Origin of the sequence: Adhaeribacter terrigena, from assembly GCF_016623615.1 — a bacterium.
Lineage (GTDB): Bacteria > Bacteroidota > Bacteroidia > Cytophagales > Hymenobacteraceae > Adhaeribacter_A > Adhaeribacter_A terrigena.
The window spans coordinates 1-461373 of record NZ_JAEHFX010000003.1 but is presented as its reverse complement, the minus strand read 5'-3'; the positions used below and the strand labels follow the sequence as shown (position 1 = coordinate 461373).

At 46.0% G+C, this 461373-nt stretch carries 375 protein-coding genes, 1 tRNA gene and 1 pseudogene (1 of these 377 only partly in view); 190 read left to right on the top strand and 187 right to left on the bottom strand.

The features are described 5' to 3' along the window. The 8 genes from I5M27_RS08620 to I5M27_RS08585 all read right to left on the bottom strand — a co-directional run. Positions 1 to 576 carry the start of a T6SS effector amidase Tae4 family protein gene (locus tag I5M27_RS08620; protein ID WP_200505789.1) on the bottom strand. 5163 nt of this gene lie to the left of the window's left edge, so 576 of the gene's 5739 nt are visible here — the first part of the coding sequence; the start codon lies at positions 574 to 576; the stop codon falls past the left edge of the window. 91 nt (positions 577 to 667) lie between these two features. After that, the gene (locus tag I5M27_RS08615; protein WP_200505788.1) at positions 668 to 5485 is read right to left on the bottom strand and encodes a DUF5977 domain-containing protein; all 4818 of its coding nucleotides are present in this window, start codon (positions 5483 to 5485) and stop codon (positions 668 to 670) included. A 949-nt stretch (positions 5486 to 6434) separates the two neighbouring features. After that, entirely contained in the window at positions 6435 to 6698 is a 264-nt protein-coding gene (locus I5M27_RS08610) for a type I restriction endonuclease subunit R, EcoR124 family (protein ID WP_200505899.1), read from the bottom strand. A gap of 512 nt (positions 6699 to 7210) precedes the next feature. After that, positions 7211 to 14299, bottom strand: coding sequence for a fibronectin type III domain-containing protein (locus I5M27_RS08605; RefSeq protein ID WP_200505787.1), 7089 nt, complete (start codon positions 14297 to 14299; stop codon positions 7211 to 7213). 357 nt (positions 14300 to 14656) lie between these two features. After that, positions 14657 to 15535 carry a T9SS type A sorting domain-containing protein gene (locus I5M27_RS08600; RefSeq protein WP_200505786.1) on the bottom strand — a complete coding sequence of 293 codons (879 nt, stop codon included), beginning with the start codon at positions 15533 to 15535 and terminating at the stop codon, positions 14657 to 14659. A 282-nt stretch (positions 15536 to 15817) separates the two neighbouring features. Next, positions 15818 to 17215 carry a T9SS type A sorting domain-containing protein gene (locus I5M27_RS08595; RefSeq protein ID WP_200505785.1) on the bottom strand — a complete coding sequence of 466 codons (1398 nt, stop codon included), beginning with the start codon at positions 17213 to 17215 and terminating at the stop codon, positions 15818 to 15820. Between the two features lie 608 nt (positions 17216 to 17823). Then, positions 17824 to 18546 carry a spheroidene monooxygenase gene (locus I5M27_RS08590; RefSeq protein ID WP_200505784.1) on the bottom strand — a complete coding sequence of 241 codons (723 nt, stop codon included), beginning with the start codon at positions 18544 to 18546 and terminating at the stop codon, positions 17824 to 17826. Positions 18547 to 18635: 89 nt separating this feature from the next. Then, positions 18636 to 19142, bottom strand: coding sequence for a pyridoxamine 5'-phosphate oxidase family protein (locus I5M27_RS08585; protein ID WP_200505783.1), 507 nt, complete (start codon positions 19140 to 19142; stop codon positions 18636 to 18638). Between the two features lie 272 nt (positions 19143 to 19414). Here I5M27_RS08585 and I5M27_RS18570 point away from each other — a divergent pair, with 272 nt between their 5' ends. The 3 genes from I5M27_RS18570 (at position 19415) to I5M27_RS08570 (ending at position 21567) form a co-directional block, all read left to right on the top strand. Next, the gene (locus I5M27_RS18570; protein ID WP_234462449.1) at positions 19415 to 19990 is read left to right on the top strand and encodes a YqaE/Pmp3 family membrane protein; all 576 of its coding nucleotides are present in this window, start codon (positions 19415 to 19417) and stop codon (positions 19988 to 19990) included. A 160-nt stretch (positions 19991 to 20150) separates the two neighbouring features. Then, positions 20151 to 20756, top strand: a complete 606-nt coding sequence (locus tag I5M27_RS08575) for an acyl carrier protein phosphodiesterase (RefSeq protein ID WP_200505782.1) — start codon at positions 20151 to 20153, stop codon at positions 20754 to 20756. A gap of 64 nt (positions 20757 to 20820) precedes the next feature. Next, entirely contained in the window at positions 20821 to 21567 is a 747-nt protein-coding gene (locus tag I5M27_RS08570; RefSeq protein ID WP_200505781.1) for a metallophosphoesterase, read from the top strand. A gap of 21 nt (positions 21568 to 21588) precedes the next feature. Here the strand turns inward: I5M27_RS08570 and I5M27_RS08565 are convergent, their stop codons facing one another. Then, positions 21589 to 21852: a hypothetical protein gene (locus I5M27_RS08565; RefSeq protein WP_200505780.1), complete on the bottom strand. Its 264-nt coding sequence runs from the start codon at positions 21850 to 21852 to the stop codon at positions 21589 to 21591. A gap of 178 nt (positions 21853 to 22030) precedes the next feature. Between I5M27_RS08565 and I5M27_RS08560 the strand changes: the two genes are divergently transcribed. The 5 genes from I5M27_RS08560 to I5M27_RS08540 all read left to right on the top strand — a co-directional run bounded on the left by I5M27_RS08560 (position 22031) and on the right by I5M27_RS08540 (position 27942). Next, the gene (locus I5M27_RS08560) at positions 22031 to 23044 is read left to right on the top strand and encodes an SRPBCC family protein (RefSeq protein WP_200505779.1); all 1014 of its coding nucleotides are present in this window, start codon (positions 22031 to 22033) and stop codon (positions 23042 to 23044) included. A gap of 155 nt (positions 23045 to 23199) precedes the next feature. After that, on the top strand, positions 23200 to 23877 hold the full coding sequence (gene msrA, locus I5M27_RS08555; protein ID WP_200505778.1) for a peptide-methionine (S)-S-oxide reductase MsrA: 678 nt from the start codon (positions 23200 to 23202) through the stop codon (positions 23875 to 23877). Between the two features lie 69 nt (positions 23878 to 23946). Further along, positions 23947 to 24321 (top strand): phage holin family protein, encoded by a 375-nt coding sequence (locus tag I5M27_RS08550; protein WP_234462448.1) that lies wholly within the window; start codon positions 23947 to 23949, stop codon positions 24319 to 24321. 466 nt (positions 24322 to 24787) lie between these two features. Continuing rightward, positions 24788 to 27133, top strand: a complete 2346-nt coding sequence (locus I5M27_RS08545; RefSeq protein WP_200505777.1) for a TonB-dependent receptor — start codon at positions 24788 to 24790, stop codon at positions 27131 to 27133. Positions 27134 to 27174: 41 nt separating this feature from the next. After that, the gene (locus I5M27_RS08540; protein WP_200505776.1) at positions 27175 to 27942 is read left to right on the top strand and encodes a DUF4249 domain-containing protein; all 768 of its coding nucleotides are present in this window, start codon (positions 27175 to 27177) and stop codon (positions 27940 to 27942) included. Between the two features lie 67 nt (positions 27943 to 28009). On the opposite strand, the gene I5M27_RS08535 is transcribed toward I5M27_RS08540, so the two are convergent. Together I5M27_RS08535 and I5M27_RS08530 are read right to left on the bottom strand one after the other, a co-directional pair. After that, the gene (locus I5M27_RS08535) at positions 28010 to 28432 is read right to left on the bottom strand and encodes a hypothetical protein (RefSeq protein ID WP_200505775.1); all 423 of its coding nucleotides are present in this window, start codon (positions 28430 to 28432) and stop codon (positions 28010 to 28012) included. Positions 28433 to 28726: 294 nt separating this feature from the next. Next, a complete protein-coding gene (locus I5M27_RS08530; protein ID WP_200505774.1) occupies positions 28727 to 31240 on the bottom strand; it encodes a PAS domain S-box protein in 2514 nt (837 codons plus the stop codon). 476 nt (positions 31241 to 31716) lie between these two features. Between I5M27_RS08530 and I5M27_RS08525 the strand changes: the two genes are divergently transcribed. Genes I5M27_RS08525 through I5M27_RS08510 form a run of 4 tightly spaced genes read left to right on the top strand, consistent with a single transcriptional unit; the run spans position 31717 to position 34577 of the window. Continuing rightward, positions 31717 to 32148, top strand: coding sequence for a thioredoxin family protein (locus I5M27_RS08525; RefSeq protein WP_200505773.1), 432 nt, complete (start codon positions 31717 to 31719; stop codon positions 32146 to 32148). A 4-nt stretch (positions 32149 to 32152) separates the two neighbouring features. Beyond that, a complete protein-coding gene (locus I5M27_RS08520) occupies positions 32153 to 33127 on the top strand; it encodes an FAD:protein FMN transferase (RefSeq protein WP_200505772.1) in 975 nt (324 codons plus the stop codon). Then, positions 33124 to 33342: a DUF4266 domain-containing protein gene (locus tag I5M27_RS08515; RefSeq protein WP_200505771.1), complete on the top strand. Its 219-nt coding sequence runs from the start codon at positions 33124 to 33126 to the stop codon at positions 33340 to 33342. Before I5M27_RS08520 ends, I5M27_RS08515 begins: the two co-directional genes overlap by 4 nt. Positions 33343 to 33365: 23 nt before the next feature. Beyond that, positions 33366 to 34577, top strand: coding sequence for a DUF3570 domain-containing protein (locus I5M27_RS08510; protein WP_200505770.1), 1212 nt, complete (start codon positions 33366 to 33368; stop codon positions 34575 to 34577). 180 nt (positions 34578 to 34757) lie between these two features. On the opposite strand, the gene I5M27_RS08505 is transcribed toward I5M27_RS08510, so the two are convergent. The 9 genes from I5M27_RS08505 to I5M27_RS08465 all read right to left on the bottom strand — a co-directional run bounded on the left by I5M27_RS08505 (position 34758) and on the right by I5M27_RS08465 (position 48319). Then, a complete protein-coding gene (locus tag I5M27_RS08505) occupies positions 34758 to 35909 on the bottom strand; it encodes a tetratricopeptide repeat protein (RefSeq protein ID WP_200505769.1) in 1152 nt (383 codons plus the stop codon). A 53-nt stretch (positions 35910 to 35962) separates the two neighbouring features. Next, the gene (gyrA, locus tag I5M27_RS08500) at positions 35963 to 38527 is read right to left on the bottom strand and encodes a DNA gyrase subunit A (protein ID WP_200505768.1); all 2565 of its coding nucleotides are present in this window, start codon (positions 38525 to 38527) and stop codon (positions 35963 to 35965) included. An 81-nt stretch (positions 38528 to 38608) separates the two neighbouring features. Then, positions 38609 to 38866 carry a hypothetical protein gene (locus I5M27_RS08495; protein WP_200505767.1) on the bottom strand — a complete coding sequence of 86 codons (258 nt, stop codon included), beginning with the start codon at positions 38864 to 38866 and terminating at the stop codon, positions 38609 to 38611. A 156-nt stretch (positions 38867 to 39022) separates the two neighbouring features. Then, a complete protein-coding gene (locus I5M27_RS08490) occupies positions 39023 to 41158 on the bottom strand; it encodes an ABC transporter substrate-binding protein (protein WP_200505766.1) in 2136 nt (711 codons plus the stop codon). Between the two features lie 64 nt (positions 41159 to 41222). Then, complete coding sequence (locus I5M27_RS08485; protein WP_200505765.1) at positions 41223 to 43361, bottom strand: ABC transporter substrate-binding protein; 2139 nt, start codon at positions 43359 to 43361, stop codon at positions 41223 to 41225. 297 nt (positions 43362 to 43658) lie between these two features. Then, positions 43659 to 45191 (bottom strand): MBOAT family O-acyltransferase, encoded by a 1533-nt coding sequence (locus tag I5M27_RS08480; protein WP_200505764.1) that lies wholly within the window; start codon positions 45189 to 45191, stop codon positions 43659 to 43661. Positions 45192 to 45230: 39 nt separating this feature from the next. After that, a complete protein-coding gene (locus tag I5M27_RS08475; protein ID WP_200505763.1) occupies positions 45231 to 45566 on the bottom strand; it encodes a hypothetical protein in 336 nt (111 codons plus the stop codon). A 19-nt stretch (positions 45567 to 45585) separates the two neighbouring features. Further along, positions 45586 to 46848, bottom strand: coding sequence for a GDSL-type esterase/lipase family protein (locus I5M27_RS08470; protein WP_200505762.1), 1263 nt, complete (start codon positions 46846 to 46848; stop codon positions 45586 to 45588). Then, positions 46826 to 48319, bottom strand: a complete 1494-nt coding sequence (locus I5M27_RS08465; RefSeq protein ID WP_200505761.1) for a GDSL-type esterase/lipase family protein — start codon at positions 48317 to 48319, stop codon at positions 46826 to 46828. Before I5M27_RS08465 ends, I5M27_RS08470 begins: the two co-directional genes overlap by 23 nt. A 289-nt stretch (positions 48320 to 48608) precedes the next feature. On the opposite strand from I5M27_RS08465, the gene I5M27_RS08460 reads away from it, so the two are divergent. The 9 genes from I5M27_RS08460 (at position 48609) to I5M27_RS08420 (ending at position 58332) form a co-directional block, all read left to right on the top strand. Continuing rightward, positions 48609 to 50840 carry a M3 family metallopeptidase gene (locus I5M27_RS08460; protein ID WP_200505760.1) on the top strand — a complete coding sequence of 744 codons (2232 nt, stop codon included), beginning with the start codon at positions 48609 to 48611 and terminating at the stop codon, positions 50838 to 50840. Positions 50841 to 51432: 592 nt separating this feature from the next. Next, a complete protein-coding gene (locus tag I5M27_RS08455) occupies positions 51433 to 52254 on the top strand; it encodes a LuxR C-terminal-related transcriptional regulator (RefSeq protein ID WP_200505759.1) in 822 nt (273 codons plus the stop codon). 84 nt (positions 52255 to 52338) lie between these two features. Next, the gene (locus I5M27_RS08450) at positions 52339 to 53052 is read left to right on the top strand and encodes a peptidoglycan-binding domain-containing protein (protein WP_200505758.1); all 714 of its coding nucleotides are present in this window, start codon (positions 52339 to 52341) and stop codon (positions 53050 to 53052) included. 45 nt (positions 53053 to 53097) lie between these two features. Beyond that, positions 53098 to 54618: a hypothetical protein gene (locus tag I5M27_RS08445; protein ID WP_200505757.1), complete on the top strand. Its 1521-nt coding sequence runs from the start codon at positions 53098 to 53100 to the stop codon at positions 54616 to 54618. 321 nt (positions 54619 to 54939) lie between these two features. Then, positions 54940 to 55668 (top strand): hypothetical protein, encoded by a 729-nt coding sequence (locus I5M27_RS08440; RefSeq protein WP_200505756.1) that lies wholly within the window; start codon positions 54940 to 54942, stop codon positions 55666 to 55668. Between the two features lie 12 nt (positions 55669 to 55680). Then, the gene (locus I5M27_RS08435; protein WP_200505755.1) at positions 55681 to 56166 is read left to right on the top strand and encodes a hypothetical protein; all 486 of its coding nucleotides are present in this window, start codon (positions 55681 to 55683) and stop codon (positions 56164 to 56166) included. Positions 56167 to 56225: 59 nt separating this feature from the next. Next, positions 56226 to 56795, top strand: coding sequence for a hypothetical protein (locus I5M27_RS08430; RefSeq protein ID WP_200505754.1), 570 nt, complete (start codon positions 56226 to 56228; stop codon positions 56793 to 56795). A gap of 12 nt (positions 56796 to 56807) precedes the next feature. Continuing rightward, positions 56808 to 57212, top strand: coding sequence for a pYEATS domain-containing protein (locus I5M27_RS08425; protein WP_200505753.1), 405 nt, complete (start codon positions 56808 to 56810; stop codon positions 57210 to 57212). A gap of 421 nt (positions 57213 to 57633) precedes the next feature. Then, entirely contained in the window at positions 57634 to 58332 is a 699-nt protein-coding gene (locus I5M27_RS08420; RefSeq protein ID WP_200505752.1) for a DNA-binding domain-containing protein, read from the top strand. Between the two features lie 241 nt (positions 58333 to 58573). On the opposite strand, the gene I5M27_RS18565 is transcribed toward I5M27_RS08420, so the two are convergent. The 3 genes from I5M27_RS18565 to I5M27_RS08400 form a co-directional block, all read right to left on the bottom strand. Then, the gene (locus I5M27_RS18565) at positions 58574 to 61939 is read right to left on the bottom strand and encodes a type I restriction endonuclease subunit R (protein WP_234462447.1); all 3366 of its coding nucleotides are present in this window, start codon (positions 61937 to 61939) and stop codon (positions 58574 to 58576) included. Next, on the bottom strand, positions 61920 to 63107 hold the full coding sequence (locus I5M27_RS08405; RefSeq protein WP_200505751.1) for a restriction endonuclease subunit S: 1188 nt from the start codon (positions 63105 to 63107) through the stop codon (positions 61920 to 61922). The genes I5M27_RS18565 and I5M27_RS08405 overlap by 20 nt, the downstream gene beginning before the upstream one ends. Before the next feature lie 166 nt (positions 63108 to 63273). Continuing rightward, positions 63274 to 63489, bottom strand: a complete 216-nt coding sequence (locus I5M27_RS08400; protein WP_200505750.1) for a hypothetical protein — start codon at positions 63487 to 63489, stop codon at positions 63274 to 63276. Positions 63490 to 63728: 239 nt separating this feature from the next. Here I5M27_RS08400 and I5M27_RS08395 point away from each other — a divergent pair, with 239 nt between their 5' ends. Next, the gene (locus tag I5M27_RS08395; protein ID WP_200505749.1) at positions 63729 to 65357 is read left to right on the top strand and encodes a reverse transcriptase domain-containing protein; all 1629 of its coding nucleotides are present in this window, start codon (positions 63729 to 63731) and stop codon (positions 65355 to 65357) included. 148 nt (positions 65358 to 65505) lie between these two features. Here the strand turns inward: I5M27_RS08395 and I5M27_RS08390 are convergent, their stop codons facing one another. From I5M27_RS08390 to I5M27_RS08380, 3 genes are all read right to left on the bottom strand, one after another. After that, a complete protein-coding gene (locus tag I5M27_RS08390; RefSeq protein ID WP_200505748.1) occupies positions 65506 to 66261 on the bottom strand; it encodes a hypothetical protein in 756 nt (251 codons plus the stop codon). A gap of 23 nt (positions 66262 to 66284) precedes the next feature. Continuing rightward, positions 66285 to 67904 (bottom strand): type I restriction-modification system subunit M, encoded by a 1620-nt coding sequence (locus I5M27_RS08385; protein WP_200505747.1) that lies wholly within the window; start codon positions 67902 to 67904, stop codon positions 66285 to 66287. A gap of 138 nt (positions 67905 to 68042) precedes the next feature. Next, positions 68043 to 68420: a GxxExxY protein gene (locus I5M27_RS08380; RefSeq protein ID WP_200505746.1), complete on the bottom strand. Its 378-nt coding sequence runs from the start codon at positions 68418 to 68420 to the stop codon at positions 68043 to 68045. Positions 68421 to 68776: 356 nt separating this feature from the next. On the opposite strand from I5M27_RS08380, the gene leuS reads away from it, so the two are divergent. Beyond that, positions 68777 to 71545 carry a leucine--tRNA ligase gene (gene leuS, locus I5M27_RS08375; protein WP_200505745.1) on the top strand — a complete coding sequence of 923 codons (2769 nt, stop codon included), beginning with the start codon at positions 68777 to 68779 and terminating at the stop codon, positions 71543 to 71545. Positions 71546 to 71777: 232 nt separating this feature from the next. Here leuS and I5M27_RS08370 read toward each other — a convergent pair whose 3' ends face one another. After that, complete coding sequence (locus I5M27_RS08370; protein ID WP_200505744.1) at positions 71778 to 72005, bottom strand: hypothetical protein; 228 nt, start codon at positions 72003 to 72005, stop codon at positions 71778 to 71780. A 148-nt stretch (positions 72006 to 72153) separates the two neighbouring features. Between I5M27_RS08370 and I5M27_RS08365 the strand changes: the two genes are divergently transcribed. After that, positions 72154 to 72672, top strand: coding sequence for a dihydrofolate reductase family protein (locus I5M27_RS08365; protein WP_200505743.1), 519 nt, complete (start codon positions 72154 to 72156; stop codon positions 72670 to 72672). 353 nt (positions 72673 to 73025) lie between these two features. Further along, on the top strand, positions 73026 to 74306 hold the full coding sequence (locus I5M27_RS08360) for a serine hydrolase domain-containing protein (RefSeq protein WP_200505742.1): 1281 nt from the start codon (positions 73026 to 73028) through the stop codon (positions 74304 to 74306). A gap of 105 nt (positions 74307 to 74411) precedes the next feature. Here the strand turns inward: I5M27_RS08360 and I5M27_RS08355 are convergent, their stop codons facing one another. From I5M27_RS08355 to I5M27_RS08330, 6 genes are all read right to left on the bottom strand, one after another. Continuing rightward, complete coding sequence (locus I5M27_RS08355; protein ID WP_200505741.1) at positions 74412 to 74798, bottom strand: MmcQ/YjbR family DNA-binding protein; 387 nt, start codon at positions 74796 to 74798, stop codon at positions 74412 to 74414. Position 74799: 1 nt separating this feature from the next. Continuing rightward, entirely contained in the window at positions 74800 to 74970 is a 171-nt protein-coding gene (locus tag I5M27_RS08350) for a DUF6728 family protein (protein WP_200505740.1), read from the bottom strand. Positions 74971 to 75194: 224 nt separating this feature from the next. Then, entirely contained in the window at positions 75195 to 77405 is a 2211-nt protein-coding gene (locus tag I5M27_RS08345; RefSeq protein WP_200505739.1) for a bifunctional alpha,alpha-trehalose-phosphate synthase (UDP-forming)/trehalose-phosphatase, read from the bottom strand. A gap of 287 nt (positions 77406 to 77692) precedes the next feature. Further along, positions 77693 to 79726, bottom strand: a complete 2034-nt coding sequence (gene glgB, locus I5M27_RS08340; RefSeq protein WP_234462446.1) for a 1,4-alpha-glucan branching protein GlgB — start codon at positions 79724 to 79726, stop codon at positions 77693 to 77695. Then, on the bottom strand, positions 79726 to 83052 hold the full coding sequence (treS, locus tag I5M27_RS08335; RefSeq protein ID WP_200505738.1) for a maltose alpha-D-glucosyltransferase: 3327 nt from the start codon (positions 83050 to 83052) through the stop codon (positions 79726 to 79728). The genes glgB and treS overlap by 1 nt, the downstream gene beginning before the upstream one ends. A 309-nt stretch (positions 83053 to 83361) precedes the next feature. Beyond that, entirely contained in the window at positions 83362 to 85365 is a 2004-nt protein-coding gene (locus I5M27_RS08330; protein WP_200505737.1) for an alpha-1,4-glucan--maltose-1-phosphate maltosyltransferase, read from the bottom strand. A gap of 311 nt (positions 85366 to 85676) precedes the next feature. Between I5M27_RS08330 and treZ the strand changes: the two genes are divergently transcribed. The 3 genes from treZ (at position 85677) to malQ (ending at position 91825) form a co-directional block, all read left to right on the top strand. Beyond that, on the top strand, positions 85677 to 87491 hold the full coding sequence (treZ, locus tag I5M27_RS08325) for a malto-oligosyltrehalose trehalohydrolase (RefSeq protein ID WP_200505736.1): 1815 nt from the start codon (positions 85677 to 85679) through the stop codon (positions 87489 to 87491). Between the two features lie 84 nt (positions 87492 to 87575). Then, positions 87576 to 90317: a malto-oligosyltrehalose synthase gene (treY, locus tag I5M27_RS08320; protein ID WP_200505735.1), complete on the top strand. Its 2742-nt coding sequence runs from the start codon at positions 87576 to 87578 to the stop codon at positions 90315 to 90317. Then, the gene (malQ, locus tag I5M27_RS08315) at positions 90314 to 91825 is read left to right on the top strand and encodes a 4-alpha-glucanotransferase (protein WP_200505734.1); all 1512 of its coding nucleotides are present in this window, start codon (positions 90314 to 90316) and stop codon (positions 91823 to 91825) included. Before treY ends, malQ begins: the two co-directional genes overlap by 4 nt. 251 nt (positions 91826 to 92076) lie before the next feature. Here malQ and ispG read toward each other — a convergent pair whose 3' ends face one another. After that, positions 92077 to 94056, bottom strand: a complete 1980-nt coding sequence (gene ispG / locus I5M27_RS08310; RefSeq protein ID WP_200505733.1) for a (E)-4-hydroxy-3-methylbut-2-enyl-diphosphate synthase — start codon at positions 94054 to 94056, stop codon at positions 92077 to 92079. Positions 94057 to 94255: 199 nt separating this feature from the next. Between ispG and I5M27_RS08305 the strand changes: the two genes are divergently transcribed. Then, complete coding sequence (locus I5M27_RS08305) at positions 94256 to 94744, top strand: hypothetical protein (protein WP_200505732.1); 489 nt, start codon at positions 94256 to 94258, stop codon at positions 94742 to 94744. 229 nt (positions 94745 to 94973) lie between these two features. Here I5M27_RS08305 and I5M27_RS08300 read toward each other — a convergent pair whose 3' ends face one another. Next, positions 94974 to 97163, bottom strand: coding sequence for a glutamine synthetase III family protein (locus I5M27_RS08300; protein ID WP_200505731.1), 2190 nt, complete (start codon positions 97161 to 97163; stop codon positions 94974 to 94976). 246 nt (positions 97164 to 97409) lie between these two features. Here I5M27_RS08300 and I5M27_RS18795 point away from each other — a divergent pair, with 246 nt between their 5' ends. The 9 genes from I5M27_RS18795 (at position 97410) to I5M27_RS08255 (ending at position 110139) form a co-directional block, all read left to right on the top strand. Then, a complete protein-coding gene (locus I5M27_RS18795; RefSeq protein ID WP_200505730.1) occupies positions 97410 to 99242 on the top strand; it encodes an LTA synthase family protein in 1833 nt (610 codons plus the stop codon). Positions 99243 to 99931: 689 nt separating this feature from the next. Next, positions 99932 to 101260: a tRNA (N(6)-L-threonylcarbamoyladenosine(37)-C(2))-methylthiotransferase MtaB gene (mtaB, locus tag I5M27_RS08290; RefSeq protein WP_200505729.1), complete on the top strand. Its 1329-nt coding sequence runs from the start codon at positions 99932 to 99934 to the stop codon at positions 101258 to 101260. A gap of 189 nt (positions 101261 to 101449) precedes the next feature. Further along, positions 101450 to 102304: a formimidoylglutamase gene (locus I5M27_RS08285; protein ID WP_200505728.1), complete on the top strand. Its 855-nt coding sequence runs from the start codon at positions 101450 to 101452 to the stop codon at positions 102302 to 102304. Positions 102305 to 102408: 104 nt separating this feature from the next. Beyond that, positions 102409 to 102684 (top strand): hypothetical protein, encoded by a 276-nt coding sequence (locus I5M27_RS08280; RefSeq protein WP_200505727.1) that lies wholly within the window; start codon positions 102409 to 102411, stop codon positions 102682 to 102684. 87 nt (positions 102685 to 102771) lie between these two features. Next, positions 102772 to 103017: a hypothetical protein gene (locus tag I5M27_RS08275; protein ID WP_200505726.1), complete on the top strand. Its 246-nt coding sequence runs from the start codon at positions 102772 to 102774 to the stop codon at positions 103015 to 103017. A gap of 227 nt (positions 103018 to 103244) precedes the next feature. Beyond that, positions 103245 to 103622, top strand: coding sequence for a hypothetical protein (locus I5M27_RS08270; RefSeq protein WP_200505725.1), 378 nt, complete (start codon positions 103245 to 103247; stop codon positions 103620 to 103622). Positions 103623 to 103721: 99 nt separating this feature from the next. Next, the gene (locus tag I5M27_RS08265) at positions 103722 to 108071 is read left to right on the top strand and encodes a CusA/CzcA family heavy metal efflux RND transporter (RefSeq protein WP_200505724.1); all 4350 of its coding nucleotides are present in this window, start codon (positions 103722 to 103724) and stop codon (positions 108069 to 108071) included. Positions 108072 to 108080: 9 nt separating this feature from the next. Beyond that, complete coding sequence (locus tag I5M27_RS08260) at positions 108081 to 109208, top strand: efflux RND transporter periplasmic adaptor subunit (protein ID WP_200505723.1); 1128 nt, start codon at positions 108081 to 108083, stop codon at positions 109206 to 109208. A 196-nt stretch (positions 109209 to 109404) separates the two neighbouring features. Beyond that, positions 109405 to 110139 carry an SIMPL domain-containing protein gene (locus I5M27_RS08255; RefSeq protein ID WP_200505722.1) on the top strand — a complete coding sequence of 245 codons (735 nt, stop codon included), beginning with the start codon at positions 109405 to 109407 and terminating at the stop codon, positions 110137 to 110139. Positions 110140 to 110269: 130 nt separating this feature from the next. Here I5M27_RS08255 and I5M27_RS08250 read toward each other — a convergent pair whose 3' ends face one another. After that, a complete protein-coding gene (locus tag I5M27_RS08250) occupies positions 110270 to 111262 on the bottom strand; it encodes a hypothetical protein (protein WP_200505721.1) in 993 nt (330 codons plus the stop codon). A gap of 124 nt (positions 111263 to 111386) precedes the next feature. On the opposite strand from I5M27_RS08250, the gene I5M27_RS08245 reads away from it, so the two are divergent. From I5M27_RS08245 to I5M27_RS08230, 4 genes are all read left to right on the top strand, one after another. Then, positions 111387 to 112853, top strand: coding sequence for a sensor histidine kinase (locus I5M27_RS08245; protein WP_200505720.1), 1467 nt, complete (start codon positions 111387 to 111389; stop codon positions 112851 to 112853). 62 nt (positions 112854 to 112915) lie between these two features. Beyond that, positions 112916 to 113608, top strand: coding sequence for a sensor histidine kinase (locus tag I5M27_RS08240; protein WP_200505719.1), 693 nt, complete (start codon positions 112916 to 112918; stop codon positions 113606 to 113608). Positions 113609 to 113658: 50 nt separating this feature from the next. Continuing rightward, complete coding sequence (locus I5M27_RS08235; protein WP_200505718.1) at positions 113659 to 114072, top strand: response regulator; 414 nt, start codon at positions 113659 to 113661, stop codon at positions 114070 to 114072. Positions 114073 to 114176: 104 nt separating this feature from the next. After that, positions 114177 to 116498 carry a hybrid sensor histidine kinase/response regulator gene (locus I5M27_RS08230; protein ID WP_200505717.1) on the top strand — a complete coding sequence of 774 codons (2322 nt, stop codon included), beginning with the start codon at positions 114177 to 114179 and terminating at the stop codon, positions 116496 to 116498. Between the two features lie 75 nt (positions 116499 to 116573). On the opposite strand, the gene I5M27_RS08225 is transcribed toward I5M27_RS08230, so the two are convergent. Further along, on the bottom strand, positions 116574 to 116891 hold the full coding sequence (locus tag I5M27_RS08225) for a hypothetical protein (protein WP_200505716.1): 318 nt from the start codon (positions 116889 to 116891) through the stop codon (positions 116574 to 116576). Between the two features lie 74 nt (positions 116892 to 116965). Next, the gene (locus I5M27_RS08220) at positions 116966 to 118204 is read right to left on the bottom strand and encodes an ABC transporter permease (RefSeq protein WP_200505715.1); all 1239 of its coding nucleotides are present in this window, start codon (positions 118202 to 118204) and stop codon (positions 116966 to 116968) included. Positions 118205 to 118346: 142 nt separating this feature from the next. Here I5M27_RS08220 and I5M27_RS08215 point away from each other — a divergent pair, with 142 nt between their 5' ends. Both I5M27_RS08215 and I5M27_RS08210 read left to right on the top strand, forming a co-directional pair. Next, positions 118347 to 119612, top strand: a complete 1266-nt coding sequence (locus tag I5M27_RS08215; RefSeq protein WP_200505714.1) for an asparagine synthetase B — start codon at positions 118347 to 118349, stop codon at positions 119610 to 119612. 101 nt (positions 119613 to 119713) lie between these two features. Then, positions 119714 to 120010: a hypothetical protein gene (locus I5M27_RS08210; protein WP_200505713.1), complete on the top strand. Its 297-nt coding sequence runs from the start codon at positions 119714 to 119716 to the stop codon at positions 120008 to 120010. Here the strand turns inward: I5M27_RS08210 and I5M27_RS18710 are convergent. Continuing rightward, positions 120007 to 120135 (bottom strand): hypothetical protein, encoded by a 129-nt coding sequence (locus tag I5M27_RS18710; protein WP_262896445.1) that lies wholly within the window; start codon positions 120133 to 120135, stop codon positions 120007 to 120009. The genes I5M27_RS08210 and I5M27_RS18710 overlap by 4 nt on opposite strands. 150 nt (positions 120136 to 120285) lie before the next feature. Here I5M27_RS18710 and I5M27_RS08205 point away from each other — a divergent pair, with 150 nt between their 5' ends. Continuing rightward, on the top strand, positions 120286 to 120501 hold the full coding sequence (locus I5M27_RS08205) for a hypothetical protein (protein WP_200505712.1): 216 nt from the start codon (positions 120286 to 120288) through the stop codon (positions 120499 to 120501). Here the strand turns inward: I5M27_RS08205 and miaE are convergent. The 4 genes from miaE to lpxK form a co-directional block, all read right to left on the bottom strand. Beyond that, positions 120498 to 121091 (bottom strand): tRNA-(ms[2]io[6]A)-hydroxylase, encoded by a 594-nt coding sequence (gene miaE, locus I5M27_RS08200; RefSeq protein WP_200505711.1) that lies wholly within the window; start codon positions 121089 to 121091, stop codon positions 120498 to 120500. The genes I5M27_RS08205 and miaE overlap by 4 nt on opposite strands. Positions 121092 to 121209: 118 nt before the next feature. Continuing rightward, on the bottom strand, positions 121210 to 121671 hold the full coding sequence (locus I5M27_RS08195) for a hypothetical protein (RefSeq protein WP_200505710.1): 462 nt from the start codon (positions 121669 to 121671) through the stop codon (positions 121210 to 121212). 202 nt (positions 121672 to 121873) lie between these two features. Continuing rightward, positions 121874 to 123751: a putative porin gene (locus I5M27_RS08190; RefSeq protein WP_200505709.1), complete on the bottom strand. Its 1878-nt coding sequence runs from the start codon at positions 123749 to 123751 to the stop codon at positions 121874 to 121876. 27 nt (positions 123752 to 123778) lie between these two features. Further along, positions 123779 to 124876: a tetraacyldisaccharide 4'-kinase gene (lpxK, locus tag I5M27_RS08185; RefSeq protein ID WP_234462444.1), complete on the bottom strand. Its 1098-nt coding sequence runs from the start codon at positions 124874 to 124876 to the stop codon at positions 123779 to 123781. A 50-nt stretch (positions 124877 to 124926) separates the two neighbouring features. Here lpxK and I5M27_RS08180 point away from each other — a divergent pair, with 50 nt between their 5' ends. From I5M27_RS08180 to I5M27_RS08165, 4 genes are all read left to right on the top strand, one after another. Next, positions 124927 to 125379: a DUF1569 domain-containing protein gene (locus I5M27_RS08180; RefSeq protein WP_200505708.1), complete on the top strand. Its 453-nt coding sequence runs from the start codon at positions 124927 to 124929 to the stop codon at positions 125377 to 125379. Between the two features lie 51 nt (positions 125380 to 125430). Continuing rightward, positions 125431 to 126528: a Nif3-like dinuclear metal center hexameric protein gene (locus I5M27_RS08175; RefSeq protein WP_200505707.1), complete on the top strand. Its 1098-nt coding sequence runs from the start codon at positions 125431 to 125433 to the stop codon at positions 126526 to 126528. 6 nt (positions 126529 to 126534) lie between these two features. Then, on the top strand, positions 126535 to 127266 hold the full coding sequence (locus I5M27_RS08170; RefSeq protein ID WP_200505706.1) for a zinc ribbon domain-containing protein: 732 nt from the start codon (positions 126535 to 126537) through the stop codon (positions 127264 to 127266). Between the two features lie 243 nt (positions 127267 to 127509). Next, a complete protein-coding gene (locus I5M27_RS08165) occupies positions 127510 to 127953 on the top strand; it encodes a hypothetical protein (RefSeq protein WP_200505705.1) in 444 nt (147 codons plus the stop codon). Between the two features lie 25 nt (positions 127954 to 127978). Here the strand turns inward: I5M27_RS08165 and I5M27_RS08160 are convergent, their stop codons facing one another. Further along, complete coding sequence (locus tag I5M27_RS08160) at positions 127979 to 128521, bottom strand: heme NO-binding domain-containing protein (RefSeq protein ID WP_200505704.1); 543 nt, start codon at positions 128519 to 128521, stop codon at positions 127979 to 127981. Positions 128522 to 128789: 268 nt separating this feature from the next. Here I5M27_RS08160 and I5M27_RS08155 point away from each other — a divergent pair, with 268 nt between their 5' ends. From I5M27_RS08155 to I5M27_RS08110, 10 genes are all read left to right on the top strand, one after another. Then, positions 128790 to 130223 carry a tetratricopeptide repeat protein gene (locus I5M27_RS08155; protein ID WP_200505703.1) on the top strand — a complete coding sequence of 478 codons (1434 nt, stop codon included), beginning with the start codon at positions 128790 to 128792 and terminating at the stop codon, positions 130221 to 130223. Positions 130224 to 130420: 197 nt separating this feature from the next. Then, positions 130421 to 131692, top strand: a complete 1272-nt coding sequence (locus I5M27_RS08150; RefSeq protein WP_200505702.1) for an anthranilate synthase component I family protein — start codon at positions 130421 to 130423, stop codon at positions 131690 to 131692. A gap of 249 nt (positions 131693 to 131941) precedes the next feature. After that, positions 131942 to 133375 (top strand): tRNA (N6-isopentenyl adenosine(37)-C2)-methylthiotransferase MiaB, encoded by a 1434-nt coding sequence (gene miaB / locus I5M27_RS08145; protein ID WP_200505701.1) that lies wholly within the window; start codon positions 131942 to 131944, stop codon positions 133373 to 133375. A gap of 123 nt (positions 133376 to 133498) precedes the next feature. Beyond that, positions 133499 to 134767, top strand: a complete 1269-nt coding sequence (locus I5M27_RS08140) for a sigma-54 interaction domain-containing protein (protein WP_200505700.1) — start codon at positions 133499 to 133501, stop codon at positions 134765 to 134767. Beyond that, positions 134748 to 135272, top strand: coding sequence for an LptE family protein (locus I5M27_RS08135; protein ID WP_200505699.1), 525 nt, complete (start codon positions 134748 to 134750; stop codon positions 135270 to 135272). Before I5M27_RS08140 ends, I5M27_RS08135 begins: the two co-directional genes overlap by 20 nt. Positions 135273 to 135313: 41 nt before the next feature. Further along, entirely contained in the window at positions 135314 to 137077 is a 1764-nt protein-coding gene (locus I5M27_RS08130) for a hypothetical protein (RefSeq protein ID WP_200505698.1), read from the top strand. A gap of 84 nt (positions 137078 to 137161) precedes the next feature. Then, a complete protein-coding gene (gene secG / locus I5M27_RS08125; protein ID WP_200505697.1) occupies positions 137162 to 137593 on the top strand; it encodes a preprotein translocase subunit SecG in 432 nt (143 codons plus the stop codon). A gap of 237 nt (positions 137594 to 137830) precedes the next feature. After that, positions 137831 to 138106, top strand: a complete 276-nt coding sequence (locus I5M27_RS08120; RefSeq protein ID WP_200505696.1) for a co-chaperone GroES — start codon at positions 137831 to 137833, stop codon at positions 138104 to 138106. A gap of 75 nt (positions 138107 to 138181) precedes the next feature. After that, on the top strand, positions 138182 to 139819 hold the full coding sequence (groL, locus tag I5M27_RS08115) for a chaperonin GroEL (RefSeq protein ID WP_200505695.1): 1638 nt from the start codon (positions 138182 to 138184) through the stop codon (positions 139817 to 139819). A gap of 337 nt (positions 139820 to 140156) precedes the next feature. Continuing rightward, entirely contained in the window at positions 140157 to 140414 is a 258-nt protein-coding gene (locus I5M27_RS08110; RefSeq protein WP_200505694.1) for a hypothetical protein, read from the top strand. 72 nt (positions 140415 to 140486) lie between these two features. Here I5M27_RS08110 and I5M27_RS08105 read toward each other — a convergent pair whose 3' ends face one another. Both I5M27_RS08105 and I5M27_RS08100 read right to left on the bottom strand, forming a co-directional pair. Next, positions 140487 to 141098 carry a hypothetical protein gene (locus tag I5M27_RS08105; RefSeq protein ID WP_200505693.1) on the bottom strand — a complete coding sequence of 204 codons (612 nt, stop codon included), beginning with the start codon at positions 141096 to 141098 and terminating at the stop codon, positions 140487 to 140489. 162 nt (positions 141099 to 141260) lie between these two features. Continuing rightward, positions 141261 to 142604 (bottom strand): peptide MFS transporter, encoded by a 1344-nt coding sequence (locus I5M27_RS08100; RefSeq protein ID WP_200505692.1) that lies wholly within the window; start codon positions 142602 to 142604, stop codon positions 141261 to 141263. A gap of 308 nt (positions 142605 to 142912) precedes the next feature. Between I5M27_RS08100 and pckA the strand changes: the two genes are divergently transcribed. From pckA to I5M27_RS08050, 10 genes are all read left to right on the top strand, one after another. Next, positions 142913 to 144526, top strand: a complete 1614-nt coding sequence (pckA, locus tag I5M27_RS08095; RefSeq protein ID WP_200505691.1) for a phosphoenolpyruvate carboxykinase (ATP) — start codon at positions 142913 to 142915, stop codon at positions 144524 to 144526. Between the two features lie 383 nt (positions 144527 to 144909). Beyond that, complete coding sequence (locus tag I5M27_RS08090; RefSeq protein WP_200505690.1) at positions 144910 to 145614, top strand: 16S rRNA (uracil(1498)-N(3))-methyltransferase; 705 nt, start codon at positions 144910 to 144912, stop codon at positions 145612 to 145614. A gap of 168 nt (positions 145615 to 145782) precedes the next feature. Then, positions 145783 to 146445, top strand: a complete 663-nt coding sequence (locus I5M27_RS08085) for a DUF4159 domain-containing protein (protein WP_200505689.1) — start codon at positions 145783 to 145785, stop codon at positions 146443 to 146445. Positions 146446 to 146569: 124 nt separating this feature from the next. Next, positions 146570 to 148141, top strand: a complete 1572-nt coding sequence (locus I5M27_RS08080) for an NAD(P)/FAD-dependent oxidoreductase (protein ID WP_200505688.1) — start codon at positions 146570 to 146572, stop codon at positions 148139 to 148141. A 168-nt stretch (positions 148142 to 148309) separates the two neighbouring features. Next, positions 148310 to 148675, top strand: coding sequence for a CoA-binding protein (locus I5M27_RS08075; protein WP_200505687.1), 366 nt, complete (start codon positions 148310 to 148312; stop codon positions 148673 to 148675). Between the two features lie 522 nt (positions 148676 to 149197). Beyond that, positions 149198 to 154963 carry an Ig-like domain-containing protein gene (locus tag I5M27_RS08070; RefSeq protein ID WP_200505686.1) on the top strand — a complete coding sequence of 1922 codons (5766 nt, stop codon included), beginning with the start codon at positions 149198 to 149200 and terminating at the stop codon, positions 154961 to 154963. Positions 154964 to 154968: 5 nt separating this feature from the next. Then, positions 154969 to 155997: a PorP/SprF family type IX secretion system membrane protein gene (locus I5M27_RS08065; RefSeq protein ID WP_200505685.1), complete on the top strand. Its 1029-nt coding sequence runs from the start codon at positions 154969 to 154971 to the stop codon at positions 155995 to 155997. A gap of 332 nt (positions 155998 to 156329) precedes the next feature. Continuing rightward, a complete protein-coding gene (locus I5M27_RS08060) occupies positions 156330 to 156953 on the top strand; it encodes an RNA polymerase sigma factor (protein ID WP_234462443.1) in 624 nt (207 codons plus the stop codon). Beyond that, the gene (locus I5M27_RS08055; protein ID WP_200505684.1) at positions 156922 to 157830 is read left to right on the top strand and encodes an anti-sigma factor; all 909 of its coding nucleotides are present in this window, start codon (positions 156922 to 156924) and stop codon (positions 157828 to 157830) included. Before I5M27_RS08060 ends, I5M27_RS08055 begins: the two co-directional genes overlap by 32 nt. Before the next feature lie 26 nt (positions 157831 to 157856). Then, positions 157857 to 158966 (top strand): outer membrane beta-barrel protein, encoded by a 1110-nt coding sequence (locus I5M27_RS08050; protein ID WP_200505683.1) that lies wholly within the window; start codon positions 157857 to 157859, stop codon positions 158964 to 158966. A gap of 666 nt (positions 158967 to 159632) precedes the next feature. Here I5M27_RS08050 and I5M27_RS08045 read toward each other — a convergent pair. Continuing rightward, entirely contained in the window at positions 159633 to 160379 is a 747-nt protein-coding gene (locus I5M27_RS08045; protein ID WP_200505682.1) for a TrmH family RNA methyltransferase, read from the bottom strand. A gap of 12 nt (positions 160380 to 160391) precedes the next feature. Here I5M27_RS08045 and tamL point away from each other — a divergent pair, with 12 nt between their 5' ends. Then, entirely contained in the window at positions 160392 to 162923 is a 2532-nt protein-coding gene (gene tamL / locus I5M27_RS08040; protein ID WP_200505681.1) for a translocation and assembly module lipoprotein TamL, read from the top strand. A 141-nt stretch (positions 162924 to 163064) separates the two neighbouring features. On the opposite strand, the gene I5M27_RS08035 is transcribed toward tamL, so the two are convergent. Then, entirely contained in the window at positions 163065 to 165143 is a 2079-nt protein-coding gene (locus I5M27_RS08035) for an alpha-ketoacid dehydrogenase subunit alpha/beta (RefSeq protein ID WP_200505680.1), read from the bottom strand. A 97-nt stretch (positions 165144 to 165240) separates the two neighbouring features. Here I5M27_RS08035 and I5M27_RS08030 point away from each other — a divergent pair, with 97 nt between their 5' ends. From I5M27_RS08030 to I5M27_RS08010, 5 genes are all read left to right on the top strand, one after another. Beyond that, entirely contained in the window at positions 165241 to 165492 is a 252-nt protein-coding gene (locus I5M27_RS08030; RefSeq protein WP_200505679.1) for a hypothetical protein, read from the top strand. A gap of 100 nt (positions 165493 to 165592) precedes the next feature. Continuing rightward, entirely contained in the window at positions 165593 to 166489 is an 897-nt protein-coding gene (gene hemF, locus I5M27_RS08025) for an oxygen-dependent coproporphyrinogen oxidase (RefSeq protein ID WP_200505678.1), read from the top strand. A 147-nt stretch (positions 166490 to 166636) separates the two neighbouring features. Then, complete coding sequence (locus I5M27_RS08020; protein ID WP_200505677.1) at positions 166637 to 167212, top strand: phosphatase PAP2 family protein; 576 nt, start codon at positions 166637 to 166639, stop codon at positions 167210 to 167212. Further along, complete coding sequence (locus I5M27_RS08015) at positions 167160 to 169628, top strand: TonB-dependent receptor (protein WP_234462442.1); 2469 nt, start codon at positions 167160 to 167162, stop codon at positions 169626 to 169628. The genes I5M27_RS08020 and I5M27_RS08015 overlap by 53 nt, the downstream gene beginning before the upstream one ends. A 115-nt stretch (positions 169629 to 169743) precedes the next feature. After that, positions 169744 to 170634 carry a DUF4249 domain-containing protein gene (locus I5M27_RS08010; RefSeq protein WP_317193570.1) on the top strand — a complete coding sequence of 297 codons (891 nt, stop codon included), beginning with the start codon at positions 169744 to 169746 and terminating at the stop codon, positions 170632 to 170634. A 109-nt stretch (positions 170635 to 170743) separates the two neighbouring features. On the opposite strand, the gene I5M27_RS08005 is transcribed toward I5M27_RS08010, so the two are convergent. The 3 genes from I5M27_RS08005 to I5M27_RS07995 form a co-directional block, all read right to left on the bottom strand. Further along, a complete protein-coding gene (locus I5M27_RS08005) occupies positions 170744 to 171337 on the bottom strand; it encodes a riboflavin synthase (protein WP_200505675.1) in 594 nt (197 codons plus the stop codon). A 161-nt stretch (positions 171338 to 171498) separates the two neighbouring features. Next, positions 171499 to 172899 (bottom strand): sugar transferase, encoded by a 1401-nt coding sequence (locus I5M27_RS08000; protein ID WP_234462441.1) that lies wholly within the window; start codon positions 172897 to 172899, stop codon positions 171499 to 171501. 3 nt (positions 172900 to 172902) lie between these two features. After that, positions 172903 to 173805, bottom strand: coding sequence for a hypothetical protein (locus I5M27_RS07995; protein ID WP_200505674.1), 903 nt, complete (start codon positions 173803 to 173805; stop codon positions 172903 to 172905). A gap of 93 nt (positions 173806 to 173898) precedes the next feature. On the opposite strand from I5M27_RS07995, the gene I5M27_RS07990 reads away from it, so the two are divergent. The 5 genes from I5M27_RS07990 (at position 173899) to I5M27_RS07970 (ending at position 180330) form a co-directional block, all read left to right on the top strand. After that, a complete protein-coding gene (locus I5M27_RS07990; RefSeq protein ID WP_200505673.1) occupies positions 173899 to 174549 on the top strand; it encodes a protein-L-isoaspartate(D-aspartate) O-methyltransferase in 651 nt (216 codons plus the stop codon). 116 nt (positions 174550 to 174665) lie between these two features. After that, positions 174666 to 176909, top strand: a complete 2244-nt coding sequence (locus I5M27_RS07985) for a T9SS type A sorting domain-containing protein (protein WP_200505672.1) — start codon at positions 174666 to 174668, stop codon at positions 176907 to 176909. Between the two features lie 102 nt (positions 176910 to 177011). Next, the gene (locus tag I5M27_RS07980) at positions 177012 to 179189 is read left to right on the top strand and encodes a M43 family zinc metalloprotease (RefSeq protein ID WP_200505671.1); all 2178 of its coding nucleotides are present in this window, start codon (positions 177012 to 177014) and stop codon (positions 179187 to 179189) included. An 83-nt stretch (positions 179190 to 179272) separates the two neighbouring features. Continuing rightward, positions 179273 to 179794: an acyl-CoA thioesterase gene (locus I5M27_RS07975; RefSeq protein ID WP_200505670.1), complete on the top strand. Its 522-nt coding sequence runs from the start codon at positions 179273 to 179275 to the stop codon at positions 179792 to 179794. 38 nt (positions 179795 to 179832) lie between these two features. Continuing rightward, the gene (locus I5M27_RS07970) at positions 179833 to 180330 is read left to right on the top strand and encodes a hypothetical protein (RefSeq protein WP_200505669.1); all 498 of its coding nucleotides are present in this window, start codon (positions 179833 to 179835) and stop codon (positions 180328 to 180330) included. 91 nt (positions 180331 to 180421) lie between these two features. On the opposite strand, the gene I5M27_RS07965 is transcribed toward I5M27_RS07970, so the two are convergent. From I5M27_RS07965 to alaS, 5 genes are all read right to left on the bottom strand, one after another. Beyond that, a complete protein-coding gene (locus tag I5M27_RS07965; protein ID WP_200505668.1) occupies positions 180422 to 180664 on the bottom strand; it encodes a hypothetical protein in 243 nt (80 codons plus the stop codon). 146 nt (positions 180665 to 180810) lie between these two features. Further along, complete coding sequence (locus I5M27_RS07960) at positions 180811 to 181938, bottom strand: TlpA disulfide reductase family protein (protein ID WP_200505667.1); 1128 nt, start codon at positions 181936 to 181938, stop codon at positions 180811 to 180813. A 214-nt stretch (positions 181939 to 182152) separates the two neighbouring features. Then, the gene (gene gatB, locus I5M27_RS07955) at positions 182153 to 183613 is read right to left on the bottom strand and encodes an Asp-tRNA(Asn)/Glu-tRNA(Gln) amidotransferase subunit GatB (RefSeq protein WP_200505666.1); all 1461 of its coding nucleotides are present in this window, start codon (positions 183611 to 183613) and stop codon (positions 182153 to 182155) included. A 67-nt stretch (positions 183614 to 183680) separates the two neighbouring features. Then, entirely contained in the window at positions 183681 to 184406 is a 726-nt protein-coding gene (locus tag I5M27_RS07950) for an energy transducer TonB (protein WP_200505665.1), read from the bottom strand. A gap of 11 nt (positions 184407 to 184417) precedes the next feature. Then, complete coding sequence (alaS, locus tag I5M27_RS07945; protein WP_200505664.1) at positions 184418 to 187051, bottom strand: alanine--tRNA ligase; 2634 nt, start codon at positions 187049 to 187051, stop codon at positions 184418 to 184420. Between the two features lie 256 nt (positions 187052 to 187307). Between alaS and I5M27_RS07940 the strand changes: the two genes are divergently transcribed. The 7 genes from I5M27_RS07940 (at position 187308) to I5M27_RS07910 (ending at position 193458) form a co-directional block, all read left to right on the top strand. Further along, on the top strand, positions 187308 to 187736 hold the full coding sequence (locus tag I5M27_RS07940; RefSeq protein ID WP_200505663.1) for a hypothetical protein: 429 nt from the start codon (positions 187308 to 187310) through the stop codon (positions 187734 to 187736). Positions 187737 to 187795: 59 nt separating this feature from the next. Beyond that, positions 187796 to 188131, top strand: a complete 336-nt coding sequence (locus I5M27_RS07935; RefSeq protein WP_200505662.1) for a MerR family transcriptional regulator — start codon at positions 187796 to 187798, stop codon at positions 188129 to 188131. A 2-nt stretch (positions 188132 to 188133) separates the two neighbouring features. Then, positions 188134 to 188658 carry a hypothetical protein gene (locus tag I5M27_RS07930; RefSeq protein ID WP_200505661.1) on the top strand — a complete coding sequence of 175 codons (525 nt, stop codon included), beginning with the start codon at positions 188134 to 188136 and terminating at the stop codon, positions 188656 to 188658. A gap of 68 nt (positions 188659 to 188726) precedes the next feature. Further along, positions 188727 to 189872: a DNA-processing protein DprA gene (gene dprA, locus I5M27_RS07925; protein WP_317193569.1), complete on the top strand. Its 1146-nt coding sequence runs from the start codon at positions 188727 to 188729 to the stop codon at positions 189870 to 189872. 182 nt (positions 189873 to 190054) lie between these two features. Next, positions 190055 to 190882 carry an aminotransferase class IV gene (locus tag I5M27_RS07920; RefSeq protein WP_200505660.1) on the top strand — a complete coding sequence of 276 codons (828 nt, stop codon included), beginning with the start codon at positions 190055 to 190057 and terminating at the stop codon, positions 190880 to 190882. 253 nt (positions 190883 to 191135) lie between these two features. Continuing rightward, on the top strand, positions 191136 to 192188 hold the full coding sequence (locus tag I5M27_RS07915) for a glycosyltransferase family 9 protein (protein ID WP_200505659.1): 1053 nt from the start codon (positions 191136 to 191138) through the stop codon (positions 192186 to 192188). After that, positions 192163 to 193458 (top strand): hypothetical protein, encoded by a 1296-nt coding sequence (locus tag I5M27_RS07910; RefSeq protein ID WP_200505658.1) that lies wholly within the window; start codon positions 192163 to 192165, stop codon positions 193456 to 193458. The genes I5M27_RS07915 and I5M27_RS07910 overlap by 26 nt, the downstream gene beginning before the upstream one ends. A gap of 99 nt (positions 193459 to 193557) precedes the next feature. On the opposite strand, the gene I5M27_RS07905 is transcribed toward I5M27_RS07910, so the two are convergent. Further along, positions 193558 to 194352, bottom strand: coding sequence for a thymidylate synthase (locus tag I5M27_RS07905; protein WP_200505657.1), 795 nt, complete (start codon positions 194350 to 194352; stop codon positions 193558 to 193560). Positions 194353 to 194559: 207 nt separating this feature from the next. Continuing rightward, positions 194560 to 194766 carry a hypothetical protein gene (locus I5M27_RS07900; RefSeq protein WP_200505656.1) on the bottom strand — a complete coding sequence of 69 codons (207 nt, stop codon included), beginning with the start codon at positions 194764 to 194766 and terminating at the stop codon, positions 194560 to 194562. A gap of 113 nt (positions 194767 to 194879) precedes the next feature. On the opposite strand from I5M27_RS07900, the gene I5M27_RS07895 reads away from it, so the two are divergent. The 3 genes from I5M27_RS07895 (at position 194880) to I5M27_RS07885 (ending at position 198170) form a co-directional block, all read left to right on the top strand. Next, positions 194880 to 197195, top strand: coding sequence for an efflux RND transporter permease subunit (locus I5M27_RS07895; RefSeq protein ID WP_200505655.1), 2316 nt, complete (start codon positions 194880 to 194882; stop codon positions 197193 to 197195). An 80-nt stretch (positions 197196 to 197275) separates the two neighbouring features. Continuing rightward, positions 197276 to 197818 (top strand): coiled-coil domain-containing protein, encoded by a 543-nt coding sequence (locus I5M27_RS07890; RefSeq protein ID WP_200505654.1) that lies wholly within the window; start codon positions 197276 to 197278, stop codon positions 197816 to 197818. Beyond that, positions 197808 to 198170, top strand: coding sequence for an IS1 family transposase (locus I5M27_RS07885; protein ID WP_200505653.1), 363 nt, complete (start codon positions 197808 to 197810; stop codon positions 198168 to 198170). Before I5M27_RS07890 ends, I5M27_RS07885 begins: the two co-directional genes overlap by 11 nt. Positions 198171 to 198238: 68 nt before the next feature. Here I5M27_RS07885 and I5M27_RS07880 read toward each other — a convergent pair whose 3' ends face one another. After that, positions 198239 to 199570: a hypothetical protein gene (locus I5M27_RS07880; protein WP_200505652.1), complete on the bottom strand. Its 1332-nt coding sequence runs from the start codon at positions 199568 to 199570 to the stop codon at positions 198239 to 198241. Positions 199571 to 199744: 174 nt separating this feature from the next. Here I5M27_RS07880 and I5M27_RS07875 point away from each other — a divergent pair, with 174 nt between their 5' ends. The 3 genes from I5M27_RS07875 to I5M27_RS07865 all read left to right on the top strand — a co-directional run bounded on the left by I5M27_RS07875 (position 199745) and on the right by I5M27_RS07865 (position 204079). Beyond that, on the top strand, positions 199745 to 201706 hold the full coding sequence (locus I5M27_RS07875; protein ID WP_200505651.1) for an AAA domain-containing protein: 1962 nt from the start codon (positions 199745 to 199747) through the stop codon (positions 201704 to 201706). Between the two features lie 339 nt (positions 201707 to 202045). Continuing rightward, positions 202046 to 202558 carry an FKBP-type peptidyl-prolyl cis-trans isomerase gene (locus I5M27_RS07870; RefSeq protein ID WP_200505650.1) on the top strand — a complete coding sequence of 171 codons (513 nt, stop codon included), beginning with the start codon at positions 202046 to 202048 and terminating at the stop codon, positions 202556 to 202558. A 150-nt stretch (positions 202559 to 202708) separates the two neighbouring features. Beyond that, positions 202709 to 204079, top strand: coding sequence for a glycosyltransferase family 39 protein (locus I5M27_RS07865; RefSeq protein ID WP_200505649.1), 1371 nt, complete (start codon positions 202709 to 202711; stop codon positions 204077 to 204079). 7 nt (positions 204080 to 204086) lie between these two features. On the opposite strand, the gene I5M27_RS07860 is transcribed toward I5M27_RS07865, so the two are convergent. The 5 genes from I5M27_RS07860 to I5M27_RS07840 all read right to left on the bottom strand — a co-directional run bounded on the left by I5M27_RS07860 (position 204087) and on the right by I5M27_RS07840 (position 209315). Next, positions 204087 to 204971: a class II glutamine amidotransferase gene (locus I5M27_RS07860; RefSeq protein WP_200505648.1), complete on the bottom strand. Its 885-nt coding sequence runs from the start codon at positions 204969 to 204971 to the stop codon at positions 204087 to 204089. Between the two features lie 68 nt (positions 204972 to 205039). Then, positions 205040 to 205735: an N-formylglutamate amidohydrolase gene (locus I5M27_RS07855; protein ID WP_200505647.1), complete on the bottom strand. Its 696-nt coding sequence runs from the start codon at positions 205733 to 205735 to the stop codon at positions 205040 to 205042. A gap of 90 nt (positions 205736 to 205825) precedes the next feature. After that, entirely contained in the window at positions 205826 to 207073 is a 1248-nt protein-coding gene (locus I5M27_RS07850; RefSeq protein ID WP_200505646.1) for a carboxylate-amine ligase, read from the bottom strand. Next, positions 207057 to 208532, bottom strand: coding sequence for a RimK family protein (locus tag I5M27_RS07845; RefSeq protein WP_200505645.1), 1476 nt, complete (start codon positions 208530 to 208532; stop codon positions 207057 to 207059). Before I5M27_RS07845 ends, I5M27_RS07850 begins: the two co-directional genes overlap by 17 nt. After that, entirely contained in the window at positions 208533 to 209315 is a 783-nt protein-coding gene (locus I5M27_RS07840; RefSeq protein WP_317193568.1) for a peptidase-C39 like family protein, read from the bottom strand. It lies immediately after the preceding gene. Between the two features lie 350 nt (positions 209316 to 209665). Here I5M27_RS07840 and I5M27_RS07835 point away from each other — a divergent pair, with 350 nt between their 5' ends. Next, complete coding sequence (locus I5M27_RS07835; RefSeq protein WP_200505644.1) at positions 209666 to 210349, top strand: YiiX/YebB-like N1pC/P60 family cysteine hydrolase; 684 nt, start codon at positions 209666 to 209668, stop codon at positions 210347 to 210349. Between the two features lie 154 nt (positions 210350 to 210503). Further along, on the top strand, positions 210504 to 211316 hold the full coding sequence (locus I5M27_RS07830; protein WP_234462440.1) for a DUF2911 domain-containing protein: 813 nt from the start codon (positions 210504 to 210506) through the stop codon (positions 211314 to 211316). A gap of 245 nt (positions 211317 to 211561) precedes the next feature. Here the strand turns inward: I5M27_RS07830 and I5M27_RS07825 are convergent, their stop codons facing one another. The 5 genes from I5M27_RS07825 to mnmA are packed head-to-tail and all read right to left on the bottom strand — an operon-like array spanning position 211562 to position 218227. Then, positions 211562 to 214012, bottom strand: coding sequence for a TonB-dependent receptor (locus tag I5M27_RS07825; RefSeq protein ID WP_200505642.1), 2451 nt, complete (start codon positions 214010 to 214012; stop codon positions 211562 to 211564). A 16-nt stretch (positions 214013 to 214028) separates the two neighbouring features. Continuing rightward, positions 214029 to 214685: a ribulose-phosphate 3-epimerase gene (gene rpe, locus I5M27_RS07820; RefSeq protein ID WP_200505641.1), complete on the bottom strand. Its 657-nt coding sequence runs from the start codon at positions 214683 to 214685 to the stop codon at positions 214029 to 214031. 57 nt (positions 214686 to 214742) lie between these two features. Continuing rightward, positions 214743 to 216398 carry a S8 family serine peptidase gene (locus tag I5M27_RS07815; RefSeq protein WP_200505640.1) on the bottom strand — a complete coding sequence of 552 codons (1656 nt, stop codon included), beginning with the start codon at positions 216396 to 216398 and terminating at the stop codon, positions 214743 to 214745. 2 nt (positions 216399 to 216400) lie between these two features. After that, on the bottom strand, positions 216401 to 217099 hold the full coding sequence (locus tag I5M27_RS07810; RefSeq protein WP_200505639.1) for a hypothetical protein: 699 nt from the start codon (positions 217097 to 217099) through the stop codon (positions 216401 to 216403). Positions 217100 to 217120: 21 nt separating this feature from the next. Beyond that, positions 217121 to 218227: a tRNA 2-thiouridine(34) synthase MnmA gene (gene mnmA, locus I5M27_RS07805; RefSeq protein ID WP_200505638.1), complete on the bottom strand. Its 1107-nt coding sequence runs from the start codon at positions 218225 to 218227 to the stop codon at positions 217121 to 217123. A gap of 250 nt (positions 218228 to 218477) precedes the next feature. Between mnmA and trpF the strand changes: the two genes are divergently transcribed. Next, positions 218478 to 219098, top strand: coding sequence for a phosphoribosylanthranilate isomerase (gene trpF / locus I5M27_RS07800; protein WP_200505637.1), 621 nt, complete (start codon positions 218478 to 218480; stop codon positions 219096 to 219098). Positions 219099 to 219287: 189 nt separating this feature from the next. Here trpF and I5M27_RS07795 read toward each other — a convergent pair whose 3' ends face one another. From I5M27_RS07795 to I5M27_RS07740, 12 genes are all read right to left on the bottom strand, one after another. Continuing rightward, positions 219288 to 220358: a bile acid:sodium symporter family protein gene (locus I5M27_RS07795; RefSeq protein ID WP_394369080.1), complete on the bottom strand. Its 1071-nt coding sequence runs from the start codon at positions 220356 to 220358 to the stop codon at positions 219288 to 219290. Between the two features lie 230 nt (positions 220359 to 220588). After that, positions 220589 to 221242 (bottom strand): tRNA (guanosine(46)-N7)-methyltransferase TrmB, encoded by a 654-nt coding sequence (gene trmB, locus I5M27_RS07790; protein ID WP_200505636.1) that lies wholly within the window; start codon positions 221240 to 221242, stop codon positions 220589 to 220591. Between the two features lies 1 nt (position 221243). Further along, positions 221244 to 222536 (bottom strand): bifunctional folylpolyglutamate synthase/dihydrofolate synthase, encoded by a 1293-nt coding sequence (locus tag I5M27_RS07785; protein ID WP_200505635.1) that lies wholly within the window; start codon positions 222534 to 222536, stop codon positions 221244 to 221246. Positions 222537 to 222874: 338 nt separating this feature from the next. After that, entirely contained in the window at positions 222875 to 223750 is an 876-nt protein-coding gene (locus I5M27_RS07780) for a hypothetical protein (RefSeq protein ID WP_200505634.1), read from the bottom strand. A gap of 3 nt (positions 223751 to 223753) precedes the next feature. Continuing rightward, entirely contained in the window at positions 223754 to 224158 is a 405-nt protein-coding gene (locus tag I5M27_RS07775; protein WP_200505633.1) for an ExbD/TolR family protein, read from the bottom strand. 196 nt (positions 224159 to 224354) lie between these two features. Then, positions 224355 to 225053 carry a MotA/TolQ/ExbB proton channel family protein gene (locus I5M27_RS07770; RefSeq protein ID WP_234462439.1) on the bottom strand — a complete coding sequence of 233 codons (699 nt, stop codon included), beginning with the start codon at positions 225051 to 225053 and terminating at the stop codon, positions 224355 to 224357. Between the two features lies 1 nt (position 225054). After that, a complete protein-coding gene (locus I5M27_RS07765) occupies positions 225055 to 226332 on the bottom strand; it encodes an HU domain-containing protein (protein ID WP_200505631.1) in 1278 nt (425 codons plus the stop codon). A gap of 8 nt (positions 226333 to 226340) precedes the next feature. Continuing rightward, on the bottom strand, positions 226341 to 228056 hold the full coding sequence (locus I5M27_RS07760) for a TonB-dependent receptor (RefSeq protein WP_200505630.1): 1716 nt from the start codon (positions 228054 to 228056) through the stop codon (positions 226341 to 226343). Beyond that, on the bottom strand, positions 228053 to 231136 hold the full coding sequence (locus tag I5M27_RS07755; protein ID WP_200505629.1) for a tetratricopeptide repeat protein: 3084 nt from the start codon (positions 231134 to 231136) through the stop codon (positions 228053 to 228055). Before I5M27_RS07755 ends, I5M27_RS07760 begins: the two co-directional genes overlap by 4 nt. A gap of 1 nt (position 231137) precedes the next feature. Beyond that, positions 231138 to 233417 carry a TonB-dependent receptor gene (locus I5M27_RS07750; RefSeq protein WP_200505628.1) on the bottom strand — a complete coding sequence of 760 codons (2280 nt, stop codon included), beginning with the start codon at positions 233415 to 233417 and terminating at the stop codon, positions 231138 to 231140. A gap of 329 nt (positions 233418 to 233746) precedes the next feature. After that, on the bottom strand, positions 233747 to 234796 hold the full coding sequence (gene holA / locus I5M27_RS07745) for a DNA polymerase III subunit delta (protein ID WP_200505627.1): 1050 nt from the start codon (positions 234794 to 234796) through the stop codon (positions 233747 to 233749). 79 nt (positions 234797 to 234875) lie between these two features. Then, the gene (locus I5M27_RS07740) at positions 234876 to 235328 is read right to left on the bottom strand and encodes a hypothetical protein (protein ID WP_200505626.1); all 453 of its coding nucleotides are present in this window, start codon (positions 235326 to 235328) and stop codon (positions 234876 to 234878) included. Between the two features lie 177 nt (positions 235329 to 235505). Between I5M27_RS07740 and tyrS the strand changes: the two genes are divergently transcribed. After that, positions 235506 to 236810 carry a tyrosine--tRNA ligase gene (gene tyrS, locus I5M27_RS07735; RefSeq protein ID WP_200505625.1) on the top strand — a complete coding sequence of 435 codons (1305 nt, stop codon included), beginning with the start codon at positions 235506 to 235508 and terminating at the stop codon, positions 236808 to 236810. Positions 236811 to 236978: 168 nt separating this feature from the next. Here tyrS and I5M27_RS07730 read toward each other — a convergent pair. Beyond that, positions 236979 to 237155 (bottom strand): annotated as a pseudogene (locus tag I5M27_RS07730) (histone H1); the annotation flags it as partial. 109 nt (positions 237156 to 237264) lie between these two features. Continuing rightward, complete coding sequence (locus tag I5M27_RS07725) at positions 237265 to 238503, bottom strand: aminotransferase class I/II-fold pyridoxal phosphate-dependent enzyme (RefSeq protein WP_200505623.1); 1239 nt, start codon at positions 238501 to 238503, stop codon at positions 237265 to 237267. 192 nt (positions 238504 to 238695) lie between these two features. Here I5M27_RS07725 and accC point away from each other — a divergent pair, with 192 nt between their 5' ends. Next, a complete protein-coding gene (gene accC, locus I5M27_RS07720; RefSeq protein WP_200505622.1) occupies positions 238696 to 240195 on the top strand; it encodes an acetyl-CoA carboxylase biotin carboxylase subunit in 1500 nt (499 codons plus the stop codon). 230 nt (positions 240196 to 240425) lie between these two features. Here the strand turns inward: accC and bshB1 are convergent, their stop codons facing one another. From bshB1 to I5M27_RS07680, 8 genes are all read right to left on the bottom strand, one after another. Beyond that, the gene (gene bshB1, locus I5M27_RS07715) at positions 240426 to 241145 is read right to left on the bottom strand and encodes a bacillithiol biosynthesis deacetylase BshB1 (protein WP_200505621.1); all 720 of its coding nucleotides are present in this window, start codon (positions 241143 to 241145) and stop codon (positions 240426 to 240428) included. A gap of 20 nt (positions 241146 to 241165) precedes the next feature. Further along, a complete protein-coding gene (locus I5M27_RS07710; protein WP_234462438.1) occupies positions 241166 to 242272 on the bottom strand; it encodes a M23 family metallopeptidase in 1107 nt (368 codons plus the stop codon). Between the two features lie 114 nt (positions 242273 to 242386). Next, positions 242387 to 243328, bottom strand: coding sequence for a thioredoxin-disulfide reductase (gene trxB, locus I5M27_RS07705; RefSeq protein WP_200505620.1), 942 nt, complete (start codon positions 243326 to 243328; stop codon positions 242387 to 242389). Positions 243329 to 243638: 310 nt separating this feature from the next. After that, positions 243639 to 244502 (bottom strand): sigma-70 family RNA polymerase sigma factor, encoded by an 864-nt coding sequence (locus I5M27_RS07700; RefSeq protein ID WP_026464485.1) that lies wholly within the window; start codon positions 244500 to 244502, stop codon positions 243639 to 243641. Positions 244503 to 244692: 190 nt separating this feature from the next. Next, positions 244693 to 246840 carry a polyribonucleotide nucleotidyltransferase gene (gene pnp / locus I5M27_RS07695; protein ID WP_200505619.1) on the bottom strand — a complete coding sequence of 716 codons (2148 nt, stop codon included), beginning with the start codon at positions 246838 to 246840 and terminating at the stop codon, positions 244693 to 244695. 136 nt (positions 246841 to 246976) lie between these two features. Beyond that, on the bottom strand, positions 246977 to 247252 hold the full coding sequence (gene rpsO, locus I5M27_RS07690; RefSeq protein WP_200505618.1) for a 30S ribosomal protein S15: 276 nt from the start codon (positions 247250 to 247252) through the stop codon (positions 246977 to 246979). A 239-nt stretch (positions 247253 to 247491) separates the two neighbouring features. Next, a complete protein-coding gene (locus I5M27_RS07685) occupies positions 247492 to 248904 on the bottom strand; it encodes an LptF/LptG family permease (RefSeq protein WP_200505617.1) in 1413 nt (470 codons plus the stop codon). 72 nt (positions 248905 to 248976) lie between these two features. Beyond that, the gene (locus I5M27_RS07680) at positions 248977 to 249384 is read right to left on the bottom strand and encodes an START-like domain-containing protein (protein WP_200505616.1); all 408 of its coding nucleotides are present in this window, start codon (positions 249382 to 249384) and stop codon (positions 248977 to 248979) included. 131 nt (positions 249385 to 249515) lie between these two features. On the opposite strand from I5M27_RS07680, the gene I5M27_RS07675 reads away from it, so the two are divergent. From I5M27_RS07675 to I5M27_RS07665, 3 genes are all read left to right on the top strand, one after another. Beyond that, a tRNA-Met gene (locus I5M27_RS07675) sits at positions 249516 to 249589 on the top strand. 136 nt (positions 249590 to 249725) lie between these two features. Next, a complete protein-coding gene (locus I5M27_RS07670) occupies positions 249726 to 250376 on the top strand; it encodes an outer membrane beta-barrel protein (RefSeq protein WP_200505615.1) in 651 nt (216 codons plus the stop codon). A 592-nt stretch (positions 250377 to 250968) separates the two neighbouring features. Further along, positions 250969 to 251181, top strand: coding sequence for a KTSC domain-containing protein (locus I5M27_RS07665; protein ID WP_200505614.1), 213 nt, complete (start codon positions 250969 to 250971; stop codon positions 251179 to 251181). Positions 251182 to 251304: 123 nt separating this feature from the next. Here the strand turns inward: I5M27_RS07665 and I5M27_RS07660 are convergent, their stop codons facing one another. The 7 genes from I5M27_RS07660 to I5M27_RS07630 form a co-directional block, all read right to left on the bottom strand. After that, on the bottom strand, positions 251305 to 251529 hold the full coding sequence (locus I5M27_RS07660; protein WP_200505613.1) for a CsbD family protein: 225 nt from the start codon (positions 251527 to 251529) through the stop codon (positions 251305 to 251307). 200 nt (positions 251530 to 251729) lie between these two features. Beyond that, positions 251730 to 252074 (bottom strand): 50S ribosomal protein L20, encoded by a 345-nt coding sequence (gene rplT / locus I5M27_RS07655; protein ID WP_150904295.1) that lies wholly within the window; start codon positions 252072 to 252074, stop codon positions 251730 to 251732. Positions 252075 to 252150: 76 nt separating this feature from the next. Then, a complete protein-coding gene (rpmI, locus tag I5M27_RS07650; RefSeq protein WP_200505612.1) occupies positions 252151 to 252348 on the bottom strand; it encodes a 50S ribosomal protein L35 in 198 nt (65 codons plus the stop codon). Between the two features lie 35 nt (positions 252349 to 252383). Continuing rightward, a complete protein-coding gene (infC, locus tag I5M27_RS07645) occupies positions 252384 to 252929 on the bottom strand; it encodes a translation initiation factor IF-3 (protein WP_200505611.1) in 546 nt (181 codons plus the stop codon). 91 nt (positions 252930 to 253020) lie between these two features. After that, a complete protein-coding gene (gene thrS, locus I5M27_RS07640) occupies positions 253021 to 254958 on the bottom strand; it encodes a threonine--tRNA ligase (protein WP_200505610.1) in 1938 nt (645 codons plus the stop codon). Positions 254959 to 254982: 24 nt separating this feature from the next. Next, the gene (locus tag I5M27_RS07635) at positions 254983 to 256053 is read right to left on the bottom strand and encodes a tetratricopeptide repeat protein (protein ID WP_200505609.1); all 1071 of its coding nucleotides are present in this window, start codon (positions 256051 to 256053) and stop codon (positions 254983 to 254985) included. A 678-nt stretch (positions 256054 to 256731) separates the two neighbouring features. Continuing rightward, on the bottom strand, positions 256732 to 259227 hold the full coding sequence (locus I5M27_RS07630; RefSeq protein ID WP_234462437.1) for a DUF5686 and carboxypeptidase-like regulatory domain-containing protein: 2496 nt from the start codon (positions 259225 to 259227) through the stop codon (positions 256732 to 256734). A gap of 152 nt (positions 259228 to 259379) precedes the next feature. Between I5M27_RS07630 and I5M27_RS07625 the strand changes: the two genes are divergently transcribed. Both I5M27_RS07625 and I5M27_RS07620 read left to right on the top strand, forming a co-directional pair. Further along, a complete protein-coding gene (locus I5M27_RS07625) occupies positions 259380 to 260048 on the top strand; it encodes a DUF4956 domain-containing protein (RefSeq protein WP_200505607.1) in 669 nt (222 codons plus the stop codon). Between the two features lie 107 nt (positions 260049 to 260155). Beyond that, positions 260156 to 260797: a VTC domain-containing protein gene (locus I5M27_RS07620; protein ID WP_200505606.1), complete on the top strand. Its 642-nt coding sequence runs from the start codon at positions 260156 to 260158 to the stop codon at positions 260795 to 260797. A 235-nt stretch (positions 260798 to 261032) separates the two neighbouring features. Here the strand turns inward: I5M27_RS07620 and I5M27_RS07615 are convergent, their stop codons facing one another. The 3 genes from I5M27_RS07615 to I5M27_RS07605 all read right to left on the bottom strand — a co-directional run bounded on the left by I5M27_RS07615 (position 261033) and on the right by I5M27_RS07605 (position 266480). Continuing rightward, positions 261033 to 261818, bottom strand: a complete 786-nt coding sequence (locus tag I5M27_RS07615; protein WP_200505605.1) for a tetratricopeptide repeat protein — start codon at positions 261816 to 261818, stop codon at positions 261033 to 261035. Positions 261819 to 261889: 71 nt separating this feature from the next. Beyond that, positions 261890 to 264616 carry a DNA gyrase/topoisomerase IV subunit A gene (locus tag I5M27_RS07610; RefSeq protein ID WP_200505604.1) on the bottom strand — a complete coding sequence of 909 codons (2727 nt, stop codon included), beginning with the start codon at positions 264614 to 264616 and terminating at the stop codon, positions 261890 to 261892. Then, a complete protein-coding gene (locus I5M27_RS07605) occupies positions 264609 to 266480 on the bottom strand; it encodes a DNA topoisomerase IV subunit B (RefSeq protein ID WP_200505603.1) in 1872 nt (623 codons plus the stop codon). The genes I5M27_RS07610 and I5M27_RS07605 overlap by 8 nt, the downstream gene beginning before the upstream one ends. A 329-nt stretch (positions 266481 to 266809) precedes the next feature. On the opposite strand from I5M27_RS07605, the gene I5M27_RS07600 reads away from it, so the two are divergent. The 3 genes from I5M27_RS07600 (at position 266810) to I5M27_RS07590 (ending at position 270328) form a co-directional block, all read left to right on the top strand. Continuing rightward, positions 266810 to 267928 (top strand): AI-2E family transporter, encoded by a 1119-nt coding sequence (locus tag I5M27_RS07600; protein WP_200505602.1) that lies wholly within the window; start codon positions 266810 to 266812, stop codon positions 267926 to 267928. A gap of 263 nt (positions 267929 to 268191) precedes the next feature. After that, complete coding sequence (locus I5M27_RS07595) at positions 268192 to 268662, top strand: ferritin-like domain-containing protein (RefSeq protein ID WP_200505601.1); 471 nt, start codon at positions 268192 to 268194, stop codon at positions 268660 to 268662. A 247-nt stretch (positions 268663 to 268909) separates the two neighbouring features. Next, positions 268910 to 270328 (top strand): exonuclease domain-containing protein, encoded by a 1419-nt coding sequence (locus I5M27_RS07590; RefSeq protein ID WP_234462436.1) that lies wholly within the window; start codon positions 268910 to 268912, stop codon positions 270326 to 270328. 324 nt (positions 270329 to 270652) lie between these two features. Here the strand turns inward: I5M27_RS07590 and I5M27_RS07585 are convergent, their stop codons facing one another. Continuing rightward, entirely contained in the window at positions 270653 to 272185 is a 1533-nt protein-coding gene (locus I5M27_RS07585) for a hypothetical protein (RefSeq protein ID WP_200505600.1), read from the bottom strand. Positions 272186 to 272490: 305 nt separating this feature from the next. On the opposite strand from I5M27_RS07585, the gene I5M27_RS07580 reads away from it, so the two are divergent. Together I5M27_RS07580 and I5M27_RS07575 are read left to right on the top strand one after the other, a co-directional pair. After that, the gene (locus I5M27_RS07580; RefSeq protein WP_200505599.1) at positions 272491 to 274161 is read left to right on the top strand and encodes a formate--tetrahydrofolate ligase; all 1671 of its coding nucleotides are present in this window, start codon (positions 272491 to 272493) and stop codon (positions 274159 to 274161) included. Positions 274162 to 274466: 305 nt separating this feature from the next. Beyond that, entirely contained in the window at positions 274467 to 276056 is a 1590-nt protein-coding gene (locus tag I5M27_RS07575; RefSeq protein WP_200505598.1) for a hypothetical protein, read from the top strand. A 294-nt stretch (positions 276057 to 276350) separates the two neighbouring features. Here I5M27_RS07575 and I5M27_RS07570 read toward each other — a convergent pair whose 3' ends face one another. Continuing rightward, entirely contained in the window at positions 276351 to 277427 is a 1077-nt protein-coding gene (locus I5M27_RS07570) for a DNA topoisomerase IB (protein WP_200505597.1), read from the bottom strand. A 107-nt stretch (positions 277428 to 277534) separates the two neighbouring features. On the opposite strand from I5M27_RS07570, the gene I5M27_RS07565 reads away from it, so the two are divergent. The 3 genes from I5M27_RS07565 to I5M27_RS07555 all read left to right on the top strand — a co-directional run bounded on the left by I5M27_RS07565 (position 277535) and on the right by I5M27_RS07555 (position 280234). Further along, positions 277535 to 277915 carry a hypothetical protein gene (locus I5M27_RS07565; RefSeq protein WP_200505596.1) on the top strand — a complete coding sequence of 127 codons (381 nt, stop codon included), beginning with the start codon at positions 277535 to 277537 and terminating at the stop codon, positions 277913 to 277915. 229 nt (positions 277916 to 278144) lie between these two features. Next, complete coding sequence (locus I5M27_RS07560) at positions 278145 to 278975, top strand: M48 family metalloprotease (RefSeq protein ID WP_200505595.1); 831 nt, start codon at positions 278145 to 278147, stop codon at positions 278973 to 278975. 86 nt (positions 278976 to 279061) lie between these two features. Further along, positions 279062 to 280234: an App1 family protein gene (locus I5M27_RS07555; protein WP_200505594.1), complete on the top strand. Its 1173-nt coding sequence runs from the start codon at positions 279062 to 279064 to the stop codon at positions 280232 to 280234. On the opposite strand, the gene I5M27_RS07550 is transcribed toward I5M27_RS07555, so the two are convergent. Both I5M27_RS07550 and mtgA read right to left on the bottom strand, forming a co-directional pair. Further along, positions 280231 to 280671, bottom strand: a complete 441-nt coding sequence (locus tag I5M27_RS07550) for a YybH family protein (RefSeq protein ID WP_200505593.1) — start codon at positions 280669 to 280671, stop codon at positions 280231 to 280233. The genes I5M27_RS07555 and I5M27_RS07550 overlap by 4 nt on opposite strands. After that, positions 280661 to 281392, bottom strand: coding sequence for a monofunctional biosynthetic peptidoglycan transglycosylase (gene mtgA, locus I5M27_RS07545; RefSeq protein WP_200505592.1), 732 nt, complete (start codon positions 281390 to 281392; stop codon positions 280661 to 280663). Before mtgA ends, I5M27_RS07550 begins: the two co-directional genes overlap by 11 nt. 211 nt (positions 281393 to 281603) lie before the next feature. On the opposite strand from mtgA, the gene I5M27_RS07540 reads away from it, so the two are divergent. Continuing rightward, the gene (locus I5M27_RS07540; protein ID WP_200505591.1) at positions 281604 to 282239 is read left to right on the top strand and encodes an LON peptidase substrate-binding domain-containing protein; all 636 of its coding nucleotides are present in this window, start codon (positions 281604 to 281606) and stop codon (positions 282237 to 282239) included. A gap of 46 nt (positions 282240 to 282285) precedes the next feature. Continuing rightward, positions 282286 to 283458 carry a metallophosphoesterase gene (locus tag I5M27_RS07535; RefSeq protein WP_200505590.1) on the top strand — a complete coding sequence of 391 codons (1173 nt, stop codon included), beginning with the start codon at positions 282286 to 282288 and terminating at the stop codon, positions 283456 to 283458. Between the two features lie 107 nt (positions 283459 to 283565). Here the strand turns inward: I5M27_RS07535 and I5M27_RS07530 are convergent, their stop codons facing one another. The 3 genes from I5M27_RS07530 to I5M27_RS07520 form a co-directional block, all read right to left on the bottom strand. Continuing rightward, positions 283566 to 284417 (bottom strand): hypothetical protein, encoded by an 852-nt coding sequence (locus tag I5M27_RS07530; protein ID WP_200505589.1) that lies wholly within the window; start codon positions 284415 to 284417, stop codon positions 283566 to 283568. Between the two features lie 320 nt (positions 284418 to 284737). Then, positions 284738 to 285649, bottom strand: coding sequence for a diacylglycerol/lipid kinase family protein (locus tag I5M27_RS07525; protein WP_200505588.1), 912 nt, complete (start codon positions 285647 to 285649; stop codon positions 284738 to 284740). A 79-nt stretch (positions 285650 to 285728) separates the two neighbouring features. Next, positions 285729 to 286538, bottom strand: a complete 810-nt coding sequence (locus I5M27_RS07520; protein WP_200505587.1) for a M48 family metalloprotease — start codon at positions 286536 to 286538, stop codon at positions 285729 to 285731. Between the two features lie 179 nt (positions 286539 to 286717). Here I5M27_RS07520 and I5M27_RS07515 point away from each other — a divergent pair, with 179 nt between their 5' ends. Then, the gene (locus tag I5M27_RS07515) at positions 286718 to 286924 is read left to right on the top strand and encodes a hypothetical protein (RefSeq protein ID WP_200505586.1); all 207 of its coding nucleotides are present in this window, start codon (positions 286718 to 286720) and stop codon (positions 286922 to 286924) included. Between the two features lie 91 nt (positions 286925 to 287015). Here I5M27_RS07515 and I5M27_RS07510 read toward each other — a convergent pair whose 3' ends face one another. After that, positions 287016 to 287801, bottom strand: coding sequence for a murein L,D-transpeptidase catalytic domain family protein (locus I5M27_RS07510; protein WP_200505585.1), 786 nt, complete (start codon positions 287799 to 287801; stop codon positions 287016 to 287018). Between the two features lie 47 nt (positions 287802 to 287848). Between I5M27_RS07510 and I5M27_RS07505 the strand changes: the two genes are divergently transcribed. Beyond that, positions 287849 to 288295, top strand: a complete 447-nt coding sequence (locus I5M27_RS07505; protein WP_200505584.1) for a hypothetical protein — start codon at positions 287849 to 287851, stop codon at positions 288293 to 288295. A gap of 69 nt (positions 288296 to 288364) precedes the next feature. On the opposite strand, the gene I5M27_RS07500 is transcribed toward I5M27_RS07505, so the two are convergent. Then, positions 288365 to 289531 (bottom strand): hypothetical protein, encoded by a 1167-nt coding sequence (locus I5M27_RS07500; RefSeq protein ID WP_200505583.1) that lies wholly within the window; start codon positions 289529 to 289531, stop codon positions 288365 to 288367. 226 nt (positions 289532 to 289757) lie between these two features. Then, positions 289758 to 290222 carry a hypothetical protein gene (locus I5M27_RS07495; protein ID WP_200505582.1) on the bottom strand — a complete coding sequence of 155 codons (465 nt, stop codon included), beginning with the start codon at positions 290220 to 290222 and terminating at the stop codon, positions 289758 to 289760. A gap of 280 nt (positions 290223 to 290502) precedes the next feature. On the opposite strand from I5M27_RS07495, the gene I5M27_RS07490 reads away from it, so the two are divergent. Then, positions 290503 to 292131, top strand: a complete 1629-nt coding sequence (locus I5M27_RS07490; RefSeq protein WP_200505581.1) for an ABC-F family ATP-binding cassette domain-containing protein — start codon at positions 290503 to 290505, stop codon at positions 292129 to 292131. 49 nt (positions 292132 to 292180) lie between these two features. Next, entirely contained in the window at positions 292181 to 292846 is a 666-nt protein-coding gene (locus I5M27_RS07485; RefSeq protein ID WP_200505580.1) for a hypothetical protein, read from the top strand. A 73-nt stretch (positions 292847 to 292919) separates the two neighbouring features. On the opposite strand, the gene I5M27_RS07480 is transcribed toward I5M27_RS07485, so the two are convergent. Together I5M27_RS07480 and I5M27_RS07475 are read right to left on the bottom strand one after the other, a co-directional pair. Beyond that, the gene (locus I5M27_RS07480) at positions 292920 to 293075 is read right to left on the bottom strand and encodes a lmo0937 family membrane protein (RefSeq protein WP_200505579.1); all 156 of its coding nucleotides are present in this window, start codon (positions 293073 to 293075) and stop codon (positions 292920 to 292922) included. A 48-nt stretch (positions 293076 to 293123) separates the two neighbouring features. Next, positions 293124 to 293276: a lmo0937 family membrane protein gene (locus I5M27_RS07475; protein WP_200505578.1), complete on the bottom strand. Its 153-nt coding sequence runs from the start codon at positions 293274 to 293276 to the stop codon at positions 293124 to 293126. Positions 293277 to 293675: 399 nt separating this feature from the next. Between I5M27_RS07475 and I5M27_RS07470 the strand changes: the two genes are divergently transcribed. The 3 genes from I5M27_RS07470 to uraH all read left to right on the top strand — a co-directional run bounded on the left by I5M27_RS07470 (position 293676) and on the right by uraH (position 296497). Beyond that, the gene (locus tag I5M27_RS07470) at positions 293676 to 294593 is read left to right on the top strand and encodes a 3-hydroxyacyl-CoA dehydrogenase family protein (RefSeq protein ID WP_200505577.1); all 918 of its coding nucleotides are present in this window, start codon (positions 293676 to 293678) and stop codon (positions 294591 to 294593) included. Between the two features lie 211 nt (positions 294594 to 294804). Then, on the top strand, positions 294805 to 295782 hold the full coding sequence (locus I5M27_RS07465; protein WP_200505576.1) for an NAD(P)-dependent alcohol dehydrogenase: 978 nt from the start codon (positions 294805 to 294807) through the stop codon (positions 295780 to 295782). A gap of 289 nt (positions 295783 to 296071) precedes the next feature. After that, a complete protein-coding gene (gene uraH / locus I5M27_RS07460; protein WP_200505575.1) occupies positions 296072 to 296497 on the top strand; it encodes a hydroxyisourate hydrolase in 426 nt (141 codons plus the stop codon). Between the two features lie 129 nt (positions 296498 to 296626). Here uraH and I5M27_RS07455 read toward each other — a convergent pair whose 3' ends face one another. Next, a complete protein-coding gene (locus tag I5M27_RS07455) occupies positions 296627 to 297439 on the bottom strand; it encodes a 2,3,4,5-tetrahydropyridine-2,6-dicarboxylate N-succinyltransferase (RefSeq protein ID WP_200505574.1) in 813 nt (270 codons plus the stop codon). Positions 297440 to 297486: 47 nt separating this feature from the next. On the opposite strand from I5M27_RS07455, the gene I5M27_RS07450 reads away from it, so the two are divergent. The 9 genes from I5M27_RS07450 (at position 297487) to mnmE (ending at position 307107) form a co-directional block, all read left to right on the top strand. Further along, positions 297487 to 298623 carry a glycosyltransferase family protein gene (locus I5M27_RS07450; protein WP_200505573.1) on the top strand — a complete coding sequence of 379 codons (1137 nt, stop codon included), beginning with the start codon at positions 297487 to 297489 and terminating at the stop codon, positions 298621 to 298623. Positions 298624 to 298715: 92 nt separating this feature from the next. Beyond that, on the top strand, positions 298716 to 299714 hold the full coding sequence (locus I5M27_RS07445; protein WP_200505885.1) for a 3-oxoacyl-ACP synthase III family protein: 999 nt from the start codon (positions 298716 to 298718) through the stop codon (positions 299712 to 299714). A gap of 207 nt (positions 299715 to 299921) precedes the next feature. Further along, on the top strand, positions 299922 to 300578 hold the full coding sequence (locus tag I5M27_RS07440) for a metal-dependent transcriptional regulator (RefSeq protein WP_200505572.1): 657 nt from the start codon (positions 299922 to 299924) through the stop codon (positions 300576 to 300578). 20 nt (positions 300579 to 300598) lie between these two features. Beyond that, complete coding sequence (locus I5M27_RS07435) at positions 300599 to 301540, top strand: metal ABC transporter solute-binding protein, Zn/Mn family (protein ID WP_200505571.1); 942 nt, start codon at positions 300599 to 300601, stop codon at positions 301538 to 301540. An 11-nt stretch (positions 301541 to 301551) separates the two neighbouring features. Then, complete coding sequence (locus tag I5M27_RS07430; protein ID WP_200505570.1) at positions 301552 to 302367, top strand: metal ABC transporter ATP-binding protein; 816 nt, start codon at positions 301552 to 301554, stop codon at positions 302365 to 302367. Continuing rightward, positions 302355 to 303641, top strand: a complete 1287-nt coding sequence (locus I5M27_RS07425; protein ID WP_200505569.1) for a metal ABC transporter permease — start codon at positions 302355 to 302357, stop codon at positions 303639 to 303641. Before I5M27_RS07430 ends, I5M27_RS07425 begins: the two co-directional genes overlap by 13 nt. Before the next feature lie 388 nt (positions 303642 to 304029). Then, positions 304030 to 304926, top strand: a complete 897-nt coding sequence (locus I5M27_RS07420) for a metal ABC transporter permease (RefSeq protein ID WP_200505568.1) — start codon at positions 304030 to 304032, stop codon at positions 304924 to 304926. 58 nt (positions 304927 to 304984) lie between these two features. Further along, a complete protein-coding gene (locus I5M27_RS07415; protein WP_234462434.1) occupies positions 304985 to 305530 on the top strand; it encodes a thioredoxin family protein in 546 nt (181 codons plus the stop codon). Positions 305531 to 305736: 206 nt separating this feature from the next. After that, entirely contained in the window at positions 305737 to 307107 is a 1371-nt protein-coding gene (mnmE, locus tag I5M27_RS07410) for a tRNA uridine-5-carboxymethylaminomethyl(34) synthesis GTPase MnmE (protein ID WP_200505567.1), read from the top strand. A gap of 137 nt (positions 307108 to 307244) precedes the next feature. Here mnmE and I5M27_RS07405 read toward each other — a convergent pair whose 3' ends face one another. From I5M27_RS07405 to I5M27_RS07390, 4 genes are all read right to left on the bottom strand, one after another. Beyond that, on the bottom strand, positions 307245 to 308225 hold the full coding sequence (locus tag I5M27_RS07405) for an NAD(P)-dependent alcohol dehydrogenase (RefSeq protein WP_200505566.1): 981 nt from the start codon (positions 308223 to 308225) through the stop codon (positions 307245 to 307247). Positions 308226 to 308277: 52 nt separating this feature from the next. Further along, complete coding sequence (locus I5M27_RS07400) at positions 308278 to 310713, bottom strand: TonB-dependent receptor (RefSeq protein ID WP_200505565.1); 2436 nt, start codon at positions 310711 to 310713, stop codon at positions 308278 to 308280. 235 nt (positions 310714 to 310948) lie between these two features. Further along, complete coding sequence (locus I5M27_RS07395; RefSeq protein WP_200505564.1) at positions 310949 to 311152, bottom strand: hypothetical protein; 204 nt, start codon at positions 311150 to 311152, stop codon at positions 310949 to 310951. Between the two features lie 771 nt (positions 311153 to 311923). Next, positions 311924 to 314608: a LuxR C-terminal-related transcriptional regulator gene (locus I5M27_RS07390; protein WP_200505563.1), complete on the bottom strand. Its 2685-nt coding sequence runs from the start codon at positions 314606 to 314608 to the stop codon at positions 311924 to 311926. A gap of 561 nt (positions 314609 to 315169) precedes the next feature. On the opposite strand from I5M27_RS07390, the gene I5M27_RS07385 reads away from it, so the two are divergent. The 9 genes from I5M27_RS07385 to I5M27_RS07345 all read left to right on the top strand — a co-directional run bounded on the left by I5M27_RS07385 (position 315170) and on the right by I5M27_RS07345 (position 324394). Continuing rightward, positions 315170 to 316054 (top strand): AraC family transcriptional regulator, encoded by an 885-nt coding sequence (locus I5M27_RS07385; RefSeq protein ID WP_200505562.1) that lies wholly within the window; start codon positions 315170 to 315172, stop codon positions 316052 to 316054. A 341-nt stretch (positions 316055 to 316395) separates the two neighbouring features. Then, on the top strand, positions 316396 to 317517 hold the full coding sequence (locus I5M27_RS07380) for a muconate/chloromuconate family cycloisomerase (RefSeq protein ID WP_200505561.1): 1122 nt from the start codon (positions 316396 to 316398) through the stop codon (positions 317515 to 317517). A gap of 4 nt (positions 317518 to 317521) precedes the next feature. Then, a complete protein-coding gene (gene catC / locus I5M27_RS07375) occupies positions 317522 to 317818 on the top strand; it encodes a muconolactone Delta-isomerase (protein WP_200505560.1) in 297 nt (98 codons plus the stop codon). Positions 317819 to 318046: 228 nt separating this feature from the next. Continuing rightward, positions 318047 to 318964, top strand: a complete 918-nt coding sequence (catA, locus tag I5M27_RS07370) for a catechol 1,2-dioxygenase (RefSeq protein WP_200505559.1) — start codon at positions 318047 to 318049, stop codon at positions 318962 to 318964. A 153-nt stretch (positions 318965 to 319117) separates the two neighbouring features. Next, positions 319118 to 319924, top strand: a complete 807-nt coding sequence (gene pcaD, locus I5M27_RS07365) for a 3-oxoadipate enol-lactonase (protein WP_200505558.1) — start codon at positions 319118 to 319120, stop codon at positions 319922 to 319924. A gap of 149 nt (positions 319925 to 320073) precedes the next feature. Continuing rightward, positions 320074 to 321420, top strand: coding sequence for a 3-oxoacid CoA-transferase (locus I5M27_RS18790; RefSeq protein ID WP_200505557.1), 1347 nt, complete (start codon positions 320074 to 320076; stop codon positions 321418 to 321420). Between the two features lie 311 nt (positions 321421 to 321731). Further along, positions 321732 to 322238 (top strand): FUSC family protein, encoded by a 507-nt coding sequence (locus tag I5M27_RS07355; protein WP_200505556.1) that lies wholly within the window; start codon positions 321732 to 321734, stop codon positions 322236 to 322238. Positions 322239 to 322256: 18 nt separating this feature from the next. Continuing rightward, positions 322257 to 323465: a 3-oxoadipyl-CoA thiolase gene (gene pcaF, locus I5M27_RS07350; RefSeq protein ID WP_200505555.1), complete on the top strand. Its 1209-nt coding sequence runs from the start codon at positions 322257 to 322259 to the stop codon at positions 323463 to 323465. Positions 323466 to 323860: 395 nt separating this feature from the next. Then, complete coding sequence (locus tag I5M27_RS07345; protein ID WP_200505554.1) at positions 323861 to 324394, top strand: TetR/AcrR family transcriptional regulator; 534 nt, start codon at positions 323861 to 323863, stop codon at positions 324392 to 324394. A 504-nt stretch (positions 324395 to 324898) separates the two neighbouring features. On the opposite strand, the gene I5M27_RS07340 is transcribed toward I5M27_RS07345, so the two are convergent. Further along, the gene (locus I5M27_RS07340; protein WP_200505553.1) at positions 324899 to 325270 is read right to left on the bottom strand and encodes a hypothetical protein; all 372 of its coding nucleotides are present in this window, start codon (positions 325268 to 325270) and stop codon (positions 324899 to 324901) included. 663 nt (positions 325271 to 325933) lie between these two features. Between I5M27_RS07340 and I5M27_RS07335 the strand changes: the two genes are divergently transcribed. After that, positions 325934 to 327010 carry a fatty acid desaturase gene (locus I5M27_RS07335; RefSeq protein ID WP_200505552.1) on the top strand — a complete coding sequence of 359 codons (1077 nt, stop codon included), beginning with the start codon at positions 325934 to 325936 and terminating at the stop codon, positions 327008 to 327010. 386 nt (positions 327011 to 327396) lie between these two features. On the opposite strand, the gene I5M27_RS07330 is transcribed toward I5M27_RS07335, so the two are convergent. From I5M27_RS07330 to I5M27_RS07320, 3 genes are read right to left on the bottom strand one after another with little or no spacing between them, the layout of a single operon-like run. Next, positions 327397 to 328074, bottom strand: a complete 678-nt coding sequence (locus tag I5M27_RS07330) for a metal-dependent hydrolase (RefSeq protein ID WP_200505551.1) — start codon at positions 328072 to 328074, stop codon at positions 327397 to 327399. Between the two features lie 46 nt (positions 328075 to 328120). Further along, a complete protein-coding gene (locus tag I5M27_RS07325) occupies positions 328121 to 328960 on the bottom strand; it encodes a DUF4249 domain-containing protein (protein ID WP_200505550.1) in 840 nt (279 codons plus the stop codon). 29 nt (positions 328961 to 328989) lie between these two features. Beyond that, positions 328990 to 331314, bottom strand: a complete 2325-nt coding sequence (locus I5M27_RS07320) for a TonB-dependent receptor (protein ID WP_200505549.1) — start codon at positions 331312 to 331314, stop codon at positions 328990 to 328992. Positions 331315 to 332040: 726 nt separating this feature from the next. Here I5M27_RS07320 and I5M27_RS07315 point away from each other — a divergent pair. Further along, a complete protein-coding gene (locus I5M27_RS07315) occupies positions 332041 to 333081 on the top strand; it encodes a sensor histidine kinase (protein WP_200505548.1) in 1041 nt (346 codons plus the stop codon). An 8-nt stretch (positions 333082 to 333089) separates the two neighbouring features. Continuing rightward, the gene (locus tag I5M27_RS07310; protein ID WP_200505547.1) at positions 333090 to 333851 is read left to right on the top strand and encodes a LytR/AlgR family response regulator transcription factor; all 762 of its coding nucleotides are present in this window, start codon (positions 333090 to 333092) and stop codon (positions 333849 to 333851) included. Between the two features lie 202 nt (positions 333852 to 334053). Here the strand turns inward: I5M27_RS07310 and I5M27_RS07305 are convergent, their stop codons facing one another. Continuing rightward, positions 334054 to 334236 (bottom strand): hypothetical protein, encoded by a 183-nt coding sequence (locus I5M27_RS07305; protein ID WP_200505546.1) that lies wholly within the window; start codon positions 334234 to 334236, stop codon positions 334054 to 334056. Between the two features lie 178 nt (positions 334237 to 334414). On the opposite strand from I5M27_RS07305, the gene I5M27_RS07300 reads away from it, so the two are divergent. Next, the gene (locus I5M27_RS07300) at positions 334415 to 335548 is read left to right on the top strand and encodes an MFS transporter (protein WP_200505545.1); all 1134 of its coding nucleotides are present in this window, start codon (positions 334415 to 334417) and stop codon (positions 335546 to 335548) included. A gap of 31 nt (positions 335549 to 335579) precedes the next feature. Here I5M27_RS07300 and I5M27_RS07295 read toward each other — a convergent pair whose 3' ends face one another. After that, positions 335580 to 335927, bottom strand: coding sequence for a hypothetical protein (locus I5M27_RS07295; protein WP_200505544.1), 348 nt, complete (start codon positions 335925 to 335927; stop codon positions 335580 to 335582). A 27-nt stretch (positions 335928 to 335954) separates the two neighbouring features. Then, positions 335955 to 336620 carry an NAD-dependent epimerase/dehydratase family protein gene (locus I5M27_RS07290; RefSeq protein WP_200505543.1) on the bottom strand — a complete coding sequence of 222 codons (666 nt, stop codon included), beginning with the start codon at positions 336618 to 336620 and terminating at the stop codon, positions 335955 to 335957. A 142-nt stretch (positions 336621 to 336762) separates the two neighbouring features. Between I5M27_RS07290 and I5M27_RS07285 the strand changes: the two genes are divergently transcribed. Continuing rightward, a complete protein-coding gene (locus I5M27_RS07285; RefSeq protein WP_200505542.1) occupies positions 336763 to 337239 on the top strand; it encodes a DinB family protein in 477 nt (158 codons plus the stop codon). A gap of 416 nt (positions 337240 to 337655) precedes the next feature. Then, on the top strand, positions 337656 to 337970 hold the full coding sequence (locus tag I5M27_RS07280) for a GIY-YIG nuclease family protein (protein ID WP_200505541.1): 315 nt from the start codon (positions 337656 to 337658) through the stop codon (positions 337968 to 337970). Positions 337971 to 338254: 284 nt separating this feature from the next. Here I5M27_RS07280 and hrpB read toward each other — a convergent pair whose 3' ends face one another. Then, on the bottom strand, positions 338255 to 340696 hold the full coding sequence (gene hrpB, locus I5M27_RS07275) for an ATP-dependent helicase HrpB (protein ID WP_200505540.1): 2442 nt from the start codon (positions 340694 to 340696) through the stop codon (positions 338255 to 338257). A gap of 104 nt (positions 340697 to 340800) precedes the next feature. Here hrpB and I5M27_RS07270 point away from each other — a divergent pair, with 104 nt between their 5' ends. Then, a complete protein-coding gene (locus tag I5M27_RS07270) occupies positions 340801 to 343566 on the top strand; it encodes an SIR2 family protein (protein WP_200505539.1) in 2766 nt (921 codons plus the stop codon). Positions 343567 to 343892: 326 nt separating this feature from the next. Here the strand turns inward: I5M27_RS07270 and I5M27_RS07265 are convergent, their stop codons facing one another. After that, positions 343893 to 344204 carry a hypothetical protein gene (locus I5M27_RS07265; RefSeq protein ID WP_200505538.1) on the bottom strand — a complete coding sequence of 104 codons (312 nt, stop codon included), beginning with the start codon at positions 344202 to 344204 and terminating at the stop codon, positions 343893 to 343895. A gap of 363 nt (positions 344205 to 344567) precedes the next feature. Between I5M27_RS07265 and I5M27_RS07260 the strand changes: the two genes are divergently transcribed. The 4 genes from I5M27_RS07260 to I5M27_RS07245 all read left to right on the top strand — a co-directional run bounded on the left by I5M27_RS07260 (position 344568) and on the right by I5M27_RS07245 (position 348379). After that, on the top strand, positions 344568 to 345161 hold the full coding sequence (locus I5M27_RS07260; RefSeq protein ID WP_200505537.1) for a DUF4142 domain-containing protein: 594 nt from the start codon (positions 344568 to 344570) through the stop codon (positions 345159 to 345161). A gap of 183 nt (positions 345162 to 345344) precedes the next feature. Beyond that, complete coding sequence (locus I5M27_RS07255; protein ID WP_200505536.1) at positions 345345 to 345992, top strand: DUF4142 domain-containing protein; 648 nt, start codon at positions 345345 to 345347, stop codon at positions 345990 to 345992. Between the two features lie 338 nt (positions 345993 to 346330). Then, a complete protein-coding gene (locus I5M27_RS07250; RefSeq protein WP_200505535.1) occupies positions 346331 to 347257 on the top strand; it encodes a DUF808 domain-containing protein in 927 nt (308 codons plus the stop codon). Positions 347258 to 347809: 552 nt separating this feature from the next. Continuing rightward, on the top strand, positions 347810 to 348379 hold the full coding sequence (locus I5M27_RS07245) for a hypothetical protein (RefSeq protein ID WP_200505534.1): 570 nt from the start codon (positions 347810 to 347812) through the stop codon (positions 348377 to 348379). A gap of 191 nt (positions 348380 to 348570) precedes the next feature. On the opposite strand, the gene I5M27_RS07240 is transcribed toward I5M27_RS07245, so the two are convergent. Next, entirely contained in the window at positions 348571 to 349092 is a 522-nt protein-coding gene (locus I5M27_RS07240; protein ID WP_200505533.1) for a hypothetical protein, read from the bottom strand. Between the two features lie 11 nt (positions 349093 to 349103). Continuing rightward, complete coding sequence (locus tag I5M27_RS07235) at positions 349104 to 350258, bottom strand: zinc-dependent alcohol dehydrogenase (protein ID WP_200505532.1); 1155 nt, start codon at positions 350256 to 350258, stop codon at positions 349104 to 349106. Positions 350259 to 350700: 442 nt separating this feature from the next. Between I5M27_RS07235 and I5M27_RS07230 the strand changes: the two genes are divergently transcribed. Next, positions 350701 to 351081, top strand: a complete 381-nt coding sequence (locus I5M27_RS07230) for a DUF1801 domain-containing protein (protein WP_200505531.1) — start codon at positions 350701 to 350703, stop codon at positions 351079 to 351081. A 135-nt stretch (positions 351082 to 351216) separates the two neighbouring features. Here I5M27_RS07230 and I5M27_RS07225 read toward each other — a convergent pair whose 3' ends face one another. Continuing rightward, positions 351217 to 351378: a hypothetical protein gene (locus I5M27_RS07225; RefSeq protein WP_200505530.1), complete on the bottom strand. Its 162-nt coding sequence runs from the start codon at positions 351376 to 351378 to the stop codon at positions 351217 to 351219. Between the two features lie 18 nt (positions 351379 to 351396). Between I5M27_RS07225 and I5M27_RS07220 the strand changes: the two genes are divergently transcribed. From I5M27_RS07220 to I5M27_RS07200, 5 genes are all read left to right on the top strand, one after another. Beyond that, positions 351397 to 351810, top strand: a complete 414-nt coding sequence (locus tag I5M27_RS07220; RefSeq protein WP_200505529.1) for a DoxX family protein — start codon at positions 351397 to 351399, stop codon at positions 351808 to 351810. A gap of 305 nt (positions 351811 to 352115) precedes the next feature. Beyond that, positions 352116 to 353672, top strand: coding sequence for a DUF3943 domain-containing protein (locus I5M27_RS07215; RefSeq protein WP_200505528.1), 1557 nt, complete (start codon positions 352116 to 352118; stop codon positions 353670 to 353672). 126 nt (positions 353673 to 353798) lie between these two features. Next, entirely contained in the window at positions 353799 to 354146 is a 348-nt protein-coding gene (locus tag I5M27_RS07210; protein WP_200505527.1) for a hypothetical protein, read from the top strand. 237 nt (positions 354147 to 354383) lie between these two features. Continuing rightward, the gene (locus tag I5M27_RS07205) at positions 354384 to 354815 is read left to right on the top strand and encodes a hypothetical protein (protein ID WP_200505526.1); all 432 of its coding nucleotides are present in this window, start codon (positions 354384 to 354386) and stop codon (positions 354813 to 354815) included. 155 nt (positions 354816 to 354970) lie between these two features. Further along, complete coding sequence (locus I5M27_RS07200; RefSeq protein WP_200505525.1) at positions 354971 to 355156, top strand: hypothetical protein; 186 nt, start codon at positions 354971 to 354973, stop codon at positions 355154 to 355156. A 250-nt stretch (positions 355157 to 355406) separates the two neighbouring features. Here I5M27_RS07200 and I5M27_RS07195 read toward each other — a convergent pair whose 3' ends face one another. Both I5M27_RS07195 and I5M27_RS07190 read right to left on the bottom strand, forming a co-directional pair. Then, positions 355407 to 355874 carry a hypothetical protein gene (locus I5M27_RS07195; protein ID WP_200505524.1) on the bottom strand — a complete coding sequence of 156 codons (468 nt, stop codon included), beginning with the start codon at positions 355872 to 355874 and terminating at the stop codon, positions 355407 to 355409. Positions 355875 to 356333: 459 nt separating this feature from the next. After that, positions 356334 to 356573: a hypothetical protein gene (locus tag I5M27_RS07190; protein WP_200505523.1), complete on the bottom strand. Its 240-nt coding sequence runs from the start codon at positions 356571 to 356573 to the stop codon at positions 356334 to 356336. A 311-nt stretch (positions 356574 to 356884) separates the two neighbouring features. On the opposite strand from I5M27_RS07190, the gene uvrA reads away from it, so the two are divergent. Together uvrA and I5M27_RS07180 are read left to right on the top strand one after the other, a co-directional pair. Next, positions 356885 to 359428 carry an excinuclease ABC subunit UvrA gene (gene uvrA, locus I5M27_RS07185; protein WP_200505522.1) on the top strand — a complete coding sequence of 848 codons (2544 nt, stop codon included), beginning with the start codon at positions 356885 to 356887 and terminating at the stop codon, positions 359426 to 359428. A 197-nt stretch (positions 359429 to 359625) separates the two neighbouring features. Next, positions 359626 to 361311: a glycerol-3-phosphate dehydrogenase/oxidase gene (locus I5M27_RS07180; protein WP_200505521.1), complete on the top strand. Its 1686-nt coding sequence runs from the start codon at positions 359626 to 359628 to the stop codon at positions 361309 to 361311. Positions 361312 to 361333: 22 nt separating this feature from the next. Here the strand turns inward: I5M27_RS07180 and I5M27_RS07175 are convergent, their stop codons facing one another. From I5M27_RS07175 to I5M27_RS07160, 4 genes are all read right to left on the bottom strand, one after another. Beyond that, the gene (locus I5M27_RS07175) at positions 361334 to 361960 is read right to left on the bottom strand and encodes an alpha/beta hydrolase (protein ID WP_200505520.1); all 627 of its coding nucleotides are present in this window, start codon (positions 361958 to 361960) and stop codon (positions 361334 to 361336) included. Between the two features lie 147 nt (positions 361961 to 362107). Next, positions 362108 to 362656 carry an NADPH-dependent FMN reductase gene (locus tag I5M27_RS07170; protein ID WP_200505519.1) on the bottom strand — a complete coding sequence of 183 codons (549 nt, stop codon included), beginning with the start codon at positions 362654 to 362656 and terminating at the stop codon, positions 362108 to 362110. Between the two features lie 104 nt (positions 362657 to 362760). Then, positions 362761 to 363696, bottom strand: coding sequence for a ring-cleaving dioxygenase (locus I5M27_RS07165; RefSeq protein ID WP_200505518.1), 936 nt, complete (start codon positions 363694 to 363696; stop codon positions 362761 to 362763). A gap of 107 nt (positions 363697 to 363803) precedes the next feature. Continuing rightward, positions 363804 to 364340 (bottom strand): YceI family protein, encoded by a 537-nt coding sequence (locus I5M27_RS07160; RefSeq protein ID WP_200505517.1) that lies wholly within the window; start codon positions 364338 to 364340, stop codon positions 363804 to 363806. Between the two features lie 407 nt (positions 364341 to 364747). Between I5M27_RS07160 and I5M27_RS07155 the strand changes: the two genes are divergently transcribed. From I5M27_RS07155 to I5M27_RS07135, 5 genes are all read left to right on the top strand, one after another. After that, positions 364748 to 365506, top strand: coding sequence for a hypothetical protein (locus tag I5M27_RS07155; RefSeq protein ID WP_200505516.1), 759 nt, complete (start codon positions 364748 to 364750; stop codon positions 365504 to 365506). 219 nt (positions 365507 to 365725) lie between these two features. Next, the gene (locus I5M27_RS07150) at positions 365726 to 366433 is read left to right on the top strand and encodes a DsbA family oxidoreductase (RefSeq protein WP_200505515.1); all 708 of its coding nucleotides are present in this window, start codon (positions 365726 to 365728) and stop codon (positions 366431 to 366433) included. 83 nt (positions 366434 to 366516) lie between these two features. Continuing rightward, a complete protein-coding gene (locus tag I5M27_RS07145; protein WP_200505514.1) occupies positions 366517 to 367287 on the top strand; it encodes a hypothetical protein in 771 nt (256 codons plus the stop codon). 201 nt (positions 367288 to 367488) lie between these two features. After that, the gene (locus tag I5M27_RS07140) at positions 367489 to 368208 is read left to right on the top strand and encodes a glycerophosphodiester phosphodiesterase (protein ID WP_200505513.1); all 720 of its coding nucleotides are present in this window, start codon (positions 367489 to 367491) and stop codon (positions 368206 to 368208) included. Positions 368209 to 368242: 34 nt separating this feature from the next. Then, positions 368243 to 368857, top strand: coding sequence for a membrane-associated protein (locus I5M27_RS07135; RefSeq protein WP_200505512.1), 615 nt, complete (start codon positions 368243 to 368245; stop codon positions 368855 to 368857). 93 nt (positions 368858 to 368950) lie between these two features. Here I5M27_RS07135 and I5M27_RS07130 read toward each other — a convergent pair whose 3' ends face one another. From I5M27_RS07130 to I5M27_RS07100, 7 genes are all read right to left on the bottom strand, one after another. Then, positions 368951 to 370213, bottom strand: a complete 1263-nt coding sequence (locus tag I5M27_RS07130) for a metallophosphoesterase (protein ID WP_200505511.1) — start codon at positions 370211 to 370213, stop codon at positions 368951 to 368953. 356 nt (positions 370214 to 370569) lie between these two features. After that, a complete protein-coding gene (locus tag I5M27_RS07125; protein ID WP_200505510.1) occupies positions 370570 to 371886 on the bottom strand; it encodes an NAD(P)/FAD-dependent oxidoreductase in 1317 nt (438 codons plus the stop codon). 390 nt (positions 371887 to 372276) lie between these two features. Then, positions 372277 to 375450 carry an efflux RND transporter permease subunit gene (locus I5M27_RS07120; protein ID WP_200505509.1) on the bottom strand — a complete coding sequence of 1058 codons (3174 nt, stop codon included), beginning with the start codon at positions 375448 to 375450 and terminating at the stop codon, positions 372277 to 372279. A 231-nt stretch (positions 375451 to 375681) separates the two neighbouring features. Beyond that, positions 375682 to 376734, bottom strand: a complete 1053-nt coding sequence (locus I5M27_RS07115; RefSeq protein ID WP_200505508.1) for an efflux RND transporter periplasmic adaptor subunit — start codon at positions 376732 to 376734, stop codon at positions 375682 to 375684. A 48-nt stretch (positions 376735 to 376782) separates the two neighbouring features. Continuing rightward, positions 376783 to 378135, bottom strand: coding sequence for a TolC family protein (locus I5M27_RS07110; protein ID WP_317193565.1), 1353 nt, complete (start codon positions 378133 to 378135; stop codon positions 376783 to 376785). A gap of 92 nt (positions 378136 to 378227) precedes the next feature. Further along, positions 378228 to 378695, bottom strand: coding sequence for a GbsR/MarR family transcriptional regulator (locus I5M27_RS07105; RefSeq protein WP_200505507.1), 468 nt, complete (start codon positions 378693 to 378695; stop codon positions 378228 to 378230). A 186-nt stretch (positions 378696 to 378881) separates the two neighbouring features. Beyond that, positions 378882 to 379130 (bottom strand): phosphopantetheine-binding protein, encoded by a 249-nt coding sequence (locus I5M27_RS07100; RefSeq protein ID WP_200505506.1) that lies wholly within the window; start codon positions 379128 to 379130, stop codon positions 378882 to 378884. Positions 379131 to 379513: 383 nt separating this feature from the next. On the opposite strand from I5M27_RS07100, the gene I5M27_RS07095 reads away from it, so the two are divergent. Genes I5M27_RS07095 through I5M27_RS07085 form a run of 3 tightly spaced genes read left to right on the top strand, consistent with a single transcriptional unit; the run spans position 379514 to position 382101 of the window. Next, positions 379514 to 380317, top strand: coding sequence for an MlaE family ABC transporter permease (locus tag I5M27_RS07095; RefSeq protein WP_200505505.1), 804 nt, complete (start codon positions 379514 to 379516; stop codon positions 380315 to 380317). A gap of 11 nt (positions 380318 to 380328) precedes the next feature. Continuing rightward, a complete protein-coding gene (locus I5M27_RS07090; RefSeq protein ID WP_200505504.1) occupies positions 380329 to 381102 on the top strand; it encodes an ABC transporter ATP-binding protein in 774 nt (257 codons plus the stop codon). Continuing rightward, positions 381103 to 382101: an MlaD family protein gene (locus tag I5M27_RS07085; RefSeq protein WP_200505503.1), complete on the top strand. Its 999-nt coding sequence runs from the start codon at positions 381103 to 381105 to the stop codon at positions 382099 to 382101. Positions 382102 to 382439: 338 nt separating this feature from the next. Here the strand turns inward: I5M27_RS07085 and I5M27_RS07080 are convergent, their stop codons facing one another. From I5M27_RS07080 to I5M27_RS07070, 3 genes are all read right to left on the bottom strand, one after another. Continuing rightward, complete coding sequence (locus I5M27_RS07080) at positions 382440 to 382832, bottom strand: hypothetical protein (RefSeq protein ID WP_200505502.1); 393 nt, start codon at positions 382830 to 382832, stop codon at positions 382440 to 382442. 347 nt (positions 382833 to 383179) lie between these two features. After that, positions 383180 to 384331, bottom strand: a complete 1152-nt coding sequence (locus I5M27_RS07075) for a DEAD/DEAH box helicase (RefSeq protein WP_200505501.1) — start codon at positions 384329 to 384331, stop codon at positions 383180 to 383182. Between the two features lie 193 nt (positions 384332 to 384524). Then, entirely contained in the window at positions 384525 to 385202 is a 678-nt protein-coding gene (locus I5M27_RS07070; protein ID WP_200505500.1) for a YceI family protein, read from the bottom strand. Between the two features lie 360 nt (positions 385203 to 385562). Here I5M27_RS07070 and I5M27_RS07065 point away from each other — a divergent pair, with 360 nt between their 5' ends. The 3 genes from I5M27_RS07065 to I5M27_RS07055 all read left to right on the top strand — a co-directional run bounded on the left by I5M27_RS07065 (position 385563) and on the right by I5M27_RS07055 (position 386552). Beyond that, entirely contained in the window at positions 385563 to 385781 is a 219-nt protein-coding gene (locus I5M27_RS07065) for a hypothetical protein (RefSeq protein ID WP_200505499.1), read from the top strand. Positions 385782 to 385953: 172 nt separating this feature from the next. Then, entirely contained in the window at positions 385954 to 386181 is a 228-nt protein-coding gene (locus I5M27_RS07060; protein WP_200505498.1) for a DUF3820 family protein, read from the top strand. Between the two features lie 47 nt (positions 386182 to 386228). Further along, complete coding sequence (locus tag I5M27_RS07055) at positions 386229 to 386552, top strand: hypothetical protein (protein ID WP_200505497.1); 324 nt, start codon at positions 386229 to 386231, stop codon at positions 386550 to 386552. Between the two features lie 30 nt (positions 386553 to 386582). Here I5M27_RS07055 and I5M27_RS07050 read toward each other — a convergent pair whose 3' ends face one another. Next, the gene (locus I5M27_RS07050; protein WP_200505496.1) at positions 386583 to 386984 is read right to left on the bottom strand and encodes a hypothetical protein; all 402 of its coding nucleotides are present in this window, start codon (positions 386982 to 386984) and stop codon (positions 386583 to 386585) included. Positions 386985 to 387111: 127 nt separating this feature from the next. Continuing rightward, on the bottom strand, positions 387112 to 387573 hold the full coding sequence (locus I5M27_RS07045) for a DUF4268 domain-containing protein (RefSeq protein ID WP_200505495.1): 462 nt from the start codon (positions 387571 to 387573) through the stop codon (positions 387112 to 387114). Positions 387574 to 387702: 129 nt separating this feature from the next. Here I5M27_RS07045 and I5M27_RS07040 point away from each other — a divergent pair, with 129 nt between their 5' ends. Further along, complete coding sequence (locus tag I5M27_RS07040; RefSeq protein WP_200505494.1) at positions 387703 to 387927, top strand: hypothetical protein; 225 nt, start codon at positions 387703 to 387705, stop codon at positions 387925 to 387927. Positions 387928 to 387999: 72 nt separating this feature from the next. Here I5M27_RS07040 and I5M27_RS07035 read toward each other — a convergent pair whose 3' ends face one another. The 10 genes from I5M27_RS07035 to ccoS all read right to left on the bottom strand — a co-directional run bounded on the left by I5M27_RS07035 (position 388000) and on the right by ccoS (position 400008). Continuing rightward, positions 388000 to 388542, bottom strand: a complete 543-nt coding sequence (locus I5M27_RS07035; RefSeq protein WP_200505493.1) for a membrane protein insertase YidC — start codon at positions 388540 to 388542, stop codon at positions 388000 to 388002. Between the two features lie 319 nt (positions 388543 to 388861). Then, positions 388862 to 391270 carry a TonB-dependent receptor gene (locus tag I5M27_RS07030; RefSeq protein ID WP_200505492.1) on the bottom strand — a complete coding sequence of 803 codons (2409 nt, stop codon included), beginning with the start codon at positions 391268 to 391270 and terminating at the stop codon, positions 388862 to 388864. Between the two features lie 300 nt (positions 391271 to 391570). Beyond that, complete coding sequence (locus I5M27_RS07025; protein WP_200505491.1) at positions 391571 to 392446, bottom strand: universal stress protein; 876 nt, start codon at positions 392444 to 392446, stop codon at positions 391571 to 391573. 61 nt (positions 392447 to 392507) lie between these two features. Further along, a complete protein-coding gene (locus I5M27_RS07020) occupies positions 392508 to 393230 on the bottom strand; it encodes a sulfite exporter TauE/SafE family protein (protein ID WP_200505490.1) in 723 nt (240 codons plus the stop codon). A gap of 76 nt (positions 393231 to 393306) precedes the next feature. Further along, on the bottom strand, positions 393307 to 393783 hold the full coding sequence (locus I5M27_RS07015) for a FixH family protein (RefSeq protein ID WP_200505489.1): 477 nt from the start codon (positions 393781 to 393783) through the stop codon (positions 393307 to 393309). Between the two features lie 323 nt (positions 393784 to 394106). Continuing rightward, on the bottom strand, positions 394107 to 395501 hold the full coding sequence (ccoG, locus tag I5M27_RS07010; RefSeq protein ID WP_200505488.1) for a cytochrome c oxidase accessory protein CcoG: 1395 nt from the start codon (positions 395499 to 395501) through the stop codon (positions 394107 to 394109). A 546-nt stretch (positions 395502 to 396047) separates the two neighbouring features. After that, on the bottom strand, positions 396048 to 397253 hold the full coding sequence (locus I5M27_RS07005) for a c-type cytochrome (RefSeq protein ID WP_200505487.1): 1206 nt from the start codon (positions 397251 to 397253) through the stop codon (positions 396048 to 396050). After that, entirely contained in the window at positions 397250 to 397444 is a 195-nt protein-coding gene (locus I5M27_RS07000) for a hypothetical protein (RefSeq protein WP_200505486.1), read from the bottom strand. Before I5M27_RS07000 ends, I5M27_RS07005 begins: the two co-directional genes overlap by 4 nt. 175 nt (positions 397445 to 397619) lie before the next feature. Continuing rightward, a complete protein-coding gene (gene ccoN / locus I5M27_RS06995; protein WP_200505485.1) occupies positions 397620 to 399812 on the bottom strand; it encodes a cytochrome-c oxidase, cbb3-type subunit I in 2193 nt (730 codons plus the stop codon). Beyond that, a complete protein-coding gene (gene ccoS, locus I5M27_RS06990) occupies positions 399802 to 400008 on the bottom strand; it encodes a cbb3-type cytochrome oxidase assembly protein CcoS (RefSeq protein WP_200505484.1) in 207 nt (68 codons plus the stop codon). The genes ccoN and ccoS overlap by 11 nt, the downstream gene beginning before the upstream one ends. A 333-nt stretch (positions 400009 to 400341) precedes the next feature. On the opposite strand from ccoS, the gene I5M27_RS06985 reads away from it, so the two are divergent. Together I5M27_RS06985 and I5M27_RS06980 are read left to right on the top strand one after the other, a co-directional pair. Then, complete coding sequence (locus I5M27_RS06985; RefSeq protein WP_200505483.1) at positions 400342 to 401544, top strand: DNA cytosine methyltransferase; 1203 nt, start codon at positions 400342 to 400344, stop codon at positions 401542 to 401544. Beyond that, positions 401528 to 402460, top strand: coding sequence for a DUF4928 family protein (locus tag I5M27_RS06980; RefSeq protein WP_200505482.1), 933 nt, complete (start codon positions 401528 to 401530; stop codon positions 402458 to 402460). The genes I5M27_RS06985 and I5M27_RS06980 overlap by 17 nt, the downstream gene beginning before the upstream one ends. A 2-nt stretch (positions 402461 to 402462) precedes the next feature. Here the strand turns inward: I5M27_RS06980 and I5M27_RS06975 are convergent, their stop codons facing one another. Together I5M27_RS06975 and I5M27_RS06970 are read right to left on the bottom strand one after the other, a co-directional pair. Then, a complete protein-coding gene (locus I5M27_RS06975; protein ID WP_200505481.1) occupies positions 402463 to 402933 on the bottom strand; it encodes a very short patch repair endonuclease in 471 nt (156 codons plus the stop codon). Between the two features lie 146 nt (positions 402934 to 403079). Further along, positions 403080 to 405878, bottom strand: a complete 2799-nt coding sequence (locus I5M27_RS06970; protein WP_200505480.1) for an ATP-binding protein — start codon at positions 405876 to 405878, stop codon at positions 403080 to 403082. A 584-nt stretch (positions 405879 to 406462) separates the two neighbouring features. On the opposite strand from I5M27_RS06970, the gene I5M27_RS06965 reads away from it, so the two are divergent. Together I5M27_RS06965 and chrA are read left to right on the top strand one after the other, a co-directional pair. Continuing rightward, positions 406463 to 406930: a hypothetical protein gene (locus I5M27_RS06965; protein WP_200505479.1), complete on the top strand. Its 468-nt coding sequence runs from the start codon at positions 406463 to 406465 to the stop codon at positions 406928 to 406930. Between the two features lie 219 nt (positions 406931 to 407149). Then, on the top strand, positions 407150 to 408286 hold the full coding sequence (gene chrA / locus I5M27_RS06960; RefSeq protein WP_200505478.1) for a chromate efflux transporter: 1137 nt from the start codon (positions 407150 to 407152) through the stop codon (positions 408284 to 408286). A gap of 11 nt (positions 408287 to 408297) precedes the next feature. Here chrA and I5M27_RS06955 read toward each other — a convergent pair whose 3' ends face one another. Both I5M27_RS06955 and I5M27_RS06950 read right to left on the bottom strand, forming a co-directional pair. Further along, the gene (locus I5M27_RS06955; RefSeq protein ID WP_200505477.1) at positions 408298 to 408702 is read right to left on the bottom strand and encodes a hypothetical protein; all 405 of its coding nucleotides are present in this window, start codon (positions 408700 to 408702) and stop codon (positions 408298 to 408300) included. A 54-nt stretch (positions 408703 to 408756) separates the two neighbouring features. Continuing rightward, entirely contained in the window at positions 408757 to 409566 is an 810-nt protein-coding gene (locus tag I5M27_RS06950; protein WP_200505476.1) for an alpha/beta fold hydrolase, read from the bottom strand. Positions 409567 to 409824: 258 nt separating this feature from the next. On the opposite strand from I5M27_RS06950, the gene I5M27_RS06945 reads away from it, so the two are divergent. The 4 genes from I5M27_RS06945 to I5M27_RS06930 all read left to right on the top strand — a co-directional run bounded on the left by I5M27_RS06945 (position 409825) and on the right by I5M27_RS06930 (position 414115). After that, positions 409825 to 410661: a phosphatase PAP2 family protein gene (locus I5M27_RS06945; protein ID WP_200505475.1), complete on the top strand. Its 837-nt coding sequence runs from the start codon at positions 409825 to 409827 to the stop codon at positions 410659 to 410661. A gap of 272 nt (positions 410662 to 410933) precedes the next feature. Then, positions 410934 to 411872: an Ig-like domain-containing protein gene (locus I5M27_RS06940; RefSeq protein ID WP_200505474.1), complete on the top strand. Its 939-nt coding sequence runs from the start codon at positions 410934 to 410936 to the stop codon at positions 411870 to 411872. Positions 411873 to 411945: 73 nt separating this feature from the next. Continuing rightward, complete coding sequence (locus I5M27_RS06935) at positions 411946 to 412491, top strand: RNA polymerase sigma factor (protein ID WP_317193564.1); 546 nt, start codon at positions 411946 to 411948, stop codon at positions 412489 to 412491. Beyond that, on the top strand, positions 412481 to 414115 hold the full coding sequence (locus I5M27_RS06930) for a hypothetical protein (RefSeq protein WP_200505473.1): 1635 nt from the start codon (positions 412481 to 412483) through the stop codon (positions 414113 to 414115). The genes I5M27_RS06935 and I5M27_RS06930 overlap by 11 nt, the downstream gene beginning before the upstream one ends. A gap of 204 nt (positions 414116 to 414319) precedes the next feature. Here I5M27_RS06930 and I5M27_RS06925 read toward each other — a convergent pair whose 3' ends face one another. After that, the gene (locus I5M27_RS06925) at positions 414320 to 416740 is read right to left on the bottom strand and encodes a heavy metal translocating P-type ATPase (RefSeq protein ID WP_200505472.1); all 2421 of its coding nucleotides are present in this window, start codon (positions 416738 to 416740) and stop codon (positions 414320 to 414322) included. A 240-nt stretch (positions 416741 to 416980) separates the two neighbouring features. Here I5M27_RS06925 and I5M27_RS06920 point away from each other — a divergent pair, with 240 nt between their 5' ends. Then, positions 416981 to 417391, top strand: a complete 411-nt coding sequence (locus I5M27_RS06920; RefSeq protein WP_200505471.1) for a group III truncated hemoglobin — start codon at positions 416981 to 416983, stop codon at positions 417389 to 417391. Between the two features lie 62 nt (positions 417392 to 417453). Here the strand turns inward: I5M27_RS06920 and I5M27_RS06915 are convergent, their stop codons facing one another. From I5M27_RS06915 to I5M27_RS06905, 3 genes are all read right to left on the bottom strand, one after another. Next, complete coding sequence (locus I5M27_RS06915) at positions 417454 to 418233, bottom strand: SDR family NAD(P)-dependent oxidoreductase (RefSeq protein ID WP_200505470.1); 780 nt, start codon at positions 418231 to 418233, stop codon at positions 417454 to 417456. Between the two features lie 154 nt (positions 418234 to 418387). Further along, complete coding sequence (locus I5M27_RS06910; protein WP_200505469.1) at positions 418388 to 418711, bottom strand: 2Fe-2S iron-sulfur cluster-binding protein; 324 nt, start codon at positions 418709 to 418711, stop codon at positions 418388 to 418390. Position 418712: 1 nt separating this feature from the next. Next, positions 418713 to 419723 (bottom strand): NAD(P)/FAD-dependent oxidoreductase, encoded by a 1011-nt coding sequence (locus I5M27_RS06905; RefSeq protein WP_200505468.1) that lies wholly within the window; start codon positions 419721 to 419723, stop codon positions 418713 to 418715. Between the two features lie 353 nt (positions 419724 to 420076). Between I5M27_RS06905 and I5M27_RS06900 the strand changes: the two genes are divergently transcribed. After that, the gene (locus I5M27_RS06900) at positions 420077 to 421366 is read left to right on the top strand and encodes a citrate synthase (protein ID WP_200505467.1); all 1290 of its coding nucleotides are present in this window, start codon (positions 420077 to 420079) and stop codon (positions 421364 to 421366) included. Between the two features lie 173 nt (positions 421367 to 421539). Here the strand turns inward: I5M27_RS06900 and I5M27_RS06895 are convergent, their stop codons facing one another. The 4 genes from I5M27_RS06895 to lepA form a co-directional block, all read right to left on the bottom strand. Beyond that, positions 421540 to 423477: an OmpA family protein gene (locus I5M27_RS06895; RefSeq protein WP_200505466.1), complete on the bottom strand. Its 1938-nt coding sequence runs from the start codon at positions 423475 to 423477 to the stop codon at positions 421540 to 421542. Positions 423478 to 423482: 5 nt separating this feature from the next. Continuing rightward, positions 423483 to 424064 carry a 7-carboxy-7-deazaguanine synthase QueE gene (locus I5M27_RS06890; RefSeq protein WP_200505881.1) on the bottom strand — a complete coding sequence of 194 codons (582 nt, stop codon included), beginning with the start codon at positions 424062 to 424064 and terminating at the stop codon, positions 423483 to 423485. Positions 424065 to 424427: 363 nt separating this feature from the next. Further along, positions 424428 to 425312: a bifunctional 5,10-methylenetetrahydrofolate dehydrogenase/5,10-methenyltetrahydrofolate cyclohydrolase gene (locus I5M27_RS06885; protein ID WP_200505465.1), complete on the bottom strand. Its 885-nt coding sequence runs from the start codon at positions 425310 to 425312 to the stop codon at positions 424428 to 424430. A 456-nt stretch (positions 425313 to 425768) separates the two neighbouring features. After that, positions 425769 to 427556 (bottom strand): translation elongation factor 4, encoded by a 1788-nt coding sequence (gene lepA / locus I5M27_RS06880; RefSeq protein ID WP_200505464.1) that lies wholly within the window; start codon positions 427554 to 427556, stop codon positions 425769 to 425771. Between the two features lie 285 nt (positions 427557 to 427841). Here lepA and I5M27_RS18785 point away from each other — a divergent pair, with 285 nt between their 5' ends. Continuing rightward, a complete protein-coding gene (locus I5M27_RS18785) occupies positions 427842 to 428492 on the top strand; it encodes a LuxR C-terminal-related transcriptional regulator (protein WP_317193563.1) in 651 nt (216 codons plus the stop codon). A gap of 176 nt (positions 428493 to 428668) precedes the next feature. Next, positions 428669 to 429241: a peptide-methionine (S)-S-oxide reductase MsrA gene (gene msrA, locus I5M27_RS06870; RefSeq protein ID WP_200505462.1), complete on the top strand. Its 573-nt coding sequence runs from the start codon at positions 428669 to 428671 to the stop codon at positions 429239 to 429241. Positions 429242 to 429418: 177 nt separating this feature from the next. Here msrA (I5M27_RS06870) and cfa read toward each other — a convergent pair whose 3' ends face one another. Next, entirely contained in the window at positions 429419 to 430540 is a 1122-nt protein-coding gene (gene cfa, locus I5M27_RS06865; RefSeq protein WP_200505461.1) for a cyclopropane fatty acyl phospholipid synthase, read from the bottom strand. 520 nt (positions 430541 to 431060) lie between these two features. Between cfa and I5M27_RS06860 the strand changes: the two genes are divergently transcribed. Beyond that, entirely contained in the window at positions 431061 to 431963 is a 903-nt protein-coding gene (locus tag I5M27_RS06860; RefSeq protein WP_200505460.1) for a manganese catalase family protein, read from the top strand. Positions 431964 to 432251: 288 nt separating this feature from the next. Here I5M27_RS06860 and I5M27_RS06855 read toward each other — a convergent pair whose 3' ends face one another. The 5 genes from I5M27_RS06855 to I5M27_RS06835 all read right to left on the bottom strand — a co-directional run bounded on the left by I5M27_RS06855 (position 432252) and on the right by I5M27_RS06835 (position 436263). Continuing rightward, entirely contained in the window at positions 432252 to 433631 is a 1380-nt protein-coding gene (locus I5M27_RS06855; RefSeq protein ID WP_200505459.1) for an alpha/beta hydrolase family protein, read from the bottom strand. 321 nt (positions 433632 to 433952) lie between these two features. After that, positions 433953 to 434492 (bottom strand): DUF488 domain-containing protein, encoded by a 540-nt coding sequence (locus I5M27_RS06850; RefSeq protein ID WP_200505458.1) that lies wholly within the window; start codon positions 434490 to 434492, stop codon positions 433953 to 433955. An 8-nt stretch (positions 434493 to 434500) separates the two neighbouring features. Continuing rightward, positions 434501 to 434737 (bottom strand): hypervirulence associated TUDOR domain-containing protein, encoded by a 237-nt coding sequence (locus I5M27_RS06845; RefSeq protein ID WP_200505457.1) that lies wholly within the window; start codon positions 434735 to 434737, stop codon positions 434501 to 434503. 63 nt (positions 434738 to 434800) lie between these two features. After that, complete coding sequence (locus tag I5M27_RS06840) at positions 434801 to 435145, bottom strand: carboxymuconolactone decarboxylase family protein (protein ID WP_200505456.1); 345 nt, start codon at positions 435143 to 435145, stop codon at positions 434801 to 434803. Positions 435146 to 435600: 455 nt separating this feature from the next. Further along, positions 435601 to 436263, bottom strand: coding sequence for an NADPH-dependent FMN reductase (locus I5M27_RS06835; RefSeq protein WP_200505455.1), 663 nt, complete (start codon positions 436261 to 436263; stop codon positions 435601 to 435603). A gap of 532 nt (positions 436264 to 436795) precedes the next feature. Here I5M27_RS06835 and I5M27_RS06830 point away from each other — a divergent pair. Both I5M27_RS06830 and I5M27_RS06825 read left to right on the top strand, forming a co-directional pair. Continuing rightward, entirely contained in the window at positions 436796 to 437821 is a 1026-nt protein-coding gene (locus I5M27_RS06830) for an adenylate/guanylate cyclase domain-containing protein (RefSeq protein WP_200505454.1), read from the top strand. Between the two features lie 47 nt (positions 437822 to 437868). Continuing rightward, positions 437869 to 439041 carry an MFS transporter gene (locus tag I5M27_RS06825; RefSeq protein ID WP_200505453.1) on the top strand — a complete coding sequence of 391 codons (1173 nt, stop codon included), beginning with the start codon at positions 437869 to 437871 and terminating at the stop codon, positions 439039 to 439041. 363 nt (positions 439042 to 439404) lie between these two features. On the opposite strand, the gene I5M27_RS06820 is transcribed toward I5M27_RS06825, so the two are convergent. From I5M27_RS06820 to I5M27_RS06805, 4 genes are all read right to left on the bottom strand, one after another. Beyond that, positions 439405 to 440649, bottom strand: coding sequence for an amidohydrolase family protein (locus tag I5M27_RS06820; RefSeq protein ID WP_200505452.1), 1245 nt, complete (start codon positions 440647 to 440649; stop codon positions 439405 to 439407). A 175-nt stretch (positions 440650 to 440824) separates the two neighbouring features. After that, complete coding sequence (locus tag I5M27_RS06815) at positions 440825 to 442600, bottom strand: SulP family inorganic anion transporter (protein ID WP_200505451.1); 1776 nt, start codon at positions 442598 to 442600, stop codon at positions 440825 to 440827. Between the two features lie 411 nt (positions 442601 to 443011). After that, positions 443012 to 443569 carry an NADPH-dependent FMN reductase gene (locus I5M27_RS06810; RefSeq protein ID WP_200505450.1) on the bottom strand — a complete coding sequence of 186 codons (558 nt, stop codon included), beginning with the start codon at positions 443567 to 443569 and terminating at the stop codon, positions 443012 to 443014. A 268-nt stretch (positions 443570 to 443837) separates the two neighbouring features. Then, on the bottom strand, positions 443838 to 444599 hold the full coding sequence (locus I5M27_RS06805) for an SDR family NAD(P)-dependent oxidoreductase (RefSeq protein ID WP_200505449.1): 762 nt from the start codon (positions 444597 to 444599) through the stop codon (positions 443838 to 443840). A 699-nt stretch (positions 444600 to 445298) separates the two neighbouring features. On the opposite strand from I5M27_RS06805, the gene I5M27_RS06800 reads away from it, so the two are divergent. Next, positions 445299 to 445712 (top strand): hypothetical protein, encoded by a 414-nt coding sequence (locus I5M27_RS06800; RefSeq protein WP_200505448.1) that lies wholly within the window; start codon positions 445299 to 445301, stop codon positions 445710 to 445712. A gap of 242 nt (positions 445713 to 445954) precedes the next feature. Here I5M27_RS06800 and I5M27_RS06795 read toward each other — a convergent pair whose 3' ends face one another. The 3 genes from I5M27_RS06795 to I5M27_RS06785 all read right to left on the bottom strand — a co-directional run bounded on the left by I5M27_RS06795 (position 445955) and on the right by I5M27_RS06785 (position 448178). Further along, positions 445955 to 447064 (bottom strand): alkene reductase, encoded by a 1110-nt coding sequence (locus I5M27_RS06795; protein WP_200505447.1) that lies wholly within the window; start codon positions 447062 to 447064, stop codon positions 445955 to 445957. 65 nt (positions 447065 to 447129) lie between these two features. Then, complete coding sequence (locus I5M27_RS06790; protein ID WP_200505446.1) at positions 447130 to 447579, bottom strand: MarR family winged helix-turn-helix transcriptional regulator; 450 nt, start codon at positions 447577 to 447579, stop codon at positions 447130 to 447132. A gap of 224 nt (positions 447580 to 447803) precedes the next feature. Continuing rightward, positions 447804 to 448178, bottom strand: a complete 375-nt coding sequence (locus I5M27_RS06785; protein ID WP_200505445.1) for an endonuclease domain-containing protein — start codon at positions 448176 to 448178, stop codon at positions 447804 to 447806. 430 nt (positions 448179 to 448608) lie between these two features. Here I5M27_RS06785 and I5M27_RS06780 point away from each other — a divergent pair, with 430 nt between their 5' ends. Both I5M27_RS06780 and I5M27_RS06775 read left to right on the top strand, forming a co-directional pair. Further along, positions 448609 to 450486: a P-loop NTPase fold protein gene (locus tag I5M27_RS06780; RefSeq protein ID WP_200505444.1), complete on the top strand. Its 1878-nt coding sequence runs from the start codon at positions 448609 to 448611 to the stop codon at positions 450484 to 450486. Positions 450487 to 450587: 101 nt separating this feature from the next. After that, a complete protein-coding gene (locus I5M27_RS06775) occupies positions 450588 to 453995 on the top strand; it encodes a methylmalonyl-CoA mutase family protein (RefSeq protein WP_200505443.1) in 3408 nt (1135 codons plus the stop codon). Positions 453996 to 454775: 780 nt separating this feature from the next. Here the strand turns inward: I5M27_RS06775 and I5M27_RS06770 are convergent. From I5M27_RS06770 to I5M27_RS06755, 4 genes are all read right to left on the bottom strand, one after another. Further along, entirely contained in the window at positions 454776 to 455273 is a 498-nt protein-coding gene (locus I5M27_RS06770; RefSeq protein ID WP_200505442.1) for a DUF421 domain-containing protein, read from the bottom strand. A gap of 274 nt (positions 455274 to 455547) precedes the next feature. Then, positions 455548 to 455958: a nucleoside diphosphate kinase regulator gene (gene rnk, locus I5M27_RS06765; protein WP_200505441.1), complete on the bottom strand. Its 411-nt coding sequence runs from the start codon at positions 455956 to 455958 to the stop codon at positions 455548 to 455550. A gap of 1 nt (position 455959) precedes the next feature. Continuing rightward, entirely contained in the window at positions 455960 to 457504 is a 1545-nt protein-coding gene (locus tag I5M27_RS06760; RefSeq protein ID WP_234462433.1) for an FMN-binding glutamate synthase family protein, read from the bottom strand. 117 nt (positions 457505 to 457621) lie between these two features. Further along, positions 457622 to 457765 (bottom strand): hypothetical protein, encoded by a 144-nt coding sequence (locus tag I5M27_RS06755; protein WP_200505440.1) that lies wholly within the window; start codon positions 457763 to 457765, stop codon positions 457622 to 457624. A gap of 425 nt (positions 457766 to 458190) precedes the next feature. Between I5M27_RS06755 and I5M27_RS18705 the strand changes: the two genes are divergently transcribed. The 3 genes from I5M27_RS18705 (at position 458191) to I5M27_RS06745 (ending at position 461301) form a co-directional block, all read left to right on the top strand. Next, a complete protein-coding gene (locus tag I5M27_RS18705) occupies positions 458191 to 458319 on the top strand; it encodes a hypothetical protein (RefSeq protein ID WP_262896444.1) in 129 nt (42 codons plus the stop codon). A 151-nt stretch (positions 458320 to 458470) separates the two neighbouring features. Further along, on the top strand, positions 458471 to 459085 hold the full coding sequence (locus tag I5M27_RS06750) for an FKBP-type peptidyl-prolyl cis-trans isomerase (RefSeq protein ID WP_200505439.1): 615 nt from the start codon (positions 458471 to 458473) through the stop codon (positions 459083 to 459085). 281 nt (positions 459086 to 459366) lie between these two features. Further along, the gene (locus I5M27_RS06745) at positions 459367 to 461301 is read left to right on the top strand and encodes a KUP/HAK/KT family potassium transporter (protein ID WP_200505438.1); all 1935 of its coding nucleotides are present in this window, start codon (positions 459367 to 459369) and stop codon (positions 461299 to 461301) included. Positions 461302 to 461373: the final 72 nt, after the last annotated feature.

The window sequence follows — 461373 nt, the reverse complement described above, 5'->3', positions numbered from 1 at the left end:
ATTTCCAATTTCTTTCGGAATTTCACCCTCTAAACTATTATCAGCTAAATTTAAAAATTCTAAAGCGCCTAAATCACCTACTTTAGATGGAATTGTACCAGTGAGTTTGTTATTCCCTAAATTAAGGTTAGTTAGATTTTCTAAATATCCAACCTGCTCCGGAATATCGCCATCAAAAGTATTGCTCGCTAAATTCAAATTCTTAAGATCTCTAAATTCTTTTATCCACTCTGGAATCTTTCCAGTGACATTATTTTCCTTTAATATTAGAAATTGTAATTTTTGGAGCTTCTGTAAACCGTCAGGTAAATAGCCATTGAGATTATTGCTTGATAAATCAATGAAAATAACATCACCATTGTCAACTGTTAACCCATGCCAACTACTAAAATCAGTATTAGATGTACCATTTAACCAATTGTTATTATTGTTCCAATTTGGCCCCTCTGTTGAATTATATAACTCCACTAGGGCATTATATTCGTCTATATCAGGAACGGTTCCTTCGTAAGCCTGACAAAAGCCGACAGTTATTGTTGAAAAAAACGATATAATTAGCACTAATAGTTTTTTCATAAAACAATACTTTAAAATATTCCAGAATAGAGAATAATAAAAATGGTATCCTTAACAACAGAAAATTTGTATTCTTTCATGTAAAAAAGTATTATTCAAGTCCGATATCACACGGTACATTGGGATCACACGGCCCTTGTGTTTGTAGAGCAGGTACTTCTTCTCGAATCGTACCACAATAGCCTGTGGTTGGATTATTGACCACTTTTATAGCATATCTTTTGCAAACACCTGAATGATGAGTTTCGCATTCATAATACAAGACTGTACCATTAGGTTTACAATTGCAGCTACCTGTATTATTCGCGTATGACTGTCCTTCTTGGGTCAATAAAGGTTGAGCTTTATCTTGAGCATCTTGCTGGGAGAATTCAGATGAAACGCGACCAGCAGGTAATGTATAAGTAGTAGAAGAAGGTGAAGGGGTTGAAGATGGAGGACATTTTTTTGAGAAAGATCCAGTTATAGGGGTATTATAGTAAACCTTATGAGGCGCATCATTATACTCAAATTCCTTTGCTTTAATCTTTCCTGAATTTGCTACTTCTTTATAAATATATCTTGGCTTATATTTGATATTGTATTCAATTTGGGTAAATAGATTATCATTGTTTAGAGTATATGTCGGCTGCCAGGTAATAGGGTCATAATTTGTAGCAACTAAGGGAGCATCTATGGGATGAAACCGGAAATCATCTATGAAGAGATAAGTAGGAGCTGAGTTTTCACATGTTACTACTAATGTTTGTCCAGCTTGGGCTGGAGTAACTTCAAACACCAGATTTAAAAGTTTCCAGCCTCCAGCTTCAATATTGTTAGTATGTCCAGAATTAATTGATTGAATTTCTGTGCAGGTAGAACCATTGCAAGCTTTGGCAACCAATCTAATTGCAGAACCAGCATTATTTAGAGTCCATACAGCAGCACGATATTTTTGTGGCCTGATTTCCGAGCCAATAGTTGCTTGGTATGTAAATCCTGGTTCTCCTTGGCCAATTCTTATGCTGTATTTCCCTGAATGGGCATTGCCATCAGTAATTAAGCCTCCGGATTTTATTTCTCCCCCAAAGACGTAATTATAAGGTGCTAATTGATTTAAGGCGCCATCTTCAGCACCTGAATACGCTGTTTCAGTATATTTTGCATTGTTTATACTAGCAATACTTAAGTTATTTGCTTGGTCATTCTTGATGGAGTGATAACTGTTATTGATATCCTTTATTTCCAAAACTTTTGAATAATTATCATAACGGGTGACCTCATTATTGATTACCCAATTAGGATTTTGGGTAATCAGATCCTGCTGGCTCCAGTTGAAATCAATAAAATTGCTAATCGTACCATCAGAATTTAACGGATTTGCATTCCAATCAAAAGTTTGATGAGATCGCCAGACTTGGGGACCGTTATTACTATCTTCATACTTCCAGGTAACTGAATTAAATTCTCTATAACTATTCCAATCTTTTTTCCAGGATTGTATTTGTGCATGAAGCGGTATCATTGAGCCAGAAGCAGATTTTTTAAATGTATAATTCGCTGCTTCTTGGACTAACATGTTTTTATAAGTACTATTTTCTCCTTTTAACCCCATTTCAGGATATTTTTTATTTTGCCCTGAACTAATTACTTCATATGCTGGATTCTTCTTATTCCAGTATATAATCCCCGTTGAACTTGTTGATGATGTTTCTAAGACTTTGGAAGTAAAGAAATCCCATACTTCGTTTGTATTAGTTGAAGTAATATTATTGTGCGTTATTGTAATTGAAGTAAGAACTGTGGGAATAAAAGTTTTAATAGTTCTAGTAAAAACATGCTCATTTTGGAAATATTCGGCTGCGATAGTACTCTCGGTAAATTTTCCTTGATCTAGATTATTATTAGTATTACGTGGTATAGTTGTTGAATAATTATAAATGCTCTTCACCTCCAGTTCGCCATGTTTATTATATTTATAAATTGCTTTGGGCTGCCCAATAAGTCCTGTGTTTACAGTTATAGTATTCAGCACATTCGTTAATTTTCCTCCTGCGCCGGTATTATCCGTTGAGGTATTTCGTAGAACAGAAAGCATTGTGCTTTCAGGAGTATAAAAGTAATACTCTGTTTTCGCATCAAAATTATTGATGTCGTTTATGAATGGGCCAGTAAGAGCTGTTACTTTGCTATAAAGAACAGGTGTAGCAGGATAATCAAATGCATTAAAATTAGGAGTGCCAGTGTTTTTATATGAACTTGGTTCCTTTGTTACTACACCTGTGCTTCTGCCATACCCAGGTCCTTCGGTATAGAAGTAACGAGTGCTATATTGAGTATTGCCATCCGATAAATCTATTCTCTTGACCCGAATACCATCACCAGGTTTATCAGAGGTCAAAAAAATTTCTGAAATACGACTATATGTGTCTCGTTCATAGTGTACTGTAATAGAAGAGCCCAATGGATTTACAATATGCTTAATGGACCACGCGGCGCCATCTTGATCTGCTTGCCAATAGGTGGATGAAGGCTTTTTCATTTCATCAGACCAGCCACCATTTGATTTATAATATCCAAATGCATCGTACTTATCTAAATTATAAATAGGATTATTGTCTCCATAGTCAAACTTATATCCAGCATTCTCTAGTATATTGCCTGCGAGGTACGTTTTTACATTTTTTAGGGTTAATTTATTACCAGCAAATTTACCACTTGCAGAGTTCGGATTCCCTGGACAGAGGGAATAGTCATAAGAAAATACAATCCGTCTAACCATATTGCTATAGATATAATTTTGAATTGCTGGCACGGCGTTAATATCTTTCATGTCATAAACGGCAGCAGCTCTGCGAGGGGATGTTGAAGTAGAATTACTAGCATTATTATTTGTATTCAAGCCAAATGATGGTGTATTACCATCTAAACCGTTAGTTAGCTTATCTAAATTTTCGTTTTTTAGCAATATGATTTCAGAGAGTTTTAAAGATAATAGGCTCGAAAAAGAGTTAGCCAATGCGTCTGATCTTTCTTCTTTTATAAAGAGTGCTGTATGGGTCCTTGTCTTTATGGCATTAAGGTAATATCCTTCTCTTGTACCTTGAGAATAAGAATAAATTGCACTATTGTCAAAATCTCGATATCCGGTTAGCATCGGAGTTGGCTCAGGGTACATGTAGGGTTTGCGCCAGTCGAAATAATCGTTGTAGCGACCATATTCCATTTTTACCCAATATCCTAAATCCTCTTTATCTATTTTGCCCAGCTGGCCTTTATCCACATAGTCCGGACCAGTAATAGCAGTTAATAGCCATGCTTGAGCAAAGCTATTTGAATTTGGAGTTTCATTATAATTAAACGTAGTAAGCTGTGCTGGGTAAGGATTATTGGAGTGCTGACGAACCGTTTTACTGCCAAAACTATAAACGGGAAGAGAGTAGTGGTAGGTAGTGCCATTTTCTGCTGTAACAGAAAAAGCTCCAATTCTTTTGGGATTATTAGCCCGCATATTCTGATTCGGCCCTGCTACTTGATTCCCATTACTTGACTCAGGGCATTCAATAAACCCGGAAGGGGGATTTTGCAGTTCTGAATTAGCATACCATTCAACATGTTTTCCTTGTATCAAGCTTCTCTTGTAACCGTTTGTTACTTGGTTTATTATTAAACCCTTTCGGCTAGTTTCAGTTCTGCTTGATTGGTTGTAAAGCTTGCTATCTGTTAAAGAAATAGTTGTGCTATTGCCGGTAGCTCCAGTTTGATTCGTATTGAAAGTATGATGTGTATAATTATTAGTTGGATAATTTTCGTAACGGAAGCCAACCTTGTAATCGCTCAAGAATGGAATGACATTATATTTATAATGGAGAGCGTAATTATTTTGGATAGGATAACGATAAGTTAAGTAACTGGGTGGACAAACCGATCCGGTTTCAAGACGATATGGTTTTATTTGGCCTGAAACACCTAGCCCCATTACTTGGTAATTATCGTAAGCAATACTTATAGGTTCTTTTGCACTATTTATAAAGGATTCTTGGCCTGCGACATCATGTTGCGAAGAGACAGGAGGGAAAACATGCCTATGTACATCTGAGGCAATCGCTTGAAACTGATCAGTTTCTAAATTGCCGGGAGTATATGTAGAAAGATTTTTAAAAACTGGTGCTTTATAAGTGCCAGAAACTGGATTATAATAATTGGGGCCATAATTATAAGGAATTCCATTATTATCTTGCCATTCATATTGAAATCCAAAATATAATGGTCCATACATCGCATCTTTTTTTTCAAAATCAAATGTTGGCTCAGATGGATTTTCATTCTGATTTAGATTACTATCAATATATTCATAAATACTAGCCACTAATAGAAGCATTGGATTAGCTAATAAGCCTAAGACAAATTGCCGAGCCACGCCATCAGCAATTTGTTGCATTGTCCCACGAAAACTTGTTTCAGCTTTAATTGCCTGGTCTTGAATGGATGGTATTTTGCCAGACCAATTAATATTGCTATCATTATTAACTGAGCGATAAGTTGAGATTTCACCCCATGCATCATCAGGATAGTTATTTACAGTTCGAACGATTGCACCTGGGTTTAAAGACCATCCCAGACCTACCCACGATGCTTCGTCTTCAAGCTTAACGCCAGCTCTATAGGTTAAAGGTAGGGAAAAGCCACCTTCAGGTCCAGGAACATGTAATAAAGGGATGTTGTACGTAAAGTCACCTGTTAAAGGGTTTATCATTTCAGGGCTGGCCTCTGATTCGTATCCTAAATACTCAGGTTGTTTAGGCCCAGAACTACCAAATGTTATTGGCGGATTAACAGATAGTTGGATAGAAAAAATCAAAAATAACGCTGTTATTTTGCGAAGAATGCTATTATGTAGCATTGAAAAGGAAGCATAAGGTTTTCTCATTGCTAATGAATTTTTTAAGATTGTAGCCAATAATATTTCTACCCATATTTAATTAGTTAATTACATATGAGCTATAAACTATTTTGTCACTTAAGTCAAGCGACATTATCTTAAAATTGCCTAGGTAGGCACAATGATTTGCAAAGAGATAATTAGAGCAGTGTGTTATTTCCTAAAAATAAAGTTTTGATTTTATAAAATGGTGTGTTTTATGTTTTTTTGAGTGAACGTAATAAAAACCATGGTGGATAGTAGTATTTTGTAAGTTAATAGGTTTAATTTATAATAATAAAGTATTAGATAACGAGCAATATAGAGCAAGACTTTGGCTGTTGTTAGCATAAAAATAGCCGTTTCTAAAGTTAAAATAATGAACCTACTTTTAACTAATGAGAATATGGCTAACTCTAAGAAATTGATCAACTAAGTAATAAAAATGGGACTTGCAAAGGGACATGGTTAACTATCTGAGAAATTGATTGTATGGTAGAGTTTTATAAATGTTGAGTTTTTATTGATTTCTGTGTTATTCAACTACCTTCAAACTATTGAAACCATTTTATTTTACTGAGTGGGACTGGGCTTAAAAAGTGGACAAAACATGAGTTAAATAGTATAAATGGAGGGAATATTTTAGTTACAAGAAAAGATGCGTTTAAGAAGAGGGGTGATTATGCTGTTCGATGCCTTTTTAGACGCCGAAAGTAAGTTCTTCGACACCGTGCATTTTCACCTTCGCTAAAAAATTATCCTTTTAAAAGGGATGGGTGTTTAGATCCTGGGGAAAATAACGGAGGAATTTGGCTTTGCCAGATTAGAAGTAGAGAAACTGGCGTAGCTGCCGTTCAAGGTATTGATTATATTATGGTAAAAGTTGCAAAACTGCTTTAATTAAAATAAAATTAGGCGTTACTTATAAATTTTAGCTTTTAATATTATTTTTACAAATTTAGTTTGTGATTCCATTGATGAATGTCTCCACAAAAGATAAGATCCTGCTCGTAATTCTTTCTGCTACTGTTCCTCTTTCCTTAAGAGTGGGCCTGTCGTTTATCATTCCTATTACCTCGTCGCGCATTGGTTTTTTTTCGGTAAAGAGATAGTTTCCGATCACCTCCTCAAGTTTTATTACATCTAGATTTTCTTCTTGGCTTAACCTAATCAAAGCGTCTTTCCTTTCGACTTCCCAATAGGTTTTAAACTTTTCCGGAATATCTTTTTAATCGAAGATTTTCTGAAGATGAGTTAGATTTGAAGCGAAAGCTTAAAGTGGGTAGGTGGAAATACCCACAGAAATGGAATTAATGGATTGGTGTCCGAATAGTGTCCGAAAGTAAATAAAAAAGGTCTTCATCTTGCGATAAAGGCCTTTTCAGTAGTCCATAGGGGAATCGAACTAAATAGTTAGCTCAAAAAAATTAGCCAAACTAATTATATCCTGATTTAAAAAGTTCGATAATTCACTGCTTAGGGGCTCAAAAAGAAAAGCACTTTCGAATATTTCGGAAGTGCTTTTTTGTTTTTCCCGATTTCGAATTTCTGAAGGAATGTTTTATTCTGCCAGGTAAACTTTGCTTTCAAAAGCAATCGAATTGAAAAAAAGGCCTCTGAAACTCAGAGGCCTTTTTAATGGATGTTCAGACTATAAATCTTTTCTTCTAACCACAGTTTCAAGATGTCTGAACATACCGTTTTACTAAGGGTAATGCAGTTTTTTTTATCAGATCAATAGCACACGTCGTGCACCAGTTTTAAGGTTTCGCTTTTTTTATTGTTTTGCAGACGAACCAGATACAGGCCGCGGGTTAATTTTGAGCCATCCAGGTCCATAGAAAGGTTTTCTCCGGCTTTAGCATACCCTTTTTGCAACACTTTTATAGGGTGGCCTGCCATGTTGTATAAAGTAACCGAATACGCTCCGCTTTCCGGAACTGTGAAATGGATGCTGGTAGCATTCATAAAAGGATTTGGACTGGCCACCAGGTTTTCTATGGTACTTTCCTGGCTTCCTGAGGCCATACGGGCCGATGAAATACTGGCCAGACTGCTGATATCGGAGCTGCTTAAAGCCACGTTGTAAATCTTCGGATTATCAATAGCACCTTTGAACAGGTTATTTCCAATGCTTTGTCCGCCAATGGCCAGTGGCAGGTTGTTGCTGGCTATAGCTGGTGGTGAACTAAGGGTTTCGGTTCTATCGAGTACGCCGTTTACATAAATTTTTATGGTAGTGCCGTCGAAAGTCGCGGCAATATGCATCCAGGTAGCGCCGTCGGTAGGGTGAAGTATTGCAGACTGGGCCTTGTAATCACTTCCGCCGGAAACCTGGTTGTACCTGAATAAGATTTTGCGGGTACTGGTAAGCGAAAGTTCATAACCATCAGCATCGCCGGTTAAACCTTTTTTCATAATTACCTGCGCCGAGCCTGTTTGCTCCGGTTTAATCCAGGCCGCTAAGGTAATCGCATTGCTTATATTAAGCGATGCGCTGGAAGGCACGGTGGCATATTGACTGGAACCGTTCAATTGCAATGCCTGCCCGGCCACGCCGGCTACCTTCGCCGGGTTTCCTACCGTGGTAGCGTTATTTGCGTTCGCCGAGGCATCGAATAAGGTGGTACCGGTCGTTTCTTCCATTTGCCAGAAACCTACCAGGGTTGTTGACTGCGATTTGGTAGTAAAGCTGCGCGGAGTTGTCCAGCTGCTTGTTCCGGCAGCATTAACGGTTCTTACGCGCCAGTAGTACACTGTATTATAAGCCAGGCCGGCAACAGCAGTAGAAAGCGTGGTGATATTAGTTTCATTCGAAACCAGGTTCAGAAAAGCTGACGTTGTGGCAACCTGTACCTGGTAGGTTGTAGCATAGGTTCCGGCAGTCCAGCTTAAAAGGGCCGGAATTGCCACTGCGGTAGCATTATTAACCGGGGCATCTAAGGTTGGAGGTCCAGGCAAAGCAACAGCTTCGGTGGTAAATGTTCGCGCAGAAGACCAGCCGCTTTCTCCCGAAGAATTAACGGCTCTGACCCGCCAGTAATACGGGGTACTGTAGTTCAGGCCGGAAACAGAAACGTTAAGCTCAGTAATGTTGCTGATATCTGCTGCGGGCGAGGCAAAATCTGGAGCTGGGGCCACTTGCACCTGATAAGATACCGCATTGGTTACCGCGCTCCAGCTTAGCGTTACCGGAAGGCTGATATTACTTACATTGTCGGCAGGGCCAACCAGCGCAGGAGTGTTTGGTACCGGTCTGAAGGTCGGCATGGTTGCCAGAGCATTGATATCGGCGGCACTTAAAGCAACATTGTACACCCTCGGCTCGTCTATGGCGCCTTTAAACCGGTTGGTTCCGGTGCTTTGAGCCCCAATGGACAACGGCAGGTTATTGCTGCCAATTGCCGGAGGCGAACTTAAAGTAAGCGTTTTGTCTAAATTTCCATCTACATAAATTTTCATAGAAACACCGTCGAAGGTGGCAGCAATATGCATCCAGGTATTGCCATTGCTTGGGTGCAGGGTGGTAGCAAGTAAACGATAAGTATCTCCCGCCGAAACCTGATTATAACGGAACATGATCTTGCTGGTACTGGTAAGCGAAAGCTCATACCCGTCGGCACTTCCTGTTACTCCTTTTTTAATAATTACCTGCGCAGAACCCGTTTGCTCCGGTTTTACCCAGGCCGCTAAGGTTACCGCATTGCTTACATTCAGCGAGGCGCTGGAAGAGACGGTTGCATATTGACTGGTACCGTTTAATTGTAATGCCTGTCCAATAACCCCGGCTACCTTCGTTGGGTTATTCACCGTGGTGCCATGGTTATTAAAGGAAGACGCATCATTCAGCGTAGCACCACTGGTTTCTTCCATTTCCCAATGCCCCACGAGCGTTGCCGGCTGAGAACCAGTAGTGAAACTCCAGGTTGCAGACCAGGCGCTAACGCCCGAAGCATTATTGGTTCTCACCCGCCAGTAATACAGGGTATTGTAAGCCAGACCAGCTACCGTAGTATTCAGAGAAGTAATGTTGTTCACATCAAAAGCCGGTGTAAGGAAATTGGCAGCCGCCGATACCTGAACATGGTAGGATTCTCCATAAGGACCCGCGTTCCAGTTAAGGCTCACCGGGGTCATTACGGCAGAAGCATTATTAGCTGGAGAAGCCAGCGTTGCCTGACCAGGTAAAGCAATTGCTTGGGTAGTAAAACTCCGTATCGTTGACCAGCTACTTGTTCCTGCAGCATTGATCGCTCTTACGCGCCAGAAGTACTGGGTACTGAAATTCAGGCCGTTAACGGTGGTATTAAGCGCAGTAATATTGCTCACATCCGCTACAATGGTTCCGAAACCCGAGCTTGTAGCTACCTGCACGCGGTAAGTAGCAGCGTTTAAAACCGCATTCCAGCTTAAAGCAACCGGCAGGGTAATAGTGGTGGCAGCGTTGGCCGGTAAGTTCTGCACTGGCGCCGCCGGAGCCGGAACTGATTCTGTTGTAAAGCTCCGTACCGATGACCAGCTGCCAATCCCGGTTGTATTGATGGCTCTCACCCGCCAGTAATATTTGGTACTGTAGGCCAAACCAGATATAGGAACAGATCGCGTGGTAATATTGCTGGTATCTTTAAAGATACTTGCGAAGCTAGAAACCGTAGAAAACTGGAGCTGATAATAATAAGCATTAGAAGCTGAATTCCAACTAAAGTTTCGGGCCACAGCCACACCAGTAGCCCCACTGGAAGGCGAAGACAGGGATGGCGTACCAGGCAATGGTGGCGGCGGCACGGTGGTAAAGCTTCGCAGGACAGACCAGCTTCCGGCTCCTGAAGTATTCAATGCTCTTACCCGCCAGAAATATTGGGTACTGTAAGCCAGGGCCGTAATTACGGTATTCAAAGTGGTTAAATTACTGATATCGTATACCGGGCTTATAAAATCTGAAGTAGTGGCTAACTGCACCTGATAGGTTTCCGCATAGGTTACCGCGTTCCAGCTCAGGGTTGGTGAATAGGCAACTCCCGTTGCGCCATTAGATGGCGAAGAAAGCGCCGGCGCTACTGGAATTGGTATAGGCATGGTGGTAAAACTACGCACCTCCGACCAGCTACTTACTCCGGAAGCATTTACCGATCTTACCCGCCAATAATATTGGGTTACCCAATTCAGGCCGGAAACTGAACTGGACAGCGTAGTAATATTGGCAATATCGGAAACCGGGGTAAGGAAGTCTGCAGCGGTAGCAACCTGTAACTGGTATGATTCTGCATAATCACCGGTATTCCAGCTTAAAGTTGGCGGATTAGAAATTCCCGTTGCAGACGAGGCAGGCGCAACTAAAACCGGAGCAACCGGCATAGGAATTGGCATGGTAGTAAAGCTTCGGGAGGAAGACCAGCTGCTGCTGCCGGAACTATTTACGGCTCTTACGCGCCAGAAATATTGCGTGCTATAATTCAGGCCTGAAACCGCGCTGTTCAGCGTAGTGATATTGCTCACATCAGAAACAATAGTTCCAAAGCCGGAGCTGGTCGCAACCTGTACGCGGTAAGTGGCCGCGTTCAAAACTGCGTTCCAGCTAAGCGCTGCAGGCAAGGCAATACCGGTGGCCGCTGTAGCCGGCAGGTTCAGAGTAGGCGCAGCCGGAATTGGAACTGGTACTGTGGTGAAACTTCTTACCGAAGACCAGTTGCTTGCCCCGGTCGTATTGATAGCTCTTACCCGCCAGTAATATTTGGTACTGTAGGCCATTCCGGAAATTGGTACGGATAGGGTGGTAATATTACTGGTATCTTTAAATAAAGCCTGAAAATCTGAGGTAGTGGCCAACTGCAACTGGTAGTAATAAGCATTTGAGGAAGCGTTCCAGGAAAAATTTCTGGCAATGGCAATGGAAGTTGCGCCACTAGATGGCGAACTCAAAGACGGGACGCCGGGAACAGGCGGGGGCGGTACCGTGGTAAAACTTCTCACGGCAGACCAGCTTCCGGCTCCGGAAGTATTGCTTGCTCTTACGCGCCAGAAATATTGGGTACTGTATGCCAGCGCAGATACCATGGTATTTAACGTAGTTAAATTGCTTACATCGGCAACCGGGCTTAAAAAGTCTGAAGTAGCCGAAAGCTGCATTTGGTAAGTTTCGGCGTAGGTTACCGCGTTCCAGCTCAGGGTTGGTGAAAAAGCAACCCCCGTTGCACCATTAGATGGCGAAGATAGGGCCGGGGCTGCAGGTATAGGTATGGGTATGGTAGTAAAGCTCCGCACTACAGACCAGGGACTGGTACCCGTAATATTGGTGGCTCTCACGCGCCAGAAGTATTGGGTGCTGAAGGCCAGGCCTGAAACAGAAGTGTTTAAAGTTGTAAGGTTGCTTACGTTAGAAACCGTTGTAAGAAAGTCCGGAGTTGTGGACAGTTGCATCTGGTAGGTAGCGGCATGGGCAGTAGCATTCCAGCTTAAGGTTGGCGCAATGGCAATTCCGGTTGCCATATCGGCCGGGGCAGCTAAAACGGGGGCTGCTGGTATGGGAGGCACCGTGGTAAAACTTCTGACCGCCGACCAGCTGCTCGCGCCGGAAGTATTGGAAGCCCTGATCCGCCAGTAGTATTGGGTGCTGTAATTTAAACCTGAAACGTTGGTATTAGTAGTGCTGATTTGACTGTTGTCCTGAACAATTGCCAGAAAATCTGGCGAAGTAGACAACTGCATCTGGTAGGATTGGGCATACGTTACAGCATTCCAGCTTAAGGTAGTGCTTATAGGAATGTTGATAGCGCTGCTTGCCGGCGAAACCAATGTTGGCGCAACTGGTACTGGAATAGCTTCAGATATGAATCGACTCGTGTCTGACCAGGCGCTGGTTCCCGAGGTATTAATGGATCTTACGCGCCAGAAATATTCAGTGCTCCAGTCTAACCCGGAAACCGTTCTGGTGAGCGCACTTATGTTATTTATGTCGGAAACAATCGTTAAGAATTCGTGGGAATTGGCTAGTTGTAATTGATAGGTTGTGGCATAATTGCCCGCATTCCAGGTGAGTACAGCCGGGAGGACTACGTTGGTAGTGCCTTTGGCCGGGCTAGCAAGTGCCGGTGGTTCTGGCAAGGGTATGGGCCGCGTAGTAAAATTTCTGACGGAAGACCAGCTTCCATTGCCCGAGGCATTTACAGCTCTGACCCGCCAGTAATACTGGGTGCTCCAGTTCAGAATGGGAGCTGTAAGTGTGAGATTTGCAATATTATTTACATCGGAAACAATGGTCTGAAAGCCGGATGAAGTGGCAATCTGCAACTGGTAAGTGGTAGCATAGTTTGCTGCATTCCAGGTAAAAACCGGCGGATTACTTACCTGAGTTGCGCTGTTAACCGGAGATACCAGTCCGGGCGTACCTGGCAAGGGAATCGGTTCGGTAGTGAAATTTCTTACCACCGACCAGGGACTTGCCCCCGATTGATTTGCAGCCCTGACCCGCCAGTAATACTGCGTGCTCCAGTTTAAACCCGGAACGGTAGTGGAAGTGTTTGTAATGTTGGTTCCATCGTAAATAAGGTTCTGGAAAGTGGAACTGGTGGCTACCTGTACCTGGTAGGTTTTTGCAAATAAGGGGGCATTCCAGCTTAAGCTTGAGGCAACCGGAAAACTGCCGGCGCCGTTTGCGGGAAGGTTCAGGGTTGGTGCTTCCGGAACGGGCGGATCATCGGTGGCGAGCACGCTTACGGCCTGTGAAGAAGTGGAAGCAATAATGGCTACTTCAAACGTGTGGTTGCCTTTTATGCTGGTTGGGTTATTGTATTTCCCGGCTATCAGGGTTCGCTGAGAGCCAAATGAGATCGAAGAAAGCGATGATTCTCTATAGAAGATATCGCCGTCGGCTTCGTCTTCGGTATAGATAACCCTTATTTTTCCTACTAATTCGTTTACCAGAACAATTCCGCGGGTGCCGATCTCAGAAACTTTATAAATATTATCCCAGGTGCCGTTAGGGCGGCGCACCAGCAGTGAAATTTTGGTGTAGCCCGCCTTGTCGTAACTGGTTTTAACCGCGCAGTAGAGTGTACCATTGGAGCCAACCTTGAAATTCATGTGATCGTCGGAAAAACCGTTGCCTACATTCAGGGCTGATTGGGAAGCGGGTACTTCATCTGCAGACCAGATCGAGTCGGGGGCGGTATCGGAGTGCATTTTAAATCCGAAACGCTGCGTATCCTGGTTCGACCAGAAAACGCCGATTTTATTGAACATCGGAAAAGCGATCACGGCCCCGATGTCGTCCGGAAGAATCCCGGAGGCAACCACTACGGGCGCGCTCCACGTGGAGTAAGGCGAATTGCTCCAGCGCACCTTAATGGAGTTATCTGTATCGTAGGCCACCCACATCCGGCCGGTAGCGTCTATATCAATTGTAGCCGTTTCAGCATCAGAATCGGTTGATATACCTACTGTAGAGGTTCTGGTAGCCCAGAGTTTGTAAGTGCTGTTGGATGCCACATATTCGATGGAAATCAGTTCTGAACTATTGCCCCGGAAAAGAAAAACGTGCACCACATTTCCTACAACTTTGCAGTCTGCATGGCTTGAAGAGTTTGATGTGAGGGTAAATGTTTTAGTCCAGATAGAGTCTCCATCCAGGCGGAAAACGTGGGTACCACTGCTGTTCGCCAATACGGAAAAATGCTTGCCATCGTGCATCCAGACCTTGGACTGAGGTTTTTCCCGGGTATTGGTGCTTAAAGAAAAAGACTTTAACGGCTTTACGGAAGAGAATTGAGCGAACGTATCCTGGGCAAAAAATAATGACAGCGCCAGTAGAAGTATAATTTTTTTCATGGAAGATAGATTTAGATTCAGAAATTAGGCTATCTGTAACAGGGCTGTTAAAGCGTAATCCGTAAACGGGAGCGCCTGTTTGTTTTTTTATTATAAAATATCAAAGGGTACAATGGTGGATTCAAGATCATAAGCTTCTAGCCCGACTTTTTTAGCTCAAAAGCTTAGCGTTTTCAGGTGAACAGTACTTGCCCCAACCTGATGCAGGAAACCTGGGGAAGCTGTGGAATGAAAAACGCTAGGGTTTCAAACCAAAAAACTAATCGGGTACTTTTTAATGATCGGAAGCGGAAGGGAAGGGCTGCTTATTGCGAAAAATATCAAGGTCAGGGTATTGCCGGTTTTTTTCAGGATTGTTTAATCGCCGACTTTAACCCTTAAATATTGCTGGCTGCTTTTACTGGCAAATAACTTTACCATATACATACCGTCGGGTAAATTATATTCTTTCAGGTCTACTGTAAGGCTCTCGCGGGAATTGGCGTAGCCTTGTTTTAGAACGCACACCGGTTTGCCGGACAAGTCGTGTAACGTAAGGGTATAATCGCCTTGCGCCGGAATAATGAAATTTATATTAGAAACTGGAGCAGGATATCTGGATGAAGCAGCATTTTTACGGCTCTTCGAAGCTGCTGCAATTGCCGGAGTTGGTTTAATGGCGTTGGCAGGCCTGGAAACCGGTAAATCGGGCTGACGGCTTGCTTCGGAAGTATTGGAAGCTGCATGATAAGCTATTGCTTCGCCGGTAGTTCCCTGAAGTCCTGTTGCAGGAGAGGACGGTGGTGAACCAATGGAGAAACTTCTGGCGGCAGACCAGTTGCTTTCTCCGGAAGCAATAAAAGCTTTCACGCGCCAGAAATATTGCGTGTTGTGAGTTAATCCGGAAACCGTATAGGAAAGCGCTGTAATATTGCTTATATCGGCCACCATGCCCTGAAAATCTGAAACCGTTGCTACCTGTAGTTGGTACGAAGTCGCATCCGGAAACGCGTGCCAGCTTAAAACTGCCGAATGTGCCTCCTGGGCCGTTTTATCTACCGTAGAAACCAACATTACCGAATCAGGAACAGATCTTTGCCCGGTGGCTGAAACCATGTCAGGAGATGTGGTACCGGGTTTATCGCCGTAAAAGTCAGAAATGGAATGTAATGCCACGGGGGATGTGGAGGCAATTTGAGCCGTAACTTTTGCCACCAACATTACGCCCAGAATTGCGCTGATTATAAACTTTCTCAAGGCCGTAAAAAATAAAATTCTTGCAGGTTCCGGATCATTTGCAGCAATTGGTAAAACCAGCCAGTACTAGAAGCTAACAGGTTTGCAGGGGAACTGATAAATACGCTGGATCGGAAGGAGATGAGAAAGGGCGGGTGGTACTTTTTAGCCTTCAAACCCTACCGTATAGTGATTATTCTAAACACGGTAGCCTGAAGGAAATAATTATAATAAAACGCTATGGTAGTAAGTTAAAAAACTCGTAAAACCGTTTAATGTTTTATGATCTATCAAGGTAATTTTTCAGTTGCGGATAATTTTTAAGCTTTTACTGCCTTTGTCGGTTTGCAGTCGGAGAATATAAAGTCCCAGAGGAATTTGTGAAGCCTCCAGATCTATGGCATGTTTTTCTTCAACAATAGAATAGCCTTCCAGTATACGCACCAGTTTTCCCCCCAGATTATACAAGGTTATGGAATATTCGCTTTTAGCCGGAACAGTGAAAACGATGGTAGAAGAACCGGAATGCATGGGGTTTGGACTAATGGCCAGTTCCGGCGTTTCTTTCTTTTCATCGGTAACTATTACGCCAAAAGCTTTTAGCAGATCGGAAAATAAAATTACAGACTCGGAATAGTTGCCGTTTTTTATGCTGCTACAGTGGTTGTATTTGCCGGAAAGAAGCGTGAAAGTTGGGCTGAACTTTATTTTAGAAGTATACGATTCCTTATACAGAATATCGCCACCGGCTTCGGCAGCAGAATAAACGATCCTTATTTTACCAATGTCTTCGTTTAGTAATACAATGGGCCTGGTACCGATTTCCGAAACTTCGTACAGATTATCCCAGGTACCGGATGGCCGGCGAATTAATAGCGCAAGTCTTGGGTACCCGGGCCGGTCATAACTGGTTTTTACGGCGCAATACAAGGTGCCATCCCTGCCCACGGACAAGTTCATGTGATCATCGGCCATGCCGGAGCCAAAATTTATGGCCGATTGCACCGCCGGCACTTCGTCTGCAGACCAGTTTTCAGGGGGAGCATTATCGGCATGTAATTTAAAGCCGAACCGTTTGGTGCGTTGGTTGGACCAAAAAATCCCGACCTTTTTTAACATCGGTAATGCAATCACCGCTCCGATATCATCCGGCAGTACTTTAGACATTATCACAACCGGCTTGCTCCAGTTGGCGTAGGGCGGATCGCTCCACATGCTTATAATGGCCGAGTCGTTATCGGAGGCCAGCCACATTCGGTGGTTGGTATCAATATCAATGGTGGCAGTTTCAGCGGTGGTATCTATTATAACCGGAACCCGCGACGTTTGGTCTGACCAAAGTTTATAAGTGCTTGTTTCCGGTTCATATTCAACCGAAATTAAATAGGAAGTTGTTTTCCGGAAAAGGAAAATATGAACAATATTACCGGCAACTTTGCAATCTGCCCGGCCAAATTCCGAAGGTGAAATTTTAAGTACATTGGTCCAGGTGGTCCCGTCTAAGCGCCAGACATGGGTTCCGTCGAAGTTAGCCAATACGGTCCAGTATTTTCCCGCGTGCATCCAGACTTTAGACTGAGGTTTTTCTTTGGTATCGCTGGAAATTCCTACCGAATTTAATTTGGTTACAGTAGAAAACTGTGCCCTTGCGCTCTGCCCGAAAAATACCGCAAGGACCAATATGTAAATTAGCTTTCTCATGTAAATAAAAATTTAAGCTCGCGTTAAGTAATGGTTCAATTTTTTTCTTTATTAGGAACCAGCTTAAGATGTTAGTATAATTTTGTGTATTGTTTTTCTTTAAAGCAGGCATTTGCTATTATAGGCTCTAACTTGTTCCATTAGCAACTGGTGCTTTTGAGCTATATTTATATATTTTTAATATTTCGTTGTAAAATGATATAGTATTAAACAGAGGAAAAGGTTGCATTTTATTTATTTAAATTAATAATAATTCAATATTGAAGTAACAACTACATTTTTTTAAAGTTTTATCATTTCTGGTTTTTATCCACGGTTTTACCATATGCAGGAAAAAATAAAGCATCACCTCCTAAATAGTGTTATCAAAATCAGGAGAGAAGCGACAGGCATCAACAGTAAGGGATTGAAATAATATCTGGTTATAGATTTACTTTATGCTTTATGAATGGAGGAAGAAACAGGGGAAGAAAGGAAACGAATTTATTGTTAAAATTAAATTCGCCGAAACCTTAGAGCCTTCGAAAAAAGGATATGGATCTGTTATTTAGAAATGAATTGTTAGCGGCAAAATCTTTAAAAAATTTAGTACTATTTCTTAAAACATTTTAAAGCTCCACGAGTTTTACCGGATTGTTCCCGTTCCACAAACCTTCTGTTTTAACCGGTACAAACCGCGCAAATAATTCCTCTTTATACCAATTCCCGTCCCGGGTGCGTTTGATCACCTCTTTGTGTCTCGCATTTTTATAGGCATAATTTTTTAAGGCTTCAGCATTTTTCCATACGCTGAAGGTTGCCTGCCGGATAAAAGGCAATTCGCCCAAGCCAGCCGAACACAGTAAACCATCTGCTTGTTTTAAGGCAAGGCTCGTTTGCGGAACGTGTTTCCAGAAGGCAGGAAGGGCTTTTAAACGGATGGTAGCGCGGGTTAGTGCAGCAATTTTTCCATCTGTTTTAATGGCCGGGTCTGTTTCGGAAAAAGGATTCAGGCCGTCCCAGAGTCCGTGCGCTTGCAGGGTCTTAAGCCAGATGGTCCAGCTTTCCGAAGTATGCTCGATGTAATTTAAAAACGCCTGGTTCTCTGCAAAAAAAATTGCGGCGGCAGCTTCATTTTCCCAGGTGCAAAGCAGGCCGTAACGGTTGAAATTGGGTTTTAAACTAAAGCCTAAGCCGTTACCACTGCCCAGCATTTTAAAGAATTTCAGACCGGGCACGGATTTCAAAATTAAAGGCATGGTACCCATTTTTGCCAGGCCCCAGCGGATGTTTCCGGGTTTCAGGCCCAGGATAGTAATGGTAGTAATAGCAGAAGAGGAATTCGGTTCCAATTTACAGGTAGTTTTCGGAAGCAAAAAGATAGCGTTTTTTAATAAAAAAGGGAGCTGTTAACCCCCTTTTTTTAAGAATTTCATAAATGCTAGGCTGTAATTTTTCCGTGTTCACCGGGGCCTGGTTTATAAGCTTCGCCGGTAACCATGGCTTTTACCATGCCAAAAAGCTGCACGGCATTGCTGCTCGGGGAATCCCAATATTCGGCGCTGGTTATGGTTACTTTTAGCAGGATAATATTCGGGTCAGATTTTCCTTCCGGAAACCAGGCTTTAAGCATGTCGTTCCAGAGTTCGTCTATTTTCGCCTGGTCTGAAACCAAAGTTGCTTTGCCACAAACGGCTACGTAGGTATTACTATCCGGATCTGCGTACCCTAAACTCACGTGCGAATCATTTTTAATTTCAGGAATTTTGCCGGAATTTTTGCCCGTAAAAAACCATAAAGCCCCGTCGTCTTTTATTTCCTGCGTTTGCATGGGGCGGGAATGGAGCGAACCATCCGGATTTACGGAAGTAAGCATGGCCACTTTAATATCCTTAATTTTTTCTTTCAGCATTTTCAGCCCTTCGGCTTTGTTTTGGGAATTTTCCATGATGATAACGCTTCGTTTTTTTTTGTTTTAAAAGTTTCGTGGAACATACAGCACGCACATGGATTTAAATTTAATTCCACCGTAGCCGTTGCCTGTTGCTAGAAAACCGTTTTCAGATTTTTTTGTTGCGTTTTTTCCCATTATTGTTCCATCAACCTAACCCCACTACCGGAAAAGCGTTAAGGAAGCATAATCCCGGTGACAGAAATCTTTTTTTCCGTTCTGATCCAATCGCTTAAAATCTTAACTCTTTAAAATAAAATCTAAAACGTATGAAAAAAAACAATCTACTTTACCTACTGGCTGTAACCATTGTCGGACAATTATTTTTTTCCTGTAATACCGCCCGCCAGTACGAGTTTTCGGGCCGCAGCCAGGGCTACCATTCCGAAAAAGCCTTAGCCAAAACTGAAAGCCAGCCGGAGCAGGTAGTCCTAAACCAGGAAATTGCAGCAGAAGAAACGCCGGAAAATCTAACGGCCAGCGCTACTCCCGAAATTGCCCCCACAGCCGTACAACCGCAGGTAAATTTTCAGGAAAAAGCCTTGGAAATAAAAGCCCCGGAAGCCGCTCCCCGGCTGAATTCCGAGCTTACCAGAACCGATAAAAAAGAATTAAAAAGTGCACTGAAAAAGCTTAAAAAACAAGCCGCTGCGGGTAACCAGGAAGCCCTGCAACCTACTATAAATATTGTGGAACTGATCTTTGCCATTATCCTGCCGCCGGTAGGCGTTTTGCTGCACGAAGGCGGATTAAACGGTCGTTTCTGGATCTCGTTGCTGCTTACGCTTCTGTTCTTTTTCCCGGGCATGATCTACGCTATACTGGTGGTAACCGATACCATTTAAAACCAAAATTCAGCAGCGCGCTGCAACCAAAAAGCGCCGGCAGTTCCGGCGCTTTTTTTATGTTTTAGCATTCGGAAAAAAAATACATTCAGGCAATGCAGGGTGTTTTTTTATCCGGGGTTATTTCCGCATTTTCACATCACAAACTTTATAAAGAATCTTGAACTACCTCGCTCATGTTTTTCTTTCCGGCCCCGATACGGAATTGATGATCGGGAATTTTATTGCCGATGCGGTGCGCGGAAAACAGATCTTACAGTTTTCGGAAGGCATTCGGCAAGGCATTTTACTGCACCGCGAAATTGATGCTTTTACCGATGTAAACGACGTTGTGGCGGCTACCAAAAACCGCCTGCGGCCGGAATACGGAAAATACGCGCCGGTTATTGCCGATATGTTTTACGACCATTTTCTGGCTGCCAATTTCGAAGCTTTTTCTCCCCAGCCCCTTAGCACTTTTACCGCAGAAAAGTATAGCGTTTTGCAGCAGCACTGGCATATTTTACCCGAGCGCGTAAAGCAATTTCTACCGCACATGATGCAGCATAACTGGCTTTTGAGTTACGCCGAACTGAAGGGCATAAACCAGGCCCTGACGGGTTTAAGCCGGCGAACCACGTTTCATTCCGGGATGGAGACCGCTGCCTTGGAACTGGAAAAGAATTACGAACTTTATGCCCAAGAATTCAGACTTTTTTTCCCGGAACTGATAGCGTTTTCCCAAAACCGGATAGCCATGATCGGTAACCCAAAGCCCCTGCCGTAAGTTTAATGACCATTCGGTTTTTTTGTAATTCAACAATCTCAATTCACGCATTTACAGATCCAAGATGCCGCAAAGCATACTTTTAGATATTATTGGCGATGTGCATGGCTGTTACCCGGAATTGCTGGCGCTGCTGGCAAAACTTGGTTATGATGTGAAACACCCGCATGGCAATACTCCCGAAATTTCCCATCCGGAAGGGAGGAAACCAGCTTTTGTGGGCGATTTTGTGGACCGGGGACCTGATTCGCCGGGCGTGCTGAAACTGGTAATGCACGCGGTGGGGCAGCACAGGGCTTTTGCCGTAATTGGTAACCACGACGATAAACTGATGCGCAAACTCATGGGGCGGAATGTACAGATCAACCACGGGCTCGACACCACGCTGGCGCAACTCGAAAAAGAACCGCCGCAGTTTTCCATCCGCGTCCGGCGTTTCCTGGAAATGCTGCCGCATTTGCTTTGGTTCGATGAGCAGAAACTGCTGATCGCGCACGCGGGTTTGCCGGAAAAATTCCACGTTCCGGGCAGCAAGCGCGCCCGGGAAATGGCTTTATTTGGGCCCACATCCGGCAAACTCGATGATTTTGGCTTACCACAAAGGATCAATTGGGCCAAAGATTATATGGGAAAACCCTTTATCGTTTTCGGGCATACGCCGGTGCGCGAACCCGTTTTATTAAACAACACCATCAACATAGATACCGGCTGCGTTTTCGGCGGAAAATTAACAGCCTTGCGCTATCCGGAAATGGAAACGGTATCGGTAACGCCGGAAAAACTCTATGCCGAACCCCGCCGGCCGTTTTAAAAGTTTTTGCAGGATTCAAACCTAAGACAATGGCCTTAGCGGAACCGGCAAAATATTCAATAACCGCAACACCAGTAAAATTATTCCCAGCACCATAAAACCAACGGCTACCAACTGCAAGGTCCGTTTATTATTGCCGGAGGCGGGCAAAGCCGGAAGCACAACAGCTAAAGCAAATAATGCCCAGATACCGGCCTCCACGTAGTCGCGGTGCTGGACAATTGCCAACGCGGCAACTCCTGTAAAGATCAGGGCCGGAAGTATCCGCAAGATCGGATTTTTCATATTCAGAAATTAAGTGGTGTTTTGTTGCTTAAAACAGTACCGTTTCCGGGTAAAAAAGTTAGCGCAATTTTTATTTAACGGAAACAATATTGCCTTAACGGAATATTGTTTGCACCGCTTCCGGATTAGTATTAGATTCGGCGTTGCAATTTAAACTTTTCAAACCCTTAATTCTTTTATGAAACTTTTGAAAAAACTCGGACTGGGTTTTCTGGGCCTGATCGCCTTGTTGATCGCGGTTAGTTTTCTGCTGCCGGGTAAAGTGCATGTGGAGCGCTCGCTTGTAATGAAAGCTAAAGCCGAAACAACCTTTAACCAGGTAAACAACCTGAAAAACTGGGAGAAATGGTCGCCGTGGCACCAAATGGACCCAAATATACAACTCACTTACGAAGGTCCGGAAGCTGGGGTAGGCGCCAAATACAGCTGGACGAGCAACGAAGTTGGCAACGGTGCCCTTACAATTGCTGAAAGCCAGGCAAACCAGACTATTAAAACGGCCATGGATTTTGGTAATATGGGAACTTCTTATGCGATGTACAAATTTGAACCCGTAGAAGATGGAACCAAGGTAACCTGGAGTATGGATTCAGATTGTGCTGATATGCCCTGGACGTGGTACGTGCCTTCTAAATACATGGGTTTATTCATGGACGATATGCTGGGTAAAGATTTCGAGAAAGGGCTGAACAACCTCAAAATCGTGGTAGAAAACATGCCAGCCGCATCAGCTGCTGCTTTTACCGTTGAAGAGAAAACGATACCTGCCCAGCAGGTTCTAAGCATGAAAGCCGTTTGCATCCAGGAGCAACTCTCTGAAAAATTAGGCGAACTTTACGGTAAAATGGCGGCAGAAATGAAAAAGAGCAAACTCGAATTTGCCGGTCACCCATCTGCTGTGTATCACAAATACGACCCAAAAGCAATTGAATTTGAAGCAATTATTCCGGTAAACAAAGCCGGTAAAACCAACGGCGATATTATAGCCAAAGAAATAAAAGGCGGCCCGGTTGCCATTACCACACATTTCGGTCCACACGAAGGCACTTATAGCGCGCACATGGCCATGGATAAATGGCTTACGGATAATAAAAAAGCGTTAAAAGGTTCGCCTTGGGAAGTTTACGTTACCGACCCGGGCAAAGAAAAAGATCCGGCCAAATGGCTCACCGAAATCTATTATCCGCTTTAATTTTATTTACCCTGATTTCCAAAGCCCGCGGCAAAAGCTGCGGGCTTTTTTTATGCAAGTTTCCCCAGGTGCGAACATTATGTTTAGCAAATAAACCATGACACAACAATTTTAGCTGGATGAGGTTAAATAGAACAAACAAAACGCTAGGATTTATGAAGCTAAAACCCGGACTCCTGCAGATACTTTTGCTCTCAATATTGCTACCGTTTTCCTGTTTTGCGCAGGTAGTACCGCCGCCCGATAAACCCAGGGAACCTGAAAACCTGGATGCAGACGTAGCTGGGAAGGTGGAGATCGCAACTTTTGCCGGCGGCTGTTTCTGGTGCACAGAAGCGTACTTCGAGCGTTTACAAGGCGTGCAGCGGGTGGTATCGGGCTATTGCGGCGGCAAAGAAAATAACCCGACTTACAATAATGTGAGCACAGGGAAAACCGGCCACGCTGAATCGGTACAAATCACCTTCGACCCGCAGCAGATTTCTTATGCCGACTTGCTGAAAGTGCACTTTGCCACCCACGACCCGACCACGCTGAACCGGCAAGGGCCAGATGTTGGCAAGCAATACCGTTCGGTGGTATTTTATCACTCGCCCCAACAAAAAAAACAAGCCGAAAATTACCTGGCGCAGCTTAGCAAAAGCGGTAAATACAAAGATAAGATCGTAACGCAACTGGTGCCTTATACCCAATTCTGGCCCGCCGAAACCTACCACCAGAATTATTACGCCAAGAATCCGAAAGACCCTTACGTAGTTTCCGTAGCCAGGCCCAAGGTGCTGAAATTTGAAAAGGAGTTTGCAAGCCGGATGAAGAAAACCGGTAAAAAATGAGGTGGAATATTACCCAAAATTTTCGGCTTCCGTATGCTGCAATCTGAATAAACCAAACCTGATAAAACTATGATCGAATTTATTGTAAACCTGCTGGTAAGTGCGGGTGTCCTGGTGCTCCTGGCTTACATGATGCCACAGATCGAAGTAAAAAGCTTCAAAACGGCTCTTTGGGTAGCATTCCTGATCGGAATTCTGAATGCCACCATTGGCTTGCTCATTCGGTTTCCACTCAACCTGGTAACCTTATTTTTTCTTGAATTTTTGGTTCGGTTAATCGTTACGGCAGTTATAATTAAGCTCGTAGATAAAATGGTAGATAATTTTAAAGTGCATGGATTCTGGCCCGCCTTAATAGTTGCAATTGCGTTGGCGGCAGCCGGAACCTTGGTAGACAGTGCCATGAACGACGATGATCGGGAAAGAATAGAACAGGAGTATTAAACAGAACTTTACTTTACTTCATTTATTACCTGATTACTAAAAATTAAAAAACCTGGCTGTTAAGCAGTTCAGGTTTTTTTTATGCAGAAGGGTAGGGTTCCGGGCAGAAAAACTGTTGTAGCAATAAAGCGGCAAAAGCTTCGGAGTTTAAGTGTGCTTTTTAGAAATTACAATGTTCATGAAGCACAAAAATAATATGAAACAAAGTAAAAATTCTGTAAATCTATTTTAGCTTCGGGGTATCGTTAATGCTATTGCTGAAATTAATCTTTACTAATTTATTTTTTATTGTTTAATTTATTTATATTTCTTTTAAACAAAAATACGTTCTTAAGGTTAAATTTAGCAACCGCTCAGGAAGCGTTTTGTTTAATGGGAAAGCAAAACGGTATATAAAATAACGCTAAAACTATTTTCTATTCATTTTTAATTGGCACCTTTGCACCTTAATTCACTTATCTTGTTCATGTTACCATCTTTTCACGTTAATGCCAGGCGAGGACTTTTGCTCTTGTTTTTTCTGATCAGTTTTTTTCCTTCTTTTGCTCAGAATAAATTTACGATCAGCGGCTACGTACGCGATTCCCGTACCGGCGAAGAACTGATCGGCGCTTCTGTAGCGGTAAAAGAACTGCCAGCAACCGGCGCTGTAACCAATTCCTACGGCTTTTATTCGCTTTCCCTTCCCGAAGGTAAATACACCCTGGTGGCCCAGTACATCGGCTACGAACCCAATCAGAAAGCCATTTTGCTGAATCAGAACCTTAAACTTGATTTTGGCATTTCGGGGCAGGAAAGAACCTTGCAGGAAGTAGAAATTACCAGCACCCGCAAAAATGAAAATGTGGTGCAAACCCAGATGGGCGTTGAAAAACTGGATATGCGCGAGATCAATACCATCCCGGTTTTAATGGGCGAACGCGACGTGATCAAAACCCTACAGCTGATTCCGGGCATTAAATCGGCAGGAGAGGGCAACGGCGGGTTTTACGTGCGCGGCGGCAGCTCCGACCAGAACCTGATCTTGCTCGATGAAGCGCCGGTTTACAACGCTTCGCATTTGCTGGGCTTTTTCTCGGTTTTTAATTCCGATGCGATCAAGAACGTAACGGTTTTTAAAGGCGGTATGCCGGCGGAATACGGCGGGCGTTTATCGTCGGTGCTCGATATTAAAATGAACGATGGCAATAACCAGAAGTTTGGCGTGAGCGGCGGCATTGGTTTAATTTCGTCGCGGCTAAGTCTGGAGGGTCCGATCGTAAAAGATAAAGGTTCGTTCATGATCTCGGCGCGCCGTTCCTATGCCGATATTTTCCTGAAACTTTCATCCGACAGCTCGATCCGCGATTCCCAGCTTTATTTCTACGACATCAATGCCAAAGCCAATTACCGGCTGAACGAAAACAACCGCCTCTATTTATCGGGTTATTTCGGCAAAGATATGCTCGGCTTTCGGAAACTATTCGGCTTTGATTGGGGAAATGCTACCGGTACGCTGCGCTGGAACCACCTGTTCAGCGAAAAAATGTTTTCGAACACCTCGCTTATTTACAGCAATTACTATTATAACGTAAACATAAATGCAGGTACTTCTAAATTCAACATCATTTCCCGCATCAACGATCTGAACCTGAAGCAGGATTTTGAATATTACCCGAATGCGCGCAGCATCGTTAAATTCGGCTTAAATGCTATTCACCACGAAATTGTACCGGGCGCAATCTCTGCCGGCGAATCGAGCAGCATCAACAGTCGGAAACTGCCAAACCGGTATTCCCTGGAAAATGCGGCGTATGTTTCGCACGACTATAAGTTTACCGAAAACCTGAACCTGGCTTACGGCCTGCGGGTTTCCAGCTTCAGCGTTTTAGGGCCGGGTACATTTTATACCAACAACGCTGAAGGCGAACCGATCGATACAACCGTGCATGGTGCCGGGAAATTTGTAAAAACCTACGTGGTGCCGGAACCACGCCTGGCACTGAGTTATATCTTAAGCGAAGTGCATTCGGTAAAAGCGTCTTACGGGCGGAACGCGCAATACCTGCATTTGCTTTCCAATACCACCGCCGGCAGCCCGACCGACCTGTGGCTGCCATCCGGTACGTTCGTAAAACCGGGCATCGCCGATCAGGTTTCCCTGGGTTATTTCCGGAATTTTAAAGATAACCACTACGAATTCTCAACCGAAGTTTATTACAAAAGCCTGAAAAACCAACTCGATTACCGCGACGGCGCCCAGCTGACCTTCAACGAAAACGTGGAAGCCGAATTGCTGATCGGGGAGGGCCGGGCCTACGGCGTAGAATTTTTCCTGAAAAAGAAATACGGTAAATTCAACGGCTGGCTGGGTTATACCTTATCCCGCTCCGAGCGCCAATTTGATGAAATAAACAGCGGAAACTATTACCCGGCCAAACAAGACCGGACGCACGATATTTCAATAGTTGGGATCTATAACCTGAACGAAAAATGGACATTTTCTTCAACTTTCGTTTATTACACGGGCAATGCCATTACGTTTCCGGGCGGTAAATACATGATAAACGGGCGCATAGAAAACCTGTATACCGAACGCAACGCATATCGCATGCCCGCTTATCACCGGCTGGATATTGGCGCAACCTGGATCCGGAAGAAAACCGAGAAATTTGAATCGAGCTGGAGTTTTTCGATTTATAACGTTTATGGCCGCGAAAATGCTTACGTCATTCAGTTCGAGCCTTCGGAAACCGACCCAAGCCGCACCGAAGCCAAACAGGTCGCCTTGTTTAAAATGGTGCCATCTTTCAGCTATAACTTTAAATTCTAATGATACCGAACCTGACTTTTTTTAAGCAAAACCATATAGTTTTGCGCTTTGTTTTATTAGCGCTTTTTCTCGGGCTATCGGCCTGCGAAAAAGTGCTGGATATTGACCTGAAGGATGCCGAACCAAGAATTATTATAGAAGCCAATCTGAGCGATCAGCCAGGGCCTCACTCGGTGATTATTTCCCGCAGCGTGGGTTTTAATGATCTGAACGATTTTCCAATGGTACGCGGTGCAAAAGTTACGCTCACCGATAACGCCGGAAATTCAGAAGATCTCTTAGAAACCAAACCAGGCATATACCAGACCAGCAATTTTATGGGTGTACCCGGCCGTACCTACGTGTTAAACGTGCTGATCGATGGGGTTACCTATAGCGCAATTTCTGTAATGCCGCAACCCGTTCCTATTCTTAAAATCTCCACCGAGCCTTTTCAGTTTGAACCAAGCCGGACAGCCGTGAAATTTGAGTTTCAGGAGCCCGGTGGGATAAAAAATTATTACCGGGCCATGTACCGGGTAAACGATACGCTATCTACCCAAATAAACGTTTTTTCAGATGAATTTAACGACGGGAAATATGTGGATGAAATCCTGATTGATATGGACCTGGAACTTGACCCCGGAGATTCTGTAAATGTTAAACTGCAGGCTATAGATGAATACGTTTTCCGGTTTCACCGGGAACAATCCCGTTTAGACAATTCTCAAAGTTCTTCGCCAGCTAACCCTAAATCTACTTTTACGAACGGCGCTCTGGGTTATTTCAGTGCACATGCTGAAACGAGTGCCGGCATTGTGGTGCCATAATAAACGCTATGGTTTTAAAACCAAAAAGTCTGGCTTTCAAAAGTCAGGCTTTTTTTATTGATTTTCTTTAGTAGTTCATAAAGGAATTACCAGCTTCCAGCCACCTTCGGGCCGAAGCCGTATCCCGAAAAAACCGCGTCTGATACTGATACCGTTGATTCATTTCCAACACCATCTGGCGGAGTATTATTTCGCGGCTCGCATTACTGGATTCTACCCGCCCCAGTTTTTCAAGCCGGCTTTTTGCCAGGCCATTGGTAAGTAAAAATACCACTTCGTTGGCTTCTTCATGACTGGCGTGCAGATCTGCTTCGCTGGCATCTATCAATAAATTGCGGATGTTGTAATTTACCACGTTTTCTACCAGAATACTTACGGAATGAAGAATTTCGGGCAGATATATTGTTTCGATGGTAGGCCAGTTTATGCTTACCAGGTCGTTTTTAACGTCGTAATGGTGTTCGAAATAACGGTCAGCGTGCAGTATCATAGGCAGTATTTTTTCTGATGCATGAATACTTGAATTTTGTTTAAAGCAAAAAAAATACCAGACCTTATTTAAATTGTTAAATATTTTTATATATGAATTACGATCAAAAATTAAAACCTGTTACTTTTTACTGCCAAGCATGCTTAATTTTTTACCCGGCAGTTGGTTAAACCTGCTAATTAAACCGCGTTGGCCACTTAATTTTCGGGAATCTTTTTCCGCCGGAGCCTATACTTTTTAACGCCCGAACCATACCGTTTTTGGCTTTAAAGTTGAGCTTGCCGGAATGGTTTATTACCTGGGAGGCTTTTGCTGGTTTAGCAATTCATAAAACTGGTCCTGAATTTCTTTCAGGTATTCTTCCAGCTTCCGTTGTTCGGTTATATCTTTCAGGTCCAGGATGGCGCCGGTTATTTTGCCGTTATTATCCCGTATCGGTTTTCCGCTTAAAAAAATATGCCGGCCTTCGGGGAATTGTTTATTGCGAATCAGCACTTCGGTTTCTTCTTCGGCAAAGCCCTGAAGCGCCCTTGCTAAAGGCAGGTTTTCAGCCGGGAAAAGGGTAGAACCGTCCGCTTCGTAAATGCCATAAAATCCGGGCCACTGTTTGAGCGGTAAATCCCAGGGACCGGTTCCTAAAAGTTCTTCGGCTTTTTTGTTAAAGAGCAGTATTTGTTCTTCCGTATTCATAATGATCACGCCTTCACCAATACTGGTTAATATCAGCTTCAGGCGTTTTTCATTTTCCTGGAAGCGTTTTTCCAGTTTTTTGCGCTGGGTAATTTCCCGGAAAACGATCACGCCCGCAATCACTTCATTATAAATATCGATTACCGGCCGGCCGGTTACTGCGATCCATTTTCCTTCTTTAAAATAGGAATTCTTCACCAGCATTTCCACGTTATCGGCCGTTTCGCCCTTCAGGGCTTTGAACAGGGGATTCTCTTCCAATGAAAAATAGGTGAGGGCCTCCGATTTATAAAAACCGTAAGTATGATGCCATTCTTCCAGCGGAACGTTTACCGCGCCGGTGCCCAGAATTTCTTCGGCCTGGCGGTTAAATATGAGCAGGTTTCCGTCTTTATCTACCACAATTACGCCTTCGCCTACGTTATCTAAAATGCTGAATAAACGCTGGTGACTTTTCCGGAGTTCTTCTTCCAGTCGTTTGCGTTCGGTAAGATCGGTCTGATATCCAACCATGCGGTAGGGTTTCTCCGCCTCATCCCAAATGGCCATTCCGCGGTCCAGCATCCAGCGGTAGGAGCCATCTTTATGCCGCATCCGGAATTCCACTTCATATACCGGGAGCTTTTTTTCAAAATAATCCTCAATTACTTTCAGCGTTTTTTCGCGGTCATCGGGGTGTATCAGGCCTTCCCAGGCTTCAATGGTATGCGGTATCTCTTCTGCGCCATAACCAAGCATTTGTTTCCACCGGGTAGATAAAAAAAGATAATTGTTGTTGAGGTCCCAGTCCCAGAGGCCGTCGTTTGTACCATGCAGGGCAAGGGCGTAGCGTTCTTCGCTGATGCGGAGTTCTTCTTCCAGTTTTTTGCGATGAGTAATGTCGGTAGAAACAGCTCCCAGCGCATAGATCTTCTGGTCCTGGGTAAAAAGAGGGAATTTCACCGTAATGTAGGTGTGAATACCGTCCTGTTGCAGGTATTTTTCTTCGAAGCTGGCGGGCTGGCCGGTTTTTATGATCTGGTGGTCGTATTGATTCAGTTCGCGGGCAATTTCTTTGGGAAAAAGATCGTAGTCGGTTTTGCCCAGGATATTGCCGGATGTGCGCCCGAAATCTTTTTCAAAATGCTTGTTTACCAACGTATACTTCCCGAGCGTTGTTTTAACGGAAATATTGGCTCCCGAATGATCCAGGATTTCCTGTAACCGGCGTTCATTTTCTTTTATTTTATCCATCGCGATCCGCTTGGTTTCCCGGATCTTATGCTGCAGAACGGATCGGCGGGCAAGCAAATACATGGCAAAAACGTAAGCCAGTACGGCAAACATAGCAGTTCCGGCTTCCTTGGAATAATAACCAGCCTCTTCGCCCTTCAGTTTCAGCCAGCCCAGAATAAGCGGCAGCACCAAAGCCAGGAACCGCATAAAAATGATCTGGCTGGAACTTTCCCCGATCACAATGGCCATGGAACCTTTATCGGGGCGGGCAAATAAAATACCAGCGCTTAAAAAAAGGAAACAGGCTGCCGTTTGCGGCGTCATGGGTAAATAGGTGGTAACCGTGTATAAAGTTGAAATTCCATAAACGTAACCATAAAGGGAAATCAGGGCAAGCAAGCTCGATAAAATGGCCAGGTACTGCGAAGGCCGACGTCCGCCGTTGGTTTCATAGTTAATAAAAATCAGCGCCGATCCAAGAAGAATAAAATTGATCGCGGTATTGGGCGGGATGCTGTTGGTAATTTTGAAACGCGATTCATAAAGTTCGTTGCTGAAAAGAATCTGGTCGAAAGGAAAATTTAGGCCGGTCACCAATACAAGTAATTTCAGCGCTCCCAGCCCGATCATGAAATAAGCCAGCATGTTGGCCTGTTTGTTGTAGCGGTTCAGATTCCGTTCCTGCCTCAGATATAAAGCTATTGCCGCTGCAATAAGCCCCAGTGCTGTAAAAGGGTTCATGGCTACGCTATCTGGCCGGCGCTTCAGGAAATCGAGATCAACCAGCCATCCGATCAGGGTCAGGCAGGCAATTAACACTACCAGTACGCATAAAATCCGGGATACCAGACGGAGCCGCCGGTAGGTTTTGGGAGTAGGAGAAGTATACTCTGTTAGTTCCATAAAAGAAATACCGGCTTTTGAAGCAGCAACGGAATATCTCTTTAATAGCTATTTTTTAATAAAAGGTTTTGTTCCCGATATTTTTAATGAATTGGCGCGTAGGTTCTAAGCTTGATTTAAATTTTAATCTGGCAAGAATATAGTTCACCGGAAATTTCTGCAAACTAAAAACGGTATCCTTTTAAGCTTCAAAAGTATGTTCAATGCGGTTGGAACTTTTATTAAGATATAGCCTTAATTGGTAAATGTTCAAGCCTTTTCAGCGGCAATGTTTTCCGAATATTTAAGTCCTATAATTTATATTATGATAAATAGAAATTTTAACTATTCTCTCCTGAACTAATTCTATCCTTTCCTGAATCTTTTTCAGAGTGAATCAGTTTTAAATATAGCCTTTCGGAATATAGCCCTTTCTCGAGAAAAGCTTTACATTCGAACCGCTGAAACACTATGGTTTTACCATCTAAAACTGCCTTATGAATTTGCTCACCATATTACTATCCGGTTTGTTGTTGCTCACCAATCCGGACTGGCTTACCAATTTTGAAAAAGCCAAAACCGAAGCCAAAGCATCCCATAAACTTATCCTGCTTAATTTTTCCGGGTCTGACTGGTGTGGCCCCTGCATTAAGCTAACGCGGGAAGTTTTTGAAAGCCAAACCTTCGATGTTTATGCCGATGCGAATTTAGTGCGGGTAAATGCCGATTTTCCGCGGCAAAAGAAGAACCAGCTCAGCAAAGAACAAACCAAACACAACGAAGCCCTCGCTGATCAATATAACAAAGCTGGCATGTTTCCGTTAACCTTGCTGCTTGACGAGTACGGCAAGGTGTTGAAAAAATGGGAAGGCAATCCGGGCTTACAGCCGCAGCAATTTGTAGAGGCGATCAAGCAAGTTAAAAAGTAAAAAAATGCCGGGTGTTCAGTTGCTTTCTCCGGTTACAGAAACCACGCTGCACAAGCGGGTACTTAAACTCATGGGCAACCGGTTCGAATTCAGCGTTGCGCACGAAGATCCCACTTTTGCCCAAACCTGCCTCGATGCGGCCGTAACCGAAGTGCAGCACCTGGAAAAACTGCTAACCACCTTTTCTGAAACCAGCCAAACCTCGCAGATCAATGCCATGGCTGGAATAAAACCAGTAAAAGTAGATCCGGAAGTTTTTGACCTGATTGCCCGCTCCATCCGCATTTCAGAACTGACTCAGGGCGCGTTCGATATCACGTATGGTTCGGTAGATAAACGGCTCTGGAATTTCGATACTTCCCTTACCGCCCTCCCCGATCCGGCAACTGCCCGCGAAATGGTGAAACTGGTGAACTACCGCAACATGATTTTAGACCCGCAAAACCATACCGTTTTTTTGAAAGAGAAAGGCATGCGCATAGGCTTTGGCGGTATTGGCAAAGGTTTTGCCGCCGAAAAAGCGAAAGCCGTTTTGGTGGCCATGGGCATAAAAAGCGGCGTGGTAAACGCAGCCGGCGACCTTTGTGTCTGGGGAAAGCAACCCAACAACCAACCTTGGACCATCGGCATTGCCGATCCGAACGCCAAGCACCTGCCCTTTTCTTCCTTTCAGCTAACCAACGCCGCTGTGGCAACTTCCGGCGATTATGAAAAATTTGTGATGATCGGTGGCAAGCGCTATTCGCACACCATCGATCCTAAAACGGGCTTGCCGGTTTCGGGATTGAAAAGTGTTACGGTTATTTGCCCCAACGCCGAACTGGCCGATGCGATGGCTACTCCCCTGCTGGTTTTGGGTTTAAAAAAAGGCCTGCACCTGGTAAACCAAATGAAACACATTGCCTGCATTTACATCGATGAACAGGACAGGGTACACACTTCGGCCATTATTACCGTAAACAACCCAAAAACACCATGAAAAACCGGATCGCTTTGCTTTTTTCGGGCGCAATTTTACTGGGGCTTTCTTCCTGCCAGTCGGTAAAGGAATATAATAAAATGTATCTCAACGATTCAGAAATGGCCCTCACAGCGCGCAAAACCCAGAAATCGGAGATGAATTTTATGCTCTACCGCGAAGGCGCTTCAGGTGCGAACGGTGGAAAAACAGGTGGTGGCTGCGGTTGTAATTAATCTATAAAACGGTATCGGAAACCATGCAAAAACTTTTCCTGGGCGCCAGCGCTTTTTACCTCTCTATTGTCTGCAGTTTCGCCCAAAGTCCTGCGCCCGATTCTGCTGCTTACCAATCCCGCAAACTGAAACTGGACGAAGTGGATTTTGTATCGAGTTATTACGTGCAGGACGGCAACCATTCGGCGGTAACGGGCGGCAAAGGCGACGAACATTTAACGGATTTTGCCAACGCGCTGCAACTTAATTTTTTAAGAACGGATTCCCGGCAGCGCCTGCATACTTTTGGCCTTGAACTGGGGATCGATCATTACACCTCGGCTTCTTCCGATAAAATCGATTCTACCACCATTTCCTCTGCTTCCAGCGCCGATACGCGTTATTATCCGTCGCTATCCTGGAGCATGCACGACGAACCGAAACATTATACCGTAGGTGTCGGGCTTTTATTTTCGACCGAATACGATTATTTTTCTTCCGGCGCGTTTGTGAGCTATTCTAAGTTTTCGGAAGATAATAACAGGGAACTGGGGTTGAAATTCAACGTTTTTCTGGATTCCTGGAAAGTGATCTATCCGGTGGAATTGCGCGGTTTTGACACGCCCACGGGAAGGATTGAAAACCCGGCCGCCCGTGGCACCAAACCCCGCAATACTTACAACGGCTCATTTTCGCTCCTTCAAGTGATCAGTAAAAGGCTGCAAGTGGCTCTGCTGGCTGATGTGGCGTACCAATCCGGGCAATTGGGGACCTTGTACCAGCGGGTTTATTTTACCGACGGGAGCCACAACGTAGAACGTTTGCCGGAAAGCCGCTTTAAATTACCAGTCGGTTTGCGGTCCAATTATTTCCTCGGCGATAAGATCGTCTTCCGAAGCTTTTACAGGTATTATACTGACGACTGGGGTATAAGTGCGCATACGCTGGAACTGGAAGTTCCCTATAAATTCTCGCCGTTCTTCTCTGTCAGCCCTTTTTACCGGTATTTCACCCAGACAGCTGCCGATTATTTTGCACCATACAGACAACACCAGGCCAGCGAGGAATTTTATACTTCCGATTTCGATCTATCGGCTTTCGACAGTCATTTTATTGGCACTAACGTGCGTTTCAATTCTGCGAACGGCATTTTAGGCATCAATCATCTGAATACACTGGAATTGCGTTATGGCCATTACAGCCGCACCAATGGTTTACAGGCGAATATAATTACGCTGGCCGCTACGGTAAAATAAACCAACGCTTTGCCGGTTTTCAAGGATTTTCGAGCAAAGCTACCAGCACTTTTAACGCTTAAAACATAGCGTTTTTGTGGGTTAACTATTTTTCAGACCAAAAAACATAGCGTTTACAAAAAGCAGGCATAAAAAAAGGAAGCCTTTTGGGCTTCCCTTTTTTTCATTTAAATTCAGAAATTATTTCTTTTTCGTTTCGTCCATTTTCTTGTTCATTTTCTCCACGTCAGCCATCCGGCCAAGTTTCATGTAGATCTGAGAAAGTGAGTTCATGGTGGCGCGGTCAGTTGGTTCAAGTTTATGCGCGGCTTCGAAATACGGAAGTGCCTGCTGGAACATGCCTTTGGCCTGCGCTTCTAATTTAGGACCCTGCTTCTGGTAAGTGGCATAATCCATTTTCGTGGTTCTGTTGTAGATCTCAGCGCCTTTGTTGAACTGGTAAACGCCTAGGTTATACTGGGCATCGAAATTGCTTGGATCGGCTTCTACGGCTTTTTTGTAGTTGGCAAGGGCATTCTCCGGGCTTTTGTTCTGATCGTGCAGCGTACCTAAAACTGCGTACAGGTTCGATTTTTTCTTCGGGTCGGTTTCAGCGGCAATGGCGGCATCTAATTTAGAAATCGCTTCTTTACCACGGCCTGAAGAAATTAAAAGGCTTGCTTCAGAAACCATCAGATCTTTATCGTTCGGGAATTTGGCGCGGGCTTCTTCTAATATCTTCAGCGTTTCGGGATTATTCTTTTCAACCTGCTGCGTGATATCGATCATGCGCTTGTAATGCGCCAGCGGCTTGTGGTTCAGGCTGATCAGTTTGCGATACGTTTCCTTGGCTTTCGGATAATCTTCTTTCGCTTCGGCCGCATAAACGGCATAAACGTAAGCCGTGGTATCGTTCGGACGCATCTGGGCAGCTGTCATGTACGTTTCCAGTGCTTTGTCGTACATTTTATCGTTATAAAAAGCTACCCCTTCGTTTACGATCACCCCGTAAAGACCATCGCGTTTGGTGGTTGCAGTTTTAGAAAACTCACCATTCGGCTCCATTTTCAGGTATTTGTCGTAAGCATCATAGGCAATTTTAGAAGCATCAGCCGGGGCGTTTTTCTTATAAACCGGGCTTTCCATCAGGCCGGTATAAATTTCACCTTTGTAGAACCAGGTTTTAGGCATGGCCGCCGATTTCTCGTTGGTGCTGGCCTGGTCGATCTCCGTTTTAGCTTTATCCAGACGACCGTTGCGGTAATCGAGAATAGCGCTGGTAAGCATAGCTTTTTGAGCGAAAGCTACCTGCATGCTTAAACCGGCAACAAGAGTCAAAACAACTTTTTTCATTTTTAGAGTTATGTTGGTTAGTTGAGTTTTATACTTAAAAATCGTACCGTTTTTTAATTTTCACTGATCGCATCCGGATTTAACAACTCCGGATCGTTCACTTCCGGGTTCAGCGACTGATCGGCCGGCAGCTCCGACTGATCCAAAACTGCTTCTTCCAGGTCCTCAGCCTTATCTTCCACGTCAATTTTAGCTACCGAAGTAATTTCGTCGCCTTCATTCAGTTTCAGTAAGCGCACGCCTTGCGTAGCCCGGCCGATCACGCGCAGATCTGCAACCCGCAAACGGATGGTAATGCCCGATTTGTTGATGATCATCAGATCGTCGGAATCTACCACGCCGTGAATTGCCACCAGTTTACCGGTTTTCTCGGTAATGTTCAGCGTTTTCACCCCTTTACCACCACGGTTCGTGATCCGGTATTCCTCAATTGGCGAACGTTTCCCGAAGCCTTTTTCCGAAACCACCAGCAGGTTCATCTGATCGTTATTGATACAAACCATGCCTACCACTTTGTCGGTTTCATCGGCTAAAGTTACCCCGCGCACACCGGCGGCGTTACGGCCCATGGAACGCACTTTGCCTTCGTTGAAACGAACTGCGCGGCCTGAACGCAATGCTAACACAATATCGTCGGAACCGCTGGTCATTTGCACGTCTAACAAACGGTCGCCTTCGTTAATCGTAATCGCATTAATGCCATTGGTTCTCGGGCGGGAATACGATTCTAAAGGAGTCTTTTTAATAACGCCCTGTTCGGTGCAGAAGATCAGGTAGTTATTCAGAATATAATCCGGGTTTTTCAGGTTGTGTACGTTCAGTACCGCCCGGATCTTATCATCTTTCGGAATGTTGATCAGGTTTTGAATGGCGCGGCCTTTGGAAGTCTTCGCTCCTTCCGGAACTTCGTAAACTTTCATCCAGAATAAACGCCCGAGCTCCGTAAATAACAATAGGTAATTATGGGTGCTGGCGATGAACAGGTGCTCGGTAAAATCGGTTTCCTTAGACGTGGAAACGCCACGGGAACCAACTCCTCCTCTACTCTGGCTCCGGTATTCAACCAGCGCCGTACGTTTAATATAGCCTTCGTGCGAAATGGTAATAACCATGTGCTCATCCGGGATCATGTCTTCCATGCTGAAATCAGCCGAAGACATTTCGATGGAAGTGCGACGGGCATCGCCGTAACGGTCCTGGATCTCTTTCAGTTCGTCTTTAATGATCTGCATCCGGAGTTCCTCGCTGCCCAGAATTTCAGTCAGGCGATCGATCAGGGTCATGATCTCGTCGAATTCTTTCTGGATCTTATCGCGTTCCAGACCTGTAAGGCGCTGCAGACGCATATCCAGAATGGCACGGGCCTGAATATCCGATAAATTGAAACGTTCGATCAGACCATTACGGGCAATCTCCGGGTCGCGCGAGCTGCGGATCAGGTTAATTACTTCGTCCAGGTTATCGAGCGCGATCAGTAAACCTTCTAAGATATGTGCGCGTTTCCGGGCTTCAGCCAGTTCAAATTCTGTACGGCGGATCACCACTTCGTGGCGGTGCTCAACAAAATATTTGATCAGCTCTTTCAGGTTCAGCGTCATCGGGCGGCCTTTTACCAGCGCCACGTTGTTTACCCCGAAAGAAGACTGTAACTGCGTGTATTTAAAGAGGTTATTCAATACCACGTTTGGCATGGCATCGCGTTTCAGATCGTACACAATGCGCAAACCGTCACGGTCCGATTCATCGCGTAAATCCGAAATACCTTCTATCTTTTTCTCGTTAATCAGGGCAGCCGTTTTCTCGATCATGGCGGCTTTGTTCACCATGAAAGGAATCTCGGTAATAATGATCTGCTCTTTACCGCTTGGCAAGGTTTCGAAAGAAGCTTTGGCCCGCAGAATTACGCGGCCGCGGCCGGTTTCAAATGCTGAGCGCACGCCTTCGTAGCCGTAAATAATGCCACCGGTCGGGAAATCAGGGGCGGTTATGTACTGCATCAGTTCACTGATCTCGATCTCAGGGTTATCGATGTAAGCATGAATGCCGTTCACTACTTCGGTTAAGTTGTGCGGCGCCATGTTGGTGGCCATACCTACTGCAATACCGGAAGTACCGTTAATTAATAAGTTCGGCAGTTTGGCCGGCATTACGCTCGGCTCTTCCAGCGAATCATCAAAGTTCGACTGAAAATCTACGGTATCTTTTTCCAGATCTGCGAGCAGTTCGTCGGCAATCCGTTTTAAGCGGGCTTCGGTATAACGCATAGCCGCCGCAGAGTCGCCGTCTATAGAACCAAAGTTACCCTGACCATCTACTAACGGGTAGCGTAATGACCAGTCCTGGGCCATGCGTACCATGGTTTCGTAAACGGAAGAGTCGCCGTGCGGGTGATACTTACCGAGCACCTCCCCTACGATACGCGCCGATTTTTTATATGCTTTGTTGTAAGATACGCCCAATTCACTCATCCCGTAAAGTACGCGGCGGTGAACCGGTTTCAGTCCGTCGCGGACATCAGGAAGGGCGCGGGAAATGATTACGGACATCGAGTAGTCGATGTAGGCGCCCCGCATTTCATCCTCAATATTGATAGGTATTATTCGTTCGCCTTCGGCCATGGAATTTGATATAGCTATTTGTTGTAAATCTTTGTTTTGTAATAGAGGGCAAGTTAGCTAAAAATATACGTTTAGCCTACTTTATTTGCGCATTTTGCTTTCATCCCGGTGCGGTGCCACGCCGTCTTTGGTTGGCTTTGGCAGCTTCTCTCCTATGCGCGGGTTCTGCTTTTTGTGCCATTTCGAACCCCGGAATTCGCCTTTGCCGTGGCGGTGTACCATCCGCACTTCGCAACTCGAAATCGGGCACATTGGCTTACAGCCTGTGAACAGAAAGCCTGAAAACGCTAGGAAAATTACCCCGAAAAGTACCGGGCGGGAATGAATGAGAAATGCCATGCAACTGCTTTAAATATGCGCGAAAGTACTAAATAATAACGAATTCCGGCTTGTTTTCTTATCTGCTGCTTTATATTATTTTGCTTCATTCCCCACCCTTTTAAAGCTCCCTTGCAGCCCCAAAACGGTAGCCTTTTGAGGCACAAAACTAAGGGATTATAAAATAAAGAAAACCGTATAAACCACCACGATCAGCGGGAAAAGCAGGCGTTCGTAAATGCCGACTGCCTGGGCTATTTCGCGGCGGCCCGTTTGCTTGCTATAAAGCCAGTATTGCAGAATAGATGAAGCAATAAGCGTGGTGATCATGATGTAAGTGAAAATGAAAATATTGTCGGAAATACTGGCAAACTGGCTGGGCGGTTTATAAGCCGAAAAATAAAGGGCAATAGCAGACAAAAGAGCCGTAACCTGAATAGCAGCCAAAGCTTCGAACTCCCGGATGGGAATAAACGCCGATAAATAAGTGATCATGAGAATAGCCAGCAACGGGGTAAGCGTTTTCAGGAAAAAATCTACCTTGGCGCGTTTCAGTACATAGGTGAAATTAAACTGGTAATTCGGAATGTACCGGTGTGTGTTTATGAATTTGTTGCTGGATACGATCAGGGCTTCTTCTGAGCCAACGTAATTACTCTGGTAAAGCCAGCCCGGCGAATCAAATACCGTATCGCGGCGAGGTCGGCTGGCCGGTTGCATCAGAAGAGGTTTGTAGGCACTGTTGGTTTGCAGTGAAATCGTAAATTGCTGCTCATCGAACGGGTACCGGCGCAGATCGGGTTTAAAATGAAAATTGCCCGAAACCTGGTAAAGGTAATTGTAGATAGTTGGTTTTCCTGATACAGAGTCCGCTTTTAGCAGTTTCAGGGCCAGAATAGGCTGATGGTTGTTCTCGTTACGAACCGTATTCGAAAAATCGAGCTGCGAAATGTTAACCGGCGAAACGGAGCTCAAGCTGAGAAAGAACCTGGCTGCGAAGGTTTTATCTACATCATTTACCTGGTTCAGCTCCACCATATCGATGTTGGTATAAAGCACCTGAGCGGGTTGGTAAGCAGAATCGGAGATCACATACTGCTGGGGCGCCAAAAGCAGGTTCATGGAGCCGGCCGGTTTCCAGCCAAGCAAAATTTCGCTTACTAAAACATGTTCTTCATTAAAATACCAATCCGAAAACCACCCGTGGTAGATCCGTTCTCCGTTAATGTAGTGCTGCAAACCCCGGGTGATCTTTTTCCGCATGTCAACCGGGTCGCCGTGATTTTCCAATTCGGCAGCTTCTTTCAGCAACCCGATCGCGTCGGCGTGCAAACCGCCCAGCCCCAGCCTGAATTCGCTTTTCCGGTCAGGCTTCATTTCCAGTTTATTCTTAGAACGGTAAAGCTGCTGCCGTAAATTCAACACGCTCGGAATACCGAACACGCTGATATCGTACAGTTCAGTTTGCTTATAAGCATCGGGTTCCATTTCAATTTCAGGAATATCTACAAAAGCGGAGAAAGCCGGAATGTAAAGCTGATGATCGGCCAGGGTTTGCAGTACTTTACTGGTATGAACCGGGTATGCCGAAATGATGACAAAATCGGTTTTAGTGGCTTTTACTGCCTCTGCCAGCGCCTGCAGCGTGTCTGGTGAGAGTTTAAAGCGCAAGGGATACCATTTTTCCTGCACTATGGTGTATCTGGTATCCGATCTATGCATTAATTTCAATTCGTCCAGCAAAGCTTCGGAATAAACATCACCAGAATTGGCAATTACCATTACCCTTCGGGCCTTTGCCTGAAGCAGGCCGTGCAGAATAAAAGCGTTTTGTTTTACCCCGGTTTCATAGCTAAACATGTTGTTATAGCCTTTAGCAACTTCCGGCACCGAATATCCCCCGATAAATGCAACGCCGGCCTTGCCCACCAGCTCTGTCAGGGCCTGCACTCGCGTAGAACTCCAGCACCCCAGATAAGCCACCAGGTTTTCGTCGTTTATGGTTTCACGTACTACTTTATAAGCAGTTTTCCGGCTGCCCCCATCGTTCAGGTATTTGATCTTTAAAGTGCCGCCGGCAAATCCGCCTTGGTCGTTAATTTCTTTTACCTGTTTATCGATCATGAATTTTACCACTTTCAGGTCTTCCGGCGAAAGGTTTATGGCATTGTAAAGCACGCCAATGGTATATGTCTGGCGGAAACGGCCTTTTAAAAACTGGTAAACACCCGTACCGGCCAACACCAAAAGCGCAATTCCCAGCAACAGGAATGCGGTAAACTGGGTAAGATGCCGGGGCGTTTTCAGATGCATTTGGGTACCGTTTTCTTTCTGAATATTCGTGGTTTATAGAGCCGGACTGAAACTGTTGGAAAAGCTATAACCAGCGAATAAAAATGGAAAATCCCAGCACAATGAGCGGGAAAAGCAAACGCTGATAAACCAACGCGAGGCGTTTGATGAAATAATTGCGCCGGTACATCACGTATTTCAGGATCGAGGTAGCCAGCAACGTGGTGATCATGACATACGTGAAAATGAAGATTTTATCGGAAGTGGTGGCATACTGCATTTCGGGTTTATAGGTAGAAAAGTAAAGGGCAATGGAAGAAAGTAAAGCCGTAACCTGAATTGCGCAGAGCGTTTCGAATTCACGCGGTGGAATAAAAGCCGAGAGGTAGGAAATAATAAGAATGGCCAGCAAAGGCACCAGGGTTTTTAAGCTGAAGTCGATGCGGGCCCGCTGCATTTCGTAAACATAACTGAATTTGTAGGATGGAATATTCCTTTGCATGCTGCCGAAATTGCGGTCTACGGTGATAATATCCTGGTCGTAGCCCACGTAATTGTACTTGTAATTCCAGCCGGAAACTTCAAAAATCGTGTCCCGGAAGGCTTTGTCTGGCGGCTGAACCAGGAAGGTTTTCAGCGCGTCGCTGGTTTGCAGGGTTATTGGAAACTTCTGTTCATCGAAGGGGTATTTTTTCAGGTCGGGGTTAAAGGTAAATTTTCCCGAAACTTTATAGAGGTAATGTTGAAAGTTGTTGCCGCCCTGGTCTTTTTTCCGCCGCACTACTTTGGCTTCTATCAGCGGCTGCTGGTTTATTTTGTTGCGTTCGGCGTTCGTAAAATCAATGTTTTTAATGTTCAGATCGCGCACCGAACTTAGTTCGAGGTAAAAAGTGGCGTAGAAGCTTCCTTGTTCGTCGTTTATCTGACTGATATCAAGCAGGTCGAGGTTGGCATAAAGTACGGGCGCTTTGCGGTAACCGCTGTCAGAATCGGTGCGCAGGTATTGCTCGGGGGCCAGCAAAGGGTAAAGAAACCGGGGCGGTTTCCAGGCCAGCAAGGGTTCTCCGCCAAAGGCCCGTTCCGAAGAAAAATACCAATCGGCAAACCAGCCCCGGTAAATCTGCTGGCCGGGCATAAAGGCTTTTAATCCCGCAACGATCTTTTCCCGAATATTGGCTTCGGGTGGCAAATCTGATTTAGAAGCCGCCTGTTGCAACAAACCGATCTCATCGGCCAGGCGTCCGCCAAACCCGAGCTGAAATTCCAGCTTAGGCCCCTCAGGGATCTTGCCTCGAAAAGCGGCATGTTGCTGCTGTAAATGCATGTTCAGCACCCCCGGAATACCCACCGGGTTGATGTCGTACAGTTCGGCTTGCCGGTAAAAAGGGCTTTGGGAATTGATCTGCGTAATATCGGTAAGACCGCAAAAAACCGGTATCCGCAAGCCTTCTTTCCACAGCGCAGGCAGCAGGCGGTTTGAACTGCGCTGCTCCAGGGAAAGCATCAGGAAATCATTTTTCTCTTTGAGTTCGCTGGCAAGTTTCCGGGTTTCGGCTGCCGTAAAACGGTAGCCTTCCGGGTACCAAAACCGGGAGGTAACCTTAAAACCGGGTTCTTTGGCAGCCAGCGCTTCCATTACTTTAAGAAGCGCTTCCGAATACAGATCGCCCTTTTTTCCGATAAATGCAGCTGATCCGGATTTTTTCTTCAGAAGCTCCTGTAAAACAAACCGCACATCCCGCATGCCCACTTCAGAACTGTAAATATTCGGATAAGCGGTAGTGAGGTTTGTGAGGGAAAAAGAACCAATGAAAGCTACCTGATGCTGCGCCAGGATCGGGGCAATTGCCAGCGTGCGCAGGGAACTTTTGCAACCAATATAAGCGATCAGTTTTTTATTCTGAATGGTTTGCCTTACCTGTTTTTTTAATAATCCGGGACTGCCTTTATCGTCTAAATAAATTGCTTCTACGGAGTGGCCGTTTATCCCACCTTCAGCATTCACACTTTTAATTTTTTCACCTACTATGTATTGGATCGCTCTTAGATCGGCCGGCTCCAGTTCAACCGAATTTACAATGATGCCAATCTGGTAAGTTGGTTTGTAAAGCGGCCGAAAATACCGGAAATAAAGAACCCCGATCAGTACCGTTGCAGCTGCGCCAACCAGAAACCAAACCTGCTTTCTGCCCGAAATAAAACCATGCGCAGACCGAATATCCATACGCCCCTCTTTTATGCGCTGCCTTCATGCTACAATCCGGAATATCCAAATGCTTTGAATTGAAAACCAGGCTTTTATTTATACGAAATGGCGCGTAAAAGAGCGTTGCGCACTACAAAAAAAGTCAGGCACCAATCAAAAGAACGGGCAGTTTTACAGGCCCAAAGGCTACCAATTTTCTTTCCGGTTTTAATTGGCTCCGATAAGGCTCCGATTGGAATTTACCAAACGGTAGGGTTGCAGCCTCAAAAAGTCTGGGAAGTAAAAAATATTCCGAAGTTTATTTTAAAGCGAACCTTAGAACTGAAAGTAAATGAAAGGCTGAATGGCGGCGGTTTTTACCTGGTAAAGCCCCAGAATAATGAGTACGATCATTGCCGCTTTGGCCAGATCGGGAAGATAACCGAACCAGTCGCCCAGGCGGGTTTTCTGCGGTACCGGAATAAAATGCACGATATAGGCGATCAGCATCAGCAGGAAAACTTCTTTATAGGCAACCAGCATTTGCGGGATCAGGTGCGGCTCGAAATGGTAGGCGATCTGGCTTAAAACCTGGTTCACAATATCGAGGTTATCGGCCCGGAAAAAGATCCAGCAAAACGCTACGAAATGGAAGGTTAAAACTCTTGCCCATAACCGGCTGAAAAACGATTTTCCTTTACCATCGCTGCCGGTAATTTCCATCCAGCCTTTATGTAAAGCCAGCGCCACGCCGTGCAAAGCGCCCCAGATAATGAATTTGATGTGGGCCCCGTGCCAAAGGCCTCCTAGCAGCATGGTAATAAACAAATTTACGTATTGCCGCACTTTGCCTTTCCGATTACCGCCCAAAGAAATATAGAGATAATCTTTGAGCCAGGTTGAAAGCGAAATGTGCCAGCGGCGCCAGAACTCAGTGATATTCTGCGAAATATACGGGGAATTAAAATTGATGGATAGCCGGAAGCCAAGCAGCAATGCTACCCCAATGGCAATATCGGTATATCCCGAAAAATCGCAGTAGATCTGGATGGTATAGCCATAAACGCTCATCAGGTTCTCGAAGCCCGTGTAGCTGACCGGCGACTCAAAAACCCGGTCTACAAAGTTGCTGGAAATATAATCGGAGATCAGGATCTTTTTGATCAGGCCGGCCAGGATCAGGAAAATGGCGCGGTTAAATTCGTCTTTCGTCAGGTCGTATGGCTTGTAGATCTGCGGCACAAATTCCGAAGCGCGCACAATGGGGCCGGCTACGAGCTGCGGGAAAAAGCTCACGAAAAAGGCAAAATCCAGGAACCGATCTACGGGTTTAATAATGCCGCGGTAAATATCGATGGAATAACTGATGCTCTGAAACGTGTAAAACGAAATACCGACCGGCAGAATGATGTGCGTAATATCCAGGTTAGAGCTGGTGAAATAGTTGGTCATGTAAGCCAGGTAATCTACCGGCTGATACGTAGTGCCGAAAAGTGCATTGAAAAACCCGGAAAGAAAATAGGAATACTTAAAATAACAAAGCAAGCCCAGGTTCATGCACAAACTGATGAAGACGAAAAACTTTTTGGAAGCTTTTGAGTTTGCCCGGAAAATCTGCCAGCCCATCACGTAATCGATCACGGTGGTAAGCAGCAAGAGCACAAAGAAATACCCGCTCGATTTGTAATAAAAAAACAAACTGAACGCGAACAAAAATAAATTCCGTGCGGTGAATTTGCGATACGTAAACTGAAAAACCACCAGCACCAGTCCGAAGAAAAACCAGAACAAGGCCGTAGTAAAGATCATCGGATGCTCGGGCTGGAATTTCAGCAGTTCCTTTAAATTTTCAAGTATATTTTCAAGCATAAAATGCTATAATTTTTGCGATAAAAAGTCGTGAAATAATTAATGGTCGAAACCTGTTAAATACCACTGATAATAGCCATAAGCTAAGTTTCCAAATAATATTATAGTACATATGGACCGAAGGATTTTCAAAACTTTGTTATCCTTTTTAAGAAAGGAATGGAGATAAATAAATATTCCTACTGTGGACAGTGCTGTTACTTTAATACCATTTTGAAGATAGTCCCATTTCCAATTCTTTTTGGTAATATCTAAGTGATAAAAATTTATATAATCTTCGGGCTTTTGTAAAAAATCATAGGCATCAGAAGTATTAATGACTAAAAGCAGTATCAAAAGAATGAAAGCGAATGTGCTTCCAAATTCTTCTAACATTGAAAAAGCGCTTTTGATTTTAATCATTTTTATATCCTTCCATCAGCGCCTCAAATAAAAGATCGCCCTGCAGGCGGTAGCCTTTGCCGGTTAAATGAACTTTGTCTTTGGCGGCCAGGCCGTTCAATTGCCATTTTACTACCGAGCGCAAACCACCCATGACGTGGTAAAAATTCCAGACGGCGCTGCCGGTTTCTTCGGCCAGTTCGTAAATTTTAGCGGCAGCTTTTACGTTGTTGTAATTCGGGTATTTGCGCTGCCGGTAATTATCGCCGGGCGTGGTGAGCAACACCGAAGCGTGCGGCGCGGCTTTCTGAATGCGCTGCAGCAAGGTGCCGTAATTTTGCTTGAATTTTTCCGGGTTGAAGATCTTGCCGTACGCATCGTTCGTTCCCAAAGAAACTATGATCAGGTCAGGTTTAATGGCCGCCAGGTTTTTTTCGAAAGCATTGCTGCTCCGCAAAAAAGAAATAACCTCTGCCCCGTTCACGCCCAGGCTCGAATAAACCAGACCCGGCCTTTCATTTTCCAGGCTGATGCCCTGCAAGGTAAAATGCTTCTGGCGTGTAAACTTTTTCAGAAGCAACACTTGTATTTCTGTAACTTCTTCGGGCAAAATGAATTCGGCAAAACCAAGCGTATCGGTCCTCACGGGTTGATAATTTACGCCCGCAGCCTGCACCATTACCGCAAACTGGGTCAGGTCTTGCACCGGATAAAAAACGCGTACCTTGCTAACCGGAACGCTATTGTTTTGAATCGTAAAAGTCGCGCTGCTGTCCACGGTTTCAGCCACGATGCCGGCCAGGCCCCAGTTGCAATTTTGCGCGTATTGCACATTTTTACAGCCGTCCCAAACACCTGTAAATGTTACCTTATAATTCCAGGGATTATTGGTTCGGGCCAGCGGATACGGAAATACAAAACCCCGGCCACCATTTCCCAAAGCTTCAGGATCCTGTAAAAGCGAACGCATTCTACCCGAAAAAATATCGGCCTGAATATGCGAATCGCCGATGTGCACCACGTTCACTTTTTGCCGTGTACCGGCTCTCAAAGAATCCAGGGCGCGGTAAAAAGTTTGCATAGCCAGCGAATCTTTTACTTCAATTTTATTCAGACCGTATTTTATAAAACCATATTGCTGCGCGAGTTTCGGTGGCTCAAACCCTACCGTTTTCCGCTTTACCGAATCGGCCGGCAAACCGAAAACCATGCCGGCCATAAGCAAACGGACAGCCAGTACAATACCAAAAACCTTACTTGCGGCTGAATTGCTCATATTCGTACATCAGGCTTTTAAACAGCATTTCGGCTACCAGTTGGGCTCCTTTCGGGGTGAAGTGGGTAAAATCTTTGTTGGCCAGGGCCGGTTTGGCAAACACCCAGCTCGGCATGGAATCTTTACCGCCCATAGCCGTATACAGGTCCCAGAACGCGCAACCAGCTTTAAAGGCAGCGTTGCGCTGCGCATCGCGGATCTTTTCTACGTTCGGATACGTGGTGTAAACTTCGCCTTCTTTCCGGGAAACGTCCGAAACGCCTACTACCAGAATGCTGGCTTCGGGCGCCAGCTCCCGCAATAGTTTCAGCTGTGTATAGAATTGTTTTTCGTAATAACCGTAATCTTTGATCACGTGCGGCACTACGTTTACGCCGTATTGCAAAATGATGAATTTCACGTTGAGCTGCTGAAATTGCACGCGCAGCGTTTCTTTGTTCATCCGCACGAATTCCGTTCCCGAACTTCCCCGGAAAGGCATGTTATCGATCACCACGCCCGAATTGCAGTCGAGCGCCGCGCCGTAAAATTCCGGACTTTGGGTGCCTTCAAAACTGAGCCTGATTTTCTTGAAATTTCCCGTGAAAGGCATTTCAAAAACGGAGGGCTCGGTGGTTACCGGCAGTTCATAGGTTTTGATGCTGTCTTTCCGGATTTGAACGTTCAGTTTAACCGGCGCCCCCGGATTGGAATATAGCAATTTGAAATTCTCGAAACGGCTGTCGCGGGCGTAGGCGCCGGGTGCTTTGGCGTATTCTACCCAGATATTCGAACGTTTTTTGGTAATATATTTCGGTTGGCGGCGCAGGCTGTCGGTGGCCGCGGTATCGCCGGGAATGGTTTGGGTGTAGCTAAAGGAAAAATTAAAGTAACTGCCCAGAATGCCGTAATGATGCGGCGCTTTTTTGCGGTAATCGGGCCCGTAGGCGCGCATTCTTTTCCAGGCATCGTCGCTGTTGATCTGGATGGAAGTGCGGTTGCCGAGGGCGTCCTGCAACGGCACCAAGCCCACGCCGCACCCGCCAAACCGGTTTTGAAACTTGTTTCGCAGGAAAGCCGTGATCCGGTCACCTTCGATCTGGGAGTCGCCGTAATGCAGTGCCCGCACCAGTTCTTCGGAGTTTCTTAGGTTTTGCAAATGGCGGAAGAAACTGAAAAGCGCGGTGTCGTTGCCGGCCGGGAACTGAATTTTAAAACGGCTTTCGAGCGTATCGGCCTGCGCAGTTTTTGGACCGGAAACCCTACCGTTTTTCGCGGTGGTTGCTTTTTCTTCGGCCGGCGTAAATTTTTTCTCAATATCCGAAATGTCCGCGTATTGTTTTCCTTTGGTATCGAGCAGGCTTTCCAGGGTGAAAAAACGCAAGGAATAACCGTTCGGCAGCGGAATACTGGCGGGCAGAAAAAACAAAGCTACGGCCAGCAGCACACCCACGTAAACCAACAAAAGCAAAGACCGGTACGGCTTGATCATAAACGCAACAGGGGAATTTCGGGCTGCAAATATACGACAAATGCCTGCGGAAGCACTGCCCGGAATGCAAATATTTCCGGCAGAAACGCTATGCTTTTCCACTGGAAAACTGACATATACTCATTATTCTTACTTGACAGCAGAATTGGATCTCAACAATTTACGGTTGCTAATGCAAGATAAATAACAGACTTCGCGTTACAACCCTGATTGTTTCCTTTGGAAATAAGCTCTAAATTAGGCAATTAAAACGCTATCCTTTTCCACTTAAAAACTCAAAGAAACCGCTATGCGTAACTCTTTTTCTTACTTCGGAGTCCTTCCGCTGGCTTCGGCTTTAACCCTTTTATCGTTAACCAACTGCGTGAATTCCAATAAAAACCAACCCGCAGCAGCTGCAACTGCCACTCCGGTAACGCCCCCGGCAGCCGCGCCTAATCCGTTGCTTCAGGCCTGGACCGGACCTTACGGCGGCATTCCTCCATTCGACAAAGTGCAGATCGCCGATTTCAAGCCAGCCATGGAAACGGCCATGAACGAAAACCTGGCTGAGATCGCTAAAATTGCCGCGCAAACCGAACCGGCTACTTTCGAAAACACAATAGCCGCCCTGGAAAAAACCGGCCAGACTTTAGACCGCGTGCTGACTATTTACGGCATCTGGAGCTCGAATAAAAACAACGCCCAGTTCCAAGAAGTGGAACGCGAAATGGCCCCGAAACTTTCGGCTTTCTCCGACCAGATCACCCAAAACGAAGCCCTGTTCAAGCGTATCGAAACGGTATACAATTCGCCGGAAAAAGTAAAACTCACGCCCGAACAGCAACGCCTGACCTGGAAAACCTATACCAATTTCGTGCGCGCGGGCGCTAAATTAAACGCCGATCAGAAAAAACGCCTTTCGGAAATCAACCAGAAACTGGCCGGGCTTTACACCAATTTCGGGCAAAACCTGCTGGCCGACGAAATGAACGAAATTGTGGTGATCGAGAAAGAAAGCGACCTGGCCGGTTTGCCGCAATCGCTGAAAGATGCTGCCGCCAACGCCGCTACCGCGAAGAAAATGCCGGGCAAATGGGTTATTTCCAACACTCGTTCTTCGGTAGATCCTTTCCTGACGTATTCCGATAACCGCGGTCTTCGCGAAAAAGCCTGGCGCATGTTCGTGAACCGCGGCGATAACGGCGGCGCGCACGACAACAACACCCTCATTACCGATATTCTGCAACTGCGGGCCGAACGCGCCAAATTATTAGGCTACCAAACGCACGCCCACTGGCGCCTGGAAAACACCATGGCGAAAACCCCGGAAAATGCCGTGCAACTCATGGAATCGGTTTGGAAACCGGCTACCGCCCGCGTAAAAGAAGAAGTAGCCGATATGCAGGCCATGGCAAAAAAAGAAGGCCAGAACATCAAGATCGAGCCATGGGATTACCGCTATTACGCCGAGAAAGTGCGTAAAGCCAAATACGACCTCGACCAGAACGAAGTGAAGCAGTATTTACAACTCGAAAACCTGCGCGAAGGCATGTTCTGGGTAGCCGGCGAGCTTTTCAATTTCAGCTTTACGCCGGTAACCAACGTGCCCGTTTTCCACGAAGATGTGCGCGTATGGGAAGTGAAAGATAAAACCAGCGGCCAGCACATCGGGCTGTGGTACTTCGATGCCTACGCCCGGGAAGGCAAACGCTCCGGCGCCTGGATGAATTCTTACCGCGACCAGCAACGCATGAACGGCGAGATCACCACCATCGTATCGAATAACTCTAACTTCGTGAAAGGCAAACCCGGCGAACCGGTGCTGATCTCCTGGGACGATGCTTCTACCCTTTTCCACGAATTCGGCCACGCGCTGCACGGGCTGTCTTCCAACGTAACCTATCCGTCATTGGCCGGAACCTCAGTGGTACGCGATTACGTGGAGTTCCCGTCGCAGTTACTGGAGCATTGGCTTTCTACCCCGGAAGTGCTGAACCGCTTTGCGCTGCATTACCAGACCGGCAAACCCATTCCGAAGAGCCTGGTAGACCGCATCGAAAAAGCCGGCACGTTTAACGAAGGCTTCGAAACCACCGAATATTTAGCCAGTGCTTTAATAGACATGAAACTGCATTTGGCCGGCGACCAGAAAATCGATCCCGATAAATTCGAACGTGAAACCTTAACCGCTTTGGGCATGCCGAACGAGATTGTGATGCGCCACCGCACCCCGCAATTCGCCCACGTGTTCTCCGGCGACGGTTACTCGGCCGGTTATTACAGCTACCTGTGGTCGGATGTACTAACCGCCGATGCCTATGGCGCATTCACCGAAGGCAGCGGCCCTTACGACAAAACGGTAGGCCATAATTTAAAGCAGCATATTTTCTCGGTTGGCAACACCCTCGACCCTGCCGAAGCCTACCGCGCCTTCCGCGGCCGCGACCCGAAAACCGAAGCCCTGATGCAGAAACGCGGCTTCAGCAAACCAACTGCTCCGGCTAAAAAAACTGCTCCGGCAAAACCGAAGAAGAAGTAAGTTTATTTCCGGACATACATGAATAAAAAAAGGCCCTGCAATTGCGGGGCTTTTTTTATGGAAAACTCCTTCTTAAATACAACTACCTTCTTAAATACATTTAGCATTATAAATACACCTGTCATCCTGAACACAATTGAGCGCGGGAGCACGAAGATTGCGAGCGTAGCTCTGAAGGAACTCGTCGGCTCCCGGAAGAAAAGCCAGATGCAACGGTAATACTATTAGCCCACGAGTTGTTTTAAAAGTACGCACTTAATTTTCACTTTAACTTATTCAATGTACCTACTGTACAAAAAATTGCTTCGGGTTAAAAAAATGGTTTTTAAAGGTGTAAATATTACCTCCAGAAATATTTAAGTTCACACGATAAAAATACACCACTCACCATATTATTACAACATAAGGCTTCTTGCAAAGTAATAGCTGTTATATTTACACATCTGCCGCATCCTAACAGCCTACGCAAATCATTCCTTTATTAAATTAAGAGTTCAAAGCGCTTTCCTGATAGCCGTTTGATAACTGTATTTTTCAGTTAATTAGAATAGGTATTGGGCTTACTTTCATGCTTTCTATTTTTTATAAAGAAATGAACTACGCTGCACCGCCCTTTCAAACGATAAAACCTGATTCCCGAAAAGCTTATGAAAAGCTATACCTGGAAATGTGCGCCCTTTGGGAAATGCAGGATTACGGCGACGTAGCAACCGATTACCTGGATTTTGCAAAGGAAAACCCGGCCCTGGTAAACGTATTGAATCTTGGCCCCTGCGTTACCTGGATCATCGATGTGCGGCGCATGCAATACTTATTCATGAGCAGCAATGTAAAAGCAGCTTTAGGGTACGATGCATGCCTTTTCACTACTAAGGGCATAGCGTTTGTAAACGAAATAACCCACCCCGATGATCTTCCCAAAACCTGGGGCCTGATCAAAAAGATTTGGGATTTCCTTTTAGCGCAACCAGCCAGTAAAAGAAAGCAATACCAATTCAACCACGATTACCGAATGGCCAAAGTGGATGGCAGTTATATCCGGGTACTGGAACAAAGCTCCATTCTGCAGCAGGACAGCAACGGCAATATTACCCACGTAATGGGCGTCTGCTCCGATATTACTCACCTGAAAAAGAACGAAACGCTTACTGCCTCTTTAATTTCTACCGGAGATAATTCCTGCATTTTTTTTACGCCGGAAACTGATGGTATTAACCCGCAGGATGTTCTAAGCAAACGCGAACTGGAAATTGTAAAGCTGATCGCGGAAGGCTACAGCAGCAAGCTCATTGCGGATAAATTATGTATAGGATTTAGTACAGTGAATACGCATCGCCAAAACATTATCCGGAAAACGAATACGCGAAATACCGGGGAGTTTGTGCAGTTCGCGATTGGGAATGGGTTGATTTGATTTTAATGAAATTTCAGTATTGTATGAGGTATGGAAAAAAGTCTCTTTTACTTTAATCTTTTAAGCATATAACCATTAATAGATATGGCAACAGGACATGACCTAATAAGAATTGCGACCACTCGTGTTGGACAAAATTATAGACTTGGAGCACTAGTTCCTAAAAACAACCCTAATTGGAATGGCCCTTGGGATTGCGCGGAATATATCTCATGGTGTGTTTATCAAACTTCTGGAATTCTCTATGGATGCGCAAATAATAATGGTAACCCAGCAACGGCCGAAGCATATACAGGATATTGGAGAAATGATGTGAATAGGTTAGGGATAAAAATAGACGTGGCACTTGCAGCAAAAACGGTTGGTGCAATTGTGTTGCGTTACCCAATCAGTAATCCACAAACTATCGGTCATATTGTTTTATCCGATGGTACAGGCGGAACAGTTGAAGCTAAATCAGCTCGGGATGGTGTTAGATTTGATACCCTGACAGGACGGAGATGGGATACCGGAATTCTAATTCCAGGAATCGATTACACTACCCGAGGAGCAACTGTAATTGTTACCCCTCCAACCTTAATATTCAAACTTTCAAATCCGCTTATGCGAGGAGAAGCTGTTTACAAGATACAGCTTGCTCTTTCAAGAGAAGGATTTGATCCGGGCAGTTTAGATGGTATTTACGGTAAAGAAACGATAGCATCAGTTCTTCGATTTCAAAGATTTGCCGGTTTGGTAGCAGATGGGGAAGTTGGGCCGCAGACTGCAGCCGCTCTTGGAATAAAGTTACCTTATTAAAAAATTTAACTTCTTGATTTCCTCACGCTATTCTATCGAATTCAAATGAAGATATTTCTGTTTTTGACGCTTTTATGTCCTTCAATTTTCGCATTTGCGCAGGATGAACCAGTCGAGATTAGTTACCAAAACGGTAACTTAAAAGCAAAATACTTGCCTTATAATAAATCTTTTGTAATTAAAGGTTCTCCAATTATGGCTAATGGTGATACGGCGGACCTAGTAGTTTTAAAAATTAAAAAGGAAGTTGAAATAATAAAGAAAATTATTAAGGACCCTTGGTATCAAAGAGGTGAAAAAACTACTAAAAGTTATACCAGAGAGGTTAAAAAAGATACTATTTATATAACTAAAATTAAAGGAGAACCCTACGATTATGAATATTTTTGGAAAAGGACGCCAAAATCTGCTGAAGATTTTTCAATAAGGGTAGATCGGGTTTTGGAATTTGATACGGATTATAACGTTAATTTATATTTTTTAGATATTAAAACGAATTCCCTTAAAGATATAAATTCAGTAATAGGCTTTTCAGTTAACCAACTAACTATTAATGGGGAATTGTCGAACGAGGAAGTAGAAGAAAAAATAAATGATGAATTAAAAAGAAAACATCAAGATAATTCAGATGTAGTAAATTTTAAATCTCTTGAGTTAAAAAATGCTTTAAAGTCAACCGTTAATATTCCTGTAGAACTGATGCCTCTGGTTAGAATTAGGGCCTCAAAAATACTCATTTTAGAAGATGATGATAAAGATTTATTTAAACAGAAAGAAGATTTAAATGGTAATGTTCCTTTAAAAGAATACTTAAATAATTGTGGTGGAAAAGAAGATTTAATTTGTAAGGATAAAATTAGGATTTTGAATTTTATAGAAAATCGAAATACTAATGTACCTGAAATTATCCGAACAGAAGGTTTAGAAGAGCCTCTTAAAGGATATGCAAATAAAATCAATTTTGCTTTAGAGCTATCGTCAAAGATTAACAAAAAGAAAGAAGATTTAACAAAAAATGAAACAGAGATTAATATTAAAGCAAAAGAGCTCTTTTCAAGAAAAGTAGTTCTCTTAGCTGATTATCAAATGTATCATTATGCCTATGATATAAAGACTAATGTCGATCAGTTAAGTATTCACACAGATTATAGTCTTGCTTTTACCCCATTAAGTCCCTTATATAATCTCGAAAGTGCAGATCCGAAGCTATTTCAATATGCAGCTTTAAGGTTCTATTTTAGTCCGCTAGACAAATCTGTTCGGCAGCCTTACAAGCATAATTTTAAAAAAAGGCTTTCTGGAATTCTAGGTTATTCTACTACTGGGCAAATCGATTATAAAGGTCAGGATCTCTTAGATACATCATCTCTTACTTTAAAACTAGTTTCAGCCGTTGGAATTGATATTAATAAATATCTTGGCGTTAATATTGGAGGAGTTTGGGTAACGCAAAAATTTACAAATTCTGAGGCAGATCCAATAAGAAAAAAACAAGTGGTCTTGCCTTTCGTGAGCGTAAGTTTCGATTTTAACTTACTTAACAGAATTAGAGCAATTAACCCTTAAACAAAAGAACTATGAGTATTTTAATTAATCCTCAGGAAATCACCTTAATAGGTTCTTCTTCCTTCATTATAAATGTAATAGCAATTGTCGAAGCAATAGGACCCTTTACCATTTGTTTCAAAATAAAGAGTTCATCTTGTGTATTTCACGATCAAAGTAAAGTTTATTGCGAAACTCATAATTGTTCTGTTACTAATCAAAGGTTCGACTTCTCATTCAACTTAGGCTTAAATTGTCCTATCAAAGGATTAACAGTTGTAGTAAATGTTGAATTAATTGACGCGTTGAGCAAACAAAGTCCGAAAAAAAGATTATTTATCCATGTATAGCAAATTATTAAAATACCGAGTTGTTTTTTTGTTTCCAGCCCTTTCATTTATGGGATGCGAATTAGAAAACCCCGTTGCTCCAGTTGATGGTTGCGACATGTTTTCCTTTAGTACCGATTCAGAAAGTATTTTAGCAGACAGCAGTTCACAAATGGCTATAACCGTCCACATAAACGAGAATGTGGGCCAGCCCAAAAAAGTGAAGTTCGGAACTAATTTCGGGTATTTAGATTCTACTTATAATTTTGGAGATACGCCGGTTAAAGAGTTAGCAATTAATGCTAAAAACCGGGTTGTAAAGGTAATTCTGAAATCCGAAACCAACTTTACCGAGAATGCTTTTATTACCGCCTTTATAGGCAATAATAGCTGTTCAATTAAAATTCCTGTGAAATGGGCATATCCCGAAGATATGATTCTTACTGCCAGGAAAGTAAAGTTTGCATCAGGCACTTCGAAGGATTCCACTATTATAAAAGTCAGCTTATTTCGGCAATCAGGAAAAGTAACCAATTCTTCAAAAGTAAATTTTTCTATCATCACAACCGATTCATCTAAAGTGCAGGCAGACATTACTCCTTTTTCATTATCTAAAAATCAGATGGCCAATGCAACTTTAAGGCGTTATAGCAATGATACAGGTGAGTTTTTTGTTAAGGCTGAAACACAAAATAATATTGGAGGCACCATAGCAAAAACAATAAAAATTACATTCGAATAAAACCTAATTATTATGGCAAAACTATCATCAATTTGGGGAGATCCTCACATAATTGACCATTCAACAGGTTTACTTGTTTCTGGTTTTTCAGGTACTGGAGCTGGGCAATACATATCGATTATTTTCGATTCGATGGAGTTTAGTATGCGTAAAAATAATTCAAGGCTTCATCAAGAATGGATGTTCACAATAAATATACCTATTAAAATAAACGACTTGAATCCTAAGATTCATTTTATAAACCACCTCAGAAGTTTTATTGTAAAAAATAAGGACTGCTCTGTAAAAATCACTTTTGATGTAGCCGGACAAAAGACTCAGTTTGAAATTGGATATGGGACAGATTACAATGACCATAAGCTTATAGATTTTCAATTAGACTTAACTTCAACTATTTCAGATTACAATTGTACCCTTTGGGTTTCCATTAGGAGGAATAGTATTGAGGATGAGGTGTTAATTCAAATCGATAGCTTAGATATAGGAGCTCAAGTTTAAGGAAAACATTTGCTATATCTAAATTTTTTCTAACAATTTACTTTAACAATGTACCTTAAATGAGTTGGCTTTCAAAAGTATTCACACCTAAGAGAGATGATACTAAAAATACACCATCTGAAATGAAAGGAGAGCAAATGGAAACCGATTCAGATGGGTCTAACAATATCCCAATTGACCATAATAATACGACTAAGCGGATAGCATATGTCCTTTTATTCGCGTTTATTATTTCAGTTGCTTTACTCTTTTATATAAATTACGATGCATTTCAATATGGAGCAAAAAAGCCCGATCCCTCATTAGTGGATATAGAAATGAGAAAAGGGTGGTTTGACTTGTTAAAAAATGCTTTAGTTTTATTAGGAACCGCTTTAACTACTGTCATTGGATACTACTTTGGTCAACGGGCAGGCGCACTAAAAGCTGAAGAAGCAGAGAAAAAGGAAAAAGATGCAGTAGACAAAATAGAAATAATCAATCAAAAAGCTGAAGATGTCGTAAAAAATCAACAGAAGCAAGTTGATCAAGTCTTGAAAGAATTTGTAAAGCCCGAAAATGAAAATCCATTTTCTAATCAATCTCCTTCTCAAGAAACGGACGATGGAATTGTTATACCTCCACAATAACTTTACTATATTATGCAATTCATCAAAAAGTATGAAGAGTTTTCTAAAAAGCAAAATGCTTTTATCATACGTGTTGAACGTGATTTTACTGTAAAACCCAAAACGTTTCCAGGTGGAAAATACTTGAACTATTATATTAGAATTTTTATTGACATTGACTCTTCTGTTTTTTCTCAAATCTCTGGTTCAACATCTAATATTCAAAATATTATTAATTTAGGTGATATTAAGAAAGTTATATATCATTTACATAAGAGTTATCATGAGCCAATAAGAGTTGCTCAAAACGCAGACAATAAATTTGAAATTAAGGTTTGGTCGTATGGTTTTTACCCTATTAAGGCTACACTTTTTTTAAAATACGGCCATAGTATAGAACTTCATGGTGAAGTTAAATTTCCTGTTGATACCAAATAATTACTAAATCACGCCGCTATCTTCTGATACCGTTCCTCCGCCTGCTCCATAATCTCATTCAAAATATCCTGTAGCTCCGCTCCTACACCCTATCGCATTAAGGTCCTTCACACAGGGAGCATGACCTGCGCCTTTACATCTGATTTCTTATGCCAATCATGTCGGGCTACGTTTTTGCGGATTACGGCGGTTCGTTCTTTTACCACTGCCTGGATCTCTTTAAAATTCAGAAGTAATAAGAATTTCATAAATGGTAACTTCCTCTTCTGCTAAACAAAATTATTAATTCCTTTTATTTATATACAACAAAACACATTATAACAAGAATCACAAATTTTCCCTTCACTAAACTCAACCAAAAATTCAGAACTTAGTATAACGTCGAATAAACGAATAATTTTCAAACTAAAACTTCTGAATCATGCCAGTTTATTATTCATTGATCGACAACAAACTTACGCCCGATCCGAACGATTTCCGGGGGCAGATCGAGCATAACCGCAGCGTTACCATCGAAGAAATTATTCAGAATATTGCCCGGCCTGGCTCTACGGTAACCGTAGCCGAAGCGTTGGCTTTCTGGGAAGAACTGAGCCAGGCGATCTTACAGGAACTGGAAAGTGGCAACCGCATTAAATCCGACCTGTTTCAACTTGGCCTGGGTATGACCGGCGTTTTTACTTCGGCCACCGATGGCTTTGACCCGGCGCGGCACCAGGTTAAGATACGAATCAGCCCCGGAACGCGGCTTCGTAAAATTGAGCCCGTTATCAGGGTTGAGCGCGTGCAGGCCAGCAAGGCGCTGCCATTTCTTGAGCGCCTCGAAGATTTTACTTCTGATACTGTAAACGATAAACTTACCCCCGGCGGCACTGCCCGCTTAACCGGCGACCGTCTTAAATTCGATCCGGCCGATACGGCAACGGGCATTTTTCTGCGCAAATCTACCGGGGCAACTACGCAAGTACAGCGCGTCATGACCAACAAACCTAAAGAATTGCTCTTTATAGTGCCTTCAGGGCTGGGATCCGGGAGTTATCAGCTTCTGGTGCGTACACGCTACAAAGATACCGCTGAACTGAAAGAAGCTTCTCTTCCTGCTACGCTAACCGTTGTCTGATTTTTTTTGAGTCCATACATAGCCTATATCGGGATCAAATACAGTGCATGTTTGATCCCGATATAGGCTATGCTTTGTTTAAAAAAGCCCGATAGCCGGTTTAGGTAAACCTGGGTACGCATTAACTTGTCTGAATTGGGATTTGTCCGATTAAAGGATTAATCAGATTAAAAATTGTGAAATCCGGAAATCCCATAATCGGACGAATCCCAATTCAGACCTATTCTGCCTGAGCTACAAGCTACGCCACCTCATAATTCCACTCCTTATACCGCTCCTCCGCCTGTTCCATAATTTCATTCAGGATCTCCTGCAGCTCCGCTCCTACGCCTTTGCGGCGCAGCATACTTTTTACCGACAGCATTATTTGAGCTTTGGTATCTGGCTTTTTGTACCAATCGGGTTGGGCGACGTTTTTCTTGATCAAAGCAGTCAGCTCTTTTACCAATTGCTTTATCAGTTCAAAATCCTGCTGGGCAGTTTGATGCTTGGCCAGGATCTCGTAGAAGGCTTCCTCCTCTTCGGTTAAGCCGAGTTGCTGGCGGCGCTGGTCTTCTTCCTGCATTTCCCTAGCCACATCGCGAAGTTTTTGAAGGGCTATTAGGCTGTCGAAAAAGTGGTTATGATAATCCTGGATGATCTTTTCTACTTCTTCTTTCAGCTTGCGGTATTTTACCAGGTTGCGGCTTACCCGGACTTTTATTTCGTCGTTCAGGATCTGGCGGATGAGTTCCAGCTTCAGTTCGTTGCCCGATTTCTTTTCTTTGGCGGTAGCCAGGAAATCGTCGTTGATGATGGAGATGTCGAAGCGTTCGATGCCGGCCATTTCAAAAACGTCTACCACATCTTCGCTTTCGATGCTGCGGTGAATAAGCTCTTTGATCTGGCCTTCCTTTTTGCGGATGTTGGTGGTCGGGAATTTTACTTTGCGGACGGCTGCGCCAACATGCTGGAAGAAGATAATTTCCAGCGCGATTTCCTTTACCCTTTCGTGGTTTTTGATCACCGGCACCAGACTGCTTAGCTTCTTTTCGTTCAGCATAAAGGTTTTGCAAACGGTATCGTCGGAAACGAAAAAGTTGGCGGTATCCCAAACCAATTTTAATTTATCGCCTTTACTCAAATAAGGCCAGTTCTGGTATTTGAAAACGGTAGGGTTTTGGCCCGAAAAAGTGCCTTGCTCATTTTCCTGTGAAGCATTCCCGGTCTGTCCCCCTTCGGAGGGGGTTGGGGGGAGGATTTTTCCATTATCCGGATTTTTAGGAATGCGTGATGTCCTCCCCCTACCCCCTCCAAAGGGGGACTTTGCCGCAGCGCCAGTTTCCTGCTTTTCGTCGTTGACCAGACTGTCCCCTTGAGGGGACCACAGGGGTGTTTGCACGTTATTGCGATTTTCCGTAGCGCCTGTTAACATCCCCCTGCCCCCTTCAAAGGGGGAGTCTGCAATATGCGTATCCGCAGTTCCAGAAACGCTATCCTTTTCGGCATAAAAACTAACCGGTAATTGCTGCTGCAGATCCGAAATTACTTCCAGCGCCAGATCAAAAGCTTCTTCTACATTTATAGCAACATCACCTTTACCGCCGGCACCTGTGTATTTTTTGGTGGCGTCGCGGAGCTTGTCGCCGATACCGATGTAATCTACGATGAGGCCGCTGGGTTTGTCTTTGAAAACGGTGGCGACGCGGTTTACGGCCTGGATCAGGTTGTGGCCGCTCATTACTTTATCTACGTAGAGCGTGTGCAGGCTGGGGTTATCAAAACCGGTAAGCCACATGTCGCGCACGATCACAATCTTCAGATCATCGGTTGGGTTTTTGAAGCGGGTTTTAACGGCTTCCATGGCTTCTTTGGTGCGGATGTGCGGGTTCCATTCCACGGGGTCTTTGGCGATGTTGCCGGTCATGATCACCGAAACTTCGGGGCAGCCTTCCAGGGCGGTGAGGGCGTCGTAGAGCTTTACGCAGTTGCGGCGGCTCATGCACACGATCATAGCCTTTCCTTCCAGGCTGGCGGTGCGGCTCTGGTAGTGCTTCAGGATGTCGCGGGCAATGGCTTCTACCCGTTCTTTGGAGCCGGCGGCATCTTCTATGGCGGCCCACATTATTTTGTTTTTGTCGCTTTCTTCCAGGCCTTCGGTTATTTCTTCGGCTTGCTCTTCCAGCTGCTCGTTGGCCAGGTGCAGTTTGGCCAGGCGGGGCTCGTAGTAGATCGGCACCACGGCGTGGTCGGCGGTGGCCTGGCGGATGTCGTAAGTGTGGATGATATCGCCGAAAACGGCTATGGTATCGGCGTCTTTGGTATCTACGGGGGTGCCGGTGAAGCCGATGAAGGAGGCGTTTGGCAAGGCGGTGCGTAGGTTGCTGGCAAAGCCCTGCACCAGGCCGTACTGGGTGCGGTGGCACTCGTCGGCAATCACGATCACGTTGTCGCGGGTGCTGAGGATGGGGTGCGCAGCTTCTTTGCCGGCGGCGGTTTCTTTCAGGTTAAATTTCTGGACGGTGCTGAACACCACGCCGCCGCCTTCGCCGCTGAGCAGTTGCCGCAGTTCATCGGTGGTGTTGGCAATGGCTACGTCGCCGACCAAGTCTTTGGCGGCTACAAAATCCTCGAAAAGCTGGCGGTTCAGGTCGAACCGGTCTACCTGTACCACGATGGTGGGGTTTTTAAGGGCCGGCAGCTGGCGCAGGATGCCGGCGTAAATGGCCATGGTTATGCTTTTGCCGGAACGGGTGGTATGCCAGATCACGCCGATGCGGCCGTCGCCGAAAGGGCGCACCGATTTGAGGGTTTGCGCCAGGGCATGCTGTACGCCGAAGAACTGGTGGTACTTGGCGCCTTTCTTTAAAAGCTGACCGTTATCGAGTTCGTGGAAAATGAAATGGCGGATGTAAAACAGCAGGCGTTCCGGTACCAGCAGGCCTTTAATGAGGGTTTCGAGGGCGAAGCCGTCGGTTACGGTGCGGCCGTCGGTGCTTTTCCAGGCGGCGAACCACTCGCGGCTGCTGCTGAACATGCCGTGCAGCGTGGTAAGTCCGTCGGAGATGATGGTGAGGGCGTTGGTTTCAAAAACCTGCGGAATATCCTGGAGGTAGTGCTGCACCTGGTTGTAGGCGGCATCTACGGTGGCTTCGGTATCGAAGAGGTTTTTGAATTCGAAGAGCACCAGCGGCAGGCCGTTTACGAAAATGAGCAGGTCGGGGCGGCGGTTGCTTTTGCCGTGGATGTTGAACTGGTTTACGACCAGGAATTCGTTTTGGGCGGGAGCATCGAAGTTGAGGGCGTAAAAGTGCTCGAAGTGGTCTTTGCCGGCGGCGTCTTTCCAGGTTTTGCTGAGGCCTTTGCTGAGCTTGAGGTGAAAATCGTGGTTTCGATGGTGCAGGTCGGCGCCCCGGTTGAAAAGGAATTCCTGCATGACCTCGGCGCGGATCTTTTCGGGTACGTGCGGATAGCGGCGGCCCAGGTAGGCTTCGAAGCGGTCTTCAAGGATGGTTTTGCTGAACGGACGCTTTAGCTCCGAACCGTGCTGATACTGGTAAAGCGGTTGCTCTAGCAGCCAGTCGATGGCGGCTTCTTCAATATCCTGTTCAGCTAAGTACTTCTTCATATTGCCCGGCCGTTTGGGTTTGCATCACGTCTATTTCTCCGGACATGAGCTTGGGGAGAAGGGTGTCGCGGAGGTTTATTAAAGATTGGTTTTCTTTTTCGTTTTGTCTGATTTTATTGAAAAGCAATTTGACTTTTTCTTCAAAATCTAATACCGTTTTTCTATCAGGAATTATTGCTTCTAAACTGTGAACATCATTTCTGTTTAATGTTGGAACAGCTGAACCAGTATTCAAGCCTTTTAAATCGGTATGCTTTAGCACATAAAAACTGTGGAGTGGCGTTGACGCTTTAAATTCCTTTATGAATAATGAAGTATTTAAAGGCCAAAAATCTTCATCTACATAATACACATTGCCAATAATTCCGCTTCGGCCAGTTGTAATTCCTGGACCTTTAACCATTACTTCATTGTGAAACCCATTTAGGCCACTTGCTGAAAATATTGGAACATTACCTCCTGCCCTTATGGTAGAAGGCAAGTCAAAACCTCTTTGTAGGGTGAACAAATCTCCAATACTACCAACCCTCCAACCTTCAGGTAAATTATCCGCATCAATTCCATCCACGAAATATTGCATGAAAAGCGTTTGCGCCATTTGCTCCAACGTTTGGTTCATGCGGCGGTTGAGTTCTATTTTATCATCCAGCGCAGATAAGATTTCGGCTATTTTCTTCTGTGCAGGAAGGTCAGGTACTTCGACTTCTAAATCTTTTATGTTTTGGGGAGAAATATTAGCTTGGTTTGCACTTCCTCCTGCATTTGTTGCAAGTTCAAATTGAATTTCAGGTCTTGAAATCAGGTAGTATAAAAAGTCATTGTCAAGTTGGTTTAGATCCTTTGAATACAGCTTTCCAACACGTTGATTTAGTAAGGCTGGTTTATCAAAACCATATCTTCCAACTTTACCAACCGCTGACGCAATTTGGCTTACGTGAGAACCAGTCATAGAAATCAGAATATCCTTCTTCTCAACTATGAACTGTTCCATTTTTAAAATTAATTCATGAGGATAATAATCAGCTTCTTTTAAAGAAATATTTGGTGGCTGGATATTTTTGATCTTAATTACAGGAGTACCAGTGTTTTGTAAATCGCCTGATTTAAACGCAAAGCCATTCTGAACGTCAATTAGTTCTCCTAATTTATATGTTTGCCAAGTAGCCATTAGATTAAGATATTATCAATTAATACCTGCCAAATTAACATATGACAAAAATTACTTGATTCTAAAATAAAGACCATGTTAAACTGTCAGTAAAATTGGCATAAAATATACAGGTTAGATTATATTCTTCTAAGATAGAATGTATTATTCGAAGAAATTATAAAAATTAACCTTTGGATATTAAACTCGGCATATATTTAGCCGTATTGTGGTTGCCTTGGTGTTGATCCAAGGGTGTAAGGTTAAAGGTACGGAACTTACTACTTAATTCCAAACCCGCGCTAATCGTTCCAAGCATGGCGGAGATACTTGAATATATATCTCCAGCGGCAAGGCTGATTACCAGGGATGTGATGTTGAGGACTAAGTTTACTGCTTTCATGATCTTATCGTTGTTAAAATTCCCCAGAGGTTTGAATCATCAGACCTCAACGCCGAAGAAATGTGCTTTTGTCTAGATAAATTTTCTTAGACAAAAGTTGAAGAGGAAAAGTGAAAGATTGGGAATCGGAAGTGTAGGACAGAGATGTTCTACCAAGGGTGGAGATAGGGCTCGTAGAGGTGAAAGTCCTCAGCGGACTGGGGAGAGTGCAAACGCATTTTCTTTAGGTCTAAATGTGCATGGATTCAGATTCTGAAGAATGTCCGTCAGCCCAAGCTCCCATTAACTTTAGAAATTACCTAATGATGTTTACTGAAGAGCTTTGGACAAAGTGGGAAAATAAAACGGAGAAAAAGTTTGAGATAAAGAAATACCGGCATTTTGATCATCCTGTCAATTTCCTTAAATCAAAAGATGAAATCAAATCAATAGTTAGTTCTCAAGCAAAAGTTGCCTCTCATCCTTTTAAACCCCTAGTAAAGATTTTATTAAAAACGCCACGCTATAAATACCAAGATGAAATAGCTGGTGGGCCATATTTGTCAGCCAAAGAAAGGAAAAAAAATTACGGGCTAGAAACAAAGGTTCGTCCTATTTCATTTGCTTCACATATGGATAGGTTTATTTATGGATTCTATTCTTTTTGCTTAACTGAAAAATACCAAAATTATATTAAGAGTAAAGGTTTTGGAGATTGCGTTTATGCTTACAGAAATGATTTAAATGAAAAGTGTAATATACAATTTGCAAAAGAGGTTTTTGATTATATAAAAAATGTTGGGCCTTGCACAGCTGTTGCCCTTGACGTTAAAGGTTACTTTGATAGTATAGATCACTTACTATTAAAAGAAAAATGGTGCAAAATTTTAGGTGTTAAAAATAATGAACTTCCTTTAGATCAATATAATATTTATAGATCCCTTACAAGATATAGCTATGTAAATAACAATACTGTTTTAAAGCATTTCAATGTTAACCTTGAACAGTATAGAAAAAGCACCAAAAAGAACCCTACTCTTACAGACTTAATTCCAGGATTAAATTTTAAAGATAAGTTTGAACAAATTCGAAGTAAAAATCTAATTGTACAAAACAATTCACATGAAGAATTAGATTATGGTTTTAAAAGATATTATGGAATACCTCAAGGCTCGCCTATAAGTGCTTTACTTTCTAATATATTTTTAATAGATTTTGATCAGGAAATTTATGAGTTAAGCCAAAATGAAAACTTCTTTTACAGGAGATATTGTGATGATTTAATTATTGTAGTTCCTGATCATAAAGTTAAATATTACCAAAAACTACTTTCCGATTTAATAGGAAAACATCACCTAAAAATCCAAACAAAAAAAACTGAAACAATTAGGTTTGCTAAGGATAGTTTAGGTAAACTGAGGGGATTTGATCAAGATAAATTAGGTAGAGTTATTGGATTTGACGAAACAATTAAAGAAGCAGATTATTTTAAAAATTTACAGTATCTAGGTTTCGAATTTAATGGTCATAAAACCTTTATCCGAAGCACGAGTTTATCTAGGTATTTTGTAAAAATGCATAAGCGGATTCTGAAAACTGTCTATATGTCTTACAGTGATAACGCTCATGGGGATAAGATTTTCAAAAAACAATTATTTGAAAGGTATAGCCATTTAGGAAAACGGAATTTTTTAACCTATGCCATTAACTCTTCAAAGAAGCATTATACGAATAATAAAGGGGATATTAAGGAAGGAATGGATTCACCTGAAATTAAAGGCCAAATTTCCAGACACTTTGATATTTTATTAAAAGAATTAAAAACTAAAACAAATCAAAGAATAAGAGTTAAGGCAAGAAAAAAGAAATTAGCTAAAGTAAGGAGGTAATAAATGGTTTACTCCTTACTTTTTTCTACATTTTAAATCCAAACCCAATCCCCAGTAGATTCTCCTTGATCTTCTTTTCCAGCAGCGTGCTTTCTTCAAACTGGCCGGCCAGTTTTGTAGTCAGGACTTTCATTTTAATGTTACCTGATTAAAAATCAAAAACAGTACTTGTCCTTTCTCTATCTGAACACATGCAGGGACTCATCTGACATGAAGAGCAATAAGGACTTTCATCATAATCATATTCCTTATCATAGGTTACTTCATCATAATCCTCTTCCTCTTCCTCCTCCTCAACTAAATAATCATCATTATAATCTTCTTCTAAATCAGAAAAATCTTCGTCCTCTAATTCTTTATCCAGCTTAATTAAACTGTTATGTAAAATAACTAGATTTAAAAGTTCATCAATAGCACTAATGGATTCTACTGTTTCCTCATGCGTGGAAGCCGGTTTATCACTAAAAATTGTATCTACATCTCTTAATAATTTATTCAGTTCATTATGCATTGTATTTTGTGCAAAGAATTCCTTTAAGTCATCTATCAGCTTTTTGTGTTTAATAAAATTAATGTCGTTTAAATTAAAGATACTCTTATTAAAAATTTCAAGCTCCTCGATTGATGAAACTAAAATATTTCCAGTTTTTAAATAAGTATTGACTGTATTTATAAAAGAAATTCTAAAGCCTAATCCTTCACGGATTTCTAAATGCTTTATTTTAAGCAAATTACCAGTGCCTTTTGTATATTTTGTAATATAGGTTCCTTCTTCTAAATTTAATTTATAATCTATAGCATTGGGGTTTTGTCTTTTAATAGCTGCAATAAGGCAATCCTGATAAATTAACTTTATAATAGAAATATCAAGTCCTGTTTTCTCACTTATATTATGTAAATCCATTTATTTCGTTAACAGTAATACATCTACAATTCAAAGCCAATCTCAGCCAGATTCTCTCGGATCTTCTTTTCCAGCAGGGCGCTTTCGGCAAACTGGTTTGCCAGTTCGGTAGTCAGGGTTTTCATTTTTTCTTCAAAGGGCACTCCATCGGTTTCTTCAGCTTCGGTGCCCACGTAGCGGCCTGGCGAGAGCACGTAATTGCTGGCGGCAACTTCGGCCAGGGTGGAGGCTTTGCAGAAGCCTTCGGCATCGGCGTAGGTACCGTTCAGGTTGCGCCACTGGTGGTAGGTGTTGGCAATGCGGGCTACGTCGGTGTCGGCAAAAACCCGCAGGCGGCGGTTAACCATGTGGCCCAGTTTGCGGGCATCTATAAACAGGATCTCGTTCAGGCGTTTGCGGTGTTCGCCGTCGCGGCCGTTGCGGTTGCGGCTTAAAATAAAAAGGCAGGCGGGTATGCCGGTGGTCAGGAACAGCTTGTCGGGCATCTGCACAATGCAGTCTACCATGCCGTTTTGGATCATGTATTCGCGCACGTTCTTTTCGCCGGCGCTGCCCGTGGTCATGGCGCCGTTGGCCATTACCACGCCGGCCGTGCCGCGTTCGGAGAGGTGATGCCACAGCGTCTGGAACCACATGTAGTTGGCGTTGCCGGCGGTGGTAAAGCTGTCTTTGGGGCCGAACAAACGCGGGTCGTTGTCGGGCAGCAGCTCGGGGTGCCAATTGCTGATGTTGAACGGCGGGTTCATGAGGGCGTAATCGGCTTTCAGGTGCGGGAAGCGGTCCTGGAGCAGCGAGTCGCCGAGCTTTACATCGAAGGAAAGGTTGCGGAGCAGCAGGTTCATTTTGCAGAGGCGCAGGGTGCCTTCGTAGCGCTCCTGCCCGTAAATGCTGATGTCGTTTTTGTCGCCGCCGTGGGCCAGCCCGAATTTAAGGCTTTGCACGAACATGCCGCCGCTGCCGCAAGCCAGGTCCATGATGCGGCCTTTGAGCGGCTCGATCATTTCCACGAGCAGGCGCACCACCGAGCCGGGCGTAAAGAACTGCCCCGCGCCGGAGCCTTCGGCCATCGCAAATTTGCCGATGTAGTATTCGTACACCCGCCCGTAAATGTCGGATTCGGGGTTGTTTATTTCGGAGAACTTGTCGTCGCTGAACAGGTTTATGAGCCCGGCCACCTGCGTAGGCGAAAGCTGGCTTTTTACGAAGATGGGTTCGAGCACGCCTTTGTAGTCGGGGTTGCGCTGCGCCAGGATCTCATCGATCAGCACAAAAGCTTTGTCTACCTTTACTTTTATGTCGTCCTGTTCGGCGTTTTCGCGGAGGTAGGTCCAGGTAGCTTCTCTGGGCAGTTTGTAAACGTTCTTTACCTGGTATTCCAGTTCGTCTTCCAGCACGTAACTCTGCTCCTCTTTATCGATGTTGTAATAATCGGAGCTTGGTTCGAAAAAGGAAAGCTGGATCTCCTGCCGCCGGATCTCATACCGTTCAGAGAGGTGCTTTAAAAATAGCAAAGACAGCACGTAATCTTTGTACTGGTTCTCGGCTACCGCGCCGCGCAGTTCGTTGGCTACATCCCAGAGCTCTTTCTCAAAATCGATGTCGCCTTTGGGTTTAGTAGTTATAGTTTTTTGTGGTTTAGGCATAGCGTTTTTGTTTTTGTCTGAATTGATTGTCTGAATTTGGATTTATTGGATTCAGGGATTAATCAGATTAAAAATTTAAAATCCTTTAATCCTAAAATCTGACGAATCCGAATTCAGACAATCAATTCAGACATTCTTCTAATTCAGCGGGTGGCGCAATCTTTTTATTTCCAGACTTCTGGCGCCGAAATTCAGGAGCAGGCCTTTGTCTAATTTATAAGCTACCAGGTAGTTTAAGCCTTGCGCCAGATGCACATCTTCCAGTTTAGTTAGGCCTTTCAATTCTACCAACACCTTGTTTTCGACCAGGAAATCTACCCTTCTGCTTCCGATTTCAATGTTATCATAAAAGATCGGCATTTCCAATTCCCGGGCAAATTTCAAACCTGCTTTCTCCATTTCTATGGCCAGGGCACGTTGGTAAATTACTTCCTGAAAACCGTTTCCCAGCGTTGCATGCACTTTCATGGCGCAACCAATAATGCGGTAGGTTAATTGATCTTCCGCTTTTTCCATATATTATTTACGCCTGATTAATTGTCGGAATTTGGATTCGTCCGATTCAGGGATTTAGGATTATTAAATTTTAATCTGATTAATCCTCTAATCAGACGAATCCCAATTCCGACAAAAAGATTGACGATTAAAATTCAAATGATCTGCCTGAACTGTTAACGAATATACTTAATCTTAACAAATAACAACACAAGCATTATTCCTCTAATTCTTAAGTCGGACGAATCCAAATTCAGATATAAACTCTAAACGGCAATCCTGCCGCATTTCCGCAAAATTCGCTTAATTTGCAGGTTGGTTCTTTTAACCACTTTTTAACCGCAAACCCTACCCTTTTTAAGAGGAAATTTACGCCCATGGCCGAATATAACTTTAAAGAAATAGAGCAAACCTGGCAGCAATACTGGAAGGCAAACAAAACTTTCCGCGCCGAAAACCAAAGCAGCAAACCGAAATATTATTCCCTGGATATGTTCCCGTATCCGTCAGGCGCCGGTTTGCACGTGGGTCACCCGCTGGGCTACATTGCTTCCGATATCGTGAGCCGTTACAAGCGCCATAAAGGCTATAACGTGCTGCACCCGATGGGCTTCGATTCTTTTGGATTGCCGGCCGAACAATACGCCATTCAAACCGGTCAGCATCCCGCTATTACTACTGAACAGAATATTACGCGCTACATTGAGCAGTTGCAGCAGATCGGGTTTTCGTTTGACTGGGACCGTGAAGTGCGCACTTCCGATCCGAACTATTACAAGTGGACCCAGTGGATCTTCAAGCAGCTTTTCAACTCGTGGTACAATTACGAAACCGACAAAGCTGAACCCATTGAAAAGCTGATCGCGATCTTCGAAAAAGAAGGCAACAGTTTCGTAAAAGCGGCCTGCGACGAAGATACCCCGCACGTAACCGCCGATGCCTGGGCCCGAATTGATGAAAAACAGAAACAGGAACTATTGCTGCAATACCGCCTGACTTTCCTTTCCGAAGCGATGGTGAACTGGTGTCCAGCTTTGGGAACCGTATTGGCGAACGACGAAGTGAAAGATGGTTTATCGGAGCGCGGCGGTTTCCCGGTAGAACGCAAAAAAATGCGGCAGTGGAGCATGCGCATCACGGCGTATGCCGAACGGTTGCTGCAAGGCCTGGACACCATCGACTGGCCGGAGCCGGTGAAGGAAATGCAACGCAACTGGATCGGGAAATCTATTGGCGCGGAACTGCATTTTCCAATCGAAAACTCCCTGCACCACATCACCGTTTTTACGACCCGGATCGATACTGTTTTTGGCGCGACTTTCGTGGTGCTGGCACCGGAGCACGACCACGTGGCTTCCTTAATTACCGAAGACCGCAAAGCTGAGGTGGAAGCCTACGTGGAAATGGCCAAAAACCGTTCCGAGCGCGACCGCATGACCGATGTGAAAACCATTTCCGGAGCGTTTACAGGTTCTTATGCTATTAATCCGATCTCGGGAGAACGCGTGCCGATCTGGGTAGCTGACTACGTATTGGCGGGCTACGGAACCGGGGCAGTAATGGCCGTTCCGGCGCACGATACCCGCGATTATGCGTTTGCCAAGCATTTTGGTTTACCCATTCTGGAAGTAGTTTCAGGCGGCGATATTTCCAAAGAAGCGTATGCGGCTAAGGACGGTACCATCATCAACTCCGGTTTCCTGAACGGCTTGAACGTGAAAGATGCGATCACGGCGGGTATCCAGAAAGCGGAAGAACTGGGTGTGGGCAAAGGAAAAGTAAATTACCGGATGCGCGACGCAGTTTTCAGCCGTCAGCGGTACTGGGGCGAACCGGTGCCGGTTTATTTCAAAGACGGCGTGCCACATTTGCTGAAAGACGAAGAATTGCCGCTGGTACTTCCGGAGATTGACGAATACAAACCAACCGAAACCGGCGAACCGCCGCTGGGCCGTGCCAAAGACTGGAAATATGAAAACCAGTACGAATATGAATTAAGCACCATGCCGGGCTGGGCGGGTTCTAGCTGGTACTGGTACCGTTACATGGATCCGAAAAACGATACCGAATTTGCCTCCAAAAGTGCCATCGATTACTGGCAGAATGTGGACTTGTATATAGGTGGTTCAGAACACGCAACCGGTCACCTGCTTTACTCCCGCTTCTGGAACCAGTTCCTGTTTGACTTGGGTTTGGTGCCGGAAAAAGAGCCGTTCAAGAAACTGATTAACCAGGGCATGATCCAGGGCCGGTCTAATTTTGTATACCGGGTAAAAGAAAGTAGCAAGTTCGTTTCTTTTGGCATTAAAGATCAATTTGAAACGACGCCTCTCCATGTTGATGTAAATATAGTAGAGAATGACGTTTTGGATATTGAAGCGTTTAAGAAATGGAGAGATGATTTTTCAAATGCCGAATTCGTTTTAGAGGATGGAAAATACATCTGCGGCTGGGAAGTTGAAAAGATGTCCAAATCGAAATACAATGTTGTTAGTCCGGATGATCTGGTTGAGAAATTCGGCGCCGACACGCTGCGGATGTACGAAATGTTCCTCGGTCCGCTGGAGCAGTTCAAGCCCTGGAATACGGCCGGCATGGATGGCGTGCATAAATTCCTGAAACGTTTCTGGCGCTTATTCCACGACGAAGCAGGCAACTTCAACGTGAGTAACGAAGAACCGACTTCCGGCGAACTAAAAACGCTACACAAAACCATCAAAAAAGTCGAGGAAGATATTGAGCGCTTTTCGTTCAACACCTCGGTAAGTACGTTCATGATCTGCGTGAACGAACTGATGGCTTTCAAAACGAACAAACGCGCCATTCTGGAGCCGTTGGTAATTACGCTGTCGCCATACGCGCCCCATATTTCGGAAGAACTCTGGAAACTGCTGGGCCACAACGAAAGCGTAGCCTATGCGCCGTTCCCGGTTTGGGAAGAGAAATTCCTGACGGAAAACGAATTCGAATACCCGGTTTCGGTGAATGGTAAAATGCGCGGCAAGATCACCTTCCCGGTAAACAAACCGAAAGAAGAGATCGAAAAAGAAGTACTGGAATCGGATATTATTCAGAAATACCTGGAAGGTAAAACGCCGAAGAAAATTATCGTAGTTCCGAATAAGATCGTGAACGTGGTGGTGTAAATCCGTTAGCTAAAGCAGACAGCACTGGATGTAAAATAAAAAAGGTAGCGTAAGGTTTAACCCCTATGCTACCTTTTTTTATTGTCATCCTGTTAGCCAGCGAAGGACATTGTTGGCGAACAGCAGTGCCATTAGCTATGAAAACAGTTTTAAGAAATCTACTTTGCAATAATCATGTCTGCAACTCGCCGACAAGTTCCTTCTCTGGCTAAAAGGATGACAGAAATGATAATTACTTTTTCGTTTTCGAGCTTTTCAGAACAGGGGTATCTACAATACCTTTTTGTTCGTCGCGCAGTTTTTTAATGGAAAAAGCCACTACCATTAAACCTACCATACACGCAGCATAGACGAGCCAATCTACCAGGTTACCGGTTTTAATGGCGTTAATAAAATTAAGGGAACCGAAAAGGATGAAAAAGAAAACCTGGATGTATTTAACGATTATTTTGCGGCGCATGAAACTGAACTGAATATTTTAGCAAAGGTACGCCAAATAGCAGGGAAATGAAAAAGCACTTTTTAACCGCAAAATCCTAGCGTTTTTTCAGCATTTATGATTATTTTTAATCAACCGTTCTGCGTTTCACTATAAAAGTCCGGATAATATGCGCCAGTTAAAACTTTACATTGCCACCAGCTTAGATGGGAAAATTGCCCGGCCCAACGATGCGATCGACTGGCTGCCGCCTCTGGAAGAATACGATTATGGCTATGCGGAATTTATGGAAAGCGTAGATGCCATCGTGATGGGTTACAAAACCTACGAAGTTTGCATCGGTCTGGGCGAATGGCCTTATAAAGATAAAGCGTCGTGCGTTTTTTCCCGCAATCCGGACCGTAAACTTATTCCGGAAGCGCAATTAATTACCCAGGATCCGGTGGAGTTTATAAAGCAATTAAAGCAAACCGATGGCAAAGCCATCTGGCTTTTGGGCGGCGGCGAAATTATTGCCTTGCTGCATGATGCCGGCCTGATCGATGCATATATCCTGGCTTATATTCCGGTAATTTTGGGTGAAGGCATTGAATTGTTTCCCGGCATTAAAAGACAGGAAAACCTGAATCTGAGCAAACATCAGGTTTATGAAAACGGGGTAACGCTGTTTTATTTCGACAAACCTTAAAAACCCGATTCCTGGCACTCTTCTTGAACCGGAATTTTTAAATAATGAAACAATTCCACTTTACCGCTTAAGCGTTATCGGGAATTAAAGTACAATATTATATGTTGGTACATCAATTAGCAGTTCATGCTTAATACCGTCTGAGATTCATTATTATCACTATTTTAAACATTTATTATATAGCTTAAACCTTTACATTACCATTATCTTATCGCATCAAAGTGCAAAACTGCTGTTTTTAAGCTTTTGCACTGAATCCGGTGGCTGAAGTTTTCCGGTTCCGATTTTCTTTGCGGCTGGAAATGGTATGTAGTTATTGTTGGGCACGCTTTGGCGTTTTAAGGGTTTGAGTTATGTTTTTTTCGTTGCTTCCGCACACTGTTTTTCAGGTTTTCTTTTCATTTTTTGCTACTTTTCTGCTTACTGCGCCGGTTTCGGCCGAAGACCCGGCGACCACACAGGTTGGTTCGACTACGGCACCCGAATTGTTGGTGATCGATCAGAAAGTGCTGGAATTTATGGCGCGCTGGAATATTCCGGGCGCAACGGTGGCTTTAGCCAAAGACGATAAACTGCTTTATGCCCGCGGTTTTGGCAAAGCCGACGAAGATCAACTGATGCAGGCCGACCACCTTTTCCGGATCGCCAGCCTTTCCAAGCCCATTACCGCTATGGCTATTATGAAACTGAACCAGGACAATGGCCTAGATCTGGAGCAAAAAGTTTTCGGTCCGGAAGGCATCCTGAATTCGGAGTTATACGCCGATCTTCGGGACCCGCGCATGCAGGAAATTACCATTAAGCACCTCCTGGAACACACCGCCGGCTGGGACCGCCATATCAGTCCCGAAGGCGACCCGATGTTCAACCCGGTAAAAATTGCGGAAGCCATGCAGGTGCCTGCTCCCGCAGATGCCGTTTCGGTTATAAGGTACGTACTGCAGCAGCCCCTCGATTTTGCACCCGGTTCCCGCGTTGCTTATTCTAATATCGGTTACAATATTCTGGGCCGGGTAATTGAGCAGATCACCGAACTACCATATGAAACGTATGTGCAGCAGGCTATTTTGCAGCCATTAGGCATTACCGGGATGGTTTTGGGCCGCAACCTCTATGAAAATAAATCTGAGCGGGAAGTAAAATATTTCGATCTGAAAGCGCGCCAGGTAAAAACGGTATCCGGCGAGAATAAAAAAGTGCCTTTCCCTTACGGTGGTTTTAACCTGGAAGCCATGGATGCCCACGGCGGCTGGATCGCATCTGCGCCCGACCTGATCAAACTATTGATGGGGCTGGACCCGACGGGAGAGAACGCCTTGCTTTCCCGGGAAACCATTGCCCGCATGACCACGCCTTCTAACCCGGATTATGGTTACGCCAAAGGCTGGTTCGTAAATAAAAAAGGCAACTGGTGGCACTCCGGCGCTTTAATTGGTTCATCTACTTTAATGGCGCATCTACAAGATGGTATGAAATGGGTTTTGCTCATGAATGCCCGCCCCGAACACCCGGACTTTTACAAAGAACTGGACCGCCTGATGTGGAACGCCACAGCCGATGTGGAAACCTGGCCCGAAATTAACCTCCTGGAACCGGCGATCACACTGCAGGAAGATCAGCGGGAACATATCTAGTAAAGCTATCCTGAAAAAAATAAAGTCCGGCTTAAGAAACCGGACTTTTCAGGTTAAAAAGTATAGCGTTTTTCGGGACAAAACTACGGAAAACGGTATCGGAATTTAATGCAAAAGTCCTGGTGGTTTTTCATTTTCGATATCTACTTCCAGTTTTTGCGAACGCGTTAAGGAATTATACACCAGCAGGTAACTTTGGTCGATCAGCTCTTTTAAAAGCATGTAAGGAACGCTGCCATTAGGTTTTACATTATTCCAGTGCTTTTTATTCATGTGGTAGGCACCAGTAATATCATCCGGGAATTGTTCGCGCAGTTGAATAGCGTGTTCCGGGTCGCATTTTAAGGCAATGCCCGCGTCAAAATCAGAAAGATTTGCGAGCGCAATCATCTTCCCTCCCACTTTAAATACCAGGGTATCGGCATCGAAAGGAAAGCCTTCGGTTACCCCTTTTTTGGCCAGGCAATATTCGCGGTATTCTTCAATGTTCATATCAGCGCGTAAACAGGCGCACGGCCATTACGATCAGACAAACCAGAAATATCAGGATAGATACTTTGTTAATGCCGTGCATTACGCGCAGGTTGAAGGTAGATTTACGGTTCGGGTCGGGTTTACGGAAAAAATACGTGAGTACTTCCGAGAAATCAAATAGATTTTTCATAATAAAAAGCTCCTGTTTTCAGGAGAACAATACAAGGTAGAAAAAGATTTGTTTAACTGCAAAATTACCGGAATGCGGTTAGCTGCAGCCTTCTTCATCAGGTATTCAAAATAAAGACCGCCCTTGGTTTTTACCCCTAAAACCCTACCGTTTTTAACCAAAACAGCACCTTCTTCCGGAAAACATATCCGGAAGAAGGTGCTGAATATTGCTTTGGAAACTGCTTAAGCGCTGATGCGCAGCTTTGAATTGGCTTTGCTATCCGTAAGAATTTCCTGCATGAGCAAACGCACATCTTTCACCGAATCTAAATAATACCGGGCTGAAGACCGCGTGTTGCCCACTTTTATGGTAAAAGCCTTATCGGGCATGGCGCGGAAGGTATCTTCGTCGGTGCGGTCGTCGCCGATGGCCATTACAAATTCGGCCGGATATTTTTCGAGCCAGCGCGATGCAGCGGCGCCTTTGTTTACTTCGGTGTTCTTAATTTCAATTACCATGTTGCCTTCCATTACCTGCAGGTTTATGTTCGAAGCCAGGTAAGATAAATGCGTATTGAGTTCGCGAGCGCGCAATTCACCCAGGCCTTTTTCAACTTTGCGGTAATGCCACACCAGCGAATAATCTTTTTCCTCAATAAACGATCCCGGGGTGCGGCTTACGTGCAATTCCATCATCGGGCGGATATCTTTTTTCCAGTCGCTGCTCAGGTTCCGGATCATTTGCCAGTCTTCGGAGCCTTCTTTGAGCCATACGCCATGTTCGGCAATTATATCCACGTCGAGTTTTCCGAGCCAGTCCTGCAGGGTTTTCCGGTCGCGGCCGCTGATAATTACCACCCGGTTTTTATGGTCGGCCGTAATTTTCTGCAGCAAACCAATTAGCTCCTGATCCGGGCGGGCTTTTTGCGGCGCATCCTGAAATCCTACCAGCGTGCCATCGTAATCCAGGAAAATGAGGCGGCTGCCGGCCTGGCTGTATTCGTTATGTAAAATTTCTGATTCATGGGTATCGAGTGGAGTGGTTGCCATAGCCATTTGCTTTATTTTAATGTAACTGAGGCGGTCCATAAACAGGTTTACCCAGTGGTTAATGTTGTAGCGTTTCACCAGTTCCTGCATCTGTTCCATATGGAATTGCTGCTGCTCATCGGGCATGGTAAGCGCTTCGTATAAGGCATTTACCAGTTGGTTCTGGTCGTTGGGGTTTATGAGAATGGCATCGGAAAGTTCGCGGCTTGCGCCGGCCATTTCGCTCAGGATCAATACACCCAGCTGATTGGTTTTGCTGGCAATGTATTCTTTGGCCACCAGGTTCATGCCGTCGCGCATGGGGGTTACCAGACCCACATCGGCCATGCGGTAAAACGCCGAAAGCGATTCGAGCGGGAAAGACCGGTAGAAATAATTGATCGGGCGCCAGTTCATGTTGCCGTAAGTACCGTTTATGCGGCCTACCAGTTCATCTACTTCCTCTTTCAGTTCTTTATACTTGCCCACCTGATCGCGCGAAGGAACCACGATCATGAGCAAAGTTACTTTCTCGTTGAATTCAGGATATTTTTGCAAAAAAGATTCGTATGCCTCGAGCCGTTGCGGTATGCCTTTGGAATAATCGAGCCGGTCTATAGACAAAATGATCTTCTGATCGTGGATGGCTTTGCGGAAAGTTTGTTCACGCTTGAGCGTTTCTTCACTTTCTGCCACTTCGGCGTATTTGTCGAAGTCAATCCCCATCGGGAAAGCATCTACCATTACGGTACGTTTGCCGGTATCTATTAAGCCCTGCTGGTTGTTAAAGCCTACAATGCGGCTCACCGAACTCAGGAAATGGCGGGCATCGTCGTAAGTATGGAAACCTAAAAGGTCGGCGCCCAGCATGCCGTTCAGCAATTCTTCGCGCCAGGGCAGTAAACGGAAAACTTCGTACGACGGAAACGGAATGTGCTGGAAAAACCCGATGCTGCTGTCCGGTAAATTTTCGCGGAGCATCTGGGGTAAAAGCAGCAACTGGTAATCGTGGATCCAGATGGTATCGCCGGGTTTGGCAATTTTCATTACTTCGTTGCAAAATTTCTGATTCACGCGCCGGTAGGTTTCCCACATCTTCTGGTCGTAGACCGTGTATTGCAGAAAGTAATGAAAGGTAGGCCACAGGGTTTCGTTGCTGAAGCCTTCGTAAAATTCCTTGATCTCGGTCTTGGTTAAAAAAACCGGATGCATGTGATCGGCCTGCAGGTCGGCGGCAACCTGTAACTGGTCGCTTTCTTCTTCCAGATAAATTCCCGGCCAGCCGATCCAGCGGTTAGCGCCTTGTTTATAAACGCTGCCCAGACCAGTGGCGAGTCCGCCTTCGCTGGTCTTGTATTCAATAGTTTGGTTCTTTTTCAGAACCGTTACCGGAAGCCTGTTTGAAACAATAATGGTTCTTGGCATAGTGTAAGAGCTTAGGTGAGTGCCTGATGATTGTGAAGTTTACACAATACTGCAAGCGGATCGATTTTGTTAAGTGGTTTTTCTTAGGTTTTCTGAATAAGAATTAGAAGTTATTAAGAATGAATGATTTGCTAAAAATTTATTGGTAAACGTGTTAAATATATGAGTAAAATACCCCTGGTTTAAAGGTTTCAAATTGCAAAAACAAATTATGAATTGCTTTTCTGAAAGTTTACCTTACACGTGCCGGATAAAAAACGCTATGAATTCTGGCTTAAAAACCGGGCTTATCTCCGGAGTTTAAGGTAGATCACCCCGAGCGGCGGCAACGCCAGACTGATCGAAAAATCGCGCCCGTGTGCGGTCAGACTTTCAGCCTCCAAACCGATACCGTTTTGCAGATCACTACCCCCGAATTCGCTGGAATCGCTGTTAAAGATCTCATCCCAGATACCATTTTCGGGTAAGCCAATGCGGTAGTTTTCGCGCGGCACCGGCGTGAAATTGCAAACTACTATGAGCTGATCTTCTTCGGAATTTCCTTTCCGCAGAAAACTGATCACGCTGTTGGCTGCATCGTGCAGATCGATCCATTCAAATCCTCCGGCCTCAAAACTTCTTTCGTAAAGCGCTTTTTCGTGTTTATAAAGGTGGTTGAGCTTCTGCAGCATTTTTTGTACCCCCGCATGGATCGGGTATTGGGTTAAATGCCACTCCAGGCTGCTTTCATGCGCCCACTCGCTGGTTTGCCCGAATTCGCCGCCCATAAAAAGCAGTTTGGTGCCCGGGTGCCCGTACATATAGCCGTAAAGCAAACGCAGATTGGCAAACTGCTGCCATTCATCGCCGGGCATTTTCCTCACCAGCGCTTTTTTGCCGTAAACCACTTCGTCGTGCGAAAGCGGCAGCATGAAATTTTCGGCAAAAGCATAAATAATGCTGAAGGTGATCTGGCCCTGGTGATATTGCCGGTAGATCGGCTCCATTTCCAGGTATTTGAGCGTGTCGTGCATCCAACCCATCATCCATTTCATATCAAAGCCCAGGCCGCCCAGATAGGTTGGTTTCGAAACGCCCGGCCAGGCAGTAGATTCTTCGGCAATGGTTACTGTATCCGGGTGGGCTTCCCTGATGGCGTCGTTGAATTCGCGGATAAAGGCAATCGCTTCCAGGTTTTCCCGGCCGCCATGTTCATTCGGGATCCATTCGCCGGCTTTGCGGGAATAATCCAGGTAAAGCATGGAAGCCACGGCATCTACCCGCAGGCCGTCGGCGTGGTATTTTTCGAGCCAGAAAAGGGCATTGCTGATCAGAAAGGCCTTTACCTCGTTGCGGCCGTAGTTAAAAATGTAGCTTTGCCAGTCCGGGTGGAAGCCTTTGCGCGGATCGGCATGTTCGTATAAATGCGTGCCGTCGAAATAAACCAGACCGTGTTCATCGGAAGGAAAATGCGAAGGCACCCAGTCCAGGATCACACCAATGCCTTCTTCGTGCAACGCGTTTACCAGGTACATAAAATCCTGCGGCGAACCGAAACGGCTGCTGGGTGCAAAATACCCGGTTACCTGGTAACCCCAAGACCCATAGAACGGATGCTCCATAACGGGCATGAATTCTACGTGGGTAAAGCCCAGTTCATTAAGGTAAGCCGGCAGTTCTTTGGCCAGCTCCAGGTAGGTTAAATGGCGGTTATTTTCTTCCGGAACCCGTTTCCAGGAACCCAGGTGCATTTCGTAAACGGAGTAAGGCTGACTTTTTCCGGCATTTTCCCTACGGTTTTCGAGCCACTTTTTATCGTTCCAGGTATAGTCAATATCCCAGACAACGGATGCGGTGCGAGGCGGTTCTTCGCATAAATACCCGAACGGATCGGCTTTGGCTACTTCAAAACCGTTATGGTGCGACCGGATGTGGTATTTGTAAAGCTCGCCATGGCCGATACCCGGAAAAAAGCCTTCCCAGATCCCGGAATGGTCAAACCGGGGGTTAAGTTTATATTCGCCCGGGCGCCAGCCGTTAAAATTCCCGATCACGGAAACGGCTTCGGCGTTGGGTGCCCAGAGGGCAAAATAAGTGCCTTTTTCCCCGTTATAGGTCATCAGGTGGGCGCCAAACTTTTCGTAGAGTTTATAATGCCGGCCTTCGCGGAATAAATGAATATCAAATTCGGAGAACCGGGTGCAGTGCGCGGGCGTTTCAGGTTCTTTTGGTACCGCTTTCCGGCGCGGTTTGCTTACTATTACGTCTAGCACTTTTTCAGCCAGCACTTCGGCCGGATCTTTTTTTTCGGGCATTTCAGCCTTTTTCGTTCTTTTAGCCATTAGTTATGCTTTTCAGAATTCATGATAGATTTAATGCCCCGGAGCGGAATTAACACCCAATCCGGACGGTTGTTCAGTTCATAACCCAGTTCATAGATCGCTTTTTCGAGCAGGAAGGTCTGGATCAGCACTTCAAAATCTTCGGTATTATCGGGCAGAATATTTTTATCCTGCATTTTCTCGAGGTAAGATTCCATGTAGAAACCGCTCACGTAATGGTACCATTGTTCGGCCCAGTATTCCATTTCCTCGCTGTTTTCTTTTACCAGGTATGCATCCTGCACCAGCGCGTTGTAAGCCGCGTAATGGAAGGAACGGATCATGCCGGCCACGTCGCGAAGCGGCGAGCGTTTCAGCCGGCGTTCGCTGTATGAGCGGGCCGGTTCGCCTTCAAAATCCAGGATCACGAAATCTTTTCCGGTAAACAGTACCTGCCCTAAATGGAAATCGCCGTGCGTTCTGATCTTGAGGGTGTCGATCTTGCGGGCAAATATGCGTTTGAACCGTTCCAGGATCGCTTCCCGCATTTGCAGTACTTCTTCGGCTTCCTGCTGCACATTTTCCGGCAGGTCTTTCATATGTTTGCGCAACAGATCGAAATTGCTGCGTACCAAAGATTTTAAGCCCGAGTACAGTGAGCGCTGGTAGTGCAAAGAGTAATCTTCCGGGCTGAATTCTTTGTCTACTGAATTAGAAGCCAGGGCCAGGTGCATTTCGGCAGTGCGGGTACCCAGCAAGTTGATCCGTTCTATGTAAGCGCCGCCGAGCAAATTCTGCAGCTCTTCCGGAATGGTTTCGAAAGCAACCGGTTGGGAAAATGTGCCCCGTGGCGCAACGCGGGAAATGCTGCGACCTTTTGCCGAAACCCGCTCAAAAAAGCGTTTTACCGATTCGCCGATGTAGGTCCAGGCATCGCCCTGATTGGTGATCATTTCCTGCATCATACCCAGCACAATGCCCGGTTTGCCCGACGTTTGCAGTTCGATGCTACCTTTATAAGCCGGTACATTTGGAAAAGCAACCTGATCGGTTAGGAAACGGGTAATTTCCAGGTCCTGGTTTATGGCGCGGTCTAGTTTGCGGTAGAATTTAAAGAAATATTCATCGTCGTAGATAATGGAAGTATTGCTTTGCTCGGCGCCCAGAATTTTGGAACTGATGTATTCCTTGCCTTCTTTCGGATTTAAAACGGTACCTCTTTCAGCGTGAAAAATCAGTTCGCTGTGATTGCCGATATCCAGTTTCTTGCGTTTGGCCATGAAATTGAAAATGGTATGGCGGAAATTCTCGCTGTAAACCGAATCGTACAGAATACCTGAAGTGCCGTCAATGCGGGCGGTAGCCACAATGCTTTGCGGACAATGCGAGCGCAGTTCTTCTTCTTTTTTACCGGCCGCAAAAGAAAGCGCGAGCTGGTAAAGTTCCGGCAAACCTTCGTTGTAGGTAACTTCCATAATCAGCAATACGGTTTCTTCGCCTTTAACCGGCACCGGAATAAAATCGGTTACTTCTATGCGCTGAATGATCCGGGCTTTGCCGCCGAACCAACGGCATTTGAGCAGGTATTCGCGCAGCACCCGGTCTTCCAGATCCTGCACAACCCGATGATCCATATTTACCAGGCTATCGAAACGGATCTCCGGCAGGTCGGCGGCTTGTTGCAGCGCCTGATCCGGTTTTAAGGTGAACCAGTAAAAGCCGTAAGGCGCCAGCGTAACCAGGTAAGGGTGCGTGGTGATCTTCGGGAAACGGTTCTGGCCAAAAACTTCTACCGGGGAATAATTTTCGTAATCTTCCAGCGGCAATTCTACTGCCTGCGGGAAGCGCGACAAATTGCAAACCACCAGGATGTTTTCTTCTTCGTAGGTTCGTAAAAAAGCCAGCACTTTGGTATTTTCCGGGCTCAGGAATTTGATCTTACCGCGGCCGAAAGCTTTGAAACGCTTGCGCATAGCAATTACCCGTTTCATCCACCAAAGCAGGGAATTCGGATTTTTCTCCTGGTTTTCTACGTTTACAGCTTCATATTTATATTCCGGATCTATGATCACAGGCAGGTATAATTGCTGCGGATTGGCCTGCGAAAAACCGGCATTTCTATCAGGGCTCCACTGCATGGGCGTGCGCACGCCGTCGCGGTCGCCGAGGTAGAAATTGTCGCCCATGCCAATTTCGTCGCCGTAGTAAATTACGGGCGTGCCGGGCATGGAAAACAGCATGATGTTCATGAGCTCGATCTTGCTGCGGTTATTGTCCAGGAGCGGTGCCAGGCGGTGCCGGATGCCGAGGTTGATGCGCGCCATCGGATCTTTGGTGTACACTTTATACATGTAGTCACGCTCTTCGTCGGTTACCATTTCCAGGGTAAGTTCGTCGTGATTCCTCAGAAACATGGCCCACTGGCAGGTTTCCGGAATTTCGGGCGTCTGGTCTAAAATATCGATGAGCGGGTAACGGTCTTCCATTTTCACGCTCATGAACATGCGAGGCATGATGGGAAAATGGTAGTTCATGTGGCATTCGTCGCCGTTGCCGAAATACGAAGCCGATTCTTCGGGCCACATATTGGCTTCGGCTAAAAATAAACGCCCCGGGTATTTTTCGTCTACGTGTCTGCGCAGTTTTTTCAGGAATTCGTGGGTTTCGGGCAGGTTTTCGCCGTTGGTTCCTTCGCGCTCGAATAAGTACGGCACAGCATCTAAACGGAAACCATCTACGCCCATATCGAGCCAGTAATCGAGCATTTTAAAAACCTCTTCCTGCACTTTCGGGTTGTCGTAGTTCAGGTCGGGCTGATGGGAGAAAAAGCGGTGCCAGTAATATTGCTTCGCTACCGGGTCCCAGGTCCAGTTACTGGTTTCGGTGTCGGTAAAAATAATGCGTACATCTTTGTATTTATTCGGATCATCAGACCACACGTAGTAATCGCGTTCCACCGAACCGGGAGCTGCGTGGCGCGCGCGCTGGAACCACGGATGCTGGTCAGATGAATGGTTGATCACCAGTTCGGTAATAACCCGCAGGCCGCGGTTATGCGCTTCTTTCAGGAATTTTTTAAACTGATTGATGTTGCCGTAAGAAGGATTGATGGAATAATAATCGGCAATATCGTAGCCGTCGTCGCGGAGCGGCGAAGGGTAAAAAGGCAGCAGCCAGATGGCCGTAACCCCTAATGATTCAACGTAGTCGAGCTTGCTTAGTAAGCCTTCAAAATCGCCGATGCCGTCTTTGTTGCTGTCGGAGAAAGCTTTGATGTGCAGTTCGTAAATAATGGCATCTTTATACCAGCGTAAATTTTCATCGGTTAAGTTTTGCTCTGTGGCCATGGGGAAGTTTCTTGCTTTTTCTTAGTTTTTCAGGGAAAATTGATAGCGTTTTTTTTAGACTTTTCCGGCTTTTAAACCCTGGAGGTCTAACTTGTTTTTATAGTTTTCAGGCTGAAAAACCTAGCGTTTACCGCCTGAAAATTTTATTTCGTACTACTTTTTAAGCTTAAAAGAATAGCGTTTTATACATTGAATAATCTGACAGATTTATGAAATCTTTAAGGTTTAGAACTTGGGATTTTTAGTGAGTTTCCGGAGCTAAAACGCTATCTTTTATGCAACGAAAACTCAGGAAGCCAGCGGTTGTATTCAGTGCACCGATTTGTTTACTGCCGCTTCTCTTTCGGGCTTGAAAACCGGCGCTTCTACCCGCAAAACGTGCACCGGCATGTGCTCCGGGTGCAGCTCTACGTAGTTCCAGGCATTGCGCCAGGTATACATGTGGCCAGTTATCAGGTCTTGTACGTGGTATGGCTCGTCTGGGTCAATAAGCAGTTCTTTTACCGGTACTTCCACCCAACCGTTGTGTTTGCTGAACGGGTCGAGGTTGATCACCATAATTAAGCGGTTCTCTCCGGTTTCATCGAGCTTGCCGTAGCAGAGTAAATTACTATTATCGGTTTTGCCGAAGTGAATGTGCCAGGTGGTTTGCAGCGCGGGGTTTTCTTTACGGATCTGGTTAAGCCTGGTAATTACGTCGCGGATCTTGGTCTGCGCGTTCCAGTCCCAATGCTTGATCTCGTATTTTTCCGAATCGAGGTATTCTTCTTTGCCCGGCGCCAGCGGCGTGTTGATGCCGAATTCGTAAACCGGACCATACAGGCCGTAATTCGAAGACATCGTGGCAGCCATTACCAACCGCGTGATGAACATCGGTTCGCCGCCTAGTTGTAAATGTTCCGGTAAAATATCGGGCGTGTTCGGCCAGAAATTCGGTCGGTAAAATTCGCGCAGGTCGGTTTTGGTCAGTTCTTCCATGTATTCGCGCAATTCTTCGGCCGTATTCCGCCAGGTGAAATAGGTGTAGCTTTGGTTGAAACCGATCTTGCCCAGCCTTTCCATGATGCGCGGCCGCGTGAATGCTTCGGCCAGAAAAATAGTGTTCGGGTAAACATTCCGTACTTCCCGGATCAGCCATTCCCAGAACACGAACGGTTTGGTATGCGGATTATCGACCCGGAAAATGGTAACGCCTTGCTTGATCCAGTACACCACAATGCTTTTAAGTTCCTGCCACAGATTTTCCCAGTCTTCCGTTTCAAAATTAACGGGTAGCACATCCTGGTATTTTTTCGGCGGATTTTCAGCGTATTGTACCGTGCCGTCGGGCCGCCATTTAAACCAGTCCGGGTGCTCTTTTACGTACGGGTGATCCGGCGAGCACTGAATGGCAAAATCGAGCGCGATTTCCATTCCCAGTTCGTTGGACGCTTTTACAAATTCCCGGAAATCCTCAAGCGTGCCCAGGTCCGGGTGAATGGCTTTGTGGCCGCCTTCTGCGCCGCCAATGGCCCAGGGTACGCCCGGCATGCCTTCTTCAGCATTAAGCGTATTATTATAGCCCTTCCGGAAACTGATCCCAATGGGATGAATGGGCGGCAGATAAATTACATCGAAGCCCATTTCAGCTATGCGCGGCAGGATCTTAAGGGCGTCCTGAAAAGTGCCGTGTTTGCCGGGTTCTTCGGCCGTAGATCTGGGGAAAAATTCGTACCAGGAACTGAAAAGCGCTTTCTGCCTTTCTACTTCTACTGCTAAGGTCAGGAAATATTGTTTGGCATTGCTGCGGTCGGCGTATAGGTACATCAGGTCGGCGAGCTCTTCACTTTCGGCCAGGGAAACGGCAGCAGCCGGGCTGTGCGGCTGGCGAAAAGCCGCTGCCCATTTCTGCAGTTTTTTGGCCGGGCCGGTTTTGGCGTGCGCAGCGGCGGCTTCGAGCATTTCCGCCCCGATCTGAAATTCGACCGAAAGCTCCTGGCCGGCTTCGAATTTCTTTTGCAGACCCAGTTTCCAGGTTAAAAAATGGTCTACCCAGCCAATGATGGAATATTCGTAGCGGCCCATGGCCGTAGGGGTAAATTCACCCTGCCAGCGGTCGTTGCCCAGAAATTCCATGGGTTTTTCCTGCCAGTTCTTTTTGCTGGCCTGTCGGAAAATGATCACGGCCCGCACCGAATCGTGGCCATCAGTAAATACATCGGCTTCAACAACTAACTTCTCCCCTACTACCCTTTTCACCGGAAAATGGCCGCCGTTTATTTCCGGTTTCACATTGTCTATCACTACGCGCTTGGTTCCTTCGAGGTGCTTCATGCAATTTAAAATTGTGGTCAGTAAGATGCAGTTTTATAATCCTTCGGACAGGATATGGTTTTTACCGAAAAATGCGTTTGGGGTTGTGTTGCAGGCGGAACAAAAGCGTATTTTTTTTTCTTTTTGGCGTCTGTGCAACGTGATTCCGTATTTATTCTGAGCCAAGGCCTAAACTTTTGCCGCCCGAAAACGGTATGCAAGGCGCCGCGGCTTTTTTTGTTCCGGAAAAACCCGGGTTCTTATTTCTACCCGAAATTCAGACAAGCCACCGGCGGCAAAATATTCAGCAACGAAACAAACAGGTTAATTTTATGAGCATACTGCGCAAGATCGGGGCCCAATTAAGTCCGAACGGCCTTTGCACGTTTACCGTCTGGGCGCCGGAACTGGAAAAAGTAGCTTTAAAACTCACCCACCCGGTAGCAAAAACGGTAGCCATGCAGAAAACCGATTTCGGTTACTGGTCGGTCATGCAGGAAAACATTACGCCCGGAACCAGATACTTTTTTGAACTGAACGGCCAGGAAGTACGCCCCGACCCGGCTTCGCATTTTCAGCCGGAAGGCGTGCATGAAAGTTCTGCGGTGGTAGATCACAACTATTTTGCCTGGACCGATAAAAACTGGCGCGGGCTGGAACTGGAAGATTACATCATCTACGAGTTGCATACCGGTACTTTTACTCCGGAACACACGTTCGAAGGCATTATTTCGAAACTCGATTATTTGCTGGAACTGGGTATTACGGCCATCGAAATTATGCCGGTGGCGCAGTTTCCCGGCGAAAGAAACTGGGGCTACGACGGCGTTTATCCGTTTGCAGTGCAAAATTCCTATGGCGGACCCGATGGCCTGAAAAAAATGGTAAATGCCTGTCACGAAAAAGGAATAGCGGTGGTACTTGATGTAGTGTATAACCACCTGGGGCCGGAAGGAAATTACCTGCGCGATTTTGGTCCTTACTTTACCGAAAAATACAAAACGCCCTGGGGCAGCGCCCTCAATTTCGACGATGCGCACGCCGACGGGGTCCGGAATTTCTTTATTCAGAACGCGCTGATGTGGTTCCGCGACTTTCACGTCGATGCGCTGCGCCTGGATGCCGTGCATGCCATCATGGATTTCAGTGCCAGGCATTTTCTGGAAGAACTGGCCGATGAAACCAAAAAACTTTCTGCCGAAACCGGACGCGAATTTTTACTCATTGCCGAAAGTGACCTCAACGATGTGCGTTTGATAAATCCCCAGGAAAAAGGCGGCTACGGCCTGCACGCACAATGGAACGACGAATTCCACCACGCCCTGCACACCGTTCTTACCAAGGAAAACGCCGGTTATTACGCCGATTTCGGAAGTTTGAAAGACCTGGAAAAAGCATTTAAGCATACTTTTGTTTTTAACGGGAATTACGCGCCGCACCGCCGGAAAAGTTACGGCAATAATGCCGACGAAAACCCGGGAAAGCAATTTGTGGTTTGCCTGCAAAACCACGACCAGGTGGGCAACCGCATGCGCGGCGACCGGCTCACGGAACCGCTATCCTTCCGGGCCCTAAAACTCGCGGCGGCAACCTATATTTTATCGCCTTACCTGCCGATGCTGTTTATGGGCGAAGAATACGGCGAGAAAAATCCTTTCCAATATTTCATCAGCCATACCGATAAAAACCTGGTGGAAGCTGTGCAAAAGGGCCGTAAAGAAGAATTCAAAGGCTTTCAATGGGCAGGCCAAGTTCCCGATCCGCAAAGCGAAGAAACGTTCCGGAATTCGAGTTTAACCTGGCAATACCAGGAAGGCGAAGGAAAGGAACTTTGGAATTTTTACCGCCATCTGATTTCCCTGCGCAAAAGCCACGAAATTTTCCGGAACCCCGATAAAACCCAGCTGCAGGTAAGTGCCGACGAAACTAAAAATCTGCTGACGGTTGAACGATGGAACAAAGATCTGGGTGTAAAGTGCTTTTACAATTTCAGTAAAGAACCAATAGAAATCGCGCTGGAGAAAAATGCCGGCTGGAAACTTTTGCTCAATAGTGCGTATCCGGAAATTCCAGAAAATGCTTTACCCGCGAAGTTGAAACTTGATCCGGAATCGGTCATAATTATTGAGCAGAAACCAATCAGCTGACCAATGACTTTTTTTAGCCAAAACGCTACCGTTTTTCCATTTAAAACTGAAGCTTCATTTAACTATCTTCTGAAATAATTTCCCATGTTTGTACCTGCTGCCACGTACCGTATTCAGTTCCATAAAGATTTCACGTTCCGGGATCTGATGCCGCAAATTCCTTATTTGAAAGCGCTGGGAATCGGTACCATTTATGCTTCACCGATCTTTAAGGCCCGCCCGGGTAGCACGCACGGCTACGACGTTACGAATGCGCAGGAGCTGAATCCGGAAATTGGCAGCCGCCAGGATTTTGAAGCTTTGCAGCAATTGCTCAAAGAAAACCAGATGTTCTGGCTGCAGGATATCGTACCGAACCACATGGCTTTTCACCAGGATAACGGGTGGCTGATGGATATTTTCGAGCACGGGCCGGCTTCGGAATTTTATAATTTCTTTGATGTGAACTGGGAACATGAAAACCCCGAATTAACCGGAAAACTCATGGCCCCTTTCCTCGGATCCACGCTGGAAGAAGCGCTGGAAAAAGGCGACGTTAAACTGGTGTTCGGGGAAGGTGGTTTTAAAATTCAATTCTACGAAAACCAGTTTCCTGCCAGCTTTACTTCCTGGCCGCTTATCCTGGAAAAATTAACGGAAAACGGTAGGGAAAACGCACCAAAAACTCTTCAGGAACCGGAAATTTCTTCGCTGCTTCAAGCTGTCGAAAGTGAGGATAATAAGGATGAATTAGCTGCAATAAAAACGCAGCTTCTAACGCATTTCCAAAATGCAGAAACCCTAAATTGGCTGCAAAACGGTATCGAAATCGTCAATAAAAGTCCGGAGCAACTGCAGCAAATCCTGGACAAACAATTCTTCCGGCTTACCCTTTGGAGTGATTCGGATCAGCAAATAAATTACCGCCGTTTTTTTACCATCAACGAACTGATCTGCCTGCGTATGGAAGACGAAACGGTATTTAAAAAGTACCACCAATTCATATTCAGCCAATATCAGCAAGGCTATTTTCAGGGCCTCCGCATCGACCACATCGACGGTCTGGCCGACCCGGTAACCTATTTGCACCGCCTGCGCGAACTGGTAGGAAACGATTGCTATATAACCGTAGAAAAGATCCTGGACCTGGGCGAAGAACTGCCGGTAAACTGGCCGGTGCAGGGCACGACGGGTTACTTTTTTCTGGCCGTTATCAATCAACTCGCTACGAGTGTGCAGGCAGAAAAAGCCTTCGATGAAATTTACTGGAAGCATGTGCCGGAAGCGCGCGAAAGCGATTACGAACAGCTCGTTTTTGAAAAGAAAATGTATATGCTGGAAAACCACATGCGAGGCGAAACCGATAACCTTTTCAACCTGTTTAAAAACCTGGAACTGCTGCCCGATACCCCCGGCTTTACGGAGAAATCATTGAAAGATGCGTTGCAGATCCTGCTGGCAGCTTTCCCGGTTTACCGGCTCTATACGAACCAATTGCCGGTGGAAGGACAGGATGCCGCCATTCTGGAAAAAGCCTTCGCCCGCGCCCGGAAATTTGCCTTGCATCTAAAAAAAGAGCTCACGTATTTTCACCAGCTTTTTGTACAAACTGATCTTGCCCAGCCGGATGCCGCAGTAAATCGTTTGCACTTCCTGATGCGCTGCCAGCAATTCACGGGCCCCCTGGCAGCCAAAGGCGTGGAAGATACTACGTTTTATAATTATAACCGCCTGATATCGCATAATGAAGTAGGCGACGATCCGGAAGTTTTCGGCATTACAGTAAGCCGGTTTCACCAGGAAATGCTGGAACGGCAACGGCACTGGCCGCTGGCCCAAAACGCCACGGCCACCCACGATACCAAACGCGGCGAAGACGCCCGGATGCGCCTGAACGTACTTACCGAAATGCCGGAAAAATGGGCCCGCATCCTGGAGCAGTGGGAAACTGAAAACGAGCCTTTCGTCCAGACCATCGACGGGCATCAGGTGCCATCGCGGAACCGCATTTTTTACCTCTACCAGGCCTTGCTGGCTGCTTTCCCGATGGATGGTCAGCCGGAGGCAGACTTCCAGGAACGGGTTAAGGAAGCGCTGACCAAAGCCATGCGGGAAGCCAAAATGTATTCGAACTGGTCGGAGCCAAACGAAAAATACGAGCAGGAAGCCCTGGATTTTCTCGGCTCCATTCTAACGGACGGTACGGCATTTAAAAGCAGTTTTCAGGCCTTCGCAAGACTGGTATCTTTTTACGGCATGCTTTACAGCCTGGGCCAGACCCTGCTAAAAATTACTTCGCCCGGCATACCCGATATTTACCAGGGCTGCGAACTCTGGGACCTGAGCATGGTGGATCCCGATAACCGCCGCCCCGTAAACTTTGAATCGCGGAAAAACTACCTACAGGAACTTCAGGAAACGACAGGAAACGGTAGGGAAAATGCCTTAAAAAGTATGATGCAAAACTGGACCGATGGCAAAATAAAAATGTATGTAACCTGGTGCGCGCTGCAATTCCGAAAAGCCCGTAAAGAACTCTTCACCCAAGGTGAATACTTACCGCTTAAGCTTGCAGATAACCCTAACGTATTGGCCTTTGGCTGGAAACTTGAAACGCAATGGTGCCTGGTGATCATTCCGTTGGAATTAGGCAAATTAACAGAACCAGAAACCTTCCCTTTGGGGGAGCAAATCTGGAAAGATGAAATGCTTGTTTTGCCGGCCAATGCTCCAAAAAAATGGAAAAATATATTTACCGACCAAACGCTTTCAGGGGAAAACAAACTGGCTCTGGCCGAAATTTTTAAATTGTTCCCCGTAGCGTGCTTAACTTCTGAAACCGTATGAAAACCAATCGAAGCAGCGGCATTATTTTGCATATAACCTCTCTCCCGGGTCCTTTCGGTATGGGTGATCTGGGTCCGGAAGCTTACCGTTTTGCCGATAAACTGCAGGAATGCGGGTTTGTGTACTGGCAGCTTTTACCCCTGAATCCGGTGGAAGCCGGCATGGGTTATTCGCCATACAGCAGCACTTCAGCCTTTGCCGGAAACACCATGCTAATCAGTCCGGAATTACTGGTGCGCGAAGGTTTACTCCCGGCCGCGGCGCTGGAAAATTTACCGGTTTTCCCGAATGAAAAGGTAAATTACGCCGCAGCTTTTAACTTGAAAGAAAAGCTGCTGCGGCAGGCGTTTGAAACATTCCGCCGGAAAAATTTACTGGAAGACGCTTACAATATTTTTTGCCGGAACCACCAGTTCTGGCTGCATGATTTTGCTTTGTTCACGGTGCTGCACGAAGCCCATGAAAAAGCCAGTTGGCTCGAATGGCCCGCCGAATTCAGGCAACGAAATCCGGAGGCATTAAAAGCGCTGGAAAAAGATTCGGAAGCTGAAATATCCTACATAAAATTCACCCAGTTCCTGTTCTATAAGCAATGGCAGGCTTTACGCGAATACGGCAATCAGCAAGGACTTTTTTTCTTCGGAGATCTACCGTTTTACGTAAGTTTCGACAGCGCGGAAGTTTGGGCAAAACCTGAAAACTTCAAGCTGGATGCTGATCAAAAACCAGTTTCCGTTTCCGGCGTGCCACCCGATTATTTCAGCGAAACCGGTCAACTCTGGGGCACGCCCATTTACAACTGGGAAAAACTGAAAGCGCAAAAATTTGACTGGTGGATCAAACGGCTGGCGCATAATTTAGAACTTTTCGATGTGGCGCGGCTCGATCATTTCCGGGCATTTTACGATTACTGGGAAGTACCGGCCACGGAGAAAACGGCGATAAACGGAAAGTGGCAGTACGGCCCGGCCGATGATTTCTTTAAAACCCTGCAACTGGAATTTCCGGACATGCCTTTTATTGCCGAAGACCTGGGCTACGTAGGCCAGGGCGTATACGATCTGCGCGACCGTTTTAACTTGCCCGGCATGGTAGTGCTGCAATACGGTTTCAGCGACGATATTGCTACCAGCGTTTTTGCCCTGCACAACCACCGCCCGAATATGATCGCTTATACCGGCACCCACGACAATAATACCACCATTGGCTGGTGGAAAGAGGAAATGAAACCGGAAGACCGGAAGCGGGCCTCGCAATACCTGAACGAAACGTTAACGGAAGAAAACATTAGTTTAGCTTTAATTAAAGCAACATTGATGTCAGTGGCAGAACTGGCAATTTTCCCGCTGCAGGATCTGCTCAACCTGGATGAAAAAGCCATCATGAACAAACCCTCCATCGCGGAAGGAAACTGGCAATGGCGGGTTACGAAAGAGCAGCTGGATTCAATAGATGAAAAATACTGGCAGGAATTACTGGCGCTTTACGGAAGGCTGCCGAAAGAGTAGTTTTTCTGTAGGGCCAGGCTTCGACCTGACCGCAGGTTTGCCGGACAAATTATTTGAACCCGATATGTTGGATTTAAAAGATGGTCAGGATTTTTTGGTCGGGAATGCGTGCAGTCAGGTTGCGCCCTGTCCACACAAATATCGTGTCAATCAATTCAATCAAATAAATCTTTTCACAAAAAAAGCTCCCAGTTTTCAGCAACCTGGGAGCTTTTTTGCAGTACTTTTTTACCTTAAAATCCTACCGTTTTCTAAACGTTTTCCGTTTCTAAAATAACCGGCTCTATCCATTTTCCGTCTTCCCGGATCAGGTTAATAAGTTCGTCTACGGCTTTTTCTTCCGGCACCGACTTCTTCATTACGGTTTGTCCGCGGTATAAAGCGATCTTGCCTTTACCTACGCCCACATAACCGTAATCAGCATCGGCCATTTCGCCGGGACCGTTCACAATACAACCCATTATACCGATCTTTACGCCTTTTAAGTGGTCGGTGCGTTTGCGGATCATGGCAGTGGTTTCCTGCAGATCGAATAATGTACGGCCGCAGCTTGGGCAGGAAATGTATTCGGTTTTGCTCATGCGCGTGCGCGCCGCCTGCAGAATACCGAAGCTCAGCTTATTCAGGTTATCGATCCTTTCGAGCCATTCGGTTTTGGTTTTAGGCGCCATCGACGATGTTCCCAGCAGGATGCCATCGCCTAAACCGTCGATGAGCAAACCGCCAACATCGGTAGAAGCGTAAAGCTGCGTAGTTTCAGAGAGCATTTCGGTATAATCGCGGCGGATAATTACCGGCACTTCGCAACCATTATTCATCAGCCGGAAAAAACCTTTTCGAAGTTCAGCCATGGCATGCGCATTGGAAGTTTGCAGTACTGCCACCGCCGTTTTATCGGTTTTCAAAGCATCTATCATTTCCGGCGTCAGGTCATGCAGATTCAGCTGCACGAAATTTACTTCTGCAGACTTTTCAGCTTCCGAAAGATACTGTTTTGCCGTTAGCAGCGGGTAGCGTTCTTCTCGGTTTTCGGCCGTTTGCCAGGCTTCATGGTCCACAATTTCCTTCAGGCCGTTTGGCAGCATAAAAGAAATCGGGTTATTGCCGGTGTAAATATAATCGGCACCCAGGTCGCTCATGTTGAATTTATCGAGCAGCATGGAATATAAATGGCCTACGCATTTCAGATCGGCATATTGCAAAGCATCCAGTTGGCTCAGGTCAGCTACCACCCTTGGCACGTTCGTTCCGCCTAAATTCAGCACTTCATGCGTATGGCGGCGTTCGTACTGGAAGGGGTTTATGGGAATGTTGCAGATCGGCTTGATAGGTTCGTGGCCTGCCCGGTTGGTATAACGATCAATTAAGGTGCGGGCCACCGGCGCTTCAAATTCAGGAGCTTCGGTTAATGAAACCCGGACCGTATCGCCTAAACCATCTTCCAGTAACGTACCAATGCCTACTGCCGATTTGATGCGGCCGTCTTCGGCTTCGCCGGCTTCGGTAACACCCAGATGCAGCGGGTAAGGCTTCAGGCCTTCTTCTTCCAGTTTTTGTACCAGCAATCGGTAAGCCTGCACCATTACCTGCGTGTTGCTGGCTTTCATACTAAGCACAATGTTGTGATAGTTCAGGTCTTCGCAGATCCGCAGAAACTCCAAAGCGCTTTCTACCATGCCCAGCGGGGTATCGCCGTAGCGGCTCAGGATCCGATCGGAAAGCGAACCATGATTCGTGCCAATGCGCATGGCCGTGCCATGTTCCTTGCAGATCTTTACAAGCGGCACGAAGCGTTCACGGATGCGGTCGAGTTCGGCCTGGTACGTTTCGTCGGTATATTCTATGATGTTGAATTTCTTTTTGTCGGCGTAGTTTCCCGGATTGATGCGGACTTTCTCTACAATTTTGGCGGCCAGCTCAGCCGCGTTCGGAGTAAAATGAATATCAGCGATCAAAGGAACGTTATAGCCGCGGTTACGGAGTTCGGCTTTGATGTGGCGCAGGTTTTCGGCTTCGGCTACGCTGGGCGCAGTAATGCGCACGTACTCGCAACCGGCTTCCACCATCCGGATCACCTGCTCTACCGAACCCATGGTATCCATGGTGTCAACCGTAGTCATAGATTGCACCCGAATTGGATTTTCCCCGCCCATGGGCAGGTCACCGATGGTTACTTCTATGGTCTGGCGGCGCTGGTATTCCGTTAAACTCGGACAATATATTTTATTCATACAAGGTAGTTTCGCTATAAATAACCCGCTAGCGTAAAATAATGTTCAGGCAGGCATTACAAAAATACAGTTATTTGCCCGGTAATAAAAGATTGCACCGTTTGAATAGCGTTTTTGGATAAATTTTATAAAACCTACGCACCCTTTTTCTGAATTTTTCGTTAAGAACCTTTAGTTACAGCTTTAAACTTCCTGCTCTATGATACATTTATTACGAAAAACTCCGACACAGCAATTTCAACCTTTTATAGAAAAAGCCGGCCTGAAAATGAACCAGGTTGGTGAAGCCATCTTTATTACCAAGGAATCCATTATGGAAATTCTGCGCAATGAACTCAAAAAAGGTAATATCGATGAGGTAGTGAGTACGATAAAAGGTAAACCGATGGCCGGCGGCCGTAAATTACTGATCGATAAAATTATAAAAAGCATTGCCACCAAAATCGTAATGCGTATGGGGTTGCGGGGCGCCATTGCTACCGGCCTGGCAGCGATCCTGGTGCCGCTTATTCTTTCTAAAATGTCGCATAAGGTTTTTCAAAGTGAATCTGTAAGCGACCTGATGGATACTTTCGGGATTACCGACCGCATGAACGACCTGACTCAACTTGGGGACACGCTGCGCGAAAAATTTATTTTTAAAAAGCCGGAAAAAGAGATTCAGGCTCCCACCGAAAACGCAGCTTAAAAAACGCTATGCTTTTAACATAAAAAAGTCGCCCTGAGGTAAATCGGGGCGACTTTATTATGTTCGAATTTTCGATTTTCGTAGGTTCGAATTTTCAATAAATGGTCTGGATCTTCGGTATTTTGTTAAATTGAGTTTTTCAGCCCAAAACCCTACCGCTTTATATGCTGATCTAAAAAATTCGAAACCAAGCTTCACTCATTATTGTCGAAAAATCGAACCTACGAACCTAGCGGCTGAAAAGCATTTCGCGGTATTTTACCAGCGGCCAGTCTTCATCGTCGATCATGAGTTCCAGTTTGTCTACGCTGTAGCGGATCGTCTGGAAAAGAGTAGAGATTTCATCGCAGTACATCACGGCGCGCTCGCGCATATCTTCCACCTTGTTGGCTTTTTTGCGGCGTTCGATCATTTCATCTACCGTAGTTTTAATGGTAGTTACGTGCTTCGAAATTTTCTTGATCATGTCGATGGTCGTGCCGGAATAATCTTCGCCCAAACCGATCTCTTTCAGACCTTTCACGTTCTGGATGAGTTTGTTCTGGTATTTCAGCGCCGTGGGAATAACGTGGTTCATGGCCAGGTCACCCATTACGCGGCTTTCGATCTGGATCTTTTTTACGTAATCCTCCAGCAGAATTTCGTGGCGGGCGTGCAGCTCTACCGTATTAAAGATTCCGTTGCGAATGAAAAGGGCTTCGGTTTCTTTTGAAAGAAATGCATCGAGCGCTTTCGGCGTGGTAGGCAGGTTCGATAAACCGCGTTTGGCCGCTTCTTCCGCCCATTCCTTGGAGTAACCGTTACCTTCAAACCGGATGGCTTTAGACTCTTTAATGTAGTCGCGCAGCACCTCGATAATGGCTACTTCTTTTTTCTTACCCTTTTCGATCTGCGCATTTACCTCATTTTTAAACTCGATCAGCTGATCGGCAACGATCGTGTTCAGCACCGTCATGGCAGAAGATGAATTAGCAGAAGAACCTACTGCCCGGAATTCAAATTTATTACCCGTGAAAGCAAACGGCGAAGTACGGTTCCGGTCAGTATTATCCAACAGAATTTCCGGGATCTTATCGATGCCCAGTTTCATGTACATGTTATCGCCTTTATCCAGGGAAATGGTGGAATTGGCTTCCAGTTCATCTAAAACTTCTGAAAGCTGCGACCCTACAAACACCGACATGATGGCTGGCGGCGCTTCGTTGGCACCCAGACGGTGATCGTTGCTGGCTGATGCAATAGAAGCGCGCAGCAGATCGGCGTAACGGTGCACCGCTTTTACAGTGGTAATGAAGAAAGTCAGGAACTGTAAATTCTCTTTCGGACGACGCCCCGGGGCAAATAAATTTACGCCGGTATTGGTAGAGAGTGCCCAGTTGTTGTGCTTGCCGCTGCCGTTTACGCCTTTAAAAGGTTTTTCGTGGAGCAACACTTTAAAATTATGACGCTGCGCCACTTTATCCATCAGATCCATTAACAACTGGTTATGGTCTACGGCCAAATTGGCTTCTTCGAAGGTTGGGGCGCACTCAAACTGGTTCGGAGCTACTTCGTTGTGACGGGTTCTTAACGGAATACCCAGTTTCAGGGATTCGATCTCGAATTCAACCATAAACGCATGCACGCGGCGCGGAATAGAACCAAAATAATGGTCTTCCAGCTGCTGACCTTTGGCCGAAGTATGGCCAAATAGCGTACGGCCGGTCATTAAAAGGTCCGGGCGGGCATCGAATAAGGCGCGGTCGATCAGGAAATACTCCTGCTCAATGCCCAGGGTGGTTTGCACTTTGGTTACATTCTTATCGAAAAACTGGCAAACTTCCAGTGCCGCATTTTCAACCAGATCCAAAGACTTCAGCAAAGGTGCTTTATAATCGAGCGCTTCGCCGGTGTACGCCACAAAAATGGTAGGTACGCAAAGCGTTTTAGAGCCGCCGTTTTCAATTAAGAAAGCCGGGGAAGTTGGGTCCCAGGCCGTATAGCCGCGCGCTTCGAAAGTATTCCGGATACCGCCGCTCGGGAAAGAAGAAGCATCGGGTTCCTGCTGTACCAGCGCACTGCCTTTCAGATGTTCAATGGCTTTCCCGTCTAACGTTAAATCGAAAAAAGAATCGTGTTTTTCGGCCGTTTGTCCGGTTAAAGGCTGGAACCAGTGCGTATAGTGCGTGGCGCCTTTACTCATGGCCCAGGTACGCATGGCGGAAGCTACTGCATCGGCAACGTTGCGTTCTACTTTGGTGCCGTTTTTAATAGCATTCTGCAATTTCTTAAAATACTCCGACGACAAGGTAGCGCGCATGGCTTCGGTGCCGAAAACGTTGATGCCAAAATATTCAGAAGCTTTCAGCGACGGAACAACCACATCCTTGCGTTGGCGTTCGCCTACAACTTCTAAGGCTTTAAATCTGAGGATTGCCATTTTCTATTTTTAAAAGAGGTTTAATGATGAGGCAAAGTTAAACAGAAAAATAACTTCTGATTTAAAACCCCTTCTTTTTTTAAGGGCTTTTTGAAAAATAATTGCTTTTTCTTCCAAAACCCCTTCAAATTTTAACCGGTATTTTTAAAAAACTACTTTTTAGGCCCAAAACCCTACCGTTTTCAAACGCCAGTCGTTTTTCAGGGGTATTTTATGCTCCCGCCGCAAAAACTGTATCTTTGCTAGGTGAAAAGTTACCGATCGAACCAGGTTTTTCTGTTTATATACTGGCTTTTGCTTTTTATTTCCGGCAAAACCCTTTTCCTGTTTTATCATGCGGCCAAAACGGCTATCCTTTCGGTTTCCGAAATTGCCAGGATTTTTTTTTATGGCCTGCGCCTTGACATGTCTATGGCAGCTTATTTAAGCATTTTTCCTTTTCTGCTTTTGTTCTTCAGCGTAATTCCTGATAAGCTTACCCGGAAACTGGTAAACGGCTATGCGGTTTTATGCACCTTTTTTATTGCGCTGCTGCAAACTGTAGACCTGCATTTATATAGCATCTGGGGTTATAAGCTCGATGCTACGCCCCTGCAGTATTTAAATACGCCCACCGAAATGATCGCCTCTTCGTCGGGAGCGCCGCTGTTTTTGCTGTTCCTGCTTTTTATTTTGCAGCTGGCAGCCGGCCTGTTTTTATACTTCCGTTTTTTTCAGCCCCGTTTTTCCGGCCATAAAATAACCCGTAAAAAAGCGCTGGTTTCGTTTTTATGGCTGATCATTTTAGTGTTACCGCTGCGCGGGGGCTGGCAGCAAATTCCAATCAATCAAAGCGACGTTTATTTTTCTGAAAATGCGTTTGCCAACCATTCGGCGATAAACGTGCCCTGGAATGTGTTCTATTCCATTATTAAGAAAGATTACGATGGCCTGAATCCTTATACTTTCATGGCGCCGGAAATAGCTCAGAAAACGGTATCGGATCTGTATCAAAAACCCAATGCCCCTTCGGCGAAGATCCTGAAAACGGCCAAATCCAATATCATCTTTATTATTCTGGAAAGTTTTACGGCTAACCTGGTTGGAAGCGTCGGCGGGGAGAAAGGCGTTACGCCGGAAATTGATAAGCTGGCTGAGGAAGGATATTTGTTCAGGAATTTCTATGCCAGCGGCGATCGCAGCGAAAAAGGTCTGGTTGCATTACTCAGCGGCTACCCGGTGCAGACCACCACTTCTATTATTAAAATTCCGCGCAAAACCGAAAAACTCCCCCACCTTGCTCATTCTTTGAAAAAAGCCGGATATCAGACCAGTTATTATTACGGCGGAGAACTGGCGTTTGCCAATATGAAATCTTACGTATTAATGGCGGGTTACGATAAAATAACCGGAAAAGCCGATTTCCCGACCCGGGATTATAATTCCAAATGGGGGGTACACGACCACGTATTGTTCCAGAGAGTGTCAAAAGATCTGAAAGAGCAAAAACAGCCTTTCTTCACTACCATTTTTACGCTGAGCAGCCACGAACCCTACGATGTTCCCATGAAAACCAGGTTCGCAGGTGATGACGAGGCAAACAAATTCCGGAACTCCATGCATTACACCGATAAAGCGGTAGGGAATTTTATTGAAGAAGCTAAAAAACAACCCTGGTGGCAGAATACGCTCATCGTTTTGGTTGCCGACCACGGCCACACGCTTCCCAACTATGTCGATTACGACTCCAAAGCGAAATTCCATATCCCGCTGATCCTGACCGGTGGCGCGTTGGCCAAAACCGGAATAACCGATACCACCATCGCTTCGCAAACCGATCTCGCATATTCGCTTTTAAACCAACTGCACTTGCCAAACCAGGAATTTAAATGGAGTAAAGATATATTCAACCCCGCCGAAAAACCCTTTGCCTTTTATATTTTCAACGATGGTTTTGGCTTCGTAACGGATAAAGGCAGCTTTGGCTTCGATAATATTTCAAAACAAGTTGTGCAGAAAAAAGGTCAATTCACCGAAAAAGATATTAATACAGGCAAAGCTTATCTGCAAACATCCTTTGAAGACTATCTGAAAAAGTAAGACTGAACACGATAATAGAAATTAATGACTTTACAGGACAATTTTTGCTCTGTGATATATTTGATTTATGTGATTTCTGTTATTGTTCAAACAGGTCTCAATCTGTCCGCACGTAATCTGATCAATATCTTTCTGAATCAAAATCAGAATTTACAGAATGAGCCCCACCTTAATCCTCCCTTAAAAACAGGCGAGGACTTTTTTACGCCTATCGCCAGCGCAACGTATCCTGAAAATCACGCTATCTAAGCGAGTAAACTAAAAAGAAGCGAGCTACAAAGGGAAACTGACACCAGTTTCTGTGAGAGCGGCCTCCAAGACTTCCGGTGCCGAGGCAGCCCGCAAGGGCAGGAAGGGTTGCAGCCGCGAACGCAGAAACGAAGCCGCCCGGCTTGAGGGAAAAAGCTTCATTGAAAGTGAAAAGTTAGAGGTTGAAGGCGAAAAGCCCATTTGAAAAAGAGAAACAAAAAAGTCCTCCCTTAAATTAACTAATTAGGTGGAGTAAAACGGTATCCTTTCAGACTAAAAAACTAAATACCAAACGAAACTACCAACCTGATGAGATCCCTCCTATCGTCGCGATGACCAAAAAAACGCTATGGCTTTCGCCCTAAAAACCCAAGAATCCAGTAAAACAACCACTTAAGCATAAAGCAATTAAACCATAATTTCCGTACCTTTGCGGCCTTATGGCTAAAAAAGTTGCTTTTTACACCCTCGGCTGCAAGCTGAATTTTTCCGAAACGTCTACTATTTCCCGTCTTTTTACCGAGCGCGGATTCGAAAAAGTGGAGTTTCAGGATGCGGCCGATATTTACATAATCAATACCTGTTCCGTTACCGACAACGCCGACAAAAAATGCCGCAAAGTGGTAAAGGAAGCGTTGAAGCATTCGCCGAATGCGTATGTAGCTATTGTGGGTTGCTATGCGCAGTTAAAGCCGCAGGAAATCTCCCAGATTCCGGGCGTGGATGCGGTTTTAGGTGCGGCAGAAAAATTCCAGTTGGTAGACCTGCTCGGCACGTTTGAAAAGAAAGACAAATCCGAAATTTACCACAGCCCGGTAACTACCGCCAATACGTTTCATAACTCCTATTCCTTCGGTGACCGCACACGTACGTTTTTAAAAGTGCAGGACGGTTGCGATTACAGCTGCACCTTCTGCACCATTCCGCAGGCGCGCGGTAAAAGCCGTTCCGGAAACATAGAAAGTGTAGTGCGCTCTGCCAATGAAATTGCGGAATCAGGCGTGAAAGAAATTGTGCTTACGGGTGTGAACCTGGGCGATTTTGGGATTCAGGAAGAAAAGGGCCGGGTAGAAACGTTTTACGAACTGGCCAAAGCGCTGGAAGAAAATGTAGCAGACATCGAGCGTTTCCGGATTTCTTCCATCGAACCGAATCTGCTAACCGACGAGATCATTACGCTGGTAGCCAGCTCGAAGAAATTTATGCCGCATTTTCACATTCCGTTGCAATCAGGCTCCGATAAAATTCTAAAACTGATGCGCCGCCGTTATTTACGGAATGTTTATACCGACCGGGTTACAAAGATCAAAACCCAAATGCCGCATTGCTGTATTGGCGTAGACGTGATCGTAGGTTTTCCCGGCGAAACCGAAGCTGATTTCCTGGAAACCTACGAATTCCTGAACCAGCTCGACATCAGTTACCTGCACGTTTTTCCGTATTCGGAACGCGACAACACCTTAGCTGAAAACATGCCGAGCGTTGTTCCTCAAAAAGAACGCAACCGCCGCGCCGACATGCTGCGAATTCTTTCGGAAAAGAAAAAACGCTTTTTCTATGAGCAACACATCGGTCTGGAAACGAACGTGCTTTTCGAAGCTGATATTACCGATGGCATCATGGAAGGTTTTACTGAAAACTACATTCGCGTGGCGGTGAAATACGACCCCATTCTGGTAAATGAAACCAAAAAAGTGCGCCTGACCGGTTTAAATGCAACAGGTTTAATGCAAGTGGAAGAAGCTGAACTGGAAATACTAAAGCATTAGTTTCGTTGTTCGTTGTTGCTTTATAATTATTGGATTTTCAGGAATAAAAAGAATAACGAAAAAACGCTATCCTTTTACCATCAAAAACTCAAAAAAGCCGTTCCGGAATTATACCGGAGCGGCTTTTTCTTTTTCGCTTTCTGCCAAAATTTTGGTAACTCGCAAAGGCTAATCTCAACCTAAGAAACGATGGAAAAACACTGGAGCTTAATTGGCCTGCCCGACGATACCGGCGTAAAAAATGTAAACGGCAGAATGGGCGCCGCCGGCGGCCCCGCTGCTTTCCGGACTTACTTTGAAAAACTGCGCGGCAATGCCGATGTAAAAAAATACCTGCGCGATTGCGGCGATGTTCAGACCCAGATTTCCATTGAAGAAACGCACCGCAGCGCTGCCAATTGCATTGCCGATGCACGTTTGCAAAGCCATTTCACAGTGGTACTTGGTGGCGGTCATGACCTGGTTTTTCCGCATTTGCAGGCGTATAAAAACGGTAGGGATCTGAACAAAAAAACCGGCTGCATCAACATTGATGTACACCTTGATCTGCGGCCCGATAAACCGGTAATAACCAGCGGTTCGCCGTTTTACATGGCATTAGAATCCGGTATTTTAGAAGGTGCCAATTTCGTGGAATTCGGGATCCAGGAATATGCCAACGCGGAAGAGCTTTTCGTGTTTGCTGGAACTCACCACGTGAACATCGTAAAGTTCGATGATCTGCGAAACGGCCACGCGGTAAGCGGTTTCAAAAAAGCCTTGCAATATTTAACCGAACGCTGCGACGAAATTGTGATCAGCCTCGATATGGATGCTTTTCAGGCGGCCTTTGCACCCGGCGTTTCGGCACCCGCGCCCGAAGGATTTACGCCTTCGGAAGTAGTGGAAATGCTGCGCTACGCAGCCGAAAACGAAAAAGTAACGTCCCTTGGCATTTACGAACTGAACCCGGAATTCGATCTGGATGACCGCACGGCCAGGCTGGCTGCGGTTTGTGCTTACCAGTTTGCCAGTCAGAAATTAGCGAATCATATAGCGTTATAAACGCTTACAATTCGATGTAAAGGCGAGCTGATTTATGGATAAAAAAACTTCCGGAAAATTCTTCCGTTAAAAACAAAAATTCTATCAAACTCAATTCAATTTTTATGGCGAACAGCGCGCAGTATTCCGGCATTTCCCCGGAAGTTTATCAGGCTTTGAAAAGCAAATTATCCGGTTTCGGCATTAACCTTCAGGGCACAAATGGCAAGGTATCCGAAAAAGGGGTAACGGCCGAATACAATTTCGATGAAGCAAACCAAACCTTAGCGATCAATAACGTAGACGTAAGTTTTCCGGCCAGCATGATGTTCAGCCCCGATAAAGTATTGGGAATGATCACCGAAGCCGTGACGAAAGCGGGCGGACAGCAAAACGCTTAAAATAAACAGAACACCCAGGTTAGACTTGCGTATACAAACTGCTGCAAATTCAGCCCAAATTCACGCCAAATATTAATCAACAAAACTATGGAAAAAGGAATGCAGAAAAGCGTAAAAATAGAGCCTGAAGATATTTCAAGAGTGTTTCAGGGCGGCATGCACGTAATTCAGGGCGACCACGATATGTTGCCGGAATTTATGAGCGACGCCGGAAACCTGCTGATGAAAGCCAGCCAGAAGTTAAGCACTACCCAACTTATTTTGATTGTTGCCGGCCTGGCGGTTGCCTCCATTTTTGTGGCTAAAAAAGTAGAAGAAGAAATGAACGATTAAGTAGTTTCACCTTCAGAAACGTAAAAAACCGGACTTGCCTGCAGGTCCGGTTTTTTGCATTAAAGCATAACGTTTTTTATTGATGCATCAATTTCTGAAACCCCGGCTACTCTGCAGAGCAGTTTTTCTGCTTATGATCTTTCCCCTATTTTATTCATCACCTGACATTTAAATCCCCAAAATGAGATTTGAAAACGGCTACCCGATTTTTTTTGTAAATTGCAGCCATGAAAAGAATGCTCGGGATCTTTTTGCTTTCCGCATACCTGTTCACTACCACGCAGTTCAACCAATTACTGAAGCTGCCGGTATTGATCGGGCATTTCTATGAGCATCAGCAGGAAGACCATGAAATGTCTTTTGCCGATTACATGGTGCACCATTACGGCGGCCACGAAAAAGATGCCGATTACGAAACCGATATGAAACTACCTTTCATGACGGAGACGGAAACCCTTTCGCTGACTTTTTTTGCCCCCCACCCTACCGTTTTTCCTATTCAGAAATTTGCTTTTCAGGAAGCTTCCAAGGCTAATTCCCGTTACCATTTGCAATTAAAATCAACTTACCTTTCTACGATCTGGCAGCCGCCAAAATTCTGTTAATTCCCTTTCCTTCTTTTTAGTTTTCGTCAGCAATTGCGCCGCGCTTTTGCCTGTACGGGTATTTATTTTTTTTCTTAAGCGGCCTTAACAGAATTTTTCATGTTGAATAAAATCATCGCGTTTTCCGTCAGGAATAAACTGCTGATCGGGCTATTTACGCTCGCGCTCATCGGGCTGGGCATTTACGAAACCACCCGCCTGCCCATCGATGCCCAGCCCGACATCACCAACAACCAGGTGCAGGTCATCACCGTCGCCCCATCTTTCGGCGCCACCGATATCGAACGTTTGGTTACGTTTCCCATTGAACAGGCTACCAGCAACATAGCCGGGCTGGAAGAAATCCGGAGTTTTTCCCGTTTTGGTTTGTCGCTGGTTACCATTGTTTTTACCGATGAAACCGATATTTACTGGGCGCGCCAGCAGGTAGCCGAACGGTTGCAACAGGTGCAAAGCCAGATCCCGGAAAGCATCGGCACGCCGGAAATGGGACCCATTTCCACTGGCTTGGGCGAAATTTATCAGTATGTGGTGAAGCCAAAAAAAGGCTACGAAGACCGTTACAACGAAACCGATCTGCGCACAATTCAGGACTGGATCGTGCGGCGGCAATTGCTCGGCGTGAAAGGCGTGGCGGAAGTCAGCAGCTTTGGCGGCAAGCTGAAGCAGTACGAAATAGCCGTAAATCCAAACAAACTGCAGGCCTTTGACCTGAGCATTAACGATGTTTTTGAAGCGCTGGAAGAGAACAACCAAAACACCGGCGGGGCTTACATCGAGAAAGCTTCTACCGTTCTGTACATCCGCAGTGAAGGCTTGATCGGTTCGGTGGAAGACATCGAAAATATTGCCGTGAAATCTACCGAAAGCGGTATTCCGGTCCTACTCAAAAATATTGCGGAAGTCAAGATCGGCCATGCTATCCGGTACGGCGCCATTGGGTATAACGACGAAGGCGAAGTGGCCGGCGCGATCGTGATGATGCTGAAAGGCGCCAACAGCAACGAGGTAATCCAGAACGTGAAAGACCGCATTGCCATCATCCAGAAAACCCTGCCCGAAGGCGTGGAGATCGAACCTTTTCTGGACCGCACCAAAATGGTAAACAACGCCATCGATACAGTTTTAATTAACCTTTCCGAAGGCGCTTTGATCGTGGTTTTCATTCTGGTTTTGTTTCTCGGGAATTTCCGGGCGGGACTTTTGGTGGCTTCCGTGATACCCTTATCCATGCTGTTTGCCATCATCATGATGAATGCTTTTGGCGTGAGCGGCAATCTTATGAGTCTGGGCGCACTGGATTTCGGACTGATCGTGGATGGCGCGGTTATCATTGTGGAAGCCGTGATGCACCAGCTATATCACAGACAAAAACTCCCCGGCCAATCTAACCTTATTTCCCAAAAAGAAATGGATGGTCAGGTTCGTTCTTCGGCCGGCAAAATGGTGAACAGCGCCGTTTTCGGTCAGATCATCATCCTCATTGTGTACCTCCCGATCTTCGCGTTGCAAGGAATTGAAGGTAAAATGTTCAAACCAATGGCGCAAACGGTAGCCTTTGCTTTGATCGGAGCCTTCATTCTTTCCCTGACCTATATTCCGATGATGAGTGCGCTGGTGCTGAGCAAAAACCGGGAACATAAGCCTAACTTTTCCGATAAAATGATGTACCGTTTGCAGAATCTGCATCAGGGTGCTTTGGTAAAAGTGCTGCGTTTCCCGAAAGTAGTGGTAGCTACCATGCTGGGTTTATTTGCCTTGGCCATTTTGGTATTTTCCCGCTTAGGCGGCGAATTTATTCCGGCGCTGGAAGAAGGTGATTTTGCGGTGGAAACCCGGATCTTAACCGGCAGCACCATTGAAGAAACGCTGAAAGCCACGCAGAAAGCTGCGCACATCCTGAAAACCGAATACCCGGAAGTGGAAAGCGTGGTAACCAAGATCGGCAGCGCGGAGGTGCCTACTGAACCCATGCCAATGGACGCCGGCGACATGATCATCACCCTGAAAGATAAAAAGCAGTGGACTTCGGCGGAAAGTTTCGATGAACTGGCGCAGAAAATGAGCAAATCGTTGGAAGCCATTCCGGGCATGAATACCAGTTTCCAGTTTCCGGTGCAGATGCGTTTCAACGAACTGATCTCCGGCGCGCGGCAGGATATTGTGGTAAAGATCTTCGGCGAAGACCTGGATACACTTGCCTATTACGCCCAGCGTTTCGGGCAACTCATCAATACCGTGGAAGGCACCCAGGATCTGTACGTGGAGCCGGTAGTGGGCATGCCACAGGTGGTGATTGAATATAACCGGCCGGCCTTGGCGCAATATAATCTCTCCATTTCCGAGATCAACCGCATCGTGAATACCGCTTTTGCGGGCCAAACCGCCGGGCTGGTTTTTGAAGGCGAAAAACGTTTTGACCTGGTGGTGCGTTCGGCGGATGAGCAACGGAAAAGCATGGAAGACATCCGGAATTTGCTCATTCCTACGCCGCAGGGCTTGCAGATCCCGTTGCGCCAGCTGGCCGATGTGGAAGTGAAAAACGGTCCGTTCCAGATCCAGCGCGAAGATGCCAAACGCCGGATCATTGTCGGGTTTAATGCCCGGGGCCGCGACGTGCAAAGCCTGGTAAACGAACTGCAAACCAAAGCCGACCAGCAACTCAACCTACCTCCCGGCTACACCATTACCTACGGCGGCACGTTCGAAAACCTGAACAAAGCCAAAGACCGGCTCATGATCGCGGTGCCGTTTTCGCTCCTGCTGATCTTCATTTTGTTGTATTTCGCTTTTAATTCCGTGAAAAATAGTTTGTTAATTTATTCCGCTATTCCCTTATCGGCCATTGGCGGGATCTTTTTGCTGGCCCTGCGCGGCCTGCCGTTCAGCATCAGCGCCGGCGTGGGTTTCATTGCCTTGTTCGGCGTGGCCGTGTTGAACGGGATTGTGCTGGTGGCCGAATTTAACCGCCTCAAAACTTCCGGCATGCGCGATCTTTCCCGCATCGTGCTGGCTGGTACCCGCGTGCGGTTGCGCCCGGTTTTAATGACAGCATTCGTGGCTTCGCTGGGTTTCCTGCCCATGGCATTAAGCAAAGGCGCGGGCGCGGAAGTGCAGCGGCCTTTGGCTACGGTGGTGATCGGCGGTTTATTGCTGGCTACTTTCCTGACCCTCTTCGTGTTGCCGGTGCTTTATATTTTGTTTGAAAAAGCAACTTTACCAAAATCCCGTTTTAAGAAAGCTTTACTCATTGCAGGGATTCTGTCATTATCCGGCACTGATGTTTTCGCGCAGCAGATGACTTTATCGGAAGTGTTAAAGAAGGCTACTGAGCAAAATTTTGAACTTAAAAATACCAAACTCCTGGCCGAATACCAGAAACTTCGGATAAGAACAGCTTATGATCTGCCGCAAACGAATGCAACAGCAGAACTCGGGCAATTTAACAGCAATTATTTCGACAGCAGGATCGGCATTTCCCAGACCCTGAATTTCCCGACGGTTTATGCCCGGCAGAAAAAAGTACTGGAGCAGGAATGGCACACCGCGGTTCTAAATTCCAAACTGGCCGAAGCCGAACTGAAGAAAAACGTAACCGGACTTTTTTACCACATCCTGGTGCTGCTGGAACAGGAAAAGATCCTGCTCAGAACCGACAGTTTGTACCAGGCCTTTCTGCAGCGCGCTGAACTCCGTTTTGCCAAAGGTGCTACCGATCAGCTGGAAAAAACTTCGGCGCGCATTCAACGGGAAAACAGCGCAAACCAACTCCGCGAACTGCAAACCGAAATCCAAATCGCGAAACTTCAGCTGCAATTATTGCTGAATGCTTCCGAACCTGTGGAGCCAATTCCAACATCTCCAAAGCTGAGTTTTTCAGCCGGAATAGATAGCGTTTTATTGCAGGAACACGCCACTTTGCAGGTTGTACAGCAACAACTTAAAACGGCCGATGCGGAATTAAAACTGGAAAGATCGAAGTTATTACCATCGCTGAGTTTGGGATATTTCAACCAGAGTTTTGTGCGGACGGAAGTCGAAAATCAGATGATGACTTCGCGTAACCGGTTTAGTTCAGTAGAAGTTGGCGTGGGAATTCCGCTTTTTTCGGGCGCACAAAGGGCTCAGATCAAGGCTTCGGAAAAACAGGTTGATATAGCGCAAAACGAACTCAAACGGCAAAAAGCGGAACTACAAACGGCCTTTCAAACCACATTGGCTAGATATAAGCAATACGCAGTGTTGGTGGCCAGTTACGAGCAAACCCAACTTCTGGACGCAACCATCATGCAAAAAACGGCGCAGCAACAATTTACCGCCGGCGAAATAAATTATCTGGAATGGGTGCTGCTTAATAACCAGGCCTTGCAGCTACAGGCGAATTATTTCAATTACCTGAGCGAGCTGAACCAGAGCGTGATCACCCTTCAATATTTGCTTTCAAAATAAGAACCTACCATGAGAAATATATTTTTATTGCTGGGAATCGGGCTGCTTGTGGCTTGCTCTTCCACTCCAACCGAAACCCGGGAAACCCCGAAAGAAACGGCGGCGAATCTCGTTACACTTACCCCGGCTCAACTAAAGAACTTCGAGCTAACCATGCAGCCGCTGCAAAAGAAAATTATTCCGTACACCATAAAATTGAATGGCACGGCAGATTTGCCGCCGCAAAATCTGGTATCGGTGAGCAATGCCTTGGGCGGTTACGTAAAAGCAACCAGCTTGATTCCGGGCAAACCCTTTAAGAAAGGCGATGTGCTGGCTTTGATGGAAGATAACCAATACATTGAACTGCAGCAGGAATACCTGACGACCAAAGCCAAGCTTAAAATGACGGAAGCGGAATTTGAGCGGCAACGGGACTTGAACCAAAGCAAAGCCACCAGCGATAAAGCTTTTCAGCAAGCCGCCGCCGAATTTCAGGCCAATAAAATTGCGTTGCAGGCTTTAAGCGAAAAACTGAAACTCATTTCCATCAATCCGCAAACCTTATCTTCAAATGCCATTACCCGCACCATAAAACTGCATGCGCCTTTCAACGGCTACGTAGCAAAAGTGAACGTGAACGTCGGGAAATACGCTTCGCCTTCGGATGTGCTTTTTGAACTGGTGAATCCGCAGAATTTGCTTTTGAATCTGAAAGTTTTTGAAAAGGACATTTCCAGGTTAGCTCCCGGCCAGTCAGTAGTGGCTTATACGAACACCAACCCGGAAAAAAAGTATGCCGGCGAAATTATCTTCACCGGGAGAACTTTTGCGGCCGATCGTTCAGTTGAAGTGCATGCGAATTTAAAAAACAGTTTGGGTTTGGTGCCGGGCGCGTACGTGAATGCCGAAATAGAGCAAGCTACAACTGAAAGCTGGGCCGTTCCGGAAGAAGCCGTGGTGAGTTTTGAAGGCAAAGATTTTTTGTTTGTAGCCAAAGGAAAAGATTCGTTTGAACTCGTTCCGGCCGAAACCGGCGTAACCGGCAACAACTGGACGGAAATTAAAAATGCAGCGGCTTTCGAAGGAAAAAACGTGGTGTTTGAAGGCGCTTATACCCTTTTAATGGCTTTGAAGAATTCCGGTGAGGAAGAATAAACTATTGTTTTAATTTATTATTCATGGTAAGTTTTTAAATCCAAGAATCAATAAAAAACGGCCCGGCAGAAATAGAAATACATTTCTGCCGGGCCGTTTTTTTGCAACAAAAGCATACCGTTTGGCATCTATTCCATTTCAGGCATTAAGTTTGTAAACTGCAACGAAAATTAACCGGAATTATCAAATCAAAATTATGAAACGCCTTACCTCCCTCCTCTCTGCTTTATTCCTTACGAGTTTAACCGCTTTTGCCCAAATTCAGCCGCCTGTTTCATCTATAGCTTTACCGCCTTTGGTTTACGTTTCCGGAACCGGTGAAATTAAAGTGCAGCCCGACGAAATTATGCTGAACCTGGCCGTGGATGTGCGCGGAAAAACCCTGGAAGAAGCCCGCAAACAAAACGACGAGAAAGTAGCATCCATTCTGAATTACCTGAAAAAATACGGCGTAGATCCGAAAAACGTGCAAACAACTTTTATGACTGTTCAACCAATTTACAACAGCGGCGAATACGGCCAGACCAACCCTGATTTCTACACCGCACAAAAAACGGTATCGGTTCTGGTGAAAAAAGTCGATAAGTTCGATGAACTGCTTTCCGGGGTTTATAAAGCCGGCGCCAACCGCGTAGATGGCATCGAATTCCGGACGTCGCAGTTGCAGAAACACCGCGACGAAGCCCGGAAGTTAGCCGTAAAAGCAGCGAAGGAGAAAGCGACCTTGCTTACTTCGCAGTTAGGCGCCAAAGTGGGCCGCGTTTATGCACTTTCCGAAAATACCGGTGGCGGTTACCCAATTCCGTATCGTGGCGTGATGATCAACAAAATGAGCGAAGCCGCTTCCATGGATGCCGGTGGGCCAACCATTGCAGGCGGCCAAATTACTGTAACCTCTACGGTTGAAGCCAGTTTTGTGATCGAGCAATAATATTGGTATCTGGTAGCAGGTATCTGGTATCAGGACTTTTTTAAAACTTAAAAAAATCAAAATTCAATCCATAAAAAAAGCTGCTTCCGAAAATGGAGGCAGCTTTTTTTTCAGTTAATGTTTTTAAAAATTAAACCGGAATTTCCCAGCTTTCCAGTTTCCGGAACGTGCCTTCTTCGGTTAGCAAAAAGCTTAACGGCAGGTCGGGGTTTTGCAGGATCTGCGGGCGTGAGACATGCCAGGGTTGCCAGAATTTTTCGAGCGCGGTCGCATAAACGTCGTTTTCCCAGGGGTTGAAAATGGAACCGGTAATATCATCTACCAAAGTATCGTAAATTAAATGCGTATCGCCGGGTTTCTGGCTTCTGACAAAATAATCGGGGATCAGATTAAACAGGTAGGCGGCATAATACACGCGCGCGCTAAATTCGGCCGCCTGGATCGGGTGAAGTTGCTCGCCTTCTATGGCGCGCAACACCGGTGTTAAAGCTTTTTTCAGGAAACCGTTATCCAGCAGATGGCTCACGATCAGCACGTCGTCGAGCTGCAAACTGAACATCATGGTGGTAATATCGTCGCGGTAATTAAATTCCGGTTCAGTTGTTTCTCGTTGCAGCGGTACAAGGAAAACCGATGCCGGCGTAAAATCATCGAACTCTACGGGTACCCGCAAGGCTTGCAACAGCATAAAAAGCGATTGCAGCTTCTGCAGCATTTTGGGATTTTCGCCAACGCTGTGCTCGGGTTTTATAAGCGGCGCACGTTCGGCTTTTAGCTCGGTAACGGTAATGCCGTAATAAATTTTGGCCAGCCAAAGGAAGATCGATTTTTCATCCAGGTTTTGCCAGCCCTGCAGGCCGTTATCGTTCGCGACTAGTACTTTTTCCTCTAATTCCCCTACCGTTTTCTGGCAGCCTGGGCAGCATGGCAATGTCATTTCGCCGAAGGCGATCTGGCTTTGGTCGAGCAGCATCAGGTTTTTGGCCGCTAAACCATAGCGTTTCTGGAGCCAGGCCGGAAAAACGGGTAAGCGTTCGGTATCGTTCACGATGGTGCCGCACAGAAAGCAGGCATGTTCGCTGAAGGTCATGTTTGCAAAAGGGTCGTAAAGCCGCAGATTCATGGCTGAAAATTTGTGTTGGAGCTGCAAAGGTAGGCCCTAATATATTAACCCGGAACTAGCAATGGCTTTTTTTTGAATTGCGCGAAAGAGTGCTTACTTTTATAACTCCGGATATTACTTTTTCATGAAACTGCTAACCAAGCTTTACCTCGGGATCGGTCTGATCTTGCTGGTTTTTTCCATTGTCACGTTTTCTTACCTTTATCAGTCTGCCAAGCTTGATCATAGGATGGATAAGGTGCAGCTTTCTTCTGAAGTTCTCCGGCAGTCTGAAAAAATGCAAAAAAGCCTGGTTGATATGGAAACCGGTTTCAGGGGATTTCTAATTGGCGAGGACGAATCTTTTTTACAGCCTTACCACAAAGGGCACGACGAAGGAAACCGGATCTATAAAGAAATTATGCCTTTGCTGGAAGATACAGCAGAAATTAGGCTCCTGGAAGAGATCGGCCGGATTGAAGAAGATTGGCGGGATAATTTCTCGCTGGTTGTGATCGATGCCAAACGGAAAGTAATAAAAAATCCTAAATACGAGGCTGATTTTGAGCTTGCCCTCGATACGTTGGTAAAAACCGGCTACGGCAAAATGAAAATGGATCTGCTGCGCCGGAAATTCGAGGAATTCGACCGCCACCACCTAGAAAATAAAAACGAGCAACTAAAGCTCTTTCACCAATCCCTGGAATACACCCGTATTATTTCCAGTATCTTAACGGTGCTGGCAATTATTACAGGAATTTTCATTGCTTATTTATTAGGTAAAACGGTTAGAAAACGCCTTACTGCCATGATAAACCTGGCCGACCAGATCGCCAAAGGTAACTTTAAAGGACACCTGACAGACAATAAAAAAGACGAAATGAGTTTGCTGTCCAGATCGTTGAACACCATGGTTGATAAATTAAATTTGTATTTTACTAACCTGACCAAAGCCAACAAAGAGCTCGACCAGTTTGCCTATGTGGTTTCACACGACCTGAAAGCGCCGCTCCGGGCCATTAACAACCTGGCCGAATGGATCTCGGAAGATATTACCGACAAGGATCCGGAGATCATGAAAAAGCTCGAGCTTATGCGGGGTCGTGTGCAACGCATGGAAAACCTGATCAACGGGATTCTGGCGTATTCCAAAGTAGGCCGGAAAGATATTGCTCCCGAAACCTTCGAAGTAAACACGTTACTGGGCAATATTATCGATATGCTGGCGCCACCGTCAAATTACCAGATCATTTTGCCAACCCAGCCGCTTACCCTCACCACCCAGAAGATCATGCTGGTACAGGTTTTAAGCAACCTGATCGGCAATAGCTTTAAGTATAACAATAAACCAGATGGGGTTACCGTAATAACCTGGCGCGAAGCCGGCAGCTTTTACGAATTTATGGTAAAAGACAACGGTCCGGGCATTCCAGAACAGTTTCACGACCGGATATTCGGGGTGTTTCAAACCATAGAAGCACGCGATACCCGCGAAAGCACCGGCATTGGACTGGCTATTGTAAAAAAGATCATCGAAGAAAAAGGCGGCCGGATCCGGATAGAATCGAAGGAAAATGAATTTACTTCCTTTATTTTTACCTGGCCGAGATAAATCCAGATAAAACGCCGTTGCCTGATAAATTAAGCTGCTTATACATTTAAAATTACAACCCTGTGGAAGATTGCGAAACCCGCTTGCTGAAACTGAATGCCGAATATGAGGAATTTGCCTACATTGTTTCCCATGACCTGAAAGCGCCGGTGCGGGCAGTAAACAACCTGGCGGCCTGGCTTGAAGAAGATTTAGCCGGCAATTTGCCCGGCGACAGCGAAGAAAATTTCCGGTTATTAAGAAACCGCGTTGCCCGGCTCGATAAAATGATCTCGGCTTTACTCGATTTTTCCCGCGTGGCCCGTCACGAACTGGAAATTTCCGAAATTGACCTTAGCCAAAAGATCGAAGTTTTAAGCACTTCCCTGACAACGGGCAAAAATATCATCATTCGTCAGTCAGGGCAGGTACCGGTCTTTAAAACGTATGCCGGCAAACTTACTTATGTGCTGCAGGAGTTGCTCCAAAACGCTATCCTTTTCAACGATAAAACCCAGACCGAAATTCTGGTAACCCTGCAGGATGAAACGGATAATATCCGGATTGTGGTAGAAGATAACGGGCCGGGCATGGCAGAAGCCAACCTGCCTAAAATTTTCACCATGTTTTATACATCAGCGCCCAAAGACACCATGGAAACAACCGGTGCCGGCCTTGCTATTGTGAATAAAATCGTAACCTTTGCAGGCGGGCAGATTTTTGCCGAAAACACTTCCGGTGGTTTCCGCGTTACGGTTATCTGGCCCAAAATTTAACGTTTATTTTAAAGGCCGGCGTTTAATAAATAACAATTTCTCTAAAAGGTATGAACGAAAAACTGGTAAATATTCTGCTTGTTGAAGACGATGAAGTAGATATTATGAATGTGCAGCGGGCATTTAAAAAGAACAGCATAACCAACCCCCTTTTTATTGCACACAACGGCCTGGAGGCACTGGAAATGCTCCGCAACCAGATCGTGCCCATTCCCCAGATCATTATCCTGGACATTAATATGCCGCAAATGAACGGCATCGAATTTTTACAGGAATTACGCAAAGATGAGAACCTGAAGCACCTGAGCGTTTTTGTAATGACCACCAGCAACGAAGACAGCGATAAATTGAATGCCTATAACCTGAACGTGGCCGGCTACATTCTAAAACCGCTTTCCTTCGAGAAATTCATTACCTCAGTTGCAACCCTGGACAGTTACTGGAAACTTTGCGAGCGCTTATAAGCTTTCAAATCCGGAATAACACTAAAAAACGCTAGGGTTTTACGCTAAAAAAGTCTGAACCACCCGGGCAGCAATGCTCCTGCTCCAAAATGCTTCCGCGCAACATGACCGAATCGCTGCACCTTCTTATCATCGACGACGACGAAGTTGATCGCATGACCATAAAACGGTCGTTAAAAGCGGCTGGAATAATTTCCCAAACCGTGCTGGCCGATACCGGGACCACAGGACTGGAGAATGTAAAATCCCAGGCTTTTGATTGTATTTTCATCGATTTCCAGCTGCCGGACATGGATGGCCTGGAATTATTGCAGAAGATCAGGAAAATGGACGCAGAAGTGCCCATTTTGCTGGTAACTTCTTACGGCGACGAGCGGGTGGCAGCCAAAGCCATTCAGCTGGGTGCTTCCGATTACATTTCCAAGAGCTTGCTTACGCCCGAAGGCATTTCGCAGAGTTTGCGCAGCGCTATCCGGTTGCGCCGGATCGAGCAGGAAAAGAAAGCCGCCCAGCAGGAATTACAAAACGCCCAATCCCAGCTGCAAACCATCATCGAGAATATTCCGGTGGTAGTTTCGCGGATCGATGAAAACGGCATTTTTACTTATTCGGCCGGGAAAGGTTTAAAACTCGTGGGGCGGGAAAACAATTCGGCCATCGGCAAATCGATCTTTGATGTTTATGCCGCTTACCCGAAAGTGATTGAAAAGCTGCAGCAAGCCATGCGCGGAGAAATACACCGGGCTACAAACGAAATTAACGATTATTGTTTCGAAACTTTGTACCAGCCCGTTTACGGCGAAGGTGGTAAATGCCGGGGCTTAATGACCTTTTCTTTCGACATCACAGACCGGGTTAAAGCCGAAGAAGCGTTGCAGAAAGCCAAGGAAATGGCCGAAGAATCGGTGAAAATGAAACAGCAATTCCTGGCCAATATCAGCCACGAGATCCGAACGCCGATGAATGGCATTATGGGACTGACGGGCGTGTTGCAGAAAACCCAGCTTTCGGAAGAGCAGCGCACGTATCTGGACGCCATTCATACTTCTTCCGAGCGCCTGCTGGTAATTCTAAACGACCTGCTCGATTTTTCTAAGATGGAAGCCGGCAAAATTCACCTGGAAGAAACCAATTTCAACCTGCGCAAACTGATCGGCGAAACCATTGACCTGCTGACGCCTAAAGCAAACGAACGCCGCAACCGCCTGAAAGTGATCATTGATCCGCAGATCCCGGATGAAGTTACCGGCGATTCGGTGCGGCTCAGCCAGATCCTGACCAACCTGATCGGTAACGCCATTAAATTTACCGAAGACGGACAAGTACGCGTGCTGGTTGACAACGTGAAAGAAAACACCGATACGCTTTTGCTCGAATTTGAAGTGCAGGACTCTGGCATTGGCATTCAGGAAGATAAACTGGATTCGGTTTTCGAAAGTTTTTCGCAGGCCAGCAACGATACTACGCGCAAATACGGCGGCACCGGCCTGGGTTTGACCATTACCAAGCAACTTATAGAATTGCAGGGCGGTAAATTGCAGGTACGCAGCCGGGTTGGTGAAGGCAGTACTTTCAGTTTCAGCCTCCTTTTCCGGAAAGCTGATAGCCAGCCGGAAACATTTACTGCCCAGGAAGATGAGATCGATCCGAAAGAACTGGGTGCAGTACGCGTGCTTTTAGCTGAAGACAACGAAATAAACCAGCTTTTAGCCCGCAAAGTGATCACCGATTGGGGTTTTGAGCTCGATATTGCGGCCAACGGACGCATTGCCGTAGATATGCTGAAAGAAAACGACTACGACGTGGTGCTCATGGATATGCAGATGCCGGAAATGGACGGTTACGAAGCTACGAAATACATCCGCAATGAAATGGGCGCCAAAAGCAATATTCCGATCATTGCTTTTACGGCGCATGCCACCAAACAGGAAATTGGAAGATGCATGCTCGCCGGAGCCAACGCCTACGTATCGAAACCGCTGAAACCAAACGAGCTGCTTTCCGAAATATATGATCTGGTGCAGGAAGAACCGGGCATCGTTTTCAAACCGGATCTTAGAGAAGAAAATCCGGCAGATTCTGAGGATATGGGGGAAGTTAATATTGACCTGACTTTCCTGAAAGAAATGGCGGCCGGAAACCAGGCTTTTATGGATGAAATAATCGGCATGTTCATCAGCGGTACGCCCGAAAGTTTGCAGAAAATGCAGGAAGCGATACATGAAAACGACTGGCCAAATGTAAAAGCCATTGCCCACCGTTTAAAATCGAGCATGTTTTTGATCGGGATAAAAGAGCTGGAAATGAACATGGCAGCCATTGAACAGAACGCGCAAAATCCGGAGGAGCAGGAAATGGTGCAGAAACTGCTGGACCGCACCCGAAAGATCTGCGAAATTGCCATTCAGAAACTCAGACAACTTTAATATCCGGCTGCAGTTTTTTACGCAAAAACGGTAGCGTTTTACAGCAAAAAAGTCCGGCTTATGCAGCCGGACTTTTTAGTTTCTCAGGTTAATTTTTTTCAGGATCTGTAAAACTGCCTGGTTAATTTCGGGTTTATCGTGATCGTTTATTTTAATTAAAGCCATTTGAGGGTACCGGAACTTCTGGGCAATCAGATTCAGGCATTCCAGGTAATTATCGATTTCAGCAAGCAGGTTCCGGGTGAACTCCGGGTTCTGACCAGTATTGCCCAGCACCAGCCGCATGCCTTCGTACTTTTCAATTTCGGCTTGCACCTGTTCGCGCACCTGGGGCAGAATTTCCGTTTCGGTGGCTAGTTTCTGAAGAAATTCCTGAATATTCAACTGCATCATGGCATAATAGAATTTACCGCCTTTATGGTAATTGGTGAGGGTTGTTTACTTTTCAGGCAGAAAACCATAGCGTTTTATTCGTAACGTAACGATTCTATCGGGTCCAGTTTCGAGGCTTTGAAAGCCGGGTACCAGCCCGAGATCAAACCAACACTTACGCAAATGATCAGGCCCACCATTACCCAAAGCCAGGGCACAATAAAGCCGCCTTCGCCAATAAAACCGGCTACCATGTTTCCCATTAAAAGACCCAGAATAATGCCCAGAATGCCGCCAAGCAAACAAATTACAATGGCTTCGATCAGAAATTGCTGGCGGATCTGCAGGGAAGTTGCACCCAGGGCTTTCCGGATGCCGATCTCGCGCGTACGCTCGGTAACCGAAACCATCATGATGTTCATTAAACCAATGGAAGCGCCCAGCAAGGTAATAAAACCCACCAGGAAACCGCCCATTTTCATGCCGCCCGAAATAGAATCGAGGGATTTTAAAACCGAATCAGATCGGGTGATCTCAAAAGAATCTTCGGTGCCGGGTTTATCCTGCCGTACTTTGCGCATTACGCCCGTAGCTTCGCCCAGCATGTAGTTCAGGGTTTCGGCGTTCGGAACGGAGGTTTTAATGTTGTAGGTAAGTTCGCGGTCGCGGGGTAAATTGTTGGCCGTTTCGAGCGGAATTAAGATCAACCGGTCGCTGCCGCGGCCTCCCATACTGGAACCGCTGCGTTCGAGCACCCCGATTACTTTAAAATGCTTGCCCAGAAAAGAAATGCGTTTGGCAAGCGGGTTGGCATTTTTGAAAAGGGTGTTCTTCAGTTCATAACCAATAATGCAGACATCGGTACCGTTTTCGAGCTCAAAAGTAGAGAACGGCCGGCCCAGTTCGAAATTATAATTCTCGTTGGCCAGGTAAAATTCATCGCCGCCTTTCACCTGGAAATTCGGGTTGGTTTTAATGTTGTTGTATTTTACAATGGCCGAACCCGTGATATTGGTAGAAATGCTGATGCGCGCTTTATCGCCGTAGTAACGCTGGTATTGCCGGGCCTGAAAGTACGAAATAGGCGGATAAACTTTTTCGGAGAGCCCGCCCTGGTGCCGCCGGTTGCTGTACCCCTTGGCCTTTATATCGAAAGAATTGGCGCCGAGTGAAGAAAAGGTCTGATCGATGGAATGCTTGATGCCGTCTACCGCTGTAAGGATACCGACCAGCGACATAATACCGATGGCCACGATCAGGGCCGTAAGCACCGTTCGCAGCAGATTGCCCTGAATGGCGCGCAAACCTTCTTTAATATTTTCTAACAGATTCATAAAACCTGGTTATATACCATGGCATATACGCCGGCAGCACTTTTGAACGTTACTAGCATAGCGTTTTCCAAAGAATAAATGTACTACCTTTTCCCGACAAAGATGGGCAAATTTCGTAGATTTGTTTAGACCATAATTTCGCATGAAGATCAGATTTTTATTCGTTTTGCTTTTGCTTTCGCTGGTTTCCCGCGCCGGGTTTGCCACGTACGTGCTGGTGCCTATGGATGAAAGCCAGAAAGACCATTTAAAAGCGTACGGGGTGGCTTTCTGGGTTTTGCAGCACCAGCTGGAAGTGGACTGGCTGCTGAATTACCGCGGCGGCAGTTTTGCGTTTAAACACGACCCTAAAATTGAAAATGAATTGGTGGTGCGCAATGTAAGTTACCAGGTTATTTCCGATGCTACTTACAGCAGCGTACTGGGTCAGATAAACGACCCGGATGCGAACATGGACGTAATGAAGCTGGAAAAAGTGCCCAAAATTGCCGTATATTCCCCTAAAACCAAACAGCCCTGGGACGATGCCGTAACCCTGGTGCTGACCTACGCCGAAATTCCCTACGATGTGGTTTTTGACGACGAAGTGATGCGCGGCGACCTGCCGAAATACGACTGGCTCCACCTGCACCACGAAGATTTTACTGGCCAGTACGGCAAATTCTACATCAGTTACCGCAATGCGCCCTGGTACATTGAGCAGGTAGAGGAAGCCGAAGAAACGGCCAAAAAACACGGATTTAAGAAAGTAAGTCAGCTGAAGCTGGCGGTGGTTAAAAAGATGAAGGAATTTACGGCAGGCGGTGGTTTCTTATTCGCCATGTGCTCTGCTACTGATACTTACGACATTGCTTTGGCAGCCGAAGGCGTGGATATTGCCGAAGTAATGTTCGATGGCGATCCTGCAGACCCGAATGCCGACAAAAAACTGGATTACAGCAAAACCTATGCTTTTAAGGATTTCAATTTGGTCCGCGACCCTTATAACGTAGAGTTTTCCAACATCGATAACCAGCCTTATGAACGCAACCTGACCGAAGATAACGACTATTTCCAGCTCTTTACTTTTTCCGCCAAATACGACCCCATCCCGACCATGCTCACGCAGGATCACGTGAAAACGATCAAAGGATTTATGGGTCAGACTACCGCGTTTAAAAAACCGCTGATAAAATCGGAAACCATTATTATGGGCGAAAATGCGGCGGCTAATGAAGTTCGTTACCTGCACGGTACTTTCGGGAAAGGCACCTGGACGTTTTATGGCGGCCACGACCCGGAAGATTACCAGCACATGGTAGGCGAAGAACCAACCGACCTGAACCTGCACCCGAATTCGCCGGGTTACCGACTGATCCTGAACAATATTCTGTTTCCGGCGGCGAAAAAGAAAAAGCTAAAAACGTGATTTAGTGTTTGTGAGCCTTTGCAGAAATAACAATTAAACATTACTAAATTAGTAGCATTTGTTCTTTTGCAAACATATCTTGCGCTGATAATACGGTTTTTATGCGCAATTTATCATTACTTTCTGCCTGCTGCAGCTTAAGCCTGCTTACTTCTTGTTCCATCATAAATCATGATGCTATTTACGATGCCAATGCCTTGAATATTCCTTTGCATAAAGAAAAGCAGGAGCTAAAAGGCAGTACGGGTTACGGCAGTATTCTGGGTTTCAACACCGATGTTTCGTATGCGGCTACAAAATATATTTCGGTGAAAGCTGCTGTTAACTACAACCACCAATATCTCATCAAGAACCGGCTTTTAGGAAAAGATCACTTCAACCTTAAAATCATTACTTAGATGGCGGTATCGGGTATTACAAATTCCTGGAAAACACTTTTCTTAATTCGCTCGAAATAAGTGCCGGTTATGGAAATGGGCTGACCAATAAGGCCGTAGCCGATCGTTTTGAAGGAAGATTTCATAAATTTTACCTGCAATTTAATGCCGGCCACATTTCTAATCAGACAGAATATGGATTTGGAATAAAGTATTCTGGTATTTTTTATCCGGAACTTTACCAAAAAACCTGGGATACAGACATGCCTGAAACCCGTGAATTTAATTATATATATATGCATTTACCGACCCTGGAATGGGCTTTAATGGGCGCTATGGGCGGTAAAAAATTAAAAGCTACGCTGCAATACGGTTTGGCCATTCCTTTAAAGAAGATCAGGGTTCCTTTGGATGAAACAAATTACCGTTTTCAAACCTTAAATAACTGGAGCGCTATCTTTCAAATTGGAGTACGTTACAATTTTCTGCTGACCAAAAAAGAAATGAATTAATGCATCCTATCCGGGCGTGGTTCCAGCCGGGCAATAATATCAGCTTCGGCTTTTAATAATTCCTGGAAACGAGCTTCTACTACGTCGTGCGGCATGTATTCTTTGGCTAGCTTCACGAAACTGGTGTAATGACCGGCTTCGGAAACCATGAGTTCGTAATAGAATTTCTGCAAACCTTCGTCGGGAATATTTTTCCAGAGCAGCTTAAACCGTTCGCAGCTGCGGGCTTCAATTAAAGCGCTTACCAATAATTTATCCATGAGCTGGCGTTCACGGGTATCGCCTTTGCGGACGTGTTTTACCAGTTCCACTACGTATTCGTCGTTGCGGTTGGGGCCGAGTTCGTAGCCGCGCTTTTTGAGTTCTTCCAGCACGCGCTCAAAATGGCCCCACTCTTCGGCCACTAAGGCGGTCATTTCTTCTACCAGCTTCGTTTTATCCGGGTACTTTACGATCAGGGAAATGCCGTTGGAAGCCGCTTTTTGTTCGCAATACGCGTGATCGATAAGAATCTCGGCAATGTTCTTTTCAGCAATGTTTACCCAACGCGGATCGGATGGTAATTTTAAACGAAGAATGGTTTTGGTCATGATGCGGCAAAAAACGGTATGGTATGGGGGCAAAAAACTAAAATGCCTTACCCCGCGGAAACCCGCCGGATAAGGCATCAAAATTAGGAATAGTTTTTCGTTTAAAACAGCTACCGTTTTATTTTTCGGTGGTTGCCTGCGGTTTGTAAGTATTGCCGGAGATCAGGCGTTTGGAAATGGTGGTCGGGTATCGTTCCATAAATTTCTGAATGCCTTCGGGGTTCAACAGGTCATTTTTCAGCACTTTATAACCGGCCAGGTCGAAAGCCAGTTTGCGCTCAAATTCCGGGTCGTTGTCCATTTCCGCTTTCTGACCGGTGGCTTTAAAGGTTACTTCGTAATAAACATAATCGTAACCGTTCGGCATAACCACGTGCATGGCTTTGGCGGTGACAATGTCTTCGTTCTTGGTGTTTTGAAACAGGTAGTCTTTACCCCAGACCGAACCGCTTTTATGCAAAAAACCGTAAGGCTGGTCGTTCAGATAAACCCGTTTACCTTTCAGATGAACCTGTTGCGCGTAAGCCGAAGAAACTCCCAGCATCAGAAGCGCGAATACAAATGCTTTAAATGTTTTCATGGTAAAAAGTTGTGAGATAGCATGAATATTAATTATGGAACCAAGCTAAGCGTTTTGATTTACAATTCCATTCTTTGGCCCTTACATAAAGATGTAGGCCTGCGTTTTTGAGGCTGAAACCCTACCCTTTTCTGAAAAAAAGATCCCCGGCTTTTCCTTAAAAACTGGGGATCTAAAACTTTAGATTAAAATAGCTGTCTGCTTAATCGAAGAACATCCATTTTACTCCAAAAATAAAGCTGCGGCGCATGCCCGGGTAATATGGCGTGGTAAAATAACCGTTACCGTTCAGGCCTTCGTTCGCGTGGGCCAGCTTCAGGAATATATTCAGCGATTTAACGTCGGCTGCCAGGAAAACATCCACAACCGGGTAGCTTTCTACTTTCGGATACAGCGGATCGTTTACTGCATCGGCCAGGTAAAACTGCTGCAGGCTTGGGCTGTAGGCATCAGCGGAATAACCGGTCCGGTAAGTGGTTTCTACGCCGATCTGCCCGAATAAGGCCCGTTTGAAAATAAAGCCCTGGTAATAGAGTTTGGTGTTGGCAATAATTTCCGGCATCCGGATCTTATCACCTTTATTGATATTGGTGTAAACGGCCAGGTTATCCCAGTGCAGTTTTCCGATCGCCAGCCGATGATTCAGGGTAACGGTTTGGAATTGCTGCGAAGCGGAAACCTGCTCGGGTTGCTGTTGCTGGTTATAAAAAACGTAGTTGCGCAGCGCGGTATTGGCCAGTTCCAGGTGCAGCCAGTTGTTCCATAATTTCCCTTCAATCCAAACAGCCGTGCGGTCTAAAGCAATGTTTTCGAAATTATTTTGCCAGTTGTGGTGATTGCCGAAATAGGTTTGCTGCATGAGCGTGGGCGCGTATTGCATGCGGGTCTGGCGGGCGCCTAAAAACAGGAAACGGAGTTCGCCCTGCGCAAAATATTCGTCGGTCAGTTTGTATTCGCCTTTAAATGCGCCTTTAATGCGTTCGGTTACTTTGCCTTCTGCCTCACCGCCAATAAAGGTCTGATTAAAACGCTGGGTTTCGCGGGTAAGGCCGGTTACTTTGGCGTTGCGGTTCTTTAAATAAGCAGTATAGTAATAATGTTTCTGGTTACCGGTAATGCCGGCCGTATTTTCAAACTCCGAAAAAATGCTGCGGTCATGCGTTTCGGAGGCACTGTAATTTATTTTGTTCGGGTGAAAGAAAACCACCTGGTTTCCGCCAACAGAATCGAATGCCAGCCCGGTATCATCGAAGCGGTTCATTTGCCGGCGCTCGTCGAAATTATAAAACAACTTCAGGTGCTCGCCAAACAAAGCGTAGGTTTGCCCAATATGAAAGGCATGCCGGATGTCGCGGCCGGTGGCCCGGGTCAGGTTTACATTCTGGCTGGGAAAATCAAAATAAACCGCTGCAGTTGTATCGGTTTCTAAAAGCCCCACGCCGCCCGTTTCTACTATCTCGTGGTTGGTGTGCAGGTAATGGGCAAACAAATGGTAGCGGTTATTAGTAGTTTGCAGATGGGTGTAAACCTTCACCCCATTATGGTCTACCTGCGAATCTTTGCGTTGCGCGGCCCCGATCTGCTTGTTAGCCGTAACGCGGTGGTACGCAATGCCGGCATTCCACCAGGGTTTAATGTTGCGGCTGAATTCGCCTTCAAAAAGACCTTCGCCTAAAGAGCCCTGTATATAGTAAAGTTTGGTGTAAGGCGAACGGGTATCGAAATAAGTTAAATTCTCGGGTTGGTAAGCGTAATAATCGAAGGCATTCCGGCCCAGCCGCACGCCAATTCTTTCGGGAAGTTGAAATAAAAGCGGTTTGGTGGCCAGCCCGAAATTACCCAAAGTCTGCTGAAACGTGGTATCGGAAAACCAGTAAAAACTGCTGTAAAAATTGGTAAGCGAAGTATCTACCGTTACAGCTTCATAACTGCCCCGGAAAAAACGGCCTTCGTGAAGTACGCGCGTCGTTTCCGGGCCGTAAAGCTGCACGGTAGAATCGTTGGTGATCTGGGCGGTTGCCGGAAAGTAAAATCCGAAAGCGGCCAGCGCCAGTAAAAATGCCTTTTTCTTAAAGTTCACGCACAAAAGTAATTAAAATACCTAAACCTAAGCTTTTACTGTTGCCAAAACCATTTGTTCAAATGCCGCCTGTTTTTCCAGGAATTTTACTTCAATGGGCACATAGAAAAACGGCAGTTGTTTTACGGTTCCGGCAAAAGCAGGCTGCATTAGTTTTACGGCATCTTTGCGGGTCGTTAAAATGCTTACGTTTTCGGGTCTGAAACGCTCTGAAACCTGCTGCATTTTCTCCACATCGGGCTGGGTATAATGATGATGGTCCGGCCAGTTCAGGTGCTCTTGTATGGCATAACCGGCTTCCAGCAGATAGGTTATTAAAGGTTGGGGGTTGGCAATTCCGGTTACGAGTATTACATTTTTAGAACAGACTTTTTCGGCTCCAAACCCTACGGTTTCGCCGTAGTGGTACGAAGTAAAAAAAACCGGGGTAGCAGTTTTGGTGTACTTTTTAATACCGTTTTCGAGCTGCTGTTTTTCCGAAGCCAGTAAGTTTTCCGGGCATTTGCTCACAATTACTGCATCCGCTCTTTTTGCTCCCCAACGTGGCTCGCGCAATAAACCGGTCGGCAACATAAAATCAGTATCGAAACGGCGGTAAAAATCGGTGATCAGTAAATTTAAATTTGGCATAACAGCGCGGTGCTGAAATGCATCATCCAAAATAATGACTTCCGTTTCTGGTTTCCGTTCCTGAATTTGTTGTATGCCTTCCGCCCTTTTCTCGCAAACCGCCACCGTGGTTTCCGGAAAATCTAAATAATACTGAAAAGGCTCGTCGCCGATGGTTGCTGCAGAAACGCTAGGGTTTGCGAGCACAAAACCGGTGGTGCTGCGTTTGTAACCCCGGCTCAGCGTTGCAGTTTTATAGTCTTTTAAAAGCCGCAGCAGAAATTCTACGTGGGGCGTTTTACCGGTACCTCCTACCGTTAAATTCCCGACGCTGATAACCGGCAGATCGAATTGCTCCGATTTGAAAATACCCTGGTCGTAGAGAAAATTCCGCAACAGCATGATTCCGCCGTAAAGTAAAGCAAATGGAAATAACAGCCATTTCAGGAATTTCATGCAGGTTTTATTGGTGTGGCGGTAAAAATACTTAATTTTCGGCGATATTGGGTGGAGCATAATTCTTAAACTGCCCGCCTTATATTCAGAACAATTAAATTAGTATAAGCATGAAAAACGTTTTTGAACCAGCCGTAAGCACCGATCTGATTTCCCGGATAAATAAATTAAGCCCGCAAACCCAGCCGCTCTGGGGTAAAATGAGCGTGGCCCAAATGCTGGCCCATTGCAACGTAACCTACGAAATGGTGTACGAAGAAAAGCATCCCAAACCGAACGCCCTGGTTAAATTCATGCTCAAACTATTTGTAAAGAATACAGTTGTAAATGAAAAGCCATTTAAACAGAACGGCCAAACGGCACCTGCTTTCCTGATAAAAGATGAAAAAAACTTCGAAGCGGAAAAGGACCGGTTGGTTAATTATATCCAGAAAACCCAGCAATTAGGCAAAACGCATTTTGAGGGAAAGGAATCACATTCTTTTGGCGTTTTAAACAGCCAGGAATGGAATAATATGTTCTACAAGCATTTAGAGCATCATTTAACCCAGTTCGGGGTTTAATTTTTTGCCTTTAAAGTTTAAACGTTTGTTCAGCGAGAAGTAAATTGCAAAATGACCAAAATTAAAGAAGTAATAACCATCCTGGAAAATCTCGCGCCCCTGGCCTGGCAGGAAAGTTACGACAATGCCGGGCTGCAAACCGGAAACCTGAACGACGAAGTAAAAGGCGTGCTGATCACGCTGGATTGTACGCCCGAAGTAATTGAGGAAGCGATTCTGCACGATTGCAACCTGATCATGGCGCATCATCCGGTCATTTTCAAACCACTCAAACGCCTGACGGGCAGCAATATGGTTGAGCAAACCATTATTAAAGCCATTCAGCATAATATTGCCATTTATGCCAGCCACACCAACCTGGATAGCGTAATAGGCGGCGTAAATTCTAAAATTGCCCATAAACTAGGCTTAGAGAACATCACCATCCTGAGTCCTAAGCAGGATGCACTGCTGAAACTGGTAACGTTTGTGCCCCAGGAAAATACCGAAGCCGTTTTACAAGCCCTGCACCAGGCCGGCGCCGGACAGATCGGCGATTATAAAAATTGCAGTTTCCAGCTTTCCGGTGAAGGACGTTTTCTGCCAACCGGCAGCGCGAATCCGACCATTGGCCAGGTTGGCAAACCGGAAAAAATAATTGAAGACCGCTTAGAAGTAATTTTGCCGGCCCATTTGCAGAACCGCGTTTTAGAAGCCTTATTTAAAACCCACCCTTACGAAGAAGTAGCCTACGATCTTTACGCCTTAAAAAATGCGAACCAGGAAGTTGGGGCCGGCATGATCGGTGAAATTCCGATTGCCCTTGCCTATCCCGATTTTCTGGAAGAATTAAAACAAAACATGGGTTTGACCACCGTAAAGCATACCGTTCACGGACCGGGCATGATCAAGCGGGTGGCCATTTGCGGCGGCGCGGGCAGCTTTTTACTCAACGATGCCCGCCGGCAATTAGCAGATGTTTTTATAACCGGCGACATGAAATATCATGAATTTTTTCAGGCGGAAGGCCACCTGCACATCTGCGATATCGGCCATTATGAGAGCGAAGTTTTCACGAAGGAAATATTTTATGATTTGATTTCCGAAAACTTTTCTAATTTTGCAGTCTTATTGTCAAAAATCAACACCAATCCTGTCAGATATAGCTAATAATACATGGAAAGTACGGTAGCCAGTAAATTAGAGTCCCTTTTGAAGCTTCAAAGCCTCGATTCCCAGTTAGACGAGATCAAGCGGGTTCGCGGCGATTTACCGGAGGAAGTTCGTGATCTGGAAGATGAAATAGCCGGCTACGAAGTGCGCGTGCAGAAATTCGACGAGGAAATTCAGAACCTGAACGACCAGATCGGCGCCCGCAAGCAAGGCATTAAAGATTCAGAAATCCTGATCCGCAAGTACGAAGAGCAGCAGCAGAACGTGCGCAACAACCGCGAGTTCGATGCCATATCCAAAGAGATCGAACTGCAGAAACTGGAAATTCAGATTAACGAGAAAAAGATCCGCGAGGCACTTTATCAGATCGATCAGAAAGGCCAGGAAATTGCCGGCACCAAACAGCGTCTGGAAGAGCGTAAAAAAGACCTTACGAACAAAAACCAGGAATTACAGGTAATTGTAGCGGAAAGCGAAGAAGACGAGCGTAGTCTGATGAACGAACGCGGTGAAGCTGAAAAGCACATTGAAGATCGTTTATTAATGGCTTATACCCGGATCCGCGGCAACGTACGCAATGGTCTGGCAGTAGTAACCGTAAAACGCGATGCCTGCGGGGGTTGCTTCAACACGGTTCCGCCGCAACGCCAGGCCGATATTGCTTCTCAAAAGAAAATTATTGTTTGCGAACACTGCGGCCGAATTTTAGCCGATGTAGAGCACCGCTCGGTATAAGCAACAGGTAAACTGAAATTATTAAAAAGCCTTTAATGAAAATTAAAGGCTTTTTTGGTTTCCTAAAGTTTTTTAAGGGTTTTTAAGCCCAGAAACATAGCGTTTTTCAGGGGCGTTTTTTAAAAAAGTTTGAACAGCCTGAATTGCCGGGTCAGGACGCCGTTCTGCTTAGCCAAAAAATCAATATCCGTTTATTTAATTCGTTTAATAATAAATTCATGTGAAAATTTAAACGGGCAGGCTATGGAAGTGGTATATCAACATGATCTGGTAATGATCTGCTATAAACGGGAAGAAAATTTGCTGCAGGTAAGCTGGAGAAACTATCTGACATCGGAAGACTTTATGCGGGGCTTTCGGGCGCTACTGAAACTGACTTCCGAGCTGGAAATAGAAAAATGGCTCATAGATGCGCGGCATTCGGAGGAACTTGTTACCAAAAACATGTGCTGGAGCCGGGAGTTTATAGGCTCGGTATTGGAAAAAAGTAACCTGAAGAAAATTGCCCGGATTGGTGCCGGAAACGAAGTGCAGGAACAGGATATCCTCAATAATGTAAATTTCCTGATCCAGAATTACCAGCTTCCGTGCGAGATCCGTTTTTATAAAAACCCGCAAAAAGCTTTGGATTGGTTGAGTGAAAAAACCCAGGATTATTCAGCGCTTAAACCCGAGTTCCAGACCTGAGTGCATTTTATAGTTTTTTTTAGGTTCAGAAAAGCTGGCGCACCATTATTTTACTGCTTCCCGCTGCTTCATTCTTGAGCAGTTCAACCGAAATGTTATCGGTTTCGTTGAAAAACCGGGCCAGGCCTTTGATAATGCCAACGCCTAATTCTATCATTTTTCTTTCCGACACATAATGGATCTCAATTTCATTGTGGCGTAACCGGAATACCTGCAGAATAGGCGGCGCTGCTCCGGCCGTACTTTTTCTTACGGAAACGTGAATCGTATTTTCAGCATGTTCCAGCAGATCGAGCGTGCGCCATTGAGGATTTATGTACGCGCGGTAAACTTTCATCAGGTCGGGTACCAAGTGCATGCCGAAAAGCTCCAGTAACTGTTCCTGCGGTAATTGCGTGCGCCTGGAAACACTGCTGAGTAAAGCCCTGATCTCGGAATCGGGATAAATAGTCACGGGGTTGTATTGCCGGTCCTGTAAATTATTTTCCGCCAGAATCTCATCCCAGGCTTTGTAGGAAAGGTGGTTTAAAGCAAATTTTTCGTACTCAATAAAGATAAATCCGTGCATATAAACTTGTGAGTAAGCAATTAAAACCAACCCCGGCAATAACAGCGGCTTTAATTATAAAGCAATATTTTTGCGCTCCGGCAATAATCGCCTAAATTAGCCGGATGCCCGCAACTTTACGGAATTTATTCGTAAATAATCATAATATTTTTTTACCTGTTTGGCACCTTTTATAGCCTGCAAACCGCAAAAAGTTTTAATCACCCGCGTGAATAGTCTTATTTTTTTATTTAAAGTACTTTTTACCCGGAAAACCATAGCGTTTTTTTTGCTCCTGCTGTCTTTTCCGGCCGCGGCCACTTCCGAATTTACCAAACCCGTTCAGCAGGCATACCAGGAAATTATTAAACTGCGGGTTGCTTCCGGGAAACAATTATTGCAGGCCGAACTCCAGAAAGACCATGATAATGCCTGTGCGTTGCTGGTTGCCAATTATGCCGATTTTCTGACGGTGCTGGTTTCGCAGAATGAAAAGGTGTATAAAAGTCTGCGCGCACAGCAGGAAAAGCGGCTCGATCTGCTGGCTGCTTTAAAAGAAAAAACGCCTTACAAACGCTACGCCCAGGCCGAAATAAGACTGCAACTGGCCATGTGCGAAGTTTTTTTTGCCGACGAAGTGCAGGCCGCCTGGCACGTACGCAGCGCATTTTTATTGCTAAAAGAAAATCAGAAACTGTATCCCGATTTTATTCCGAACCGCAAGTCCTTGGGTTTGCTGCAGGTAATAATTGGTTCCGTGCCCGATAGCTACCAGTGGGTTTTTAATATTCTGGGCATGCGCGGCGATATAAAAAGCGGTCTGGTTAACCTTAGTTCAGCGGCCCGTATGCCGAATTTATTTCAGACCGAAGCCAGTATTTACCTGCAATTTGCCCAGGACTGGATGAACCGTAAAGATAATTCCGGCCCCAGATTCATGAATAAACTGGCGGCCGAGAATCCGGATAACCTGCTGTTTACGTACCTGGCCATGAGCATGTTGAAAAAAAACAAAAACTGCGACGCCTCGCTGGCAATCTTTCAGAAACGCCCCACCGATAGCCGCTACCTGGAATTCCCGTACCTGCATCACATGGCAGCCGATATGTTTCTTTACAAAGGCGATTATGCGCGTTCTTTACGCGAAAACCAGTATTTCCTGGAGCATTACCAAGGCAAACATTACCGGAAAGATGCCAACTTTAAATTATACCTGGCCAGTCTTTTAAGCGACGACCCACTGACAGCACAATTATATTACAGCCGCATAAATAATACCGGCGCCGCCGTGGTAGAAGAAGACAAATACGCCCAGAAATTTGTAGAAAATAAGGAGGCAATAAACAAACACCTGGTAAAAGCCCGGCTGCACGCCGACGGCGGTTATTATCAGAAAGCCCTTATAGCGTTGCAGCATTTCCAGCCCGCATCCCGGCTTACACAAAAAGAAAAAACCGAACTGTTTTACCGCAAAGCGCGCATTTTTCAGGGTTTAGGCAAAGATGATTCCGCCGTTGTATATTACCAGAAAACGATAGAAACGGCCGGAAATATGGCTTCTTATTTTGCGCCGAATGCTGCCCTGCAACTAGGTTACTTAGCTGCCGAACGAAACGATAAAACCACGGCCCGCAAATACTTCAAGAAAGCGCTGGCTTACCCCAAACACGAATACAAAAACAGCATCGATTCAAAGGCCAAGATCGGGCTTTCGACGCTGTAATTATTGAATGAGTGAATGAGAGAATGTGGGAATTGGTGAATTTGGAAATGTATAAATTGAAAACTAAAGGAATTTTTAATGAATGTAGAATAAACTATTCTATAACGTGATGCAATAATGTTAGACAAGGCGGTGCCCTGTCTCTACGATTATTTCATATTCAATAATTCAATAATTCTCTCATTCAATCATTACCAATGCTCGAATTCCTTTTTTCAGACCTGAATATTAATGCGGAAGATTTCCGGCGGAAGGCTCTGCATTGGGCGGAAAAATTTGCGCAGCTGGCTTATTTTGATGGCAATAATATTCCGTATTTGTATAATGGCTTTGAAAATTTGCTGGCCATTTCGGATGCGAAAACGGTAGGGTTTTCGGGCGAAAAAGTATTTGCAGCGCTGGAACGTATTTCAACTTCCGGAAAATTCTGGTGCGGGCTCTTGAGTTATGATCTGAAAAACCAGGTCGAAAACCTAAAAAGCCAGCACGAAGATTTTATCGGTTTCCCGGAAGCGCATTTTTTTGAGCCGGAAATTCAGCTTACTTTTTCAGAAAAAACGGTAGGTATTTCTGCTTCGAAAGTCGCAACTGAAGAAATACTACACCAAATTTTAACTACTGCAATACCGGAAACGCAGCCGCATGAAATAAGCTGGCAAAGCCGCACTTCGGAAGAAAAATATTTAGAAAATGTGCGCCATATTCAGGATCATATTCTGGAAGGCGATGTGTACGAACTGAATTACACCATCGAGTTTTTCGCCGAAAACGCTACCGTTTTCCCGGTACAGTTATTCGAGGCGCTGAATAAAAAGTCCCCGACTCCTTTTGCCGGTTTTTTCAGGCTGAACGATAGCGTTTTGATGTGCGCGTCGCCGGAACGTTTCCTGAAAAAGGCAGGCAACAAACTTATTTCTCAACCCATAAAAGGCACGATCAAACGCGGTAGGAATCCCAAAGAAGATGCCTTTCTGAAAGACCAGCTTTTGAACGACGAAAAGGAGCGCGCCGAAAACCTGATGATCGTGGATCTGGTGCGCAACGATTTGAGCCGCTCCGCCGAAACCGGCAGCGTAAACGTGGAAGAATTATTCGGCATTTACGGATTTCAGCAGGTTTTCCAGATGATCTCTACCGTTACCGCCCAGGCCAGACCTGAAGAAAATTTAGCTTCCATTTTAAAACACACTTTCCCCATGGGCAGCATGACCGGCGCACCCAAGATCCGCGCCATGCAACGCATTGAGCAATACGAAGACCACCGGCGAGGGCTATATTCAGGCTCCATCGGCTACCTGCAACCTAACGGCGACTTTGATTTCAACGTCGTGATACGCAGTTTGCAATACAACGCCAAAACCAAATACCTGAGCTACAAAGTAGGCAGCGCCATCACCATCGATTCCGTGCCCGAAAAGGAATTCCAGGAATGTTTATTGAAGGCAAAAGCGATTATGGAAGTGTGTTGAATTGTTAAATTGTTGATTGCTAATTGTTGGTTGAAGAATCGTGATTCAAATTTTCTGGTATCACCTTTTTTGTTAAATTTCAAATCATAGTTTATTCTACCTAAAGCCTATAGATTTCACTTCCAACTTAAATTTAAACCAATTAACAATCAGCAATCAACAATTTAACAATTAATAAGCTGCCATTCTGTCAGAATATTCCGGTAAACTTCTTATCTTTGCAGCTGTTTTTGAAGAATAATACGGAAGATGGATACGCTGATTCAAAGCCTAGATTTTATAGATAACCGCACGCCGGAGGAGGCCATGGCCTGCGATTTTAAAGTTACCGAAGAAACCAACACCGGTAAAAACCGCAAACTCTACATTGAAAGCTACGGCTGCCAGATGAATTACTCCGATTCGGAAATTGTGAGTTCGATAATGGCGGAAGACGGTTTCGATACGACTTCTAAAATTGAAGAGGCGGACGTAATTTTCCTCAATACCTGCTCTATTCGCGAAAAAGCCGAAAAAACGGTGCGCGACCGTCTGAAGCAGATCAAGCAATACAAAAAGAAAAACCGCGACCTGCAGGTGGGTATTCTGGGCTGTATGGCCGAACGGCTGAAAAAATCTCTGCTGGAGGAAGAAAAGATCGTTGACTTAGTAGTTGGTCCGGATGCGTACCGCGATTTGCCGAATTTAATTAACCAGGTAGACGAAGGCCAACGCGCCGTAAACGTGATCCTAAGCCGCGAAGAAACCTATGCCGATATCAATCCGGTGCGTCTAAATTCCAACGGCATCAGCGCCTTTGTTTCCATCATGCGCGGCTGCGACAATATGTGTTCGTTCTGCGTGGTGCCGTTTACCCGCGGCCGCGAACGGAGCCGCGATGCCCATTCCGTGATCCGTGAAGTACAAAGCCTGATCGATGCCGGTTACAAAGAAGTTACCTTGCTGGGCCAGAACGTAGATTCCTACAAATGGGCTTCGGAAGATGGAACAGAGTTTGTGAATTTTGCGAACCTGCTGGAAATGGTAGCAAAATTAAGCCCGGAACTGCGCGTGCGTTTCTCCACTTCCCACCCGAAAGACATTACCGACGAGGTGTTGCATACCATGAAAAAGTACGACAACATCTGCAAATACATTCACCTGCCGGTGCAAAGCGGAAACACCCGCGTACTGGAACTCATGAACCGCACGTACACCCGAGAGTGGTACATGAACCGCGTAAACGCCATCCGCGAAATCCTGGGCGAAGAGTGCGGCATTTCTTCGGATATGATCGCGGGCTTCTGCACCGAAACCGAAGAAGAACACCTCGATACGCTCAGCATGATGGATTTTGTGCAGTACGATTATTCTTACATGTTCTTTTATTCTGAACGCCCGGGAACCCTGGCCGCCCGCAAACTGGAAGACGATATTCCGCTGGAAGTGAAAAAACGCCGCTTGGCCGAGATCATCGAAAAGCAACGCGAAACTTCGCTGAATCGCAACAAGCTCGACATCGGCAAAGTGCATAAAGTGCTGGTAGAAGGTTTCTCAAAGAAATCAGATGCTGAACTCATGGGCCGCAACGACCAGAACAAAGTGGTGGTTTTCCCGAAGAAAAATTTCCAGCCCGGCCAGTATGTGAACGTATTCGTGACCGATTGCTCGGTAGGCACTTTGTTCGGCGAAGCGATTGATTAATGTGCTGATTTTTTAATGTGCCAATGTGCTATTGTTCTTCATTAATATTAGAAAATAGCACATTGGCATTAATACAGTTTTCATCAGCACATTAACACATTAGCAAATTAGCACATTAACCTCATGCAAAACAGTGAGATACAAGGCGTAAAGCAGCGTTTCGGAATTATCGGGAATGCGCCGCAGCTCAACCATGCTATTCAGGTGGCGGTGCAGGTGGCTCCTACCGATATGACCGTGCTTATAACCGGCGAAAGCGGTTCCGGCAAGGAATCTTTTTCCAAGATCATACACCATCTCAGCCCGCGCAAACACGGGCAGTTCATAGCCATTAACTGCGGCGCCATTCCGGAAGGAACCATCGATTCGGAATTGTTCGGCCACGAAAAAGGCTCGTTTACCGGTGCCCAGGAAGCCCGTAAAGGCTATTTTGAAGTAACCAACGGCGGCACGATCTTTTTAGATGAAATTGGCGAAATGCCTTTGGGCACCCAGGCGCGTTTGTTGCGGGTGCTCGAAAACGGCGAATTCATCAAGGTGGGTTCATCTAAAGTTCAGAAAACTGATGTGCGGGTGGTAGCGGCTACCAACGTGAATTTATACGATGCCGTGCGGGAAGGAAAATTCCGGGAAGACCTGTATTACCGTTTGAATACCGTGCCTATTTCCGTACCGCCGCTGCGCGACCGGGGCGACGATATTTATTTGCTTTTCCGCAAATTTGCTTCCGATTATGCCGAAAAATACCGCGTAAAAGCCATTACGCTCACGCCCGATGCTGTTGCTGCGTTATTGAAATTCCGGTTCCCGGGCAATATCCGGCAGCTGAAAAATATTGTGGAACAGATCTCGGTGCTGGAATACGACCGGGAAATCAGCGCTGACAAACTGCGCAGCTATCTGCCAATAGAACAGAACACCCTGCTTCCGGTGCTTTCTTCGCAGGGTAAAACAACGGAAAGTCCGCTGGAGCGCGACCTGCTTTATAAAGTTCTTTTCGACATGAAAAAGGACATGGCCGATCTGAAAAAACTGGTGTTCAACCTGCTCGATCCGCAACATTCAGAAGATGAATTGCTGCGCCAGAACCGTCATTTGTTCGAAAATATCGGCTATCCGGATCGCGTGGCTTACACCCCGCACGAATCTAAAACGGATAATTACCTGCTGCCGGTGGAAGAGGAAACGGTAGAAGATTACGAGGAAAAAGTGGAAGACATTCCGCACGAAACAGAAGAAGAAACGCTTTCGCTGGAAATGAAGGAAAAAGAAATGATCCTGAAAGCGTTGAAAAAACACCATAACAAACGCAAATACGCCGCCCAGGACCTAGGCATTTCGGAACGAACCCTTTACCGCAAACTGAAACAGTATGACATTGAAGAACAGTAAAATAGCCCTGGCACTTTTTTGCTTCCTGAGCATAGCGTTTTTCAATGGTTGCGCGTATTCGTTTTCCGGCACCTCGCTGCCCCCGGAAGTTAAAACGTTTTCGGTTTCTACGTTTCCGAATAATTCCGGACAAGGGCCTTCTATTTTAAGCCAGAGCGTTACTAATAATTTCAGAGATTTTTTTCAGCGAAATTCCAACCTGGATCTGGTACAACGCAACGGAGATCTGATCTTCGAAGGCCAGATCATTGGCTACGAAATTTCGCCGGTGGCGCCTCAAATCCAGGATGGCGTAGACGTGGCGGCCCGAAACCGGCTAACCTTACGTTTACAGGTAAAATTCACCAATACCAAAGATCCCAAACAAAGCTTCGATCAGTCGTTTTCGGCCATCCGCGATTTTCCGCAAAGCCTGAACATTAACCAGATAGACGAAGCCCAGATCCGCCAGCTCATGGACCAGATGATGACGGAAATTTTCAACCGTTCGGTAGCAAACTGGTAAAAATTACGCATATTGCCCTTGTTTCCGCCGCTTATCACCCTATGAATAAAGCCTCTTTTCTTACGCTCGTGCGCCAGGCCTCCCGCATTTCCGACCAGGATGTGGAAGAGCTGGAAAAGCTTGTCGTAAATTTTCCTTACTGCCAGACTGCCCATTTGCTTATAGCCAAAGCCGCTTACGACAAAGGCAGCATGCTTTCGAACCAGAAACTGAAAAAAGCGGCTATTTATGCGGCTAACCGGCAGCTGCTCAAAAAACTGATCTATACTTCCGATGCAACCGTATCGCTAAATCCGCTGGAAACGGCAGAAACGGCAGCAGAAACAACAGATAAAGTAACGTCCGCAGCAGAAAAGCAACCCGCTGCTCCTGCCCTGCCCGAGCTCGAGCCTGAAATTCTGGAAGAAACCGAAACGCATGAAGTTGACCTGGATGCTGATATTACCAACGCAGAAACTCCTGCCGAATCAGCAGAAAATGAAGCTTTAACAGCGGCAAAATCCCAGGAAGTACCAAAGGCAACTCTTTCGGAAACAGAGCAGGAAGAAGCCGCCGGCGAAAGACTGGTAGCAGAAACCAATGCCATTTTAACGCAGGCAAACGAAAGTATTCCGGAATTAACGGTAGCGGAAGCACTGTACGAAGACGCCGCCATTGCCGAAGATATTCTGGAAGAAGGGCGTCTGCCGGAAACCGAAGCAGAATTTTTAGGTGCCTTAGCTAAAGAAGAAGAAACCCTACCGTTTTCGATTCCCGCGCCAATAGAACCTGATTCTGAACCGGAAACCGAAAAAACGGTAGGCTTGGAAGCCGGAAAACTGCCTGAAACTACAATCCCAATGGCAGAAAATCCGGAGGCTGAAACGCTTCCGGAACCAGTAGCAACCGTATTTGAAAATGTACTTTCTGATACCGAAACCGAAGGCCTAACCGAAGAAAAAGTAGCAGAAGAAGAAAGTCCAGCTGATGAAGTAACAGCGCTTTCAGAAAAAAATTCAACGGAAGCCCATGCTGCGCCAGAAGAAGAAACTGCGGAAACAGAAACATCTACGGAAGTAACTGCGCAGGAATTGGTAGCTGCGGCCGCGCATACCCTGGAAGACGTTCCGGATCTGCACGAATTATTCCTGGAAAATGCCCCGGAAGCCGTAGCTGAAACGCCGGTACCGGAAACGGAACAGGCTTCTGTTCTAACGGAACCGGTTACTATTCTGAACGATGACCTGCTGCACGAAACGCTGGCCAATTTTGATCAGTATTTATTTAAGCCGGAAAAAGAACAGGCAACCGAAGAAATTGCCCGGCCAGAGGAAGATCTGAAAGTTGTATACCCGAAGGACGAGATCCAGCATATTTACGACAACGATGCGCTGGGTTACTGGATGAACACGAGCCGTTTGGGCGAAAGCCTGCAGCTTAAAAACGAACTGACCACGCCGCAACCTTACGATTTTTATCCGGATCTGATCTGGGAATACAGCAAAACTCACGAGCTGCGCAAAGAAATAAAACCAACGGTTTCGAAACTAAGCAAGCAACTGGAGATTATAGACGAGTTCCTGAAACTGACGCCGCGCTTAAAATCCATGGCCCATAATAAGGTAAAACCGGAAACGCAGGAAGATCTTTCATCGAAGAGTTCGAAGATCACTAAAAACCTTGCTTCGGAAAATTTTGCCAATATTCTGGTGCAGCAGGGAAAAATTAAAAAAGCGATAAAAATTTACGAACACCTTATATTGAAAATTCCGGAAAAAAAAGCTTACTTTGTGACACAGATCGAAAAACTGCAGAATCAGGAGTAAATAACAGCTCTTTATTAACGTTATTAGCAGGTTTTCAATTCTTTAAAATCTAATTCGTAATTTCTAATTTTTAATTAAAGTAAAATGTATATCGCCCTCGTTAGCATTATTATTTTTGTATGCGTGCTGTTAGTTTTGGTTGTGTTGGCTCAGAATTCTAAAGGTGGCGGCTTAAGCGGCCAGTTTGGCGGCGCAGGTGCCAGCCAGCTTATGGGCGTAAAACGCACCGGGGACTTACTCGAAAAACTAACCTGGGGCTTTGCCATTACGTTGGTAGTTTTAACACTTGCCACGCACACCATTCTGAAGTCTTCTAACACAGGCACTGTAAACCGGAGTGTGAACCAGGAACGTGCTGCCCAGCAGGCGCCGGCCGCAGTAGCTCCGGCTACAACCGCGCCGCAAGGTGAAGGCCAGCAGGCACCGGCTCAAACCAACGAGCAGCCAGCCGTAGCAACCCCGGAAGCTGAAGTTGCCCAGCCGCAGAACGACCCATTGACCCAACCAGCGGAATAATCAATCTGGAATATATGCAGAAAACCGGTGCTCCAAAAGCGCCGGTTTTTTTTATGCCTATAGTTTTTAAGCTCCAAACCATAGCGTTTTAAAAGCAAAACTGACAGAAACTGACATATTTTTCCGCCAACGGAGCTGACAATTCGGCAAAAATGGCTTAATTTCAGGCTTGGCACAGGAAATGATAGGAGCCTTATGTCTTAAAATTTAACTTTAAATCAAACAACTCATAAAACTATGGCCATTAACATGAAACCTCTGGCTGACCGCGTGATCGTTGCGCCGGCCGCCGCAGAAGAAAAAACAAAATCAGGTATCATTATTCCGGACACTGCGAAAGAAAAACCGCAACGTGGCGAAATTGTAGCTGTAGGCAACGGCAAAAAAGACGAGCCAATGACTGTGAAAGTTGGCGATCAGGTATTATACGGCAAATATGCCGGTACTGAGATCAACATTGAAGGTGTAGACTACCTGATAATGAAAGAGTCTGATATTTTCGCGATCGTTTAATTACGCTCCGGAAATTCCCTTTCATATTTTCTAAAAGAGATTTTTAATCAAGAAATTTTAAAACCACTCAAACAGATGGCAAAAAATATTTCCTTCGATACCGAAGCCAGCAACAAAATTAAAGCTGGGGTAGATAAATTAGCGAACGCAGTTAAAGTAACGCTTGGCCCGAAAGGCCGTAACGTGGTAATCGACAAGAAGTTCGGTGCCCCATCCATCACCAAAGATGGTGTTACTGTAGCCAAAGAGATCGAGCTGAGAGACCCGGTAGAAAACATGGGCGCACAGCTGGTAAAAGAAGTAGCTTCCAAAACTGCCGATATGGCCGGTGACGGTACTACAACTGCTACGGTTCTGGCGCAGGCTATTTACACGGCCGGTATTAAAAACGTAACGGCGGGTGCCAACCCAATGGACCTGAAACGCGGCATCGATAAAGCGGTTGCCCGCGTGGTTGAAAACCTGAAATCACAATCTAAAAAGATCGAAAACTCAGCTGAAATTGCCCAGGTAGGTACGATCTCTGCCAACAACGACTTCGAAATTGGTAAAATGATTGCCGATGCGATGGACAAAGTTGGTAAAGACGGCGTGATCACGGTAGAAGAAGCAAAAGGTACGGAAACCGAAGTGAAGACCGTAGAAGGTATGCAGTTCGATCGTGGTTACCTTTCTCCTTACTTCGTAACCAATGCCGAGAAAATGGAAGCTGATCTTGATAACCCATACATCTTGATCTACGACAAAAAAGTTTCTACCATGAAAGAATTACTGCCTATTTTAGAGCAGGTAGTTCAGACTGGTAAGCCTTTGGTTATTATTTCTGAAGACGTGGACGGCGAAGCTTTAGCTACTTTAGTAGTAAACAAACTGCGTGGTTCCCTGAAAATTGCCGCGGTTAAAGCTCCGGGCTTCGGCGACCGTCGTAAAGCTATGCTGGAAGACATTGCCATTGTAACCGGTGGTACTGTAATTTCGGAAGAGCGTGGTTACAAACTGGAAAATGCTACTTTGGAGTATTTAGGCCAGGCTGAAAAAATGATCATCGACAAAGACAATACTACTATTGTTTCCGGTAAAGGTCAGAAAGAAAACATCACGGCCCGCGTAAACGAGATCAAATCTCAGATGGAAAAAACCACTTCTGATTACGATCGCGAAAAACTTCAGGAGCGTCTTGCCAAACTTTCTGGTGGTGTTGCCATCCTTTACATCGGTGCTTCTACTGAGGTTGAAATGAAAGAGAAGAAAGACCGCGTAGACGATGCGCTTCACGCAACCCGCGCTGCCGTAGAAGAAGGCGTTGTTGCTGGTGGTGGTGTTGCCCTGATCCGCGCCATTGAATCCCTGCAAGGAATCGACGTAGACAACGAAGACCAACTGACCGGTATCAACATCATCAAGACCGCCATCGAAGCGCCGCTTCGTACGATCGTGGCCAACGCCGGCGGCGAAGGTTCGGTTGTGGTTCAGAAGATCCGGGAAGGTTCTGGTGATTTCGGCTATAACGCCCGCGATGACAAATATGAATCTATGTTTGCAGCCGGTATTATCGACCCAACCAAAGTTACCCGTTTAGCTTTAGAGAACGCTGCTTCTATTGCCGGCTTATTGCTGACAACGGATTGCGTAATTTCTGACGAGCCGGAAGATGAAAAAGCGCAAATGGGCGGCATGCCAGGTGGCATGGGCGGCATGGGCGGCATGATGTAATCTGAAACCGAATTTCAAATTTGCCCAATAAAAAATCCCCGGTCAGTTCTGGCCGGGGATTTTTGTTTTTATAAGTTTTCAGGCTGAAAAGGATAGCGTTTTTTTCCTTTAAATCTAACAACAAGCAACTATTACTTTTACCTGTTTCTAACCGTTTTTAAAATGCTATGGTTTTAGTGCTTAAAACTGCTTTCTGATAATCAACTGGCAGCAGAAACATAATTTTCCCGTACAACCGAAATAGAATCAAATTCAGTTGCTAATCTTATAAAGTATGGAAAGTTTCGTGCTTAGTGATCAAAACCCGGCATTTACCATTTGGGGAAATGAAGAAACTATGAGCGCTGAAATATTAAAAGTAATTCTGAAAGAAACGCTTCCGGACCAGGTTCTTCATTTGCAGGTAACCGACGAAAACGGCTTTTTGTTGTATGCAAAACCCTTAATACCAAAACCTGCAGAACCCGATACGGTGACTTTCAACGAATATCCGGAAGTGCCGGTAAACAAACGCTTCATTTTCAGTGCGCAGCTGGAAGTACGTATTGAAGCCCAGGCGGGTAATACGTTTGAAGTAGAAGTGCAGTACGTTTAAGCGGAGCAAATTTCTACGTGCTGAAAACGGTATCCTTTTGAGGTCAAAAACTCTTTGAAGCTTTCCTCCTGCTTACAAATCTTTCACTTTCACCACAATATCGTGCGGAGCCGTTTCGTCGCCGCCAAAATACGGAAAAAGCTTATAGCCATTGCTTTGGCCGGAACAGCCGCGGGGCAATTCCGCAAACTTCTCGCCTACCCTTAATAAATACGTACTGTCGTTCATTTCAATGCTCATCTCAACCGGTTTACCGATCGGAATGGCGGTAATAAATTCAGAATTACGCATGCCGTTTTTATAACCGTAAGCGTGAATTTCGAGCTGGTTGTTTACCCAGCACCAGCCCATGCGCGCGCTATTGGAATGGTGCGCCGAATTGCAATCGGAAAGGCCGTAAAGTTTATTGATGTCGAACTGGTTAACCGGATCGATGGTCTTGTAAACGGCGGAACTGTCGAACAAAACCGAAAAGCTGAGTTTGGTGGTTTTTATTTCCCCGGTTTCGCGGTTATCGGCATAGTGGCTGCCTTTTTTAATGGTGTAGATCCGGAAACCGTTCGGGTCGGTAAGTTCCTGTTTAGCGGGAGAAATCTTTTCTTTTTCAGAAGAGGTGCAGGCACTTAAAAACAGGCCGAAGCCGGCAATAACCGGCAGGAAGTTTTTCCGGGAAAGGAATTTCATAAAAGTTTAATTCAATATTGTTTAGATGAAGGTTTTGCGCAATTGTTCCTTTAAATAAGTAAATATACCGGTAAGTAACAAATGCTTTCCCGGCAGACAAAAAAAATCCCGGAACAGTTGCCTGTACCGGGATTTTTTTGTTAAAAAAAGATAGCGTTTTGCTTAGCCGCGGCCGTGCATCATGTAAGTAAGCTTTTTAGATACTGCGAGCAGCACAAATCCTAAAACAATTACGAAAGCGCCAATGCCTCCGAAAATAGTTAAAGCACCCAGTTCTTCTACATACTTTACAATGTAACCACCCATGATATTAGCCACAAACGAGCTCAGCATCCAAACACCCATTAACATAGAAGCATAGGCTAACGGCGCTAATTTGGTAACCATAGAAAGGCCAACCGGAGAAAGGCAAAGCTCGCCCAATGTATGCAGGAAATAAGCACCTACTAACCACCAGATATTAGCTTTAATAGAAGCATCAGCTACGTCGCCGCCACGTTCCATAACCGCACCTACCATCAGGAAGAAACCAAGGCCTAAAAGCATCATACCCATTGCCATTTTAACGGTCGTGTTCGGGTTTTTGCCTTTAGAAGCCAGGCTGATCCACATAGAAGAAATAATCGGGGCTAAGGCCACAATGAATAACGGGTTAACCGACTGGAACCAGGCAGTTGGAATTTCCCAGCCAAAAACCACGCGGTCTATATAACGTTCGGTATACAAGCTTAAAGAAGAACCGGCCTGCTCGAAACCAGCCCAAAAGAAGATCACGAATAACGTTAAAACTAAAATTACGGCTACGCGGTCGGTTTCCTGTTTAGTAAGTTTGGTTTTTGGAGCAGCTTTCTGTTCAGCGGTCTTAGCCACGAATTTACCGATATTACCCAGGTAAGACTGTGCCATAGTATTGAACATAATCTGGCCCAGCATCATACCGATACCGGCAGCCAGGAAGCCATAACGGTAACCGTACGTTGCACCCAGGTAACCGCACACTAACGGCGCAATGAAGGCGCCGGTGTTAATACCCATATAAAAAATAGTGAACGCACTGTCGCGGCGCACATCGCCTTCGTCGTATAATTTTCCTACAATGGTAGAAATGTTCGCTTTAAAGAAACCGTTACCAATAATCAATAAGCCAAGACCCAAGTAAAAGGTCATGTCATTCAATTCGGAGAAAAGCGAAAACTGGCCCAGCATCATTAAAATACCACCAATGGTAATGGCTTTCCGCTGCCCGATATAGTTATCGGCTAACCAGCCGCCGATAATTGGGGTCAGGTAAACAAAACCCGTAAACCAGCCATAAAGCATCCCGGCATTGCCATCTGTCCAGCCGCGGCCGCCCAAATGGTTCGAAGTCTCGTTTACAAGGTAAAGCATTAGCAAAGCGCGCATACCATAATAGCTGAAGCGCTCCCACATTTCCGTCATAAATAACAGGTAAAGCCCCTTCGGGTGGCCTTGTTTTACCTGTGCTTGTTGGGTGGTTACTGACATTTAAAAATTAATTAAGTTTTAAAGATGAGTGATTAATTGAACAGTTTTTTCGCACAAAGCGGAAAAGTAAATCTACGCGTAGGAAAGCATTAAACCAAAATTTTTGATTTTTTTGTACGGGCTATTCGCTTTAAACCCATTTTTGCGACAAAACAAAGGCTGAAATTAGCTGTTTTGGAAAGCGTTTTTGGGTGAACGGTCATAATTAGTTAATGAAAGAATAACAGGCGTTTCAAATTATTTTTTATTTTTGTACCAAGTTTTATCATCATCAAAACATAAATACTTTAAATCCCTTACATATTCTCATGAAAGAATCTGGCAGAAAATCGAACAAAGTGGGCCTCGAGAGCATTGGTATCGTACAGGCGGAAAGCGTACTTTGGAACCTTACCCCGGCGGAGTTGGTAGAAGAAGCACTGAAAAATGGTGAAGGCGTTTTATCTGATACCGGCGCGCTGATGTGCGATACAGGTAAATTCACCGGCCGTTCTCCAAAGGACCGTTTCGTAGTAAAAGATGCTAAAACTGCCGATTCAGTATGGTGGGGTGATATCAATATCCCATTCGATGCTGATAAATTCGACAAGCTGCAGGCTAAAATGATCAAATTCCTGGAAGGGAAAAAGATTTACGTACGCGATGCCTTTGCCGGCGCCGATCCGGATTATCGTTTAGATCTGCGCATCGTAAACACGCAGGCCTGGCAGAATCTTTTCTGCAACAACATGTTCCTGCGCCCAACCGACGAGGAAATTGCTAACCACGTTCCGAACTTTACCATTATCTGTATCCCTGAATTCCAGGCCGATCCGGAAGTAGACGGCACACGCCAGGCAAACTTCGCGATCCTGAACTTCACCAAGAACATGATCCTGATCGGTGGTACAGGTTACGCAGGTGAAATGAAAAAAGGTATCTTCGGTGTGTTAAACTATATTTTACCGCACGAAAAAAATACCTTATCCATGCACTGCTCCGCAAACGTGGGCGCAGAAGGCGATACCGCTATTTTCTTCGGTCTTTCCGGTACCGGTAAAACAACTTTATCTGCAGACCCGAACCGCGGCCTGATCGGCGACGATGAGCATGGCTGGACAGAAAAAGGCGTTTTCAACTTTGAAGGTGGTTGCTACGCAAAAGTGATCGATCTTTCTCAGGAGAAAGAACCACAGATCTGGGATGCCATTAAATTCGGCTCGATCCTGGAAAACACCCGTTTCTTTGAAGGTACCCGCACGCCGGATTATTCAAACAAATCGGTAACTGAAAACACCCGTACTGCTTATCCGATCAATTTCATCAACAATGCGATTGAGCCTTCTGTAGCAGATATTCCTAAGAACATCTTCTTCTTAACCGCCGATGCATTCGGGGTATTGCCTCCGATCTCGAAACTGAACAAGAGCCAGGCCATGTACCACTTCATTTCTGGTTATACTGCAAAAGTAGCCGGTACAGAAGTTGGTGTTACTGAGCCACAAACTACCTTCTCTGCCTGCTTCGGCGCGGTGTTCCTGCCGTTGCACCCAACCAAATACGCAGAAATGTTAGGTAAGAAAATGGACGAGAACAAGGTAAACGTTTGGCTGATCAATACCGGCTGGACTGGTGGTGCTTACGGCACAGGTTCCCGTATGAAACTGCCTTATACCCGAGCTATGATCACGGCTGCCCTGAACGGCGAACTGGAGAACGTGAATTTCACGAACCATTCTGTATTTGGTGTAGCTATGCCGGAATCCTGCCCGAACGTGCCAGCAGAGATCTTAAGCCCGCGCAACACGTGGGCCGATAAAGATGCTTACGATGCCAAAGCTAATGAACTGGCGGCCGCATTCGTGAAAAATATGGGCAAATACGCCGATTTCGCAAGCGAAGATATCTTAGCCGGTGCTCCCAAAGTTGCGGTAGAAGCTTAATTTCAGCTTCTGAATTAAATATTAATAGCCCTGCTGTGAAAACGGCAGGGCTTTTTGTTTGTCTGAATGTGGATTCGCCAGATTATAGGATTATTGGATTAGGTTTTCCATGAACAAGGTTTTAAGAATTGAAACAAACAAATTAATTGAGCCAAGCAGGTAGGTTTTGCTTTTTGAACTGCTGACTTTAGCCAAATGCAATTCTCTGCAAAAGTATTTTGGCTAAAGCCGATTTAATGGTTTAATTTTAACCCTGCAGGAAGTCAGGGTTAATTCCATTTTTATATGGAGTTTCTTATTACCTAAAGATTCTTATTTAAAGTGATATTTGAATCCTAAAACCCCAAAATCTGACGAATACAAATTCAGAGAATAAAAAACACATGCACCTTTTCTATACCCCTGATATTTCCGGTAGCGAATATACCTTAAGCGAAGAAGAATCGAAGCACGCGATCCGGGTTTTGCGTCTTGTAACCGGAGAAATGGTACAGTTGGTTGATGGGAAAGGTGGGTTGTATGAAGCAAAAGTAACCGATCCGAACCCGAAACGCTGTAAGCTGGAAGTTGTAAAAACGGTATCGGAATTCGGTAAAAAACCCTTCTACATTCACATTGCTGTAGCGCCAACCAAAAACCTGGACCGCATGGAATGGTTTGTAGAAAAGGCAGTAGAAATTGGCATCGATGAGATCAGTTTCCTGAAATGTGCCCGCTCGGAACGCAAGGAACTGAAGCTGGACCGCATGGAAAAAATTGCCGTCAGCGCCATGAAGCAAAGCCTGAAAGCCTATTTGCCAAAGCTGAATGAACTCACGCCTTTCAAGACTTTTATAGCTAATTCAGATACCGTTTACAATACTTACATTGCTCATTTAGAAGAAGGTAACCGCCAGGATCTAAAGCAGATAAATACGTCCGGCAAAAGCTATTGTGTACTCATCGGTCCGGAGGGAGACTTTTCGCCGGAAGAAATTGAATTGGCGTTAAATAAAGGAATTAAACCGGTTACGTTGGGAGAAAGCAGATTGAGAACCGAAACGGCCGCTTTGGTGGCCTGCCACACACTAAACCTGTTGCTGCGTTAGTTATTACTTTGCTGTCAATCATTATTTGGTCATCCCGAGATTGCGGCGAGGGAACTATCGCAGCTTTTAAACTGAGCAAGATTGGCTGCGCCGAATTTCATTTCCTCCAAAAGTAGGAATGACTAATGAAGCGTAAGTTCGTATATTTCAATAAAACCTGAACCAAAAATGAAGAAGCTTCTTCTAACCATATTTACTTTTTGCCTCGTTTTCTATAGCGTTTTGGCGCAGAAACCGAGCTTTCAGATCGCGAAGCTGAAGTACAATGGCGGCGGTGACTGGTACGCGAATAAAACCTCTTTGCCCAACCTGATCAATTTTGCGAACAGCAACTTAAAGCTGAACATCGATAAAAATGAAAAAGTGGTGGAAGTTGGCAGTGCAGAATTGCTGGAGTATCCGTTTGTACACATGACCGGCCACGGCAACGTGGTTTTCTCGGCGGCTGAAGCAGAAAATCTGCGCAAGTATCTAACCGGTGGCGGTTTCCTGCATATTGACGATAACTATGGCATGGATAAGTTTGTACGCCGCGAAATGAAAAAAGTGTTCCCGAATCTGGATTTTGTGGAAGTGCCTTTCTCCCACCCCATTTACCACCAGAAATACGCTTTCCCCAAAGGGCTGCCAAAAATTCACGAACACGACAATAAGCCGCCGCAGGGGTTTGGCCTTTTCTACCAGGGAAGATTGGTTTGCTTTTACACCTATGAAACTGATTTAGGCAATGGCTGGGAAGATCCGGAAATCTATAACGACCCGGTAGAAAAACACGAAGCCGCCTTGAAAATGGGAGCTAATATCCTGGCTTTCGCACTTACGCAGTATTAAAAAACCTGGGTTTTCTCCCATTTCAGGAGCCGAAGAATATTCTGTAAATTTGCCGAACTAAATTCCGGATCCGGACCTTTAGATTATTACCTGACTTTTAAGGCTAAATACCTTACCGTTTTTCATGAAAAAAGAACTTGACCTAGTTTTTCCGCCGGAAATTGCCTTTGATGCCACGCAATTAGAAAAGGAACTGATCGAAGCTTCGGGTATTGACGCAGAAGAAGTAAAATTCCTGCACAAAGTTAAACGCTCGATTGATGCCCGTGGCCGCAAAGTTGGTGTGCGCATCCGGGCCGATATTTACACCGAAAACCCTCCTGCCGAAGCCCTAATTCCTGATTTCCATTACCCAAACGTCGGCCATAAAGATAAAGTGGTGATCGTGGGCGCCGGTCCGGCCGGATTGTTTGCCGCTTTGCGTTGCATCGAATTAGGTCTGAAACCGGTTATTTTAGAACGTGGAAAGGATGTACGGTCCCGCCGCCGTGATCTGGCCGCCATCAATAAAGAGCATGTTGTAAACCCCGATTCGAATTATTGTTTTGGCGAAGGCGGTGCCGGCACGTATTCCGACGGTAAGCTTTATACCCGGTCTAAAAAACGCGGCGATCTTTACCGCATCCTGCACATTTTAGTAAAGCACGGCGCCACGAAGGATATTCTTTTCGATGCGCACCCGCACATTGGCACCAACAAATTACCGGTTATCATGCAGGCCATGCGGGAAACCATTTTAAATGCCGGCGGCGAAATGCATTTCGAAACCCGCGTGACCGATCTGATCATTGAAAAAAATGAAATAAAAGGCGTGGTAACGCAAAATGGTACGGTTTACGAAGGAAAAAGTGTGATCCTGGCAACCGGCCATTCCGCCCGCGATATTTACGAATTGCTGCACGAAAAAAATGTGCTGATAGAAGCCAAACCGTTTGCCATGGGCGTGCGCGTAGAGCATCAGCAAAGTTTAATAGACGGCATTCAATACCACTGCGAAGGCGACCGCGGACCATATTTACCGGCTTCGAGTTATGCGCTGGTGCAGCAAACCTACTTAAATAACAAGCAGCGCGGCGTATTTTCATTCTGCATGTGCCCGGGTGGCTTTATTGTGCCTTCGGCTACGGCTCCCGGCGAAGTGGTGGTAAATGGCATGTCGCCGAGCCGCCGCGATTCTAAATTTGCGAACTCCGGAATAGTAGTTGCCATAGAAACCGAAGACATGGATCTGGCGCAATTTGGTCCTTTGGCCGGCCTGAGGATGCAACAGGAATTGGAACGCAAAGCCTGCGCAATGGCGGGCAGAACGCAGGTTGCGCCGGCGCAATTGCTCCAGGATTTCACGAAACATAAACTTTCAGCTATGTTGTTAGAAACTTCCTACCAGCCGGGTTTAAAATCGGTGGATATGCACGAATTATTGGGAACGAACCTGGCGCTTCGGCTGAAAGAAGGATTTCAGGCCTGGGGTAAAAAAATGCCCGGTTATTTATCGAATAATGCCCAGATCATCGGGGTGGAAAGCCGTACCTCTTCGCCGGTGCGCATTCCGCGGGATAAAGAAACCCTGGAACACGTGCAGATCAAAAACCTGTATCCGTGTGCCGAAGGTGCCGGTTATGCGGGTGGTATTGTGTCGGCGGCGATGGATGGAGAACGCTGCGCCGAGAAAATTGCAGAGAAGATCCTGAAATAGGAACACAAAGTTTTGCGTCTTTGCCGGCGCATTAGCTTTAGTGCAGATAGGGCCAAAAACGAAAATTCAGGCCCGCAGATCTCAGCGTTTTTACCTTAACCGTTCTGGTATTCCGAACCTTTGTGCCAGAAAACAGTATCTTTCAGAAGCAAAAAAACGAATAACGCTATGAAAAAAACTGTAGTAATTGGCGCTACCGATAACCCGAGCCGTTTTGCCTACAAAGCAGTCCAGAAACTTTTGAATTACGGCCATGAAGTCGTTCCCGTAGGGATCAGGCATTCCGCTATTGGTACTCTACCCATTCAGCATTTAAAAGATAACCCCAGGATAGAAGGCGTAGATACCGTTACCATGTATGTGGGGCCGCAGCACCAACCCGCCTGGTACGACTACATTTTATCGCTGAACCCCAAACGAATCATCTTTAATCCCGGCACCGAAAACCTTGAATTTGAAAGGATGGCCGAAGATCAGAAAATAGAAACCATGCACGCCTGCACGTTGGTAATGCTGGCATCCGGGAGCTACTAGTAGCTCCTTTTTTTTTGCTTATTTCATTGCATCCAGGCTTCAATTTTTCTATTCAACGGCATTATTTCATATTCATAAGTTCTAATAAAATTAAAGTTTAAACAGATTTTATTTCCCTTTTCTCATACCTTTTCACCTAACGGCCTTCTCTAAAAAATACTATTGGCCTTTTACTTAAAATTAAAACCAAACATTGAACAAACTCATTATTTGTTTTGTCTGCCAATAGATTCCGGAAAAGAATATTAAATCAGGCAACCCTGATTAACAAAGCTTCCGGATGGTAAAAGTTAGATTTTACAGGCTAAATCAACAGCAAATTAACAGGTTTACGGCAGCACTTTTTTGTATTGATTTCCTAGCGTTTTATCAGGTTTACCCCCCTTTCTTATCTGATAAATTCAATTTCAGGAATTCGAGTAAAAACCAAAGTACCGCCAGCCGAACGATGTACGGTATATGGGAAACTCCTTACGATTATTACTTTTTACATTTTCTTGCTTTTTCATTTCACAGCCACTGGTGCAGGCGCAAACTTGCCAGGCTTTAATCACAGCTTCCGGCAATACAAACCTCTGCCAGGGCGATAGTGTGCAACTTACCGCTACTACCGGGCAGGCTTATTTATGGTCGAATGGTAAAACTACTAAAAGCATTTATGCCAAAACCAATGGGAATTATGCCGTAACGGTTACCGATGCCCTGGGATGTAAAGCTACCGCTGCACCAATAACCGTTTCCGTTCTGGGTGCACCCGATGCAGCTTTGCAGGATACGGTGAATAATTTCATGAATTGTACTTATTCCCTTAGCACGGCGAATTTCAATTTAACAGTAGAAAACAGTTCCAAAACCAAAGCCACCAACACCCAATATGCTATTGATTGGGGCGATGGTTCGGCAAACGTGTACGGCAGCAATTTCACCACGGCCACGCATACGTATGTTTTACCGGGTTCATTCAATCTCACTTTAACGGTTTCCAACGCCGCTGGCTGTACTTCCACCCAAAAATACCTCGTTTTTAATGGTTCAAACCCAAGTTTCGGGGTAGCCAGCCAGGGAAACACGAATGACTGCGCTCCGGCCACGTTCACTTTCGATATTATTAATACCTTTGGAAATACACCATCTACGGTTTACTCTTTTCAGTTCGATGATGGCACCCCGGCGATGCATTTTACGCACGCGAACTTACCTAAAACCATTACCCATACCTTTACCAAATCGGCAATGGGGAAACCGGGCAACGCTTTTACCCTGACTGCTTTTGCTACCAACCCCTGCGGCACCACTCCGGCTACGGTTGGCGGAATCCGGATCTCGGCTACGCCCAAAGCAGATTTCCTGATGAACCCGGACAGCATTGCCTGCGTGAATTCGCCGGTTCAACTAACTGATTTTTCGAACGGCGGTTTTAATGCCAATGCAACGGGGACAATGGCAACCGGATTTACGCGTGCGTGGATCATTAAACCGGCAACCGGCTGGAACTTTACAAATGGCACCAATAATGCTTCGGCGCAGCCTATGCTGAACTTTACGCAGGCTGGTAATTACATTATTCAGCTGATTGTAACCCCACGCGGTTCCGGAGCCAAATGTACTGCCGATTCAATTGCCAAAACGCTAATTGTGAAAGATCTGCCCCAGGCAGCTTTTCAGGTAAAATTCCCCCCCACCAACTGCGCACCCGCGCACGTGGTTTTGCAGAATAAATTCGTTAGCCCGGACCTGACTTATAACTGGGTTATCTTTCCCAAACAAGGCTGGAGTTTTAATACCAATTCCGATAGCGTTTCTTTGAACCCGGAACTTATTTTTACCAAAGCCGGGAGCTACACGATAAAACTCACTTCCCGGAATTATTGCGGCCAGATTGCCACTTCAGATACTACCATTATAATAGGAAGCACTCCGGAAGTTTCATTACCGGCTGCGCAGGAGTATTGTATCAGCCAGACCGTTACTTTTTCGCCGGCAAATCTGGCGCATAAACCATCCTTTAAAACCAGCAGCCCGATTACTATTTACCAGTGGAATGTTCTGGGAAATCATAATTATCAGTTCGTAAACGGCACTTCGGTTTCCAGTCAGTATCCGGAAATCAAATTTGCCCAGCCGGGAGTTTACCAGGTGATACTGCAAGCGGCCAATGCCTGCGGATTTTCCAAGCCCGATACGCAAACCATTACCATCAATCCGGCGCCAAAAATTACGGTACAATCTTCGGTAGCGGCTATTTGTAGCGGTCAAGGTTCGGCTATTTTAACGGCTTCCGGGGCGAATTCTTACAAATGGTTTCCGGCAACCGGCCTGAATAAAACTACCGGCAATCTTGTTTCGGCAAATCCGACAGTAACCACTACTTATAATATTGTTGGTACGAATGCGCTTACCGGTTGCTCCGACACGGTGCAATACACTGTAGTGGTAAAACCTGCCATTCCGTTGCATATTGCTGCTACGAGAACTTCTATTTGCATCGGGCAACAAACTACCACGCTTACGGCAAGCGGTGCTGCTATTTATTCCTGGTCGCCGGCCGCTGGCTTAAACACAACTTCGGGTGCTACTGTTATTGCCAACCCAAGCGTTACTACAACTTACTCCGTTACTGCCATCGATACCGTAGCTGGATGTACGGCTACTAAAACGATTAAAATTGAAGTTTTGCCATTACCGGTTGTAAACATCGGTAATGATACTACGATCTGTGCCGCGCCGCAAGGTTTGCAATTGCAAGGTTTTCCGAAAGGCGGAAGCTGGATTGGTCAGAATATCAGCACCAGCGGTTTCTTTCTGGGTTCTGCTACGGGCATTTACAACGTTATTTATCACTACACAAACGCGAACGGCTGCTTTGCTTCGGCTTCGAAAAAAATCACGGTTGTTTCCATGCCCGTTGCGAATGCCGGGAACGACACGACTTTTTGTGCCCAAAACCCTAGCGTTTTGCTGAAAGGTTTGCCGGCCGGCGGAATCTGGAGCGGCAGCAGTCTGGTAAAAGCCAACGGAACTTTCACGGCAAATACTCCGGGCGTTTACACGCTAACGTATACTTATGGCAACGGCAACTGTCAGGTTTCTGATGTGAAAGTGATCACTGTAAATGCGCTGCCTGCTGTACCGGTTGTAGCAAATCAGACGATCTGTCCCGGCACTGCTGCTACCTTAACTGCTCAAAGCAGTAACGCGGTGCGCTATGAATGGTACGATGCTCTGACTGACGGAAACCTGCTTTATACCGGACCGACCTTTACCACGCCGGTGCTTCAGACTTCTAAAACGTATTTCGTGGCTGCTTATAATGCGCAGGGTTGCGAAACTTCCAATAGAAAAGCCGTGCAGGTAACCGTTAATCCAATTGCTCTGGCCCCAACAGTTGCGAATGCAACGATCTGCGGTTCCGGCAGCGCAACGTTAACAGCCAGCGGCTCAACGGGTACTTACCAGTGGTTTGATGCTTCACAAAACGGAAACCTGATCTTCACCGGCTCCACCTTCCAAACGCCGGTTTTATCAGCTACAACCGATTATTACGTGCAGGCAGTCAGCGCGGAAGGTTGCCCGAGTTTTACCCGCACAAAAGCTACCGTTTTGGTTTTGCCGGTATTAACCAACAACGCCCTAATTGGAAATCAGATTATTTGTGCGAATGAAATTCCAACGCAAATTAACGGTTCTGCCCCGGCAGGAGGCAACGGCACTTATACTTTTGGATGGGAAATCAGTACCGATTCTGTAAACTTTACTTCGGTTTCCGGTGCTAACAATACCGTGAATTTCACGCCCACTGCGCTTACGCAAACGACTTGGTTCCGCCGGAAAGTAACTTCCGGACCGTGCGCCGAATATTCGCAGCCGGTGAAAGTTCAGGTAATTGCCCGTCCGGTTGCTGCGATTGTTACTGCCCAGACGATTTGTGCGGGTGCAACTGCCACTTTAACTGCCAACGGAAACGGCCTGCAATATCAGTGGTTTAACGCTGCAACGGGCGGCCAGCCAATTTTCTCCGGAAATACGTTCAACACGCCGGCTTTGCAAAACACTACTGAATATTTCCTGGAAGCAATCAATGCGCAGGGCTGCCACAGTACGGTGCGCAGCAAAGTAACGATAAACGTGATGCCGGTAATTGCCAACAACTTCATCAGCATGAACCAAACCATTTGCGCCGGCGAAATCCCAACTTCCCTGACCGGTTCTTTACCGGCCGGTGGCAACGGTGCTTACACTTACATTTGGGAAAGCAGCACTGATAATGTAACCTTCGCTCCTGCGGCCGGTAATCATTTAGCGGTAAATTATGCCCCTGCAGCGCTTACCCAAACTACCTGGTTCCGCCGCGTGGTTTCTTCGGGCTCTTGCCAGCAAAATAACAGCGCGAGCGTAAAAATCACGGTCATTCCGGGAATAATATCGAATACTATTACTACCCAGCCGCAGATCATTTGCGCCGGTAATACGCCGCAGATCATCAATGCCACGCAGCCAATAGGTGGTAACGGAACCTTCACGTATCTGTGGCAGATGAGCACCAATGGCGCAAACCAAGGTTTCGTGCCAGCGCCTAATGCGAATCAGAATCTGCACTATACCGCCCCGGCTTTACAACAAACTACCTGGTTCCGCCGCGTGGTTTTCTCCGGAAACTGTTCGCAGACTTCTGCCGCCCTGAAAGTGGAAGTAAACCCTCCGCTGGCTTCGAACACCATTTCAGCTTCACAAACAGTTTATAGTGGTTCAACTCCGGCTTTATTAAATGGTTCTTTGCCAACGGGCGGTAACGGAAACTACGCGTATACCTGGGAGATCAGCATAACAGGTAATGCTTCCGGCTTTACAGGAATTTCAGCCAACAGTCGGCATTTCCAGCCGGGTGCCATTGCCCAAACTACCTGGCTGCGCCGAGTTGTTCGCTCCGGTGATTGTGAACTGGTTTCGAATGTGGTGCAGCTTACGGTAGTTCCGGCAATTGCCAATAACGTAATTCAACAGAATCAGACAATCTGCCAAAACAATGCTCCGGGCCTTTTAGCCGGAACAACGCCAATTGGAGGTATAGGCAACTATACTTATTTGTGGGAAATGAGCACTGCAGGGGCTAATGCAGGATTCAGCACGGCGGCCGGAATTGCCGGTCAGAAAGACTACCAACCGGGTATTTTAACCCAGACAACCTGGTTTAAGAGAACCGTAATTTCAGGTGCTTATACCTTGGAAAGCAACGTGGTACAGATCATTGTTAACCCCAATATTTCAAATAATACCGTCAGTGTGGCGCAAACCATTTGTGCGGGTTCGGCTCCGGCTGTGTTGCTGGGCTCTGCTCCAACGGGCGGTTCCGGCTCTTATACTTACGTTTGGGAAATGAGTTCTTCGGGCACTGTTAATAGCTTTGTTACGGCAACCGGCATAAACAATGGGGCAGACTATCAGCCGGGTACTTTACAGCAAACTACGTGGTTCCGCCGCAAAGTTAGCGCCGGTTACTGCTCTGATAATATCAGTGCTGCTATTGAAATAAAAGTAAACCAGATCCCATCGCCGCCAGCCATTGCTTCGCAGGATATCTGTTCCGGTACGGCTGCCATTCTGGTATTGCCGGTGCAAAATTACAATACCACCGAATCCGAATTTGAATGGTACGAAACAGCGAATGGCGGTCAGTTGATCGGTAAAGGCGTTTCTTTCACCACGCCGGCCTTAACCAAAAGCAAAACTTATTACGTGCAAGCCGTGCAAAATAGCTGCGCCAGTACCAGAATTGCAGTGAACGTGAACGTACGGGAAGCTACTGCTGATGCCGGAGAAGACGTGGATGTGATCAGTGGTAAAAGCACTGCCTTAAAAGGCCAGGGCGGGGTTTCCTACAAGTGGTTCCCGGCGGAAGGACTGAGCAATCCGAATATCGCCAACCCGGTTGCCACCCCAGATAAAACCTCTACTTATACCCTGGAAGTTGTTTCTGAATCCGGCTGCGTTTCTACTGATGAAGTTACGGTAACTGTGCTGCCAAAAATAAAGATCGTGAACACCTTCACGCCAAATAACGACGGCATAAACGATACCTGGGAAATTAAAGGCCTGGAAGAATACCGCAATTGCCGCATCGAAATCTTCAACCGCTGGGGCGCGAAAGTGTACGAGTCAACCGGTTATCCGCAGCCCTGGAACGGCGTTTCTCAGAACGGTGAGCAACTTCCGATCGCGACTTATTACTATATCATTTATTTAAATAAAACGGAAGCGCCGCTTTCCGGAAACATCAACATCGTTCGTTAATTTTTATGAAGAAACTTTTACCCGCAATCCTTTTTATATTATTAACAGGAATTATCGGGACTACTTTTGCGCAGCAGCGCCCTCAATACAGCCAATATTCGCTGAACAATCTTCTGGTAAACCCGGCTATCAGCGGTATTGAGAATTATACCGATGTGAAATTGGGTTTCCGGAAACAATGGGCCGGCCTGGAAGGAGCACCGAGCACTTTTTACACCAGTTTCCATACCGCTATCGGCAAGCAGGACCGCAACCGCATCAATAAAACCAGCATGATGCGTAGCGCGGTGAGAAGGCCACGATATAAAGTAAACAAAAACAACCGTTTCAAGAAAGCGAATCCGCACCACGGTTTTGGAGGTTTGGTGCAGGCCGATAAAACGGGCATCATTCAGAATACCACCATTAACCTGACTTACGCTTTCCATTTGCCGGTTACCAACCGGGTGAAAGTGGCTATGGGCACAGCTACGGGCATCAACCAGTTCAGCCTGAATCGGGCCATGGCTACTACGGTAACTGCTAACGACCCGGCTTTGTATTCCGACCGCCTGAACGACGTAAAAATGGACCTGGGTTTTGGTACCTGGATCTATTCCGATCAGTTTTTTGCAGGGCTTTCGGCCATGCAGCTTTTAGCGAATACCGAAACCGCTTCCCAGCAAACCGGTTTCCAGCGGCCTGGCTTTGCGCAACCGCACTTTTACCTGACCGGCGGCTACCGTTTCGATATAAACCGCGACCTGACCGTAGTGCCTTCTTTTATGGTGAAATCGGCGCCAACCGCTTTAACCGCGGACCTGAACGTGAAAGCGATTGTTGCGGAGCGGGTTTGGGGTGGCGTTTCTTACCGCCATAAAGATGCCGTTTCGGTTTTAGCCGGGATCAATATTTCGCCGCTTCTTGAAGTAGCTTATTCTTACGATGCGGTAACGTCCGAATTGCGCCATGCCAGCTCCGGCAGCCACGAAATTGTGCTGGGCCTGAAACTGCAGAACCGCGGGAAGGCAATTTGTCCGCAATGGATGTGGTAGGTTTGAATGGTTGAATGGTTAAATGGTCGAATGGTTAAATGGTTAAATGGTTCAATGGTTGAATGATTGAATGATTGAATATTATAAATAAAAAATATCAGAATTAATTCTAACCTTCCTTTTATTCTCTTATTCTATAATTCAATCATTCTCTCATTCTATAATTTCCTAAAACGCTATCCATTTGAAGTAAAAAAGTAAAGCCCTGAAGCAATTCGGGGCTTTTTTTGTTTATTTTCATATTTTTAAAACATTCATTATCAATACCTTATTTATATTATAAAAAATAATTAAAATTTTTCTTACCTGTAAGGCAACCGCTACCGGTACCTTTGCATCTATATAAGCAGAAACCCAAAGAAACGACTACTGAAACACTGCTACCCGTGATCACAACCGAACTCATAGCAAACCTGCAAAACGGCGACCCGAAAGCCCAGAAAGCGATCTACGATCGGTATTCGGGTCAGATGCTGGGAGTTTGCTTGCGCTACCTGAAAAACGAAATGGATGCCGAAGAAGTGATGATTACGGGAATGGTGAAAGTGTTTCAGAATGCGAAACAGTACGAAGGAAAAGGAAATTTTGAAGGCTGGCTGCGCCGGGTAATTGTAAACGAAGCGCTGATGTTTTTACGCAAAAAGGAGCCTTTGCATTTGGCCGTAGAAAAAGAACATCTGCAGCTCGCTGCCCAGGAACAAGCCGACACCGCGCTGAACGAAGCAGAACTTTTAGCGCTGCTCCACGAATTACCAGCCGGATACCGCGCCGTTTTCAACCTTTACGCCATAGAAGGGTATTCGCATAAAGAAATTGCCGACATGCTGCAGATAAACGAAGGAACTTCTAAATCGCAGTTAAGCAAGGCAAGAGCTTTATTACAAAAATGGGTTACTGCCCAGGATAAATTTAGCATAGAAAAAAATGGAACAGCACAATATAGATTCGCGCTTTAAGGAAGGGTTGCAAAACCTAAACCGCCAGCCCTCGGCCGATGCCTGGGCGCGCCTGCAAAGTCAGCTGAACACACCAATCGCTGCGCCCGAAACTGAGTTGGTGCAGCCGGAAGAAAAGAAAGAAGAGCGCCGCATTTTAATGTGGTGGCATTACGCCGCTGCAGCCGTGGTTTTGCTCTTTATTTCGGTAGGCATCTTTAAAAACGGTAGCTATTTCGGCGGAAAAACTGAAATGCCGCTGGCGGTAAACAAAACCACTGAAATTGCAGCACCAACAGTAAAAACGCCGGAAGTTTCGGCACCGGTTTCAGAAAAAATTTCTGCTCCGGAAACCATGATTGCGGCAATAAAAACGCCGGAAACTGTTATTGAAAGTAAAAATGAAATCAGCAGCAGAAACGCTGTTAAAAACGGTATCAAAACGGAAGTAAAAACTACCGTTGCTAATGCTCCGAAAACGCAAATTGCCCAGGTTACGAAAAAGGTTAAAACTGAAAAATCAATTCATAATACTCCGATTCAGGAACAACCAAATTCGGAGCAGCTAGTGCAAAAAACGGAAGAAAATCTGATCGCTTCCACGCAAAGTAATAAAGCGGAGCATGCAAAAACTTCGGAAACCAAACCGGCACTTTTAGCGGGCATGGCCATTGAAGTGATCGTGAAAAAAGACAATTCGGAAAATGCGCTTGCTATGGCAGAAACGACTGCTGAAGAAGACAAAAATTCTAAACTGAAAAGCATCTTTAAACAGGCAAAGAACCTGAAAAACGGCGAACGCGTGGACCTTCAGGCCATTGGTTTAAATTCCGATTCGAAACTGGCCATGGGCACCCGCAACATTCAAGAGAAATTCTCCAAAGTACTCGATATCTAAAAAAGACTTAAAATCCCTTTAAAATTATGAAACGCTTATTCCTGCTGGCCGTACTCGGCCTGGCAACCACTACCGCTTTGCCTGTTTCGGCCGCTGATTTCAGCCCAAAAGTAGCACCTAAAGACGATACCATTTTGGTAAAACTAGCCAACGGCGCTAAAATGAGCCTGGTGGTTAAAAATACTGAGCAGCTGAAATCTTTCCAGAACTACAGCCTCGATTCGCTGATGGTGATGCTCAACAAGTACATTTCTGAAGCTGAAAAAATGGAAAAGAAAGACGTGAACGGAAAAGATTATACCGTAAGCTTCCGTCCGGCTGAAGAAACCAAAGACAAACGCCGCCCGGAAAAGATCAGCATCACCATGAAAGGGTTGGAAAAAGATGAAAAAGGCGAAACCAAACTATCGCAGCTTAACATCGATGTAGAATATGAGGAAAAAGAAAAGGATAAAGCCACGGTTAAATCTACTTTAATTGAAGCAGATTCGCTTAAAAAAGCTAAAAATGCAAATCGCCGTCATCAAAGTGGTCTGAATTTCGATCTGGGTTTCAATACCCTGCTGAATGACGGAGGAACCGATTTGGATAAAGCCGGCCTGAAACCATGGGGTTCGCGTTATGTGAGTCTCAATCCTTATTACCAGGTGCGGATCGGGGGTAAAAGAAGCCCGCTTCATTTGCGCACCGGCGTAGATTTTGCCTTCAACAATTACATGTTCGACCATAACTACGTTCTTTTGGAAGAGGAAACAAACGGCCAATCTGAAACTGTGTTGAGAAAATCAGAACGCAACCTCGAAAAATCAAAACTCGCTACTTCCAGCGCCAACCTTCCGCTGATGGTAGTCCTGAATTTCAAAGATAAAAAAGGCCATTCTTCTTTCCGGTTTGGGGCCGGCGGGTTTGTAGGGTACCGCTTGGGCAGCCACACCAAAATTAAATACAACCTGGAAGGCGACACTAAAAAAGACAAAGACCAGGGCAATTTCAACCTCGAAGAACTTCAATACGGTCTGAAAGCCACCATCGGTTACCGCGGTTTTGATCTGTTCGCCAATTACAACCTGAACGAATTATTTAAAGACGGCCGAGGCCCAAAAGCCAACGTGCTGAGCTTCGGCATTACGATTTAATAGTAGTAGTTTTAATTTGACTGAAAAAGGAAGCTTACGGGCTTCCTTTTTATTTATTTGGTACCGTTTTGAACACGATTTTTAGGATTTAAAAGATGAACAGGATTTTTTGTCTGAATTGGGATTCATCAGATTAGGGGATTAGAGTATTCTGTGTTTTAGAAACTCCTACTCGATCTCGAGAGCGGAGCACGATAAACAAAAAGCGAAGAATTACCAGCAGAATTTTCGCTTACGGCAGCAAATTTTGTCGCTTGCAAAGCCACTAAAACTCACCATCTAGGCACTGCTCCGTTCACTACAAAGAAGCGAATGTACCACGGTGGCTTTTTGTCAAAGCGTTGTTTGAGCGGTCAGCGCTTGTCCCGCAGGCTTGCGGGAAGTTTGCGCTTGCTCCCTAAATGCTTCGGGACGTGCCGCTTGATTTTCGCTGGTTTATATTGTGTCAAGTGGAACATCCCGAACCCTTTCGGGGACAAAAAGAACACAGAAGTGAGTTAAAAGCTAATTCAGCTAATGATAAAAGGCAGAAAGCCAGCTATGGGAAATGGTATTCTTCCAAGCTAAAAAACAGCTTTCTGCTATCAAGGTTCTTCGCTGAATCCCAGAATGACAATAAAAACGCTATCCTTCCTGGCTTAAAAACTCAATTGTAAACTTAACTACTTACTCTTGCCGGAAAAAATTATCAACTAAAATAGCCGTTGCCGTCGCAACATTCAAAGATTCAGCTTTTCCGAAGGCCGGAATTTTAATGAGGCTGGTGAGATATTTCCGGGTTTCCGGGCGCAATCCGTTCGCTTCGTTGCCCATAATTAATACGCCTTCCGGTTTCAGGTTCAGTTTATGAATGTTTTCGCCTTCCATGGCCGCGCCGTAAATTTTAAACTCTGGCTGCAGCGAAGCCAGAAAATCCGGCAGGTTTACATAATAAGCAGCCACGCGCGTGAAAGAACCCATGGTTGAAGCAATCACTTTCGGGTTATAAAAATCGGCACAGGTTTCTGAACAAATTATTTTATTAATGCCATACCAATCGGCAATCCGGATTATTGTGCCTAAATTACCGGGGTCGCGAATGTCGTCTAAAGCAATTACCAGATCCGTGGGTTTTATTGCCAGTTTTGGCAGCCTTTTCATACGCGCAATGGCCAGGCCGGCGTTATTGCTTTCGTACGTGCCGGCTTGCACCAGCTGGTTTTCGGTAACCAGTTCATATTCCAAACCTTTGCGTAGCAAACCGGTATGTTTCTCCAAAAAGTCTTCGGTTATAAAAAGCTTTTCGATTTCCAGATCCGAGGCCAGCAACTCGCGCACACTTTTTGCCCCTTCTACTACAAAAGTTTGATGGAGATTCCGATATTTCTTTATTTGCAGCGAATTGATGTATTTGCTTACTGCTTTCGATAACATAGCCAGCTTTTTTTGAACTTACGATTTTACATATTCGCTTTTACAATCGCAATTTTATGCTCGTGGAGTTGCGTGCCAACCCGCTATTTAAAAGGCAAGGAAAAGCTGCTTTACGACGTGAAGCTGGAAGGCGTTAATCAGGCCGACCCGGACAAAATTCGCGCGCTATTTCGCCAGCAACCAAACCGCAAAGTGCCTATATTCGGCTCTACGCCTTATTTAACGGTGTACTATTGGGGCAAAAGCCTCTACAACCCGGCCAAAGTGCAGCAACAGATCCAGGAAACGGAAGAAAAATTTGCAAAAAAAATAAACAAAGCCGGCGCCGATTCCAGCGAAGTGGTGAAACTTACCGAAAAGAAGGAAAAAAAGCTGGCCAAACTAATCCGCAAAAAAGAGGAAGGTAACCTGCTGATGCGTTCCATCGGCGAGCCGCCTTCTATCTACGATTCTACCCTTACTGTAGAAACCGTTTCGCAGATTAACACCTATTTAAGTTCCAAGGGCTTTTTTCACAACCGCGTAAGCGCTCAAACCAAAGAGGAAGATAAAAAGATTTACCTCACGTTGAACGTTGCCGAAAACCAGCCTTTCCGGTTGAGCGAAACCGCCTACAATATTAAAGACACCACCGTGCAAAGGCTGGTGCAAAATTCGCAGGCCGAATCGCTGATTAAAACCGGCCAGATCTACGATGAAGAATTGCTTACCCAGGAACGCGACCGCCTGGAAACCCTCATGCGGAACCAGGGCTTTTACGAATTCCGGAAGCAATATATTTTCTTCGATGTAGACACCAGTTTTGGCGGCAATACCGTGCGCCTGAAAACCACCATCTCAAACCCCGCCGATAGCGCCAACCACAAACTTTATAAGATCCGTACCATTTATTTTATCGGGGAAGCCAACGTAGACCGCTTTGGGGTTAACCGCGATACCATTAATTATGGCGGCGTGAAATACATCTGGTATAAAAAGTATGTATCGCCGAAAGTGTTGGATAAAAAGATCCGGATGAGCGTAGGCCAGCCTTACAGTTTAATTCGTACCAGCCGTACCCAACGCCAGATCGGCGACCTGGATGTTTACCGGTTTTCGGCGGTGAACTACACCATTGTAAGCGATTCGTTGCAGCCCATGCTCGATGCCTACGTAAACGTTACGCCTGCTACCCGCTACCAGATCACCGACGAAATTGGGGGCAATTTCAATTTTACCAACTTTGGCTCCTCACTGCCCCTGCCCTACGGAAGCTTCCGTTTAAAAGTGCGCAATATTTTTGGCGGCGCCGAAAACCTGGAATTCGGCGTTCGGGGTGGTCTGGAAGCCCAGCCCAGTTCGGTTAACGATAAACTCGTAACCACTACCGAATTAGGCGGAAACGTAGCGTTGGTTTTTCCGCAGTTTCTCGACCCTTTTTTCAAGTTAGACAGCAACCCGAAACTGGTAATTTATAACCCGCGCACCCGGCTGAACGCCGCTTTTACTTATACCAACCGCGAAGATTATAACCGGACCAATACCGAATTTTCGCTCGATTATCTGTGGCAACGTTCGCAGCGGTTGCAGTATTTTGTATCGCTGGTAGATATTAATATTATTGATGCTACCATTAAGTCTGACAATTTCCGGAAGTATCTGGAAAGCCGTAAAGCCCTGGGGGTTACGCTGATCGAAAGCTTTAAGCCTGGTATTGTTTCCAGTATGAACGCCACCATGCTTTACAACAGCAACAACATCAACCAGACCCTGGACGCCAAATATATCAAGCTTTTTGTAGAAATCGGGAATTTACCCGGCGTAATTACCGGCAACAACACGGTTGGTTTCAGCGGCTGGTTCAGCGATTTTCTTTCCGATCCCGATCCCACAAAACAACAATACCGTTCTTACAGCTTTCTGAAATTCAACGCCGACTACCGCCGCTACTATAAAATTAAGGAGAAAATGTATTTCGTAGCGCGGGGTAATTTTGGCATTGTAAGCCCGGTGCCTGGCAGCAATAATATTCTGCCCTACGATAAATTCTTTTTTGCCGGCGGCGGTTCCAGCTTACGGGCCTGGCGACCACGCAAACTTGGGCCGGGTTCTTACACGCCGCCCTACCGTTTAAAAGATGAACTTAACCCGAACGCCGAAAACAACCTGGTAATTGTTAATGGTCAGCCGCAGCGAGATTACCGCCCGGAGCAACCCGGCGAAGTTTTAATGGAAGGAAATGCTGAATACCGTTTTAACATTTTTGGTTTCTGGAACGGCGCCTTTTTCATAGATGCCGGCAACGTCTGGAACTTAAAAGATAGCCCGGAACTACCAGGCTCCGGTTTAAAGGATTTTCACAAGGAATTTGCCGTAGATCTCGGTTTTGGTTCCCGCTTCGATTTTTCCTTTCTCGTAGTCCGTTTTGACTTTGCTACCAAAGTAATAGACCCGGCCGAACCGGAAGGCCAGCGTTTTGTTTTAGACCGCTTCAGGCTGAACCGCTTATTGAGTTCTAAAAACATGCAGAACTCCTTTAACATTGGCATTGGTTACCCGTTCTAAAAAACGCTATGGTTTAGGCCTGAAAAAGTAAAAGCCCCGCATGTTGATTTGCGGGGCTTTTACTTTTTAATTGAAAAACGCTATCGTTTAAAAGCTGAAAACTGCTATTAAAAACGATATCCTTTTGCGGTAAAAAACTGCCTAGTAATTTAAAAGTTCATCAAAGGCAGCGGCTACTTTATCGGCGTTCGGCAGCATCATTTTCTCCAGCTCTACGTTCAGGGCAATAGCCGGGAGATTGGCCGCGCCCAAGGTAAACACCGGGGCATCTAATTGCTGGAAACAAACTTTGGAAATTCTGCCGGCCAAAGATTCGGCAAATGAGTTCATGAGCGGTTCTTCAGTAAGCACCAGTACTTTTCCGTGTTTTTTAACTGAATTAACTACCGTATCAAAATCGAGCGGGTTCAGCGTTCTGAGGTCAACAATTTCGATGCTGCCTTTAAATTGCTGCGATGCCGTTTTGGCCCAGTAAACCCCCATACCATAGGTAATAACGGTTAAGGTATTGCCATTGCGTAATTCTTCTTCGCTGGCTTCCTGCACAATATTGGCTTTACCTAAAGGCAGAATGTAATCGGCATCCGGTTCAATGGTTTTGGCATCTTCCGTTCCGGCCACTTTACTCCAGTATAAACCTTTGTGCTCCAGCATTACTACCGGGTTCGGATCCAGGAAAGCGGCTTTCATCAGCCCTTTCATATCGGCAGCGTTGCTTGGGTAAACCACTTTTATACCGCGGATATTGAGCAACGTAGATTCTACCGAACCCGAATGGTATGGCCCGCCGCCGCCATACGCCCCGATCGGCACGCGGATAACGGATTGGATCGGAAATTTACCCATGCTCAAATAGCAGCTTTTCGAGAGTTCTTCCACCAGCTGGTTAATACCCGGCCAGATATAATCGGCAAACTGGATTTCTACGATCGGCTTGGCGCCAACCGCTGACATACCGGCCGTTGAACCAACAATATAAGCTTCCTGAATTGGGGTATTGAAAACACGTTCGTCGCCGTATTTTTTAGCCAGCAAAGCAGCTTCCCGAAAAACGCCGCCCAATTCACCGCCTACGTCCTGGCCGTAAAACAATGCTTCAGGGTAAGTTTTCAGAATATCGTCTACGGCATGCAAAGCGGCATCTACCATAATGGTTTTTTCGCCGCAGGCCGGGCTTCTTTCCCCTTTTTCTTCGGTTACCGGGGTAGGTGCAAATTCATGCTGATCGAAAGTAGAAGGATCCGGATTCGGGGCGGCTAAAGCTTTTTCGTACTGCTGCTGCACATAAACTTTTACTTCGGCTGCAATTACATCCAGTTGATCCTGGCTGATATCGGCGTTCAGCAAATGCTTTTCGAGTTGCGGGATCGGATCAGTTAAAGCGTGTTTGGCCAGGTCTTCGCCCCGGTACCATTCGCGGCGCACCCCGGAAGTATGGTGGCCTAATAACGGGCATTTGGCGTGTACCAGAATCGGTTTGCGTTCTTCGCGCACGTACTGAAAAGCCAGCGCCATGCCTTCGTAGGAACTTACAAAATCGGAGCCGTTCACGCGCATGCGCTGCATGCCTTTAAAGCCGGCCGCATATTCATACGCATCCATCGCGCGCATTTCCTTGCCGGTTGCCGAAATTCCCCAGTCGTTATCCTGTACCAAATATACAATGGGCAGATTTTTCAGCACCGCCATCTGGAACGCTTCAGCCACTTCGCCTTCGGTAACTGAGCCATCGCCTAAAGAGCAAAGCGTAACGGCAGGCTTATCCTTATCGCGCAAGCCCTGACTTTCAAGGTAAGAAACCGCGTGGGCCATACCCGTAGCCGGAATGGCCTGCATGCCTGTAGCGGAACTTTGGTGCGGAATTACCGGAAAGCCTTCCCGCCGCAAACTCGGGTGACCATAATACGTACGTCCTCCGGAGAAAGGATCGTCGGCTTTGGCCATGAGCTGGAGCATGAGTTCATACGGCGTAAGCCCCATGCCTAAAAGAATGGATTCGTCGCGGTAATATAGTGAGGCAAAATCGTAGGGTTTTAACTGAAAGGCGGTTGCCAGCTGAATAGCTTCGTGGCCCCGCGAGGTGCTGTGCACATACTTGCTGCAGATCGTCTTGTTATCTTCGTAAGTATCGGCCATGGTTTTGGCCGTGAGCATTAATCTATAAGCTTTCAGCATAACCGAAACTTCGGTCTTTTCGGCAGTGGCAACTTCGTTCAACATAGGCGGACTTTTAATTCGTATTACAAATTTAGCATTTTTAGGCCGGGTTTGAAAATTATGCTGAAACAGGCTTTATCTTTCAACTTGAAATAATATAATGCGTAGTGAAAATTCTGAAATAGAAATTAGTTTCCGGAATTTTATGAAAGAAAAACTCCTCAACGAGGCTACGATAGAACGATATAAATTAAACCAGATTCCGGCCCTTACGCACGAAGAATGTGTGGAAGCTTTACAACTGCTGAACTATTTGTGGCGCCGCGCCGACGAGGAATCTAAAAAGGAACTGGCAGTTTTTATCGATGCGATCAATCTCCGGGTAGCCAGCAAAAGCTGTGATCCGGAATAGTGCTGCCCGTAGTTTTGCTTTTTTTAGCGCCGCTTATGAAAAGCTCCCTGATATTAAATACTTTTGCAGGGCATTTTCATAGCGTTTTTTAAGCCCTTACATGAGAGAACAAGTTGAAAAATTCATGCGCCGGTTTCAGGATGATCTGTGCCAGGCCCTGGAAACCTGCGATGGCAAAGCTACTTTCCAGGAAGATTTGTGGCAGCACCATACCGGCGGCGGTGGCCGCACGCGCGTAATTCAGAAAGGCAACGTGTTTGAAAAAGGCGGCGTAAATTTCTCGGCCGTTACAGGTAGTTTATCTGAAAAAGCGGCGCAGTCCCTGCTCCTGCCCGACCCGAATTACTTTGCGACCGGCGTTTCGGTAGTCATTCATCCGGAAAACCCGATGGTGCCGATCACGCACATGAACGTCCGTTATTTTGAAGCGGGCAACGGCGATGCCTGGTTTGGCGGCGGCATAGACCTCACGCCTATTTACGTAAACAAAGCGCAGGGCAAATTCTTTCATGAGCAGCTCAAAAACGTGTGCGACAAGCACCACGCAAGTTATTACCCGGAATTTAAAAAGTGGGCCGACGATTATTTCTACATCACCCACCGGCAGGAAACCCGCGGCATTGGCGGCACCTTCTGCGACCGCTTAATGGCCAACGAAAACTTCAGCATTCAGGATCGTTTCAACTTTATCCAGGACCTGGCTTATACGTTTGCACCTACTTACACTAAAATTGTAAACGAGAACCGCGAACTTCCTTATACTGAGCGCGAAAAGCAGTGGCAAATGCTGCGCCGCGGCCGCTACGTAGAGTTCAATCTGGCCATTGACCGGGGCACAAAATTTGGGCTCGAAACTTCCGGCCGGATAGAAAGCATTTTAATGAGCTTGCCTAACCTGGCAGGCTGGGAATATAATTTTCAAACCGAACCCGGCAGCCCCGAAGCAGAAACTCAAAGCCTGCTCAAAAAAGAGATCGACTGGCTGAACGTTGTTTAATTTGGAAATTAGAAGATTTGGAGATTTGAAAATGGATTCAGAAGAAAATATTCTTTAAGGCACAAAATTATGATTCCTCATCTTCGAATCTTTTGATTTTATAATTTCCAAATCTTCAAATTTCCAAATCTTCTAATCGAAACCGCTTTGTTAGAAACCATCCGAAATATTGACCGGGAGATTTTTGTTTATCTCAACAGCCACCACACCGAATTCTGGGACCCGATCATGGTGCTGGTTTCGGAGCGTTTTTTCTGGGTACCAGCCTACCTGGCGCTTACTATTTACTTGATCTACACCTTTGGCCGCCGCGGTTACATGAAACTGCTCATGGCCGTTTTAGCGGTTGGGGCTGCCGACTTTATTTCCTCCCGTTTTTTTAAGCCCGGTTTTGCCCGCTTGCGGCCGTGTCATGATCCTGAGCTTTCGGAAGTGATCAATATTGTGAGTGGGTGCGGCGGGAAATTCGGGTTTATTTCTTCGCATGCTGCCACTACGTTTGCGCTCGCTACTTTCATGGTGCTTGTTTTGCCCCCGCGTTATTTGTGGTTCAAGATCATCCTGATTACCTGGGCCGCCGTTATTTCCTACAGCCGTGTTTACCTGGGCGTGCATTATCCCGGCGATATCCTGGCCGGTGCCTTACTGGGAATAACCATGGCCTGGCTTTTTGAAAAACTTTATCAGAAAATTCTGCAGCGTTACGCTTATTTCCGGCGGTAACTTTTTCCCGAATAAAATGGTTATGTCAGCGATGTTTAAGTTTTTGTTCGTTTTGCCATACCGTTTTTTACTTTTCCTGCTCTTTTTTCTACCGTTTTTCCCGGCTTCGGGGCAAAGCAGTTTTACGGTGAGCGGATATGTGCGTGATGCACAAACCCAGGAAACCTTGCCCGGCGCCACCATCATAAATAAAAACGAACCGCAAAAAGGTAGTATTACCGATGCCAACGGCTTTTACCAACTGACTTTTCCAGCCGGAAACCATACCGTTCTGGTGCAGTATATCGGCTATCAGCCCTTCGAAAAAACGATCAACATAACGGCTGCCACTTCGCTTAATTTCTTGCTTTCGGCGCAAAATAAAACCATTGGCGAAGTAGAAATTACCGGCCGCCGGACGAACGAAAACGTGCGCAGCACCCAAATGGGCGAAGTGATCCTGCCGCTTGAACAAATAAAAACCCTGCCGGTGCTTTTCGGGGAAACCGATATTATTAAAACCATTCAGCTTTTACCGGGCGTGAAAAGCGGCGGCGAAGGCAATACCGGTTTTTATGTGCGCGGCGGCGGCTCCGATCAGAACCTGGTTTTACTCAACGATGCCGTGGTTTACAATCCGGGCCACTTAATGAATTTCTTCTCGGTATTCAATTCCGATGCCATCGGGAAGGTTACTTTGCTGAAAGGCAATATGCCCGCACGCTATGGCGGACGGCTTTCTTCGGTGCTGGATATTGCAACCAGAAACGGCAATTCCGATTCCTTGAAAGCAACCGGCGGACTGGGTTTGATTGCGTCAAGGCTTACGCTGGAAGGTCCGATCGTAAAAAACAAAGCTTCTTTTCTGCTTTCCGGCCGGCGGACCTACATCGATCAACTGGCCGCGCCATTTCTTAAAAATACGGAACAAGGCGGCGTACCATATTATTTTTACGACCTGAACGGCGGCCTGACTTATGAAATAAACTTCAGGAACCGTCTGTATCTGGATGGTTATTATGGCCGCGATGTGGGCGAGTTTTCGTTGCAAAACGCCAGCTTTAAAGCGCAGTTCGACTGGGGAAATACAGCGGCCTCACTCCGCTGGAACCATATTTTTAACCCTAAATTATTTCTGAACGTTTCCGGGCTTTATACCGGGTATAAATTCAATTTCAATTCCACCTTCGATACTTATACTTCCAAACTGGTAACCGGCGTAAAAGATAAAAGCACTAAAATAGACCTCGATTGGCAACCCAATGCGCGGCACACGTTGCAATTTGGCGGCATTTACACCCACCACACCCTCACGCCCCGCGCCGGGCAAGCCCAAACCGAAGATGGCCTGGATTTTTCAACTGATCGCGTGAAAGAAAAATTTGCGCACGAAGCCGGGGTTTACCTTTCGGAAGACTGGGCGATCTCCGAAAATTTACAGGTTTCGGCAGGTTTGCGCGCCAGTTTTTTCCGGCAGGCCGGGCCTTTTACGCTGTACAATTTCGAAACGAACGGCGCCGTGGCAGATTCTGTGGTTTATGCAAAAGGCGAAAAAGTGAAGGATTTCAGCATGCTGGAGCCCCGGTTATCTTTCCGGTATGCCTTTTCAGAAAAGGCATCGGTCAAAGCCGGATTTTCACAAAATGCGCAGTACCTGCACCTGGTTTCCAATTCGTTTACCTCGCTGCCTTTGGATATCTGGGTGCCGAGCTCCGTTCTGGTTCCGCCGCAAAAAGCCACTCAGATCGCGGGCGGTTATTTCCGCAATTTCCTGGACAATAACTACGAAGCTTCGGCTGAGATCTATTATAAGAGCCTGCAAAATCAGCTCGAATACCGCGAAAGTTACGCACCCGGCCCCAGCAACCGCGACCTGGAATATGAATTTGTGAGCGGCGATGGCGATGCTTATGGCCTGGAATTATTTGTTCGGAAAAACTTTGGCGCATGGCAGGGCTGGGTGGGCTACACGCTATCGTACGCCAACCGCAAATTCCCGGAACTGAACGAAGGCAAAGCTTTTCCTGCGCGTTTCGACCGTCGGCATGATGCTTCTGTGGTGCTATCTTACACGCTGAATGACCGCTGGAAATTCGGCGGCAGCTTTGTGTACGCAACCGGCCAGCCGCTCACTATCCCGGTTCGGCGCTACGTGATTGAAGGGATTGTAACTTACCAATACGGCGACCGCAACGGCTTCCGGATGGAAAGTTTTCACCGGCTGGACCTCTCGGCTACTTACGAAAAACCGACCGTTAAAAAACTGAAGTCGAGCTGGACCTTTGCCATTTATAACGTGTATGCAAGGCAGAACCCGTTCTTTTATTACATCGATAGCAGTGGCAATCCGTACGATAATTCGATAAAACTACAGGCCAAAAAAGTGAGCATTTTCCCGTTCCCGATCCCGTCAGTTACCTGGAATTTCACTTTTTAGTGACTAGAGAAGAACGAGGTTTGTGAAGAAAGTTTAAATGAAAAAAATGAAAAATATCTCAGCATATCTCAGGCATTACTTTCGACTTTTGGGGCTGATTTTGATACCGTTTCTGGTGAGTTGCGAAAAAAATTTGCTGCTGGAAATTCCGGAAGGCGAAGCGCAACTGATCGTGGAAGGTCATATTGAGCAGGATACGCCGCCGGTAGTAGTGCTTACGCGCAGCGTACCGGTTTTCAGCAATTTTTCGCCGCAGCAGATCGAAGCCGCTTTTGTGCACGGTGCCCGGATTTTTGTTTCGGATGGCGCGCGGGAATATGCTTTGCAGGAATATAATACCAATAATTTACCGCCGGAACTCCAGAAACTGGTTGCCGAACAATTTGGCTTCAGCCCGGATAATAATGGCGGCAAACTGCCTTTCACCTTTTACTTTTATACTTCCCCGGAACTGAAAGGCCAGGTTGGTAAAAATTATAAACTGCGCATCGAAACCGATAAAGAAACGGCCACGGCCAGCACCAGTATTCCCCAATTAAACCCTATTGATTCGCTTTGGATAAAGCCGCATCCCAACCCGAAAATGGACAGCCTGGTGGCACTTTGGTACCGGTATAAAGATCCGGATACGGTTGGAAATTGCGTGCGTTATTTTACCAAACGGAATCAGGAACCCTTTTATCCCGGTTTTTTCAACTCCGTTTTTATCGATGATTTTGTAAACGGTAAGCCTTTCATTGACTTTCCGTTGCAACGCGGCGAGCCAAAAACCAAGGAACCTGATTTCGATAGTTACAGCTACTTCCGGAAAGGCGATACCATTACCATAAAATGGGCGGCGATCGACATGGCGCATTACCGTTTCTGGCAAAGCCTGGAAAGCGATTTCGGCAGCCGAGGAAACCCGTTTGGCGCCCCGGTAAAAATTGAAAGCAATATAAAAGGCGGCCTAGGAATCTGGGGCGGTTATGGGGTATTGTATTACCGGTTTATTGTGCCGAATTGATTAATTGTTGATTGTTGATTCAGAAATCTGGCGAGAGTATTAATCGTAACGTCATTTATGCCAGGAAACAGGAGATAGAATAAATCCAACTCCAATTGCCAATCAACAATTAACCAAGCTGCGGTTTTAAGATCCGGGCGATGTATTTGCCAATGATATCGAATTCCAGATTTACGGTATCGCCAACTTTTATTGTGTGCAGATTGGTATGCTCGAACGTGTAAGGAATAATGGCAACGGAAAAAACATTTTCTTTCGAATTTACCACCGTTAAGCTAATGCCATTCACGCAAACCGAGCCTTTCTCTACAGTAATATTGCCTTGCGAAACATCGTATTCAAACGTAAAAACCCAGCTGCCGTTCTGATCTTCAATGCTTTTACAAATAGCAGTCTGGTCTACGTGCCCCTGCACAATATGCCCGTCGAAACGGCCGGTAGCCGGCATGCAACGCTCTAAATTAACGGTATCGTTTTCGGCTAAAAAACTCAGGTTGGTTTTCTGAAGCGTTTCGTCAATAGCCGTTACGGTATAGGTATCGTTCTCAATGGCTACCACGGTCAGACATACGCCGTTGTGAGCCACACTCTGATCGATTTTCAGTTCCTGCACAAAGGGCGCCGTTAACGTAAAATGCTTATTTGTGCCTTCCGTACGAATATTTTTTACAGTGCCTAGCGTTTCAATTATTCCGGTGAACATGGTTTTTTAAATTTGGAAATTTGAAGATTAAGAGATTTGAAAATAAAATTTGAAAAACGAATTATTTAAAGAAATTATGACAGTTAGAGCCTTACTTTTTTGATCAAAAACCATAGCGTTTTCATCTCCAAATTTTCAAATCTCTTAATCTTCAAATTCACTTACTTCCCTCTTCCTTCTACAATAATTTTTATGGTATAAAGCATCACCCGGAAATCCATGGCGAGGCTCATGTTTTCGATGTAAAGAATATCGAATTTCAGGCGGCGCACCATTTCATCTACACTGGAAGCGTAACCGTATTTCACTTGTCCCAAAGAAGTAATTCCCGGTCGCACGCGGTGCAGGTGTTTGTAATGCGGTGCAATTTTCACGATCTGATCGATAAAGAACTGTCGTTCCGGCCGCGGCCCAACCAGGCTCATATCGCCGATGATCACGTTCCAGAATTGCGGCAATTCATCCAGGCGCACTTTCCGCATAAACCGCCCCCAGCTGGTAATCCGTGGGTCATAATCAGAAGAAAGCGACGGGCCAAGTTTCTCCGCGTCGATGAACATACTGCGGAATTTATAGATATAAAAAGGCTTTCCGTGCTTGCCGATGCGTTCCTGTTTATAGAAAACCGGCCCTGGGCTCGATAGTTTTACCATTGCGGCGATCATGGCATAAACCGGAAAAAAGATCAGTAAAAACAGCGCCGAAGCTACCACATCGATCACGCGTTTCAGCACTTCCTGCCACACCGGCATCAGGTTCTGCTTGATCTCGATGAGCGGCGTACCAAAAAGGTGGTTCACTTTTACCGAACCCAGCAAGATCTGGTAAAGATCGGGCAGAATACTGATGCGCACATTTTCCCCTTCCATCAGACCGAGTATCTCTTCAATTTTTTTGTGTTCTGAAGGCTCAATGGCAATAATTACTTCCTCAATGTTGTGCTTTTTAATAAGCTCCGGAAGTTTCTGGTAATAGCCCAGGTTTTTGAGTTCATTAACGAACAGGGTTTCGATGGCCTGGAAAACGTGCAGGTAACCCAGGATCTTTAAACCCAGGTGCCGGTTATTCTTTTCCAGTTCCAGGTAAACTTCCCTCGCATTGGCATTGGATCCTACAATCAGCGTGTTAAAAGAAATTTTACCCTGGCGGATCAGCTTTTTAATGCTGGTAATGGTAATGGTGCGGAAAATACCGGTAATCAGAAAATGCAGCAGGAAATAGGTTGAGATGGTTTTGTAATAACTGCGGTAATTTTCCACCCCTTCATCGTCGAGCAGCAGCGCAAAGAAAATGATGATAGCGCCCAGAAATGAGATCTGGGCCAGGTTGGTAATTTCCTTCACCCGGCTTTTGCGGAAAATATCGCGGTATTGCCCGATAAGGGTATATAAAAGAAGCCAGAAAGTGGCGATCATAACCGCGCTGCCCAGCAAAAAGAACGAAATGCCTTCGCTCATTTCGTGCAGAATGTATTTGCGGAGCGCGTAGAACAGGATCCAGGCCAGCAAAGCGGCCAGGTAATCTGCTACGATCAGTTTTATTTTCTGGAAGTTACGCGTCAAAACCTAAAAATGAATCAGCCTGATATTATCGATCGCGAAATAATCGCTGGGGTTACCGTTCATGCTTACCTGCCACAACATCCGGAAATTAGCATTCTGCAGGCCGGTAATATTTACTTCTTCGGTCAGGTTTACATACATTTTGGTCCATTGGCGGGTTGGGTTCAGCGTCAGGTCCAGGATCGGCACCGCGTTGCCGCCAACCGGCGTGGCAGATACACCTACTTTAAAAGAACGGGTAGAACGGTAATCAAATTCCAGAAAAACCGGAGCGTTTCCCTGCGGCAATTTACCATTGAATAACGATTCCAGCACCAGGTCGGAAGTTTGGCCGGCTACGCCATAAACTACGCCTACGGTGCCATTGGCATATTTATAATCAGTTAAAGAATCCTGATTTACGACCAGTTTGTAAGGGCTGTTCGGTACTACCCGAATAGCAGGCGTGGCGGGAAAAGCACTGAAATCCTCATACACATCGAAAGGAAGAACGGTGCGGGATTCAAACTTAACTTTCGGGGCAATATCTGTTACTTTTCCCGGTTCCATCAATACCGTTGTATCGTATTGGGTATAGAACGCAAAAGGAAAACGGGCTGCTTTCTGTCCATCGCCGTAAATTCCCGCGTATACATCTATTTCTACGTTGCCATCTGCCAGGATCGGAATTGTGGCCGGAAGCTCGAAGCAGCCGATTATTTTCTTATTGGCAAAAACCCAGGCATCTACAATATTGTTAGAAGCCGAGCCATAGCTTTCGGTAGCATTTTTACGCGGATCGAGAGGAATGCTGTTTATTTTTAAGTAAGATGGTGTATCTTCCGTAGGATTGATAATTTCGCAACCTGAAAGCACACTTAAAGCCATTACAGGTAATAGCCGGAAAACAACAGAGCGGAACCGCATGTTAAATTATTAGTTTCGGGGGTAAATTTAAAATTAAAAACGCGAAACCCGAAATAAGATTGCTTCTGGCAGCTTAAATAGATTCTAAAAACGATGATCACAGACACCTACCGGCATAAAGGCATGCGCAAAGCGCTGGTAAAAATCCTCCGCGAAAAAGGCATTCGGGACGAACGCGTATTACAGGCCATAGAAGAAATTCCGCGCCATTATTTTTTTGAAAAAGCCTTTCTTGAGCACGCGTATCAGGATAAAGCTTTCCCGATAGGCGAAGGCCAGACCATTTCACAGCCCTATACCGTAGCTTACCAAACCGAATTGCTCGAACTGAAACCAACGGATAAAGTGCTGGAGATCGGTACCGGTTCGGGGTACCAATGCTGTGTGCTACTTAAAATTACCCCGCACGTTTATACCATAGAATATAACCAGGTACTTTATAAAAAAGCTCTGAAAGCGTTTCAGGAACTGAAAGTACACCCTCAGGCTTTTTACGGCGACGGTTCCGAAGGCTTACCGGTTCATGCTCCCTACGATAAAATTATTGTGACGGCCGGGGCGCCTACTGTGCCCAGAGCCTTGCTTATGCAATTAAAACCGGGCGGCATTCTGGTAATTCCGGTTGGCAGTGCGGGAACGCAAAAAATGCTGCGGGTAAAAAAGGTATCGGAAACGGATTTCATTAAAGAAGAGCTGGAAGATTTCAAGTTTGTGCCACTGCTGGGACGCTCCGGTTGGAAATAGTTAGCTAACAACAAGTTACCAGCCGTAAAAATACTTACTACGTTAGGGAACGATATTGCCGGAGTATTGCATTTCAATTATGAAATTGTTATCTTGCCTGCAAATATTCGTCATTTATGAAATTAAAAAATTTACTCTTAGCTACTGCTTCTGGTTTTTTCCTTTTCAGCGGCGTTAGTTATGCCCAGTCGGTATCTAAATATGGTTGCTATACCGATGAACACACCCGTGAACTGGAGCGCCAGAATCCGGCCTATGCTCAATCCCGGATTGCCCTTGAGCAACAGATCCGGCAGTATATTCAGCAAAACCCATCGGCCAGAACCAACGGTACAGTGCTAAAGGTGCCTGTAGTAGTGCATGTAGTAACTGAGAAAGGCTTTAACGGCATTTCAAAAGCTCAGGTACTGAACGGTATTCAGGTTTTAAATGAAGATTTCCGCCGCACAAACGCCGATAAAGTCAATACCCGGGCAATATTCGCGCCATATGCCGCTGATCTCGAAATAGAATTTGTGTTAGCCCGTATCGACCCTCAAGGTCAACCGACTGAAGGTATCAACCGGGTAACATCCCATACAGCTAACAGCCCTTTCACCCGGAATGATGTAAAAATAGGTGCTCCGGCCTGGCCTACGGATAAATATTTTAATATCTGGCTGGTAAACAGCATTACCAGCCCTCCAAATTCGCAGATCCTGGGTTATGCCCAGTTTCCGGGAATGGGTGCCTGGAATACCTATGGCCTGGTAATGCTGCATTCGCAGTGGGGTCGTACAGGCATGGTGCCTGGTGCTACCTCCAATACCGATGGCCGTACTGCCACCCACGAAGTAGGCCACTGCTTTAACCTGTGGCACACTTTCCAGGGGCAGGGACAAGCTTCCGGTTGCCAGGGGGCGGATCATAACTTTAACGGCGACATGGTAGGCGATACGCCACCTTCTGCCTATTCAACCCAGGGTTGCAGCACTACTCAGAACACCTGCAGCCTTGATACAGGTACAGGCAGCCCATATACCACAGATGTAGTAGATCAGGTAGAAAATTACATGAGCTATGACGTGTGCCAGAATATGTTTACGGAGGGTCAGCGGGTTCGGGCGCATGCAGCGCTTTCCACGGTTCCAACGCTGCAGAACCTGACTTCAACAAATGGTGCTTCTCCAAGCAACGCCATGGTTACAGGCATCGATCCGAATGCTACCGTTGGTCCTTTAGTACCGCAACCATATTTTGCCGTTTATAACAACCGTATTTGCGCGGGTGGATCCGTTACCTTTAAAGATGAAAGCTATAATGGCAACGTAACTACCTGGAACTGGACTTTCCCGGGCGGCACGCCGGCTACTTCTACCGATCAGAACCCGACTGTAACCTATAATACGCCGGGCGTTTATGCCGTTACCTTGTCTTCTGGCAACGGTACCAGCTCCCGCTCCATAACCAAAAGCGCTTTTATTAAAGTTATACCGGTAACCAACATTCCGTCGGCTTCTAACAGCATTACTTATCAGGAAGGCTTCGAAGATGCTTCTTTCCCGAATAATTCCTTCCCAACCCACGCAAATGCTAACAGCAGCTGGGATTTGGAAAGCAATGAAGTTGAAAATCCAAACAACTGGGTACGTTACGACCAGGCTGCAGCGTCAGGAAGATATTCACTGCGCTTAAACAACCACCCGAGCGTTATTAACGAAGGCATTACCTCTACGCTGTTTACGCCTAATATTGAAACCAGCAACCTGACCACTTCGGTTTTTGCTTCGTTTAAAGTAGCGTTTGCCAAGAGAGGTACAACCAGCTCCCCTATTACTCCGGAAGAAACGCTGCGGGTATCTTATTCTACCGATTGCGGCGTAAACTGGACCGACAGATACTATAAAGCCGGGAATACGCTGGTAACCACCTCTATTGTAACCAACAATTTTAAACCAACGGCTGCTGACTGGAGAGAAGAAAGAATTAACATACCTGCTGGTAACTTAGACAATACCATCATGTTTAAATTCGAAACCTACAGTGCCGGCGGTAACTCGCTTTACATAGACGATTTCAAATTATTCAGCTTATTAGGTACCAACGAAGAGGTTGCGCTGGAAAACAACATAAAAGTTTATCCGAACCCGGTAACCATGCAAACTGGTATTAATTTCGATCTGAAAACTCCGGAAAACGTTTCGGTGAAGATCTACGATCTGATTGGAAATACGATATACAAGAAAGAGAACGAGAAATTCTCTGCCGGTTCGCATACCATTGGCCTACACGATAAAATGAAGAACTTAAGTGCAGGCATGTATCTGGTAGAAATGAACCTGGGCGATAAAGTTTACAATACGAAACTAATTGTGCAATAATTGCCTTTAGCATAACAAAGGGGCTTGTTTTAAGAACTTCTTGAGTTCCATAAAAACAAGCCCCTTTTTAATTGAATATTCATCATTTATAAATCACTTTTTATGCAAAAAAAATTACTGTTTTTAGCAAGCAGTTTAGCTTTTGGCCTGGGCTTAGGCAATGCGCAAAGCCAAAACATTCCCTTCCGTAATTATTGTGCAACCGACAGTATGACCAGCGCTGCCATGGACATGTATCCGGATTATGCACGGGGCCGGAAAGAATTTACGGACATGATAAAGGGTCTGAATAACAATCCGGAGGCTGCCCGCATAAAAAAGAACGGTGGTAAATACACCATTCCGATCGTAATCCATATCATGCATACTTATGGCTCCAATAATATTACGGATGCTCAGGTAATGGATGCGGTGCGGATCATTAATGAAGATTATTCTAAAACAAGCGCCGATACCGGCAGCGTAATAAGCGCTTATAAGCCTTTACATGCCAACGTTGAATTTGAATTCAAACTGGCTCAAAAAGATCCGCAGGGAAATTGCACAAGCGGCATTACCCGTACGTATACGCCTCTTACCAATAACGCCGATAATAACGTAAAAAACCTGATCCGCTGGGCGCCGGAAAAATACCTGAACATCTGGGTAGTAGACCGGATCTCTTTTGGTGCCGGGGGATATTCGTACCTGCCCTGCAATGTACCGCCCAACCTGGAAGGCGTAGTGATCCTGAATACCCAGTTTGGCAGCGTTGGCCTTTCTAACGGCGGCAACTTTTCGGCCCGCTCTTTAACCCACGAAATCGGCCATTACATGGGCCTTCCGCACGTATGGGGTGCCGGTAACACCCCGGGAGCCAGCACAAACTGCGGCATGGACGACGGTATTGCCGATACACCGAATACCGTTGGTTCAACGAATTTCAGCTGCAATACTGCAAGTAATAGCTGTACGGGCACGTTTCCTTTCCCTGATCCGAATGGCGCCATGCCAGACAACGTGCAGAATTTCATGGATTATTCTTCCTGCGCAAAAATGTTTACCAACGGACAGAAAACGGTAATGGTAAACGCGCTCTTCAATACCACCATTAACAGCAACTGCCGAAACACCCTTGCTGATTCTGCAAACCTGGTAGCTACCGGAACGAACCCGGGTTTTGTGCCCGGAGCATGCGCCCCGGATGTTGATTTCAGTTCGACCTCGAAACGGGTATGCGCCGGTAATATTGTTGCTTTTCAGGAACAAGCTTATAACCTGAGAGGCAGCGCGGCAACGTATCACTGGACCTTCCCTGGCGGCAGCCCTGCTACCTCTACTTCCCCTAACCCGTTTGTAACCTACAACACTCCTGGAGTTTATAACGTTACTTTAAGAGTAGTAAATGCCAATGGCCAGGATTCTCTTACCAAAACGAACGCTGTAATTGTGGGTTCGGGCAATAGCATTGCAGGGGTACCTTTTATCCGTGGTTTCGAAAAAGCGAATTTCCCTACAGATCCGAGTAATCCGGCTGAAAGCTGGGAGCGTGAAGTTTCAGGAAACAATGGCTGGGAACGCACCACTTCGGTTGCGGCAACCGGCGTAGGCAGCCTGAGAGTCCGGAATAATATTGTTACCGCCGGCCTTACAAATGCTTTGATCTCTCCGAGCATCAGTTTTTATAACGTTAAAGGCGCATCGCTGAAATTTAAATTAGCGCACGCTCAGAAAACTTCTGAAAGCAACGAAAGACTGGTTGTTTCGATCTCTGAAGATTGCGGAAATACCTGGACCGACCGTTATACCAAAACAGGCGGTACGCTTGCTACGGCACCAATTACAGCTTCAGGCAACTTCTCGCCCCAATCTGCCAGCCACTGGCGTCAGGAAACGGTGGTAATTCCAAATACCTTCTCAGGTGGTAACTTAATGTTTAAATTTGAAGTTACCAGCGATGGCGGCAACCCGGTTTACCTGGACGACATTGAAATTAACGGCATTGTGAGCGGCATGAACGAAAGTCTGGCTTCAGCAGCTAACCTGAACGTTTATCCGAATCCTAGCAACGGCGATGCTACTGTTAGCTTCGCCCTGCCTACGGCTTCCGATTACACCCTGGAAGTACTTTCCGTAACCGGCCAGCAGATCGGTAAATCTTATGTAAAACAAAGCCAGAATGGTACCCAGGAAATTAAACTGAGCAATATTACTGGTCAGCAGAATCTGAAAGCCGGCGTTTACCTGGTGAAACTGCAGGCCAATGGCTTTACAACCCTTAAAAAGGCGATCGTTTTCTAAATAAAACTGAATGCGCTTTAATTGTACCGCCGCAAGGACTATCTTTGCGGCGGTATTTTTTTATAAGCCAATAGGAAACCCAAATGCGGAAACAAAAAAAAGTAAGCGAATCGTACACCATTATGACGGAACTGGTATTGCCCAACGATACCAATACGCTGCACAATTTAATGGGCGGCCGCATGATGCACTGGATGGATATTGTATCGGCTATTGCAGCGCAAAAACACTCTAACCGCATTGTAGTTACGGCTTCAGTAGATAACGTTTCTTTTAAAGAAAGCATTAAACTGGGCAACGTGGTTACGCTGGAAGCGCAGGTTACGCGTGCCTTTAACTCGAGCATGGAAGTGCACATAAAGGTGTTTGCGGAAGATATTCCGGCCGGAAAAAAGGTTAAAACCAATGAAGCTTTCTTTACTTTTGTGGCTGTAGACCAGCTTGGCAGCCCTATAGATGTGCCGGAGGCATTGCCCGAAACGGATGGCGAAATTGAATTGTTTAACGGGGCACTTCGGCGCCGGCAATTACGTTTGATCTTAGCAGGCCGTATGAAACCGCACGATGCAGAAGAACTGAAAGCGATTTTCAATTTTCAGCAGTAGTTTTCGGGCCGGAAACCCTACCGTTTTTCTTTACCAGTATGTCGGAATTCAATTCAGCTTTTTATAAAAACTTTTACTCCGAAACGCTTTTCGTAACCCGCGATGCGAATGCCAATGTGCCTTTGCCGGAAGAAGAACTGATCGTTACGGGGCCGGAGATCACGTATAACGAAAAGGTTTTTAAAGGCCTGGTTATCCTGGTTTCGGAAAAGAATGAAACGTTCAGCCAGATTCTGCAAAATGAATTCCTGACCAAGATTCTGAAGGCGATAAAGTTTGAAATGCACGACGTGGCTTTTGTAAATATTGCCCTTGGCGGTAAGATAAATCTGGCGGTACTTGGTAAAAAATTGCCCGTTAAAAGTGTGGTTAGTTTTGGTACCGACTTGCTCGATATCGACAAAATTCCGGCACCTTACAAACATTTCCACGTTGGTCCTACCCCGGTTTTGCTTTCCGAAAGCCTAACCCAGCTGGAAGCTGATCAAAGTAAAAAACGCCTGCTTTGGAATGGATTGCAGGGGATGTTTTTGTAATAACCCGCTGACTTCCCTTAACAGAAAACATCAGAATAAAAAAAAGCCTTTCCAGTAACGGAAAGGCTTTTTTTATTTCGATTAATTCCTGTCAATCAGAAACAGATTCTTCCTGATCATACTGTACGATCCGGTTTATAATGGCGGCACTCTCTTCCGGCCCCATTCCCAGAATGTGGCTTACTTCCATTTCTTCTTCAATGTATTCCCCGTCGATGGCTAAGATCTGCACATCATTCGGGTGTTCGTTGCCGCGGGCCAGGAAACCGGGCGTAAACTGAATGTAATAAATATGGTTTTCTGTTTCTACAATACGTTTTACCGGGTGTTCCATAAGGAGTAATTTAAATCAAACTGTTACGATGCTTTTGCTTTTTTAGCCAGATACGATACCGTTTTCACAAAAAAAACCGGCGAAGCTTTAAAAACTTCACCGGTTTTTTTATCTATTTAGTTTTTAAGGCGAAAACGATACCGTTTTTACTTCAGCACTTCGGCCAGTTTGGCTTCCAGAGCAGCACCGCGCAGGTTCTTGGCAATGATCTTGCCTTCTTTATCGATCAAAACCGTGTGCGGAATAGCGGTGATATTGTAAAGTTTACCGGCAGCGCTTTCCCAGCCTTTCAGATCCGAAACGTGCGGCCAGGTAAGTTTATCTTTGGCAATGGCTTCAACCCATTTCTCTTTGCTTTGATCGAAAGAAACGCCGAAGATCTCGAAGCCTTTGTCTTTATACTTGTTGTACATTTTAACCACGTTCGGGTTTTCCCGGCGGCAAGGTCCGCACCAGGAAGCCCAGAAATCGATGAGCACATATTTACCTTTTAAGGAAGAAAGTGATTGGGTTCCTCCATCCGGCGTGGGTAGCGTAATATCCGGGGCCATGCTGCCTACCGTTACGTTCCCTAGTTTCGACAAACGTTCGTTCAGCGCTTTGGTATATTTCGACTCCGGCTGGGTTTTCTTATAGACTGCCAGCATGCTGTCGGCGAAAGCGTATTGCTCTTCCGGGTTGATCAAAGTCAGCGTGCTGTAAACCGACATGATGGAGTTGGGATTGCGGCGGATAAAATTCTTGAAGTTGTTTTCGCTGGCTCTCTGAATATTGTTGGCCGTAGCTTCAATGGCTTTTACGGAATCCTGCTGGCCGGCATTGGTAGCGGCAATGTAACGCGCCTTCAGGCCTTCCATTTGCTTTTGCGGCGCAACCATTAAACCGTTCAGTTCTTTAAGTAATTCGGAGTCTTTAGAACCTTTAACCGTATACGTTTCTGAAACATTTTTAGCATCTGCTTCAAACTCGATGGCCTTATTTTCCAGCACAAAAAGGATAGCGTTTTGCGGGTCTAAAGCCAGTTTATAGATGCCGGTTTCCGGCACCGTTCCGGTCATTTCAAAGCTGCCGTCTTTCCCAATTTCGGCGGTGTCGCGGGCTACGAATTGTTGTTCGCCCAGTTCGTCCAGATACACTTTGCTGCCTTCGGCCGCGTTTTTAAACTTCCCGGTGATCTTGTAGCCATTGCCGGAAGTTTCGGCGGTGGTGCCTTTTTTGTTGCAGGCGCTCAACATGGTTATTGCGCCGGCTAATACTAATATTGTTTTTTTCATAGGTCTATATTAATCGGGAAGGTAATTTACATCCCCCGCCCCTCCAATGAGGGATTTTACGAAATATGCGTGTTTTATAAATTATTATTAAGCAATAATTAAATCTTAAAACTATAACTAATATCAAATAACGTAATAAACTTCATTATCTGATATTTTCCCCTTTAGACAAGCAGGAAATCATGACTTTTTAAAGTTCAAACCCTAGCGCTTTCTACGCGTTTTCCAGCGTTTTGCGCAGCAGTTCGTTCGCAATTTTAGGGTCGGCTTTGCCCTGGGTTTTCTTCATAACGTCGCCCATAAACATGCCTAATAAACTTTGCTTACCAGCTTTGTATTCCGCTACTTTAGCCGGATTGCTGGCTACTACCGCCGTAATAATTTCCTGCAACGCATTTTCATCGGTGCTTTGCAGCAAGTGTAAGTCATCTGCAGCTTCCAAAGGCGATTTACCCGGATATTCCAGTAAATGCGGGAAGATCTGTTTGCTGGCGGCGTTGTAATTTACCTTGCCTTTTTCTACCATTTCAATTAACCCGGCAATTTGATTAGGCGTGAGCGGGAAATCGTCGATGTGCAGCGTCAGTTCGTTCAGGTAGGATTTTATGGGTCCCATCATCCAGTTCGAAGCGGCTTTGTATTTGTTGGTGTGTTCGCAAATTTCTTCGAAGAAAAGGGCAATTTCCTTGCTGTCCGTTAACACTTGCGCATCGTATTCCGGAAGTTCGAATTCTTCGGTGAATTTCTGGTGCAGGTATTGCGGCAAGTGCGGCATATCTTCTTTAATGCGCGCGATCCAGGCTTCGGAAACTACCAAAGGTGGCAGGTCCGGCTCCGGGAAATAACGGTAATCGTTTAGGGTTTCTTTAGAACGCATTGCCGTAGTGCTGCCGGTGTTCGCATCGAAATTACGGGTCTGCGAATCGATTTCGCCGCCGTTCTCCAGGATCTCGATCTGGCGTTCAATTTCGTGTTCGATGGCGCGCTGCACGTTCCGGAAGGAGTTCATATTCTTCACCTCCACTTTGGTACCGAACTTGGTAGCGCCTTTCAGCATCACTGAAATGTTGGCGTCGCAACGCAGCGAACCTTCTTCCATATTGCCGTCGCAGATATCGAGGTACTGCACCAGTTTTTTGATCTGGGTCAGGTAAGCGTAGGCTTCGTCTGAATCGCGGATATCGGGTTCGGAAACAATCTCGATTAGCGGTACACCGGCGCGGTTAAAATCTACCAGCGTTTCGGTTTCGCCGGCTAAGTGCATCGATTTTCCGGCATCTTCTTCCATATGAATTCGGGTGATGCCGATGCGTTTTTCTTCGCCTTCGTTGTTCTTTACTTCGATGTAGCCTTTGGTGCAGATCGGGGTTTTATCCTGGGTGATCTGGTAGCCTTTCGGAAGATCGGGGTAGAAATAGTTTTTGCGGGCGTACACGTTATTTTCCGTGATTTGGCAGTTGGTAGCAAGGCCCATTTTCACGGCCATTTCTACCACTTTTTTATTGATGCGCGGCAACGTGCCCGGGTGCCCCAACGTGATCACACTCAGGTTGGTGTTGGGCAGGGTGCCGTATTCAGTAGAATCGGAAGAATAGGCTTTGCTTTCGGTTAACAGCTGCGCGTGCACTTCCAAACCAATTACTGCCTGATATTTATCGCGAATTGCGCTTTCCATTTTTGGTAATGATTAATGATTAGTGATTAATGATTAGTTGGGTCATTAATCATCAAATTTCTAAATATTATTGAACACCAAATTTAATTGGTAATGTATATTTAACAGTAACAGGTTCACCATTAATATTACCTGGAATCCAAATTAACTGTTTCATAGGATATATTGCCCTAACTGCTTCCTCGGAACAACCACCTCCTAAAGGCTTCAAAACTAATATATCAGTCAATTTACCGCTTTCAGTAATGAGATATGAGAGAACCACCGTTCCAGAAATTCCTTGGCGCATAGCTTCCTGCGGATATTTTACATAACCTTCAATATCATTACCATCTTTATTTGGGAAAAAAAGAGGTTGCTGGTCCAGCTTTTTATTTTCAAATCCATTCTCCGTTTGTACGGAATAAATTGCATTCGAACCTTCCTCTGGTTTGAAATAAATAAGCTTATCAGCGGTATAATCGTACTCTTTGGTTAACTCACCTTTTGAATTAAAAAACTTCCAATGACCAATTCTTTTACCACCCTTGAATTTTCCCGAACTTTCAATTTTTTTGTTCCCATCAAAATAAGTAACCCAAGTGCTATCTTTAAGGTTGTTTTTATAAAATCCGGTTTGAATAGGCAAATTATTGTTTGACTTTAAATAGGCTCCTTCTTTAACATTTTTATCCTTTTTCAGGACAGTATATTCTTCCTGATATTGAGGGAATGTTTTTTTAACCTCTTTTAATTCTTGCCCAAATGTTAATAATGGGAAGCCAAGCAAAATGGGTATTATTATCTTTTCCAAATTCATTTTAATTAATTCAAACCCTTCACAAACGCCTCAGCTTTTGCCGGAACATTTGCCAGACCTGCGGCATTTTTACCGCCGGCGGTTGCGTAGAACGGCTGACCGCCTCCGCCGCCCTGGATCTCTTTGGCCAGTTCTTTTACGATCTGCGTCGCGTTCAGGCCTTTTTCGGAAACCAGGTTATCGGAAAGCATTACGGTAAGTTGCGGTTTACCGTCAATTTCGGCGGCTAAAACCAGGAACAGGTTGTCTACGGTTTGGCGCAGGTCGAAGGCAAGTTTCTTTACGTAATCGGCGGAACAGAGCTCCACATTGCGGGCAATGAAGTTGATGCCGTTGATGTTCTGCGCTTCGCCGGCCAATACGTTTTTCAGTACGGTAACCTGCTTTAGCTCGAATTGCTCCAGTTGCTTTTTCAGGGCCGAATTTTCTTCCAGCACTTTTTCTACCGTTTTCGATAGCGTTTGCGGCGAACCTAAAAGCTGTTTCACTTCTTCGAGCTGAGCCAGTTGGTTGTGCACAAATTCTTCGGCAGCATTGGCGGTAACGGCTTCTATTCGGCGTACGCCGGCGGCAACCGAACTTTCCGACACGATCTTGAAGAAACCAATTTCGCCGGTGCTGGCTACGTGCGTACCGCCGCAAAGCTCCACGCTGTATTCTTTATCGAAGGTAATTACGCGCACAAATTCGCCGTATTTTTCACCGAACAAAGCCATTGCGCCGTGCTGTTTCGCTTCGGCAATGGGCACGTTGCGTTTTTCATCAAGGGCAATGTTTTGGCGAATTTTGGAGTTCACCATCCGTTCGATTTCGTGAATTTGCTCGTCGGTAACTTTGGTGAAATGCGAAAAGTCGAAACGCAGCAGTTTGTCGTTTACCAGGGAGCCTTTCTGATGCACGTGTTCGCCTAAATGGTTACGCAACGCGGCGTGCAGCAAGTGCGTGGCCGAGTGATTTTTCTTGATCACTTTCCGGCGGTTCGCATCAATTTTCAGGTAAAGCGGCGCGGTCACGTCTTCCGGCAATTCGGTAGTTACGTGAATGATCAGGTCGTTTTCCTTGCGCGTATCAATTACCTTCACCTTGCTCAAACCACTTTCCAGGAAGCCGGTATCGCCTACCTGACCGCCGCTTTCGGCGTAGAAAGGCGTTTTTTCGAGCACAATGTGGTATTCGGTTTTGCCTTTGGTGGAAACTTTGCGGTAACGCAGCATCCGGGTTTCTGTGGTTTCGTGGTCGTAGCCGATGAATTCGGTTTCGGCTTCGTCGTTCACAATAACCCAGTCGCTTTGCTCCGAAACCGAGGCATTGCGCGAACGATTTTTCTGCTGCTCCATTTCTACGTTAAAGCCGGCTTCGTCTACGGTTAAGCCTTTTTCGCGGGCAATTAAAGCGGTTAAATCCAGCGGAAAACCAAAGGTATCGTAAAGTTCGAAAGCAGTTTTTCCGTCGATAACGTTACCGTTTTGCTTGAATTTTTCTTCCAGCGTATCGAGGCGTTTCAGACCATTTTCCAGGGTGCGCAAAAACGCAATTTCTTCTTCCTCTATCACGCGCATTACGAAACTTTGCTGTTGCTTCAGTTCCGGGAAAACGCTTGCCATCTGGTCGGCCAGGGTTGGCACGATGCTGTAGAAGAACGGTTTTTTGAAATTCAGGAAGGTGAACGCATAACGCACCGCGCGGCGCAAAATGCGACGAATTACGTAACCGGCTTTGTTGTTGGAAGGCAACTGGCCGTCGGCAATGGCGAAGGAAAGCGTGCGGATGTGGTCGGCAATTACGCGGGTAGCAATGTCGGTCTTTTCGTTTTCGCCGTATTTAATGTCGGCCGCATCGGAAATAAACTGGATCAGCGGCTGGAAAACCGAGGTATCGTAGTTCGATTGCTTGCCTTCGATGGCCATACACAAACGCTCGAAACCCATTCCGGTATCTACATGCTGCGCCGGAAGTTTCACCAGCGAGCCGTCCTGCAGGCGGTTGAATTCCATAAATACGTTGTTCCAGATCTCCACCACCTGCGGATGGTCGTTGTTTACCAGGTCTTTGCCCGGTGTTTTCGCAACTTCCTCTTCGGAACGCAGATCGATGTGAATTTCGGAGCACGGACCGCAGGGTCCGGTGTCGCCCATTTCCCAGAAATTGTCTTTTTTAGAACCAAACAAAATGCGCTCTTCGCTACCCAGAATGCCTTTCCAAAGCTCGAACGCTTCCATATCGCGCTCCAGGTTTTCAGAAGGGTCGCCGCCGAAAACGCTTACGTACAACCGGTCTTTCGGCAGTTTGTAAACTTCAGTAAGCAGTTCCCAGGCCCAGTGCAGCGCATCTTTCTTGAAATAATCGCCAAACGACCAGTTGCCCAGCATTTCGAACATCGTGTGGTGGTAGGTGTCGTAACCCACTTCTTCCAGGTCGTTGTGCTTGCCGGAAACCCGGAGACATTTCTGCGTATCGGCAATGCGTTTGTACGGCGCGGGTTTGTTGCCCAGGAAATAATCTTTGAAAGGCGCCATTCCGGAGTTGATGAACATCAGGGTCGGGTCGTCTTTTACCACAATGGGCGCGGAAGGCACAATGTGGTGGCCTTTGGAAGCAAAAAAATCGAGGAACTGTTTCCGTATTTCGTTCGAGGTCATATTTCGTAGGTTCGATTATTCGAGTTTCGAATGTTCGATTTATGTAAAGTCTTAAAAATGCTATGGTTTTGGGCCTGAAAAGTGCGTATTGCCGGATTTCAGGCTAAATACAAAAGTAGTATATTTCGGAAGATTCTGGTAGGTTTTTGCGGGATTTGATTAAATTTACCGGCTTAGGAAACCCGTGTTCATTTTTTCAAAATCCTGAACTTAAGAAAGGGAATTGTTTTAATCCTAACGAACTAAAATTTTTAAAATGTCTCAATTAGAATTAGAACAGTTTGTTCCGCAGACTGCCAGGTATTCAATTTTTTACCCAAAAACTTACGAATTGTTTGAAGATGAAGAAAGTGTAGTGACAATTTCTTCAAATGATACTGATAGTTCAATGACATTAAGTGGTTATGAAGTTGATGGAGAAGCAGACGAAAAGGTTTTAAGAGAATTTTTAAATGAAATCACATCGGGTTATGAGGTAATTTCAGAACCTGAAATTGGAAATTTTGGCGAAGGTTTAAAAATTGAAGCTAAATTCACCAAAGATGAAAATTATTGGATTTGGAAAATTTTCTCAGTTGAATCGGCAATAGTTGTTGTTTCAATTAATAGCAGTGAAGACTTAGATCCTGAGCAATTGGGCGTTTATGAATTTATGCTTCAGAATTTCGAAATTTATCCAGATTGAAAATCAGTTTATTTATAAAAATCGAACAATCGAATATCGAATAATCGAACCTACGAAAAGTGCCCTACAAAGAGAAAGAAATAGAAAAGCAGTATTACACCATCGGCGAAGTGGCGTCGATGTTTGGCGTGGCGGCCTCGCTGATCCGGTTTTGGGAAACGGAATTTGAGGAGCTGAAGCCGAAAAAAAACAAAAAAGGCAACCGGCTTTTTACTCCTTCCGATATCGAAACGCTGCGCACCATCCACCATTTGCTGAAAGACCGCGGCTATACTATTCAAGGGGCGCGCGAACTGCTGAAAAACAAAAGCGTGCAAACGAAAGATAAGGTGGAAATGATCCAGAGTTTGGAGAAGGTTCGGGCGTTTTTGGTGAAAATGAAGAAGCAGTTGTAGTTATGAAAAAGCAGACTTTCCTTTTAACTGCTGCATTAACTTTAACTATTTTTTCCTGCACCAAACAGAAAAAAGTAGATGAATTTAATCCTGCATTTCTTAGTGCCAGAGCTTATGAGAAAAGTTCTCTAGTTTTAAACCCGAAAGTCTGGGAACTTGGAATTGATTCCGGAACAGCAGTTTTTGATCACGAAATTTCATCCGGCAACTCTACGATTTTACAATTTTCTTACCATGCCAGAGAAAGAAAAGAGCTTGAAGATGATGAAGTCGTTGAGACTTTTTTGATTGAATTGGATAGCAATTTGGATAGTCTGCACATAAAAGATAAGCAGTTTAATTCATTTACTAATGTTTACCGGCAGTCCTGTTTTTCAATGGATTGCAATAAAGGGCTTCCTACAGAAACAGGATATATAAAGGGTAAAAAACTAGACAACAAAAGCTGGTGGTTTGAAGTAGAAGTGGGGATGATTTCATTTCAGGATACGGTTTTTATTAATAAAGAAACCCGAAAAGCAATTTAAGCCCCATAAGATCCCTCGGCTTCGCTCGGGATGACGCAAAAAAAACGCTACCCAAAACCACCTAAAAAGTGCCAGACCAAAACGAACAGCTTTACGAAGTAGCCATCGGCCTGATTCCCGGCATTGGCAATATGCTCACGAAGCAACTCGTAAGTTTTTGTGGTTCGCCTAAAGCGTTTTTTGATATGCCACTGGCGCGTTTAGAGCTAATGAATGGCATTGGTCCGGGCGCTTTGAAAGCTTTTAAAAACCGGAACGAAGCGTTGCGCAAAGCCGAAGTTGTTTTGCAACAAGCCGAAAAATACGAAGCGCAAATCCTTTTTTACACACATCCCGATTACCCGAAACGCCTGAAGCAAATTGCCGATGCGCCTTCCCTCCTTTTCTACAAAGGAAACGCCAGCCTGAACCACCCCAAAACCATCAGCATTGTCGGCACCCGGAAACTTACCCGCTACGGCGAAGCAGTTACAGAGAAAATTGTCCACGACCTTCAAAAGCACGACCCACTCATCATTTCCGGTTTGGCTTACGGCATCGATATTGTGGCCCATCGTTCGGCATTAAAATACGGGTTGCAAACCATCGGTACCATTGCCAGCGGACTGGATATGATCTACCCGGCAGCGCATAAAAAAACGGCGGAACAAATGCTGGAACAGGGTGGTTTGCTTTCGGAAAAAATATTTGGCATTGAACTTCATCCACAATTTTTTCCGGCCCGGAACCGCATCATTGCCGGCTTGGCCGACTGCACCATAATTGTAGAAGGCGCTTTGAAAAGTGGATCGTTAATTACCGCTGAAATTGCTTATGGCTACAACAAAGAAGTTATGGCCGTGCCGGGAAATATTACTTCAGAAGTTTCCGGTGGCACGAATTACCTGATCAAAACGCAGCAAGCGGTTCCTTATACCTGCATCGAAGATCTGGAACAATTACTTAATTGGGATAATGCTTTGCAGCCGCCTCAATTGGGTTTGTTTGCTGATTCTCCAACTAAACCAAACCAACTTACTCAATACGATCCGAACGATTTCAGCCAAGAAGAATGGGCCATTATCGAAGTACTGCAGCAAAACAACGATGAAATGATCGACAATATAAGTTGGAAAGCGCAGATTCCGATAAATCAGATCGCTTCACTCCTGCTGAATTTAGAATTTAACGGTGTGGTGAAGAGTTTACCAGGCAAGAAGTTCCGGTTGCTTTAATTACAGCATCCGTAGCGTAGGGTTAAAACTTACGCTACAAAAAAATAAAATTCACAATATTGCGTCATCTCGACGTCAGGAGAGATCTCTTCCAGTTGGTAGTACCTTTTATTCTGGCTTTCTACCAGCCCGATGAGTTCTCTCCTTGCGTCGAGATGACCGTGAAAATTTAAAATTGAAAATTGAAATACGTACTTTACAATTTCGAGCTCAAAAAAGAAACCGCCTTGCAAATTCCGATCTGCAGCCGGGCATTTCAGTACAACGACGGTGCTTTCGAAACCATGCTTTTTAGTAATGGCAAAGTTCGGTTTCTGGATAGTCATTTGAACCGGTTAGACAAAGCGGCGAAGGTATTGCACCTTGAACTTCCAGATGAACTATCTGACTTAGAAACCCTAGGTTTATGGCTTGAAAAACTAATCTGGAAAAACCAGTTGAAAGGGAGTATCCGGCTTAAATTAAAGTTTTGGCGCAGTGGCAAAGGACTTTACACGCCGGAGCAAAATGCAGCAGAAGTGTTGATCACCGCGGAGCCGCAACATGAAAATTCGAACATCATCCAAACCGCAGGTTTTGCCGAAACTGTTTGCACACATTACTCATCTTATTCCTTTTTCAAAGGTCCCAATTCAACTCAATATGTTTTATCGGGCATCGAAAAAAAACAGCGGAACTTGGATGAGATCATTCTTTTAAGTGCTGAAGGTTTCGTTTCCGAATGCCTGGCTGCCAATATTTTCTGGATCAGAAACGGTATGGTTTTCACTCCAAAAACTACCACTGGTTGCATTGCCGGTGTTATGCGCGAGAATTTATTGCGACTTTTCCAGTCCGAAAACATAGCGTTTCAGGAAGGGGCGTTTTTGCCTGAAGCTTTGTTGAAAGCCGAAGTGGTTTTTACTTCCAATGCAGCTGGTATCAGAACAATAGAAAGTATTTCTGAAACAAAATTTGCCGTTGAACATCCGATCATCATGTTAATCCGGGAAAAGCTTATAAATACCTGATTTTAAATTTCGGATGCCAGCCTAATTTTCTGTACTTTTGCCGGCTAATTTTAAGGCAGTTTCCGAAGAACCCAAACGGGAAATCAGAGATCTTTTATAACGGATACTGCTCAGCTATATGTTACTTTCTACAAAGCAATTTCTGGATAACTTCATAGGTACTGTACTGGTAGCCATAAATTTGCCAATCGCAAAATTGCTTGGGGCTATTTTAAAACGGGACCATAGTCTTAAAAACCCTCCCCAGACAATTTTGGTAATAAAAATATTAGGTTTAGGCAGCGTTATCCTGGCTTCAGATAGTTTACTGGCTATCCGGAAAAAATATCCGCAGGCCCGCATGGTGCTGCTGGCAAGTAAAGGCGTAAAAGCCGGCATAGAACCCCTTGGCTTATTCGATGAGATCTGGAGCACCAACGATAAAAATTTTTTCACTTTAGCAAAAAGCGGAATTGGGATCTTATTCCGGACCTGGAAATTAAAGAACCTATGGGTAATAGATCTGGAGGTTTATTCCCGGCTTACTACTATTTTTTCGCTCTGGACCTTGGCGCCGAACCGCTTTGGTTTTCTACTTAGCCGTGTTCATTTTCGTAACCACCTCAACACCCATAATGTCTATTTCAACCAGTTCAGTTCTGTAGAAGAAAATTACTTTTCCATTGCCAGAACTTTAGGTATTACCGAAAAGGAAACGTTTTATTTCCCGGGATTCGATCCGGCTGGCCGTAAAAATGAAGCTTCAAAACCTTACCTGGCCATCAATAACACCTGTAGTGATCTAAGCCTGGAACGTAAACTCCCCTGGGATACCCTGGCTGCGGTTTGTCGCTGGATCCTGGAAAATACAAATTACCGGATAGCCCTGACCGGCGGACCGGAAGATGCCCAGGCCAACGACCTTTTCGTGCGCCAATATCTTGCCGATAAACAAAGTGGAATTGAAAACATTGCCGGCAAAAAAAGCTTCCGCGATTATTACCAGTTCCTTTACCAGGATTGTGCGGTAATGTTAAGCATAGACAGTGCCCCGAACCACATTGCCCGGAAACTTGGCCTGCCTACTTTATCGCTCTGGGGACCAACCCGGCCGGAACACCTGGTCAGCGCCGAAGAATTAAAAAGCGGACGGCATCTGGTAGAATATCTGGCCGTGGCTTGTTCGCCCTGCATTCACCATACCGAAGTTTTGCCTTGCGGCGGTGATAACCACTGCATGAAAAATATATTACCGGCAAACATCTGCCTTTCCCTTCAAACCCTTTTAACCAATATTAAACATGCCGAATATGCGCCTGTCGCCTAAAGTAATAAAACTGATCTTATTCATTTTTTGCTTTTCGCTTATTGGCTGGCGCATCATTTTTGTTCCGCTTTACAATTCTGAAGGTGGCCGGAATTTTATTCGGGGCGACCATTTCTCCGAGATCAATACGCATTCGGCGCTGCAGTACTTTTACGACCACGGATTTAATGTAAGCAAGTGGCTGCCGGTCCATAATTACGAATCGGGCAAGGCAGATACCCAATACGATATTTACACGCACTACCCGGCCCTGCCCGATATTCTTGCTGGTTTTTACGCTAAAATCTTAGATACTACCAATCCGCAGTGGTTGCGCATTTTCCCCATGCTGATTTCGGTTGGCTGGTTCTTTCTTATTTTCCACATGCTAAGCCGCATGTTGCCCGATAAAAAAGCGGCCTTCCTTTCGGCGGCCATAATTGTGCTGAGTAATTATTTTCTGGCCTGGGCCGATAACCTGCACAAACACATGTACGAAGAAGTGCTGAAGTGGCTTTTTGTTTATGGCCTTTATTTGTATTACCAACGTAACCGGCCGGTTTGGTTGCTGGGAGTGCTTTGCCTCGTTTACATTGCCGCCGCAAATGTGTCTATGGAGCCGATCTTATTTTTGGCCGTAGTTGTAGTCGGGTTTTCTATTATTTACAGCCGCAACATTTTTACCCGCGAGACCATTGTGCTGGGTCTTGCCGCCGTGGCCGGTTTTGGTTTGCATTTCTACCAGAATATCTTGCTTTTCGGTTCTTTTCAGGCGGCGTTAAAAGATATGACCGATGCTGTGGCCTTACGTACCGTTGGTCAGGCTGCTGATACCCACAACGAACTAAAAAGAACCCTGAACTGGCAGGATTACGCCATTATTCCGCTGAAGTGGCTAAACCGGATAGAACGTTATTTTTTAATTCCGGGCTTTGCCCTGCTGCTTTTAAGTTACCTGGGTTTGAGGAAGTTAAAAGTGGAAGATAAACAAATGTTCAGAATTGTGCTGGTGCTGTTGCTGGCCGGTTTAAGCTGGAGCGTGGCGATGTCGCAGCACTTTCTGGTACACGTTTTTACTACCCGCAACATCGGACTTTTCTATGGTTTTATAGTAGGCTATGGCCTGGTAGCCTACTGGCCGTTATTGCAAAAAGCATGGCAGGAAAAGAACCGGTTACACCAGGGCTTTCATGTGCTTTTTATAGGGTACGTGGCTTTTATGGCACTTTCCCAACAGGTGTGGGACTTATACATAAAATATGGTTTCGGGTATACCTGGCTCGTAAAATAGCAGCAGTTTTTACCTTAATTTCCCTACCATTTTTAAACTAAAAAACCCGGTAAGCTTTAACAGCTTACCGGGTTTTTACTGCGTGTTTGCTGCGAAGAATTAAACTGCTACCGGGGCTTTAATGGCCGGCCAGCTTTCGTAATTTTCCAGTTTAAAGTCTTCGTATTTAAAGCCGAAAATATCTTTTACTTCCGGGTTCAGTTTCATTTGCGGCAGCGGTTTTGGCTCGCGGGTTAATTGTAGTTCGGCTTGTTCAATATGGTTGCTGTACAAATGCGTATCGCCGCCGGTCCAAATGAATTCTCCCGGTTCGAGGTCGCATACCTGGGCCATCATTAAGGTTAGTAACGCATACGAAGCAATGTTGAATGGCACGCCTAAAAACGTATCGGCGCTGCGTTGGTAGAGCTGGCAGGAAAGTTTGCCCTCGGCTACGTAGAACTGGAAAAAAGCGTGGCAAGGCGGCAGTTTCATGTTGTTGATTTCCGCTACGTTCCAGGCACTAACTATTATTCTCCGGGAATCCGGGTTGTTTTTGAGCTGGTTCACCACCTGCTGGATCTGGTCGATATGGCCGCCGTCGGGCGTAGGCCAGCTGCGCCACTGCGAACCGTACACCGGACCCAATTCGCCGTTTTCATCGGCCCATTCGTCCCAGATGCTTACACCGTTTTCCTTGAGGTACTGAATATTCGTTTCGCCTTTCAAAAACCACAGCAATTCGTGGATGATGCTTTTTAAATGCACTTTTTTGGTAGTAACCAGCGGAAAACCTTCCTGCAAATTAAACCGCATCTGGTACCCGAAAACGCTGATCGTGCCGGTGCCGGTACGGTCTTCTTTCTTGGTTCCGTTGTCCAGAATATGCTGCATGAGGTCCAGATATTGCTTCATGGGGAAATTTTAAAATTTGGGGATGTGAAAATTCGAAAATTATTCGGCAAAAGCAAGATTGTTTTTGATCAAATTTCGGGTATGGCCTTCACATCAAGCGGGAAAACGATATGCTTTTAAAGCAAAAAAGTAGCGTAAAGCTTAAGCCCTACGCTACCATTTGTACTAAATGTAAATTTTTATTGCCGTCTGTTTCAGCTGACAGAATTAAGCTTTTGCTTCTTTTTTCTTGCAGCAAGACTTTGCACCAGAACCTTCGCCCGGAGCGCAGGATTTGGCTTTTTTAGATTTCTTTTCTTTTTTCTCGGTTTTTTCGGCCTTTTCGGTTTTCTCACCTTCTTTGGTTACCGCTGCGCTTACAGACGCTGTACCAACAAATGCAAAAAGGGCGATAGCAAGTGTTAACTTTTTCATGAGCTGATGATTATTAAATGAAACAAATAGTTTTAGGCTTGGGTTGTTAACTTTGTAAAAGTAACGAAAGTTTCCGGTTTAAGAGATAGTTTTTGGCCGTTTTTTTTGATCAGATGCCCTATAAAAAGTTCTGTTTCCTGGTTATTGCCTTCGTTCTGGCCATAACCGGTTTTAACGCCTACCACGCCTCCCAGTTGCAGTTCGATTACGATTTCGACCACTTCTTTCCCGAGGGCGACCCGGATCTGGCGTATTACAACGAATACCGTGGCCAGTTTGGTAACGACAACGACTATATTCTGCTCGGAATCGATGCGCCGGGATCGGTTTTCGAGCCGACTTTTTTAGCCAGGATCGATACCCTTTCCCAATTCCTGAAAAAGCAGCGGCACATCGTAGAAGTGGTATCACCCACTACGCTTAAAAATCCGGTAATAGAAAGCTTCGGCGTTTTCGAAATTCCGTATCTGCACCCTTACGAACCGGAAAAACTGAAAACCGATTCTGCCCTGATCTTCCAGACGCCGGGTTTAGTGAACAGCTTTTTCTCGCAAGATGGCAAATCCGTTTCCATTGCTTTGAAAACGACGCCGAACCTGCTCAAACTACCCGCCGATACCCTGATGCAAAACGTGCATGCCGAAATGCAGCGCCTGAAACTTACCGAAACGCACGTGGCCGGAAAAGCGGTGGCCGAATCGATCTTCGTGGACCGGATGCAGGAAGAACTGGCTATTTTTATGTCGGCGGCCATTGTGTTGCTGGTGGTGGTTTTATGGCTTACTTTCCGCACCTGGTGGGGCGTGGCTTTGCCGCTTATCGTGGTGTTGTTTGCCATTATCTGGGCGCTGGCGATCATGAAATTTTTCGGCGCTTCCATTGATCTTATGACGGTGCTATTACCAACCATGATGTTTGTGGTGGGCATGAGCGACGTGATGCATATTTTAACGCGTTACGTAACCGAAATTGACTTCGGCACACCAAAAATGCAGGCCATAAAAATTACCTTAAAAGAATCCGGTTTTGCTTCGCTGTTAACTTCCATTACCACTTCGGTTGGCTTTTTCTCGTTGGTAACCTCGCCCATCGGGCCGATCAGTAATTTTGGTTTGTATACCGGAACTTCGGTTTTGCTTACGTTCGTGCTGGCTTACTCGCTCTTGCCGGCCATGATGATTCTGCTCGATAAACCAAAGATGCACCGCCCTTCCAAGAGCGGCCGCAGCTGGTTCGATATTTTGGGAAATCTGTTCCGGAAAGTGGTGCTGCGCCGACGGTTGATCCTGTACGTTTCGGCGGGTTTTGTGCTTATTTCAGTAGCTTTAATTTCGCGCATTACCATTAATTCCACGTTCCTGGAAGACCTTTCGGACGATGACCCGGTGAAGCAGGATTTCTTTTATTTCGAAGAAAAATTTGCGGGCGTTCGTCCGTTTGAAATGCACTTGGAAGCGGCGCCCGGAAAAACGCTTTACGACCTGGAAACGCTGCGCGAAACCGAAGAAATAGAAACGTATTTAAGCCAAACTTACGGCCTTAATTTTATGACTTCGCCGGTAACGGTGGTAAAAGCCCTGAACCGGAGTTTTAACGGCGGCGGCAACGCTTATTTTAAACTTCCGGAAACTGAAAAACAACTCCAACGCCTTACTTCCAAACTAAAATTACTGGCAAAAAAAGATGACCTGAAAGCGCTGATCGCCGAAGATGGAAAAAGCGGGCGGCTCACCGGAAAAATGCCCGACGTAGGCAGCGCCAAGGCGAAGATCATGAATGCCGAATTAAACGCATTCATGGCTAAAAATACCGACCCTGAATTGCTGCAGACCAGGCTTACCGGCACCGCTTTGCTGATGGATAAAAACGGCGAAGACCTGACTACCAATATGATGCTGGGAATGGGAACCGATATCCTGATCGTGGTGCTGATCGCGCTGGGTTTATTCCGCAGCTTCCGCATGGCCATTATTACCATTATCCCAAACCTGATCCCGATTCTGATGATCGGAGCCGTAATGGGGCTTTTCGGCATCAACATGAAAGTTTCCACTTCCATCATTTTCACCATTGCTTTCGGCATTGCCATTGATGATACCATTCACTTTGTAAGCAAATTCAAGCTGGTTACGCTCAAGGAACCATCGGTTTTCAAAGCAGTTCGCTACACGTTTAAACACGCCGGCAAAGCCATTATCATTAATTCCGGCATCCTGGTCTGCGGCTTTTTTACCTTGCTTTTTTCAAGTTTCGATGGCACGTTTTACACGGGTTTGCTTATTGGCTTAACCCTGATCTTTGGCATTGCCGCCGAAATATTTTTACTGCCGGTACTGCTCTTGTATTTCTATAAACCGGCAAAACAGAAGAAAAACGGTATGGTTTTGAAGGAAAAAACTCCCGAGTTGCAACGCGAATTGGTTCCTTAACCGTATGCGTTCATTATTTTAATTAACTTCGGAAATTAAATCCTTACCCGACTTTTTAGTCGCCAAAGCATAGCCTTTTTATGAAGAAATTTACCAGCTTTTGCTGCCTGTTTTTAGTTTGTTTTTTTGCTTTTGCGCAGAACGACGAGTACCAGCGCCTGATCATTGAACGCCAGGAATTAATAAAAGAATACAATTACCTGAATGCGCAGAACAGCAATTTCTGGGGCAAAAAATCGAAAAAGGATCTGATGAAGATCATCGATAACCTGAAGGCAATCATTCAGAAAGACACCGAAATTATTAATAACGTGCAGGCCAGCTACGTAAAACGCAACGCCGACCTGACGGTGAAAACTGAAAAATTGCAGACCGAACGCAAAGCCGATACGCGCAATATTTCGGACAATATCTTCGAACTGAAACGCCAGGTTGCCAACCTGGAAACCCGCGACCAGCAGCGTTTGAGAAAAATTGCCGAACTGGAAGACCGGGTAAAGGATGTGAAAGCCGCCAAAACCGAACACGATATGATCACGGTTTTTGCTACGCTGGTGGCCTTGTTTTTACTGCTCTACATCATCCGGCTGCGCGGAAAACTAAACCGGAAACATGGAAAGTAAACTTGTTTGTGCAGCCTCCTATTTAAGTTATGAGGAAGGCATTTTGCTTTTTAACGACCTGGAGGAAGCCGGCATTCCTGCTTTGGTTAAAAGCTGCGGCCCGCCTTCCATTCCCTTTGGCGAAGGCCAGTTCTTTCAACTTTTGGTAGCGGAAGAAAATCAGGAAACTGCCACCGGAATTGCCGAAAAATTCAGGCATGAAGTGGCGGTTGCCCGGCTGATGCTAAAATGCCCGGGGTGCCGCTCAGAAGCAGTTTTGAAAGTTAAAACCCTACCGTTCTGGCAGAAGATTTACTTTGCCGGAACCCAGGTTTTTAAATGCGAAAGCTGCGGCAAGAAGTTTGCCGGGTAAAAAGGAAAACAAAAAACTGTACGGCTGAATTTTGTCGATCCTATGGTATTCTTAAGAAAGGCTTTTGGTTAGTTTCTCAGGTATTGTTTCAATTCTTCGTGGTTTATTTCCTGCTTGCCAAAAACTCTCCAATAATATTCTTTCGTCATGGAATCCCAGTGAATAATGTTGATCGAATACTGGTAACTCTGGAATAAATTGAGCCCTACCAGCAAAACGATTAGCGTGACCAGGGAAATTTTTATAAAATAATTTCGAACCCAGAAAGCATAGCAACAAACTGCCGCAAGCGGAATTGCCACGAATGGCAGTGTTTCGATCAGGGGTCGGCAACCAAAACTTCCGCCATAAAACCACATCGACCAGCAGAATACCACGTAGATCATCAGGCTGAAAAACAAGACTAGCGCCGGAATAAACTTCGGGTACTGCTTCCATAAAAAGATCAAACCAATGAAGCTCAGAAAGGCGATCGGGGTATAAATGAACCAGCCTTTTTTGTAACTGAACAAGCCGTTTATTATTTCCGGATCGTTGAAAAGGAATCTTTCATTTTCGTAGGAGTAGTAGATCCAGTTCCCGGTTACAAATTTCCAGTAACTAAGCTGAATGCATATAACCAGGAAGAACAAAAAGCCCGCTAAGAGGATTTTCCGGCTGTTATTTAAAAGAAAAAGAAATCGGGCTTTCAGGCTTTCCAAATCATGCACCTTCCAGAAAAGCGGAATTAAAATAACCAGCAGATTTACCGGCCGGGTTATAGTGATCAGGCCAAGCGTGAGCCCTAACAAAAGCAGATGCCGTAATTTAAAGTTGTTGTAATATTTTTCGGTTAACCAAAGCACGGCCGCAAACAAAAAAAAGGAATACGGGTGACTCATGCCCTGATCATAAGCCGTGTAGTAATAAAGATTCGTTCCGAAGGCAATTGCCAGCAGCGTTAGGAATACGGCATTTTCAGGAAAATAAATGCGAAGAAAGCTTCGCAAAAAGATCAGGCCCGCAACCACCCAAAAGATATTACTGACCACTACGGCCACAATATAGGGATAAACATAACCGTCGGCTAAGTAATCTGGCGAACCCGAAGCGTAGCCATGGGCAATCAGAAAAAATGGTAATTGCATAACAGCAACGCCAACCGGATATTTATTGAGCGATTTTCCGTTCGGAAGTTTTCTTAACCCGTAGTTTTCTTCGCCGCCCGTTAAATTATTTTCCTTGCCTTTGGTGCGGTAAAACTGGTAATCTGTAAGATCCTGGTAAATAATGGTTGCTGGCAGATAAAGATAATAACCCGATTTATCCCAGCTTAACACGTCATCTGCTTTAATGCCCCGGGATAGTACCACCGCGAAGGCTACAAAAGCAAAAATAACTATAATGAGTTTCGATTTCACACCTGTAATATTAACAAAGCGTTGCAAGTTAAGCAGATATTTTAAGGTTGAAAACCCTGAAATGTCAGCCAGGCCAGAAAAATAAACCTTACTTTTATACCCGGAAACCGTATCGTTTTTTATCTTAAAACTAATAATCCATTCGCGCACCTGCGATACTTTGCATCAGATTAAATGACCGTACAAGAAGAATTAAGCCAGGTACAGGTCCTGCTCAAAATGGAGCAGCAGGAAGACCTGGAACAATATAAACTTAAAAGCGCCAAATCACCGATCGCCGAACGCAAGAAAATGGGCTTGTGCTGGTACCCCATCACGATCACCAAAACCGAAATTGGTTTCGGCGGCAAAACGGTGGTAGAAATTGAACGCCAGGGTGGCCGCGACCAGCTGCATTTATTCCAGACCGGTAAAGCCGCTTCCATTTTTACGAATTCGCACAACGATCAGGGCCACAATAATTTCCAGCTCAACGGCGTGATCATGACGCTGAAGCGCAATAAACTTACGCTGGCCACCAACAAAGAAGACCTCCCCGACTGGATCTATGAAGGCAAACTCGGCATCGACCTGACCTTCGATGAAATGAGTTACAAGGAGATGGAATTTGCGCTGAAGAAAACCATTGAAACTGAAGGCACGAAACTGGCGCATTTACGCGATGTGCTTTATGGTGCGCAGCCGGCATCTTTCAAAGCAAACCTTCCCTTCCGCCCCATTCCGCAATTGAATGATTCGCAGAACGAAGCCGTAAAAAATATTGAAGCCGCCAAAGACGTAGCCATCATTCACGGCCCGCCGGGGACCGGAAAAACCACTACGTTGGTACAGGCCGTTTTACGCACTTTAGAAACCGAAAAACGGCTGCTGGTTTGTGCGCCCAGTAATACGGCCGTAGATCTTTTAACCGAAAAAATTGCCGAGCAGGGCGTAAACGTGATCCGCATCGGCCACCCTTCGCGGGTTTCGGAAATGCTTTTGCAGCATACTTTGGATGCGCAGATCATGAACCACCGCGATTACAAGCATTTAAAATTGCTCCGCCGGAACGCCGAAGAATACAAGGGCATGGCTTTTCAGCACAAGCGCAAATTTGGCTGGGAGGAACGCGAACAGCGCCGTTTGCTGAAGGAAGAAAGCAAAATGATGCTGCAGGAAGCCGACGAAATTGAGCGTTACATTACCGACGATCTTTTAAGCCGGGTGCAGGTAATTACCTGTACCCTGGTTGGTTCGGCTAACCGCGTGATCCGGCACTTGACCTACGATACCGTTTTTATAGACGAAGCAGCGCAGGCCCTTGAACCGGGCTGCTGGATCCCGGTAACGCGCGCAAGCCGCGTGGTTTTAGCCGGCGATCATTTTCAGTTGCCTCCAACCGTAAAATCGGAAAAAGCCGAGCGGCTGGGTTTAAGCAAAACGCTGTTCGAAAAATGCATTGCGCGCCAACCCGATGTAGCCGTGATGCTGAAAACGCAGTACCGCATGCACCACCAGATCATGAATTTCTCGAACCGGCAATTCTACGGCGGGGAATTACAGGCGCATGAGTCGGTACATTTTTCGGATCTGCACCATTTTAACCCGGCTTTCACCGAAGGCTTTGCGGTAGAATATGTAGATACGGCCGGCTGCGGTTATAACGAACAGGCATTTTCCGAAACCAGCAGCGTGGCTAACCCCGAAGAAGCCGATCTGCTGATCAAACATTTGCAGATCCTGCTCGAACAATTTCCGGCAAATGAAGCTGAAAACGGTATGGAAAATCCGCTGAAAATCGGCATTATTTCCCCGTACCGCGCGCAGATCAATTACCTGAAAGATGAGATCGAACAGATCCTGCAATTACAGGAATTGGTTACAAAAAAATTGCTTTCCATTGGCACCGTAGATAGTTTTCAGGGTCAGGAACGCGACATTATTTACATAAGCATGGTGCGCAGCAACGACCGCGGCGAAATTGGTTTCCTGGCTGATATCCGCCGCATGAACGTAGGCATGACCCGCGCCCGCAAAAAACTCGTGATCATCGGCGACAGTGCGACTTTAACCTACGACCCGTTCTACAAGGAATTCGTGGAATATACCGAAGACATCGGCGCTTATAAAAGTGCGTGGGAGTTTATTAGTGAATAGTGATTAGTGATTAGTTTTTTGCGTCATTCCGAGCGAAGTCGAAGAAACTTATGGGGAATTACAGGGGAATTTATCGGTTAGTCGCTCAAATTTCTAATATTCAGATTTTTGATTTGCTTTAATGCAGAAACGGTACGCGTTAGTTTCCTCGACTTCGCTCGGAATGACCGGAAATATGAAATTATTGAGCACGTTAATAAAATCCTTCATTTCCTTTTTTTTTAATTTTCAAATCAATAAATCCAAATCCCGAAAATTCCGTTTACCAAATCTAAAATTCTTAATTATTAATTTTTAATTATTAATTAAGCCCCTACCTTTGAAAAAAACGACCTAATTATGAAGATCAGCGAGAACACCGTGGTTTCGCTCACCTACGAGCTTAAAGTACAAGACGAAACCGGCGAACACGTATTAGTGGAAACGGCCGAAAAAGAGCATCCGATGGTGTTTTTGTTTGGCGCCGGCGGCTTGCCCGATAAATTTGAAGAGTACCTGAAAGGAAAAGAACAAGGCGAAAGCTTTAAATTTAAACTCGAAGCCGAAGAAGGTTACGGCCATCCGGACGAAAATGCGATCGTTTCTATTCCGAAAGCAGTTTTTGAAGTAGATGGCAAAATTGACGACGAAATGCTGCAGGTTGGCAACTTCCTGCCCATGTCTGATGCTGAAGGAAACCAGCTGCAAGGCAAAGTAGAAGCAATTGGCGAAACCGAAGTAAAAATGAACTTCAACCACCCGTTAGCCGGTATGGCTATGTTCTTCGAAGGAACGGTAGAAGAAGTGCGCGAAGCTACTGCAGAAGAAATTTCGCATGGCCACGTACACGGTGCCGGTGGTCATCATCACTAACAGACCCAGGTATCAGGATTTAAGACTTAAGACTTTTTAAGTAAAAAACGGTAGCGTTTTGAACCTGAAAAGTAATTGCAAAACCGGAAGTTTGAATAAGCTTCCGGTTTTATTTTGCCCTTTACTTGCGGATATTGTTTATTTTCGGGCATGGAATTCCGTAATTTTCTAAAGCAACATTATCCTGTTCTGCTGGGCGCCCTGGTTTTGCAGATCCTGTTTTTTGGTTTGGCGCTGCATTACAAAAGCCTGTATCTCACCGACTCGCAGGAATATTTATACCAGGCCGAAAACATTAAAAACCACGGCAGCCTCTATTCCTGGAAATGGCAACAGCCCTTTATCCTCCAGATGTGGACGCTCCGGACGCCGGTTTACGGGTATCTCATCTATCTGATCCAGCAGGTTTCCTCTTCGCATTTTGCCATTTTGCTTTTCCAGAATGCGCTGGCTTTCATCAATTTTACCGGTTTAGTCTGGCTGATGAAAGATGTAAAACTCCCGAAAAATTACCTGCACGGAATTCTCTTTTTTGCCATGCTCCTATTCCCTACCCGTTTGGTTTATACCAACATGGTGATGAGCGAGCTGGTGTTTGAAACCGGTTTATTCTGGGCATTTTTCTGCCTGGTAAAATACCTGCAAACCCCGAACCCGCGGTGGATGCTGCTTTATAATATTTTGCTGGCTTTCTCGGTATTAACCAAACCCGTGCTGGTTTATTTCTGGCTGCCAAACCTGCTTTTTATGGCTTATCTGGTCTGGAAAAACCGCCAGAAAATACTGCTGCTGCAAAGCCTTATTATGCCGTTTACCATTGCAGCATTGTGTTTTTACAACCAGCAGGTTACAGGTTATTTCCATTATACTTCCATAAAAACCTACAACCTCTCCGATTACAACACCCAAACTTTGCTCACGCACCTGCACGGAATCGATTCGGCCAAAGCCATCGTAAAAAAAATTAACCAGACCGATGCCGATTATGCCAACCTGGAAGCACGTTTAAAGCATATTGAAAAGGAAAGTTACGCCATTATCAAAGCAAATATCGGGCTTTATGCATGGCTGCATTTCCGCGGCGCGATCAATTTCTTTCTTGATCCGGGGCGTTACGATTTGGTTAATTTTCTGCCGCCTTTGCAAACCAAAACCGAATTCGGATTCTTTAACGAAGTGCGTGAACACGGATTTTCCGGCATTTTCAATTATTTCTCCAAAATTCCGTTGGGCCTTACCATTTATATGGCTTTGATCTTTGCCGCGAATGTAATTACGGCGCTGGCATTTGCTTTCTGGGCGTTTTTCCTCCGGAAACAGAACCTCGCTCTCAGAATTTTTGCAGTACTGCTTATGGGTTACATGGCTGCCGCACCCGGCCCAATTGGTTGTGCCCGTTTTAAGGAACCGGTGTGGTTTTTACTCGTTTTTGCCACCGTTTTCTGCGCCGACTATTTCTGGCAAAAGAAAAGAAAAAAAGAAAATAAGGCAGCTGAATTTCTCCAGGTTAATAACCATTAATTATGCTTTAAAAACCGGCGGCAGTATTCAGCGTGCGTTGAATAACCGAAACGTTCACTTCCAGTTTCCGGTTAACCGTAACCATGTGATTTACCGGAATTTCGTGCCAGTCGGAACGGTAACGCGTTAATTTTTCCGACACGATCAGTACCGCTTTATCGAAATCGTTTTTACTTTTTTTCATCCGGCAGATACCGTTTTCACAGGTATAAGCCGCGCCTTCTGAATAATACAACGTAGGAGCCTCCAGGCTGAGATCAGAAACATACCTTACCGCCACAATGGTATCGCCGTCGGTTACGCAGACATTTATATAACTGGGTTCTTTTACTTTCAAACGCGCTTTAATTTCTTCCACATCTACAATGGCATCTTCCAGCGCGTTCGCAATTTTAGTGGGCAGGTCTTTGGAACGTTGTTTTTCCAGCTGGTGCAGAAATAAAGCGAACAAATGCTCCGAATCGGTAAGTCCTTCTATGTTGGCGTAAATATTTTCGGGCAGGTGCCGCACCATTTCCCGCTTTATTTTAGGAAACCCTTCAATGTCGCCATTATGCATGAACAGGTAATTTCCGTAATGAAACGGGTGACAATTCAGTTCGTTTACGGGTGAAATGGAAGCGGCGCGCACGTGCGCAAACATGCAATCGGAAACGATTTTGGGCGCGATGTATTTTAAATTCCGGTCGTTCCAGGCAGGTCGTACCGAAACAAAAAGCCCTGGCATATCATTGGCTTCCGGCGTATACCAACCTATACCAAACCCGTCGCCGTTCAAAGGTTCTTCGGCTTCGTGCGCTTTTACGCTTTGGTTTATAAGCGAGTTCTTCGGCTTGAAAAGCAGATCATACATCATGATCGGCTTCCCGATGTAGGCTACAAATCGGCACATGGCAACTTTAATTAGGACTTAAGAATTAAGAATCCTGAATTGTGATAAAGCATTCTAATTCGTAAATATTATTTTACGGCTGCATAAAAACTTTGCATGATAATTTGCTGTACTTTTTCCCAATTTTTTTTATCGCCTTGCGGAAATTTCTGATTTACTTCCAGCTCAATTCCGCCGTATTTTTCATCCGGAAACAGCTTGCGCAAATGCGTAGTAAAGCCATCGGCTGTGCCGCGGTACGGATAATTAAAGCGGACTTTTAAACCCGTATCCAACTTCTCAAATTCCTGTTTCCAGCGGGCACAAAATTCCTTTTCTGTGTTCCGTTGTGGGTCGTAAAGCAGGCCAATATCGGCGTTTCGGATCTCTCCGTTCAGCTCCGGCGTAAACGAATGCACCGACAAATGCAAAACGCTATGTTTTTGGGAAATAAAAGTCTGAATGGCGTTTTCAACCTGCTTCCGGTACGGATGATAATGCGCTTCCAGAATGGCCTCCCGCTCTACTTCGGCCGTCTGGCGGGTAATGTCCGAGAACAAATTGGGGTGATGCAGCGACCGGTTTAACTCTACCAGCAGGCGGCTGGTTTCCGAGAAAAAGGAAGCATCAGCGCCCGCGGCCACCAGTTTTTTATAAAGTTCCAGTGCTCCAATATCCCAGCCGCGGTGCGTTTCCAGCAGTGGCTGGTGCGCCTGAAAATAAGGTCCGTATTTTTCCGGAATTTCGCGTCCGCCGTGCTCGCAGGTGATCAGGATCTTTTGCATTGCAATTAATTTTTGAAGTAGAAAAACCTCACCGGCTTTGAAACACCGGTGAGGTTTAAAGATTTTCCTTTATTCAAAACGCTATCCTTTTTAAGCTAAAAACTGCTTCCCGTTTTTCAGGCAATCGGTTAATTGCGCATACACGTTTTTAATATTTTCCGCCGAGGCATTTCCCTTTAAAGCTTTTACAATTCGGGCCGAAAGGGTATCGTTTTGGAGGATAAAAGTTAAAGCGGCTTTCGTGTTTTCATCAGTAATGGTGGAAACTAAAACGGAATCGTACAGGTGTTGCCATAATTCCGAAGCCGTGCAGCTTCCGGCTTTGTCATACCCGAATAACTGCAGATAACCGGCGTTTCTTATTTCAGCTTGTTGCCCGTGCTTTACCACGTTCCAGAAAATTTCGGCCAGGTCGTTTTCGTGCCACTTTTTCTGTTCCTCCAGCGAAGTCCATTTTTCAGCAACCAGTTTTTTCAGCGTCTCTACCACGGCGTTCAGAACGGCAATATCGGCCTGCGGGCATTCCTGTATATCGATGATCCGGATCTCGATCGCACCGCGGTCGAAACGCGCGATGGCGCCGCGGGAATTGAGGAACTGGTCGCGCAGAATTTCGTCTTCGTCGTAAGGCGCAATATCGGCATAGATTCTTTTAAAGATCTTCTGTTCGTATTCTGCCTTGCTGAAAACCCGTTCCGGAATAACTTTACCGGCAATGCTCGGGATCTGTTTCTGGTTGCTCTGGTACACTTCCAGGCGCGTATCGGCAAACCCCGAAACCCGGTTATCCAGAATAGGCGAAGATGCACTCAGAGCCGGAATAAGGGGTAGTAAAACCCGGATGGCGGCGTGCAGCTTACCGAATTCGTCGTCGTTGGCAAACGGCAGGTTCAGATGCGTGCTTTGCAAATTAGCCCAGCCGTGTCCGCGGCAATCGAAGATCTTATTATAAGCTTCGTAGATCTGGTTGTAATCGTGCGGCCACAAACACATTTCCCGGAACGGATCCATGAACGGGTGCGCACCGCTGCCCAGTAAACGGGCGTTATATTTTTCTAGCAGCTGATTGATGTGTGCTACCTGCACCTGGAATTTTCCGGATAAACCTTCCAGCGATACGGCGGGGCCGTTGGTTTTTAATTCGATCACGTGAAGCACCAGTTCATTGCTCCAGGCCATATCCCCGAGCTCCACATCCGAGTCGAATTGGCCGGCTACATCGTAGATCACTTTATCGGTAATGGGCAGAATTTCCAGCGTGTCGTTTTTCACGATCATGTATTCCATTTCCACGCCGTAGGCTTCAAATAAATGCAGCGGTTTACGAGGCTTGCTCATTGGGAATATTCTTTTGAATTTCGATCCTTCTTTTAATTGATTTCATGATGCTCAGGTAAAGATCTTTTTTCAATAACAGATCTTCGTACCCATGATCGATGCTAGGGTTATCGTTCACTTCAATTACGTAAGCCTGACCGTTTATTTCCTTCAGGTCTACGCCATACAAACCGTCACCGATCAGGTTGGCCGCTTTCAGGGCCGTATGCATCACGTGGAAAGGAACCTCCCCGATCGGAAAGGTCTCGGCGTTGCCGGAAACTTCACTTTTCTTGCCCTCCCAGTTATAGATCTGCCAATGGTCTTTGGCCATGTAATATTTGCAGGCGTAAAGCGGTTGCTTATCCAGAATTCCCACGCGCCAGTCAAAATCCGTAGGCATAAAAACCTGCCCGATCACCAGGTCCGAAAGCTCGAGCATGTGGTCGAGTTCTTTTTTCAGGCCCGCCTCGTCGGTTACTTTTACCACGCCCTGCGAAAAAGAACTGTCCGGCCTTTTGAGTACCACCGGCAAGCCGAGTTCGGTTATTACCTGGTCGCGGTTTTCTTTGTGAATGATCATGGTTTTGGGAATGGGTACCCGCGCTTTGGAAAGCAGTTCAGCTAAATAAACCTTGTTCGTGCAGCGCAGGATCGAAACCGGATCATCGATCACCACCAGCCCTTCGGCGTGCGCGCGGCGGGCAAAACGGTACGTATGGTGGTTTACCGAAGTGGTTTCGCGAATGAAAAGCGCATCGAATTCCGACAGGCGTTTGTAATCGTCTTTGGTGATGAGCTCACAGGAAAAGCCCAGGCTCTGGCCCGCTTCAATAAACTGCTGAATAGCTTTGCGGTTGCTGGGCGGATCACTTTCCAGCGGATTGGTTAAAATGGCCAGGTCGTAGCATTTCGTTTTTGGTTTGGCGCCCGTAAAACGGTGGCGCGCAAAATAGGCTTTCGCAAAATCTTTCAGGTAGCGGTGGTGGCTTTCGGGCACTTCGTTCAGCGGAATAGGCGAAATATTATGCAGGATCCATTCTTTATTAAAAACGAATTCGGCCCGCAGCAAAGGCGCCTGGAAAAGATCGTGCAATTGCTTGCTCAGTTTCTCGTATTTTTTGGCCACGTTCTGCCCGAAATAAATGCTGAGCGTAAAAACCCGGCTTTTAATATCGTGCAGACTTTTCTGGATCAGTTCGTCCAGTTCGTTGGTGATGCTCCGTACAATGGTCTGGCTTTTCAGATCTTGTATGGTGGTTACGTTCGGAATGGCGCGGTGGCCGCGGGCTTCGGCCAAAAGCGATACATAATAACCGGTACTCTGGTATTTATACGAACGGCAAAGGTTGAAAATGCGGGCGTTCTTAATTTCGGTGTATATGGGCTCGGTAAGGTATGCTTGCGCAGCTACTACTTCTACTTCGTCTATGTTAAAATCCCAGTCTTTAAGATTATTAACGATTACAATTTTGCGCATTTAAGAGGAATATGATTGGGTAAACGTTTCGGGTTCTAAAACTGAGTTGTTATCATCGCCAATAACTTTCGGCTCGATAATGAGCAGATTGGCATCGTAAGTAACCATGCCCAGCATAATGGAATTGATCAGGCGCGTGGTTTTTACCTGGTAATAGTTATTCCGGAAAAACGGGTTTTCCTGATAGGGATCGGCTACAATTACTTTGTCGCGTTCGGGCGTAAAGCCGCAAAGCACCACAAAATGGCCCAACGGTTCGCCCCGAACATCGTCGTAAATGGCCTCGTCGCGTTCGTTGGTCCGTTCGCGGGCGCAGTTGTATAAATACGTAGCGCTCAATCCGGTTAAAATGGGCTGGCCTTTCGAAAAATAACTATCCAGCAATTCGGCCGTCAGGTCATCACATTTGAGCTCACCGCCCAGTTTCAGAAATTCGATGTAAGCTTTGGAAGCCATCTGCAGTTTCGGATCGGGTTTGTAAAGCAGCTGTTCTTCCAGGTTCCGGATAATTTTATCGTTCGTAACCCGAAACCAGGTCGGGTCGAAAACGTGTAGGTTATAAGAATAGATTTTAGCTTTATAACCGCGTTTCAGGGCGTGGCAGGCCAGTAATACGGCCAGGGTGCCGCCTTCTTCCAGGAAAGAAACCTCATTTATCACATCGTCCAGCGAGATCTGATCCTGGTAATATTGATAAACGGCGTGCAAGCTGGTCGGCCCGCAGGTAGAATCGTCGGGTTGTGTCAGGATCTGAAGTTTGTTCAGCAGTTTTATATCGAGCACGGCAAACAGTATTCGTGAATTCGGAAATCAGTTTTTCCCCTTATACGGCTATTTTAAGGGAAGTCTGAAATTTAAACCAAAAAATCTTGCTTCCGGCCTTCAGGTAAATGGTGCTGAGGAGTTTAGGTTTGCGAAAATTGCACCGGATTGAGTTTCAGACGCCAAAACCATAGCGTTTTTCATGGGTGCTACTTTCCGTGCTTAGGTTTTCAATTCCATTATTCCGTCGTTCTTACCTGAAAAATTTCCGGCCAAAACGCTATGGTTTGGAAAGGAAAAACCCGGGGTTTTGTTTCGGCGGTGCGTAAACTTTATCTTTGTAGCGATCTAAAATTTATCTATCCAGCAATATGCAGTTCCGCTTCTTACTTTTTACCTTGCTTTGCCTACCGTTTTTTCCGGCTTCGGCGCAGCAGGTCTTTAAACTCAAAAACGGCGATCTGCTTTTCCAGGATCTGGATTGCGGCGACATGTGCGAGGCCATTGAAAGTGTAACGACCGGCTATAAAAATGCTGATTTTTCGCACGTAGGCATTGTAAAAATTCAGCCCAACGGCGAAGTGCTAGTGCTGGAAGCCATTGGCCCGGATGTGCATTATACGCCGCTCGAAAAATTCCTGAACCGCCAGCTCGATACCGATAAAAAACCCAAAGTTGCCGTTGGCCGCCTCCGCAAACCATATCAGAAACTGGTGCCAAAAGCTTTAACCGAAGGCGAAAAACTGCTTAAAAAACCTTACGACGATGTTTTCGCCCTGAACAACGATGCTTATTATTGCTCGGAGCTGGTGTACGAAATTTTCAAAAGCGCCAATAACCAGCAGGAAATTTTTCCGCTTTTCCCGATGACTTATGCCACGCCCGGCACCAATGAAATAATGCCGCTCTGGATAGCTTATTTTGAGAAACTGAACGCGCGCGTGCCGCAAAACGACCTTGGATTAAACCCTGGAGGCATTTCCTGTTCTAAGAAACTGAAAATGTATTTCCCTTATGGCCAACCGGCAAAAAGAAAAAAAGTGCTTAAATCCTAATTTTCACGGGTTTTGGCACACTTTTTTATAGCGTTTCGCTTCCTACTGAAATCATTTTCCTGCGTAAGCTGTTTTACCCGAACATACCTGATTTTTTTAAAATATGAAACTGAAACTTCTGCTTCTACTCACCTGTTTTCACTTTTTTACTTTTATGGCTCAGGCACAGGAACTAAACCTACCGCTGGCCAGCCCCAAAGCAATGGTTAGCCAAACCATCGGCCTTACTGAAATTAAAGTTAATTACTATACCCCCGGCGTTAAAAACCGTGAGATCTGGGGCAAACTCGTGCCTTATGGCAAGGTTTGGCGGACCGGCGCAAACGAGGCTACCATGGTAACCTTTTCTGACGATGTAGTGGTGCAGGGCGAAAAACTGGCCGCCGGCACGTATTCCCTGTTTACCATTCCGGAATCGCACGATAACTGGACCATCATTTTCAATAAAAGGCTGAATCAGTGGGGTGCTTTCGATTATAAAACCGAAGATGACGTTTTACGCGTTCCGGTACAAGCCATCCAAGACGACTTTCACGAAACGCTCTTCTTTTCTTTCACCGATATTAAAGCCAATTCCGGCACCCTGAACCTGAACTGGGAAAAGATCCGCATCCCGATCCATATAGAAGTAGAAGTTGATCAGAAAGCGCTGTCCAACATTAAAGCGGCCCTGGCCGAAGCAAAACCCAACGACTGGCGTTTGTACGCGCAGGCAGTTAATTACCTGCTGCAGAAAAACAAGGAGCCGGAGCTGGCCCTGCAATGGATCAACAAATCGATCTCCATCGACGATAACTATTACAATAACTGGCTGAAAGCGCAATTACTTGCCCAGCATAACGAATATCAGGAAGCAGTGAACCTGGTAAAAAAAGCCATTAAACTGGGCGAAAAAGAAGAAACCTTCAAACAATTCGCCCCTGACCTGGAACTAGCTTTGAAAGACTGGCGGATCCGAATGAATTAAGATTAAATAGCTGAATGGCTTAATGGTTAAATTGTTGAATGGCTGAATTGTTGAATTATGAATTTTAACCTGAGTTTTCAATTGTAGCTTCTTAACTCGCATAAAAAAACGCTATACTTTTCGGTCTGAAAAGTATAGCGTTTTTTTATGGTTTTATTTTAATGGATATGAAGTTATTGCTTCATAAAACCTAATTATTCCATGGTTAAGCCATTAAACCATTCAGCAGCCATTTAACCATTAAATTAAAACCTCGCAATAAAACGCAGGTTCACGGTTCTGGCGGAAAGATAATTGGGTACGGCATAATTCACGCCGTTAATATCTTCCACGAAGCTGTAGCCTACTAAATTATTGGCCGCAACCAGGTTCAGAATTTCCAGGCTTATCCAAAGGCTTTCGAAAGGACTATTTTTAGCAGAGGCATCACGTAAGGTAATAAGCTTCGAGAAACCAACATCCGGCCGCACGTAAGCTCTGCCGCGCAATACGCCCCTGCCACCCGGATTTCCCGGATAACTGAACGCCAATCCGCTGCCGAAAAGCATATTCAGGTACATTTTAATGGTGGGGTTGTTGGGTAAATGATCCTGGAAGAAAACACCCAGCGTAATGCGCTGATCGTTGGGGCGGCGTACGTAACCAATTTCCTCCTGCCCGGTCACGTTGCCTTCAGCATCCAGGATATTCCGTTTATCGCCTTCAATGTCTTCTTTGGTAGTAAGCACCCCCAGGCTGAACCAGGATTCTGCGCCTTTTATAAACTCCCCGTTCACCCGCACATCAAAACCGGCCGCGTAGGCTTTGGCGTTGTTGAGGGCATAATACCGCAGGCGCACATTCTCTACATCGTAAGGCACCACGTTCGTTAAATGCTTGTAGTAAGCCTCGGCGGTGAGTTTAAAGGCCCGGTTCCATTTCTGAAAACGGTATTCGGTGCCGGCAATAAAGTGGGCCGAACGCTGCGCTTTCAGGTTTTTGTTTAGTTCGCCCTGCGCATTGCGCAACTCCCGGTAAAAAGGTGGCTGGTAATACAACCCGGCAGCAAGTTTATAAGAAAGGTCCGGATTCCCGGCCGGCGTAAAAGCAAACTGAACGCGCGGCGTAATGGTAAATTCTTTATTGAAATTCCAGTAGCTGGCGCGCAGACCGTAGGTAAGCGTTTTCAGCGAATCGAGCTCGATGGTATGCTGAGCGTAAGCCTGGTACCGGTAAGATTGCAATCCAATATCCGTTTTCAGCAGGCTCCGGTTCACCACATAATCGGTAGAATCTATAAAATTGAATTCCGAAAGTTTGTCGTCAATTTGTTCGCGGCTCACTTTCAGGCCCCATTGCAGGGTGTTTTGGGCATTTAATCGGTAAATATTGCGGTTTTCAAGTGAAGCAATCAGTGCCCGTAAACTGTTCCGCGAATGATCGTAACGGCTGCCTACATCGCGGGAACGCACGCATTCATTAAACCCAGGCGAAGAAGGATCGGTGTTAACGTCGCAAAAACGGTAAAAAGCTTCGGTATCGCGGAATTCGCGTTCATCGGATCTTACGCCGGATAGAATTAGTTCAGAAGTCAGCCAATCGGTGAAACGGTGGGTTAAATTCAGGCCGGCCTGGTAGGTTTCGTACTGCATCTGCTCCCGGCCTTCGTATTCTACCCGCAACCGGACTACCCGGTTTACAGTACCAAAACTGGTTTCGGAAGAAGTAGGGCTAAGTTCGTAGCGGTTGCGGGCAAAAGCCGTTAGAATTCCCAGCGTAGTGCGGGCCGGCTTTTCGGGCGTTAAAACGCTATCTTTGGTGAAGTTAAAAGTAACGTAGCTCTGAAAATCGGAGAAAACGGGCTTGTAATCCCCGTTCACTTCCAGGCTGTGAAACAAGTAGCGGGCATCTTTGTGGCGGGCTCCGAACAGGTAATTGATCTTTTTATTTTTGGAAGCTGCTTCCAGGTGCGCCGCGCCGCCGGTTAAGCCACCGGTAACAGAGCCGGCAAATTTGGTGGGCTGTTTGTAGCGGATATTCAGCACCGAGGAAAGCTTATCGCCGTATTTGGGCTGCCAGCCGCCGGAAGAAAATTCCACGTTGCCCGCCATTTCCGGATTAATGAAACTCAAGCCTTCCTGCTGCCCGCTGGTAACTAAAAACGGCCGGTAAATTTCGATCCCGTTCACGTAAACCAGGTTCTCGTCATAGTTTCCGCCCCGCACCGAATAGGTAGAAGAGAGCTCGTTATTGGAAACGACACCCGGCAAAGCCACCAGCATCTTATTAAAATCGCCGAAAGCCGAAGGCAAGGTACTGCTCAGGCGAGGATCGAGTTTCATAATGCTGACCTCTTCGCGGGTATCGGTTTCGCTGCGGCCCCGCACCACTACTTTGTTCAGCATTTTAACGTCCGGCTGCATGTTCACCACAATGTTGCGGGTTTCGCCGGGCTGCAGTTTCAGCTTCAGTTCCTGGGTTTTAAACCCCACGTACTGAATTACAACTGTAAAGCTTTCTGCACCCGGAACGGTTAATTGAAACTGGCCCTGAGCATTGGTTTGGGTACCCGAAGAAGTGCCTTTTAAAGCAATTGCGGCTAATTCGAGCGCGCCGCCTTCGGCCGTTTTAACGGTGCCGGTTAAGGTTGCCTGCTGCGCCCAGGCCACTTGATTCAATAATAAAAAAAGTAAAACGGCCAGGGTCTTTCTCAGCATGCAGCTAACGTAAATACTAATACGCGATATTTTTCAGGTCGGCAATGGTCTTTTCCGGGTCGGCGGCGGTGAATACAAATGAACCGGCTACCAATACATCGGCACCGCTTTTCATCAGTTTCGGGGCATTTTCCTGGTTTACGCCGCCGTCAATCTCGATCAGGGCCTGCGAATTGTGCTTTACGATCAGTGCTTTCAGTTTTTCGATCTTGGCATAGGTATTCTCAATGAATTTCTGCCCCCCAAAACCCGGGTTAACGCTCATTAAGCAAACCAGGTCTATATCAGCAATAATATCTTCCAGCACGCTAACAGGCGTATGCGGATTTAAAGCAACACCTGCTTTGGCGCCCGTAAGTTTAATCTGCTGAATTACGCGGTGTAAATGCGGACAAGCTTCGTAATGCACGGTAATAATATCGGCGCCGGCTTTGCGGAAATCTTCGATGTAAAGCTGCGGCTCCACGATCATTAAGTGTACATCCAGTGGTTTCTGGGCGTGTTTTTTAATAGCAGCCTGCACCGGCAAACCAAAAGAAAGGTTTGGTACAAAACGGCCGTCCATAATGTCGATGTGAAACCAGTCGGCCTGGCTGCGGTTCAGCATTTCAGCTTCTGATTGCAGGTTGGCAAAATCGGAAGCTAAAACCGAGGGAGCAATAATTGGGGGCATAATATTTTTGTTAAAAACGCTATGAATTTCAGCGGCAAAAGTAAGGATAAATTAAAATTACGGCAATTTCATGAACTTGAGGGTTTCTACCTTATCAGACCAGGCTACCTGCACAATGTATAAACCGGCTTTCATGTGGGAAGGTAAGGTAAATTCCATCCGTTTGCCAATTTCACGCTGCAAGGTGTGCTGAACCACCAAACGGCCGGTACGGTCAAATATTTTAACGTCTACAGGTCCGGCATAAGGCAGATCTTCAAAACCAAGATTTATTAAAGTCGCATTGGTTGGGTTCGGGAAAAGGGTAAGCGTATTTACCAGCCCGAAATCTTTCGAAACCAGTTCCTGCGCTTTTGCAAAATTCGGTATGCCGTACCCTAAATTATTATCCGGATTATTGGCCTGCGTAGCTGAACGCTGCAGATACTGAATAACCTGCATGTTGGTAAGGTGCGGATTAGCCTGCCAGAAAGCGGTTGCCATTCCCGCCAGGATGGGGCCGGAAAAAGAAGTTCCGTTGCTTTTCCCTACATCTCCAAAAGAATTTACGACTGCAGCCTGCACACCCATAGCAGCCAGATTAGGCTTGATCCGGCCATCGGAAGCAGGGCCAAAAGAACTGAAACCCGCCTTATTGGTCATAGCATCTACCGCGCCAACGGTTAAAACTGAATCGCCGTCGGCGGGAGCGGTAATGTAAAGCCAGGGATCATTGCCTTCGTTACCCGCCGAAGAAACGACCAGCATACCGGTGCTTGCCGCAAAATCGGCTGCACGCGTTACGATCGTCGTATTGCCATTCATATCGGCATAGGTATAATTATAGCGGGAATCATCGAAAGTGCTGTAACCTAAGGAAGAATTGATCACGTCTACCCCGGCGCTGTCGGCAAATTCGGCGGCAATGAGCCAGTTCGCTTCTTCTATCGGGTATTCGCCGTTATCGTCTTCCGTTACAAACAAATAAACGTTAGCTTTATAAGCCGTACCAATGAATTTACCCGGATGATAAGCGGCAATATTAGATAGCGTAGAGGTGCCGTGGCCGCCGCGGGAATACACGTTCCTGTTATTGGTAACAAAATTATAAACGCCTTTTACCTGATTGTTCTGATACAGATGGGCAAAAGGCATGGTACGGTCTACGCCCGGAAAACCGTTATCGAAAACCCCCACCGTCATGCCTTCGCCGTGAAAACCGGCATCGTGCATTTGCGTGGCTCCAATCATTTCGGCCTGCGTAAAAGACTCACCGTATTGGGCCGGGTCAGCCGTTTTCCGCACGTTCGAAACAGGGATCAGTTCCTCGATTGGATCAGGTTCTTCGCCGCTTTTCCCGGGAATTTCCCGGTTCAGGGTCTGGCCGCTTTTTACGAATGGTAAAGTTAAAACCTGCATCAGCTTCGCAGAATCGCAGACAATTACCGCGCCGTTCAGCCATTTGCTTTTATAACGCACTTCCACGCCCAAAGCTTTTAAACTAGTTACATAGATCGGGTTTACAGGCAGGTCGCGTTGGTTTAAGGCTATTTTCTGCTTTTGGCGGCGTTTCAGCGCGGCCTGAGAAAGAAATTGTTCCGGTTTGGAAAAACTGTAAGGCGAATTGGCTTTGTCTTTAAAATAAACAAAATGCTTATCATGGTTCTGAGCCGAAGCCGAATGCAGCGAAATAAAAAAAAACGGTAGGAAAAATGCAGTAAAAAGTCTGTTCATAATTATTCCGTTTTCCCGTAAGATTCCAGCGTTTCAGTGCGGCGGTACCCGAAGAGAATATAATCCACACCCACATCGCAGATCTGGTTATCGTTGCAATATTGCAGCACTTCGTAATCTTTGTAGATCAGGCCCACATTTTCGGCATACACTTCGGTGCGCACATCTTTGTTAATTACCGAAACAAAATCGTTCACTTGTACCGTTGCCGTATTCGGAAAATTCTGCCCGTTTACCGCGTAAGGCTGGTTCACATTCACATAACGCGCATTGCCCGGTTCCAGTGTGTTGAATACATTCGGGTTCCAGGTTTTATTTTCGCTTACCGGAAAAACCATTTTCACCAAACTCAGGTTATCGGAAGTCCGGCGCAACTGGCTGCTCGAAACAGTTATTGTGATCACCGAATCGTCGCGCCACGAGTCATCCGGTTTGGTTCTTATCGAGCGGATCAATTTAAAAGTCGGTTCGCCGGCCAGGTTCGTAAATAAAGTATCTACCCGTTCGCGTAACTGAAAGGTGGTAGAATCGGAAACAGAATCCTGCTCGAAACGCACGTGCGTAACGTTGTAGATCCGGTAATCGCCGATGCTGAGCGGGTAATAGGCTTTACCCGTAACCGAGTCGTTAATTTCTTCCGTTTCGGTGCACCCGTAAAACAACCCCGCAACCAGCACCAGCAAATACCCGACTTTTTTCATAAAATTAGATAGCGTTTTTTCTTATTGAATGTGGTAACTCGTCTCGATCCAGCCACCGCCAATTACGTCGTTGCCTTCGTAAAATACCGCAGCCTGGCCCGGTGCAATGGCGTGCACGCCGCTCAGGAAATGCACTTTCATTTTATCGCCGAACTGTTCGATAATGGCTTCCGTTCCGGGATCGTTATAGCGCACTTTGGTAACGGTGGCGGTTGGCTTATCGAGTAAGTCCGCGTATTTTACCATGTTGAGCTTGCCGATGGTCGTTCCGTTTTTCGCCAGATCGTCGTAGTTGCCCAGTATTACGCGATTTGTCTCCTTTTCGATGCGTGTAACGAAGGCCGGGAAGCCCAAAGCAATGCCCAAACCTTTCCGCTGGCCCACGGTGTAGAACGGATAGCCTTCGTGTTTGCCTACCACTTTGCCGTCTTCCATCACAAATTCGCCGCCGGCAACTTGTTCAGCAAGCTCCGGCACCCGGCGTTTCAGGAAACCACGGTAATCGTTATCGGGAATAAAGCAGATCTCGTAGCTTTCCGGTTTCTGCACCAGTTCGTGGAAACCGCGCTCGGTAGCAAACGCCCGGATCTCGGACTTATGTAATTTACCCAGCGGGAAAATGGTGCGGGCTAAACTTTCCTGCGAAATTCCCCAAAGAGCGTAACTCTGATCTTTATTTTCGTCTAAGCCTTTGGAAATTACGTAACGACCGTTTTCTTCGCGCACGTTGGCGTAATGACCGGTAGCAATAAAATCGCAGCCTAATTTATCGGCGCGGCGCAAAAGCGAATCCCATTTAATGTGCGTGTTGCACAAAACGCAAGGGTTGGGCGTGCGGCCGGCTAAATATTCGTCGGTAAAATGGTTGATCACATAATCGCCGAATTCTTCGCGGATATCGATGATATAATGCGGGAAACCGAGTTGCACGGCAATGTTGCGCGCATCGTTTATGGAATCTAAACTGCAGCAGCCGGTTTCTTTTTTGCTGCCCCCTGAAGACGCGTAGTCCCAGGTTTTCATGGTCATACCCACCACTTCGTAACCCTGCTCATGCAACATTACGGCCGCCACGGAGCTGTCTATACCGCCGCTCATGGCTACTAATACTCTTCCTTTGGTACTCATTTAATCGAAATAAGGGTTAAAAGCCCTCTTTAAAATGGTTAATTTGCAAAGATACAACAAAGCCTTTTCAATATAGCAATTTTGCTCGGCCATACCTGGTAAATAACCAAACGAATTTACGGCACTTTAATTTCCATTTCCGGCTTATTTCATGTTAATACGCTATACTTTTAAGTGGAAAAAGTAGCGGAAGCAAAAAAAAGCTGCTTACTTTGAATATTCATTCAGCAACAATTAAAACCGTATCGAAATGGCCCTGAAAACTACCGTACTTGTAAATGGCATCAACAATTTAAGCGATGCCCGCTACTGCGCCGGCATGGGCGCCGACCTGATGGGGTTTAACCTGGACGCCAGCCACGCCGACCATATAACCGAAGCTGCTTTTAAGGAGATAACCGGTTGGGTTTCCGGCATTCAGCTGGTGGGCGAATTTGATGAAGCCAGCGTAACGGAAATAAACGAAAAAGCTTTCAACCTGAACCTGGATTTTATTCAGCTGAATAAAACCTACCTGATCGACGAGATCCGTAAGATCGAAAAACCGGTGATCCAGAAAGTTTTCATCAACAAAGATACCATCGAAACCGAACTGGTAGAAATGCTGGAACTCTATCATTCTGACGTAAATGGTTTCCTGATCTATTCCACCGATTTTACCACCATCGACGACACTAATTGCCGTTTGCTACGCGATATAGCGAATCGCTACAAAGTGATCATCGGTTTCGGGGTAGAAAAAAGTAACCTGGACTACATTCTGGAAGAAATAAACCCTTTCGGCATCGGCATGCAGGGTTCTGACGAAATTCGCCCTGGCCTGAAAACCTTCGATGAGCTGGAAGAAATTTTCGAAGCCTTGGAAGAGTAATTGCTTTGAAGATTTGAAAATGAATTAAAACTCACGGACTTTTGAATTTTGTGAGTTTTTTGCTTTAAAAGGATAGCGTTTTTTAGTTATACTTTTGTTTGCAGGTACCTTTTCTGCCGTTGTTGGTGTTTTCATCAACAATTTATTTCCGCTTTCACAAGGCATCCATTACTTTTCCCCCAAAAATCCCTACCCTTTTTCAGTCCTTCCACGCTCTTCTGCATCCCTTGCCATTTTCTTGGCCAATATGCTGGCTACCACCATTTGCAGCGTGTGGTAAAGCATAACGGGCAGCAGAATAATACCGGTATTTACCGAATTTACGAAAAGCACTTTGGCCATAACCGTACCGTGCACCAGCGATTTTTTAGAGCCGCAAAACATGGCCGTAATTTTATCTTCGCGGCTGAAATGCAGGGCTTTGGAGATCAGGTTCACAATAAAAAGCACCAGCAGAAAAAAAACCATCAGCCCGAGCCCCAGGAAGATCACGTTCCAGACCTTAAAGCCGGCAAACATGTTCTGAGAAAAAGATTCGCTGAAAGATGTGTAGACGATTACCAGGATAATGGTTTGGTCGAAGTAGCGCATTTGTTTGCGGTATTTCTCTGCTATTTTGCCTAGTTTCCGGTGCAGCAGAATCCCCAGAATTACCGGGATGATCACCTGAATAATGAGCTTTATAAAAACCTGGCTCAGGTCAAAACTTTCGGAAGCGGAATTGAGGAATAAGCCCATCCAGAGCGGCGTTATGAAAACCCCGACCATGCTGCTGATACTCGCATTGAAAATAGCCGCCGGAATATTGCCGCCCGCAATCGAAACCATAACCACCGCCGAAGAAACCGTGGATGGCAGCGTTGCCTGAAAGAAAATCCCGAGCCACAGCACTTCCGAATCGGGCGTTTCGAAAAGCGTTTTGCCCAGTAAAGCCAGCAGCGGGAAAAGCAAAAACGTAGTGAAATGAATCAACAAATGCAGTTTCCAGTTACTTAGGCCAGCTTTCAGCTTTTCAGGTTCCTGGCGCAACCCGTAGAAAAAGAAAATGAACGAAACCCCGTAATTAGCCAGTTCCGCCAGGGAAAAAGGCCCTTCCTGAATGCCCGGCTCCGGCCAGAAATTCGCCAGAATAATAACGAAAGCCAGGATCAAAATAAACGGATCAAGCCCGGCAAGGCCCGCCAGTTTCAGCATTTTCTGAAAAAACGTAATTTGTTTATCAACCGGATCGGGATCAATTCTGGTATTCGGGTTTTGCATCGGAGAATATCAATAAAAAGCTTTTACCGCTTTCAGACTTTTTCGGTTCAAAACCCTACCATTCTCAGACTTTTTCAGTTGAAAACGCTACCGTTTTGAAAGCAAAAAGTCCAGCCTAAACCGGACTTAGTAGTGATCAGTTATCAGGGATTAGTAGTTAATGAGCATTAATCATTAATCATTAATCATTAATCATTAATCATTAATCATTAATCATTAATCATTAATTCCTAAACCTCAAACTGCAAATACTTGATCGGAAGGCCTTCGCCTAAAAATTTACGTTCGTAGGTAGTCTGAATGCCAAGCGTATGATGCTGGAGGTCGGAATTATACAGATCGCGGGTAAAGATCAGGTTCTTTTCTTCGTTGCGTTGCAGCAATTCCAGCGTATAATCGAACAGCTCCAGATTATCGGTTTTGAAATGGATGATGCCGCCCGGTTTTACCATTTGCTTGTACATATTCATAAAGCGCGGTGAGGTTAACCGTTTCTTTTCTTCACCCAGGCGCGGACGCGGATCCGGAAACGTTACCCAAAGTTCGCTTACTTCGTTTTCGTCAAAATGCTCAGTAATTTCTTCAATGAACGTGCGCAGGAAACCAACATTAGTCAGCCCGTTTTCTTCCGCCAGCGAACTGCCTTTCCAGAGCCTTGCTCCTTTTATATCTACGCCTAAAAAATTCTTGTTCGGGAAAAGCTGCGCCATGCCAACCGTATAATCGCCTTTGCCACAGCCGATCTCCAAAATAATTTCGTGATTATTTCCGAAAAAATCTTCGGCCCAACGGCCCTTTAATTGCTTGAATTTTTCCTTTCCCGGCTCAACTACATTCTGGCGTTCGCCAATTACCTGAAATTTCTGAAGTTTGCTTCTTCCCATCTTATAAATCGTCCACTTCGGCCACCACAAACGTGCTGCCGCCAATAAAAATTAATTCGTTTTCTTTTGCCACCGCTTTTGCTGCATTTACGGCTTCCATTACGGTATAATATTTTTGCCCCGAAAGCCCGTTATTTTTAGCCAGCGTAAATAGATCATCTGCCGGCAAAGCCCGCGGAATATTTGCCTGGCAGAAATAGTAAGTAAATTCGGTTGGTAGTAGCTGCAGAATTTTGGTGATATCCTTGTCGTTTACCGCCCCGAATACAAAATGCACTTTGGGCATATCGAGCCGCTCAATCTGGGCCAAAACGGCTCTCAGGCCGGCCTCATTATGACCGGTATCGCAGATCGTAAGCGGTTTTTCGTTCAGTACCTGCCAGCGGCCTTTAAACCCGGTTAATTCCTGCACGTTCATCAGGCCTTCCCGGATATTGTATTCCGAAATATCGTAGCCCTTTTTCCGAAGTTCTTCCACCGTCATTAAAACGCCCGGCAAATTGAATTCCTGGTAACTTCCAAGCAAACTCAATTCCAGGTTCGATAAATAAACCCGGTCGCCCTCATAAATATCAAACGTGCGGGCCTCTAACGTTACATCCGGATTAATGACCTCTAATTCCTGATCGGCAAAAACGATCGGGGCATTCACCGCTTTGGCTTTTTGATTAAAAACCGCTACCGTTTCCGATTGCGTCTGGCTGATCACGACCGGAACCTGCGGTTTAATAATGCCCGCTTTTTCGGCTGCGATCTCGGGCAAACTTTCTCCCAACAAACTCTGGTGATCGAAACTGATATTGGTGATCAGGCAAACTTCCGGCGTAATAATATTGGTAGAATCGAGCCTGCCACCCAGACCAACTTCAATCACAGCAATATCTACTTGCTCTTCCACGAAAAATTGGAAGGCAAGCGCCACGGTCATTTCGAAGAAGGAAGGCTTAATTCTGGCAAACAGTTCCTGGTGTTCTTGTACAAATTGCACCACTTTATCCTTCGGGATCTGGTGACCGTTTATGCGGATGCGCTCGGTAAAATCTTTAAGGTGAGGCGACGTGTAAAGCCCGGTTTTATAACCCGCACTCTGCAAAACAGCGGCCAGCATATTCGAGCTGCTGCCTTTGCCATTGGTGCCCGCCACATGCACGCTTTTAAATTTGCGCTGCGGATTATCCAGGGCCTGGCAAAGTGCCAGAATATTATCCAGGCTTTTATTAAAAGCAGCATTGCCGATGCGGTGAAACATCGGCAATTGGGCATACATATATTCCAGGCATTGTTCGTAGGTCATCGGGGTTGCCAGTTTAAAAGCGGTGCAAAATTACGGTTATCCGCGCAAAACGCTATCGTTTTAGGGTAAAAAAGTCAATAAGCTGATTTTCTTAATACCCTGTCATTGAAAATGCTGGTGCGAGCTTGCAGCTCATTACCTGATTTTTTAAAAGAATACAAAACGCTATGGTTGTCAGGTAAAAAAGTCTGAAGGATAATTTCTGACGAAAAATTCGTAAACCGAAAATATTTGTAGTCAGATAACAGGAAGAATCAGTCAGCAAATAAAAAAGCCCATCCCAAAAGACAGGCTTTTTTAAAATTTTCAAAAACGAACAACAATAACGAACAACGGGTTTAGCGGGCGCTGATAATAAAGGTGATCGTTCCGCTGGCTCCCGTAGTGGCAACACCACTGGCGTTGGTCGGGCTCAGGGAAGATTTAAAAACGGCGTCGCGGTAAAGCTTGGTTAAAGCCGGAGAAACGTTGCTTTCCCGGACTTCGCAGCGGGTAATAGCGCCATCTTCGTCTACTTTAATATCGAAAACAATGCGGCCGCTTTCGTTGGAATTATCGTTTGGTTTCGGTGGACGGTCGAAGGCCCAGCCTGGCATGTTTAAGCTACCGCCGTTGCCGGGGCCGCCTTTGCCGGGTTTCCCGTAAAGCGCTTTGGCATCCAGCGTTCCTTCCGGATTTCCCTGGTCGCCTACTTTGCCCGGACGGTCGCCGTTGTTGTTGCCGGTAGCTTCGTTGCTGCTGCCAGCTGTTCCGTTACCACCAGTCTGGGTAGAAGATTTTCCCGGATAAAGTGATTTCGGTTTTTCAACAGCTTTCACTTCTTCCTTCTTCTCTTCTACTTTTTTCGGCTTTTCAATTTCTTTTACGTTTACGCCGGTTTCTTCCACGCCCGTAATTACCCGATCAGGAGTGGCTTCCACCGCTTTTTGCTGCACTTGCTGCTGCACCGGTTCCGGGGTCGGTTCCGGAGTAGCTGCGGCCGGGCGGCTGTCTTCTTTGTTCGGCGAATCGTTGGCCGGCGCCGTGGTCTGCACATCACCAAAACCTTCTTCACCAATAACGCCGTAATTCAGCTCGATCCCGGAACCACCTTCCAGCGGCGGGTTCGGCCCTTTGAAAACCATCAGGAGGAAAATAGCCAGCAAAGCGCCGTGGAAAACCACGGTGCCGATGAGGCCATAATTCCGGTAATCATTTTCTTTTGAAGCTAACATAATTTATTGTCCTTTTTCAGCCTGCGTGGCCATTACCATTTTTACTTTCAGCTTATTGCCGATTTCAAGGATGTCCACCAGTTTCTGAACGTTCAGCGATGCATCCACACGTAATACAACGGTTGGCTGATCGATTCCGTTCACTGCCTGCGCCAAAGCGGATTCTAAATTTTCCGGCGAAACCGGTTGTTTATCTACAAAATATTCGCCCGCGGCATTAACCGAAACCGTAACCGGCTGCTTTACCATCTGCACATCAGATTTGGCATTCGGCAGCATCAGTTTGATCACGTTCGGGTTCACCATGGTAGAAACGATCAGAAAGAACAGCATCAGAAAGAACATGATGTCGTTCATGGAGCCCGTTTCTACGTGCGACGATATTTTGCGTCTGCGGCTAAAATCCATTTTATTTTGGTTGTTCGTTGTTCGTTGTTCGTTATTCGTTGTCCGATTTCAGCAGGAATCTTAAAACGAAACGAACGGTTTAAATTTATTTTTAAAATTGAAAGTGCCAATACCAGCATCGTCTACCAATATCAGCACTTTCTTATCCTGATTACTTAATCACGCATCGGCACCTTAAATAATCAGCCCATTAACCTTAATTATCCTGCAACAGGTCAGTAAATTCGATGGCGTAATTTTCCATCTTAAAGATCACGCGCTCTACCATCAGGCTTAAATAATGGTAACCAATGTGCGCGATCATACCCACAATAAGGCCGGCTGCAGAAGTTACCATTTTGGTGTAAAGACCACCCGAGATCTGCGCAATACCGAAATCGCCGGTGGCAGAAATGGCGTAGAAAATTTTAATTACCCCGATGATCGTACCCACGAAACCAAGCATAGGCGCAATACCGGCAATAATACCGAGCACGTTAATATTCTTTTCCAGTTTCGTGATCTCAAGCTTACCTACGTTCTCGATAGAAGTTTCGATGTCTTTTAAGGGGTTACCAATCCGGCGGATCCCTTTTTCGATCATGCGGGCAATAGGCGTGTTGGTTTTTGCACACAGCATTTTGGCGCCGTTCAGGTCGCCCTGAATTACCTGGGTTTTTACGGCCTGCATAAACGGTTCGGGATCGGGTAATGCTTTTTTAATGGCAATGTAACGTTCTACCATAATGTAAATGGCAATCACCGACATTAAAATAATCGGCAGCATCACCCAGCCACCCTGAATGATCAGATCGAAAACGGAAAGTCCGGAATCGGCCCCGGTAACAGGTGCAGCGGTTGGAACGTTGGCTGAATCGGGAGTAAGAGAAGTAATCTGTAAAAGAATCGGGTTCATGTTAATAATTAAGTATCCAGAGTGCATTTCCGTATTTTTTGCGCAGTTCGGGGAGTTTCGCAGCCGCAGTTTCCATATTATCGAATTCGGCCACCGAAACGCGGTGCAGCTTACTCATGCCGTTGGGAAGCATCACTTCCGCCTGATCGGCACCTTTGGCTGCCAGTTGTTTCTTGCTGCGCTCAGCATTTTCCAGGGTACTGAATCCGCCGGAAATGATGAAATAACGGCCGGTAGCTTTTTTAATTGTAGCAGCTTCAGCATTTACTTTCGATTCTGGTTTGGCTACTACTTTTTCTGTTGATTTTACTACCGATTTTGTTTCTGCTTTGGCAACCGTTGCTTTAATTTCGGGTTTAATAACCACCGCAGTTTTAACTTCCGCGCTTGGTTCGGCAGTTTTGGCGGCCGTTTCCATAGCGTTTTCTGCTTTTGCACCCAGGCTTACTTCGCGGGTTGGCAACGGTTTTAAAGCAACAGGTTCTGCCGCGGCAACCGCTTCGTTCTTATAAACCGTATTATCGTAATCTGCTTCCACGGCCGCCACCGATTCTTCCTCCGGCGTTACCGGCAAGGTTTCAAGCTGTTGGGAAAAGGCTTCCGCCACTTTTTCTTCCGAAAAAGCTACCGTTTCCGAAGTCTCCCCAGTTTGCTGGAATAAAGCAACCGGGTTCAGCGAACTTAAATTGTAATCAGATTGCAGGGAAACGTAATAGACCATGGCCACCGTTAAACCGCCGGTTAATACCGTGGCAGCAACAGTTCCATATTTCCGCGCAAAAGCCGATAAGCCTTTTTTGCCGGCCGGAACCGGCTTGGGCGTAACTTTCTGGCGAACAGCGCGCAAAGCGGCAGCTTCTTCGGCAATTACCGGGCGGGCCACCAGCTCTGGTAAACCAAAACTATGGGCATTATAATTCTCAGCTTCCAGGTATTCGAACTCCAGCTTATGCTCGGCGTTGTAGCGGAAAATTCCGATGCCCTGCAATTCGAAACGTTTGTTTTGCGTGAGTTCGCTTTGCATGTTGCCCACGAACTGCGCCACCATTTGCTGCGCTTCCGGCGCCGAAACCCGCAGGTGCTGCGCCAGGTTACTGATCAGCAACCCGTCGTTATGCTTCAGTTTTTCGTTGAAGGCAATTTTTTTGCTCGGCGGCGTAAACGTATGTTTTACCGGGTGAATTTTTGCCGCAGCATACTGCGCGATCAAACCACCGAAATCGGGAATGATCACGCAATCGTGGTCGTGTAGTAAATCCTGGATCTGTTTGAGAACCATAAAAAGCTTTAGAATGTGTAAGTTATGCCGCCGATCACGTTAAAACCTTTGGTCGGGTAGTACACGAAACGCTCGTATTTCTTGCCCAGAACGTTATTCAGCATTACAAATGTTGAAAATTTTTCCGAGATTCTATAATCTACTTTCAGATTCAGGTCCACAATATTATCAGATTCTAAAATTGCTGCACTGCCTAAACCGCGTTGGATCTTCCCGAAACTACTGCCAATATAGTAAAGTTCGGCGTTAAACAGAATCTTCTTATAAAGATTATAACTTCCGAAAACACTGGTCATCAGGCTCGGGCGGTAAAAAGGCTGCTCCAGCAAATTCAGGCCACCATAATTGTTATAATCCATCTTCACCCCGAAACGGGTTTTATCGGCGCGGTTGTAAATTACTTCGCCGTATAAGTTCAGCAAAGAAGTCGCTTCATCGTCGTATTGCAGCACGAACCGCGAAGAATCCATTACCGAATGGTTGAAGAAGTACAGGTTTTTCAGGTTCTGGTAAGAAGCCCGGGCCGTAAACTGCACATTGCTGGCCAGACTTCCGGTAATTCCGCCGTACACTTCAATTTGCTTATCGGTGTTGCGAACGTCTAAACCTGGTCGCTGAATCTCAGCAAGCCCATTAAAACTCGAACTTAGCCACGGATTTTCGCGGGTCAGGCTATTTACCGTTACTCGCTGCAAATCGCCGCCCAAACCACCAAATAAGATCAGCTTATTCTCAATGGCTTCAAAACCTACGCGTATGGCCGGGTAGAAATTCAGCTTGTCGCCGCTCTCCACCTTATCGTCCGCGTAAGCCAGCATTGCTCCTACCGAAATATCGAGCTTGTCCAGATCCATCTGGTAGCTCGGGCGAATGCGGAAGAATGGGCGCGAAACTTTACCGGCGTCGTTATAAGAAATGTAAGAAAAATCGGTAAACAGATTAACCCGAGAGGTTTTACCTAAATAGTAATCCAGGTTCAGGTTAGCAAAACCATCGAATTCCGAAGCGTCATAATCGTCGGAAAAGTATTTAACTCCGCCGCCTAATTTATACTGCATTTTAGAACTGGCTTCGAGCAGGTTGTTCAGGTAAGCCTCTGCGCCAATGCGGTTAAAGCTTTGTTCATCCAGACGAGTCTGCCCTTCTGGCACCAAATTGCGGTTATAGCCATAAAAATTATACCCGTCGCGCTCGTAATTGGCCCGGCCGCCAATGGTAAAGTTACCCAGGTAGCTTTCGCCGTGCGCACCAATTTCCGTGTTGCTCACATCTGAGTCCTTTACCGGGCCATTGGAAGAAACGTGGCTGATATTGCCGCCAAAAGAAGCTTTATCGTCGCGCTTATTATGGAAATAACCTTTTAAATACGGCGTGGAATAGTTACCAAAGCCAGCTTTCACGTAATTGCCATACAATTTCGGCAGATCTTCCTGGCGAATAGTTAGTACGCGCACCGAAAGGTTCACATCCTGGTCGGCCAGTTTATAATCGTTGAAGCGGTACGTTACTTTGTTGGTTTTCTTCTCCGGCGGCTCGATACGGAATTTTTCATAGTTACGGCTGGCCTCCGGCAACTCGATCACGCGGTTTTTTTCTACCACAATTTCGGTGCTTTCCAGTCTGCCGTCGTTGTTCCAGCCTTTTTGTGCAAACGCCTGAAAACCTGCAACCGGCCCGAAAGCAAGCAACATGGCTATTCCGGTAATTTTAAATGTATTTCTCATCGGATCGTATCTCCTTCCGTCGCGTTTAAATTCTTTTTGGTTTTCTTATCGTTCTTTCCCTTGGCATCGTCCGCAGGTTTGGCAGTATTATCCAGCGCACCTAAACGAGCTTTGGCCAGGTCCTGCACTTCTTTAAAAGGAGAGTTCTCGATAATGGAATTAAGCGTAGCCCGCGCCTGGAAATTTTCGCCCTGCGCGGCATAGTTATCAGCAATAATAATGAAGGCACGGCCTAACCAGTATTCGTAGTTGGCATAGTTCTCCGTCATTTTATAAGCCGCATCGGTAGATTCCTTGTAGCGTTTCTGCTTGTTCAGGATCTCGGCGATCAGGTATTGGGCTTCGGCGCCGTTCTCGTCGGTTGCCGTTAAGGCCGCTTTCAGCTCGGTTAAAGCGTTTTCCATATTACCCTGCGCATACGAAGCTTTTCCTTTATACAGCAGCGCGGTATTGGTAGCATTCAGCGTCGCGTTACCGGTATTGAGCAGGTCGTTGGCAACTTTGCGGGTGTTCTCATAATCGGTAGCCTGGTAATAACTTTTCAACATGCCAAGCATAGCGTTTGCCTGCTCGCGGCGGCTCGAAGAAATATCGCGCAGGCGGCTGTAGTACTTCAGCGATTCGCTGTAGTTCTTATTCTCGAATTCCAGGTCAGCTACTTTGGCAATGGCCTTGCTCACGTATTCGGTCCGGTTTTCGGCCACCACTTCTTTCAGTTTTTTAAGGGCAGTGGCTTTATCGCCGGTGCGCAGGTAAGAATCAGCCAGGAAATAACGGGCATCTACCGCCAGTACGCTGTTGCCATAAGATTTCAGATACGCTTCAAATTTCGGGATCGCAGACTTGTAATTTTCCTTGAAGTACAGGTTTTTAGCTGCTTCGAACTCAACGCTTTCCAGGGCTTCGCTGGCTGGGTTAGCCGACTTGAATTTAGCCAGGTAGGCATCAAATTCTTCGCTGCGGTTTTGCGAGTTCAGGGCTTCCTGCAACGAGTAAAGCGTACTGTTAGCTACCTTGGAATTCGGATAATTGTCGAGCACCTTTTTAAAATCGGCAATCGCTTCGTCGTACTTTCGAAGGTTTACATAAGCCACCCCCCGCTTCTGGATCGCATTCGGGATCAGCGAGCTTTGCGGACGGTTATCGATCAGGTTGGTGAAACCGGAAATGGCCGGCGCATAGTTTCCGTTCTCAAAATCAAGCACCGCTTTCTGATACGTTGCATCGTCGGCATAACGCGATTTCGGGAAATTATTAACCAGAGATTGCAGGTTTTTGGCAGCCTCTTCTTTCCGGCCCATTAAACCCAGCACTACGCCTTTCTGGAAATACACGTAATCCTTATCCGGAGAATTGGAAGCCAACACTTTGTCGTACAGATTCAGGGCCTGCTTATAATCTTTCTCCACGTAATAAGTATCCCCCAGGCGCATGGTAGCGTCCATCAGGTTCGGGTTATTATCCCGAACGGAATTATCGTTAATATAAGCTTTAAAATGCGTTTGCGCTTTGTCGTACTGCTTATTGTTGTAATACGCATACCCAATTCCGTAACGCGACTTCACGTAGTAATCGGTTTTGTTGGCATTACTTGTCCGGAAAACGGCCGCGTAACTATTGGCAGCATCGTCCCAGCGCTGGGCAATGGAATAAGCTTCGCCTTTCAGGAAATAGCTGGCCGCGCGGATCTCCGGGTCGTAATTATGCTCCAAAGATTTGTCGAGCAAAGCAACTGCTTCCTGGAATTTACTATCGTTGAAATAATTTACCGCCTGGTAATAGGTTACGCGCTGATACGTTTCGTTGATCCGGGGCGAACGGTTACTTAGTTTTTCAATGTGGCGGATCGCTTCCAGGTAATTGTTCGAATTCAGGTAAGATTCACTCAGAATATCATCGGCTTCATTTCCCATTTTCGAGTTCGGGAACTTCTTATTGAAATCTGAAAGCGAATTGATCACTTCCCGGAAATTACCGGTTTCGTAATTAAGCTGTGCATATTTTATAGAAGCCGCTTCCGTAACCGGTTTATCGAATTCCTGGATGCGGGCCTGGTTAAAAGCCGTCAGAGCGTATTGCTTGTTGTTATCTTTCAGGTAGCTCAAGCCCAGATGATACGCCGCATTCTGCCCCAAAGAATCTTTCTGCAAAGCCACATCCTTAAAGTTTACGATTGCCGCTTTATAATCTTCGGTTTTGTAATTGGCATAAGCGATCTTATACTGCACGCCGTTCTCAATATTTTTCCGGCCTTTGGCATAAGCGTTGAAATATTTGGCAGCGTTCTTAAAATCGTTCTTCTTAAAATAAGCATCACCTATCAAAAGCTCGATCTCATCGGCATTTTGGGGAACCGGTTTCTGGGCCAGCACTTTTTCGCCGTAAGAGATCACTTCGTCAAGGCTGCCTTCTTTGTAAAGGATCTGGGTTAGCAGGTAAGGCACCACGGCGCGGTACGCTTCGTTCTGTTCGGCGGTACGCAAGTCGGTTTTAGCGCTGGCATAATCGCCGTTGCGCAGGGCAATGTAACCGGCGTAATAGCTCGATGCATAGGCATATTTGCGCGAACCGCCTTTATTGCGGTCGAACAAAGGCTTGGCTTTATCGAATTTCTTTTCGGCAAAATACGCGTAGGCCTGCTTGAATTCCGCTTCGTGCTTTTGCTCTTCGTCCAGGTTTTCTTTCGGTACTTTTTCCAGGTACTCGATCACCTTGTTGTAGTTCTTTTTATCGAAATAAAATAAACCCAACTGGTAATAAGCCAGGCCGGCTTTAGGGTGCGTCGGGTATTTGGTGGCAAAATTCAGGATCAGTTTTTCAGCATCCGGATGAAGCAGGTACAAACCGCTAACGGCGTAATAATACTGCGCGTCAATGGTTTTGGTATCGTCGCCGATCAGGCTGATATATTTGGCGAAAGCTTCCTGAGCAGCCCCATATTTTTCACGGTCGAAGAGTTCGAGGCCTTCGTGCAGGTAACGTTCATCGTTGGTAAAAACCTGGGTGTGCTGCGCTTCGGCAAACGGGGCGGCACCACCCAGCAAAGCAGAAGAAAGGATAATTTTCTGGTATAACTTCATATTAGAATTTTAATCTTAAACCTACACTTGGCAGAATTGGCAACTGGTCCACGCGCTGCGAAGTAACGCGGTCGAAGTAAAAAATATTTTTGCGGTTGTAAACATTCACTATATCAGCATTGATCTCTAAAACGGTAGCGTTTTTAAGCTTAAAAGTGCGTTTGGCCGAAATATCGAGCCGGTGGTAATAAGGCAGCCGTTTCGAATTTATTTCGCCGTACAGAATACCAAGTTCTCCGTTTTCGGTGGTAAGATCCGTATCGATGCCGCCGTTCAGGTTGCGTTCGTAAAAGCCCTGTGTGGGCGTAAACGGGAAACCGGAACCTAAATTCCAGCGGGCGCTTACTTCAAACGCCTTTTCTTCGCCAAACATGTAAGTGCCTAAAATATTGGCATTGTGGCGGCGGTCGAAGTTAGTCGGGTACGTGGCTTTGCCAAAGGTGCGGTCTACTTTGGCTAAGGAATACGCGGCCTGTAGCATGGCGCTGCTGCCTTCGTATTTCACTGCAAAATCTATACCCTTTGCAAAACCGGTTTCTACCAGGTAAGGCGCATCTTCGGTAAAAATGCGGTTGCTGTTTATGTTTACTAACTGGTTGAAGTCTTTCACGTAAGGCTCCACGTTTACGGTTATATTTTGGGTAAGGTCGTATTCCAAGCCAAACATGGCGTGGCGCGACTTCTGCAACGGGTTCTCAACCGCATTGCCTTCAGCATCTTTCAACGATTCGGGCGACGATAAGAAACCGGCAAATAAATTCACGACGTCGCGGTCGGAACGGGTAGATAAAAAGTTCTGGCTGAAAAAGCCACCGGCAAATTTGAAACGTAATTTTTCCGAAATATTGTATTTAAAACCCAAACGCGGCTCCGGCGACATTTGCGCCAGCGAAGCGTAATAATGCAAACGGAAACTCGGTTCCAGCACAAAAAGGTCTTTCACCAGGCGATATTTTACAAAACCGGCCATTTCGGTATTGTTCTGTTCCTCGTTCAGGGCAACGCCGGTAGGCGTTTCGGCTACAAAGTCAGTTTTATTACCGATCACCGTAATTCCGTATTTCAGTTCGTTCTGGTTAATGAAATAAGTAAAATCCAGCCCCAGGTTAAAGCCATTGATCTTGCTGTTTCGCGGTTGTCCGCTTGGTTCGGTAATGGCAATGTCGTAGTTCGAATAAGCAAACAAGCCGTGGATCATCATGGAAGCCGAAGAGGGAAGTATGATAAAATCGGTACCAAAACCGTAAGAGTCCCAGGCAACGGCCGATTTCTGTGCCAGGTTTACCCGGTCGTTAAAATTAAAACCGAATACGTTCATTTTGTTGCCGTTCTTGGAATTGAAGGAAACCTTGCCGTAGAGATCGGTAAAATTATAAGGCAGCCCGCTGGAATCGGCGTAGCTATACAAAGTTTTGGAAGTTTGCTCCAGGTAAGAAGTCCGGCCGCTGAGAATGAACGAAGAATTGCTCACGCCATCTTTTGGTTTCGAGAACGGCCCTTCCAGCACCAGTTTAGAAGTGAATGGGTTGGCCGAAAATACGCCACCGAATTTTTTCCGGTTCCCGTCGCGGGTGGTCACATCCATTACAGCCGAGGTCCGGCCGCCGTATTCGGCATTGAAACCACCGGTATACACTTCCACGTTGCGCAGAATATCGGTATCGAAAACGGAAAACAAACCAATGCTATGGAACGGGTTGTAAATGATCATGCCATCCATCAGGAACAAGGTCTGGATTGGCGTACCACCCCGGATGTAAAGCTGCCCGCCCTGGTCGCCGGTAGAAACCACGCCGGGCACAGTTTGCAGGTACTGCGCCAGATCGGGTTCCCCACCAATGCTGGGCAGGGACGTAATTTCGCGCGGCGTGATCTTTTCAACGGCCACATTCACGGTCGTTTTTTTCTCGGCACGGCTGGCGCTCACCTGCACTTCTTTTAAAACCACATCAGCAGCTTTCAGGTACAGTTTCTGGGTTATGATCTCACCGGATTTTAGCGTGATCGGCATTTGCAGCGAATCGAAACCCATGGCGCGCGGCACCAGCATATAATTGCCCGGCTGAACGCGGGTGATGGAAAAATAGCCATTCACGTCGGTCTGAGCACCCTGTACGAGCTTACTGCCGCTAAAAAGCAGCACGTTGCTGTAAATAATGGGTTCCCCGTTTTTTTCATTGTAAAGAAATCCACGGACTTCGGCGGTTTGTGCCCAGGCAGCCGGGCCGCTTACTAAACAGAAAAGGAAAAGGCAACGAAACCAAATGTTTTTAAGTAGCATTACTTCAGGATTAAAAATCAAAATTAATAAAATCCCTGAAAGCAGGAAGCCTAATCCTTACCTTTTCCGCAAAATGCCCGCTTCCGAACGACCTCGTTAGGATGTTATTTTTCAGATCGCTTCGATCCGGGAAACGCTATCTTTTCAGGCCTGAAAAGTCATATAAATAAAAGTAGCGTAAGGTTTAAACTCAAGGCTGCATTTTTCTTCTGGAAACGCTATGATTTCCAGCCGAAAAATTCGCAGCAAGAAAAAAACCTTCCAGGTCTCAAAGACCTGGAAGGTTTATATCGGAAAAACGCTATGGTTCCCGGCAGGAAAAGTGGCAACTATATTTCCTGAACTTCCGGCACCGGATGCAGAATTTTAAAAACCAGCTCTTTCAGAATATCGGCATCGGTCATGTTGCCACCTTCAATGCCTTTGCTTTGCAGATCGGCTACGCGAATAAAATGAATGATCTGTTTGGTTCTCGGGTAGCCGAAGGTGCGCATCGCATTCAGGTAATCTTTGGCAAAAAAAGCATTCACGCCCAGCGCTTTGGCAATGCCGCCATCGCTTTTATCTTCGGCAAAAAAACCGGTAAGCACCTTGCTGAAAAAACCGAAAAGCAAACTCAGATTCGGAATTACCGGGTTGGCTTTGGGGTTCGCTTCGAAATAATTGATGATGCGGTTGGCTTTCAAAGCATCGCCGTTTATCAGCGCCGACTGCAGCTCGAAAATGTTAAAATCCTTGCTGATCCCGATGTTTTCCTGCACCAGTTTTTCATCGATCGTCTGCCCTTCTTTTAAATTAATGGTCAGCTTATCGATTTCATTCGCCTGCCGCGAAAGATCCGAGCCAATGTATTCGGCCAGCATCTGCACCGCTTTGGGACTGATCTGCAGCTTTTTCTCTTTGATGTAATTGTTGATCCACGCCGGGATCTGGTTGTCGTAGAGTTTTTTGGTGGTGAGCATCACCGCATGCTTGCTCATGGTTTTGCTCAGCGATTTGCGGCCATCCAGGCTTTTATGCTTGAACGCAAACACCAGCACCGTGCTCGGCAAAGGATTCTGCAGATACGCTTCCAGCGCTTTGATGCCGTTCTCCTTTTCAATATCCGGAATGCTTTGCGCTTCTTTTACAATCACCACGCTGCGTTCGGCCATCATGGGGTAGCGTTTGGCCTGGCTCAGAATGGTCAGCACATCGGTATCTTTACCGTACAGCACCACCTGGTTGAAACCCTTATCCATTTCAGAAAGCGCATTTTTCTCGATGTAATCCGAGATCAGATCGATGTAATACGGTTCTTCGCCCTGCAGGAAATAAACCGGCGCGTATTGGTTTTGCTTTAACTTCTGTAATATTTCGTCGGCGGTAAGAGCGGCCATTTTTTAAATTTGAAGATTTGGAAATTTGAAGATTTGGAAATGGTTTTTTGGGCGGAAAAGGATAGCGTTTTTAAAACGATTAAGTATTAATATGAATTCTTTTTTTCACCAAGAAATAAACTATTAAGCTATAAGTTAAAAGAGTGCCTAATATTGAAATTAAGGAAAGAACTAAAATAAAAATAAATCCACTCAATAAGTGTCCAGAATGATAATTTCTGTATAAAAATATAATCAAAAAAACTAACCAAATAATCGAATTTATTATAGTTGAATATTTCAAAGCGATATTCCATTTAGTTTTTTTATCTAAAATATCATGAACCATAATATTTCCACTAATCCAAAGCATAATCGGAAATACTAAAAATAAACCTATAATAGAATCCAAGTAAACTGCTAAAGTCCCCATTAAAGGCAATCCTCCGCCAGTAACTATAGCCAAAAAATACAGAGAAATAAAAAGTGCAGCCAATCCAAAAGGAAGCCCTACTAGTAATGAAATCAGTCCACATTTATTTCTTAAAGTCATTTAGTTTACATTCAATTTAATCTGAAGTGAACAAAATTACCGCAACTATAATGAAGGAACAAGCGAAGACTAATATCTTTGCCGGATAATTGCGTTCGAACCTTGGCCAAAACGCTATGCTTTTACGGCCAAAAAGTCGAACCTACGAACCTCGAACCTACGAACAATCGAAAAAAAATGGATTTTATAGAAGAATTGAAATGGCGCGGCATGTATTTCGACGCCATGCCCGGCACCGATGAATTACTGAAAAGCGAAATGGTAACCGGCTACATCGGCTTCGACCCGACCGCCGAATCGTTGCACATCGGAAACCTGGCTACCATTATGTTACTGGTGCATTTGCAGCGCGCCGGCCATAAACCCATGGCTTTGGTAGGCGGCGCCACCGGTATGATCGGCGACCCAAGCGGCAAAGCGGCCGAACGCAGCTTCCTGAACGAAGAAACCCTGCGCGCCAACCAGGAAGGCATCCGCAAGCAACTCGAGAAATTCCTCGATTTTGAAGCCAGTAAAAATGCCGCCGAAATGGTAAACAACTACGACTGGTTCAAGGATTTCTCTTTTTTAGGTTTCCTCCGCGACGTAGGCAAACACCTGACGGTAAACTACATGATGGCCAAAGATTCGGTTAAAAAACGCATCACGGCCAGCGAAGAAGATGGTCCGGCTTCCGGCCTCTCCTACACAGAATTTACCTACCAGCTTTTGCAGGGTTACGACTTTTACCACTTGTACAAAAACAAAAACGTAAAACTGCAAATGGGCGCCTCCGACCAGTGGGGCAATATCACCACCGGCACCGAGCTGATCCGCAGAATGGACGGCGGCAAAGCCTTTGCACTTACCGGCAACCTGGTTACGAAATCAGACGGCACCAAATTCGGTAAATCGGAAGGCGGTAACATCTGGCTGAATCCGGAAATGACTTCGCCGTACAAATTCTACCAGTTCTGGCTGAACTTAAGCGACGAAGAAGCCGAAAAACTGATCAAAGTTTACACGCTGCTTTCCAAAGAAGAAATTGAAGCCATAACCGGCGAGCACAAAGAAGCGCCGCATTTACGTGTGTTACAAAAGGCCTTAGCCAAAGACGTCACCACGCGCGTGCATTCCGCTTTAGATTATCAGAGTGCCGTAGATGCTTCGGAAGTTTTATTCGGCAAAGGCGATATCAACACGTTGAAAAGCCTGAACGAAGCCACACTGCTTTCGGTTTTTGAAGGCGTGCCGCAAATTGCAATTTCCCGTACCGATTACGAGGCTACGCCAACCGTAAGCGACCTGCTGGCAACAGCTTCAAACGGCATTATTTTCAAAAGCAAAGGCGAAGCCAAGCGCATGATCGCGGAGAACGGCGTAAGCATCAATCGTGAAAAAGTACAAAACGCAGAGGCCACTTTAGAATACGAATTGCTGCAAAATAAATATTTGGTGGTTCAGAAAGGAAAGAAAAATTATTTCCTGATATCGGTAAATTAAGCTTCACAAGGGCATTTAAAGCAAAAAAGGCGGTTTCTTTCGAGACCGCCTTTTCTGTTTAATGAGATGAGGTGATGATTACTTTTTACCGCCTTTAGCAGCTGGAGCAGCAGCCTTTTTAGGAGCAGCTTTCGCTTTTGCAGCAGGGGCAGCAGCAGTACCAGCAGCGCTGTTTTTCATATCCTGAACCTCTTTTCTGATCTCCTGAGCCATATTTTTCAGGTCTTGCATGCCTTTACGTACACGAGTACCGGCAGCAGAGTTTTGCTTATCGTAGAATTTCTCGAAATCAGCTTCCAAACCCATGATCAGGTCTCTTACTTGGCCAAAATTGTTCTTGCTCATTAGTGCGTTTGTTATTGGTTAAACATTAATATTTGATTGCTCTAATATACATATATTATGAATACAAGCAAATAAGGCACTTTTTTTTTATTAAAATGAGCAAATTATTTTAGGCGGTAACGGCAGTCTTCGAGTACAGACCCTTATCTAATTTAGCTGCAATTTTCTCGAAAGCATCAATGGTCTCTTTTACATCGTCCAGCGTGTGCGCAGCCGTTGGGATCAGGCGCAGCATGATCACGTCTTTCGGCACTACCGGGTAAACCACGATCGAGCAGAAAATATTGAAATTCTCTCTTAGATCAAGCGTTAAAGCAGTAGCGTCCGGGATCTGGCCAGCCAATAATACCGGCGTTACCGGCGAAGTAGTGGTGCCCAGGTTAAAGCCTTTTTCACGCAGGCCGCTTTGCAAGGCATTAACCACGGTCCATAACTGTTCTTTCAGTTGCGGCTGGGTTTTTAAAAGATCCAGACGTTTCTGCGCACCAATAACCAAAGGCATCGGCAAAGATTTGGCAAAGATCTGCGAACGCATGTTGTAGCGCAGGTAATCGATCACGTATTCTTCCCCGGCCACAAACGCACCGATAGAAGCCATCGATTTGGCGAATGTAGAGAAGTAAACGTCAATGCCATCCTGGCAATTTAAATGCTCACCTACCCCGGCACCGGTTTTACCCATAGTTCCAAAACCATGCGCATCGTCCACGAATAAACGGAACTGGAATTTATCTTTTAAAGCAATGATTTTATCGAGCGCGCCAATGTTACCGCTCATGCCAAACACACCTTCGGTAATAACTAAAATACCGCCGCCGGTTTCATTAGCCAGTTTTGTAGCCCGAACCAATTGTTTTTCCAGGCTATCCATGTCATTATGCTGGTACACATAACGTTTGCCCTGGTGTAAACGCAACCCATCAATAATACAGGCGTGCGATTCTGCATCGTAAACAATTACGTCGTGGCGATTGCAAAGCGCGTCAATAATAGAGAGTACGCCCTGGTAACCGAAGTTCAATAATAAGCCGGCTGGTTTGCTTACAAATTCGGCCAGGTCTTCTTCCAGCTTTTCGTGATGGTTGGTATTCCCTGACATGATGCGGGCACCCATAGGCGTAGCCATGCCGTATTCTGCCGCAGCTTCCGCGTCAACTTTACGCACTTCCGGGTGATTAGCTAAACCCAGATAGTTATTTAAGCTCCAAGTCAAAACTTCTTTTCCGCGGAATTTCATGCGAGGAGCAATTTCACCTTCCAGTTTCGGGAAAGTAAAATAACCGTGTGCATAATGTGAGTGACTGCCCAAAGGACCGCGGTTAGCCGCTAACTTTTCAAAAATATCCACTGTCTATACAGGTTAAAATGTTGGAAATTAGATAATTGCGATACAGCATCACGCATGTAGGGCAAAATGGTGCGCAAATTTAACCTTTATCTCAGCTAATTCCAACCTTAATACAAGCCTTTACTTTTTACTTTGAAAAGAATACCGTTTCTTTGAAACTTCATTCAGAACTGAGTTTTCATTAAAAATAGCATGACTAAAATCAGAAAAATTTTAGTGGCCAACCGCGGCGAAATTGCCTTGCGCGTGATGCGTTCGGCCAAAGAAATGGGCATTAAAACGGTAGCGGTTTACTCCGAAGCCGACCGTCAGGCGCTGCACGTACGCTACGCCGACGAAGCCGTTTGCCTGGGCGGCCCGAAATCTGCTGACTCTTATTTACGCGGCGATAAAATTATTGAAGTTTGCAAGCAGCTTGGTGTAGATGCCATTCACCCAGGTTACGGTTTCCTTTCCGAGAACGCTGGTTTTGCTGAGATGGTGAAAGCCTCCGGCCTGATCTTCATTGGTCCATCGCCGGAAGCCATTACCTTAATGGGTAGCAAACTGGCCGCTAAAGCTGCTGTTGCCAATTACAACATTCCCATGGTTCCCGGCACCGCCGAAGCCATTACCGATATTCCGGCCGCTAAAAGAATTGCTTCCGAAATCGGTTTCCCGATCCTGATCAAAGCCAGCGCCGGTGGTGGTGGTAAAGGCATGCGCATTGTGAACGACGAAGAAAGCTTTGAGGAGCAAATGCGCACCGCCGTTTCCGAAGCCGTTTCTGCATTTGGCGATGGCGCCGTGTTCATTGAGAAATACGTAGGTTCGCCGCGCCACATCGAGATCCAGGTTTTGGGCGATACGCACGGCAACATAGTGCATTTATTCGAGCGCGAATGTTCTATTCAGCGTCGTCACCAGAAAGTAATTGAAGAAGCACCGTCGGCAGTTTTAACTCCCGAAATTCGCGAAGCCATGGGTAAAGCCGCGGTTGACGTAGCGAAAGCTTGTAATTATTACGGTGCCGGCACGGTAGAATTCCTGATGGATGAGAACCTGAACTTCTACTTCCTGGAAATGAACACACGCCTGCAGGTAGAGCACCCGGTTACCGAACAAATTACTGGTTTAGACCTGGTAAAGGAACAGATCAAAATTGCCGAAGGCGAACCGCTTGCGTTTAACCAGGAAGACCTGAAAATCAACGGCCACTCGTTGGAATTACGTGTTTACGCCGAAGATCCGAAAAACAACTTCCTGCCCGACATCGGGAAATTAGTACAATACAAACGTCCGCAGGGCTTGGGCGTGCGCGTGGATGATGGTTTTGAAGAGGGCATGGAAATTCCGATCTACTACGACCCTATGATTGCTAAGCTGGTAACGTTTGGCAAAGACCGCAACGAAGCCATCGAAAAAATGCTCCGCGCCATCGACGAATACCAGATCACGGGCATTGAAACCACGTTATCGTTCGGGAAATACGTGCTTACCCACGAAGCCTTTGTTTCCGGCAATTTCGACACTAAATTTATTGAGCGTTATTTCACGCCCGATGTGCTGAAAGAGCACACCAAAACCAATGAAGTAGAAATTGCCGCTGCCTTAGCCGCCCTGCTCATGGACAAGAAAAAGCCGGACGTAAAAGCCAACGCCGAAGCTTCCGCCGTAGCCACATCGAACTGGAAAAAGAACCGCCTGAACTAAAAAACGCTATGGTTTTAGACTGAAAAAGTCTGGAAATAACTTTGAATTTTAACCGGTGAAGTTTTAAAAACCTCACCGGTTTTTTTATTAGCAAACGCTATGGTTTTGGCCCTAAAAAGTAAAAGCCCCGGAAATAATTTCGGGGCTTTTTATTAAAGATCTATGATTGATGAACGTAACTTTTATTTCCATCCTGCAAGTTTAGGCGCAACCGTAACTTGCGACAGACATTATACCAGATCGAACAGATCTTTCACGCCTACATTCCGTTCTACTGTATATCCTTCGCCAAACTCCACGCCTATTAAATGACCAAAATCGCGGGCGCGTGCTTCCAGGAATTTCATAAACTCGGGGCTTGAAATATAGGTATTTGGTTCATTGCTGTTCGGGTCGAAGAACTGCGAACGGAACGCTTTTATGGCTTCCGCTTTCTTTTCCCAATGCGCCGAAATATCGACTACCAGATCGGGCGTATGTCGGCGGTCCTGAATGTAATGGTACATGTTTTTCGGGCGCCAAGCCGCTTGTTTTTCGCCATTATCCCCTACCGTTTCTATCATTTTCAACCCCGAAAGAAAACAACTTTCCGAAACCAGCACTGAACCCCGGCCATGATCGGAATGGCGGTCAGAAATTGCATTCATCAGCACAATTTCCGGTTGATATTTTCTGATCGCCTGAATAACTTTCAACTGATGCTCCTGATCGTTCCGGAAAAAGCCATCGGCCATGCCCAGGTTTTCCCGCGTATGAATTCCCATGATCCTGGTAGCTGCTTCAGCTTCCTGAGCCCGGATCTCGGGGGTTCCCCTAGTGCCTAATTCGCCGCGCGTAAGATCTACAATGCCCACTTTTTTACCCATAGCAATATGCGAAAGCAAGGTGCCGCCGCAGGACATTTCAGCATCGTCGGGGTGAGCAGCAAAAGCCAGGATATCGAGTTTCATCGTTTCAGAATTAGCAATTATTAACGGATGCGTAAACTACGGCCTAATTTCAAGGTGGTTTTACCTGAAATCCCGTTCAGGCGCATGATCTGGGACTGCGACACGCCGTACTTGCGTGCAATTTCAGAGATCGTATCGCCGCTGCGCACTTTATGGTAGGCGGTGCGGCGGGCACTCGTGGCGCTGTTCCGGCTTCCGCTTTTCTTGTATTTCAGCGCCGAATTGTAATAATTGAACAGCGCTGAAGTAATGGTAAAATCTTTAGCGAACAGCTTATAATCCGGGAAATCATAAATTTTTTCCGGATCGATCGGGTTGCCTTCGTAACGCACTTCGTAATGTAAATGCGGACCGGAACTGCGACCGGTGCTGCCGCCTAAGCCAATTGCTTCGCCCGCTTTTACAAACGTACCCACGTTTACCAATGGCCGCGACATGTGTCCGTAAAGCGTTTCCAAGCCGTTGTAATGGCGCACCACAATATAATTACCGTAGCCGCCGCCATCCCATTTCGAGATCCGGATCACCCCATCGAAAGCTGCATAAATGGTATCGCCGGTATTCAGGTCTATATCCGTTCCATAATGCCAGCGGTAACCCCGGAAACCAAAATCAGAGGTGATCGGGGTTTTCTCTAAAGGCATTTTAGCGAAACGCTTTTTCTCGGGTTCTTCCAGGTGAATGTGCAGCGTATCTTTAATATTGCGACCGTCTTTGCGGTACGGGTTAATGTTGTGCGTATCCCAGATGGCATAATAGCCGGCCACTTTAATCCAGGTACTGTCTATAAGCACTTCTTCCGACATTTCCACGATCTGCTGTTCACCCAGATCGAGCGTGGAGGTATCTTCGCTTACAATGGAAAGTTGTTTGCTCGGGTTAAAAAACACCGAATTTTCCGCATCAGATGAATCTTCCGGAAATTCGTCGTATTCCACCAGAATGGCCGTATCGGGGCGCACGTATTGAATTTTCGGCGCTTTGATCTTGAACATATCTTTCCGGGATTTGGGCGTGTTTTTAGCCGGAGTGGGTTTAACAGGTGGTTTCTTTCCCTGCGCCAAAACAGAAAAACTGCATAGCATCAGTAAAAGAAGTAAGGTTAAGCGGGCAGAATAAGTTTGCATTTAATAGATTTAATAAGCCCCGGGAAAGATCCGGCGCCGTTAGCATTGTGGTTTTAAGCTTTGCATTACAACTGGTAACACAAATTTCTTAGTATGCTTTAAACCAGATTTCAATTAATGAATTCCCTGAGCAGCTAGGTAACGTTCAGCATCAAGCGCAGCCATACAACCCGAACCGGCAGCGGTTACAGCCTGGCGGTACATAAAATCCTGTACATCGCCGCAGGCAAAAACGCCGTCGATGTTGGTTTTAGAAGTTCCGGGAATTGTTCGCAGATACCCGTTTTCGTCATGCTCCAGGTATTTCTTAAATATGTCGGAATTGGGCTGGTGACCGATCGCAACAAAAAATCCCTGCACCGGGATTTCGCGCATTTCGTTGGTTACCAGATTTTTTACGCGTACGGCATTTACAACATCCGTACCTAAAATCTCGTCGGTTACGGTATTCCACAGCACCTCAATATTCGGCGTATTTTTTACGCGTTCCTGCATGATCACGGAAGCTTTCATTTCGTGACGGCGCACGATCATGTACACTTTCTTGCACAGGTTTGCCAGGTAAGTAGCTTCTTCGGCAGCGGTATCGCCGGCGCCTACAATGGCTACGTCCTGGCCGCGGTAAAAGAAACCATCGCAAACCGCACAAGCCGAAACACCGTTGCCGTTCAAGCGCGCTTCCGATTCCAGCCCCAGCCACTTAGCCGAAGCGCCGGTAGAAATAATTACCGTATCGGCCGTAATCACTTTATTGCCGTCGATGGTTACTTTATGGGGTTTGCCGCTGAAATCTACTTCTGTAGCAATACCGTAGCGCACATCAGTGCCAAAACGCTCTGCCTGCTTTTTAAAGTCTTCCATCATCTGCGGGCCGTTAATCCCATCCGGATAACCAGGGTAATTCTCAACGTCGTTGGTTATAGTAAGCTGCCCGCCGGGCTGCAGGCCCTGGTAAAGAACGGGGAATAAATTAGCGCGGGAAGCATAAATTGCTGCAGTATAACCTGCTGGTCCTGAACCTATTATTAAACATTTAACGTGTTCTGTTTCAGTCATTATCGTGTTTGGTAATTCTTTCAATTACAATATTACAAATTAATGCGAAACCTTCCGGCATTATCCGGTTTCCTTCACACTTTTTCTGGCTTTTACCCTAGCGTTTTAACCTTAACAATCCGCTAAAGTGGCCATATTCTGCATCTTTTTTTAGGTTTGCGAACATTCCTGAGAATAGCATTTTAGGTTTTCTGCCACAAAGAAAGACGCAAAACAGCGTCTCACTTCCAAAAGGCTTTCCCAAAATCAGGACATAAAAAAACCCGACATTGCGGCCGGGTTTTTCGGGTAATATTGCTACCGTTTTTGATTAACCTAAATACGGTTTCAGGGCTTTGCTGCGGGAAGTGTGGCGTAAACGGCGGATCGCTTTTTCTTTGATCTGGCGTACGCGCTCACGGGTTAAATTGAACTTCTCCCCGATCTCTTCCAGCGTTAAGGAATGCTCACCGTTCAAACCAAAGTAAAGCGTAATTACGTCGGCTTCACGTTTGGTTAAAGTAGATAAAGCACGCTGCACTTCTTTGCGCAACGAGTCGTTCATCAAACCGGTATCCGGCGATTCTTCGTCTTCGTTTTCGAGTACGTCTAATAAACGGTTTTCTTCCCCTTGCACAAAAGGTGCATCTACTGATACGTGGCGGCCGGAGATCTTCAGGGTATCAACTACTTCGGAAGTGGTTAATTCTAAAACCTCGGCAATTTCTTCCGGAGAAGGCTCGCGCTCAAATTTCTGCTCCAGTTCAGAGAAAGATTTGGAAATTTTATTCAGGGAACCTACACGGTTCAGGGGCAAACGCACAATACGGCTCTGTTCGGCCAAAGCCTGCAGAATAGATTGGCGGATCCACCAAACGGCGTAAGAAATGAATTTAAAACCACGGGTTTCGTCAAAACGTTTGGCCGCTTTGATCAGACCTAAGTTTCCTTCGTTAATTAAATCTCCCAACGATAAGCCCTGGTTTTGGTACTGTTTGGCTACCGAAACCACGAAACGTAAGTTCGCTTTGGTTAGTTTTTCCAGCGCAAACTGGTCCCCTTCTTTTATCCGCTGCGCTAACGTTACTTCTTCGTCAGGCGTAAGCAAATCCACTTTACCAATTTCCTGCAGGTATTTATCCAGCGACTGGCTTTCGCGGTTAGTAATTTGCTTACTGATCTTGAGTTGTCTCATTGGGGTATTGCTCTAAAAATATTATTTTATTTATAATGGTAAAATCGTTTCCGGTTTCATTCTTAACGCAGAAGCCCGCACCAAAAGTTCGGTACCGGCCATAAATAAAAAACGCCAGGGAAAACGGGCAAAAAACTGCTAAAGGTACAACCGCCGAAGCAGATGTACCTTTCCAGTTGTTGTTATTAAATTATTGAGAAGCTTGCTCAGACTGTTTTTCCGGCTTTGGCAATAAAGCCTTGCGCGAAAGTTTAAACTTGCCGGTCTTCTTATCAACGTCCATCAGTTTAACCTGAATTTCTTCGCCGATCTCCAGCACGCCTTCCAGGCTTTCCAGACGTTCGTGCTTCACTTCCGAGATATGCAGCAAGCCATCTTTGCCCGCCATAAATTCTACGAAAGCGCCGTACGGCTGGATCGATTTCACTTTACCGGTGTACACGTCGCCAATTTCCGGAACCGCTACAATGGCTTTGATCCGGCTAACCGCATCGTCCATGTTCTTCTGGTTCGTAGCGAAAATGTTTACGTGGCCTTTCTCATTTTTCTCTTCGATAATGATGGTAGCGCCGGTATCTTTCTGGATCTGCTGAATCACTTTACCGCCTGGTCCGATCACCGCACCAATAAATTCTTTATCGATGATGATGTTGTAAGAACGTGGCGTGTGTGGTTTGTAATCGGCAGCCGGGGCAGCAATGGTTTTCTCCATTTCGCCCAGGATATGCAAACGACCTGCTTTGGCCTGCTCTAACGCCTGCGTAAGCACTTCGTACGATAAGCCCTGCACTTTAATGTCCATCTGGCAAGCCGTGATGCCGACTTTGGTACCGGTCACTTTAAAGTCCATATCACCTAAGTGGTCTTCATCGCCCAGAATATCGGAAAGCACGGCAAATTTACCCGTTTCCATATCGGTAATTAAACCCATGGCAATACCTGAAACCGGTGCTTTGATCTTCACCCCGGCATCCATCAGCGCAAGCGAACCTGCGCAAACCGTAGCCATAGAAGATGAACCGTTCGACTCCAGGATATCAGAAACAATCCGGATAGTATATGGATTTTCTTCGGCCGAAGGCAGCACTTTTTTCAGTGCACGCATGGCTAAGTTACCATGACCAACTTCGCGGCGTCCAGGGCCACGGTTTGGCTTCACTTCACCGGTAGAATAACCCGGGAAATTGTAATGCAGCATGAATTTGTTCGTGCCCGAAACCATGGCGCTGTCGATCAGCTGCTCATCCAGTTTGGTACCTAAAGTAACGGTAGTTAATGACTGGGTTTCGCCGCGGGTAAAGACTGCAGAACCGTGGGTAGAAGGCAGGTAATTCACTTCAGACCAGATCGGACGGATTTCATCCAGTTTCCGGCCATCCAGACGCACGCGATCGTTCAGGATCATGTTGCGTACGGCTTCTTTCTCAACATCGTGGTAATACGTGCTGATCATGCCGGCATCGTAAGTATGATCGTCGCCTAAAGACTCAACGAATTCAGCTTTAGGGGCAGAGAATGCTTTTTTACGCTCGGCCTTGTTCGGGTTCGCTAATTTAGCAGCCGCGTAAGCTTTGTCGTATAGTTCACGCTTGATGCGCTCGCGTAATTCTTCGTTATGGCTTTCGTGCGAGTATTCGCGCTTGGTGGTTTTGCCAACCATTTCGGCCAGCTCCATCTGCGCTTTGCACTGAATTTTAATGGCTTCGTGGGCAACTTTAATGGCTTCCAGCATTTCAGCTTCGGAAACTTCGTTCATCTCGCCTTCTACCATCGCCACGCTGTCGTAAGAAGCACCTACGATCAGTTCAATATCCGCACGGGCAATGTCAGAGGTTTTCGGGTTTACCACGAACTGTCCATCGATGCGGGCAACGCGTACTTCAGAGATCGGGCCGTTGAAAGGAATATCGGAAACGGCCAGGGCGGCCGAAGCGGCTAAAGCAGCCAGCGCGTCCGGCAATACTTCAGAATCCGCAGAGATCAGGTTGATCATTACCTGCGTGTCAGCGTGGTAATCTTCCGGGAACATCGGGCGGAGAATCCGGTCAACCAAACGGGAGATCAGGATCTCGTAGTCAGAAAGACGCGCTTCTCTTTTCAGGAAACCGCCGGGAATTTTACCCGAGGAAGCGAATTTTTCCTGGTAATCTACCGAAAGCGGCAGAAAATCTACGCCTTCTTTGGCTGTAGGCGAAGAAACCACGGTAGCCAGCAACATAGTGTTGCCCATTCTTACTACTACCGAGCCATCGGCTTGTTTGGCAAGTTTGCCGGTTTCAATACTGATCTCACGGCCGTCGGCCATGATAATGGTTTTGTTAATTGCGTTGTACGACATCTTTATATCATTTGCATCTAAAAACAAAATTACCCCTTTGGCAATTTTGCGTTTGGCGCGTTATTTGTGGCAACGGCCGGGCACTAAAAAAGATCAGGGAATTCGTTTATGGAATTCCCTGATCTTTTCATTTATATTACTTTCTGATACCTAACTCAGCGATGATCGAGCGGTAACGGCTGATATCGTTTTTGTATAAGTAGTTCAGCAATCTTCTTCTTTTACCTACCAGTTTCAATAAGCTTAAGCGGGTAGAAAAATCTTTTTTGTTTTCCTTCAGGTGATCTGTAAGGTGGCTAATGCGATGGGTAAACAAGGCAATCTGAGATTCCGGTGAGCCAGTGTCAGTGGCTGTCTTGTTAAAACCGCTTTTCGCAAAAAGTTCTTTTTTAGTTTCAGTTGTTAATTTCATGAATTTAAAGAAATTTTATTGTGCAGCTATTTATTTATGAAAGTGCAAAGGTAAAGAGAATTTCAGGAATTCTAAAATATTTTTTCGGATATATATTAAAAAACCCGTAAATGCTCCAGACCCTGCATGTTTTCTAAAAACGCTATGTTTTCAGCCTTAAAAAGTCTGCAGAGAACTTCCTAACAAAAAAACGCTATGGTTTGAGCACAAAAAAGTCGAAGGCCGTTCCAGTTAAAGAATTACAATTTATTCCGTTTCAGTTTATTAATAATACGGCGATACATATCCACTTCCAGCAAGGCAGAATCGTTGCGGGCCTGGTAGAGGAAAAATAATCCGATCGGTAGTAAGATCAGATTCGCCATCCACATGCCCTGCCCTACCGGCAGCAAACCTTCCCGGCCCCATTTTTCGCCCAGAATAGAAAGCACGTAAAACGTAATAAAAAACAAAATGGAAATAAGCACCGGAACGCCCAGGCCGCCTTTCTTAATAATAGCCCCCAGCGGCGCCCCGATCAAAAACATGATTAAACACGCCGCCGACTGCGTGTATTTGCGGTAGATTTCGATCTCGAAATTATTGGTTTCGCGCTTGGTATTCTGCAGGCGCTCTACAAAACTCTGCGTGAAACTCCGCAGGTTACGCGCCTTATTGGTTGCCGTTTGCAGAATAGCCTGGTTTACTTCCGGAATTTCCTTTTCAATTTTAGCATCGGCCGGAAGCGGCTTATCGCCCACTACGGGCTGCGTGGAGCGGAAATAGGTATAATAAGGCGTGATATTGGTAGAAACCAGCTTGCTTTCGCGTACGTTCTGGCGCTGCAGCGAATCGGTAACGTATTTCAGCTGACCGATATTCTTCATCATCTTATTTTCGGCAAACAACTCTTCGCGGGTACGGTCCAGGTTAAAAGACGATAAATTGAACATGATGCGGTTCTCTTTAAAGCTCTGCCTTACGAACGGCGTGCCGTCGTCGCGCAAATTCTCGTTGGCTTCTTCCACAAAGGTTTTCCCCTTAAATAGCTCAATAGACAAATATTTATCATCGAATTTAGTAGTCATGATGCCGGAATCGGCCAGAATAACGGCGGTGTTGCCCCGTCCCTGGGTATGGTCGTAAATGATCACGTCGCCCAGCGTCTGCCCGTCGCCGTATTTTTTGCCTACTTTAATGCTGTAACCCGGAATACCGTTGTAAAAAGAACCTTCCCTCAGATCTAACGAAGGTTTTTTCTGCCGGATATCCCACAGTAAACTATACGCTTTCAGGTTAGCTTTCGGAACAATGTTGTTGTTAAAGAAAAACGCAAAGCCGGAAATAAAGATAGTAAATACAAAAATGGGCAGCAGCGTACGCACCAGCGAAATGCCGGAAGTTTTAATAGCCGTAAGCTCCATGTGTTCGCCCAGATTGCCGAAGGTCATGAGCGAGGAAAGCAATACTGCCAGCGGCAGCGCAACCGGCAGCATGTTCATGCTGAAATACATGAGCAACTCCACAATTACGGCAAAGCCCAGGTCCTTGCCCACCAGGTCGTCGAGGTATTTGAGCATGTATTGCGTAAGCAGAATAAACTCCGCAATGGCCAGGGTTAAAAAGAACGGCCCGAAAAAGGACGAAAGAATAAGTTTATCTAATTTCTTCATGCAGCAACGTGAGGGGGCGCAAAGCTACCGGTTGTAAAACAAAAATGGTAGGGTTTAGGCGCAAAAAAGTGCTTAGCCCCCTATTATTTCGCGTAAACTCAGAATCAGGTTGCCCCAAAGCTCTTCCATTTCTTCTTCGTCCTGCTCAGAGCTGTAATCTATTACGCGTAAAAACTGCTCGCCGGTAAGTTCGCTGGTTTCAAGGGTAAAATCTACGTAATCGGCATCGGCAACGGGTTGTTTGTTTTCACCCAGGAAAACCAGGCGCACCGAACGGTTGCTGCGCAGGTTGGTAAGTTCGGCAAAATGGTCTTCTTTATCCCAGATAATATTATAAACATTATTACCCAGCACATTTACGTTATCGGCAAACCAACGGGCTAACCCCGAAGCAGTACTCAGGTAAGGATATAAAATTTTAGGAGAAGCGTTGATTGCATATTCGCGGACAAATTTAACTTTAGAAGCAGGTTCATTCATAGTAGTAAGCATAAATCAGTAAAAATTAAGCGGAAACTATATTCTTAACGTGACCCAATAAAGGAAATTATTTTCTTGAAAAAAAATTTGCGAATGTAAATCTGTTTTTGCTACCTTTGCATCATCAAAACGGCGGGGTAGCTCAGTTGGTTAGAGCACAGGATTCATAACCCTGAGGTCGGCAGTTCGACCCTGCTCCCCGCTACTGATCTATTGCTCAAAAGCCTGTAACCTAACCAGTTACAGGCTTTTTTGTTTTTGCGGCTTTCGCTTTGTTATTGCACCAGAAATAAAATACATTCGTATGGATATTTCTCCCCACTTTAGCCAGCAAAATAATTATGAGAAAACTCATCATCCTGCTTTCTTTAGTATCTTTTACTACACATGGCTTTGCGCAAACTGAAACGCTTCAGGAAAAATCTTTTTTGACAATACGTGCTGGAATATCAATGCCGACTGGCAAATTTGGCAGTTTGGAGGGGAAAGACATAGATGCAGGCCTCGCCCTTAAAGGGTACAACATAGCCGCTGAATATGGAAGGTACTTTAGCAATTATACTGGCTTGGGCTTAACTTTTGGTATGCGTCGCAATGCAATAGATATGAGTGCTTATAACCGGTCCTACTTTACAAATTATTACGCTGAAACTCGCTGGCGCACAAATTATCTGCTTACAAATCTTTATTTAAAACTACTCGTTTCAACAAACTTCAATTTCTATGCAAAAGGAGGTGCCGGCGTTACTTTTAACACTTATCCGGTAGTTACCAATAGTATAAGTAAGGCAACTTCAGATCAAAAAATCACTGCAGATGCATTGGCCTATGGCTTTGGTGCTGGCTTTAAAGGCATTATTGATAATATTGGCCTGGGCCTCGAAGTCTATTCCCTCAATACTACGCCTTCGTTCAGACCCTTAAGTGCCGATTACAAACAGGAAATGAATGATGTCACTATTTTCGCAAATCTTAGCTTTCAGCTGAAATAGACCTTTTAACGCCAAGAAGACGCCTGAAAACATATAATCCATTTAAAGCCTGAGAAAATGAAACGAAACTTAATTGCTCTGACAGTTTGTGCTGCATCTTAAAATAATTTGGCAAAATCGAACCTAGGCAGGAAAAAAGCCCAATTACCATTCGTTCCACTTTGAATTGGATAGAAATAGAATTTATTAAAATAAAATCGAATTAATACATTAAGCTTAATAGGGTTTTAGCAAATCAGGAGTTTATCCGAATTATTAACTAAGTTAAGTTCAGCTAAACATATTTCTTTAATTAGAAATGCAGCAGAACGGTTCAAAAGAAATATCTCTTAATCAACGGATATAGTTGTCTATAACTTCTCTTGGCCGGAAACCCCTCCTAATATTGTCTAAAAACGGTATCTGAAATGGACCAAAAAGTGCTGGATTCCCACACTGAATTCCCCAACAGTTCCCTCTCTAATTTCTATAAAAAACAGACTTCGGCCGATTTGCTCCTGAAAAACCGAAGAAAGCTAAAAAAATAACCGTTTAAACAATTAACAGTTAAAAGATAAACAGCCTTTGCTTTATCTTTTAACTGTTAATGCCCATGGAACGTAAATACATCCAATCGTCGAATCTTTTAGGCGTACGATACCAGCCTTATACCAACACCCTGGAAGTAGAATTTCATAACGGCCACGTGTACCAATATTTCGAAGTCCCGCCGCAGGCTTACACCGCTTTAATGGATTCACCTTCCCACGGTCGTTTCTTTAACCATTTCATCCGGGACCGTTTCCGGTTCCGGCAGATCCGGTAACGAGGTGAATTTATGCGCCCAATAAAAACAACTACCAAAACAAGTAGCAATAACAGCGCTTTACAAACCAGATTCAGGTTAAAAAAATAAAGCCAGCAGAAGCCGGCTTTTTAATGAATATCCTTACAATCCCGAGATCCAGCTTCTGACATCCTGGGCGGTTTTGCCGATCTTATTCCCCAGCTTACCCAGCCATTCCTCCTGCTGACCCTGAGAATATTCCAGGTCATCGTCGGTTAAGTTGCCGTATTGCTTCCGGATCTTTCCTTTCATTTCCTGCCAGTTGCTTCTTGCTCTGAACTCAGCCGTATTCCGGTCGAAGTTGCTGTTTAAATTGTTAATGGCCATGGTTTCTTACGGTTAAATGAATACTTATTATACCATTTCAGAACCAGTACCGGACACTAAAGTTTTGTCAATTTGGGGCTGAAGCAGAAATAAATACAGCTCCAATTACGACTTTTCAAAAAGCCAGCCATATGCTATGCCCCGAAAACAAAAAAGGCCCCGCAAGATGCAGGGCCTTTTCCTTGAAAATTATCAATTCGTTATTTAACTTTTTCTACTATGCCTTTGAAAGCTTCCGGGTGGTTCATAGCTAAGTCAGCCAGAACTTTACGGTTTAAGTTGATATCTGCTTTTTTCAAAGCGCCCATGAACTGGGAGTAAGACATGCCGTACTCACGAACACCGGCGTTGATACGCTGGATCCACAGGCCACGAAAATCTCTTTTCTTGGCTTTACGGTCGCGGTATGCATATTGTAAACCTTTTTCAACAGCGTTTTTCGCTACTGTCCAAACGTTTTTACGACGGCCAAAGTAACCTTTGGCCAGTTTCATTATTCTTTTTCTTTTGTGTCGTGCTGCTACGACGTTAACCGATCTAGGCATTTCTGTACTTTTTTGGTGACTGGCGATACCGTTTTACGGGATATACTTGGGGCCGGGCACCGGGTTAAACATATAATTACTGTAATCCGAGCATGTGTTTTACGCGGTTCTCATCTGCTTCGTGAACTAAGCCGATGTGCGTAAGACCTCTTTTCTGCTTGGTGGTTTTCTTGGTCAGGATGTGGCTTTTGTAAGCGTGTTTACGCTTTACTTTGCCGGTACCTGTCAGGCTGAAACGCTTCTTAGCGCCTGATTTGGTTTTTACTTTAGGCATAATATATAGATTGATTGATAATTTTTCTTATTGAATTAAGCTTTCTTCGGCTTCGGCGAAAGGAACAGGAACATCCGTTTTCCTTCCAACTTTGGCAACTGATCTACTTTCGCAAAGTCTTCCAATGCTTGTGCAAATTTCAGCAGCAATACCTCGCCGCGTTCCTTAAACACGATCGAACGGCCTACAAAGTGCACGTACGCTTTCACTTTTGCGCCACCTTCCAAAAATGCTTTGGCGTGCTTCAGCTTGAACTCAAAATCGTGGTCGTCGGTGTTCGGGCTGAACCGGATCTCCTTTTGTACCACTTTCTGCGTTTTTGCTTTCAGCTCCCGCGATTTTTTCTTCAGATCGTATTTAAACTTCGAATAATCAACAATGCGGCAAACCGGCGGTTCCGCTTTCGGCGAAATCTCTACCAGATCCAGGTTTTGCTCCCGGGCCAGGCTCAGGGCCTTATCCAGCGGGTAAACACCTGGTTCTACATTCTCTCCAACCACCCGTACCTCACGGGCCGTAATGCGTTGATTAATTTTATATGGCTCTTCGACAACTGCCCGCATAGGGGTGCGTCTGTTCATAGTAGCTATAGTTGGTTCCTCCTTAGCTTAGTTTTTACAATCAGGGTGCGAATATCGGGTATTTTTCCCACAAATGAAAACAATACCCAAATTATTGGGCAAAAGTTTCCGCAATTATATTTTTAAAATGCTCCACGAACAGGTCTACGGTCATATTTCCCAGGTCCCCTTCGCCGTGCTTACGTACCGATACGATCTCGTTTTCCTGCTCCTTCTCTCCCACGATCAGCATGTAGCTTACTTTTTTCACTTCTGCGTCACGGATCTTGCGGCCTATTTTTTCGTCGCGGTTATCTACGTAACCCCGGATCTCCTCCTGCATCAAACGGTCGTAAACCTGTTGGGCATAATCCTGATATTTTTCGGAGATCGGCAATATGGCAACTTGTTCCGGGCTAAGCCACAGCGGGAAATTACCGGCGCAATGCTCAATTAGTACCGCCACGAAACGCTCCAGCGAGCCAAACGGCGCACGGTGGATCATAACCGGACGGTGTTTTTCGTTATCTGAACCGTTGTATTCCAGCTCGAAACGCTCCGGCAGGTTGTAGTCTACCTGAATGGTTCCCAGCTGCCACTTCCGGCCCAGCGCATCGCGTACCATAAAGTCCAGCTTCGGGCCGTAAAACGCAGCTTCACCGAGTTCGGTTACGGTTGGCAGGTTTTTTTCGTAAGCGGCTTCTATAATGGCCTGTTCTGCCTTTTCCCAGAGTTCATCCGAGCCAATATACTTGGCTTTGTTTTCGGGATCGCGGAGGGAGATCTGTGCCGTATAATCGTCGAAACCTAAAGTTTTGAAAGTATAGATTACGAGGTCAATTACTTTCATGAACTCTTCTTTTACCTGGTCGGGGCGGCAGAAAATGTGCGCATCGTCCTGGGTAAAGCCGCGCACGCGGGTCAGCCCGTGCAGCTCGCCGCTTTGCTCGTAACGGTAAACGGTACCGAACTCGGCTAACCGCAAGGGCAGATCGCGGTATGAACGGGGTTTGGTTTTATAGATCTCGCAGTGATGCGGGCAGTTCATCGGCTTCAGGAAGAATTCTTCATCTTCGTTCGGCGTCCGGATCGGCTGGAAAGAATCGGCCCCGTATTTATCGTAGTGGCCTGAAGTTACATACAGCTGTTTGCTGCCAATGTGCGGCGTTACCACCGGGCTGTAACCGGCTTTGATCTGGGCTTTGCGCATGAACTGCTCCAGGCGTTCGCGCAGCAAGGTGCCTTTCGGTAACCAAAGCGGCAAACCGGCGCCTACTTTTTCAGAGAAAGCGAATAATTCCAGTTCTTTACCCAGTTTGCGGTGGTCGCGTTTTTTGGCTTCCTCCAGGCGCTCCAGGTATTCGGTCAGCTCTTTTTGTTTCGGGAAGGTGATGGCGTAAACGCGGGTAAGCTGCTTGCTTTTTTCGTCGCCGCGCCAGTAAGCACCGGCCACGTTCATCAGTTTCACGGCTTTAATAAAACCGGTGTTCGGAATGTGCGGACCTTTGCAAAGATCGGTAAAATTGCCCTGATGATAGAACGTAATGGAGCCGTCCGGCAGATCTTTAAGCAGGTCTAGTTTATATTTATCGCCTTTTTTGGTAAAGAAATCAATGGCATCGGCTTTGGAAATTTCCTGGCGCTGGTAAGCACTTTTTTCTTTGGTAAGCTCCAGCATCTTTTTCTCGATGGCCGCAAATTCATCCTGGCTCAGGGTTTTATCCCCCAGGTCGATGTCGTAATAAAAGCCATTTTCAATAGCCGGGCCAATCCCGAATTGTACGCCAGGGTGCAGGGCTTCGATGGCTTCAGCCATTAAGTGCGCGGAAGAATGCCAGAACGTAGCTTTGCCTTCCTGATCGTTCCAGGTCAGCAGTTGCACGGTAGCATCTTCGTTTATCGGGCGGTTCGATTCTACCACTTCACCGTTTACTTTGGCGGCCAGCACGTTGCGGGCAAGTCCTTCAGAAATGGAGGAGGCAATTTCAAAACCGGTAACGCCTTTTGGAAACTCACGAATGCTTCCGTCGGGCAGGGTAATTTTTATCATAGCGTTGAAGAAATTTCAAATTTATTATTGACCGGACCTGTTACTTTTTGCCGTCGTATCTATAGCGTTTTTCGGCTGGCGGGTCAGGCGGCGTACCGCTTTAAGAGCAAAACTGTTTTCCGGTTGTTTCTGCAAAACTACATTATATTGCCGTAATGCGTCTTCTCTCCGCCCGGATTTTTCGTAACTGTCGGCTAAAAGCAGGTTAAGGTTGGGTAATTTATCGGCGTGGTGCAGGCCTTTTTCAAAATAAACGGCAGCATCCGCGTATTTATCTTTATTATAGGCAATCACCCCTAAATTGTAGTTAGCCAGGTACATGGCGGTATCGGCCAGCAGGGCTTGCTTAAAACTGGCAGCAGCGCTGTCAGCCAGATTTTGCCGCACTAAATTCACGCCTTCGTTATAATGCAGAAAAGCGTTGCTGCCATCGAACCGTAAACCCGACTGAATGTACTGGTGTGCTTCACCGAATTTCCGTTGGGCGGTGTGGATCTTGGCTAGTTCGTTATAAGGCTCTACAAACTCCGGCGACTGCTCGATCGCGGTCTGAAAATTTGAAATGGCACGCGTCGTATCGCCGCTCTCGGCATACACAATGCCTTTATAGAAATACGCAAACTCGTTGAAGGAAGAAAGTTTTAAAGCCTGGTTTAGGTAATCGATAGCTTGCTGGTACTGCTTTACGATGATGAAGATTTCCCCCATCAGGATGTAGAGTTCTGCTTGCCGGTAATTTTTGGTTTCGGCCGCTTTGGCAGAGCTTAGGGCCGCTTCCAGGCGGTTAAGGGCGCGCTGGGCTTTGGCTTTCAGGAAAAAAAATTCGCCGTTGGAAGCATCCAGGGAAATTGCTTTTTCAGCATCTTTCAGGGCTTCTTCGTTTTTCTTCAGATCAAGGTAAAGCCGGCTGCGTTGGGCATATAAAACCGCATTTTTCGGTTCTTTTTCAATGGCCTCGGTCAGGCGCGCAATTTTCAGATCGGGTTTGTCGGAAACAGATTTCAGGTCTACCATTTTTTCCTGGGTTTTGTCTTTGCCCGAACAAGCCCCCAATAAACCCATAATCAATAACCCGTAACAAATTTGCAGACGCATTGGCTTTTTAGAATTCTGTTTTTGTATTTATAAACAGCTGCTAAAGTATTAATATTTTCCCAGAAATACCCGCTTTGGGTTATACAAATAGCGGATGGGGAGTTTTTAAGGTTGAAAGTATAGCGTTTATTTTGTCACCTCCACGTTAGGAGAGATCTATTTAAACTAATAGGGAAGTTTGCTATTGACTTTTTGTGTCTGAAAGCATACCGTTTTCATAGCTAATTTCTGTTCTTAACTACAAGCATTTTACTTTCAATTGAGCTTTCTCCCTCCAGCCGGGCGGCTTCGTTTCTGCGTTCGCGGCTGCAACCCTTCCTGCCCTATCGGGCTGCCTCGTGCCTCGGCACCGGAAGTCTTGGAGGCCGCTCGCACAGAAACTGGTGTCTGTTTTCCTCCGTAGTCAGCTTCTTTTTAGTTTAGTTTCCTGGATAACGTGATTTTCAAGGTACGCTGCGCTGGCGATAAACGTGATATTGGAATGTAAATAATCCTGTCCATCATTTCAATCTTAAAAATCGTGTTCAGACAAACTTCATATGAATCAAAAGAATCACCGTTCAGACAATTCTTAAAATCTTAATATTCAGAACATCCTGATCCAGATAAACTTTCTCGAAATCTTTTAATCCGTTTAATCTGTGATTCCGACTTTTTCAGCCCAAAACCCTACCCTTTTTACAGGTTAAACTGGGCCGCTAGTTTTATGCCGAAATTATTGGCATCGGGGTTATTGCGGTACGTTAAGCGGTGGAATGCCTGCACGCGAAGAAACTTAAAGATATTTTCGAAACCGTAACCTACTTCTGCGTAAGGCAAACCGTTGGTGAACTGGCTGAAAGTTTCAAGGTCGCGGCCTTTATGATCCTGGGCGGGTAATAAGGCTAAATTTGCATCGCTTAAGTGGCCGTACAGCACGTTGCCTGTTAAAACCATGCGCCATTTCAATTTGCTGATCAACGGAATGCTGTTCAGACCGAAACCTTCCAGGTGCTGGTTGTAATGCAGCGAAGCGTAGCTATCGGAAGCGAATTCAAAATAATTCATCAGCGCGAAAGCATTGCGGGTATAGAATGGCGTTTCGTTGCCTAAATGCACTTCCAGCAGCGGGTATGGCACGGTTGAAAAAATGCGGCCGGCTTCCAGTTCGTACCGGCCGGTTCCTAAAATACCCATCGGGATATCCTGCTTTACATTGGCTTCCAGGCGCTGATAAGAAACATCGGAGCCCAAGGCATTTTTCAGCCCGAGCAGGTAGCGCAAATTGAAAACCGGCCAGCCTTTATTGCCTAAGCTGATGCGGCTGTTCTCCGATTGCAGGAACAATTCATTGTTGGCGAAACGGGTATCGAAAATGATTTCGGAAGTAGAAAAACTGTTTTTCAGTACTACCCCATTTTCATTACTATCGAAAACGTAGGAAAATGGAAACAGCGGATTGAAGCTGCGCTGGCGAAGCGTAATGCGTTCGGTAAAACCTTTAAACAATTCGCGTTGCGCCCAGAGCTCGGTTTCGTGCTGGCGGTAAGGACGTTTTAATTCGCCAAACCGGCTGGAAGCCAGAAACAAAGCATTATCGCCGATTTTATCGCTTTCCAGGCCAATTTGCTGCAGATCTTCCTTATCAGAAATACCTACTTCGGTCCATTTGCGGCGCGATAAAATGGCCCGGCCCGAAGCGCGGTATTTAAAGCGGCCGTCGCGGGTGCCGTACGCGCCAAAACCACTGAACTCGATCTTGCGGCTGAAATCCGGGTTGGTTTTAAAGCCTAACTGGAAACGGTGACCTTCTATATTGTTGTAAGCATAGGTGTATGGATAAGGCCCCAGATCAATTTTACCAACTGTTTTATATCCATTAATGATAATGTTTACGATCTCTACGTACGTTTTAACGGCCGGAATTTCCCGAACCGAATCGATCATGGCGTAAACGTGTTGCTCGGTGGCACTCAGGCTGTCGTGGCGGTTTTCGTTCCAGAACGCATCGTTGTGTTTCAGTGCTTTTTCGGCCAGCTCCACCGGTTCGGCATAAAACTGCAGAGCCTGCGGCTGGTTTACCTGAATGTTGCGGCTGGAGGTATAAATTTTAGCCAGCATGCCCGGGCGTTGCTTTCCCACGCTGATGATTTTTACAAGCAAACGCGTTTTTACCGGCAAATACGGGCCCGAAGCTGTAGGCTGCAATTCCTGCTGGATCTTTACTTTTTCAATAAAATTCAAATTCGCCGATTTTCCTACGCTCAGATCCACCTGCCGCAAAGCATAATTTTCTTTCGCGATCCACATATAACCGCCGAAAACCAGGTCCTGGGCGCGGCGCGGGATCACTTTTAACTTGTAGCAATACACGCCATTTATGTATAAACTATCTTCCAGATCATAATCGTAATACAATTTCCAGCCATCGGCGATCGGGCTTACAAATTCCTTGTTCAGCAAATTCATCCGGTTATCATAGAAATTATATTCCTGAAACGTAGAGCCGATCAACTGTGAGATCAGGCTGCCATCGTCCATGCCAATGCCGGTTACTTTGCTGGCTTTTATGATCTCCTTGGTTTTCTTCGGGTTTTTCAGGTAATAAAAATCAGAAAGCGATTCGGAAATAAAAACCGGTAAAACGGGTTCGCCTTCATCGCCGGCAATCAGTTTAATGCTATCCAGAATGGAGGTAACCGGCTTTATCAAACTGCGTTTCTTAAAGGCATCGGTAATATTATCTACGTCCAGCTCAATTTTGTTATAGCTTTCGTACTGGTAAGCGCTTAGTTTTTCTTTGTTGTTCAGGGCTTTATGCGCTACTACCTGACGCAGAATTTTAAACGCCGGGTTTTCAGTGGGCCTGATCAGCACTTCCGCTAAACTGGTGGAATTATCCTGCAGCTGAAAATTGATGGTTTGTACTTTTTCTTTGGTAATAGCTTTGGAGCGGGTAATATAACCTACGTAAGAAACCGTAAGCGAATCGGTTGGCGGAATGGCTTTAAAACTGTAATTACCATCGAAATTGGTGGTGGTACCAAAATCGGAGTTTTTAAAATAAACGCTCACAAACGGCAAGGGCTCACCGGTTTGGGCATCGATCACGCGGCCGTTAAATACTTTTTCCTGCGCCAGGGAAGTAATTCCGGTTACAGTAAAAAGCAGCAGTAGAAGTAGTTTTAGTTTCAAGTTAATTCCGGTTTGAGTGAACGTCAGGTTCATTTCGGCATTGGTAAATATAAGGAAATTTCCTGCGCATAACATCCATGCAGCTGTAATAAAAATAACTTAGAAACGGAATATGCGTTAGTGCAGAAAAACAGCAAAAAAGGTGCCGCTCCATGGATCTTGATTTTTTTAAAGACATTAAATACCAAAGCCACGAACAATTCCTGCTAAACCTGGTTATTACGGCAATTATTACCTACGGGATCGGACAATTTTACATTAAATACGGCACTTCCATCTCCAATCGGAAGAAATACGCCCAGAATTTCCTGCTGCTTTCGCTCACCACCATGCTCATCATATACATTGTGAAAGCATCTGTAGCGCTATCGCTGGGGTTGGTCGGCGCCTTATCTATTATCCGTTTCCGCACGGCCATTAAAGAGCCCGAAGAATTAGGGTACCTTTTCCTCAACATTGGCGTTGGCCTGGCGATGGGTGCAAATCAGGTTTTTGTAACCCTCATTGCTGTAGCAGTGATTTTATTACTGCTTTTCGGACAAGCCATACTGCACAAAAAAGAAGCTTTCAATACCTCCGAACACATGTTCATCAATATTCTTTGCCAGCGCTCGCAGGTAGACCCGATCCACGGAATTCTGAAGCACCATTTTAATCACATGCTTCTCAAGCGCATGGATAATTCAAGCAACATGATCACGCTCTCCTACCAGATCTCAACTACCAATATGGACCTGGTAATTAAAGCGCAGGACGAACTCGCCGCTTTCTCCGGCGACATAGAATTCTCTTTTATTGAACAACGGAATTTAGTATTTTAATGTGCTATTTGAAGGTAAAACCCTATGATTTTAAGCAAAAAAAGTCTTCATAATTAAAGTAAATCTGATTTCCCAATTAGCACATTAAACAATTAGCACATTAACCCATGTTGCGATTCGAACGAAAATTCAGGGCGGAAAATGTAACGTATGAGGAAGTTTTACTCATTTTGTCGCAGCACCGGTTATCGTTTCGCAAAGCTTTCCCCGACCGGTTCATCAACAGCATTTACCTCGATACGCAGGAACTGGATTATTATAACGACAACATTGCCGGGCTTTCAGATCGGGTTAAACAGCGCATCCGCTGGTATGGTCCGGACCTTGAACAGATTCAGGACCCGGTGCTGGAAATTAAGATCAAAGAAAACCAGGTTGGATATAAGCGTTATTCGGAGCTGCCATCGTTTAAACCCGGCGGCGATTTCTCTTACGAAAAATACATGAAACAGCATTTATGGCTGGCTACCAACAACATCGAGCCCACCGTAATGGTCCGTTACCTCCGCTCCTATTTCCTTTCCTTCGATAAAAAAGTGCGCATTACCTTAGACCGGGCGCAGGCCTTTTACCCGGTCGATAAAAGGCTTAATTTCAACATCCAGCCTTACCGCGACGATACCATAATTCTGGAACTCAAATATCCGGCAGATTATTCCAGAAGCTACAATCACATCAGCCAGGACCTGCCTTTCCGGATGTCGCGGAATTCAAAATACGTTCAGGCTATTATGGCTTGCTACGGTTAAAGATTTACATGAAAAGCGGTACGGTTTTCAGCCCTGAAAATCAAAACACCAAAATTTAAACGCTATAAAGGGTTACTGAAATACGAAGGTAAAATGGATTATAAACGCTGGAATTTTAAAGGTGAAAAGTTTTAAACAAAATTCCTTAACAGAAATCTTTTCGACTGAAATTTCAATTCACTTAGTTAAAAAACGGTATGGTTCAGCCCTAAAAAAGTAAAGCCCGAACGTTGGTTCAGGCTTTATTCATTTCGTTCAGCATATTTTTACACCTTCGGCTGATCTCCAGTTCTTCGGAAGTAAGTAATTGCAGATCGATGGCTTCCTGCAGGGTTACAATGCTGAGATCCTCTTTTTGCAGCTCTTTGTAAACAATTGCCAGATCGTAGTAATACGAAATATTATTCGGATTAAAATTTATTGCTTTTTGCAACGCTTCTGCAGCTTGTTCATTCGTAGCTTCTAAAGGTGCGCCGCCAAAAAACAAATTGAAAGCAGATCTTTCGGGCAAGCTTAAGTTGGCGTTTTTAAAATGCCACCGGCCCATTAATTGCCAGGCATCCGCGTGTTGAGGATTTGCACAAAGGGCTTCATCCAGATAGAACTTAATAACTTTGGTGCGCTGCATTCTTTCTTTCAGGCCGAGCACCAGCGACTTGTTGTAAACCGCCAAAGCCATTACGTAATTGGCCTCTGCATCGCCGGGATTAGCACACAAAGCAGCATCGGCAAAGCGCCAGGCGTTTTCAAAATATTGCAGTTTGCTTACCTGGTCCGAAAAACGGTTCCCGATCCGGGAATTCAGCAAGCTGGCTTTCCAAAGCGCTTCATAACAGGCGGGCTCCGCTTTTAGCACTTCTTCAAATTTTCGCAGGGCCTGCGTATCTTTCGCGTTCGCATACAAAGTATTGGCTTCCTGAAGCAATACCGATACGCTGGAAACTGCGGCGCGGGCTTGCAACCCGGCCGAAGTCCAGCAAATAAGGAGCAGTAGTAGTAGCGTAGTTAATCGTACACGCATAGCTTTTTATGTTTAAAATTTAAACAGGTCAGCTGAAAACGGTACGGATTTCACTAAAAAAACAACCGTTCTCAGAAGAGGTTCAGCTGTTTTTTCTTAGGCTTTACCTCAGGGTCTTTAGATGCTTCTACGCCATCTGTTTCAATCAGTTCTAAATCTAAATTTTCTTCAATTAATCCAGTTTTATTACTCGCTTCCGAAGGCAGTTTCACTTCTGCTGGTTTTGGCAAACGGGTTAGTTTACCGGGCTTTCCGGCTTTCGGTTCTTCTACTACCGGTTCCGGGGTTTTTACTATCACGTCCGAAACCTTGTAATAATTTAATTTATTACCAGTAGCCTTCCAGCCTTTAACATCGATGAACGCGCTGAGTAAAATACTTTCTGTTTCTTTCTCGCTTTTCTTTTCGCGCTGCATTTTGATTTCAACCTGCGGTGCCTCGTGTGTAGAAACTGCTACCATTTTCGAACCTTTGCTTTCGCTGATGAACGGGAAACGTTTACCAACCGTAGTGGTTTCGATCTTGAAGCGCTTCACGAAATAGATCTTGCTTTCGCCATCCATATGCACCACCGAAATAACCCGTTCCGGATCGAACTTCTGCAGAATTTCAATATTGGCTACATCGTAATGGTTCGTAATATCAAACGAAGTCAGTTCATAAGAACCGTCCTTGAAGATCACCAGGATCGTATCGTCGGTGTTAAATGAACCAAGGTAGCGGCCGCGGCTTTCGGTGTTTAAACGACCAATTACTTCATCGTAGTATATTTCTCTGCCACCCAAGGTGCTTTCGCCCAGGCTTTTCTGTACGATTTTCTTTACCGGATACTTCGTAACGATATTGCCCTGCGAGCCTTTTCCTTTGATCAGAAGCTCCGCAAAATCGAAATCGAAGATCTTGTTCCGGGCCGGTGCTGTTGGCGTAAGCGTTACGGTTACCACTTCCGATTCGGAGTTTGGGTTGGCCGTGAAATAATGTACTTTGGAGCCTTTGTTGCCTTTGGTCAGGTCGTATTCCTTATCGCGGGTAATGCCGGTTACGTTGAAACGCTTCGCCATTGAAAGGCCCGATTTGCCGTCTACATAGATCATATTATAGACCATGTGTTCGTCGTTCTTGTTGTAAACGCCCACGTAGATCAGGTCTTTGCCCATAAACACTTTGTCGGAGATCTTGCTTACCTGGAATTTGCCTTCTTTGGTGAACGCAATGATATCGTCCATGTCGGAACAATCACACACGAATTCGTCTTTCTTCAAACCATAACCCACGAAACCATCTTTGCGGTTCACGTACAGTTTCTGATTCGCAATGGCAACTTTCTGCGCGGTGATTACATCAAACGTCCGGATCTGGGTTTTCCGGTCGCGGCCGGCACCGTACTTCTTCAGTAAGTTCTCGAAATAGGCAATGGCATAGCGCGTCAGGTTGGCTAAATTATCTGCCACCTCAGCCATTTCATTTTCCAGGTTTCTAATAAATTCTTCGGCTTTAAATGCATCGTATTTCGAGATCCGCTTAATACGGATTTCGGTCAGGCGTACAATGTCATCCTGGGTAACTTCGCGGCGGAGTAATTTCTTGAACGGCTCCAGGCCGGAATCGATCTTCGCAATCACTTCTTCCCAGGTTGTAGCTTCTTCAATGTCGCGGTAAATACGATTCTCAATAAAGATCTTTTCCAGCGAAGACATGTGCCACTTCTCATCCAATTCAGCTTTGCGGATCTCCAGTTCCTGGCGCAGCAATTCCTGCGTTTTGAAAGTTGAAATGCGCAGCACGTCATCGACATTCATGAAATGCGGTTTGTCATCGATAATTACGCAGGTGTTCGGTGAAATAGCTACTTCGCAATCCGTGAAAGCATACAGTGCATCGATGGTCAGATCCGGGGAAACGCCCGCTGGTAAATGCACCTGGATCTCCACGTCTTTCGCCGTATTATCGACCACTTTTTTGATCTTGATCTTGTTGTTTTCGCTCGCTTTCACGATTGAATCCATCAGGGCTGTTGTGGTAGAGCCATAAGGCACATCGCGGATAATGAGCATGGTTTTATCCACCTTCTCGATCGTAGCGCGCACGCGGATTCTGGAACCGCGCAAACCACCGTTGTAGTTTGTAACGTCGATCATTCCACCCGTAGGGAAATCGGGCACAATTTGCGTCCGGCGGCCTTTCAGAATCTCAATAGAGCCTTTAATAAGTTCCTTGAAATTGTGGGGCATGATCTTCGTACTCAGACCTACCGCAATACCTTCCACGCCCTGCGCTAACAGCAAGGGAAATTTCACCGGCAAGGTAACCGGCTCGTTTTTCCGGCCATCGTAAGAAGCCTGCCAGATGGTAGTATCGTTATTGAACGCTACGTCTAAAGCAAACTTCGATAAGCGGGCTTCGATATAACGGGGTGCCGCAGCCGAGTCGCCGGTGCGCACATCACCCCAGTTTCCCTGCGTTTCAATTAACAGGTCTTTCTGGCCCAGGTTCACGATCGCATCGCCAATGGAAGCATCGCCGTGCGGGTGATACTGCATGGTCTGCCCGATCACGTTGGCAACCTTGTTAAAACGGCCATCGTCGATCACGCGCATAGCGTGCAGAATGCGGCGTTGCACCGGTTTTAAACCGTCTTCAATGGCTGGTACGGCCCGCTCCAGAATTACGTAGGAAGCATAATCCAGAAACCAGGTTTCATATAAGCCCGAAACGGGAATTACGTCGTGGATGACTTCCTCCGCTTCCAGGCTTTCAATATTGGATTCTTCGTTTTCCAGTTCGTTATCGTTAAGCATATACTTCTACTTCTTCTGCGTCCTCTACGAGGTCTTTTTCTATCTTTAAATTCTCAATAATAAACTGCTGGCGCTCCGGTGTGTTTTTACCCATGTAATAGGTCAGGATCTTCTGAATGCTCATTTCGTTTTTCAGAATTACCGGTTCCAGGCGAATGTTGTCACCAATGAACTTTCCGAACTCATCCGGCGAAATTTCCCCCAAGCCTTTAAAGCGCGTGATCTCCGGATTTTTGCCCAGTTTACGCATGGCTTGTTGTTTTTCGGTTTCGTTGTAGCAGTAAATGGTTTCCTTTTTATTTCTAACCCGGAAAAGCGGCGTTTCCAGAATAAACACGTGGCCGTTCTTTACCAGATCTGGGAAAAATTGCAGGAAAAAAGTAAGCAGCAGCAAACGAATGTGCATGCCATCTACGTCAGCATCGGTGGCAATCACCACGCGGTTGTAGCGCAGGTCTTCAATGCTTTCTTCAATATTCAAGGCGTGCTGCAGCAGGTTGAATTCTTCGTTTTCGTAAACCACCTTTTTCTTCAGCCCGAAGCAGTTCAGTGGCTTACCGCGCAAGGAAAATACCGCTTCCGTTTCCACGTTGCGGCTCTTGGTAATAGAACCTGAAGCCGAATCACCCTCGGTAATAAATAAGGTGGTCAGCAGCGCTTTTTCCGATTTATCAACGTCGAAATGCAGGCGGCAATCGCGGAGTTTTTTGTTGTGCAGGTTCGCTTTTTTCGCGCGCTGGTTAGCCAGTTTTTTAATACCGGCCATATCCTTGCGTTCGCGTTCGCTTTGCTCGATCCGGCGCTTTAAAGCATCGGCGGTCTGCGGATTTTTGTGCAGGAAATTATCGAGGTGTTCCTTCAGGAAATCAACCACAAAATTTCGCACCGTTGGCCCATCAGGACCGATATTTTGCGAACCCAGTTTGGTTTTGGTCTGGCTTTCGAAAACCGGTTCCTGCACGCGCACGGAAATAGCCCCAACAATAGAAGCCCGGATATCGGAAGCGTCGTAGTCTTTTTTATAGAATTCGCGTACCGTTTTCACAACGGCTTCGCGGAAAGCTGCCAGGTGCGTACCGCCCTGCGTGGTGTACTGGCCGTTTACGAAGGAATAATATTCTTCACCGTATTCGTTGCCGTGCGTAAGTGCCACTTCAATATCCTCGCCTTTCAGGTGAACGATCGGGTAGCGCTGGCTTTCTTCGTCAATTTTCCGGGCCAGAAGGTCTTTTAAACCATTTTCGGAATAATATTTCTGCCCGTTGAAATGGATGGTTAAACCGGCATTCAGGTAAACGTAATTCCAGATCAGGTTTTCCAGGTATTCCGGAATAAAATGGTAATTGCGGAAAATGGTATCGTCGGGCACAAACGTTACCAAAGTACCGTTGCGCTGCGAGGTTTCAATAATAGGAGAATCGATGGTCAGAACCCCTTGCTCAAATTCGGCGGTTTTCATCTGGCCTTCGCGTACCGACTGCACTTTGAAATAGCTGGAAAGTGCGTTGGCGGCTTTGGTACCCACCCCGTTCAGACCAACCGATTTCTGGAAGGCTTTGGAATCGTATTTACCGCCGGTGTTTATTTTGGAAACGCAATCGATCACTTTGCCCAGCGGAATGCCCCGGCCGTAATCGCGCACTACTACTTTATGATCGGAAACTTTAATTTCAATGGTTTTTCCGTTGCCCATCACGTATTCATCGATCGAGTTATCGATGATCTCTTTCACGAGGATGTAAATACCATCGTCGGTGGAAGAACCGTCGCCGAGCTTGCCGATGTACATACCCGGCCGGAGGCGGATGTGTTCCCGCCAGTCGAGGGAGCGTATGGAATCTTCGGTGTAATTAACTTCTGCCATTTATAGCGTATTTTTATTAAGAACTAAGATGTAAAATAACGAAATTCTGAGGACTTTCGCACGATTTAAAAACTAATATTTTTGGCAAAGGCTTGATCAAATGCCGGTTCACAAACTAAAAAACGGTAGCAAAACTGCCCGGAAAAGTGCCTGAGCTGCAAGTTTATAATTAACTAAATAAAAGCGCCCGAAGTTCAGAAAAAACCCGCAAATACCGCTTGTTTCAAAATATTTTAATCTTACTTTTGAAGCCTTAAACCCTAGCGTTTTACCCTTTATTCAGCCATTTTCTCAGAATCTGCGTTTAGGCTTCAGAACCTTATATTTTCATGGAATTAAAACTGCCCGGTTACCTTAAATACGTTTTTTTACTAATAGGATTAGCATTAACCATCTGGTTTCTGCAACTCTTTAAATCCGTGCTGGTTCCGATCCTGTTTTCGGCTTTATTATCTTTTCTGCTGTTGCCGCTTTGCCGCAGCCTCGAAAACTGGAAAGTGCCGCGCCCGCTGGCGATCCTGATCTGTATCATTACCATTATTGTGGTGCTGGGCGGCATTGTCTGGTTTTTATCGGCGCAACTTATGAGCTTTACCGATGAACTGACCAATATAACCACGAAACTAAGTGACCTGCTGATGCGCATTCAGCTTTTCCTGCAAAAGAAATTCGGAATTCAGCCGCGCAACAATGCCGATCTGATCCGCAGCAGTCTGGGCACTTTACAGGAACAAGGCACCAAAATTATTGGCAATACCATTTCGCTTACAACCGGCGCGCTTTCGGTTTTTGGCCTGATCCCGATCTATATTTTCTGTATGCTTTACTACCGTAACCACATGCGGCAGTTCATGTTCAAATTCATTTCTCCGAACAATCGTACGCACGTGATGAAAACCGTGGGCAGCATTCAGGGCGTGGTGGCCAGTTACATTACCGGGCTTATCACGGTTATTATTATCGTGTCCTTACTCAACTCGCTGGGCCTTTTGATCATGGGGGTGAAATATGCCTTTTTCTTCGGGGTTTTTGCCGCTATTCTTACCGTTATTCCTTACATCGGCATTCTGATCGGGGCTACTTTGCCGGCTTTGTTTACGCTGGTGGAAACCGGTTCGATAGTCGATGCGCTGATCGTAGTGGGGATTTTTGCTTTTGTACAGTTCCTGGAAGGTAATTTTATTACGCCTTATATTACCGGTTCCAAAGTAAGTATCAATCCCTTTGCCGCTATTGTGGCCCTGATCATTGGCGGCGAGATCTGGGGCGCGGTCGGCATGATCTTATCTATTCCGCTTATCGCGATCATTAAAGTTCTATTCGACGCTTACAACCCAACAGAGCCTTTTGGTTTTCTGCTCGGCGACATTACCAACCCGGATGACAAACCCGGTTTGTTCGATAATGTAGCCAACAAGATCAAGCAGTTTTTCACCAAAAAAGTATAGCGATTTTTTTAATGAGAGAGTTATTGAATGAGAGAATGAGAGAATGAACGAGTTAAAATTAAATGAATTAAAGGAGGAAATTGAAATGCTATACTTTTCACCGCAAAAACTCAAAAATTCTCTCATTCATCCATTCCCACATTCACTAATTCAATCATTCCTCCCGCCCCCGCAACCTCCGGATAAAGTTAAGAGTATATAATCACCTGTGATTCTGGCAGTACCAGAATGCGCAGCAATGTATCACTTAAAATTCTACAACTATGGAAAAGAGAAATGAAGCTTTAAAGATGATAAACGACCTGGTAGAAACCTGTAAAGACGGGGAAAAAGGGTATAAAACGGCTGCCGAAAATGTAGATAATCCGCAGTTAAAATCCGAATTAATGCGTTTTGCTCAGCAGCGCGCCGATTTCCGCAGCGAACTGGAAGGCCATGTACGCAGTTTTGGCGCATCTCCCGAAGATACCAGCTCCATTGGTGGCGCAGTAATGGAAGCTGCCGGCGCCGTGCACCGTGGCTGGATAAACCTGAAATCAGCCATTACCGGCCACGATAGTAAAGCTATTTTAAACGAGTGCGAAAACGGCGACGCGGCAGCCATAGAAACCTACGAAAAGGTGATGAAAAGCCCGGAAATTCCGGTAAACGTAAAAACCGTAATCCAGAAACAGCACGACGAAATTGAGGCGGCCAAAGCAGCCGTTTCTTCGCTGAAAAATACGGTAATGTAAGATTTGATTTTATAAATATTGAAAAGCAGCCTGGAAAACCGGGCTGCTTTTTTTTGGGTTCAGCCTTTCTTTGAATCAAACCTCACAATTTTTTCAATCCTGTGAGTTCTTGACTTTTTGGAGCCTAAACATACCATTTTCAAAGGGCAATCTCCTTTCTTTAGCAATAAGGCACTTTTCAAATCTTAATTCTGTTTCAAGGCAGCTATTTACCCGAAACGGGCTAAATTTTTTAGTTATCTTTGCCTTGAAACGCACCCAACTTCCTTTGTACGCCATAATTGATATTGAAACTACGGGCGGCCAGCCGGCGCAGGACCGTATTACGGAGATCGCCATTTTTATTCACGATGGCCACAAGATCACCGATAAGTTTCATACGCTCGTAAATCCGCAGCGCCCCATTCCCTATTTTATTTCCAACCTCACCGGCATTACCGACGACATGGTGAAGGATGCGCCCAAATTTCACGAAGTGGCGAAGGAAATCGTGCAGTTTACCGAAGGCAAAATTTTTGTAGCCCACAACGTGCGTTTCGATTATTCCTTCGTGAAAAAAGAATTTGCCGACCTGGGTTATACCTACCAGCGGAAAACGCTTTGCACCGTTCGTTTGAGCCGCAGCCTGATTCCCGGCTTGCCTTCTTATTCCCTGGGGAAACTTTGCAAAAGCATCGACATTCCGTTGGAATTGCGCCACCGCGCGATCGGCGACGCCGAAGCTACGGCCAAACTTTTCGATAAGCTGATCAAGCTGAACGAGAAAGCAGTTTCAGGGAGTGAAGATGTGGTTTCGGAAAGCCAGAAAGCGCTGAAGAATGAAGTAAAAACCTCGCTGCTGCCACCCAATATTAAAAAGGAACAGGTAGATGCGTTGCCAGATGCGCCGGGCGTTTATTACTTCCACGATGAAAAAGGCGAAGTGATTTATGTGGGCAAAAGCATCAATATCCGCAAGCGCATTATCCAGCATTTCAACATCGATTATAAAAGCAAGAAATCCATCGAATTCAAAAACCAGATCGCCGATATTACTTATGAATTAATGGGCAATGAACTGGTAGCGTTGCTATTCGAATCGGATGAAATAAAGCGGATGAAACCGTATTATAACCGGCAGCAACGCCGCAGCGTGTTCAATACGGGCATATTCGTGGAAACTGATAAGAACGGCTACAAACGCTTAAGCTACGGCCGCATTAACGACGAAAAAATTCCGCTCATTGCCTTGAGCAACCACTACAAAGCCAAAGGATTTTTATACCATGTAATTGGGAAATACCAGCTTTGTCAGAAACTATGCGATTTGTATAAATCCTCGGGTTCGTGTTTTGACTACCAGGTACACCAATGCAAAGGCGCTTGTATCGGCAAGGAAAGCCCGGAAAGTTATAACGAACGGGTGGATAAAGCGATCGAAGCCTTTTCGTATGAACACGAGAATTTTGTGATCATCGGGAAAGGGCGCGAAGCCGGCGAAAGATCTGTTATTGTGGTAGAGCACGGGCGTTATTTAGGCTTTGGGTTTGTAGACGAAACGTTCAGCGCCAGTAACCTTGAAGACTTCAAAAACGGCATTAAACGCTACAACGACAATAAAGACATTCAACAGATCATCCGGCAGCACATGCGCACCAAAAATGCCGATAAGGTGATTATATTTTAATGATTGAATCCGGGTATAATTGAATGAGAGCGTGGCAGAATTATTGAATTAGAAAATGTGAAATGTTCTGAATTTCGAGTTATATCTAAATAATAAAAAACGGTAGGCTTTTTCGTAAAAAAGCCTACCGTTTTTTATTTAAATGCGGACCTGAAAATATATGTGTATATAATGCGTAGAGAAAAGGCAATGCCTTGTTTCTGCGTTTTGGGTTTTTGGTTTACGTTTTTCAACAGTTTTTCATCCCGAAACCCTACCGTTTATTATTCTCACATTCTAAAAAGATTTCATTCAATCATTCTCGCATTCAATATTTCAATAATTCTAATTCAGCCGGTGCCGAAGCAGCCAGCCTTTTCCGTCGAATTCATTGGCTTTTGGCTGGTATAATTTCACTTTCAGTTTTTTGGTTTCAGAAATTTTGTTGCCGTCGCCGGAATCCAGGATATCGATGCGCTTATTTTTTTTCGATTTGTAAATAATTTCGTCTTCATCTTCCCCGTCGTAAATTTCCAGCTTTCTAAGTGGGTTGCCTTCGCCCAAAAATTCAAACGTATCTTCTTCGCCAAGGCCATAAATTTTCAGGCTCTTGGTTTCGTTCGGATAATAGGTACGGCTGTAAAGCAAAGTATCGGGCTTGCCTTTTTTACCTGGTTTCAGCATTTCTACCAGCAGGCTTTTTTTCGCGCCGGTTAACCGGAATATTTCACTTTCATCGCTGCCCGGCATTTCTACTTCTTTGGCTAAAATATGGTAATATCTTTCCGCTACTTTGGGTAACTGATCCCGCCGTTTTTTTAGGTTCTTTTCGAATTCTTTACCTGTAATTTTATAAATATTTTCCGGCCATTGGCGCACCGCGTTTTCAATAACCGCATCGGTTAAAGCTATTTTGAGGCTGTCGCCGATTTGCCTGAATTCTGCTTTGGTCAGATACAGCAACAGCGACCGGTCTAAAGGCTGCGCGGTTCTATTCAGACCTTTCAGGTTTTTAATATTAGGGCCGAAAGTCTGCATGTTGCGCGCATATAAACTAGCCAGCCAGGTAATTACCCCATCGTTAAATTTAAAAAAAGCGTGGTCGCGGTCCCGCGGAATGGGTTTGTAATAAGTACCGCCGTTGGGTAATTTATAAGTCGCCCATCGCCACTGGTCTTCGCGGCGGCTCCAATCGCCCAGGAACATATCGAAAAGCCGGGCGCGTAAAAAGGCGTGCGCATCTACCCGGTTATTGTTTTCTTTCACTAGTTGGGTAAAGGCTTTTTTAGAGCTTACCACTTCTTTCGAATTCCCGAAATCCGGGTTGTTTTCCCAGTTGCCTTCGGGTCTTTCTTCAACCATTACCAGCATATTGGCAAATTCCTGCTGAAATTCTCCTAAAACCGGATCGCTGGGCACCACGAAGAATTGCGGATTGGCATGAAAAACCCCGGCGGCGGCAGCAAGCGGCGGCACGATCATAGCTCCATATGGGTGAACAACGCTGGTCTGGTCGCGGATCACTTTGCCGATGATGGATTTTCTTTTTTCAGGCGAAAGCGTTTGGCTGGCATCTTTATCTACCGACCGGATCACGTATTCCCGGCCGTCAGGATTAAGCAGGCGCAGGTTTTTCGTTTGAAAGGAGCCGCCTTTTTCGGTTGGTTTCAGGCCTCCGGCATGGGTATTAAGATCAAGAAAAGGTACCCGAACAGGTTCTGCCCAAACCTTACGGTAGTGTGTACCCCAAAACAGCCGGTGAAAAAAACCACGATCATATTGTTTGCCGGCCACTACTACGGTATCGGGCGTGGCAGCAAAAACGGTAGGGAAAAAGCCTGCAAAAGTCAGTAAACAGGTAAAAAGGTATTTTTTCAAAAGCGTGCGGTAGGTTTACAATTAATTGTGTTTTTACGCAATTGAAATCAAAAGTTTGGCTTTAAATATTCTTTTTTTCGCATATTTTCTGGTATAAAAAGTGAAATAATGCCGAAACAGTGCCTGCTTGAGAATTTCCATGCCTCCCATTTCTTCGGGTAAACATCTGAATTATGATTTGTTATTCAGCAAGGCAGTAGTTTTTAAGCCGGAAACCCTACCGTTTTTCAGTACTTTTTATCTAAATTCACGCCGAAACGCATTTGTAAAATTCCGCATTCAACCTTTTTCTCAAACCTGAAATTATGAAATCTGATATAGAGCTGGCCCGCGAAACCAAGTTAAAACCCATTACCGAGATTGCGAAAAACCTGCAATTAAATCCCGATGATCTGATGCCGTATGGTAAGTTCAAAGCGAAAGTAAATTACGAGCTGATCTCGGAAGAAAAAATGCAGCTAAGCAACCTGATCCTGGTTACGGCCATTACGCCAACCAAAGCAGGAATCGGTAAAACTACCACCTCTATCAGCCTGGCGCAAGGGCTGGAACTTCTCGGTAAAAAAGCGGTGCTGGCTTTACGCGAACCTTCTTTAGGACCTTGTTTCGGCATGAAAGGCGGCGCAACCGGCGGCGGTTATTCGCAGGTGCTGCCCATGGATGAGATCAACCTTCATTTTACCGGCGATTTTCACGCGATAACGTCTGCCAACAACATGCTGGCTGCCCTGCTCGATAATTACATATACCACAACCGAGGCACCGATAAACCCCAACTCAAACAGGTGATCTGGAAACGGGTACTGGATGTGAACGACCGCAGCCTCCGCCAGATGGTTTCGGGTCTGGGCGGTTCAGCGAACGGCATTCCGGCGGAAACCGGATTTGATATTACCGCGGCTTCGGAAATCATGGCCATTTTGTGCTTAGCCAAAGACCTGGAAGACCTGGAAAACCGCATCAACAACATTTTGCTGGGTTACACGGTAGAGAATGCCCCCTTTTACGTGCGCGATCTGGGTGTAGGCGGTGCGATTACCGTGTTGCTGAAGGATGCTTTACACCCGAATTTAGTACAGACCATGGAAGGCGGCGCAGCTTTTGTGCATGGTGGACCGTTTGCCAATATTGCCCACGGTTGCAATTCGTTAATGGCTACGCGCATGGCGATGAGCACCGGCGATTACGTGATCACGGAAGCGGGTTTCGGAGCGGATCTGGGCGCAGAAAAATTCTTCGATATCAAGTGCCGGCTGGCTAACCTGAACCCGAAAGCGAGTGTGTTAGTTGTTACTTCGCAGGCCCTGAAAATGCACGGCGGCGTAGATGTGGCCGATATTTCCAAACCACATACCGAAGGCCTGGAAAACGGCTTGCTGAATGTGGGCGTGCACCTGAAAAACCTTCAGCAGTTCGGGCAATCGGTTGTGGTGGCGTTCAACCAATATCATTTCGATACCGAAGCGGAAATTGAGCTGGTGCGGAAATGGTGCGAAGGCCACGGTGCGGCGTTTGCTTTGAATAACGGCTTTACCCAGGGCGGAAAAGGCGCGATAGAACTGGCCGAAACGGTATTAAAAACGATCGAAAAAGTACCTTCAGCCAACGTAAAATTTGCCTACGCCCTGGAAGACAGCATTGAAGATAAGATCCGCAAAGTAGTGGTGAACGTTTATGGCGGAAAATTCATTTCCTTCAGCCCGAAAGCCAGCTTAATGCTGAAACGAATCAACCGTTTAGGTTTAAACAATCTACCCATTTGTATCGCCAAAACCCAGTATTCTTTCTCCGACAACCCAACCCACTTAGGCGTAGCCCGCGATTTCGAATTTAAAATTGCCGACTTAATTATTAATTCCGGAGCCGGATTTATTGTAGCCGTGGCCGGTGAAATGATGCGGATGCCGGGCCTGCCAAAATCACCACAAGCGGAACAGATTTTCCTGCAGAATGGCGAAATTGAAGGACTGAGTTAATGATTGAATATTTGAATGAGAGAGTAATTGAATGAGTGAGTAAATGGTTGAATTATGGAAATTTGAAATTAAGAATTCCCAAAACGGTAGTTTTTTGATCTGCAAAACTAAACCTTGCTGATTCTTCGGTCGGATACGCATTATTTTAAAATCCTTCATCTTTACATTCACTCATTCACTCATTCAATTAATCAATAAATCTCTCATTCTAATATTCAAACATGCAATCATTAAAATTTTCGCATATTATCTAAAACTTTCTGGCGGAATTCCGTTTAGGGAATGAAAACAACACCGGACTTTTAATGCCCAAATCCCTAGCGTTTTTCCTGCTTTCTCTCCTTTTTTGTTTTAGCTGCGCCCGAAAGAACTTTTATCAGCCATCTGCCCTAACGGATCCGGGGCAAAAGGCTGCCATTGCAGCCGGAAACACCCCCGACAGCGTAGTAGTTACAGTTGGCCGCCATTACAAAAAAGGATTTCTTCAGAACATATTTTTCGGCAAACATTACCGGGAGCTTTGGGCTACGCCCGTAAAATTGCCGGTTTACCATATGGCGGAAGAAAAAGGCGGCTTAAAACCGGTTTCTTTAGGCGGCGGTTTTCAGACTACCAGTTTAACGCTTAAAAATAAAGAGGACCGCATTTTTGTTCTCCGTTCGTTGGATAAGGATCCGCAGAAAACTCTGCCTAAGAGCCTGCGCGGCACATTCCTGGTAAACGTGCTCCGCGATCAGACTTCGGCAGCCAACCCTTTTGCACCGGTGGTTTTACCAGCGCTTTCGGAAGCGGCCGGCGTGTTCCATACCAATCCGCAATTGTTTTATGTGGCGGAAAATGACAGCAGCTTCGGCAAATTTGCTCCGCGCATTCTGGGCAAAGTAATGATGCTGGAGGAAAAGTTCGATGGTGAGGAAAATATTATTCCGGCTTTTGGCAACGCTACCAACCTGGTGGATAGCGAAAAATTATTGGAAAATCGTTTTAAGAAAAATAACCACCACTTCGATCAGCAGTTATTTGCCCGTTCGCGGTTATTCGATATTCTGATTGGCGACTGGGACCGGCATGAGGGTCAGTGGCAATGGGCCGTGTATGAAAATGGTGCCGAAAACCTATACAAACCTATTCCTAAAGACCGCGACCAGGCCTTTTACCGTTTCAACGATGGGATTATTACCTGGCTGGCTAGCAAAGCGCCGGTGCTGAAAAAATTCCAGACCTTTCATCACCATTACGGCAACTTATCGGGCTGGCTTTTTAATGCACAATTTATAGATGCCCGCGCCCTGAACGAAGTTACCCGCGAAGACTGGCTGCAACACGCCGAGACGATGAAAACTGCTTTGACCGATGCAGTAATTGAAGATGCGATCGCCAATTTCCCGAAGCCGGTCTACCAGAAACAAGGAGCAGAAACCATTGCCAGACTGAAAAGCCGCCGCGATAAGCTTCCGGATGCTGCCTTAAAGATCTATAAAATTCTGGCAAAAGAAGTAACCGTAGCCGGCTCCGATGAAAAAGAAAAATTTGTGGTAAAACGCCTGCCTTCCGGCGAAACATCGGTGGAAGTTTTCCGCGATGAAAAGAATTCCAACCGCCGGATCTATGCCCGGGTTTTTAAACCTTCGGAAACCAGGCGAATTATTTTACACGGCCTGGGAGGTAAAGATTCGTTCGAATTTTCCGGAGAGGCCGGCAAAGCCATAGAAGTAGCCGTTTATGGCGGCGAAGCTGAAGACGAACTTGAAGACGAATCGAAGGTGAAAGGCTGGGGAAAAACGATAAAAGTTTACGATACCAAACGCGGTATTGTAATGGAAAAAACCAGCGAAACTAAAAAACGCCTGAGCAGCGACGTAGCCGTCCACGCCTTCGACCGCGAAGGGTTATAATGTGCTGATTTATTGATGTGATAATTGTTTAATTTGATAAAGTGCTGGTTTGGAAGAATAAATAAGTTTATTAATGCATAATAAAAAGTAAAGGCCGGAAAGTTTTCCGGCCTTTACTTTTTCAGGTAAAAACAATAGCGTTTTAAATGCTATTAGGGAGTTTAATCAACCCGCATTTTTGGCCGTTTCTGGCGTAAGGGTTAAGCGCTAGCGTCAGCTGAGCCAGTAACAGCTCCACAAATAGTTTAAAAGTATCAGCTTATTCACTCATTCAATAATTCAAAAATCCGCAAATTAACTCTTCTCCATCGCTTTCAGAAGTTTTAAAACCAGTTTTTCGGTGCCACTCAGGTATTGATCGCCTTTGCCGGCATCATGCTTTTTCAGATAGGTGATTAGTTTATCTTCTTTAAAAAGATCTATTACCTGGGGATGCACGTAATACTTGCTGCACACGCTGGGCGTATTTCCCAGATCTTTGGCTACGCGCTTAAAAGCTTCTTTCACGGTTTTCTCTTTCTCCAGTTCCGGATTTTCCTGCAGCAGGTTTTCCAGGCAGGCTACCATGCGCACCGTGCCGCCCCAGGTCCGGAAATCTTTGGCCGAAAATTCGGTTTGGGTAATTTCTTTCAGGTATAAATTCAGGTCGCCGGATTCTAAGGTTTGCCGCTGGCCGTTCTCGTCGTAATACTGAAAAAGATCCTGACCCGGAATATCGCGGCATTTTTTTACAAGTTGCGCCAGCCGTTTGTCTTTTAAGGTAATGCTGTGCGTTACCCCTTTTTTGCCCACAAATTCAAACTTTATTTCCTGCCCGCTGATCTGCACATGCTTGTCGCGCAGCGTGGTAAGGCCGTAACTTTTATTCGACTTCGCATAATATTTATTCCCGATCCGGATCAGCGACTGATCCATTAAATTCAGGGCAATGGCCATAATTTTGCGGTGGTTCAAACCATGCGAACGGAGATCGGCCTCTATTTTTTTACGGATCTCGGGCAACTGGTTTCCAAACGCGATCATGCGGCCAAATTTAGTCTGGTTGCGGTATTGCTGCCATTGGGGGTGATAAATATATTGCTTACGGCCTTTGGCATCGCGGCCGGTTGCCTGCAAATGCCCGTTCGGCGAAGGGCAGATCCACACGTCGGACCAGGCGGGCGGAATTACCAGTTTTCGAATGCGTTCAAGCGCTTTTTCATCGGTTATGGGCTGACCTTTGGTATCGAGGTACATTATTTTTTTTCCTTTTTGCATCACAGTAATCCCGGCTTTGGTATCGGGCAGGAAACGCAGGCCGGCTCCGCTGGCAGAAAGCGTGGAGTCGGCGTAGAGATCATGAACATCGGTAGTTATGGTTTTCGGGGGCATGCAGAAACAGTAAGTTATTATCTCCTGAAACTCGCAGCTACCGCCAAAGGTTACCAAACTGGTTTTTGATTTATTATTTCCCGGTTTTATTTCCCAATTTTACCGCCATGAATTCCAAGAATCTTTCCCTGAGTTTTATTTTTTACGGCCTGCTTTTATTTGGTGCGGCAGCGTTTAGTTTCTGGGCCCAAAGCTGGCAAAGTGCTGCCTGGTTTTTTCTGGGCGGCATCGGCATTTTTATCTGGGCGCATTTTCTGAACCGCAAACATTACTGGGGTTTCACGGCTTTGCTGGGGCAGCTATTTGTTACCGCAACCGCTTTAGGCTGGAACGTGATTTCCTACTTCCGGAGCAAAGCTGCCGGTGCAACTTCCGTACAGATTTCCGAAACCGGTTTTATTATTTACAGTGCTTTGTTTGTGGTCACGGTCGCGTATTTACTCTTTTCCACAAGCAACGCAGCACGCATCCGTCAGGAATTAACCTAAGCTTTTTAACTTAATTTTTATCCAATATGAAGCTTGGTAAAACGCTATGGTTTAGGCTTTAAAAAGTATGTACAGCCCGTTTTATTGAAAAATCAGAAAACCTTTATTTAAAAATCCCTTATCATTGCGGCATAATTTCCGTAAACCCTCCAGTCAGAAATAAAAACGTATCCTTAAAACTGGCACGTTATTTTCTTTCTGGCAGAAATCCAGATTAATATAAACTTCTATGAAACGATTTTTTTCATCCAACTTCTATGTAGCCGCTTTTATGGCTGCAGGCTTAATGCTTAGCAGCTGCGCGAAAGACAAAAACGGCGAGCGCCTGATCTTCTCTATTGAAGATGATATTGCTTTAGGTAACCAGGTAGCTGCACAAACCGACTCTATTTATAAAAGCCAGCTGCTGGAGCCTACTGACCCGCGCCCGAACGTTCAGGCCGCCTATGCGCAGATCAACAAGATCGTAGCTAAAATCCTTGCTTCCGATCAGGTTAACTATGCGCAGGAATTTGGCTATAAAGTAAAGATCATTAACGACGACAATACCCTGAACGCTTTTGCTACGCCGGGCGGCCATATTTACGTATTTACCGGCCTCATTAAAAAGCTGGACAACGAAGACCAGTTGGCCGGGGTTTTAGGCCACGAAATTGCCCACGCCGATCGCCGGCACACTTCCAAAGCCTTGGAGCGTCAATATGGGTTAAGCGTGCTGCTTTCTATTTTGTTAGGCGAAAACCAGAACCAGTTGGTGGAGATAGGTGCCGGTTTAGCTACGTTGAAATTTGGCCGTGATGCCGAAACCGAAGCCGACTTTTATTCCGTGGAATATTTAGGCGATACGCCTTATACCTGCGATGGCGCAGCCGCTTTTTTTGAGAAAATGCAGGATGAGCAACAGGCCGGCAAGCCACCGGTTTTCCTGAGCACGCACCCCAGCGACGAAGCCCGGATCACGGCCATTACCGATAAAGCAAAAGCCGATAAATGCGTGAAACCGGTGCAGCAAACTTCTATTTCTGATTACCAGACCCTGAAGACTAACCTGACTTTTTAAGCTTCAAACCATACCGTTTTTTAAACAGCCTGAAAACCTTTCAGGCTGTTTTCGTTTAAGAGCATGTCGAAAAATAAATACGCTTAATGATCACCCAACTCAAAAACCTGCTTCTGAATAATACCGACAAAGCCGAAGATAAAATAGACGGCCTGATCTTCGACTTCCGCAACCGGTTTGGCTTGTTTGCTCCTTTGCAGATCGTGCCTTACCGCAGCTACGGCACGCCCGAAAGGCTTTATGTAACCGGCCGCGTGCTGGCCGATAAGAACGTTAGCGGCCCGGAAGAAAACCACAACGTCTGGGACAACCTCTGGAATATGTACAAACGTTTCGACAGCGACGAAGTGCCCAATGCGGAGCTCATCATCAATTTCGATAACGTGGCGCACGAAGTAGTAACCGACGAAGAAGGGTATTTTACCCTGAACCTGAAACCTGAAAAACCGCTGGAATTGCAGGACATCTGGCATCAGGTAGAAATTAAACTAAAAAATGCCCCCGTAAATTTTTCCGGCGAAATTAAAACGCAGGCCGAAGTATTAGTACCACCACCCGACGCCGAATACGGCATTATAAGCGATATAGACGACACGGTAATTATGACCGGAGCTACGAGTATGCTGGCAACGGCCCGGAACGTTTTTTTTCATAATGCGCGCACGCGTTTGCCTTTTGCAGGGGTTTCGGCTTTCTATAAATCGCTGCAGTTAGGGCGGAACGGCAAGCGCAACAATCCGTTCTTCTACGTTTCGAGCAGCCCCTGGAATACTTACGATCTGCTGCGCGATTTCCTGGACCTGAACGAAATCCCGGCCGGACCGATCCTGCTTCGCGACCTGGGCATAGACAATAATAAATTCATAAAAAGCGACCACCTTTCGCATAAAATGAAGGAGATCGAAAACATTCTAATTACCTACCCGAAACTGAGTTTTGTATTGGTTGGCGACAGCGGGCAGGAAGATGCGCGCATTTACGAAGAAGTGGTAAAAAGGCATCCGGGTCGAATCCTTGCAATTTACATCCGCGACGTAAAAGTGGCCGAACGCTCTGAAATTGTGGTAAAAATTTCCGAAGGTTTGAAAGAACAGAAAGTAGAAATGCTGCTGATAGAAAACACGGTGAACGCCGCCGAACACGCCGCCAAAACCGGGCTGATCTTTACCGAAACCATTCCCGATATTAAAACCGAAAAAGCCCAGGATAAAGGTGAATTACCGGGTAAAGAAGAACCAAGCGTTACCGATCCGGTTTAACTAGAATGGTCTGAAACGATCTTCCATTCGTTATCTATCTTACGAAGTAACAGTGTAAAATAACCTTCCAGATTTCCCATAGAGCGGGTTAGGTGCCACTTCCCGGTTACGTAAGCCGTAGTAGGGTTAATATCTTCTACGTGCAGAACTGTTAATGCAAGTTGCCCCATTGCCTCGGCATTGGGGTAGCTGCGCTGGTAATTCTGTAGCGTTTTTTCCCAGCCATAATTCACCCCTTTCCGGCCAATGAATTGCAAAGAATCCGATTTCCAGTAACCTTGCATGTAGCCGTTCATATCGCCTCTGTTCCAGGCCGCTACCTGTTGGTCCAGCACGGCCTGCGTTCCGAGTTTGGCGCTTTCGGCCTGAAACTTTGAAGAGATGCAGCCACTTAAGAAAACGATAAGCACAACGGAGTAAAACGCTTTAAATTTCATTGTCTACCAGGGGTTTAATGAACGTTTTTCCGCCCAGGTTTCGCATATTCCGGCGGATGTTTGCTCTTTTACGCACAATATAGCCGGAAGGGTTTGTAACCGAAAACCGGATCGGGTTGGGTAAAACGGCAGCAATGGCAGCGGCTTCGTAAGCATTCAGGTCTTTAGCCGGTTTGTTAAAATATTTTTGCGCAGCCTGTTCAATCCCAAATACCTTATCCCCCATTTCGGCAATATTCAGGTACATTTCCATGATGCGGTGCTTGCTCCAGAAAAGCTCGATCAGCATGGTAAAATAGGCTTCCACAATTTTGCGGATATAACTGCGGCCGTGCCACAAAAACACATTCTTGGCAACCTGCTGACTGATGGTACTGCCACCTACCACGCGGCGCCCTTTCTGGTTTTTCTGAAAAGCTTTATGAATGGCGTTGTAGTCGAAACCGTTATGGTGGGTAAAAAGCTGGTCTTCGGAGGCAATAAAAGCCAATGGCACGTGATAGGCCACGTCTTCGAGCTCCACGAAATCGTAGCGGATCTTTTCGGAACTGGCTTTAGTGGTTTTAGCCGGTTCGGCGCGGCGCTGCAACATCAGCAAAGTAGCCGGCGGCGAAAACCATTTGTAAACCAGTACCCAAAAAATACTCATCAGAAAGAGCGTAAGCACCAATTTGATAAACAATAGCCTTATAAATTTTATTTGATTGCCAAAACGCGACATATTTATTTCTTTTTCAGACCTCAAAGGTAAAATATTTCCGGCGGAAAACAGAAAGCACCTTTTCCGGTTTTAGGTTTATATAAAAGTCTGCTTCCAGCTCTCAAACATTCGTTACCCGAAAATTGTGGAGAAATGTCAAATTTGCTGCCTGATTTTGTACCCGTTTCCTGTTTTTTGGAGTAAGAACCAAAAACTTTTTTAATTGCTACCCATGTCCCGCATCCTGCCTTTGTTTCCGCTTAACATCGTAGTATTTCCCGGCGAAAAACTGAACCTTCATATTTTTGAGCCGAAGTATAAAGAACTGATTACCGAATGTGCCAAAACCAATTTGACCTTTGGCATTCCGCCATTTCTGAAAGAGGGCGTAAGCATGATTGGCACCGAAATGGAAATTCTGACCATTGACAAAGAATACGGCGGCGGCGAACTCGATATCAAAACCAAAGGCACCGGCATTTTCCGCATCGAAGAATTTTATCAGCAGTTACCCGGCAAAGAATATGCAGGCGGTAAAATCACCGGGGTGGAAAACATAGACGACGAAGATATTATCATTAAAAACCGCATTACTGAGCTGCTGCTCCAGCTTTACGAAACCCTGGGTTTAGCCAAACTTTACACCGATCTGCCGCAGGATTATAAGATTTTCGATATTGCGCACCACGTAGGTTTAACCACCGATCAGGAATTTGAAATTCTGGTGGCGGAAAGCGAAAGCACCCGCCAGGAAATTGTACTGGAACACTTACTGAAAGTAGTGCCGGTGGTGGTGGAAACCGAGAAACTGAAAGAACGCGTAAAACTCAACGGCCATTTCAAAAACCTGATCCCGCCAAATTTTTAAGGTTTTCAGGCAGCTTTTGCCCGGTATTTGCGTACGCCCGAATACCATGCTTACAGATTTACTGTTTATCTTTTTTGGCTTATTACTTTTACTATTTGCGTATGCTTTCTGGCGCGAATGGCAATACCGGCACCGCCCTTATTACCGGAAAACGGTATTGGATTGGGCCGAAAAAGTGCCTCCCGCGGCTAAACCTGTTTTCTCAGCAGTACTGATCGGTGATACCGGAAATGTGGCCACCGACGGTTCTGATGCGGTACTGCAAATGCTTCAGGACTGGCTGAAAACCGCCGGCGAAAACACCCGCGTTATTTTCCTGGGCGATAATATTTACCCCAAAGGCATCCCTCCTGCCACCGATCGCCACCGCGAATCTGCCGAAGAAAAAATGCTGGCGCAATTACAGCTCTTCAAAGATTACGCCGGCAAAGTTACGTTCCTGAGCGGCAATCATGATTGGAATAAAGGCCGGGAAAACGGATATGCTTTTGTGCTCCGGCAGGAGGAATTTGTGCGCAGTTACCTGCCCGGCGAAGAAGTGTATTTACCGCGGAATGGCTGTCCCGGTCCGGTTAGCGTTCAGATGGCGCCTGGGCTATTGCTCATTGTGCTTAATACCCAATGGTGGGTGCAAAAAGGGATAAGGCCCATTGGCGCGCCCTACGATTGTCCGCAGGAAAATTCGGAAGAAATACTGGCCGACCTGGTGAAACTTTTACGCCACAACCAGCACCAGCGCATTTTAATTGCCGCGCACCATCCGCTTTACAGCAACTCGGTGCACGGCGGAAAATTTACGGTAAAACAGCATTTGTTTCCCCTCACGGCAGCGCATAAAAAGTTTTACATACCCATGCCCGGTTTCGGTTCGCTTTACCCGGTTTACCGCAAATTTATTGGTGCAGAAGAAGATATGTCGCACCCGCGCTACAAACGTTTGCGCCGGAAACTGCTGCGCATTTTTAAAGAGTACCACAATATAATTTATGCCGCCGGCCACGACCACAACCTGCAATATTTTCAAATGCGCGGCAACCATTTTATTGTAAGCGGTGCGGGCAGCAAAACCACCTTCGTAAAAAAAGGCGGCAAGGCTACCTTTACCCACGAATCCAAAGGCTTTTTTGTGATCGATTATTATGAAAATGAAACCTGGCTCCGCATTCTGGAACCGGGTCCGGACAAAGAAACGGTAGAGATTTTCCGGGTAAAACTCTGAAATTAAAATCCAAGAAAGACACTTTTCAAGTTTAAAAATCTTGCATTGTGCTTTACTTTTCCGGCGAAAAACAATAGCATTTTTAAACCGGCAAAGCTTGAAAATTTCTAAAACACAAAATTCAGCGAAGCATTATAGGATAAGCTGCGCAGGTTGCGGTTCAGTTCGTTCAGAGGCAGAAAATAGCTTATTTTATTATCTACAAGTATATGTTTGCTTTTAAAAATCTCCACGCCCAAGCCTATGTTCAGGTTTGGATTGAAGGTGTTGTGCTTGTCGTTATTGCGATTAATAATAAAGCCCCCGATCTGATAGCAGGTATATAAATTCAGGTATTTACGTTTGCCCCGGCCAAAATGGCGCGGATAAAAATCCTGCCCGAAATTGATCAGGAATAATTCGTTGATGCGCGTGGAATCGGCGCGATTATTATCTACGGCTTTATAAACGCCCAGATCAAGATAACTTTTGCCCCGCGTGAAAAGATATTTGATCAGATAGCCCTGATAAAGATCGTTGCTGGTGCCGGCTTTTGGGTTTTCCGGAATTAATAAACTATACTCCACGCCTGGCATATTTACGAATGTAATTTTCCGGTTTCCGGTGGGGTACGTTATTTCGTCGTAAATATTAATGGCAACAAAAACCAGGGAATCGTAATCTTCATAATTCCGGAGTTCCTGTTGCAGGCGTTTTCTGTTGCTCAGGCTATTTTCTATCCGGCTTTGTAGTTGTTGTTTTTGTGCGGGCTCTAAAGCTGGCTGGCGTAATTGTTCCTGCAGCCGGTTTTGTTCTTCGGCTTCATCCTGAAGATTGATCTTAATCTGTCGGATATGTTGCTGAAAATCCTGGGAAGTAAGCGAATTATCTACCACCCAACCCAACGAAGGAATCAGTGAGTCGAGTGCCGTCAGGTAATGTTCCGGCATTACAAATTCGGCCGAAATTCGCTCTGCCATTTCTTCTTTTTTCTGAATTCGGATGGAATGCCGGCTAATAAATTTATTGATCCGGGCCTTACTTTCCGGAAAATGGGTTGTGTAAACAGAAACCCGTTTCTGGCTATTATAATTTTGCGCCAAAACCTGAATCTCACTTCCGATAAATAAAAGCCAAAAACAAAAAACTATTTTTAATACCTGCGGATATTTCTTCATAAAATTACGGGCCTGAACATGCAAAAGTCAGGCCCATGCAAATTAAATTGCTTTCCCTTACGAACCATATAAGTCGCCGTATTTTTTAGGAAATGATTTTTTGGATCATGCCGCTATCAATATTATTCTTCCGAAACGGACATTGGTTTTGGCAAAAGCAATAGCAGGCTCTTTGGCAGCAATTTAATGGTAACTTGTTCGCCTAAGTCCATTGGCTCTCCATCCACCTGCGAAACATCCTGTTCGGTATTGTTGATCACGGCCCGCCGGCAACTGATCAGGCGTGAATAATCGGAAGCTTCTATAGAATCGTTGTAAAGGCGGTAAAGAATTTGCAAGCCGGACGCTTTGGGAAATGGCTCAATAATGCAGATCTCGAATTTGCCGTCGTCTATAATGCCGGAAGGATTAATGGTAGCGTTACTTCCGAAAGCGTTGGCGTTGGTGATGGTAACCATAAAAGCCGGACCTTTAAAATTGCCGTTGTCGGTTTCTATAGTATACAATTTAGGCTCGTAAGTCAGGTATTCCTGCATGGCTATTAAAGCATAAGAAGCTGCTCCCCGTTTCTCCCCTTCGCTGAATTTTTTTACTACCAGCGCGTTAAAACCCAAATCAGTAAGGTGCACGCAGATCTCATTATTCACCGAAAGCGTATCGATTGCTTTGACCTGGTAATGCAGCAGAATACCCAGGGCATCGTCGAGCGTTTGCGGGATACCTACATCTTTGGAAAGTCCGTTGCCCGACCCCATTGGAATAATACCCATGGGCGTGGAAGAATGGATCAGGGCAGAACCTACCAGGTGCGAGGTTCCGTCGCCGCCAACGGCAAAAACCGCCTGGTAACTTTCTTTTTTCAGGATCGTTTTCAGGTTTTGCAGATCGTTTTCGCCGGTAGTTTCAAAAAATCCGAAATTGATCTGGTTCGACAGGCAGAATGCTTCTATCGTTTCGTTTACGGTTCCCTTTTCAATATCGCCCGAGACCGGATTTACTACAAATAATACGTTGGCAAGCTTGTTGGCAGCCATAATTATAAATTCATACTTTTAAACTCTGAATCGATACCGTTTTGAACGGCATTCTTTTAAACCGGTGTGGCAACTTATTTTATTTAATAAGGCCGGAAGGCACGCCGTTTGGATATTCTTTCTGAATAGCGCCCTGAATTTCGCCGATGCGGTTTTCCGGGTTTGGATGCGTCTGGAAAAAATCCATGCCGCGGCTACCGCCTGAAGCCTGGTTCAAAATTTCCATCACCTGGATCATGGCAGTCGGGTCGTAACCGGCTTCGGTGGTGAACCGAACCGCTAACCGGTCAGATTCTAATTCATCGTCGCGGCCATATTTCAAGGTCATCAGTTTCCCGATCATAGCAGAAGCTGCTGCAGCGGCGGCAGTACTAGGCCGGTCGGGATCGTAAACAGCAATGGCCGCGGCGCCCGTTAAGCCTTGCGTAAGTTTCGATTTAGCAATCTGCTCGGCAGAATGGCGGGCAACCACATGGCCGATTTCGTGGCCTAAAACCCCGGCCAGCTGGCCTTCGGTCTGCAGATTTTTAAGCAAACCGGCCGTAATAAAGATCTGTCCGCCCGGCAAGGCAAAGGCGTTCACAGTATTCTCATCGGCTAATAAATGAAAATCGAATTCATAAGGTGAATCGCCGGCTTTGGTACGCGCCACGATCTGCTGCCCGATCTCTTTTACACGGCGGCCGGCTTCCTGGTCTGGGTGCAGTCCGCCGTATTGCCGGGCCATTTCGGGCGCTGCCTGTAAACCCAAAGCAATTTCCTGTTCAGTGGTCATGTCTACGTGCTGCATTTCGCCGGTTATTTCATTTTTTTCGCGTTTGCACCAGTATGTTACAAGCGAAAAACCGGCGATCAGGATGGCAATAATATATCGGAGTGAGCCGCGCATATTGAATTAGGTTGGTGATTGATCGGATCGAATATTTTGGGGTTGGCACCGCAATTTCCGGCGGCTGTTGTGTGAACGCGGAAACCGGAATTGGGTTGCAATAAAACCTTATTACCAAAGGCTGCTTAACCGAAAATATAAATTGCCGTAAACAGCTTTTTTATAAAGAACCTACAACCATGAACTTAAAACGAACTTTCGGAGCCATACTTACTGTGCTGGGTATAATCGGCATTATTATGGGCGCTTATTCTTTTATGAGCGGCGGCAAAAACGTGGCCGGCCTGAGCATGAATACCGCTACGGCTTTGGTACCTTTTATTGTCGGGCTGATCTTTTTCTTTTCCGGCATCAGCTTGATTAAACATACCGGCGACCGGGCTTAAATTCCAGCCAAAACGGTATGCTTTCAAACAAAAAAACCACCCCGGCAACGGAGTGGTTTTTTTTCAGAAATCAGTTTTCTTCGGAAGGTTATTAAATGTTGTTCTGGGCATTTTCCAGTTCCAGGGCAAATTTAGCTACGGCAGGTTCCAGAGCCAGGTAAGGAGAATCGTATTTTGGCTCCGGGCCGGCAATAAAGATGGCGGAATTATCTTTTATGGTTTGAATAATTTCTTTGGTTTGCGCTACCGGTAAAGCCGGACAACCCTGGCTCCGGCCTAAACGGCCGTGCTGTGCTACAAAGCTTTTGCTCACGTAGCTCGCGCCGTGAATTACAATGGCGCGCTGCATGGCATTGGTGTTAAAGCCTTTATCGATGCCGTCTATCTTTAAAGAAAGACCGTGTTTGCCGAAATAGGTCTGGCGGGTTATGTAAAAACCGAGGCTGCTTTGTTCCGATTGAGGAACATTGGAAAATCGGCGGGCGAAATTTTCGCCGGAATTCTTGCCGTGGGCCACCAGGGTTTTGTACAGGAGTTTTTTCGATTTCAGGTCGATGATCCAAAGGCGGTTCTCGGAGCTGGCCTTGTTGAAATCGATGATACTTAATACAGATTTTTTTACAGTGTGCGGCTGATTGTTGCGTTTCAGATTATAATATCCGATCAGAGCCTTGCGGAAAACTTCATAATCTAAACCGGCCTGCTGCAAATGTAAGCCGGTATAAGTATTATTGATGTTCAGCTCAAAAGTGGCGATCCGGGCCGATTCCACCGTTAGATTGCGGTCTGCTACAGAAAAGGAATTGTTATTACTGTTAGCAGGTGAAGAAGAGTTAAAAAAAATGAGTCCTGCAATAATCGCCGTAAATCTGTGCATAGTGAAAGGTTTTTTTTTAATACTTTAGCCGATTCAATGTGGAATTTATGAAATTAGTTTCAAACCTGAAAGAAAAACTACAAAAAAGCCGGCAGTTTTTTTCCCATAAAAAACTGATAAACAGAAACTTTATACTTTTTCTTTTTTTAGTTACAGCGTGTACTAAAAAACTACCGGAAAACAATTTTAATTCCGCAGCATGGCAAAAAGATTCACTGGCCTGTGAAAATAATCGTCTGGAACTGTTACCGGAGTTAGAAAAAGTGCGACCAGAATTACTGGGTTTGCGTGAAACAGAGATCCAGAAGCTGCTTGGCAAACCGGAAGCAACCTCACTGACGGATCAAAGTGAGCGGATCTATTTTTATTACATAGAACCCGGACCGCAATGCACCCAGAAGTCATACCTTTCCAGCGCAAATAAGTTACAGGTACGCATGAATTCTATGGGGTTTGTAATTGAAATGAATTACGAACAGCCGATCAAAAAATAGCAAAACCGCCCCGAATTTCTTCGGGGCGGTTCTCTCGCAAGTTTGTTTTCACGTTCAGAGCGGCATCGGCTAAGGTTCCAGTTCCTCGGCCAGCGATTTATTTAAAGGCAGTCGCTCGGCTAAAGACGGGATTTCAGGTTCCTGGGTGGCAGTTTCCTCTTCTGAATCCATACCGTTATTATTAGCTGGCGGCAGGTTTTCCCTTAGTTTTTTCACTTCATCGGCTGGTATAACGAGCGAATTTTCATTTCTTTCAGTATTAGTCAGCGGGGCTTCTTCATCACTTTCTGCTGGGTCTTGCTCTACGGCAATCGACTGCGATTTTTCAGGAGCAGGATCTTCCGGCGCTGACGTTTCGTCTTTAGGTTCAGAAAACAAAGAATCTGTTTCGGCCACGGAATTAGTTTCATTGTTGCTGTTTTCCTCAGCGGCTTTCCACTCCTGCTGAAGATCGGTTTTTTGAGCAGCTTTTTTCGAAGATTTCAGCGCGATCAGTTTCGATTTTTGAGCTGTACTGTCTTCCGGATCCACGGCATAGCAGGTTTTGCATTCGCCATCGGTTTTCAGTTCGGTATCTGTATTTGCATTTGCTACGGCGGCGGGCTTTTTGGCAGTATCAGCCTGAATGGCGATAAGGGTAGCATTCAGGGGTCTTAAACCATTAAGAAGGCTTTCTTCTTCCGGCGTAAGCGGCTCAAAATCGGAAGTATCTTGCTTGGCGATAAGGGCTGAATCGATTTTAATGGAAGTAGCTTTTTCCAGGATGGCATGGATCTGATCGTTGAAGGTTGGTTTGGCAGGTTCGGAGGTTTCTTCAGGTTGAACAGCCAATTGCGAATTCTCACCTTCGTTATTCAATTGGTCTTCCGGTGTTTCTTTTTCCGGCGTGCGGCCGTTTATGGCCAGGTATTCGGAGAACTGTTGTTTGGTTAACACTTTCTCAAATTCAGCATCGAACTGCAATTCAAGTTCCAGCCTTTTCTTATTGTAATTTTCCGGATCGAAACGGTACATGCCAGCCACCATTTCCAGCATTTGGTTGCGTTCAGTATTAATGTTTTCAATTTGCTCGAACTGGGTCTGATTGAGTAAGAGCCGGCGCATTAAATACTGGTTTTCTGCTGGTACATCAACTTTGCCATGATTCTTGATGGTGGGCACTTCCAGCGAATTATCCTGCGCCCGAACCTGGAATAAAATAAAAAATAGCATTAAAAGTAGTAGCTTTGTTTTCATAGGAGTTTGGATTAAAGCGCAAAAAATTCATTTACTAATAGCCGTAGCAGCTAACTTCTATCTATAATAAACGAGGTTATATTTTTTTGGTAGTTGCACTTTCCCAACACATCAATGGTATTCTAAAGAAATAACCCTAAAGCCTATATAGGAAAAAACGGTATAGACAGCCACAAAAAAAACCGGGCTTACGGCCCGGTTCTTTTTTTTATAAATGAGCAATTAATTACTTGGTTAATTTATGGTCAGGGCGTTTGTAATATTGCATGGCAATAAAAGAAGTGATAGCGCCGCCTACAAAACCGATCATCGTAATAACCATAAATACGGTAGAAACGGTCAGGTTTTCGCCCATCATGTTTTCACTGCGTAAGATATCGATGATCCGGGAGCTGAAAAACTGGATATTGATCAGCGTGAAAAAAGCAAACATCAAACAACTGATAATGGATGTAAGTGTCCCTACGCCTATACCCTGTAAATAATCCAGCCGGCCATCTCTGCCGCGTTTCAGGCTTACAATAGCCATGCAGATAAAAACAATGGTAACGATCATAAATCCAACCCGCAGCAATGGCACCTCTACCAGGTTTGTAACTTGTAAAAAAATCCCGTAAACAATCAGGCAAAGCCCGTTCAGGAAACCGTACCAGGCACCCGTTTTTTCGATGGAAGCAGAATGTAAAGCCATAGTTGTATTTTGATAAAGTTTGGTAACAATTTTAACAAACGGAATTCCTCTGAAAGCCAGCCCTCAGAAATATTCTCGTTTTCCTATACTTATTTTAATGGCTGAGTGTTGTGGTTTCTCCTTGTTTTTTTCAGGCTTTGGCTTTTAAGTCTTCATTTATAGGGTTTTAGGCCGGAACTAAACGTTATTAAAATTCGGTTAAAAACTGATCTGGTTCGCGAAAGCCATTTTATTTACGTACTTTTGCGGCCGAAATACATACCATTTTTTCTTTCGATTTATGATCAGTACTTCCAACGTGAGCCTGGCGTACGGCAAGCGCACTTTATTTGAAGACGTTACCATTAAATTTATTCCCGGCAACTGCTACGGCCTGATCGGGGCGAACGGTGCGGGCAAATCTACTTTCCTGAAAATACTTTCCGGCGAGATTGACCCGCGCACGGGCACGGTAGAAATTCCGGCGGGCATGCGCATGGCTATTTTAAAGCAGAACCACTTTGAGTTCGATGAAATGCCGGTGTTGCAAACTGTAATTAAGGGGCACCAGCGTCTGTTCGAGATCATTCAGGAAAAAGAGACTATTTACGCCAAACCCGATTTCTCGGAAGAAGATGGTATCCGGGCTTCGGAACTGGAAGGTGAATTTGCGGATCTGGAAGGCTGGAACGCTGAATATGAAGCAGCTGAATTATTAAGCGGCCTGGGTATTAAAGAAGACCTGCATTACTCTTTAATGAAGGATCTTGGCGGTTCTGAAAAAGTGCGCGTTTTATTGGCGCAGGCTTTATTTGGCAACCCGGATATTCTGCTGCTCGATGAGCCTACCAACCACCTGGATTCCGAATCTATTCTGTGGCTGGAAAACTTCCTCGATAATTTTGTAAACACGGTAATTGTAGTTTCCCACGACCGCCACTTCCTGGATGCGGTGTGTACGCACGTAGCCGATATTGATTTTGGTAAGATCCAGATGTTTGCCGGTAACTATTCTTTCTGGTACGAATCGAGCCAGCTGGCTTTAAAACAGCGCACCGATGCCAACAAGAAAACCGACGATAAGCGAAAAGAACTCGAAGAATTCATCCGTCGTTTCTCGGCCAACGCTTCCAAATCGAAACAGGCTACTTCGCGCCAGAAATTGCTGAACAAACTTACGCTGGAAGATATTAAACCTTCGAGCCGGAAGTACCCTTACATCCAGTTCAAACAGGAGCGTGAAGCCGGTAACCAGCTTTTAGAAGTTACCGACCTGCAAAAATCGATCGAGGGCGAAATGATCTTTAAAGACGTTACGTTCACGGTAGAGAAAAACGATAAGATTGCCATTTTAGGCCGTAACGATTTAGCCGCTTCGGCTTTCTTCAAGATCATTATGGATGAAATGAAGGCCGATAAAGGAGAGTTTAAATGGGGCACTACCATTACTTCCGCTTTCTTCCCGAAAGATAACGCCGAATATTTCAATACCGACCTGAACCTGGTAGACTGGCTGCGCCAGTATTCCGCAGAAAAAGACGAAAGCTTTATCCGGGGTTTCCTGGGCCGCATGTTGTTTACCGGGGAAGAATCTCTGAAAAAAGCGAACGTACTTTCCGGAGGGGAAAAAGTACGCTGCATGCTAAGCCGCATGATGCTGCAAAGCGGTAACGTGCTGGTTTTAGATGAACCGACCAACCACTTAGACCTCGAATCGATCACGGCGCTGAACAATGGTCTGAAAGATTTCCAGGGCACGGTGCTGTTTGCTTCGCACGATATGCAGTTTGTAGAAACCATTGCCAACCGCATTATTGAGCTGACACCGAAAGGTATCATTGACAAGCGCATGACTTACGAAGAATACCTGGCGGATGAAAACATTAAAGCGCTGCGCCAGAAAATGTATGCCGAAAAAGTGTTGAACTAAGCACAATCCTGGACTTTAAAAAGCGTTTCCCGCTTAAACCAAACCCTTTATGACGCATCGCGGTTTACTTTTTTACCTGAAAACCATAGCGTTTTTAGTTGTTTTTTCGTGGCTGGCTGCCCACGATACTTATGCCCAGGTTCCGGATACGATTTACCAGAAACCGGAACTGAATACGGGCATGCCGCCGGCGGTAGTTTCACCGCCCGTAATCGTAACCCCGCCAACACCTCCGGTAAAAGAAGGGGAAAAAGTAAAAGTCAAGGAAAAAGTAAAAGTAAAAACCGCGAAAGAACCAACCGAAGACAATCCGCTCGGGAAAAAATATATTACCGGTGGCAGTTTTGGCATTTCATTCGGCACTTATACTTACATAAACGCTGCGCCGATTTTAGGATACCGGCTTACTGACAGATTAACGGTTGGAACAGGCTTAAGCTATTTCTACATCAATGATCCTTATTTCGATGGTTCGCTGCTGGGGGGAAAACTGTTTGCGCAGGGCATGGTTTATAAAACATTTTTCGGGCATGCCGAATACGAAATGGTAGACTTCCGGGATAATTTTTCCGTAATTCTGGCGGGCGCCGGTTACCGGCAGATGTTCAGCGACCGGGCCGGACTAGATCTGATGGTACTTTTTGATCTGAACCAGAACGGAAGATCTTTTTACCGAAACCCGGTAATCCGCCCGGTTTTCATTATTAACCTGTAAAGATCTTTTTAAGCATAAAAAAAGCCGTCCTGTATAAATTCAGGACGGCTTTTTTATTTCCAGTTAAAGGTTGCTAAGCATTTCCGCGGATCAGACGCAGAATAACGGCAATTACAGCAATTACCAGCAGAATGTGAATAATATTACCTACCGAATCGCCGAAGCCTAAAAAGCCGATAAGCCACAGAATAACTAATACTAAAGCGATAATATACAATAAATTTCCCATGATGATGAATATGGTTGGTTTAACATTTATTTAATTAAAAAGAACAGATCACGCCCGGCGAATTAGCCGGATCACCACCGCAATGATGGCAATTACGAGCAGAATATGAATAATATTCCCAACTTGGTTTGGAAAGCCGAGAAAACCGATAAGCCAGAAAATGACCAGGATCACGGCGATGATATAAAGCAAATTTCCCATAGTTTTTGTAAGTGTTTATAAGCTTGTGTTTGTTTGCACTTTTATTTCGGAAGCAGGTTTAAAGCTTTTAAAGCAACCCGGAATAAAGCCGGTTTTAAATGTTTTAACCCCGTTTTCCGGAATAATGATAGCTTGTACGCAGGAATATTGTAAAAGATTTATATAGAAAATTTTCAAGCTGTCTTCAAAAAGATCCTGCCCTGTTGAAAAAAGATAACCTGCGGGTTTTCAGGCCAATTGCCCTACCGTTTATTTCAGCATATTTTTTTTTAAGCACCCGCTTTAAAAAGCTACTTTTTTGGAGAACCGGCTTAAATTTTAGGCAAATAAGCCGTAGCTTTACCGGCAGAATTTTGAATTGAAACATCATATTTTTATTTAAACCCTACGCTTTTTTATATGAAACAAGTTGCAGTAATTGGCTCCGGAACTATGGGCAATGGCATTGCGCACGTTTTTGCCCAGAACAACTACCAGGTTTCCCTTATCGATATTTCGCAGGCGGCTTTAGACAAAGCCCTGGCTACTATATCTAAAAACCTGGACCGCATCGTAGCCAAAGGCAACTTAACCGAAGAACAAAAAGGCGCTACCCTTAAAAACATCTCAACTTTTACTTCGGTGGCGGAAGGTGTAAAAAATGCGGACCTGATCGTTGAAGCGGCTACCGAAAACGTTGACCTGAAACTGAACATTTTCCGAGAACTGGATCTGCACGCCAAACCGGAAGCCATTTTAGCTTCTAACACTTCCTCTATTTCCATCACTAAAATTGCTTCGGTAACCAACCGTCCGGAAAAAGTGATCGGCATGCACTTTATGAACCCGGTGCCGGTTATGAAACTGGTAGAAATTATCCGCGGTTATTCCACTTCCGACGAAACCACCCGCTTGGTAATGGAAACTTCCCTGGCGCTGGGCAAAACCCCGACCGAAGTAAACGATTATCCGGGCTTTATTGCGAACCGTATTCTCATGCCGATGATCAATGAAGCCATTTATTCTTTATATGAAGGCGTGGCCGGCGTGGAGGAAATCGATACTGTGATGAAACTGGGAATGGCGCACCCGATGGGTCCGTTGCAGTTAGCTGATTTTATTGGCCTGGACGTTTGTCTTTCTATCCTTAACGTATTGCACGACGGCTTCGGTAACCCGAAATATGCGCCTTGCCCGTTATTGGTAAACATGGTACAGGCGGGCCACAAAGGCGTAAAATCTGGTCAGGGTTTTTATTCCTGGAATCACGGCACGAAAGACCTGATCGTTGCTGACCGGTTTAAAAAGAGAAATAACGAGGCGGCTATTGCTTCATAAGCAGTTTTTGTCCGCAAAAGCATAGCGTTTTCGCTATCAAAACATAAAAGCACAGCTGATTAGCTGTGCTTTTTTATTGCCCAAGATTCTATAAAGCCAGCGAATAAAACATTGCACCTCGTGGTAAATTCCGAATTAATGCTTTACTTGAATATTATTATTACACTATATTAATTCATTCAAGATACGCATCCATTCTAACTGCACCGCTATGAAAGCCGCCGTCAACACAAAATATGGTCCTCCGGAAGTTATCAGCATTCAGGAAGTTACCAAGCCGGAACCAAAGCAAGATGAGGTCCTGATCAAGGTCTTTGCCTCCACCGTGAACCGGACTGACTGCGGTTTCCGGAGCGCGGAATACGTACTGAACCGGTTGTGGAGCGGGCTCTTAAAACCGAATTATCTGGCGCTGGGCTGTGAATTTGCTGGTGAAGTAGAAACCGTTGGCAGTCAGGTTACCACTTATAAAATCGGCGACAAGGTGTTTGGGTTGAACACGAAAAAGTTCGGTGGCCACGCCGAATACCTTACGTTGAACGAAAACGATACTTTCACTCACCTTCCGGCAAATTTCACCTATGAGCAAGCTGCGCCCTTAACCGAAGGTGCTCATTATGCTTTGAATAATATCCGGGCAGCAAAGGTAACCAGCGGACAAAATGTGCTTGTGTATGGCGCCACCGGGGCCATTGGTTCGGCGGCAGTGCAATTACTGAAGCATTTCGGAGTCCACGTTACAGCCGTCTGCAATACTGTGAGAGTTGAGCTGGTAAAAAACTTAGGCGCGGATGTGGTGATCAATTATGAAAAGGAAGATTTTACCAAAACAAACCAGACGTACAGCTTTATTTTTGATGCGGTCGGGAAAAGCTCTTTCGGGCAGTGTAAACCACTGTTGACGGAAAAAGGCGTTTACATTTCTACCGAACTGGGCAAAAATGGCGAGAACATCTGGAAGGGGTTAATAGGAGCCTTTAAAAGCGGCAAAAGAATTTTGTTTCCCATCCCGAAGTTAACCCATGATGATCTGATTTTTTTCAAGGAATTAGCTGAAAAGGGTGAGTTCAGTCCCGTGATTGACCGGTATTACAATCTTGATCAAATTGTGGAAGCGCATCGATATGTGGAAAGCGGGCAGAAAACCGGGAATGTAGTGATCAGGATAAATGAAGCTGCCCGGATTTAACGTTCATTCCTACTTTTTGGACCGAAAACCATAGCATTTTTATAAAGGCAAAGTCCCGGGAGATAGCTTTCGGGACTTTTTGTTGCCTTATTTTTTTCCTTCAGGACTTGCGAAAGGCTTAGTTTTATGAACTGATCGAAACAATTTTTCTATTTATTGGTTAAAGCTATGGCTAATATTTATGGAACTGAATATTTCAATTATATAATCGAATTATTTCACTCCGAATCAGTGTTTTTTTTTTTAAAGCATCTGAATATTAAGCCACTTAATCCTTTCATTTTTTACCATGAAACATTACCTAATAAAGCATTACCTTTTTTTGCTGTCCATTGTATTAACCACAACCGGAATTTGCCAGGCGCAGGAAACGAAGTACCAGCTTTCGAGCCATATCCTGGATATTACCAGCGGCCAACCGGCTCCAAACGTTAAAATTACCCTCTCTAAACAGGATTCTAAAGGCAACTGGACTATGCTGGAAGAAAAGTTCACCGACGACAATGGCCGGATCAAAGACTTTCTGAAACAGGACGGTAAAACCAAAACGGGTATTTATAAAATGACCTACCACGTAAGTCCTTATTTTGCGAAAAAGGGCCAGCAAACTTTTTACCCGTTCATTGAAGTAGTGTTCGAACTCAAAGACGAGCAGCATTATCACGTGCCAATCACCTTATCGCCGTTTGGGTATTCTACTTACCGGGGAAGTTGAAACCAGCAGGAATCGTGGCAGAAAATGCCTGAAAACCGCTCGGGCAATTTAAGCCAATGCTTCGTTCCCGGAATGTAAATAAAAAGGCTGCCAGTTTTGGCAGCCTTTTTTATAGCGTTTTTCCAGAAATTAAACCGCCACCGCGTGTTCGCGCAACGCGTCATTTAAAGAAGTCTTCAGATCGGTGCTTTCTTTTCGCTGACCGATGATCAGGGCGCAGGGAACCTGATATTCTCCGGCGGCAAATTTCTTGGCGTAGCTACCCGGAATTACCACCGAACGCGGCGGCACGTAACCTTTAAACTCAACCGGCTCCGAACCGGTAACGTCGATGATCTTGGTGCTGGCCGTAATGCACACGTTGGCGCCGATCACTGCTTCTTTCCCGATCCGTACGCCTTCCACCAGAATGCTCCGCGAACCAATGAAAGCGCCGTCTTCAATAATGACCGGTGCGGCCTGCACGGGCTCTAATACGCCGCCCAAACCTACACCGCCACTCAGGTGCACGTTCTTGCCAACCTGCGCGCAGCTGCCTACGGTGGCCCAGGTATCAACCATGGTTCCTTCGTCTACATAGGCTCCAATGTTCACGTAAGAAGGCATCATGATCACGCCTTTGGCTACGAAAGAACCGTAACGGGCAATGGCATGGGGTACTACTCTTACGCCCAGCTGGGCATAGTTTTCTTTCAAAGCAATTTTATCGTGAAACTCGAACGGGCCGACTTTAATGGTTTCCATTTTCTGGATCGGGAAGTACATGAGCACGGCTTTCTTTACCCACTCGTTCACTTTCCAGTTTTCGCCCTCGGGCTCCGCCACCCGGATCCGGCCTTTGTCGAGCTCTTCCAGCACATCGCGAATCGCTTCCTGGGTTTTCACGTCCTGCAACAGGCTGCGGTCCTGCCAGGCATTTTCAATTATTGTTTGCAAGCTCATAGAGGCATTCGTTATATTTCCGGTTCAAAAATACTATATTTCGGCCGATGCGAAAAACCCGAATCCTGCTTGCTTCCCTTTTAAAACCGGCCAACGATGTGCGCATGTTCGAAAAGCTGGGAAAATCGCTGGCCAACCTCCCCGGAACCGAGATCCACCTGGCCGGTTTTTCAGCTCAAAATCTTAGCAATTCCGAAAAGCTGCACTTTCACCCCATTTTTAAATTCCGGCGCTTAAGTTTGGGTAGAATTATGGCACAATGGAAATATTATAAATTACTCCTTCAACTAAAACCCGAGGTCATTGTAGCTACCACCTATGAGTTACTGCCCGTTACGCTGCTTTATAGGATTTTTAACAGAACGGTAATTTTATACGATATTCAGGAAAACTATTACAACAACATCTATTTTCAGCCGACTTATCCCTTAGCACTCCGGTGGATTTTAGCAAACGGTGTCCGGTCCATCGAGCGTTTGGCTGCACCCTTTATCCGGCATTATTTGCTGGCCGAAAAATGCTATGCCCACGAACTGACTTTTTTAGCCGGAAACTATACCGTTCTGGAAAACAAATACAAATCAGCACCTGAAAATGTTTTTACTGCGAGCAATTTTCCCATAAAGTTAAAGCCGCAAAACCTGCACCTGCTTTATTCAGGCACTATTTCAGAAGTATATGGCATCTGGGAGGCGATCAAGCTGACTGACGCCCTGCATAACCTGGAAAATCGGGTTCAGTTAACGATCATCGGGTATTGTCCGCAGGAAAGCACTTTTGAGAAACTGCAGGCAGCCATCAAGGACAAAACTTACATCAAGCTTATTGGCGGGAATACGCTGGTACCGCACGCGCAGATCGTGGCAGCCATGCAGGAAGCAACCGTTGGCCTTTTACCTTACCGGCCCAACGAAAGCACGCGCAACTGCCTGCCTACCAAACTTTTCGAGTACCTGGCCAACGGCCTGATAATGATTTTGCCCGAAAATCCGTTATGGCTGAAACCTGTAGCAGAAAACCAGGCCGGCTTCAGCATTGATTTCACTCACCCGGAGCCGGAAAAAATCCTGAACCGATTGCTCACCGAGCCGTTTTATGCTGATGGCCGACCAGCTAATGTTTTCTGGAAGAGTGAAGATGAAAAATTGCTTTCAGTTTTCACTCAAAAAGTCTTAAAAAACTAACTACAACACTGTTATAAACACTGTAAAAATATTTTTAGACTTATCTAAACTTATCAAAAAACCTTTATATTTGCATTATGGAAACCAAAACACTGCGCAATTCTAAAATATCCGGCATTGGTCATTATGTGCCGGAAAAAGTGGTAACCAATTTCGATCTTGAAAAACTGATGGACACTACGAATGAATGGATCCTGGAGCGGACCGGGATCCAGGAGCGCCGCTATTTTGAAGAAGGCAAAGACACTACGGCCAACATGGGCGCCAAAGCTTCTTTGAAAGCACTGGAAATGGCCGGCTTAAAGCCTCAGGACGTAGACATGATCATTTTTGCCACGCTGAGCCCAGACTATACCTTCCCGGGTTCAGGCGTTTTGATGCAGCGCGAATTAGGCTTGCACAACATTCCGGCTTTGGACGTGAGAAACCAGTGTTCGGGTTTTGTTTATGCATTATCGGTAGGTGATCAGTTCATTAAAACCGGCATGTACAACAACATTCTGGTGGTGGGTTCCGAGATCCATTCTTCGGGTCTGGATTTTTCTACCCGCGGCCGGGCCGTATCGGTAATTTTTGGTGATGGCGCGGGCGCAGCGGTCCTCACTCCTGCCGAAAATAATGAAAGCGGCATTTTAAGTACCCATTTACACGCCGAAGGGGAATTTGCCGAAGAGCTGGCCGTGATCGATCCGGGCAGCATCAAGAAAGAACGCCTCACCCACCAGATGTTAGATGAAGGCAGCATTTACCCATACATGAACGGCAGTACCGTTTTCAAACACGCCGTGCAGCGTTTTCCGGAAGTAATTAACGAAGCACTTGAAGCCAACGGCTACAAGTCTACTGATATTGAAATGCTTATCCCGCACCAGGCAAACCTCCGGATCACGCAATTCATTCAACAGAAAATGGGTTTGCCGGCCGAAAAAGTGTACAGCAACATCCAGCGCTACGGCAACACCACGGCCGCTTCCGTGCCCATTGCGTTGAGCGAAGCCGTGCAGGAAGGAAAGATCAAAAAAGGCGACCTCGTTTGCTTGGCGGCTTTCGGTTCCGGTTTCACCTGGGCTTCGGCGCTGATGCGGTGGTAAAACTAAATTGTTAATTGTTGATTGAGTGGTTTATGTTTATGGAGTTTTCAGGGACAAAACCCTACCGTTTTCAAGTCTTTTTTTGGTTTAAAGAAGTATTAGAAATAAACATGGCAAAGTCTGTAAATAAACAAAAAAGATGATAAACCAACCAACAAGGAAACACAAAATCAATTAACAATCAGCAATTAACAATCAACAATTAAAATGCTAAGCTACACCGAAGAGAACTACATCAAAGCCATTTACAAGCTTTCGCAGGAAGGCGATGGGGCGGTGAACACCAATGCCATTGCGGAAGTGATGCAAACCAAGGCGGCTTCGGTAAGTGATATGTTGCGGCGGCTGAACGACAAGGAGATCATCAATTACGTAAAATACCGGGGCGTAACGTTAACCGAAGCGGGCCGGAAAACAGCTTTGCAACTGGTAAGAAAACACCGGCTCTGGGAAGTTTTCCTGGTAGACAAACTGAAATTCAACTGGGACGAGGTACACGAGGTAGCCGAAGAACTGGAACACATCACTTCTGAACTCATGATCCGGCGGCTCGATGAATTCCTGGGCTACCCCAAATACGACCCGCACGGCGACCCGATCCCGACCGAAGACGGCCTGATGACCATGAAGCAACAGGTATTGCTTTCGGAACTTGAACCCGGCCAGGCTGGCATTGTGATGGGCGTAAAAGATTCGCAGCCGCTTTTTCTACAGCACCTCGATAAGATCGGAATATACCTGGGCGCTAAGATTAAAGTAACCGATAAAGTAGAATACGATAATTCATTGGAAATCAATCTGGACAACAAAAAGCAATTATCTCTTTCAGCGGAGGTTTCCAAGAACATTTTTGTATCCGCTTAACCTTTTTTTCTCAAGCACGCATGCATTTTCTGAACAGATATTTGTCCCTGACTTTCCTTTTGGGTTGGCTGGTTTTAACCGCCGGCTGCAAAGTGGAAAACACCAAAGAGGCCGACCTGAGCAACCGTAAACTGAAGATCGTAACCACCACCGGAATCCTGGCTGATGCGGTGCTGAACATCACCCAGGACCTGGCCGAAGTGGAAGCCATTATGGGCCCCGGCGTAGATCCGCATTTGTACAAAGCCACGCAGGGCGACCTGGGGAAACTCCAGGAAGCCGACATCATCATATATAATGGTCTGCACCTGGAAGGCAAGATGGGCGAAGTATTGGAAAAACTGGCGGAACGAAAAACCGTAATTGCCGCTGCCGTTGGCATTGAAGAAAACCGGCTGCGTAAAAGCAAGGAATTCAGCACCACCTTCGATCCGCATATCTGGTTCGATGTGGCACTCTGGAAAAAAAGCGTGGAATATATCAGCTTGAAAATTCAGGAAAAGGATCCTAAAAACCAGACTGCTTACGAAAAGAATACTTCCAAATATGTGCAGGATCTGGATTCGCTGAATGCCTGGGTGATCAGCGAGATCGGGTCGGTGCCGGAACCGCAACGTATTCTGATAACGGCACACGATGCTTTCGGGTATTTTGGCAGGGCTTATAAAATCGAAGTAAAAGGGCTTCAGGGCATTTCCACGGTTTCGGAATTTGGCTTGCGCGACGTTTCGGAACTGGTGAACATGATCGTGGAAAATAAGATCAAAGCGGTGTTCGTGGAAAGTTCAGTTTCTCCCAAAGCCATTGAAGCGGTTGTAGCTGGTTGCCGCGACCGGGGCCACGAGATCAACATCGGCGGCACGTTGTACTCCGATGCCCTGGGCGCGGAAGGAACGGAAGCCGGAACGTATATTGGCATGGTACGGCACAACGTGCGTACCATTGTAAAAGCATTAAAATAAGGCGCAGAATTATGATCGTTCAGGTTAAAGATCCGGTAATTGAGGTGCATGACCTTACCGTTAGTTACGACCGCAAACCGGTTTTATGGGACATCGACCTTACGTTGCCTGGAAATTCCCTGATCGGGATAATCGGTCCGAACGGCGCTGGCAAGTCTACGCTCATCAAAGCCATTATGGGTTTGATCCCGGTCAGCAGCGGTTATGCTAAAATTTACGATCAGGAACTGAAAGCCGTGCGACAGCAGGTAAGTTATGTGCCGCAACGTGAATCGGTGGACTGGGATTTTCCGGCTTCGGTTTACGATGTAGTTTTAATGGGCCGCTATGGGAAAATGGGTTTATTTAAGCGACCGGTAAAAGCCGATAAAGATGCCGCCATGGACGCGCTGACTAAAGTAGGCATGCAGGCGTATGCCAACCGGCAGATCTCCCAGCTTTCCGGCGGGCAGCAGCAGCGCGTATTTTTAGCCCGCGCCCTAGCCCAGGATGCCGATATCTATTTTATGGACGAACCGTTTGCCGGAGTAGACATTGCCACCGAAAATGCGATCATCGAATTGCTCCGCACCATGCGCGATAACGGCAAGACCATTATTGTAGTACACCACGATCTACAATCGGCGGTGGAATATTTCGATTGGACCGTTTTGCTTAACATGCGTTTGGTTGGCTCCGGCCCTACTGCCGAAGTGCTGAATCAGGAATTGCTGGAAAAAACCTACGGCGGCAAACTCACCGTTTTAACCAAAGTGGGCGAACTGCTGCGCAAAAAAGAATTTCCGGCCCGCGAAAACCCGGCCAAAGCTACTAAATGGAAACGCTAACCGAATTTCTGTCTTTCTCCGATGCCAATGTCCGGTTCGTGACTTTCGGTTCGGTGCTGCTGGCGGCCAGTTCGGCGGTGGTGGGTTGCTTTACCTTGCTTCGGAAAAGAGCACTGGTTGGCGATGCCATTGCGCATGCAGTTTTACCGGGCGTTTGCTTAGCGTTTATTTTATCTGGCACCAAAAATCCGGTTTATTTACTAATCGGCGCATTTATTACCGGCTGGCTTTCAGTTTATTGTATCGATTTTATTACGTCCCGCACACGCATTAAAGAAGATGCCGCCATTGGCTTGGTGCTTTCGGTTTTTTTCGGTTTTGGGATACTGTTGCTTACGGCCATTCAGCATGGCGGCAATGCTTCGCAGAGCGGGCTCGATAAATTCCTGTTCGGCAAAGCGGCTTCGCTGGTCGGTGAAGACCTGATCACCTTTGGTTCGGTAGCCGTCATTTTGCTCATAACCATTCTTTTGTTCTACAAGGAATTTAAACTGCTGTGTTTCGACCGGGCTTATGCGCATACGCTGGGTTTTCCGGTTAAAATGCTGGAACTGATTTTAACGACGCTTACGGTTTTAGCCGTAGTAGTTGGCATTCAGGCAGTTGGCGTAGTATTGATGGCAGCTATTTTAATTACCCCCGCCGCCGCCGCCCGTTTCTGGACCGACCGGTTGGGCGTAATGATCCTGATCGCGGCTGTGATCGGGGCTTTTTCCGGGTTCAGCGGCGCATTTGTGTCGTACGTGGCGCCTGCCATGCCCACGGGTCCCTGGATCGTGATGATCGTTTCGGTGCTGGCTATTGGCAGTTTTATTCTGGCGCCGGAAAAAGGCTGGCTGGGCCGAATGTACCGGCAGAAAAATAACCGCGAGAATATCCTGGATGAGAATATCCTGAAATTATTGTACCAGTTAGGCGAACAGAACGGTTCCTTTTTTAGCGGACGAAGCCTGGCCGAAATGCAGGAAAAAAGGGAAATTCCGTCGGGCAGACTAATGAAAGGCCTGAAGCGGCTCCGCAGCCAGGGTTATCTGAAAAGAGATCCCGGAAATACCTGGCTTTTAACGCCCGAAGGCAAAACTCGCGGCCAGCGGGTAGTCCGTTTGCACCGCTTATGGGAATTGTACCTGACCCAATACCTGAACATTGCCGCCGACCACGTACACGAAGACGCCGAAAATATCGAGCATATTCTAACGCCGGAACTGGAAGCTAAAATTCTGGAGCAACTGGGTTATCCGGAAACAGACCCACATGAATCAAGGATTCCGTGAGAAATCAAAGAGGTAAATTCTTTTTCGGTGAGGAAATCCACATTATCCGGTCATCTCGACGACAGGAGAGATCTCATCGGGCTGGTTGGAAGCCAGAATAAAAGCTACTACCAACTGGATGAAATCCCTCCTTGCGTCGGGATGACGCAATAATTTAGAGGACACAAATAATAACGGTCATTCCGAACCTGTCGAGAAAACTTATGGGAATTACAATGGAATTTTGAACGACTGAGCGATAAACAAAGTTCGGCGTAATCAAATCACTTGCAGGTTCTATATGCGATAGTTCCCTCCTGACGTCTGGATGACGCAATATTTTATTAATAAAGATTTTCTGTAGCGTAGGTTTAAACCCTACGCTATGAATTATAAACAGTAACCAAACATGGATGCTTTCTGGATCATACTAACGGCTTCGCTGGCAGCTACCTGTTGTAGTTTGCTGGGCTGCTATTTAATTCTGCGGCAGATGGCCATGGTCGGCGACGCGATTTCGCACGCGGTACTGCCCGGAATTGTGATCGCCTATTTGTTTACCGGCTCGCTCGATTCGCCTTTGATTTTGCTCGGAGCCGGCTTGTTTGGCGTACTCACCACCTTCCTGATCGAGTTCTTTCACCGGAAAATAAGAGTACAAGCCGATGCCGCTATTGGCGTAACGTTCACTTGGCTTTTTGCCATTGGCATTATTCTCATATCGCTGTTTGCCGGGCAGGTAGACCTGGACCAGGATTGCGTGCTTTACGGTGAAATTGCCTACGTGCCGCTTAACCGCTGGATTACCGAATCCGGTTACGATCTTGGCCCTACCACAATCTGGACCCTCGGTTCGGTTACAATCTTGATTCTGCTTTTCATTGGTATTGGTTACAAAGAACTTTTCCTGACCACTTTCGATGCCGGTTTTGCGGCGGCTATTGGCATTTCCACTTCGCTTTGGTACTACCTCCTAATGAGCGCCGTATCGCTGACAACGGTGGCGGCTTTCGAATCGGTGGGGGCTATTCTGGTGGTGGCTTTAATTGTGGCGCCGCCGGTTACCGCTTATCTACTGACGGATAATTTTAAGGTGATGCTGGGTTTGTCGGTATTGGTCGGGGTAGTGGCTTCGGCGGGCGGTTATTTCCTGGCGGTAATGCTGAACGGCTCCATTGCGGCGGCTATTGCGGTTGTGGCAGGGCTGCTCTGCGGACTGGCCTTTTTGTTCTCGCCAACCCAGGGAATTTTCCGGAAACGCAGCACGCTGGCGGAACCAGTTGATATGCAGCTTCAAAAACAGTAATAACTACAAAAAGTGAGCGTAAATCTTTTATATTTGTAAAGACCTTTACTTTTTTGCCATGAAACCCTACCGTTTTTTAGCATTACTCTTGTTCGTTTTCGCCGTCATGGCCTTCCGCTTTTCGTCCGGAGACAAGCAAATCAATAAAAACACCAAGGAAGAATCCATTAAATGGATCACCTTCCAGGAAGCCGAAAAGCTGAATAAAAAACAGCCTCGCAAGATCCTGGTCGATATTTATACTGACTGGTGCGGTTGGTGCAAGAAAATGGATAAATCTACGTTTTCAGATGCCAAAACAGCCGCTTATGTGAACAAACATTATTACGCGGTGAAGCTGAATGCCGAAACCAAAGAAGAGATCGTGCTGAACGGAAAAACCTACCGTTTTAAAACCGACTGGGGCGTAAACGAAATTGCCGCCGAACTGCTGCAAGGCAAAATGGGCTACCCGAGCACCGTTTATTTAGACGAAAAATTCAACATGCTGGCCCCTGTAATGGGTTTCTACGACGTGAAAAAATTCGATAACCTGCTGCGTTACTATGCCGAAAACCATTACAAAAAAGGTTCTTTCGAAGACTTTGCCGCTAAAAATCAGTAGCGTTTTTAAAGTCTGAATCCCGGAAGTTCTGCTTATCAGAAAACGGTATCAGTTTTATCTCAAAAAGTAAACCTCCCCCTTGCCCCCTCCAAAGGAGGATTTTATCGGATAACGTATTCATAATAGAATTATACTTGTGAAGAGTCCCCCTTTGGAGGGGTTGGGGGAGGTTCACACGCGCACAAGATCTCTAATTATTTACCAATTTGAATTTCCCTTCTAACGATACCATTGTTGCATTAGCTACCGCGCAGGGCCCCGGTGCCATTGCCGTGATCCGCCTTTCCGGACCGAAAGCTATTTCGCTGACCAACCAGGTTTTCAAAGGCAAAAACCTGGAAAAGCAAGCATCCCACACCTTGCATTTCGGCACCATCCGCGACGGCGAAAGATTAATTGACGAAGTGCTGGTGAGTTTATTTGTGGCGCCTCACTCCTACACGAAAGAAAACGTGGTGGAAATTTCCTGCCACGGTTCCGAATACATTGTAGCCGAAATCATCAAACTTTTTCTCCGGAAAGGCACGCGCCTGGCCGAAGCCGGGGAATTTACTAAACGCGCTTTCCTGAACGGACAAATGGACCTGGCCCAGGCCGAAGCAGTTGCCGATCTTATTGCTTCGAATTCCCGCATGAGTCACGAAGTGGCCATGAACCAGATGCGCGGTGGTTTCTCTGCCGAGATCAAAAACCTGCGGACCCAACTCGTGCATTTTGCTTCCATGATAGAACTGGAGCTGGATTTTGCCGAAGAAGACGTGGAATTTGCCGACCGCACCGCCTTAAAAACCCTCATTTACCGCATCCAGGAACTGCTCCGCCATTTACTGCAAAGTTTTGAGCTGGGTAATGTGCTGAAAAACGGCGTTCCCACGGTAATTGTCGGGAAACCGAACGCCGGAAAATCTACCTTGCTCAACATTTTACTGAACGAAGAAAAAGCCATCGTTTCGGATATTCCCGGCACTACCCGCGATTTTATTGAAGACGAAGTCAGCATCGAAGGCATCCGTTTCCGGTTCATAGACACAGCCGGCCTGCGCGAAACCGAAGACAAAGTGGAAGCCTTGGGGGTAGAACGTACCCGTCAGAAAGTAGCAGAAGCGGCGTTGGTTATTTACCTGTTCGACATTAATACTACTTCGCCCGAGGAATTAAAAGCGGAAGTGGAAGATCTGAAAACCGTTGGGAAACCTATTTTGCTGGTAGCAAATAAACTCGATGCCGGGCAGGACCAATTAAAGAAATTTGCCGGTATGGAAAATCTTGTGGGCATTTCGGCTTCCCAGAAACTCCACATTCCGAAATTGAAAAACGCTATCGTTTCGCAGGTAAAAACTGCCAACCTGCAGGACCGCAGCCAGACCATTGTAACCAGCCTGCGCCACGTTGCCAGCTTAGAAAAAACCTACAAAGCTTTGGAAGATGTGCTTCTCGGAATCGGCCAAGGGATCAGCTCCGAGATGGTTGCTTCTGATATTCGCAGGGCGCTGCATGCACTCGGAGAAATAACGGGAGAGATTACAACGGATGATCTGCTGGAGAATATTTTCAGCAAGTTTTGTATCGGGAAGTAAGCTGGATTTTCATGGTTGCGGTTAAGCTTTAAGCATTGTTCAGATATGCTGAAAGCTTAACCAATTTTCTGGAATTTGAAGTGAATGCAAATATCAATTTTCAAAACCCGGGTGAGTTAAAAGGTTGAACTGCATGATCACACCTCTTCATGAACAACTACCACCACATTTCCTTTCTTATGCGCCTTCTCCACATAGCGATGGGCTTCCACGATCTGTTCTAAAGGATAGCTTCTATCAAGAACCGGCTTAAGAACTCCTGCTTTCACCAGGCTTTTCAAAAAATTCATATCCTCAACCGATTCCGGTGGCGTTTCTCCCACAATAATTTTCTTTTTGCTGGTGAGAGAAGCCCAGAGCATCGGTAAGGTTTTTACCACGGCCGTTACGTTTAAATAAATTCCCTCTGGCTTCAGAAACCTGTTGCAGACAGGAAACGGAAACTTATCTACCGCAACCAGAATCACGTCATACATTTCGAGTTTTTGGGTAAAATCCCCTACCGTGTAATCAATTACGTTATCCGCTCCTAAAGCTTTTACTAAATCCAAGTTGGCACCACTGCAAACACCGGTAACGCTAGCTCCAAAACACTTGGCAAGTTGCACGGCATACGTCCCCACGCTTCCAGAAGCCCCATAAATAAGCACATTTTGCCCCTTCTGAATATTGCCTTTCTTAAGAAAATGAAGCGCAGTCCGGGCCCCGATCGGTATGGCAGCGGCTTCTTCATAAGTAATATTAGCTGGTTTCAAAGCAATGAGCCCGGCTTCCGGCAAACATATATATTCGGCATAGGCACCGAAATTTTGGAGCGTGGCTGCAAAAACCGGGTCGCCGGCTTGAAAGCGCTTTACATTTTTACCAACAGCTTCAATCTTTCCAGCTAATTCCGCACCCAGCACAGGCTTTTTAGGTTTTCTGATTCCAAGGATCAGGCGGGCCGGAAGCCAGAACGCTAACGGAACGGTGAAGCTTCTTACCCGGCAGTCCGCCACAGTTGCAGTAGTGGCATATATTTTAATAAGTACTTCGTTGGCTTTTGGTACCGGCTTTTCTATTTCCTGCAGCTGAAGCACTTCCGGTGGGCCATACTTGGTACATACGATAGCTTTCATGGTTGATATGTATTTATGAAATACTTTCCAGTAATTCAGACTAAGAGTCAGGTTAGAAGTAGAAACGGTACATCAGGTTCGGGATCAAACCTCTTTGCGTGGTATAGCCAACAGAACCGGGTTTACCAGGATCGTAATATTCGGTTAACTTGCCGGCGGCATTGGTAACGTTATCCAGGTTCAGGAATAATTCGTGCGTGGTTCGGGTTTTATTCCATTTGTAACTAACCGAAACCACGAATTTAGTCACGTTGCCAAGGGTGGTTTCGTAGGCTTTTCCATAATCCCAGAACTGGTTATTTTCCGGATCTACCGCCAGGTTGCCGTTGCCATCGCGTAAAAGCGGAATGATATATTTGCCGCCGCCCATAAACATTTTTGCGTTCAGGCCGAAGGTTTGGTTTTGCTTTTTGCCCAGTTTCACAAACTCTTTTCCCACTAAAATATTCACCAGGTAACGCCCATTATGTGCTGTATTCCGTTCTTTCCCTTCTAAGGTTTTGTAAGTTGAACTGTACAACGATCCGTTGATCAGGTAATAGTAATTATTTTTGAAGAACCTTTCCAAAGTCAATTCTATGCCGTAGTTTTTGCCGGTTCCTTTGTTTACCAAGGCTACGTAATTAAAATCCGGGCCTTCGTTGATCGTGGCAAAAGTGCTGTTCGCGCGGTTTTCGACCGGCAGATTGTAGAGATCCTGGTAATAGGCTTCCGCTTTGGCTACCAGCGATTCGGTGAATCTTTTTTCGTAGCCCAGCACGTAATGATGCGCTTTCAATAGGTCCAGATTATGGTTGGGTTCGGAGATGCTGCCGTCTTCAGCTTTCACTTGAGCGAAATAGTTATGGGCGCTTTCCATGGTGCTGTGTTTGCCGTAACCTAGCTGAATAGAATTGGTCGTGTTTAGTTGCCAGTGCAGAGAAGCCCTCGGTTCGAAAGTGCTTTTATTATTCAGCAGCACATGCATGTTTTGCAGGCCCGTTACCAAAGTAATAGCGTCGTTGAAGCGGTGTTTCCAGCTCACGTAATTCCGAAACGTTCCGGCCTTTTTCTGAAAATCAACTAAATGTACGCGGTTGGTGGCATCATCCTGTAGAAGACTTTGGTCATAATCGAAATCGAAAAGGGTGTATTGGGTACCGGCCTGAATTTTATTGCGGGCGTTTAGTTTATGGTGGTAATTTATGGCTCCGCGGTAAGCCAGCTTGTTTAAACGGCTGCAGTAATTGACCTGCTTATTCAAAACGGAATCTTTGAGGAATTCGCCGTTACCGCCATACATCCGCTCAAACTGGGATTCAAAAACCTGGTCTTTTATGCCTTCCCGCGAATGCCCCAGCGTGGTGTGAATATAACTATCCGGCCCGATCGGCAATGTGTGGTTCAGGCCCAGGTTTAACAGATGTGAATTCATTTCCAGATCTTCCCTGATGCCGGCCAGCATTGAGCGGTCGCCGGGGGTTTGGGCGATCTGGGGTTCTACTTCTTCCAGCAAGGCGCTGCTGGCGCCGCCTAAGCCGAACATGGAAAACGTACCCGCTTTTTGGGTTGGAAGCACAACTTTAAAGGCGGCATCCTGGAAATTCGGACTTCCTTTTACGCCCGTCAAGCCCATATCGGTAAGCAGGGAAATGGTAGAATAACGGTAATTCACCAGAAACGATCCGCCATAGCCTTTTTTGAACGGCCCTTCCAGCGTAAGATCGGTACCCAGAATGCCTACGCCGAGCACCGATTCAAATTTTTCATTATTTCCGGCCCGAAGTTTTACATCGTACACGCCCGACAACACATCGCCGTATTCCGGGGCAAAAGCGCCCGTATAAAAATCGGAAGTAGCCAGAATATTGTTGTTCAGCGTACTTAAACCGCCGCTGATCGCGCCTTGGTCGGCAAAGTGGTTGGGATTAGTAATGGGCATGCCTTCCAGCCGCCATTGCACGTATTTCGGAGAATTTCCCCGGACAATGATGTCGTTGTTGCCATTGGGGCTGTTGGCTACGCCGGCAAAATTAGCCATGATCAGAGAAGGGTCGTTGGAGCCGCCGGCGTACCGGCTGGTTTCTTCCGGGGAAACGGAGCGGCCACTGATCAGGGCCATTTCGTTCTGCGCCTGCCCTTTTACCGGATTCGCTTTAATCACCAGTTCGGCCATTTTCACCGCCGATTCCTGCATGCTCAGGTTCAAGATTACTTCCTTGCCGGAGTTTACCACAATTTCCGGGATCGTTTTCGATTCGTAACCGAGGTAAGATAACTGGATCGTAATGCGTCCGGCCGGGATCCGATCTAAGCGGAAATTGCCTTTCAGATCGGTGATGGTTCCAATGATCGGATTTGATCCTAAGACCGTTACCGTTGCCCCAATCAGCGGAGCCTGGCTATCGGAATCGGTGATGGAGCCTCTTACGGTTTGATACAATCCCTGGCCTAAAACCGGGCTGGTGAGCAGAAAAAGGAGAATGGGTAATGCAAAAAAGTGTTTCATGGTTATTCGGGTTACTATTTTGTTTAGAATTTTTCTAGTTTTGATGTGATAGTAAAAAAAACATTCCGGGAATTGAATGCTTACTGGGGAAGCCGATAAAAGGAATTTTCGGAAGCGTTTACCTGAGTTTTCAGGCTGAAAAGGATACCGTTTTTAGTTTCGAGATTTGGGCTGTGAAATGAAAATCGGATCAATTTTTCTAATAATCTTTCAGGAGAAAGCTGACAAGCAGCGTCTAATCGGTTTCCAGGGTATTCACCGAGATCAGCTTCAGGTTTAAGTCGCGGATGAGGTTGAGAATGCCGTGCAGATGCGCCTGGTCTTTGAGCTTTACCTGCACAATGGTCATGTTTTCGGCGTACCGGATCGTCATGGCTTCGAAGCAGTCTTCCCATTTGGGGTCGAGGTGTTCCTGGATTTTAATTTCGGTGAGGCCCATTTTTGTCGTTCTTTTAATTCGATTCAAAATTAGGGGTGGCCCGAAACGCAAAAAACACCCGGAAGGGTGCTTTTCAGGGTGAATTTCAGAAGGGGATTGAAGTTGGTTTTAAAGGTTATGGCAGCGCTCCACGGGTTAAAACCTACCAAACCAAATGGCTTGTTACATTATTGGTCATTCTGAGCTTGTCGAAGAAACTACTTAGTACTCTTATGGAATTCGAGCGAAGCTATGAATTTCTATCGTTCAGGTTTGAGGTTAGCTTTTGCGCGGGTTCGGCACGCGTTAGTTCCCTCAACGTTCCTCGAAATGAACATAAAACGGTATGATTTAAAGGAGAAAAACTCAGAATAGCGGCTTTATAAGTTCCCTCGGCTTCGCTCGGGATGACCAAATAATTTTTTAAGTTAACGGCAATGCTCCACGGGTTAAAACCCGTGGCAATCAGTTAGCTGTGCGAAAGCTTTGGCAGTTTTTAACCTGGTTTCCATACCATTTTTTTGAACAATACATTCCTAAATGGAAGAATCTGGCTTAAGCTGAACAGGGGTTGATTCATTCTAGGTTTTTACTATCCCCTTGAGGGGATTATAGGGGTGTAAACACATTATTTGATACATATCAGCATATGTAAACACCCCTCCAGCTCCCCTCCAGGGGAGAGTTCCACAGAATGAATCAATCCTGTAAGTTGAAGGCATGGAGGATAAATGTTCGCCGCTGGTTATCCATTTCAGATCGGCATTGTCAATTTAGAATAACTCTTCAAGTTTAGATCAAACGCATTTCCTTTGCTTTTTCTACTGCTTTAGAACGGTTGTCTACTTCTAGTTTTACATACAGGTTTTTCAGTCGGGTTTTCACGGTGTTCAGGGAAATAAAAAGCTTGTCGGCAATTTCCTGGTTCGAAAGATCGGCGGCCATTAATTGCAGGGTTTCCTGTTCCCGGGTGGTAACGGCAAAAGGAATGGTTGCGGCATTTTTTCGTTTCTCGATCGCGCGCTTTAATTTATCCAGAAACCGGGCGGGGAGTTTTCCTTTTCCCCTGGCATGGTCTTTAAACAGTTCCTGCAGCAGCGGGTTGAGCTGTTCCAGGAAATTGAGGTGATACATCAGGATCTCATCCGGGGCCGCAAGTTCCAGCGATTCGGTTAAGGCAGCCAAGGCTATTTCGTTTTCGCCGGTGGCCTGGTAAATGATGGACATGAAAACCTTGATCTCGATCATGCGTTCGATCCGGTTTTGGGCGCTGGCCATCGTATAGAGTTGAGTCAGTAAAGTCAGCGCTTCGGTCATTTTACCTTCCGCCATCAGCAGCAACGCCAAGGGAATGTAGCGGTATTCTTCGGCATAGGGAATGGCGTTTCCAGTTCTTACGCCATGATCTTCTAAAAAAGCGTGGGCTTTATCCAGCTCGTTCTTTATAATCAGAAAAATTGCTTTCCAGCCAATGTACATGGATAGCAGAAAAGGCGCCACCTTGTTTTTCTGGATGATCGCTTCCATTTCCTTTATTTTCGCCTCCGCCCCTACCCAATCGCCCTGGGCATGCAACAGCACCGAATAAATTACCAGGGTCAATACTTTAGACGTGACATTTGCTTCCCTGATGCACAGGCTATAGGCTGTTTTGATGTTCTCAAAAGCGCCGTCGAGGTCGTCCCAGTAATACTGAATAGCGGCCATGTTAGCAAACAAAACCGCAAAGGTCCAGTCGGTTTTTACCAGGGAAGCGTAGCCGTTTTCTTTCAGGAATTCCAGCAGATCGGCGCTGCGGTTATAGGAAACCTTGTAGAGTCCTAAGCGGCCTTCGTTGTAGCCGAGCGTGATGCCAATGGTGGTAATGAGGTAAATATTGCCCGAAGTTTTCCCGAAGGCCAGGGCTTTTTTCAGGGCTTCGGTGCTTTCAAATATATTCTCATTTACGAGTTTGGCCATGCCGACCGCGTACCAGCCCCAGCTAAACCACAAAGGATCTTCCTCCGACAAATTTTCGAGGGCGATCTGGCAGTATTCCAAGGTAATTTCGGGTTTGCCTAAAAAGGAATTCTGATAAGCAATGGCAACCGCGATCTTACCTAAGAGCTTCTGGTGATACCGAAAAACTTCTCCATTTTTATCTGCTGAAGCCATTTGCTGCCGGGTAATTTCTTCGGCACTTTCTAAAAACGGGGCGGCTTTTTGGATTAGCCCGGCCGTAGTCAGCACCCAGGCATAAAACAAACTGAATTCCGGGTTTTGCCGGATGATCGCTTCGGGCAATGAATCGCCGTATTGCATGATGGAAGCATGCTGCCCGTTTTTCCAGAGCGTTTCCGCAATGCCAGCCAGCAAGGCAATGGCTTTCTCGTAATCCTGGGTTTGCAGCATATGCCCGATGGCCAAAGGCAACATCTCGTTTTCCTCGAACCAAACACTGGCTTTGGTATGCAGTGCGATTACTTCGGCTTTTTCTTTATATAATAAAAGGCGTTGTTTGAGCAGATCGGCAAACAGGTGATGGTAGCGGTACCATTTCCGTTCCGCATCCAAGGAAACGATGAACATGTTGTTTTTCTCGAGCGTTTCCAGCACGGCCTGGCTATCGGCGCGGTCCAGCACGGCATTGCAAAGCGGTGCGGAAAGTTGTTCCAGCAGGGAAGTTTGTAATAAAAATCCCTTGATCTCAGGCGGTTGAACCTTAAGAACCTCTTCGATGAGATAGTCCATAATATACCGGTTATCGCCTTTAAAATTCTGGATAAAGGCAGCGCTGTCCTCCTGCCCTTGGAGCGAAAGGGCAATGAGCTGCAAACCGGCGATCCAGCCTTCCGTTTTATGAGCCAGCGATTCTACTTCCGCCTGACTTACCTTTAATTTCAGTTTCCGGTTAAAGAGGTAATGAATTTCGGGAGCAGAAAAACTCAGATCGGCCGATCTTAATTCTACCAGCTGGTGCTGGCTTCGGAGTTTGGCAATGGGTAAAGGCGGATCAGCCCGGGTTAGAATTGCCAGGTGAAGGTTCGGAGGAACGTGTGAAATAAAATACGTAAACAGGCCTAAAACCTCCTGGTTCGTTATCAAGTGAAAATCGTCGAGCACCACCAAAAAATGCTCCGGAATCGAAAGCGTTTCGTTGATCAGCAGTTGCACAATGGCTTCCGGATTCAGCTGGCTGGGCGAATGCAACAGGTTCAGGGCATTCTTCCCAAATTCCGGGTAAAGGCGCTGGATGGCGGCGATGAAATACGTAAAAAAGCCGGCTACATCATTGTCGTTATTATCGATAGAATACCAGGCCGCCCGGATATCCTGCTTAATGATCCAGTCACTCACCAAGGTTGTTTTCCCAAACCCGGCCGGGGCAGAAAGAAGCATTAACTTGGTTTTCAGGCCGGCAGCCAGCTTTTCGAAAAGCTCTGCGCGGTGTAGGGTTTGCGCGCCGGGAGGCGAAATATGGAGTTTGGTTAACAGCACACCTCAAATTAAAAAATAATATTTGTGATTAGCTATATTATCACTGGAAAGGAACAATTTCTTTAGGCAAGATTTGGTAGCAAGCGTTTTTGAAAGCATTTCTTTCGTTTTAAGAAATGGCGCAGATCCGTCAGCTAAAGCAGACGGCAATGAATAGATCACATAATGTTTAAGCCAATTCATCCCGCAAATTTAGGCGCAGCCGTAACTTGTGGGTTTAATCTTTGGTCAGTTTGTAACTGACCTTGCCTGCAAGGCAATCAGGCCAGCTCTGAAAACGGTAGGGTTTTGAAGCAAAAAAGTCGCAATGCTTCCGCCAGTTATAAACTGGCTATCAGATTGAATTCACAAGTTGCGGCTGCGCCTAAACTTGCGACATGAATGTTCGTGAAACTCATCAGAGCTCCTCTATTAAAATTCACATAATCTTCGCATGATGCAAGAGAAGTCCAACGCATTTTTCCGGCAAAAAACGGTATCTTTCCAGAAAGAAAAACCCGAATGCAGTAAGCAAAAATTGCCAATAAAAGCAGGTTTCAAGCCCACTGCAAATTCCCCGCTATGCAACCCAAACGTTTCTACAAAGGCTTATACGGTGCCGATTCTATCGAATTTGCGAAGGGCTTGGTAAACGTACATCCTTTCGGTGAAATTGGCCGGCAGCACGATGGGCAAGTGAAATTGCATGCGCATAATAACCTGTTCCAGATTTTTGTCGTGGAAACCGGCACTACCGAATTGCATCAGCAAAGTGACAAAATGCAGGTTACGGGTCCGGCTTTTATCACGGTGCCGAAGAATCATGAACACGGTTTTCTGCACGGCCCCGAAGTTACCGGCTGGATCATCAGTCTGGCCGATACAGTGCTGGAAAGCATGCTGCAACGCGAAGCCGAGGTGATTTACGGGCTGGATGATATTCACGTAATGCCGGTTTCGGAAGCCGAGCCGGAAGTGTGGGCCGCTTACCAAATTATGCAGCAATGCGTGCAGGAATACCGCCATAAACGTCCCGGTCGATTACTCATGCTGCAATATTTGGTGGGCCAATTGCTGGTGCAGCTTTACCGGCTTTCGTTGGGCGAAGAAAAGATCAGCACCGCCGATAACGTGAGCCGGATCTATTTCCGGCGCTTTCAGCAACTCATTAAAGAAGCCGGTACCTACAAAAAAAGCGTGGAAGCGTACGCGCAGGACCTGAAGATCTCCACCGGACACCTCAACCGTGTGTGCCGGAATTTGGCGGGCAAAGCACCTAAAGACTTCATCATCGACTATTTTATTACCGAAGCCCAGCTTAATCTATCCCAGGTAGAAAGATCGGTTTCTGAAATTGGCTATGCTCTCGGTTTCGAGGACCCGGCATATTTTACCCGCCTCTTTAAAAAACGTACCGGCCAGACCCCGGTAGAATTCCGCAAACAGATCGGGGTTAAAATTACTTAAGTTTAGGTTTCCCATTTCCCTACCTTTTTTTCCTGTAAAAACGGTATCAATTCCTTCCTCAAAACCGGTAGCCGTTTTCGCTATTTAAAAAAGCCGCAGCCGATTCCACCCCGATTGCATTAAAGCAAAACGCTACCCTTTTCCCTTCTAAAACTCCTTACAGCTTCTTTTCATTTGTTTAAAGCATTCCAACCGAAAACCTTTGAATGTTCGATTTGTCTTAGTAATAGCGCATCCGTCCTAACCCCTGGGGCTGGCAGAAACCTACATTTGTAAAGCTAAGTGAGTGGTTACTTTCAGTTGCAAGCAGGCACTCACCCGGAATTAAACCCAACGATACCGTGAAAGATATCCTGATCGAAAAAATTGAAACCCTCATCATCGATCTACCTACCATCCGGCCGCACCATTTGAGCATGGCCGTGATGCGCAACCAGGCCATGGTGATCGTGCGGTTGTTCTGCTCCGATGGCATTGAAGGTTTAGGCGAAGCCACCACCATCGGCGGCCTGAGCTACGGCGACGAATCGCCGGAAGGTATGAAACTGACCATCGATACCTACATCGCGCCTTTATTAACCGGCAAACCGGCCTGGAGCACCAATGCAATTATGGCATTGCTGAACTACAACATCCAGGGAAATAATTTCGCCAAAGCCGCCATCGAAACTGCTCTTTTAGATGCCCAGGGAAAACGGTTAGGGGTTTCCATAGCCGATCTTTTGGGTGGCGCCGTTACCCAAACCTTGCCCGTTTTATGGACCCTAGCCAGCGGCGATACGGATAAAGATATTCAGGAAGCACACGAACTTATGGCCAAAGGCCGGCACCAGACTTTTAAACTGAAAGTTGGCCGCCGAGATCCGAACATGGATATTGCCCACGTGATTGCCATTAAAAGAGGCGTAGGTGAGGCCGTAAAAGTTACCGTAGATGTAAACCAGGCCTGGAGCGAAAGCGTGGCCAAACTAGGTATTCAGAAACTCCAGAATGCCGGCGTAGACCTGATCGAGCAACCCATTGTAAAAACCAATTTCGAAGGGCTTGCCCGGCTTAGCAGTTACTTCAGGGTACCCATTATGGCCGATGAAGCGGTTGCCACTGTTTCCGATGCGTTTAAACTCGCTAAGATTGGCGGCGGCAGCGTATTTGCCCTCAAAACTTCCAAAGCCGGCGGCCTTTCCAACATCCTGAAACAAGCTGCCATTGCGCAGGGCGCGGGCATTAGTTTGTACGGCGGCACTATGCTGGAAGGCACTATCGGCACGCTGGCTTCGGCCCACGCGTTCAGCACCATTCCCAACTTAGACTGGGGGACCGAACTTTTCGGGCCGCTTTTGCTCACCGACGATATAGTAAAAAAACGGATCACCTATGCCAATGGCGTAATGGAAATCCCTCAGGAGCCGGGTTTGGGAATCGAGCTCGATCTGAATCAGGTAGAAAAATATAAACGAAAATAAAGTTATGCTATTTCACGTGCACATGACCGTAAACATTCCGCTGGATTTAGACAAAATCTACGTGGATGAATTAAAAGCGAGAGAAAAAAACCTGAGCCAGGAGCTGCAGCGGCAGGGCAAATGGACGCATATCTGGCGCATTGCCGGCAAGTATGCCAACATCAGCATTTTCAACGTAGCCAGCGCCGGCGAACTCCACGATCTTCTCTTATCGCTACCGCTTTTCCCGTTCATGGAAATTGAAGTTACTGCCCTTTGCCAGCACGGATCTTCGGTGAAAAACGAAGAAGAAGCTCATTAAACTTTTACCCTTAGCGGAAAATCCCTCCTTTGATGCCGGCACATTTCATTCTGGATTTTTACTATCCCCTTGTGGTGATTATAGAGGCGTTTTCAGGTTAGTTGATAGAAATAACAAAATAAACACCCCTCCGGCTCCCCTCAAGGGGAGAGTTTAATAAAATGTAAAGCTCCCCTTTAAAAAAACTCACTAAAGAAACCCAATCATCACTTAAAAATATAAACTACCATGGAAAGAAAGCAGATAGATGCGGTTATTGAAAAAATCAAATCTACCGAAAAACCGGGGCAAGGCTCGGACCGCATCAAGGAAATTGTGAACCGCCTGACCACCGACCTTTTTTACGCCATCGAAGACCTGGATATTCAGCCGGAAGAGATCTGGAAAGCGGTAGATTGGCTAACGATTACTGGGAAAAACAACGAATGGGGTTTGGTGGCAGCCGGCATCGGGCTGGAGCATTTCCTGGATCTGCGCATGGACGAAGCCGAAGCCAAAGCCGGTATTACCGGCGGCACGCCGCGCACTATTGAAGGACCATTATACGTACCCGGTGCGCCCGAAAGCGTGGGCTATGCCGAACTGGAAACTGAACCGGAAACGGGCGCTGAAAGACTTTATATGCAAGGCCGCGTGTTAGACGATCAGGGCAAACCCGTGCCGAACGCGAAAGTGGAAGTATGGCATTGCAACCTGAAAGGCATGTATTCGATCTTCGATTCTTCGCAACCGCCCTTCAACCTGCGCCGCGCCATTATTACCGATGCCGAAGGGAAGTACCAATTCAAAAGCTTCCTGCCGGTAGGTTACAGCTGTCCGCCGGGCGGCGCCACCGATACCCTGCTGAAAGCCATTGGCCGTCACGGAAGCCGCCCGGCACACATCCACTTTTTCGTAACCGCCGATAATTACCGCAAACTCACCACGCAGATCAACATTGAAGGCGATCCGCTGATCTGGGACGATTTTGCATTTGCAACCCGTGAAGACCTGGTGCCGCACATTACCCGCTATTCCGCCGCCGAAGCCAAAGAAAAATTCAACCGGGACGAACCCTTTGCTTCCATCGATTTCGACTTTGTGATTCACTCGGAAACCGAAGGCGTTTTCAGCACCGAAATAGAACGCACCCATGGTCCGGTTTAAGCAGTTTTTAAGCCTGAAACCCTACCGTTTTTTCTGAAAAATGCCAGCGCCTCGTGCTGCGGGCTTTGGTAGCAAAAGGAATTTTAAACGGTAGGGTTTTGAACCTCAAAAGTGCCTGCAATTCAGTTGAACCATTTATAAACGCTCCACTTTATGCCAATCATCAGACTAAGTTCGCACAATTGCTTTTACCTGTACGAAGACTTCGGAAAGCCGGAAACCATCGTGTTTTCCAATTCTCTGGGTACCAATCTTACCATGTGGGATGCGGTGGTGGAAATGGTAAAAGCGGAGTTCAATGTGTTGCGCTATGATACCCGCGGCCACGGCCAAAGCAGCATAAATTCTGCTACGGTTTCCATTCCAGAATTAGGTCAGGATGTACTGGAATTACTGGATCATCTGAAGCTTGAAAAAGTGTATTTCTGTGGCTTGTCGATGGGCGGTTTGATCGGGCAATGGCTGGGAATTTACGCGCCGAAACGCTTCAAAAAAATCATTTTAACGAATACGGCTGCGAAAATTGGCACCGATGAAACCTGGAATACCCGCATCGATCTGGTAAAAACCAACGGACTGAGCGTCTTACAAAAAGGAACCGCCGACCGCTGGTTTACGCCGGCTTTCAGGGAGAAAAACCCGGAAGTGGTAGCTGAAATTCTGGAGAAATTCAAACAAAATTCCATTCAAGGGTATACCGCCAATTGCGCCGCCGTGAGGGATGCTGATTTCCGCGAGGAGCTACACAACCTGAAAGTTCCAACCTTAATCATCAGTGGGTTGCAGGACGAAGTTACAAAGGTTGCCGACGGTAATTTCATGCAGGAAAAGATCCCGGATTCGTCCCATGTACAACTCGATGCGAACCATCTATCGGCGGTAGAATTACCCAAAGCATTTGCGCGCGTCATTCTGGAATTTAAGGATTCTTATAAGCAGTTTTTGAGCGGAAAAGTATAGCATTTTTTACCCTTGTTTCAAACGTAAAACCTCATAGGTATTAAAAACCTGGGAGGTTTATCCCGGCAAAAAAACGCTAGGGTTTCAGTCCGAAAAAGTCACGGCAAACATAAAAAAAGCAGTTTAACGATCTTTCAAACATTCAGACCATGAAAAAAGTACCTCAAATAAGCCTCGAAAAAGCGGTTGCTCTGGTAAAAGACGGCGATATCTTGTTGCAGGGCGGCTTTGGGATGACCGGCAACCCCGTTCACCTGATGCATGCGCTGGCAGAAACCGGCACCAAAAACCTGACTTTCATTGGCAACAATGTAGGCGAAGCGGGCATTGGCGGAGGCCGGCTGTTGCGCAACGGTCAGCTGAAAAAAATGATCGGTTCGTTCTTCACCAGCAACCCGGAAGCCGTAAAAGCCGCGCAGGATGGCAAAGTAGAATATGAGCTGTTGCCGCAGGGAACCTTAGCCGAAGCGATCCGGGCGGGTGGCGCAGGCATCGGTGGTTTTTTCACGCCCACTTCAGCCGGAACAGACCTGGCCAAAGGCCGCGAAACCAAAACGATCAAAGGTGTGGAGCAGGTTTTTGTGGAAGGCATTCGCGGCAACGTGGCTTTTTTGCGCGCCTGGCGGGCCGATACGGCTGGTAATCTCAGCTACCGCATGACGGAGCAGAATTTCAACCGCGCCATGGCTACTGCCGCTGATCTGGTAATTGCGGAAGTGGAAGAAATTGTACCGGTGGGTGAGATCGCGCCGGAGCAGATCCACACCCCCGGATCGTATGTAGATTACCTTGTACAGGCTACGCTAACGCTCGAAGATCTGGGTTCTTCGGCTTCGGTTTCTTCTTCGCGCAAAACCAGCGAAACCCGCATGAATATGGCCAAACGCGCGCTGAAAGAACTAAAAAAAGGCGCCGTAGTGAATTTAGGAATTGGCATCCCGACTTTGGTTGCTGATCTGATCACGCCGGAGAACGATATTATTCTGCACACCGAAAACGGCATGCTGGGCGTTGGCCCGGCCCCGACCGACGGCGGTGGCGCGCTGGATTACCCGGTGAATGCCGGTAAAATTCCGGTTACCGCTTTGCCCGGTTCCAGCTATTTCGATAGTGCCGATTCTTTTGCCATGATCCGGGGAAAGCACGTGGATATTGCGGTAATGGGCGGGCTGGAAGTAGATGAAAAAGCCAACTTAGCAAACTGGGCCGTTCCCGGTCAGCCGCTTTTGGGCGTAGGTGGCGCCATGGATCTGGCTTCCGGGGCAAAAACCCTCATCATCACGATGATGCATACCGAAAAAGACGGTACGCCGAAAATTGTTCCATCCTGCACCCTGCCCCTTACCGCGCTCAAAGCTGTTGACATGATCATTACCGACCTGGCCGTTTTCAAATTCATCGAGGGCAAACTTACCTTAACCGAACTCATGCCGGGCGCAACACTGGAAGATGTGCGGGCGAAAACTTCGGCGAAATTTGAAGAGCAACTGGCTTAAGGCTGCAAGAAAGTGACCAATAAATTATTTTATCATTCCGAGCAAGTAATTTAGTCATTCCGAGCACAAGGGAGTGCGGGAGCGCGAAACTTGCGAGCGAAGCTCTCGAGGAAACTATTAAGTACTCCTATGGAATTTGAGCGAAGCAATAAGTTTCTTTCAGCGGGTTTAGTAGGCAATAGTTCGCTGGGCTCTGGATGACCAAATAATGTTAAATTCCTACCACTCCAAATGGAAACAAAAAATCTTGCCGAATAAAAGCTATAAAAAAACCAATTAGTTTGCTGATGTAAAGAAACCAGGACCGTAAAATGCCGAACAAAATATTACGATACAGCCTGGGTTCCGATTTAATTATTTACGCCGTGCGGTGTATTATCGGTTTCCTGATCGGATATGCGTTTTACCTGCACTTTCCGGAATACGAGCTTTACTGGACCATCATTTCCATTTTGCTGGTTATTTCGCCGGAAGAAAAAGATGCGAAAAAGCTTACGGTCGATCGGTTTAAAGCCAACCTGGTAGGTTCGAGCGTAGGTTTGATCTGTTACCTGTTCCCGGTTTCCGAGATGCTGATGATGCTACTGGGGATCATGATTACCATTGCCATCTGCCACGTTTTCAAACTCATGACTGTGTCCCGCACCGCAATTGTGGCGCTGATTATTGTCGTGATCCATGAGCAGGAAACCATGACTTACTGGGCAGCGGTGGAACGGTTTCTGGCGGTTACGGGCGGCTGTTTTATTGGCTTGCTGGTAACCATGGGCACATCGCCGGCCATTAAATTTTTGAGAAAAAAAACCAACCTGCATTAAGGTTTAAACCGAATCGATATGAAAAAAGAAGTATATCTGGTAGATGGCATCCGCACCCCGATCGGAAGTTTTGGCGGCAAGCTTTCCGGCATCCGTACCGACGATCTGGCCGCGTATGTAATTAAAGAACTCGTAAACCGCAACCCGGACATTCCAATAGAAGCTGTGGACGATGTGATTTTAGGCTGCCACAACCAGGCCGGCGAAGACAACCGCAATGTGGCGCGCATGGCTTTGCTGCTGGCCGGTTTGCCGGTAACCGTGCCTGGCGAAACCGTGAACCGTTTGTGTTCCTCGGGCATGTCGGCGATCATGCATGCGGCGCAGGCCATAAAAGCAGGCGATGGCGAGGTGTTTATTGCCGGCGGCGTGGAGCACATGACCCGGGGCCCGTTCGTAATTTCCAAGCCCAGCAAAGCGTTCGGTACCGATTCTAAAATGGAAGATTCGAGTTTCGGCTGGCGTTTCGTGAACCCGAAAATGAAGGAAATGTACGGCGTAGATCCGATGGGAAATACCGCCGAAAACCTGGCCGAAATGTACGACATCAACCGCGAAGACCAGGATAAATTTTCCTATCGTTCGCAGATGAAAGCTTCCAAAGCACAGAAGAACGGAACCTTAGCCGAAGAAATAATTCCGGTTACGATCCCGCAACGCAAAGGCGATCCGCTGGTAGTTTTGGAAGATGAATTTGTGCGCCCCGATACTACTTTGGAAACGCTGGCAAAACTCCGGCCGGCTTTTAAAACCAACGGCACCGTAACCGCCGGAAACGCTTCCGGCTTGAACGACGGCGCGGCCGCCACTTACATCGTTTCCGGCGAAGCGCTAAAGCAATATAACTTAAAGCCGCTGGCCAGAATTATCAGTTCGGCAGTGGTTGGTGTAGAGCCGCGCATCATGGGAATTGGTCCGGTTCCGGCCACAGAAAAAGCCCTGAAAAAAGCCGGTTTAACTTTAGCCGATATGGATATCATTGAACTGAACGAAGCGTTCGCCGCCCAGAGTTTAGCCTGCACCCGCGCGTTAGGCCTCGAAGACGACGATGCGCGCGTGAACGTAAACGGCGGCGCCATTGCTTTGGGCCACCCGCTGGGAATGTCCGGAACCAGAATCGTTCACACGGCCGCCCTAAGTTTGAAGCGACTGCAGAAACGTTACGCGTTGGCTACCATGTGCGTGGGCGTGGGCCAGGGATATGCAGTAATTCTGGAGCGGGTTTAGTTTTCGGTGGCCGTTGATTTCACGCCTGTCTTTATATATAAAAATTCATTGCCGTCTGCTTTAGCTGGCGGTACTTTTGCAAAAAAAAAACCTCCCTCCTTTTCAAGTCGCAGATCTCGGAGAATTTCGGGAGAGGGGCTGGGGGTGGTTACATTTATAGCGTTGCCTATTTTAGCTACATCAATAAAACTTGCCGCAAAGTTAAAAATGTGGCTAAAGCCGTTTTGTTTTCAAATATATTCCGTTAGCTAAAGCAGACGGCAATGAATTTCAGATTCGAGAAGATATAATAGAGAAGATGGTAAGCTGGTTAGCCAAATCAATAAACCGAGTCTGAAGCCAGGGGGATTGAATTCAATGCAAAAAACTCCTTTAAACCGGATCGATACAAAGCCATGAGCAAAAAACAAGACATACTGGATGCTGCTTTAAGGCTTTTTACCGAAAACGGCGTGCGCGCAACTTCCACCAAATCGATTGCGACCGAAGCTGGTATTTCCGAAGCGCTCATCTTTAAACATTTCGGCACCAAAGACAATTTGCTGGAAGAAATTATCCGGAAAGGGTATCAGGAAGCGATCCGCGAAACAAAGCCTTTTTTAGCCGGCCAAAGTCCGCAGGAATACATTTGCAACCTGATAGAGCTGCCGGTGAAACTCGTAAGATCGAACCCGGATTTCTGGCGCATGCAATATAAGATCATGCCTTTAAACCCGATCTCTTACCGCTACCACGAAAATTTCATGCGCCCCAGCATCGAAAAATTACCCCAAAGTTTTGCGGCCCTCCATTACCTAGAACCCGCTTTAGAAGCAGAATTGCTTTTAATTTACATCGATGGCGTCTGGAAATACTTTGCAGCCCACGAACTTAGCTCTGAAAAAAAGCTTGCCCTGATCGAGGTTATGAAACAGAAGTACAACCTGTAAAACAGCAATTGTCTGGAGTAGTTTCCCGGCTGAAAACGCTACCGTTTTTGCTTCAAAAAGTCAAGCATGAAAAATTAGAAACAAGTGCAGAAATTGAATTTAATATCAAAATGGAATCAGTTAAGCATCATGTATTCATGAATGTCGCTGCATGTCATTAACTCAAACATTTATTTAGTCATCCTGAGCTTGTCGAAGGAACTAATGCATACCGAACCTGTAAGGAATTTATTGCTTCGCTCAAAATTCCATAGGGGTACCAGTTAGTTTCTTCGACAAGCTCAGAATGACCCAATAATGTATTAGAAGCCATTCTTGAATGTTTTAGAAACCATTCTTGCTAAGGCGTAAAAACCAAGCTATAATAGCATAAGCATTACGTATTTTAAGCAAAAACAAAAAGTCTTGCCCTTTAATGAGCAAGACTTTTTAGGATTATTTGCATACCATTTTTTATGTAAAACTTCCGGAATTAAATCTAATCCGGAAGTTTTAAAAACGATCTTAATTTTTGCTTTGGGCAATCAGTTCATCCAGCTTTTCTTTGGTGAACCCGATCTGGCGGGTGTATTCCAGGCAAAGGTCATATTCGCGTTTTTCAACAATGCCATCCTGCAGTACCATTTTCACCAGCATCTCCAGCTCCAGCGATTTTTGCAGGCCATCCTGCGGAATGATGAACTTTAAATTCTTCAGGTTGTCGGCAATATGCAGGGTATCTTTTTCGGTAAGCTGCAGCTGATCGCCCACCGAAACCAGGAAATCGCTTTCCAGTTTATCTACGTAGCGGTCGGCGATGGCAACCAGTACAATGTTTTGAAAAAAGGCCAGTTTCTTTTCCTGGGTATTCAGGATCTGCGTGAAGCTTACGTTCATTGCCGTGTTTTTTAGTGATAAAGAGTTTAAATAATTAACGCGCCGCTTTCAGATCTATTACAATTTCGATTGTGAAAAAAATGCTGCCAAACGCTCAGGCATTATACCGGCCATCAAAAATTTTGTTTTACTGCAGCCGGATAATTTGCTTCCTTTTTGAAGATTTTTTAGCAGGGAAAGTATACTCCCGTTTTGTGCTTCCCGGAAAATGTTAAGGCATTTTAACAGTTAAGAAATAAAAAATAATTGACCTGAAAACGCTATGTTTTTCTTTACAAAAACTGCTTAAAACACTCCTATGAGCCTGCAATTAAACATTTCGTCGTAGGGTTTTATAACGGGTTTCCGATAATAAAATCTATCTTTGGCAACTAAACACCCCCTTGGGCACGTTATAGTATTTCCTACTCAGAATATTGCAGCTCTTTCTTCCCAAAACGGAAACAGTATGTTTGTTTTTGTTTCACCCGGGAAAAGAGCATGAAGGCAAGTGATCTACAATTGTTAGAAAGATAAAATTATCTGCAATTCTGATCTGCGTTTCAAAACCCTCCCCCCTATTTTTTATCATTCTTATTTGGCTTTTTCCAGGCTCTATAAGGTTTAGCATTGTGCTTTCCGGATTTACTTTTTGGGTAACCCGGAAGGTGCCAACAAAGAATTATGGCATTCATCGACGAATTATTACAGGAACCAGCTTATGGCTGGAAAAACGAAAAAGGCGAATTAATGAAACCCAGCGTCTGGGAACTTTATAAAGAAGCTTTCCGGCGCATCAACATCTTTAAAGACAAACGGAACTGGATCTCCCTCATTAGCTGGCTGATGGCGGTTTGTATGGTGCCGTTTGTGTATTTTTTCCTGGCCGATTACTTTTCCTGGTGGTACCTGGGCGCGGCCATTGTGTACGGCATGGTGATCATGAGTACGCACGGTACCGTATGGTTTCACCGTTTCGGCACGCATAAAGCATTCACGTTCAAAAATAAATTCTGGCGGATCATTACCCAGAACCTGGTTTTGAGAACCTTCCCGGAAGAAATGTACGTGCTTTCGCACCACGTGCACCACGTAAAAGTAGAAGAACCCGGCGACCCGTACAACGCCTACGCCGGCCTGATGTACTGCATGCTTTCGGACGTAAACCACCACAGCATTGCCAAAGATTTGAGCGAAGAAAACTACAAAAAAGCCGCCGGTTTCCTGGCCCATACCGGCGTGCAGATCAATTCCTATGACCAGTATAAAAAATGGGGTTCGGTGGCTACGCCGCTTTACACGGTGGCGATCTGGTTACTGAACTGGAGTTTCTGGTTCGGGGCCTTTTACCTGATCGGTGGTCCGGGTTTGGCTTGTGCGTTATTTGGCGGCGCGCTGTTCTGGTTTATCCTGGTGCGCGCGTTTAATTATAACGGCCACGGCAACGGCGAAGCCAAACACGTAGACGGCATCGATTTCGACCGCAGCAATTTATCCATTAACCAGACGAGGCCGGGTTTATTTTCCGGCGAATGGCACAACAATCACCACCTTTACCCGGGCAGCGCACGCGCCGGTTTTTTACCGAATCAGCTCGACCTGGCCTGGTTGTACATCAAAGGTTTGCATAAAATTGGCGGCGTTACGAGTTACAAAGATTCCAAACCGCTTTTCCTGAAAAACCAGTTAGCCAAATACCAGGCTGCGCAACAGGAACAGCAGGAAATGAAAGCCGGAAAAAGAAAAGTGTTGGTTAGCTGATTTTTAGGCGAGTCCGAACAAAATCAATCTTTTAGCTATTCATTTAGAAAAAATCTCCCGTCATCTCGACCGCAGGGAGAGATTTCATCAGATTGGTAGTAAAGCCAGGATAGAAGGCACTACTAACCGGATGGGATCTCTCCTGACGTCGAGATGACTGAATAAAGTTTTTTCCTAACAACTTAGCTCGAATGGTGGATGAAAAGAATCTTGCCTGAACTCAAAATTAATTACTTTCTTATTGACAAAACGCTATCCTTACCGGCGAAAAAACGCAGGAAATCTACTGTACTTTAAAACCTGAAAATCCCGCGCTCCTTTCCGGAACAGCGGGATTTCATTTTTACAAATGGTTCTTACTTCTCAGGCATTAAAGCATAGCGTTTTCAGGCCGGCTGGGTTTGCAGAGGTGCAGACACGTTGCTACGATTCCGGTCGAGCCAGTAAGCCCAAATTACCAGCAACCATTGCAGCTGCCCTACCCAGGCAATTTCCGTGACTTCAGTCGGTACCGGACCGAACAAATTGCCAGCGTGAATGAGTACCAGGAAGGCAACTAAACTCCAGAAACCCCATTTGCCAGCCTTGTTCTTGGCTTGCGTATTTTTTGCGTAGAAATAAATTCCGGCCATAAACAGCAAGCCTTCCACCACCAGACTTCCCGCAAAACTATTCCACAGGCCCAAACCTACCAGCTGCGAATCGCCGGGATGCAACGGCAGATCGGGCCGGTGAACAAGCAGGTCGAGCACCCAATGGCTAACTACGCACAAACTAATAATGAGCGCATAATACCGGTCTTTTTTAAACAGCCAGTAAAGTAAACCGGCCAGCACTCCCCAGCCTAATACCGCCAGTAAACTATGCGAAATGGGGTAATGCGTGAAATCCAGCGGGATAACTTCGGTGATGCCGGGGGCAATTTTTACGTGTTCCCAGCCCAGCAATAAAAACGTGGGCCAGAGCAGATCCAGCAGTTGTGATGCCAGGAACAAGGTGCCTAAAGAGATTTGTGGGGCTTTGGCTTTAGCCGCAAAGCCGACGGCAAAATGACCTATAAACATGGTTTTGAGTTTTTAGCGTTTTACGATACCGTTTTTTCGGTTTTAGTTACTTGATCTGTACTGTTTTGCCGGAAACCGCGCTGGCCGAAAAGAAGCCCACAGCGCCGTTGCTGATATTGGTTGGCAAATTGGCCGGGTTGCGGCCGAACAAACCGCCCTGGCCCTGCAGCGCGGAAATGGCCCGGTAATACTCGCAGGCTTCTTTGGTGAGTGAAAGCAGGTTCAATGTTACTTCGTCGCCCTGGCTGAAAGTGGTATTTACTTCATCCATCACATGCGCGCCGTTAAACAGGCGGTCGTCGGTAACTAAAATATCAGAAGCGTCTTTTTGCAGCAATTTACCGTTCCGGATCAGGTCGATTTTATAGTAATTGTTCACCTCCGGCGCATCCTGAAAAGCCAGGCTTAAATAGTAGCCATCTTTGCGGCTGAACGGGTCGGTTTTGGTTTCTACGTAGCGGTAACCTACCGTGTCAACCTGCGGAACTTCAGGCAGCAACGACGAGGCCGTGTAAGTTTGTCCGTTGGCGATAATGGTTAAGGTGTACAGGCGGTTAGCGATGCCTTTAAACGTGCTAGCTGGTTTGTAAAGGCCGTTTTCCTGGTGCGTAAAGGTAATTTTTTCGCCGGTATTATCGGTTAAATTTACCTGGGCATCTCGTACGGGTAGCGTTTCAGTATTTTTTCCGTACGGGCCCGACATGGCCAATTTCACGTAATTCAGATCTTGCTGATCGGTTACGATGGCTTCTACACTCAGGCGCGGTTCGCTTTGTTCCAGTTCCAGGTCTACCACGGTTTCGCATCCGGATAAAAGCAGAATAAGGAAAGCAGAAAATAGGTAGGTCAGGTTTTTCATGGTTTTACTTTTTATCGTTAAAAGCATAGCGTTTTTATCTGGTTAGAATTATCTGGTTAGAATTTGAAATTATAAGTAACGGCCGGAAAGGCAGAACCCAGGATCGAAATTTCTTTGGTTTGGATGCCGGTGCCGTCTTCGGGTTGTTCCATGGCAATGGAGAACACATTTTTGCGGGCATAGGCATTGAATAAAGAGAAATTCCAGCTCGAAGCATATTTGCTGCCCGGCTTCTGACGGTTATCCAAAGTCAGCGACAAGTCCAACCGGTGGTAATCTTTCAGGCGGTAGCCGTTGCGTTCGGTGTAGATGGGCAGAATAATGTCGCCGTGGCGGTAAGCACCTGATGGCATGGTTACCACGTTGCCGCTGGCGTAAACCTGGTTCAAACCAAAGGTCATGCGTTCGGAGATTTTATAGGAAACTACCAGCGTGGCGCTGTGCGGTTTGTCCTGGCGCACGCGGTACGCTTTGCCTTCGTTGATGCCATCGATGGTGCGTTCGGTGCGTGAGAACGTGTAGCTGGCCCAGCCGGTTAATTTGCCGGCATGCTTCTTCACCATCAGTTCAAAACCGTACGCTTTGCCCGTGCCCGAAAGCACTTCCGCTTCGATGTTGTTGTTCAGGGCCAGGTCGGCGTTGTCGCGGAAGTCGATCTGGTTTTGCATGGTTTTGTAATAGGCTTCGGCGGATGCTTCCAGCTGGTTGTTCAGGAAGTTGCGGAAATAACCCAGCGCTGCCTGATCGGCGATTTGCGGTTTCAGGTATTTGCCCGAAGGAATGTACACATCGAAGGGCGAAGCGGAAGTAGCGTTAGAGGCCAGGTGCAGGTATTGCCGGGTTTTGTTGTAGGAAGCTTTCACGGAACTTTTCTCGTTTAACATGAAGGTTGCCGCCAAGCGGGGTTCCAGCCCGCCCTGGGTTTTGTAGATCTCGGTGCGCTCGTATTCAGTTACGCTGATAACCTGCTGCCGGTCTTCGGAAAGTTCCTGCACCTTGCCGCCCATGTTCTGGAAGAAAGAATAGCGCAGGCCGTAAGTAAGTTTCAAACGATTATTTATTTCCTGTTCGTTGCTCAGGTACACCGCATTTTCCAGGGCGTATTTATTATCCAGTTTCATTTCCCGGATGGAAGATCTTTCGGATTCCGGTTTAATTAAGCCAGGTTTGAAGGTGTGGTAAATGGTGCTGGCGCCGAACTTAATGCTGTTTTCGTTGTTCGGGAAATAGGCCAGGTCGGCTTTTAAACTAACGTCTTCGATGTTCGATTTTAAGCTGAAGGCATTGGCCGTGCCGGGGGAACCGATCTTGTAATTGAAGTTGCTGTAAATGGCCGTGAAGTTCGAGAAAACCTTATCGGTAAACAGGTGGTTCCAGCGGGCCGTAGCCGTGGCATTGCCCCAATCCATGGCCAGCGTTTCCTTGAATTTAAATACATCCTGCCCGAAATAACCTGACACAAATACGCGGTCTTTTTCACCGAATTTGTAATTGAGTTTGGTGTTCAGGTCGTAGAAATACAGCGCGCTTTGGTTCAGGTTTTCGTCGGGGCTGAGTTTCAGGAAAAGGTCGGCGTAGGTGCGGCGACCAGAAACGATAAACGAGCCTTTATCTTTCTTCAACGGGCCTTCCAGCGTTAAACGGCTGGCAATGGTGCCAACGCCGCCCGAAGCGCCGAAGGTCTTGTTGTTGCCTTCCTTCATCCGGATATCGACCAGCGAAGCGAGCCGGCCGCCGTATTCCGCAGGAATGCCGCCTTTGTAAATTTCCACGTCTTTAATGGCATCGGCGTTGAAAACCGAGAAGAAACCCAGCAAATGCGAAGCGTTGTAAACCGGCGCTTCGTCGAGCAGGATCAGGTTCTGGTCTACGCTGCCGCCGCGCACGTAAAAGCCCGAAGTACCTTCGCCGCCGCTTTGCACGCCGGGCAGCATTTGCAGCGTTTTCAGCACGTCTACTTCGCCCATAAAAGCTGGCAGCGTTTTAATGGTAGCCATAGGCAGCACCTCCGTACTCATTTTATTCTGCCGGATATGAGCATCTTCCTTCTGGCTGCTAACCACCACTTCGTTCAGCATTTTGGTATCGTTTTCCAGCTCCATGTTCAGCACCAGGTTGCGGTCTAAAGTGATTTGCCGGGAAACGGTTTGGTAACCGATGTAAGTGTACTGCAACGTATAATTTCCGGCCGGCAGGGTAAGCGAATAAAAGCCGTAAACGTTGGAAACGGTGCCAGCCTTTCCACCCGCCACGCCCACCGAAACCCCGATCAGGTCTTCGCCGTTTTTCAGGTCTTTCACGTTGCCGCTGACGGTAAATTTCTGCTGGGCCAGCAGTTGCAAAGGCAGCAGGCAAACCAGCAGGAAAAGGATCTTTTTCATAGTAGTTTATTTAAGTAGCAAATGTGATTTTCGATGCTACAAAGTTGCAGGGTGCCAAGGGCCAGAGAAATTTAAAATCGACGAATGGCAGAAATTTCCGGCTGAACGCCGGCAGGATTATTACCGAATGGCGAAAGGTATTGGAGGGGTATTGGAGGGGTTTTGGAGTTTTTAGGCCCGAAAGGATAGCATTATGCAGATGTTGTTCGGGCTTGAATGGCGGCAAAGTAAAGGAAGGATTTCTGAAGAGATTCCGTTGGCTTCGTTCCTCGAAATTGCATGATGCCTGAAAACGCTATGCTTTGGAAAGGAAAAACTGCTTTCCCAACTGGCCAGCTACTTTATTGCGTCATCCCGAGCGAAGCCGAGGGAACTAACGCGTACCGAACCCGCACGAAAGGCATTTATTGCTTCGCTCAAATTCCTTAGCTGTATGCGTTAGTTCCCTCAACTTCGTTCGGGATGACCGGCTATAGGTTTATGCATTTTGAAAACTCCTTCATAAAAACTCCTACACCGGCCTACTCAAATTCGAAAAAACCTCCATTCCGCCCTCCGGTTCATCCACCAATCCCAGGCATTCGTCGGAAATATCAGGAGGTCATCGTACCTTTCGGAAGTAATTGCGGGGCTAAATGGTAATTTGGGGCAGTTAAAAAAGCCGCTTTGCAAGGCATAAACCCGAGACTATAAACTACAAAGCTGAGCGGCTACAGTTAAATTAAAATGAAAGTAAAGCCTACCAAACTCACCCTAAAAAACAGGCTGCTGCTGGCAGCGGTGCTGTCTATCGTTTACACCAACGTAATTGCCTTCATTATTTACGGCACGGTGGTGTACCATCCGCAGCACATGCTCTTCGATTATGTGTATTCGCTGGTTTTTTTCCTGGCTTTGCATCAAACTTATTACTGGTTGCAAAACCAGTTGGAAACTAGGCTGAAAGCCGTTACCCAGGTGCAGCGCTACACCTTGGGTTTACTTATTTTTATGTCGGCCAGCATGCTTTTGTTTACGGTAATTGCGCTGGTGCCTTTCACGCTTTTGCTGCAGCCGCTCGGCGAAATTGAATTTGGCATGGAAGTGCGCCTGAACTACACCATCAACCTGCTTTTTTCTTCGGTTTATTACCTGTGCTTCACCGCTTTTCATATTCTGCGCAATTACCATCGCGCCATGATCAATGCCGAAATGCTGCAGAAAGAAATTGCCCAGGCGCAGTACGAAGGCCTGAAAAACCAGATCAACCCGCACTTTTTATTCAACAGCCTGAACGTGCTTTCCACGCTGGTGCACATCGATGCCGACCTTTCCGAAAAATTCATCGACCAGTTGGCCAAAGCTTACCGCTACGTACTGGAGCAGCACGACCACGAACTGGTAGTTTTAAAAACGGAGATCGATTTTATAAACGCGTATATTTTTCTTTTGAAGATCCGGTTCGAAGACAAGCTGCAGGTAAGCATGGATATTCCCGCCGAAAAACTAAACCATTACCTGCCGCCGCTAACCCTGCAGTTGCTAATCGAAAATGCCGTGAAGCATAACGTGCTTTCGAGAGAAAGTCCGCTGGTAGTAAACATTTCAGTGACCGAAGACGATTACCTGGTGGTACAGAATAACCTGCAGATCCGGACCCAGGAATTTGCTTCTACCGGCGTAGGCTTAAAAAATATTACCAATCGCTACGAATACATTACCCAACGCAAGGTTTTCTTTCATATATTAGGTAAATCATATATTTCTAAAGTACCTTTGCTTCCTTAATTTGGGTTATGCAAGTTGTGATCATTGAAGACGAAGCGCTGGCCGCCAAAAGGCTCGAAAGCTTGTTGATGCGCTACGATAAAAACATTACCGTGCTGGCGGTACTTTCGTCGGTAAAAGAAAGCGTGAAATGGCTGAGTTCCAATCCGCAGCCCGACCTGTTTTTCATGGATATTCACCTCGACGACGGCCAGAGTTTTGCCATTTTCGACCAGATCGAAGTTGCCGGGCCGGTGGTTTTCACTACCGCTTACGACGATTATACCATCAAGGCGTTCAAGGTAAACAGCATTGATTACCTACTGAAGCCCATCAATTTTGAAGAACTGGAAGGCGCTTTAACCAAATTCCATAAACTGCAGCAGCAGGTTAAATTCAACCCGGAAAGCATCAAAGAAATGCTGCAGGCGGCTCTGAAAAAAGAACCCGAATACAAGTCACGGTTCCTGATCACGCACGGCGCTAAAATTAAAACCGTGCCGGTAGAAGAGATCGCCTATTTTTATTCGGAAGAAAAAATGACCTTCCTGATAAACCAGGCTGGTCAGCGCCTGCCCGTAGACTTCAGTTTAGACAAATTAGCCAGCGTGCTCAACCCCAAAGATTTTTTCCGGATCAACCGCAAGTTCATCGTTAAAATGAACGCCATCGATTCGATCCAGAAATACTCTCCCACCCGCCTGAAACTGACTCTAAACCCTTCCACCGATCAGGATACGTTCGTAAGCATCGATAAATACAGTACCTTTAAAGAGTGGCTGGACGTCTAAAAGATCCGGTTCTATTGCAAAATTATTCACATCCGTTCTGTAATTCTAAAGCGAACGAAAAGCAGGAACGGCCTGTAAAAAACGGTAGAAATTTTGCCTTAAAAAGTAATTTAATAGTCAATAAATAAGCCCGGAAACAAAGAACACTTGTTTAGTTTCCGGGCTCAAAAATGTAATTTTAGAAATTTCTGGCTGAAAATATTTATTGTTCTTTGGGCTTAATGGCGCTGTAAAGCACCGGTGCGAAAAACTGCAGGTTCTCCAGCACGCACACCATATTGAAAAACCGCACCGGCTCTATTTCCGGCGTTTCCGCCATGGTTTCGATCACACCGTCTATGGCTTCGGCAAATTGCGCGTTAAATTCTTCTTCGTTCGGAAACATGCCTTAATTTATGAAATTCTAAAACGGAAGATCCGTAAAAAATATTTCCCAAACGCTATGGTTTTTAAGTAAAAAACTGCCGGCACCATTTCCTGCTTCTCCCAATGGCCGTATAGTGCTAAACCAGGATCCCGGATTTGCGGCCGGAATATCGTACCTTTGCATTTTGAATTTCTACATGCCTTCATTACGCCCGCAACGCCTTGCGCTGAGCACCTTTTTCTTTCTGGCCGGTTTCAGTTTTTCCAGCTGGACTTCCCGCATACCTACCATTGCCGCCGCCTTAGACCTGAACGAAGCTGAACTCGGTAGCATTCTGTTTGCCATGCCGGTCGCTTCCATGGCCGGACTGCCGCTTTCCAGCTGGCTCGTGACCCGCTTCGAAACCCGCATTCCGCTCACGGTGGGTTTTATCCTGAACGCACTTTGCCTTTCGCTCATCGCTTTTGCCGATTCGGCTACGCTCCTGGTAATTGCCTTAGTACTATATGCCTTGTGCACGCGGGTGCTGAACATTGCCATCAACACCCAATCCATCAATTTGCAGAACCTATACGGCCGCAAGATCAACGGCTCATTTCACGGGCTCTGGAGCACCGGCGGCATTGTGGGCGTGGGTTTTACCACCTTGCTGGTTTCGTTAAAAGTTACCATCGTGCCGCATTTGCTCATGGTTACCGGCATTACCACGCTGGCGGCCATTATTGCCTACCGCTACCTGCTTCGTAACGACCGCGCCACTTCCGGCAACAAACTGACTTTCAAAAAACCGGAGCCCTTCATTTTGTATCTCGGGTTACTGGCCTTTTTTGCCATGGTCTGCGAAGGCGGTATGTTCGACTGGAGCGGCATTTATTTTCAGCAGGTAATCAAAGAAGAGATCTTTACGGCCGGTTACCTCACCTTCATGGTTTTCATGGCCACGTCCCGCTTTATTTCCGACCGCATCATCGATAAGATCGGCATGGCGAACGCGTATGTGATGAGCGCCCTGCTGATCTTTTCCGGAATTTTGCTGGCCATACTTTTCCCGAGCTTCTGGCCGGCCATGATCGGTTTTTCTTTGGTGGGATTTGGCACCGCCGCCGTAATTCCCTTAACCTACACGCTCGCCGGCACGTCCAAAACGTATTCGCCTGGCATGGCCGTTTCGCTCATTGCTACCTTTGGCATTGTGGGTATGTTGCTCGGGCCGCCCATGATCGGGTACCTGGCGCACGCGTTCAACCTGAAAATTTCGTTTATCGCGTTCGCCGTTTCCGGCATCATGCTAATCCCGATCTCGCGGCTTTTTTTCCAGCTGAAGGAGTAGTTTTCAGGGGCAGATTCCTAGCGTTTTCCGGCTATTTGAGTTCAAGGGCTTTCAGGTGGTTTTCACCGTTCATTTCCCAAGACTCACCGATTGCGCGAAGGGTATCGCCTATTTTAACGGAACGGTAGCTTTCCGGATCTTTTAAATTCACCCGGCTCACAGTAACAAAAACGGTTTCCTGTTCGGTGGTTTTTACCTGGGCCGTATAGCCATCTTTTCCCGGCTGAATTTCCGTTACTACTCCGGTAATGGAGTTGATCACCGGCTCGTTGGGAACTTCGGAAGGCGTTTCTTGCCCGGATGAAACAGGCTTCTTGGTTGGCTGGGAACAGGCGGTACTTAAAAGTAAAACCACCGGCAATAATTTCAGGATTCTCATAAACAAGGTTTCTTTTTAAACAGGATTTCAGTTTCCGGAACGGGCCAGCGCTTTGATGTCCGGCACTTCCAGAATGGGTTTCGGGTAGCCTTTTTTCAGCGCCTGGATCATGGCCTGCCCTACTTCCCGCAAGGTACAAATGTACTTCGGAAACAGCCGTTTCAACACCGGTTCCAGGAAGCTTATGTACTTATAATATTTGCTGGTATTTTTCAGGCCGGGCGTAGGCTGAATGAAAGCCGGCCGGAACATAAATGCCTTTTTAAACAGCCGGAGCAGTTCGTTCTCCGTTTTCCCTTTAACGCGCGCCCAGTGCGAACGGCCTTTTTCTGAACTATCGGTGCCGGCGCCGGTTACGTAGCAGAAGGTCATCTCCGGGTTTTGCGCAGCCATGGTGCGGGCTACTTCCAGGGTCAGGTCGTAGGTTTGCTTTTCATAATCGGCTTTGCTCATGCCTACCGAAGAAACGCCCAGGCAGAAAAAGCAGGCCTGGTAGTTTTTAAAATCGACAGTTATGCCGCGGAAATGCAGGAAATCCGGATGAATGACTTCCCTGAGTTTCGGGTGCTGAAAGCCCGAAGGCCGGCGGTTGATCAGCAGTACTTCCGTGATCTCCGGATCCTGCAAACATTCGTGCAGCACGCCTTCGCCTACCATGCCGGTAGCGCCGGTAATTATTACGTTATAGTACATCTTTCAGGGCTCTTCGTAGTTAAGCAATGTAGCAAATTATCAGCTTCCTGGTTTTGCCGGTTTTCCTTCTCCCCCATTTCTTTTCCCGTTGCTAAAACTACTGCGCGTAAAATTAGTTTCCCTCATAAAACCACAACCGCATATGAACCACGATCAGAGACTTCGCGACCAGCTTACCAAACTGCTCGAAGGCGGCCTTGCCTTTCAGCCCGTCGGCGAATTGTTTAAGGATATCACCGCCGAAGAAGCCGGCAAGACCGTTCCGAAATTACCGTACACCATCTGGCAACTGCTGGAACACATGCGCCTCACCGTAAACGACATCCTGGAATTCTGCCAGAACCCGGATTACCAGTACCTGACCTGGCCCGATGATTACTGGCCCCAGGAAAAAGCCCCTGCCGATCAGCAAGCACTGAATAAAAGCATCGCAGAAATTCAAACCGGCCTGCAAACCATGATCAAACTGGTACAAGACCCGGATAACGACCTGTACAAACCCTTTCCTCACGGCGAAGGCCAGACCCTGCTGCGCGAAGCCTTGCTGGTAGCGGAACATACGGCTTACCACACGGGCGAAGTGATCGTGCTGCGCCGCCTGCTGGGGACCTGGAAGTAAAATTCCTACCTCCGAAATCCAACCACCCCCAGCCCCTCCTTGCTAAGGCGGGAGCTGCCCCACCCCGGCCCTCCTCTTAAAACAAGGGGAGATTTTGTGACATGCATACCACCAAGCTAAAGCAGACGGCAATGAAAGATTGAATACAATTTATCTGGTCATCCCGAGCGCAGCCGAGGGAACTAACGCGTACCGAACCCGCACGAAAGCTAATCTCAAACCTGACTGATAGGAATTTATTGCTGCGCGCAAATTCCATAGAAGTACGCGTTAGTTTCTTCGACAAGCTCAGAATGACCGGATATTTTGGTTTTCGCTGATTGAAATTAACTCCGGGAAATGGCAGTGGAAACTAAAATATTAATCTCCGGAACTTCTAAACCGGAACAAAAGTTGAAAGCCCCAAAAACGATAGCATGTTCAACAGCAATTATTTCGTTTACATCACTACGAATTTTAACCGGACGGTTCTAGACATTGGCATTACAAACGACCTTGCAACAAGGCTTCAGCAACATTTTCAGAATAGTGATGATAAAAAGACCTTTGCTGGCCGGTATTACTGCTACAAACTAATTTACTTTGAAAGGTTTACAAACCCGGTACATGCCATCGAAAGAGAAAAGCAACTTAAAGGCTGGAGCCGATCTAAAAAGGAAGCGTTAATCAGAAGCAAAAATCCAGAGCTTAAATTCCTGAATTATATAGCTGAAGAAAAGGTCATAAATTGAAATTTCAGTATTAGGCGGATTAAATGATCCGAAGACGGATAAAGTAATTCAAGTAATTAGCTTCCTAAATCCTAATAAAATCCGGTCATTCTGAGCTTGCCGAAGAAACTAACGCGTACTTCTATGGAATTTGCGCGCAGCAATAAATTCCTATCAGTCAGGTTTGAGATTAGCTTTCGTGCGGGTTCGGTACGCGTTAGTTCCCTCGGCTGCGCTCGGGATGACCAGATAATTTAAATCTGAATCCTTAAATCCAATAATCTCCTGATCTGACGAATCCAAATTCAGACAACTTTCCACTTCACCCCCGGAAACTTCGCCACCAACTCCCTTCTCAAAACGCTATACTTCTCCGCCCAAAAACTACCCAGATCCGCGACCGTTGCCAAAGGCTTCAGATCAGGCGTAAGCAGATTCAGCAGCACGTGCATTTCGCCGCCATCTACGGTGGGGTTTTCTTCCCAGCCAAAGATATCCTGCAGGCGCACTTCTAAAACCGGTTGTTTGCCGTTCTTCATATATAGCAATTCCACTTCGTAGCCATCCGGTAACGCAATGGTAGCCGGAGCCAGTTTATCCAAAGCAGCCAACTGTTCAGGTGTTAAGAATTTCCCCAAAATCGGCAGCAGGTCTATTTCCAGCAGGTCTTCCGGAACTTCCACCTCAACCAAATAAGGCCGGAGCCATTCATAATTGGTCATCAGTAAGGTTGGCGTGGAAAGATCGGGCCAGCCTTCGGTGGGGCGCCATTTGCGCAGGCTTAGTACGCGGTTCTGGAACTGCTGCACGTTGTAGGTCCAGTTCAATAGCGTTTCCCCTTCCCTTTTCAGGGCTTCGGAAATGGCGGGAATTAAATGCTTTTCGTCCGGTTCGGGTAGTGGTTTGCTTTGTAAAACAATGGAGCCGATGCGCATGTCGCGGGAGGCGGTGAGTTCGCCGTCGGTGGTGTCCCAGGTGATGACGTCTTGTTGTTTTACCAAAGGCGCCAGGTCGCGGGGGTTAAGCGGAGAAGCCAGAAAGATCTGCCCCACGCCTTCGCGGGCGTTGAGGTGCGCAATGGCCAGCCAGGGCTCGTGCGCCAGTTCGTCGCGGTGACCGGCGGAAGCGTATTTGCCGTTGGCAAGCTGGAACTGGGCGTTGTTGCCGGGGCGCGCAAAAGCAATGCGTTCGGGGTAACAGTGCGCCAGTAGCACGCCGGTTTCGTACGGGTCCGGGATACTGTTTTCGGGCTCAATGCTGAACATCCGGCGGTACGAAGCAGCGATCTTTTCGATCTTTTGCAGGCGTTTGCCGCCTACGTGCTCTTTGCGGTAGCGGCGCAGGGCTTCGATGCGCAGGTTCAGGTCGATGCCCGAATTCCGTTCCAGCGGGTCGCGTTCTTCCAGCAGGGCGGCAATATCGGCGGCCAGAGGCAATTGGTTGTTTTCCTGCGCCATTAAGAGCATATGTGCCAGGCGCGGGTGCGTGGGCAGGGCGTGCATCTTTTTGCCGTGCTCGGTTATGCGGCCGTTTTCCAGGGCCTGCAGCTGGTGCAGCATGTCGGTGGCCTGCAGGAGGGCGGCCTTGGGCGGCGGCGTGAGCCAGGTTAGCTGCGAAATATCCAGGATGCCCCATTGCGCCATATCCAAAACCAAAGAGGCCAGGTCGGCTTCCAGGATCTCGGGGGTGCGGTGCGGCTGCAGGCGTTCGTGGGCGGCTTTGGTCCAGAGGCGGTAGGCGGTGCCCGGACCAAGCCGGCCGGCCCTGCCCGCGCGCTGGTCGGCGGAGTCTTTGGAAACGCGCACGGTCTCGAGGCGGGTAAGGCCGGATTTTGGGTCGAAGCGCGACGTTTTGCCGTAGCCGGAATCTACCACCACGGTAATGCCTTCTATGGTAAGGCTGGTTTCGGCAATGCTCGTGGCCAGCACCACCTTGCGTTTCCCCTGCCTATCGGGCATGAGGGCGGCGTATTGCTTGCCGGCGGGCAGCATCCCGAAGAGCGGGTGCAGGGCCACGTCGCGGAGCTGTTTCCGGAGAATGGCTTCCACTTTCCGGATATCGCCTTCGCCGGGCAGGAACACCAGCACGTCGCCCTGCTTTTCACGGAGGGCCTGCATAACGGTGCGGGCGGTGAGCTCGGGCAGCAGCGTTTCGTCGGTTTCGCCGGCGTAAAGGATTTCGATGGGGTACTGGCGGCCCAGGCTTTGCGCCACCGGAGCGTTGAGCAGCTGCGTGAGCAACGGCATATCCAGGGTGGCCGACATTACCATCAGGCGCAGGTCGGGGCGCAGGGTTTGCTGGGCTTCCCGGGCCAGAGCCATAGCTACGTCGGCGTGGATGCTGCGTTCGTGGAATTCATCGAAAATGACGAGGGCCGTGCCGGTAAGCCCCCGGTCGGAATGGATCATGCGGGTGAGAATGCCCTCGGTTACCACTTCTATGCGGGTGTTTTCGGAGATGCGGTTCTCGAAGCGGATGCGGTAGCCCACTGTCTGCCCCACGGTTTCGCCTAAAAGCTGGGCCATGCGCTCGGCAATGGTGCGGGCGGCCAGGCGGCGGGGCTCCAGCATGATGATCTTCTGCCCGGCCAGCCACGGCTCTTCCAGCAAAGCCAGCGGCAGCAGGGTGCTTTTACCGGCCCCGGGCGGCGCGTGCACGATCAGCGTGTTGCGGGTAGCCAGGTGTTCGCGGACCGTCGGGATGATCTCCGTAACGGGAAGGTCTATTTGGAAGGGGTTGAAAGGCAAAGGGATAAAAATTTAATTTAATATAGAAGAACAAATATATTTCATATATTTATGCTATGTTTTTTGAGGCTGATAACTTAGGGAAAAATTAAGAAATTTAGTTTATGAATTTTGATTCAACATATATAAAAAATATTATTAAAGCTAATAATGACAATAGCCTTGCTATATTCATTGGGGCAGGGATTTCGAAAAGTTCTGAAACTAAATTTTTTAAACTTCCCAGTTGGAATGATTTAATTGTTGATTTAAAAAAAGAATTATCCCTTAACGATGAAACAGATTATCTTAAAATAGCCCAATTGTATTATTTAGCATTTGATGAATATACATATTATAAAAAGCTAAAGACCTATTTTCCTGATTATATTAAGCCCTCAGAAATACATAAATTGATTTTCGAGGTAAACCCACATGTTATTATAACTACCAATTGGGATACAATATTAGAAAAAACCATTGAAGAGAATGCATTTATATTTGATGTAATTTGCTCTGATGTTGATCTTGTTAAATCCTCATTACAGAATAAATTGTTAAAGATTCATGGTGATTTTAGAAACCATAATATTGTTTTCAAAGAGGACGATTATATTAACTATAAATATAATTTTCCACTAATTGAAAATTATGTTAAAAGTATTTTATCTACTCATACAGTTTTATTTCTTGGTTATTCTTACAATGATATAAATCTAAAACATATTTTAAAATGGATCCAAAATAATTCAAAAGTAAGACCGCCAATGTATCTGGCAACATTTTTTCAAAATCCTACCCAAAGTAAATATTTAGCTAACCATGGAATAACTACTTTGGTACTAAACGACAACGATAAACTAATTTCAGACTTTGATGACTATTCAAACAAGACTTATACTTTTTTAAATAAAATTAAAAATTATGATAAGGCATTTATCATTAATTCTAAAGAAGATACAGTTGATTTCATTTTAGATAAATTAAATGTACTCAAAGATTTAGAAGGAATTTTAATAGATCAGATTCAAAAGGTTTTAACAAATTGCAGTTTTGTCTATGATGATGACAAAAAGCCCATTCTTGAATTTCATAAACATTCATCTACCGGTGATTCTAATGCGAATATTAGAGCCATTTACCAAAAATTCGTGCAAATATTAGTTGATATTGATGAGGGAGAAAAACCTAGTCTTAATATCTTAAAAATATTTGAAATACTTGGGAGGGCAAATATTAAAGGCATTATTATTTCTGAAAGTGAAGAAGCACCTTATGAACAATCATTTATCAAATTTTCAGATTATTTGGAAATTGCTAATCCCGAATCTGAATTAATATATTTTAATTTTGATTTTAAAGATTTAACAAAAAATAAAAATGAAATTAGAGAGCTATTAGAGCTTGCATTTAAATTTTATCAATTAGAGAAAAATGAAGAGGCTTTTGGTTTAATGGAAGAAATAATTTTGCTATGCTTAAAACATAGAAATTATACATTATTGTTTATAGCGATGTTTAATAGGAATACTTTACTAAGACGTTTAAAGTTTAATTTCTCTTTAGATAATAATCGGTATTTATTTACTGAAGAGTATAATCTTAAAGAAAGATATTACAATTTACCTAAAGACTTACGTTTAATTTTAGAACCAATATATAATTTTATTGATAAGTCTTTTATATATCAATATGCTTTTAAAATTTCTGAAGAATTAAGAAAAACTGAGGACTCAGGCAAAACAATAAAATCAGGTGGGTTAGTATTAAATTCAAACTATAATGAATTTACTTCAAACCATGAGAATTTTGTGTTTTTCGTATTGAGAAACAAAATCATGATAGAAAATTATCAAGAGTTTAGAAAGATTAATAGTTACTTCATAAAAATTTCCATTCTCAGACAAATTCAGAAAGAAACAGTTTCTTTAAATAAACTTGAAATTTATTCTTGTATTAAATACATAGATTATAAAGGTCTAAAAGTATTGTTAGAGGAATTCTACCATAATGATTCTGAAAGAAAAGGTCACTTTATGCTTTCTGATGAATCAAAAGATTGGTTAATCGATATTGTTTTTGAAAATATAGTTGAGCAATTTATTAAATCTGAAATAACTTTCAATAAGTTTGAAAATTATTTCAAAAATTTGATTTTTTTACTTTCTCTTACTCCACTTGAAGAGGAAGAAATTTCAAATGTTTTAACTAAAATTAATAAAATTATTTCGAATGGAAATAATACATTAGGTATTTTTCAAGCAATAAATCTATTTTTTGGGCTGCAATATAACTTATTCAAAACTAATATTAATGAGCAGATACTATTAATACTTATTGAAAATCTTATTTCAAAATTATTGAACAACAAAATAAACTTTCAAGAATTTCATGCTATTACCAATAATGAAATATATAATATTTATGGTTATGCAAAGGAAAGGAAAGCCTTATTTACAAATGATCGAATTATAAATAAATTATTAAATGAGATAAAAGAATATCCAATTTCTGATATTATTGATGTTTGTCAAAAATTGTTAATAAGTATTTTTAATATTTCAAATGGAAAGATAAAAGATCTTATAAAATCTTTTTTATTGAAAGTTGATACTACTGAAGAAAACCAATTGCATAAAAGAATTTCTTTTGAACTTTCATTAATAATTTACGATTTTAAAGGTTTTGATAAAAATATCTTAGTTTTAATTGATGAATATCTTGACCAATTTGGAAAAACTATTTCCTTTTCTTCTGCATTATATGCCCTTGATAGTCAAATTGATTATTTAATTAAAAATAAAGACATCTCAGAGCTAAAAGTTTATTCTAAAGTTATAAAAGCACTTATTGAAAGGCATCAAAAGAGTGAAAGTTTATCAATTTTTTAATTAGGATAAATTTAATTAGAAAAAAATTGACCGCTTAAAAGTAAACCAAAACTTTCTTTCGGATAACAACCTTATCTACTAAACCGTAAGGGCGGTGGTTAAACGTTACCCAAAAAGCATGAAAAAATCTCTTTTGCCCTTTTTAGCCGCCGGCGCGCTGGTTTGTAGTTTAGGCGCCTGCAGTTCTACCCTGCTCCCCGCTACTAGACCAAGTAAACCAAGCAGGTTGCGGCTGTAATCTGATCTGCTTTCCGGTGCGCCAGTAGTAGTACAAATGGCAGCTTATCCTTTTTTTGAATCTGGCTTCTACCCTTTTAACCTTCCGGCTACTGGGCTTTAACCAACCGGAAATTATTGCGGAAATCGGAAATAGCCACCGCGTAGGCATTGCTGGTACCGCCGCGGCGTTTGGCTTCTGCCAGGTAAATTCCCCATAGTTCCGGGTTCTGGCGGGCTTCTTTGGCATAGGCAACGGCCTGCTTAAACGTTTGGCGGTTGGCCAGTTCTCCGGGAGTAGGCGGCGCTTTTCTTACCGGCGCGGCCTGGATGATGGTTTTTCCATTCAGCTCCCGCACCACGATGTTCCCCAGTTTACCGGATAAATTTTGGAGCAGGAAGTTTTGGGTTACAATGGGCATAACGGTAGGCTTATCAGGTTTAAATTTGCTTTGCGGGCATTGTTACAACTTTAGGGTAACGGGGGTAAATTGCTTTTGGTTTCAGGGTGAACACGCCTTTCCTTTATAGTGAACACGCCTTTTCTTCGTAGTGCCTTTAGAGTAGGTATATGGTAAGAAGCTAAGCTCTGCACTTTCGGCTGTATCTATCCGAAAGTTGGCTGCCGGGAATTTATTAATTCCCGTACCAATGCATTTCATTAATCGCGGGACAATAGATTCGCCGCAGGTTAGATCCGGATCGAGCAATCACCTGAAACGGGCTTTCGGTAACTACGCAAGCGGCAAAGCCGTAAGGTCGGTAGTTTAACGTTACCTAAAAGAATGAAAAAATCCCTTTTGCCCTTTATAGCCGCTGCCGCGCTGGTTTATAGTTTAGGCGCCTGCCGTTCTACCAACACCGATACCAGCACCACCACTACCGAACCGGTAAACACCTCCACTCCTGCTACTTCGGGCACCAATGCTTCTGCTACTTCTCCCGCCAAAGAGGCCAACAGTTTCGTGGCACTTGCCGCCAGCTTTAACCAGTTCGAGCTCCGCAGCAGCGAGCTGGCCGGGGCGCGCGCCCTGCACCCGGCCGCGCGGGTATTTGCCAAACTTATGCGCGACGAGCACCGCGAAAAAGCCGAAACCTTAAAGACCCTGGCCACTAAAATGGAACGTGACCTGCCCGCTACCCTGCTCCCCGAGCACCAGCGCCTGATGGAACCCATGAACGAAGTGAACATCGGCGAAAAATTCGATAAGCGTTACCTGGATGCCCAGATAAAAGCCCACGAAGAAGCCATTACCCTGTACGAAAACGCGCTTACCGGCGAAATAAACGAAGACCTGCTGGCTTTTGCCCGCCAGGGGTTGCCCAAACTCCGCGACCACCTGGTGCTGGCGAAGAAAGCGAAGGATGCCTTGGACTAAGCGGAGCTTCGTTTAAATTAAAAATTAATAATTAAAATTAGAAATATCAATAGGAAGATCACTGGTTTCCGGAAGGGGGCTGATGTTTTTTTTTGCATTAAATCAAGTTGATATTGGGCTGAACACAAACCTTCAACACGCTGTAGTCGTAAGTCGGGAAATAAATCTTAACCCACAAAAATTATGAAAAAAAGCCTACTTTCTATTTTTGCTGCTGGTGCCCTGGTTTGGGGTTTAGGCGCGTGTAGTAATACTGCTACAGAAACCACTACTGCTTCCACGGCCGAAACCGTAACCACCAATGACCCGGAATCGGCCACGCGGGCCGGCGAGGTAGGGGTTGGTAACGAAATGAACCGCAACACCGGTGGTGCTGAGGCCACTGCTACCACCATCACCCTGGACACTACCCGCTTTCCGGTTATGGCTGCAAGCTCCGATATGTTTGAAACCCTGAGCAGCGAATTGGCGCAGCAACGCGCCTCCAACGCCGAAGTGAAGAGTTATGCCCAGCACATGATAGACGAGCACAATAAAACGAGCAGCGAGTTAAAAAGCCTGGCTTCCCGCAAAAATATTACTCTGCCCACCAGCCCCATTCCTATGCACCAGAGTGTTCTGGAAAGCCTTGCCAATACCACAGATAGCCGGAAGTTTGATGAGCGGTACATGGAAGAGCAGGTAAAAGCCCACCAGCAGGCAATTATCGTTTTCGAAAATGCCTCTAAGAAAGAAACCGACCCGGATCTGAAGGCATTTGCTGCCAAAACGCTACCTGCTTTAAGAATGCACCTGGATATGGCAAAAAAAACGAAAGATCTGGTAGATTAATTTTAAGTTTCATTCCTTAAGAAAGCATCGGTTACCCGTGGGGTTCCGGTGCTTTTTCATTTAAAAATGACAGCATTTTATTAAAAGAAATTAAAAAGCATCCTATCCGGGCCTAAAAAATCAGCAACCAATTGCTGCTGCTAATAGGCGGCCCTTTCGGTTCTGAGAATTTATCCCGTATTTGCTTCCTGAAAAGCCGGCTGTAAGATTATTGGACCGGCAGAAGGAAGAAAAAGCGGGAATGTTATCCGCTACTCTTTCATGCGGCACTTTTGTTTACAGCAAACTGGTGCTTTTGCAAAAACCATGAATAACCTACTTAAAACAAACTTAGATTAATGGCTACCGGATTACTTGCTTTATTGGATGACGTGGCTGCGCTGGTGAAAGTAAGCGCCGCCACCCTGGACGATGTGCCCACGCAGGTGGCCAAAACCACAGGCAAAGTTTCGGGCATCGTGATCGATGACACGGCCGTAACGCCCAAATACGTGGTGGGCCTGGACCCGAAACGGGAGCTTTCCATCATCTGGCAGATCGCAAAGAAATCGCTGATCAACAAGCTGATCTTTTTAGGGCCTGCGGCCTTGCTGCTCGGTTTTTTTGCCCCCCAGGTTATCCCGTACGTGTTGATGGTGGGCGGGGCGTATTTGTGTTTCGAGGGCTATGAAAAGGTCCATTCCATGTTCGGCAAGCACCACACCGAAGAAAATACGCCGATGGAGGAAATGAAGGTCATTACGCCCGAAGAACTGGAAAAGGAACGCATTGCAGGCGCAACCCGCACCGATTTTATTTTGTCGGCGGAGATCATGGCCATTGCTTTTGCTACCGTTGCCACGGCCCCGCTCATGAACCAAATCGTGGTTTTGATCGCGGTGGCGATTTTCATTACGGTGGCGGTTTACGGTTTCGTGGGCCTCATTGTAAAAGCCGACGATTTCGGGGTACACCTGGCCAAAGAAAAGCATTCGCCGGCGGTCCGGAATTTTGGGCGTGGCATCGTGAAATTCATGCCGCATTTTTTATCCTGGCTTGGTTATTTAGGGACGGCCGCTATGCTGTGGGTTGGTTTCGAGATCATCGTGCACGGTTTGCCGTTCATGCACCACCCGATTGAATCTTTTGACAAAGCGCTGGGCGGCATTCCGGTTATCGGCTGGTTGCTGCGGGTACTGCTTCTGGCGCTGGGCGGGGTGATCCTGGGTTTTTTGGTAGCGCAGGTAGTTGGGCTGGTGATGAAGCTGATCGGGAAAAAGAAATAAACTTATGCAATGCTTTTGAAAGGCCGCGGGTGTTTTGCCCTCGGCCTTTTTTTGTGCCTCCGTGCTAAAGGGGAATTTAGTAGTATTTTAAACCGGAAATGTAAAAGCCTCACCCTACCCCCCTTCCAAAGGCAACTTTATTCTTTGAACCAGGATCAATTTTCCCGGGCCCTTGCTGCACGGGCCGGGAGTTTTCAGGTTTCTGCTTTTAGACTTTTTGAGGGTTCAACCATAGCGTTTTTCTTTGATTTCGGTATTGGCTTAAATTATTAATCAGCATACTTCCCGCCCGCTTTCTTTTCGTATTTCCCGGATCTAAAGGATAACTAAGCTTAGCTACCCGGCAAACCAGAACCGGCAAAAAATCAAACCGGAATTTTACACGCAGGTAATATTGATTTTGAAGAGCATATGAATAGGGAGATGGTTAAAAAGAAGCGATATTATTTAACAAAAGAAAAAAAACAGCGTGGTCTGAACGTAGCAAAACAAAATACACACCGTATATGTTAATTCAGAATACATTATTTAACCCTTATTTCAGACAGGACTATGAAGAAAAATTGGCTTACTCTTATTACCGCCGGCGCATTGTTTTCCGGCCTGTTTTTAAGTTCGTGCGGAAACGAGAACAGGGATACCAGCACCACTTCAGGTACTACCTCCGGCACCATGGATGATGGCATGGGTGATACCACCTACAATTCAACTACCGGTTCCACAACCAGCGATATGGAAACAACTTCCGGCTCTATGAATGGCACCACCGGTACCACTTCAGGCTCTACTACCGGCACCATGACCTCCGGAACCACTTCCGGTAGTACCACTTCCACCACTGGCACTACTTCGGGCTCAACTACCGGCACCATGACCTCCGGAACAACATCAGGGTCCACAACCGGTACGATGACTTCAGGAACTACTTCCGGCTCCACAACCGGCACAATGACCTCCGGAACTACCAGAGGAACAACCTCGGGTACTACTTCCGGTACTACCTCCGGTACAACCGGTACTATGACTTCGGGCTCTACAACCAATAACGGGTCAACTACCGGCATGACCACGGGTACCACTTCTGGCAGTACAAGCGGCACTACTACCGGTACAACCCGGTAAGCCCAGCGTTAATACACAAAAAATGCAGCCCGGTTTCCCGGGCTGCTTTTTTTGTGCGCCAACTAATTAAAAATTTTTAAGCTGAAACAAGTAATAGCAATACGTTCAATAAATACAAAACCGGTAAAACCTAAAAGTGCCGGAAAAAACTTCCGGCACTTTTCTGATCAAAAGGAATACCGTTTTCAGGCTTACTCTATCGGTTTAAGCCAGGTTTTTCTTTTCTTCTTTTTTCCTTTACCGGAAAGCAATAAAATAGCCGCCGTAGACACAATGGCCACGCCCGCCATTTTCGCGATTAAGGTGCCGCGGCTGTGCTTCCATTCGGCAGGATATCCTTTTTCGGAAAAAATATTGGGTATTTTTCCGTGCATAAAATCATCCAACACGCCTTCCACCACGTTCACGCGGTCGGCTATGATGAGCGGAAGCCAGTGCCGGTATTCGTTTTCGCTGTAATTGAAGGCCCAGCGCCGGATCATGCCGCTTAAACCGCTCGGCGGCAAAGCAGTACCGAATACGGCCGTAAGATTTGGTCTTTCGTTGGAGTGCAGCACTTCTACGGTTTCTGCCTGCAGCGTTGGGCGGTCCCAGCTATAACCGGTCTGTTCGAGATTCAGGCGGTTTTTCATCGGGTACGTTGGGTCGTTTTTCGGGTCGGCATCTATGCCCCACCCTTTTATATGCGCGAATTTTTCTGGGGTATTTTCCATGGTCTTGCTTTTTATCTGGCTGATGGCGGAATAAGAACCGGTTTAATGCAATTGTCGAGCTTGGCTGAAAAAATACGGTAACCATCGGCAATCTCTTCGAGCGGAATGCGGTGGGTTATGAGTTTTTTAGGCTCGATCACGCCATTTAGTACGTGCTCGATGAGGCGCGGCAATAAGCGTTTTACCGAGGCCTGATTGGCCCGAATGGTAAGTCCCTTATTCAGCACGTTTCCGATGGGTACGAGGTTATCGGTAGGTCCGTAAACGCCCACAATAGAAACGATACCACCTTTTTTCACAGAATTAATGGCCCAGTGCAGCGCCGTGGCCGAGCCGGCCTGTAAAAGCAATTTCCGGCCGGTAATGGTTTGCATGGCATCGCCGGCGGCTTCAGCACCTACGGCATCTATCACCACATCGGCACCCATCCAGTCGGTTATTTTCTTGATGAAAAGTACCGGGTCATCCATGTCGGTTTTAAAATTATAGGCTTCGCACTGCGAATAATTCTTAGCAAATTCGAGGCGGTAATCGTATTGATCGATGATGATCACGCGGCCGGCCCCGAAAAGCCAGGAACATTTGGCAGCCATGATCCCGATCGGGCCGGCGCCAAAAACTACCACGGTATCGCCTTTCTGAATGCCACCCATTTCGGCGGCCTGGTAACCGGTTGGCACTACGTCGGTTAAAAGCACCGCATCATCCGGGTCCATGCCTTCCGGAATTACGGTGGGGCCAACGTTGGCATAAGGCACGCGCACATATTCGGCCTGCCCGCCGTTGTAACCGCCAGCCGTGTGTGAATACCCATAAATAGCGCCTACAGCCGTAGCTTCGGGGTTTGATTCGTGGCAGTTCCCAAAAAGACCCTGACGGCAGAAATGACATTTTCCGCAGGAGATGTTAAATGGCACCAGCACCATATCGCCGATCTTTACCTTCGTAACTTCGGAGCCCACTTCTACAATTTCGCCGATAAATTCATGGCCGAAAGTGGTTCCGACACGGGTATCGGGCACGTTGCCGTTATATAAATGCAGGTCGGACCCGCAGATGCAGGAACGCGTAACCCGCACAATGGCATCTTCGGGGTGCCTGATCTCGGGCATTGGTTTTTCATCGATCCGGACCCGTTTAGGGCCCCGGTAGTTCATTGCCAGCATAAATTTCAGTTTAATGGTTAAGGTGATTGATGAATAGCCGTTTCGGGCTGCACGGGCGAAAGATTCTTTGGCCAGGGCAGGTTTTAGAAAACGGTTAACTAGTTACTTAAATCAGCTCCGAAAGTTTCATAAATAATATACTAACCCGTTTATTAAACACTTATAAAAGCAAAAAAAAACAACTCCTTAAATCCGAGATAATATCTTCCCGTAGTTTCAAGCCCGAATTCCATAGCGTTTTCAGGTAATTACGGACTCAAAAAATTGACCTGACGTTAAAGTGTTCATGGAAGTGGAATTTCAGAAAACAGGCTGCTGAATTTCACTAAATGTTTTGTCTGGTTCGGGCAAATATATTAATTTGGTTTCGTGCTTCTTTATGGTACAATCTTTCGGAAAAGCGTATCAGCTTTTTTGTAGTTAATTCGAAATCCATATCCTTATGCCGATAAAATTAACCGATGCCGAAAAAGTAAATGCATATATGCTGGCGCTGGAGCACCCCCTGAAGGCAGAAATGGAAGCGGTAAGGCAGATCATTAAAGCCGCCAGCCCCAAAATCCAGGAACGCATTAAGTGGAACGCCCCGAGTTATTATTACATCGAAGACCTGGTTACGTTCAATGCCCGGCCGGCTAAACACGTGCACCTCGTTTTTCACCATCCGTTTATCGTGCAAATTCAGAGCGAATTACTGGAAGGCGATTACAAAGACCGGCGCATGACTTATTTCCGGAATATGGAAGAAGTGCAGGAAAAAGCAGTTGAACTTTCCGGCATTATCAACCAGCTGGTGCAACACCTGGACGCTGCCGCGAAATAGAAACCCAACAACGCCATTTAACTGGCAGAACCGGCAGAATTGCTCTCCGGGCTATTAAAAAAGTGACATCCAAACCGGCGATAACGGCAAAGCAGAAAGCTGTTGCTTAACCGGAAAATGAAAAATGAAGCGCGCTTAACTTTTAAACCAAGCTTCCGTTAATGCATTGTATCCCAGCACGCTGATCCGCAATTGTTTCGCTATAAACGCACAGGCAAAATCAGGTTTAAGTTCTCCTATCCAACTTCCGAAACAGGCGGCAAAGCAAATAAATGCGGCCGCTTCCTTCGTTTTCATCTTAAAATAAGTAAAACCATGAACGGAATCCTTGGAAAATACCGCCCTCACTTATATGCAATTTTACGCATTGTTTCCGGTTTACTTTTTGCCATGCATGGCACCCAGAAATTATTGGGCTGGCCGGGCGAAAAACCGGTAGTGGAACTTGCTTCCCTGATGGGGCTTGCCGGCGTGATAGAACTGGTGGCCGGCCTGATGATCGCGATCGGATTTCTGACGAGCTGGGCCGCTTTTATCAGCAGCGGCGAAATGGCAGTAGCTTATTTTATGGCTCATGCCGCCGAAAATTTCTGGCCGATCCTGAATAACGGTGAACTGGCCATTTTGTACTGCTTCCTGTTTTTGTACATTGCTGCAAGCGGTTCCGGAATCTGGAGCCTGAACGATGTATTCCGGACCAAAACCGACCATCAAACCTCCCTTACCTGAATAGTTTTAATATTGACATACATTTTAAAACCCGCCCCGAAGGTTCTTTCCCCGGGCGGGTTTTTGCTGTAAAAAGCCTACCGTTTTTAAAAATTTGCAAAGAAGCCCCGGCGAAAAACGGTATCTTTTTACACCTGAAAACTAATGGGTTGCTATCGTGGCTTGCTGAAAATCTTTATCCGGGCTTTAGAAAAACATTACCATATGCCGGATTTTTACGTATGGGGCTTTGTACCGCAATATCATTCAAAAACGGAGCCTGACCAACCTAAAACCCGCTTCAATTGCAGGAGCCACATCAAACCATGAAATTTATTTGTACTATTTTGTTATGCCTTTTGTCGGGAGTGCAGCTTTCGGCCCAGGTTATTACCGCTCCCGACACGATTAACCCCAAAAAAGGCAACCGGGAACAGCAACTTAAAAACATAGAAAGCCGCAAAAAAGAACTTTTCTCCGATTCTACCGGAAACGAACCGGCCAATGCCGTGCTGCTGGACTCTACTATTTTTAATAAATACGGCGATTTATTAAACGACGACCGCGAATACAACCCGCGCCAGCCCCTCTGGAAGCCGGCCGTGGAAGTGCTTGGCGTGAATGCGCTTTTTATGGGTTTCAACCGCTATGTGGCCAAGGCCGATTACGGTTACGTTACTTTTGATTCCTGGAAACACAACCTGAAAACCGGCCCGGAATGGGACACCGATGAATTCGGGATCAATTTTATCGGGCATCCTTACCAGGGAACGCTGTATTACAATGCAGCCCGGAGCCAGGGCTATAATTTCTGGAAATCGGCGCCTTTTGCTGTGGCAGGCAGCCTGACCTGGGAATATTTCGGCGAAAACACGCTTCCCTCCTACAACGACCTGATCTACACCCCGCTGAACGGTATTGCCCTGGGCGAAATTCTTTACCGCATCAGCTCCAATATTCTGGATGACCGTACGCGCGGCACCGAACGTACCATCCGGGAAATTTCGGCGGGACTGATAAACCCGGTGCGCGGACTGAACCGCTTGCTGCATGGCCAGACCCGGCGGGTAACGAACAAAGAAGTTTACCAGAAAGAACCGCTAAACATTACCTTATTTGGGGGCCTGCACCGTCTCAATGATCAGCAGGACGACGTACTGGGCCCCAGCGGCAATAAGGCCATGTTCAGCGCCCAGCTCGATTACGGCAACCCGTTCGAGGACCGCAAACGCAAGCCATTTGATTTATTCCGCTTCCGGGCTGAATTAAGCTACGGGGGGAAAGATACCATTGCCGGCACGATCAACAACATTACGGGTTACGGCATTTTGTTCGGAAGAAACAAACAGATCGGGAAACTGGCCTTACAAACCGGTATTTTCCAGTATTACGATTACTGGAATACCCGTAATTTCGATCTGGGCGCGCTGAGTTTTGGCGGCGGCATTTTATCTAAACTACCCCTTAGCAAACAGATCAATCTTTACACCAACGTGCACCTGGGTTTAATTCCGCTGGCCGGCAACAGCACCCGCTTTGCTCCTGATTCGGTGGGCCTGCGCGATTACGTATTTGCCAATGGTGTTTCCGGAAAAATAGAAACGACGCTGAGTTTAGGGAAATATGCGTCGGCCGCTTTGGTTTACAACCATTTCTGGCTGCACACTTTCGAAGGGCTGGAAGGAACCAATTCCATTGGCATCATCCGGCCACGGGTTACCGTGAAGCTATTCAAAAATCTGAGTCTGGGTTACGAGCATTTCGGCTACTCCACCAACCGGAAACTAAAAGATTACGCAAGCCAACAGGCTACCATTACCGACCAGAAAATATTTTTGCAGCTTTTCCTGGAAGACCCGCAGCGCCGGGGCCGATATAATTAAAATCTTCGTGCATTAGCTAAAAACCTGCTGCTGTTTCAAAAACCTGCTAATCTAAATCCGGCCTTCTCCCGTAAAACAACATCCGTAATCATGCGGGCACATCATTCAAATTAAAAGCATAAAACTATGGGAGACAACATTAAAAACCAGGAGGGCAAAAGCCAGTCACAACAGGACAATACCGGCAAAGGCTTTGGCGTTAGCGGCCAGAACCCCGCCCAAAACGAAGGTCCGGTTGCGGGTAGTGCAGCCAATACGCGGGGCGAAAACGTACCGAGCCGGGAAGGAAGCAGCGGCGGCGCCAAGCAAGGCAAAATCGATCCGAATATGAAATCGCCGCAAGGCTCCAAGTCCAACCCGGCCGATACCCGCGGTTCCGATAGCTCCGATAAGGAATTCCGGAACAACCAACCCAATGCCAGCACCCAGCAGGATCAAAAAAACAATCAAAGGCCGCGACCCGATCAGGATTAACTTCCTTTTTCCGGATTAGCATACAAACACAAACAGCCCGTAAATAGCGGGCTGTTTGTGTTTCGGGATCATAAAACAGGATTCCGGAAGCCGGCCGAGTAGTTTTTCACCCGTTTTCCCTAGCGTTTTTTTGAATAATATAACCCGGTATTTCTTCAAGAACCTGCCCTGGTTTCAATTTCCGGCGACTGAAAGTTTAGGGTTGGTTTCTGAGAAAGGGAACGCTAAATTTGCAGCATGAAATTAACCGGCGACATCCGCAAGATCGGCACCAAACGCGAAGATAAATTCCAGGATATTGTTCTGGAGATAAACCGCCTGGAATACATCACCCACAAAAAAGACGGCAATTATTTCCAGGCTTTTGACCTGGAAGTGGAACTGGAAAAACCGCTGATCATTACCGGCGACCGGCTGGCAAAGAAAAACATTAAACCCTCGGAAGAAGGCGAAATTCTCTTCGATGTTTACGATAAAGCAGGCGATGCATACGTGCTGAATAAAAACCTGGAACTGGAAATAATTGTTGCCTATGACAGCGATGAAGACCTGCTGATCCTGAGTTCGGTTTATTACGCTGAAATGCTGCCGCCAAAGGAATTTGAGGCCTTTAAAAAAGAATACGAAAAGACGAAAGCATTTAAAAACCGGAAAGGTAAAAACCGCTGATCGCTTTCGGCTTTAACGGATTTTTCGTTTAAAAGTACTTTAGGGGTTCAAAAACATAGCATTTTCTCATCCTTTCGCGGCGCTGAATTTAACCCGGAGCTTACAAAATTTATGCAAACGCTGCACCAACTCCACCAATAGCTAACGGGAAGTATTTGCGCCTGCATTTGCCGGAAAACGTAACCTTAGATCTGGATAAATTAATTGCCCTGAAAAAAGCCTGTCTGGAGGAAATTATTGCGTTGCGGCATGATTTTGAAGGGATTCATGCAGTTATTACCAGCCTCCAAAAGGCGGCATCCTATAATTTTAACGCATCGGCCCGGGATGAAAGTAAATAAGTTTTTTGCTTTGTAGCACAGCAGTTACTTGCAAAACAGGTTGTTTCAGGTTTGCTATTTTGGACAATAAATGCTTTGAAGTTTCAAATCAGTATGGTGTAGCCTCAAAAACACCTCCCTAGCTTAAGTCTGAAACTTTTACTGAAATCCATTGGCTTGTGCGCCTCAGGTCCTTGGTATATCAACCGCACGAAGAAAAAAGCCTGACATTTCTGCCAGGCTTTTAATTACAAACAAGTAGGATAGTTAATTAATCAATTTGTCCAGGTACACAGCAATAGTAATCTACGATCACATAAATATCTAATTGATGCGTACTATTGTCAAATTTGCTTAAATATCTGTAACGAGGAATAATAACTCCGGAGCATCCTTTAGGCATATATTGATTTGCTACATCATTTGATTTAATTCTAATAGCATTTACATCTGCAGCATAAAGATTTGACGAGGTGTTACTTGAATGTACAGGAGAATTTGATGTATAAGTGTAATATAAAGTTTCGTAGCCATCACAGGTATAAACCGGGCAATTAACAACCTCGCTTAAAAAGGCCATCCCATTAATCCCATCAATAGACAAGTAAGTCGGGCAAAGACCGGCCTTAAGATTCGAACTTTGTTCAGTAGTGGATGCAGGTTTTACCTGATCAATCCGTTTTTCACAACCTGATAAAAGCATAATAACGGCAACTGGCAAGAATAATAATTTTTTCATAAAAGGGTGATAAATTATTTTATGCTTACTCTTTATTGGATTTTCAGCTTACTCCATGTCGGAAGTAAGATTTGCCAGGGTACTCAGAGCGTTGTGGATATTGCGATCTAAATATATTTATAAGAATTTAAAAAACAAGCTATTAATGAGAAAAAAATCCTGAATAACTTATTCATAATCCTCAATTGATAAAACCTGCTCCAATCTAATATAATGAGGTTCAGGCTTTGGTTAAAATTCTGATTATATGAGTCGTCTTTAGTTTATTCTGTTTCTGATCTAATTATTAAAAAGAATTTCAAGGCTAAATCCTGCCATCAGAAATGAGAAACTCTGCCCTACTTCTCCAATAAGGACTTCCTTTTTCGCCTGCCTCATAATGGAAATCCTGCATAAAAAAACCCGCTACAGCTTCGTTTATACTTGGCTATAGCGGGTTTTCAAACTGAATGCTGCTGATCAGATCCAGCCCTTTTTCTCGCTGAAATGGTTGCAGCCAAAATTGGCACCGGTTATCATTTCAAATTGCTTCGGAGTATTATCAACTTTGCTGGCTTCGTGGATCAGCGGTAAAACGTATTCCGGGTCCATAGCGTGCTGGCCGGTCAGTTCGTCGCAAAGGCCGAACGCGTCGTTTGGCACTTGCACTTTGGCTTGATCCTGATTCCAATGATCGCAATGATTGCAGGTAGCTTCCATAATTATACTTTTAAAAGTTTTACATCGGTTTAAAGAATCAGATATACTCTGAAAATCAGGCGTCGGTTTCAGGATCGGCTTATTTAGAATTTGTAAAATTACCGGTCTGCCCTAAACACTTTTCCGGCCTGAAACCATAGCGTTTAAGAAAATAAGCTTGTACAAAAGCCGCAATATTTGTAAGTAGCGCTGCATTTCGAAAAACGCTATCCTTTTCGGGTTAAAAACTGCCGGCAACCTGCCGCTTCAAATCGAGTAAACCAATCGTAAAAACCCTATGGTTTTTTAAGTTAAAACTGCTTTTCTGTTTCATGACAAAAAAAAACGCTGCTGCTTCTCACAATCATTCCGGATTTGTACACGTGCGCGGTGCCCGCGAGCACAACCTTAAAAATGTAGACCTCGATATTCCGCGTGATGCGCTGGTGGTTTTTACGGGCGTTTCGGGTTCGGGCAAATCTTCGCTGGCTTTTGGCACGCTTTACGCCGAAGCGCAGCGCCGGTACCTGGAATCGGTTTCGCCGTATGCGCGCCGTTTGTTTAACCAGATGGCCGTGCCGGAAGTAGATAAAATAGACGGTTTGCCGCCGGCCGTAGCCTTGCAGCAGCAGCGCGGTGCACCAACCACCCGCTCTTCGGTGGGCAGCGTAACCACGCTTTCTAATTTGCTGCGCATGCTGTATTCCCGCGCCGGCGATTATCCCGCTAATCAGCCTATTATTTATGCCGAAGCTTTTTCGCCAAACACACCCGAAGGTGCCTGCCCGAAATGCCATGGTTTAGGAAAGATCTACGACGTTACGGAAAGCTCCATGGTGCCTGATGATTCGCTCACGATCCGCGAGCGCGCCATTGCCGCCTGGCCTACCGCCTGGGGCGGACAAAACCAGCGCGACATTCTGGTTACCCTGGGTTTTAACGTAGATATTCCCTGGCGCGAATTACCGCAAATTGACCGCGACTGGATCCTGTTTACCGAAGAGCAGCCCGTGGTGCCGGTTTACGCCGGTTTTACGCCCGAAGAAACGCAGCGCGCCCTGAAGCGAAAAATGGAACCGAGCTATATGGGTACGTTTACCAGCGCCCGCCGCCACGTTTTTCATACGTTTACGCATACGCAAAGCGCGCTGATGAAAAAGCGGGTGGCGCAATTCATGCTCAGCACGGCCTGCCCGGTTTGCGAAGGCAAAAGGCTGCGCCGCGAATCGCTTTCGGTAAAATTTGCGGGCCTGGATATTACCGAATTTTCCCGGTTGCCGCTCAAGCGTTTAGCTGAAATTCTCCAGCCTTATGCCGCCGGCTCCGCTAAAGCGCTTAAAAAGCTCGAAACCGAACACCCGGAGAAAGCCACCGTTACCAAACTCATTGCCGAAGATCTGGCCAGCCGGCTGGAAGTGTTGCTCGATTTAGGTTTGGGTTATCTGAACCTGGAACGCAGCACACCTACCCTTTCGCCGGGCGAATTGCAGCGTTTGCGCCTGGCTACGCAGTTACATTCCAATCTTTTCGGGGTAGTTTACGTGCTCGATGAACCCTCGGCTGGTTTGCATCCGGCCGATAAAGAAGCCTTAATTTCAGCTCTGGGGGTTTTGAAAAATTCGGGCAATTCACTTTTCATTGTAGAGCATGATCTGGATGTGATCCGGCACGCCGACTGGCTCGTGGATGTTGGCCCCGGGGCTGGCGAAAACGGCGGTGAAATTCTCTACAGCGGTCCTATTGCGGGCCTGAAACAAATAGAAGCTTCCCAAACCCGGCAATACCTTTTCAGCCCCGAAAATAAGCTGAAGGCAAGGCCCCGCAAACCAAGCGGCTGGCTGACGTTAAAAGACGTTTCGCGCAATAATTTACACAAGCTGAAAGTGCAGTTTCCGCTGGGCATTTTTACCACGGTTACGGGCGTTTCGGGTTCGGGAAAATCGAGTCTGGTAAGCCAGGTTCTGGTAGAATTGGTGGCTGAACATTTAGGGCACGTAATGCCGGTGGAGGAAGAAGAAACCGATGCCCTGGAACAAAGCGTTTTGCCGCAAACCGGCGGACAAATTACCGGTGGCATGGAAAATATCAAACGGCTAGTGCGCGTAGATCAGAAACCCATCGGCCGCACGCCGCGCTCGAATATGGCAACCTATACTGGCCTGTTCGATAACGTGCGCAAGATCTTTGCTGAAACCAGGGAAGCCAAAAAACGCCATTACGATGCGGGCCGTTTTTCTTTTAACGTGGCCAAGGGCCGCTGCGAACATTGCCTGGGCGAAGGATTTGTGATGGTGGAATTGCTTTTCCTGCCGAGCGTTTATTCACCCTGCCCTACCTGCCACGGCACCCGCTACAACGCCAAAACCCTGGAAATAACCTACCGCGATAAAAATATTGCTGAAGTGCTTCACCTTACCGTAGACGAAGCCTGGGAATTTTTCGAGGAAGAACCGCAGATCCAAAGAGCTTTAACGGTTTTGCGCGAAGTAGGTCTGGGTTACCTGCGATTGGGTCAATCGGCTACCGAACTTTCAGGCGGTGAGGCGCAGCGTATAAAGCTGGCTACGGAACTGCAAAAACAACAGCGCGGCAATTCGCTATACATTCTCGATGAACCAACCACCGGTTTGCACCCTTCCGACGTTGAAAAACTGATGACGCAACTCGATAGCCTGGTAGAGGCCGGCAATACTGTTATTGTGGTAGAGCACGACATGCGGGTGGTTGCCAATTCTGATTGGGTAATCGATATTGGTCCGGGAGCTGGTGAGGAAGGCGGAAAAATTGTAGCGGAAGGGACGCCGGCCGAAGTTGCTAAAGCCAATGACAGCAAAACGGCCTTTTACCTGAAGCGGTTTTTCAGCCAAAAAGCATAGCGTTTTTAAAAATTGAAGGGTTAAATTTTAAGGATGAACGTTTAAACTTCAACATGAAATGAGCCTTTTAAATGCGATACTTTTGGGGCCGGAAAACATACCGCTTTTGGGTGAAGAAACTTTCAGAATTGATTTGCGTTGGCAAATATAAGTCCGCTTAAAATTCTTATTTTCAGCTTTCCATCTCACCCAAATGTATGAACGCTCCAGCCGGTATCTCGACTTTAGATCGGGTTAAAATATTTTCAGAAATTACCATAAAAACATTCGATATTCTGGTGATTGGGGGCGGCATCATGGGTGCGGGCATTGCGCTCGATGCGGCTTCGCGCGGACTGAGGGTTTTGCTGGTTGAAAAACAGGATTTCGCCGCCGGTACCAGCAGCCGTTCCACCAAACTCATTCACGGGGGCCTGCGATATCTGAAAAATTTTGAACTTGGTTTGGTACGCACTGTTGCCCGCGAACGAAAAGTTCTGAACCGGAATGCGCCGCACCTGGTAATGCCCGAACCAATGCTGATCCCGATCCTGAAAAATGCCTCTTACGGGTACTGGGCCACTAAGGCCGGCTTAACGTTATACGATCTCCTGGGAAACGTAGAAACGCCGGAGCGCCACCGGATGCTCGATAAAACCCAAACGCTGGCACAGGAGCCGTTACTGAACCCGGAAAAACTGCAGGGTGCCGGTTGCTTTGTAGAATACCGCACCGACGACGGCCGGTTAACGATGGAAGTGCTCAAAACCGCCCATACTTTCGGGGCTACTTGCCTGAATTATTGCGAACTGCGGCATTTTACTTACAACGAAGAAAAACGAATTACTGGTGCTGCATTGCAGGATAAACTTACCGGCAAAAATTACCAGATAAAAGCGACTTGCGTGATCAATGCTACCGGCCCCTGGAGCGCGAAAATCATGCAACAGGACCAGCCGGAAAAACTCCCTGAACTGGTTCATACCAAGGGCGTGCATCTGGTTGTGCCTTTTGAGAAATTTCCCCTGAAGCAAGCTGTTTATTTCGATATTCCGGGCGGGCGGATGTTGTTTGCCATTCCGCGGCAGGGCGTTACTTATTTTGGCACCACCGATACGCCTTTTACCGGAAACCTGGAAAAACCACGAGTAGAAAAAGAAGACGTTGCGTATTTGCTGGCCGAAGTGAATAAGATGTTCACCGGGCTGGATTTAAAACCAGGCGATGTGATTTCGAGTTGGGCCGGGGTGCGGGTTTTGCTTTACGAAGCCGGCAAAAAACCTTCCGAAATTTCCCGAAAAGACGAAATTTTCATCTCGGCTTCGGGGCTGATCACGGTGGCCGGCGGTAAACTTACCGGCTACCGCAAACTGGCTGAACAGGTGGTAAATAAAGCCCTGGAAAAGTATTTCCCGGAAAACCGGCAACCGTCCGGAACCGCTAAAATTAAACTTTCGGGCGGCGATTTTGAAAATGCGGCGGCCGTAAAAGGGTTTCTGAAAAGCTGCCAGGAGATCGGGCAATTACACAAATATCCTTCGGAAAGCTTGGCGTATCTGGTACGAAACTACGGCACCAATACCAAAGCCGTTTTAAAAGAAGCCTGCCGGTTAAAAGCCGAAAACCTGGACCCGGAAACCCGGTTATTACAGGCCGAAATCTGCTACACCATTCAAAATGAAGGCGTAACCAGCCTGAGCGATTTTCTGATAAGAAGAACCGGTAAACTGTATTTCGAGCGCGGGCAAATTATTGCCATTTTACCGGCCGTAAAAGCGGCCTTCCAGAAGATCCTGACCTTGGGAAACGGGATTCTGGCCAACCAGGAAAGCGAATTTATGGAGCAATTCGAGGCAGCCGTGGCATTTAAAAATGAAAGCAAAAACGCTATGGTTTCGGCTTAAAAAACTTAGGATCAAAATTCCTCTATTTCCCTTTCAGGATCATTTTTACCAGTTCTATTTCTTCCGAACTGATGGTATGCGGCCGGCCCGGATAGATCTTTTTAGTAACCTTTGCCCCTTTTTCAGTAAGAATGGCTACCGTTTCCTCCACCCGGCTTACAGGTACGTGCGGATCAGGATCGCCGGTGGTAATCAGAACGGGCGTGCCTTCAAAATTGCCCTGGTAATTACTTAATGCAATTTCCTGCCCGATCAGGCCGCCGGTTAAAATGCAAATCCCGCCAAAGCGCTGCGCATGCCGGCTGGTAAACTCAGCGGTTAAACAAGCGCCCTGCGAAAAGCCTAAAAAATAAATCTGCCCGCTGCTAATCCCCTGGCCTTTAATGTTCTCAACCGTTTCTGAAAGCAATTCCAACGCAGAATCCAGAGCCGGCTGGTTTTGCGCTACGGGGGCCATAAAACTGTACGGGTACCAGCTGTTTTGCGAAGCCTGCGGGGCGAAACGTGTAAAATCTTCTATGGTTAATTCTGAAGCCAAAGACAAAATGCTGGCCGCCGTGGCGCCTCTTCCGTGCACCATGATCAGGGCTTTGCCGGTTTCGGTTAAAGGTTTTCCCTGGGTTTTAATGTTCTTTTCGTGCGTGTACATAGGTAATAAATTAAAGGTCAGGAAGTAAATAAGAAGCCCCGGTAGCTGGATTGAAAAACGTCGGATTGAAATTACGCAACGGATTTAATTCATTTGAAATTATCCTGTTTTTCTGCCCGGTTACTGCAATCAGAAATATTATGCGGTTTATTGCTTCGCGGCAGAAATGGTACGGGTCAGCCAGAGAAAACTCTCCAGGAATTTGTCCAGCATCTGGCCGTAAGCTTCGTCGGTGAGTATTCCATCGGTAAATACGGTTTGCACTTTGGGCGTGAGCATAAAATTGGGCAGCGCGATTCCCTGCAAGGTAAGGGCGTACTTCAGCAGATCTTTGGCCGCGTTTATGCCACCCAACTTGCCGTTAGAAACCGCCACCACGCCGAAAGGTTTATGAAAATATTCCTTATAGAAGTAATCCATGGTGTTTTTCAGCGCACCCGAATAACTGTTATTGTGCTCCGGCGAAACGATCACAATGCCGTCGGCCTGGGTGATTGCAACGCTAACTTCTTTCATTTTATCGGAAGGGTTTTCCTGGTTGGCGAAGGTCTGGTCCAGCAACGGAAAATTCAGCGCTTTCACATCGAGCAGCTGACAGGTGTGGCCTTTAGCTTCAAGGCAGCGCAACACTTCCTCGGCCACCTGGTGCGATTGTCGCTCGGGCCGGGCACTTCCTGAAAAAATAACGATATTCATAATTTTGATTCTAAGGACTGGTGTTGCTTACCGGCATAAGCTGCTTTTCAAAATTTTCTGGTTTCTGAAGGCAGCTTATGCAGGAAAGCGTTTAAAAAGAAAGCTTAATCCAGTTTCGGTAAAACAGCTTCAATTTCGGCGCGGCGCGGTTCGTATTGCGGCGGCAGCAACAAATGGGTTCCTAATTCCTCCACTTTTTCGTCTACCATAAAGCCCGGATTATCGGTGGCTATTTCGAAAAGTACGCCGCCCGGTTCCCGGAAGTACAGGGAATAGAAATAATTCCGGTCTATTTTATTGGTGATGTTCAGGCCGCGGGCCGCAATTTTATCGTGAAACTGCATTAGCGTGGCTTCGTCTTTTACCCGGAACGCAATGTGATGTACCGTACCTCCAGCCCCGTTTCCCCGGCCTTCGCTTGGCAATTCCACGAGGTCTATAATATGGGCGGTTTCTACGGCATCGGTTGCATACCGGTAACGGTTGCCGCTTTGCTCCAGTAGTTTATAGCCAAATACTTCCGTCAGAATTTCGGCGGTTGGTTTTACGTTATTCAGCGTAAGGGTAATATTATGAAAACCGCGCAGGGCAACCTCCGCATTAACTTCGCTGGTTTCCCAAGGCTGGCGCGCATCCGCCTTTTTCGGAATTACCAACTCCAGTTTCAGGCCGTCCGGATCGAGAAAAGTAAGATATGGCTCGCCGAATTTTTCGGAAGGTTTGTTGTACGTTACATTGTGTTTTTCAAAGCGCTTCATCCAGAAATCGAAACTTCCTTCCGGTACGGCGTAGCCAATTTCAGTGGCCATGCCCGCTCCTTTTCTTCCCTGCCGGATCCCTTCCCAGGGAAAAAAAGTAAGAATGGTGCCCGCGCTGCCGGTTTTATCGCCGTAATAAAAATGGTAGGTACCCGGGTCGTCGAAATTCACGGTCTTTTTCAGCAGCCGCAAACCCAGTACGTTGGTATAAAAATCTAAATTTCGTTTGGCCAGTCCGGCTATTGCCGTTACGTGGTGCAGGCCTAAAATACGTGTTTCCATGGATTCGTAGTTTTTAATGCTAAAACGATAGCGTTTTTAAATAAAAAATGAGTAACCGCCACCCATACAAAAATGCCGGCCGTTACTCATTTCCTCAGGTTAAAAATTTAAGCTTGTTTTACCAGCTGTACTTCTGCCTGCAGTTTAATTTCGTCGCTAACCACCACGCTGCCGGCTTCGGTAACCGCGTTCCAGGTCAGGCCGAATTCCTTGCGGCTGATCTTGCCGGTTACGGTAAATCCGGCTTTGGTCTGACCATACGGGTCAACCACAATGCCGCCAAATTCCACATCTACGGTTACCGGTTTGGTTACGCCTTTAATGGTCAGGTCGCCGTGCAGTTTATAATTGCTGCCGCCTACGTTCTCGTAGTTGCTGGAAACAAAACGCACTTCGCCGTGCTTTTCCGCATCAAAGAAATCGCCGGATTTTAAGTGCGTATCGCGCTGCTCGTTGTTGGTGCTGATCGAATCTACATCGGCAGTAAACACCACGCTTTTCGCGCTTTTAAACTGGTCGTCTTCGGTTTCGGCTTCAATGTTGAACTTCTGAAAATACCCGGTTACCGTAGTAATCATCAGGTGTTTAACTTTGAACTGAACTTCGCTGTGCGTTGGGTCTGATACCCATTTTACATTTGCCATAATCTTATGCTTTAGTTTTAAAGTGTAATTGATCTTTAATTTAAACAGGTGCCTGAGTTGTAAAGATAATACAAATGTACATACATTTAATGTATATACATACATTATTCAGAAAAGATTCAAATATTTTTTTTGATCCAAAAAACCTTCCTGAAAAAGCCTTTCCGGCTAACCAGAACTCCTACTGATTCCGGAAAAATAAGTTTTCTAGCTTCCTGGTTTTCTGTTCTTTATAAATAAATAATTTTTCCCGGTTTTAAATGCCGGCTTCGTGGTCTGTTTTTTGCTGAAACGGAAAACGCTAAAACGGCTTCGGTTTTTTCTGTTTCTTCCGGCCCGGGCCAATCTCTGAAGGCCACCCGGAAGGCAAAAAAGCAAATAAACTTTCAACTATTGCACGATTCTCTATGAAAAAAATTTTCTGGTTCCTGGTGCCGGCTATCGCTTTACTGGCCAGCAGTTGTTCTTCGGTTTACATGCCCAATACGCCCAACACGCCCATGCTAAGCGCCAAAGGCGAACTTTACAGCGGCGGCCATATTAATCTGAAAGGGAACGCCAGTTTTACTTCTGCTTACGCCGTTTCCGATCATATCGGGATCATGGCGAACGGCTCTTTTATGAACCAGAACCGCGATAAAAAGGCTTTCCGGCACAATATTCTGGAGGCCGGCGGCGGTTATTTTACTACTTTCGGCGAAAAGAATAACCGCGTGCTGGAAATTTACGGCGGCCTGGGCCGGGGCAGCAGCGATATAACCTACCGCAAAAAAACCGAAAACGGCCTGCAAACTTACGACCGCCAGGAAATTACGCTCAACAAAGTTTTTGTGCAGGTAAACTTCAGCAAGAAAAAAACCGAATCGTTCCGCTTGTTCGGCCGCGTTTTTCCGCTCAATTACGGTACCGCCCTGCGGGCCAGCTACGTAGATATGGGTAAATTTATCCGTAACGACGTAGAGCAAACCACCGAAGACAACATTTTTCTGGAGCCCATTTTTTTCACCCGCGTGCTACTCACCAATGCCGTGCAATTACAACATACCAGCGGCTGGAATTTCGGGCTGAAGAACCGCGATTTTTTAACGGCCGGTAATTCGGTTTCCAGCTTAGGCATTATTATAAATGTAGGCGGTAAAAACCTGCGCAAAGGAAGCAGGCACTAAAATCCGGACCGGTTCTTTTCTGTTCAGGCTTCTTACTTTTTCAGCTCAAAACCATAGCGTTTAACTTGCCGGCAGCGCTTATAGCCGGCTTGCCGGGAATTTTCGCACTAATCTGGTAGAAGAATTTGTTTTATCTTTAACCAAATTAACCCGGGCTTGTTTGTAAAAAAGCAAATGTACCGCTGTAGGGTTCTTGTTTTAAAAACTAAAATTGCAACAATGAAAGTAGAGATCTGGTCTGATGTGGTTTGCCCGTTTTGTTACATTGGTAAGCGCAAATTCGAAGCAGCGTTAAAAGATTTTCCGCATAAAGATGAGGTGGAAATAACCTGGCGCAGCTTCCAGCTCGATCCGGAAGCAAAACCGGTTCCGGGGCAAAGTGTGCACGAGTATTTAGCCAAACGCAAAGGCGTGAGCGTGCAGGAAGGCAAGCAAATGAACGATTACATGGCCGGCGCCGCCAAAGAAGTTGGTTTACAGTATAATTTCGACAAAGCCATCATTACCAATACCCTGGATGCGCACCGTTTACTGCATTTCGCCAAAGAGCAGGGCAAACAAAATGAACTGAAAGAAAGGTTATTTGCCGCTTATTATACCGAAGGCCGCGACCTGGGCGACAAAGAAACGCTGGCTGAACTAGCCGAAACGGTAGGGTTGAATAAAGAAAAAGTAAAAGCCATGCTGCAAACCGATGCCTACAAAGAAGCTGTGCAAATGGACCAATATGAGGCGCAGCAGGTTGGCGCCCGCGGCGTGCCCTTCTTTGTTTTCAATAACCGGTATGCCATTTCCGGCGCGCAGCCCATTGAGCTTTTTCAGCAAACTCTGGACCAAACCTGGAACGAAACCGAGAAACCCAAACCCACTCCCATTGCCGGCGATCCGAACGCGAACGCCTGCAATTTAGACGGCAGCAATTGCTAACTTTAATCTTCAAAATGCGGGAATTTCAGCTAAATTGCTGAAATTCCCGCATTTTTTTATCAGCTTAAAAACGCTATGTTTTTGTGGCTGAAAAGCACATCCAGAATAAATTCCTTATGCTCCAATCGGTTTTAAAAGCAGAAGATCCGCTGCACCAGCAAATACAACACCTGGAAAAAGCCCTTGCGGAGCTGGAAAAAGAACTGGCCACGGCCGAAACCGCCATCAATGTTTTCAGTGCACAACTCCGCTCCCAGCTGCAACCCCAGATCCGGCGAATTCAGGAGCTTACGGCGGTTTATAAAAAGCTGAAAGCCGACAAAAAAGCCAAACGCCTGGAACAGAAAAAGAAAGGCAAAAACTACCGCGAAACCTCCGGCTTAAAGCAAACTGCTACCGCACCTTCCGTTACGGTCAAACCAACCCCGGAAAACCAACAGGAATTAAAACGGCTCTACAAAGAAGCCATCCGGCACGTGCACCCCGATAAATTTGCCGGCGAAGATTCCGATAAAACCGGGCGCGCTACGGAAGTTACCATGCAGCTGATAGACGTTTACGAAAGCGGCGATCTGGAAGAACTGAAAGGCTTTTACGAATACATCATCAGCGGCAATGCCATGTCGCACATCCCCTACCAGCCCGAAACCATTGCCGATCCGGCTGCCTTACTTGTATTTCTCCGCAAAAAACAGGAAGAACTTTTCAGGGCTTTGCAGGAAATTAAAAATTCGGAACTGTACCACGTTTTACAAACCTACCCCGAGCCGCTAACGTTTGTGCACGAACTGCGGCAACAATTCGAGCAAAAGATCCTGCAGCTGCAAAAACGTACCCGCAAAGCGAAGATATAATCGGCGTTGCAGAGAAAGTTTGACGTTGCTTTCAGAGCAGGTTTTTATTTTTTAAAATTCAAAAAACGCTATAGATTTCATCGTAAAAAGTGCATTGCTCTTTAATAAATTGTACCAGCCAGCGGCGTTCAAACTTTACAGCTTTACCCAAGTTTGCATTTAGTAGAAGTCACTTTTAACGAACGTATTCTAAGGTTAAAAATGGAAGAAACTGCTTTAAAACCAAAGATCTTCGGGCACCGCGGCGCGGCCGGACTGGCATTTGAAAACACGTTGGCCAGCATCCAAAAAGCCATTGACCTGGGCGTAGATGGAATAGAAATAGACGTCTGGCAAACCACCGACGGCGAAATTGTAGTTTTTCACGATGCTTACCTCGACCGTTTAACCGATGAAAGCGGATTCATTGCGGAATTAAGTTACGGGAAACTGAAAAACACAAAGCTGAAAAACGGGGCCGAAATTCCGACTTTAAAAGCTGTGCTTGACCTGGTGAAGCCGCATAAAATCCCCCTATTAGTAGAAGTAAAAGCTGAAAACGCCTTCCTTAAAACGCTGGGAATATTAGAAAGTAACCTGCCTTCTGATGCGTTCACGATCGGCTCCTTTTATCACCAAAAGATCATGGAAATGAAAAGGCAAAACCCGGAATTGCAAACCGCTATTATGTTCGAATGCGTGCCGGTTTTCCTGGAAGATTATCTGCAAAAAGTGAATCCTGATCTGGTGGTTACGGCCATTGAAACGCACAACGCTTACCTGGTGGAAACTGTAAAAGCTCAAAACCGCAAACTGCTGTTTTACACCGTAAACCAGGAACCCGAAATTGAACTCGCTTTAAAGGCAAAACCATACGGCATCATCACCAATTTCCCAGACCGGCTGCTCGAAAGAACCAGGAACGTTACCGGCAGTTTTTAACCCACTTTCCCTACCATTTTAGCATTGAACCAACATGAATCTCTGGCTGCCGGCTTTACCAGATGCAACGCTTATCCCGCTTTGGATCAAAATTGCTTACACGGTATTTGTGGCTGTTCTGGTGCCGGTTTACTGGAAAAAATGGGGCCTTGCCAATTTTTTGTGGTTTTCGGATGTGGCTTTGTTTGTAATGCTGGCCGCGGTCTGGCTCGAAAGCAGCTTGCTGGCCAGCATGATGGGCGTAGCAGTTCTGATCCCGGAAATCGCCTGGAATGTGAGTTATTTCGTGCAGCTTTTAACCGGCAAAAGACTTTTCAGCCTCACCGATTACATGTTCGACAGCACCAAATCGCGTTTCCTGCGAGCGTTGTCCTTATTTCACGTGGTTTTGCCGCCGCTTATTCTCTGGATGATCTGGAAAACGGGTTTTCATGAAAGCGCTTTCTGGTATCAGGTTTTATTCGGCTGGGCCGTTTTACTTTTCACATTCCTGTTTACCTCTCCCGCCGAAAACATCAACATGGTATTCGGGCCCGGGGCAAAACCGCAAACCAGACTAAGCCCGAAACGTTACCTGCTCCTCGTTATGCTGGGATTGGCTATAGGGATTTACCTGCCTGCGTACTTAATCCTGCAGCTGGTTTTCTGACATTCGGCCTGAACTTTCGGCGTATTCTGGAATAATAATTAAAAAAACGGTAGGGTTTCAGGCTTAAAAAGTCTGAAGTATTAAGAGTTGACTTTATGCGGGAGCCTTGCCTTTGCGTAATTCCAGCACCGTGATCTCCGGCCAGATCCCTACCCGGCCCGAAAAACCGATAAAGCCAAAGCCCCGGTTCACATACAGCATTTTCCCGGCTTCCGCTGCCAGTCCGGCCCAGGTTTTGTAGCGGAACTGCGCCGGACTCCATTTAAAAACCGGCGTTTCTATTCCGAACTGCATGCCGTGCGTATGCCCGCTCAAAGTTAAATGCACGTGTTTTTCGTGGTGTTTTACAACCTCTTCCCAATGCGAAGGGTCGTGTGAAAGCAGGACCTTAAATGCATCTTTGGATATATTTGCCAGCGCCTTGTCCAGGTTACCGATTTGAATAAAACCCTTACCCCAGTTCTCCACCCCGATCAGCGATAATTTTTCGCCATCTTTTTCGATCGTGACCGCTTCGTCCAGCAACAATTTATAGCCCATATCGGCGTGGTGTTGCTTCAGGTCCCGCAGATTCTGCTCTTTTTCTTTTTCGGTTGGCCATTTGGCATACATGCCGTAATCATGGTTTCCGAGCACCGAAAACTGCCCGAAAGGGGCTTTTAATTGCTTAAAATGATTGATGTAAGGCACCACTTCCGTCGCATAATCGTTTACCAGATCGCCGGTAAAAACGAAAAGGTCCCCCTTTTGCGCTTTCGCCAGATCAATGCCCCGTTGCACCGCTTCCGGATCGTCAAAACTGCCGGCATGAATATCGGAAAGCTGCGTGATCTTAAAGCCATCGAAGGCGGCCGGCAGGTCTTCAAAAAAAAGCGTAGAGCGGTGCACCGTGTACTGGTACTTGCCTTTCACCATACCGTACAGAAAAGAAGCGAAAGGAATGGAAGCCAGAATTAAAGCCGACTGACTTACGAATTTCCGGCGGCCGGGCATCAGCTTTTTGTCAGATTCCGTTTCGCTGAAAGTTTGTTTGATCAACCGGATAAGCGCTACTCCGGCCCGCACCAGATCTTCGCCAAAAAGTACCAGAATAAAAACCAGCTTGGTTACAAAAAAGATCAGGAACAAATTCATGATCCATTTCATAAAATCATTGTTTTCGCCGGTTGAAAAGCGCTGGAAAACAACTACCGTGAAACAGATATTGAAGGCAATAAAAAATATCCAGTAACCCCGGCGCACCGCTTTCCGCAGTGTTGCAGATCGCCAGTCAGCCGAAATCCTTTTAATTCCCTGGTAAACGTAAAAATCGAAAAGAAGGGCTATAACCCCAAAAAGCACTATAAAACGCCGCATCAATTAGCTTTATTAAAATTTCTCCGCTTTGGTTCACCTTAATTCCATTAGTAAACCTGCTCCGGAGTTCAAAAGTACAATAATTATGGCTGAAGTAAATTGCCGGAGAAGAAACGTTCGAAAACGCGGTTTCTTGCCTCACCGCTTTACCATTTAAATCGCCCGGATACTAGCTGAACAGAAATGAAAACCGTCCGCTTGCCTTACGAATTCTATAGGGTTAGGGCGCTCTTTTCCAGAAAGATTATGGATAGAAACGTTGCCTTTGCCAATTATTCAATTCATTACTGGCATTAAAAAACAAGCCTCCGCATCCCGGAGGCTTGTTTCTGGAAAAATAAGGAATGAATTCGTTTTTAAGCGGCTTTCACCAACTCAGGCAATCTGGCAGTTTTTTCAGGTTTTACCATAGCGTTTTCCGCCGGCCTTATGATCAGGCGCATGGCCTGGTCTTTGGTAAAATACGCGATCATCCAGTTATAAAGCGTTTTCACGCGATTCGGAACGGTTATAAGCGAAACCAGATGCACGAACAGCCACATCACCCAGGCAACAAACCCGTTGAAATGCAGTTTCGGTTTGGGCAGATCGGCTACTGCTTTTTTCCGGCCTATGATCGCCATAGAGCCGCGGTCGTGATACGCAAAAGCTTTTAACGGCTTATGCTCCTGCTGCGCTTTTAAATTCCGGGCCAGCAATTTCCCCTGCTGAATGGCAACCTGGGCTACCTGCGGATGGCCGTTAGGGAAATTCCCGTCGGAAGTCTGCAAGGCAATATCGCCGATGGCAAAAATATTCTCCGTGTTTTCTACCTTATTATATTCGTTTACCAGCAGTCTCCGGCCGCGGCCGTAACTTTCGGTAGGCATACCTGCAATCATTTTACCGGTTACCCCTGCTGCCCAGATCAGGATCTTCGTTTCAATGGTTTCGCCATCGGCAAAAGTCACCAGATCATCTTCATAGTTAATTACCTGTTTGTTGAGTTTCACATTTACGCCCAGCTCCACTAGAGAATCGTGGGTATATTGCTGCGAAGCTTTGCTCATAGGCGCCAGCACGCTCGGGCCACCGTCTACCAGATAAATCTCGCTTTCGATGCCGGTTAATTCGGGGTAATCTTTCTGTCCGATATTTTTGCGCATTTCTGCCAGCATACCTGCTACTTCTACCCCCGTCGGACCGCCGCCGGCCACCACAATGGTGGTTAGTTTGCGTCTTTCATTATCGTCGGTAGCCAGGGTAGCTTCTTCGGATTTCTGCAGCATAAAATTCCGAAGGTTAATGGCGTCGTGCACGGTTTTCATGGGCTGTGCATTTTTACGAATGTTATCGATGCCGAAATAATTCGTTTCGGTACCCGTAGCCATGACCAGGTAATCGTATTCCAGTTCACCGTTGCTGAGCACGATCTTGTTCTCTTCGGGCTTTACTTCCATCAATTCGCCCAGGCGGAAATTCAGGTTCGGTTTGCCCTGCAATAATTTGCGGAAAGGATAACTGATATTCGACACTTCCAGGAAACCGGTAGCTACCTGGTAAAGCAGCGGCGGGAAAAAATTATAGTTGTTTTTATCGACCAGCGTTACCTGAAATTCAGGCTCACCGGAAAGACTATTCGCCAGGTTTACCCCCGCAAATCCGCCACCAATAATTACGATCTTTTTTGTCATTTCTTTAGCGTTAAAGCCTGCCTTTTTTGTCAGTAAAATGAATAAACGGCAGGCAATTAATGTACATACATGAATTAGCAAAAAGCGCGCCCAAATGCGCTTTGTCAGCTTTATTTTACCAAGTCCGGCAAAATAAAAACTCCTTTTCGCTAAGCATAAAACTCATTCCAGGCATAACAATAAAAAACGCATATTAAATCCGTTTTTCCGTTTCCAATCCAAACACGGCAGGCTTTCCGGCAGAAGAATCCCTTGGTTAATTTTCTGACAGGCCGGCAGTTTTTTCAGGTAAAAACATAGCGTTTCTACCTGAAAAACAAAAGAGACAGACCTCCAAAGGAAGCCTGCCTCTCAATTTATCAAACACAATTATAAAAAGCTTGGCAAATTCTAGTGCACATGCGCCAGGTTCTTTTCGCCCTGAACCGCTGTTTCGTGCTCCAGCTCTTCCAAAGATTTGTCTTCCAGCTCAATCTTTTTACTCTTATCCATACCAAACTTCGCCAGAACTCTATCGAAGATGTAGTAAATGATCGGTACCACAATTAAAGTCAGGAACATGGAAGAAGTCAGACCACCGATCAAAGCCCAGGCCAGACCGTTTTTGGAAGCCGCCACGGCGCCACCAGCCAACGCGATCGGCAACATACCGATCACCATCGCCAAAGTAGTCATCAAAATCGGGCGGAAACGGATACGGATCGCTTCTACCAGGGCATCTTTCACCGGCACACCTTCAGCTTTCAAACTGTTCGTGAAATCGACCACCATAATGGCGTTTTTCGCAACCAGACCGATCATCATGATAATACCCAGGATAGAGAAGATACTCAGCGTTTCGGCAGCCAGAGCCAAGGCTAATAATGCCCCGATAATAGCCAGCGGAATGGAGAACAATACCACGAACGGATACACGTATGAGTCGTAAAGCGCCACCATGATCAGGTACATGAAAATGATAGAAGAAAGCAAGGCAATTCCCAGCGTACCAAAACCTTCGCTCTGGTTTTTCAGGTTACCTTCGTAGCTCACGGTTACGCCTTTCGGCACATCCACTTTCGCCATGCGTTCCTGAATTTCTGCACCAACCGTACCGGTCGGACGACCAACTACCTGCGAGTTCACGTTTACGGAAGTTACCCGGTTGGTACGCTCCAGTTTAGAAGGCCCGGAAGATTGCTTGATATCCGCAAACTGACCCAAACGCACCACCTGCCCCTGGTTATTCACGAAGGAAAGGTTGGCAATATCAGTTACGTTCTTGCGGTCGAATTCATCGAGACGGATGTTGATGTCGTAGTTGTTGTTGCCGTCGCGGTATTCTGCATCGGTATTTCCGCTGAAGGCAACCTGCATGCCGGCACCTACACTTTCCAACGTCAAACCTAAACTAGCCATTTTGGTTCGGTCTACCTGTACGTTGATTTCCGGGTTACCGCCTTCAACCGAAGTTTCCACATCGGAAGTACCTTGCACCTGCACCACTTCCCGCATTACTTTCTGCGAGAAATTCATGAGCGTATCCAGGTTCGGACCGGAAAGCAGGATCTGGATCGGGGCTTGCGAGCTACCCACCATACCCACCGGCACCGGCGTAATTTTCACGCCCGGGATCAGTTCCTCCACTTCGGCTTTTACCATCCGGCTGAATTTATCGGTACTGAAATCACGCTTCCGCACATCCACGAGCGCCACGAAAATTTCCGATTCATACGCCGCACCTTGCCCCTGCTGCGAAGCCGAAGTAGCCCCAACAGTCGTAAACACGCGGGTAATTTCCGGGTATTTATTCAGGTAATTCTCTACTTTGGCTGTAGCCTGGTTCGTTTGTTCTACGGTCGCATTTTTCGGCAATTCCAGCTGGAAGTTCACTTCCCCTCTGTCGCCGGCGCCAATAAATTCGCTACCAATAAAACCGCCTGGCACCAATGAAACCGCCCCGATAAATGCCGCCAGGGTTAACCCTAACACGATCAGTTTATGACCAAAAGCCCAGCGCAATACGCTCGTAAAACCATCGATCACGCGGTCCAGGAAACGTTCGAAAGATAAGATAAAGCGGCCGAAAACATTCTTATCGGAAAGGTGCTCCAGTTTAGAGAAACGACTGGCCAGCAATGGAATTAAGGTAAAGGCCACAAACAACGAGATCATGGTTGCTACCGCCACTACTACCGCAAACTGACGAAGGATATCCGAAACCAGACCAGTTGAAAGCGCCAGTGGCACGAATACGACCACAATTACGAGCGTAATGGAAGTTACCGTGGCGGAAATTTCGCGGATACCATCGTAAGACGCCTGGGCCGGGTTTTTACCCATTTCCATGTGACGGTAAATGTTCTCGATCACCACAATGGCGTCATCCACCAGAATACCAACCACGAGCGAGATCGCCATCAGACTCATCAGGTTCAACGAATAACCGAAGAGGTACATGGCAATAAAAGTAGCCACCAACGATGCCGGAATGGAGATCATTACAATGATCGCGTTCCGCAGCGAGTGCAGGAACAAAAGCATTACCACCGCAACCAGAATTACTGCCAATGCTAAGTCGTGAATTACGGAATCAGCGGCTTCCAGGGTAAACACCGAGGTGTCGTTGGCAATGTTGAATTTCAGGCCGATTTCGGCGTAGGTTTTTTCGAGTTGCGCCAGGGTTAATTTGGTTTGCTCACTTACTTCCACCGCGTTCGCATCACTCTGTTTCTGAATGGTAATACCCACGGAAGGCTTGGAGTTGATACGGCTTAATACGTCGGTATCTTTCTGCGAATCCTGCACTTCGGCCAGGTCGCTCAGGCGCACGGTACCACGCGCATCATCACGAATTACCAAAGCGCGCAGCTGATCCAGGGAAACGAATTTACCCGCTAAACGGATCTGGGTCTGGCCTTCGGCGTCTTTAATTTCGCCGGTCGGGAAGTCTAAGTTGGAGCTCCGAATGGTCTGCATTACCTGCAGAATGGAAATGCCGTAGGCTTCGAGTTTGTTGGCATCGATATTTACTTTCACTTCGCGTTCCTGGCCACCCAGAACTTTGATCTGGGCAACGCCTTGCGCGCGGGAAAGCTGCGGTTTGATCTGTTTGTCGATCAGGTCGTAGAATTCGGTAGCCGGTAAATTGGCCGTGGCTCCCATTTTCATGATCGGCATGTCGTCGAAGTCGAATTTACCTAAAGAAGGCGCATCGGCATCGTCGGGCAACCGCGATAAAATGGCGTTCACTTTACGCTGAGCGTCCTGTAAACTCAGGTCCACGTCGGTACCCTGGTTCAGCTCGATCACAATTACCGAAAAGCTTTCCTGCGAGGTACTTTTAATGGTTTTTACGTTCTCCAGCGAAGAGATCGCATCTTCAATTTCTTTGGTTACCGAGTTCTCCACTTCCGAAGGCGAAGCACCCGGATAAAGCGTGGAAATGGTAAGAACCGGCGGCGAAAATTTCGGTAATAACTCGTAGTTGAGGCTGTTGTAACTTACGATCCCCAGCAAGGTGAGCACCGTAAAAACCACCACTACAATGGTAGACCGCTGGATGGATATTTTGGTTATGTTCATTTCGTTTAAGTCTTATTTTTGACCTTTATTATTTATCCTGTCTAAAAGAGTTAGAAGAAGAAAGTGAGAGTTACCAGATCTTTCCGGACCCAATAAGGTGCAATCTTCCCCTACTCTTTTGAAGGATTATTCTTTAGCTCCTTTTTTTTCTGTAGCGTAAAAACGCTATGGTTTCAGGCCTGAAAAGTCGGGACCAAATTTTAATGCAGTTACTTTCGGGAAATTCCGGAATTAGATAGCCTGCACTTTGGCGCCGTCTACTAAGTTGATCTGACCGCTGCGCACGATCTTTTCGCCGGATTTCACACCTTCCACAATTTCTACCTGATCCTGGGTTACGGTTCCGGCTTTCACTTTGCGCAGCTTGGCAATACCGTTTTCAACCACGTAAACCGATGGGTCCTGAATACCGCCTACAATGGCTTCGCGCGGTATTAAAAGCGCGTCGCGTTGCTCGGCGATCTGGAAATTAGCCGTGCCGTACATACCCGCGCGCAGGCTGTTTTTCTCCGGGTTTTTCACTTCAATTTCCACATCGTATTTCAGGGCGTTGGTAGCTTGCGCGGCAATGGCGGTTACGGTTCCTTCGTAGTTTTTCGAGGCGTCTACGTCAGCTTTCACGTTCACTTTCTGGCCTTCGTTAATGAGTAAAACCTGGCTTTCGTCTACCTGAATTTTCAGCTTTAAGCGGTCTACATTTACAATATCGTACAGCTTTGTGCCCATGCTCAGGTAAGATCCAACTTCAATGTAGATCTCATTTATTTCGCCGGAAATTGGCGCGGTGATGCGGGTTTTGTTCACGCGCTGACGGGCTGCTACCAGTTGGGCTTCCGTTACTTTTACGTTCAGGCGGGCATCTTCCAGCTGGCGTTTGGTGATGGCTTCGCCGGAAGCCAGGTTCTCGAAACGGCCCAGATCGCGCTTGGCTTTTTCGAAATTAGCCTGCGAAGTAGCTAGGTCAGCGCTCATGGTGTTGGCTTCTACCTGCACCAGCAATTCTCCGGCGCGTACTTTGTCGCCTTTGCGTTTCAGCACTTTCAGCACCTGTCCCGAGGTTTCGGATAATAAGGTAAGTGAGTTCTGCGGCGCAAAATTTCCCTGCGCGGTAAAAGATTTATCGATCTTGCTTACTTTGGGCTCGGTTAAAGCTACTGAAATGGCATTGCTTTTAATTTCAGCCACGGCAGCTTTGGCGGCCAGTTCTTTTTTGTTGGTTGTGAGTTTATAATAAATGCCACCGGCTAGTACAAGGGCAAGGAAAATATAGATCAGCTTTTTCATTTTGAGGTTTGTGCGTTACTTTTTATGCGGTTTTTGATAGCGTTTTGCTTATTGAACAAGAGATTTGAGTTCGCCTTTAGCCTGCAGGTAGGTTAACTGGGCCAGCTGGTATTTCAGGCGTTCGTTATTCAGGTTGGTCTGGGCTTCGCGCAGGCTTACTTCGGTATCTAAAAGATCGGTAAGCGGAGTCAGTCCTTCTTTATAAAGTTCGTTGGTGTTGCGGTACACTTCCTGCGCCAGGGTTACGTTGCGTTCCTGGGCCTGCACAGCACTCAAGCTGCTTTGCATCTGCGTAGCGGCATTTTGTAAAGACATATTGGTAGCATTGGTAACCTGGGCAATATCCTGCTCTACTTTCTCGATCTCGATCTTAGCCTGTTTTACCTGATTGCGGCGCTGGAAGCCATCAAAAATAGGCACGTTCAACTGCAGACCAATGGCAACGTTGTTGAACCAGGGCTGGTTGGTATTGAAGAAAGTAAATTCGTTGCGCTGGGCTGAAGTCCCTACATTACCAAAACCGGAAAGCGACGGGTAATACCGGGCTTTGATGTTTTTCTCGTTCAGGTTCAGTAATTGTTTTTGTTTGTTCAGCAACTGGAAATCAATGCGATTGTACAATACAGAGCTGGCATCTTCTTTTGCCAGAACCGGCACGTTTAGAGTTGGTGTGGTATCAGCAATGGTAATTGGCTGGTCTACCGGCATGCCCATAAAGAATTTCAGGGCGTTCAGCTGTCGTACATAATTAGCTTCCAGTGTTTGGCGGGTGTTTTCCAAATTAACTTTATTTACCGTTACCCGGTTTAACTGTACTTTGGTAGCTACATCATTCTTATACTGCAGATCGAGTATTTTTTCTAATTGTTCTAAACGCTTGAAGTTGGCATCAATCGTGTTAAACTGTTCTCTGGTTTGCAACAATTGCAGGTATGCAGAACTTACATTGTAAATTACCTCCTCTTCGCTCATCTGCGTGCGCAAGCGATAAAGGTCTTTGGTGGTTTTGGCAGCTTCCAGGCCTACAAAAAAAGATTTATTAAAAATGAGTTGCTGCAGCGATATACCGGCCGAAGCTACGTATTTGGTACCGAATTGTACGGGGATCATGGTACCGGGAGCGCCGGCAAGTTCACCGGGCAAGAGCTGGGTAGCCAGTGCCGGGTTCATGGTGAGCGTTCCGGTTGCATTCAGCTGGGGCAGGCCCGAGCCGGTTACTTCTTTTATTCTGTAGGCAGCACTTTTTTCATCCAGGTAAGCTTTTTTAACGGCTTCGTTATTTTGCAGCGCATATTTTACTGATTCCTGCAAGGTAAGCGGAACCGGAGCACTCTGGCTTTGAGAAAACGCCGGACCGGCAAGGGAAAGCAGGAGGCCGAACGCTATAAATTTCTTTTTCACAAGTGTTATATTTATTGTTTAATCTAACTAATTGGTTTATAATATATTGTTGGTTCTGAATTAAAAGAACCAACAACAGCTAAAAAAAGAACCTATTGGCCCTTTCTCATCTTCTCCCAGTTTTCCAGCAGACCAGGCAACTGGTTATTCACATACTTCAGAAAATCGGCCAGTTCCGCCAGATTCTTATTGAATTCTACCGTTTCCGGGTTTCTTTCATTCAGCACCTCCTGCAGCACCTGGCTGAAACTGGTCATGTCTTCCATTTTCTTAGCAAAACCTTCGCGCCAGTTGGCCACTTTAATGCGGAAATAACGCTTCCGGTCGCCAGAAAAAGTAGTGTACTCAATGCGGTTGGTTTGCAGCAACAGGTTAAGGGCGTTGCTGGCCGCACTTTTACTGATGTGCAGGGCCTGCACAATTTCTTCGAAAGTGAGCTCCGGATTATCGGCAACGTAGAGCAAGCCCACGATCCGGGCGGCGGCCGGCTGCATCCCTTCCCGCTCCGTTACGATCCCGATCTTCTCGATCAGCCCTTTTTGTTTCTCTGTTAATAGCATTATTATTCCTTTCTGTGAGCTTAACGTTGCAAAGGTAGTGTTTAGTTTCTTTAGTTCATAATTTTGAGAACTAAATTTATTTCCTTGGAAATTGCTGCATTATCTTTTTAAATTTTCCCTGAAACAACAGCTTGTATCAATAAAAAACGCTATGCTTTTGCCCGCGAAAACTCAAGTAAGCGGTTATCAGCTGGCTTGCTTTAATTCCGGCGAACCCACGAACTGTACAAAATCATCGATCGTTTTTAGCGGAAGTTCATCCGGAATTACCAGGTGGTACTTCTTTTCTACTTCCAGGATCATTTCTACTACATCCAGCTCATCGAAGCCGAGCGCGCTGAAGGTGTTGTGATTAAGTTTCGATACCTTTACTTTCTTTTTAGCGCTTATCAGGTGGGCAATTTCCTTTCTGAGGGCTAATGCTTTGGTTAACATTCTATTAAAATTTTTATGTAAGAACTACAGATTTTTAAACCGGGCGCAAAATTAGCAAGGTTCTTTTGGTTCTGCAAATACAGAACTAAAAATATTTTTTATATCTTTGCACCTTTCGTTTCAAAGCATATTTCAAAGCACAATCACCCGGCTTCGAAACCCAGGTAACTTAAAGAATTGCCGGTAGTGTTCCAGCGAAATGTTATCTAACAAATGATTTTTGCATGTATCATTAAACCGTAATATTGCGTAAGGTTACAGGCCAGCATTACGTATCTTTGTTTACCGGACAGGTAAAACGGTAGGCAGATTGGCTAAAAAAGTACCCTCAGACTTTCCTGTTGCTACCTGTAAAATACAGGCCTGGATTTACAAACCCGTTCATGGATCAAACAAACGACCCGCCGCGCCGGAAATTCCTTATTTCCAGAAAAATCGACAAGGCTTTTCTGGATCTTCATAAAGTGTACATATTCAACGCCTCCATTTTCCGGGAGATGTTTTCGCGCCCTTTCGAATTCAGGGAAGTGCTGAACCAATTTTATGAAGTCGGGGTTCGGTCGCTGCCGCTTATTACCTTAACCGGTTTTATAATCGGGGTGGTATTCACAAACCAATCGCGGCCTTCGCTGGCAACTTTTGGTGCTACCTCCTGGCTGCCTTCGCTTATCTCCATTGCCATTGTAAGAGCGCTGGCGCCGTTGGTAACCTCCATTATTACGGCCGCCCGGGTGGGTTCTAATATCGGCGCCGAACTGGGCTCGATGCGGGTAACCGAACAAATCGATGCCATGGAAGTCTCGGCCATCAACCCGTTTAAGTACCTGGTGGTTACGCGGGTGCTGGCTACTACGCTTATGGTGCCCCTGCTCATGCTTTATACCGTGCTGGTTGGTTTGCTGGGCTCTTATATGAACGTAAGTGCGAACGAACAAACCAGTTTCATTACCTTTATGGTGAAGGTTTTCGACGCCATTTCCTTTCTCGATCTGTTTTCTTCCATTATAAAATCGGTTGTTTTTGGTTATACCATTGGCATGATCAGTTGCTATAAAGGCTATTATTCTTCCAAAGGTACCGAAGGCGTAGGCAAAGCGGCCAACTCGTCGGTGGTTACGGCCATTATCCTGGTTTTTCTGGAAGAGCTGATCTCGTTGCAGATCATCGGGGCATTGCGAAACATGTAAGCTGAAGAACGATGCGGAAAGAACGATTTGTAATAGATTATCAGGATAAAGTAATTTCCATCCGGGGCTTGTACAAGGCTTTCGACGATTTTGAAGTGCTCAAAGGCGTAGATCTGGACCTTTACCGGGGCGAAAACCTGGTGGTGTTAGGAAAATCAGGAACCGGAAAATCGGTGCTGATCAAGATCATTTCGGGTCTGCTCCGGCCCGATGCCGGCAGCGTGAACGTGCTGGGAAAAGATGTGGACAAAATTAACCGTAAAGAGCTCAATGCCCTGCGGTTAAAAGTAGGCTTTTCGTTTCAGAACAGCGCGCTTTACGACAGCATGACGGTGCAGGAAAACCTCGAATTTCCGCTCAAACGCCATGATCCCAGCCTTACCCAGAAACAGGTAAACAGCTTTATTAATATTGTGCTTGAAGCCGTAGGCCTGGGGCAAACTGCCGATCAGATGCCTTCGGAACTTTCGGGTGGGCAGCGCAAACGCATTGGCATTGCGCGCACCTTAATTCTGAAGCCGGACATTATGCTCTACGACGAACCTACCGCCGGCCTCGACCCCATTACCAGCCAGGAAATAAACAACCTGATCAATGCCGTGCAGCAGCGCTTCAACACCTCATCCATTATCATTACCCACGACCTTACCTGCGCCCGCGAAACCGGCGACCGCCTGGTAATGCTGCTCGACGGACAGTTTCAGCGGCAGGGAACTTTTGACGAAGTTTTCAGTACGGATGATGAACGCGTGCAGGCTTTTTATAACTACAATTTTATTGATTAAATGAAGACCGAAGAAAGTAAACGTTTTGTGCTCGTCAGCATTTTTATAACCCTGGCCCTTGCTATTCTGGTAGCGGCTATTTTTATGCTGGGCGGTCAACAAAAACGCTTTGTAGATAGTGTGCAGGCCATAGCCGTTTTCAAGGATGTTTCCGGGCTGAAAGTGGGAAATAATATCTGGTTTTCGGGCGTAAAGATCGGTACGGTGAAAGAGATACAACTTACCGGCAACAAACAGGTGCGCGTAACCATGAACATAGAAGAAGCCTCGCAGCAGTTTATCCGCAAAGATGCCAAAGTTCGCCTGGGCTCCGAAAGCCTCATCGGCAACAAGATCATTGAAGTGATAGGCGGCACCGCGCAGGCGCCGGCCATAGAAAACAATGATCAGCTGCAGGTTGAAAGCACCACCGATACCGACGCCATTATGGCTACGCTGCAGGAGAATAACCAAAACCTGCTCAGCATCACTTCCGATTTTAAAACCCTGAGCAGGCAAATGGTGGAAGGCAAAGGTCCGGCCGGCAAACTGCTAAGCGATTCTTTAATGGCCGAAAAATTTAACGCTATTGTAAACAACCTGCACAAAGTTTCGGAAACCAGCAACCAGGCTTCGCAGGCCATTGCCCAGTTCAGCCAGAAACTGAACCGCAAAGATGGGCTGGCTAACCAGTTACTGACCGATACCATCGTTTTTAACCGCATAAAAGCCTCGTCGCTGCAACTAAACCAAACGACTACTGCCGCTACTCAAATGGCGCAAAACCTGCAACAGGCCAGCGAAAAACTGGAACAGAAAGACAATGCGATGGGCGTGCTGATCAACGATCCGGAATTTGCCTCGCAGCTGAAAAACACCATGAGCAACCTCGATAAAAGCTCCGCTACCTTGGACGAAAACATGAAAGCCCTGCAATCTAATTTCCTGTTCAGAGGCTATTTTAAAAAGCAGGAAAAAGAAAAAACAAAACTGGAAAAAGAGGGCCAGAAACAAAAGTAAGGCACCGACTTTCAGGCCATAAAACGATAGCGTTTTTACCATAAAAAGCACTTTGCATTCCGTTTATATTTAAACGGAATTCTAATTCAAAATAAAAAAGCCAGCCCGAAATTTCAGGCTGGCTTTTTATTTTGCGGCTAAAAACGCTATGGTTTTTGCTTTCAAAAGTATGATAAGAAAATTCTGCTCATATAAATAATCCCCGTAGCGTAGGGTTTAAACCCTACGCTACGGGGATTTTCCAGAACAATGACAGGAACAATTTCGCAACTGCTACGGATATTTATTTATGTGTTAGCTTCTAATTCCTCGGCAGCTGATAATGCACTTCCATTTGCTCAGAACTTTTTAAAGTTAACCTGGCCCATCGCATCTTTTTCGTAACGGGCAATTACGTTTTTCTGATATTCCGCCGGAAAATTTTCTTCCCCGGGTAAAACCTCCTTCGGAAAAGACTTATCTTTTGAGAAGAAAAAAACTTTGGTATTTCCATACTTGGTGTGCGGCATGTAGTTTCCGTACGCTTCCATCTCCGCTTTTTCAGGAGCGGCCACCGTTACAGCATACACCCGAATGATCGGTCCGGTATTATTTTCATTCCGGTAACTTGCCACTTCCTCAAAACCGCCCTGCAGATCCTGCACGCCCGGCTGGCTGAAAGCATCCCAGGTAAACCAAACGAGCAAAGCCGCCGCCACTGTTAATAAAATGATCCTGGTTTGTCTGGTCATGATTGGAAGCAATTAAGGTTTAGGCGACAGTATTAAAAGTAAAGTTACAACGAATACGATCAGCCTTTATTTTGAAATGAAAACGCTATGGTTTCCAGGTAAAAAAGTATTTCAACCGCTTTTCGTTGTTAAAAAGAACACTCCGGTATAATCCCTACAGTATACTTTTATAAGCCTTTGAACCTATAGTACTCGCTCTCAGGGAGTTTAAAATACTATTTGTATCCTTCTGAAAAGAGAAATGTAGCGCGAATAATGATCGAAAGTTAGCTGCATTCGATTTCTTCGTAACTTGTATTCCCAAAAATTGAACGAACAACGAACAACGAACAACGAACAACGAACAACTAAACCCCGTGCAGGTTCACTTCGTCAGTTTCGCGCATTTCTACGGTTTTACCCATTTTCTTCTGAATGATTTTGAAGTGATGCTCGTCTTCCGGAGTAATTAGGGAAATAGCTTCGCCGGTAGCGCCGGCCCGGCCCGTACGGCCAATGCGGTGCACGTAATCTTTCGGCGAACGCGGCAGGTCGTAATTGATCACGAAAGGCAGAAACTGAATATCGATGCCGCGGGAAGCCAGATCGGTCGCTACGAGTACCCGCACCTGACCTGCTTTAAACCGGCGCAAGGCTTCCACCCGCGCCCCCTGGCTTTTTTCGCCGTGCATGGCCATGGCATCAATATCGTTCTTTTTCAGCTTCACTACTAGGTTATCGGCGTTACGCGTGCTCGACACAAAAACCAGCACCTGCTGCATATTTTCGTGTTTGATGAGGTAGCGCAGAAACGGCCCTTTCCGTTCCTGACTCACCCGGTAAGCCACTTGTTTTATCAGTTCCAGCGCATCGCCTTCTTCCAGCTTTTCTTCCGCCGAAATAACTACCGGATTACGCAGCATTCTGGCTTTTATGGCCTGCACATCGTCGGCAAGCGTGGCCGAAAAGAGCAGGTTCTGCCGTTTGGCTGGTAATAAGGCAAAGATGCGTTCCATCTCTTCGGCAAAACCCAGGCTCAGCATTTTATCGGCTTCATCCAGTACCAGCGTATCGAGCTCTGAAAGCTGCAAAGCGTTGCTTTCCAGCAGATCGAGCAAGCGACCAGGCGTGGCCACCAGAATTTCGGTTCCGCTCAGGGCCATCATCTGCGGGTTTATGCTAACGCCGCCAAACACGGCCAGCGTTTTTACCCGGCGCGTTAAATACGTACTGAAACCCCGGAAAACGTTGGCCACTTGCAAGGCCAGCTCCCGCGTAGGCACCAAAACCAACACCCGGATGTAGCGGTTTTTCGCTTCCTGTTTAAACTGCAGCTGCTGCAAAACCGGCAAGGCAAAACCTGCCGTTTTTCCCGAACCGGTTTGGGCTATTCCCAACACGTCGTTGCCCGCTAAAATGGCCGGAATCGCTTGTGCCTGAATGGGGAAAGGCTGGTCGTAACCTTGTTCTTTAATAGCTTTCAGCAAAGGGGCAGCTAAACCAAGAGAGGAAAAATTCATGCGAAAAACGGTAGGGTTTGAAGGTAAAAAAGTGCTTACGCCTGGCAAAGATACGCTTAATAAAGCAAAGGCTTCTTCTCTATACAATTTGTAAAGAGAAGAAGCCTTTTTTACACGTGTTTCCCGGTTAGTTTTTCAGCTTAAAAGCATAGCCTTTTTTACCGGAAAATCAGCAAAAATACTCTGACAGAAATTACTGTCTTCTGCCTTTCAGATCGAGCTCAATGTTTACCGTTTCGGAAATAAATTTATCGCCCAAGGTTTTATCGTTGCCGTAATTCATCTGCCACTGGCGGCGATCGATATCGAAATTAGCTTTGGCTTTTATTCTGTCGCCGTCCAGCTCAACGCGGGCCGGGAAAGTGATATTCTTGGTTTCATTCTTTAAAGTCAGGTTGCCGCTCACGTTAAAATTAGCCCCTTCTACCAGCGACGTATCTTTATCGTTGGGTTTATACGGTTCTACTTTGGTGATCTCGAATTTAGCGGTCCGGAATTTATCGGCGTCAAAAAAGTCGCCGCTCATTAAATGCGGGTGCAGCTTTTTATCGAACATCTCCCCTTCTTCCTCCAGATCCATGGAATGAATATTGATCACAAATTCGCCGCCCGTTATATGATCGTTGGCCACTGCCACAGTGCCGGAAGAAAGCCGGAACTTGCCCGGATGGTTTTTACCCACACCGTGGCCGGTAAAACGCACGTGCGAATCTGTAGTATCTACCACAAAAGTTTGCCCGGTGGCTTCAGCCGCTGCTTTTTCTTCGGTAATAGTAGCGTTATCGCCTTTCGGAGCCCGGTCGCAGGCTACGAATGTAAGGGCCAGCGCACCGACAAAAAGGGTGGTTTTTAAGTTAAAATTTCGGATCATAGTTTTGAATGGTTAGTAAAAGTGTGTAAAAAATGATCAATATGTAAGGATTCGTAATTTTCTGTAAACCAGCATTTTTCTTCCCTGCAAAACAATATCAGCGGCCTGCTGCCGTTTAAAAACCTGTCAACTTTGCAAAAACGAAATATAGCCCGAATGGTTTATTTTTAATGCCGGCCCAAGCCTGAAAAAAAACCACGGTTGGGCATTTTTTTTCAGGGCAAAATCTGATGTTAAGGCGAATTTAAGTAAAATAGAATATTTATCAAGGAAAAAAAACAACTTAATACGCTTTAAATAAGTATGTTATCTTTCCGTTGGTTTTTCCAATATTTTAACCCTTTAACCCTTTTTTTATTTATGAATGCACAAAAAAATTTCTATGATTTTAACCTCAGTTGCCTGCATGAACGCCGGGAACGGAACGATCTTTTCCCGGAACTCACAAAATTCCACATTGCCCTGCGTGAAGAACTCACCGAAGAAGAATACCAGGCTTTTTACAACGCAGAAAAAGCTGACTTTTACCAATTGACCCTCCAGGATAAAACTTTTCAACCAGCATGCATCGAAGCGTAATTCTCCCAAACCCGAAATAAAAAAGGCTGATCTGAAAATGGTTGGCCTTTTTTTATGCCCGGAAAATCACCTTACTCCGTTTTGTAAAACCAATAAAAACCCGTCTGTCCAATAGGAAAAGCCATCCCTTATCAATATCTTCGGAATACGTACCCTTTAAAAACACACCGCTTTGCAACCCGAATCTGAAATTCTGCTCCAATTAGTAAAGAACCGGATGCCGTTTGGAAAATATAAGAACGTGCTGCTCTGCGACCTGCCGGTTTCCTACCTGGAATGGTTTGGGCGCAAAGGCTTTCCGGAAGGTAAACTGGGCATGCAGCTGGCTACCATCTATGAAATAAAACTGAACGGCCTGACTTATTTGCTGGAGCCCTTAAAAGCTGCCGGGCATAACTAAGCAGGGTAACTTTTTCGTAATACCTTTAAAGCCGCAGAAAGATCATGATGAAACCGGAATTTTGGGAATGGAATGCTGAGAGGTACCTTGAATTAAATGATTATTTCCGGATCAGGATCAAACTTCTGCTCGAATCGGACCCGTATCTGCAGGAACTGATCTCAGCACGCGAAGGCCTGCAACTTAGCCATATAACCGACCGCATGACGCAACAAGACCAGGAAATGTGGCTGGAATTTATGCGCCTGGACGAAGCAAAATTTTACCGCGATATTCAAAACCACCTCGAAGGCCGCGGCACGCCTTATAATTCCAGAACCGGTTTTGGGAAAAGTACGTCAGCGGAAAACGAGGATCAGACAACCTGGTAAAACGCTATGTTTTGTCCGGTCAAAACTCGTTTAGATGGCACCCAGCCATTCGAGTGCGCCTTTTTTATTGGTAAATAACCGTATCTGGAAACCCAGCTGCAGATAAGTTTTAAGGTATTGCAGGAACTGATAAAGATTATTGTCCCAGTGAAAATCGCAGGATTCGAGCAAGGCGATCTTATCAACTTCTATTTTCACGATCGAAGTTTGCAATAAATGCATTACGTCTTCCGTCAGCACGCCTCCTGCCGGTTTCCCGGAATCGATGCAGATCTTTTTCAGGTTTCGCTCAGAGGCAAATTGAATGAGGTGTTTAATAGAATCTAAAAATGCTTTAGATTCTGCGCTCAGGTTATCGTTCCAGCTTGCCAGTATCACATCGCCTCTTACCTCGTAGGTAAACATGGTAGCCGGATTTAAAAGAGTTTCCACAATATAGGAAAAATAATAAAAAACTAGAATGCAAAGTTCGTACAATGTTTAGTAACAAACAAATACAAACTGAAGATAATTACCTGAAAATTCGTAAATAGCCTAATTCTTGAAACTGATAATCAGGCTATCTCAACGCTTCGAAACTATACTGAGCATCGTTCCAGAAAGCGTCCAATGCAATAATACGGGGCTTAAAAAAGGAAATGAGCTGCGGCCAGTCTTCCTTGTTAAAAACGTTTACCGGCTTCAGCTCGGTATAGATCCGCGATACGGTTTTGCCCAGTTCGTCGGTGCCGTGTAATTCCCAATTCCAGGTTTCGCCCAGCGTATCGTGCAGCAGGGTTTTAAGGGCCAGGAACTGTTCAAAAAATAATTCCTGCAATTCCGGGTCCTGGTGGGTAATTTCAATGGCAATAGAAGCTTCTTTTTTATCGGCCTGCATCCGGAAATAAACGTGTTTCAGGCGGGTGTTGTAATTAATCCAGTTTACACGCCACCCCTCGGCCGAGAGCACAGGCGCCATATACTGCCCGAAAGTGGTCCAGAATTTCTGCCGGAGCTGGGATGCTTCTTCTCTTGTATACATTGGTTCAAAATTAGGCAATTCGGCCGTATGAAAAAAAACGGTATGGCTTATGGGCCAAAAACTGTTTTCAGCTTTCAACGTTTTTCCGGCAAAGGGGTATAAGAACGGCAACACTAACTCAGAAAAACAATGGCAAAAGTAAAACCAAAAACCCGAAAAAAATTAACCAAACAAATAGGGCGGATCATTAAAAAACACGGTTCCGAAATTGCGCTTGGGGTAGTAACCGGCATTGTTTCCGGGTTACTAACCGACACCGCTAAAAAAACAGTAAAGAAAGCGCCTAAAAAAACCAAAGCCACAAAAGGCAAAACCACAAAAGGCAAAACCAAACGGAGTACCAAAAAGAAATAAATTCAACTTTTAGTGCATAAAAAAACCGACCTTACGGGGCCGGTTTTTTTATGCACTTTACCTTTTCAAAACTTAGTCGTTGAGTTCAATTTTTCTTTTTTCACGACCAGCGTTCTCTCCGTTTTTAAATTTCATTTTACCTTTGTGCTCGCCTGTCTGACCTTTACGTTTGCCGTGGTTTTCTTTGCGCTTAGCCATTTTTGCTGCCCGGTCTTTTTCGTATTGCGCATATTGATCCGGCGTCAGCACGCTTTTTAATTCATTGTCCCAGTTGCTTCTCACGGTTTTCATTTCCGAACCCATGGCTTTACGGTCTTCGGCATATTTGGCTTTAAGGGCCTGCATCTGCGTGGCTTTGGCCAGGCTCATTTCCCGGATTTTAGAAGCCTGAGCATCGGTTAAGTTAAATTGCGTCTGCAAACGTTTGGCCTGCAAGTCAGCGCGTTCCTGCGGGGTGCGTTTCTGATGATCTTTTTTCCCTTGCTGTTTTAATTCGTAATTCAGTTTGGCATCACGGCCGCCTTCTGTTTTCACTTTTGTTTTCTGCGTGGTTTGTGCAGAAACTGTTGCCATAGATAATATTCCAAATACCAGGGCTAATGCTACCTTTTTCATATGCTTGTTTTTTTAATTCCGTTTGTTTGTAATGATTTTGTTTTCGAAAACTGAAGCTTTGATTAAATGGGTTTAAAAAGGTTTAACACTCCTTAAAATATTTTCCCAAAGCGTTCTGCTACCCGTAATTCAAACCTGATGCCAGAAATTAAAACGCTATGGTTTCAGGCGTAAAAAGTATTAATTCCTGTTTACGAAATCCGAAGTGAAAACGCAGCACATAAAGCGTTTTCGTTATTTACTTTCATGCTTGAAAACAAAAAAAACGCTATCCTTTTTGCGTTAAAAAGGATAGCGTTTTTAAACCGGAAATTAAATTTTAGAACATGCCATCTGGGCCGTTGTTCACCTCCGGCCGGCGGCGTTTATCTTGTTCATTTCCGAAACGATAAGCAAAACCGATAAAAGCAATGCGGGTCTGGCGTTTGGCAAAAAGGTCGTAGGTAAAATCTTCGCTGGTAATGCTGGTATTATAGCGGAGCGTATTAAATACATCGCTCACACGCAGCGTTATCGATCCTTTTTTATGCAGCACATCTTTTTTCAGGGCTATATCGGTGTTGTAAATGGCATCGCGGGTGCCTTGTGCCAAAGCCTGCGGACTGCGGTAATTCACCGAAAGCTGCACGGAAAGATCTTTGGGCAACGTAAAATTAGAATTAAAACGCGCCAGCCAGCTGAATTTATCGCTGTTGGCTTCCACGCCCAGCGGTTTGCCAGAAACTTTGTAATTGAACGCCGAAACGTTGCCGCTCAGTTTCCACCATTTTGCCAATGCCTGCGACCCGCTTATCTCCAGCCCGTAAGATTTGGCATCGTCCAGGTTTACGTACGTATTGTAAGCCACCAGCTCCCGGGCAGGATCGAGGTAGCGCACCTGCTGAATTAAATTATGCACGTTGCGGTAAAAAACGGTATTGGTAAACGAACCGCTTTTCCAGAATTGCACATAACTGGCTTCGTAAGAATCTACGTATTCGGGTTTGATTTTCGGGTTTCCGCTCCACACATTGTATTGGTCGGTGTAATTTTTAAACGGGTTCAGCGCTTCGTAATTCGGACGGTTTACGCGGCGGCTGTAATTCAGCTGCACCTTGCGGTTCTCATCAATTTCCTGGCTCAGGAAAACGCTCGGAAACAGATCCAGGTATTGCGTGGTATATTTGTCTTCGTCCGAAAAATTATTGATCCGGATATTGGTTTGCTCGGCGCGCAGCCCGAACTGGTAATTCAGTTTCTTCCAGGCATTCGCATAATTGGCGTACGCAGCATTTATATAATCGCCGAAACCAAATTTATTGGAAAGCGAATCGATCATGGTCAGGTTCGTATATCCCGCGCCGGCCTGTTCGGTCCGGAATTCGCTGGTTAGCACGCGCTGCGCATGTTTCAGGCCGGTTTCAAATTTGCCTTTCTCTCCCACCGGGTGCACATAATCCATTTGCGCCACCAGCGGCTTCACGTGAAAATCCTGGGGAAAATTCTGATAATATTCATCGCCGGAAGGCACCCGTGCTCCATTGGTAGGCCGGTGTTCAATAAACCGGTCGAAACGGCCATTTATGTTGGTATAAACCCCACTGGCTGTAAACTCCCGCCTTTTATCGGCAAAGGTTTTCCGGTAATTGAAAGTCAGGTCGGTGGCCGCAACGGCGTTTACTGTTTTACCAAAACGGGTAAAGTATAAGGGCTCCCGGGCCAGGGCAATATTGTGCACCGCTTCTTTCTCCGTCATATCATTTATAAAAGATTTGGCCGAAAGCGTAATGGTCTGACTAGTGGAAAGCTGAAAATCGAACCCGAGCTTTGGAATATGAGACCGGCCTACGCGGCTGCTGGTCTGGTTCTGCTCCAGGTAATTATTTTGCCGGTAGCTGAGCAGCTGATAATAACCGTCGCGGGAATGCTGGTTAAAATCGTAATTGCCGAAGAAATTGAATTTTTTAACGTTGTAATTCAAACCAAGGCTCGTATTGTAATTACCGGCCGTGCCCAGGTTCAGCATCACGTTTCCGTTCAGCCCTGGTTTCTTTTCCTTTTTCAGAATAATATTGATGATGCCGCCCATGCCTTCCGCATCGTATTTGGCCGAAGGATTGGTGATCACTTCAATTCTTTCAATGGCACTGGCCGGCGTCTGGCTCAGAATGGTTTGCGCGTTCTGACCGGAATTCTTGCCATCCACCAAAACCGTTACGTTCGAACTGCCCCGCACGCTTACATTGCCGTCGATATCTACGGCCACGGAAGGCGCATTTTTCAAAGCATCGGAAGCGGTGCCGCCGGTACTGGAAATATCTTTGGCTACGTTAATTACCTGCTTATCCAATCCATATTCTACCAGGTCTTTCTGGGCGACAATTTCCACTTCACTGAGTTTTTTAGCGTTGGAAACTACCTTTACGGCATTTAATTGCAGTTCGGGTTTGGCATTTGAAAGCACCAGGTTTGGAACCGTTTTAGGCGCATAACCAAGCAGCGTTACGTACAGATAATAATTTCCGAAGTTTAGATTTTCGAACGTGAAGGTCCCGTTTTCGGCAGCAGTCACCCCGCTGATTAAACTGGAATCTTTGGCAGCAAACAACCCGACCGAAGCAAAACCAACCGGAATGCCTGCATCTGCTTCTACCAGTTTGCCTGAAATGCGGCCTTTGCTTTGCGCCAGTACCAGGTTCGTAACCGAGATAAAAAATAAAAGCAAAAAAAGTTTAGTAATTTTTTTCATAGTTTTCAGATTAAGAGATGCAAATTTCCTAGCCAGCGTTGCCAGCATGCTGAGCTCAGAAGTAATTTAAGCGCTGCAAAGTTATTAACAGGTACTATGCAAAACAAGGTACCTGTTAAAATATTATTTCAGAAGCTGTTTTTTACCGGTGAACTGCCTGAATAAGGGGATGAATTACCAACGTGAATATAATTATTCAGAGTTTTCAGGCCGGAAACCCTAGCGTTTTAAAACAAAAAACCCTCCTGTTTGCTTAGGAGGGTTTTAAATTCAGAACATAAATTTCCGTATGTAAACTTATTAAAGGACCGCAGATAACGCCTGGTGCTTATGCTCATGACCGGAATGGCAAAACGAGCAGCTGGCAGAACAAGGCGCATTTCGTTCCTGGTACAGATTCAGCAGTGGTACTCTGGTATGGTAAGCCTGGGTTTTGCGGTAGGTTTTCTGGAAATACTGCTGCAGCAGATGCGTATCCTTGGTTGCTAATACAAACAGATCGGCGCGGTACTTTTCGGCAAAATCGTTCATGCCTTCCAGCAGGTCTTCTTCTTCAATTAAATGCAGGCTGGTTTTGCAGGTAAGCTGCGCGGTGAGTTCTTCGCCTTTGTGCAGAATCTGCGCCCGACGACCGCGTTCACTTTTCGGATAAAAATGCAGGAAAGAAACGTGGGCATTCAGCGCTTCGGCCAGCTTGCAGATTCCTTTGGCAACCTCCACATCCTGATCGGTAAAATCGGTAGCAAAAACTATTTCCTTTATTTTTTTATGGGTAACCCCTTCCGGTACCAGTATTGCCGGGCAAGGCACCAATTGCTGTAAGGGAAGCGGCGTTTCCGACTTCAGGTTATCCAGGAAACGGTCACCGGCCACCAGCAGATCCACCTGCATGGTTTCTACCATTTTAGCTACCGCGTTCACCGGTTCACCTGCCGTTACAAAGCATTCCACGGAGGGTAATTTACCGGCTTTTTCTTTTACCGCCTGGGCAAAACGGTCGGCATAGCTGCGCAACTTCTGAAGGTAGCCGAACTGCTCGGTCATGGTAAGCGCTTTTTCGGAGGAGCAATACAATAAAATGATCTCCGCTTTCAAGGCTTTAGCCAGTTGCAAACCATAACGGTAGGTATTCACGCTTTCGTCGGAAAGGTCAGTTAATAGTAGTAGCTTTTTCATAAGTATGGTGCGGTTAAAATGAAATTCGGAAAACGAAAAAGTAGTTTTTAAGACTAAAACCCTAGCGTTTTGCTACCGGTTTATGGCAGCAGGCCATTTCGGTTTTTTCGGCGGTTTTAATAACCTGCGGACTCAGGTACGGAATGCCCAAATTCAGGCCGCGCAGAATGAAAAGCACCGCCATAAACGTAGCCGCATACGGCACCGCTTTCTTGAATAACTTGCGCAGATTAGGCTTCACCAGTTTTCCGGAAAGGCTTAAAAGGAACATGAGCGGAAACGTGCCCAACCCAAACAAAGCCATATACAACATACTGCCGCCTACTGAAGGGACACTAACTGCGCCGGCCAACGCAATGTACACGAAACCGCAAGGCAGAATGCCGTTGAGCATACCAATAATGCCCATGGAAGCGGTGCTGTTTTTATGAAATTGCTTCGCCATTAAGCTTTGTACTTTTAGCAACGCTTTATCGAACCCGATAAAGGTGGTAAACCTGCTTCCGCCGAAATATGGCAGTACTACAAGGGCTAAAATAAGCAAACCGGAAACAATAGAAATGGTTTGCTGAAAACCGGCCAGTTGCAAGGATTTACCAAATAAACCAGCAAGGCCACCCAGTAAGGCATACGTTAAGATTCTGCCACCATTGTACAGGAGGCGGCCGGCCACAAACTGCCAGCCCGCTCCCCTGCCAACTGGCAACGCCATCGCAATCGGGCCGCACATCCCTACGCAATGGAAGCTTCCTAAAATGCCGAATAAAAATCCTGCCCAGATCATTTTTTTAATTTGAAAATTTGGAGATTTGAAAATTTGAAAATGTTTTTCCCGTATTTAAATTCTCAAATGCGTGCGATTATTTCAGCGTGATGATCTGTTCGGTGAAGTAGTTTTTGCCGTTCACTTCGCTGCTTACCCGAACTTTCCAGCGTCCGCTTTCCAGTTTATCTACCGGGATGAATTGCTGCCGCGCCTCGTTTAAATTCAGGGCGGTTTCAAAGTCAAGCTTCATGTTGGAAGGCCGGAAGAAATTGATCTTGCCGCTTACTTTCTGCCCTTCGTAAAACTCCGGAAAAGCTACTACTAACTGGCCGGCGGCTTCTGCCAGCGTAACCTGAATATCAGCGTTATTGGCTTTGGTTTGTGAAACAGTATTAATGTGTTGCTGGTAGGCAATTTCCTGTTTGTAATAATCTTTACTCACCAGGTCCACATCGGAGCTCATGGCCATTCTTACAAAGTTGCCGATGTAAGCAATGAAAAGGATGTAACCCAGAATGATGAACCTGGGCCACCAGGCAATTTTTTTAGGTGAAGTTTGTGCGGTATTCATTTCTGTGCGGCGGTTTTATTGTTTAATTGCTGATTGTTAATTGTTAATTGAAATCTGCAATAGTAACTGATACAAAATTCCGGTTTCTACTCTTCGTTTGAAATGCGTTTAGTCAGCCGTAAAAAAGTATTTGGTCATGTTTTTCAATCCGTCATCCCGAACGCGAGTGAAAGATCTTAGCAGGTTAGCACTACCATTTATACCGGCTTCTTACCAACTGGAAGATATCTCTCCTTTCGTCGAGATGACCGGATAAAACGCTATGACTTTTAAGCCAAAAACTCTATAATAATTAACAATCAACAATTTAACCATTCAGCAATTTAATTAGCCGGCCCCAGGAACTTTGTAGTTTTAGTAGTAATAAGCTGTTCGCCGGAGAATACGCCGATCTTGATCTCGGTATTTATTTTGTGCAACTCGCTTTTCGGAATTTCAGCAAAGAAAACGCCTTCAGTGATGCCTTGTTCGGGCAATATTAAACCGCTTCTTACCATCTTAATTTCGCCTTGTGGTTCCAGTAATTTCAGGGTAACCGGATACGCTTCGTTCGTTTTGTTGATGAGCGAAATGTTGTATAAGTTGCTGATGTTGCCGTTGGCTTTTTTCTGGTACATCATGCCCGGCGTGCGCAGAATGGTCGCATCGATGTTTTTGCGGGTAACGAGCAGGGTTACAAAAACGCCCATCAGAACTACAAGTATGGCGGTGTACGCGCGCATACGGGTAGTAAACTGGAATTTCTTTTTCTCTGCAATCTCTTCTTCCGAAGCATACCGGATCAGGCCGTGCGGTTTGTTGATCAGGTCCATGATACTGTCGCAAGCATCGATACAGGCAGTGCAGTTAATACACTCCAGCTGGGTGCCGTTGCGGATGTCGATTCCGGTGGGGCAAACCTGCACGCATTGGTTACAATCGATGCAATCGCCTTCAGTGCGCACCTGGTTTTTGTGCAGTTTGCCGCGCGGTTCACCGCGTTCGTAGTCGTAGGCCACCACAATGCTTTTCTTATCGAGCATTACGCCCTGCAAACGGCCGTACGGGCAAACAATGGTACAAACCTGCTCCCGGAAACTGGCGAAAACCCAATAGAAAATTCCGGTAAAAATTGCCATCGAAGCCAGTCCGCCTAAGTGGTTAGCCGGGTTATCGGTAACGATCTCTTGGAGTTTTTCTACGCCAATGATATAAGCTAAAAGCGTGTTCGCTATGATGAAGGAAATAGCTACAAAAATGGCGTGCTTGGCGGTTTTCTTCCAGATCTTTTCGAAATTCCAGTCCTGCCGGTCGAGCGCTTTCTGTTTGTTGTTGTCGCCTTCTATCCAGTATTCAATTCTCCGGAAAACCATTTCGAGGAAGATGGTTTGCGGACAGATCCAGCCGCAGAAAACGCGTCCGTAAACGATGGTAAACAGGATGATAAAAACCACGAAAGCCAGGAAACCCAGCACCAGAATAAAGAAATCCTGCGGCCAGAAGATCATTCCGAAAATGATGAACTTACGCTCTACCAGATTCAGCATAAGCACCGGCAAACCGTTAATTTTCAGGAACGGCCCAATAAAAAGCAAAGCCAGAAAGCCATAGCTCACCAGCTTGCGGTAGTTGTACAGTTTGCCTTTCGGTTTTTTCGGGTAAACCCATACCCTTTTTCCGTCTTTGTCTACCGTCGAGATCGTGTCGCGGTAAGTTTCGGTATCAACTATATTGCTCATATTCACTTTCCGGTTGTGCGCACCGGCAGCGAGATGGTTTGAATGAATATTGGAGAATCAGGAATTGGCTCTTAATTGGTAATTCTCCTTTGAAAGCCTGAATTTTTCCTTTTTTCACTTACAAAGTTCCCGCTGTTTGCGGGGAAACGGAATGTTACAGATCATTCAGAAAAATGCATTTCGTCATATTTTTGAATGGTGAAAATATGCCTGCTGTTTAAGACAATTAATTTGGTAGCAGTTGACATTGAATTTATATTTATTAGGTCATCCCGAGCGAAGGCGAGGGAACTAACGCGTACCGAAACTGCTGAAGAAATTCATTGCTTCGCTTAAATTCCATAGGAGTACCAGATAGTTTCTTCGACAAGCTCAGAATGACGCAAATTTGATTTAACAAGCAATGCTCATATCCTTCCCCTACCCTCTCCATGGGGGACTTTGTTTCAAAACGCTTAATCCTTAAAAACAAAAAGCTGCCAGGCGTTTCCACCTGGCAGCTTTTGATAAACTAATTTATAATTCGTAATTTCTAATTAAAAGAAACTACTTCTTCGCTTCGTACTTCTCGCCTTGCGGGGCTTTGCCGTTGGCCGGTTTAGTGCCTTGCAGGCTCAGGATGTAGCTGGAAACTTCCAGGATCTGATCTTTGCTGAGCTTTTTATCCCAGGCTACCATGCCTTTGCTGGTTACCCCGAATTTCACGGTTTTGAAGATGTCGTTAACGTCACCGCCGTGCAGCCAGAATTCGTCGGTTAAGTTCGGGCCTACAGTACCTTCGCCGGCTTTGCCGTGACAGGCAGCGCAGTTTTGGGCGTAGATGGTTTTACCACTTTCTAAAGCCGTAGCCTCGGTCAGAACTTTGAAATCAGTTTTGGCATTCGGGTCGCTTACTTCGTTGGCGCTTAGCAAGGCGGCTTGTTCCATTTCAACCTGGTATTCAGCATCCTGCAGCTTACCGGTCTCAAAAACGTGGTAGTGCAGCATGTAGGCAATCCCGAAAATGATGGTGGCGTAGAAGCTGTATTTCCACCAGGGCGGCAGGTCGTTGTCGAACTCGTGGATGCCGTCGTAGCTGTGGTCTTCGATCAGCACGTCTTTGTGTTCGCCTACAATGGATTTGGTATCGCCGCGCAGCAGGCCAACCAATTTCGCCATCGGCAAATGCGCATTTTCCGGACGGTTATAATAGCTTCCCAGTACCGGCAGCATGGAAACAAAGGTCATGATCAGGAACAGCACCACCAGGCCTAAAAGGAATACCGCGATCAGGATACCGAGGAAAACCGTAGCCGGCAGTGATTTTAAGCTAAAGCTACTTTTCACCTCATTTCCAGTACCGTTTTTCGGGTCGGCCGGGGTGGTTGGCGGCGCTGCAACTTCGGCTTGCACCGGGGCTTCGCTTTCGGTTTTAATGTAGGCGACTACGGCTTCGATGTCGGCGTCTTTCAGCGAGCTTTCGAAAGAAGGCATCGGCACTTTGTTGAATTTCTCGAAAAGGGCTACCGCGTCTTTATCGCCGGCCTGCACCATTTTCTGGGAATTCTTTACAAAGCTGTTGATCCATTTGGCGTCGCGGCGTTTATCTATGTCTTTCAGGGCCGGACCAACCACGTCTTCGGTAATGCTGTGGCAGGCTTTGCAGTTGGCTTCGAAAATAGCTTTGCCGTCTATCTGCTGGGCCTGCGTTTCGGGAGCACCGAAAAACGCTAGGGTTATGGCCGCAAAAAGTACTTTGTTTAACGTTTTCATAGGAGTAATTCTTTTCCGAATTGAGGTTCGTTTTCGTTTTGCAAAGGCAGCTCCGACATGGTAGCTAAGTGGTTTTTATCGGATAATACCACGTACAGTAGCAAACCCAGGAAAAACACGAAGAATATGACAAATGAGATCAGCGGGAAAATCTCGATTCCGGTGATGCTCTGTAAGACGTTCTTGTACATTTCTTTATCTCTTTAATAGCTTCGGAATTCAGATCCCAGATCCAGACTTTTTAGTTTGTTTTACCTACCGTTTTTTGGTAGCCCTGCTCCGGTTTTTTTATTTAACCGCGTAGGAAGGCGATGGTATTTTCCTTGTAAGTCTGAGATCTGGTTTCTGTTTTTCTTCCGCCAAATTTTATCGTTTCTGTTCTTCTTTCACTTTAATGTCGGTACCCAATCTTTGCAGATAGGCGATCAGGGCTACGATCTCTTTTTCCGGTTTCACTTCTATGCCTTCTTTGGCCAGGTCGGCGGAAATTCCTTTCGCTTGCTTCATCAGGTCTTCGTTGGCTTTTTCGGCGTAACCTTCCGGATACGGAACACCCATACTCTGCATGGCTCTGATCTTGGCCGGGGTATCTTCTATATCCAGATCCTGCTCGAACAACCAAGGGTAAGCCGGCATAATAGAACCCGGTGACATAGAAGTTGGATCGAGCATGTGGTTATAGTGCCAGCTGTGCGGGTATTTCTGCCCGATGCGGTGCAAGTCCGGACCGGTACGTTTCGAGCCCCACAGGAACGGACGGTCGTACACGAACTCTCCCGCTTTCGAGTATTCGCCGTAGCGTTCAGTTTCTGAGCGGAACGGACGGATCATCTGGGTGTGGCAGTTCACGCAACCTTCTTTTATGTACAGGTCGCGGCCTTGTAATTCCAGGGAAGTATATGGTTTCACGCTGGCAATGGTCGGCACGTTGGAGTCGATCAGGAACGTTGGCACCATTTCTACCAGGCCACCAATTAAGATGGCTACAGTTGCCCAGATGGCCATGCGGAACGGCTTGCGCTCGATGATCCGGTGCCAGTGGCTGTCGTGGTGCTGACCAACGGTGGCCGGCATTAACGGTGCCGCTTCGGCTTCTTCGTTGGCTAATAGGCTACCGGATTTGGCGGTTTTGTAGACGTTGTACAGCATGATGAAAGCTCCACTCAGATACAGGATTCCACCAATACCGCGCAGGTAATACATAGGCACGATCTGCAGCACGGTTTCCAGGAAGTTGGCATATTGCAGCACGCCGCCTTCGCCGAATTGTTTCCACATCAAGCCCTGGGTGAAACCGGCCCAGTACATGGGAACCGCGTAGAAAATGATACCCAAAGTACCTAACCAGAAGTGCGCATTTGCCAGTTTCTTAGAATACAGATTGGTTTGAAAAATGCGCGGCACTAACCAGTACAAGATTCCGAAGGTTAAGAAACCGTTCCAGCCAAGGGCACCCACGTGTACGTGCGCTACGATCCAGTCGGTAAAGTGGGCAATGGCGTTCACGTTTTTCAGAGAAAGCATCGGACCTTCGAAAGTTGCCATCCCGTAAGCGGTAACCGCTACTACCATGAACTTCAGTACCGGTTCTTCGCGCACTTTATCCCAGGCGCCCCGCAGGGTTAACAAGCCGTTGATCATCCCGCCCCAGCTTGGCGCGATCAGCATTACGGAGAACACTACACCTAAACTTTGTGCCCAGTCTGGCAGGGAAGTATATAATAAGTGGTGCGGACCAGCCCAGATGTAGATGAAGATCAGCGACCAGAAGTGGATAATGGAAAGTCTGTAGGAATAAACCGGACGGTTCGCGGCTTTTGGCAGGAAGTAGTACATCATGCCCAGGTACGGCGTGGTTAAGAAGAACGCAACCGCATTGTGGCCATACCACCACTGCACCAGCGCATCCTGCACCCCGGCGTAACCCGAGTAGCTTTTCATGAAGGTAACCGGAATTTCGTAAGAGTTAACGATGTGCAGCACCGCAACCGTTAAGAACGTGGCAATGTAAAACCAAACCCCTACGTACATGTGGCGCTCGCGGCGTTTTACAATTGTTCCGAACATGTTCCAGCCGAAAACCACCCAGATCAAGGTAATGGCAATATCGATTGGCCACTCAAGTTCCGCGTATTCTTTGGAAGTGGTGTAACCTAATGGCAGCGTAATTACGGCCGAAAGGATGATCAATTGCCAGCCCCAGAAGTGAATTTTGCTGAGTACATCGGAGAACATCCGGGCTTTTAATAAACGCTGCAGCGAGTAGTAAACGCCCATGAAAATACCGTTCCCCACGAAGGCGAAAATTACGGCATTGGTGTGCAGCGGACGGATCCGCCCGAAGGTAGTATACTGGTTGCCCATGTTCACATCGGGGTTAGCCAGCTGGAATGCCACGATCACGCCGATGAGCATACCGGCCAGGCCCCAGAAAATGGTGGCCCAGGCAAAATTACGGACAATTTTGTTGTCGTAATAGAAGGTTTCGAGGGTGTTGATCCGGTCTCCGATCTTGCCGCTTAAAACCCCCGGTTTAGGGTTTGAAACTTCAGTTAACATGTGCGGTGTCTGCTTTAGTGTTGGTGTTTGGTTTAATGGTAGTATTGCGTTTGGTTAATTCCTGGTCGAAGAGCATGCGCACGGACGGGGTATAATCGTCTTCGTACTGGCCGGAGCGCACCGCCCACAGAAACGCGACCAGAAAGATGATCGCTACCATTAAGCTGACGCAGATCAAAAGAAAGATAATGTTCATGGCCGAAGCGGTTTTGCGGTTAGCGTTGGTCTAAAGGCGGTTTCGGGGGTTTTGCAGTACGTTTCGATACCGTTTTTACCGGCCGGAACCGCCTTTAGCCAACATTACAAAATTACTTCAGGGGCTTGGGGGGAAATATGACGGTTGTCAGTTTTGGGGGTGATTGATTGCAGGGAGGGGATTTGCGAGAGAAAGGCCTTCTTGTAACTTAAATATTTTCAGGAGGCAGGTAAGTTTGAAAACTCTTTTTAAATTTACGTAGATTATGGTTCACCTAAGCATAGGTCAAACTATATTGCTTATAGATTTTATTACCTTTAAAAGAATTTGATTTTGCCTACTTTCTATGAATTTTTCGCTGGTGGCGGCATGGCTCGTTCAGGATTGGGAAATACCTGGAATTGTAGTTTCGCGAATGACTTCGATGAAATGAAGGGAAAAGCCTATAAACAGAATTGGGGCAGCGAAGATCTAGTAATTGATGATATAGCTAATATTAACGCGACTCAATTGCCAGGTTGTGCTGATCTTGCATGGGCTTCCTCTCCTTGCCAGGACCTTTCCCTCGCCGGGAATGGAAATGGATTAGGAACACCTGAAAATGAGAACAAAACCAGATCCGGAACATTCTGGCACTTCTGGTCTTTGATGACAAAGTTATCCTCAGAAAACCGTTCGCCTAAAATAGTGGTTCTGGAAAACGTTACAGGCGCTATTACCTCAAATCAGGGAAACGATTTCGCGGCTATAGCCGGAGCATTTGCAAACCTTAATTATAAATTCGGAGCAATTGTGATGGATGCCCAATTATTTGTGCCACAATCACGGAAACGACTTTTTGTAATTGGCATTCGGGAAGATATTACAATTCCGAAAGAGCTTACCACGAATTACTTTAATGGTCTCTGGCATCCTGATAACTTAGTTGCTTCTTATAAAAAGCTTCCGGTTGCCATAAAACAGAACTGGGTTTGGTGGCATCTGCCTTTCCCCGCAAAGCGGAAAAAAAACTTCATTGATATCATTGAAGATGAGCCTCTTGGAGTAACCTGGCATTCACCTGAAGAAACTCAAAATCTGCTGGATTTAATGTCGCCTGTTAACTTGGCAAAAGTGAAAAACGCTATGGTTTCGGGCAAAAAAACTGTGGGTGGTATTTATAGAAGAACCCGGAAAGATAAAGACGGAAAAAGCCAACAGCGAGCCGAAGTCCGCTTCGATCAAATTTCGGGTTGCTTGAGAACTCCTGGGGGCGGATCTTCACGACAAATAATATTAATCGTAGAAGGCAAACAAGTTAAATCAAGGCTTCTATCTCCAAGGGAAGGTGCAAGACTAATGGGTCTGCCCGATAATTACCAATTACCAGCCAAATATAATGATGCTTACCACTTGGTAGGTGACGGCGTTGCAGTACCAGTAGTTCATCATTTAGCTACAAATATGTTTGAACGGGTATTAGCATATAACGCAACAGGAAACAATCGTCGTGAACTTGAAATCACTGAACAAATACCCTATGAAAGAGCTTCTTGAGGAATTCTATAAAAGCAACAATTTCAATACCAAAGGCCCTTTAAGCGTAGCTGTTCAGCTCACCAATGCTTTTAGAAATTTAAATTTTCCTTTAAGACCTGAAGATTTCTTAACCGAAAAAGGCGGTCAGGTAAAAGGGCTTGGCGGTCCGAACTTAAAGAAGATTTTAAAAGAGCATGGCATTGAACGAATCTTAGCAAGCGAAGGTGCCAGAACTAGCAGAGGAAGCATTGAAAACATGAGAGCTTATATGGCTTTCCTGAATTCCGCTTACGAAGCCGGCAATAGTATAGACTGGGAGGAAATTGAAGCTTTCTGGGTAGAGAAAGTCCGAAACTATTTTGATGCTGCTCCTTTTACTTTAAATCTTGATTCATCGCAGAGCGTTAAATCTATTATTCAAAATCTGACCACGCAGGCATTAGAAAGACAGCGCCAGGTTGTAGGCGTAAGATATTTAGGCATTATGCTTCAACACTTGGTTGGGGCTAAGCTCGAACTTATAAAAGGAAATGAAACAGTAATCCATAATTGCTCCAGCAACAACGATCAGGAAATTGGAAGAACAGGCGATTTCGATATTGGCGAAGTTAGTATTCATGTAACGACAAGACCGACCGAAAGCCTCCTGAACAAGTGTCGGGAAAACCTAAATGCCAACCGTAAACCACTAATAGTTACCTTAGACAGCGGCGTACTGATTGCAGAAGGAATAGCTGCTGATTTAAATATCAAAGATCGGATCGATATTATTGATTTTTACCAGTTCATTGTTTCCAATATTCACGAGAGAAGTTGGTTTGATAAGGATTCCCGGCAGGCCCACATTGAAAAACTGATAGAAAATTATAATGAAATAATTGATAAATATGAAACCGATCCAAGCTTAAAGATTGAAATTGCTTCAGGAAAATAAGTTTACTTAGTCGAACTTCGAATAAAATTAAAAATCTGATCAATACAACCATTAAGGTTCTTTCGTATTTCATGCTCCCAAAACCGAAATACTTTATATCCTAACAATTCTAACTTCTCATTGTTTTCCTGGTCACGCTGCATATTCCGCTGAATTTTAGGAATCCAATAACCGCTGTTGGCTTTAATGCTCTTTTTTTCTTTTTGCCAATTATATCCGTGCCAAAATTCACCATCAACAAAAATGGCAACTTTATATTTCTTGCTAACCATATCAGGTTTTCCAGGCAATTTCGAATAATTGACCCTATAACGAAAACCTGCGTTCCATAATCCTTTTCTTAAAGCTAATTCAGGTTTAGTGTTCTTGCCTTTAATTTTGGCCATTAATAAACTTCGTTCCTTCGTAGTATAAAAACCTTGGCTTTCCTCAAATTTTGGAACCTTAATTTTCTCTACTTTATAATCAGCCATCGTGATTTCTTGGTTTATACCTTAACACCTACGGACAACTTAACAGGTCGGTTAATCAAAACAATATTCCTACTTTAATCAAACAAAAAAATCCCGCAACTTCAGAAACTGAACCTGCGGGATTTTACTTTTAAATTACTTCAGCTTTACACCAATTCGGCCAGCTTCAGCATTTCTTCTTCCAGCTCTTTTGCGGCCTGAAAGCATACCGTTTCTATTTTCTGGTACAAAGTCGTGAGCATCATCATGGTTTCGTCGCTTACCTCCTGCCCCGCATTTTCAGCGATCAGGTTACCGGCCAGCGCCTGAATGGCTTTGGCCATGTCTTCAAACTCCGGGTTAATGCCCATGGTCGAGAACGTCGGGATGAGGGAGTGCGTGGAGAGTTTCAGGCTTTCCCAATCTTTGTCTGCAATGGCCTGTTTCATGGTTTGCACCAGCTGCGGAATTTCTTCCAGGTATAAACCGATCATTTCCATCATGCGCTTATTATTTTTCGTGATCCGTTTCAGGTAATCGAAATTCACGCATTTCAGCGGCCGCGTTTGCAGATCTTCCTTGTTCTTGATGCCTGCTTTTTTAAAGCCCGGCTGCTTCAGGAATTTTATGATCTTGCTGTAAAGCAGTTTGTCGTCTATGGGTTTGGAAATATAATCGTTCATGCCCACGGCCTTGCATTTTTCTACGTCCACGGTGGTTACATCGGCGGTTAGCGCAATAATCGGCACGTTGCAGTTCATCTCTTCCCGGATATGTTTGGTAGCATCGAAACCATTCATTTCCGGCATTTGCAGGTCCATTAATACCAGGTCGTAATCGCAGTCATTCAGCATTTCCAGGGCTATGCGGCCGTTGCCGGCCACGTCCATTTTAAAGCCGAAATCTTCGAGCAGGGTTTTCATTAACAGCTGGTTCAAAGCAATGTCTTCCACTACCAGAATGCGCGCATCTTTAAACTCCGATTCCAGTTCCACTTCCGGGATCAGTTCCAGTTCGGCTTTATCTTCGGTTTTCTGAAAGGTCAGGGTAAAGCTGAAAGTAGAACCATCGCCGGGCGTACTTTCTACCGTAATGGTGCCGCCCTGGGGTTCTACCAGGTTTTTTACAATAGCCAGGCCCAAACCGGTACCGCCATATAAACGCGAAGTGCCGCTGGTAGCCTGCTGAAAATCGTCGAAGATATGACCCAGTTTTTCGGGTTTTATGCCAATACCGGTATCGGTTACGGAGAATTTAATGGTTGCCTTTTCGGCGTCTTCCGATACCATTTTTACGCCTACCGTGATCTTGCCTTCAGAAGTAAATTTCACGGCGTTGCTTACCAGGTTCAGGATGATCTGGTGCAAGCGCACCGGGTCACCGATGAGCACTTCCGGAATGCGCGCATCGTATTGCTTTTCCAGCTTTAAATTCTTTTCCAGGATCTTGGTTTCGAACAAATGCAGCATAGAAGAAAGCGAAGCCGACAGCTGAAACGGGATCTGCTCGAAGGTCATTTTTCCGGCATCTACTTTTGCCAAATCCAGGATATCGTTGATGAGCACGATCAGGGCATCGCCGCTGTTCTTGATCGCCATTAAATATTCCTTCTGCTTTTCGGTCAATTCGGTCTTCAAAACCACTTTCGTAAACCCGACAATGGCGTTCATCGGCGTGCGGATCTCGTGGCTCATATTGGAAAGGAACTGCTGCTTGGTTTTTACCGCGTCTTCGGCTACCAAGGCCGCTTTTTCGGCTTTAGCTTTGGCTTCTTCGGCAATTTTGGTGGCATGTTCCGCGGCAATTTTAGCGGCTTCCAGCTCGGTGGCAATGCGTTTTTGTTCGGTTACATCGCGGGCTACTACCACTACGCCTATTACTTTGCCTTCGTCGTTTTTATAAACCGAACCGTTGAACAGCACATCGGTCAGTTTTCCGTCGTTGCGGCATAGCGTTAAGGGCAGGTCGGCAACGGAACCCTGGGCGAAAACTTCCAGATACACTTTCTGAGCCATTTCAGGTTCAGTAAAATAATTGAAGAAGTCGGTACCGATCAGGTTTTTCCGCTCGATCCCGATCACGTTGGCCGTAGCCTGGTTCATGTCGGTAATTTTGCCTTCCGGACTAATGGTCATTAAAGGGTCGCGGCTGGCTTCGATCAGACCGCGGGCGTAATTGGCCACGCGTAATTCGGCGGCTCTTTTAATTTTTTCGCCTTTCTGAAAATCGAGTTCTTTGTTGGCAATTACCAGTTCGGCCGCGCGTTTCTCTTTTTCGTCGTTCTGAAAAGCCAGTTCTTTGTTGGCAATTCCTAATTCTTCGGCACGCTTTTCTTTTTCATCGTTCTGGAAAGCCAGTTCTTTGTTGGCAATGCTCAGTTCGGCCGCGCGCTTTTCCTTTTCGTCGTTCTGAAAAGCCAGTTCTTTGTTGGCGATGCTTAATTCGTCGGAACGTTTTTCTTTTTCGTTGTTCTGGAAAGCGAGCTCTTTGTTGGCCACGCTTAATTCCTGGGCGCGTTTTTCTTTTTCGTGATTCTGAAAAGCCAGTTCTTTATTTACAATGCGGAGTTCGGTAGCCCATTTTTGTTCGGCAATGTCGCGGGCCACAATTACGGCGCCCAGTACGGTGCCTTTGTCGTCGCGGTAAACGCTGCCGTTAAAAAGTACGTCGGTCAGGTTGCCGTCGGTGTGGCGAATGGTAAGTGGCGAATCGGTAACGGAACCTTCAGCAAAAACTTTCTGGTAAATTTCGCGGGCCAAAAGCGGTTCAATGAAATACCCAAAGAAATCGGAACCGGTTAAATTTTCGCGGGTCAGGCCGGTAATGTTGGCCAGGGCTTCGTTAAAATCCATGATCTTACCGTCTAAACTAATGGTTACGAGCGGGTCTAAACTGGCTTCCATGAGACTCTGGAATCTCCCTTCATTTTCTTTGGCGGGTACTGTATTTTCGGGGATCAGGTTCATTGGATTGGATATCAAGATGGAAGTAAATGCTTAGCCTTCAGGCCAATTCGGATAAAAATTAAAAAGCAGGAGCAAAAAAAGGATGAAGAAAAACAGCTCCGGCGGAAATTTTCAGAATGCCGAAAGAGAGGTTATTGCTATTAGCCTTGTAAGGTACGCCTTTTATATAGATAAGTTAGCGTATTATTAAAAGAACGTACCGGCGGCCTAAAACATTCAAATTAAATATTTTATAAAAAACGGTATACTTTTGCTTGTCAAAACTCCAGGTTCGCACTTCAACGGTTTGAAACGGGTTTTTTCCTGATCTTTTTCGCATTAGGCAGGTCGCATTTGCAGCCTGACATTCCGCTAAAGTATTTTTATAAGGTTGAATATCCGGCGAAATCCCGTACCTTTTAGAAAGCATAACAAAAAGAATTGTGCTAAAACCGTTTGTGCTTTTGCCTTGAAAAATGCCGCCGAAGGCTTTTACCGATCTGGCGTAACCGAACTTTAATGGCGCTTTTGCTGTACCTATGTACGGGAAGCATGGGCCGGCTCATCTCCGGTTTTCGTTTCCGCCAATATCTCCTAAAAACAAAATGGAAAATAATACTCCTGGATCAAATACGGTGCTTCCAGAACCGGCAGCGTTTAACGTGAAAAACGGTATCCTGAAAGAGTTGGAAACCCTAACGAACCAGGGCAAATTCGAAGAGCTGGTGCATCTTTACATCACCACTTTCCTGCAGGTGCAGCCCGACCCGGACCGCATGCGCAAGATCAAAAAGAAAGTGGTAAGCAAACTGGTTACGCGCAAAGAAGCTTTTGAAAAAGCCGATCTAAGTAAGATCAAAATGAAAGTGCTGGACGAAAACCTGGAAATGCAAATCAACATGATCCAGAACCAGCTTACCCGCACCATTATCCTGCTGGTATCTTACATGGTAAAGCACGGCAACGACGAAACCACCAAAGAAGTATTCCGCTGGATAAAAGAACGCAGCCTTGCCGGCAAACTTTCCCTGCTCGATACCCTGGAAAAAGGTTGTGACGTAAAAGGCGCATAAGGCACTATCCCTTCAAATTTACAGGTCCCGCAGACTCAGAACATCCTGAAGCTGCGGGATTTTTTGTTTTAATAAATTGGCCACAGTTTCAGATTTTAAAACCAGAATCTCTCTTTTCAACCAAGTTCCGGTAAGAAAATTTAACATTACCTTCTTCATAGAAGAAAATTAATAGCTTTAAATTGCGGCCAAAACGCTATTAAAAACTGCCGGAAAACTATGCCAGATGCCGTTCCCAATAAAGTCAGTTTATCCGAAATTGCCGGGGTATTTTTAAAGCTGGGTGCCATTTCGTTTGGCGGTCCGGCGGCGCACATTGCCATGATGGAAGCCGAGATCGTAAAGAAACGGCAATGGATTGATCATGCGCATTTCCTGGATCTGATCGGAGCAACGAATTTAATTCCAGGCCCCAATTCCACCGAAATGACCATGCACTGCGGCTACGAAAAAGGCGGCTGGCCGGGTCTGATCGTGGCTGGTACGGCGTTTATTTTTCCGGCGGTGCTCATAACCCTGGTTTTTGCCTGGCTTTACAGCGCCTACGGCCAATTACCCGAAGTGGCGCCTTTCATTTACGGCATTAAACCGGCCGTTATCGCCATCATTCTTTCGGCGGTAATTTCATTAGGTCAAAAAGCGCTGAAAAATGTGGAACTCGGGATTCTGGGGGCTTTAACGCTGGTAGTTTGTTTATTGGGCTTAAATGAGATTGTGGCGCTTTTTGGCTGTGGTTTAGTGGGTTTGCTGCTTTATTTTTTCAAGAACAGCCGCAGCACTGCTTCTGCCCTTTCGCCGCTTTTGCTGCTGCAAACTGCCGGCGCTGAAATGCAGCTTAGCAAGCTGAAGATCTTTTTGAGTTTTCTGAAGGTGGGGGCTTTGCTTTACGGCAGCGGTTACGTGCTTTTTGCTTTCCTCGATGCCGAACTGGTAAACAAAGGCTTGCTCACGCGCCAGGAATTGATCGATGCCGTGGCGGTTGGCCAGTTCACGCCCGGGCCGGTGCTTTCTACGGCTACTTTTATTGGCTGGCAACTGCATGGCTTCTGGGGCGCCCTGGCAGCTACGATCGGCGTATTTTTGCCTTCGTTTGTTTTTGTGGCCCTGCTAAACCCGGTTATTCCCAAACTGCGCAAATCGAAACTCATGGGGGCTTTTCTGGATGCGGTGAACGTGGCTTCGGTAGCGGTAATTCTGGCAGTTTGTTTCGAAATGGGCCGCAGCACGTTAACCGACTGGCGCAGCATTTTAATTGCCGTACTCAGCTTTGCGGTGGTATTTTATTTCAAGAAAATGAACAGCGCTTTTATTGTGATGGGCGGCGCGGCATTGGGTTATTTGCTCACCTTGCTTTAAGCATGAAGTTTTCAGCCCTCCAACCATTGAATTGCCTCGACTTCACTTTCAAAGGTTTCGATGGTAAAATATCTTTCGGCAAATTGTTCGAACTTTTGAAAGGACCGTTTGCCGTAAAGGCCCGGAGCGAGCACGTGGGCAAAATTCTTTACCCCAAGGATGCTGGCTTTTACTGCCCAGGTATTGCCCAGAAAAAGTGCGCCGTCATCCCAGGGGCCAATGAGTTCCTTGTTACTATTCAGAATGGAGAGGCTGGGTTGATGCCGCAGCATTTGCAGTAATTGGTTGGCTCCCAACATAATGGTTTCCAGGCTCTGAATACCAACCCAATTCACCAGGATATAGGAATTATCAGCAGCCCGCATTGCTTCAAAAAATACGTCGCCGTTGGCTTTCTTTAATTCCTTTTTCTCCATTATACTTGCAAAATACCGGTAGGCAGGTACCCGGCCGGTTATTACTTTTTCAGCTTATTTCCCTACCGTTTCGGCGTGCAGGAAATCTTCAATCGCTTTTATGGTTTCTTCCGGGGCGCTTAAATTAGGACAATGGCCGGTTGCTTCCATTACCACCAATTCACTATCGGGGAGCTGTTCTTTCAGGTATTCGCCAACTTCCAGGGGTGCAATTATATCTTCCTTGCACTGCAGGATCAGCGAGCGGGTTCGGAGTTTCTTCAGGTCGGCGCGGTTATCGGAAAGGAAGGTTAAATAGGCAAAATTCTTGGCAAATTCTTCGTGGCTCCGGCAAAAGCTGGCCGTCAGTTCTTCGCTGAGTTCCGGCTTTTCGGCATTGCCCATAATAAGCGGGGCAATAGCCGCGGCCCAGGCCAGGTAATTGCCATCCAAAGATTCAAGCAACCCATTAATGTCTTCGCGCGAAAATCCGCCGGTATAGCCCGGTTCGTTTATATAACGGGGCGAAGGCCCGATCAGGATGAGTTTCTGAAAGATATCTGGGTTTTTTATGGCAGCCAGCACCCCGATCATAGCGCTGACCGAATGCCCCACAAAGATCACGTCTTTTAAACCGAGCGTTTCGCAGATCTCCAGCACATCGTCGGCATAAGCCTGCAGCGAACCGTATCTTTTAGGCGTGTAACCCGAAACATCGGAATTGCCAAACCCAACGTGATCGAATAGCACGATCTTATAGTCTTTTTGGAAGGCGGGCGTAATAAAACGCCACATGTTCTGGTCGCAACCGTAGCCATGGGCAAAAAGCATGGGCGTCTGGCCCTGGCCGGTTACTGTTACATTATTTCGTTTTAATACATCCATAATTCGAAGTGATTTTCAGATTATCAACTTTTAAATCCAATGCAAGTTTACATTAATCTTTCGGAAAACTTTAATTTAGATTTACCGTATCATCGCACAAAACTCAGAATATCAACTATTTACACATACCAACAACGATCAACAACTGGGTTTTCTTACTTTTTTACCTGAAAACCATAGCGTTTACCCTTGAAAAAACGGTTATCTATTTGTTACCTTTATTCGTTTAAGCAACCTGAATCAAGTATCCCGTTTTTTATGCAGCAACGTTACCGCTTCTGGCTCCTGTTTTTCTTTCCGGTTTTCTTTTTTTCTACCGAATTAAAAGCCCAGCAAACCGATACCCTTCAAAAGTACCAGGACCCGGTCGGGGTAGAAAAACCCAAAGCGCCTTTTTATAAATCGAAAGTATTTAAAGCGACCATTGTGCCGGCAGTTTTGATCGGTTACGGGGTTAGCACCATTAAAGACAACGGTTTTTACAGCTCTTACGATGCCCAGCGCGATATTCTGAAAAATTTCCCCAACTTCGATACCTGGCTCGACGATGCTTTTCTGGTGGCGCCTTATTTTGAACTGGCAGCGGCCAATATTTTCAATCAGCGCTCCAACAACGATCTGCTCAACACCACCCTGGTAATTCTGAAAGCGGAGGCAATTTTCGGGGTTACGGTTTTCACCATGAAAAACCTGACCAACCAGCTCCGGCCCAACGGCGAAAACCGCGAATCGTTGCCTTCCGGCCATACGGCGCAGGCTTTTCTGGCCGCTTCTATTCTGCACACCGAGCTGAAACACCGCAGTAACTGGTACGGCGTAGGCGCATACGGCATTGCTACGAGCGTAGGCGCTTTCCGGATGCTAAAAAATAAACACTGGCAATCGGATGTATTTGTAGGCGCCGGCATTGGTATTTTATCTTCGCACGTGGCCTATTTATCGCACCGCAACCGCTGGGGCCGGAAGCCCACGGTAGTAATGGCGCCCACTTATTTATACGGCGTTCCGGGAATTAGCCTGGCATTTAATTTCGATGAAATGAAGCGCAAAAACCTTCCGGATACCTTCGGTCAGAAAAGACTCAGCACTTTTTAAGCTGAAAATCCTACCGTTTTTCATCATTTGAGCATTTCCTTATTTAATTTCAAAATTCAGGCACCTGTTATCGGGTGCCTTTTTCTTTTCCGAATCTTATACTTGCGGTTTTTATGGCTGTAAAATTGTAGCCTGGTGGTTTTTCGGAAATCCCGTATTTCCTTGTTATATTGCCTTTCATAATTTTTTTTCAGGCCCAAGCAGCGTTTTCACGAATAGTTGTGTCATGGTACTGAAACCCGAGCTTCTCTTCTGTTTATTTAAATTTTGCAATGAAAAATCAATCGCTGTTCACCTTTTTCGCCGGCCTTTTTGCCTTCGTTTTTTTGCTAAGCGGCTGCGATAAGTTTGAAGAAGATACCAGTCCGATGCTTGCCACTACCCTGGTGCTCCGCAACGATACGTATACCACCCAAAAGAACCAGACCATTCAGTTGCAGGTGCTTGCAAACGATTCCATATCCGGGCAAACTTCGGTAGAATTTGGCAAACCAAGCCACGGCACTTTACAGGCAACCGGCACTCCGGGCAGCGTTTTTTACCAGCCTGAAACCAATTTCGTGGGCCGCGATACGGTTCGTTATAAGGTATGCATCGGCCAGAACTGTATTTCCGCCAGCGTGTTCATTATTGTGCAGGCCGACCCGGTTAATCCGTGCACGGTTTCTGTGTCCAACGATTCTGTAGCCGTTATTGCAAACCAAAGCAGCACCATAAACATTCTGCAAAACGATGTAACCTGCAACAATATTCCGAGCATGGTACAGGCGCCGCAGTTTGGGCGGGCCCGCCTGAACGGCAACAACCAACTGGAATATATCCCAAACCCAAATTACACCGGTCCCGACGAAGTGCACTATAAAGTTGGGGCAGTTACAGGCAAAGTTTCGATAACCGTAAAACCGGTAATCCCTAACTGTACGCTTACCGCTAACCCGGATATGGTGACTATGCCGCACAACAAAGCCATTGATTCGGTAGCGGTAGATGTGTTAGGCAACGATGTATGGTGCACCAATGCTCCGGCCGTATCGGTGCACCTGATCAACCAAAGCAGTCATGGCACCTTGATGGTAACCGGTTCCGGAGCCAGTTCCAGAATTTTGTATATTACCAATACCCCGCTGCATAATATTACCGATAGTTTCCAGTACCGGATCTGCCAGGGATCAACCTGCACCATCTCTACAGTAACGGTAAACATTCAGTAAAAACGCCGGCCGCTGGCCTTCGCTTTTACTAGTACCTGACCCTACGGAAATTAAGAACCCCTAAAACTGCATTGTGCTTACCGAACCCGAGATCATAGAAGGCTGCAAAAAAGGCAACCCCGCCTGCCAGGAGGCGCTTTACCGGCTATACGGAAAGCGCATGAAAGGCATTTGCCTGCGCTACGCCCAAACCGATTTCGAAGCCGATGATATTTTCCAGGATGCTTTTGTGTCCGTTTTCAAAAACATCCATACCTTCCGTGACGGGGTTTTCTCGGGTTGGATCCGTCGCATTTTTGTGAACGCGGCCATTAATAACTACCGGAAGAACGTTAAACATTACAATCATCAGAACAGCCACGACCTTGAAGTTTCGGACGACGGCCAAACTAACGGGCTGGATGAACTCACTGCCCAGGAACTGGTAACGCTGATAAACGAATTACCCGAAGGCTATAAACTGGTATTTAACCTGAACGTGGTAGAAGGCTACAACCACGCCGAAATAGGTGAAATGCTGGGCATTGCCGAAGCTACTTCGCGCTCGCAGCTGGCGCGTGCTAAAAACATGCTGAAGAAAAAGTTAGAAAAAATTAATTCCTGTAAATATGCGAGTTGATAAAGATTGGGAAGAAGGGATCGGGAAAAAGCTTTACGATTTTGAGGGCGAGCTTTCGGAGCAGGCCTGGAGCAACATAAACCAACGCATAAAACCGCGCCGCGATAAACGTTATTTCTGGCTGCCGGCCCTGCTGTTTTTTATGACGCTGCCAACGGCCCTGTATTTTACAGACCCGTTAAGCTGGCTTAAATCCGAAAACCAAAACCTGTCCCAAACTTCCCCGGAAACAACGGTTGTGAACCTTGAAAACGGAACTTCCAAAACGGTACCGGTTCAGGGTGAAAAACCTGAATTAGATACCTATCAAGCCACGAATGAAACGGCAGAAAACGGTATGGTTTCCGGCATAAAAACCCATGAAGCAAATAATAACGCCGCAGTACAAAGTTCAGAAGCAACCGCCAAAAACCCTTTAATAAATTCCGGAAACAAACCAGCTAATAATATTTCAGGTCCGGGCTTAATTGCTGCTACCAAGCCTTCCGGAAACATTACGGTAATGGAAGAAAATGAACGTTCAGAATCTGAAAATAAAGCGCAACAAGCTACTGAAAGGCAAAATATTTCGGCCCGATCCGGCATCCAGCAGGCGGGTGCTTTAGCTATTAACAAGCCGGAAGCATCGAACGCAAATAAAGGAAACAGAACGAATAATGCTTCTGAAATCAGGAATGCCAAAACGGTAGGGTTTAGCACCGAAAAACCCGGAACTGGTTTAGCAAAGGCCATGCTAACCAATAATCCGGAGGTGAAAAATGCTGGATTACAAAATGCCGAAAACGGGAATTTAGTTCAATCTGAAACCAGCCGTGAAATTGCCTGGCTTAAAGCTAGAGTACCTTCCCTGGCAGGCGGGTTTACAGCCGCTGAATTCCCGGAAACGCTACCCGATTCTCTTAAAAAACAGCTGATCACGGCGCTGCCGGAACCGGAAAACCAGATTGCAGGTAAAGACAAAAACCAGGAAAAACCTTCGACCCGCAAATGGGCTTTTGCCATTTATAGCGCGCCGCAATATACGTTTCAGCGGGTATTACCTAATCAGCAGGATGGCATCAGCATTCTGCAACTGGAAAACAAAAACGAATTCGAAAAAGAACGTTTGGGCTTTGAATTTGGCTTCCGCGCGTATTATCCGGTCCGGAAAAATCTGCAGCTGATCTTGGGTTTTCAGGCTGCCCGCATGAACCAGTATCTGCGTTTGCATACCGTAAATACGGCACCCGATTCAGTCGTGATCAAGCAGCAAAGCAACAGTGTTTCGATGCAGGTTTACAATACGCAGCGCCAGGAAGAACACTTATTCCGGTATTATTTCGGCGGTATTTTTACGGGCATGAAACTAACCTTATCCGAGAAACTGGATCTTTCCGGAGGACTTGGCCTGAACTGGTTGCTGCAAAACAAAACCACCAACGAAAAAACGAAAACCCCGGCTGCCGCCTTTAATCCGTATCTGAACCTGGGCCTGGAATATAAACAGCCGCTCAGCCAGAAACTGACGCTAACAGCCGGACCGGCCATGCAGTATTACCTCAAGCCGGCACAGGAAAAACAGGCTTTCATTGGTGTAAAACCAACTACCCTGGGGTTCTCGGTTGGTTTGCAGTATAAACCTTAGATCAGGAATTTGCTTATATATTGTTTAATTGTTGAATACAAAAAGCCCCTTCAATGAAGGGGCTTTTTGTTTATGAAAACAGGACTGTACCTTACTATTTCTAGATTTTAAAAGTAGCCAAATTCCCTTTATAAACTGTTCGATCAGCTTTCGTGCAAGCTTGGGATGACTGGCAAAGGAAAATTTACCAGTCTTTCTATTTTATCAGGTTATCGCCAGTTTTTCTGGTTTATTGAGTTTCATTTTATTGGCCGCGATCTGCACGGAAATGGTAGCAAACACAATTACGCTGATGGTACTGATCGGCATTAAAATAGCCGAAACGATCGGGGTAAATTCACCCATTACGGCCATGGTTAACCCGATGATATTGTACACGAAAGAAACCCCGAAACTGGCTAAAATGATCCGCATATTCACTTTCGAGAATTTCAGGAATTTGCCTAGTAAACCAAAGTTCTTCGCTTCCAGAATACCGTCGCAACTAGGGCTGAAACCGCTTACTTTATCCGTTAAAGCAATGCCGGCATCGGCTTGTTTCAGGGCGCCGGCATCGTTCAGCCCGTCGCCGATCATGATCACTTTGTGGCCCTGGTCTTTAAGTTTCTGAATGTATTCGAGTTTCTGCACCGGGCTCTGGTTGAAATTCAGTTCCGCATCCGGACCGAAAATGCTTCTTAAGCGTTCGCGTTCGCTGTCGTTGTCGCCGCTTAAAACTGCCAGCTTTTTTACTTTTTTCAGCGATTTCAATACCGTTTCCAGGCCTTTGCGGTATTTGTTCAGGAACACGTAGTAGCCATAAACCTTCCCGTTAAGGCAAATATACACGCGGGTTTCGGTTTGCGGACCGGCTTCTGCGCCCGTAAACTCAGCCGAACCTATTTTCACTTTTACGCCTTTCACTTCCGCTTCAATGCCTTTGCCGGGAATTTCGGTAAAATTGATAACCGGTAACGCAGATGTCTTGAACTGGCTGTAAATGCGCTGGCTCAACGGGTGTGTAGAATGCTTCAAAACCGAGGCAATAAGCACCTGGTCTTCCGGAGAAAACTGCGTTCCAAAGTAATTGATCTCCGATTGGTCGGTTTCAGTAAGCGTGCCGGTTTTGTCGAAAACAATGGTATCGGCTTTGGCCATTTCTTCTACCACGCTCAGGTTTTTCAGGTAAAATTTATTTTTCCCGAAAATACGCAAAGCGCTGCCGAGGGTAAACGGTGTGGCTAATGATAACGCACACGGACAGGCAATTACCAGTACCGACGTAAACGCTTTAATCGCCATATCGGTATCGCGGGGCACCCAGTAAATCAACGCGCCGGCAGCGATCATTAAGGTTACGGTAATGAAATATTTTCCCACGGCGTGCGCGTACGTTTCGAAATTGGTTTCGTCTTTTTTGCGGAAAACGCTGCTATTCCAGAGTTGGGTCAAATAACCCTGGCTCACTTCTTTCACTACTTCCAGCTCAATGCTCTCCCCTACCTGCCGGCCACCGGCGTAAATAATTTCCCCAGCCACTTTCGCCACCGGCACCGATTCCCCGGAAACAAAACTGTAGTCGATATTGGCGGTGCCTTTCATTAAAATAGCATCGGCCGGGATCAGTTCGTGGTTGCGAATGAGTAACCGTTGCCCGGTTTTCAGCTCTTTTACCGGCACGTACGTTTCCTGGTTATTCCGCAGCACGGTTACCGAGATCGGAAAGTAGGAAGTATAATCGCGGTCGAAGGAAAGGGAATCGTAGGTTTTTTGCTGGAAATATTTCCCGATGAGCATAAAGAACACCAAACCGGTAAACGAATCAAGAAAGCCCGGTCCTTTGCCCGTTACGATGTCGTAAATACTAACCGTAAACAACGAAGCAAGACCAATGGCGATCGGAAGATCGAGGTTTACCATTTTCTGCTTTAAGCCTTGCCAGGCTGACACGAAAAAACCGCGCGCGCTCCAGAGCAAAACCGGAATAGCCAAAACGATATTGATATAGGCAAAAAAACTGCCCAGGCTTTTTTCCAGTTCGCCGGTTACGGCCAGGTATTCCGGAAAACTGAGCAGCATGGCATTGGCAAAACAGAACCCGGCAAGGCCCAGTTTATAGGCCATCTGGTAATTTTTAGGTTGCACTTTGGCGTGCGTATCGGCGAGTGTAATATTCGGTTCGTAGCCTACATCGGCCAGTAGCTTTACAATTTTGCGCAAACTGGTTTGGCCGTGTTCGAAGGTAACGGCCAGCTCTTTACGGAGGAAATTTACCTTGGAATCGGTAACGCCGACATCGAGTTTGTGCAGGTTTTCGAGCAGCCAGATACAGGAACTGCAGTGCATCTGCGGAATGTAAAACGTAATTTTGCTGATCTGCGAATTCTGAAAATCGAGCAGCTGGTTGATCACCGAAACATCGTCGAGGTATGCCAGGCGCGATTCGGCCACCGGATCTTTTACCGAATTACCCGGGCGGTCTTCGATGGTATAATACGTACAAAGATTATTGGCATCCAGAATTTCGTACACCACTTTACAGCCTTCGCAGCAAAATGCTTTTTCGTGCGCCAAAATAGGCGTATCGTCACAATCTTCCCCGCAGTGGTAGCAGGTTTTTAAATCAACTGAAGGTGCGGCTTCCATCTGATTCCTTGGTTTTAAGTTCTTTACAAAATTAAGGTTGCCGGCCTGGCTTAAATATGATGAAAGTCAGTGCCGGGGTTGATTCCGGTCATCTCTGACTTTGATTTTAAAAACCTACTTTTGCAAGGTGGAAAACCGTATAATGGAATGTTCCCAGGATTGAAATCGTTAAGAAACAATACGCTTTCGGCCAGAAATTTCCGGCTAGCGGGCAGCACCAAGTAAAATGAATATTTCCTTATGAATACTGAAAAACCCGATATCCGGACGGAAGAAGATATAAAGCGCATGGTAGATGCTTTTTATGATCTGGTAAACCAGGACGATCTGCTTTCACCGGTTTTTAACGGGCATGCGCACGTGAACTGGGAAACGCATTTGCCGATCATGTATAAATTCTGGAGTTCTATTTTACTGGGAAGCTCTACGTATACCGGCCAGCCTTTTCCGAAACACGCATTCCTTCCCGTTGAAAAAGCCCATTTCGACCGGTGGATGGAGCTGTTCGTTAAAAATATAGACGATCTGTTTGAAGGGGAAATTGCTGAAATGAGCAAAGCCCGGGCAATCAATATGGCGCGGGTTTTCCAGTTAAAAATGGGTTTGATCCCGCGCGGCGATAATCCGTTTTACCTGGTAGAAAAAAAGTAATTTTCCTTGCTGATATAATTTAATAAGCCTCGCGGATCTGTATTTCCGGGAGGCTTATTGTTTTAATGGTAGATCATTTTCACGGTCATACCGCCGTCTATGATTAAATGCTGGCCGGTAATGAAACCTGCTTTTTCCGAACATAAAAACAAAGCGGCTTCGGCTATATCTTCCGGCTCGCCTACCCTACCCACCGGATGCTGCTCTTTGTCTGCCTGGCTGTGTTTCGGTTCGTAGCGTTTACTTTTCTTTTCCCAGGGCCCGGTTTCGATCCAGCCCGGCGCAATGGCATTTACCCGTATTCTCTTCCCGGCCAGGCTGATGGCTAAACTGTGCGTAAGCGCTTCCAGGCCACCTTTGGAGGCTGAGTAGCCAAACGTATCGGGTTCGGACATAAACGCCCGGGTAGAAGTGATATTGAGTACGGCCGGGGCATCGCTTTTTTCCAGCAGCGGCAACGCGTATTTGGTGCAAAGCAAAGGCCCGCGCAAATTCACTGCCAATATCCGATCGAAATCAGCAGAAAGAAGTTCTTCCAGCGGAACAGGTTTCTGAAAGCCGGTGCCGGAATTGTTTACCAGTACATCGAGTTTTTTGTGCGTTTTGCCTACCGTTTTAAAAAGTTCCGAAATCTGGTTTTCCAGGCTTACATCGCATAATTCAAACTGCACTTTCAGCTTTTTCTGCTTTAGTTTTGCAAGGGTTTCCGCGCCGGCTTCGTGGTCGCAATCGGCAATAATTACGGTGGCACCTTTGCGTGCAAACGCCTGCGCCATGCCTAACCCAATGCCTTGCGCTCCACCGGTTATCAGCACAACTTTGCTTTTATAAATTCCGCTCATGATTTATCGGTTTGCTGGTTTGCTTACGGCCGTTTGGTTTGTACTGTTCAGACTTTTGCAGCCCAAAACCCTAGCGTTTTTACAAAAAAAATATCCTGTAGCGAAGGGTTTAACCTTAAGCTACAGGATATTTTAATGGTTAAATTATCAACCGTTAATAATCTTCGGCGGCAATTCTTACAGTCAGGCCTTCCATTTCGGGCGTTAATTTTATCTGGCACGAAAGGCGGCTCCGCGAAGTAGAGGTTGGCAGACTTTCCAGCATGTACGCTTCATCGTCGGATGGTTCTTTCAGTTCGGGACCTTCCAGCACTTCTACGTGGCAGGTGGCGCATAACGCCATGCCGCCGCAGGTCGCCTGGATCGGATATTCGTTTGCTTTCAGCACTTCCATCAGGCTCAGGCCCATGTCGGTTGGCGCGGTAATTTCGGTATGTTCGCCGTTTGGTTCTTTTACAGCAATTCTGATATCACTCATATTACAGGGTCGGCACGCCGTTTACAGTGGTGTATTTTAAAACGTATTTCTTATCCGGGTTAATAATGCTGTAAGCACTCTGGGCCATTAAAGCCGCTTCGTGGAAACCGCATAAGATCAGTTTCAGCTTGCCCGGATAGGTATTGATGTCGCCGATGGCAAACACGCCCGGCACGTTGGTGCTGTAATCGAAAGTATTTACCACGATGGCGCCTTTTTCAATTTCCAGGCCCCAGTTTTCGATCGGGCCTAATTTCGGTACCAGCCCGAAGAGCGGAATAAAATAATCGGCTTCAATATCGATGGTACTGTTGTCTTCCGACTGCACGGTTACTTTTTCGAGTTTATCGGTGCCGTTCAGGGCAACCGCGTTCGATTTTAAAAGCAAACGCATCTGGCCTTCCTCGGTGAGGGTTACCACTTTTTCGGCCGATTCCGGTGCGCCGCGGAATGAACTGCCCCGGTGCACAAGCGTAAGTTCCGAAGCCAGACCGGAAAGGTAAATCGACCAGTCTAAAGCCGAATCGCCGCCGCCGGCGATCACCACTTTTTTACCACGGAAAACTTCCGGATCGATCACCATGTAATTCACGCCTTTGCCTTCGTAAAGCGCCAGGTTTTCCAAAGCCGGTTTGCGGGGTTCGAAAGACCCAAGGCCGGCGGCAATTACCACCACTTTACAGGCAACCTGGGTTCCGGCAACGGTTTCTACGATATAAGAGCCGTCTTCCTGTTTATGCAAATGCTCTACGCGCTCGCCTAAGGTGAAAGAAGGTTTGAACGGTTCGATCTGCTTCATTAAATTATTCACCAGATCGCCGGCCAAAACTTCGGGAAAACCGGGAATATCGTAGATCGGTTTCTTAGGATAAATTTCCGAAAGCTGACCGCCCGGCTGGGCAATGGCATCTACTATGTGGCAACGCAGTTTTAAAAGACCGGCCTCGAAAACGGCAAAAAGCCCTACCGGTCCGGCGCCGATAATACAGATATCGGTGGTTATCTTATTCATGCTATAATATTTATATTTTGTTTGCTGCCCAACTAAGACCGAGTTTCAGGGCCTAAAAGGATAGCGTTTATTCTGCCGCAAAGGTACGCACCCCGGTTTAAAAAAACGCATAAAACGAAATACATCTTTCAAATTCGGCCAAAGCCAAGCATTTCCGGTATTTTTAATATGAAACGCCGGCAAATCAATAAAACTTTTTCTGCCGGGAATAGGAATAATTTCGCATGCAGCTTTGGTTAAGATTAAGATAGAATTAAAATTGTGAGAATAGTTTTATTCCGTTTCTTTTTAATTGTTTTTTATCTAATTTGCGGTCTTGATAGGCATACCACACACAACCATATTATTTTCTAATGGCAGAATTCGCAGAAATTATCTTAGATGGTAAATCTTACCAATTGCCAGTAATCACAGGCTCAGAAAACGAAAAAGCAGTTGATATTTCCAAGCTTCGTGACCAGTCCGGTTATATTACCATAGACCCGGGTTATAAGAACACGGGCGCCACCCAAAGCGCGATCACGTTCCTGGATGGTGAGCAGGGCATCCTGAATTACCGCGGTTACCCGATCGACCAACTGGCTGAGAAATCGAACTTTATTGAAGTTGCTTACCTGCTGATCTACGGCAAACTGCCAACTACTCAGGAGCTCGAAAATTTCAGCAACCAGATCAAAATGCACACCCTGGTGCACGAAGATATGCGCAAGATCTTCGACGGTTTTCCTTCTACAGCGCACCCGATGGGTATTCTTTCTTCCCTGGTTGGCTCGCTTACCGCTTTCTACCCGGAGTCGCTGAACCCGAACATGACCGAGGAAGAAATGGACCTGAACATTATCCGTTTACTGGCCAAACTTTCTACCATTGCGGCCTGGTCTTATAAAAACTCTATCGGTCACCCGGTAATCTATCCTAAAAACAACCTCGATTATTGCTCGAACTTCCTGCACATGATGTTCGCTTACCCAACTGAGGAATACAAAGTAAATCCGGTAGTAGTGGATGCGCTGAACAAACTGCTTATTCTGCACGCCGATCACGAACAAAACTGCTCTACCTCTACCGTACGTTTAGTAGGTTCCGCCAATGGTTCGCTTTACTCTTCGGTATCGGCCGGTATCTGCGCCCTGTGGGGCCCGCTGCACGGCGGTGCCAACCAGGAAGTAATTGAAATGCTGGAGGCCATTAAAGCCGACGGCGGCGATTCTAAAAAGTGGATCGAAAAAGCCAAAGACAAAAACGATCCGTTCCGTTTAATGGGCTTCGGTCACCGCGTGTATAAGAACTTCGACCCACGGGCGAAGATCATCAAAGCGGCTTGCGATACTATTCTGGCTGATCTGGGTGTAGTAGATCCGGTATTGAACATTGCCAAAGAACTGGAAGAAGCAGCTCTTACGGATCCTTATTTCGTAGAGCGGAAACTGTATCCGAACGTAGATTTCTACTCTGGTATCATTTACCGCGCCATGGGTATTCCAACCGAAATGTTTACGGTAATGTTTGCCTTAGGCCGTCTCCCAGGCTGGATCGCCCAGTGGAAAGAACTGCGCACGAACAAAGAGCCAATTGGCCGTCCGCGCCAGATCTACACCGGCGAAACCGTTCGCGAATACACGAAGATCGCAGATCGCAAATAGTAAAAAACGCTATGCTTTTACAGCAAAAAACCCGGTCGTAAGATCGGGTTTTTCTTTTTTATAGTGCTATGAAATTATTTCAGCATTCCATTCTTAAGAATTCCAGACGAAAAAAACGCTACACTTTTAAACCTCAAAAGTATAGCGTTTTTTCGTTTTTGAAATCAGGCTTGCTATTCCGAAAGAATTCTAAACTCGATCCGGCGGTTTTGCTGGCGGTTGGCATCGGTGTTGTTCGGAACGGCGGGTTTGGTTTCGCCGTAGCCAATGGCTTTAATGCGGTTCTTGGAAACGCCGTTGCTGGTTAAAAAGGTGGTTACCGATTGCGCCCTTTTCTGCGAAAGTACCTGGTTATTGGCATCCGAACCCACGTCATCGGTATGGCCGGAAATTTCCACGATAATGGTCGCGTTCCGGTTCATGAAAGTAACGAGTTTTTTCAGCTCCGTCTTCGATTTCGGATCCAGGTTAAATTCGCCGGTCGGGAAGAAAATGTTATTAAGCACAATAGATGAACCGGATCTTACCGGATCGAGGTAAATATCGAGCATCAGCGGGTTAAAATCCTTCTTATTGGTATAATCGAAGCTCATGCTTTTAAGCAAATACCCTTCGGAAGAAGCATACATGGCATACTGCCCACCCTCTTTCAACACGATGGTATATTCGCCGGTAACCTGGTCAGAACTTACCTGCTGCTCGAGTTCATCTGTGGAGATATCGTAAAGTTGGAGGTCGGCTTTAATGGGTTTTTTGGTAGCGGCATCGTACACGCGGCCTTCAGCATAGGTGGTGGCATCTTTACTTTTCCAGGCCGGCGGCACATCAAATTCAAAAATATCGATGCTGCGTTTACCGCTGTTGGGGTTGGTTAACTGCCGCGAATAATAGCCTTTAACATTGTTGGAAGAAATGAAAACCGAACCTTCGTCTTCGTAAGTATTGAGCGGATACCCTAAATTCTGGGGCGTGCTCCACACATTATCGGTCAGGTGGGTCTCGTAGGCATCCAGGCCACCCATTCCCACGTGGCCGTCGGAAGTAAAATACAAGGTCGTACCGCTGGCGTGAATAAAGGGCGCCATATCTTTGCCGGAAGTATTAATGGTCGGGCCGGCATTAACCGCTGCGCTCCACTGCCCGTTTTCCTGCAGGCGCGTTACCCAGATATCTTCCTGCCCATAGCTGCCATTTTTCCGGAGCGAAGCAAAATAAAGAATGCGGCCGTCGGCAGAAAGTGCCGGCTGGGAATCCCAGGAAGAAGAATTTACAATGTGGCCCAGGTTGCGGGGCTTGCTCCACTGGTTTCCCTGCTTTACCGAAATATACAGGTCGCAATCGCCTTGTGAATCGGGCCGGTCGCAGGACGTGAAAACCAGCGTTTTACCGTCACCGGAAATCGTGCCGGCGCCTTCGTTATGCACCGTATTGATCAGCGGGGAAACGGAGGCCGGGTTGCTCCACTCGCCTTCAGGGGTTCGCTCGCTGATGTACAAATTTTCGTCTGCTTCGGTACCTGCTCCGCGGCCGGTGTATAAAAAATAACGCTGATCGGCGGTTACGTTCGGGAAGTACTGATAGGTAAACTGGTTAATATGCGTACCTAAGCGGCGCGGCTTAAATTCCACCGGCCTTTGGATGGCCTTTTGCGCAAACTGGCAATTCTTGATCTGCAGTTCGGCATACGGGTTCAGTTTAGGGTTTTTAGGCGAAGATTTTAAGTAGTTCGAATAATTTTCTTCTGCTGTCAGATAGTCGCCGGTATTCATGCTCAGGTCGCCTGCCACCAGGTAATCGTTTACCAAAGCTGGGTTGAACGGAAGTAAACTGATGCCCTTTTTGTAATTTTCGTAAGCTTTGGCTTTGTTGCCGAGCAATTTAAAATAGCCGCCCATCCGCAAATAAGCCTCCCCGAATTTCGGGTCGCGTTTAATGGCGTTTTCCATCAGCTCAATTGCCTTGTCGAAATTACGATCTTTTGCGGCATCCATGCTGCGCTGGTACATCAGCACGGCACGGGGCACATTAGAAGAAACTTTTTCAGACTGCGCCAGCACAGTTCCAAAAAAACCAAAGATCATCAGTAAAATAAAACCGAACGATTTACCCATATGGTTTACGGTATGTTCATGTATTTGTGGGTCTGAACGGAGATCTGCCACTTCGGATTATTTTTTACATATTCCACGATCAGCGGCGTGATCTGATCGGCCTTGCTCCATTCAGGTTGTAAATAAAGACGCGCTTTCGGATCAAGTTTTTCGGCAAATTGCTCGGCCCATGCAAAATCCGATTTATGAAAGATCACCACTTTCAGTTCGCCTACGTGCGGCAAAATGCTTTCCTGCGGCGCTTTGAATTTTTTAGGCGATAAACAGATCCAGTCCCATTCGCCGGAAAGCGGATAAGCGCCGGAAGTTTCGATGAACGTCTGAATGCCTTTTTCGTGCAGTTTCTGCGTTAAAGGTTTCAGGTTATACATCAGCGGTTCGCCGCCGGTAATTACCACGGTTTTGGCCGGATGGGCCGCTGCCAGATTCACAATTTCTTCAATGGTTGTAAGCGGATGATCTTCCGCATTCCACGATTCTTTTACGTCGCACCAGTGGCACCCCACATCACAACCACCCAACCGGATAAAATAAGCAGCCCGACCGGAATGAAAACCTTCGCCCTGAATGGTATAAAAAGCTTCCATTAAAGGCAATTGCGTACCATCGGCCGGTACAGTTTTCGAAGAAACGGGTTTATTTAAAATTGATGCTTCCAAAATAATAGTATTCAGTCAAAAAATTGCTCAGCTACTTTTGCAATAGCTGAGCAACAAAAAAAATTTAATCTTAGTGAAGAACGAAGAAATCCGCTTTTACATTCCGTTAATTTATTATTTTCCAACGGAAAATCAAGGGTTTTATTTCGATATTTTTAAAAGCGCGGGTTTTATAAACTATACGCAGTTTTCCGGGCAACGATTATAATTTAACTAAAAACATGTCAGATTTTCTATATTTAGTTAAAGCAAATCCTGTTAACAGTTTCTGCGCTGAAAAGCATACCGTTTTTAGTTGTGGTAAACTTCTTTTTTAGCCGCACTCAGTGTATTTTTCAGCAGCATGGCAATGGTAAGCGGGCCCACGCCGCCCGGTACCGGGGTAATAAAACTGCACTTCGGCGCCACTTCGTCAAAAAGTACGTCGCCTTTCAGTTTATAGCCGGCTTTGCGGGTCGTGTCCGGAACGCGGGTCGTTCCCACGTCTATCACCACGGCGCCATCTTTCACCATATCCGCTTTCACAAATTCCGGAATACCTACGGCAGCGATCAGAATATCGGCTTGTTTGGTAAATTGAGCCAGGTTTTCGGTGTGGCGGTGACAGATCGTAACGGTACAATTTCCCGGATAAGCATTTTTAGCCATTAAAATGCTCATTGGTGAACCAACAATGTTGCTCCGGCCAATTACCACGCAATGCTTGCCTTTGGTTTCAATCTGATAGCGTTCCAGCAATTGCAGAATACCATAAGGCGTGGCCGGCAAAAAGGCTTTTAAACCGGCCACCATGCGGCCAACGTTCGTCGGGTGAAAACCATCTACATCTTTACTCGGGTTAACTGCTTCCAGCACTTTTTCGGTATCGATGTGCTTAGGCAACGGCAACTGTACAATAAACCCGTCTACGTTCGCATCGTTGTTCAATTCCTCAATCTTCTCCAGCAATTCTTCTTCGGTAATGCTGTCTTCCATCCGGATCAAAGTCGAGTCGAAGCCAACCCGTTCGCAGGCCAGCACTTTGTTGTTCACGTAAGTTTGCGAACCGCCATCGTTGCCCACCAAGATCGCCGCCAGGTGCGGCACTTTGCCATGCGCAGCTTTTATAGCCTCAACTTCGGCTGCAATTTCTTCTTTAATGGTTTCGGCTGTTTGTTTTCCGTCGAGAAGGGTCATTTTGTAATGATTAATGTGTAATGTATAATGATGAATTACTATTTGCCTAAAGTTTAAATTTCCGAAAACGCCAGGGTTTAAAGCTTTAAAATTCGAATAATCGAAAATCTAATTATCGAGAATCAGGTTTAAAACGCTATCGTTTTCAGCTCAAAAAGTCAAGGTTTCAACTACAGTAGCCTAGGTTTAACGATAAGCCGCCGTTGATGGCGTTTTCACAACAACAAACATGGCTGCCAAAGTTATTAGTTTAAATACCAACAGCGGAGAACGCTGAAACGCTATGCTTTCCTAGACAAAAATCGAAAATTCGGAAATCCAACAATCGAAAATCAGGTTTAAAAACGCTATCCTTTTTACCTCCAAAAGTCGAACATTCGAACATTCGAACTGCGACCTGCGTAAAACAAAAAGCCCCGAAATACTTTCGCACGTCGGGGCTTTTTGTTTTACGCATCAGTCGAGTTTGAGCACGGCAAGGAAGGCTTCCTGCGGGATCTCTACGTTACCCACCTGGCGCATCCGTTTCTTACCTTTTTTCTGTTTCTCCAAAAGTTTCCGTTTACGCGAAATATCCCCGCCGTAGCATTTGGCCAATACGTTTTTCCGTAAAGCCGAAATGGTTTCGCGGGCAATAATTTTCTGCCCGATCGCGGCCTGAATGGCAATTTCGAACATCTGGCGCGGCAACAACTCGCGGAGTTTTTCGCATAATCTCCGGCCCCAGTCATAGGCTTTATCGCGGTGTACAATGGCACTTAACGCATCCACTTTCTCACCGTTCAGCATAATATCCAGCTTCACCAGGTGCGAAGTCCGGAAACCGATCAGTTCGTAATCCAGGGATGCATACCCGCGGGAAATCGTTTTCAGTTTATCGAAGAAATCGAACACGATCTCGGCCAGCGGCATTTCAAAGATCATTTCCACGCGGTCCGAAGTCAGGTAATTCTGGCCTTTAATTACGCCGCGTTTATCCATGCAAAGCGAAATGATTGGCCCTACGTAATCGGATTTGGTAATGATCTGCGCTTTAATGAAAGGCTCTTCAATGCGGCTGATAAAGTTCGGCTCCGGCATATCGGAAGGCGCGTTCACAATAATTTCTTCGTCTTTGGTAGAGAAAACCTTGAACTGCACACTCGGCACGGTAGTAATTACCGTCATGTCGAATTCGCGTTCCAGGCGTTCCTGCACAATTTCCATGTGCAGCATGCCTAAGAACCCGCAACGGAAACCAAAACCCAGCGCTACCGAACTTTCCGGCTCCCAAACCAAAGAAGCATCGTTAAGCTGCAGTTTTTCCATGGCGGTGCGAAGTTCTTCAAACTCACTGGTTTCCACCGGATAAATACCGGCAAATACCATCGGCTTTACTTCTTCAAAACCCTGGATCGATTCTTTGGTCGGGTTATCTACCGTGGTAATGGTATCGCCCACTTTTACTTCCTTGGCTTCTTTAATGCCAGAGATCAGGTAACCCACGTTGCCGGCGCTCATCACGTCGCGCGGCTCCTGGTTTAATTTCAGTACGCCAATTTCATCGGCATTGTAAATCTTGCCGGTGTTCACAAACTTTACTTTGTCGCCTTTTCTCAGCGTACCGTTCATGATCCGGAAATAAACCTCAATGCCGCGGTACGAATTGAAAACCGAGTCGAAGATCAAAGCCTGCAAAGGGGCTTGCGGGTCACCTTTCGGCGCCGGAATGCGTTCGCAGATGGCATTCAGAATATCTTCAATCCCAATGCCCGCTTTTCCGGAAGCCGGGATAATATCTTCTTTTTCACAACCGATCAGGTCAATGATCTCATCCGAAACTTCTTCCGGCATGGCGTGCGGCAAATCGATCTTGTTCAGTACCGGAATAATTTCCAGGTTATTGCCAATGGCCAGGTAAAGGTTAGAAATAGTCTGGGCTTCAATGCCTTGCGAGGAGTCTACGATCAGCAACGCGCCTTCGCAGGCGGCAATGCTGCGGGAAACCTCGTAAGAAAAATCGACGTGGCCCGGGGTATCGATCAGGTTCAGAATGTATTCTTCGCCTTTGTAATTATAAACCATCTGAATGGCGTGGCTTTTAATGGTAATGCCCCGCTCCCGTTCCAGATCCATGTTATCTAAAAGCTGCGCCTGCATGTCGCGCTGCCCTACCGTGGAAGTAAATTCCAGCAGGCGGTCAGCCAGCGTGCTCTTGCCGTGATCTATATGTGCAATAATGCAAAAATTCCGAATATTCTTCATATGTAGTGTCTACAAGCAACAAAGGTAATAATTACTACGCAAACGGAATAATTTTAAACCATCCGCGGCTCTAAATATTTCCATTTTACCCAGATCAACCCACCGGTATCCAATCGTATTCAATTCTTAATATATTTAAATTCCGGAATCCTAATTCCTCAAACATAATTTTATATCTTGTGGTTTGGAAGTGTACAAAGCCTACAAGTATCTGAACCATTCTAGAACTACTCTCTCTATATGCAACATTCTCCTCCTGCCCACCAACGTGGCCTCACTGAACAAATGAAGGCTAAAATTGCTGAAATAGATGCGGTGGCTAACGAAATTCCCGGCGTGATCATCATCCACAGCAACAATGGCATGGGCGTGGAATACATGTCGCAGCGCGGCCTCGATCTGCTGGGCGTTACCTTGGAAGAAGTGGTTGCCATGGGCCCGGCCTATTACGACCGGTTTTTTAACCCGGAAGAAGCAAATGATTATGTACCAAAAATTATCGGCGCCCTGGAACGGAACGATCAGCTGGAGTGGGTAAGTTTTTTTCAGCAGGTACGCAATTTGCCCAATTATGAATATACCTGGTATGCTTCTTCCACCAAAATTTTTATGCGCGACGAAACCGGCAACCCGATCCTGAATATCACCATTGCTGTACCGCTGGATCTGGCCCACCACAACACCACCAAAGTAGACCGCCTGCAAAAGGAAAATGAATTCCTGCGCAATAACTATTCTAAATTCTCGAAGTTAACCGGCCGCGAACGCGATATTTTAAAACTGACCGCATTGGGTAAAAGCTCCGGCGAAGTAGCCGAAGCACTCTTTATTTCCACGGCCACCGTAGAAACGCACCGCAAAAATATCAAGAAGAAACTGGGCATCAATTCTTCTTACGAGCTTTCGCAGTACGCCATGGCTTTCGACCTGATTTAAGCAAAATAAAACGGTATAGTTTTATGCTTAAAAAGTGCTAAAAAGGAATTTGCTGCGTTTAGAATTTGTAATGATGCAGAGCCCAGGCACTGCGTTTTCTTATTTACCGAAATCTTAATATGCTACTTTCCCGTTTCAAAGCTATTTTTGTTTTATTTCTCATTCAATTTGCAACCATGACTTTTGCCGACAATATCAATACCGTTTCTGCTGCTTCCGAAAAAGCCACGTTTGGCATGGGCTGTTTCTGGTGCTCCGAAGCTGTTTTCCAGGACCTGAAAGGCGTACAAAAAGTACAAAGCGGCTACGAAGGCGGCCAGACCGAAAACCCTACTTACAAGGAAATCTGCACCGGCACTACCGGCCACGCCGAAGTAATTGAAGTAACCTACAACCCGCAGGAAATAAGCTATGAAGAACTGCTGGAAATTTTCTGGAAACTCCATGACCCAACTACCTTAAACCGCCAGGGCGCTGACGTAGGCACGCAGTACCGTTCCGTAATTTTTTACCACAACCAAAAACAAAAAGAAACAGCCGAAAAATATAAAGCTGAACTGAACGCCAAAAAAGTATTTCCCAACCCGATCGTAACCGAAATTTCGCCGGCCGCCAAATTCTACGTTGCCGAAAATTACCACCAGGATTATTACAAACTGAATATGCGCGAACCGTATTGCCAGTATGTGATCAAACCAAAAATGGACAAACTGGACCAGGTTTTTAAAGAGAAACTAAAGTCGAAATAACGCCAGAAATACATCACCACATTATGAAGCCCGCCGGTTAAACATTGGCGGGCTTTTTTTGTTTTTTGTAATAAAAAAATGGTAGCTTTTCAAATCGAAAAACTCCGGGAAATCCCCAAATCCATTAGATCTGTGATCGAAAACGCTATGATTTCAGGCTTAAAAACTGTCATGAAATTACCGCACGGCTTCATAACCGCCCAGCACACCTTTTTTTGAAAGTACCAGTTGCCAAAGCTGGTTTTGCCGCGCCCGGAAAGAACCCGCGCTCGAAAGCAGGTAATACTTCCACATCCGGTAAAAACGCTCATCAAAATCTGCTTTTAATTCCGGCCAGTGCGCATTAAAATTAGTGAACCAGGCCTGCAGCGTAAGGTCGTAATACGGCCCGAAATTATGCACATCTTCCACCACAAAAAGCTGCTCCATGGCCCCGGAAAGCTGTTTCATGGAGGGAATAACGCAGTTCGGAAAAATATAGGTATTGGTAAACGGGTCGGCAGAGGTGCGGGAGAAATTCTGCCCGATGGTGTGCAGCAAAAACAAGCCATCTGCCTTTAAACACCGCGCCGCCACCTCCATGAATGTACGATGGTTCCGGTACCCTACGTGCTCTGCCATGCCCACCGAAACTACATGATCGAATTCTTCTTTTATGTCGCGATAATCCTGCAACCGGATCTCTACCGGCAAGCCTTTGCATAACTCCCGCCCCAGTGCCACCTGCTCTTCGGAAACCGTGATGCCGGTAACCACAGCGCCGTATTTTTCCGCCGCAAATTTGGCAAAACCACCCCAGCCGCAACCAATGTCCAGCACGGTTTGTCCGGGTTTCAGGCTTAGTTTCCGGCAGATCAGATCGAGTTTGTTTTCCTGCGCCACATCCAGCGAATCGGTATTTTTCCAGTAACCGCAACTGTAATTCAGGCGTTTATCCAGCATGAATTGGTAAAGTTTGTTGCTGATATCGTAGTGCCGCCGGGCATTCTGCGTGGCTTTGCTTTTCGCCTGCATATTGATAAACCGGGCCAACAGCATTTCCAGGATTGCTTTCCAGCTCAGGTTGGCTTTCTTATAAAGATCAGCACGCAACACCCGGAACGCAAAAGCATCGATCTGGGCACAATCCCACCAGCCATCCATGTACGATTCGCCAAGCCCCAAAGTGCCATCGCGCAAAACCCGTTTATAAAACCGGTCGTCATGCACCTGCAGATCCCAGGGATCTGAGCCATTTACGGTTACACCGGCAATTGCCAAAAGATCGGTTACCTGTTGCTTCAGAGCCAGATTTTTCATTGCTATAGTTCAGAATAAAGGCCTTTCTAAAGCGGTAACAATCCCGAAAACCAGAAGTTATGTTTTCTGTTTAAAAAGATAGAGGAATTATGTATCGGGTAGTAATTATCAGTTATCAGGACTATGAAATTTACTGAAGCTATTTTCATAAACAACCAGGTGCGGAACTCCTGCTGATTATTGCTATAAAATTGCTCAATGGCATTGGATTGAAACCCTACGCAACAAAGAAAGTTTGCTTTATAAGATAGCTGCTGATCTTGTAAAGCAGTTGACCATACAAATTCGGAATATTTTTAAATCCAACCTAAAACCCGGATTTAGCCTCTTTGTTTTGCAGAAGATGATTTAAAGCGAAGGCAAATTCAGAAACGAAGAAATTGGGTCCCTGCCGTTTTCCCGGATTTCGTTATAAATCTTTTGAAAGCCATAAACTTTGATCTGGAAGGATTGTTTTAAGTGAGCCTCTTTTTTATTAAGAATTGGAGGCGAATCATTGTTCACTTTAAACCTTAAAACTATGATCTTAAAAATGGACCGGCTGCCGATCGAGCTGCCTACCCCAAAAAATCCATCGGCGAACGATGCGGCGGCTGTGCAGGAACTTCTCGGCGGTAAATTCGGCGAAATGTCTACCCTGATGAATTACACGTATCAGTCCTTCAATTTTCGCGGCCGGAAACGCCTGCGGCCCTTTTATGATCTGATCTCCAGCATTGCTGGCGAAGAATACGGGCACATTGAAGTGGTTTCGTATGCTATCAACCTGCTGCTGACCGGCACCACCAAACGCGGCATGGATCCCGTTCCCGGCCCCTTAAAAGATGCCACCGATTTCCGGAATTCGCGCCATTTCATCGCCAGCGGCCAATCGGCTTTGCCCATGGATTCGATGGGTGACTGGTGGACCGGCCAGAACGTATTCAGCAGCGGCAACCTGAAACTGGATCTGCTCCATAATTTCTTCCTTGAATGCGGTGCCCGCGCCAATAAAATGCGGGTATACGAAATGGTTACCGACCCAACTGCCCGCGAAATGGTGGGTTACCTGCTGGTGCGCGGCGGTGTACACGTAGTAGCCTATGCCCGGGCGCTGGAATATTTAACCGGCGTAGAAGTTACCAAACTGGTTCCCGTGCCCGATCTGAGCAACAAGCCTTTCAAAGAAACCCGTAAATACGAAGAGAACGGCGTTCACCGCAAGCTTTACACTTTTAGCCAGGAAGATTACCGGCAAGCCGCCCTGATCTTCAACGGTCCGCATCCCGAAGACGGCCAGCCGCTGGAAGTAATTTTCGGTTCTCCGGAAGGCGTACCGGCTCCGGATCTGGATGAAGAACCACAACTCAATGCGCCCGGTGCCGACGACATCGATCCGGATATGTTCAAGGACATTGCCAAAAAATTGGGCATAAAACTATAAACTGGAACTGGTTTATTTGTTTTTTGAAAAAAATCAACCAATCAGGAAAACAAAAAGGCAGCAAACTACTTGCTGCCTTTTTGTTTTCCTGATTGGTTGATTTTCCTGAAATCCAACTATAAAAAACGCCCTGTTTTTCAAAGCCTTTTTTGATTCATTCCCTCCTCCAAAAACGCTATGGAAATTGCCAGAAAAACCCGCTAAAAAATACCACTTAATAATGATTTAAAGTCCAGGTAGCATTGGCATCAGAATTTCCCGCAATATCATATTCAGGCTTCCCTCATGTCAGGATTTCGCCATTTTGATTTTCATCCAGTTATCGATCAACTCTACCAGTTTCGGGTTAAACTTAGCGGCAGAAGGGCTGTTGCTTTGCATTTGTTTTACGTGATCCTGCTTGCTGCCCACTTCCAGAAAACCATGATCGGTGTGCGGCAGAAATTCGTAGCTTCCTTTGCCCGGATAATACGCGTTCACCACGGCAGCGATCATCTTCGCGCCGTCTTCGTCAATGGCCGGCGCGTCGGCTTCGCCATAAATGGCCAGCGTATGCGCGGCGGCATCCTTCCACGCTTTATTTACCGGTACCTGCCCTAATTCCTGCAAAAAAGTATAATGCCGCCCAAATAAATGGTCTTTCCCGTCGTAACCGAAATGTTCTTCCAGGTATTTTTTGTAGTTGCCGTTCTGAGTAAGTTCCGCAGGCGTTTTCTTCAATATCATGAATTCGTAAACCAGCGGCAAAAGCATTTTCATATCTTCGTCAATTTCCACGTAATCCGAACCGGTAATGGCGCGCTGCTCTCGGAAAACCTCGATCAGGTATTCCGTCCAGGGCTTGCCGGCTGCGCCGTAGGTAATAATGCCTTTTACTTTATTGTTGGCAGCGATCAGCGGAGCTGTATTGGCACCCAGCGAATGCCCGAACAGGAAAATATTATCGCGGTCCACAAAATCAAAGCGCTTCAGCTGGTCCAGCCCCGAAGCGAAAGCCGCCAGTTCTTCGTTGTAGCCAATTTCGGGGCAGGGTTTGCTGCCTTTGCTATCGCCCACACCCGGCTTTTCCAGGCGGTAAACGGCGTAGCCGCGACTTACCAACGCATCCATCAGTTGCCGCTGCGGATCGTTTTCAGGCAAATTATCGAGGCTGCTGCAGCCGTAACCCTGAATAAAAAACACAGCCGGGAATTTACCGCTGCCTTTCGGTTTCTTCATAATAGATCGCGCAATACCATTATTGGCCAGCGGCACTTCCCCGTATCTTACTTCCGCATTGGCCGGAGCTGTTTCGTAAGGCATGGGCTGCACTTTTCCTTTTATTTTAACCGGCTTCCCTTTCCGGTTCAAAGCCAGATTTATGGTTTGGCCGGGCTGAAAATTACGGGCCAGCATCACCACTTCCTGCGGACTTTTCACAGCCGTTTTGTTTACTTCCAGGATCACATCGTCGGGTAGCAGTTTCAGCGTTTCGGCCGTGCTGCCCGGCACTATCCGCAACACCCGTACCCCGGAATTTACAGGCAGTTTATGCGCTTTGGCGAGCGAATCGGAAACGGGCGAAAGTTGCACACCCAGGAAGGCGCGGCGTTTTAATTGCTGTGCAGAAGTTTCGACGGAAAGCAGGATGCCGGCAGCGGTCAGAAAGAGCAGCAGGTTCTTTTTCATAGTTAGACCAGAGGTTTGGTTAAAGCAATTGCAGAAATTTTCCACCGAATATCAGGCCAGATTAAAAAACCACGGATAATTGTTTATTCCGGATCATTTCCGGCCCTTGCAACTCTTAACAAGTGTTCGAAAGCAAACAACAGTGTCTGATTCCGGACAAAAAAACGATGATAAGAAACCTTAAAAACCGGAAACCTGCTTTTAGAGATTTTCAAATAAACTCACCTGCCTGTTGCCTAAAAATGTAAACTTGTTTTTTAATCAGATCCTTATTCCCAACCGAAAAAAGCAGACCCGTTTGTTCATTTCAAAATCACTTTTTCAGGTTTTCAAAGAATGTATTTCGCGGTAAGCTGTGGTGAAGGGATGCTCTTTAACGGTTCCCGGATTCATGATGTGCAAAACCTTCCAGCCGCCTTCTTTTAAAAGATCGGAAATAATGGCCCGGTGGCAGCGCCACCAAACCGCCTCGGAACACATATAGGCTACCCGCTTTTTAACCGCCAGGTCACCAAGTACTGCCAGGGCATTCTTGAATTTCTCGGTTTCGGAATAATCGGCGTAGCCCCGGAAAGAATCGCTGTTCCAGACGGTATTTTTAGAATCGGGTTTGGGTTTGCGGCGGCCGCCGAGTTCGGTGCAGGGCAGGTATTCTATTCCGGCTTCCGGCAGGTAACGTTCCAGGGCTTCCACGTTAAAATGCGGATACTTTTTAGACCCCGGAAAGCGCCGCACATCCACCAGCACGTCGATCTGAAAAGCCAGTAAGGCCTCAACAAATTCTTCCTGGCTGCGCGTAGAATGCCCGATTGTCCAGATGGTTCCTGTATCTGCGAATTGCTCTTTTACTTCTTTAGGCATGTACTTTTTTACTGATTTCCCCTACCGTTTTCACGTTTGATCTTCGTCAGCGCCGAGCCTTTATGCGCGGCAATATGATCGGTTTTGTCGCTTTTTATTTCGTATTGCGGCTCATCTTTGCTGGCATAGTGCGTATAGCCTTTATAATCAAAATCGGCGGTATGCACTTTTATAATTCTGCCCGAAACCTGCCCTGCTTCCGAATTCCATTGCACGTGGTCGCCGGTTTTAAAGTGCTTTTCCATAGCGTTTTAAACCCTCTTATTTTTTCGGATTTTTTTTGAGCAATCAAGGTTTTTTCAGCAAACTCAGGAAGGGTTTTCCAGCTTTTCCATTTCACTGATGGCCAGGGCCGAATGCGCAACCGCACCACCGGCCCGCATTTCGGCTGCTACCCAAATGGCTTCCATAACTTCCTGCTGCGTAGCCCCTCTCCTGATGGCAAGCGCGGTATGGCTGCGAATGCAATACGGGCACTGGGTTACGTGCGCCACCGCTACGGCAATCAGTTGCTTATATTTTTCGGGCAGGGTTCCTTCTTTATAAACGGTGCGGCTGAAGTTCCGCCAGGCTTCCATGGCTTCGGGCGCAAGGGCGGCCCTTTTTTCGGCAATTTCGCGGGTAGGTTGCGGGAAAAAGTGATCGTGTTCCATAATTCCGGCTTTGGTGAATTCTGTCTTACGCCGAATAATTTTTATGGATGCAGTGGCCTCATGCCAAGATAAAACGCTATGGTTTTAAGCAGAAAAACTAAACCCGGAATCCGGAAAACTTCTGCCGATAAATTCAACCGAAAGCAAAAACAGCTGGCAAAAAAACGGTAGGCTTTTAAGCACAAAAAGTCAGAAAGAAACCGCAAAGAAATTCAGAGCAGGAAATCAGAACCTCCCTCCTTTACAAGCGGGCCGGAAAAGGTAAACGATCCGGGACCGAAAGCCCATCCGTAATACCAGGAATCCGGGAATGAACTATAGCTGTTTTGGGAATCTGTATCCAAAACTAATCCTGCGGCAAAAATTCTTTCGAATAAAAACGGCCCCAAAGAATTTCCCATGCATATTCCCTCAGCCTAAAGTTGAGTTAAGCCTGTTAGAAATAAAGGCCCGGTTTACTCTACCCGCTCCGTTTCCTTTGTCGGTTTTTCACCCAGAAACTCCACCCAGGCTTTTTTCATACATGGGTAATGCTTGGAAGCTTCCACCTGATCCATGAAGGCAACCAGGTTATCTTCAAACCTTTTGGCCAGCGTAGCATCTTTTAAATTCCCTTGTTCATCAAAAGCCTGGTGGGCTGAAGCCAAAGAAAACATATCCGGATAAACCCGGGTGCCAAGATGCTCCAAAGGCACCCGCAACGACCAAAGCCCCCGGTTACCTCCGGCCATGGAAGGAGAAGCGGACATTAATAAAGCGTGATGCTGGTGAAAAGGCTGCGGACGAAACCGGGAAACCCAGTCGATCATATTTTTCAGAAAGCCCGGCATGGAACCGTTATACTCCGGCGAGGAAATAATAAAAGCATCGTTGGCTAATATGCGTCTGCGAAATTCTTCCGCCCCTTTAGGATGAAAATCGTTTACTTCCAGGTCCTGGTTAAAGGTAGGGCAATCAAATTCCTCCATGTGGGCAAGATCCACTTTGCCCCCGTTCTTCTCAATGACCAGCGCCGCCAGTTTTGCCAGTCTGGTATTAAGCGAATCGGTTCTTAAAGAAGCCGAAAAAACCAGAAAACTTGTCTGGCCTTGTTCCTTATTTTTTTGCTGTTCGTTCATCTGGTAGCCTTTTAAGGATGGATGATTTAACCTGGTTCCGGGAATTTATTCTTCATGAAAATTTGTGATACGAATAAAAAGAAAATGAAGCCAGCTTAGAATTCCTCCGGTCAAAAATTCTGTCTGATAAGGCGCCAGATTTGGTCAACTGCAAAATAATGAAGTTAAGGAAGTCTTTCTGCTTAGACTAAATTCTGTATTTAAAGTATAAACGGATTCCGCTTGGTAAGATAAACCACTTAAAGTACCAAAATGGAGATAACGCACCAGGCTGCACCAAAACCTTAAGAAACCAGGTAAGTAAAAACAGAAGTGGATGTCAAAGGTTTTCATGGCGTTCCTCCTGGCCTGGTATCAGCTGGCTAAAACGGTTAAATGCCTGACTGATAACCGTTATCATTTTGTAAGCTAAGAAGTAACGCGTTGCGCAAGGCTCAAACAAGCAAATTTAGCTTTAAATAAATATGGAGTTAAAAGCCTGGTGAAAAGGTAAGCTTCCGGAAACAAATTAAATTAATCAGGTTACAAGCCAATGTCCTTCTCTCTAAACTTTAAAGGCGAACAACAGATTTCCATAGAAAAGGGCCAGTCGATCCTAAAGGCAGCACTGGCTGCGGGCATTCCGCATTACCATGCCTGCGGCGGAAGAGGGCAATGTACTACCTGCCGGGTGCTGGTATTAAAAGGAGAAGAAAAACTCACGCCGCCTACCAGCAATGAGCAAGCTATTAAGAAGGTAAATAAGTTTCCGGATAACATACGCCTGGCCTGCCAAACGTGTGTTCTGGAAGAAGGGGTAGAAATTCAGCGCCTGATCCGGGATGAAATAGACCGCTTTATTTTTGTGGACGATTATGCAGCCGATACCGTAGGAGAAATAGGCGAACTTCGTAAACTGGCCCTTTTTTTCATCGATGTTCGTAGTTTTACACCCTTCCTGGAAGCCAATCTGCCTTTCGATGTGATTCACCTTATGCGCCGGATCCTGGGTATTTTTAAAAATTGCATCGTACAGTACAAGGGCGAAATTATAGATACAGCCGGCGATGGTCTTTATGCGGTCTTCGGCCTGGATAGCACCATCAGGGAGGCAACCGAATCGGCCGTGCTGGCAGGGTTTAAGATCCTGGAAGACCTCAAAATTTATAATAATACTTACGTGCGGCCTTACTTCAACCATACTTTTGAAGTGGGTATCGGGGTACACGTAGGCAACGTGGTTGTAGGGAACGTGGGCATTGGGTTAAGCCACAACCTTACGGTTATGGGCTACCCGGTGAATATTGCCGCCCGGTTGCAGGCCGCTACCAAAGAACTTAACAACAACTTTGTGATCTCCGCCCTGGCGTATCGCTTACTGAAAAACCCGCCTTATTCGCTTGACTGTGGCTACCTGAACTTAACAGGGGTGAGCAATGCGTATGAAGTGAAACTCATTGGCCAGCCTTACCAATCCATTTCAGCCTCCCCAACCGGTAAACTCCTGAACGGGCCACCCAATCCACCCCTGGAGCAAATCTCCAGGCATAGCGGAGATATGATAAAAGGAAAAAACTGAACCAGGTAAATTTCAGGAATCATAAAACAGTATAAAAGGAACCTGCTATGAGCGAACAAGGGGCTGCTGCCGAAGACAAGGATTCATTTCCCTGGCTGATCATGATCCTGATGTCATCGGTAACTTTTGTCGGTATCCTGTCTGAATTGATGCCTTCGGGTGTTCTCCCGCAAATGATGGCCGATCTGGATATCAGCGAGGTACAGGGCGGCAATCTGGTAGGATACTATGCCATTGCTTCAGCTATTTTCGCCATTCCGCTGGTTTCCCTGACCATGCAATTCAACCGCAAAGTTTTATTACTATTGCTGCTGGCCGGATTTGCGATTTCTAATATTATCGCGGGCCTGCTGCTTAACTATACGATCATCATCATCCTGCGCGTGATAGGCGGTATTTGTGCCGGCGTTATGTGGCCCATGATCGCTGCTTACGGCATGCGCCTGGTAAATAAAAAGCAACACGGGAAAGCGATCGCGGTGATCATGGCAGGAAACACGCTGGGTATCAGCCTGGGGATGCCGGTTGTAACCTATATCGGAAACGAATTTGGCTGGCAGACCGAATTTATCGCGCTGGGGATTTTTATTCTGGTTATTGCCTTGCTTTGCATTTTCATGCTGCCTTCCACTCCGGGCGAGAAACTTACCAAAAGCTCTTCGCCCTTTGCCCTGCTCAAAATTCTGGAAGTATTGATTGTACTTTTGCTTACCCTGCTCGGTGTCAGTGCACATTATGGGGTTTATGTGTATATCACCAGCCTGGTAGAAGAAATTGACCTCGCCGGTGGCATAGAAGGGGCGCAGCTGCTTTTCGGCGCCGGATCATTGATCTCCGTTTTGCTGGCCATAAAATACACCGATAAACACCTGAGACTTTTAACAGTGACCATGTTTGCCTTACTGGTTATTTCCATGGCGGTTTTTATCCTTTTCGGCGGAACAGTCGGAATATCGCATTTTGCTTTCTTTCTGTGGGGGCTTTCCTTTGGGCCATTGGTTACTCTGTTTCAGGCAGCGGTGAGCAAACAGGTAGAAAAAGCGAAAGACGTCGCTACTTCGGTGCAATCATCTACCTTTAATTTTTCCATAATGCTGGCAACATCCGGGGCCGGCCTGCTACTGGGTCTTTATTCGCCCATGGTTTTAACGTATATGGCTATTGCCCTGGCAATTCCGGGAATAGTGATTTCTTTTTTTGCAAAAAAGACGTTACGTTAATCTTTGTTGAGTTGTAGTAAGAAAAAAGTCAGGCTATGCTAAATTAATAGTTCATCCGGAGCATTCCTGAAACGGGAGTTGAAAGGACCGAGCGTAGCTCTGAGGGGACTAACGCGTACCGAACCCGTGCGAAAGAAATTCTTTACTTAGCCCGAATTTCGTAGGAGTACCAGGAAGTTTAGCTCCGCTGAATCTTCGATTTCTTCTTCAGGCTCAGAAAGACCTGATGTTTTAACCATTTCGTTGAGTTGACGACATTGAGAGTTTTTAGCCTTAGAAGGATACCGTTTTACTTTCAATTTGTTTCGAAATAGATGAACTGCTCCTGTCCAAGATTATAAACCTGAATCATTAATCCGCTTTTTAAAGGTTCAACGGAATCTCATATTCGGTTTCTTTGCGGCGGAACAGGAATTCTCCTTTGCGAACCGATGCCAATACTTCGGCCCGCTTCCGGATCGCCTCGAAAGCGGAGCTTTCGTTCAGCACGATAAAGTTGGCCGGCTTGCCTTTTTCCAGCCCGTACTGATCTTCCAGCATCATGGTTTTGGCGCCGTTGTAAGTGATCAGGTCGAAGGCGGTTTCCAGCTCCTCATAAGAAGCGACCTGGGTTAAGTGGATGCCGTTATCCAGGATGTTCATCAGGTTCCCGTTGCCCAGTGGGTACCAGGGGTCGTTGATAGAATCCTGCCCGAAACATACATTGATACCCTCCCGGAGAAACTCTCTTACCCGGGTCAGGCCTCGGCGCTTCGGATAAGTATCCTGCCGGCCCTGCAGGTAGGCATTTTCGGTGGGACAGGCAATAAAATTCATGCCGTTGGCCTTAAACAAACCCATCATGCGGTAGGCATACGCGTCGTCGGCGCTGCCAAAAGAACAGGTGTGGCTGGCCGCGGTCCGGAGCCCGACGCCTTCGGTCATGGTCAGGGCATTGAGCAGCTCCACGAAACGCGCCATTACATCGTCCGTCTCGTCGCAGTGCACATCAATCATTTTGCCGTATTTCATCGCAAGTTCAACCGAACTGTGCACCGATCTTTCGCCGATCTCCCGGGCCCATTCAAAGTGCGGAATACCGCCCACACAATCGGCTCCCATTTTCAGTGCTTCCTCCACCAGTTCGTAGCCGCCTTTGTAAGCGAACATGCCTTCTTGCGGGAAAGATACGATCTGGATGGTTACGGTATCTTTGAGTTCTTCCCGAAGCTCAAGCATGACCTTCATTCCCAAAAGCCTGGGGTCTGTAACGTCGATGTGCGTGCGGATGAATTGTACGCCTTGCGAAACTTCCTCACGGATGGCGGCCAGGGCCCGTTCCCGGGCATCTTCCTTGGTCTGCGTTTTTTTTATGTCGTGCCAGCGGGTAATGCCTTCGAATAGTGTTCCTGTCTTGATCTTTCCCCCATCGTTGCGGCCGGTATACACATAATCCAGGTGCAGATGCGAATCTACATAAGGAGGCAGCACCAGTTTCCCGTTCAGGTCGATCTCCTTTTCGCATTTCGCCAGATTGGTCCCGACCTCCGTGATCTTGCCGTCTTCCACCACAATCTCCGAGGCTGAAGGGTTGCGGTACAACTTCGCATTAAAGAACTTTTTTTTCATTTTAAATTAAGTTTCAGGGTTTAATTTAAAGGTGAATACATAGCAAGTGGTGAATTGAAACTGCTGGTATTTTTACAATACTTTTACCTGGAACAGACCATAGAGCTTACCTATCTTTTTCGATCTGCAAATTCCTGATTTCCTTATATTGCTTTCCTAAGTACTTATGAAGGTATTAATGACGCGTGTCTTTGCTTTCCTTCTCTACCAGCCAGGCCTCGGCATCTTCCACCGCGTTATGCGTGGAGCGCCCAAGAACCGGTTCTGCCTTAAAAGCTCTTATCGGTCCGTTAAGGTGTAGTTTATTGGAGTGTTCCACTTCCTGGTTTACCTGTTCGCTGATACCGGTCAGGTACAACCTGCCGTTCGCTTCCTCTAATTGGGCGGCATATTCGGCCAGTACAGAAACCAGGGTAGCTCCCAAATGTTTACGGCCTCTTAGGCGCAGCACTACCACCGGGTTTTGAACTTTTACTGGTTTTGGCAACAAATGTCCCAGGGTGGCGGCGCCGCCAAAAAACAAATTCCCGTACACATTCAGCACCGTGACCTGATCTCCTTTCAGTTTTCTGGGTGCTTTGTGTTCTTCAATGCCTCCATCCTCCCGTCGCCTGAGTTCCACCAAAGTAATAGCTGTAGAAGAGCGGGTAACGTAGAGAAAAGCTGAAAGAAAAACGCCGATCCCTACTGCCATTGGTATTGGCAATATGAGGGTAGCAACGAAGGTAACGGTCATTGCCAGGTACGAGGGCCAGGATTTCCAGCCTGAATTCCAGGTAGAGGAGATATCAGAAAGTTTAATGCTCCGGATACCGGCCAGAATAAGCATGGCGCCCAGCGATGGCATGACCGTATGAGCCACGATACCGGAAAAAAAAACAACAACCAGGGTCATGGCGATTCCTGAAAAAATGGAAGCCCAACGGGTCTGTGCCCGGGCCAGCACATTGATGGCTGTGGTGCCTAGCGAGCCGCCGACCGGCAGGCCCTGAAAAAAACCGCTGGCAATATTGGCAGCGCCCTGCGCAATAAAATCCCGGGAATCATTTTTGCGGGGGTCGTTCTGGTTGGGCACGTTCTGGCTAACCCCTGCGCCTTGTATCAGAATAACCAGGGCTACTGCTAACGCTCCGGTAATGATATCAAAGCTGATGGCGGAAAAAGGGGGAATAACCGGTTTGGGAAAACCACCGGTAATATCGCCGATATCCTGCACTACCCTTACATCCTCAATATTGAGAATATAAACCAGCAGCGACGGAATAGCGATGGCTATTAAAGCGAAAAACTTTTTAACCGGGGTTTTCTGTAAAAGAATGGCAAGCAGAATGGTTAAGGCAGCCATTCCTGCTGAAACCAAATGAACCTGATCGATATTACGGAATAAGTTAAAAGTCTGCACAATACTGTTATCTCCTTCCGGTTTATACCCGGTAGCAGTAGGCAGCTGGCTCATTACCAGCAGCACCGAGATTCCTGTCAGGAAACCGGTCATTACCGAAAAAGAAACAAACCGGATCAGCCGGCCCTGCCCTAAGAGGCCAAGCACTGCCTGAAAAACACCGATGAGCACTACCAGCAGAAAGAATACCTTCCCCCGCTCTTCCGCCGGCAATGCGCTGGTGGTCTGGCCCGCCATGATCGCTGAGGCGCTGGTAGCGGTTATCATCATGAGTTGCGTGCTGGAAAAAATCCCCCCGACAATTGGGCCTGCAATACAGGCATAAAGGCCGTATAGCGGGTTGAGGCCCGCCAACAGGCCGTTGGCCATGCCATCGGGCAGGCTGCTAACCGTGGTGGTCAGGCCGGCAATGGCATCCTGCTGTAATTTATTGCGGGGCGGTACCATGCTCGATACATTTTGTACCGCATCGCGCAAACCGGAAAGACCGGGCAGGTTAAACTCATCGTCCGGCGTTGATCTTTTGTCGTCTGTAGCCTCTTCTTCCATTTCAAAACCTGGTTAACAGACCGTACTATATTCTTAAACGCCGGCCTTATTTTTACTGACCTTTTATTATTCCTCAGAAGGTTTGGCAGAAAACTGCAGGCTGTTTAATTAAAAGTTACCTCCATTTCGGTTCTCCTTTTGAGCGCAGGAAAGCCCGTTAGCGCGAAACCTGCAAGCCTGACTTTGAAATAACTCATCGGCTAATAGTAATAAAGTTTTTTCTCCATTTTCTGCTACGAACCAACAGGTTCCGTTCCTAACGTTCAGGATGACAGATGTATTTATAAGTTAGCGCTAAGTAGGTTCAGGAAAATCCGGAGCCGCTGAATTAGATTGCCGAAATAAATACCTGGCAGGAATAATTTCCATGCAAAGCCCCGGAGCTTGACCGTATTTTCTGGTAAAGGCAGCTTATTTCCGGAGATGCGTCTTAACCCATTTTGCAAAAGCTTCCATAAAGCTTCTCAGAAATTCTTTGGTAGAATCGTTGGTGAGATTGCCGTTTTCGTCAAATAAATCAGTAGCGTTTCCAATATAGGCTTCCGGTTGCGCCATGGTTGGTACATTCACGAAAGTAAGTGACTGGCGCAGGTGGTGATTGGCGCCGAAGCCGCTTATATCGCCAATAGAAACACTTACCACGGCGGCGGGTTTTCCGTCCCAGGAATTTTTTCCGTAAGGCCGGGAACCTACATCTATGGCATTTTTCAATACTCCCGGTACCGAACGGTTATACTCGGGCGTAAGAAAAAGCAAACCATCGGCCGCCTTTATTTTATCCCGCAACGTTTCCCATTCCTGAGGCGGCGTTGCTTCCAGGTCTTCGTTAAACATAGGCAGGTTTGCAATGCTAACCAATTCCAGCGATAAGGATTCCGGAGCAAGCGCCATTAAAGCCTTGGCAGTTTTCAGGTTATAGGATTCTTTACGCAGGCTTCCTACAAAAACGGCAATTTTATACTTTTCCATGGTTTAGTTTTAGAATGGTAGCTTATTTGGTTAGAATTAAATGCGTTTATTTTTCTGTACAACAGTAGGTTTGTATCGGCAGCTGTGCATAAAAATGAACTTTCAAAAAACTGGCTGGCACCTTTACTTTTCAGGCTGAAAACCCTACCGTTTTCAACCTGAAAATGCAGGTAAGCTATTTCTGAAAATGGCGCTGCCGATAAAGTTCTAAGCCTCCAGGCGTAAAAGAATATCTGGTGGTGGCAGCAAAAAATGCCGGAAGCTGGTTTTACTGCACGCTCAGGCCGCCATCTATTACCTGGGTGGTACCGGTTATAAAACGGCTTTCGTCGCTGGCCAGAAACAAAACCAGTTGGGCAATTTCCTCGGGTTTGGCATACCGGCGCAAGGGTATGGTTTTCTCGAGTTCTTTCTTAGCTGCTTCGGCCTGGCCCGGCGCAAAACCTTCCTCCAGCGAGCGCATCATGCGGTTATCAACCGGGGAAGGATGCACGGAATTCACCCGGATCTTCCGGGGTGCTGCCTCTACGGCTATAGCCCGCATAATACCTACTACGGCATGTTTACTGGTGATATAGGCACTTACATTCGGGCTGCCGTTAATTCCCGCTACCGATGAAGTGTTGATGATGCTGCCACCATCGTTCATCTGCGGCAAAACGTACTTGATGCCCAGCCAGGCACCTTTCACATTTACGGCCAAAACCTTGTCGAACATTTCTTCCGGATAATCTTCTATCGGCTTTACCACCCCTTCGATGCCGGCATTGTTGAAAAACACATCGATCTTGCCAAATGCTTTCACCGTAGCTTCTACGTAGCGCTGCACATCTTCAGCTTTTGAAACATCTGCGGCGCTGTACTGCACATTTTCGCCACCAAGGTCCCCGACTGCTTTTTGTAGCGCGTCTTCCTTCAGATCCACCAGCATTACTTTGGCTCCTTCATCCAGGAACATTCTGGCGGTGATCTGACCAATACTGCCAGCGCCACCGGTAATGATGGCTACTTTGTTTTCCAATTTTTTCATTTTGAAAAGTTTTAGAGGTGAAATACTACTTTGAATACCTTACCGGCAGATCAAAGGCCGGCAGCAATAATTATAATCCGGATCAATTAAAATCGCGTTCGCCTGGTTTATTAAAAACTTTTCCCGTTGCTTGCTATTAAACCGGTTGCTTTTTAATGCCCTTCGGGATATTACCAGCTACTTAATATACAAACTACACTTGTAAATATTATATAAAATTATTCAAACGGAAAATCAGATGGCGGGTTATTCCTTTATATGGCGGGAGTTGTCTGCTGATGCGCAACTAGAATGCAACAACGGGTATGGGATCATTAACCGCAGAATTAGAGAAAAAAGCCTGTTTAAAGCCATTTCATTAAGGTTGCTCCACTATCAAAACGCAATAATCAAAACCCGTCATTCTGCTAGTTTCAGGACTAAAAACCATACCGTTTTATGCTCACTACACAAGCCCCGGTTTTCGGGTTGGCTTAAAGCAAACCGGTTTTAAGAGCTACCTGAATGCGTGCAGTTGAAAGTAATATTACCGGTTAAGGATCAGAAACTACCTTACCGGCACTCCTGATTTGGTGACCTTATGCTTAAACCGCATAAATTTTACAGAGTCAGGTGCTCAGCAGGAAATCTAAAACGCTATGCATTTCAGGCTAAAAACTAAAATGCCGGATTTCGGTAAAAAGCATAAACGCTTTACTTATGATCCTGGAAGAAGATTCTTTAATGCATTTTCGGTACGACACCATTACGCATATTTTATCAACCACCTGGCCGGACCTGACCCACACACCCATGCCGGAAATTGAGGATACGTTGGAGAAACTTGCCAGCAACATTCAATACTATGATGTTCGGTACATGTTGGCCGATCACCGGACCGGTTATGCCATTCTGGGTGAAGATAAATACAAAAAGCTGATCGAAAATTATCACCGGCGCCTGGCAGAAACCAACCTGGAAAAAGTTGCCCGTATCCTCCCGGAAGAGCCCGCCTGGGAATACCTGATTGCCAATAACACGAAGAAATTACAAAAAAAGCTACGCCTCAAATTCAAGATCCGTTTTTTCAACCACAAGACCGACGCGATGGCCTGGCTGCAAGAGGCAAAATAAAACCTAGCCCTGGCCCGGACCTCCTCACCCAACTCCCTCCTACATCAATATTACCAGCGTCCAAAGCGGGTACTGCTGGTCACAGGTTTTCAAAAGCAGGATTTATAAGAAAACCGAGGAAAACGGTATGCTTTCAGCCTCAAAAAGTTAAAGTGAAGCCGCAAAGAAAAATGCCCTTCTCTCTGAGGAAAGAAGGGCATTTTAGTTGAAATTAGGAACGTCAGGATTGCAAGCGAAAAGGCTTACTTCTCCACTTCAACCTCAGCCAAAGTCGGATAATCGATATATCCTTTCTCGCCGCCAGTATAGAAAGTTGCTGTATCAGGCTGGTTAAGTTCTGCGTTTTGCGCAAAGCGTTCGACCAGGTCCGGGTTGGCAATAAACGGCACCCCGAAGGCCACCAGATCTGCCAAACCATCTGCAATCACTTTGTTTCCTGTTTCCTGGTTAAAGCCTTTGTTGATGATAAGTGTGCCATGATAAAGCGGACGGAAATGTTTGGCGATTTCTGTCACGGCAAAAGGCACATCAGCTACCGGCGTAAAAGGCTCCGACAAATGCAGGTAAGCCAGGTTATAATCGTTCAGGCGCTTTACAATGTATTCGAAGGTCGGGATGGTTTCTTCGTCTACAGTAATGCCGAAAAGGCCGTGCAGCGATGGGTTCAGGCGCAAGCCTACCCGGTTCAGGTCAATCACTTCTTCTACGGCATCCAGCACTTCAAACAAAAGGCGGGCGCGGTTCTCGATCGAGCCGCCGTAGGCATCGGTGCGCTGGTTCGAGCATTTGCTGAAGAACTGGTGAAATAAGTAACCGTTGGAAGAATGGATCTCGATGCCATCGAATCCGGCTTTTACAGCGTTGGCAGCAGCGTTTTTAAAATCCTGCACAATGGCTTTAATTTCATCAATTTCCAGGGCGCGCGGCGTAACGGTTTCTTTCAGGCCTTCCGGCGTAAACACTTTATCGTGCGGGTTAATCGCCGAAGGACCAACCGGCAATTCTCCATTGTGAAAATCAGGATGCGAAACCCGGCCTACGTGCCACAGCTGCGCAAATATTTTTCCGTCTTTGGCGTGAACGGCTTTAGTAACCGTTTTCCAGCCGGCAACCTGGGCTTCGGAATAAATACCGGGCGTAAAAATATAACCAACTGCTTGCTTACTGATCTGGGTGCCTTCGGTAATGAGCAGGCCGGCGCTGGCGCGATGGGCATAATATTCCGCTTGTAATTCACCGGCGGCAGTTTCCGGATTATTGGCCCGGCTGCGCGTCATAGGCGCCATTACCAGGCGGTTCTTCAGCGTGATCGGTCCTAACTTATAAGGTTCTAATAAAGGTTGCTTTTCCATTTTTCTATTTCAATTTTTAATGTATTTACATTAGTTGTATATACAACTTTTAAGGCAAAAAAATATCAGTCTCTCAGTTTATCCAGCAGGTTTCCTAAAAGAGTCGCTTCTTCTATGGTTAAGTTGCTGTATTTGTCCTGAATATGTTCGGAGATCGCGTTGGTTTTTTCCAATAGTTTCAGGCCGGCCTCCGTGATCACGATATCTACCTGGCGGCGGTTTTCGGCACACTGGCAACGGTTCACCAAGCCCTTTTGCATCAGCTTATCTACCAGGCGCGTGGCGTTGCTTTCGCGGTCCAACATCCGTTCCTGAATCAGGCCCAGGGTACACGGGTTCGGAAATTGCCCTTTTAAAATGCTGAGCACGTTGTGCTGCTGCAACGACAGGTCGAACTTCCGCAACTGGCTGGCCAGATCTTTCTGGATCCAGTTACCCGTGAACATAATGTTTACCATCATCCGGTGATACGGCGTTTTAAAACTCTTCTGCTTGATCTCGTCTTCCAGTTTCATAAGCTATTGCAAGGCAAAAGTAAAACTAATATTTGTATATACAACTGTTGTGCCTACAAGGTTTCAGTTTCTCGCCTTATTTATTACGGAAGGGTTTTGTAACAAACGAAGAAAAACGCTAGGGTTTAAGCCTCAAAAAGTCAAAAAAAAACAGGGAAGTTAATTGCCTGCAGGGAAGAAAAAGCTCCCCTCCTTTCAAAGGAGGGGTTAGGGGGTGGTTGTTTTCATTTCCCAAAAGCATTCCTGATCTCCTGCAACACCCCATCCAGATTTTCAAAAACCTCCTTATTCTCAAACCTTAAAACCCGAATTCCATAACCATTAAGAAATTCAGTCCTTACCAGATCTGCTTCAAAACCTGCGTCAGAAAAATGGTGCTTACCATCCAGTTCCACCGCAAGCTTTTCTGCCGGACAATAAAAATCCAGGATATAATTTCCAAAACTGTGCTGCCGCCGAAACTTCCTTCCATCCAGCTGACCGCGCTGTAAAGCTTTCCAAAGGGCAGCTTCTGCCGGCGTTAAATTATTGCGCGGTTCTTTTCTCAGTACTTTCAGGTGCAGCTGGTTGGCTAGTTTATCGTCTTTCCGGATTGGCATATTTCTGAATAAAAGCAATTAGCAAATAAAGTCTGTAGGTTGAGAAATGGCTCACACCGGCAGCGCAGGAAATTACGTCCTGTTTGCCGCAAATGTTCAGCCCCATGAATACAACCACCCCCAACCCCTCCTTTGAAAGGCGGGGAGCTGCTGCCTGCTAAATTTTAACTTTAAATGTAATAGCAAACGAAGCAAAACGCTATGCTTTAAGCCCCATAAAGTCAAAAAGAAGCAGGGAAAAAAAAATGCTCCCCTCCTGGTCAGGAGGGGCTGGGGGTGGTTGCGCTACAAGGCCGGGGTTTTGCCAACAACAGTAATTAGTTTCCAGCCTTTGAAAACTTTGTTAATTGAAACACTAGGTAAACAAAAATTACTTTATATTTAGGCTTTTGAATATTTAAAAAATGTTTCTCAATTAAACTAGTTTCAAATGTCAACTATACATTCTCATTTAGATGAAGCAGTGAAACGATATTTAGTTTCAGAAACAAATTATGCATTATTAATAACTGGTAACTGGGGATCAGGTAAGACTTATTATTACAATAACAATTTATTAGAAATAATAAGTACAACTGACATTTTTGGAAATGAGGATAAAAAATACATTCCGATTAAAGTTTCTTTATTTGGGAAGAAAAATATATCGGAAATCACAGAAGATATTTACACTCAACTTTATCCTTTATTAGAAAGTAATGTGGCTAAAAAGGGTGGCAAATTGTTAATGAATGCAGCTATAGGATATATCAAAAATAAAACTGAAGTAGATTTAAAGGATTACCTTCCAGAAGATTTCATTACGTTAAGAAAAAAAATACAATATCAACAAATAGTAATCTGTTTTGATGATTTAGAAAGAGTAAGCAAAGAATTTAAATATGAAGAAATAATAGGTTATATAAATTCATTAGTTGAAAATGACTCTACAAAAGTTATTATCATTGCTAATGAGAATATAATCAATAAGAAAAAATATAATATAATTAAAGAAAAAACAATTGGTTTAACTGTTGAATTTACACAAACGATAAATGATGTTTTCGATAGCATAGTCTATGAAAGATATGCTGCTTTTAATATTCCTTTTCATAATTACTTAATTGAGGAAAAGGAATTTATTATTAATTTATTAAAGAACGCAGACGAAAACCTTCGAAATATAATTTTTACATTAGACATTCTTTCTAATGTTTATGATAAGTGTTTTAAAGTAAACTATCAAATTACTCGTGACCAATTTTCATCTATACTTTTGTTTGTGATATCCACATCTATAGAATTTCGAAAAAGAGTAATTACGAAAGATGACAAAGAACAATTATCAATAAAGTCAAGTTTTAGTTTAGGAGAATTAAATTGGTTAAACTCTCCTAATGGAGGGACAAAACCTGTAGAAAAAAAGGAAGGCCGAACTTCAGAAATTAAAGAAGTTCTTAATCTAATAAAGGATAAATATTACAAACCGTCCTTTAACTATATCTTCTTTCCGCATATTTTCGATTTTATTACCCTTTCTATTTTTTTAAATGAAAATCTCTTAAAAGAAGATTTAGAAAAATCCTTTCCAAAGGAAGAAGAACTACCAGATTATTATAAAATCTATTTAAGTCTTGAGGATAAAAATTTAGGCTTACTAAATTCAAAAGAATATAGGTCTAAAACTTCTGAACTAATAAAATTTGCAAGCCAAGGAAAATTTAAAATTTTTGAAATTTTTAATATTTTTAATTTCGCACTTAGATTTAATAATCCCTTAAAATTTAAGGTAGATAAGCTTGTTGAATCCCTAATCAAGGGAATGAGATTGAATAAAGAAAATGAATATTCAGATGTCCTTCAATATGAGTTTAACTTTCATCCAGATAATCCCAATTTTATCCATTTAAATAAGCTAGCAACTACTGCGATAGAAATAAATGAATCCTTATATAAAGAGGAAAATGACCGAAAAGCAAAACAGGTAATAAAACTAATGTATTCAGATTTGCCTAAATTTGGAACAGAAATAGGTAATTCAAATTTTGCAAATTATTATTTACCAATTTTTAATAATGTATCAGCTAAAAAGTTCTTTAAATTAATAAAAGAATGTAATTATGATTCATTAAAAATCATTTTAAATATATTTAAAGGTCGGTATAGAAATATCTCAGAGATTCAAAGATATAAAAGTGAAAAAGACTTTTTCATAACTTTACATACTTTACTACAAAAATTTATAGAGAAGAATGGTCAAAATTCACCTTCGAAATTTATGATAAATAGAATTCTAATTGAAGTTACACAGATTTGCAATACCTTATAACTCCTTTTTTATTGTTCTAGCCCAATTTCCCTCTCCCCTGCACATTTCCTAGATTTTCCGTACCTTCGCGGCAGTTTCTATCTTAACCAGAATACCGCTGTATGCACGCCACCAAAATAGAACCGTATAAACCCGTAAATCACATCCGCATTGTTACCGCCGCTTCCCTTTTCGACGGCCACGATGCGAGTATCAATATTATGCGCCGCATCATCCAGGCCTCCGGTGCGGAAGTAATTCACCTCGGCCACAACCGCTCCGTGCAGGAGATCGTGGATTGCGCCATCCAGGAAGATGCCCAGGCCATTGCGCTTACCTCCTACCAGGGCGGCCACGTGGAGTACCTTAAATATATGTACGACCTGCTGAAGGAGAAAAAATCGGGCCATATCCGGATCTTTGCCGGCGGCGGCGGCGTAATTCTGCCCACCGAAATTAAAGAACTGGAAGGCTACGGCGTAACCCGCATTTACTCTCCCGACGACGGACGCGCAATGGGTTTGCAGGGTATGATCAACGATATGCTGCACCGCTGCGATTTCCCGACCGGCGAAAACCTGAACGGCGAAGTAAAGCAACTCAAAAACAAAGACGTTAAAGCCATTGCCCGCTTAATTTCGGCCGCCGAAAACTTCCCGGAAGAATACGCCAAGATCAAGCACGACCTTATTAAACAGAACGAAGAGATCGAAGCCAAGAATGGCCGCCCTGTTACGCCGGTTTTAGGCATAACCGGAACCGGTGGCGCCGGTAAATCTTCTTTGGTAGATGAATTGGTTCGTCGTTTCCTCATCGATTTCCCGACCAAAACCATTGCCATTATTTCCGTAGACCCTTCGAAACGCAAAACCGGCGGCGCGTTATTAGGCGACCGTATCCGGATGAATGCGATCTCGAACGAGCGTGTTTATATGCGTTCCCTGGCCACCCGCCAGAGCAACCTGGCTTTGAGCAAATACGTGCAGGACGCCGTAGACATCGTAAAAGCCGCCCACTTCGACCTGATAATCCTGGAAACTTCCGGTATTGGCCAGTCCGACACCGAAATTATCGAGCATTCCGATGCCAGCCTGTACGTAATGACACCGGAATACGGTGCGGCCACGCAGCTGGAAAAGATCGATATGCTGGATTTTGCCGACATCATTGCCCTGAACAAATTCGACAAGCGCGGCGCCCTCGATGCGATCCGCGACGTGAAGAAACAATACAAGCGCAACCACCAGCTCTGGGACACCAACGACGACGATATTCCGGTTTTCGGAACCATCGCCTCGCAGTTCAACGACCCGGGAATGAACCGTTTGTACAAAGCCGTAATGTTGCGCATCTCCGAAAAAACCGGGGTAGAATTTGCTTCGCATTTAACCACCACCGGCGAAATGAGCGAGAAAGTTTACATCATTCCGCCGAGCCGCACGCGTTACTTATCCGAAATTTCGGAGAACAACCGCAACTACGATAAGTGGGTGAAAGACCAGGCTGAAGTAGCGCAGAAACTGTTCGGCCTGCGCAAATCAGTAGAAACCATTTCCGGTATGGACGTGGAAGACAAAGACCGCCTGGTAAAACAGCTGGAATACGCCTACGAAGAAACTGCGCTGAAACTGGACGGCCAGAACAAAAAATTATTAGATAACTGGGAAGCGAAACGCAAGTCTTACAAAGATGAATTCTTCGTTTTCAAGGTGCGCGATAAGGAACTGAAAGTTGCCACCCACACCGAAAGTTTATCGCATTTACAGATCCCGAAAGTAGTAACGCCAAGCTACCAGGCCTGGGGCGATATCCTGAAATGGAGCCTGCAGGAAAACGTACCGGGCGAATTCCCTTACACCGCCGGCGTATTCCCGTTCAAGCGCGAAGGCGAAGATCCAACGCGTATGTTTGCTGGTGAAGGCGGACCGGAACGTACCAACCGTCGTTTCCACTACGTGTCTTTAGGAATGCCAGCCAAACGCCTTTCCACGGCTTTCGACTCGGTAACGCTTTACGGCGAAGACCCGGATCACCGTCCGGATATTTATGGTAAAATTGGTAACTCCGGCGTGAGCGTTTGGAGCTTAGATGCCGCTAAAAAACTGTACTCCGGCTTTAACTTAGCCGATCCGAAAACCTCGGTTTCGATGACCATCAACGGTCCGGCGGCTATCTTAACGGCTTTCTTTATGAACGCCGCCATCGATCAGCAGTGCGAACTTTACATTAAAGAAAACGGCCTGGAAGCGGAAGTTAACGCCAAGATCGAAGCAATTTATAAAGCAAAAGGTCAGGCGCGGCCAACCTACCAGGGCGAACTTCCGGAAGGCAACAACGGCTTAGGCTTAATGCTTTTAGGCGTAACCGGCGACCAGGTTTTACCGGCCGATGTTTACGCTTCTATAAAAGAACGCACCCTGGCTTCCGTTCGCGGAACCGTACAAGCCGATATCCTGAAAGAAGACCAGGCGCAAAATACCTGTATCTTCAGCACCGAATTCTCCCTGCGTTTAATGGGTGACGTGCAGCAGTATTTCATCGACCACAACGTCCGTAATTTCTATTCGGTATCTATTTCCGGTTACCACATTGCAGAAGCCGGCGCCAACCCAATTTCGCAGTTAGCGTTCACGCTGGCCAACGGTTTCACCTTCGTGGAATACTACGTGAGCCGCGGTATGGATATCAACGCGTTCGCCCCAAACCTGAGCTTCTTCTTCTCCAACGGCATCGATCCGGAATACGCGGTAATTGGTCGTGTGGCGCGCAGAATCTGGGCGAAAGCGATGAAGCTGAAATATGGTGCCAATTCGCGTTCGCAAATGCTGAAGTACCACATCCAGACGTCCGGCCGTTCGCTGCACGCCCAGGAGATCGACTTCAACGACATCCGCACTACGCTCCAAGCCCTTTACGCGATCTACGACAACTGTAATTCCCTGCACACCAACGCCTACGACGAAGCGATCACCACGCCAACCGAAGGTTCCGTTCGTCGTGCTATGGCCATCCAGCTGATCATTAACCGCGAATTAGGTTTAGCCAAAAACGAAAACCCGCTGCAAGGCTCTTTCATTATCGAAGAATTGACCGACCTGGTAGAAGAAGCGGTATTGCAGGAGTTCGACCGGATCACAGAACGCGGCGGCGTATTAGGTGCAATGGAAACGATGTATCAGCGCGGCAAGATCCAGGAAGAAAGTTTATATTACGAAACCCTGAAACACACTGGTGAATACCCGATCATCGGCGTAAACACCTTCTTAAGCAGCCAGGGCTCTCCTACCATTATTCCTTCTGAAGTTATCCGCGCAACCGAAGAAGAAAAGCAATTCCAGATCTCCGAAATGCAGAAACAGCATAAACGGAACGAAGATAAAATTCCAGGCTTATTGAAAGCATTACAGGAACGCGCTATCAAAAACGAAAACATTTTTGACGAACTGATGGAAGTTGCGAAATACTGTACCTTGGGTCAGATCACAAATGCGTTGTTCGAAGTTGGCGGGCAGTACCGTCGGAATATGTAAGATTCGATTGTTCGGATTTTCGATATTCGATTGTTCGATTTATAAAAAAGGGAAGCTGGTTTTAGCTTCCCTTTTTTGTTTTTATTAGTTTGGAAAAGGTAGGGTTTTAAGCTGAAAAGTCAGGTTTATAGATTGCTATAATTTATTGCGTCATTCTGAGCCTGTCGAAGAAACTAACTGGTACTACCATGGAATTTGAGCGTAGTAAAAAATTCCTTGCCATACCACCTAGTCAAACCTCGTGCGTATTCGGTACGAGTTAGATCCCTCAACTTCGTTCGGGATGACTCAATACTTTGGTGATGCTAAAATTCGCTGGTGCGAGCCTCCGGCTCGTATCCTTTTTTGATTTAAGCTATTAAAAAGATACGAGCCGGAGGCTCGCACCAGCAAACTTATTGCTAAGTAGTTTACCAATTACTCACCATTAAAAACGCTATGCTTTTCTGGTATAAAACCCGAACCAGCAAACGAAAAAAATCAACAACCATGTCGCAAGTTTAGGCGCAGCCATAACTCGTGACGATCATTTTTTAGCAAGTTTGTAACTGGCAGAAGCATTGCGATTTTATTATTGCGACTTTTTCTTTACAAAAACCTACCGTATTTATAGCGGGCCTTGTTGTTTGCCTTGCAGGCAAGGTAAGTTACAAACTGACCAAATATTAAACCCAAAAGTTACGCTGCGTTAAACTTGCGGGATGAAAACGGATAAAAAAAAACGGTAGGGTTTTCAGTTTAAAACCCTACCGTTTTCCGGTTTCAAATTAAAAAAATGCGTTACTTTTTATCCTTAGTAATGACGCTGATCGTACCGTCGCTTTCTATGAAGGCTTTTTTCACTTCCTGAATATCTTCCACGCCCTCTTTGCGGAGTTGCTCATAAAGTTCATCCTGGGTCAGGAATTCGCGGCGCATGTTGCGGCGCAGCATTTTGCCGTCTTTTACGATCTGGATGGCTTTGGATTCGACCAGCCGGGCAATGAATTTGGAATGATAACTAAGCCGGTTCACCAGGTTATTCATACCCATGAGTGTAGCAATTACAATAAACGCTTCGGTTATAGAAGAATATTCGCCGAACGCGTGGGTGGCAGCTTCCGCAATTAAAAGCACAAAAACCAGATCCATGAATTCCAGTTCGCCGCCGGTGCGCCGGGGCAAAACCCGGAACAGGAGCAGGATTCCCAGGTATAAGATCACGCCCCGGACGATGAGCTCACTAACCGATGCTTCAATAACAAAAAGGCTGGCAAGATCTAACCTGAAAATTTCCATAAACGCATCTGTAAAAAATGAAACCGCATCCGAAAGAAAATTACCCGTATTAATAAGTACCCTTTAAAGGCGGAACGGCACCTGAAGTGCCGCCCGATTTTGTTTCTGCTGAATGCCTTTACTAGCTTTCTTTTTATAAAGTTACCGGAAACGCTATGGTTTAGGGGTATAAAACCCGCCTGAGTAAGCGGAAAAGATCAATGAATTTCCAGAAATGGAAACGAAGCGAAGTTTTGCCCGGCCGTTTGACCGGGCGCCGTTGAAGATACACTTTTTACAAATGGAAATCGCCGGCGGCTTCGGGTTGATAAATTACTTTCTCGATCACGTAGCTAATGGTGGTGCCGGTAGGAACCGGAAGTTCTACCACATCGCCTTCTTTGCAGCCTAAAATGGCAATACCTACCGGGGCCAGGATAGACACTTTTCGTTCGTTAATATTTACATCCTGGGGGTAAACCAGCGTAATTTCAAACTCTTTCTTGCTTTTCAGTTCACGCAGCCGCACTTTGGAGTTCATGGTTACCACGCATTCCAGAATGTCTTCCGGCTTAACCTGTTTGGCGCGTTTTAATTCAATTCCCAACTGGGCAGCATATTTACTGTTGCCGTTGTTGCCACGCTGGATCTGCACCATTTCGTGCAGGCGCTGGTGGTCTTTTTGGGTTACATATATATTGTTCATATTAATTAGGAATTAAGTTATGGCCTTTCGTTAAACTGTTGCCGCTCTGATTAAAATAGATCTGATCGAAGCTCAGGTTTTTGCCCTGCTCCACTCTGCGGAAGATCTTATCAGGTTTAATATCGTTCAGTGAGGCAAACCCACAGGCTTCCATTACTTCTATGGTAGCTTTTATGGTATTGCGGTGGAAGTTTGCAACCCGCACTTTTTTATCCGACACATCGAGGCCTTTGTACAAACTCTTCTCCTGCGTGGCAATACCAACCGGGCATTTTCCGGAATCGCATTGCAGGGCCTGGATACAACCCAGCGAGAACATAAATCCGCGGGCGCTGTAGCACATATCGGCTCCTAAAGAAACCGCTTTTATAATATCGATACCGGTAATAATCTTGCCGGCGGCCATCAGTTTAATTTCATTCCGAAGACCATAATACTGCAGGCGGTTGTGCACAAACGTGAGCGCATCGTATATCGGCATGCCCAGGCTGTCGGTAAATTCCAGCGGCGCTGCGCCGGTTCCGCCTTCGGCACCGTCTATGGCAATAAAATCGGGGAACAGGTTATTATGCTTCATTTCCATACAAAGCATTTCAAACTCATCTTTATTACCTAAACAAAGTTTAATGCCAATGGGTTTTCCTTCCGATAAAACGCGCAGCTTCTCAATGAAAAGTAAGAGCGTGAACTGATCCGAAAAAGCGCTGTGCGACGGCGGCGATGCAACCGTAGTATGCGGCTCAACTTTCCGGATAGCGGCAATTTCAGGCGTGTTTTTAGCGGCCGGCAGAATACCGCCGTGCCCCGGCTTAGCGCCCTGGCTCAGCTTGATCTCCACCATTTTAATGTTCGGGTGGGCCACCTGTTCCTGGAAAAGTTTTTCGTCGAAATTACCGTCTTTGTTCCGGCAGCCGAAATAACCCGTACCAATTTGCCAGATCAGGTCGCCGCCTTCTTCTATATGGAACGGGCTGATGCCGCCTTCGCCGGTGTTGTGGGCAAAGTTATCGAGCCGCGCACCGCCGTTTAAGGCCATCACGGCGGTTTTGCTCAGCGAGCCATAGCTCATAGCCGAAATATTCAGGATGCTGGCGTTGTAAGGTTGTTTACAGCGGCTGCTGCCTACGTTCACGCGGAGGTCTTCCAGTTTAATATGGGCAGGAAACATGGCATGGGCGATCCATTCGTAGCCAATCTCCTGGCTGTTGCTTTGCATGCCGAAAGGCACGGTTTGCTTTACGTTCTTGGCCCGCTGGTACACAATGCTGCGTTGCCGGCGGCTGAAAGGTTTCCCGTCCAGGTCGGATTCAAAAAAATACTGACGCATTTCCGGGCGGATGCTTTCAAAAAAGTAACGCAGGTAACCCAGAAGCGGATAATTCCGGAGAATGGCGTGTTTCTTCTGAAAAAGGTTTTGTACCAGAACCAGGTTTAGCGGCACCAACAAAACCAGCAGCCACAGCAAGGCCGGGTTAGAAAGTGAAAACGCGATAACCGCAGCGTAAGCTGCCGCAAATGCCAAAGCAAGCATTCGCCGAATGCTCATGTTCATGACCATTGGAAATAAAAAGAAAATTGGTTAAAGAAATAAACGTTAGAAAGAACGAAAGGTCCTTCAGGGTTTGGGAAAGGCAGTTTTTTTGGCCGGAATGGAACTTCCGACCTACTTATTAAAGTCTTTTTGCGCCGTATAGAACGGCAGGCAATAACCATTCAGCATATCGCTCTGCGATACGTGGTGCGATGAAGCCACAAAACCAGTAAATTGGTTTGCTTCATAAGACCAGATGTTTGTGAATGGGTTCATAATTTAACTTGTTGCAAATATTGGCAATCTATGCTGATAAAAAAAATGAATAGACTTTTTAAACGTTGTTTTCGCGCAGCAATTTCGCAACTACTTTTTGCCCTTAAAACGATAAACACGACTTTTTAGTATAAAAAGGATACCATTTTTTACTATGAAAATAAAGCAGCCGGACGTAAAATAAAAACCCGTTTGCCCGCTTAACTTTATAACTTGTTTAAAATTACTGTTTTACCGGAAAAATACATGCTCCAATAAACTTATATTCATTCCTACGGGGCAAATAAAGTTGAATTTCCTGGCCCAACTAACAATTTTTCAACGTTAGCATTTGATAATGATTTATTTACCCTTAACGGAAAACATAAAACCGTTTAATGCGTTATGTTGGTAACCGCAAATCATAACAGAAAGATCCTGCTCCGATGAAAAAATTTACCGCCATTTCGTCTTTGTTCGTGCTAGGCACCGTTGGTTTATTAGTTACTGCCTGGTTAAACCCGGTAGATATAGAACTGAATTTCTCCGACGAAGAATACTATCTTTATCTCTAAGCTTAATTGCTGCCTTTAAAATATAGAAAAGCAACCCGCATCGGTTGCTTTTTTGTTGTCCTACCCTACCGTTTTCGGCTGATTCTGAGTTAAAAATTAGGCAATGCCAATTGCAGCATTTACTTTTGCAACGAACATTTGACAAAAGACATTGAACACGCTAAAAGAAAAGATCAGCTACATTATTGGCCGCGACATGGCGAGTAATTTCAGCAAGCAAGGCATTGAAATAGAAGCAGATGCGTTACTTTCTGGTTTGAAAGATGCCATGGCCGGTAAACCTTCGGCATTAAGCGCTGAAGAAACCCAGCAAACCATGATGCAGCTGCAACAGGAAATGGAGCAGAAGTTCCAGGAAAAAGCCGGCAAAGCAGGTGAAAACAACAAAAAAGAAGGCCAGGAATTTTTAGCTGCCAACAAAAACAAAGCTGGCGTACACACGCTGCCAAGCGGCATGCAATACGAGATCCTGAACGAAGGAACCGGCAAAACACCTTCCCGCACCGATAACGTAACCACCCACTACAAAGGTACTTTAATAGACGGCACCGTTTTCGATAGTTCTTACGAGCGCGGCCAACCGGCTACTTTCCCGGTAAACGGCGTAATTGCCGGCTGGACCCAGGCTTTAATGATGATGAAGGAAGGCGCCAAATGGAGACTTTACATTCCGGCTGAGTTAGCTTACGGTGCGCAAGGCGCCGGCGCCGATATCGGGCCGAACGCTACCTTAATTTTCGACGTTGAATTACTGAAAGTAAACTAATTATAAAACCCGTCCGCACCTGTTTTTTCCAGCGGACGGGTTTTTCCTCTTCTTATAAAATGTGCCAGGCTGCAATAAAGCAAAGAATTGCGCCCTACCAAGCATGTTCCCTACCCTACGCTTTATTACCTGAACCCTTCAAAAGCCTTTTTTTAACTGGCTGGTTCGCCGCTGCACTTTTCCGGCCCGAAACCATAGCGTTTTTTATCGCGCGCCCGGGGTTTTATTTTCTTTTATTTCCGAATCCGTTTACCGCTTATATTTGAATAAATTTCTACTGAATGGAAAGCAATCATAACCACAGCCGTGTTTCTACGGCCGGTTTATTAATTTCATTGGGCATTATTTACGGCGATATTGGCACTTCGCCGCTCTACGTAATGAAAGCCATTGTGGGTGATGCGCCGATAAACGAAACGCTGGTTTACGGGGGAATTTCCTGCGTTTTCTGGACCCTGACCCTGCTCACCACCATAAAATACGTAATCCTGACTTTGCAGGCCGATAACAAAGGGGAAGGCGGAATATTAACGCTCTATACCCTGGTGCGGCGCAAAGCCAAATGGCTTACCATCCCGGCTATTATCGGCGGAGCTGCGCTTTTAGCCGATGGCATGATCACGCCGCCCATTTCGGTTTCTTCGGCCGTGGAAGGTTTGCGCATCATCAAGCCCGATATTCCTACCGTACCCATCGTGATCGGGATTCTGATCTTCCTGTTCCTGATGCAGCGGTTCGGTACCCAGATCGTGGGCAAAGCGTTCGGACCGGTTATGTTTATCTGGTTTTTTATGCTGGGGGCGTTGGGTATCATAAACATCCTGCATCACCCTGAAATTCTGAAAGCCCTGAACCCGTATTACGGGTATAATATGCTGGTAAATTATCCGGGCGGCTTTTGGTTACTGGGGGGCGTTTTCCTGTGTACTACCGGGGCCGAAGCGCTTTATACCGACCTGGGGCACTGCGGAAAAGGCAATATCCGGATCAGCTGGATCTACGTAAAGACCTGCCTTGTGCTTAATTATTTTGGTCAGGGAGCCTGGTTAACCCTGCATTTCGGCGAAAAACTGGAGGAGAATCCTTTTTATGGCATCATGCCGGCCTGGTTTTTACCGGTGGGAATTGCCATTGCCACCATTGCGGCCGTTATTGCGAGCCAGGCCTTAATTACCGGTTCGTTTACCCTGATCTCCGAAGCGATACGCCTCAATTTCTGGCCGAAAGTAAAACTGAACTACCCTACCAACGTGAAGGGACAGTTGTTTGTGCCCAGCGTAAACACGCTTTTGCTCTTAGGTTGTATTGGCGTGGTGCTTTATTTCAAGGAATCGGAACACATGGAGGCGGCTTACGGGCTTTCCATTACGCTTACCATGCTCATGACCACCATCATGTTCACGTATTACCTGGTTAAAAAGAAGGTTTCGCGCTTACTGATCGGTTTGTTCGTGGTGGTTTATTTAGGGATCGAGCTTTCGTTCCTGGTGGCCAATTTATTGAAATTCCCGCATGGCGGCTGGGTTTCACTTCTATTGGGAATTTCGCTTATTACGGTTATGTACATCTGGCTCAAAGCCTTCAACATCAAACGCCGCCTTACCGAATATGTACGCCTGAGCAATTACCTGGACAACCTGAAAGCTCTGAGTGCGGACGAAACCGTACCGAAATATTCCACGCACCTGGTTTTCTTAACGAGTTCTTCCAAAGCCAAGGAAATTGAATCGAAGATCATTTATTCCATTTTCCAGAAACGCCCCAAACGCGCCGATATCTACTGGTTTGTGCACGTAGATACTATGGATGAGCCCTATACCATGGAATACAAAGTACACCGCATTGCCGAAAACGACGTGATCCGGATCAATTTCCGTTTAGGATTCCGGGTGGAGCAGCGCATCAATTTGTTTTTCCGGAAAGTGGTGGAAGATATGGTAAAGAACGGCGAAGTAGACATTACTTCCCGCTACGAATCTTTAGGCCGCCAGAACCTGACCGGCGATTTCCGTTTCGTAGTATTGGAGAAATTCCTTTCTTACGAAAACGACCTGCCGTTCAAGGAAAAGATCATCATGCAAACCTATTTCTGGATCAAGCAATTCACCAGCTCCGAAAGCAAATGGTTTGGCCTGGATACCAGCTCCGTGAAAGTAGAAAAAGTGCCGCTCGTAATTAACCCTGTGCAGAAAATAGACCTGGTGCGGGTGAATTAGTGATTAGTGATTAGTGATTAGTGATTAGTGATTAGTGATTAGTGATTAGTGATTAGTGATTAGTGATTAGTG

Excerpts from the sequence above, each read along its gene's own strand:
- I5M27_RS08615 (WP_200505788.1), bottom strand. The coding sequence starts at position 5,485 with ATGAGAAAACCTTATGCTTCCTTTTCAATGCTACATAATAGCATTCTT.
- I5M27_RS08605 (WP_200505787.1), bottom strand. The coding sequence starts at position 14,299 with ATGAAAAAAATTATACTTCTACTGGCGCTGTCATTATTTTTTGCCCAG.
- I5M27_RS08595 (WP_200505785.1), bottom strand. The coding sequence starts at position 17,215 with ATGAGAAAGCTAATTTACATATTGGTCCTTGCGGTATTTTTCGGGCAG.
- I5M27_RS08585 (WP_200505783.1), bottom strand. The coding sequence starts at position 19,142 with ATGGAAAATTCCCAAAACAAAGCCGAAGGGCTGAAAATGCTGAAAGAA.
- I5M27_RS18570 (WP_234462449.1), top strand. The coding sequence starts at position 19,415 with ATGAAAAAAAACAATCTACTTTACCTACTGGCTGTAACCATTGTCGGA.
- I5M27_RS08570 (WP_200505781.1), top strand. The coding sequence starts at position 20,821 with ATGCCGCAAAGCATACTTTTAGATATTATTGGCGATGTGCATGGCTGT.
- I5M27_RS08565 (WP_200505780.1), bottom strand. The coding sequence starts at position 21,852 with ATGAAAAATCCGATCTTGCGGATACTTCCGGCCCTGATCTTTACAGGA.
- I5M27_RS08560 (WP_200505779.1), top strand. The coding sequence starts at position 22,031 with ATGAAACTTTTGAAAAAACTCGGACTGGGTTTTCTGGGCCTGATCGCC.
- msrA (WP_200505778.1), top strand. The coding sequence starts at position 23,200 with ATGAAGCTAAAACCCGGACTCCTGCAGATACTTTTGCTCTCAATATTG.
- I5M27_RS08550 (WP_234462448.1), top strand. The coding sequence starts at position 23,947 with ATGATCGAATTTATTGTAAACCTGCTGGTAAGTGCGGGTGTCCTGGTG.
- I5M27_RS08545 (WP_200505777.1), top strand. The coding sequence starts at position 24,788 with ATGTTACCATCTTTTCACGTTAATGCCAGGCGAGGACTTTTGCTCTTG.
- I5M27_RS08535 (WP_200505775.1), bottom strand. The coding sequence starts at position 28,432 with ATGATACTGCACGCTGACCGTTATTTCGAACACCATTACGACGTTAAA.
- I5M27_RS08530 (WP_200505774.1), bottom strand. The coding sequence starts at position 31,240 with ATGGAACTAACAGAGTATACTTCTCCTACTCCCAAAACCTACCGGCGG.
- I5M27_RS08525 (WP_200505773.1), top strand. The coding sequence starts at position 31,717 with ATGAATTTGCTCACCATATTACTATCCGGTTTGTTGTTGCTCACCAAT.
- I5M27_RS08520 (WP_200505772.1), top strand. The coding sequence starts at position 32,153 with ATGCCGGGTGTTCAGTTGCTTTCTCCGGTTACAGAAACCACGCTGCAC.
- I5M27_RS08515 (WP_200505771.1), top strand. The coding sequence starts at position 33,124 with ATGAAAAACCGGATCGCTTTGCTTTTTTCGGGCGCAATTTTACTGGGG.
- I5M27_RS08510 (WP_200505770.1), top strand. The coding sequence starts at position 33,366 with ATGCAAAAACTTTTCCTGGGCGCCAGCGCTTTTTACCTCTCTATTGTC.
- I5M27_RS08505 (WP_200505769.1), bottom strand. The coding sequence starts at position 35,909 with ATGAAAAAAGTTGTTTTGACTCTTGTTGCCGGTTTAAGCATGCAGGTA.
- gyrA (WP_200505768.1), bottom strand. The coding sequence starts at position 38,527 with ATGGCCGAAGGCGAACGAATAATACCTATCAATATTGAGGATGAAATG.
- I5M27_RS08495 (WP_200505767.1), bottom strand. The coding sequence starts at position 38,866 with ATGGCATTTCTCATTCATTCCCGCCCGGTACTTTTCGGGGTAATTTTC.
- I5M27_RS08490 (WP_200505766.1), bottom strand. The coding sequence starts at position 41,158 with ATGCATCTGAAAACGCCCCGGCATCTTACCCAGTTTACCGCATTCCTG.
- I5M27_RS08485 (WP_200505765.1), bottom strand. The coding sequence starts at position 43,361 with ATGGATATTCGGTCTGCGCATGGTTTTATTTCGGGCAGAAAGCAGGTT.
- I5M27_RS08480 (WP_200505764.1), bottom strand. The coding sequence starts at position 45,191 with ATGCTTGAAAATATACTTGAAAATTTAAAGGAACTGCTGAAATTCCAG.
- I5M27_RS08475 (WP_200505763.1), bottom strand. The coding sequence starts at position 45,566 with ATGTTAGAAGAATTTGGAAGCACATTCGCTTTCATTCTTTTGATACTG.
- I5M27_RS08470 (WP_200505762.1), bottom strand. The coding sequence starts at position 46,848 with ATGAGCAATTCAGCCGCAAGTAAGGTTTTTGGTATTGTACTGGCTGTC.
- I5M27_RS08465 (WP_200505761.1), bottom strand. The coding sequence starts at position 48,319 with ATGATCAAGCCGTACCGGTCTTTGCTTTTGTTGGTTTACGTGGGTGTG.
- I5M27_RS08460 (WP_200505760.1), top strand. The coding sequence starts at position 48,609 with ATGCGTAACTCTTTTTCTTACTTCGGAGTCCTTCCGCTGGCTTCGGCT.
- I5M27_RS08455 (WP_200505759.1), top strand. The coding sequence starts at position 51,433 with ATGAACTACGCTGCACCGCCCTTTCAAACGATAAAACCTGATTCCCGA.
- I5M27_RS08450 (WP_200505758.1), top strand. The coding sequence starts at position 52,339 with ATGGCAACAGGACATGACCTAATAAGAATTGCGACCACTCGTGTTGGA.
- I5M27_RS08445 (WP_200505757.1), top strand. The coding sequence starts at position 53,098 with ATGAAGATATTTCTGTTTTTGACGCTTTTATGTCCTTCAATTTTCGCA.
- I5M27_RS08440 (WP_200505756.1), top strand. The coding sequence starts at position 54,940 with ATGTATAGCAAATTATTAAAATACCGAGTTGTTTTTTTGTTTCCAGCC.
- I5M27_RS08435 (WP_200505755.1), top strand. The coding sequence starts at position 55,681 with ATGGCAAAACTATCATCAATTTGGGGAGATCCTCACATAATTGACCAT.
- I5M27_RS08430 (WP_200505754.1), top strand. The coding sequence starts at position 56,226 with ATGAGTTGGCTTTCAAAAGTATTCACACCTAAGAGAGATGATACTAAA.
- I5M27_RS08425 (WP_200505753.1), top strand. The coding sequence starts at position 56,808 with ATGCAATTCATCAAAAAGTATGAAGAGTTTTCTAAAAAGCAAAATGCT.
- I5M27_RS08420 (WP_200505752.1), top strand. The coding sequence starts at position 57,634 with ATGCCAGTTTATTATTCATTGATCGACAACAAACTTACGCCCGATCCG.
- I5M27_RS18565 (WP_234462447.1), bottom strand. The coding sequence starts at position 61,939 with ATGAAGAAGTACTTAGCTGAACAGGATATTGAAGAAGCCGCCATCGAC.
- I5M27_RS08405 (WP_200505751.1), bottom strand. The coding sequence starts at position 63,107 with ATGGCTACTTGGCAAACATATAAATTAGGAGAACTAATTGACGTTCAG.
- I5M27_RS08400 (WP_200505750.1), bottom strand. The coding sequence starts at position 63,489 with ATGAAAGCAGTAAACTTAGTCCTCAACATCACATCCCTGGTAATCAGC.
- I5M27_RS08395 (WP_200505749.1), top strand. The coding sequence starts at position 63,729 with ATGGATTCAGATTCTGAAGAATGTCCGTCAGCCCAAGCTCCCATTAAC.
- I5M27_RS08390 (WP_200505748.1), bottom strand. The coding sequence starts at position 66,261 with ATGGATTTACATAATATAAGTGAGAAAACAGGACTTGATATTTCTATT.
- I5M27_RS08385 (WP_200505747.1), bottom strand. The coding sequence starts at position 67,904 with ATGCCTAAACCACAAAAAACTATAACTACTAAACCCAAAGGCGACATC.
- I5M27_RS08380 (WP_200505746.1), bottom strand. The coding sequence starts at position 68,420 with ATGGAAAAAGCGGAAGATCAATTAACCTACCGCATTATTGGTTGCGCC.
- leuS (WP_200505745.1), top strand. The coding sequence starts at position 68,777 with ATGGCCGAATATAACTTTAAAGAAATAGAGCAAACCTGGCAGCAATAC.
- I5M27_RS08370 (WP_200505744.1), bottom strand. The coding sequence starts at position 72,005 with ATGCGCCGCAAAATAATCGTTAAATACATCCAGGTTTTCTTTTTCATC.
- I5M27_RS08365 (WP_200505743.1), top strand. The coding sequence starts at position 72,154 with ATGCGCCAGTTAAAACTTTACATTGCCACCAGCTTAGATGGGAAAATT.
- I5M27_RS08360 (WP_200505742.1), top strand. The coding sequence starts at position 73,026 with ATGTTTTTTTCGTTGCTTCCGCACACTGTTTTTCAGGTTTTCTTTTCA.
- I5M27_RS08355 (WP_200505741.1), bottom strand. The coding sequence starts at position 74,798 with ATGAACATTGAAGAATACCGCGAATATTGCCTGGCCAAAAAAGGGGTA.
- I5M27_RS08350 (WP_200505740.1), bottom strand. The coding sequence starts at position 74,970 with ATGAAAAATCTATTTGATTTCTCGGAAGTACTCACGTATTTTTTCCGT.
- I5M27_RS08345 (WP_200505739.1), bottom strand. The coding sequence starts at position 77,405 with ATGCCAAGAACCATTATTGTTTCAAACAGGCTTCCGGTAACGGTTCTG.
- glgB (WP_234462446.1), bottom strand. The coding sequence starts at position 79,726 with ATGGCTAAAAGAACGAAAAAGGCTGAAATGCCCGAAAAAAAAGATCCG.
- treS (WP_200505738.1), bottom strand. The coding sequence starts at position 83,052 with ATGGCCACAGAGCAAAACTTAACCGATGAAAATTTACGCTGGTATAAA.
- I5M27_RS08330 (WP_200505737.1), bottom strand. The coding sequence starts at position 85,365 with ATGAAGCACCTCGAAGGAACCAAGCGCGTAGTGATAGACAATGTGAAA.
- treZ (WP_200505736.1), top strand. The coding sequence starts at position 85,677 with ATGAGCATACTGCGCAAGATCGGGGCCCAATTAAGTCCGAACGGCCTT.
- treY (WP_200505735.1), top strand. The coding sequence starts at position 87,576 with ATGTTTGTACCTGCTGCCACGTACCGTATTCAGTTCCATAAAGATTTC.
- malQ (WP_200505734.1), top strand. The coding sequence starts at position 90,314 with ATGAAAACCAATCGAAGCAGCGGCATTATTTTGCATATAACCTCTCTC.
- ispG (WP_200505733.1), bottom strand. The coding sequence starts at position 94,056 with ATGAATAAAATATATTGTCCGAGTTTAACGGAATACCAGCGCCGCCAG.
- I5M27_RS08305 (WP_200505732.1), top strand. The coding sequence starts at position 94,256 with ATGATACATTTATTACGAAAAACTCCGACACAGCAATTTCAACCTTTT.
- I5M27_RS08300 (WP_200505731.1), bottom strand. The coding sequence starts at position 97,163 with ATGGCAATCCTCAGATTTAAAGCCTTAGAAGTTGTAGGCGAACGCCAA.
- mtaB (WP_200505729.1), top strand. The coding sequence starts at position 99,932 with ATGGCTAAAAAAGTTGCTTTTTACACCCTCGGCTGCAAGCTGAATTTT.
- I5M27_RS08285 (WP_200505728.1), top strand. The coding sequence starts at position 101,450 with ATGGAAAAACACTGGAGCTTAATTGGCCTGCCCGACGATACCGGCGTA.
- I5M27_RS08280 (WP_200505727.1), top strand. The coding sequence starts at position 102,409 with ATGGCGAACAGCGCGCAGTATTCCGGCATTTCCCCGGAAGTTTATCAG.
- I5M27_RS08275 (WP_200505726.1), top strand. The coding sequence starts at position 102,772 with ATGGAAAAAGGAATGCAGAAAAGCGTAAAAATAGAGCCTGAAGATATT.
- I5M27_RS08270 (WP_200505725.1), top strand. The coding sequence starts at position 103,245 with ATGAAAAGAATGCTCGGGATCTTTTTGCTTTCCGCATACCTGTTCACT.
- I5M27_RS08265 (WP_200505724.1), top strand. The coding sequence starts at position 103,722 with ATGTTGAATAAAATCATCGCGTTTTCCGTCAGGAATAAACTGCTGATC.
- I5M27_RS08260 (WP_200505723.1), top strand. The coding sequence starts at position 108,081 with ATGAGAAATATATTTTTATTGCTGGGAATCGGGCTGCTTGTGGCTTGC.
- I5M27_RS08255 (WP_200505722.1), top strand. The coding sequence starts at position 109,405 with ATGAAACGCCTTACCTCCCTCCTCTCTGCTTTATTCCTTACGAGTTTA.
- I5M27_RS08250 (WP_200505721.1), bottom strand. The coding sequence starts at position 111,262 with ATGAATCTGCGGCTTTACGACCCTTTTGCAAACATGACCTTCAGCGAA.
- I5M27_RS08245 (WP_200505720.1), top strand. The coding sequence starts at position 111,387 with ATGAAACTGCTAACCAAGCTTTACCTCGGGATCGGTCTGATCTTGCTG.
- I5M27_RS08235 (WP_200505718.1), top strand. The coding sequence starts at position 113,659 with ATGAACGAAAAACTGGTAAATATTCTGCTTGTTGAAGACGATGAAGTA.
- I5M27_RS08230 (WP_200505717.1), top strand. The coding sequence starts at position 114,177 with ATGACCGAATCGCTGCACCTTCTTATCATCGACGACGACGAAGTTGAT.
- I5M27_RS08225 (WP_200505716.1), bottom strand. The coding sequence starts at position 116,891 with ATGATGCAGTTGAATATTCAGGAATTTCTTCAGAAACTAGCCACCGAA.
- I5M27_RS08220 (WP_200505715.1), bottom strand. The coding sequence starts at position 118,204 with ATGAATCTGTTAGAAAATATTAAAGAAGGTTTGCGCGCCATTCAGGGC.
- I5M27_RS08215 (WP_200505714.1), top strand. The coding sequence starts at position 118,347 with ATGAAGATCAGATTTTTATTCGTTTTGCTTTTGCTTTCGCTGGTTTCC.
- I5M27_RS08210 (WP_200505713.1), top strand. The coding sequence starts at position 119,714 with ATGCGCAATTTATCATTACTTTCTGCCTGCTGCAGCTTAAGCCTGCTT.
- I5M27_RS18710 (WP_262896445.1), bottom strand. The coding sequence starts at position 120,135 with ATGAAATCTTCCTTCAAAACGATCGGCTACGGCCTTATTGGTCAGCCC.
- I5M27_RS08205 (WP_200505712.1), top strand. The coding sequence starts at position 120,286 with ATGCATTTACCGACCCTGGAATGGGCTTTAATGGGCGCTATGGGCGGT.
- miaE (WP_200505711.1), bottom strand. The coding sequence starts at position 121,091 with ATGACCAAAACCATTCTTCGTTTAAAATTACCATCCGATCCGCGTTGG.
- I5M27_RS08195 (WP_200505710.1), bottom strand. The coding sequence starts at position 121,671 with ATGAAAACATTTAAAGCATTTGTATTCGCGCTTCTGATGCTGGGAGTT.
- lpxK (WP_234462444.1), bottom strand. The coding sequence starts at position 124,876 with ATGCTCCACCCAATATCGCCGAAAATTAAGTATTTTTACCGCCACACC.
- I5M27_RS08180 (WP_200505708.1), top strand. The coding sequence starts at position 124,927 with ATGAAAAACGTTTTTGAACCAGCCGTAAGCACCGATCTGATTTCCCGG.
- I5M27_RS08175 (WP_200505707.1), top strand. The coding sequence starts at position 125,431 with ATGACCAAAATTAAAGAAGTAATAACCATCCTGGAAAATCTCGCGCCC.
- I5M27_RS08170 (WP_200505706.1), top strand. The coding sequence starts at position 126,535 with ATGGAAAGTACGGTAGCCAGTAAATTAGAGTCCCTTTTGAAGCTTCAA.
- I5M27_RS08165 (WP_200505705.1), top strand. The coding sequence starts at position 127,510 with ATGGAAGTGGTATATCAACATGATCTGGTAATGATCTGCTATAAACGG.
- I5M27_RS08160 (WP_200505704.1), bottom strand. The coding sequence starts at position 128,521 with ATGCACGGATTTATCTTTATTGAGTACGAAAAATTTGCTTTAAACCAC.
- I5M27_RS08150 (WP_200505702.1), top strand. The coding sequence starts at position 130,421 with ATGCTCGAATTCCTTTTTTCAGACCTGAATATTAATGCGGAAGATTTC.
- miaB (WP_200505701.1), top strand. The coding sequence starts at position 131,942 with ATGGATACGCTGATTCAAAGCCTAGATTTTATAGATAACCGCACGCCG.
- I5M27_RS08140 (WP_200505700.1), top strand. The coding sequence starts at position 133,499 with ATGCAAAACAGTGAGATACAAGGCGTAAAGCAGCGTTTCGGAATTATC.
- I5M27_RS08135 (WP_200505699.1), top strand. The coding sequence starts at position 134,748 with ATGACATTGAAGAACAGTAAAATAGCCCTGGCACTTTTTTGCTTCCTG.
- I5M27_RS08130 (WP_200505698.1), top strand. The coding sequence starts at position 135,314 with ATGAATAAAGCCTCTTTTCTTACGCTCGTGCGCCAGGCCTCCCGCATT.
- secG (WP_200505697.1), top strand. The coding sequence starts at position 137,162 with ATGTATATCGCCCTCGTTAGCATTATTATTTTTGTATGCGTGCTGTTA.
- I5M27_RS08120 (WP_200505696.1), top strand. The coding sequence starts at position 137,831 with ATGGCCATTAACATGAAACCTCTGGCTGACCGCGTGATCGTTGCGCCG.
- groL (WP_200505695.1), top strand. The coding sequence starts at position 138,182 with ATGGCAAAAAATATTTCCTTCGATACCGAAGCCAGCAACAAAATTAAA.
- I5M27_RS08110 (WP_200505694.1), top strand. The coding sequence starts at position 140,157 with ATGAGCGCTGAAATATTAAAAGTAATTCTGAAAGAAACGCTTCCGGAC.
- I5M27_RS08105 (WP_200505693.1), bottom strand. The coding sequence starts at position 141,098 with ATGAAATTCCTTTCCCGGAAAAACTTCCTGCCGGTTATTGCCGGCTTC.
- I5M27_RS08100 (WP_200505692.1), bottom strand. The coding sequence starts at position 142,604 with ATGTCAGTAACCACCCAACAAGCACAGGTAAAACAAGGCCACCCGAAG.
- pckA (WP_200505691.1), top strand. The coding sequence starts at position 142,913 with ATGAAAGAATCTGGCAGAAAATCGAACAAAGTGGGCCTCGAGAGCATT.
- I5M27_RS08090 (WP_200505690.1), top strand. The coding sequence starts at position 144,910 with ATGCACCTTTTCTATACCCCTGATATTTCCGGTAGCGAATATACCTTA.
- I5M27_RS08085 (WP_200505689.1), top strand. The coding sequence starts at position 145,783 with ATGAAGAAGCTTCTTCTAACCATATTTACTTTTTGCCTCGTTTTCTAT.
- I5M27_RS08080 (WP_200505688.1), top strand. The coding sequence starts at position 146,570 with ATGAAAAAAGAACTTGACCTAGTTTTTCCGCCGGAAATTGCCTTTGAT.
- I5M27_RS08075 (WP_200505687.1), top strand. The coding sequence starts at position 148,310 with ATGAAAAAAACTGTAGTAATTGGCGCTACCGATAACCCGAGCCGTTTT.
- I5M27_RS08065 (WP_200505685.1), top strand. The coding sequence starts at position 154,969 with ATGAAGAAACTTTTACCCGCAATCCTTTTTATATTATTAACAGGAATT.
- I5M27_RS08055 (WP_200505684.1), top strand. The coding sequence starts at position 156,922 with ATGGAACAGCACAATATAGATTCGCGCTTTAAGGAAGGGTTGCAAAAC.
- I5M27_RS08050 (WP_200505683.1), top strand. The coding sequence starts at position 157,857 with ATGAAACGCTTATTCCTGCTGGCCGTACTCGGCCTGGCAACCACTACC.
- I5M27_RS08045 (WP_200505682.1), bottom strand. The coding sequence starts at position 160,379 with ATGTTATCGAAAGCAGTAAGCAAATACATCAATTCGCTGCAAATAAAG.
- I5M27_RS08035 (WP_200505680.1), bottom strand. The coding sequence starts at position 165,143 with ATGTTGAACGAAGTTGCCACTGCCGAAAAGACCGAAGTTTCGGTTATG.
- I5M27_RS08030 (WP_200505679.1), top strand. The coding sequence starts at position 165,241 with ATGCGTAGTGAAAATTCTGAAATAGAAATTAGTTTCCGGAATTTTATG.
- hemF (WP_200505678.1), top strand. The coding sequence starts at position 165,593 with ATGAGAGAACAAGTTGAAAAATTCATGCGCCGGTTTCAGGATGATCTG.
- I5M27_RS08005 (WP_200505675.1), bottom strand. The coding sequence starts at position 171,337 with ATGTTCACCGGAATAATTGAAACGCTAGGCACTGTAAAAAATATTCGT.
- I5M27_RS07995 (WP_200505674.1), bottom strand. The coding sequence starts at position 173,805 with ATGCGGTTCCGCTCTGTTGTTTTCCGGCTATTACCTGTAATGGCTTTA.
- I5M27_RS07990 (WP_200505673.1), top strand. The coding sequence starts at position 173,899 with ATGATCACAGACACCTACCGGCATAAAGGCATGCGCAAAGCGCTGGTA.
- I5M27_RS07985 (WP_200505672.1), top strand. The coding sequence starts at position 174,666 with ATGAAATTAAAAAATTTACTCTTAGCTACTGCTTCTGGTTTTTTCCTT.
- I5M27_RS07980 (WP_200505671.1), top strand. The coding sequence starts at position 177,012 with ATGCAAAAAAAATTACTGTTTTTAGCAAGCAGTTTAGCTTTTGGCCTG.
- I5M27_RS07975 (WP_200505670.1), top strand. The coding sequence starts at position 179,273 with ATGCGGAAACAAAAAAAAGTAAGCGAATCGTACACCATTATGACGGAA.
- I5M27_RS07970 (WP_200505669.1), top strand. The coding sequence starts at position 179,833 with ATGTCGGAATTCAATTCAGCTTTTTATAAAAACTTTTACTCCGAAACG.
- I5M27_RS07965 (WP_200505668.1), bottom strand. The coding sequence starts at position 180,664 with ATGGAACACCCGGTAAAACGTATTGTAGAAACAGAAAACCATATTTAT.
- I5M27_RS07960 (WP_200505667.1), bottom strand. The coding sequence starts at position 181,938 with ATGAAAAAAACAATATTAGTATTAGCCGGCGCAATAACCATGTTGAGC.
- gatB (WP_200505666.1), bottom strand. The coding sequence starts at position 183,613 with ATGGAAAGCGCAATTCGCGATAAATATCAGGCAGTAATTGGTTTGGAA.
- alaS (WP_200505664.1), bottom strand. The coding sequence starts at position 187,051 with ATGACCTCGAACGAAATACGGAAACAGTTCCTCGATTTTTTTGCTTCC.
- I5M27_RS07940 (WP_200505663.1), top strand. The coding sequence starts at position 187,308 with ATGTCTCAATTAGAATTAGAACAGTTTGTTCCGCAGACTGCCAGGTAT.
- I5M27_RS07930 (WP_200505661.1), top strand. The coding sequence starts at position 188,134 with ATGAAAAAGCAGACTTTCCTTTTAACTGCTGCATTAACTTTAACTATT.
- I5M27_RS07910 (WP_200505658.1), top strand. The coding sequence starts at position 192,163 with ATGCCGAATATGCGCCTGTCGCCTAAAGTAATAAAACTGATCTTATTC.
- I5M27_RS07905 (WP_200505657.1), bottom strand. The coding sequence starts at position 194,352 with ATGAAGCAATATCTGGACCTCATGCAGCATATTCTGGACAACGGAACC.
- I5M27_RS07900 (WP_200505656.1), bottom strand. The coding sequence starts at position 194,766 with ATGAAAAAGTTAACACTTGCTATCGCCCTTTTTGCATTTGTTGGTACA.
- I5M27_RS07895 (WP_200505655.1), top strand. The coding sequence starts at position 194,880 with ATGCCCTATAAAAAGTTCTGTTTCCTGGTTATTGCCTTCGTTCTGGCC.
- I5M27_RS07890 (WP_200505654.1), top strand. The coding sequence starts at position 197,276 with ATGAAGAAATTTACCAGCTTTTGCTGCCTGTTTTTAGTTTGTTTTTTT.
- I5M27_RS07885 (WP_200505653.1), top strand. The coding sequence starts at position 197,808 with ATGGAAAGTAAACTTGTTTGTGCAGCCTCCTATTTAAGTTATGAGGAA.
- I5M27_RS07875 (WP_200505651.1), top strand. The coding sequence starts at position 199,745 with ATGACCGTACAAGAAGAATTAAGCCAGGTACAGGTCCTGCTCAAAATG.
- I5M27_RS07870 (WP_200505650.1), top strand. The coding sequence starts at position 202,046 with ATGAAGATCAGCGAGAACACCGTGGTTTCGCTCACCTACGAGCTTAAA.
- I5M27_RS07865 (WP_200505649.1), top strand. The coding sequence starts at position 202,709 with ATGGAATTCCGTAATTTTCTAAAGCAACATTATCCTGTTCTGCTGGGC.
- I5M27_RS07860 (WP_200505648.1), bottom strand. The coding sequence starts at position 204,971 with ATGTGCCGATTTGTAGCCTACATCGGGAAGCCGATCATGATGTATGAT.
- I5M27_RS07855 (WP_200505647.1), bottom strand. The coding sequence starts at position 205,735 with ATGCAAAAGATCCTGATCACCTGCGAGCACGGCGGACGCGAAATTCCG.
- I5M27_RS07850 (WP_200505646.1), bottom strand. The coding sequence starts at position 207,073 with ATGAGCAAGCCTCGTAAACCGCTGCATTTATTTGAAGCCTACGGCGTG.
- I5M27_RS07845 (WP_200505645.1), bottom strand. The coding sequence starts at position 208,532 with ATGCGCAAAATTGTAATCGTTAATAATCTTAAAGACTGGGATTTTAAC.
- I5M27_RS07835 (WP_200505644.1), top strand. The coding sequence starts at position 209,666 with ATGCAGTTCCGCTTCTTACTTTTTACCTTGCTTTGCCTACCGTTTTTT.
- I5M27_RS07830 (WP_234462440.1), top strand. The coding sequence starts at position 210,504 with ATGGCTCAGGCACAGGAACTAAACCTACCGCTGGCCAGCCCCAAAGCA.
- I5M27_RS07825 (WP_200505642.1), bottom strand. The coding sequence starts at position 214,012 with ATGCTGAGAAAGACCCTGGCCGTTTTACTTTTTTTATTATTGAATCAA.
- rpe (WP_200505641.1), bottom strand. The coding sequence starts at position 214,685 with ATGCCCCCAATTATTGCTCCCTCGGTTTTAGCTTCCGATTTTGCCAAC.
- I5M27_RS07815 (WP_200505640.1), bottom strand. The coding sequence starts at position 216,398 with ATGAACAGACTTTTTACTGCATTTTTCCTACCGTTTTTTTTTATTTCG.
- I5M27_RS07810 (WP_200505639.1), bottom strand. The coding sequence starts at position 217,099 with ATGAAAAAAGTCGGGTATTTGCTGGTGCTGGTTGCGGGGTTGTTTTAC.
- mnmA (WP_200505638.1), bottom strand. The coding sequence starts at position 218,227 with ATGAGTACCAAAGGAAGAGTATTAGTAGCCATGAGCGGCGGTATAGAC.
- trpF (WP_200505637.1), top strand. The coding sequence starts at position 218,478 with ATGGCCCTGAAAACTACCGTACTTGTAAATGGCATCAACAATTTAAGC.
- I5M27_RS07795 (WP_394369080.1), bottom strand. The coding sequence starts at position 220,358 with ATGCAAAACCCGAATACCAGAATTGATCCCGATCCGGTTGATAAACAA.
- trmB (WP_200505636.1), bottom strand. The coding sequence starts at position 221,242 with ATGGGAAGAAGCAAACTTCAGAAATTTCAGGTAATTGGCGAACGCCAG.
- I5M27_RS07785 (WP_200505635.1), bottom strand. The coding sequence starts at position 222,536 with ATGACCTACGAACAATGCCTGGAATATATGTATGCCCAATTGCCGATG.
- I5M27_RS07780 (WP_200505634.1), bottom strand. The coding sequence starts at position 223,750 with ATGTTAGCTTCAAAAGAAAATGATTACCGGAATTATGGCCTCATCGGC.
- I5M27_RS07775 (WP_200505633.1), bottom strand. The coding sequence starts at position 224,158 with ATGGATTTTAGCCGCAGACGCAAAATATCGTCGCACGTAGAAACGGGC.
- I5M27_RS07770 (WP_234462439.1), bottom strand. The coding sequence starts at position 225,053 with ATGAACCCGATTCTTTTACAGATTACTTCTCTTACTCCCGATTCAGCC.
- I5M27_RS07765 (WP_200505631.1), bottom strand. The coding sequence starts at position 226,332 with ATGGTTCTCAAACAGATCCAGGATTTACTACACGACCACGATTGCGTG.
- I5M27_RS07760 (WP_200505630.1), bottom strand. The coding sequence starts at position 228,056 with ATGAGAAATACATTTAAAATTACCGGAATAGCCATGTTGCTTGCTTTC.
- I5M27_RS07755 (WP_200505629.1), bottom strand. The coding sequence starts at position 231,136 with ATGAAGTTATACCAGAAAATTATCCTTTCTTCTGCTTTGCTGGGTGGT.
- I5M27_RS07750 (WP_200505628.1), bottom strand. The coding sequence starts at position 233,417 with ATGCTACTTAAAAACATTTGGTTTCGTTGCCTTTTCCTTTTCTGTTTA.
- holA (WP_200505627.1), bottom strand. The coding sequence starts at position 234,796 with ATGGCCGCTCTTACCGCCGACGAAATATTACAGAAGTTAAAGCAAAAC.
- I5M27_RS07740 (WP_200505626.1), bottom strand. The coding sequence starts at position 235,328 with ATGACTTTAAGAAATAAATGTGGACTGATTTCATTACTAGTAGGGCTT.
- tyrS (WP_200505625.1), top strand. The coding sequence starts at position 235,506 with ATGGATTTTATAGAAGAATTGAAATGGCGCGGCATGTATTTCGACGCC.
- accC (WP_200505622.1), top strand. The coding sequence starts at position 238,696 with ATGACTAAAATCAGAAAAATTTTAGTGGCCAACCGCGGCGAAATTGCC.
- bshB1 (WP_200505621.1), bottom strand. The coding sequence starts at position 241,145 with ATGAAACTCGATATCCTGGCTTTTGCTGCTCACCCCGACGATGCTGAA.
- I5M27_RS07710 (WP_234462438.1), bottom strand. The coding sequence starts at position 242,272 with ATGCAAACTTATTCTGCCCGCTTAACCTTACTTCTTTTACTGATGCTA.
- trxB (WP_200505620.1), bottom strand. The coding sequence starts at position 243,328 with ATGACTGAAACAGAACACGTTAAATGTTTAATAATAGGTTCAGGACCA.
- I5M27_RS07700 (WP_026464485.1), bottom strand. The coding sequence starts at position 244,502 with ATGAGACAACTCAAGATCAGTAAGCAAATTACTAACCGCGAAAGCCAG.
- pnp (WP_200505619.1), bottom strand. The coding sequence starts at position 246,840 with ATGTCGTACAACGCAATTAACAAAACCATTATCATGGCCGACGGCCGT.
- rpsO (WP_200505618.1), bottom strand. The coding sequence starts at position 247,252 with ATGAAATTAACAACTGAAACTAAAAAAGAACTTTTTGCGAAAAGCGGT.
- I5M27_RS07685 (WP_200505617.1), bottom strand. The coding sequence starts at position 248,904 with ATGAAGAAATTAGATAAACTTATTCTTTCGTCCTTTTTCGGGCCGTTC.
- I5M27_RS07680 (WP_200505616.1), bottom strand. The coding sequence starts at position 249,384 with ATGAATGAACCTGCTTCTAAAGTTAAATTTGTCCGCGAATATGCAATC.
- I5M27_RS07670 (WP_200505615.1), top strand. The coding sequence starts at position 249,726 with ATGAGAAAACTCATCATCCTGCTTTCTTTAGTATCTTTTACTACACAT.
- I5M27_RS07665 (WP_200505614.1), top strand. The coding sequence starts at position 250,969 with ATGGAACGTAAATACATCCAATCGTCGAATCTTTTAGGCGTACGATAC.
- I5M27_RS07660 (WP_200505613.1), bottom strand. The coding sequence starts at position 251,529 with ATGGCCATTAACAATTTAAACAGCAACTTCGACCGGAATACGGCTGAG.
- rplT (WP_150904295.1), bottom strand. The coding sequence starts at position 252,074 with ATGCCTAGATCGGTTAACGTCGTAGCAGCACGACACAAAAGAAAAAGA.
- rpmI (WP_200505612.1), bottom strand. The coding sequence starts at position 252,348 with ATGCCTAAAGTAAAAACCAAATCAGGCGCTAAGAAGCGTTTCAGCCTG.
- infC (WP_200505611.1), bottom strand. The coding sequence starts at position 252,929 with ATGAACAGACGCACCCCTATGCGGGCAGTTGTCGAAGAGCCATATAAA.
- thrS (WP_200505610.1), bottom strand. The coding sequence starts at position 254,958 with ATGATAAAAATTACCCTGCCCGACGGAAGCATTCGTGAGTTTCCAAAA.
- I5M27_RS07635 (WP_200505609.1), bottom strand. The coding sequence starts at position 256,053 with ATGCGTCTGCAAATTTGTTACGGGTTATTGATTATGGGTTTATTGGGG.
- I5M27_RS07625 (WP_200505607.1), top strand. The coding sequence starts at position 259,380 with ATGGATCTTGATTTTTTTAAAGACATTAAATACCAAAGCCACGAACAA.
- I5M27_RS07620 (WP_200505606.1), top strand. The coding sequence starts at position 260,156 with ATGTTGCGATTCGAACGAAAATTCAGGGCGGAAAATGTAACGTATGAG.
- I5M27_RS07615 (WP_200505605.1), bottom strand. The coding sequence starts at position 261,818 with ATGCGTGTACGATTAACTACGCTACTACTACTGCTCCTTATTTGCTGG.
- I5M27_RS07610 (WP_200505604.1), bottom strand. The coding sequence starts at position 264,616 with ATGCTTAACGATAACGAACTGGAAAACGAAGAATCCAATATTGAAAGC.
- I5M27_RS07605 (WP_200505603.1), bottom strand. The coding sequence starts at position 266,480 with ATGGCAGAAGTTAATTACACCGAAGATTCCATACGCTCCCTCGACTGG.
- I5M27_RS07600 (WP_200505602.1), top strand. The coding sequence starts at position 266,810 with ATGGAATTAAAACTGCCCGGTTACCTTAAATACGTTTTTTTACTAATA.
- I5M27_RS07595 (WP_200505601.1), top strand. The coding sequence starts at position 268,192 with ATGGAAAAGAGAAATGAAGCTTTAAAGATGATAAACGACCTGGTAGAA.
- I5M27_RS07580 (WP_200505599.1), top strand. The coding sequence starts at position 272,491 with ATGAAATCTGATATAGAGCTGGCCCGCGAAACCAAGTTAAAACCCATT.
- I5M27_RS07575 (WP_200505598.1), top strand. The coding sequence starts at position 274,467 with ATGCCCAAATCCCTAGCGTTTTTCCTGCTTTCTCTCCTTTTTTGTTTT.
- I5M27_RS07570 (WP_200505597.1), bottom strand. The coding sequence starts at position 277,427 with ATGCCCCCGAAAACCATAACTACCGATGTTCATGATCTCTACGCCGAC.
- I5M27_RS07565 (WP_200505596.1), top strand. The coding sequence starts at position 277,535 with ATGAATTCCAAGAATCTTTCCCTGAGTTTTATTTTTTACGGCCTGCTT.
- I5M27_RS07560 (WP_200505595.1), top strand. The coding sequence starts at position 278,145 with ATGAAACGATTTTTTTCATCCAACTTCTATGTAGCCGCTTTTATGGCT.
- I5M27_RS07555 (WP_200505594.1), top strand. The coding sequence starts at position 279,062 with ATGATCACCCAACTCAAAAACCTGCTTCTGAATAATACCGACAAAGCC.
- I5M27_RS07550 (WP_200505593.1), bottom strand. The coding sequence starts at position 280,671 with ATGAAATTTAAAGCGTTTTACTCCGTTGTGCTTATCGTTTTCTTAAGT.
- mtgA (WP_200505592.1), bottom strand. The coding sequence starts at position 281,392 with ATGTCGCGTTTTGGCAATCAAATAAAATTTATAAGGCTATTGTTTATC.
- I5M27_RS07540 (WP_200505591.1), top strand. The coding sequence starts at position 281,604 with ATGTCCCGCATCCTGCCTTTGTTTCCGCTTAACATCGTAGTATTTCCC.
- I5M27_RS07535 (WP_200505590.1), top strand. The coding sequence starts at position 282,286 with ATGCTTACAGATTTACTGTTTATCTTTTTTGGCTTATTACTTTTACTA.
- I5M27_RS07530 (WP_200505589.1), bottom strand. The coding sequence starts at position 284,417 with ATGGCAGAGCGAATTTCGGCCGAATTTGTAATGCCGGAACATTACCTG.
- I5M27_RS07525 (WP_200505588.1), bottom strand. The coding sequence starts at position 285,649 with ATGGCTGCCAACAAGCTTGCCAACGTATTATTTGTAGTAAATCCGGTC.
- I5M27_RS07520 (WP_200505587.1), bottom strand. The coding sequence starts at position 286,538 with ATGCGCGGCTCACTCCGATATATTATTGCCATCCTGATCGCCGGTTTT.
- I5M27_RS07515 (WP_200505586.1), top strand. The coding sequence starts at position 286,718 with ATGAACTTAAAACGAACTTTCGGAGCCATACTTACTGTGCTGGGTATA.
- I5M27_RS07510 (WP_200505585.1), bottom strand. The coding sequence starts at position 287,801 with ATGCACAGATTTACGGCGATTATTGCAGGACTCATTTTTTTTAACTCT.
- I5M27_RS07505 (WP_200505584.1), top strand. The coding sequence starts at position 287,849 with ATGAAATTAGTTTCAAACCTGAAAGAAAAACTACAAAAAAGCCGGCAG.
- I5M27_RS07500 (WP_200505583.1), bottom strand. The coding sequence starts at position 289,531 with ATGAAAACAAAGCTACTACTTTTAATGCTATTTTTTATTTTATTCCAG.
- I5M27_RS07495 (WP_200505582.1), bottom strand. The coding sequence starts at position 290,222 with ATGGCTTTACATTCTGCTTCCATCGAAAAAACGGGTGCCTGGTACGGT.
- I5M27_RS07490 (WP_200505581.1), top strand. The coding sequence starts at position 290,503 with ATGATCAGTACTTCCAACGTGAGCCTGGCGTACGGCAAGCGCACTTTA.
- I5M27_RS07485 (WP_200505580.1), top strand. The coding sequence starts at position 292,181 with ATGACGCATCGCGGTTTACTTTTTTACCTGAAAACCATAGCGTTTTTA.
- I5M27_RS07480 (WP_200505579.1), bottom strand. The coding sequence starts at position 293,075 with ATGGGAAATTTATTGTATATTATCGCTTTAGTATTAGTTATTCTGTGG.
- I5M27_RS07475 (WP_200505578.1), bottom strand. The coding sequence starts at position 293,276 with ATGGGAAATTTGCTTTATATCATCGCCGTGATCCTGGTCATTTTCTGG.
- I5M27_RS07470 (WP_200505577.1), top strand. The coding sequence starts at position 293,676 with ATGAAACAAGTTGCAGTAATTGGCTCCGGAACTATGGGCAATGGCATT.
- I5M27_RS07465 (WP_200505576.1), top strand. The coding sequence starts at position 294,805 with ATGAAAGCCGCCGTCAACACAAAATATGGTCCTCCGGAAGTTATCAGC.
- uraH (WP_200505575.1), top strand. The coding sequence starts at position 296,072 with ATGAAACATTACCTAATAAAGCATTACCTTTTTTTGCTGTCCATTGTA.
- I5M27_RS07455 (WP_200505574.1), bottom strand. The coding sequence starts at position 297,439 with ATGAGCTTGCAAACAATAATTGAAAATGCCTGGCAGGACCGCAGCCTG.
- I5M27_RS07450 (WP_200505573.1), top strand. The coding sequence starts at position 297,487 with ATGCGAAAAACCCGAATCCTGCTTGCTTCCCTTTTAAAACCGGCCAAC.
- I5M27_RS07440 (WP_200505572.1), top strand. The coding sequence starts at position 299,922 with ATGCTAAGCTACACCGAAGAGAACTACATCAAAGCCATTTACAAGCTT.
- I5M27_RS07435 (WP_200505571.1), top strand. The coding sequence starts at position 300,599 with ATGCATTTTCTGAACAGATATTTGTCCCTGACTTTCCTTTTGGGTTGG.
- I5M27_RS07430 (WP_200505570.1), top strand. The coding sequence starts at position 301,552 with ATGATCGTTCAGGTTAAAGATCCGGTAATTGAGGTGCATGACCTTACC.
- I5M27_RS07425 (WP_200505569.1), top strand. The coding sequence starts at position 302,355 with ATGGAAACGCTAACCGAATTTCTGTCTTTCTCCGATGCCAATGTCCGG.
- I5M27_RS07420 (WP_200505568.1), top strand. The coding sequence starts at position 304,030 with ATGGATGCTTTCTGGATCATACTAACGGCTTCGCTGGCAGCTACCTGT.
- I5M27_RS07415 (WP_234462434.1), top strand. The coding sequence starts at position 304,985 with ATGAAACCCTACCGTTTTTTAGCATTACTCTTGTTCGTTTTCGCCGTC.
- I5M27_RS07405 (WP_200505566.1), bottom strand. The coding sequence starts at position 308,225 with ATGAAAGCTATCGTATGTACCAAGTATGGCCCACCGGAAGTGCTTCAG.
- I5M27_RS07400 (WP_200505565.1), bottom strand. The coding sequence starts at position 310,713 with ATGAAACACTTTTTTGCATTACCCATTCTCCTTTTTCTGCTCACCAGC.
- I5M27_RS07395 (WP_200505564.1), bottom strand. The coding sequence starts at position 311,152 with ATGGGCCTCACCGAAATTAAAATCCAGGAACACCTCGACCCCAAATGG.
- I5M27_RS07385 (WP_200505562.1), top strand. The coding sequence starts at position 315,170 with ATGCAACCCAAACGTTTCTACAAAGGCTTATACGGTGCCGATTCTATC.
- catC (WP_200505560.1), top strand. The coding sequence starts at position 317,522 with ATGCTATTTCACGTGCACATGACCGTAAACATTCCGCTGGATTTAGAC.
- catA (WP_200505559.1), top strand. The coding sequence starts at position 318,047 with ATGGAAAGAAAGCAGATAGATGCGGTTATTGAAAAAATCAAATCTACC.
- pcaD (WP_200505558.1), top strand. The coding sequence starts at position 319,118 with ATGCCAATCATCAGACTAAGTTCGCACAATTGCTTTTACCTGTACGAA.
- I5M27_RS18790 (WP_200505557.1), top strand. The coding sequence starts at position 320,074 with ATGAAAAAAGTACCTCAAATAAGCCTCGAAAAAGCGGTTGCTCTGGTA.
- I5M27_RS07355 (WP_200505556.1), top strand. The coding sequence starts at position 321,732 with ATGCCGAACAAAATATTACGATACAGCCTGGGTTCCGATTTAATTATT.
- pcaF (WP_200505555.1), top strand. The coding sequence starts at position 322,257 with ATGAAAAAAGAAGTATATCTGGTAGATGGCATCCGCACCCCGATCGGA.
- I5M27_RS07345 (WP_200505554.1), top strand. The coding sequence starts at position 323,861 with ATGAGCAAAAAACAAGACATACTGGATGCTGCTTTAAGGCTTTTTACC.
- I5M27_RS07340 (WP_200505553.1), bottom strand. The coding sequence starts at position 325,270 with ATGAACGTAAGCTTCACGCAGATCCTGAATACCCAGGAAAAGAAACTG.
- I5M27_RS07335 (WP_200505552.1), top strand. The coding sequence starts at position 325,934 with ATGGCATTCATCGACGAATTATTACAGGAACCAGCTTATGGCTGGAAA.
- I5M27_RS07330 (WP_200505551.1), bottom strand. The coding sequence starts at position 328,074 with ATGTTTATAGGTCATTTTGCCGTCGGCTTTGCGGCTAAAGCCAAAGCC.
- I5M27_RS07325 (WP_200505550.1), bottom strand. The coding sequence starts at position 328,960 with ATGCTTTTAACGATAAAAAGTAAAACCATGAAAAACCTGACCTACCTA.
- I5M27_RS07320 (WP_200505549.1), bottom strand. The coding sequence starts at position 331,314 with ATGAAAAAGATCCTTTTCCTGCTGGTTTGCCTGCTGCCTTTGCAACTG.
- I5M27_RS07315 (WP_200505548.1), top strand. The coding sequence starts at position 332,041 with ATGAAAGTAAAGCCTACCAAACTCACCCTAAAAAACAGGCTGCTGCTG.
- I5M27_RS07310 (WP_200505547.1), top strand. The coding sequence starts at position 333,090 with ATGCAAGTTGTGATCATTGAAGACGAAGCGCTGGCCGCCAAAAGGCTC.
- I5M27_RS07305 (WP_200505546.1), bottom strand. The coding sequence starts at position 334,236 with ATGTTTCCGAACGAAGAAGAATTTAACGCGCAATTTGCCGAAGCCATA.
- I5M27_RS07300 (WP_200505545.1), top strand. The coding sequence starts at position 334,415 with ATGCCTTCATTACGCCCGCAACGCCTTGCGCTGAGCACCTTTTTCTTT.
- I5M27_RS07295 (WP_200505544.1), bottom strand. The coding sequence starts at position 335,927 with ATGAGAATCCTGAAATTATTGCCGGTGGTTTTACTTTTAAGTACCGCC.
- I5M27_RS07290 (WP_200505543.1), bottom strand. The coding sequence starts at position 336,620 with ATGTACTATAACGTAATAATTACCGGCGCTACCGGCATGGTAGGCGAA.
- I5M27_RS07285 (WP_200505542.1), top strand. The coding sequence starts at position 336,763 with ATGAACCACGATCAGAGACTTCGCGACCAGCTTACCAAACTGCTCGAA.
- I5M27_RS07280 (WP_200505541.1), top strand. The coding sequence starts at position 337,656 with ATGTTCAACAGCAATTATTTCGTTTACATCACTACGAATTTTAACCGG.
- I5M27_RS07270 (WP_200505539.1), top strand. The coding sequence starts at position 340,801 with ATGAATTTTGATTCAACATATATAAAAAATATTATTAAAGCTAATAAT.
- I5M27_RS07265 (WP_200505538.1), bottom strand. The coding sequence starts at position 344,204 with ATGCCCATTGTAACCCAAAACTTCCTGCTCCAAAATTTATCCGGTAAA.
- I5M27_RS07260 (WP_200505537.1), top strand. The coding sequence starts at position 344,568 with ATGAAAAAATCCCTTTTGCCCTTTATAGCCGCTGCCGCGCTGGTTTAT.
- I5M27_RS07255 (WP_200505536.1), top strand. The coding sequence starts at position 345,345 with ATGAAAAAAAGCCTACTTTCTATTTTTGCTGCTGGTGCCCTGGTTTGG.
- I5M27_RS07250 (WP_200505535.1), top strand. The coding sequence starts at position 346,331 with ATGGCTACCGGATTACTTGCTTTATTGGATGACGTGGCTGCGCTGGTG.
- I5M27_RS07245 (WP_200505534.1), top strand. The coding sequence starts at position 347,810 with ATGAAGAAAAATTGGCTTACTCTTATTACCGCCGGCGCATTGTTTTCC.
- I5M27_RS07240 (WP_200505533.1), bottom strand. The coding sequence starts at position 349,092 with ATGGAAAATACCCCAGAAAAATTCGCGCATATAAAAGGGTGGGGCATA.
- I5M27_RS07235 (WP_200505532.1), bottom strand. The coding sequence starts at position 350,258 with ATGCTGGCAATGAACTACCGGGGCCCTAAACGGGTCCGGATCGATGAA.
- I5M27_RS07230 (WP_200505531.1), top strand. The coding sequence starts at position 350,701 with ATGCCGATAAAATTAACCGATGCCGAAAAAGTAAATGCATATATGCTG.
- I5M27_RS07225 (WP_200505530.1), bottom strand. The coding sequence starts at position 351,378 with ATGAAAACGAAGGAAGCGGCCGCATTTATTTGCTTTGCCGCCTGTTTC.
- I5M27_RS07220 (WP_200505529.1), top strand. The coding sequence starts at position 351,397 with ATGAACGGAATCCTTGGAAAATACCGCCCTCACTTATATGCAATTTTA.
- I5M27_RS07215 (WP_200505528.1), top strand. The coding sequence starts at position 352,116 with ATGAAATTTATTTGTACTATTTTGTTATGCCTTTTGTCGGGAGTGCAG.
- I5M27_RS07210 (WP_200505527.1), top strand. The coding sequence starts at position 353,799 with ATGGGAGACAACATTAAAAACCAGGAGGGCAAAAGCCAGTCACAACAG.
- I5M27_RS07205 (WP_200505526.1), top strand. The coding sequence starts at position 354,384 with ATGAAATTAACCGGCGACATCCGCAAGATCGGCACCAAACGCGAAGAT.
- I5M27_RS07195 (WP_200505524.1), bottom strand. The coding sequence starts at position 355,874 with ATGAAAAAATTATTATTCTTGCCAGTTGCCGTTATTATGCTTTTATCA.
- I5M27_RS07190 (WP_200505523.1), bottom strand. The coding sequence starts at position 356,573 with ATGGAAGCTACCTGCAATCATTGCGATCATTGGAATCAGGATCAAGCC.
- uvrA (WP_200505522.1), top strand. The coding sequence starts at position 356,885 with ATGACAAAAAAAAACGCTGCTGCTTCTCACAATCATTCCGGATTTGTA.
- I5M27_RS07180 (WP_200505521.1), top strand. The coding sequence starts at position 359,626 with ATGAACGCTCCAGCCGGTATCTCGACTTTAGATCGGGTTAAAATATTT.
- I5M27_RS07175 (WP_200505520.1), bottom strand. The coding sequence starts at position 361,960 with ATGTACACGCACGAAAAGAACATTAAAACCCAGGGAAAACCTTTAACC.
- I5M27_RS07170 (WP_200505519.1), bottom strand. The coding sequence starts at position 362,656 with ATGAATATCGTTATTTTTTCAGGAAGTGCCCGGCCCGAGCGACAATCG.
- I5M27_RS07165 (WP_200505518.1), bottom strand. The coding sequence starts at position 363,696 with ATGGAAACACGTATTTTAGGCCTGCACCACGTAACGGCAATAGCCGGA.
- I5M27_RS07160 (WP_200505517.1), bottom strand. The coding sequence starts at position 364,340 with ATGGCAAATGTAAAATGGGTATCAGACCCAACGCACAGCGAAGTTCAG.
- I5M27_RS07155 (WP_200505516.1), top strand. The coding sequence starts at position 364,748 with ATGAAAAAAATTTTCTGGTTCCTGGTGCCGGCTATCGCTTTACTGGCC.
- I5M27_RS07150 (WP_200505515.1), top strand. The coding sequence starts at position 365,726 with ATGAAAGTAGAGATCTGGTCTGATGTGGTTTGCCCGTTTTGTTACATT.
- I5M27_RS07140 (WP_200505513.1), top strand. The coding sequence starts at position 367,489 with ATGGAAGAAACTGCTTTAAAACCAAAGATCTTCGGGCACCGCGGCGCG.
- I5M27_RS07135 (WP_200505512.1), top strand. The coding sequence starts at position 368,243 with ATGAATCTCTGGCTGCCGGCTTTACCAGATGCAACGCTTATCCCGCTT.
- I5M27_RS07130 (WP_200505511.1), bottom strand. The coding sequence starts at position 370,213 with ATGCGGCGTTTTATAGTGCTTTTTGGGGTTATAGCCCTTCTTTTCGAT.
- I5M27_RS07125 (WP_200505510.1), bottom strand. The coding sequence starts at position 371,886 with ATGACAAAAAAGATCGTAATTATTGGTGGCGGATTTGCGGGGGTAAAC.
- I5M27_RS07120 (WP_200505509.1), bottom strand. The coding sequence starts at position 375,450 with ATGAACATAACCAAAATATCCATCCAGCGGTCTACCATTGTAGTGGTG.
- I5M27_RS07115 (WP_200505508.1), bottom strand. The coding sequence starts at position 376,734 with ATGAAAAAGCTGATCTATATTTTCCTTGCCCTTGTACTAGCCGGTGGC.
- I5M27_RS07105 (WP_200505507.1), bottom strand. The coding sequence starts at position 378,695 with ATGCTATTAACAGAGAAACAAAAAGGGCTGATCGAGAAGATCGGGATC.
- I5M27_RS07100 (WP_200505506.1), bottom strand. The coding sequence starts at position 379,130 with ATGTTAACCAAAGCATTAGCCCTCAGAAAGGAAATTGCCCACCTGATA.
- I5M27_RS07095 (WP_200505505.1), top strand. The coding sequence starts at position 379,514 with ATGGATCAAACAAACGACCCGCCGCGCCGGAAATTCCTTATTTCCAGA.
- I5M27_RS07090 (WP_200505504.1), top strand. The coding sequence starts at position 380,329 with ATGCGGAAAGAACGATTTGTAATAGATTATCAGGATAAAGTAATTTCC.
- I5M27_RS07085 (WP_200505503.1), top strand. The coding sequence starts at position 381,103 with ATGAAGACCGAAGAAAGTAAACGTTTTGTGCTCGTCAGCATTTTTATA.
- I5M27_RS07080 (WP_200505502.1), bottom strand. The coding sequence starts at position 382,832 with ATGACCAGACAAACCAGGATCATTTTATTAACAGTGGCGGCGGCTTTG.
- I5M27_RS07075 (WP_200505501.1), bottom strand. The coding sequence starts at position 384,331 with ATGAATTTTTCCTCTCTTGGTTTAGCTGCCCCTTTGCTGAAAGCTATT.
- I5M27_RS07070 (WP_200505500.1), bottom strand. The coding sequence starts at position 385,202 with ATGATCCGAAATTTTAACTTAAAAACCACCCTTTTTGTCGGTGCGCTG.
- I5M27_RS07065 (WP_200505499.1), top strand. The coding sequence starts at position 385,563 with ATGAATGCACAAAAAAATTTCTATGATTTTAACCTCAGTTGCCTGCAT.
- I5M27_RS07055 (WP_200505497.1), top strand. The coding sequence starts at position 386,229 with ATGAAACCGGAATTTTGGGAATGGAATGCTGAGAGGTACCTTGAATTA.
- I5M27_RS07045 (WP_200505495.1), bottom strand. The coding sequence starts at position 387,573 with ATGTATACAAGAGAAGAAGCATCCCAGCTCCGGCAGAAATTCTGGACC.
- I5M27_RS07040 (WP_200505494.1), top strand. The coding sequence starts at position 387,703 with ATGGCAAAAGTAAAACCAAAAACCCGAAAAAAATTAACCAAACAAATA.
- I5M27_RS07035 (WP_200505493.1), bottom strand. The coding sequence starts at position 388,542 with ATGAAAAAGGTAGCATTAGCCCTGGTATTTGGAATATTATCTATGGCA.
- I5M27_RS07030 (WP_200505492.1), bottom strand. The coding sequence starts at position 391,270 with ATGAAAAAAATTACTAAACTTTTTTTGCTTTTATTTTTTATCTCGGTT.
- I5M27_RS07025 (WP_200505491.1), bottom strand. The coding sequence starts at position 392,446 with ATGAAAAAGCTACTACTATTAACTGACCTTTCCGACGAAAGCGTGAAT.
- I5M27_RS07020 (WP_200505490.1), bottom strand. The coding sequence starts at position 393,230 with ATGATCTGGGCAGGATTTTTATTCGGCATTTTAGGAAGCTTCCATTGC.
- I5M27_RS07015 (WP_200505489.1), bottom strand. The coding sequence starts at position 393,783 with ATGAATACCGCACAAACTTCACCTAAAAAAATTGCCTGGTGGCCCAGG.
- ccoG (WP_200505488.1), bottom strand. The coding sequence starts at position 395,501 with ATGAGCAATATAGTTGATACCGAAACTTACCGCGACACGATCTCGACG.
- I5M27_RS07005 (WP_200505487.1), bottom strand. The coding sequence starts at position 397,253 with ATGAAAACGTTAAACAAAGTACTTTTTGCGGCCATAACCCTAGCGTTT.
- I5M27_RS07000 (WP_200505486.1), bottom strand. The coding sequence starts at position 397,444 with ATGTACAAGAACGTCTTACAGAGCATCACCGGAATCGAGATTTTCCCG.
- ccoN (WP_200505485.1), bottom strand. The coding sequence starts at position 399,812 with ATGTTAACTGAAGTTTCAAACCCTAAACCGGGGGTTTTAAGCGGCAAG.
- ccoS (WP_200505484.1), bottom strand. The coding sequence starts at position 400,008 with ATGAACATTATCTTTCTTTTGATCTGCGTCAGCTTAATGGTAGCGATC.
- I5M27_RS06980 (WP_200505482.1), top strand. The coding sequence starts at position 401,528 with ATGAAAGAGCTTCTTGAGGAATTCTATAAAAGCAACAATTTCAATACC.
- I5M27_RS06975 (WP_200505481.1), bottom strand. The coding sequence starts at position 402,933 with ATGGCTGATTATAAAGTAGAGAAAATTAAGGTTCCAAAATTTGAGGAA.
- I5M27_RS06970 (WP_200505480.1), bottom strand. The coding sequence starts at position 405,878 with ATGAACCTGATCCCCGAAAATACAGTACCCGCCAAAGAAAATGAAGGG.
- I5M27_RS06965 (WP_200505479.1), top strand. The coding sequence starts at position 406,463 with ATGGAAAATAATACTCCTGGATCAAATACGGTGCTTCCAGAACCGGCA.
- chrA (WP_200505478.1), top strand. The coding sequence starts at position 407,150 with ATGCCAGATGCCGTTCCCAATAAAGTCAGTTTATCCGAAATTGCCGGG.
- I5M27_RS06955 (WP_200505477.1), bottom strand. The coding sequence starts at position 408,702 with ATGGAGAAAAAGGAATTAAAGAAAGCCAACGGCGACGTATTTTTTGAA.
- I5M27_RS06950 (WP_200505476.1), bottom strand. The coding sequence starts at position 409,566 with ATGGATGTATTAAAACGAAATAATGTAACAGTAACCGGCCAGGGCCAG.
- I5M27_RS06945 (WP_200505475.1), top strand. The coding sequence starts at position 409,825 with ATGCAGCAACGTTACCGCTTCTGGCTCCTGTTTTTCTTTCCGGTTTTC.
- I5M27_RS06940 (WP_200505474.1), top strand. The coding sequence starts at position 410,934 with ATGAAAAATCAATCGCTGTTCACCTTTTTCGCCGGCCTTTTTGCCTTC.
- I5M27_RS06930 (WP_200505473.1), top strand. The coding sequence starts at position 412,481 with ATGCGAGTTGATAAAGATTGGGAAGAAGGGATCGGGAAAAAGCTTTAC.
- I5M27_RS06925 (WP_200505472.1), bottom strand. The coding sequence starts at position 416,740 with ATGGAAGCCGCACCTTCAGTTGATTTAAAAACCTGCTACCACTGCGGG.
- I5M27_RS06920 (WP_200505471.1), top strand. The coding sequence starts at position 416,981 with ATGAATACTGAAAAACCCGATATCCGGACGGAAGAAGATATAAAGCGC.
- I5M27_RS06915 (WP_200505470.1), bottom strand. The coding sequence starts at position 418,233 with ATGAGCGGAATTTATAAAAGCAAAGTTGTGCTGATAACCGGTGGAGCG.
- I5M27_RS06910 (WP_200505469.1), bottom strand. The coding sequence starts at position 418,711 with ATGAGTGATATCAGAATTGCTGTAAAAGAACCAAACGGCGAACATACC.
- I5M27_RS06905 (WP_200505468.1), bottom strand. The coding sequence starts at position 419,723 with ATGAATAAGATAACCACCGATATCTGTATTATCGGCGCCGGACCGGTA.
- I5M27_RS06900 (WP_200505467.1), top strand. The coding sequence starts at position 420,077 with ATGGCAGAATTCGCAGAAATTATCTTAGATGGTAAATCTTACCAATTG.
- I5M27_RS06895 (WP_200505466.1), bottom strand. The coding sequence starts at position 423,477 with ATGGGTAAATCGTTCGGTTTTATTTTACTGATGATCTTTGGTTTTTTT.
- I5M27_RS06890 (WP_200505881.1), bottom strand. The coding sequence starts at position 424,064 with ATGGAAGCTTTTTATACCATTCAGGGCGAAGGTTTTCATTCCGGTCGG.
- I5M27_RS06885 (WP_200505465.1), bottom strand. The coding sequence starts at position 425,312 with ATGACCCTTCTCGACGGAAAACAAACAGCCGAAACCATTAAAGAAGAA.
- lepA (WP_200505464.1), bottom strand. The coding sequence starts at position 427,556 with ATGAAGAATATTCGGAATTTTTGCATTATTGCACATATAGATCACGGC.
- I5M27_RS18785 (WP_317193563.1), top strand. The coding sequence starts at position 427,842 with ATGAAGGCTAAAATTGCTGAAATAGATGCGGTGGCTAACGAAATTCCC.
- msrA (WP_200505462.1), top strand. The coding sequence starts at position 428,669 with ATGACTTTTGCCGACAATATCAATACCGTTTCTGCTGCTTCCGAAAAA.
- cfa (WP_200505461.1), bottom strand. The coding sequence starts at position 430,540 with ATGAAAAATCTGGCTCTGAAGCAACAGGTAACCGATCTTTTGGCAATT.
- I5M27_RS06860 (WP_200505460.1), top strand. The coding sequence starts at position 431,061 with ATGATCTTAAAAATGGACCGGCTGCCGATCGAGCTGCCTACCCCAAAA.
- I5M27_RS06855 (WP_200505459.1), bottom strand. The coding sequence starts at position 433,631 with ATGAAAAAGAACCTGCTGCTCTTTCTGACCGCTGCCGGCATCCTGCTT.
- I5M27_RS06850 (WP_200505458.1), bottom strand. The coding sequence starts at position 434,492 with ATGCCTAAAGAAGTAAAAGAGCAATTCGCAGATACAGGAACCATCTGG.
- I5M27_RS06845 (WP_200505457.1), bottom strand. The coding sequence starts at position 434,737 with ATGGAAAAGCACTTTAAAACCGGCGACCACGTGCAATGGAATTCGGAA.
- I5M27_RS06840 (WP_200505456.1), bottom strand. The coding sequence starts at position 435,145 with ATGGAACACGATCACTTTTTCCCGCAACCTACCCGCGAAATTGCCGAA.
- I5M27_RS06835 (WP_200505455.1), bottom strand. The coding sequence starts at position 436,263 with ATGAACGAACAGCAAAAAAATAAGGAACAAGGCCAGACAAGTTTTCTG.
- I5M27_RS06830 (WP_200505454.1), top strand. The coding sequence starts at position 436,796 with ATGTCCTTCTCTCTAAACTTTAAAGGCGAACAACAGATTTCCATAGAA.
- I5M27_RS06825 (WP_200505453.1), top strand. The coding sequence starts at position 437,869 with ATGAGCGAACAAGGGGCTGCTGCCGAAGACAAGGATTCATTTCCCTGG.
- I5M27_RS06820 (WP_200505452.1), bottom strand. The coding sequence starts at position 440,649 with ATGAAAAAAAAGTTCTTTAATGCGAAGTTGTACCGCAACCCTTCAGCC.
- I5M27_RS06815 (WP_200505451.1), bottom strand. The coding sequence starts at position 442,600 with ATGGAAGAAGAGGCTACAGACGACAAAAGATCAACGCCGGACGATGAG.
- I5M27_RS06810 (WP_200505450.1), bottom strand. The coding sequence starts at position 443,569 with ATGGAAAAGTATAAAATTGCCGTTTTTGTAGGAAGCCTGCGTAAAGAA.
- I5M27_RS06805 (WP_200505449.1), bottom strand. The coding sequence starts at position 444,599 with ATGAAAAAATTGGAAAACAAAGTAGCCATCATTACCGGTGGCGCTGGC.
- I5M27_RS06800 (WP_200505448.1), top strand. The coding sequence starts at position 445,299 with ATGATCCTGGAAGAAGATTCTTTAATGCATTTTCGGTACGACACCATT.
- I5M27_RS06795 (WP_200505447.1), bottom strand. The coding sequence starts at position 447,064 with ATGGAAAAGCAACCTTTATTAGAACCTTATAAGTTAGGACCGATCACG.
- I5M27_RS06790 (WP_200505446.1), bottom strand. The coding sequence starts at position 447,579 with ATGAAACTGGAAGACGAGATCAAGCAGAAGAGTTTTAAAACGCCGTAT.
- I5M27_RS06785 (WP_200505445.1), bottom strand. The coding sequence starts at position 448,178 with ATGCCAATCCGGAAAGACGATAAACTAGCCAACCAGCTGCACCTGAAA.
- I5M27_RS06780 (WP_200505444.1), top strand. The coding sequence starts at position 448,609 with ATGTCAACTATACATTCTCATTTAGATGAAGCAGTGAAACGATATTTA.
- I5M27_RS06775 (WP_200505443.1), top strand. The coding sequence starts at position 450,588 with ATGCACGCCACCAAAATAGAACCGTATAAACCCGTAAATCACATCCGC.
- I5M27_RS06770 (WP_200505442.1), bottom strand. The coding sequence starts at position 455,273 with ATGGAAATTTTCAGGTTAGATCTTGCCAGCCTTTTTGTTATTGAAGCA.
- rnk (WP_200505441.1), bottom strand. The coding sequence starts at position 455,958 with ATGAACAATATATATGTAACCCAAAAAGACCACCAGCGCCTGCACGAA.
- I5M27_RS06760 (WP_234462433.1), bottom strand. The coding sequence starts at position 457,504 with ATGAGCATTCGGCGAATGCTTGCTTTGGCATTTGCGGCAGCTTACGCT.
- I5M27_RS06755 (WP_200505440.1), bottom strand. The coding sequence starts at position 457,765 with ATGAACCCATTCACAAACATCTGGTCTTATGAAGCAAACCAATTTACT.
- I5M27_RS18705 (WP_262896444.1), top strand. The coding sequence starts at position 458,191 with ATGAAAAAATTTACCGCCATTTCGTCTTTGTTCGTGCTAGGCACCGTT.
- I5M27_RS06745 (WP_200505438.1), top strand. The coding sequence starts at position 459,367 with ATGGAAAGCAATCATAACCACAGCCGTGTTTCTACGGCCGGTTTATTA.